Consider the following 461,373-nt stretch of genomic DNA (forward strand, 5'->3'; position numbering starts at 1 on the left):
CGTCAGCGAAGCGCAGCGCTCCGGCGCGGAAGATATTCAGGGCGGTTTGGGCGGGTTTGCCGGCGGCTGCCAGGCGGGCGTTTTAGAATGGATTTCGCCGAGCCCGTCGGAGGTCGTCAGCGGCCTCTACACGCTGAAAGCGACGGTTAACGTTCCGGAGATGGGTTTTTTCCGCTATGATTACGCGCCGATTAATGATCCGTCGCGCTGGAACGCGATTTCGGCGGGGAACCTCCCCGTGATCGAAGGGACGCTGGGACCGCTGGCGACGACCGAGATCGAAAACGGCGATTATATCCTGCGGCTCGAAGTCCTGAGCAAGACGAATGAAGCGTGGGCGCCCTGCGACGTGTCGATTCGGATCATGAATGAAACGGAGGAATAGCCGTCCTCGATCGGAACGCGGTTGGGACTCTGCCGGAGATGGCGGCGATGCGTATGGAAAGTGAAACTGTAGTCGTTCGTCCGGCGGCAATGGCCGACGGGATCATTTTAGCTCGGGTCGTTTTAGACTTCGAAAGCGAGTTCGTTTTCAAGGCGCGGATCGAGGAGGGATTGGAAGAAATCATTGCGGAGTTTCAGAAGGTCAGGCTGCCGAGGCGGGACCGGATCGCGTTTCAGTCTGTTGCGCCCGAAGTCCTTGAAGCCTATGTCCGCCGGAACGACGTTCTGGTCGCAACGATCGACAATCGGATTGTCGGGTATCTTTGCCTGGACGCCGACGCTGGATTGAGCTGCCTGCGGCTTTGTCAGGGCGGGGTCCAGCCGGACCAGCGGCGAAAAGGCGTCGGAAGCGCGTTGGCCGCGTCGGCGGAGATGATCGCGAAGAAGCGAGGACTTCGGCGGATAACCGTCGCGATCCAGGCGAAAAACGAACCCGCGATCGCGTTTATCCGGAAACAGGGGTACGTTCCCGGCGGATACGAGGAGTTTTATTTTCCGAACCTTGAAATCGCGCTTTTTTATTCGAAGATGATTCGGTGAGGGGCGGATTCGGGTGAATTATGGAAAATTATTCGGTCTGGTTGGTTCCGGTCCTGCGGACGATCAGCGAGGCGCTGATCGCCGGCGTGGCGATTTCCTGTTTTTCCGTCTTTTTATTCCTTCTTGGATATTTAAGGAAGGAGGTTTTAGCCCGCGTTTTTACGGTCATTTTAGCGCTGCTGGCGGGGATTTTTACCGCGGATGCGTTTAGTCTGACGACGGATTCGATCGCGTTTTTTTCCGTCATGCAGCTGGCGCAATGGAGCGGTTTCTTCCTTGTATACGCTGGTTTTTTTCATTTTTCGCTGACAATTTTAGCGATGACCGGGGCGAAGCTGCGCCGCGCCCGGAGGCTCGCGACGATCGGCGCGTACTTATCGGCGGCTTTTCTGGTTTATTTGCTGCTGGACGGGCGAATTTTTGTCAATCCGAAGCTTTTCGCTTCGGGAGGTACGATTACCGGTTTTGCCGATTTTCAGCCGTGGATCTGGGTTTGGACCGGGCTGATCCTGATCGGCTGTATAACGATCCTGATTCTCGCGATCAGCCGGACAAAAACGAAGACGAGCCGGCGCCGGATGCGGTACCTGCTGATCAGTTCGATTATCGTTCAGCTCAGTACGACGCTTTCCGTTTTTGCCGGTTTCCGTTTTAAGATTTCGGCGCTCTGGTGGTATTGGCCGCTCAGCGTTTTCGCGTATCTCGGGCTGCTGTCGATGATCTTCCTGCTGGCGTATGCGGTGGTGACGTTCTGCGTAACCTGGTCGCACCGCGTCGTCCGGCTCCGCCTGATTGAATGGGTCCTGCGCGGCCCGGTGACGGCGAGCGTGACGCTGATCCTGGTGACGTTGGTCCGGCGGACGGCGAAGGTCCTGGCGATTAATTCGGAGGGCTGGACGTCGCTCCTGACGGTCCTTTCGATTTTACTGCTGCAATACCTGATTACGGTCCTGACGCCGCTGATGCGCCGGAATAATTATTCCGGCTATGGGCGCGAGGATTATGAAATGCTGTCCGAGCTGGAAAACATGATGATTTTCCGCGCTGAAATGGAAACGTATCTCGAATCGCTGTGCTCTGTGATCTGCGACAAGCTTCAGGTATCGGGAGCGTTCGTCGTCGCCGGCGGCGTCTCCGGCCAGCCGGAATCGATTATCACGGCGGGCCTGATTTCCAATGAGCAGCGGAAAGCGATTCACGCGTACGCGTCCGAGCGGATGGCGGTGTCGTCGGAACTCGAATCGGATACCGTTTCGTACGCGAACGGATTCGCTTACCTCCCGATCGAATATCCGATCGCTGGAAACGACGATCCGTATTTCCTGGCGCTGATCGGGGCCGCGGTTTCGAATGGGTCGCATGATCCGTCGATTCAGGAGGTTTTGCTGTCGGCGGCGGTCGACTGCGCTCAGGTTCTTTGGCAGCGGCGTTATTACGCGCGGACGGTTCGGACGCTCGAAGGAATTTCGGAAAACGAACTGAACCAGCGCTACCGAACGGTCAGCCTGCTGAATCCGGAGGCAGGATTCGGACGGGGGGACCCGCCGCTTCCGTCGGACGTGTCGCTATGGGTCCGCGACGCGCTGACGCACTATTGGGGCGGACCGCGGCTTTCCGAAAGTCCGCTCTTAAGTTGGCGAATCGTCGAGAGCGAGACCGGCGAATCGGACGGGAATCGAATTAACGCGCTGCGAAAGGTGCTTCGGGACGCGATCGAGAAGACACGTCCGGACGGCGAGCCGAGTATTTCGCTGGAATGGACGCTGTATAATATTCTGGTATTGAAGTTTATCGAAGGCCGGAAGGTCAAGGAAATCGTTCGCAGGCTGGCGATGTCTGAGGCGGATTTTTACCGGAAACAGAAGGTCGCGATCGAAGAGGTTGCGAAGCTTCTCAGCGCCGCGGAAAACGAAGCGCGCGATTCGGCGGTTCAGGGCGCGGCTGAGACGGATGAAAGTTCGGACGGCTGACGACGGGCCGCCGGAGCGGTCGAGCAGCCGTCCGCTGATCCTGACGATTTCTCTGGCGTTCCTGACGATTTTCAGCGCAGTCGCTTTTTCCGGCGCGGCAGGCGGGACGATTCTCCTTCCGATTCAGCGATTTTTCCTGAACTGGCTGGGGGCGGGACGTTACGTGTTTACGCTGCTGCTGCTGGGAATGACGCTGAGTTCCTTCTGGACGGTGCTGCGAAAGCCGCCGCTGACCGTCACCGCGTGGCAGTGCGTCGGTTTCCTTCTGTTCTTTTTCGCGCTGCTGACGTTCCTGGCGGCGGAAAAAGGCGAGCCGGGTGGTCGGCTGGGCTGTTTATTGCACGAGGTGCTTCGTCGGCGTCTCGGAGAGGCCGGCGAAATGGTAGGATTAATAGTTGGGGCGCTGGCTGCCGCGGCGCTGATCGGGAAGCTGAGCGCGCGTCCTTTTTTTGCGCGGGCGATCGCGGCGGCGCGGAAAAAGGCCATGCGGCGTTCCGTCGTTCCGGAAGCGATCTGCGAACCCGAACCGTGGGAGACGACGGCGGAAGAGAGCGTCGGACGATCGGCGCAGGAGCTTCCCACGCCGGTTCGCGAAACGGATAAGGAGTCGGAAGAAGATTTGGAAGCGAAGAGATATCGGAATAAATATCCGCCGATGAACCTGCTCGAACCGGAAATGGGGTTTATTAACCGGGAGATCGACGTTACCGACACGGTTCAGGCGATTATGACGGCGATGGAGGAATTGGAAACGCCGGTGGAAATCGTGTCGCACTGCGTCGGCCCGGCGATTATTCAATATCAGGTGCGCCCCAGTTCCAGGCGCGGCCCAGGCCCGGAAAGCGCTTCGAGGCGGATTAAGGTTGGGGACGTTGCGAAGGTCGAGCGCGATCTGGCGGTCCAGCTTGGCGTCACGAATTTGGCGATTCAGGCGCCGGTTCCTGGAAAATCGTATATCGGGATCGATTTGCCGAATCCGGCGGCGCTGACGGTTCGGCTGCGTCCGCTGATGGAAAGCCGAACGTTCCGGGAAATGAAGTCGAAGCTGAGGATCGCGCTCGGGCGCGATATTACGGGAAAGCCGGTCGTTGTCGACCTGGAGCAGATGCCGCACCTGCTGATTGCGGGAACGACGAACTCAGGTAAATCGATCTGCATGCGTTCGATCGCGCTTTGTCTGCTGATGAATAATTCGCCGGAGGACCTGCGCGTGATCATGATCGATCCGAAGCGGGTCGAGCTTTTCCGATTTAACGGCGTTCCGCACTTGTACGGCAACGTTGAGACAGAGTTCGAACGGTCGCTCGCGGTTTTGAACTGGGCGGTTTTCGAAATGAACGAGCGATACAAGCTTTTCGAGAACGAGGGAAACGGCGTCAACAAGATTGAAGCGCATAATCAGTTAGCGCTGTCGCGCGGCGAAAAGCCGATGGCCCGGATCGTTATTTTTATCGATGAGGTCGCGGAAATTATGAACGGGCCGGATAAATCGGGCGTGGAGGCGATCGATAAGCTGGCGTCGCTTTCCCGCGCGACCGGGATCCACCTGATCCTCGCGACGCAGCGCCCGGATACGTCGGTGATTACCGGGGTTATCAAGAATAATATTCCGGCGCGGATTGCGTTGAACGTTGCGTCCGGGATCGATTCGCGCGTGATCATGGGGAAACAGGGCGCGGAGAAGCTGTTGGGGCGCGGGGATATGTACCTGGTTCAGCCCAGCCAGCATACGCCGCTGCGGATCCAGGGGCCGATGCTGATGGACAGCGAGATCGACGCGGTCGTTAATTTCTGGCGCAGGCTTGCGCCTCCGCCGGAGAACGCAGACGAAATGGGCGCGCCCTGGGAGACGATCATCGCGCAGCAGGAGGACGAGGAGCTTCATGATAAGGTTTTCCGCGACGCGGTTAAAGCCGTCTGTACGACGGGGCGGGCGACGACGAATTTTTTGCAGACGAAGTTCAGGATCAGCTTCCCGCGCGCGAAACGGATTTTATCGCGGATGGAAGATTTAGGGATTGTCGGCCCGTCGCAGGCGGGCGGTAAACCGCGCGAGGTCCTTTGGTCGCCGGACGAAGCGGATCGTTTAGAGGAGAAAATTGGCGTAACGGAGGAATAAAAACGAATGAACGAGACGTATACGACTTTTACGGATAAAATGCGCAAGGCGTTCCGGGCGTTTGGCGAAACCTGTTCGAGGTATCTGCTGGGAATTGGGTTGACGGCGAACGCTGTGACGCTGATCGGCTGCCTGGGGCACGTTTTAGCGGCGGTCGCGATCGCCGGGGGCCATTTTACGTTGGCGGGGCTGCTTCTGATTTTCTTCGCCGTGACCGATTTCTTCGATGGGACGATGTCGCGGATGCAAACCGGCGGGAAGGGGACGGCGTTCGGCGCGGTCCTGGATTCGACGACCGACCGATACGCCGAGTTTATCGTCTTCGCCGGATTTATTTATTATTACGCTGTACGAAACGAATTCTTTACGATGACGGTCGCGTACCTGGCGATTATGGGATCGATCCTTGTATCTTACACGCGCGCAAAGGGCGAGATCGCGGGGTTGAACATGAAGCTGGGGCTGATGTCGCGGTTGGAGCGGTATTTGTTCCTGGTTCCGTGTCTCCTGATTGGGATTCCCGTGATCGCGGTCTGGGCGATCGCGATCGGGTCGCAGTTTACCGCGATTCAGCGGCTCCTGTACATGCGGCGGCAGCTTCAGCCGGACGTTCGTCCGGCTGAACGGGCGGCGGAGCCTGAGGCGGACAGGCCGGATCCGGACGATTCGAACGATTCGGATCAGGGCGGCGGGACGGAAGCGGCATGACAGTCACTTCGCAGGCAATTCAGGTCGGATCGCTCGTTATCCGGTTTTACAGTTTGACGATGATTGCCGGGATCCTGCTGGGGACGCAGCTGTTTTCGCGATTCGGGCGGGAAAAAGGGATCGCGCCGGAAACGGCCTGGGACAGCCTGATCTGGTTTTTTATTGGCGGAATGATCGGGGCCCGACTGTGGCATGTCGTTTTTCCGTCGGCGTCGTCCGGCTTGTCGTTCGGGTATTACCTGCGCCAACCGTGGCTGATCCTGGCGGTTTGGAACGGCGGGCTGGGAATTCCGGGTACGATTATCGGCGGGGCGATGGCGATGGCGCTGTTCTGCCGCCGGTACGGGTTCCGGGCCGCGGCCTTTTTTGACGCGGCGGCGCCGGGACTGGCGCTGGGTCAGGCGGTTGGACGGTTGGGGAATTATTTCAATCAGGAATTATACGGCGCGCCTTCGGATTTGCCCTGGGCGATAACGATCGATCCGCCGTTCCGGCTCGCCCGATACGCCGGCGTTTCACGATACCATCCGCTTTTTGCGTATGAAATGATCCTGAGCCTGATCAACGTTGTCGTTCTGATCTGGGCGGATCGGAAATTCCGGAACCGCCTCAATCCGGGGGATACGTTTGCGCTTTACCTGATTTTGTATCCGGTTGAGCGCTTCGTGCTCGAATTCCTTCGGCTTGATTTCGTGTCGCTCGGCGGTTTGAACTGGAACCAGACGGTTATGGGCGTAACGGCGCTGGCGGCCGCCGGGTACCTGATCGTGACGCATTTCATTCTCCGCAGCGAAGGGCTTTCCGCGGCGCGATAAGCAGGGACTTCGCGTAGAGATACGCAGCTGTCTGTATTCCTACGTCCTGCCTTCGGACCGGGCGGCTTTATTTGATACGCTCCGGTTCGAGCTCTTTCAGCGCGTTCGCGAGCTCGTCCGGAAGCGGCGCTTCGAAGGTTGAGGCCTGCGCCTGTCCCGGGAGCGTGATCCTGACTTTGTACGCGTGAAGGAAATGGCGTCCGAGCGGGATCGATTGTTTCCGATAGCCGTAGAGGTTGTCGGCGACAATCGGACATTTCAGAAAGGCGAAATGGACGCGGAGCTGGTGCGTCCGGCCGGTCAGCAGCCTGGCTTCCAGGAGCGTATGACGCCTGTATTCGGTTTTCGTAAAATATTCGGTTACGGCGGCGCGGCCCTGATCGGCGGGCAGGATCGCCATCATCTGGCGGCGTTTCGGGTCGCGGCCGATTGGGGCTTCGATCCGTCCGTCAGGGGTCGGCGGCCTGCCGTCGACGAGCGCCAGGTAGCGTTTATCGATTTCGCGCGATTTGAATTGCGACTGGAGAAAAATCAGCGATTTTTCGTTCTTGGCCAGGATCAGGATCCCGGAGGTGTCGCGGTCGAGCCGGTGCACGACGCCGGGACGGATCTCTCCGCCGAAGCTTTGTAAATCCTTGCAGTGCGCAAGGACAGCATGTACGATCGTCCCGCTTTCATGGCCGAAGGAAGGATGAACGACGACGCCGGCGGGTTTATTCAGGATAATCGTGTTCTCGTCTTCGTAGAGGATATCGAGCTCGCGCTCTTCCGGAATCAGCGCGGACGGCCGCTCTTCGGGAAGCGTCAGCTCGACGCTGTCGTTCGAGCCGAGCCAGAGGCCGCCTTTGACGGCGGGGCTGCCGTTGACCGAGACGCGGCCTTCTTTAATATATTGAAGGATCCGCGAGCGCGACGCGTCGCTGAATTCGGCGGATAAAAACCGGTCCAATCGGATCGGATCGGTCCCATCATACGTGATCTGGAACGGTTTATTCATGGGTTTTGTCTGCCGCTGACGCAGCGTTAAAGTTTTTATTGAATGCGTCGCCGGACTCAGATGGCTGAGCCTTTTTCACGGCGGCCAGATCGCTTTTCCAGAGCGTTATCAACAGGATCCCAGCGCCAATGACAACCGCGCAGTCGGCCAGATTGAAAACCGGGTATTTCCAGATCCAGATAAAATCGACGACATATCCGATTTCAGGGTTCAGCCGATCTATCAGGTTCCCGATCGCTCCGCCGAGCTGAAGCCCGATCGCGATTGCGAAGGAAAAAGATCCGTTCAGGATCGGTTTATAGAAAAGGACGATCAGCGCGAGAAAGACTAACCCGGCGAAGGGCATTATCCAGCCAACGCCGGGGAACAGCCCGAAGGCAACGCCGGTATTTTTCCAATGGACGATCTGGAAATAATCGCCGAGGGCTTCGATCGGGGTCCAGGTCTCGCGAATCGCGAGCGCGTTCCGGACCGTGAATTTAGAGGCCTGGTCGATGACGATGACGATAGCGGCGATGGCGCCGATTCCCAGCAGGCGTTTCAGCGGTAATTTCAAGTGTGACTCCCTGTCATTCGAATTCATAGCTATTATAGCTGAAAAGAATACTCTGAATCCGCGCGTTCCCGGCATTGGTGAAACCGGTGCAAATCCCGGGCGGCTGCGTACGATATAATGATATCAGCGTTACTGCGGGCGGCGGCGATTCTGCTTCTTCGGAGGAGCCCGGGCTCGACGACGGACGTAAGGACAGGAGGCTGTGCATGTATAGGAAAATTCTACCGATTCTTTTGATTCTATGGATATTCGCGATAGGCGTCGGCGCGGGGGCGCTGGCCCGGGAAAATTCTTCGACGGTCCCCTCGAGGTCCTCGGTTCAGCCGGTCGGGACCGCTCAGCGCGATGATCCGGAAGATCCCGATGCCGATCCGGAGGACTTAACGGAGCTGGTTCAGGATTTGATCCATGCCGAAGGCGAATATCAGAACGAATATGGAGATATTTTCCCGTACGGTTATCGCGTTCCGGAGCTGAAAATCGATTCGCCTGCGGCGCGGAGTATCAACGTTGAAATCGACGAAACGATCGGAACGCTGGCGCGGGATCAGCTCCAGCTTATTCACGACGGAGGCGACGAGGACCCCATGACGTATCTGATTGACTGGAATGCGTCGTTGACGGATGGAATCCTTTCGTTAATCGTGGAATATCGGGATATCTGGTGGAAACCGAAATATTTCGTTTATGTCTACGATATAAATCGTGATCTTCGGCTTGACAATTTCGATTTGATCGAGCTTTTCGGTTATTCAGAAGACGATTTTTTAGCGTCCGTTCGCGATGCCGCGGGGTGGGAATATATTTTGGCGAACGAGGGCGTTCCGGCGGAATACCGCGGCGAAATGTATGACGACCGATATGCGTTTACGATTTCAGACGAAAATATTTCGTTTGAAAACCTGATGATTTATCTGGAATCGGACGGTCGGGTCGCCGTTCTCGCCCGGATCGGCTCGATGGCGGGGGCGGGTTGGTATTATCATGTCGTATATCCGTTCGAGGCGGTCGGGTGAGGATCGGACGGAGAAGACGAAAAGCCCCGGGCGCAATCACGGCCCGGGGCTGTAAAACGAACTTTAGGTTATTGATTTTCTTTCCGCTGGATAAATTTTACGATTTCGACGACCGGTATCGTCAGCAGCGCCAGCCCGATCGCGGCCGCGAACTCGGTCAGGCTGACCATTTCAAATTCGAACATGTTCGCGAGAACCGGAGTATACAGGACGCCGGCCGTCAGGACAATTGCGATCCCTGCCGCGCCGATCAGGCCCCAATTAACGGTCCTGATTGTGAAGATTGAATTTTTCCGCGAGCGCATGTTAAATGAATGGACGATTTCCGCCAGCGACAGCGTCGTAAACGCCATCGTCATTCCGTCTGGGCTTTGAGCGATTTCCCAGACGCCCGCTTCCATATAATGCCCTATGATATATGAAACCAGGGTCAGGATCGAGATGGCGACGCCCTGGTATAGAATGTCGATACCCATGCGGTTGCCGAGGACATGCGTTTTCGGGTCGCGCGGTTTCCGCTTCATCAGGTCGCCTTCGGGATCTTCGACGCCGAGCGCCAGCGCTGGGATCGAATCGGTAATCAGGTTGATCCAAAGCAGGTGAACCGGCTTGAGGATCGTGAACCCGAACAGCGTGGCGACGAAAATCGCGATGACTTCAGCGAGGTTCGCGGAAAGGAGGAATTGGATGACTTTTTGAATGTTATCGAAGATGCGCCGTCCTTCTTCGACGGCTGCGACGATGGTTGCGAAGTTGTCGTCCGCGAGGACCATGTCGGCGACGTTTTTTGTAACGTCCGTCCCGGTCAATCCCATTCCGACGCCGATATCGGCATGTTTAATCGCGGGCGCGTCGTTGACGCCGTCGCCGGTCATCGCCGTGACCCGTCCGAGCTTCCGCCAGGTTTTAACGATCCGGACTTTATGTTCCGGTTGAACGCGGGCGTAAACGCCGATCCTTTCGATTTCCTTTTCGAATTCTTCGTCCGATAGCTCGCTTAGTTCCGCGCCGGTTATCGCTGTTTTTCCGGCTTTGAGGATTCCTAACTGCCTGGCGATCGCGACGGCGGTTTCTTTATGATCGCCGGTGATCATGACCGGAGTAATTCCCGACTCGTAGCATTCAGTAACCGCGGGGCCGACCTCTGGCCGAACCGGATCGATCATCCCCGTCAGTCCGACGAAAATCAGGTCGTTTTCCAGCTCGGCGGCTTCGAACGAGGCCGGGAGCGCGTCATATTCGCGTATTGCGCCGGCTAAAACGCGGAGCGCCTCGCCCGCCATTTCGTTATTGGCGGCGAGAATCGAATCGCGGATTTCGTCGCCGAGTTCGACGATTTCGCCGTTATGAAGAACGCGGCGGCATTTTTTCAGAATTTCATCCGGCGCGCCTTTTGTAAATTGGACGATTTTTCCGTCGAATTCATAAATGGTCGACATCATTTTTCGCATAGAGTCAAACGGAGCTTCGCCTGAACGTGGGTGAAGCGCGGTGGTTTCGTTTTTATTCATTCCCTTTCTGAACGCGTAAGCGACGAGAGCGGCTTCGGTCGGTTCGCCGATCGTCGCCGGGTTTTCCGGCGTCGCGCCGGGAGCGAGCTCTGCGTCGGAACAGAGCGCCATGACCCGGGCGAGGAGGTTTTCGTCGGAAGTAAACGTCCGGACGACGGTCATTTTATTCTGCGTCAGCGTTCCGGTCTTATCTGAGCAGATAACCTGCGCCGAGCCGAGCGTTTCGACGGCGGTCAGCTTTCGGATAATCGCGTTCCGGCGGGACATATTCGTGACCCCGATCGAGAGGACGATCGTCACGACCGCGACCAGCCCTTCCGGAATTACGGCGACGGCGAGCGAAATCGCGATCATGAACGTATCGAGGATCGCGTCTCCGGTAAACGCCCCGTTCCGGATGATCGCGAACGCGAAAATAAAGACGCTGATGCCGATGACGAGCCGGGTCATGACGGTGCTCAATTCGTTCATGCTGCGCTGGAGCGGCGTCATTTCTTCTTCCGCGGCGGTGATGGACGCCGCGATTTTTCCCATCTCCGTCTGCATTCCTGTAGCGGTGACGATCGCGGCGCCATGTCCATAAACGACGGTTGAACCCATGTAGCACATGTTTTTTCGATCGCCGAGTGGAACGGCGTCGTTCCTGCCGCGGAGCTGGATAAGGTCGATAAATTTCGAGACCGGTTCCGATTCTCCGGTCAGCGAAGCCTCTTCGATTTTCATTGACGCAGACGCGACCACACGTGCGTCGGCGGGAACCGCGTCTCCGGTTTCGAGGAGGATTAAATCGCCGCTGACGAGTTCAGCGCTGGGAATGGACGTTTTCCGCCCGTTGCGGACGACTTTTGACCGTGCGGCGGTCATCTTCTGAAGCGCTTCGATCGCTTCTTCCGCTTTGCTCTCCTGATATACGCCTAAAATCGAGTTCAGGACGACGACGAACAGGATGATAAAGACGTCGGCGAACGATTCATTTTCGATCACGGCGGTAATTCCGGAAATCGCGGCGGCGACGAGCAGGATCAGGATCATCGGATCGGCGAGCTCTTTCAGGAATCGTTGGAGGCGCGTCGGTTTCGTCGGTTGGATGAGCTCGTTTGGACCGTTCCGCGCTAAGCGGGCGGCGGCTTCCTGCTGCGTTAACCCGTCCGAAGTCGTTTTCAGGTCTTCAATAACTTCGTCAATTTCGTTCGTATAATAAAGCATAAAACTCCCTCTCAAATCCTTAAAACGAACTGAATGTCCGGTTGTCTCGGGATTTTCTGGCTGATGAGATGGTCGGAACGGTTTGGGGCGATAGGTCGTTTCGATTCCGTCAATCCCGATTCCAATGAAAAAAATAGTGAAGCTGCCGGTAGGAAGGTTTGCCGCCGGCTTCCTGCTTCACGGCGGAGATCCTTCCTTGATCTGTAAAAAAGTATACCCTGAAATGATCAGAGAATTTGACGGTCTCCTGATCGCGCGGCCCGAACGTTCCGTCGGCCGACCGGAATGAGAGGTTTCCCCGCGCCGCATGGGTTAAATTGGCGCGCGGGTCGATTGCCGCCGTTTTCGGCGGTATACTTAAATCGGAGAACATTGATTTTAGATGAAGCATTGCTTGAACTGTTACCGGAAAATCCCGAACGACGCTGCCGTTTGTCATTATTGTGGCGCTCCCCAGGTGGAGAAAGGGGCGGTCCCGGTTTCTGGCGTTGCCCGTTGTCCGAATTGTTTATCTTACTTGTATTCTGAGACGTCGGGATGCCAGAAATGCGGTTACGTTCCGACGGCGAAAAAAAGAAGCGTTCGCGGCTTCGTTTTGGGAGTCGCGGGGGCGCTCCTTTTTTCGATTTTCGCGTTGTGGCAATTGGGCGTGTTGACGTTTTTACCGTCGCCGGGAAAGCTGGCGGAATCGATCCAGGCGACCGGCGAGTCCATTACGCCCTTGGATTTCGGACTTTCCGCGTGGGAAGAAGACCGGGACGCGGTTCCGTCACCGACGGTCTACGGCGATTTTGACGGAGTTGTCGTTATTTTTGAGGAGGCTATGGAGGAGGCGACCGCGCTTCCGGAGGTCGCGGCGGCCGCGCTGGCGGCGGATGAAAGCTTTGCGGAGCCGACGCCTGAAGCCGATCCGGCGACGACGGTCCCGGACGCGCTGGGCATGATGGCTATCATGGCGACCGGGACGCAGCCTGAGCTGGGGGCGGAGGCGGTTGAAAATCCGCCGACGATGACGCCGACGGCCGATACGGCGTTCCGCTGCGGGGACATGCGTCATCAGTTCGAAGCGGGCGCGTCCGGGACGTCAAGCGGTTCGTCGATCAAAGTGCGATCCGAGCCGGGGACGAACGGGGAGCAGCTGACTATCCTGCGCGCCGGGATGACGTTTCAGGCGCTGGACGCTGAACCGGTCTGCGACGGGAAGTATATGTGGATTAAAATTCATGTCGCGGGCGAAAACGTGACCGGGTGGACGGTTGAGGCGGACGACCGCTATTATTGGGTCGTCCCGGCGAAGTAAAATAACGTTATCAATTCAACTCAGATAACCATGATCAGCGTTCCCGCGGCGATCAGCAGGCATCCGATCAGCGATTTCGCCGTGAATTCTTCGCGCAGGAAGACGAACGCCAGCGCCAGCGTTATAACGACGCTTAGTTTATCGATTGGGACGACTTTTGAGGCGTCTCCAAGCTGGAGCGCGCGGTAGTAGCAGAGCCATGACGCGCCCGTCGCGAGGCCGGAGAGCGTCAGGAAGATCCAGCTTTTCCGGCTGATCCCGGCGATGCCGCTTTGCGATTGCGTCATGAAAACCATGCCCCAGGCCATCACGACGACGACGATCGTTCGGATCGCGGTTGCGAGATGAGAATTCACGCCTTCGATCCCGACTTTCGCGAGGATGGAAGTCAGCGCCGCGAAGAGCGCGGATAACAGAGCGAAAAGCAGCCACATAATGACGATCCCCCGATCTTTTTCTGTCGATTCTTTTTGTATTCCTGATTTTACTCCGCTTCGCGGTTTGCGGCGGAAATTGTATTCTGGCAAGTCCGTTTTCGTGATTTATAACTTCTTTTCAGCGTGCGTTCCGCCGTCGCTGAAAGAATTCATGTATAATTTCATCGAGCGATTCATTCTTTTAAAATGGTTCGAACTGTCGTTTGAAGCGCTTCGGTATCTGACTGAATCCTCGGAAATTATTTTTTGCGGATGGAGAGAACATGTCGCCTGTCGATCCTCATAAATTTTTTTTAGGTCGTCTGGTCGGCGCGGATGGGAAAGAGACGGGGGAAAGTCTTCTTTACAAACCGGAAGACCTGAATACGCATTGCGTGATTACGGGAATGACCGGTTCAGGGAAGACGGGCCTTGGGATCGTCTTACTCGAGGAATTCGCGCTGAAGAATATTCCGGCGGTGATTATCGATCCCAAAGGCGACCTGGTTAACCTCTGTCTGCATTTTCCCGAGCTGCGCGGCGAGGATTTCGAGCCTTGGATCGATCCGGAGGCGCCGGCGCGTTTAAACAAGGGGCTTTCGGTCCTGGCGGACGAGACGGCGGAAAAATGGCGGGAGGGTTTGGAACGATGGGGGTACGCGGGGCCGGACCTCGACGCGCTGAATCGGGTCGACTATACGGTATTTACGCCGGGGTCGACGATCGCGAATCCGATTAATATTTTATCAACCTACGACCCGCCGCAGGGGAACTGGGCTGAAGGCGACGAAAATATTCGCGAGCTGATTTCAACGTCGGTAACGGCGCTGCTGGACCTGGTCGGGTATTCGAATATCGATCCGATTCAAAGCCGGGAACATATCCTGTTAGCGAATATCATCGAGCATTACTGGAACCAGAATAAATCGATCCAGATCGAGGACATGATCAACGCGATCGATCAGCCGCCGTTCGAAAAGCTGGGCGCGCTGCCGATCGATCGGATGTACCCTCCGAAAGATCGTTTCCGGCTGGCGATGGCGCTGAATAATTTTCTGGCGTCGCCGTCGTTTCAGAACTGGAAGAAGGGACCGGCGTTGGACATTGGCTCGATGCTGTATACGGAGGACGGCCGCGCGCGGTTCAATATTTTTTACATTCAGCACCTGAGCGATCATGAGCGCATGTTCTTTGTGACGATGCTGTATTCTCAGGTTGAAGCATGGATGCGGACGCAGCCCGGGACGGGTAACTTGCGGCTGGGCGTTTATTTTGACGAGATCAGCGGCTATCTTCCCGCGACCGGACGTCCGGCGTCCCATGGCGTGATTCTGCGGCTGCTGAAGCAGGCGCGCGCGTTCGGCGTCAGCCTGATCCTCTCGTCGCAGAACCCGATCGATTTCGATTACAAAGCGCTTTCGAACGCGGGAACGTGGTTCGTTGGTCATTTGCAGACTGAGCAGGACAAGAACCGGCTGATCGACGGGCTGACGACGACAGAGGGTCAGATCGACCGGACGCAGGCGAACCGACTGATTTCTTCGTTGGGGAAGCGGGAGTTCCTGTACATGAACGTACATGAACCGGGGTTAAAGGTATTTACGACGCGGTGGGCGTTGAATTATCTGGCGGGGCCGGTAACGAGGAACCGCCTGCCGATGTTGGTTGAATTTGGATTAAGTCGCGAGGCCGGCGAAGTCGGCAGGCCCCGGCGCCAGGATGATAACGAAGAGGAAACAGAAGAGATGGCAAACGAGACGAAGAATGACGGAACGAAGCCGGAAATCGCGGCGACGATCGGCGAGTATTACCTGCGAACGGCGAAATCGCCGAAGGAGCTGGATTCGGACGGCGCGCTGATTACCTACGTGCCGGCCTGGTTCGCGCAGGCGGAATACCGGATCACGCAGCGAAAATACAATTTGGATCTGACGGATTATAAGGCCGCGCTGATTGAGGACGAAGATATTCGCGGGACGACGATCCGCTGGTCGGATTATATGACCGACCCGATCGAAGACGATCGGCTCTCGAAGCGGCCGGAAAGCGACGCGGTTTATTATGCGCCGGTCCCGGGCTGGATGCTGAACGCGAGTTCGATCCGCAGCCGCGAATCGGATTTTATCGATTCGATTTACCGCGATGGACGGACGGTCGTCTACAGCAACGAGGAGCTGGGCGTGTACGGGGATTCGAAGTTATCCGAGAAGGAGTTTATTGAACTCTGCAAGGCGAAGGTTGACGAGGCGTCCAAGGCGGAGAAGGATAAGCTGACCAAGGCGTATCAGACGACGGTCGATCGGCTCGAAACGAAGATCCGCAAGGCGGCCGCCGACGTCAGCGACAAGGAAGACAAGGTCAAGTCGAAGAATATCGAGAAAATCGGCGCGGTCGGCGAATTTGCGCTGAGCCTCCTGCAGGGGCGGCGCCGGTCGGTTTCGTCGTCGATTAACAAGTTCGGTCAGTCAACGAACGCCGGCAACGCGCTCGAAAAGGCGACGATCGTTTTGGAAGAGCTTACCGAAAGTCTCGAACGCGAGACTGAATCGTATAAAGACGCGATTGCGGCGGTCGAGGCGAAATGGAGCGCGCTGGCGGAAAAGTATTCGACGGTCAGTTTATCGCCGATGAAGAAGGATATTTTCGTCGATTATTTTGGGATCCTCTGGCTCCCGTATTACACGGATTCCGCGGGGAAACTGGTCCGCGCGTATCAGGCAGCCGGAATTTAAAAAACCGGGCGTTCCCCAAAAAAACGGGAACGCTTTTTTTTATTTTCGCGCCGCGGGGTGTTCGCTTCTCTCGATGATCCAATCGGTAACCCTGCGGATAACGTCTTCTTTAAGAAACGGTTCGTTATGCAGCTCGTGATAGCCGTTGGGATAAACGACGAATTCGACTTTTTCGTTTCCCTTCTTTTTCGCGAACCGCGCGGTCATTTCCGGATCGACGCACCGGTCGGCATCGCCCTGCAGCAGGAGCAGAGGGACCGGGAACGGATCGTCGCGTTCGACCATGTCGCGGCCGAGGGTGATCAGGTCATGCGCCAGAGAGAGCGACAGGACGCCATGGACCAGCGGGTCATTCGTATAGATTTTATCTTCACCCGCGCCATGATAGAGATTCCCCGGCGGCAGGAAATTCGGCGTTGTCAGCTTCGGGAACGTCCGCCCGAGGGAACCGACGACCGCGGTCAACCAGTTTGGGTATGGCGGAACGGTTCCCAGTCCGGGCGAGCTGGCGACGACGCCGCGAATGTCTGCGGGGAACCGCTGCGCGTAGGTTAAGACCAGCGCGCCGCCCAGCGAATGCCCATAGAGGAAGAACGGCAGGCTGGGCTCGGACATGAGGAGCTTCCCCTGGAAGTGGCGGATGAGCTGCCAGGCGGTCGCGTAGCGGTAGACGCCGCGCTTTCCGCTCGTTCGGCCGTGGCCGATATGGTCGAAGGCGGTGACGGCGATTCCGGAGTCCGTCATGGCCCGGATGACGTGATCGTACCGGCGGCAGTATTCCCCCAGTCCATGGACGAGCAGGAGGCTGGCTTTGATTTCGGCGTCTGCGTCAGGTTTGGCTGTGAACGTGTAAACGGTTTCGCCCATCAGGTTCTGTCGTTCTTCGAGTGTTTTCATGCGGGTTCCCCTTGCGGATCGTCAGCGGCGTTTTCTCTCGTCCGGAGGACGCCGTTTCTTTAAAGTATAACTCGATTTAACGATGGGAATTCCGAGTTGGAAAATTGGCGGAAAGAACGCTTTTGAGGAACAGGACGAATGTCATTGCGAAAGGCGGAAAAGGTAACGAGCCTTGCGTTTTGGCGGGCAATGAAACGCCGCGGCGGATTGAAAATGGTAAAATGTATTGACACTTTTTTTATAACGTAAAGGAGATTCAGGCGCATGTTAAAGTTACTTAGAAGTAAGGGTTTTCTGCTGGTTGCGGTTTTAGCGGCTGTTCTGGTCTTGTCATCGGCGGTTTTCGCGATCGATACGACGAAGGCGATTTTCCTGATCAACGGATCGCTCGGTGATAACTCGTTTTACGATTCGGGCGAAGCCGGGATGAAGGCGTTGGCGGAGGAATTCGGTCTGGATTACCGAACGATCGAATGCGGCTTTGATTCGGCGCAGTATGAACCGGGGCTTAACGCGGCGGTCCAATTCGCGGATATTATATTTGTTATTTCCTACGGATACGAAGATATCCTGACGCAGTATGCGGACGATTTCCCGGATAAGATCTTCGTGAATTTAGATACGACGGTTCAGAATCCCGGCGGAACGATTACGTCGGTCGATTACGTCGAGGAAGAGAGCGCGTATCTGGCCGGCGTGGTCGCCGCGTTGGTGACGTCGTCGGACATGCCGAAGGCTAACGCGGAGAAAATTATCGGCGTCGTCGGCGGGGATACCGATCCGACGGTCCAGTCGTTCATCTTTGCCTACAAAAATGGCGCGGAATATATTGATCCGGACGTCAGGACGGAAGTCAAATTCTTAGGCGACTGGGAAAATTCTTCCAAGGGGAAACAGGCCGCGCTTCAGCTTTACGATCAGGGCGCGGATATCGTCTTTCAGGTCGCGGCGGCCGCTGGGATGGGCGTGCTTCAGGCTTCAGGCGAGCGCGATCTGTATTCGATCGGCGTCGACTCGAACCAGAACGCGATCGTCCCGGGTCATGTCGTCGCGTCGGATATCAAAGACGTTGGGCTGTCGATTCAGAACGTCTACCGGACGATCGTCGACGGGACGTACAAGCCCGGCGAGGTTTTGGATTACGGGTTGGCGTCCGGAACGGTTGACGTCGTTTTTGAGGATAACGGCGGCATCCTCCCGCAGGAAATTATTGACAAGGTCGCTGAAGTACGCGATATGATCATGAACGGGGAACTCGCCGTCGAGCGGTATTCGGTCGAATAGGGCGGCGGGAGCGTATGCGTCTGAGGGTAAGGCGGTTTGTCTCGTTTACCCTCAGGCGCCGTGCCGACGGCGGCGCTTTTCGAAGGATCAGTTTAAAGTTGAAGACGGATGGGGAACGACGGCGTTTCCCGTTTTCTATGCCCGTTTTCTATACGCCGGATTCGCGGTGAATCTGATCATGACGCAATGAATCCGAGGTGAAACGCGATCGAGACGCGATAAAAGACGGCTCGGAGATTCAGCGCCGGGGAGGATTATGAATTCTTTGATTGAGATAGACCGTCTGGTCAAGATTTTTCCGCCGAACGTGACGGCGCTTGACGACGTCAGCGTTGATTTCCGCGAGGGCGAGATTCACGCGCTTGTGGGCGAGAACGGCGCGGGAAAATCGACTTTGATGAAAATTCTGTACGGAATGTACAGCGCCGATGGAGGCGCTGTTCGGTATCGGGGAGAGCCGGTTCGATTCGCCGAGCCGGGCGACGCGATCCGCGCGGGAATCGGCATGGTCCATCAGGAGATCCTGCTGGTCAACGAGTATACGGTCTGGGAAAACGTCGTATTGGGGCAGGAGCCGACAGGGCTTTTCGGGCGGATCGACCGGAAGCGGGCGCGCGAAATCGTCCGGGCGAAAATCCATGAGTTCGGATTTAACCTGGACGCGGATACGCGCGTATCCGAGCTGTCGGTCGCCGCGCGTCAGAAGGTTGAAATCCTGAAGCTGTTGTATCGCGACGTTTCGTTCCTGATTTTAGACGAGCCGACCGCGGTCCTGACGCCGCAGGAAATTCCGCAGCTTTTCGACGAGCTTCGCCGGCTCCGGGGCAACGGGCATACGATTGCGTTCATTTCGCATCACCTTGACGAAGTTCTGGCGCTGAGCGATCGGATTACCGTCCTCCGAAAGGGAAAGAAGATCGCGACGATCGCGACGGAGGAGACGAACGAGTCGCGGTTGGCGGAGATGATGGTCGGGAGGGAGGTTTTATTCAAGCCGATCAAGGACGACATCCCGGCGGGCGAGGTCGTTTTTGAATTGTCCGGCGTCGATTTAAAAGCTGAGAACGGGAAAGAAGTCCTCTCCGATCTTTCGATTCAGGTTCGCGCGAGCGAAGTCGTCGGGATCGCCGGCGTCGAAGGCAACGGGCAGCTCGAATTGGTTCAGGTTCTGATGGGACTGCGCAAGCCGGAACGGGGATCGCTCCGGATCGAAGGGCGCGAGCTTCTGGACGCCGCGATTCTGGACCGTCGGCGGTACATGTCGTTCGTTTCGCAGGACCGTTCGCGCATGGGCGGATGCTTACCGGCGTCGATCGAGGAGAATATGCTGATGACGCATCACAGGCTCAGCGGCGCGTTCACGAGCGCGGGCGGGTTCCTGATCGACGGTCGGCGCGCCGCGGTGTTTACGGAGACTGTCTGCGCTCGGTTCGATGTCGCCTACGCCTCGATCCAGTCGCCGTTCCGTTCGCTCTCGGGCGGCAATCAGCAGAAGGTCATTTTGGGGCGGGAGCTGTCGTTGGATACGCCGTTCGTATTACTGGACCAGCCGACGCGCGGACTGGACGTCGGTTCGATCGAATACGTGCATCATCAGATTCTGGAGCTGAGCCATGCGAATCGGGCGATCCTGATCCTGTCGGCGGATTTAGAGGAGTTATTCCGGATTACCGATCGGATCCTCGTTCTTCATCGCGGTCGTATCGTCGCTGATCTGGAGACGGAGCGGACGGATATCGTGGAGGTCGGCGCATGGATGCTGGAAGGGGCGGGGCTGGATGCGTAGGAGTTTATTCGTTAATTTTATCGGAATTGCGTTCGCGTTCCTGATCTGCGGCGTGGTCATGCAGGTCCAGGGGTATCCCGCGATCGAAAGCTACGCGGCTCTTTTCAACCAGTCGGTCGGGAGTTCGTTCGCTTTTTTGACGGTCCTGAAAAACTCGATCCCGCTGGTTCTGACCGGGTTGTCGGCGTCGGTTGCTTTTTCGTCTGGTCCGGTCAACCTCGGTCAGCCGGGACAGTTTCTGATTGGCGCGTTGTTCGCGACGGTCGGCGGCCTGTACGTTGAGCTTCCAGCGTTTTTGATGCTCCCGTTTCTTCTGGCGTTGGCGATGCTCGGCGGAGCGGTCTGGTCGTTCGTTGCCGCGCTGATGAAGCAGCTGTTTGAGATGGACGAGTATATTACGACGCTGATGTTGAACATGATCGCCGATTTTTTTACTTACTGGGCGATTTCAGGTCCGTTCTTTGAAACGGGCGCGAACTTTCCTCAGACGCCGCGGATTGCCGGAAGCGGCTGGATGCCGACCGTGGGAAAGTTCAGCACCGGCGTGATCGTCATGCTGCTGGCGTTTATGGTCGTCTGGTTCCTGTATTATCGGACGACGGCGGGGTATGAATGGCGGATGACGGGGCAGAATCCAACTTTCGCGCGGCTGGGCGGGGTCCCGACGAAGAAAAATTACCTGACGGTCATGCTCCTGACTGGCGCGTTGGCGGGGCTGGCCGGCGGTCTGGTCGTCATGACCGGTCCGCATCGTTTTATCAAGGGTCTGGGCGCGAATTACGCCTGGGACGGGATTATGGTATCGATGGTCGCGAATAATCATCTTGTCGCGACGTTGGCATACGGCCTGTTTTTCTCGATTCTGGAAACCGGCTCGCTGGGGATGGAGCTGTTCACGAAGGTCCCGAACGAAATGACGACCGTTCTTCAGGCGATCATCGTACTCGTCGTCATGGCAGGGCGCGGTTCGATCGAGGTCTTTATCCGGAAAGGGATGACGCGGAGAAAATTGAAAGCGAGGGCGGAAGGATGACGGTTCTGGTCGGGTTATTGAATGGGATGATTTCCGCCGCGACGCCGCTGCTGCTTTCGTCGCTGGGAGGGGCGCTGACGTATTATGCTGGAATTTTTAATATCGCGATGGAAGGGATGATGCTGAGCGGGGCTTTTTTCGCGGTCCTCGGCTCGTATACTTTCGGCTCCTGGGGAGCCGGGTTGATTTGCGGGGTTGCAGGCGCGATGGTGATCGCGTTAATCTTTATCCTGTTCTCGATCGTGTTGAAGGTCGACGAATTTGTGACCGGCGTCGGATTGAATATGTTCTCGCTGGGGGTGACGACATACTTGCTCAGGCAGATTTTCAAGGTTAAGGGCGCGTTTACCGATCCCGGGATTATCTCGGTCCCGAACGTGCGGATTCCGCTCGTCGAGGGGATCCCGTTCGTGGGGCGGATTGTCAGCGGTCAGAACCTGATCGTCTGGCTGGCGATCGCCGCAACGCTGGTCTGCCAATATGCCGTTTTTCGGACGCGATTCGGGCTGCGGCTGCGCGCGGCGGGGTACAATCGAGACTGCCTGGATACGAGCGGCGTTTCGGCGAATCGGATTCGCGTTGCGTCGCTGATCTGGTGCGCTGTGCTTTGCGGACTGGCGGGGGCGTACCTGTCGTTGGGGTATGTGACGCTGTTCAGTGAAAATATGTCCGCGGGACGCGGATGGATTTCGTTAGCGGCGGTCATCCTCGTATCGGGGAACCCGCTTGGAATCGCGCTGGTCTCGCTGCTGTTTGGGTTGGCGGACGGGCTGGGTCTCTTTTTACAGCGATCGATCCCGTCGCAGTTTACGTCGATGCTTCCATATATTGCGACGTTGGTCGCGCTATTCGTGTATTCGACGCGGAGAAGGAAGGAGGTTCGGAATTGATGAAGCAGGCATGGCAATTAGAGCGGGAGCTTCGCGACGCCGCGATTCCCGTCGACCGGCGCAAGCAGGCGTCGGACTGGTATACGTCGGAGACAGTGTTCCCGCATGGCGACGAGCTGATCCGGAAGTTCTGGTCATCGCAGGTTCCCGGCTCGTTCGCGCCGGAAATCCCGTATCTGGAAATGGTCCAGGCATGGAGTAATCAGGGCTACGACGTCAGCGCGGCGGAGGAGCTCCTTCCGCATGGTATCGAACTCAGCCGGGCGATCGGCAAGCCGGAGGATATGGACCGGCTGCGCGTCCTGACGGCGGAGCTGCTGCGGCGGTTGAATAACGCGCCGCTGATTGGGACGCACCCGTACTATTCATATACGCATCCGATGACCTGGGACGAGGTTCGGGCGGCGATGCCGATTGCTGAAAAAGGATGCGATTCGGTTCACGAGCCGAACGCGCAGGGCGACAGCGAACGGATTTATCAGGGCTGGCTCGGGCAGCTCAGCGGCGGGGCGTTCGGGACGGCGATCGAGGGGTATACCGGGACGCGGATCGCCGAGGTTTACGGCGAGATTACCGACTATGTCGCGGAGCCGGAAACGGTGAACGACGACGTTGTTTATGAATTGGTCCTGCTCGACGCGGTAGAGAAGTTTGGGCGCGCCGTCACGGCGGGCCAGATCGCGGCGGAATGGATCCGGTCGCTCCGGTTCGGCTGGTCGGCGGAAGGGATCGCGATCCGCAATTTGAACATGGGAATTTATCCGCCTGAATCCGGAAAGTTTTTCAACTATTATTCAGATTGGATCGGCGTGCAGATGAGGGCGATGGTTTGCGGAATGCTGGCTCCGGGTCAGCCGATCGAGGCGGCGCGGCTGGCTTTTACCGACGGTATCGTTTCGCATTCGAATAACGGCGTTTACGGCGGGATCGCGGCGGCGGTCATGACGTCGCTGGCGTTTGAACTGGACGATCCGCGCGCGGTTCTGACCGAGACGCTGAATTATCTTCCGGCGCAGAGCGAATACGCGGCGAAGTACCGCCGTGTCCTGACCGTTCTCGCGAAGCATCCGGAAAGCGAGGCGCTGAAGCTGATCGCGAGTTATTTCGAGCGATATAACTGGATCCACGCGTACCCGAATATGGCGGCGGATTTATTCGCGCTCTGGTACGGGGAAGGCGATTTCACCCGTTCGATGTCGCTGCTGGCGAAGGCTGGGAATGACGTTGACTGCAACGCCGGGCTGGTCGGGAACGTTTTGGGCGTGATGAATGGTGTCCCGGAAAAATGGGCGGCGCCGATCGGCGATATTCTGGAAACGTATCTTCCGGGACGTGAAAGGAATTCGATCCGCGAATTGGCGCTGCGGACGGCGCGGCTGAGCGGGATTTTATGACGCCGCGGGCGGCGTGTCCCGTTCTACGGATCAGAGCGGCCCGATCGCAGGGCGGCGATCGCGGCGTAAGTCGGAATGGAAGCAGGCGTAACATGAACCGAACCAAAGAAAGGGCAGGATTTTGACGTGATAAAAAGGAAGCGGTATTTCTGGCTGATGGCGGTGTGGCTGTGTTTATTCTGTTTTTCCAGCTATGGCGCGGCGGGACAGGCGTGGGACGACGTGGACGTTTCGGAAACACCCGCGCCGTATCGCGAGATCATTCAAAGGGCGAATTCCATGATTCTGAACGGCGTAGACGACGGGGGGAGCGTGGAGGACGGGTATTACGCGCTTTCAGAGCTGGGTTTTTATCTGAATCAGGCGGAGCTCCTGGATCAGGTCGGATACGCCGTTCAGGATCTCAGCGGCGACGGCGTCCCGGAGCTGATCATCGGCGAAATCACCCGTCCGGATATGCCGGACTCGGATTCCAATCTGATCTACGCGCTGTACACGCTCGACGCGGATGATCAGGCGCGGCTCGTTTTCGAAGGCTGGTACCGGAACGCCTACCGCTATGCTGGTGATGGCCGGTTCATGTATCTGGGCGCAGGCGGGGCCGCCAGTTCGATGTTCGGGATGTGCGGGCTGTCGCGGGATGGAAAAGACCTGATCTGGAGCGATTATTATTTTACGATTCCGCGTGAAGGAAATTATGAAATCATAGACTACTACTATAATACGTCCGGAAAATCGGAGACGCAGGGATCGCAGCGTCTCGATATTTCGGAAGACGCCTTCTGGCAGATTTCAGATCGCCTTCAGGATGAAGCGATTCTGATCGAGCTGGCGCCGTTCAGGGCGCTCAATGAAGACTCCGTCGTTGGCGACGCGTCTGGTGAACCGCTGCGGGCGGAAATTTTCGCGAATACGGAAATGCGAGCGCCGGAATCTTATGATCATGCGATTATCGACCAGACAGGCTTTGAGGGACAGATCCTGTTTACGGCTGAACGCCCGATTTACGATTTCCAGATCCTGAGCCTGGAGCTCCTGGACGTTACGCAGGCGGGTGAATTAGTCTTTGACAGCGTCGCAGTGTACGAGAAGGACGCGATTCAGCCGGAGCGCCCGCTGCTTGTCAGCCTGACTTTCTTCGGCGATTTACCGTCCTACGGTTTTTCGTATACCGACGAATCTGGCGATTATCATCGTTCTTATTTGGGTGTCAGCGGAAGGGACGGATCGCTGGTCGTCAGGGCGTTCTGAGGTCCCGATCGGAGAAGGACGCAGCCGTATAAAAAAGGCGCTTGCGTCCTTTACCAATCTCTCATCAGCGCGGCGAGTCTCCTGTCGATATCGAGCCTGGTTTCTTTGCATTCCCGCGGGTGTTCTTTTCCCGCTTTAAACATCAGGCCGACTAACAGCCCCGAACCAATGGGGAGCATCAGCTTCAGCATGGATTCCGGAAAGATAAAGTGTGTGCCATGTTCATAGATCCAGGCTTCAAAATCGCAGTCATGCGGCAGAGTTTCCAGCCGTTGACGCATTCTGCGTATGTATTTGCAGGTGTCCCATAGAGCGTCGTCCTCAGCGCCGATACAGATAACTTTCCCACGAATGCGCTCCACCTTGATTTTTTCTTCTTCATTCAGGAGATGGCGGCGCTCTGATTCATCAAACATTTCCCGCGCGGCTATCAGGTTGCCGCTGGCTTTGGATTCTTCCTGCATTTTTTGCCAATATTCCGGATGGCGATAGGCATATGGCAGATAGGGCAGCGGAATGCCCTGCCACGATACGGCGGATTCATGGTCTCCCGGCCGCTCACGGACGCCGTCTTTCCCGTCCCGATAGAATCCTTCCATGATAAAGTCCGGGGGCGTGAGGGCGATGGTAAGCCGGATGTCTGGGTAACAGGAAGCGGCGGCAAGCGCCACCGTGCCGGTCGCCGACGCCCCAAAAATCCCGATTTTATCACAGCCCTGCGTGCGTAGAAACTCGATCGCTTTTCCGATCCGCTCCAACGGAAAGTTATGCCAGCCGCGGTCCTTTTTGCAGGGGGAAATCGCCAGCGCGTGAATATTCTGCCGGTGCAGCCATTTCGCTCCGGAAACGATCATGCGGTTATCCGAAGAACCGTCCAACGTGATGATCATGGCACGGGAAGTTTTTACCCTGGGATTCGGGTACCAGGCTCCATAAAATCCGTCATTTTCCACCGAAAACATTTTTCTTTGCATTTTTCTTCTCTTCAGTTGATCCCCCGTTCTCGGGAGTATAGATCGCTCGATAAACCTGCTCCTCAAATTATATACCGGTTAATTTCTTCTAAACTTACCGTGTAAATGAATCGTATCCTGAGTTTACAGGACGTACGTCACTTTCCGAACGGGATCTCGGCGTAAACGACTTCCTCCCGCTGACGGTAGATCAGCCGGACCGATTCCGTTTCTTCGGACACGGCGATCGTTTGAACGTCGTAGCGATCGTCATCCGGAAATGGCTGGCGCAACCGTTCAGCGCCGGTCCCGGCGTCGTAGACGCGGACGACGATCGCCGAAGCGAGATCGTTCAGGTTTTCCCGGACGGCCGTTGCGAGGTATTTCCCGTTCGCGGACAGCGCCATGTTCCGGTCCTCCATGAACTCCCGCAGCGGGATTTTCGAGACCGCGTCCGTTTCGGCGTTCCAGACGTATAACATTTTCGCGGGGAGACTTTGAAGATCGTCCGGGTCGTCCGGGATCGGCTCCGGCGGCGAAATCAGCGCGGCGGGGGACGTGACCGGCGTGTGGTCGCGGTACGGCTGGACGGCCGAAGCGTTTTCGTCGATCTCCGCGAATTCTTCCGTGTCCCGTATCGTTATCTCCTCTCCGTCCGCGCTCATCATCCCGTAAATGGCGTGCGTCGTATGGTCGGCGTCCTCCGGGACGTACTGGCTTCCTGTGAAGAAGATTGTTTCTCCGTTCCGGATCAGGTTGAAGCTGTTGATCGAGAAGGTCCCGGGCGTCAGGTCGCGCGTCATTTCGAAGATCATCGTTTCGTCCCCTGTATCTAAATTTCTTCGATAAAGGTTCCATGAGTCCGATTTATAAAAGAGATCGGCGCCGTTTCGCGCCAGTCCGAACAGGATCGTTGTCGGAATGTCGCAGATTTCGTTCAGGTCGACGTCCCGGATCAGCTTCAGATTATCGTCATATTCGTAGAGCGCGATTCTGGTCTCGATGAAGCTTTCCCGGACTTTTTCGACGAACCAGCCGAACCCCGTTTCAAGCTCCTGAACGCGGTCCGATCGGAGGACCATCTCCGGATCGTTCAGCGATTCCGGAAACGGCGCTTCGCCGATTAGTTCCAGCGGGTCGAGCCCGAGCAGCGTCAGCCGGTCGCTCAGGATCAGCAGCCGGTCGCCCGACAAGAAGCTGAAGCTGGCGCGAGTCGCGGGCGACGCTTCTTCAGGGACGAATTCGTTCAGGGACTGCACGCGGATCGCCGGAGCGCTTTCGGCGGCGGAGGCGGGGCATGGCGGGATGACGCCCGCCGCGAGGACGAGCGTCATCATCATTCTTATCAGCGTTTTAAATTTTTTCATGGCTGCCTGATTGGGTTATTCGATCGGGATCTCGACATAGGAATAAGCCAGCTTATCCAGGAGTACCGCGCGGATCAGCTTATCCGACTCGGAGACGCTGATCTCGGGTACAAAGCCTGCCGTAAGGCCCGAATAGTTTTTCTCCATGAGGAGTTCGCCGTTCGACGTGTCGTAGAGCCGGACGGTTAAGGATGTGACCTCGGTCATCGGATCGTCGGCCGCTGCCGTAGCCAGGTATTTCCCGTTTTCTGAGAGCGCGGCCTTATGGTCTTCCATGCTGATCCGCAGCGGGATTTCGGTAATATCGCCCGTTTCGACGTTCCAGGCGTAAAAGCTCTTCACCGGCGGGGGCGTAAAGACGTAGTTTTCCGGATCGTCGAACCAGGTCGGTTTCGGATCGTTCGGGGTCAGCAGCATGATCGGCGACGACTGCGGGACGTTCTGCTCTCCGACGCCTACCTGATAAAATTCGTACGGGTCCTGAAGCGTCGTTGGATCCAGAATTGTCAGGTCGCTTCCGTCCGTGGACATCGATCCGTAAGCGCAAATCGTATCTCCGACCTCGCCGGTTATATCTAACTTTCCTCCGACGAAATAAAGTCTTTTCCCGCCGCGCAGCAGCCGCAGATCGGAGATGACATGGAATTCCGAGTCCGGCGATCGATCTGTCTGATAGATCAGGCGGTCCGAATCCGGATCGAGCGGAATCTTCCCCGCCAGAAGTTTTTCACCTTTGTCTTCCGGCGAATAAGCTACGTAATACACCTTTGACCCGTCGGGATCCGGCGCGATATTTCCGAGTCCAAAGCCAAAGGCGGACGGAAGCGCTTCGCTCAGGTTCGCTTCCTGAACGAGATTCAGATCGTTATCATATTGAAAGTAGAAAGATACCGGGCGCGTTTCGCCGCCTGCTCGCGGCGTCATATCCACCAGCCAGGCAAACCCGCTGTTGAGCGGCTGAACGCGGGCGAACAGCGCGTATTCGTCGGAAAGCTTTTCGGATATCGATTCCGGCATTTCGGCTTCCGCGGCCGCTTTCATCGTTTTCAGGTCGACGATCGTCAGCTGGTCATGGATCACCAGCAGCCGGCCTCCGGACAGGAACGTGAACGAGAGTGGATTTCCTTCAGGAGAAATCGTCTCAGGCGTAAATTCGGCTAAGCTCCGGGTCAGGGCCTCGTCCGGATCGGCTTGGCTTTGAATCGGGAGCACGGTCAGGCCGCAAATCAGTGCAAGCAGTCCCGCGAATCCGAATACGATCCGTCCGAACCAGAGTGCATGTTTTTTCATTTTGTCGTTCCTTTTCTGATGATCTTATTTTTCGATCGGGATCCGGACGAGGCGGACGGCCTGGCCGTCCTGATACAGGACGGAGATCAGCCCGTCTTCTTCGCTGATGCCGATGGCAGCGTTCGTGCATTCGCTCAGCGCCGGGAATTCGTAGGTCGCGAGGAGCGAGCCTTTCGCGGCGCCGTAAAGCCGGGGCACGAGCGCGAAGGTCCCGTCGTCGCGGCTTTCGCAGACGGCCGTCGCGAGGTACTTCCCGTTTTCGGACAGCTTCGCCCGTTCTTCTTCCGTCGGGGCCTGAAGCGGGATTTCGACGACGTGCTTCGCCGCGACGTCCAGCGCATAAACGGTTTTGATCATTTTTGTCTCGCTGTCATATTCTCCTGTAAAATATGGAACGATGAGCGCGATGGGGGACGTCTGCGGCGTATGAAGATGGAGCGGGCTGTACGCGTCTGTTATGATCTCCACATTGAAGTCCGGCGCGTCGGTCAGAACGCGGTTTTCCCCGTCTGGGGACATGGAACCGTATACGCGGACGGTATTGATATGGCTTCCGCCTTCTTCAACCGATAAGAATTTATCCCCGGAAAACAGTACGGTTTTACCATTATCGATCAGGCGGAGCGATCCTATTGAATTGAGATCCATATCGAAGCCCATCTTTGTTTCGAGCAGGATTTTTTCATCGCTGCTGTCCAGATTTATTCGGCGCATCAATGAATGTTCAACTGTGTAGATTTCGGAGCCATCTCGTGAAATATCCAGATAAACCATGTCTGGAGACGGCATATAATCGTTCAGATTGACTTCCCGAATGACGTTCAATTGGTTGTCAAACTGGTAATAGGTTCCTTTCAAATGCGGTTCGGCCGGGGTCGCTATGGAAACGATCCAGGCGAAACCGTTTTCGAGCGCTTCAACCCGATCGAATCGGATGAGTTTTTCGCTGTCGAGCGACGGTGCGGAGTCCGGCAGGGGCGCTTCGGCGATCCGCTTCATCGCGTTCAGGTCGATCAGGTTCAGCCGGTCGGTGACCGCGAAGAGGCGGTTCCCGGGAAGGAATTCGTAGACGAGCGGATCCTGAACGTCACGCGCCGGGAGGATTTCGGACAGGTCCTCAATCGGGATCTCGTCGACCCGGTAGAGCTGGTTGGGCTCCTGCGCGTGAGCGCCAACGGCGCTCGCGCAGATCAGCGCGAGCATGAGGATAAAAAGCTTGAGTTTCTTAGATCGGTTCATTTTGGCCTCCTTTTTTTCTAACCGATTCTTATTCGCGCGATATTCATCGCTATCTATATAATAGAAAACGATTCTTAAGCGAAAAAAGTTCCCGATATTTTTCAGGAACTTTTCAGAGCTTCGTATCCGTTTGGCTCAGACGAAAATCTGGTTAATATCGCCGATCGCGTAGGACGGCGGCGTCCCGACCAGCCCGACGAGCATGTTCCGGCCGGTCATTTCGTCGACGAGGATTTCCGGATGGAGGCGGAAATTGACGATTTCGCCGGTCGTGCGGACGTGCATGCGCGGTCCGGTGCAGTAGTGGCGTTGGTCTCCGATCAGGATATGCGTCCGGTCGAGATAGGAGATCGGGATGTCCTTTTTGATCATCTCGTTGACCTGATGTTCCAGATCGAGGATATTGATCGCGCGTTTGTCCATGTAGCTGAGGATAAAGCCGTGACGGACGTCGGAATGCTCGAACGACCCGATCCCGTAACCGAGGAGGCAGAATTCGCAAAGGTCTTCGGCGGTATGGGCCATGCGCCGGTAGATGACCGACTTGGAGACGATTTTCTGGAGGTCGCGCGGGTCCGGCCCGAACATGGTCGGGCGCGTGATAATAATTTCTTCGCCGACGCCGACGAGAAGATGCGCGTTGCGCTTGATTGCCGGGTAAAGAAGGTCGAAATGCTCAACGATGACCCGTTTCCCCATCGCGGTCGCGTCGTTGATCGCCTGCACGATATCGGTCATTTGGGTAAACGCCGATTCGAAGCGGATATCGATATGATAGGTATGCGCGGAGAAAAAGCTCTGATCGTGGAGCTGAAGCAGGGGCAGGGGGCGGACGTTTACGCCTTCGTCGTCGTTCGTCATCTCCAATCCAGGGAACATCCCGCGGATCAGGACGCTTTTCCCGGATCCGGATTCGCCGACGAACCCGATCAGCGAGTCGAACGGGCTCATGTACAGCTGGGCGATCTGGTTGCCGACGTCGGCCATGCGCGGGTTCCCGCGCGGCGCGAGGTAAACGCTGAACAGGTGATTTTTCTGCATTCGAGCTGAATAGCTCATCTTGACCGTCTCCTTCGTTGGCTCAGGCGGGCTGCGGCGAATCAGTATCGAGTTCGATACTGAGGAGCGGGGCGTGCTGCTGAGCCCCGTAGACGTCGGTTTCGCCTGTATCCCCGGAACAGGTCGGCCGCTGGATCGTGACCTTTATCGCTTTCGCCGGCGGGAATTCGACGATCCCGATTATTTTTTCCGGCGCGATTTTATACAGTTCGCAGATTTTTTCCGGCGAGAGGAGGCGATACTTCCGCGCCGTTTCGAAATCGTCCGCAGTTTTGAAAAGGACGTCGAGCGTCAGCTCGTATGGACCGGAGTTTTTCGAGCGGATAACGTCCGCCATTTCGGTAAGTTTTCGTTTCATTCGGTTTTCCTTTCGCCGCGTTATAGTTCGTAGACGTCGATCCGGAACGGCGCGGCCGGGTCTTCGACTTCCAGCAGGTGATACACGCTGAATTCATAGACCTTTCCCGCGTGAAAATCGCTCGGCGAGAACGGGAACGCGAGATTCCCGGCGGTCGCGATCCGTCCCGGGTAGCCGTAATGGAGCATGGTTGATCGCGCGGTCGCGCAGACGGCGTCGGCGCGTTCCTGCGATTCGGCGACGGCTTCAATAATGATCCCCAGTTCATGCGCCGATTCGGTTCCGGGGGTGGGTTCGAGCGGCCCCATGACGCCGTCTTTTCCGTAAACGGTAAAATTCAGCCGATAGTCCCAGGGCTGATCTTTATAGATATCGGCGACGTTGGCGCGGACGGCGGCGATCGTCCGGTCGATTTCGCGGATCATGATCGGGTCGCGCGTCCCGGCGATCGAGACGGTTCGGAAGCCGACGGACTGCGCGCCTTCGAGCTTGATCGTGTAGGGCTTGTCAGCGATGAACTTCGATCCGGAGACGCGGATTCTTCCGCTGCCCTGATCGGTGAAGGAACAGTCTCGTAAGTCAAGATGACCGCCGGGCCCGGGGAGAATATACGGGTTGGTTTTTTCGTAGAGCGTATGCGCCGCGACGGATACCGTCGTGCATTTCCGGACCGGGTTCAGCGCTTCGAGCTCGAACCAATCGTTCGTCAGCTTCCCGAACATGCAGTCCGACCCGCTTCCCGGCGAGGCGCAGATCGCGGCGCACTCAAGGATTTTCCCCAGATGCAGCGCGAGGGCGCGGTCGAAGCCGTCGCGGATCGGCAGCGCGGCGAAGACGCTCGGATCGTAGGAACGGCCGGCGAGGACAACGTCCGGAATCTCTTCAAAGGCGCGGATATACGGCTCGACGCCCATCTGGCCGACGATATGTTCCGAGTTGAGGACGCGTTCTTCGGTCAGCTCCGGCGCGCGGTCAAGCGGCCGGATTTTTCCTTTTTTGAGCGCGTCGGCGACAAAGCTTTTTTCAAATTCAGCGTGGATAACCGCGATTCTGAAATTCAGCGCTTCTTCGCGCGCGATTTCGCGGATAATCTCGAAACACCATGCCAGATGCGGCTCTGCGCCGCTTCCGCCGGCGGTTCCGACGACGACCGGGATTTTCCGTTCGACGCCGGCTTTGATCATGATTCTTAAGTCGCGTTTGACCGCCTGGCGGTCTGTAAACGAGATTCCGGACCCGAGATAGTACGGCCCCGGGTCGGTCGAACCGGCGTCCGCCGCGATCAGGTCGGGTCCTTTCGCGATCCCGGCTTCGAAGGAGGCGATCGGAAAGCCGTAACCGAGAATCGCGGTCGCGGACAGGATTTTAAATTCGGGTTTCATTGTAAATCCTTCTTCCCTTCTATTTCCGGGCGGCGCGGTAAGCGAGGATCCGCTGCATTTCGTTATAAACGATCATGAAGCCTTCGTCAAATCCCATCCCCGGTTTGGCGAGCATCTGCGCCGGGGAGGTCGCCATGGCGACGTGGGCCGTAATCTGAGCGGAACGATCGGTCTCGTTGCAGCTTCCTCCCAGATACGCGCCGACGCCTTTTTCGCGGCAGTACAGGACGGCCTCGGCGGAATTATGCATGGAACCGAGATCGGGGGTCTTAATCTGGATCATGTGGCCGGCTTTGGCGTCGGCGAATTCGCGGACGTCTTCCAGCGTGTTGCACCATTCGTCGGCGACGAGTTCGACCGGGATACCGCGTTCGTCGAGCGCTGCGGTGAGCGCGGTCAGCGCGTCGCGCTGGGCGTCATGCGCGCCGTAATCGACCGGTCCTTCGATCCGGAGCCTGAACGGAGCGGCGAGTTCCGCGAGGGAGGCGAGGTAGCCGCTGATCGCCGCCCAGTCGTTTTTCGGGAAGATTTCGCCGATCGTCCCGTAAACGTCGATATGAAGGACAGGGTTATAGGACGGCGAGACGCGGAGCTCACGGATCCGGTTCGAGAGCCGCCGGACGTAGGCGGCGAGAATTTCGCCTTTTTCGCCCAGTTTTTCTTTAACGTTGTTGATCAGCGCATGCGGCAGGACGTCCGCCGACTTCAGGATCATTTTGTCTGCGTTGAGGTCGCGTTCGTCGCCGGACTGCGCGAAGATGGGGATCGGCCTGTCGGAGACGGTCGTCCCGTATTCCCGCGCTAACGTTTCGCACATCAGCTCATGGTTGGATTTCGCGATCGCGTCGAGGACCGCCTGGCTCAGGCCGTAACGGATCGCGGTATGGAGCGGCTTCCCGTCAACGCGGATTGCTTCTATTTCGCGCATCGCGGCGTCGAACGAGGTCCAGTCGCGCCCTTCGATTCTGGGCAGGACTTCGCGTTCGATGAGCGGGAGGAACGTTCTGGCGAGGAAAACCGGGTCGCGCCCTCCTGCGCCGGAGTATTGAACCGCGGCGCAGTCGCCATATGCGATTTGTCCGTCGGCGAGGAGGAATTGGACGCTGATCGCTTCGCCGGGGATGCGGATGCGTTCGAATCCGGGCGTGACCGGCGCGCCGGCGTAGCTCATTCCGTCATGCGCCGCGCCTTGTTTGATCGCTTTCTGGTCGTCGAAGTAGAATCCGGTCCGTCCCGGCGATAAAAAAGTACGTTGAATTTTCATGGGATTTCTGGCTCCTTGTTGGGATGGGTCAGCGCGGACGACCGACGAGGCGGCCCTTGCTGATCGCGTAGACGTCGTCAATGACCATCTGGAATGACGCCTGACGTTTTTCATAGGCCGCGCGTTCGTTGATTTTCTGTTTATGGAAATCGAGAAGTGCGGGCGTCAGCGGGAGCGCGCCGGGATGGAAGATCCGGACCGCGCCGCGGTTATCGCGCGCGGGAAGAAGCTTCCCGGCGTTATACTTGCTGGGTGCGAACGGGATATCGAGGAATCCGGCCTGGAACGCGCGGACGACGCCGGCGGCGATGCTGCCTTCTCCGATCTCGATGACTTTATCGACGATGCAGCGGGTTTCTTCCTCGATCAGCGCCTGCTCCTCGCTGAGCGACGCCCTGTCGGGCATCTGGTCGCGCAGCATGGTGATCATCTGTTTAGTAGCGCGCAGGCCGGCGGCGTTGGCTTCCATCGTGGGAACGCCGATCGCTTCCTGCGGCGTTTTGACGATGACCTTGGTTGCTTTCGAGAGGGCGGCGACGGCTGACCCCCAGCAGATAACGGCGTAAGCTTTGGCTTCGTCCTGCGGGAAGCCGCCCATCCATTGATGCAGCACGGTGGTAATTTCCGCGTCGGCGTAGCCGAATTTTTCCATGTACTCTTTCGTCAGTTCGCGAAGCACGATCATCGCCGCGACATCCTGAACCAGGTTCCCGCATTGCCCATAGCCGACGGTCAGATTCCGGACGCCCTGTTCGGCGGCGAGGAGCGATTCGAGGATCGCGACGGAATGCGAGATGCAGGGGGGAACGAGCGTTCCGGTCAGCGGTCCGTAGGGCTCGCGATTGATCTTGATGCCCGCTTCCTGATACAGCCCGGTGAGACGATCGACGTACTGCCAGTCGCGGATCGTTTTTTCGAGAGATACGCTTTTCGCGTAGGGGATATTATAGGAAATTCCGCCGCCTTCGAAAGACGTGAACCCGGAGGCGTAGCAGATTTCCGCCAGCAGCCGTGCGTCGGGGGTCCCGTGACGGATCTGGACCGGGATATCGAGGAGCTCGACGATTTGGCGGTTGGTTTCGACGCCGTGATTGACGGCGGGATATCCGTTCAGCATTGCGCGCCCGGAGCTCAGCGATTCCTGGATCCCGTTTTCCGCTTCGCGGTAGCGGTTTTGGCGGGTGTAGCTGTCGATCGTCGTCGGAAGCAGGTCGGCTTCGCCTTCGTTCTGCAAATAGGTCAGAAGCTTGATATGTTCGGCGATGAGTGGGACGCCGGCGCGCGGCTGGATTAAGGTGATATGCTGATCGTCGGCGAGTTTCAGCTTTTCCGGAAATTTTTTCGATTCAGGAAGCTGCTGATGATATTCGAAGGCGTCGTCGAGATCGACGTCGGCGCCGGTTTTCCAGCCGCTCAGGACTTCGCGCCGTTCGACCATGAACGGATCTAATGGCAGCCGGTTATCCGACAGCTGATGAGAAGGGGTTGTCTCAGGCATGGATGATTTCCTTTTTCATGATGGAGAGCGCTGATTCGGGATTGATTTCGGATAGGACGCCCATCGCGGAGAGAATATATTTTTTATCCAACAGGACGTCGACCCGGTTCGGCCGGAGCGAGCTGGGGAATTCCTTCGAATAGGAAGCGAAGGCGGCGATTTCCCGCGGCGCGGCGGCATGGATCAGCGCGCCGCCGATCAGGACGACGGTTTCGATTGAGCGAAGGTCTTTTCCTTCCTGAATAAAGATTTGTCCTGCCGGCGTGTACGATTCTTCGATCGTTCCTGCGTGGCGGATCGTCGCCGCCTGAACCGCCGCGCAGGCGAACGCGTGATCCAGGCGGGCTTCCCGTTCGTTCCGTGGGAGGAGTCCGTGATTGGCCTGAACCTTGTCCGCCCAGGCGTTGACTTCGTCGACGCTGGTATCCGCGATCCGCGCGATCCGCTCCGCGCCGGCGGCTTCGAGGATGCCATGGATACTGATCCTCATGCCGATATCGCCTTCGACAGATCGCTTTTCATATGGATCGATCAGGCCCTTCAGGTATGTATTCGAGTTCTCGGGAGCGCCGTCCGCGATCGAGTAAACGTCGGTCGTCGCTCCGCCCAGATCGACCGCCATGAGCGGGCCGAGGCCGGGGTTTTGATTGACGCCCTTTGACAGGAGCGTCAGCGCTTTCAGGACGGATACCGGCGTCGGCATGGTAATTTCTCCCATGATGGTTTCCATTCGGCTCAGCCCTTTGGCGTGAATAATTTGCGAGAGGAAGGTTTTCCGGATCTGATCCTGAACCGGCCGGATATTCAGCTGGTCGAGCCTGGGGAGGACGTTCGGCGTTATCATCGCCGGTTTCCCGGCCGCGCTCAGGATTTTACAGCATTCGTCCGCCGCGTTCCGGTTCCCGGCGATCAGGATCGGACAGTCGATCCCGGATCGTGCCAGACGTTCAGCGTTGGTCAGAATGCATTTTTCATCGCCCCCGTCGGTCCCGCCTGTCAGCAGGAACAGGTCCGGGCGTGAGTTGAGGATAAAATCGATATCGCTGCCGGTTAATTTTCCGGCGAAGACCTTCAGGATTTTTCCGCCGCCGCCCAACGCGGCTAAGCGCGCCGCTTTCGCGGTCAGCTCGAGAACGAGCCCTGAGACGATAATCCGAAGCCCGCCCGCTGCGCTCGAACAGGCGCGGATTGTCGGAAAGGCGAGCGGGCCGGCCGTCCGTTCAAGGAGGGCGCGCGCGCTGCGGAGCCCTTCGCTGATATCGGTTTCGACGGTCGTCGGACTTTGCGCCGTGCCCAGGATTTCTTCCGCGGCTTCGTCGACCGCGACAAGCTTTGTATAGGTGCTCCCAAAGTCAATTAACAGCGTCGCGTCTCTCATTCGCAGCTCCTCAGAACCCGTCCGGCGTCAGGCGCTTTCCTCGGCGACCTCGACGCCGAGGTCCTGTTTCAGGAGGCGAACGCCGTCTTCCGGATCGGTCCCGGGCGGAAAGACGCGGTTGAACCCCATGTCAAGGAAGCGTTTTTCGACGTCTTCGAACTTCTGTTTCCCAACGACGATATTTCCGCCGATATAGAGGAGGATATCGCCGATTCCCGCTTCGATGCATTTATCGCGCATTCCGCGGCAGTCCAATTCGCCATGGCCGTAGAGCGAGGAGACGATAATCGCGTCGGCGTTGGTTTCGATCGCCGCGTTAATGAATTCATCCTGACTGACCATGACGCCTAAGTTGATGACTTCGAATCCGGCCTGCGTAAAAGCGAAATCGAGGATCCGAATCCCGACGGCATGAACATCCGCGCCAATGACGCCTATGACGAGTTTTTTCTTACGTTCCAAGGGAGACTTCCTTTCTTCCTTTCAGCCGACAGCGGCTTTTTGTAACTGGATTTCGGTTGATTCGATCAGATTTTTCGCGAACAGCATTGAACCGTGGTCCATCTGATATTCGAAGCGGATGACTTTTCCTCCGGCTTGTTCGAATTCCCTGATTTTCTCCTTTTCAGCTTTGGAGCTGAAGCGTTCGTAGTTGCTTGGGACGATAATTGCGTCGTAGGTTTCGGAACCGGAAATTGGTAAATTGGTTTCGGCGCTGAGATGAATAACGTCCGGCTTGGACTGGATATCGCTGTATTTGTGCATGGCCTTGAGCATGATCCCGATGAATTCATGGCTCAGTGCGACGAGAGCGATTTTATCGGTCGGGTTGAGCTTTGCGATCGCTGAAATCGTTTCGGCGGTCGGCGAAAGCGCGAGCGCGTAAACTTTGACGCGGCCTTCGATGGCCTCGTTGATCGACGATTCATGCGTCGTCGTTGTGAAAACGAGATTGAGATCGTCCGGAAGGCGGTCGGGGAAGCTCAGGATCGTTTCGAGGCCATATTCAAAAATATCGGATTCGTTGAATTCGGCGATCTGATCAGCGATCATGTGCCGGGCCTCGGGGTTGCAGTCGATAATCCCAATCGTCAGGCTGGCGGTTTCATGCGCCAGCTTCCGGTATTTCAGGTCCAGCAGGATCCGGATATCGGAGAACGAAAAGCCCATCCGGCCGAGATCCTGAAAAAGGCGGTCGATCGCTTTTTCGGCACGCGCCTGATTGCTGGTGACGAGGGTCCCCGAAGGTTCGCGTTGCTGGGCGGCGCGCTTCGTATCTAAGACGATCGTTCCCCGCCCCTGGATCATCGTGACATAGCCTTCTTCGGTCAGGACCTTGTATGCCTGCTTGATCGTTCCCGGGCTGAGCGCTGCCTCCTCGGCCGCGTTCAGGATCGACGGTAACCGGTCGCCAGGTTTTATTTCTCCGCGCTCGATTTTTTCGCGAATCGAGGCGGCGTATTGCGCGTAGAGACTGATTTTGCTGTGGGTTTCAATCATGTTTGCAGATTCCTTATGCTGTTATTTTTCTCCAGGCCTTAGGGCCGGTTTCGTATAGGTAATTGCCTGAAAAATCGGTAATCACGGTCGCCGGAAAATCGCTGAAGATCAGTTTCTGAACGGCTTCGGTCCCAAGCTCCGGAAACGCGATGACTTCCGCGGCGAGGATCCTTTTTGAGAGGAGGATGCCGGCTCCGCCGGTCGCCGCGAAATAGACAGCCCGGTTCTCGGTCAGGCTTTTTCGGACAGCTTCGCTGCGGTAGCCTTTGCCGATCACGCCTTTAACGCCCAAACTGAGGAGCTTCGGCGTATACGCGTCCATTCGCGAAGCGGTTGTCGGCCCTGCGGAGCCGATAACGAGTCCGGGCGGCGCCGGGGTCGGCCCAACGTAATAGATTACGGCGCCGGCGGGATCAAAAGGAAGCGTTCCCCCGCCGTCGAGGAGCTCGATCATCTTTTTATGCGCGGCGTCTCGGGCCGTGAAAACCGTTCCGCTGATCAGGACGCGGTCGCCCGCGTTCAGGCGCGTCAGTTCCGATAGCGTATCGGCGTCGGTAAAAGGGGCGGTAAGTCGTATGGGATTCATTGTTACAGAGTCCTTGATTCGTGTCGCGCGGCGTGGCAGTTGATATTGACCGCGACGGGCAGCGCGGCAATATGGGTCGGGAGGGTTTCAATGAAGATCGCTAAAACGGTCGTGCGTCCGCCGAATCCCTGCGGCCCGATTCCGCTTCGATTAGCGGCGTCTTCCAGGTCTTTTTCCATTTGCGCGATTTTGGGGTCCGGATGGCGCGAGCCGATCGTCCGGAGGAGCGCGCGTTTCGCAGATTCGGCGACTTTATCGAACGAGCCGCCGATCCCGACGCCGACGACCATCGGCGGACAGGCGTTCGGTCCGGCGCTGAGAATCGTGTCGAGGATAAAATTCCGGACAGCGTTTTCTCCTTCCGCGGGTTTCAGCATCGCCAGTCGGCTCATATTCTCGCAGCCGAAACCTTTGGGCGCGACGGTAATTTTCAGTCGGTCGCCGGGAACGATTCGGAGCGTGATCATAGCGGGGGTGTTGTCGCCGGTATTGATGCGATCGAGCGGATCGCTGACGATCGATTTTCGGAGGTAGCCATCCTGATATCCGCTGCGGACGCCGGCCTGGATCGCTTCGGTGAGATCGCCGTCGACGTGAACCTCCTGTCCGATGTCGACGAAAACGACCGCCATCCCGGTATCCTGACAGGAAGGAAGGTTCTCAGCCGCGGCCAGACGGTCGTTTTCCAGGATGTCTTCGAGGATCCCGCGCGCAACGTCGCCGGTTTCAAGTTCCTTCGCCGCGGTGAGCGCGTTGATGACGTCCGTTGGAATATGCGTATTGGCGTGGATACAAAGGTCGTGGATTGTATTTTCTATTTCTTTTGCAGGAATGATTCGCATGAATGCTCCTAAAGAGATAGTTCTTTTCGAATAGAGGCAGTTTATTGTTTCTGTATTATAGCTCACTATGACTGATTGGTTGTCAAGATCGGCGCAGGATGAATGGCACTTTTTGTTCAGGATAAATGTCATGTGCGGTCAGGATAATGAGTTTCAGGAGGCGGGGTTGCGTTCTGTGGAAAGGTGGTATAATTTTGGCTCGGTAAGACAGGCCTATTAGCTCAATTGGCAGAGCAGCTGACTCTTAATCAGCGTGTTCTGGGTTCGAGTCCCAGATAGGTCACAATATTTGGCCTGATAAATATTGATCGGGCAGTGTTATGTGTGCTTTCGCAGAGGCTCTGCCCGATCTGACCGGTAGCATATCTTCGGAAACCGAAAGCCCTGAATTTTCAACCTGAGATTTTCTTTACGGAAATATCGATCGCGTCCATCCAACGCCCAGGGACAGCGCGGGCAGAAATCCTCTGATCTTCGTCTAACTGATCTCTAATACGCCGTTAACAGCGACCGCCTACACTATACTTAGCTGACAGATCATAAGAATCGTACAGCGCGGCGACTCGCCGCGCTTTGAAGGAGGTCCATCCATGAACTTTGAACAATACACTCAGAAAGCAATCGAAGCCGTCAACCAATCGCAGCAAATCGCGCTCGAATTCTCACATCAGGCGGTCGAACCGGGTCACTTGCTCCTCGCGCTCCTTCGCCAGAGCGATGGGCTCGTTCCGGCGATCCTGACGCGCGTCGCTGGATCAGACGCCGGGCTGACCGCCGACGTCGAAAAATCGCTTCAGGCGCAGCCGAAAGTCTATGGCGGAAACGCCAGCCTGTCCGCGACCCAGTCCACGGCGCGCGTTTTCACTGACGCCGAATCGATTGCGAAAAATATGCGGGATGAATACGTCTCCACGGAACATCTCCTGTTAGCGCTCTGCGACAGCGTCGAAGGCCAACGGCTCAGCCGGTTCGGAATCGATAAACCCGCGATCCTGAAAGCGCTGAAATCGATCCGCGGGTCGCAGCGCGTCACCGGCCGAAATCCGGAAGACACCTATCAGACGCTCGAAAAATATGGACGCGACCTGACCGCCGCCGCCCGTCAGGGGAAACTCGATCCGGTTATCGGGCGAGACGACGAAATTCGTCGAACGATCCAGATCCTTTCCCGCCGGACGAAGAATAATCCGGCGCTGATCGGGGAACCGGGCGTCGGGAAAACCGCCGTCGTCGAAGGCTTAGCGCAGCGGATCGTCAAAGGCGACGTTCCGGAAGGACTGAAACAGAAGCGGCTCGTCGTTCTCGACATGAGCGCGCTCGTCGCCGGCGCGAAATACCGCGGCGAATTTGAAGAACGATTAAAAGCGGTCCTGAAAGAAGTCGCGGAAGCGGAAGGCGAAATTATCCTCTTCGTCGACGAAATGCATACGATTGTCGGCGCGGGCGGCGGAGACGGATCGATGGACGCGGGGAACATGATCAAACCCATGCTCGCTCGCGGCGAGCTGCACCTGATCGGGGCGACGACGCTTGATGAATATCGAAAGTATATCGAAAAAGACCCGGCGCTTGAACGCCGATTCCAGACCGTTTTCGTCGACGAACCGTCGGTCGAAGACACGATCAGTATCCTGCGCGGGTTGAAAGAACGCTACGAGATTCATCACGGCGTTCGAATTACCGACAACGCGGTTATTTCCGCCGCCGTTCTGTCGAACCGTTATATTACCGATCGGCAGCTTCCGGACAAGGCTATCGACCTGATCGACGAGGCGGCGGCGCGCCTTCGGACTGAAATCGACTCGAAGCCGTCCGTTCTGGACGATCTTGACCGCGATATCATGCAGCTCGAAATCGAGAGGCAGGCGCTTCAGAAGGAAGACGACGACGCGTCGAAAGAGCGCCTGACGAAAATTGAAGCGTCGCTGAGCAACCTGAACGAAGAATCAAAACGATTAACGCTGCGCTGGAAAAGCGAAAAGGACGCAATCGAGGAATTGAAATCGATTAAAGAAAGCCTCGACGCAACGCGCACTCGGATCGAGCAGGCGGAACGCGACAACAACTTAGAAAACGCCGCCCGTCTTCGCTACGGCGAACTTCCGGAGCTGGAAAAGAGACGCGCCGCGGCAGAGGAAAAACTGAAAGACATTCAAAAAGACGGCGCGCTTCTCCGCGAAGAAGTTAACGCGGAAGAGATCGCCGAAGTCGTCGGGAAATGGACCGGGATCCCGGTTTCGCGGCTGATCGAAAGCGAAATGCAGAAGCTGGTCCAGATGGAAAACCGGCTCCACGAACGCGTCATTGGCCAGGATCAGGCGGTCATCGCCGTCAGCAACGCCGTTCGCCGCTCCCGCGCCGGACTTCAGGACCAGAACCGTCCGATCGGATCGTTTATCTTTCTCGGTCCAACCGGCGTCGGAAAAACCGAACTGGCGCGCTCGCTGGCAGAGTTTCTCTTCGACGACGACCGCGCGATGGTCCGGATCGACATGAGCGAATATCAGGAGAAGCATACTGTTTCCCGGCTGATCGGCGCGCCTCCGGGATACGTCGGATATGAGGAAGGCGGTCAGCTGACCGAGGCGGTTCGCCGCCGACCGTATAGTATCGTTCTTTTCGACGAAATCGAAAAAGCGCATGCCGAAGTTTTCAACGTTCTCCTCCAGCTATTGGACGACGGGCGGCTGACCGATGGGCAGGGACGAACGGTCGACTTCCGCAACACAGTTGTCATTATGACTTCGAACGCCGGGTCGGAACTCTGGGCAAATAATCCGGAAGTCAAAATCGGACGAGATTTGCTCAATCAGGTGCTGCAGAAGACGTTCAAGCCGGAATTCCTGAACCGGATTGACGAAATTATCGTCTTTAACGCGCTGAACGTCGACGACCTGAAGAAAATACTGGCGATCCAGCTTCGCAGCCTTAAAAAACACCTGGCCGAACGGAAGATCGAACTGATATTGACGCCGGAAGCCGAAGCGTTCCTCGTCAGGGCCGGGACCAATATTGAATTCGGCGCGCGCCCGATCAAGCGCGCAATCCAGCGCGAGCTTCAGGATCCGCTGGCGATCCGGCTCCTGAGCGGTGAGTTCAAGGACGGCGATACGATCCTTGCCGATTATGACGAGAACGCCGGCGATGATACGGCGGGGATTACCTTCCGAAAAACTGCGTCGCCCGCCGGATAAAAACGTTCGGACTTTCCGGGAAGAAAACGGACGGGTAGCAGGGATAATTTGTAAAAAGATATCAGGGGAGATCAGCGCAAGATCTCCCCTGAGCCTGTTTATCCCAATTCCCTGTCAGCCGCCGCGTCCTCAACGTTGCGGTTCAAAAAGCCCTCGATCAAAGCATCCCCAAATTAAAGTCGGCCATATCGCTCACGATATGCTGAGGGAGAAAAACCGGTATATTTTTTAAAAATTTGGCTGAAATACTTCGGATTATTCTCAAACCCAACGCGTGCCGCAACGTCAGCGATTCGATCGGCTTCAATCTCCAACAAAAGAGTCTTGGCTTTGGTTATTCGCATTTCGGTCAAAAAATCTGAAAATTTTGAGCCCGATTCTTTAATAAATCGTCTGCTTATGTAGTCTTCATTCATATACAACACATTATCCGCAATCCATTTCAGAGACAGGCGGGAATCGGCAAGATGATTCATTACATAAGCCCTGATCTTATAGCTTATCGCTTTATTTCGTTGTGAGCTTGCTCTCTGCCTTCCAAGGCTCTTAAATACCATTTCTAATACCATCAAAATCTCATCAACCGAAGACGCATGATTAACGAATTCAATCCATTCAGTTGCCGCTATGATTGAAATAACGTCAATTCTTGAGAAAGCTGAAATAATCAAAGAAATTGTAAAATGCTTCGCAGACAACAAATCATTAATTCCTGCCAAGCTATTGCGTATACTATCTGGTTGCAAGCTCGCAATTCCCACATGATCATCAAAAAGAATGGCCATTTCCTTTTGAATACCACTATGCAAATTTTCATCTTTATCAATCGGGAATATCACGTCTGCGCTATAGTACACAATTCGGCTGGCTTCCCGGATCTCAGCCACAAAAGCGTTCATTAATTCAGACAGATTTTGAAATTTTGCAGTACACACTTCACAAAAACAGTCACAGATCCTTATTGATTCAGCCAGACTGGAATAGATTTTCTCTATATCCCCTGACCTTACAAGAAAATAGATATTCTGATCAGCATATACAACGGTTAATTCATTGCCTTCTCCGTAGAAACCCATCGCAAGATTGAATATATTACGAGAATCTGTTTCCTTAATACCCTTGACAAAAATCAATTCGCATGGATATCGATATAAATCAAGCAAATGCTCATAACGAGCAAGAATCCGCATCAAACGATTTCCTTTACAGTCGCCTAACAAACAATCTCGCAGCATGTTTAAAAAAGTATGATGATATATTATTCTTTCAATCTTACGCCTCTTGCCGCCAAAATCGTGCAATCGCGCCCTTTCAAAATCTGCAACGACTGCCTGCATGGCGTCAATAATCTGCTGTTCGCTGCATGGTTTCAGCAGATAATGCCTGACGCCAAATCGCATCGCAGCTTTCGCGAATTCAAATTCCCCATATCCAGACAAAATAACAAATTGAGTCAGCGTATTTATTTTACGGATTTTTTCTATCAGCTCTATACCCGTGAAGCCAGGCATTTTTATATCCGTCAAAACGATATCAGGGCATTCATCGATAATCATGTTATAGGCATCAGAGCCATCTTTCGCCAACCCGATCAGCTCTATTCCGAGGGACTTCCAATCGATCAGAGTAGATATCGATTCGCGTATAACGCGTTCATCATCCGCTATCAACAATTTATACATACTTCAGATTCTCATCCTGGAATCCGGATTCGCGCTACGGCGTGTTCAGCGTCGCTATTGAACAACGTCAGTCCGTATTCGCCGCCATAAATCAGGCGCAATCGGTGTTGAATATTTAGCAAGCCGATACCAAACCCATGCGGAACGATTTTTCCCTCTTCCAGTCTTATCAGGATATCGGCTGGAAATTGCGACCCATCATTAATCACCTCAACAATAATATCCTTCCCATCTCGATAACCGCAAACTTCAACAGTACATGAATCTATCATATGTTCCATCGCATACGTAATCGCGTTTTCTAATAACGGCTGAATCGTCAGTTTTGGAAAAGATACCCTGAAAAGATCAGGCTCGACAGAAAATCGATAAATCAGGCGATCTTCAAATCTGAGCTTCTGTATCGTCATATAATGATTCACGATTTCGAGTTCATCTTTCAGCTGAAAATTCGCTTCCGAAGATTGAAGTGTAATTCGCAACAACGCGCCTAACGATTCAGCCATTCTTGAAATTTCTATCGCGTTTATTACTTTGGCGCGCCAATTAACCGATTCAAGCGTATTATATAGAAAATGAGGATTAATCTGGTTCTCCAAAGCTTTCAGCTTCGCGTCTTTATTCAGGATTTCTTTTAAATAGTTTTCCCGGATCAGCTGCTGTATCTGACCCGCCATAATTTCGAAATGATGCTGCAACTTATCAATTTCATCCATGCTGGAATTTATTTCCGATTCCGGTTTTGACAGGTAAGTCAAAGTATTCCGCTCAAATAATATCATTTTCTTAACAAGAAGGTCGAATTGTTTGGCAAGCGACTTGCTGAGGAAGACTGAAAAAAGAATTGCGATGACAATCGCCAGGCACACAACAATTATATAAATTTTTGTCATATATCTAATCGCCGTCGCGATCGATCGGTAAGGAATCAGACATTTATATTCCCATGGGATCATTTCAAATATACCGTTCACATAAAAATAATGATTTCCAGAACTGCCTGTAAGACCATACGTCGAAACGGTAAAAGCCTTTGAATCCAGGAGAATATTTTCGGGAAGTCCGTCAGAATGAAAAAAGACGTTGTTTTCATGGCTGACGATAAATTTCGGGTCTTCAGGGAATAAAAACAACTGTGCCGAAGAACTGATCAGCTTTCTGAAATCCATTTGGATAATCAGGGTTCCAATATTTTCATAATTGTGATTGTTTACTCGCCTGTTATCCCTTGCGATAAAAAGTCCGAATTCATTGCAATAATCCGTTATCCAAACAGGATACCCATCGCCAGACGCAGCCGCTCGCAACACTTCATGATAAACGGGCATCGGGATCCGCTCCTCGCGGCCTGGATAACTTGATATGATATTCTTTTCATCTATAAAGTAAGATACGTTGACGACATGGCTATTCCGCAGGTTATGATGATAATCTGTTATCAGATACGATATCATGTTCCTTGCATTTTTCAGCTTGACGTCATTTTTCTCATCCGAGAGGACAATTAAATTCTTCTTTATCTCCTTATCGAATTTATCGCACCTGACATCGATTCAACCGCGGAAAGCTTTTCTGCGACAAAATGAGCCTCATAACGTAAGGAACCCGCAATAGACTGATACAAGAGTTTATTATAAGATTGAGAGATGATACGATATCCCACGAAATAGCTCATTGCAAATAACGCGCTGATGATCATAGTCAATATGATTATTTTAATGCATATTGATTTATTTTTGTATATAGCGAACAGGTTTTTAATTTTTTCATATGCATTTATCATACTTAAATTCACCTCAGTACGCTGTAAAATCGCGCCTGACTTATTTTATTCGAGATCAGATATTCGTTTGCGGGCGAACAACGGCAGGAGAACGGTTTTTTATACCCCAAAGTCGGGAAAATATATTGAACACTTCGACGCTGATTCATAAAATAAAGTCATAAGCAATTTCATACCCTAAAGGAGAAGAAGATGAAAAAATTTTATATCGCATTGATCCTCATTGTCGTTGCCTGTTTTCAAGTCGCAGTCGGCACCGCGCCGGTTTTGGCCAATGCGTCAGAACAACAGCAAATCGCGCCCGGCGATTTCAAGATCGTCATGATCGTGAAACAAAGCGATTCGTGGTTCGACGATATGGCCACGGGAATTGAGCAGCTGAAAAAAGATACAGGCCTGAACGTATCGGTACAGGTCCCCGAAACAGGTGATGCCGCGAGCCAGATCGCAATCATGGAAAACCTGATCGCGCAAGGTGTCGATGCGATCTGTATCGTTCCAAATGATCCGGAAGCGCTCCTTCCGACGATTCAAAAAGCGAGAGATGCTGGAATTGTCGTTGTAACGCATGAAGCTCCAGGCATCGCCGACAGCGTCGACCTTGACATTGAAGCGTTCGTCAATGAAGATTTTGGTGAATTGTTTGGTGAAAACCTTGCCGCAGCAATGGGCGGAAAAGGCGCGTACGTTGGTTTCGTCGGCGGACTTACGATGGAAACCCATATGGCGTGGTATAACGCCGCCGTTAACTATATTGCCGGGAAATATCCGGAAATGAAAAATCTCGCCGACGAACCCTTTGAAGATAAGAACAGTGTTGAAGGCGCGTATAACAAAACGCTCGAAATCCTGAAAGCTTACCCGGAAATCAATGGATTCTTTGATTGCTCCGCTCATGGCGGCGGAATCAGTCAGGCGCTATCGGAAAAAGGGAAAGCCAATGATATTAAAGTCGTTTCGCTTGCGCTGCCGTCCATGTCCGCGACCTATCTGAAAGATGGTTCCATGCAGCATGGCCAGGCTTGGCGCCCAGCCGATGCGGGTTACGCAACCTGCTACGCGGCATATTTAATCGCGTCAGGCCAAGGCGTTGAAACCGGCTCAGATCTTAAAGCCACAGGATACGATAATATCAACGTGGTTGACAATATTGCCTATGGATTCGCGCCGCTTGAATTTACGGCAGACAATATAGACGATTATAATTTCTAAGAATTGACCTTATAAAAGATCTGCCCGGCTTATCATAGCGGGCAGGTCTTTTAAATACGTTTCATCCAACACGGAGAATAAATGGAACCAATCCTGATTGCGGAAAAAATTACGAAGACCTTTGCCGGCGTCCAGGCATTGAAAAATATCGATCTGAAAGTCAATCGAGGAGAAATCCACTGTTTAGTTGGAGAAAATGGGTGTGGAAAATCGACGCTGATAAAATGTATTTCAGGCGTATATACGCAAGATTCAGGGTATATCATCCTGAATAACAATCGTTACCAAAAGCTAACAACAGGGCAGGCAATTCGAGAAGGCGTGCAGGTAATTTATCAAGATCTTTCACTCTTTCTTCAAATGAGCGTAGCTGAAAATATCGCGATTGAAAGATTACGCGCGGAAAACAGAAAAATTGTTAATTGGAACGAAGTCTATCGGATCGCAACCGAACAACTGCAAAAAATCGGCGTTGAGCTCGATTTAGACAAAAAGATCAGCGAGTCCTCAATGGCCACACGGCAACTGACCGCAATCTGCAGAGCGTTAGCGCATGACGCAAAAATCCTGATTATGGATGAGCCTACGACTACTTTGACGAAAAAGGAAGTAACCCTTCTTCTCAAAATCGTTCGCAACCTGCAATCAAACGGGATATCGATTATTTTCGTGAGTCACAAGTTAAACGAGGTATTCTCTATTGCCGACGTTATCACGGTTCTTCGAAATGGCGAAAAAATCGGCGACTTTGATCGAAACGAGCTTGATGAAAAATCCTTATCTAAACATATAACAGGAAGAGAAATTGACTACCCAAGATACAAAAGAACAATCAAAAACGATACGCCAATCCTTGAAGTCAACCAATTATCAAGAAATAATCAATTTACAAACATATCTTTCGACCTTCGAAAAGGAGATATTCTCGGATTAATTGGATTGCTTGGTTCCGGGCGCACCGAAATCGCGCTATCGCTTTTCGGACTGAATCCAACAAATTCTGGAACGATCAGGGTTGAAGGAAAAAATCTGAAAATTACATCCCCGCAAGCAGCGAAGGCAAACAAGATAGCGCTCCTGCCTGAAGATCGTTTTTCACAAGGTCTCTTTATGGGGCGAAAAATAACCGAAAACGTATCCGCGACAATTTTAGACCGCATTTCAAAAAGATATATCATAGATAAAAAGGAAGAGGATGAAATTGCAGAGGACTGTATCGCAACTCTGAAAATTCGCACGCCATCAAAAGAAACGATTATCAACACGCTCTCCGGCGGGAATCAACAAAAAACAGTCATTGGAAAATGGATGGAAACAAAACCCTCAATTTTTATCATGGATAGCCCTACGGTAGGAATTGATATCGGATCGAAAGCTGAGATATACCAACAAATTCACAGCCTTGCTACGGACGGAATGGCATTCATACTTATATCCGATGAAGCGGAAGAAATCCTCGCAAACTGTAACAAGGTGCTGATTTTACAGGATGGTTCGATAAAGACGGTTTTAGACGAGGAGGATTTGGAAAAGCCAGACGCAAGAGAAACAATTTTAGATATTGTAGGCAGCAAAGAGGAAAAAAACATCGAACGGGTATAAAACATGAAACGAAAATCAGACCAGTACCAAAAAGTTTTGATAGCCATCATCGCGCTCTACTGCGTTTTCGTAGGCGCTGTTAATCCTGCTTTTTTACAGGTTACCACCATTTTCGATATCGTTCGAACCGCTTCGACTTCGGTAATTCTTGCAATTGGATTGTTAGTCGTGATGATTTCCGGCGGGATTGACGTTTCCTTCATGGCGATCGCGCTTTTCGGAAGCTATACCACGATAAATATCATGATTTCGTCAGGCATTAATAATTTTCTCTTCGCCGCAATCTGCTCAATGGCTTTCGGAATTGTATTAGGGGCAATTAATGCCGCCCTGATTAATTGGTTAAAACTCCCGCCGTTCATTATTACGCTGGGAACGCAGAACCTCTTCCACGGGATCATGACAACATTCATCAGCGATAAATCTTTTGGGGCTGGGGTTTTACCAACGGGACTTCACAAATTTGGAAGCGGAACGCTCTTCAAAATTCAAACTGAGGATGGGATTGTCGGCTTGACGCTGTCAATCGTTCCCGTTATTCTGGCAATGTCTATAACCTGGTTTTTTCTCAATAGAACAATGATAGGAAGAGGGGTTATCGCCGTAGGAAACGACGAAGAATCGGCACGCCGCATTGGTTTCGATCCAAATAAAATTCGATTCTTTGTGTATATCTGGTCTGGCATTTTAGCCGGGTTAGCCGGAATTATATACGTCGCGCAAATCAATGCTCTATACCCCAATAAAATGATAGGAGGCGAGTTGCCCATCGTTGCGGCAGTCGTCATCGGCGGCACAAAAATTACGGGCGGGGAAGGCAATATCTTCGGAGCAATATTGGGGATTCTCATCATCTATATCCTGAACTCGACGTTGATCCTGATCGGGCTGTCCTCATCATGGAACGACCTTTTCACCGGTTCAATCTTAGTTGTCGCCATCGCGATCAGTTCTTATCAAGAGCGGCTTCGGAATCAAAACAACCTTATATTTACGAATTAGAGAGCGACATGAAATCATTCAGAGAAAAGCTATTTGAAGATATAAATTTTTCAATCTTGCTTGGGTTGGTAATAACTGTCTGCGTTTTATCCGCAATCCTTTTCCCGAATCTGATGTTTTCCGAAGCAAATATCAAATCGATGGCATTTCAGATTCCTGAATTCGGATTCCTCGCGTTGGCCATGATGCTATCGAATCTCAGCGGTGGAATCGATTTATCCATCATCAATATTGCGAATACGGTTTCAATTTTTTCAGCCTTCACGCTCAATGGAACCTGGCTGCCCTTGCTTCCCGAATCATTCAGAATTCCTGCGGCCCTTCTTATCGCAATTCTGTCAAGCGTTCTCTTCGGAATATTTAATGGGATCCTGATTTCAAAGACTTCCGCCCCTTCATTAATTTCGACGTTAGGAACGATGATCTTGTTCCAGGGGATCGGGATGGCGCTAACGAGCGGCGTAAGCGTCGGCAATATCGTTTTCTCTTTTACAGAATTCGGGAAAGCCGAGTTTTACGGCGTGCCGGTTATTTTTATCGTTTTTGCGGTGGTTTCAATTTTATTAACGATATTCCTGGAAAAGACTAAATTTGGCCGCGAGATTTATTTATATGGAGAGAATAAAGTGGCCGCGAGATTCAGCGGTATCAATACCGGGAAAGTTTGTGCATGGACATTTATTCTCTCCGCAATATTGTCCGGAATATCAGGATTGATCATCCTCAGCAGAGTTAATTCGGCGAAAGTCGGCTATGGATCGTCTTATCTACTCCAAACGATGATCGTCTGTGTCGTCGGGGGTATTAATCCGAATGGAGGAAGCGGACGAGTACGAGGGGTCTTTTTAGCTATTATCCTCATGCAGATCATGTCCAGCGCGTTCACAATGCTCTCCCTTTCTCCATATACAAAGAAATTAATCTGGGGTTCCGTATTAATCTTAGTATTGGGATTAAATCATCTGATCGGAAATATAAACGCAAAAACTGAAAGGAAATAACTATAAATGGATATAAATACGTTTAAAGACGACTATATAAAATTGTACGAGACCGTTTTGGCCGAGCACGAACAAGTTTTTCAAAATCAGAACTTAGACGAGCTCCGGGAAACGATCGAAGAAATCATCAAAGCTGATCGAGTTTTCATCATGGGTGTTGGACGTGAAGGAATCGCGGCGAGGGGTTTCGCAATGCGTCTGATGCATTTAGGAAAGGAAACACACTGGATCTGGGATGATACGACCCCAGGTATGGGGGAGAACGATTTATTTATTGCGGTAAACGGTTCTGGAAAAATAGGCCATATTCATTATGTGGTGGAGCAGGCAAAAAACACAGGAGCCAGAATCCTCGTCGTTACAGGGAACCCAAATGAAAAAACGCCATTGCTTGCTGATAAAACGCTATTCGTCCCCGCTGCCGTATTCAATGGAACAGACACGCGGTGTATCGAATCAATTCAACCCATGGGAAATTTATTTGAGCAGCATCTCTTTTTACTATTTGATATGATCATCATGCTGTCAGAAAAGGATTTGAACCTTTCCCACGAATTAATGGAAAAACGCCACAGGAATATAGAATAACCAAGGCCAGCGTCCTTACCGTTTCCTCGTTCTTCGCATAACTTTTTTCAGGCGTATCTGAAAAATACGCCTGAAAAAAATCTCGTCGAATATCCAACTCCCGTTCCACGAATGCCTACGCCTGCTCCCCGTCAGCCGCCGCGTCCTGCCTGAACAGGAAGACGCAAACGCACGCCAGCGCAAAGCAGATCGGCGCATAAACGAACAGCGTCGCATACGTTCCGCTCGAATCGCGCAGTACGCCGAACAGGATCGGGCTGAAAATCGCGGCCGCGAACGAGAAGAAATAGTAATACCCGGTGAACGTCCCCAGCTCAGCCTCGTCCGCAAAATTCAGCACCATCGGCAGCGAATTAATGTTGACGCAGGCCCAGCCGAGCCCCGCCAACAGCAGCAGCACGCGGACAACCGTCAGATTCGTAATAAAATTCATCGGCAAAAATACAGCGATCATTCCAATCAGTCCCAGCAGGATCGTCTGACGCCGGCCAATCCTCGCGCCGATAAACCCTGCCGGAATCGCGAACGCAACGAACGAGACCGAGAAGAACGCCAGCGTCATCGCCGCCTGCCCATCGGTCAGGCCAAACGTCGTCGTCGCGTACAGCGTAAAGAACGTCTCAACCGCGTTAAAAGCGCAGAACCAGAAGAAAATTGCGAACAGAATCAACCCCAACCCGCGCCGACGTGTTCGGTCCAGCCGTCGAAACGCGCCGAAGCCCCCGCTCCGAAGCGAATCCAGCTCCGATCCGCCCGCGCCCGAAACCGCCGAATCAGGAGATTTCTTTTCTTTGACAAAGACGAAAAGAAGAATGACCGCGACCAGCAGCGTTCCGGAAGCCATCTGGAACGTTGCGGCACGTCCATACGCGTCGGCTAATTTTCCGCCGACCAGGAACGCCAGAATCGCCGCCAATCCCCCCATCAGGTTGATAATCCCATTGGCCTGCGACCGCTGTTTTTCCGGCGTCAGATCCGGCATCAGCGCGATCATCGGCGAACGCCAGATCGACATGACAAAATTAAACAAGATAACGATCGCCATCAGCGCGAACAGCGAGCGCATCTGCGGAATCAGTGCGAATAAAATTCCGCAAACCGGCGCGCCAATTATAATGTAAGGCATGCGTTTTCCGATTGGCGTTCGCGTCCGGTCGCTCAACATCCCGAACAATGGCTGGAAAATCACGCCGAATATATTATCGATCGTCATGATCGACCCAATCAGCGTCGTTGACGATATAAACCCGCGCAAAATCAGCGGAACGAAACTGTTATACACGGACCAAAGCAGCGAAGACGAAAAGAACCCTAACCCAATCAGAAACGTCTTCCGCATATCCAAACGATTTCCGGACTTATCTGCGCTCATGTATCGACCTCTTTTCTTTATCATCAAGAATAAATCGTTCAACGGGTTTTCACCGGAAGGAACCCCTTAATTCTACCCGGCGCTGGCCTGTTTACCCTTCCATAAAGCGGTTCCGTCAGAGAACGCTCGAACCGCCGCCGCGGGATCATTCGTAATCACGGCGTCCGCTCCCGCCCTGCGGCAGGCTTCAAAACCGGAGACAGAATTAACCGTCCATCCGTGAACCGCGATCCCACGCCGGTGCGCCATGCCGACGAACGGGCCGAACCGCGCCAGGCGCCAATGCGGATGCAGCGCGGCCGCGCCAATTTCCGCCGCGCGGCGGAAAACACCCCAACTGAAAAACTGAAAGAGTAGTCCAACCTTCGCGCGTGGGTCGAGCCGTTTCATTTTCGCCATCGAATCATGATTAAAAGACGAATAGAGAACCCGTTCCGAAAAGCTCCGCTCGTCGACCAGCGCCAGAATTTTCTCCTCCATCCCCGGGTATGCCTCGATCGAATTCTTCAATTCAATATTAATCGTCAGTCGTGACGGCGCGATCAGTTCAAAAACCTCGTCCAACGTCGGAGCCGTTTCAAACGGCGCATCCGGGCGAAAGGCCGCGAAATTCAGCGCGCGAAGCTCCGCCAGCGTCATCGCCGCGATCCGGCCATGCTTTCCCGTAACCCGAACCGTATCTTCGTCATGCGTCACGACCAGGCGTCCGTCCGAACTGAGATGTACATCCAACTCGACGCCATCCGCCCCCGCGTCGATTGCGCCCTGAAACGCGGAGAGCGTATTCTCCGGAAACGACACCGACGCGCCGCGATGCGCCCAGACTCGCGGCTTGGGCACGCTTCGCGGAATATTCGAAAAACCTGAATCATTCATGGGTCAAACCGCAGCCTCCTGCAATTTCAAGCTATCCAAATTATACCGACTTAAATTTAACGCGATATAATAAGAAAAATTCATCAAAGACGAGTCTGTCTGCTGGAAGGATCTTTCATGTCAAAACTCACCATCAGCAATCATCCGCTCATTCAGCATAAGCTGTCCATCCTTCGATCCGTCGACACCAACCCGACCATTTTCCGCCAGGTCGTCAATGAGCTTGGCATGCTGCTCTGTTACGAATCAACGTTCGATCTGCCGATTCGCCCGATCGACGTTGAAACCCCGCTGATGAAAACCAGCGGGCAGGTCATGCGCGAGCATATCGCGCTGATCCCGATTCTCCGCGCCGGATTAGGAATGGTCGAAGGAATTTGGACGCTGATCCCCAACGCCCATGTTTTTCATATCGGTTTCTACCGAAACGAAGAAACGCTTCAGCCGGTCGAATACTATAATAAACTGCCAAAAGATCATCCGTTCAACTTAGCGTTCATTTTGGATCCGATGCTTGCGACCGGCGGTTCCGCGATCGCTGCTATCCATATTGTAAAAAAATGGGGCGCCTGCCGGATTAAATTCATCGGGCTGATCGGCGCGCCGGAAGGCATCGACGCCCTGACCCGGGCTCATCCCGACGTCGATATTCATCTGGCCGCCGTGGACGAGCGCCTGAACGAACGAGGGTATATCCTTCCCGGCCTCGGCGACGCTGGCGACCGCCAGTTCGGGACCGTATTCTAAGCGTATTTGCGAGGCATGTAAAAAGCAGCCGATTTTCAACGTGGAATCGCCTTTCAACTGCGCATTGCCACGCTATCTCAGGGAAGCGGAACAATGCGTAGGGTTTTCACCGAGGTAAGGGCTGAAAAGAATAGCTGGTAAAATATACGCATGCGCTTGACAGCGGTCGTGCGCAAGGAGGCAGGGAAAGATGAAAGAGGACGGAACGAATCAATTCGAAGGCGAACGCAGCGATGCGGACGAGGTGATCCCACTGGGTCCGGACGCAGCCGAGCCGGAGCCAATCCTGACGTTTCCATGCGAAATGCCGATGAGGATTATTGGCGAAAACGATCCGGAGATGATCGCGGATGTCTTGAAAGCGTTCGCCGCTAACGGCGTCGAGGTCAATGAAGCCGACCTCAAAACGGTTCCCAGCCGAGAGAAAAAATATATTTCAGTGAACTATACGTTTACCGCGCAGTCGCGCGAGCAAGTCGACGCGATTTATATCGCACTGACGAAGAATCCACGGATCAGGTGGGTTATCTGATCGGCGCTTGCAGATTGAAAAATGAAGAATCGGTTCGATGCATCGCGACGACAATTCCTGAAGACCGGTATCGCCGCCGTCGGGGCGGGCGTGTTTTTATCGACGGTTAATTTGAATCCCGCGTTCGCGGACGCGTCGCCGATCGGTACGGCCGGAAAGCAGGCTCGCGTAGCAATCCCCAGCCTCAGCGTCTATTCCCAGCCATGGGACGAGGCGCGGATCATTTATCAGGCGTTCCGGGACGACCTGATGAACGTTTACTATGAGGTCGAATCGGATCATGGGCCCGGCTATAATCCGTACTGGTATCGGGTCTGGGGCGGATATATTCATTCAGGTCACGTTCAGCTCGTCGATACGCGGCTGAATCAGGTCGATTACTCGGTGAACAGCGCGCCGGCGCCGGGCGTCCTCGGCGAAGTCACCGTCCCATTTACGCAGGCGAAGCTCCATAACCGGGACGGAAGCTGGCGAAACGTTTATCGCTTATATTATGAATCGGTCCATTGGGTCGTCGGCGTCGAAACCGGACCGGACGGTCGAGCCTGGTACCGGCTGAAAGACGAATTCTTTGACGTGGACTCGCTTGATTATTTCATAGCGGCCGATCACATGCGGATTATCCCGACTTCCGAACTGACGCCGGTATCGGTCGACGTTCCCTGGACCCAGAAGCGGATCGAAATCAAGATCGGGCTTCAGCAGCTTACCGCGTTCGAATACGATCGGGAAATCTTCCGGACGACGGTTTCGACCGGAATTATCAAGGACGTTCCGGACGGGCAGATTCCGACGGCGACGCCGACAGGAACGTTTAATATTCAAAATAAAATGCCGTCGAAGCATATGGGCGACGGGAACCTGACCGATGATCCCGACGCGTACGAGCTTCCCGGCGTTCCATGGGTCTCGTTTTTTGAGCCTGTGACCGGCGTCGCGCTCCATGGAACCTACTGGCATCGGAATTGGGGACTGACGATGAGCCGCGGCTGTGTGAATATGCGGAACGAAGAAGCGAAATGGCTATACCGCTGGTGCACTCCGCGGACGCCGACGCTGGCAATCGACACGATCGGACTTGGCACGCAGGTTATCGTTTCATGATAAATTCTCAGATCAGGTCAACGAAAATCTGATTGCTGACGAACGCGCAACGCGGATTCAGCCGCGCTCTTCCATCCGCGACGATGATCCGATTCGCGGCGGCATGTTCCCTGATAAAATCGGCGAAGACTGCTTCGGCGCGTACGCCAAAACGATCAGCAAAGCGGTTCAGATCTACCCCTTCGCGGAGCAGGCGCAGCCCGAAAATCATCGTGTCGCGCATCTCGTCCTCCTGCGACTGCCGCTGGATCTCAGCGGCGGCGGGAAACGCTGAGCGGGATTGGCCAGCGCGGTTGATCCTGCGGAGATATGCGGCCGTGTTCAGTACGTTTCGCGTTCGGGTATGAGCGATAAAGCCATGAGCTGCGGCGCCAAAGCCCAGATACGGATCGAGTTTCCAGTACTGCTTATTATGCCGGCTTTCAAATTCCGGATCCTGGCTCCAGTTCGAAATTTCGTAGCGGTTCCAGCCGCGCCGTTCGAGGAAATCGACGGCGAAATCGTATCGGTCGGCGAGGAGATCGTCACTCAGTTCGGCGAGCTTGCCGCTTCGGATCGTCCTGGCCAACGGCGTTCTGGATTCGATCGACATCGCATAAAGGGATAAATGATCCGGGCGAAGCGCGCAAGCGAGTTCAAGCGACTCGCACCACGCGGCGGCGCTTTGATTCGGATATCCGAAAATCAGGTCCAAACTCAGATTCTCAAAGCCGGCGTCGCGCGCGGTTTTGACGGCGCAGACCGTATCAGCGAGGGTATGTCTGCGCCCCATCAGCCGAAGCTCGTCATCATGGCCGGACTGCATCCCGATACTGAGCCGGTTCACGCCCATCTCCCGCAGCACGGCCGCCCGTTCCGCGGTCAGATCGCCCGGATTCGTTTCAAGCGTAATTTCTGCGTCGTCGGTGAGCTCAAACGCCGAACGGATCGTGGCTAAAATTTTTGCCGCCTGCGCTGCCGGCAGAAGCGACGGCGTCCCGCCGCCGAAGTAAACCGAATGCACCGGCTCCCGAACAATGAGCCGGTCAGCCGTGATCGTTATCTCGGCGCAGAGCGCGTCGATGTACGGCGCGATCAGGTCGCCATGTTTCGAAGAAGTCACGAAATCGCAGTAATTGCACCGGGTCCGGCAGAATGGGACATGCAGATACAGCGACCATCGTTCCTTCATGCGCCAATCATAACATGATATAATCGTAAAATTGACAGTTGGAAAGAAAGAAACAGCCCGATTCAGGCGTAAAAAAGCCAGAAAAGGGCTGTTTTTCTAATCGCAAGGCGGTAGTAATATTCCCAGCGGAATCCCTCTTTGTCTTCGTGCAGATCGATTTCATCTGCGCCGTGGGAACAATCTGGCGGTCAGTTCGGACCCCAAAGGCGTCATGCAGCGCATTCGTCAAATCCGTCCGCGTGTATAGCGGGACAAATCCCTGCCCGGGCACAATTTTCATATTCATATCTCGAAGCGTGGCGATGATTTCTTCAGAAATAAACCGATGATTCAGCTTCTGCTGAAGGATCTTAAACACAATCAACGCAAGGAAGCAGGTTTGAAAATGGGCCATGATGCGATCCTTATAAAAGGCCGTATCTTTGAAGATTTCCTCGTCAATTTCATCCAGATGATAAGTCTTATCGCATCCAACTAACTGCCAGCCGTCTCTCCCCAAGGCAAATTCTTTCAGGAATTCCTTCAGTTTTTTCAGCGATTGTGTTGTGATAAATTTTTGTCCAAATCGATCGTTGAAACTCCTATTTCCCGGCGACCCCAGCCTGCCGTCTGTACAGACGGCGAATTCGTCCAATCCATATTCAAATATGATTTTCCGTTCCAGCGGCTTCAGCGACTGCTGTTCATTTTCATCCCGTTGAAGATGGAAAAGGACAACGGTATCTCATCCGCGTCCATAAACAGGCCCATTTGCACGATTGGATTCGGTCGATGCTCTTTGGATATCCCATATTTGCGGAAGCGTTGATCATCAGATATAATTTAGAATTAGTATGCGCTAACTTGCGCGACTGTGCTTTTTGCGATTTGGGTCGAGAAAGCGCGGAAGCATGAGGCAAGCAGATAAAGGACGATTTGTAATGAACCCGGATTATAAGAATTGGGTCCCGAAGGGGATGATGATTGGGCTGGTCGCTGGCGCGGCCGCGTTATTGGTTTTGTTGATTCTGTTTGGCGGAATGGGGCTCGGCGTTCAGGGCCTGACGCGGACGATCCTGACGATCATCCTTGGAGTCGCGTTTCTGGCGATTGCCGCGGCCGCGGTCTGGTCCGTCGCGGCGTACCGGGCGTTTTTATTCAGAGATGAGGACAGCCTGGCGCGAAAAATTATCAGCGGCGTTGCGAGCTGCGTGAAGCTGCCTGACGGCGGAAAAGGATTGGACGTGGGTTGTGGAAGCGGCGCGCTGACGATCGCCTGCGCTAAGGCGAATCCGGGGGCGGAAATGTTGGGGATCGATCGCTGGGAAGCGGAATATGTTTCGTATAGCTATGATCTTTGTTATCGAAATTCAGCGGCGGAGGGCGTCAAAAATGCGCGTTTTGCCAAGGGAGACGCGATAAAGCTTGATTTCCCGGATGAGACGTTTGACGCGGTGACGAGCAATTACGTGTATCATAATATTGGCCTCGTCGATAAGCAGCAGCTGCTGCGCGAGACGCTGCGCGTCCTGAAAAAGGGTGGAACCTTCGCGATTCATGATCTGATGTCGCCGGTTCGATACGGCGATATGCAAAAGTTTGTGGATTCTTTGAAGGCGCAGGGGTACGAAAAAGTCGAGTTGATCGATACGACGAGGGGAATGTTCATGTCCCGAAGCCAGGCGCAATGGCTGCTGCTGGGCGGGTCGACGCTGTTGATTGGGACGAAATAGCGGAAGGCAATGATTCGTAAGCTGATCTTCTTTGTATTTCTGGCGCTTTTTGCGGGGCGTCCGTTTGTCGGGCGCGTTGAAGCCGCGGCGGACTACGGCGTTTTTATCGGCGTTGAGGAAGCGGAAATTCTGGACGTTTCGGCTGGGTACCGGACGATCGTTGTCGACGGGCTAAGCTTTTCGGCGGAGACGATCCGGGCGCTGAAAGCCCGGGGGCAGTTTGTTTATTCGTATATCAGCGTCGGCGCTTTAGAAACCTACCGCGATTATTTCGCGCGGTTTGAGGTGTTGAAGCTGGCGCGATATGAGAACTGGCCCAATGAATACTGGGTGGACGTCTCGGATCCAGGCTGGGGCGTGTTCGTTGTAGACGAGCTCGCGAAAAGTCTGGCTGAAAAGGGCGTCGACGGCTTTTTCCTGGACAATTTCGACGTTTACGCGCTGTATCCGGGCGAAAGAACAGCTCAGGGGCTGACGCGGATCCTGACCGGGCTGAAAGCGTACGACCTCCCGATCCTGATTAACGGTGGGGATGATTTTGTTGAATGGCTGATCGACGAAGGCCAGGGAGGCCTGATTTCCGGCGTGAACCAGGAGGGCGTTTTTTCGCGGATTGAAGATTACGAACGCGATCTTTTTGAGGCGCAGCCGCTCGCGGACCGTGCCTATTTTACCGATTATCTCGAAAGGGTCCGACGCGCGGGGCTGGTCGTTTACCTGTTGGAGTATACGACGGATCCGGCGCTGATCCGCGAGATTCAACGGTACTGCCGCGACAATGGGTTCGGCGTCTATATTTCGTCGTCGGTTGCGCTTGACGGGCGGGAAGCCCGGTGATTCGCGGGAGGCTGTCGACGAACGCGCGATTAAAAACTGGCGTCTGACGTAAAACGGCCTTTTTGCTTCTTTTCTTTTTGTTGCCCCCTGGGGAATTGCTGTAAAATAGAGGTGTTAAAAAATTGGGAAGGAGCGATCGAGAAGAGCGGATGAGCGACGAGATTCGGGGGTTAGACGAGTATCAGGCGCGATGTATCTGGACCGCGAAGGATCAGATGAGTCAGCGCGATACGCATATGAGCTGGTCGTTGGCGATCGCGGGCGAGGCCGGAGAGCTGGCGAATCTGACGAAGAAGGTCTTTGTCCATGGACACGCCTATGATCAGGATCGCGTCGTCGATGAGCTGGGCGATATTCTCTGGTATATCGCCGTTTATGCCGACGCGCTTGGGGTTCCTCTTTCCGAGGTCGCCGAACGGAATCTTGCGAAGGTTGCGCGCCGTTATCCGAACGGTTTCTCGACCGAAGCCAGCGTCCATCGGAAGGAATCGTGAAATTGCGGATGAGTTGTTTGAAACGCGCGCTGTATTGGATAAAACTGAAATTGAGCTTATCGACGCCGGACTTGTCGCTGCTGAAACAGCGGGGATTACGGTTGGGGAAGGACGTGACGATCATGCCGGGAGCCGTGATCGATCCGTCGCATTGCTGGCTGATCGAGATTGGCGACCGTTCCAGAATTGCGGAAGGCGCGATTCTGTTGGCGCATGACGCGTCGACGCAGCGTGCGTTGGGTTACGTGAAGGTCGGACAGATTCGGATTGGATCGGACGTGTTTATCGGTATTCGATCGATCCTGCTTCCCGGATCGTCGGTCGGCGATGGGTCGATTATCGGCGCGGGTTCGGTTGTGACCGGTTCGATTCCGCCGGGCGTTGTTGCGGCTGGCGTTCCCGCGCGCGTAATCATGACGCGGGAAGAATATTTCGCGAAGGAAGCGGCGCGGCTTGCGGATGGGCCGAGATTCGAGGTCGAGTATACGATTCGCGGCGGAATTACTGACGCGATGAGGAAAGAGATGGCTGAGCGGATTGGCGACGGAATCGGCTACGTTCGCTGAATCGTTGATTTCATGATATACTTTGATGGTTCGGGCGGGTAGCTCAGTTGGTCAGAGCACATCCCTTACAAGGATGGGGTCGCAGGTTCGAGCCCTGTCTCGCCTACTGGAAAATTGAGTGGTTTTACTTTTGATCTTTTTGTGTTTGGAATCGACACTGCCCCGCTTTAGTCCCAGAACCTTACCACGCCGCAGCCCCAGAAAGGATGCCGGTGAAATTTCTGTGTAGATTGGCGAACCTTTTGAAATGGGCTGCATTGAAGCAAATGTCGGTAAACTGATTGCCCTGCGTATGCAATCCCGAGGCTGCTGCTGGTCGGGAACCGGCGCTCAGGCTATTTTTTCACCCGCTTGCGCCTGAAGCTTCTGGCGTGAACTACCAAAGACGGGTATAATATTGAGCATATGAAATATATTTCTGAGTCTGCCCATTTTATGGATTTTCCGATCGGAAATGGAAATCCGCGCAACAGCGAAGGATCTTTTCTGTCTGTGGATGGAAAGGATGAGATCCTGTTTGCTTATACATCTTTTGTCGGAGAAAAGGCACGTGACTTTACCAAAGCAGATATAAAAATCACTCGCTCACACGATGGTGGGCGTACATGGGATACTCCTGTGACTGTGATCCATGCTAATGATTACGACGCAATGAACGTAATGAGCGTCTCACTCCTGCGCATGCAGAACGGTGATATCGGGATGATCTATCTGATCCGCATGAACTGGCTGGACATGCGGATCGTTATGCGCTACTCTGCTGATAGTGGTCGGACTTGGGGAGAAACCATTCGCTGTTCAGTGAGAGACGGATATTTTGTCATCAACAATGACCGGGCAATTCGTCTTTCATCGGGCAGGATCATTATTCCTTCCGCAGAACATCGGAATCAAATCAATACGGATGGTAAAGTGATTTTTGCCCCGGCAGTGACGACCTTCTTTTATTCAGATGACGATGGAAAAACCTGGAATGAATCGCAAACGGAACTGTCTTTCGAGAATATTCCTGTTTGTCGATCAGGTCTGCAAGAGCCCGGTGTTATAGAATTAAAGCCTGGATATCTTTATGGCTGGGCCCGGACAGATCTCGGGCGTCAATATGAATTTATTTCGGAAGATAACGGTGTTACATGGTCAGAAGCTATACCGTCACGATTCACATCCCCATTATCCCCGATGTCAATGAAACGTCTTCAGGGCGGGGAGATCATGGCGATATGGAACCCGATCCCGCTGAACAATATCATGAAAGAAAACAAGGCGACCGGCGGACGCACACCGCTCGTTTATTCTCTCAGCAAAGATAACGGAATAACCTGGAGCGATCCGATGCCAATTGAGGATGATCCGGATGCAGGATATTGTTATACAGCGATCCTGCCGATGGATAACGCCGTCCTTCTTGCTTACTGTGCCGGAACGGAAGCGGATCTGGGCAGCTGTCTGAACCGTCTCCGCATCCGTCGTCTACAACTTTCCTCCGGAACCGGATCATCTGCTGACACGCCGCATTGCATGGGAATCGGTTTTTGACTGTTTGTTACAGCGGATAATTCTCTGTCATGGAAAATCACAGCTTCATCATCTCTGGTGTGCTGAATATCAATCTTGATATATTCGATACCTGAATTCAGCAGTCCAGTAAAATTCGGAATTGTATTTTCACGCGTTTCAGACAAATGTCCGCGGTGTCCGCCGACCAAAATATGTTTTTTATGAAAATTTCCGATTAAATCAATAAACCGCGTTTTTCCCCTGATAAATAGAATAGAGTATCTGCGGTAAACCGCGAATACTCCATTCAAAAACCCATGATAAAAGGCATGCGCACTTTGTTTATAAACTTAATAAAGATGAAAAGTGATGTAACAACTTTACTCTTCACCTGCCCTGCTATTTATAAAGATGGCAGGCACACAGATGCTCCGGATCAATCTTGTCCGGCGAAAGCTGCGGTTCTTCCTGTTTGCAGATGTCCATGCAGTGCAGGCAGCGTGTGTGGAAGGCGCAGCCAGGCGGTTTGTTGATCGGACTTGGCACTTCACCTTGCAGCACCTGACGCTTCTTTTCCTGATGGATCACCGGTACCGGGATCGCGGAGAGCAGCGCCTGGGTGTACGGATGCATCGGCTTGTCATATAACGAGCGCTTCCCGGCGATCTCGACAATCTTTCCCAGGTACATGACCACGATACGGTCACTCATATACTGCACGACGGAAAGGTCATGTGCGATGAACAAATAGGTCAGGTTCAGTTCCTTCTGGATCTCCTTCATCAGGTTCAGCACCTGGGCCTGAATGGAAACATCCAGCGCACTCACCGGCTCATCGCAGATGAGGACTCTCGGGTTTACTTCCAACGCTCGGGCAATGCAGAGACGCTGACGCTGACCGCCGGAAAATTCATGCGGGAAGCGAAGCAGGTAATCCGGCTGGATGTTGACCATCTTCAGCACGGAATCCATCATTTTCTCCCGTTCGGCTTTGGAATGAATCCCATGCACCTTCAGCGGTTCTTCGAAGGAGGTATAGATCTTCTTCAGCGGATTTAGTGCGGAGTAGGGATCCTGGAAGACCATTTGCACCTGTTTGCGGAAGTCCAGCATTTCCTTCCCATTGAATTTTGTGATATCCCTGAAGTTTCCGTTTCCGTAGTTGTATTCAACTGAACCGCCGGTAGGCTTCTGGAGCATCATCATCGTCTTTCCCAGCGTGGACTTGCCGCACCCGGATTCTCCCACGATACCAAGCGTCTCGCCTTTGTAAACGTCCAGACTTACGTTATCGACCGCTTTCACATGTCCGACCGTACGTTTGAACATGCCCTTTTTGATCGGGAACCACTGCTGGAGTCCCCGGACTTTAAAGATCAATTCTTTTTCGTTTGGCATGGTTAGTTAGCCTCCTTGTACTGGCTGAACTTTGTACAGCGAACTCGATGCCCAGGTTCGACTTCGTAGGCAGGAACATCCTTTGTGCGGCAGTATTCCTTGCACTCTGGGCAGCGATCGGCAAATTCACAGCCAATCTTCAGCGATGCCGGACTCGGCGTTGCGCCGGGGATCGTTTCCAGTTTCTGGTCATCCGCAAGCCCAAGCACCGGCACGCTGCGCAGCAGCGCTTTGGTGTAAGGATGGGAGGGGTTTTCAAAGACCTGATCCAGAGAGCCGAATTCAACGATGCGCCCCATATACATCACACAGACGTCATCCGCCTGCTCGGCGACCAGACCCATGTTATGGGTGATCAGGATGATGGACTTGCCCATGTTCAGCTGCAGGTCTTTCATCAGTTCCATAATCTGCGCCTGGATCGTCACATCCAGCGCGGTCGTCGGTTCGTCGGCAATGATGATTTCCGGATTGTTAATCATGGCGATAGCAATCACCACGCGCTGTTTCATGCCGCCGGAAAACTGATGCGGATAGTCATTCAGACGTCCTTCCGGATCGGGGATACCCAGCTTTTTGAACATTTCCAGGACTTTCGCCATGGCTTCGGACTTTTTCATGCCCTTGTTATGTTCCTGCAAAGCTTCAGCAACCTGATCGCCGACTTTATAGACAGGATTCAGGGATGACATTGGATCCTGGAAGACCATGCCCAGATCCGCGCCACGGAGAGAACGCATTTCCCTGCTCTTCGGATCGATCTTGGAGAGATCAAATTCCGTGATCTTTCCGGCCTTTTCATCCAGACGCCGGTAAACGACCGCGTCCGCATTGAAGCGGGCATTTTGCGGAAGGAGCTTCACAATCGAATGTACGGTCACCGATTTACCGCAGCCGGATTCACCGACGATCGCCAGCGTTTTCCCTCGTTTCAGTTGGAAAGAGACATCTTTGACGATGCGGATGGTCTGACCGTCAGAAACAAAGGAGGTGTTCAGTTTCCGGACATCTAATACGATATCTTTCTGTTCCATTTTCTGCCTCCTTATTGCTGTTTCGGGTCAAGAACATCGCGCAGCCCGTCGCCGAAGAAGTTGACGGCCAGCACGAAGATCGTGATGGTTACGCCTGGGACGACCCATAGCCACCAGTAGTTGGAGATCACGTCCAGCGACTTTGCCGCGTTCAGGATATTGCCCCAGGTTGGTGTCGCGGAAGGAACGCCGACGCCGATAAAGCTCAGTCCGGCTTCGGACAGGATGAAATGCGCCACATTGACTGTCGTCGCAACGATCACCGGCGACATGACGTTCGGCAGGATTTGCTTGAACATGATGTCCGATTTGGACATACCGAAAGCTTCGCAGACCTGGACATAGGTCTCACCCTTCAGCGCGATGAATTCGTTTCGTACCATACGGAAGGTCGTCATCCAGCCGGTGACAGCAAATATGAACAACAGGTTGCCGATGCTTCGCCCGAATACCGCCCCGAGGATCAGGATCAGGATCATGTTCGGGACCGTCTGGAAGATCTCAGACGTGCGGACGATCAGGGTGTCGATCCACCTGCCAAAATACCCGGCAATAGCGCCTAAGACAACCCCGATCAGAGAACCGAAGAAAGCGCCGGTTACACCGATGAGGATCGAATAACGTCCGCCATACAAGATCCGGGAAAACACGTCTCGCCCCAGTTTATCCGTGCCGAAAATATGACCTGCGCTCGGCGGTATGGTTCTCGCGGAGAAGTCCGGTTGATCCGGACGATAGGACGTAAAGATCGGAGCGAATACACACATCAGCAAAATGACAAGCATGACGATCATGCCAATCATTGCGAGTTTATTCCGTAAAAACTTTCTTACATTTTTCTTGAACATGCTGGAGGCATGCGATTTATCGAGTTTCATCTTTCTGCCCCCTTTCTTATCCGCTGCCCAGCCGTACGCGCGGATCGAGCAGCGCCGTCAGTACGTCAACGAGGAAGCTTGCGGTCAGGATCGCGGCAGCGACCATCAGCGTCGTCACCATAACGACCGGATAGTCTCCGGCAATGACGGCGTCGGTGATTACGGAACCGATGCCGGGCCAGTTATAAACCGATTCGATTACCACGGAACCGCTGATCAGCATCGGCAGACGGAAGCACAGGATCACCAGTACAGGACGCAAAGCGTTGCGGAAAGCGTGCTTCACGTAAACCTTGGTTTCGGAGATCCCCTTCATACGCGCTGTCTTGATGTAATCGCTGTTCAGCACGCCCAACATATTATTCCGGGAGTAACGCATTAAGACGGAGGTCAGGGACAGCGTCAGCGTCAGGCAAGGCAAAATAAAATGCTGAAGCGGTGTTGCGTAAGTCGAATAGCGTCCCGAGGACGGGAGCCAGCCCATTTTGATGGAAAAGAGCTGAATCAAACAGATTCCGAAGAAGAATTGCGGGATTGCCTGCCCGAGCACGGCGAAAAAGCGCCCGAGGTAGTCAATAATACTGTTTTGATAGATTGCGGATATGATCCCGATCGTTACTCCGAGGAAAGCGGATACCACCATGGAAACAAGCGCTAACTGAATGGTTGCAGGGAGACGCTGTTCCAGTATGGAGCCAATGGAGTTGCCGTTGGTAATACTGTAACCGAAGTTCCCGCGTAAAATATCTTCCGTCCAATTGACATACCGTATCAGGAAAGGTTTATTCAAACCATACCGTTCACGGAGAAGGTCCAGATTTTCCTGATTGCCTGCCATGTCCGGGGTCACACTATAACTCACAGGGTCGATACCGGTCAGCTGCAGCGCGCCATATACCAAAAAGCTGATAAACAGCAACATCGGGATCATCTGAAGGATTTTTTTGAGAATAAATTTAAGCAAGGGGTGCCCCCTTTCCTTTTTCTAAAAAGAACGGGGATGCGCGACACACCCCCGTTTAGATCAGATAAGCTTTACTTTATTTCAATTCCCAGTCCTCAAAGTGGACATTGGTCTTGTACCACGGATTCCCAAAGACAATGCCTTCCGGCAGCTTGACGGCATCTGTGTTGATGAAGACGTTGTTGCCGATGGTATAAAGCGGAAGTTTGTAGAGCTTTTCTTCTTCCACTTTCTGGAGTTCAACAAGAGCGGCATCCTTTTCTTCCTGAGTGGTCGCTGCGGCATAGGCGTCGATGTACTCATCGAATGCGGTATCGCCGCCGAAGACCATGCGGAAGTTTGCATTCGCGGAGTTGTATTCGCCGTACCATTCGCTGATATCGAAGGCGGACAGGCCTTTATAGCCGATATCGTGGTTGCGGGTCTGAAACAGGTCCTGCGTACCGTTGGAAGTGACGGTGTATTCAGCCTTCATGCCGACCTCGCCAAGGTAATAGACGATGGCATCCATGAAGTCCAGAGAAGTCTGGTCGCTGTAATACAGCAGGATGCGAAGGGTGTAGTCGAAGTCCCAGCCGGCATCGACCAACAGCTGATGCGCCAGATCCGGATCATAGGCATATTCAGTGCCAATGGAAGCCGGATTCTCAGCAGCCACACCGCTGTTGGAAACATGGGCAAGGCCCGGGAAGAGGGATTCGGCAAGGGTTTCGCGATCGATTGCGTGCATGATTGCCTGACGGACGCGGATGTCAGACATCACCGGGTTAGTGTTGCCGTCAACGCCTTCAATGTTGGCGAGGAAGTAGCGGTAGAACAGGATGTCAACCGGGAACATGGTCATGCCGGGGAGTTTGTTCAGCTCGGCGATGACTGCATTATTATTGGTGTTGGTCATGTCGACCAAACCTGCCTGTGCAGCCGTGACCGGATCGGCGACGAAGTTGATAACGATCTTTTCGATCTTCGGCTTCGGCCCATCCCAATATTCGTTCGGAACCAAGGTGTAGTAGGAGCCGGCAACGAATTCATCCATTCTGTACATACCGCTCATGACCGGGTGGCTCCAGAATTCATTATTGGCGATTTCAAGCAAATCCGCATCTTTCAGAATATGTTCCGGCAGGATAGTGAACTGACAGAAGACATTCGGCAGCGTGTTATGCGGGCTGGTCAGCTTGATGGTCAGCTTGTTTCCGTCAACGCTCAGGCCGGCAAGATCATCAGCGGCGCCTTCACGCCATGCATCCGCGCCTTCGATCTTTGTGAACGTGCTGGTATAGATACCATTGGAGGCAGCTGCTTTCAGGTTTGCTTTGATCGAAAAGACTACATCGTCGAGTGTGATCTCTTCACCATCGGACCATTTGGCGCCGCCGATGAAATCGATGGTATAGGTCAGGCCATCATCGGAGACTTCATAACCGCTGGCAAGATCCGGACCGATCGTGGCCATGTCCGGTTCAACGAAGAACAGCGTCCGCCACGTCAGGCCGCCCAGCATTTGCATGTTCATCCAGGGATAATCGATCTTGTCGCCAAGACCATCGTTTGCGGTGCTGATTAAATGGAAAGCTTTTTCATCCTCAGCAAAGGATGGTAAGACGCTGACCATCGCAATTGTGAGAACAACAAATAAAACGATAAGTTTCTTCATACAGTTTCCTCCATTATTGGGTTATAAAGAAAAAAATACGGTTGACCGAGTCCACCCGAATTGGGCTATATAAAGGATTATATCAAGGTCTTTTGTGGGTGTCAATATAATATATTTTGTTACATTTGGAGTCAAAGAGACCTGTTTTGCCTGACATAATTCCGAGTCAGCAGAACAGGTCTCTTTGACTCATTTCCCGTTGGGTCAGGCGAATTTGCGGATCGTTTTCGCAATACCATCCTCGTATCCGGGTTCGCAGACGTAATCGGCGACGGCTTTCAGCACGTCCCTGCCGTTACCCATGGCAACACCAAATCCAGCCCATTTCGTCATGACGATATCATTGGCGCTGTCCCCGAAGGTCATCACTTCTTCAGCTTTGATCCCGAGACGGATGCAGAGGTTCTGCAGCGCGGAGAGTTTGCTTACATTCGGAAGAAAAATGTCGGCGGTCACGCCGTTGTCATAAGGTTCCACGCGGTAATCCGTGGGCCAGACGGACAATTCTTTGATCATTTTTTCCCGCACATTGTGATCTGCCTGGAAGGTAAAGCCGATCGGCATTTTCTTCAGGTGGTAATCCATCATCTCACATTCAACTGTCGGGCAGGCACTGATGCCGATGTTGCTGAAAACCCCCCGCATTGTCTCCATACGCCGGTAAATACACTTTACATTGTTGAATTTCAGGATCAACCCGGCATCATATTTTACGCAAAGATCCAGAACGCGCTGTGTCTGCTCAAAGGTGAAGCGTTCCGTATAGATCGAACGGGTCTCGGAATCGAGAATGCTCTGTCCGCTGGCGGTGATAAAATAATCCGCCTGCACTTCCTTCTGGCAGGGAGTATTCAGTTCTGCATAGGTCCGCGCGGTCGCAAGAGCGATATACATGCCTTTTTCTTTCATTTCATGGATCGCCCCCAGGGAGGAAGGCTGAATGCAATTATCATGATAATCCCAAAGCGTACCGTCGACGTCAAAAGCGATCAGTTTGTATTTCATTAGTTTTCTGTTCCTTTCAACTGTTTTGTTCAGAAAAGGACGATGATTTTAGCATGAAAAATGGCCGCTTAAGGGAAAATGTGACAATTATGCGTTCATAATTCCACAGGGACGACATTGACATAAATTGCTCGTTCCATTACAATACGGATGAATCGGGAAAAACAGAATACTAAAGGAGTGTCCTTTATGAAAGACCTTACAAAATATCAGGGAATTTTTCCTGCATTCTATGCCTGTTATGACGAGCAGGGTAATATTTCTCCCGAACGAGTGCGAGCTCTTACCGAATATTTTGTAAACAAAGGCGTTACCGGGCTTTATGTCGGCGGATCTTCCGGTGAATGTATTTACCATTCCGTAGCGGAACGTAAACTGGTCCTGGAAAATGTAGCGTCTCAGGCAGCCGGACGGATCGTGATCATTGCCCATGTTGCATGCAACAACACCGCGGATTCCATGGAACTGGCCGCTCACGCGGAAAGTCTCGATGTAGATGCGATTGCGGCGATCCCGCCGATCTACTTTAAACTGCCCGACCGTGCCATCGCTAAATACTGGAATGACATTTCCTCTGCAGCTCCGCATACGGATTTCATTATCTATAACATTCCCCAGCTTGCCGGTGTGTCACTGAATAAAGCCCTGCTGCGGACAATGCTGCAGAATCCCAACGTGATCGGCGTCAAGAATTCCTCCATGCCGGTTCAGGATATCGAAGACTGGCGGGATGAAGGAGTAATCGTCTTCAACGGTCCGGATGAACAGCTGCTGCCCGGTCTGACTGCGGGCGCCGTCGGCGGAATCGGCGGCACTTATGGTTCAATGCCCTGCCTGTATCTGAAGATCTTCAATCTGGTGAAGGAAGGCAAGGCGGTTGAGGCTCTGCCAATCATGGATGGCTGCAGAAGCGTTATTAATTTGATGTGTTCGGCAAGGGGGAATCTCTATGCCGTACTGAAGGCTGTAATTCGCATCAATGAAGGGATCGATGCTGGAAGCGTTCGTCCGCCGTTGATGGCTCTTGTGCCTGAAGATATGGCGATCGTGGAAGAAGCTGCAAGGCGCATTAAGGAACTGGAAGCTAAGTTTTTGTAGACAGAGACCGGCTGCAGGCAGTCGGAAAGGGGAAAGTTTGGATAAATATTTGATGCTCAATCGCAGCTATTTTCAGCCGCAGGGAATGGATAACGTGCGTCTGGTTTTAACGCAGGCCGAAAAGGACACGCAAAACAACCCGTTGTTTCATGAAGATTTCTTCTCCGATCCGCCGCGCGGATGGGAAGCTCGATATGATAATTCCTATCCGAATGTGATCTACGACTCGAAATACGGAAAATACCGCTGTTATTACACGCTGTGTTCAAAGGATAACGATTCAGCAGGGGCTGACAAGGAAGAACGGGCCCGGCGGGATTACTGCCCCTCGCCGACCCGCATCGCATCACTGGCTTACGCGGAGAGCGATGACGGTATCAATTGGGTAAAGCCAAACCTCGGATTCGTGGAATTTGAGGGCAGCCGGGATAATAATATGCTTTTCCGTTTTGCTCACGGGACTGGCGTATTTTTGGATGAAGATGAGACCGATCCGCGGAAACGTTATAAGATGGTGACCAAAGTCGAATACCCGGGAAAGAAGAATTACATGGCAGTCAACTTCTCGGAAGACGGTGTCCATTGGGGTGAGATGATCAAATGGCCGCGATGGAATCCTCCGGCGGATTCACACAACTTACCCTTCCGGGATAAGCAGGATGGCCTGTTTAAAGTCGTTACCCGAATCTGGAAAGACGGAGTGCGCATTGAGGCGATCTGCTCCAGTCCGGATTTCATCAATTGGAGCGCACCGCATGAGATCATCCGCGGCAGTGGTTTTGAGAGTCAGGTTTATTCCATGCCGGTCTTCTGGTATGACGGTATTTATCTTGGTCTTGCATCCATGTTCCATGAAGGCGACCGCTCCGCAGCGAACTTCGACACCGTGGATCTGGAGCTGACGCTGGGGACAACGGCTGAACGATTTGACCGCATTGCAACGGATCAGTACCTGATTCCGCGCGGGGATGGACATTATCCGAACGGAGATTTCGACTGCGGCTGCATATTCGCCGCACCGCCGCTTGAAATGGATAACCGGCTGGTGTTTTATTACATGGGCGGCAACGGTCAGCATACTAATTTCCGGGAGACTTCCTTTGCCCGTGCATTTCTGCCAAAAGACCGATTTGCCTGCTATGAACCGCGGGATTCCAGACGGGAAGCGACTCTCCCGACACAAACCTTCTACGCTTACGGTGATGATCTGGCGATTCTTGCGGATGTCGCCGAGGGCGGGAAAATATCCGCCGCGCTCTGCACAAACTGGCGGTCGGAACCTTTTGAAGGCTATGGCTTTGCGGACTGTGTGTTGACCCCACGGGATGATGGATATCTGACCCTTCGCTGGAAAAAACCGCTGACCGCTCTTGAAAACACCGGTTTTTCAATTGTTTTTCACTTCTCCGGCACGAAGCTTTTTGCGATGAAAGGTGAAATTACGCCGCAGACCTCGCGTTATTATGAAGGCGCTCCGATACTCTGATCAGAAAGAGGATTTATGATTTTTTGTAAACTTAAGGCCCTGGATCGTTATCAGGGCCTTTCACACAATCTTGATACCGCTCTTCATTTCCTGATGGAGGCAGATCTTAACATGCTCGCAATGGGCAGAAATGTTATCGATGGCGATGCGGTCTATGTAAACCGTTTTGATTATGACACGGTTGCTGTGCCGATCACTGAAGGACATCTACGCTATATCGATATCCATGTTGTTTTAGATGGCGAGGAAGTGGTGGCGGTCTCGGATACAACCATGTTGACTGAGATCGAGAGGAAAGAAGATGAGGATTACATCGGTTTTCAGGGAGAACTTCAGAGCCTGAACATACTCCGGCCGGGAGATGTGCTGATCTGTTTTCCGGAGGATGCTCACAGTCCAAAACGTATTTGCGGATCCGAGTCCTGTCATGTAAAAAAAGCTGTAGTCAAGGTATTGGCTGATTGATGAAATCCATATGTATAATATTAATGTTTATAATAAAATTATGCAGAAGCTGGCGGGCGGGATCATCGTCTCCTGCCAATCCAAAGAGGGGGACCCGACCCATTGCCCGGAATTCATGGCAGCCTTTGCCAAATCCGCTGAGATTGGCGGAGCTGCCGGGATCCGCGCGAACTCCGTGGTTGATATCGAAGCGATCAAGAAGATTACGGATCTGCCGGTAATTGGCATCTGGAAGCGCCATTGGGAAGATGACTGGTGGAACATTATGATCACCCCGACATTTGCCGACTGCCGCGAACTCGAGGATGCCGGCGCGGATATCATCGCTATTGAAACCACCGGACGCAAACGCCCGAATAATGAGGATGTAAAAGAGCTTGTCGACCGTGTTCGCAATGAATTGAACGTTCCGGTTATGGCGGACTGTCATGACATGGAGGATGCCTTGCGGACTAATGCCGATATCATTGCCCCGACCCTTTCCTGTGTTGGTGGTGAAGAAGATTATATGCCCCCGTGGGCGCTCTTGGAACGGATGGTGAAGGAACAGTCCCGTCCGGTTATTGCGGAAGGTCATTTCTGGGAGCCGGCCTGCGTTACACGCGGGTTTGAGATCGGTGTTCACGCCATTGTCATTGGTTCTGCCATTACCCGCCCATGGATGATCACCGAACGCTTTGTCCAGTTCAGCCCGCAGGGAAAGGCTAAGAAATCATGACCCTCTATGCGTCAGGCGTTAACGCGGCGGCGACCAATCTCCGCTGTGCTCTGGTCAATGAGGGAGGTGAGATTCTCAAAGAAATACGGGAACGAGCTAAAGGTATCTCTGGGGCGGTCCAGCTTAAATTGTATGGCTCAGGCTCAGCGATTTGTCTGTCTCGTCGCTTTCGCTTCGGAACGATACTGGCGAGGGGAGACGCCATGCCGCTTCCGGAACATCTTGGAAAAGGCCAGCGCGTCGGTATAACCGATCATATTGGCGATCTCTGTTATCGAAAATTCAGTCTCACGCAGGAGCGATTCCGCTTTATCCATTCGCAGCTGCATCAGGAATTCCGCCGGCGGCATGTTCGCTTCCTTGCGGAATCGAGTCGTCAGATGGGAGCGGTTGATCCCGATCAGGTCTGCGAGCTCGCCGATTCGAAACGGCTGGTTGTAATTCGCGACCATGTATTCAACCGCCTGCTGGACGTAGGATGCCCCGTTTTTAGCGATCGGCCTGATCGTGGACGGGCCCCAATCCTGATCTGTGGGCCGGTTTGGCTCGGGCTGCTGATCCCCGATGATAATCGCGAAAAAACGGAGAAGCTCGGCCGTCCTGAGGAGCTCGTTTGTAAGCGTCTGGCGGCGGGTGTTAAGAATTTTCGTGACGCAGTCTGACAACTCATGCGTTCGCTTCACGGTTATAACGTATCGTTTCTCGTTGAAGCCCATCTGCGTCACGCATTCTTCGATCCCATTTCCGCTGAAGGCGATCCAGTCGTAGTGCCATGGGTCGTCCCAGTCGGCCTCATAGTAAACCCGGTCGCCGGGGTAGATCAGGAACGCCTGATCCTTGTGGACGGGATAGGTTGCTCCTTTGACCGTGTAGAGACCCTTGCCATTTCTGATGAGATGCAGCAGGTAAGCGGAACGAACGGCAGGTCCGTACGCGTGTCCCGAACGGCAGTCTTCCCGTCCGCAGTAATTGACATGATATTTATCAATCCCGACGTATCCGGTATCGCTGTCCGCTGTTTCGGGTATCTTCTTCCGAACTGACCCGGACGATTTTACCTGATTCCCGGTAAACCGGACCTCTTGCCCGTCCATTCTCGTTCATCCATTGCAGCCAGGCTCAGAGTTTCCCGCCGGTGGTGGCGATACCTTCGATGAATTGCTTCTGGAAGAGCAGGTACAAAACGATCATCGGCAGGCAGGCAAGCAGCGACGCAGCCATCAGCTGCGGAAAGTTGGCGCCGTATTGTCCCTGCATTTTCGCCAGAGCGGCGGCGAGCGTCGTCGACGCGTTCCGCGGCGCGGCGATCATCGGCCAGAGCAGGTCTTTATACGCGAAAACGGAAGTGAAGATTCCTAACGCGACCATGTTCGACCGGACCAGCGGGAGCATGATATACAGGAAGGTCTGTCCAATGTTGCAGCCGTCCAGTTTCGCCGCCTCTTCAAGATCGCGCGGCAGTCCCATGAAAGCCTGACGCAGCAGGAAGGTTCCGAACGCTGTGACCAGGCCGGGGAAGACCAGCCCGAACATCGAGTTCAGCGCGTTCAGCTTGCTGATCATGATGTACTGCGGAATGACAAAGATTTGCGATGGGACCATCATCTGCAGCAGGACGAGCGAGAAAGCAAAATCCCGGCCTCGGAAGCGCAGCCGCCCGAACGCATATCCCGCCATCGTCGCGGTCGCAACAGCGGCGGCGACGCGCCAGAAAATCAGCAGGATCGTATTCTTATATAGAAGCAGGAAGTTCATATTCTCGATAACGGCTTTAAAAGCATCGAGGCGCCAGACCGTCGGGAAGATCACGAACGGGTCGACGCTTGTCGATTCGGAGACGGTTTTAAACGACGTCAGGATCATCCAGAGAAATGGAACGAGCATGACGATCGAGAAGACAATCAGGATGACATGAATCCCGACGGACTGACGGACGTGTTTCTTGACCATAGCTGGCGAACTCCTTTCTTTTTATAACGGAAATCAGTTATAGAATACCCATTTTTTCTGCCCGATCATTTGGAAAACCGTGACGACCATGATCACGAGCAGCAATAAAACGACGATTGTCGAGCCATACCCGCGATTCGCCTGCGTAAAGGAATAACGGTAAAAAAGATACACGAGCGACTGCGTTTTTGTCAGTGCGGGATTGGTGATATCGATGACCATGAAGATCAGGTCGAAAACCTGGAGCGCGCCGATGACGCGCGTGATAACGACGAAGAAGATCGTCGGCGAGAGAAGCGGGAGCGTGATATGGAAGAACTGACTGATCCCGGTTGCGCCGTCGATCGATGAGGCTTCGTAGAAATCTTTGGGGATTTCCTGAAGCCCGGCGAGGAAAAGGACAATATTATATCCAAGAATTGACCAGATCCCGATTACGGCGATGAAGAAGATTGCGTAGCCTGGGTTCGAAATCCAGTTGATATGCGTTCTGAACAGGTTGTTCAGCAGTCCGAAATCTGAATTATACAGCCAGCGCCAGACCATCGCGACAGCGGCCGGTGCGGCGATCATCGGAAGGAAGAAGATCGTCCGGTATCCGGCGCGGAATCGGATTTTTTTATTCAGGAAGACCGCGAGAACGAGCGAGAGCGAAACCGAAAAAACGACTTCGACAACCGCGTATTTGAGCGTATTGATGAGCGCCTGCCAAACGTCCGCGTCGGCTAAAAGCCGTTGATAGTTCGATAATCCGACGAATATATTTCCGCGTCCGAAATCGCCGGTTTTGAAGAAGCTCTGATAAATTGTTTGAAAAATCGGAATAATATTGAGGACGGTAAGCCCGACCATTGTCGGCAGGATAAACAGCCATCCCCAGAAAAATTCTTCCCGCTGCTGACGGGTCGCTTTACGGATCGCCGCCATAGATTCCTCCTTTTTGATCTGGATAAAAAGGCTCCCGCTCGCAGGCTTCCGCCTGCGAGCGGGAGCCTGCGGGGATATGATGGTCGTTCCGGCCGAAGTCGAATCTCGAATCGACGGAGCCGGGTGCGCTTATTCTTCGGCCAGAATCGCGTTCATTTTTGCAGCGATATCTTTCAATGCGTCGGCCATCGTTTTATTTCCGGTCCAGACTGGGCCAAGGTCCTGCTGGATCATGGTTTCCCAGACGGTCGTGTTTCGCGAGTAGGGACGGATGACGAGCTTCGCGTCCAGCATGTCTAAATAGGCATGCAGGTCGAAACCCGGAACGCTGTTTTTCCATGCGTCGGAGGTCCCTTTATACGCTGACATCGTTACGCCAAGCTCCGCCTGGCGCAGCTGCGCCTCTTTTGATCCGAGATATTCAATCAGACTCCAGGCCGCGTCGGGGTTTTTTCCGTTCGCGTCAGCCGCCCACCCGAGCCCGTTATAAATCGAAACGCGGGATTCGGGACCGCTCGGCAAAACCGCGACATCGCAGTTTGCGGCGGTATATTCGTTGTCGCGGAACGCCGGAACCATCCAGGAGCCTTGGGTCACCATTGCGGCTTTTCCCGATTCGAAGAGAACCTGCGTCCCGTTTTCGGAAAGTGTCTGAAGATCCGGGACGGAACCGTCCTGAATCATGCCCTCGACAACTTCCATGGCTTCGATTGTCTTCGGATCGTCCATTTTCGACGTTTTCTTGTCGTCGCTGATGACCGACCCGCCGTAGCTGTAGATGAGATTGTAGTAGCTGTCCTGATTATTGGACGTGTTGATGGCGTAGCCGTATACGCTCCCGTCTTCTCGCGTCAGCTTTTTCGCAGCTTCACGCAGCGTTTCCCAGGTCCAGCTTTCATCGGGGTAGTCAAGGCCGGCTTCGTCGAAATACGTCTTGTTGTACCAGAGACCGATCGTATCGATATCCTTCGGAATTGCGTAGTGCTTCCCGTCATAGCTATAAAGGTTGACGATATCGGCGTAATAATTTTCCAGCTTGATGACTTCGCTTTTCGCGATCTGGTCGGTCAGGTCGAGAAGGATCCCGTTTTCCATGTATTTCTGGGATACGTTTGAATGCATCCAGAAAACATCCGGCAGCGTTCCGCCGGAAGCTCCGGCTTCGAGAACGGTCCAGTACTCGTTCCAGGTCGTTACCTGGGTCTCGGCTTCAATCCCGCTGACAGCGGTCCATTCGTCGAGAATCTTCTGTATTCCGGACTGCTGATTCGAGTCCCAGATTCCGACGATCAGTTTCTCCGCGGCGATGGCGGATGAGAAGCTGGCACTGATAAAAAGGATGAGCGCGATGGAAACAAACAACCATGTTTTTCTAAGCATATCTATCTCCTTGTCGTCGAAAATGTATTTATGATTAGGTATGATAGCATAGCCCCGGAGAATTCTATGGTCAGATTTAAGTTAAATATGGAATAATGTTGTCTGTTTCCCGCGGCGCAGGGATGGGCGCGGATCTCTGATGAATTTTTAAAGCGCGGTCCCTTTTTTCGACATGAAGAATTTCCGCGTGTCCGCGTTTTCCAACGCAAGGAGTTTCGCTTTCCGGTCGACCCCGCCCGCATATCCGGTCAGGCTTCCGCTCGCCCCGACGACGCGGTGGCAGGGGACGATCAGCGAGATAGGGTTGTGCCCGACGGCGCCGCCGACCGCCTGCGCCGACATACTGGGAAGCCCTTTTTGCGCGGCGAGCTGAGCCGCGATATCGCCGTAGGTTCTCGTCCGTCCGAACGGAATCGTCATCAGGATTCCCCAGATGTCTTTCCGGAATTCAGTCGCCGTCAGGACGAGCGCTGGCGTAAAATCCGGGGCGCGGCCGCTGAAATAAAGATCGAGCCACCGATCCGCCTGATCGAAGATCGGGAGGCTTTTTTCTTCATGGGTTTTCGCGAGTCCAGCGCCGAAATATTTCTGACCGTCGAACCATAGCCCGGTCAGCGCTGAACCGTCGCTGGCGATCGTTATTCCGCCAAGCGGCGATAAATAATGATGCGTGTAGCGCATGACGAACCTCTTCAGGACCTTTCATATTTTTATCAGCTGCCCCGAATATCAGCAGTTCCACCGGTATTTTATCATGTCCACGCAGCCGTTATCCTTAAATCCGACGCCCTCTTCAAGTAGGCGTGTCCTTTGTTCCGGGAAGCCCGGGGCCAATCTTCCGGCATGGTTCACGACGCGATGGCAGGGGTAGTCGCCGTAATATCCCGCCAGTTTCAGAACGTTTCCGACAAGGCGCGAATTTTTCGCGCGTCCGATCAGTTTCGCGATCTGGCCATAGGAGGCGACGGAACCAGCCGGAATTTCTTCAACGACTGCAAGGATTTCGTAGATCAGCGTTTCATCCAGTCCTTCCCGCATGGCGACATCTCCGTATTTATCGGGGACGGGTACTGTTCCGGACGATCAGCGTTCCGCCGTGGAGATAATGGCAGGCGGGTTTGGTCGGGTTTTTAATCCGGCGCGTCAGGATGTCGACCGTCAGATGACCCAGCTGCGACCTGGACACGCGCATCGTCGTCAGCGGGGGGGTGTTGATCGCGCTGAACGGGATATCGTCGACGCCGATAACCGAAACGTCATCAGGAACATGGAACCCATGCTCCTGAAGCGCGCGGATTGCGCCGATCGCAATCGCATCGTTGTCAGCGAAAAACGCGGTCGCGCGGACGGAATCGGCGCGACCGTTGAGGTACTCGCGCATGTCGCTGTAAGCTCCTTCGAGTGTCGGCGTCAGCGCGATCGTGCGCGTCTCCTTGAGCTGCAGCGCGCTCATGGCCTCTTCGAAGCCCGCTCGCCGTTCGTTGAAGTTCGAGATCGCGACCGCTGAACGGAGGTGCCCAATTTCCCGGTGCCCGATGCTGAAGAGGTAGCGGACAGCGTTGAACGCGATCGCTTCGTTCGCCATGACGACGCTGTCGATATCGCGAAAGCGCATGGAATGATCGACGACCGCGAGAGGTCCTTTAATCGTTTCGAGAGCATCGAGGAACGAATCGTCGAGTTCCGAGGCGATCAGGATCATCCCGATCGGTTTCTGACTGGAGACACGGTCGAGTTCAGTTCTGATCGTCCCGCGGTTGCAGTTGACAATCGTCAGATTGGTACGCTGCATAAGGAAATCCTTTTGGATCTGATCAATGATTGCGGCGATGAACCCCTGGTTTTCTTCGACGATCATGCCATGTTCAGCGTACTTCAGAAGAAAGACATTCCCGAAAGGCTTCATTTTCCGCTCTGTCCGAATCGGGTAATTCGCTTCGATCAGGTATTCCTTGACGCGTTTTCGCGTCTCGGCGCTGACACCGTCTTTATCGTTGAGGACGATTGAAACGGTAGCGGCGGACACGCCTAAATGCTCTGCGATTTCTCTGAGCGTTATGCTTTTCAATGATCGGTCTCTTTCATGTCGATAAAAGCTTTGAATCCCTGAAGAAGGAGATCGGCGACGGCGGCGCCGGGGTCTAAAATATCGCGGGACTGTTCGCCGCGTCCGCCTGCGCGCCCATGTTTCGCGAGCATGCCCTGGGTCGACAGGAAGCCTTCGTGGGCAGCGCTTGCCGCGTTGGCCGCGCTGATCCGCGGCGGTTTCCCTTCGGAAACGGAAGCGCGGAGGGCCGCGATCGCCGGAGCCAGCCCGTCGAGGAAGGTTTTATCGCCGACTTCGGCTTTTCCGCGCGTGCGGACGCCGTCGAAGTAGGCCTGAAAGAAATCGGGAAAGTTCGTGTCGTCGATCGATTCGGCGCCTTTAAACGCCTTCCCGATCGCCATCAGCCCGGACGCCATCAGCGTCCCCATTGTCGACGGCACAGCGTTCGACATCGCTTTTCCGGCAGTATAGGCGGTTTTCCCGAGATCGGTTTCCTCGGAAGTCTGGACCGCTGCCGCGGCGGCCTTGAACCCGTCCGACATTGTCAAGCCTAAATCGCTGTCGCCGACGACGCCGTCCAGCTTGATCAGGTAATCGGAATTCGCGCTCATCGTATCCGCCCAGATTTGCAGCAGTTTTTTCAGATCAGAAGTCGTAAACATGGCTCTTCTCGCCGTCTCAGAACTGATTCTGTTTGAAGAACGGGGTGTCGGCCGGAGCGGAAAGCAGCTCTTTCAGCTCGGCGTCGACTTTCAGCAGCGAAATCGAGAACCCGGCCATTTCCATCGACGTCGCGTATTCGCCGATATACGAGTGGAAGACTTTGATCCCTTTTTCCTTGAGGATTTTATCGATCTGGCGGTATACGACGTACTGCTCTTCGAGCGGCGTCCCGCCGAGGCCGTTGACGAGGACGGCGACTTCGTCGCCCTGCGCGTACGGAAGGTCGGGAAGAATCTTACTCATCATTTCGGCGGCGATTTCGTCCGCGGCGATCATCTTCCCCCGACGCGTTCCGGGTTCGCCATGGATCCCCATTCCGATTTCAAGTTCGTCTTCGGCTAATTCGAACGATGGATGACCGACGCGCGGAACGATACAGGGCGAGAGCGCGACGCCCATCGTTCGGACGTTTGCGCAGACTTTTTCGGCGACCGCTTTAACCTCGTCGAGCGATTTCAGCTTTGCCGCCGCTGCTCCGGCGCATTTATAGACGAAAAAGATCCCGGCGACGCCGCGGCGCGTATTCTTTTTGCCTTCCGCGAGCCGTTCGCCCGAAGCGACGTCGTCGCCGGCGACGACGGATTCGACGCGGATATCCGCTTCGAAATCGGCCATCTCAGCCGCCATATCGAAGTTCAGGATATCGCCGCCGTAATTCCCATAGATATAGAGAACGCCCGCGCCCTGATCGATCTCTTTCGTTACAGCGAACATCTGCTCCGCGCTGGGCGACTGGAAGACGTCGCCAATCGAGCATCCGTCGAGCATTCCGTCGCCGACAAACCCTAAGAAAAGCGGAAGATGCCCCGAGCCGCCGCCGGTCGCGATTCCGACCTTGCCCGCGTGTTTCCGAGCGTTGACGAGACAATGCAGGTCGCCGTTGACGTACGTGACTTCGTTCGGGTGAGCTGCGTAAATTCCTTCGAGCATTTCAGGAACAAAATTTTTCGGATCGTTAATAATCTTTTTCATGGCGGGATACTCCTTATAACTGTTAGTTTCGTTTGATTTCGATTTGTTCGGACTCGTCGTAGTGAACGACAACGACGTCCGTCATGTACGTTCGGACCGGCAGCCCGATCAGGCAGTGCACAATCGGGCGTTCGATCGAGAACGGGCAATAGTGCCAAACGCCGGGAAGAAGATGCACAACGGTTCCCATCGGGACGATATACGCTTCGGTCCGTTCCGGAACCTTTTCGTTCGAGGCGGGCGCGACATGGATTATGATATCGCCGTCGATCGGGACGAGGATCTCTCCGCTGAAATTATGATATTCCGCGGTGTCGACGAGATATTTTTCCGGCTTTCGGACGACGAGCGGCGAAAACCCGAACGGGACGCCGCGCGCGACCGGAATTTGCAGCCTGTCCGGATAAAAATCGCCCAGTCCTGATCCGCTCGGCTCGAAAAAGTCTGAATAGGTACCGAACGGTTCGAACGCTTCTTTCGACAGCGGTTTCGCGAGGATGGTTTTCATGAAGTTATCCTTTCTTTTGTTCACGGATGATTTTCGGGATGTTCAAAACGGCGAGGACGAAGATCAGGATCAATCCCCATGCGAACGTTTTGATAAAGGCGTTGATTCGCAGAATGTTAAAAGCGGAAGATACAAGCTGCAGCAGGATGATCGAAAAGACGACGCCCTGCGTTTTCCCGTCGCCGCCGTTCGGATCGATCCCGCCCAGAACGACGATCAGCAGCGTCAGCAGCGTATAAGAGGAGCCGTAATCGGATTTCGCCGAATTATAATGCGAAGCCATCAGGATTCCGGCAATGGCCCCGAGGATCCCGGAGAGGACGTAGGCGCGGACTGTCGTCCGCAGGATATTGATTCCGGTAAACGACGCGGCGACGGTATTCGTCCCCATCAGGTACAGCTGCCTTCCGAAAACCGTCTGGTTCATTAAGTAGCTCAGCGCGGCGACGATCAGGATAAAAACGAGCGCCGAATACGGAATAACGCCGAAAAAGGTCGCGTTCGCGATTTTCGCAAAGGATTCGGGAAGTCCGGTGATCGCCGGCCCTTTGGTAATAATCAGGCAGAGCCCGGAGAAAACCTGAAGCCCGCTCAGCGTTACCAGCATGGCCGGAATTTTCAAATAACCGATCAGGAAACCGTTGAACATGCCGCAGAGGACGCCGACCGCCAGCGCGCAGCAGATCCCGGCGGTAATCGCGGCAGGCGTCCCGCCGAACCTGAGCATGACGACGGCGGCGACGATCCCGGAAAGATTCGCGATTCCGACGAGCGACAGGTCGATTCCGCCGGAAACCATCGCGATCATCATGCCGAACGCCAGGATCCCGTATTCGGGAAGCTGGACGAGCATGCTTTGAAGGTTGGCGTTTCCTAAAAATTTCGGTTTATAAAACCCCATGAACGCGATAATCAGAACGGACAGCAGGAACAGGAGCAGCGTATGCTGATCGAATGATTTTGTCCAGGATTTCTTTTGTTGCATAGGTCCTCCTGTTCGATTAAATTTTAGCCCGTTCCGCGATCCGTTTGGCGCGAATCGAGGTAATCGACGTACCGAAAACGATAATCATGCCGACGACGAAGGTTTGAAAGTGAGTCGGGACGCCGAGGATAATCAGGTTGTTCTTAACCAGCGAAAGCAGCGCGACGCCGAGAATCGTTCCGGCGACGGTTCCATGTCCGCCGGTAATCCGGGTCCCCCCGATAACGACAGCGGCGATGACCATCATTTCCTCGCCCATCAGGACTTTCGGATCGGCGACGCGCATGAGGATCATGTACGTAATCGCGCCGATCCCGGCGATCGCGCCGGAGAGAATATAGACGAAGAAGCGCGTCTTCGTAACGTTGAAGCCGACGATATGGGCGGCCTGAACGTCTCCGCCGATCGCGTACATGCCGCGCCCGAGCATCGTATGCCGCAACAGGAAGTAAATCAGGGCGCAGAGGAACACAGGAACGAGGATCAGCGCGGTCATCGCGTATTCGTTCCCCGCTTCGTTCGTATAGGTGAAAAGCGAGATCTTATGCATCGTGTCGATTTTTTCAGGGAGATCGGTATAAATTTTCGTTCCGAGAAACGCGAGCGTCGCGCCGCTGGTAATCGAGCTGACCGCGAGCGTCGCGATCAGCGGCGGGATTCGAAGAATCGTAATCAGGAACGCGTTCAACGCGCCGAATCCGGCCCCGATCAGGATTCCGAGCGCGTACGTCAGCGGAATCGAATCGATCCCGGTTTCGAGAAGGAAGCGGATCGTCGCGATCATCGTCAGACAGGAGACGGCGGGAAACGAGACGTCGATTCCGCCCGAAACGATGACGATCATTTCGCATAGCGCAAAGATCAGCGTAACCAGCATTGTGCGCAGCAGGTTGATTCCGGTCGCGGGCGAAAGGAACGTCGGGTTCGCGAATCCGATGACGGCGGAGAGCAGGACGATCAGGTAGACGACGATCGCTTCGTTGCTGAAAAATTTTTGTTTCAGTTTTTCGTTCATCGGCGGATCCTTTTCCTAATCGCTCAGCGTCCGGGACAACGCTGTTTCGTCGACGTCTTTCGCGCAGACCGTCGAAACAGCTTTCCCGTCTTTCATGACGATAATCCGGTTGCAGTTCTGAATCAGTTCGGCTAAATCGTCGGAGATAACGATCACGCCGACGCCGTCCGCGGCTAACGTATGAAGATAATGATGAATATCCGCTTTCGCGCCGATATCGACGCCGACCGTCGGCCCGTTCAGGATCAGCAGGCGTGGTTGGGTATTCAGCCATTTGGCGATGACCATCTTCTGCGCGTTGCCGCCGGAAAGGGTACGGATCGGCGGTTCGGCGCTTTTCGCGTTGCAGCCGATTTTCCGGATCCAGTCGATCGTATCGTTCAGCATCATTTTCTGGTCGACTCTTCCGTTGACGAAGTATTTCCGGATCGAGGCCGCGGTCGTATTCTCCTGGATCGAGCGGTTCAGGAAAAGTCCCTGCGTCAGGCGGTCTTCGGGAACGTAGCCGATCCGGTATTGGATCGCGTCGTCGATCGAGCGGATTTTAATTTCTTCCCCGTTCAGGAAGATTTTCCCGCTGGTCGTGGGCGCTACGCCGAAAAGCGCGTCGCCGATCTGGCCCCGACCTGAACCGAGAAGTCCGGTTATTCCTAAAACGTCGCCCTTTCGGAGTTCGAAAGAAACGTCGGCGAATTCGCCGGTCCGCGAGAGGTTTTCTACGCGGAAGATTTCTTCCTCGGAAGGCGCGGGCGCGTAGGTCGACTCGCTGATATCCCGGCCGGTCAGGTCGTGGATGAAGCTTTGGCGCGTGTAATTTTCCGCTGGACCGCTGGAAATTTTTTCGCCGTTCCGGAGGACGGTAATTCTTTCGGCGATATTGAAGATTTCGTCGATTTTATGATTGACGATCATGATCGCCATATCCTTATCGCGCAGGTTTCGGATAATTTCGTTCAGCGCGTCGACTTCTTTCGCGGTCAGCGACGCGGTCGGCTCGTCCAGGATCAGCAGCTTTGCGTCGTTGATAATCGCGCGGCAGATCGCGACCATCTGCTTATTGGCGACCGAGAGGCTTTCGACGAGAACCTCCGGGTCGAGCTTCGCGCCGATTCTGTTCATCGCTTCGATCGCTAACGCGCGCGCTTCTCTCCAATTCATCCGCCTGGCCGCGGTCATGACGGAATGGTTGATCGAGATATTTTCGGCGACGGAGAGATTCGGGAAGATCGCGAAATCCTGATAGATAACCTGGATCCCAGCGTTAATCGAATCGCGCGGCGTCAGCTTCTGAACCTCGCTGCCTTCGATCCGGATTTGGCCTTTGTCGGGCTGATAAATCCCTGAAATAATTTTGATCAGCGTCGATTTCCCAGAGCCGTTCTCGCCCGCCAGGCAGTGGATCTCGCCGCTGCGAATTTCTAAATCAACGCCGTTCAGCGCGTGTACGCCGCCGAACGTTTTATAGACGTCTTTGATCGTCAGGAAAACATGGGACACCGGGGACGCTCCTCTTCAATTCGTTGAATTTCGGATAAAGGGTGAAACCGACCGGATAAGTCGGTTCCACCAGCATATAACCATCAACTTGTCTGGGAGAAAAACTCCGCGGCTTAGAAGTCGTACGCCGGATCGTCGACGTTGTCCTTGTTGACGTCGATCCAAGCCTGCCCGTAGAGGACTTTCCCGTCCAGCGCGAGATTATCGTAGCCTTCGATTCCGAGGTCTAAGCCGTCGGTGACGTCCTTCCCGTCAAGGATATTGACGGCGAGCTGAACCATGGCTTTCCCCGCGAGGGCGGGATCCCAGAAACCGATCGTATCGATCGTTCCCTCTCTGATGTACTTGCCGGAGACGGAGACGAGCGAGGTCCCGACGATCTGGACTTTTCCGGAAAGGCCTAATTCCTGGACGGCGAGCGCTGCGCCGGCGATGTCCGGCATCGCGGATCCCTGGACCCCCATGATATTCGGATTGGCGGTCAAAGCTTCTTTGACTTTTTCGTAAGAGATCGTCTGGTCGTCCTTGGTTTCAATCCGATCGGCCGCGAGTTTCATTTCCGGGAAGTTGGCTTTCTGGTACTGGATCGCCGCCTCGGTCCACTGCATATGCGATTCGGAGGTGAGCCCGCCGACTTCGAGGAGATATTCGCCTTTGCCGTCCATGAGTTCGCCCAGTCGCGCCATGAAATGTTCCCCGTAGGCTTCGTTATCGAAAGCTTCGATATCATAATCAATATTTTCCATCCCGGAAGCTTCGTGCGAAATGACGAGAATTCCCGCTTCGCGGGCCTTTTTCAGGACCGGCTCGAGCGCTTCGGTCGAGAACGGAACGACGCAGATCGCGTCGACACCCTGAGCAATCAGGTCTTCAATGAACTGCGCCTGAAGCGCGCCGTCGCCTTCAGACGGGCCGGTATAGAAAGCGTCGACGCCGGTTTCCTCGGCGTATTCTTTAACGCCGACTTCCATCCGCTGGAACCATGCGATACTGGTAAGCTTCGGGACGACCGCGATTGTGTAATCGCCGTCAGCGAAGACGGGAACGATCGCGAAGACGGTCAAAACGAGCGCCAGTAAAACTATAACAAAACCCTTTTTCATCTTTATTGCCTTTCTGTTTTTTATAACTTCCGACTAAACAAACGGCTTTTGTTTACTAAATCATCCGCTGCGTTAGTCAGTCCGTTTAGTATACCATTGGCGTTTTGTCTCAGAATCCGGGTTTTCACGAAAGAAAAAAAGTAAGGAATAAAGTCACATGACCGTCATGAGGATTGTCTTAGTCCCGAACGGGATCCCCAATTAAAAAAGAGGCGGCAACGGCTTCGGAGCTTCCGCGCCGCGCGAGCTTCATCTTCCCGTTCCGCCGGCCGGGTTTCGTATCAGGAAGCGCCCTGCTTCCGGGCCGCTGTCTGGCGCGCGAGCTTCCTGCGGACCGCTTTTTCCAGCTGGATCAGGCGCGGACGGTTGTATCGCTGGACCCAGATAAACGGCAGCTGGCAGCAGGCGTAAATCGTCGACAGGATCAGGAAGAGCCTGACCCCCTGCGTCCGGTCGGGCGCGAGGAAGCCGTAGAGAACGAAGACGAAACTGATTGCGCCGAGGAGGAAATGAACCGTTTCGCCGCGGCAGGTATGCAAAACGAAGCGATGGATATAGTCGGGGTCTTCGAAGCTGCTGATTTTTCCTTTATTGAATCCGCGGTTATTCTGCGGAAGGTAATCTTTCCATCGATGGATTCGAATGGACCTGAAGAATCTGGCTTCAAAATCGCCGCCGCGGAAAGGGAACTCTTCCGGGTGATAAACGCGGAGCGGAAGAAGGGCGTTGATAACGCGCGCGCCGTTCAGGCTGAGAACGAGGATAGAGATGAGGTAGAAAAAAAGCGGTTTGATCACGTTTCCCCATATTCTTCCTTTGAAAAAGCATGGTCAAAGAAAGCGTGTTTCGTTGAATTTTTTTTATCTCGAAAAAAATTATAACGGCAGATTGGCGGAATTAGTATCAACGAACGCGTTTTTCGCGAAAAAAAGGATGACGAAGGGGGAACGCCGCGGTTTCCCGGGCTCAGGATCGATTCTAAAAAGGGGAGCCCCCAGAGTGATCCTGAGGACTCCCGTTGCAAGGAGGAGGAAATTATCGATTTTCAGCGAGGGGTTCTTTCGTTTCCGGGTCGGCGCCGATCATGATCTTTAAGATCTCTTTATCGGTTTCCCTCATGCCGTCGCGCCCAAGCTTCGAGACGCTCGAAATCGTATTTTCAATTCCATCTTTGACGATTCCGTCGCCGCCGGCGAACCGCTGACGGTTGCGGGTCATGTCAATCGCGAGGTAGGCGCCGTCAATCGAGATCGCGATCTTCGCGGCGCAGGAGGGCTTTGCCCCATCGCAGACGATTCCCGACGTAATCGCCAGACAGTTGATGACTTCGTTCTTGATAAACTCGTCGCTCTCGCCCATCAGGTACGCGATCCCTGCGCCGGAGGCGCAGGCGGCGGATACCGCGCCACAGTAGGCGGATAAACGCCCGAGCCCGGCTTTTTGATGCAGCCCCAGAAGGTTCGCCAGAATCAGGGCGCGGTACAGTTCTTCTTCGGAACTGTTGAGCGTTTTCGCGTGCTCGATAATCGGAACGGAAATCGTGATGCCCTGGTTCCCGCTTCCGGAGTTGATAACGACCGGCAGCTCGCAGCCGCTCATCCTTGCGTCAGAGCCGGCGGCGGCTTTCGCTTTCGCGCGGACGCGGACGTCGTTTTCATTTTCGCGCAGGAGGACTTTCCCGATATTCGCGCCCCATTCGCCTTTCAGCCCTTCTTCGGCGATTGCCGTGTTATATTCGATCTGGCGGGCGATTACGTCGCGGACATCGCCGATTTCGCAGCTTCGCGCGAAGTCGAGGATTTCGTCGACGCACATTTTCCCTGCGTCCTGCGATTCGGTGTAGCCGCAGGCGATCGGTTTTTCCATCAGGATTTCGCCGTTTTTCTCGATCAGGACGATATTCGTATGTTCGTTGACGATCCGGACGCGAACCGAATCGTCTCCGGCGGTTTCGGTGACGATGAGATCGAAGACGATCCCACTGTCGAGAAATTCGGTCGTGATCACCTTCCGCGCGAGATATTCCGCGATTTCGCGTTTTTCTTCGGGAGTGACGTCGCTGATGACTTCGAGACGCTTCGCGGAATCGCCGGCGATAATTCCGGCCGCGGCGGCGGCTTCGAGGCCTTTGAGCTCGTCGGTATTCGGGACGACGACGGACTTGACGTTCTTAATGATATTGCCGCTGGCCTGAAGGAGGACTTTTTCCGGGATTTTCCCAAGGAGTTCGCGCGCTTTCGCGGCGACGTAAGCGACGGCGATCGGCTCCGTACAGCCCATCGCCGGTAGAAGTTCTTCTTTTAAGACGCTGACGTATTTCTGGTAACAGTCTGAATTTCGGTCCATGTCGGTTCTATAATATTCTCTTCCTGGCTGTGTACGGCCCGATCGAGGCATGACGTTTTCGGCGTTTACGAAGAAAAGCCGTTCGTTTCGAATCAAACGCATTTTCGAATTCCTGAGCCGCGCCCCGGTTGCCTGCCGCCTGCTGTTATTATATTGAATCGTCCTGATTCTTGCAATCCGGAAAACAGCTCGATTGAAAAAAATCGGCTCAGAACTGAAAAAATGTCGCGGAACGTGACGATCGGCGTGAAAAAATATGACGAATGTCCTGACGTTCGCGCGCCTGGAAATAAGATGATCATGTCTCAAAACCGGATTCTATGATAAAAATTTATCTATTTCTATGCCGTGAGCAAGGGCGCGGCCTGACTTCAATCGAAAAATATGCTTTGACAGGATTTTCGGAAAAATTTCGGAATTCCGGCTTTGAGGACAGCTTCAGGAACGGATTTTTGAATTTTAAGGATTGAGCCGAAAGGAGAATGGCGACGGGCCGGTTACGGAAAGCTCGGCGCGGAAGATCGCGCCTGCTTCGTTTTCCGCTTCGCCCGTCGTGATCATCATCAGATCCCGTGTCCCGCCGCCGAACGAGGGACAGCTGACATGCAGGCCGGCGACTTCGATTTCAGCCAGTCGTTCGCCGCTTTTCGGATTGAAGCAGGCGACCTTCTTCCCGCCCCAGAGCGCGATCCAAAGGTTCCCGGCGTCGTCGGCGCAGAGGCCGTCCGGAGCGCCGTCAGCTTCCGGGATCCGGATCATGGCGGTCCCTTCTCCGAGCGTTCCGTCCGGACGGATCGGATAGGCGGAGACCGTTTGTGTTGGCGTGTCGGCATGATACAGGGTCCCGCGGTCGGGGTTCCACGCCATCCCGTTCGGAATCGTCATTCCGGGCAGGATCTGGAGGATCGTATGGTCGCGGAGGACGTACAGCGCGCCCATTCCCCGTGCGTTGGGGTCGCTTTGATCGATCGCCATGACGCCGGCGTAAAGCGTTCCGTCCGGCCCGGCTTTCCCATCGTTGAAACGCAGCCGCGGGTCGAGGCGCAGCGAAAAATACGGCGCGCAGTCGCCGGAATCCAGGTCGACGATTGTCAGCGTATCGCGGACGCCGGCGAGGACGCAGTAACCGTCGATCGGGACGATAAAGCCGACGCGGTCGGGCATCGGGATCCGGCGGACGCCGTTTCCATCGTCCGTCCCGTCGGGGCGCCATTCGCAGACGGCTTTTCCTTCGATATCGACGAAAACGAACGAATCCCGCGCGGCGATCCAAACCGGACCCTCGGCGAGCCGGAATTTCTCGTTCCCGATTCGCTTGGATGAATAAACGTGCCCGGGCATGCGTTCAGTCGACGAAATCGTTTTCGGCGACGACGGGGAGCGTCGCCGCTCCATCGATCCGCAGGATATTTCCGGTCATGTAGGCGGCGTTATCGGAAACGACGTACAGGACGGCATGCGCGATTTCTTTCGCGTCCGCGAACCGGCGCAGCGGCAGCTTCGCTTTCGCGTCGGCGAATTCATCGGTCGAGAGGCGCTCGACCGCCGTATAGCCGGGTTCGATCGCGACGACGCGGATTCCTTTCCGCGCTAACTCCATCGCGGCGTTTTTCGTGAATTTCGAGACGGCGGATTTCGCGCCGGCGTAAACGGTCGAATTCGGCCAGCAGCCTTCGACATGGTTTGAGGAAATATTGACGATAACGCCCTTTTTCCCGGCCGCGATCATGCGCCGTGCCGCCAGCTGGGCGCAGAAGAAAACGCCGCGCCAGTCGACCGCTGTGATCCGGTCGAAATGTTCCTCCGTGACTTCCAGGAACGGCATGGATTCGCTGACGCCGGCGTTATTGACTAAAACGTCGAGCGTCAGCCCGAGCGCGTCGATCCGATCGAACATGGCGCGCAGCTGGCTCATGTTCGACAGGTCCGCATGGATCGTGGTCGCTTCGCCGCCGCCCCTGACGATCTCCGCGCAGAGGTCCTCCGCTTCTTTTTTATGGGTATTGTAGTTAATAATGACCCGGCAGCCGGATTTCGCCATCTCGAAAGCGACCGCCCGGCCAATTCCGATCGCGGCTCCGGTAACCAGGACGACTTTTTTCGCCATTGTTTTCTCCGTAATCTCTATAATCCGTTTTTTCGTTTCAGGCGGAATCCGCCGAGGTTTTCAATTATACGGTAGCGGAGTAGATATTGGGCGGGGTAAAGCGAAAAATGGTGCTGTCTTTCGAGATTCCGCAGATTGATTCGATCGGAAAAAGGATCGTCGTTTCGTCTTTGGAACGCGGGCGTCGTCGTCAGCTTTTATTTCCGTTTTTCAGTTTCGCCGCCGCCTGCTTTTATAATAGATACGCTTTTCGCTTTATTGGACGGAGGCGACTTTCAGCTTAAATTTTAAGGAGCCGGAAATTTCATGGCGACCGCATTTCTCAGTCTGATTTATCTGCTGTTTATCAGTTTAGGTCTGCCGGATTCGCTGCTTGGGGCGGCCTGGCCGGTCATGCATCTCGAAATCGGCGCGGCGGAGGATTTCGCTGGTCTGATTTTCATGTGTATTCAGGCCGGAACGATTACGTCCGCGATTTTTGCCAGCCACCTGATCAGGCGGCTGGGGACGGAAAGGGTAACGCTGATCAGCGTCGGACTGACCGCTGTCTGCATGATGGGGTTCGGGCTGGCGAAGACGCCCTGGATGCTGATCCTGATTGCGTTTCCTTATGGTCTCGGCGCGGGGGCGATCGATTCCGGATTGAACGAGTACGTCGCGGAACATTACGAATCGCGCCATATGTCCTGGCTGCATAGTTTCTGGGGCCTGGGCGCGATGACCGGACCGATCCTGCTGTCGATCCTGCTGACGATAGGGTCGAATTGGCGGAGGGCGTACCTGATGATTTCCGGGATCCAGTTTGTCCTGACAGCGATCGTTTTCCTGAGCCTGCCGCTTTGGGGAAGGATGGCGGAGCGCGTTCCGAACGAACCCGGGAGCGAAGCGAACGGCGGCGCGAACGGAAGCCCGATTGGTTCGGACGGAAGGCCGGTTTATCGGCGGAAAGGCTTCTTCGGCGCGTTGTTTTCGATGTTCCTGTATTGCTCTGTGGAACAGAGTTACATGCTCTGGGGCGCGACGTACCTGATCGCTGCGTTTCGTTTTACGCCGGCGGAAGCGGCTGGATGGATTTCGTTTTTCGTGACCGGGATTACGATTGGCCGGGCGCTGTCGGGTTTTCTGTCGATGCGCTTCACGAACGGTCAGCTGATCCGCTACGGATCGCTGACGGTTCTCGCCGGGACAATTTGCGTTATTTTGCCGCTGCCGGCGATGGTGCGCGTAGCCGGTATTCTGGTTGCCGGTTTGGGATGCGCGCCGATCTTCCCGTGCATTATTCATGATACGCCGGTCCGTTTCGGGAAACATGACGCGCAGGAGGTCATGGGGTACCAGATGGCGGCCGCTTACGTGGGGTCGCTGACGGTTCCGGCGTTGATCGGCGTGATTGCGACGCGTTTGAACGAGCTCCTGATTCCCTGGCTGATCCTGATGATTGCGGCTGGACTTTTTATCGCGACGGAGCGGATCGCGATCCGGAAAGCGACGAACGGTTCGCCGGCGCTTCGGTCTTAAAAGAAAGATTGTATTCAAAAAATGGCTGCGGGCGGCCGTTTTTTGAATACAATAAACGTATGAAAAAAGTTTATCGGATCTTTTTCGGCGGCTGGTTCCCGCTGACGCTGCTGGCGATTTTTACGCTGACCTGGGTTTATCAGGTCCGGTCGGTCGGGTTTTATCTGGACGACTGGCTTTATCTCTCAGCCTATCATCAGGGCGGGTTCCCGGCGCTTCAGGCGTACGCTTTCGATGACAGCCGGCCTGGGCTGCTTCCGTACGTGATCGGATTGGGATTTAAGCTTATCGGGTACAACCGGTTGGGGTGGCAGCTCTGGTCGTTATTCTGGCGTTACCTGGGCGGGGTCGGGTTGTGGCTGCTGGTTCGAACGGTCTGGCCGAAGCGCGGCGCGGTGGCGGCGTTTTCGGCGATCCTCTTCGCGATTTTTCCGTTTTTTAAGCATCAGGCGTTCGCGATTGCCTATAACCAGATTTGGATCCAGGGCGCGCTGGTTTCGTTTTCGTTCTGGCTGACCGTTCGCGCGCTGCGTTCGGAACGGAGCGGCGATCGGTGTCTCCTGACGGCGGCCGCGATGCTCCTGAGCGCGGCTCAGCTGCTGATGACGGAGTATTACCTGCCGGTCGAGGCGGCGCGGCTGTTCCTGATTCACTTCGTTTCGGCGGGCGAAAACGGACGCGCGAAAGCCGTTTTGGCGCTTCAGCGGTACGTCCCTTACGGGCTGCTGCTGGCGGCGTATGGGGTCGCGCGGTTCGCCGTGATGCCGCGCTGGGTCGCGGATCGGAATTCGCTGAGCTGGATCAGGGAGTTTTCGGGCCCGCTCGACCTGTCGCTCCACATGCTGCAAATGGGGCTGCAGTATCTGACGGAGTCGGTTTGGGGCGTCTGGTACCGGAGTATCCGTCCGGATCGGATGAACCTGTTGATCCCGTCGCAGCGGATCGCGCTGATTTTCGCGGCGGCGGTTTTCGTTTTCCTGACGGTTTCCTTTACTTGTGGAACGAAGGACGATCCGGAGGACGCGGAGAGCGATTCCGACGCAGGGGCGATCGTCCGCTTCGGCGCGGCGCTGACGCTGCTGGGGTTCCTTCCCGGGATGGCGATCGATAAGAACCCGTCGACGACGTTTATTTATCATGATCGGTTCATGATTCCGGCTTTTCTGGGCTTGTCGCTGCTGATCCCGGCGGCTTTCGCGAAATTCGTGAATAAACGATGGCTGCGGATCATGGCGCTGGCGGGGTTTTGCGCGGTCGCGGTTAATTTTCAAATTGTCAATTCGTTTGATTATCGGACCGCATGGAAGAATCAGCAGGATTTCCAGTGGCAGCTGTACTGGCGGGTTCCCGACGCGAAGCCGGGTACGGCGTTTCTCGGCGACGGGATTATCGCTTCGTTTCTCGGCGGTTGGGCGGACGGAGCGATGGTTTTGGAGATGTACGGGAAGGGGACGGGGCTGGATCCGACGCCGTACTGGTATTTGGTGGTTGGCGAGGGCGACTTTGAGCATGAGTTTCAGAACCAGCTTCCGTTAACAAACAAGGTAAAAATTTATAATTTCAGATCTGAGTTCCGAAATAATATCGTGTTGACCAAGAACGAATGGGACCGCTGTCTCTGGGTCCTGGAGGATTTGGATCGGTTGAATCCGTATATTAGCCCGACTACGAAAAAGCTGATCAATTATCAGAATCCCGACCGGATTATCTATGATTCCGGGCGGCGGCTGACGCCGGCGATTTTCGGCGCGGCCCGCCCGCGGAATTGGTGCTACGCGTATGCGAACGCGGCGCGGGCGGTCGCGGTCGGCGACGACGCAGAGGCGCTGCGCTTATATGACGAAGCGGTCGTGGCGCGCTGGGACCCGTTGAAGCCGGTCGAGTTTACGCCGTTTATCCGCGCGGCGGCGCGAACGGGCGACTGGTCGCTGGCGGCGGAGCTGACCGAGCGGGCCGGCTGGGAGGCGCATATTACGCATGAATATTTTCAGGCGCTATGGGAGGAGCTGACGGCGGCTGGGGAAGCGTCGCCGGAACGGACGGCGGCGTTCGAACGCGTTCGGCCGCTGATCACGGCGCCGGATGGGAACTGACATATCAGTCCTGCCATAGAAAATATTCCATCCGGCTAAAACGAAGGATACGACGGCTTTTGAAATTTATGACGACGGTTTCCCGAAGCGGACTTTCCATTCATACAGCAGGTTGATCGCTTCGATCGGCGAGAGGACGTTGATATCGACGCTGTCGAGCGCGTCGACGATCGGGTTCGTCTCCGGAAACAGCGCCATCTGAACTTCCGGTTCTTCCCGGGCCGTTTTCGGCGCGGACCCTTCGGCTTCGAGCCGGTTCAGGATTTCGTTCGCGCGATTAATGACCGGTTTCGGGAGCCCGGCGATCCGTCCGACATGGATCCCATACGAACGATCCGCCGCGCCGGGGATGATTTTATGCAGGAAGACGACGTCGCCGTTATGCTCGCTGACCGCGACGTTGTAATTTTTCAGGTTGGGGAGCGTCTCGGCGAGCCGGGTCAGCTCGTGATAATGGGTCGCGAAGAGAGTCCGGGAGCGAAGCTGCGGCGCGTTATGAATATACTCGACGACCGCCCAGGCAATCGACAGCCCGTCGTACGTGCTCGTTCCGCGGCCGATTTCGTCTAAGATCAGGAAGCTGCGCGGGGTGGCGTTGTTGAGAATATTGGCGGTCTCGACCATCTCGACCATGAACGTTGAGAGGCCGGCGTGAATTTCGTCCTGCGCGCCGATCCGCGTGAAAATCCGGTCGACGACGCCGATGACGGCGCTGTCGGCGGGGACGAACGAGCCCATTTGCGCCATGAGCAGGATAATCGCGGTCTGGCGCAGATAGGTCGATTTTCCGGACATGTTCGGGCCGGTTACGACGTGAATCTGTTCAGATTCTTTAAAGCAGATATCGTTCGGAATAAAGCGTTCCCCGTTTTTCATCGTCAGCTCGACGACGGGATGCCGGCCGCCCTTGATTTCGATTTCGTGTGAATCGTTAATTTCCGGCTTGACGTAATGATTCAGCGCGGCGGATTCGGCGAGCGAGGTCAGGACGTCCAGCGTCGCCAGCGCCCGGGCGGTTTCGAGGATCGCCATGGATTCCCGCCCGACCTCGGCGCAGAGCTCGGCGAAGAGGCGGCCCTCGATCGCGCGGATCGTTTCCTCGGCGTTCAGGACGAGCGCTTCATATTCTTTCATTTCGGGCGTGATAAACCGTTCGGCGTTGACGAGGGTTTGTTTGCGAATGTATTCCGACGGGGCGTTCCCGGCGAGCGATTTCGAGATTTCGATATAGTAGCCGAAAACTTTGTTGTACCCGACTTTCAGCGTCCGCAGGCCGGTTCGCTCCCGCTCGACCCCTTCCAAATTTGCCATCCAGTCGCGCGCGCCGGTCGATTTCGCGTAAACTTCGTCGAGTTCTTCGGAATAGCCCCGGCGAATTACCCCGCTCGTCATCAGCGTCGCGGGCGAATCCGGCGAGATCGCCCGCTGAAGAAGACCGCGAATTTCGGCGCATTCGTGCAGGCGGCCTAAGATCGGTAAGTCGCCCGGAAGCAGGCTGAAAATCGTCGGAAGCGCTTCGAGCGACGATTGCAGCGCGATCAGGTCGCGCGGGATCGCGACGCCGCCGGTGATGCGGTTGATGAGCCGTTCCATGTCGTTCAGCGGTTTCATCGCCGCGCGCAGCTCGGCCCGGCGCATCCCGTCGGCGACGAAAATTTCAACGGCGTCGAGCCGCTGGCGGATCCGATCGATGTCTGTGAGCGGCTTGCTGACCCATTGTCGGATCGCGCGTTTCCCCATCGGCGTGACCGTGTTATCGAGAACGCCTAAAAGCGACCCTTTCGCGTTATTCGAACGCAGCGTCTCGGTCAGTTCAAGGTTGCGGCGGGTCGAAACGTCGAGCGCCATGAATTCGTCGAGCGAATACGGCGTCAGCTTCGATAAGATTTTGAGCGTGGCCGGTTGGTTCGCGTCCAGGTAGCGGACGAGCGCGCCGGCCGCCTGAACCGCCGGACTGCCGGCGCTGAACCCGAAGCCGTCGAGCGTCGGGACGCAGAGGATTTCGCAGAGAATACTGAAACAGCGCGCCGGGTCGAAAATCGCGTTTGGAACGGGAGTGACGCTGAAAGACGACGGGATCGCGAGCGGGTTTTTCTCCGAATTCAGGATTTCGGCCGGGCGGAGCCTGGATAATTCGGCGGCGAAGACGCCGCGCTGATTTTCGCCGCGGATGACCGACGCGAAGAATTCGCCGGTCGTAATATCGGCGCAGGCGATCCCGATCCCTTTCGCCGTTTCGATTGCGGCGAGCAGGTAGTTATTGGCGTCAGACTTGAGGAGCCCGGGCTCGATCACGGTCCCGGGCGTGACGACGCGGACGACTTCGCGTTCGAAAAGCCCTTTATCCGGCTGTTCGCCGACCTGCTCGACGATCGCGACGTGAAATCCCTTATCGATCAGCCGCGCAAGGTAATTTTCGACGGCATGATACGGGATCCCGGCCATCGGGACCTTCACGGTTCTGGAAACCTTTCGCGCCGTCAGGACGAGATCGAGCTCGCGCGACGTGGTTTCGGCGTCCTGATCGAAGGTTTCGTAAAAGTCGCCGAGCCGGAAGAAAACGATTGTATCAGGGTAGTTCTTTTTAATATCGAGATATTGTTTTCGAATCGGAGTTACATCATCATCCATGCGTTATCTTTCCAAATCGTATCAGGTAAGCGGCGGCGGCGAAGGCGGCCGCGACGTTCAGCGATTCCTTTTCCCCTATCATCGGCAGGTAGAAAATCCGATTGCAGCTGTCGAGGATCGTCGGGTCGACGCCGCTGACTTCGCCGCCGAGAACGAGAGCGATTTTATTTCCCGCTTCCAGCGCGCTGAGTCCGGGAAACGCGGCGAACAGGTTTTCAGCGGCCTCGCCGCCTTCCAGCGCCCAGATTTCGCAGCCTTCCGATTTCAGCCGCGCGATCGCGTCCGCGCTGTCCCAGTCATGCCGCCAGGGGACCGTTTTTTCCGCGCCGAGGGCGGTTTTCGCGATTTTCGGATGCAGCGGCGTCGGGGTCGTCCCGAGGAGAACGAGTTTCTCCGCGCCAACAGCGTCGGCGGTCCGGAAGATCGAGCCGACGTTTAAAGCGCTGCGAAGGTTGTCGAGGACGACGGTCAGCGCCGGGGAGCCGCGGTACGGCGCACGCTCTGGAACCCGAAGATCAGGAACGGCGCCGTCCGGTTCGGTATCAGAGCCGCATCTCGGACAGCGTACCCGTTCCGGTCGCTCCGGACCTGCTTTCAGGCTGAATCGAAAACGGCAGTCAGGTTGGATACAGACGTAGGTTTCGATGGGCATCATGCGTTCGCAGCTCCGTTTCTGCCTAATTATAAAGGGTAACGATTGGAGTTAGCGTTAGTTAACCGGAAATTGTCTGACTTGAACGGACATGGCGCGATGATTCAGTCGGCCAATCCACAAATTCGGACTCATGATGGAAGTATATAATCTATTATATTTACACAAGTGCAATGATGAGAGAAAATATAGCAATAATCAAGACACATTACATCTGTAATGTTTTTTTTTGAAGAATGCTATGCTTTTTACAATTTTGCCTGAAATCTTTGTATACTGATTTTAAGCAGCAGGAGGAATTAACGAACGTGTCTTAGTTTTGAAGAAGAAAAGATTTAACGGGTTTTATCTTGCGAGGAGGTTTAATTTGAAAAATAAAAAATTTCTGGCGCTGAGCATGATTGCGCTTATCTTTGTTTTCAGTTGGTCTGTCGACGTGCTTGCGCAGGAGGATTCAGTAATTCCGGTGCAAATTGAAACCGGTTCATTTTTGACGCTGCGGATTGACAATCAGCTGAAAGCCCGGGAGATTTTTCCTCTCGATTTGGAGGAGCTGGAGCCTCTGAAATACGGCTTCCACATCGGGATGTATGATCAATGCGAATCGGATGTGGATAATTTGCGTCCTGAAGCCCGGGAACTCGGAACGGTCGTTCATTCGAACGAAATTCATTATGATTTGCGTTTTGCGATTGAAAACGCGCGAGCGGAAAAACTGCGATTGGCCGCTGATCATGTTAAAGTTCAACTGGCTTACACGGAGCCGGATGGAACAGATGGCCTCTGGGAAAAAGAACTCCCGTTTCCTGCGATTGATTTCTATTTACGTGGGAGCGGTGTAGAAATTCCTTCTTATTCCGGCGAAAGCTTCGTGACGCGGGATTCGTTGGAAGTCGTTTCCTACGGATTTTATCCGGTGGATGACGAGCGTATGCAGCTGCGTTTCTATTTCTTGGGTGATAAGACGGTTCCCGGAGGCTGTTACGTCAAAGGCGAGATAGCTGAGGAAAAGGAAATTCATTACAGTTTTACCTGCGAAGATCATATTATTGGGCAAGGAGCGCTTCGGTCTAATAATTATCTGGAGATCAATTTCGATCCCGGTGAGTTTCCTGTAGAGGCGCGGATGAAGGAGGTGAAATTTCTGATGGTGGATCCGACGATATCTGGAGAGTTCAGGAAAGCGGATGGTGATTCGGTTGAGCGAATCGTCCGATTCGGGAACGATATTCTGGTAACGTTCTACGCGGAATTCGGCTCCTCAGGTTCGAATCGGTGTCTGAATTATGTGATTGAATGAGGAGGGAGGTCATAAAAAACATTATTATCTGTAATCGTTATATTATTGTGCGGAGGTTTTATCATCTTTGATGATTTGATCGATTTCAGCCCTCCTGACAGAGCGTGGAATTGTTCATACTCTCGTGGGGTTCGATTCTGCGAAGGAAGGATCGGCGGCAGCCAAACGACTTATACGGTAACGTTGGACGTCCCGGCTGGAAACGGATACAAGGCGATCGCGAATATCTATATTGACGGTCAGGTTTCGCTGTCAACCGGCTGGCTATCTGCGGGCCAAAGCAAACAACTTGATCAGGCGATCACGTATGGCCAGCATAATTGGAGCGGCGGCTGGGACGTTCAGCCTGACGCTAAATAGTAAATTGTAACTTTTGCTGCTGAAGCGCCCCAGACTTTTGGCTTATATGTCTGGGGCGTTCTCATGATTCAAATCCGATCACCGATGGGCGTTAGCCCCTGTCCTGACGCTTTATTTTTTACAGGATGGTCAGCGGCGCTTTCCCAAGGTTCAACCGGATCGCCCGCCGGTCCATCGCCAAAAGCGCTTCGAAATCGCCGAGCGCCTGGGCCCGTTCGAACGTCGCGAACGACATTCCTTCGCCGGGGATTTCGGCGTCGCGCGGCGCGTCGGCGACGAGCTGGAGGAAGACGCCGTTATTCGCGCCGCCTTTATGGAGCTGGCCGGTTGAATGCTGGAAGCGGGGGCCGAAGCCGAGCGTCGTCGCGCAGTTCGTCGTTTTCAGGATTTTCTCCCGGAAGGCCTGAAGCTGGGCGAGCGTTTCGTCGCTGCGCGGGATATAGGCGTTAATCGCGACGTAATCTTCTCCGGCTTTCGCGAGCTTCAGCGCTGCGGCGACGAACTCACGGACCGTTTTTGCGGCCTGCATCTCCGGATTCTCGAAATTGAAATAAGCTTCGACGCCTTCCCCGCGCCAGACGGCGCTGAGCTCGTCTAATTTCCCGTTCTTCTTGAAATCGTTGACCTTCGCGACCGTTCGCGTTTTGGAGTCCTGAACGTTCGGCTGGTCGAAGGCGTTAACGCCGAGTATCGCGCAGGCCACGGATACGGCTAATTCCCAACGGTAGAATTCGCGGAAGATATCGTATGGATCGTTCAGCCGGATCGTCAGGACCGGCTGGCCCGCCGCGATCAGCGCCTCGACGAAGCGAGTCTTTTCGCCGGCGAAATCGACGTAGACGAAAGCGCGGTCTTTTCCGTACTTTTCCGCGGGGAGCTCGGGTTCAATATCGATCGGGACGATCCCGCGCCCGTTTTTTCCGGAGGATTCGGCGATCAGCTGTTCCAGCCAGGAGCCGAACGAGGCGAGCGCGCGGTCGGTCAGGATCGTAATTTTATCGCGGCCGGACTGCGCCGCGGTTCCGAGAAAGACGCCGAGCGCGGCGCTCTCGTTCGCGCCGAGCGGCGCGGATGGGGCGCTGATTTTCGCGATCTCGCTGACCTTCCGTTCGATTTCAGCAGGGTCCAGCCCGATCAGCACGGCGGGAAGGATCCCAAACGGCGAAAGAACCGAGAAGCGTCCCCCGATCGACGGATCGGAGATGACGATATTGCGGAACCTGAGCTCGGCCGCAGTGCGTTCAAGGAGCGTTCCGGGGTCGGTGATGGCGATGAAATGCTTTCCCGCGTCGTCGCCGAGTTCGGCTTTGGCTTTCGCGTAGAAATAGTCCATGAGTGCGCGGATTTCAGCGGTGCCGCCGGATTTCGACGAAACGATATAGACGGTTTCGGAGAGCGGATGCGCCTGGTCGGCGTCCAGGACCTGGCCCGGGTCGGTTGAATCGATGATCGTTAATCTGAGCCCGTCCGCGCCGGCGAAGGTCAGCGCTAAAACTTCGGGCGCGAGCGAGGAACCGCCCATGCCGATCAGGAGCGCTTTCGTGATCCCGTCTTTCCGGAGACTTTCGAGAATCTCCCTGTATTCCGGACCGTTTTTTTCGATCGTTTTATGAACGTCGAGCCAACCGAGGCGATTCCGGATTTCAGGGTATGCCTGCGTATCGAAGGTCCAGACGGTCGGATCCTTCGCGAAGATTCGCGTGATGACCGAGTCTTCTTCGATTTTTTTGAAATTCGCTGAAATCGGTTCAGCAAGAACGCCGAGCGCCTTTTCAACGGCGTCGCCGGCTTTTTGAATGTCGTTTTGCATGGCCAAATATGCTTGAATCATGTCATTTCCTTTCGTTTCTTTTAATTTTCGGCTGATTGCCGCAATCAGGCTGGCTTCTTCCTCCAGCGATTTTCCCGGGAAGATTTTCGCGTCTGCGTCCGGAGTCAGCGTATTGAATCGTCCGTTTTCCCGATACGCGGCGATCTGGGCGCTCGTCATGGCGGCGACGCTGTTTTTTACGACGAGCGAATTCTGGTAGCGGATCCCGGTCGATGCGGCCGCGCTCCAGACAATCCGGAACGGCCTGGCGCCATGTTCGCGAAGGTCCGACCAGCGTTCGGACTGCGCGAATTTTTCCGCCGCGGCGGCGAGCCGGCGCGCGAGCGGGAGCGCTGCGCCAGCCGCCGATCCATTCGAAATTTCTCCGTCGATCCGGTCCGCTTCGAAGATGACGCCGCTGATCAGCGTGTCGATCGCTTTCCCTCCGGCGAAGCGATCTTCGAGCGCTTCGAGGACGGTTTGTGCGGCGCTGATGAAGCCGGGTTCGGCGGCAACGGCGGTGAAAGCGACGTTGACCCCTTCATGGAGAAGCTCTTCGGCGATCTTCAGGCCCGATCCGGAAGCCGGAATCGCGATGACCAGGTTTGGACGGTTGGCCGCTTTCCAGAACTGGCGAATGTCTTCGGCGGCCTGAGCTGGCTGATCGAAGCTTTCGACCGCGTATTCGACGAGAACGAGACCGTCCTGTCCGCCGCTTTCGTTGAAGACCGGCTGGAGGAGCGCGGCGGCTTTCCGGACGGCCGCGGCGGCAGTTTCAGCGAAAAGCTGTGCCGGGGTCCGCCTGTGCATTCTCATGGGGAACGCCCGGTTCATCAGCGCTGTCCGGGCGCAGGCGCAGTCGCATACGGCGGAAAGAGTCATGAGGACGCCGCGGACGCGGTTGTCCGCGATCTGGCCGCTGAGCGCGGCGATGTCGTCCTGCCTGTCGCAGCGCAGGTAAAGCGATTGCCCTGCGGATTCGAGATTGATCAGTCGGTCGGCAAGGTACATGTCGCCGGCTTCAATGCGCCTGATTTTATTGAAGCGGCGGATCTGATTAGGCTGGTTATTAAACTCTGCGCCAAGGAAGGCTTTGACGAGTTCCTTGCAGAGTTCGCTTCCGATAATCCGGGCGCCCAGGCAAAGGACGTTCATCCCGTCATGTTCTACGCCCTGATGCGCCGAGTAGGTATCATGGCAGACGCAGGCGTAAATTCCGGGAATTTTCGAGGCGGCGAGCGAAACGCCGACGCCCGACCCACACATGAAAATTCCTGCGTCGGCGTCTCCCCGCAGGATCGTTTCCGCGCCCAGCTGAGCGAAGTCAGGAAAATCGGCGCTGGCCGCCGACCAGGTTCCTACGTCGACGACGTTCCATCCGAGGCTCTCCGCGGTTGTTCTGACCGTGTCTTTCAGTTCGAATCCGGCATGATCACAGGCGATAACGACAGTTTTCTTCATGCAATTCTCCGTTCCGGTCGGAGGCTGATCCGACGGGTTGTCTTTTGATACTGTTAGGTTCATTATACCGGAAGCGGCCGCGTTTGGCGGGGAAGCGCGGCTCGCGATTGAGCTATAATCTGAAAGCGAGAAAGGAGCAGGCATGAAGAGTTATCGAAAGGTATTAAAGTTCTTTTTTCCGACGCGCCGCGGATTAGAAAATATTACCGGGAAGGTTCAGCAGGCGATCGATGAAAGCGGCGTTCGCGAAGGACTGGTCCTGGTTAACGCGATGAATATTACCGCGTCGGTTTTTATCAACGACGACGAATCCGGACTGCATCATGATTATGAGACGTGGCTGGAGAGGCTGGCGCCGGAGAAGCCGTATGATCAGTATCGCCATAACGGGTATGAGGATAACGCAGACGCGCATCTGAAACGGACGGTTATGGGACGCGAGGTTGTTTGCGCGATTACGGAGGGGAAGCTGGATTTCGGGACCTGGGAACAGATTTTTTATTTCGAGTTTGACGGGAAACGGGAAAAACGCGTGCTGATCAAGATTATCGGCGCGTAGTCCAGTGCGCAGGGGATGACTGGATCATCAGCGAGGTCTCTTTTCAGATCTCGCTGATGATTCGGGTTCTGATTTCATGATAAAAAAGGCCATGGGCGTTCAGATTTCTGGTTTTTACCTGAGCGGCATGGCTTGGAGGAATCCTGCTTTATTGTTGGACTCAGCGAGATTGTGTATTGTTCTTAGCCTTTCCCATGGAGCGTCCGGCTTTTTCGGACCATATCGATATAGACTGCGAAAAGAATGATCAGTCCTTTTGCAACGTATTGCCAATACGAATTTACGTGCAGCAGGTTAAGACCGTTAGAAATAATACCGATGATCAATACGCCGATTACCATGCCGCCGACGCTTCCGACGCCTCCGTACATGCTCGTTCCTCCGACGACTGCCGCGGCAATAGCGTCTGTTTCATAGCCCAGCCCGACGGCAGGCTGACCAGAGGTCATCCGGGTCGCTAAGATAATGCCAGCGATTGCTGAGAGCGTTCCACTAATTGTCCAGACAATAATTTTTGTTTTATAGATATTGATTCCACTATAACGCGCGGCGGTTTCGTTCCCTCCAACCGCATAGATATGTCGTCCGGATTTCGTTCTGTTAAGAAGAAATGAAAGGAGCAGTAAAGCGAAGACCATATAGATCACCGGAAAAGGTATACCAAAAAGCGTTCCATTCCCGATCAGCGAAAAATCATCTCTCCCATAAATCGTAACGGGTTGACCGCCTGCGATCAGATAGGCTATTCCTCGGCAGATGCTTTGGGTTGCGAGCGTAACAATGAATGGGTGAATTCCTGAGAACGCGATAATCCAGCCGTTCAAAACCCCTATTGCTACGCCGCTTAGAACGCCGAGGCTGATTGCGAGGGGAATTGATAAACCGTGTCGGGTCATGCCGACAACGCAGATACAACCGGACATCGCTATCATAGCCCCGCCAACTAAATCAATTCCTCCTAACATCAAGCAGAGCATTACGCCCATGGCTAAGAAAGCGTTAGTGGACACATTCCGCATGACATTTAGGAAATTTGCTTTGCTGAAAAAATTTTCAGCGGTTAAGCTCATGAAAATAAAGAGCAGAAGAAAGGCAATCAGGATTCCCAGATTCAATCTTGCAAATGATGCGATGCTGCCTAATCCAGGAACATGCTCCAATGTTTCAAAGAAACTTGATTTTTTCGTTGTTGTTTCTTTCATTTATATGCCTCCTAAGGCGTAGCGTAAAATAACATCTTGATCGAACTGTTCCGAAGAAAGCTCCGCGACAATCGTTCCGTCACGCATGATGAAAAGTCGGTCGCACATATTAATGATTTCATTAAGTTCTGAAGAAACCATAATAATTGCGTTTCCATCGGCGACCAATTTATTCATGATCGCGTATATTTCGGCTTTCGCGCCTACGTCGATTCCGCGGGTCGGTTCGTCCATGATCAGGATTCCTGGATTGGTCAATAACCATTTTGCCAAAACGACTTTTTGCTGGTTTCCCCCGGAGAGATTGATGCATTTCTGCAAAGAAGATGAACATCGAATTGAGAACTTCTCGATCGCTTCTTTCGATAGTTCTTTTTCTTTTTTCAAGTTAACTCGAAGCTTATTGATAAACTTATCGAGAATTGCGATCGTTGTGTTGAATCGGATGCTGTTTTCGAGAATAAGCCCCTGAGTTTTTCGACTTTCGGGAACTAGGGCTAATCGGTTTTTTAACATATTTCCTGGATTGATCTTTTTGACTTCTTTTCCAAAGACAGAAATATTTCCTCGAGTAATCGAATCAAGTCCCATAACAGCATTCATTAATTCAGATCGTCCCGCGCCTACTAAACCATAGAATCCCAATATTTCGCGTTGGTGAAGCTGAAAGGAACAATCATGTACGCCGGAGTCAGTATGGATATTTTGAACGTCCAGGATAACGTCTCCTGGCGTGTTGAACGTTCGAATATAATATTTTTCTAATTCACGCCCAACCATCAATTCTACTAATTCGTCAGGGTTTGTTTCATTTGTTATTCTCGTCCCTATATACGAACCGTCGCGCATGACAGTAACTCGATCAGTCAAATCGAAAATCTCCTGCATTTTATGAGAAATATAAATAATTCCAATTTCTTTTTCTTTCAACTGACGAATGGTTTTGAAGAGGATTTCGACTTCCTTTTCAGATAGGGATGAGGTTGGTTCGTCCATGACGATGATCCGCGCGTTCAGAGAAAAAGCTTTTGCGATTTCGAGAAGCTGTTGCTGCCCCGTGCTGAGGCGCGATACTTTTTCTTTCGGATCGATTTCTAATCCGACGGTTTCAAGAATCGGCTTCGCTTGCTTATTCATTTCGTTTTGGCTGACCATATGGAAGCTGTCTAGCTTCTCCCGCCCTAAAAAGATATTTTCAGCGACGGTTAAATGCTGGACCATTGCTAATTCTTGATGGATAAACGCGATTCCCAGGTTTTGTGCATCTAAGACGGAGTGGACTGCTACTTCGTTCCCGTCAATCTGAATCTTACCCTCGTCGGGATGATAAACGCCACCGAGGATATTCATCAGCGTTGATTTTCCAGCGCCGTTTTCGCCCATTAAGCCGAGAATTTCCCCAGCAAATAATTCTAAAGAAGCGTTCGATAACGCCTGTACGCCTGGAAATTTCTTTTTGATATCAGTCATACGCAATAATGGCTCAGGCATTCTTATAACCTCCGGATAAAGATCGTCGCTGTGAATATAATCACTTGCGATTTTAGATTTGAGAACGGCGGATGATTGTGTCATGATTCATTCCGCCGTTCCCAGCATCAATTATTTAGTTGTAGCTATATGGCAAAAGATTGGGGTTCCAGTGTCTTATTGCCAACCGTCGGTTCCATATTCTTCTACATTCTTCTTTGTGATGAGGAACGTATCGACTACGATATTTTTTTCGACTTCCTTCCCGGAGAGTAATTCATATGTAGCTTTGATCGTTTCTTTTCCGATCGTTTCAGGTGATTGGGCCGCGGTTCCGGTCATTTTTTCATCCAGAATAAGTTTTTTCGCGTCCGGATTGCCGTCGACGCCGTAAATCAGGACGTCTTTCATTTCCGGATGGGCCGCGAGTGCGTTAACAGCTCCCATCGCCGAGGGGTCGTTGACACAGAAGAAAGCCTTGAGATCAGGCGTACTTTGGAGCACATCTTCGGCCAAAGGAAGCGTCACGCCGGTATCGCCTTTACCGTCTAATTCGATTACGACTTCAAAGTAATCTTTGATCGTATCGTAAAAGCCGTTGGCGCGATCGATACATGCGCCTCCCGCGGGTGAATGCATGACTGCGATTTTTGATCCCTCTTCGAGCTTTTTCATCATGTCTTTTGCAACGACGACGCCGGCGTTATAATTGTCCGAAGCGATGATCGTCTCGACTAAATCGGTATTTGCGACCGGCGTGTCAAAGTTGACGACCTTTATTCCGGCGTCTTTGCAAGCGACTAATGCGCTTTCAATTCCGGCTGAGTCTTGTGGCGCGACTAACAGGATGTCGATTTTCTGCGCAATCAGATCGCCGATCATGTCGTTCATGCGGGCTTGATCGTTTTGAGCGTCTACAGAGATATATTCATCGCCTCTTTTTTCGACTTCCTCCTTGATCGGACCTTCCAGTGCGAGCCAGAACGCGTTATTCATTGTCGTTGGCACGTACGCGATTTTGTAATGCTTCTCTTGCGCAGAGGCAATCCCACTTAAAGCTGAAAGAAGCATTACGATGACTAAAATTAACGCTAAAGATTTTTTCATTTTCTAATTCTCCTTGTTTTCAAAAACGTTATTTCTGTGTAGTAAACCTCTCGGAAAACTTTTTTACCTCCTTTCTATAGTATGTTCCGAGGGGCTAATACATTGAAATCCATTTGACGGAACCGAAAGCTTAAAGTAGATATGCGGCCGATTCCGGTTCAGGGATCGATTTCTGGTGTAATGCGAGTATGTGGATTCGGGCAGGATAATATATCGCTATTTCGTGCAGTGGTGATGACCTCGCTGGCGCACACAAGGTTCCAAAATCTGGATCGATTACAAAACGTTGGTTTTCGGGTGCTGAAGAATTGTTCATAAGATTTCTGACCTGCCTCATTTAATTGAAAATCTGTAGACAACAAATTAATAAAAAATTTCGAATAAAAAATGATTGGCGCGTATCAGCGATAAGTCAACTTATCAGGAAAAGATCCTACAGCAGGAGCTTTTATCACTTATGATTTAGCATTTATCTTATATGATGATTCTATCAGGCCAAATTCCTTTTGTCAATACTGAATCTCAGATTAAAAAAGGTCTTTTGGACTGTTCTGATTTTTTTGCCTGTGGAAAATCGCAGTTATTCAAGATGACGCCGGATTTTCCACGATTTCCATGAATTGGATTAAGATTTATAGGGGCATTTTTAACGGAAACTGTATAATTTCCTGTAGTCTCGTTTTTAAGGCAGCGGCGGAAGCCGGGGCGCGAAGAGAGAGAAGAGGGAGCGGGGAAAGGCTTATGCAGGGACGCTATGACGTGGTGATCATCGGCGCGGGGATCGTCGGATGCATGACGGCGCGTCGGCTGGCGAGATTCGATCTGGACGTTTTAGTTCTCGAAAGGAACAGCGACGTCGGCGCGGAAACGTCGGCGGCGAATTCCGCGCTGATTCACGCCGGATACGACCCGGTTCCGGGAACGCTGAAGGCGGAGCTCAACGTTCGCGGCAACGCGATGTGGGAGGGGCTGGCGCGGGAGCTTGATTTCGAGTTCCGGCGGACCGGCGATTATGTCGTGGCGGTCGGGCCTGACGAGGTCGAAGCGCTTCGCGCGCTTTATCGGCAGGGGATCGCGAACGGCGTCCCCGGTCTTGCGCTCCTTGACGGCGAAGCGGTCAAAGCGCGCGTTCCGCTCCTGAATCCGGAGGTCAGCGGCGCGCTTTACGCGCCGACCGCCGGCGTCGTCGACGCCTTCGGCGCGACGGTAGCCGCCGCGGAAAATGCGGTCCGGAACGGAACCGAGTTTGCGCTTGAAACGGAATTTGAAGATTTTATTTTTGACGGGCGCCGGATTATCGGCGTACGGACCTCGAAAGGCGAGGCGCGCTGCGACTGGGTGATCAACTGCGCCGGGCTGCAGTCGGATATCGTGATGCATCGGGCGGGCTGCCGGCCCGAGTTTTCGATCCGCGCGCGTCGTGGGGAATACTGCGTTCTCGATCCGGACGCGTTTGCCCTGGACGAGGTCCTTTTCCCGGTCCCGAGTCTTAAAGGAAAAGGCGTATTAGTGTTTACGACGACGCATGGAAATACGATCGTCGGCCCCACGTCGGAATGGATCGACGATCGAACGGACGCTTCGATTTCGAAGACAGGTCAGGCGTATCTGGAAGCGAATATGAAAAAGCTGGTTCCCTCGATCGACCTGAGACGGACGATCGCCGTGTTCGCCGGGCTGCGCGCCGCTGGAAACGCGCGCTGCCTGAACCCGGACGTCGATTACGTCGGCGATTTTATCGTCGAACGCGCGGCGGAAGCGGCCGGGCTGATCAACTGCGGCGGGATCGAGTCCCCAGGGTTGACGTCGGCGCCCGCGATCGCTGAACGGATCGAAACGCTGATCCGGGAAACCGGATATGAATTGATCGAAAAGGCGGATTGGGACCCGATCCGGAAGCGTCCGCCGGTGATGCGCATGCTGAGCGATGACGGGAAACAGCGCGTCATCGAGGCTGACCCGCGCTATGGGCGAATCGTCTGCCGCTGCGAGATGGTCACGGAGGGCGAGATCGTCGCCGCGATCCATTCGCCGATCCCGGCGCGGACGTATGACGCGATTAAGCGGCGGACGTGGCTGGGGACGGGCCGCTGCCAGGGGGGATTCGACCTGACCCGCGTCGTCGGGATCCTCTCTCGGGAGCTCGGGATTCCCGTCGAGTGGGTTCGAAAGAACAACGCCGGTTCGGAGTTCGTCTTCGGAGAGACGAAGGACGGAGGGAGCGATGAATCAGGGGCGGCTTGATACGGAGTTCGACGTCATCGTGATCGGGGCGGGACCGGCCGGACTGGCGGCGGCGATCGCGGCGAAAACGCAGGGCGCGGACGGCGTCCTGGTCATCGATCGTGAAATCGAGGCCGGCGGTATTCTTCAGCAGTGCGTCCATAACGGCTTTGGGCTGGAAACGTTTAATGAGGATTTACCGGGCCCGGCGTACGCGCAGCGGTTTATCGATCGCGCGGCCGACGCCGGCGTGTCGTTTTTATTCGACACGATGGTCAGCGACGTCGATCCGGATTTCCGCGTCATGACGACGAACGATCGCGACGGGATCCGCGCTTATCGGGGAAAAGCCGTCGTCTTTGCGATGGGCTGCCGCGAGCGGAGCCGGGCTCAGCTTCGGATCCCCGGGTCGCGGCCCGCGGGCGTGATGACCGCTGGGACCGCGCAGCGCTGGGTCAATATCGACGGGAAGCTTCCGGGCAGGCGCTTCGTTATTTTAGGTTCAGGCGATATCGGGATGATCATGGCGCGCCGTCTGACGCTCGAAGGGGCGAAGGTTGAATACGTCGTGGAGATCAATTCATACCTGTCGGGGCTGTCGAGAAATCTGGTCCAGTGTCTTCAGGATTACGGGATCCCGCTCCTCCTCCGTCATACGGTTACGAATATTTTCGGGAAACGGCGTGTCGAAGGCGTCGAAATCAGCGCGGTTGACGAAAAATGGCGCCCGGTTCCGGGAAGCGAACGGATCGTCGAATGCGATGCGCTGCTGCTGTCGGTCGGGCTGACGCCGGAAAACGAATTAAGCCGCCGTGCCGGGATCGAGCTCGATCCGCTTATCGGCGGGCCGGTCGTCGACGACGCGTACGCGGCGAACGTTCCCGGTTTTTTCGGCGCCGGGAACGTCGTTCAGGTGTACGACCTTGTCGATTCCGTTTCGGCGGCGGCGGCGATCGCCGGGCGGTCAGCCGCTCTCTACGCGGCGGGGCAAAGCGTCGCGGGTCGGAAGGTGATCCCAGTTGGCGCAGGGCGAAACGTCCGTTCCGTCGTTCCGCAGCGGATCCATCCGGAGACGCTCGACGAACGCGCGATCCCGCTTCAGCTTCGCGTTTCGGCGCCGATCGAGCGGGCGGTCGAGCTTCAGCTTTGCGCCGGCGCGAACGTATTGGCGCGGAAGCGCTTCCCATACGCGCGTCCCGGTGAGATGATAACCGTTCCGATCGCGCGGTCGCTCCGGAACGCGGTTGAGGAGGCGGACGCGCTGCGGATCGACGCGGTCCCGCTGGATGAACTTACGGCGTAAAGGCGAAGGAGGGAACGGGTGGAAACTGGGAACCCATGTCAGGATCTGATTTGTATTACCTGTCCGCGCGGTTGCCGGCTGCGCGTGGAGCGGGAGATGAGCGGCGAGCTCCGCGTCAGCGGGAACGCCTGCAGGCGCGGGATAGCCTATGCCAATGCTGAGCTGAACGACCCGCGGCGCATGATCGCGTCGACGGTACGGGCGATCCATGGGGTTCATCCGGTCGTTCCGGTCGCGACCGAACGTCCGATCCCGAAAGCGAAGATCCGCGACGTCATGACGCAGCTCCGCTCGGTCGCCGTTACCGCGCCGGTTCGGATCGGCGACGTGATCCTGAAAGACGCGGCGGGAACCGGGGTCGACGTCCTGGCAAGCCGCGATTTAGCCGCCGATTGAAAATCAGGTCAGGCAAATTGGTCGATTATTGCCTTATACTTGTGAAGTAAGGCGGTGCGAAAACGGCGTTGCGCTGCGCGTTGAGAGGATTTGAGAAAATGAGCGAGAAACCGAACTATCAGAAGCTTTATGCGGCCGGCTGTTCCGGGAAGATTCGCGGCTCCGGAAGAGACGTTAATCAGGACGTCGCGGTCTTCTTTGAAAAGGAGCCGGAGGGGAACGTTGGCTCCGGGAATTTATACGTCATGGCGGACGGGGTCAGCGGGACGAACCGGCCGGAAGTCTCCGCTGCTTTCGTTGCGAAAAAGGTTCTTTACGATTATTTCCGTTCGCGCGAATACGCCGAGGCGAATAAAATCGCCGTAGCGATTCGAAACGCGAATCATGAATTGTATTATTACGCTCAGGCGGAGCGTCAGGACCTCCAGGCAGCGGTAACGGCGGTGTCGGTCGTCGACGGGCATGCGGTGATCGGGACGATCGGCGACTGCTCGGTTTTCATCCTGCGCGGCGGCGTCGCGTATAAGATGACCGAGGAGGCCGGCGCGCAGGACGGAGAAGGCGCGATTCAGGAAAACGCGATCGGCGCGACCGACGAAATTATCGTTGATATTCTGGACGCAATCGAGCTGAAGGCCGACGATCTGATCATTATCTGCAGCGAAGGGCTGACGAATTTCGCCGGGAAGAAAGAGTTTCTCGAAGCGTCGTTAGCTGAAACGCCAAAGGAAATCTGCCGCCGCCTGCTGGACGATATTGAGCGGCGGCATCCGACGATCGATATTTCCGCGATCGTCGTTAAAATTTATGACGAAAATACGATTCATTCAGTTGTCCGCCAGCCGGGAACCGCACCGGAACGGATCGAAGTCGCGCAGGCGGCTCAGGATCTCAGGCTTTTCCAAGCGACGCACGCGCAGTCGCCCGCTTCCACAGAAGCTCAGCCGGCGGCGCGTCCGAACCGTTTCCTTTTCCGGCTCCTTGCCGTGCTGATTGCGGGCTGCATCGTCGCGGGGCTGATCTGGGCCGTCGGGAATTCGAAAATGGGGAAGACGATCTTCGGGCCGCGGGAAACGCCGACGCCGACGATCGACGCAGTTCAGGCGACCTTAGCCTCGATCAACGCGACCAAAGATTATGAACTGATTTTGCAGCTGTCGTTTACGCCGACACAGACCGCGACCGCGACTGAAACGATGACGCCGACGCCGGTCCCGCCGACGGAGACGCCGCTTCCTCCGACCGACACGCCGCAGGCAACGCCGGATACCGCCGGATCGATCCCTGAAACGCCGAGGCTTATCACCAGCGATCGCGATGACGCGGAGATGGTCTTTGTTCCGGAGGGCGTTTTCCTGATGGGCGCGGGGACGAACGACGCTTCCGCTTTTGGCGACGAACGCCCGCAGCTCAGCGTCTTCCTGAACAGCTTCTGGATCGATCAGCATGAAGTTACTAACGGTCAGTACCTGAAATGCGTCAATGAGGGCGGCTGCCAGCAGAACGGAACGCTGATCTTATCGAACGCGTATTACAAGGACCATCCGGTCATGTCGGTTACGTTTGAACAGGCGCGGCAGTATTGCGCCTGGGCGGGGAAACGGCTGCCGACGGAGTTTGAATGGGAAAAGGCTGCGCGCGGGACCGACGGGCGGATTTACCCATGGGGCGACGACGCGCCGACGGGCGAAAACGCTACCGCGAATACGCCGATATTTGAACGGCTGGAAGGGATCACGCCGGACGATTACGGTTTGCTCCCTGTCGGGACGTTCCCGAAAGGAGCGAGCCCATATGGGGCGCTCGACATGGCTGGGAACGTTTGGGAATGGACGTCGTCAACGTATCAGTCCGATACGTACGCGCGTCTTTCGGAGCTCGCCGATGGCGACGGGATTGTGGTTGACCCTGAAGATCTGGCCGAGGGAACCGGGTACGTCAGGCGCGGCGGCTCGGCTTCAATGGGCGAAGCGGCGAACTATACGATTTTCATGCGCACGACGCACCGCTGGGGCGATGAGATCCTGGAAAGTGAATATTTAGGCTTCCGCTGCGCGAAGTCGGTGGAGTAAAAACAGGCCTGAATTGAAGAGAGGCGCCGTATGGTGGGAACGGCAGGCAGCTTTTTCTTAGTAAAGGGGCCTTCTGAGGCGCGGCGGTTCAGCGTTTATTTTATGAGAAAGGCAGGGGCATGGAGCAGCCGAGAATCGTTTTCATGGGATCGCCGGAGATCGCGGCGCCGCTTTTTCGAGCGTTAGCGGAGCGATATCCGATCGTCGGCGTCGTCACGCAGCCAGACCGCCCGGCGGGACGCGGAAAGAAAGCAGCTTCGCCCGCGGTAAAGCTTGCGGCGGAAGCGGCGGGGATCCCGGTTTTTCAGCCGGAGCGGCTTCGGCGTCCGGAGGCTTTTGAAGTTGTCGCCGGCTGGGAGCCGGACCTGATCGTCGTCATGGCCTACGGCCAGATCCTGCGTCAGCCCGTTCTGGACCTGCCGCGATACGGCTGTATCAACGTGCATGCGTCGATTTTACCGCGTTGGCGCGGAGCGTCCCCGATCCAGGCCGCGATCGCGGCCGGAGACGGGAGAACCGGCGTTTCGATTATGCGGATGGACGCCGGAATGGATACCGGGGCGGTTTACTCGGTTCATGAAACGGCGATCGCGCCGGACGACACGGCGGGATCGTTATCCGCTAAAATCGCCGGGCTTGCCGCTGAGGCGTTGATTTCCGACTTGCCGCGGATTTTATCCGGCGAGCTGCGTCCGACTGCGCAGCCTGAAACGGGCGTGACGCTGACCGGCCTGATCAAAAAAGAGGATGGTCGGCTCGATTTTACGAGGGAAGCGGTTGTTTTAGAGCGGCTCGTCCGCGCGTATGATCCCTGGCCTTCCGCGTTCCTGGAGCTGGACGGGGCGACGCTGAAAATTTTGCGCGCGCGGATCGGTCCCGAGGATTCCGGGTCCCGTCCTGGCGCGCGGGTCCGGATCGGGAAAGAGCCGGCGGTCAAGGCGGCGGATCGGTTCCTGATTTTAGACGAGGTTCAGCCGGCTGGAAAGAAGCCGATGAGCGGGAGGGCGTTTCTGGGCGGTTATCGGAATTGGTCTCCGGATGGACTGGAGGGACCATGAGATTTCTTTGTATCGGAGCGGGAGCGATCGGGACGTACGTCGGCGGAAGCCTTCTGGCGGCCGGCGAGACGGTAACGTTCGTCGAACGCGCGGACGCGGTCGATCGGATCCGCGCGCAAGGCATGAGCATTACCCAGGCGGATGGGACCGAGCTTCGCCTGGAAACGGTAACGATCGTCGCGACGGTCGAAGAAGCGCTTCGTCTCGGCGATTATGACGCGGCGATTTTTGCCGTGAAATCGTTTCATACGGACGCGGTCCTGAGCGGATTGAAGCCCGTTCTCGATCGGCTCCCGCCCTTCTTATCGCTGCAGAACGGCGTTGAGAACGAAGGCAGGCTCGAAGCGGTTTTAGGCAGCGCGCGCGTTGTCCCGGTTTCGGTTTGCACGGCGATTGCGCGGCGGGAGCGCGGCGCGATTCAGGTTTCGAAGCTGCGCGGGATCGGTATTGCCGCGGCGCATCCATTGTCCCATGATCTTTACGCCGCTTTTGCGAAGGCGGGGCTCAAGCCGGGATTGGTCGCCGACGGGACGGGGATGAAGTGGTCCAAGATGATTTCAAACCTGCTTTCGAACGCGGCTTCGGCGATTCTGAACATGACGCCGGCGGAGGTTTACGCCGATCCGGATAGTTATGACCTCGAGAGGAAGCAGCTTCTGGAAACACTGGCGGTCATGAAAGCGTACGGTATCCCGGTTGTCGATATTCCCGGCGTACCGGTGCGGCTGCTGTGTTTTGCGATCCGGACGCTTCCGCCGAGATGGGGACGGAAAGTGCTGTCGGCGACGATCGGCGGCGGGCGCGGATCGAAGATGCCGTCGTTTTATATCGACCTGCATTCGGGAAGCAGGGAAAATGAAGTAGAGTTCCTGAACGGGGCGGTCGTTCGCTTCGGCGAGCGGCGCGGCGTCCCGACGCCGATCAATCGGCTTTATTATCGGACGCTGACTGCGATGACGGAAGGCAGGATTGCGATCGACGCGTTTGATCATGCGCCGGTCAGGCTTTTCGAACAGCTGGCGGATCCGGAGAATCTTCGATAAAAATCAGCTGCGTTATGGGACGATAACCGGAGCGTCGTCGTACGCGTATCGTCCCGCTTCGTCGATCGCGGCGACGCGGATGACGTAAATTCCCGGCGGAAGCGACGCGTAGTCGAATGAAGCGGCGCTGTAACGCCCGGTCCTGACGTCGGAGATTTCGTTGAGCAGGTACCATTGCGTTGGATCGAGCCCGATTCCGTATTGGACCCGGAGCGTCTGAGCCGGGGGATCGGCGTTGAGCTCCACCGTTATTTCGAGACTTTGCCCTGTCGCGCCGGGGTTCAGCCTGACGTCGGTAAACGGAACCGGCGCGACGATTTCGACGGTATCGGCGGTTTCGTTCGCATCAAGCCGGACGGTATCGTAGGTATTCGGGACAGTTTCGATCTGTTCGCGTTCCGCCCAACGTTTCGCAAAGTCGGGAAGGTTCAGGTAGGTTTTCCGGAACCGCTGATGGAGCGGGGTCAGCGCGGTCGATCGCGACTGGTTTTCCTCGTTGATCCAGACGCTTTGGTATAAATTGTCGGCCTCCGTCGGTTCCGATCCGCTCAGGAACGTTTCAGTGACCAAGTTGGGGCAGGCCTCGGTCGGGAGCTTCCCGGACTCGGCGCAGACCAGCCGCGTCCGGACGTTCTCCGGTCGGACCCAGTCGCCGGGCGGAACGCCGCGCAGCGTCCGTTCGGCCAAGGCGCGGAAAAGCGCGATCGCCGCCGCTTCGATTTTTGCCGCCGGGAAGCTTCTTCCCCCGATTCGCAGCGCGATAACGCGGTCGGGCGTGTAGCCGACGAGCCAGCGCGCGTTTCCCTCGATCGTTTTTCCGAGCTTGACCGCCGCCGGACGGTCGATATAGCGATAGGTCTGATTTTCCGCGCTGAGCGTATGATTGATCAGGTAGGCCAGCGACTCGTCGACGAGCCGGAGCGATTCGCGCGGCTGAAGGACGATCGCGTCGGGATCGTCGCGGGTAAAGGCGTGAAGGATGGTTCTTGGGCGGAGGAAATCGCCCCTGCCGCCGGAGACCGTCCCACTCAGCTGTCCACCGCCGGCGAACGCGCTGTAGGCGAAGGCCAATCCTTCGACGCTGACATAGCCGCCGTTAAAATAAAGGCGTTCCGCGTTCAGTCCGCTCCAATTCGACAGCCCGAATTCGCTTAACGTTTTCAGGACTTTATCCGAACCGATTTCCCGCGTCAGCTCGACAATCGGAGCCAGGCGATCTTCTGTGATCGCGCTGCGAAGGCGGATCGGTCCTGATTCGGTCTGGCCTGATTGAAGATAAGCGACAGGAACGAGCTCGGGTTTCGCCGACGGGATGTCCCAGACGCCGTCAGCGGGCGAAAAGCCGTTTTTATACGCGGTCAGCGCCGCGAACGGCGTCAGCACGCTTCCAGGGCTGTAAGTCCTGAAGGCTTTCTCGCTGATCCGCGATCCGTCGGGCGTGGAGGCCGCCTGGATCCCGGCGAGGGCGTTTCCCGTCTTTACGTCGAGGACGTACGCGCTGACTTCGGCGCTGCGCAGGATTTCCCGGTATTCCGCTTCCCGCCCGGCGCGCGTCGGATCATCATCGCTTTCGCCGAAAATCGGGCAACGGGTTACCGGAGCGCTTTCGTCGGGCTCCTGATCCTCCTCAGCGCTGGTTCCGTCCGGTTGGTCCGTTTCGTCCGCTCCGGTTTCAGGCGCTTCCGTTTCCCCCCGTCGCGCCGGTTCGTCGGGAACAACCCCGGTCAGGCAGTTTAAATACGCCTGCAGCTCGGCGTCGATCGTCGTTTGGATCGCGAGGTCGCCGCGTTCGACCGTTTCAACGCCGAATTCGTCCATCGCGCTTTGAATCGCTTTTTGCAGGATCGGGTTCGGTGGGATGGATCGTTCCGGTTCCGGAGGTTCGAATATCAGGAAGCTATGCGCGCGGAGCGATTCGGCTTCCTGTGCTGTGATCCGTTCGTCTGAGAGAAGGCTGTCGATTTTCGCTAAGTACACGGTCCGCATCGCGCCCTGCGAATCGATCGGGTTCAGCGCCGGTTTATCGAGGATGGCGCTGAGAAGGACGCCGTCGGCGAACGTCGCTTCGTCGATTCCTTTATCCAGATAGGTACGGAGCGCGGCGCGGACGCCGATGGAGAACTGCGCGAACCAGGCGTTTTCGATATACGCGATCAGGAGCTTTTCGCGCGGGTAGAGCTTCTGGATTTGCGAACCGACGATCCGCAGCCGGATCGTCCGTCCCAGACCCGTCCCCAGGCGCTCTTTGAAAACGATCAGCGCTAATTTCTCGCTGATCCGCTGCGGCTCCGGGTCGAAAAAATTCCGCAAGGCGAACAGCCCGCCGCCATCCTGCATGAAGTCGGGCTGTTCCGCGGCGACGATCGCGCGCAGCAGCTCTTTCGAATAGGATTCGAACGCCGGATAGCGCGGCGCGGACGCCGCTTCGAAGGCTGGGTAGCGGAGCGTGAAAACGCGTTCCCGCCCGCTTCGATCGGTAAAAAAGGTGGGTTCCGGACGGGCGTTAATCCGCGATTCAAATTCGGTCAGAGATGGAAGACGCTGCGTCAGGCGCACATACGCGAAAAGAAGTGCGGCGAAAACGGCGAGCGCGCTGAATCCGAAAACGATCAGGACGTTTTTCAGGATCGAGCCGTGCGGCCTTCCGGACGCCGGGAGGCGACGGCGGAGACGCTGATGAACGATTTGACGCAGGCGGCGCATGCGGACGACCCGATCAGCGGACCAGCGTCAGAATCAGCGTTCCGGTTGCGACGACAGCGCAGTAGACCGCGAAGACCGTCAACGTTTTTTTTGCAAGATAACCGAGGAACCAGCGAATCGCGAAGAAGCCGGTCCCTGCCGCTGTCAGCGCGGCCAGGATAAGTTTCGGCGCGGATTCGGTCAGGAGCGCGGCGTTGCCGAGGTCGAGGACGGATAGGACTCCAGCGGCGATCATAATCGGGACAGACAGCAGAAACGAAAAGCGTCCGGCCTCGGCGCGTTGGAAACCGCGTCCCAGTCCGACAGCGATCGTCGCGCCGGAGCGGGAAACGCCGGGAAAAATCGCCAGCGCCTGCCCCAGGCCGATCAGGAGCGCGTCAACAGCGGTCAGATCTGAAAGCTGGCGCGTTTTTTTCGCGGCGCGATCGCTCCAATACAAAAAAATCGCGGTCAGGTAAAGGAAAGCCGCTATGATCCGCGGTTCGGAAAACGCGGATTCGACGGCTGGTTTCAGGATCAGTCCGATCAGTCCCGCCGGGACCGTTCCAAGGAGAATGAACCAGCCGAGCCGCGCGTCGGGATCGGCGAATGGCTGACCGCGGCGCAGAGCGCGAAACGCCGCGCGCAGGATTTCCCGGAGATCGGAGAAAAAACAGGCGATCACCGCGATCAGCGTCCCCATCTGAACCAGGACGCCGAAAAGAAAGACGGTTTTTTCGTCGAGCCGCCAACCGAACCAGTAAGGGACGAGGGCGAGATGCGCTGAACTGGAAATCGGGAGAAATTCGGCGAGGCCCTGGACGACGCCGAGAAGAAGCGCTTGAAGGTAGGTCATAGGCACTATTATAAATCAGGCCGTCATCCCCGCAGCGGAAATCTTCCCGGATCTACCCGCGGACGAGCGTCCGATTGTACAGGATGACCGCGGCAGCAAAGAGGAGGAAAACGGCGGCGAACGTTATTCGGCGGCGCGTTTTCGGGACGCTGTCCCTGAAAACCGTCCTGTCGCTCGCGGCGTCGTAAAACGGCGCGAACTTCGGCGCGGCCAGCGCGCAGATCAGCGTTCCGCCGACGAAGCCGCCGAGATGACCCCAGTTATCGATTCCGGCGCGGAGACCGTAAAGGAAATTCAGCGCGATGACCGTACCGATTCGCCCCAGCGCTGATTGCGGGCTGCGCAGGTAATCGCGGTTCCTGAGGATCAGGAACGCTGAAGCGACGAGAGTCCCGAAGATAGCGGTTGACGCGCCGGCGGAGATTGTCCGGAAATTGAAAATATACGAGAAAACGTTGCCTGTAAACCCGGTCATCAGGTAAAAGATCAGGAAATCGCTCTTCCCCCAGGCGGGTTCGATATTCGATCCGATTACGTAGAGCGAGTACATATTCGATAGAAAATGTCCCCAGCCGAGATGCAGAAAGACAGGGGTGATCAGCCGCCAGGCTTCGCCGTAGAAAATCAGCGGGCCGTACTTCGCGCCGAATTCGAGAACGGGGTCATACCCGTACCAGGCCTGGGTAATCTGCTGCGCGAGGAAGACGATCGCCGTGAAAGCGGCTAACGCGATCGTCATAACCGGCAGCCCGGCAGTCTTTCTTTTTATGGGGCGGGCGATCGGCGCAGGGGAGGTTTCGGGAGCGGCGGGAGCGTTCATGCGGTTTCGCGATCGATCGGCGTGCGGCGGATATGGTTTCGGATCGTCCGGCAGCGTTCCGCCTCGATAATCGTCAGAATTGACTTTTTCGTCTGTTCCAGCGAATCGTTGATAACGAGGTAGTCGAAGTCGGAAATATGATCGAGTTCCTGATTCGCTGTGGATAACCGCGTCTGCAGGTCGGAGGCGCTGTCGGTTCCGCGTCCGATCAGGCGGCGGCTCCAGGTTTCCGAGTCGGGCGGGATGATGAAAATCGAGATGGCCTGCGGATATTGTTCCTTGACTTTTCGCGCGCCCTGATGATCGATCCTGAGGAGCAGGTCGTGTCCGGTCGAGAAGGCCTGGTCGATTTCAGCGCGGGAGATTCCTTTATAGTCGTCGTAGACTTTCGCGTATTCGACGAGCTCGTCCCGCTCGATCATCGCGGCGAAATGTTCGCGGGTGATAAAGTGATAATCGACGCCGTCGACTTCATGTTCCCGCGGGGCGCGGGTATTCATCGTTACAACGAAATGAAACCTGAATCCGGGATCACGCTTCAGGGTTTCGATTACGGTGTCTTTCCCGGCGCCGGAGAGCCCGGAAAGGATCAGGATCAGCGGGTCGGGAGGGATTACTTTAAAATAAGGAATTCTTTCTGTCATGCTGTTCTGTTGAAACGGGATCGGTCGCCGACCGTTCCGCGTCGTTTCTGTGATTATAATGGAATCAGGTACCAGGTCCGCTTCCGATGAAATGGACTGATGACGGAGGATGCATGCCGATTTACCGATTCCGCTGCCGCGACTGCGAAGAGCGATTTGAAACGCGGCTGTCTTACGACGAATTCGACGCTGCGCGCGTGTCTTGTCCGTGCTGCCGGTCCGAACGGGTTGAAAGGCAGCTGAACCGCGTACAGACGATCCGGAACGACCGGTTCAGCGTTTTCCGCGAAGCCGACGAACGGGTCCGTTCGCCGGGAACGGACGAGCGCGCGCTGGGAAAGATGATGCGCGAGATGAAGACGGAGAGCGGGGCGAGCGTCGGGCCTGAATATGACGAGGTCGCGGAGCGCCTCGAAAGCGGCGAGCCGATGGCCTCAATTGACGCGTCGTTTTCGGACGAATAATGGGGATCGGCTCGCCGGAGGTCTTTTACGCGCCGCCGGCTCCGTAGAACGACGGATCGGTCGGGGTCTTTCCTGTCCGGTCGTGGACCCAGACCGGATCGCCTTCGTTCGCCCAGTTATAAAGCCAGTGCGCGTCGCCGATCGTCATGTTGATACATCCGTGACTCTGCTCGATTCCGAACCACGCGCGCCAGTAAGCGCCGTGAAACGCGCGCGCCTGATCGTAGTACATGACGAACGGGACGTCGTCGAGCGAATAGTAGTCCGATCGATCGGCTTCGAACGACCCGGTCATCGTTTCAGCCTCTTTTTTTGTTTCAATTTTGAAGACGCCCGGCTGGGAGAAAAACGGTTCCATGCCGGTCGCGACCATGACCGCGTAAATCAGGCGCCGGTTCTCGTAAACCAGGACGACCTGCTCGGCGAGGTCGACTTCGATCCAGCGGTCGGCGGTGATTTCCGCGGGCGGCTGACTGTTGATGATCGCGGCGCGGAAATGAATCCGATCGAGCCATTTATTCTCGCCGACACGGAACCAGGTCGAGGCTTCGTTCTCAACGATTTCATAGACCTGGAGGACCTCTTCGCGGTTGTAAAAGACGTTCGGGTCCATTCCGCTGTTATAGTTGGGCGCGAGGTACGGGTAGGTTGGTTCGAAGACCCAGCCGAAGTTGGTCGTCGGCGGAGTCGCGAAGGTCCGCCCGAGGGTCACGGATGAGACGGCGGCGGGACTGGCGCGAAGCCAGCCGCCGTTTTTCGCGAGGACGTATTTTCTTCCGTCAATATCGGCTCGGTTGATATAGGATACGTAGCGAATTCCGCCGGGAGGAATGGTTTTGATCGGGTTCGCGCCGGCGGCCGCGTCGGCCGCGGAATTATAAATATTCGCCGATTCCCAGTTTTCAATATTCAGCTTCGCGTAGGTGTACGATACCTGCGACAGGGCCGGATCCAGCGTCTCAGGCGCGAACGAATCGGCTTCTTCGGCTCCGCTCGCCTTTTCGGGGCCCGGCTCCGTCGGCGGGACCGCCGCGGTCGGAGCGTCTTCGACCGGAACGTAGAGGCATTGCCCATTCGCGTCTTCCCCGTTGATGCAGGGCGAACCGTTTTCGGCTGCCGGCGCTGTGGGGGCAGGCTCTGACTCGATCGGACCGGGCTGGAGCGTAATGAGCTGGAGGCCCTGCGCCGCGGTCGGGCGCGCGTAAAGCGCGCAGCAGGTTCCGACGAGAAGGAGAAGCGTCTTTTGGAGAAATTTCATATTGTTGGTTCCCTTTCGGTTTCCGGCGGGCGAATCCACGCCGTTTAAATCTTTTTCGCGATATAATTCAGTCATATTTTTGCGCCGGATCCCTCCGGCGCAAAAATAAGCGAACGACGTCTATATTATAATCCGTCGGTCGGAGCGCGTTTCCCCGATTGGCGCGAAAAATACCTTAAAAATAAGAAAGCGGAATGACTCATGAAAACGACTATCGTAATTCCAACCTACAACGAGAAGGAAAATCTGCCGCTGTTGATGGAAAAGCTGTTCGGGTTGGGGATGGATGGGTTGAACGTCCTGATCGTTGACGATAACAGTCCCGACGGGACCGGCGATCTGGCGGAGGAGCTTCGCGGCGTATACGCGGAGCGGATCAGCGTTCTGCATCGCGCCGGTAAGCTCGGACTGGGAACCGCCTATATTCAGGGATTTCAGCGCGCGATCGCGGACGGCGCGGATTTCATCGGGCAGATGGACGCCGACTTTTCGCATCCGATCGAGAAGCTCCCGCTCCTGGCGGAGGAGCTTAAAGCTTACGACGTAGCGATCGGCTCGCGGTACGTAAAGGGCGGGAAGCTTGACGAGGACTGGCCGCTTTTCCGGAAGCTCCTTTCCGGATTTGGAAATCTTTACGCGCGCGCGATTTTAGGGCTGTCGATCCGGGACGCGACTGGCGGGTATAAACTTTGGCGAAAGACGACGCTGACGGCGATGCCGCTGGACCGGATCAAATCGAACGGGTACATGTTCCAGGTGGAAATGAACTTCGTCGCGACCCGGCTCGGGTTCAGGTTCAGCGAAATTCCGATTTATTTCCGCGAACGGATCGCCGGCGCGTCGAAAATGAATTTCGCGATTCAGCGCGAGGCGGCGATCCGCTGCTGGAAGCTGCGTTCCGAGTATCGCGACCTGAAGCCGGTAAAATAGACGGTATCCCGCGTCAATCGCCCTGCGCGACGAAAGCGGCGAAGTCTTCCTCCTGAATCGTCGGGAACCAGGCTTTCCAGTCGATCGACCGCAGCGCGGCGGTCAGCGCGCCGGTTTCGAGTTCGGAGCCGCGGAGGGCGTCGACGATCGGGTCGATTTCCTGCGACGTGAAGAAATCGCCGAAGAAAACGACGTCGCGGATGATGTTATCCCTGACCTCGATCCGCAGCTCGATTTCACCGATCGGGAAGCGGCGCGTCCGTTTCAGCGTATATTTCGGCGAGGTCCCGAATGTCCAGAGCGGATTCCGATAGCGTTCGTCGGCGATTCCCTCGGCGTTCGCGAGGTCGGCGTCGCTCAGCTCGATCGTTTTCGCGTCGCGCGCAATTTCGGAAAGGAGCCGTTCGCGGAATTCGACGGTCGTTTTAATCCCGGGAAGATAACCGTTCAGGTTGGTCACGCGGCTTCGGACCGACTGGACCCCTTTCGCGCTGAGTTTTTCCGGCTTTGGGTTGAGAGCGCGCGCCAGAACGGTCAGATCCGTGTTGAAGAGCAGCGTCCCATGACAGACGGTTCCGAATTTATTATGGTAATACGCGTTTCCGGAAATTTTCGCGCCTTCGACGAGGATGTCGTTGCGTCCGCTTTTTTCCGCCGGGACGCCCATTGTCCGCAGCGCGCGGATGACCGGCTCCGTGAACGACGAAAAATCGGGGACTGGCTGGTTCGGGAAGGGGAGGATGAACGAGAAACAGAGGTTGCCGAGGTCATGATAAACGGAACCGCCGCCTGAGAGCCGGCGGACGACCTGAATATCCTGCGCTTTGACGTAGTCGAGGTTGATTTCGTCGATCGTGTTCTGGTGCCGTCCGACGATAATCGACGGGCGGTCGATGAAGAAAAAGAGGATTTCTTCGTCGAGGTTCAATCCGCTGAGGATATATTGTTCCATAGCGAGGTTGAGGGTTGGGTCCAGATTTTCGTTGGGAATAAAGTACATGGGCTTTCGGTCTCCTGATTTGGGTTTTTACGCTATACGCCCGGCGGAACGGAACAGTATTCCGGAAAGACGGCCCCGTTCCGCCCGCCGCAGGACGCGCCGTAGCCGGTCCGTCCGCCGTCGGTAATCGACGAAAACTGGTCCCCGTCCGTGAGAACGCGCCATTGAACGTTGATAAATTTACGTTCCCAGGGGTAGCCGACGCGACCGGTAAACAAGAGCGAATCGTCGGAAAGCGTTCCTTCGACGAGGGCGGGTTCGCCGTTCCGGTCGTAGAAATATCCGCTTAGCTGATGGTCCTGCTGGCCGAATTCGGCTTCGACGGGAATCGTATTTTCTTCGCTGAACGGATCGCGGATCAGCCATTTCCCGCTCCAGTCGATTGTTTTGACGGTCGTCGGCATGACCGTTCCGGTTTCAGGGCGTTCGGCTTCGGCGAGCGGATCGGGCGTCGCCGAAAGCCGGACCGCTTCTTCGGCCGTCGCGGTCAGCTCGCCCGCTTCAAACGGAATTTCGAAACTCATCCACAGCTTCGTCCCCACGATTTCGCCGCGATCGTTTATGAGGTAATACTCGATCTGATAGCTTCCGGGCCGGGTTGGGACGCGGAATGGGACGACGAGGTCGACGGTCGTTCCGGGCGCGACGGTGAATTGCCGTGCGTTCCAGGTCGCCAGCTTCAGCTCGATCAGCTCGGTCGGCTGAAGGAAAACAGCGCGCTGCCGCTGCGGCGCGTCGAACGGGAAAGAATCGACGCGGACGAGACTGAATTTCTCGTTCCAGACGGACGATCCGGTATTTTTGATCCGCCAGCTCTTGAGGAGGACCGCGCCGCGTTCGAGCGTTTCTCCGTCCGGGATCGTCACGTCGGACTGAAGCGAAAAATTGTCGCCGAGCGCCGTTGGAAAGCTCCAGACGTTGACGGGTTCGTAGGTCGGGGTCACGATCGGGACGGGGGTCTGCGTCGGCGTTGCGGTCATCGTTGGTGAAGCGGTATAGATCGGGGTTGCGGTGATTGTCGGCGTTCGCGTTGGGCGCGCCGACGCGATAATCGGGAGGGTAGCGGTTTCGCGGTAGAAAAGGTCCGCCGGGTCGAACGCGACGTTCCCTCCCGCGGCGCAGCCGGCAGCCAGGATGACGCAGGCGCAGCCGAGAACGAAGAACCAGGAGCGGGCGAAAAAGCGGGGAAATTGGCTGCGCATGAGGTTTCAGCGTGGTTCTTCCGGCGAAAGGCCGAGCGCGGCGGCGGAAATCGCGCCTTCACGGAGGATCCGGAGCGGTTCGCCGCTGCAATCGACGACAGTTGACGCCTGGCCGCCGAGTACCCTGCCGCCGTCAAGGACAAGGTCGAGCTGATCGAACCAGTCTCCCGGTATTTCTGAAACCGCATTTGCCGGCGGGGTCCCGGAGAGGTTCGCTGAAGTCGTCGCTAACGGGCCGCTTCTGCGAATGAGTTCCCGGGTCAGTTCGTGGTCCGGGAGTCGCAGTCCGACGGTCGGAGCCAAGGATAAGTTTTCAGGCAGCCCGGCTTTCTTGGGGACGACGAGCGTCAGCGCTCCCGGCCAGAATTTCTCCGCCAGCGCCAGCGCGGACGGCGGGAAAAAATCGGTCAGCTGCGAAATCTGGTCCAGTTCGGCGATCAGGACGGCGATCGATTTATTCGGATCGCGGCGCTTAATCGAAAAAATCCGATCGATCGCGTCGCCGCGTGAAAAAGCACAGCCGATTCCATAAACAGTATCGGTCGGAAGGACGATAACGCCGCCGTTCGCGATTTTCCGCGCGGCTTCGTCTAAGATGGCTTCGTTAAAGCGGATTACGTTCGTCATTCGGCTCATCCTTCGATTCGTAAGTAACGGGTTTTCCCGGCGTAATCGGTTTCGATCGCGATTCGTGCGGAGGGGAAAAGCGGCCGACTGAAATCGCAGGCAATTTCGGCGTGCGTATCGTCAATTTCGCATAGAATTAAAAAAGGGTTGGCAACCTTTCCGCGAATTCCGACCAGCAGCTTCCGGATCAGTTCAAAACCGTCGGGTCCTCCGTCCAACGCAAATCTCGGCTCTGCCGCCGCGATCGCGAGCGTCGCGATCCGCGCGGACGGGATATAGGGAAGATTCGCGAGGATCAGCCGCTGTCCCGGCGGAAGCGGATCGCCGAGGTTTCCCTGAACGAGGGCGGCGCGCGATTCGAGCTGGTAACGGTTCAGGTTCGCCCTGGCGACAGAGAGGGCTCCCGCGGACGCGTCGACAAGGACGGCGCGCAGCGATGGGTTCGCCGCGTTGGCGAGAACGGCGTAGCCGATACATCCGGATCCGGTTCCAACGTCGACGAATTCCCCGACGTCAGGATGCGCTTTGAGCCATTGGAGCGCGCCGTCGACGAGCCGTTCGGTTTCTTCCCGTGGGATCAGGACGTCCGGCGTTACGGCGAACGTCATTCCGTAAAATCCCCATTCGCCGAACAGGTACGGGAGCGGCGTTCCTCCGAGATAAGCATCGAGGAGGTTTTCAACGCGCCCGACGTCGTCGGCGGAAACCGGCGTTTCCGGATGAGCGAAGAGCAGGGGTGTGTGGATCCCGAGAACATGCTCGATGATCATGCGGGTTTCTTCGACCGGAAAATTATCGAGCGGACTTTCGCTGAGCGTATTTTTTATCAGGCGGTACAGTTCGCCGACGGTCCGCGCCTGAAACAAGTTGGTCGTCATCGTCCGCTCAGGCTTCGTCGTCTCCGGAAACGGATAAACGTTCGGATTCGGAACGCAGGATCAGTTCGTCGATGAACATATCGAGGTCCCCGTTCATGACGCCGGCGAGGTTGTATGACGAGAGGTTGATTCGATGGTCGGTGACGCGCGATTGCGGATAGTTATAGGTTCGGATCTTCTCAGAGCGGTCGCCGCTTCCGATCATGGAACGGCGTTCGGCGTCGAGCTCGTCCTGCTGGCGCTGCTGTTCCATGTCGTACAGGCGGGCTTTCAGGATCGACATCGCGCGGGTCTTATTCTGTAGCTGCGACCGTTCGTCCTGGCAGGTAATGACCATTCCGGTTGGCAGGTGGATCAGGCGGACGGCGGTTGAGTTTTTCTGGACGTTCTGACCGCCGGCTCCGGCCGACCGGAAAACTTCGATCCGGACGTCGGACTCAGGGACCTGAACGTCGACGTCTTCGACTTCGGCGAGGACCGCGACCGTCACCGCGGACGTATGGATCCGGCCCTGCGATTCGGTCGCGGGGACGCGTTGAACGCGGTGCGTCCCCGATTCGAATTTCATTCGGGAAAACGCGCCTTTACCTTTGACCATGAAGCTGATTTCTTTATAACCGCCAACGCCGATTTCATTTGCGGAAAGGATTTCGATCGTCCAGCGGCGGTTTTCGGCGTAATGCGCGTACATCCTGAACAGGTCGGCGGCGAAAAGCGCGGCTTCGTCTCCGCCGGTTCCGGCGCGAATTTCGACGATGACGTTGCGGCTGTCGCGCGGGTCCTTCGGGAGAAGGAGCGAACGGATTTCGGCTTCGAGCGGTCCGACCGCGGGCTCTAATTCCGACAGTTCGATTTCGGCTAACCCTGCCATCTCCGGATCATGCTGAAGCTCGCGGGCCTCGGCGATCCGGCGAAGAATCTCTTTATATTGACGGCCCTTTTCGACGACGTCCTCGATCTCGGCCCGTTCTTTCATCAGCTCAACGGTGACTTGATAATCGTCGACGTTTTCGGCGATCTGGCGGTTGATTTCCTCGTAACGTTCTTCGATCGAATTAATTTTATCTAACATGTTCCCTCAGGCTGCGATTTTCCCCGTTGAACAGTGCGGTCGAACGCCGGGGTCAGTTCATAAGATCACGCCAGAATATTTTAGCATACTTCCGTCCGCTTTTTTCGCAGGCGAAGGGATATCTGCCTTCCCCTGTTGATTAAAAATGGTAAAATTGTTTCAGGCTGGCAGCTAATCAGGTTTACTTCATACCATCATTTATCAGGTGGTTGCGGGTTCGAATCCTGCCGGAGGCGATCCGCCTTCGTAGCTCAAGGGAAGAGCGCCTGAAATAATCTGATGATTTCGCCGGCCTTTTGTATTTGGCTTTAGAAAAGGGAGCTGCGGATGAAGTGGATTTTCTTGAATTATCTTTTTGATCGGGGTTATTTTGTTAATTCCAGCGGAAAAGTCTGCGAGCATGTTCCTGAGACGGTTTCCTCGTTGGGAAGGCTCTTCGGTATCCGGATCGTCAGCGGCGCGGAATATCTGACGATGGAAATGATCCATACGGCGTCCGCCCGCATGGGCGTTAACGTTCCGCTCCCGTTTTATCGCGGCTTCCCGGATACCGTCCGTTCGCTCTTCCCTGAAGAACGGCTCTTTGACCAGCTGGTTCATTATATGCAGACGTATGATTTCGGCCTTTTTGACGAGCCGGGGCGTTCGATCCTGGAACCGGAGTTCGAGCGGCTGGCGTTCGCCGAAAAGACCGAAATCCGCGATTTTTCCGTCCTGACTGAAGCTGAAGCGGTTCGAGAGCTCGAAGAATTGGTTCGTGCCCTGCTGGCCGGAACGCGTCCGCTCAGCACGGAACAATTCGGGCTGGTTCGTGAATTCATTCAGACGTACGGCTGGTTCCCGGAGACCTGCGCATCGAGAAATACCGCGCTGCGGTTATCTGCTGAGCTCCGGGATTTTCGGTTCGCGAAGTTTCTGGCGCTCTCCGATGTGATCAAGCTGGTTGAGGAGATTCAGTACCGCGTCTATAAAAAAGAAAACATCCGAAAGCTGAACCTCCGGAACCAGGACCGTAAGTTTATTGCCAGGATGATCGATTTCCTGTTCGAAGCGGACCGCTGCGATTTGCGTCAGTGCTGCGAGCGAAAGGCGCTCTGGTCCGGCCTGCTTCATCATCTTCATTATCGGCCGGGTTCCGCGAAGGCGGTTGAATTCGTTAACACGATCCGCGGAAAGAGAAACGGCTCGGTCAGCTCGGAATTTGAGGCGGCGATGCGGGCTGGGAAGGTCAACGACGCGGTTTCGATTCTGCTCGATCGGAAAGGCGTCGCCGCGGTTCTCCGCAGCCTGGACTATATCCTGAGCCGCTGCGGTTCGGATCGGGAAGTTCGGTCGGTACTGGATCGGATCGACGGCGAAAATCTGATCATCATGATTCAGCTGATTTTTCGGTATTCGCGCCGGGAAAACGCGTTTCGCGTTTTCAGGTTTACGCGGTTTGAGAAGCTCCGAATCCATGAGGAAACCGAATCGGAGATGCGCCGACGAAAAAGCGGTCTTCCCGTGGAGACGAGGACGTTGGTTTTGGGCGCGCTGCGCGCGAAGCTGGAACAGAAGCTGAAAGGGCGGTCAGGAAAAGTCTACCTCGATCCGAAGATGCGGGGGATCGCGCTCCCGCTCCAGGAAACGGTCGCACAGGGCGGATTTGGGACGCTTCCGCGAGGTTCGCGGCTTCCGTTCCCTCCTGGAAAAAAGATTCGTGCGTTTACGTATTGGGAAAAAGTGGACGATATCGATCTGTCGGCGATCGGACTTCGGGAAGACGGTTCATATCAGGAATTCTCCTGGCGAACGATGTCCGATAGAACGGGGGATGGTATCGTTTATTCCGGCGATCAGACTTCCGGATATGACGGCGGGTCGGAATATTTTGATGTCGATCCGGTTTTATTCAGGAAAAGATACCCGTCCGTTCGTTATCTGGTTTTTTGTGATAACGTGTTCAGCGGCGTTCCGTTCAGCAGCTGTATCTGTCGCGCTGGCTACATGATACGCGACCGGATCGATTCGGGCGAGGTTTTTGAGCCGAAAACGGTTCAATCGTCTTTTGCGGCGAACGGTCAGAGTACGTTTTGTTATTTATTTGCGCTCGATCTGGACGCAAACGATTTTATCTGGCTGAATATTTCCCGTAAGAGTCAGGCCCGGATCGCGGGTACGACCGATTTCGCGTTTTTGTTGGATGATTTCCGGACAACCGACGTGATGAATGTTTATGAGTTCTTTAAGCTGATGGCGACGGAGCTGGTTGACGATCCGATCGATGCCGACGTCGTCGTTACCGACGGGGCAGCTGCGCTGAAGGAGGGTGCAGAATTGATTCGGAGCTGGGATACGGAACGCATGATCGCGCTGCTGAATTTACCCCGTGCGTAAAGGAGAGCGAGCGGGTCGCGCTCGGAGGACGGACGGAAAGCGCGGTTTCTGTTGGAACGAATTTGGAACGGCGAACGTATTAAGGGTGTAAGTAAAAAAAATAACAGGAGAGTTGAAAGATGAGTACGAAGAAAGTAATGGCAGTCATGTTTGCAGTCGTCGCGGTAATGTTCTTAGCGGTTGGGGCCGCGTTCGCGCAGGAGAATACGATTACGGTCGAAGGGACCGGAATCGTCAATATGGATCCGGACCTGGTTAAAATCAACGTCGCTATTAATAACGAAAGCCGTTCGATTCAGGACGCCGTGAACAATAATACGGAGATGGTTAAGAAAGTTCGCGAAGCGCTGATCGAGATCGGCCTGAGCGAAAGCGACCTGATCACGACGAATTTCTCCTTATGGTCCGGTTATTTGTATTATATGGACGAGAACGCGGATCCTGAAGCGAAGAAATATACGGTGAATTACTCGATGCAGATTGTGCTGCGCGATGCGTCGCGGTTAAACGAGGTTTTAGATACGGCGGTCAATTCGGGAATTACGAGTATTGACACAGTATCGCATGAATATTCGGATCGCCTCGCGATGTACGAAGAGGCGCGGAAGCTGGCGCTCGCCGACGCGAGGGCGAAAGCGGACACGATCGCGGATGAGCTGGGGAAGAAGATCGTCGATGTCGTGACGGTGGAGATGCCAGATTATTCCGAAGCCAGCGACATGCGCTATAACATGGCAGCGCGCGAGGGTATGGGCGGCATGGGCGGAGGAGCGTCGACGCCCGAGATTACTTCCGGTGCGTATCAGGCGTCCGCCAGGCTGCGCGTTACGTATTTATTCGAATAATAAGCGGATCCATAACAAAAGAGACGCTATAAAAAATAGAAGAGCCGTCCCCAATCATCGGGACGGCTCTTCTGTACGTCTATTCTAGTTAACCGATGAGTTTTTCGACCAGCTTGCGGACGTCTTTCATGTCGGCGGTGGGTTCGAAGCGAGCGGCGACGTTCCCCGCCCGATCGACGACGAATTTCGTGAAGTTCCATTTTATATCTGGTGTCGACTTGTAATCCGGACGCGAAACTGCGAGCATTCCCTTCATCATCAGCGCGGCGGGGGAGGAGCCGAAGCCTTCGAAGCCTTTCTGCGCTTTCAGCCAGGTAAAGAGCGGGAGTTCGTTTGCGCCGTTGACGTCCGATTTTTTCATCTGCGGAAATTGCGTGTTGTATTTCAGCGTGCAAAATTCCTGAATTTCGGCGTCAGAGCCGGGCGCCTGTCCGCCGAACTGGTTGCAGGGGACGTCGATGATTTCGAGCCCCTTTTCATGTAGCGCCTCGTACATTTCTTCCAGCGGCTGATAATGCGGCGTGAATCCGCAGCCGGTCGCCGTGTTGACGACGAGGATGACTTTCCCTTTATACGCGCTGAGCGGGACGTCTTCTCCGGCGGCGTTCGGGACGGTAAAGTCATAGATGTTCATGCACTGGTCTCCTGTTGAATCGAAGCGTTCTGTTTGAATTTTGATCCGGCTAACGGGCGGACGATTTCGCAGCTTCGCGGAGCGACCGGACCGCGCGGCCGTAACCGACGGGGTTACGGAAAATCGAGGTCCCGGCGACGAATACGTTCGCGCCAGCCTCGGAGCAGAGCCGAATCGATTCTTCGTTAATTCCGCCGTCGACTTCGATATCGACGTCCAGCCGCGCCTCGTCGATCCAGTTCCGGATTACGCGGATTTTTTTCAGCGTCTGTGGGATGAACTTCTGGCCGCCGAAGCCGGGGTTGACCGTCATGACGAGAACCATATCGACGAAAGGCAGCAGCGGTTCGATCATCCCGGCAGGGGTTCCCGGGTTGAGGACGATCGAAGGCTTTGCGCCGAGACGGCGTATTTCGGTCAGGGTTGAATGAATATTCTGGTTGTTTTCGACGTGAACCGATACGATATCCGCGCCGGCTTCGATAAACGAGTGGATATGCCTTTCCGGCTGAATGATCATCAGGTGCACGTCCAGCGGCGCGGCGCTGATTTTTTTTAACCCTTCTACGACTGGAACGCCGATCGTAATATTCGGAACGAATGAACCGTCCATGACGTCGACATGGACCCAGTCGGCGCCGCCGTTGACAACCGCGTCGACCTCGTTCCCCAATTGCATGAAATTCGACGCTAAAATCGAAGCTGAAAGTTTAACCGGTTTCATTCCTGTTCCTCATTTCCTGCCCTTTATTGTACCCTCTTGCCGAACGGCGGCGCGGAATTTTTTTGGATTGCGTGCTTCCCGGTGGATTTATCCGGCGAGTATCCTGTCGAGCCGTTCGGCGGCTTTCAGTCTTGGCGCAGGGTCTTTCGAAAGGAGAATCAGGATCGATTCAGCGAGTTGGCCCGGGAGGTCGGGACGGAATCGGATCGGATCGGGCGGCGTCTCGTTGACCTGCGCGCGCATGACGGTTTCCGCGTCCTGCCCTTCGAAGACTGTCCGCCCGCAGATCGTCCGGTAGAGGATCGCGCCGACGCTGTACCAGTCGGAAGCGGGAACCGGAGGATATCCGCGCGCGCATTCCGGCGCCATGTAATACGGCGAGCCGTTGACGATTGAGGATGGGGCGGCGGGGCGCGGGTCGTCGATTTGGCGGGCTTCTCCGAAGTCGCTGATTCTCAGGCGGTTTTCGGCGTCGATCAGGAGGTTCAGCGGCTTCAGGTCGCCATGCACGATTCCGCACGCATGAATCGCACGGACTCCCGCGCAGAGATCTCGCCCGTATGCCGCCGCAAGCGGAAAAGCCAGCCCGGTCCCGACGGGAAGCGCGTCCTGAAGCGTGCCGCCCGGGACGAACGGCAGGACGATCGCCGCGGTATCCGCTTCGGTCAGGAGGTCTGAAACCGGAAGGACGTTCGGATGGCGAACGCGGGACTGGAGCTCCGCGCCGCGGAAGAAACGTGCGCGCTCGGCCGGGTCCGCGGCTCCGCTCTTCAGGACTTTCAGGAAGACGGCCCGTCCGGTCAGGCGGTCAACAGCGCGGAAAAGTTCGACGATCCGCCCGGCCCCGATCGGCTGGATATGTGTAAAGCTGCGAAATAGCGCCTCGTAACTCATCTTGATTTATAATATTAGCATGGTTCTTCTGCCGATTGGAAAAAGGTTCTTATCTTATAAAATCGAAGGCTGTTTATGAGATCCCGTTCGGAGCGATCCTCCTCTTCGTTAATTCCGTTCTGGGCGGTTGTTGCGGCGATCCTGTTCGGCGCGGGCCTGTTTGTCGCGCTGATGGTCGCGATTACGCGGAGCGCGCTTGAAAACGATCCGCCGCTTCGGTCGGCGCTGGCTCAGGTGACGATTATTCCGGCGCCGACGGTTACGCCGACTGCCCCGGTTTCGTCCGAGCCGAAGGAGCTTTCGGTTCGATACGTTTCGCCGGAAGGCTTCTCGATCGGCGCTTTCGTAAAGATCGCGAATACGCAGGGCGCGGGGCTGAAAATCCGTCCGGAGCCCGGGACCGGGAGCCAGACGTCGTTTATCGCCAGCGAGGGCGAACTTTTCGTGATTACCGACGGGCCGGACGAACGGAACGGTTATACCTGGTGGAAATTGGCGGGATTTGAAGATTCTGAGCGGACGGGATGGGGAGCGTCGGCGTTTTTCGCGCTGGTCGCCCCGCCGTCGGACGGAGCGGCTGAGTAAATGAGTTCGAATCAGGCAGAACGGTTTGATTATTGTATGGGGCATGATATCGGCAGGGTCCGGCCCGTAAACGAGGACGCGATTTTCGCGTTCTCGGCGCAGGTTATGCGGATGGATACGCTGACGCCGATTGGCCTGTTTATTATTGCCGACGGAATGGGGGGGCATTCCAGCGGCGAAAGAGCGTCCGCAAAGGCGATTTCCGAGTTTACCGGCGATTTCTTTCGAACGGTTTATCTGAAAGCGATCGACGCGCGAGGCGATTCCGCCGATCTTGGCGGCGAGATGGCGCGCTGTCTTGAGCGGACGAACGCGACGATTTATTCGGATATTCCGAATAGCGGGACGACGTTTTCGGCGCTGCTGCTGGTTGGGAATTCGTATTGGATTGTTCATGTCGGCGATTCGCGGATTTACTATTTTTCGGGGAATCAGGACGAAGCGCTGCTGACGAAGGATCATTCGCTCGTGCAGATGATGATCGATCTTGGGGAAATCACGGAGGAGGAAGGGAAGACGCATATTCGACGGAACGTGATCCTGCGGTCGGTTGGTTTCGAATCGTCGGTCCAGCCGGATATCTATCAGGGAACGTTCGAGGCGGGCGATCGCTTTCTGCTCTGCTGCGACGGGGTTTGGTCGGTCGTGGGAACGGAGGCGTGGGAGGAGATTCTTCGCTCGCCGGAACCGATTCAGGATCAGGCTCGGCGCCTGGTTGAAGCCGCGAACGAGGCGGGCGGGACGGATAATATCAGCTGTATCCTCGTTCAGTGCGGGTAATCGGGCGGATTATGAGGGAAAAGGACAGGCGTTATGAATACAAAACAGCGAATATTGGTTGTGGACGACGAAGAGCGGATCGTGCGCATGATCCGGCTCAACCTGGAGCATGACGGCTTCACCGTAATCGAGGCGAATAACGGGATGCAGGCGATCAATCAAATTCGGGAGAAGCTTCCGAATCTGGTCATTCTCGATGTGATGATGCCGGGGATCGACGGGTATGAGACGCTGTCGCTGATTCGCGAGACGAGTCAGGTCCCGGTGATCATGCTGACGGCAAAGAGCGAGGAAGAGGACCGGATTTATGGGCTCGAACTGGGCGCGGACGATTATATTACGAAGCCGTTCAGTCCACGCGAGCTGGTCAGCCGGATTAAAGCGGTGCTGCGGCGGACGGAAAATCGGAGTCCGGACGAAGAGGACGTTATCCGCGTCGACGACCGGCTGACGCTGGACTTCGGGAAACGCGAAATCTGGCTGGACGGCGAGCTGGTAAAGCTGCGACCGACGGAGTATCGCCTGCTGTATCATCTGGTTAAAAACGCCGGGTGGGTGATGACGTATGATCAGATTCTGGCGAAGGTCTGGGGGTATGAGTACCGGGATGAGACGCATTACGTCCGGCTATATGTCAACTATCTGCGGCAGAAGCTGGAAAAGGATCCCGCGAACCCAAAGTATATCCTGACGGAACGCGGGGTCGGGTACCGCTTCGTCGATTATAAGAATTCAGCGAAAACGGAACCGCCGTCGGCTTAGCGAACGGGAGGACGGTCTTCCCCGCGGCGCGCGTTTTTTGCGGAACGGGGAGCCCGCGAGGGGATGTTTTTTGAGGCTCCCTTTTTCCGGACAGCGGGCGGTGATGTTAACAAATTGCTGACGGATTGTTTAGGCGGATCTGATCTTTCGTTTCTATTTTTCTAACGAACCTTTCCTATACTGAGGACAAATCAGGAAACAAGCTGGGCGATGAAAAAAAAGCCCAACGGAAAAGGAAAGGAAAAATACCATGTATTACAGAATCAATCATTACCCCGTTCGTGAACTCGTCTCGATGCAGGATTCGATGAACCGGTTATTTTCGAACATGTTTGCGCCGTCGGCGGAGGATGGAACGCTGGTCGCCTCACCCGCGATTGACATGAAAGAAAGCGAAAACGAGCTGTCGGTCCGGGTAACGCTTCCGGGCGTGGATCCGAAAAACGTTGAATTATCGGTCAACGAGAACGTTTTATCGGTGCGTGCGTCGATTGAGGAAGAGGTTGAAAAAGGCGAAACGAAGAGCGTTTTCCACCTGCGCGAGAATACGTTTACGTCTTACTATCGCGAAATCCGGCTGCCGTTCGAGGTAGACGCGGATAAAGCCGAGGCCGATTATAAGAATGGGATCCTGACGATTACGCTTCCGAAGGCTGAAATCGTGAAGCCGAAATCGATTCAGATCCGCACGAAATAACGCCGCTTTTCAAGGGACTTCCTTTTTTTCAGGAGAGCCTCCCCAACAGGGGGGGCTCTCGGTTTTAAGCGGACGGGAGGACGAGGGCGTCAGAACGTGACGCCGCCTTCCAGAAGGATATTGCAATAGGGGGTGCATTCTCCGGTTCGGATCTGCGCCTTGCAGGATTTCGACAGCGCTTTCAGCTCCTCATGGGGAACGGCGTCGAGCGGAAACTGGTCGTCGATCAGGTCCTGGAGACGGATAAACGCATTCGGCGAGGCGTCTTTCATTTCAGAGCTGATCACACCGCGCTGAACCTCCAGCTCGTCCAGAACCGCGTCCAGGACGTCGAAGAAGGAGGGGACCCCTTCGCAGACGGCTAAATCGATCCATTTTACGCCGGACGGGCAGGGCATCCCGGCGTCTCCGATCAGGATCGTATCAAAATGTTCTAATTCTGCGATAATTTTAGACAGGTCGCCATGAAAGATTCCGCTTTTTTTCATCTTTGCCTCCTGATTTTCGCTGGCGCGGGGCCGGTTCAGTCCGTCTCGTGCAGGTAGGTTTCCCAGCCGAGATAACCCTCGAATGCTTCGACGAGGATTTCCGCCAGGTTATTTTTAGCGATGGCTACGTGATGCTCAAAGCCATTGGCGCAGATGAAGCGCATCAGCTGCTGAAGGCGCGGAATTTCGACGACGCCGCGTCCGCCGAATGTCCTGAGCTCGTCGTCGACGAATTTCCCTTCTCCCGCGTAGGCCCGGATACAGCCGTTGACATCGTCCGTCGACACGCGCGCATACGTCAGATTCCCGGCGGGGATCCTTCCGTCGACGCTTCCCATCGTGTTTTCGGTCCCCATGGTTGTGGCTAAGATTTTCGCGTTATTCATGCAGGCGTCCGGCACGTAGCATTTGGCAAAATTGCCGCAGTGGAAAACGACGCATTTATTTTTCTCTTGCGCGTAGTTATTGTTCCAGTCGACGATAATCGCCGGTTCCGTTCCTGCCAGCTGAAGCGCGTACATCGAAAGAACGCCGGTAATATCGGTTTCGCAGGCGGAAGGGACGAGCTCTTCGCTCATCATGCTCATCAGCGTACAAACGTTGATCCCGAAGTTTTCCTGGAGCGAATTCCAGCATTGAATCGCGGTTGCGTCGACCGCGTTGTCGCTGATCCAGCGGTCAAGAACGGTCTTGAATTTAGCCATGCGCATCAGCGAAGCGTCCGGAACGCCTGGATGAGGAATGTAGCTGCTGATTTTTTCGAGCGCGGCGCGAACGGCTTTATCGTCGTCGCTGAGACGGGAGGATGGGCCGATTATTTCGGAAAGATCGGCGGTGCAGACCGAAATTCCGGCGCTTTCCAGGAGCTTTTCGCTGTAGCGGACGGTGTTAAAGGCGTTGGGCCGCGCGCCGATTGCGCCGAAACGCGCGCTGCGAAGCTTATTGACGACACGGCAGACGCCGCAGAATTTTTTCAGGTCTTCCTTGAAGCTAACTTCGTATGGATAAACGCAATGATCCTGCGTCAGCGTAAAGTCGAAGTTTCGCTGGCGTAAATTCGCACAGACGGAAATCTTTCCGCAAAACGAATCCCGGCGATTGGCGACGTCGAATTTATCCAGGTCGTCAGGAAACGCCTGAACGAGGATCGGTACCCGGAGACCGGATAAGCGCAGCGTATCGGCGATTCCTTTTTCGTCGCCGAAATTCGGCAGGCTGATCAGGATGCCGTCGATCTCGTCGGCGTGTTTTTTGAACAGATCGGCGCAAAGCCTGGCATGGTCGTAGGTGGTGACGGCGCCATGGATACCGGCGTTCCCGTCCAGCGCGACGTACCCGACGCCGAGCTCGTCAAGCGCGGCGAACATCTGCGTCCGCGCGGCGGAGACAAGCGACGCGGGAAAAAATTCGCGGGACCCGAACAATACGCCTAAGGTTATCTTTTTTTTCATCATTTGCTTCTCCTCTTTTCTCTAAATAGGGCTTCGCTTCTATCTTTTCGGCTCGTCTTTCGGCCGGAACCTGATTTTCCCGAATCGGGCTCCGGTTGAAAGACGACGGGGGAGCCCATCCTGATTAAGGCTCCCCCGTCCGTTTCCGTGTTACTTCTTTTCGCAGCTGGTTACGCCTTCAATTGGCGCAAAGACCTCGTACATGCATGCGTTTTCCTGATTGACCAGAACGCAGTCGATCGATTGTTTTTCTTCTTTTTCGAATTTTCCATTCGTCAGGTAATAATCAGCCTGTTCGACCGCGGTAATCGAAATTGCGGCGACCGGCTGGAGCCCGGTGGCTTTAATTCCCCCGTCGCGGATCGATTGAATAACGTCGTCGGAGCCGTCGAAGCCCATGACGATCACGTCCGGTTTCCCGGCGGCTGCGAGCGCCGCGTACGCGCCCATCGCCATCGTATCGTTGCCGCAGATGACGCCCTTGACGTCCGGATTTGCCTGAAGCAGCGTTTCCATCTTCGCGAAGGCTTCGGTCTGGTCCCAATTGGCGGTGTCCTGCGCGATCATTTCCAGCCCTTCATATTCGTCGATAACGTCATGAAAGCCCTGCGAACGAACGTGCGCGTTTGTATCGGTATCGCGTCCGGTCAGCTCGATGTACGTTCCTTCTTCTTCCATCAGCTCAACGAAGTATTCGGCGACGATCGAAGCGCCCTGATAGTTGTTGGAAACGATCTGCGCCGCGGCGATGCCGTCTTCGCTGATTTCGCGATCGATCAGGAAGGTCGGAATCCCGGCGTCTCTGGCTTTTTTGATGGAGGCGACGGTCGCGTCGGATCCGGCGTTGTCGAGAATAATCGCTTTCGCGCCTTCGGCGATCGCGGTCTCGAACAGTTCCATCTGCTTGTTGGCGTCGTCGTCATGGGATACGGATTTGGCGGTGTAGCCGAGTTTTTCAGCCGTATCAACGGCGATTTTGGCTTCCGCGCCAAAAAACGGGTTGGCATGGGACGGGGTGATGACGTAGATCAGGCCTTTGCTCTCCTGCGGGAGGGGAGCGGCGGAAACCGACAGTACGGTCCCGAGGACCAGGACGGCAACGAATAAAAACATCAAACTTTTTTTCATTTCAGAACTCCTTTTTTTGATTTCCGGACGGAACGGTCCGGTATGACCGCAGGTTAATACGTTGGTTTCTTTCCTTATTCTTTTTCTTCGCGCTGCTGTGCAAGGGCGACATGTTCTTCGAGGCGGCGCTGGACCTGGTCGATGATCACGGCTAAGACGATGACGACCCCTTTCGCGACCTGCTGCCAGAAGGAAGAGACGCCCGCCATGACTAAGCCGTCGGAGAGGATACCGATAACGAACGCGCCGATAATCGTTCCGCCGATGCTGCCGATCCCACCGGCGAGCGAAGCTCCGCCGAGAACGACCGCCGCGATCGCGGTCATTTCGTAGGATTCGCCGGTCATGGGATGCGCCGCTACCAGCTGCGAGGCGATAATCAGCCCGACGATCGCGGAACAGAAGCCTGAAATCGCGTAGACGCCGATTTTCGTTTTATCAATCGAAACGCCGGACATTTTCGCAGCCCGTTCATTCCCGCCGATCGCGTAAACATGGCGTCCGAACGGGAGCTTCCGGGTGGCGAAGATCGCGACGGCGGAGAGAACGATCAGGATCCAGATACTGTAGCTGATCCCCAGGAAGCTGCCCGCGCCGAGGAGCGGAAAGCCGGTGTTGCCTAACTCTTCGCGTCCGACGAGATTCGGGAAGGTCAGCCCGTTGGAACGGATTTGCGCGAAGCCGCGGGCAATATACCACATGCCGAGCGTGGCGATGAAGGCGGCGACGTTGAATTTCGCGATGATAATTCCGTTCAGCGTTCCGCATAGCGTCCCGATGATCAACGTCAGAATGATGACCATTGGTATTGACGGATAGAGCGTATTCGATCCGATCGCGATTCCATAGTTGATAAACCCTCCGGCCATCATCGCGCAAAGTCCGGCGACCGAACCGACCGAAAGATCGATCCCGCCGGTCAGGATTACGAACGTCATTCCGATCGCCAGAATCCCATAAATCGCGACATGCTTCGTCATGACGACGAGATTCGTTTTATTCAGGAAGTTCGGAACGATCAGGACGAAGATAATCGTCACAATGATCAACGCGATAAAGGCGCGCCCTTTCATCAGGATCGACTGGATTTTGAGCTCGGTATTCTTACTGGTTTTGGATTTTTGAGCGTTAAGCATGTTTACCCTCGCTGTTTGGATGTATGGCCGACGGCCGAGGCGGCGACTAACGCTTCCTCAGTCGCTTCTTCTTTCGTGAATTCGCCGGTGATCTTCCCTTTGGACATGACGAGAATGCGATCGGATACGGCGATGACCTCTTTCAACTCCGTCGAAACGAAGATGATTCCATAGCCTTGTCTGGCTAAATTATTGACGATTTGGAATATCTCGGCTTTAGCGCCGACGTCGATTCCTCGGGTGGGCTCGTCGAGAAGCAGGATTTGCGGGCGCGTCAGGAGGGTCCGGGAGATGACGACCTTTTGCTGGTTCCCGCCGCTCAGCGAAGAAATCAGGTTTTTCGGATTGGAAACCTTGATCCGGATATCGCTGATCTGATCGGCGATCGCTTTGCGTTCTTTTCGCTCTGAGAGGAAGAAACCGGACAGGTAGTTTTTAAGACTGGAAAGAACGATGTTCCCGGCGACGGACATCGTCTGAACCAGGCCTTCTCCCTGGCGGTCTTCCGGGACGAGGATTATTCCGTCGGCGATCCGGTCTTCGATCGAACGGCTCGACAGTTTCCGCTCCTGCAGATAGATTTCGCCGGTCGCTTCCTTCGCGCAGCCGGACAGGCATTCGAATAGCTCGGTGCGTCCGGCTCCAACGAGCCCGTACAGTCCGAGGATTTCGCCCTTTCGCAGGGTGAAACTGACATGGTCCACCGCGAAGCCGCCGCCGATCCGCGGCAGGGTCATCTCTTCAACGCGCATGAGTTCGCCGCCGATTTCGGCTTTTTCGCGGTTGGGGTACTGGTTCTTTTCGCTCCCGACCATCTGACGGATAATCCAGGGCAGGTCGATATCCGATATTTTCGCCTCCGCGATTTTATTCCCATCGCGCAGTACGGTAATATAGTCCCCAATCTGCATCAGCTCTTCCAGCTTATGGGAGATGTAAATAATGGTGACGCCCTCGGCGAGCAGTTCCCGGATCAGCTTGAAGAGGACCTGAACCTCGTCGTTGGATAACGCTGACGTCGGTTCGTCCATGATCAGGATCCGCTTATTTTCTGAAATTGCCCGCGCGATCTCGATAATTTGCTGCTGCCCGACGCGGAGCTCGCCGACGAGCCGGTCGGGATTGATTTTCTGCTCCATGTGGTTCAGGATGCGGACGGTCTCTTTCCGCTGGTCGGCGGCGGACACGATCCCGGCGGTTCGTTTCTCGCGCCCGATAAAGAGGTTTTCGGTCACGCTCAGGTTTGGAAAGATCATCATTTCCTGGAAAATAATCCCGATTCCGTTTTTCCCGGCTGTTCGAACGGACGTGTTGAAGATTTCCGTTCCTTCGAGATAAATATTTCCCGTGGTGGGCTGTTCAACGCCGGCGAGTATTTTCATCAGCGTCGATTTTCCCGCTCCGTTTTCGCCGACGAGGACGTTGACCTTTCCGCGATAGACGTTAAAGTCGACTTCCTTGAGCGCCATCGTTCCGGGATAGGCTTTCGTGATCTTTTCCGTGCGCAGGATGACGTCGGGACTGGTCATCGGCGGAGCGGCTTCCGGCGGGACAGTGGAAGTAAGTTCGGTTGCCATGGCTCTACTCCGCGGCTTCCGCGTACACGGTCGAAATCAGGATCGTGTCCAGATTGATCCTGGTTTGATTCGTCGTCAGGATCGTGAACATCCCTCCGAAGGAGACTTTCTTCCCGACCATGTTTTCCCAATCGAGCGCTTCGAAAACGGATTTCCCGGATCGTTTATTCAATTCGCGCGAAACCTGTCCATATTCGGTCTGGTCCTTGAAATCGCCGAAGCTGATAAATCCGGCGCCGTCGCGAATCGCTTCTCCGGAGACGTTCGGCCCGACCGCGAGCGTGACGACGATCTTTCCGTCGTATCCGACAGGGCGGATAACCGCTTTCCCGGATTTCGACGACAGGTCGACCGATTCCACGATACCAACGCCATGGACGCGGAAGTTATAGGCCCCGCTGATGGAGATGTTCGCGAATTCCTGAGATTTTTCTAAGCCCTGATCGATCGCGGTCAGAACGGTCGCCAGTTCAGCTGAGTCGTCTTTGACGGCTGGGATCAGCCGCGATTCCCAGATTCCGTCGACGAACGCAACTCGATCGAATTTTTCCGATTCAAGAACTGCCGCCTGGCGCTCGGTGTTCACGACGACGAACTGGGTGGATCCCCAGATCAGGAATGCGGCGATTAGAATGACCCAAATTGCCCATTTTATTTTCCTGTTCATATACACTTCCTTTCAATGATATAAGTAGCGGAATACTTAGTTACCGCTTTTGTAGGCTCTCACCCGATCGATTGTGACAGCAATAAGGACGACTGCCCCGACAATTATCTTTTCCCAGTATGCGGATATTTCGAGTAAAACGATCGCATTTGAAATCACACCCATCAGCGCGGCGCCTATGATTGTGCCTCCAATCCCGCCTTTGCCTCCGGTCAAAGATGTCCCGCCGATAATGGCAGCTGTTACGGACGGCATGACCCAGGTGGAACCGACGCTGGGTTGTGCGGCGCCTAATCTTGCGGTAATTAATATCCCGGAAAGACCCGCCATCAAACCTGAAAGCCCGTAAACAATCGTCGTTATTTTTCCGGTTTTGATGCCGGTTATCCTTGCCGCCCGTTCATTTCCGCCAATCGCAAAGATATATCTTCCGAATGGAAAGAACTTCAGCATGATCATCAAAATTAAACCGATCAGAAGCATGATGATTGCGGGAAATGGAACAGGGCCAACCATTCCCCTTCCGAGCGGGATAACTTCATTTGGAATATTTTGAATTGGCCATCCTTGTGTTATTACATAAATCAGTCCCCCAAAGATTTCTCCCGTAGCTAAAGTCGCGATAAACGGGACTAATTTTACGCTGGTAATCAAAATCCCATTGATGAGCCCGGCTACGAAGGCGCCGGCAGCCGTCATTAGAATACATAGGTAAGGATGGATTGATGTATTTACCATCAACCAAGCGCTGATAATTGCCGACGCTCCCGCAAGCCCGGCCACAGACAGGTCAATTCCCCCTGTGAGCAAAACCAGAGTTTGCCCGAACGCAACGATTGTTGTAAATGAGATTGTCCTGATGAGGGTTGAGACGTTATATCGGGAAAGGAAGGCCGGATTAACTAAGTTAAGCAAGAAGCAGCTAACGACTAAAACAATTCCAATCATGAACGCGGTCGAGGAGCTCCTGCTCTTAAGCGATCCGATGAGATTACCTTTATTCTCTATTTCCATAATTATCCCTCGTTTTTTAATGCGGTCATCAGGATATCTTCCTGCTTAGTTTCCGAAGTGATGAGGATACCTTTATTTCGTCCTTCGTGCATAACCATGATCCTATCTGTCAATGCCAATAATTCTTCATGTTCAGAAGAAACGATTAACACTGTAAGGCCGTTGTCCGACAGATCCCTGATCAGTTCATATATCTCATATTTCGCATTGACGTCAATCCCGCGCGTCGGTTCGTCTAATATTAATAAATCAACATTGCGGGCCAGCCAGCGGGAGAGGATGACTTTTTGTTGATTTCCTCCGCTGAGATTTTTTATTTCAACCTCGCCTGACGGCGTCTTTATTCTTAATTTCTCTATGTAATTTTTCGTTATGTTTTCAGCTTTTTTGAAATTTATTCCGAGAAAACCGCAAATCCGGGCGTAAAGAGTTATCATAAGATTCTCTTTAACTGAAAGAATAGGAAAAATTCCGTCCCTTCGTCGTTCTTCCGGCAAGTACCCGATCCCGAATGTGATTGCCTGATCTGGGGATATTATATTTATTTCTTTGCCTTGAAAGAAAGTTCGCCCGGAAGTTTTTTTCGTCAATCCGAATATTGAATTAATTAGTTCCGTTCGTTTTGATCCTACTAATCCGCCGATCCCAAATATTTCACCTTTATAAACATCAAAATTAATATCATGGAATTCGCCAGTTTTGGAAAAATCCCGAATCGATAGGATCGTTTTTTTCTCGACAGATCGATTCCGAGATTTGCCTCTTTGGACATCTTTGCGGCCTGCCATGAAAGCGATAATTTCATCAATCGTAATATCCTTTGTATCGCCTTGATGAACAACAGCTCCGTCACGCATAATTGTGACCCTGTCAGTTATTTGTATAATTTCCTCAAGGTGATGAGAAATAAAGACAATTGATTTGTTATTTCTTCGGATTTTTCTGAAAATCGAAAATAATGTCTCGACCTCATTTGCTGTTAACGATGCTGTTGGTTCGTCGAATATCAAGACATTTGCTCCCGTCGCCAGTGAACGGGCTATTTGAACTAACTGTTGATATGCGACGCTTAGATTTTCAACAAGCGCGTCGACGCTGATCGAAACTCCTAAATCGTCAAGCAGTAATTTAGCTTGTTTTTTTGTTTCCGGCCAATTGATTAATCCGCCCTGAAATCGGATTTCATTTCCAAGAAAAAGGTTTTCAGCCACTGTTGCATTCGGAACCAGACTCAATTCCTGCGGTACCATGCTGATCCCAAGTGTGATTGCTTCTACGGGTGAATGAATTTCATGTTTGTTCCCCTGAACCAGGATTTCTCCGCTGTCTGGATGATAAATCCCCATGAGGACATTCATTAATGTGCTTTTTCCGGCTCCATTTTCACCAATCAACGCATGGATTTCCCCGGGACGTAAATCAAATGATACGCTTTTTAAAGCCTTTACACCGGGGAACGTTTTTACTATATTGGTCATTTTAACAATGTGAGTGTCCATTGTGCCCTGCCATTGCGCTGAGTAAAACTGATAATTGACGAACTGTTATTTATCTCTATCGGATGCGGGGATTGCATCCGATAGAGATAAGAATTGGTTTTTTATTTCCCGGTGACCGTATGATAATTTTCCAGGGAGTCTTTCATTACCAGAAATGCGCCTACCTCATCCTCTTTTAATTCAGGGAGAACGCCGTCGGCGATTTGAATCATCGTGAAAATGCTTCTGTATCCGATTTCTTTAACATTTTGAACCATTGTGGCGTAGATAGAGCCATCTTCAATGCCTGAAATTGTTTCCGGCTCATCATCCATTCCGACGATTATGATTTGATCTTTTAATCCGGCGTCAACTACTGCTCTGGCTGCGCCGTAAACGTTCGTAGCGTTGCATCCAAAAATGCCAGATAAATTCGGGTTCCCCTGCAGGATACTTTCCGTAAGAGAAATGGCTTTCTCTAAGGAATCTTCATCCGGGTATTCCGCAACGATTTTAATATTGGGGTAATTCGCTATTTCTTCCTTGAACCCTTCGACTCGTTCTTTATGGTTCGGGGCGCTTAATGTTCCGGAAAGGATTGCAATTTCACCTTCTTCGCCGATTTTTGCCGCTAAGATTTTGGCTAATGCCGCTCCGTCGCCTTTGTTGTCAGCGTGTCCGCAATATGATAATCGATCGCTTTCCGGCGCGTCAGTATCAAAAGTGCTGACATTGATGCCGTTTGCAACCAAGTCATCAATAATCGCCGTTGTAACGGATGCGTCAATTATGGCGATGGATATTCCGTCGGGATTTTTTGCAGCTGCGGATTCAAGTTTTTGCGTTTGCGCCAATACATCGGCTGTTGAAGTAGCGTCCCAGGAATAATTGATCGTGATGCCTCTCTCGGCGAATTCTTCGATAGCTTTTTCTATCCCCACTTTTACGGTTTCATACCAAGGATGGACCAGTTTCGGAATGAATACGAAATTGTACTCATTCTTTTCAGGTTTATACGCTTCAGATTGTGCTACCCCGATGATCTGGATAGGCGTTAAAATTATAACAAATGCAGTGAACAATAGTGCGGCCAATAATTTTTTAGACATCTTTTTCTCCTGATTTTTTGTTTTTATTTTAAGTATTATGTAATTAGCCTTGAGCAATTTAATGCCTAAGCTAAAACTTTTCGAATCGCCGCGTTCCATTCGGCGAACAATTCTTCGACTTTTTCAGAATCTGACTCTGGCTCATAGACGGTTATACCGGTATTGATGGTTCGAATCGCGTCTAAATCGGCATAGATCCCGATCGCCAGTCCACCGGAAAAGGCCGCCCCCAGCGCGGAAAGCTCCGGCAGGGAAGACGCGTGCAGCTCGCGGCGATTGATATCCGCGACAAATTGCATTAAGAAGCTGTTCCGAACGGGACCGCCGTCGGCGAAAAGGCACTTAAGCGGAACGCCGGCGTCTTTTTCCATGATCCGGATCACGTCGGTGACCGTAAACGCGATCCCCTCGAGTCCGGCCCGAACCACGTGCGCGCGCGTTACGCCCGGCGTCAGTCCGAAAATTGCGCCTTTAACGTCTGCGCGCCAGTACGGAGCGCCCAGCCCGACGAAAGCGGGAACAAGGTACACGCCGCCATTATCCGGGACCGACCGCGCTAACGTTTCGGATTCCTCCGGCTTCTCGATCAGGTTCATCCGGTTTTGCATCCAGGAGATCGTCGCGCCGGTGAAATTCGTGATGCCTTCGAATGCGTACGTCGGTTTCCCGTCAAGGACCCAGGCTAAAGCGTTGACGATTCCGTTTCCCGACCGAATTCTTTTATCCCCGATATTCATTAAGACCGAGGAGCCGGTTCCAAAGGTAATTTTCGCCATTCCCGGCTCGTAACAGCGTTCGGCGAACAGCGCCGCCTGCGAATCGCCCATGACGCCGGCGATCGGTATCGGCTTCGAAAGGAGTCCGTTCAGGTCGGTTTCGCCGAATACAGACGCACTTTCACGGATTTCCGGAAGTTCGGCGATTTCCAGACCGAAAATTCGAATCAGTTCTTCGTCCCAGTTCAACCGATCTATATGATAAAAAAGCGTTCGACTGGCGTTGGTCGGATCGGTCGCGTAGACTTTCCCTCCTGTCAGGCGGTAGATCAGGTAGGTATCGATGGTTCCGATCAGCGCGCTTCCGGATTTCAGCTCCGCGGCGACGGCGGGATTGTTCCGGGTCAGCCAGGTCAGCTTGCTCGCCGGAAAATAGGTATCGACGCGCAGCCCGGTTTTTTTCTCGACGGTCCTTTCGTCTGCTCCGCCGCGCAGCTCGGCGCAGAAGGGTTCTCCGCGGCGATCCAGCCAGACGATCGCGTTCGAGAGCGGTTTCCCGCTTCCTTTTTCGAAAACGACGATCGTTTCACGCTGGTTGGTAACGCTCAGGCAGGCGGCCTGAGCGAACGCGGCGGGATTCCTGGCTTTCAGCTCGCTCATTGCCGTTAACAGGTTCGCGTAAATCTGCTCTGCGTCATGTTCAACCCAGCCCGGGCTGGGAAATATCTGCTCATGCGCTTTGCTCGCCGAATCGATCAGCTCGGCGCTGTGGTTGAAGATCATGACCTTTGTCGATTGCGTGCTTTGGTCGATGGCAAGAATGTATGTCACGAGATCCTCCGCTGTTTCAGCAGCTCCAGAGCCGCGCATTGAATACCGCTGGCGCTGATGCCGTAATGATTGAATAATTCCGTCTGGCTGCCGGTTACGAGCTCTTCATGCGGAAAGGCGATGATCTTCATCGGTTTGAAGATACGGTTCTGCATGAGCAGAGCGGCGGTAAAAGCGCCTAAGCCGCCGTTGACGGAATGTTCTTCGACGGTGACGATCGCTTTCGCGGCGGCCGCCATTTCGAGAATGGTCTGGGTATCGAACGGATTCAGCGTGTGCATGCTGATCAGGCCGCAGCGGATCCCCTGATCCCGAAGCTCGATCGCGGCTTCGTACGCCGGCCAGAGCGGTTCGCCGGTCGCGACGATCAGCAGGTCGTTCCCCTCGGAAAGGACGGAGGCTTTCCCGATCTGGATTTCGGCGGCGGAAGAATGTATCTTCGGCATGACTTTTTTCCCGAAGCGGATATAAACGGGGCGGGGGTTCTCGGCGTAGGATCGGATCGCGGCTTCGGTTTCGGCGTTATCCGCCGGAACGATCAGATCGATACCTGGAATTGCCATGAGAACAGCCAGGTCGTGGAGCGAATGATGGGTTGCGCCTAAGCCGCCGTAGCTGGCGCCGGAGCTGATCCCGATCAGTGCGACAGGGTTTTTTGAATACGCGACGTCATTTTTTACTTGTTCGAGGGCGCGCGCGGATAAGAAGCTTCCGGGTGAGATGGTGAAAACCTTCTTGCCGCAGGAAGCCAGCCCGGCCGAAATCCCGACGGAATCCTGTTCCGCGATCCCGACTTCGACGACCTGATCCTTGAATTTCTGAGCGAAGCCGGTGACTTTCCCCGATCCACGCGAGTCGCTCGTCACGAGCAATAAATCCGGATCCGTTTCCGCCAGGGCGGATAGTACGGACGCCATGCAGTCTAAATTGGTCATTCCGAGTTCTAAGGAGCGGTTCATGCGTATGATTTCCTTTCTGAATCCAATTCGCGCAGCGCTTCGGACATCTGGTCCGGGGAAGGGACGCCATGGTGCCATTTGGCCTGATTTTCCATGAAGCTGACGCCTTTTCCTTTAATCGTATGCGCGATGATCAGGCTTGGCTTTCCTTTTTCGAACGGGACGGCGCGGAAGGCCCTGATCAGCTCGGTGAGATCATGGCCGTCGACTTCACGGATCGAATATCCGAACGATTTAAATTTATCGCTGAGCGGTTCCAGCGCCATGACGTTTTCGGTCGGCCCGGATATCTGAAGCCCGTTGCGATCAACGATGACGACCAGGTTGTCCAGCTTGTAATTTGCTGCCGCCATGGAGGCTTCCCAGTTTGAGCCTTCGGCTAATTCGCCGTCGCCCAAGAGGACGAAAACCCGATAGGGACGCCGGTCGATTTTCCCTGCGATCGCTATCCCGACGCCGATCGGGAGTCCATGCCCAAGCGCGCCGGTGTTCTGCTCAACGCCGGGAATTTCCCGGGTCGGATGACCTGTCGCGGGTGACAGGTATGCGCAGACTTTCGACGTCCATTCGCGCGGCATGAATCCTTTTTCCGCTAATACGGCGTAGAGCGCTTCCGCGGAATGGCCTTTCGATTGGATATATCGATCGCGATCCGGATTGTCGGTGTCTCCGGGCGTGATATTGAGGATTTCGTTGTAAAGAACGTTCAAAATATCGATACAGGAAAGATCCCCGCCCGTGTGCCCGGCCTTGGCTTCTGTTATGATTCTCAGCGTATCTTCGCGATAGAAGATTGATTTTTCTTTTAGTTTGGCGGTATCCATGTTTCTTAAATCCTATCTGTGTTACAATCATCCACGAATAAAAATTCAAGGTTGCTCGGTTATTCTATGCAGTTTATGATAACGGCGTCTCCTTGAATAATATGGCGTAAATGAATATTTATTCAAATCTTACAGGCTTCGTTACATCCGTCATGGAACGGCTATGACAATTTCATGAGCCGACGGCGGCTGAAGCGCTGAAAAAAAGGATACGCGATGGGGAATCGGGAAGATCCAAGGCTGATTGCGCGGGTTGCGCGTTTATATTATGAAAAGAAAATTCGGCAGAGCGAAATCGCGGAGCAGCTGGGCCTGTCGCAGGCGGCTGTTTCGCGATTGCTTTCGTTGGGCGAAAAAGAGGGGATTATTAAGGTTGTCGTTCAGATTCCTCGCGGCGTGTATACCGACATGGAAGAGCATCTGGCGGCAAAATATCATTTAAAGGACGTTGTTATAGCCGATTGCTCCGTGGACCGGGAGAGTCCGGCGATGATCCGCGAAATCGGGACCTGCGCGGCGTCGTATGTTGAAAATATCCTGCGGCCAAACGACGTGATCGGGCTGTCCTCATGGAGTACGGCTCTGCTGGCGATGGTTGACGCGATGGCGCCGGTTCATCGGAAGCCGGGGATTCAGGTTGTTCAGATTCTCGGCGGATTGGGGACGGCGAGCGCACAGAATCAATCTACTTATTTAGCGAATCGTCTTTCGAATCTTGTGAATGGTCCGGCGTATTTCCTGCCGCTTCCGGCGGTGGTATTGTCCCGGGAGGCGTATCAGGCGCTGATTACGGATAAATCGGTCTGCAACGTTTTGGATAAGTTTTCGTCGGTGAATACGGCGCTGGTGGGGATCGGGGATATGAATCCGTCGAGTTTATTGTCCGCGAGCGGGAACGTGCTGTCGGAAAAGGATTTGAAGCTGCTATCCAGGAATGGGGCGGTTGGGGATATTTTGCTGCGGTTTTTTGATCGATACGGGACTGAGCTCGATGAAAACCTGCTGACGAACCATGTGATCTCGATGAGTTTGTCGCAGCTGCGGAACGTTGAGCGCGCGATTGGAATTGCCGGAGGGCTGCGGAAGTTTGAAGCGATTCGCGGAGCGCTGCGCGGACGGTTGATTAATATCCTGGTCACCGACCAGTTTACTGCGGAACGATTGCTGAATGATTAAGGGAAAGATCTGAGGGGCCAAGTCTCTTCCATATATCTAATTATAGGCTTATTTTCATGCCTTCCCCGGCGCATTCGCGGCGCTGAGGCGAAAGCTTGGTAAAATTATCGCGGCATCGGCGCCTTTCGCGCCGATTATACATGGCGGAGGTCAGGGTTCGGATCCGGTCGGGTTCGTGGAAGCAGGAAAAATGAAGAGACCAGTTGTCGCCCTTGTGGGGCGGCCAAACGTTGGGAAAAGTACGATTTTCAACCGATTAACCGGAACGCGCGATGCGATTATTGACGACGTTCCCGGAACGACGCGGGATCGGCTTTTCGGCGTTGGCGAATGGGTTGGGGTCGAATTTGACCTGATCGACACCGGTGGGATCGATCCGGAGCCAGGCGGCCAGAAAAAGCCGCTTTCGATTGGGTCCGCCGATTTTGTCGCTGAAATAAAACAGCAGGCGCTCTTAGCCGTCGAAGAAGCCGACGTCGTTTTATTCGTCGTCGACGCGATTTCCGGCGTTACGCCGTCCGATCGGGAAATCGCCGGGATTCTGCGAAAGGCGCAAAAAACCGTCGGCGGAATCGTTCGTCCGCCTGTCCTGCTGGTCGTGAATAAGGTGGATTCTGCGAATATTCGTGAAAATGTGCATGATTTTTACGAACTGGGCATGGGCGATCCGTATCCGATTTCCGCGATTCACGGAACGGAGACGGGCGACCTGCTGGATGCGATGATAGAGTTATTTCCGGACCAGGTCCCGGAGGACGATGACGATTCCGTCAAGATCGCGATTGTCGGCAAGCCGAACGTCGGTAAATCAAGCCTGCTGAACCGGTTGGTCGGCGAAGATCGCGTGATCGTCAGCAGCATCGCCGGAACGACGCGCGATGCGATCGATACCAGGATCGAATTTAACGGCGTCCCGATTACGCTGATCGACACTGCCGGAATCCGGCGGCGCGGAAAAATCGAACGCGGCGTTGAAAAATACGCGGTCTTACGATCGATGCGCTCGATCGAGAAGGCTGACGTTGCGCTGTTGGTGATCGACGCGATCGAAGGCATCTCGGTTCAGGACGCGCATATCGCGGGATATATTCTCGAAGAATGGAAAAGCGTCGTCGTCGTCGTCAATAAATGGGACGCGATCGAAAAAGACACGTATACCATGCAGAAGATGACCGAAAGGATCCGCCGCGAATTGAATTTCATGGATTACGTGCCGATCCTGTTTATCTCGGCGAAAACGAATCAGCGCGTTAATCAGGTCCTCCCTACTGCGCTTCAGGTTCAGGAAGAACGCGTCGCGCGGATCCCGACTTCCGCGTTGAACGAAATTATTCATCAGGCGCAGGACGAACATCACGCGACTTCGAAAACCGGGCGCTCGCTTTCGATTTATTACGCGACGCAGGTGCGTTCGGATCCGCCGACGTTCATGCTGTACTGCAACGATCCAAAGCTGGCGCATTTTACTTATACACGCTACCTGATGAATCGGATCCGCGCTCGTTTCGGGTTCGTCGGAACGCCGATCCGGATCGTCTATAAAGCGCGGCGATAAATTAAAAAGCTGAATCATTTAATCCTGTTGGATAGCTTTTACGCGAAACCGGATTAGAATTTAAACGATGAGAAGAATTGAGAAGCGATAACATGAGCAAACGTAAGAAAACCGAAACGAAGAAAAAAACTACTATGGAGAACGTTATCGATTGGGTCGTGACGATCGTTATGGGCCTTGCGCTGTACTTTGCGATTGATTTCTGTATTGGTCGGGTACGTGTTGAGGGAATCAGCATGGATACGACGTTTTTGGAAGGGCAGCTCCTGATGGTCAATAAGCTGAATTATCGTTTCAACGAGCCGACGCGCGGCGATGTCGTCGTTTTTAAATCGCCGGTTGAACCGGAAAAGGAATATATTAAACGGCTGATCGGGCTGCCCGGCGATACGATCGCGATTCATGAAAATCAGCTGTATATCAACGGCGGCGCCGTCGACGAACCGTATCTGCATGAAGCGATGACGTATGATTTTGAGGAATGGGTCGTTCCCGAGGGCATGTATTTCGCGCTTGGGGATAATCGGAACCATTCATTCGATTCGCATAGCTGGGGCGGCGTTCCGCGCGCGAACCTGGTTGGGAACGCGTTTTTCCGCTATTGGCCGTTGAACCGAATCGGGACGATCGGGTATGAGATCGCGGTATCGCCTTCGGAGTAAGGCGGGGCAGGAGGTATAACGGAAATGGAAAGCGAATCTTTGGATTCACGGGTTGAATTCTGTTCGGAATGCCAGGTGGGGATTCCGCGGTATCGGGCGGCGACGTATTATATGTGGATTGGCGATGAAGTGGTCATGGTCCCGAATTTTCCATGTTGGGTTTGCGACGTTTGCGGAAGGCGGGAATGGGACGCGGCCGCGCAGCGCAGCCTGCGCGCTATTTTACGTCTGGACGCAGAAAATATCATGAACGCAAAAAACCGCTTCAATACGGCGAAGGAGGCAAAGGCGCGTCCAGAAAAGAAACGCGCCCGGCGCGTCGCCCGCTCGTAGTTTCGGGAATAAAAAATCCGCTAACCGCCGCTCGTTTCCGCCGCCGCGTCGCTCTCGGCGGTTTCGTTTTCATACTCGTTCGCGTCTTCCGATTCGCTTCCGGTCCCCTCGCCGTCGGTCATCGGCAGCGCGATAACGCTTTCGTCGTCGACCGGCGAAGCGAGCGCGATATCGAAATCGTTCGATTTGCAGCGGTCCGTCATCGTGTTCGCGTTCGCCATGGCGATCGCGTCGTCCGGGATATTCTGAGTGATCCTTCTGACAATTTCCGTCGCTTCGGTGCAGTTCCCGCTGCGCGCCATGACCAGCCCATACATCGAATATAGTTCGGGAATCCGATTATTATAGGAAATCGGGATCCCTTCGATCATGGCGCCGGAAGGCGTCATGCCGCCGTAGATCGCGAGGCGGAAATTCTTAACCGCGTCGTTGTATTTTCCGGACATGTAATATTGAATTCCCAGGTTCCAGTAAAACATCGTCTCTTCCGGATCAAGGTCGATCGCGTCTTCGGCTTGCTGGATCGCTTTCGCGTATTCGCCATTTCCGCTATAGGTTCGGGAAATATAGTAAGGCGCCCAGGGGTCGTACGGGTTCAGCGATCGGGCGCGCTCGAACGCGGTAATCGCTTCGGTCGTCTGGTCCGCCGCGCGGAGGTTTCGTCCCAGCGCCAGGTACAGATCCGCGATATTCGGGTTGATTGAAATCGCGATCTGAAATTCGTTAATCGCTTCTTCATAGTTCCCGGTAATTTCGAGGAGCAGCCCGCGGGCGCGGTGCGCTTCCATCGTATCGCTTCCGTATTCAATCGCTTTTCGGGACGCGTCGGTCGCTTTTTCGAGCGTCGCCAGCGATTCTTTTTCGTTGAATTCGTTGACGTAAGCTTCGGTCATGTAGGCATACAGAAGCGGATTTGTCGGGTCGATCTCCGAGGCGCGCTGGAACGCGGCTTCGGCGTCCAGATAATTCCCGAGCTCGCCCAGCGCCCAGCCGCGGATCGCGTGCGCGACGGGGTTATTCCCGTTCAGGAGAATCGCGTTTTCGGCGTTCAGGAGCGCGTCTTCGGTATGCCCTTCGTACATTTCGATTTTCGCGAGATTTACGTAGACGGAAATATCCTTCGGATTGGAATCGATCGCTTTATAATACGACTCGATCGCGCGAGCCATCTTTCCGTCACTCGCGAATTGTTCCGCTTCAAAGACAAACGCTTCGGGCGGCGTTGTCGGCGTGGCGGTCGGGATGAAAAGCGGCTGCGTTTCGGGAACGACGGTAACGCTGAAGTAAATACCGAACGCGGCGACGACCGCGAGAAACGCCAGCCGGAGTGGGTTCGATCTTTTTCTGCGGTTGTTATAGCTGTAACGCGAGCCTCTTAAGTACACGGGCGGTTTCCTCCTGTCGACTGCGAAACTGCGCATAGGCGCTGCGCAATATTGGAACGCAGTTCGGACTTTGATTATACCGTCAGCCCCGTTGTTTTTTCCTTTAAAAAATATTTTGTTTCATCGACGAGAAAAGATTATCAGGATTTGAGTTCCGTTTTCAGACAAAAACGTGTATAATTTAAGCAGGAAACGGAATGATCCGTTGTCGAATTCAAATAGAAGGAGTTGGATATATGAAAAAAATGCTCATTGGCGTATTGGTTGCAGTGTTGGTTCTCGGCGTTGCGGTTTTTTCGGTTGCGGCCCAGGACCAGATCAAAATTTGCCAGGTGACCGACCTGGGCGGCGTCGACGATAAGTCGTTTAACGAGACGGCGTGGAACGGGATTAAGATGGCCGAGTCGGAATTGGGGATCAAGGGGATTGTCCTCGAATCGAAAACCGACGCGGATTACATGGTCAACATCGATCAGTTAGTCGACGACGGCTGCGATCTGATCGTTACGGTCGGTTTCATGCTTCAGGAAGCGACGGCGACCGCCGCGACCGATAACCCGGACGTAAAATTCTCGATTATTGACTCTGCCGTTGGAATGGACAACGTTGTCGATCAGGTTTTCCAGACGGACGAAGCCGCGTTTCTGGCCGGGTACGTCGCCGCGGCGATGTCGAAGACGGGAACCGTCGGGACCTACGGCGGTATGTGCATCCCGACCGTTACGATTTTCATGGACGGGTTCGCCCGCGGCGTCGCCTACTATAACGAAGCTAAGGGAACGGACGTTAAGGTTCTCGGATGGGACCTGGAAAAACAGGATGGAACCTGCGTCGATTCGTTTGACGACCTCGACAAGGGTAAACAGACGACAATCGCGATGATGGACCAGGGCGCGGATATTATCATGCCGGTTGCCGGTCCGGTTGGCGGCGGTACGATCGCGGCGATTGAAGATCGCGGGACCGGTATGGTTATCGGCGTCGATTCTGACTGGGCGCTGACCTATCCTGACAGCGCGAAGATCATCCTGACGTCGGTTGTTAAGAAAATGGACGCGACGACGTTCGACGTTGTCAAGTCGATTGTCGACGGTAAGTTCGCCGGCGGTAAACTCGTCGGTACGCTCGAAAATCAGGGTGTTGGAATCGCCCCGTTCCATGAATTTGACGCGGAAATCTCCGACGAGCTCAAGGCCGAACTCGCCGATATTGAAGCGAAAATTATTTCCGGCGATATTGCGCTGAACGAAGCGTTCGTTCAATAAATCGAAATTCCGGGAGCGTTTTGAATTGGGCGGGGCGTACGTTCCCGCCCTTTTTCAATCGGCCATATGGACGGATCTTGAGAGTTGGGTCGAAAAACATCGACATTTTCGAAAAATCAAACTATAATTATTGAATGGAAATATAAGGGCTTCCAGTCGGTAAAATATTACGGATGAGGAGTAGAAAAATGCCTCCGGTATTGGAATTAAAAGGGATTACCAAGCGGTTTCCCGGCGTCCTGGCCAACGATCATATCGATCTGCGCCTGGAAAAAGGAGAAATTCTGGCGCTTCTGGGCGAGAACGGCGCTGGAAAATCGACGTTGATGAATATTCTGTATGGGCTGTATCAGCCGGACGAAGGCGGTTTCAAGATCAATGGCCAATCGATCCAGATTCACGGGTCGATGGACGCGATTCGCGCTGGAATCGGCATGGTTCATCAGCATTTCATGTTGATTCCCGTGTTCACAGTGACGGAGAACGTCATGCTGGGCGAGGAATCGGTTCGCATGGCGGGAGTTCTCGACCGTCAGTCCGCTGCCAAACGGATTACCGAAATCGCGGATACGTATGGGCTGAGCCTGGATCCGAACGCGTTCGTCAAAGACCTCCCGGTCGGAATCCAGCAGCGCGTCGAAATCGTCAAGCTTCTTTATCGCAACGCGAATATCCTGATTTTCGACGAGCCGACCGCGGTTCTCACGCCGCAGGAGGCTGACGACCTGTTCCGCGTCATGAAGTCGCTGACCGATCAGGGTAAATCGATTATTTTTATTACGCATAAGCTTCGGGAAGTTCTCGAATACTCTGACAGGATTATGGTCATCCGGCGCGGTAAAGTCGTCGGCGAGGCGCTCCCGAAGGAATCGGATCAGGCGTCCCTGGCGTCGATGATGGTCGGGCGATCGGTGAATATTGAAAGCGATAAAGCCCCCTGCAAGCCGGGCGAGCCGGTTCTTCGTGTCAACGATCTTTACGTCAGCGACAATACGCGGACGGTTACCGTTCATGGGATTTCGTTCGAAATTCGCGCCGGCGAGATTTTAGGCGTCGCCGGCGTTCAGGGCAACGGACAGACCGAGTTGGAGGAAGCGGTAACGGGAATGCGCGATCCCGACGCGGGGACGATCGAATTCCTGGGGCGTCCATACGCGAGGCTTCAGCCGCGGAAATTTGTCGAAATGGGCGGAGCGCATGTTCCAGAGGACCGACAGCGCGACGGCCTGATCCTGGGGTTCTCGGTTGAAGACAATCTGATGCTTTGTACGTATTATAGGCCGCCGTTCTCAGTTAACGGAATTTTCGATCGCGGGGAAATTTCCGAGAACGCGCTGGAGCTGATCGAGCGGTTCGACGTCCGCCCGCCGCATCCGCTTAACGCGGTCGGGAATCTTTCCGGCGGCAACCAGCAGAAGGTCATCGTCGCGCGCGAGTTATCGCGTGGAAATAAGCTGATCGTCGCGTCGCAGCCGACGCGCGGCCTCGACATCGGTTCGATTGAATATATTCATGCGCAGCTCGTCCGGCAGCGCGACGAGGGCTGCGCCGTGCTGCTGATTTCGTCCGAGCTGGACGAGATTATGTCGTTGGCGGACCGCGTTCTTGTCATGTACAAGGGGCAGGCGATGACGCTGGTAGATCGCGACAAGACGACGAAAGAGAAGATCGGGTTATACATGGCGGGCGTCATGGACCCGTCCGAGAAGGCAGATTCCCACGAGGTCGAATCATGAGCAATACATTTTCATCGAGCGAAAAAAAGTTAAGTACCGGCGGCGTCCGTCCGGAAAACGGTTTGAGGCCTGAAAAGAAAAGAGGCTGGCTCTATCGGTTCTGGCAGGCGATTCGGATTCCGTTCCTGGCAATTTTCAGCGGTCTTCTTCTGGGCGCGATTTTTATCGCCGTTACCTCGACGCCCGTTTACATGGCGTTCAGGAACGGTTTTGGTCCCGGGATGCGCGCTGTCTTCGCGACGATCGGCGACGCTTACAGCGCGTTATTCCAGGGCGCGTTCGGCGATCCGGGAAAGATTGTCGAGGCGATCCGGAACGGCGAGAAGGTCAGCCGCGCGTTTAAACCGATTTTTCAGAGTTTGGTCGAGACGACGCCGTACCTGTTTACCGGGCTGGCGTTAGCGCTGGGTTTTCGCGCCGGCGTTTTTAATATCGGCGGCGAGGGCCAGATTTATATCGGCGCGGTTCTGGCGACGCTCGTTGGGACGACCGATTTGGGGTTGCCCCCGGCGCTGCATATGACGGCCGCGATCCTGCTCGGCGTGATCGGCGGGGCGGTCTGGGGCTTCGTTCCCGGTTGGTTGAAAGCGAACGCCGGGTCGCATGAAGTAATCAATACGATTATGATGAATTATATTGCGCTTCGGTTGGTTGAATTTCTCCTGACCGGGCCGATGACAAAGACGGGCAGCGGCGGGATGCCTACGTCGAACGGGATCCTCGAATCGGCGCGGATCCCGCTCGTCTTCGCCCGTCCGTTGACGCTGCATTGGGGTTTTTTCCTTTCGATCGTGATCGCGATTCTGGCGTGGTTCCTGTTGTTCAAGACGAAATGGGGCTTCAACTTGCAGATCGCCGGCGCGAATAAGCACGCGGCAAAGTACGCCGGACTGAACGTCAAAGTGTGGATGGTGCTGGGTATGACGCTGTCCGGCGCGCTTGCCGGGCTCTGCGGCGCGGTTCAGGTCCTGGGTGTGACCTATTCGATGGGTCTGGGGGTTTCGGCCGGCTATGGATTTGACGCGATATCGCTGGCGCTGTTGGCGAATAACAATCCTCTGGCCTGCATCCCGGCGGCATTCCTGTTTGGGTTCATGAAAAACGGGTCGCGCGCGATGATGAGTCGGACGGGAATTCCGATCGATATCGTATCGATTATTCAGGCGTTTATTTTGGTCTTCATCGCCGCACCGGCGATTATTCGGACGATTTACCGGCTGCGTGGGGATTCGAAAACCGATTCGAAAGCGGTTAGCGTATCCGGATTTGGAGGTAACTGATGAGTCAGCGCGCTGCTTCTGTGGTTGAAAGTTCTATTCATGCGCATTCGCGGTCTGTCCGCGACCGGATTATCGGAGCGTTGCTTGTATTTTTCGCGGCGGTGATCTATTTTGCGTTTACAACGGCTTCGACCCCGTCGACAATCTCAACGTTTATCATGGCCCCTGGCGGGGCTACGCGTGGGGTCATGGATGATTTGGCGCTTCCTTCCCGCGCGATCCTGATCGGGATTACCGTCGTTTTGGCGCTTTTGGGTCTCTGGCTCCTGACGTTCGGGTCAAAAGGGCGATCGAACGCATTTCTCGTCGCTGGCGGCGTCGGGTTGATTCTGGCGTTTCTGGTTTACGTTTCGTTCGATAAGCGGCTGAATTTCGCGAGCCTGTTTAACTCAGCGTTGACGATGTCGGTTCCGATCGCGCTCGGCGCGCTCTCCGGGATCCTTTCGGAGCGCTCCGGGATCACGAATATCGCCGTCGAAGGGTACATGCTGATTTCGGCGATGGTTGGGTCGATCGTCGGGTCGGTAACGAAGAATATCTGGCTTGGCGTGCTGGCTGCGATGCTGTCGAGCGGGCTGCTCTCCGGCGTTCATGCCTGGTTATCGATTCACTACAAGGTCAACCAGGTCATCTCCGGTACCGTTATTAATATTTTTTCTCTGGGATTGACCTCGTATATCTCGTCCATGTACTTGCAGAATATTCAGGCGCTGAATAAAACGCCGCGCTTTCCGACCGTCTCGATCCCGCTCCTGGCCGATATTCCGTTTTTCGGCCCGGTTCTCTTCAGCAACAGCCTTCTCGTGTTTGGGATGCTCCTGCTGGTACTGGCGTTTAACTTCCTGCTGTTTAAGACGCGCTGGGGACTTCGCCTCCGCGCAGTGGGGGAACATCCGAAAGCCGCGGATACGCTCGGCGTCAACGTTTTCAAAACGCGTTACATGGCGGTTATTTTATCCGGTTTGATCGCGGGCATTGGCGGCGCTTACTTCTCGCTGGGTTCGGTCGGCCGCTTCGACGAAGGGATGACCGCTGGGAAAGGGTTTATTTCTCTGGCGGCGATGATTTTCGGCGGATGGAACCCGATTCCGTCGTTCCTCGCCGGCGTTCTTTTCGGGTTTGCTGACGCGCTGGCGTCGGCCGTCTCGATTCTTGGCTCGCCGATTCCAGGGCAGTTTATTAACATGCTGCCTTACGTGATTACGATGGTCGTTCTGGGCGGCGTCGTTGGGAAGGGCGCGACCGGGCCGGCGGCGGCGGGCGTCCCATACGAAAAAGAATAGCTTTTCCTTATTATTCTTTATAAAAGAAGACGGCGGGCATATTTCCAATCGCGCCCGCCGTCTTCTTTCAGTATTGCGCTGGGAAAAACTCAGGCTCGTCCGAAGTCGTCCTCAACCCGAACGATATCGTCCTCAGGGCAGATACCGAGCTGCGTTTCAATCAGGACGAGCGTTTCGGCGGTATTGTTTTCGATCCGGTGCCGCTGTTCCTTTTCGATCCGGACGACGTCGCCGGCGCTTACCTGGAAGCGTTTTTCGCCGAGCGTCATCAAGCCGGAGCCCTGAACGATGACCCAGACTTCGGCGCGCTGATGATGGTACTGGAGCGAAAGGCGCTTTCCGGGAAAAACGAAAATCCGCTTCACGCGGTACGACGGTTCAAACAGGTATTCTTCCCATCGGCCCCACGGGCGATTATCGAAATCGATCATGTCGTTTGGTCTCCTCTATTCGTTTTGGGGGTACTAACTCGAAATGGAATCGCGGAATATCGCGTTCACCGCGATCCGGTTGCAGAGGTCCGCATACGCGATTCCGGCCGTGGCGGCTTCTTTCGGGAGCAGGCTCCCGGGCGTCATTCCCGGCAGCGTATTCGCTTCAAGGCAATACGCCGTTCCGCCGTCGTCGACGCGAAAATCGATTCGGGAATAATACCCAAGCCGGAGTCCCTGATGGATCCTGAGCGCTTTGGATTGAAGGGCGGCGCTGAGCTCGTCGGGAATCTCCGCGGGGCAGATCTCGCGCGTCCGTTCGCTCTGATATTTCGATTCATAGTCGAACCAGCCGGATTGCGGGATGATCTCGATCGGGGGGAGCGGCTTTCCGTCTAAGATACCGACGCTGAATTCGCGTCCGGATATGAACCGTTCGATCAGGACGTCGCCGTCGCTCCCGGTTTTATCGGACGTCGTCGCGACGCGAATCGCCTCGGCGCATTCCGCTTCATTGTTCGGGATACTCACGCCGATACTCGATCCGCCGCGCGGCGGCTTTACGACGCAGGGGAAGCCGATTTTCTCGCGGACTCCGGCGAAGTCGATCTCCTCGATCGTTCTGTAATAGAGCCAGTCCGGCGTTTCACAGCCAAGCGAGCGGATCAGGTTTTTCGAAAGCTGCTTATCCATCGCGATCACGCAATCGGCAAAATCGGACCCGGTATACGGGATCCCGAGGAGGTCGAAGGCGGCCTGAAGCTGACCGTTCTCTCCGGCGGCGCCATGGAGCGCGATAAAGGCGACGTCCGCCGCCCGGCAGAGGTCTAAGACATGCACGCCGAAATAGCCGGATCCGTTCCGGATCCGGTTTTCGCGGAGTCTCGCCAGGTTCGGCGGCGTTCGCGGAACCTGATAAGCATAATCCTGATAATCTGGACGCGCCAGGAAAAGCGATTCGGGCTCCCGATCGAGCTCCGGAAGCCCGAGCCAGACGTCGACGAGCGCGACGGCGTGGCCGGCGTCGGCTAAGGCGTTACTGATTTTGCAGCCGGAAGCCCAGGAGACATCTCGTTCTCCGGAATTCCCTCCGGCCAGTACAGCGATTTTCATCAGCAAAAATTTCCTTTTTGATTTCTCAATTTCCCGCGGTTAAAGGTTTCTCAGCCGCAAAGTTATTGTATCACCCTGACGAAATGAGGCGGAGGCGGCGAATTCAAACGGTGACCCGGGGAGGCGCGCGGAAGAGGACGGGGAAAGCCGGACAGGTAAACGAAAGAGACCGCGTGGCGCGGCCCCTTTCATGATTTTCGTATAGATACGAACGAAGATTAATATTCGGGCATCTGCGGAGCGGCAGGTTTCGCCGGTTCCGGAATTTCGGTGACCAGAGCTTCGGTCGTCAGGATCATCGCGGCGATCGAGGCGGCGTTTTCGAGCGCGCCGCGCGTGACCTTCGCCGGGTCGATAATACCGCCGTCAACCATGTCGATATAGCTGTCTTTGAGGACGTCGTAGCCGATCTGCTTCGATTTCTTCGACTTCTGCTGCGCGCGGATGTTGCTGGCGATAACGGAGCCGTCGCGTCCGGCGTTCTCCGCGATTTTCTTCATCGGGCAATCCAGCGCTTTGCGGACGATATTGATCCCGGTCTGGATATCTTCGTTGCGGTCCTTGAGGTCGGCGATCTTGCTCATGGCGTTGACGAGCGCAACGCCGCCGCCCGGGACGATCCCTTCTTCAACCGCGGCGCGCGTCGCCGAGAGAGCGTCTTCGACGCGATGTTTCTTTTCTTTGAGCTCGACTTCCGTCGCCGCGCCGACGCGGATAATCGCGACGCCGCCGGAGAGTTTCGCTAAGCGTTCCTGAAGCTTTTCGCGATCGTAATCGCTCGTCGTCTTATCGATTTCGGCTCGGATCTGGTCGACGCGGGCCTTAATTTCGTTCGCGTCGCCGCGACCGCCGACGATCGTCGTATTTTCTTTATCGGAAATGACCTTTTCGCAGCGGCCAAGGTCGGAAATCTGGACGGAATCGAGCTTTCGCCCGGTTTCTTCGCTGATGACCTGAGCGGCGGTCAGGATCGCGATATCCTGGAGCATCGCCTTCCGCCGATCGCCGAAGCCCGGCGCCTTGATCGCGAGGACGTTGAGCATGCCGCGAAGTTTGTTGAGGACGAGGGTCGCGAGCGCTTCGCCGTCGATATCTTCGGCGATAATAACGACGTCGCGTTTCCCGGTCTGGACGAGCTTTTCGAGGATCGGGACGAGATCCTGCGCGGCCGAGATCTTCTTATCATGAATCAGGATATACGGATCGCTGATAACGGATTCCATCTTGTCGGTGTCGGTCATGAAATACGAGCTGATATACCCGCGATCGAATTTCATTCCTTCGACGTACTCGGTTTCGAATTCAAGCCCCTTGGATTCTTCGACGGTGATCACGCCGTCTTTCCCGACTTTGTCCATGACGTCGGCGATCAGGTTCCCGATATGTTCGTCCTGCGCCGAGATCGTGGCAACGTTGGCAATATCGGTCTTGGTCGTGACTTCGATCGCCTGATCGCGGATATCTTCGGCGACGATCTTCGCGGCGACTTCGATCCCGCGCTTGAGCATCATCGGATTCGCGCCGGCGGCTAAGGTTTTCAGCCCTTCTGTAACGATTGCGTGCGCCAGGACGGTCGAGGTCGTCGTTCCGTCGCCGGCGATGTCGTTCGTTTTCGCGGAAGCTTCTTTCAGCAGCTGAGCGCCCATATTTTCGAACGGATCGGGTAATTCAACTTCCTTCGCGACGGTCACGCCGTCGTGGGTAATCGTCGGAGAACCGAATTTCTGCTCGATCGCGACGTTCCGGCCTTTCGGACCCAGCGTCGTCGAAACCGCGTTCGCGACTGCGTCGATACCGATCTTAAGTTTATTTCGAGCGTCTTCACCGAATAATAATTTTTTTGCCATGATACTTTATGTCCCTTCGTTGTTTTTAGAAAAAAGAATTATTGAACGATCGCGAGAACGTCGGATTCGCGCAGGATAAGATATTTCTTTCCGTCCATCTTGATCTCGGTTCCGGAATATTTCGCGAAAAGAACGACGTCGTTGACATGAACGTCCGGAGTGACGCGTTCGCCTTTATCGTTGCGTTCGCCTTCGCCAACGGCGAGAACGGTCGCTTTCTGGGGCTTTTCTTTCGCGGTTTCCGGTAATACGATCCCCCCGGCGGTGATATCCTGTTCTTCGATCGGTTCAACAACCAAACGATTTCCCAACGGTTTTAAGTTCATTACAGTCCTCCATCCAATATTTTTGGCTTTTTCCCAGTTTTAGCACTTAAAAGCTTGAGTGCTAACGGTTGCTCCAATCATACAGGTTCTGAATTTGAATGTCAAGCGTGTTTAAGCGTTTCTAATAAAACTCTTACAAGCGTTTCACCGGTTTTTCCGCCTGGACGGGACCGCATGAGTTTTCCGGGAAACGCCGCGGCGGGCGGGAAACTAGTAGAATAGAAGGCATGAAGTTCGATATCTTTACGCTTATTCCGGAAGCTTTTCCGGCTTACCTTTCTTCGAGTATCCTGGCCAGGGCGATCGAGAATGGGATTATTTCCGTCGACGTTCATAATATCCGCGATTGGGCGACAGATAAGCATCATATTACGGACGAACCGCCGTACGGCGGCGGGGGCGGGATGGTCATGAAAGTCGAGCCGGTTTTCGACGCGGTCGAATCGGTTCTGGGGACGCCTCCCGATTGCCCGGTTGTCCTGCTGACGCCGCAGGGGCGCGTTTTCGATCAGCAGGCCGCGCGTCAGTTCGCGCGGCTACCGCGTCTGGCGATGATCTGCGGCCGATATGAGGGGTTCGACGAACGGATCCGGACGCACCTCGCGACGGACGAAATTTCGATCGGCGATTTTGTCCTGACCGGCGGCGAGCTTCCCGCGCTGGCGATTCTCGACGCGGTCAGCCGCAACCTTTCCGGCGTCTTAGGCGACCCGGACGGCGCGTTCGACGATTCGCATGCGCAGTTCCTTCTTGAATACCCTCACTATACCCGTCCGGCGGTTTACCGCGGATGGGAGGTCCCGGATGTGCTGCTGAGCGGGAACCATGCGAAAATCGCGGCGTGGCGTCGCGAGGAATCGCTCCGGCGGACGCGCGCGCGCCGTCCGGAGCTGCTGGAGCGAGCGGAGCTCAGCGAAGCGGACCGGAAGTTCCTCCGTGAATTAACCGACGACTGACGATTCTTACGGTACAAATCATATCAGAGGCTTTCATTGCCTGGCAATGCATTGCTTTTTTTCTGCGGTACGCGCTTTCGCTTCGTTCCAGCTATTCATTCCCGTTACGGTTTCAACGGGTAGTTCGCTAAAAACGCATCTGCGAATTGATCGTAGGTCCCGGCGAGGATCGCTTTTCGCGCGTCGCGAACGATCGTGATCAGCGTATGGATATTATGAATCGAGAGGAGCGTCCCCGACAGGTTTTCCCTGCAGCGGAACAGGTGATGAATATACGCGCGGCTATGGTTCCGGCAGGCGTAGCACTGGCAGCCTTCGACGAGCGGCCGCGGGTCGTCGCGGTACTGGCGATTGACGAGGTTCATCTGTCCCCGGCGGGTCATCGCCGCGCCATGGCGGGCGAGGCGCGTCGGCAGCACGCAGTCAAAGATATCGACGCCGCGGCGGATTCCCTGAACGAGGTCTTCCGGCGAACCGACGCCCATCAGGTAGCGCGGCCTGGCTTCGGGAAGGATCGGCGTCAGCGCGTCCAACGTCGCGATCATTTGCGCCTTGGTTTCGCCGACGGAAAGTCCGCCGATCGCGATCCCGGGCGTATTCATTTCAGAAACGAACGCCGCCGACCGTTCGCGCAGGTCTGCGAAAACGCCTCCCTGGATGATCCCGAAGAGCGCCTGATCCGGGCGTTTTTTCGCTTTCAGGCAGCGTTCCAGCCAGCGGTGCGTCCGGTTCATCGCGGCGACGTTATAGTCGTAGTCGAGCGGCGGGGCGCATTCGTCAAACGCCATGATAATATCCGAACCGAGATTCTCCTGGATCGCGATCGATTTTTCCGGGGTGAAGCGATGGGTCGAACCGTCGAGATGCGACCGGAAGGTGACCCCCTGTTCGTCGATTTTCCTCAGCTCGTTCAGCGAGAAGACCTGAAACCCGCCGGAGTCGGTCAGGATCGGCCCTTTCCAGTTCATGAAGCCATGGACGCCGCCGAGCGAAGCGATGAGTTCGTCGCCGGGGCGGAGATAGAGATGATACGTGTTGTTCAGGATGAATGAGATGTTTTCGGCTTCGAGCTGGCTGGCGGTCAGCGATTTTACCGTCGCCTGGGTTCCGACGGGCGCGAAGACCGGCGTCTCGATCGGTCCGTGCGGCGTGTAAAAGACGCCGGCGCGGGCGTTCCCATCCCGTCCGATCAGGTCGAATTCAAAATTTTTCTTCGTCATCGCTCAGCGTCCGATTCGAGGTCTGGCTTCGGCCTTCGCGAGAAATTCGTCGGACCTGACGATGAAACGTTCATGCGTCCCTTCGCCGATTTTTCCGGAATCGTCGAACGCTTCGACGCTGAACGAGATTTTTTTTCGATCGACGGCGGCGACAACGGCGACGGCGCGGATTTTCGCGCCGATCGGAGAGGCCGCTATATGGCGAACGTCGATCTCCGTTCCGACCGTCGTCGAGCCGGCTTCAAGACAGGGCTCGACGGCGCGCCACGCGGCTTTTTCCATCAGCGCGATCATCGCCGGGGTCGCGTAGACAGCTAAGCCGCCGGAGCCGACCGCAGCGGCGACGTTGGTTTCATTGACGGTTTCGATTTCCTCAAGGGTGCGTCCGATTTCGATCATAAGGATTTTCTCCGGATTCGAATTATATCGTATATTCGCCGTGGAAAAATCCGGGCCGCGAGGAATCACCGGATGCGCGTCCGCGGCGGCGAAGCCATGGGAGAATCGTTTATAATGGCTGAGTTAGAATAAGCTAACCATGGCGCAGAAGGAGATTGCTATGATTAAACTGCAAGGCTTGTCGGACGATGAGCTCGGATTGATTTCGCGTCAGATCGCGAATGTCTTTTATGATTATCCATATCCGGCGGAAAGCCGGGGCTTGTGCGCGTTCCTGCCAGAGTGGGACCGGATGCTGACGTATATTGACGGGATCGTCCGGGCGGGGTATCGCAGCGGGCTGTTGTATACGACGAGCGAGAAGCGGGAAGGATACCTGATGATGACCTGCTCGAAAGGCGATTCGGTCCGCTTTCTGGACGGGATCAGGATGATCCTGGCGATGAAGAAAGCATTGGGCGGGTGGAAGGAGCTGATCCGGTTTATCCGGGCTTTTTTAAGAAATGGAGGGACGTTTGAACTCCGGATGCGGAAGGCTAAACGTGATTTCATCAAGGTCGATTTACTGGCCGTTCGAGCTGAATACCAGAAGCAGGGTTTTATGAAGCGGATGCTGGAATTCGCTTTCGGACTGGCGGCGGAGCGGGGCGTTCCTGTCATTCTGGAGACCGACGATCGGGATAAATGCGAACGGTACATGCATTATGGGATGAAGGTCGATAGGAGCCGGGAAGTCGCCGCAGGTGTGCAGGTGTATGATCTGATCTGGGAGGGAAATCGTTAACCGTCCCGGGTCCGGTCGCTGCGCAGGAAATCGGCGGGGAGATCGCCGCGAACGTTTTCGGATATATTTTTCGCCGATTGGATTATGATTAACGCGGACCGTGGCCGGAGGCAGGCTTCGGAACGGGTCAGACCGCGCAGGATGCGGATCATTCAACAAGAGGCGAAGGGATCAGATGACAAAATTTATTTTTGTAACCGGCGGGGTCGTATCCGGACTCGGAAAAGGGATAACTGCCGCGTCGTTGGGGCGTTTATTGAAGGCTCGCGGGATAAAAGTCATGGCGCAAAAGTTAGACCCGTATATTAACGTCGATCCGGGAACGATCAGTCCGTTCCAGCATGGCGAGGTTTTCGTCACGGAGGACGGGGCGGAAACCGACCTGGACCTGGGTCATTACGAACGCTTTATTGACGAGAACCTGAATCATTTTTCAAATCTGACGACCGGGAAGGTCTACTGGAACGTTTTGAATAAAGAGCGGAGCGGCGAGTATCTCGGCCAGACGATTCAGGTCATTCCGCATATTACCGATGAAATCAAGAATTTCATTTATTCTGTCGGGAAGATGTCGGCGGCGGATATCGTTATTACCGAGATCGGCGGGACGGTCGGGGACATGGAAAGTCAGCCGTTTATCGAGGCGATCCGCCAGATCGGGCTCGAACTCGGCCCGGACAACGTTTTATGTATTCACGTGACGCTCGTTCCGTATCTTTCCGGATCCGGGGAGCAGAAATCAAAGCCGACGCAGCATTCCGTCAAAGAGCTTCAGAGTCTGGGGATCAATCCGCGGATCATTGTTTTACGCTGCGACCAGCCGATCGAATATGGCATTAAGCAGAAAATCTCAATGTTCTGCAATGTGAAGCCGGACTGCGTGATCGAGAACGATACGGTTTCGGTTCTGTACGAAGCGCCGATGATGCTGGAGAAGGCGCGGTTCTCTGAGATCGTCTGCCGCGAGCTGAAGATATCGCCGACGTTCAGCGACATGAGCGACTGGGAGCGCATGCTGGGGCGGATCGCCGCCTGCAGGCAGGAGGTCAAGATCGCGCTGGTCGGTAAGTATGTCAAGCTGCATGACGCGTACTTATCGGTCATGGAAGCGCTTCAGCATGGCGGTTACGAAAACGGGGCCAAGGTCAAAATTGAATGGGTCGACTCGGAAACGGTCACGCGCGAGACGGTCAAGGAGATTTTCACCGGCTGCGACGGGATGATCATTCCCGGCGGGTTCGGGAGCCGCGGGATTGAGGGCAAGATTATTTCCGCCCGTTACGCGCGGGAAAATAATCTTCCGTATCTGGGGATCTGCCTTGGGATGCAGATCGCCGTGATCGAGTACGCGCGGAATGTCGGCGGATTGGAGGGGGCGAACTCGACTGAGTTCACGGAGCGGACGGCGCATCCGGTGATCGATTTCATGCCGGACCAGACGTCGGAGACGGCGAAGGGCGGGACGATGCGGCTGGGGGCGTACCCCTGCTCCGTCCTGCCGGGGACAAAGATGTTTGAATGCTACGGGCGCGAAGAGATTTCCGAACGCCACCGTCACCGCTATGAATTCAACAACGCGTACCGCGAGCGGCTGACGAACGCCGGACTGCGAATCAGCGGGACCTCCCCCGACGGACGGATCGTTGAAACGATTGAGATACCGGAAAATGATTTCTTTGTCGGAGTGCAGTTTCATCCGGAATTCAAGAGCCGCCCGAACCGCGCGCATCCGCTTTTCCGCGGATTGATCGCCGCGGCGAAGAAAAAAGCGTATCAGTAGGATCGGCACGGGAAAATCGCTCCTCCTTTCCGCTCAGGATATTCAGCGACATATGTCATGGGTTTTATTATTAACATAACGATAGAACCTATGACAATTATGTGATATTCGTTTCGTTTTTTTTTGTATACTGAGTATTAAGAAACGCCTTTTTTTTGAGCAGAAAGGAAGTGTATGATGAAAAAGTTGCTGTTTCCTGTCGCCGTCTTTTCCTGCCTGATTTTTTTGCGGGCGGCGTTCGCGCAGGGACCGGACGAATCGGCTGAGCCGATGCGGATGACGGTTCCGTTTCGCGGCGATATCGTGATCGAGATGGAATCGCTCGAAAATACGGATGAAGCGCTGACGCTGACGCTGCTGTACGGCTCCGGCGATCCGGCGGAGGATCGGGTCTGCGAATTTGTTGACGGGGAGACGGAAGCGGGAGAAATCAACGTGTCGGATTGCGGCGCGGTCCGGATGATTTACCGGTATGCGCCGTCGCCGGTTCCGGCCGACAGCCCGATTTTATTTGCGCTGGTGAAGTTCTGGGACGTTCAGAAGCTTCGATTCGCGAGTTCGGACGCCTTTCCGGACGACGGAATCGTCAAGCGCGCGGATTCCGGATTTCGGGTTGCTTTCTTCGGCGACGACGGTCAGAAGCTGGCGGAAGCGCTGAAAGACGCGCCGTATTATATCAGCGAGGACTACGAACCGACTGTGAACCGGACGAAAATGGAGCTGCGGAAAAAGCCGTCGGATAACGGCCTGCTTTTTCAATATCAGATCCGCCGGATCAATGAATTCGTGTATCCGACGGCTTACGACGGACAGCTTTGCGCTTTCAGCGACGCCCCCACGGCGTTTCAGGGGAGCAACGTGGTTCTCGACGGAAGGGTCCAGCTCGCGAGCGGCGGCGGATGCGATGAAGAAGATTCGCTCTCGGCGAATCGATTTGACGGGCCGGATATCGGTTGGATCGAGGATTATATTTTCGCCGACCCGAAGCTTCGCCAATCGGACCAGATCATCTTCGAATATGTCAGGCCGGACCTGAAATTCGCGTATCTGAACCCTGAGAACCGGACGGTTCATCAGTGGGATACGGAGACGGAAACGATCCTGAGCTTTGCGGTTGCGTTGACGGAAGAGGCGTCCCCGATTCCATAATCGCCGCCGGAGTTTTTACCTGATCAACGCCTTCTCCTGACCGGGAAGGCGTTTTCAGTCTGACTTTGCCGTTTCCGGATTCGCTATTTGTCTATGTCTTATTACATTCGTCATGGATGATTGATATATGTCTTCCGGTTCACGAACTGAAAGATCCATGCTAAGATTAGTTGTCAAACAACTTGTTGATTGCGGAGTGGACTATGACAATCGCGCGTACAATCCTACGAATCGGCGTTTCCGTTTTCTCGATTCTGCTGGCGATGCTGACCGGGGCGATCCTGATTCTCCTGATCGGGAAAGACCCGATCCTTGCGTACGGGTTCCTTTTCCGCGGTGCGTTCGGAAGTCTTCCATCGATCGGCGAAACGATCGTGAAGGTTACGCCGCTGATTTTTACAGGTCTGGCGGCGGTTTTCTCGTATCAGTGCGGGATGCTGAATCTGGGGATCGAGGGGCAGTTTATCGCCGGCGCGATCGCGGCGAACTGGCTTTCGACGATCGTTCTTCCGTTTACCGGCGCGGCGAATATGATCCTGAGCCTGATTGGCGGGATGGCGGCCGGGGCGGTCTGGGGCGCGATTCCCGGACTGTTGAAAGCGTTCCGGAACCTGAACGAGATGATTATCGGGATTCTTCTGAACTATGTCGCGCTGCTGTTCATGGGTTATTTATATGCGGGCCCATTGATGGAAGCGAACATTCCGCAGACAGCGGCGATCGAGCCGGCGGACCGCCTTTCGCGGATCCTGCCGCCGACGCGGGTCCATGCCGGGATCCTGATCGCGCTGGCGGTACTGATCCTGATTTATTACTATTTATATAATACGGCGAGCGGCTTCCGTTTGCGCGTTGTCGGGAACAACCCGGTCGCGGCGCTGGTGAACGGGCTGCCGGTCAAGCGGATGACCGTAATTTCGTTCGTCGCGTCCGGCGCGATTTCGGGGCTTGGCGGCGCGGTCGAGGTTCTGGGCGTGTCTTACCGCCTGATGGGCGGGTTTGGCGCCGGGTTCGGGTTCGACGGCGTCGCGATCGCGCTCATCGGGCAGCTCAACCCGATCGGAACGGGATTTGTCGCCTATCTCTTCGCGGTGCTTCGCGTCGGCGCGAATACGATGCAGGTCGGGGCGGGGATTCCTTCCGCGATCGTCGACGTCGTTCAGGCGATTATTATTATCTTCGCGGTCGGCGCGGCGGCTTTCGTCAGCCTTCCCGAATTTCAGCAGCTGACCGCGCGAATTTTCAGGAAAAAACAGGGGGCGTAAGCGGATGGGAGCGATTTTCGATTTGGCGTTTTTAGAAAACCTGCTGGTTTCGATGATCCGGATGGCGACGCCGCTCCTTTTAGCGGGGTTGGGAGAGTTATATTCGGAAAAGGCGGGAATGGTCAATATCGGGCTCGACGGGCTCATGACGATTGGCGCGGGCGTCGGGTTTATCGTCGGCTACCTGACCGGGAGCCCGGTTTCAGGTCTGGCCGCGGGGGCGCTCGCCGGGATTTTACTGAACCTGATTTACGCGTTTTCGACGATTTCGCTCCGCTCTGGTCAGACGATCAACGGCATGGCGTTGAATATTTTAGCGCCGGCGCTGGCGACGTTTTTATCGCGGACGTTTTTCGGGGTTAAGACGACGTTGATGAAAGGGCCGACGATCGGAAATCTTTCGATTCCGGGGCTTTCGAAGCTCCCGTTTATCGGGTCGATCCTCTTCTCTGCGCATCCAATGACCTGGTTTGCGCTTCTCCTGACGATCCTGACGGCCTGGTTTTTCCGGCGGACGAAACCGGGGCTGAACTACCTGGCGGTCGGCGAGTATCCGCGCGCCGCGGAGTCGATGGGGATTAACGTCGCGGGGGTGAAGTATCTTTCCTGCGTGATTTGCGGATGTTTAGGCGGATTGGGCGGGGCATATCTGACGACCTGCTATATCGGGGCGTATTCGGAGGGCGTCGTCGCCGGCCGCGGCTTCATCGCGCTTTCGGCGGTTATTTTCGGGAATTGGAGCGCCGCCGGAGTTTTGCTCGCGACGCTCCTGTTCGGGCTTGCCGACGCGGTTCAGCTCCGCTTCCAGGTTCTTTTCCGTGACATCCCGTATCAGTTATTATCGATGCTGCCTTATCTGATGACGATTTTCGTACTGCTCCTTTCGAGCAAGCAATCGAACGAACCGAAGGCGAACGGGCAACCGTACGCTCGGGAAGGAAAGTGATTCAGCTTTCCACCATCAAAACAGGAGTTATGATGAAACGGTATTTATTCTTTTTAGTTGTTGTTTTGTCGGTTTTATCGTTGTTGGTTGGCTGCGCGCCGAAAGCGGAACCGACTCCGGAAGCCGCCGCTCCAGAGACGGACGCGAAAGCTCCAGCGGCGAGCGATAAGGTTTGGAAGGTGGCGATGATCGCGAATACGCCGATCGCCGACGGCGGCTGGAACAGCGCTTGTTACGCGGGGATGACCGGCGCGGCGGAAAACTTCGGATTCGAGACAGCTTATTCCGAAAACGTTGCTCAGACGGATTACGTTTCGATCCTGACCGAATATGGGAACATGGGGTTCGATCTCGTTTTCGCTCCGGGAAATGAATTTACCGACGCGGTTCTCGAAGTCGCGCCTGCGTTCCCGAAGACGAATTTCCTCGTCCTGAACGGCGATGTCAAGGCTGAAAACGTCATGTCAGTTAAGGCGGATAATACGCAGATGGGGTTCCTCGCCGGAGCGCTGGCCGGGCTGAAGACGCGGACGAAGAAAGTCGGGTTCGTCGGTGGAATGGAAATCACGACGGCGAAGCAGGCGATCAACGGTTATTATCAGGGCGTCGCTTATACGAACCCGGAGGCTGAGGTCTCGGTCAGCTGGGCGAACAGTTGGGACGATACCGCGAAAGGGAAAGAAATCGCGATGTCGATGATTTCCACGAATGATACGGACGTATTCTTCGGGACCGCCAGCGCGGTTGACGTCGGCGTTCGCGAAGGGCTCGTCGAGTTCGAGGACCGCTGGGGAATTGCGCAGCCGGGCGAATCACTGGACCAGAATCCGGAACGTATCCTGACGAGTATTATTACGGATAATGTCGCGCTCGTCGGGATCGGGCTGGAACGGACGCAGGCCGGGACGTTCGGCGGCGAAGTGATCGAGGCGGGGGTTAAAGAAGGCGTTTTATACGTTGGGAAGATCGGCGAGTCGATGAAGGACGTTGAAGAAGCGTTCATGAAAATTTTCGATGAGCTGAAGGCCGGATCGATTACGATCGATTACGAACTGAAATAACGCTGACGGACGAAGGCCGAGCGGAGGAGATTAACCATGAGCGAAGGACATACGCCGCCGCTGCTGGAGATGCAGCGGATTACGAAGCAGTTCGGCGCTTTTACCGCGATTCGGGATATTCATCTGACGCTGAACCGCGGCGAGACGCTGACGTTACTGGGCGAAAACGGCGCGGGAAAATCGACTTTGATGAACGTTCTCTGCGGGCTGTACCGGCCGACGTCCGGCGAAATCCGAATGAACGGTCGGCAGGTGAAATTAACTTCGCCTGCCGACGCGGTCAGATACGGGATCGGCATGGTCCATCAGCATTTCATGCTGGTTGAGGCGTTTTCGGTCTTCCAGAATATTATTTTGGGCGTGACCGACGATAAGGCCGTCGTTATTAACGAGGCGAAACTCCGAAGCGAAATTATGGCGCTGTCGGATCGGTACGGGCTGGATATCGAATTCGATAAGAAGATTAAAGAGATTTCCGTGGGGGCGCAGCAGCGCGTCGAAATTATCAAGACGCTTTGGCGCGGGAGCGAAATCCTGATTTTAGACGAGCCGACGGCGGTTCTGACTGATGAAGAAACGGTCGGGCTGTTCGGTATTATCCGCCGGCTGACCGCCGAAGGGAAGTCGGTGATCTTCATTTCGCACAAGATGCGCGAGGTCATGGAGATCAGCGACCGGATCATGGTCCTTCGCCATGGCGAGGTCGTCTCGACGGTTGGGCGCGGCGAGGCGGACGAAACCGAGCTTGCGGCGATGATGGTGGGGCATCGGCTGGTCGAGAAAAAGTACCCGAAGGTACAGTCCGTCGCGGACCTGCCGCCGGTGCTTTCGATTCAAAACGCGTCTTATCATGCGTTTTCGAAGCATAACGGGCTGCGCGGTCTTTCGCTGACGGTTGGACGCGGTGAAATCGTCGGTATCGCGGGCGTCGACGGAAACGGTCAGAGCGAATTGGCGCGGTTAGTTACCGGACTGATCGCGCCGGATTCAGGCGAGGTCGTTTTCCGGGGAAAAACGGTTGGTCTCTTCTCTCCCTGCGATTTTATCGCGCGGAATATTTCGCATGTTCCTGAGGATCGGAATAAGATGGGCCTGATCGGCGCGATGTCGATTCGAGAAAACCTGCTTCTGAAATCTGAATCGTCTCCTGAGTACGCGGGTCTCGGCGGTTTTTATCTCAGGAAGAAAGCGATATCGGCTCATGCGGATCAATTGCGCGAGAAATACGACGTTCGCTGCTTCTCGATCGATCAGCCGACCGGCCAGCTTTCTGGCGGCAATCAACAGAAGGTTATCCTTGCGCGCGAGCTGGAACGGAATCCTGATTTGCTGATCGCGGTTCATCCGATCCGTGGGCTGGATATCGGCGCGGCGCAGTTTATTCACGACTGCATTATCGCAGCGCGCGATCGTGGCTGCGGCGTGCTGCTGATATCGACGGACCTGAACGAGATTCTGGAGGTTTCGGATCGGATTGTCGTACTGTTTGAGGGCGAGGCGACCGGCGTTTTCAGCGGCGAGAATCCGCCGATCGAGGCGATCGCGGTCGCGATGAGCGGGAGAGAAAAGGAGATGGAAGGATGTTGATTCGGAAGACGATCGAATGGCAGGAAACGGAAACGAAGTTATCTGATTTGAAGGCGTTCGAGGTGAAGCTGCTGAAACGGGCGATCGAGATTGCGCGGGAAGCGAAGGAACGCGGAAATCACCCATTCGGATGTCTCCTGGCCGACGCGCAGGGGAATATCCTGATGGAACAGGGGAACGAAGAGGTTACCGGAGACGGGAACTGTACGGCGCACGCGGAAACGGAGCTGATGCGCCGCGCTTCGCAGCTCTACTCCAAAGACGAGATGGCGGAACTGACGATGTACAATGTCGCCGAGGCTTGCGCGATGTGTACCGGGGCGATGTACTGGGGAAATCTGGGACGGACGGTTTATATTTGCCGCGAATCGGAACTGAAACGGGTCACCGGCGACGATCCACGGAATCCGACGCTTGATCTGCCTTCGCGGGCGGTCATTGCCTGCGGTCAGAAACCGATGCGGATTGTCGGGCCGATTCTCGAGCTGGAACCCGATTTTTTAGCGTTGCACGAGGGGTACTGGACGCCGAGCGCGTAATTGCGCCTTGGATCAGGTTTGCGAACCGCCGCGCTGTGGGATCCAGCGCGGCGGTTTTCCGTCAGATTGCGCGCCCGCCGCGTCCGAACGTTGCGGCGCCGTCTTGAAGTCGGCTGCGACTGAGCGCATCATTCGCGGAAGGCGTAGCCGGCGGCGCGCAGCGCGCCGCAGATTTCAGCGAAGTGGTCATGGTTTCGGGTCTCGAGCGTCAGCCGCAGGTAACAGCCGTTGATATCGGTATGCTCGCCTCCATGCTCATGGTTGACTTTGGTGACGTTCGCTCCATGATTGGCGATAATTTCGGCGACTTCCTTGAGCTGGCCGGGCTTATCGATGAGTTCGAGGCAGAGGTCGGAAATCCGCCCTGTCGTCAGGAGCGCGCGCGTGATGACGCGCGAAAGGATGGTGACGTCGATATTTCCACCGGAGACGATCGGAACGATTTTCTTTCCTTTTTCGGGGATCTTATTGAAGAGGAGGGCGGCGACGCCGGTCGCGCCCGCGCCCTCGGCGACGACTTTCTCGTCTTCCATGAGTTTTAAAATCGCCGCGGCGATTTCGTCGTCGTTAACGGTGACGAGGTCGTCTAAAAACTGGCCGCAGATTTCATACGTCATTTCGCCGGGGCGTTTTACCGCGATCCCATCGGCGAAGGTTGTGACTTTGTCGGTCCGGGTCAGCGCGTGCTGATGGATCGAATCGAACATGGCGGAGGCGCCTTGCGCCTGAACGCCGTAGACGCGGACGTCCGGGTTCAGCTTCTTGATCGTGAAGGCGACGCCGGAGGCGAGCCCGCCCCCGCCGATCGGGACGATGACCGCGTCGACGTCATGCAGTTGGTCCAGGATTTCCAGCCCGATGGTGCCTTGTCCGGCGATGACGTCTTCGTCGTTAAACGGATGGATAAAAATCGCGCCGGTTTCTTCGACGGCCTGAATCGCGGCGCTGTAGGCGTCGTCGTAGACGCCGTCGACAAGGACGACTTCCGCTCCGTAGCGTTTCGTGGCTTCGATTTTGGAGAGCGGGGCAGTGCTGGGGACGAAGATGCGCGCCTTGACGCCGTTGCGCGCCGCTGCGAGCGCGACGCCTTGCGCATGGTTCCCCGCCGAGCTGGCGATAATTCCGCGGCTCTTTTCTTCGTCCGAAAGACAGGAAACTTTATAAAACGAGCCGCGAATTTTGAAGGAACCGGTCACCTGGAGGTTTTCCGGTTTGAGGTATACCTGATTTTCGCCGCTCAGCGAGCGCGCCTGGATCAGGTCGGTTCGGCGAATGATCTTTTTTAATCGGTGATTTGCTTTATATATGTTGTCTAATGTCAGCATGCTGCGCCTTTTTCCGCTTCCGCGCGGCGTTTTTCGCTTTGCGGATGAATTCCGGTATCGGGTCCGACGGACAGGGAAAGTATACCGAAGAAACGGATCGTTTCAGCGGATCAGGGCGAAAAGAAATACCCGCGAATCTGATCGCGGGTATCTTTCGGGTCGGTAAACCCGGCGTCAGGCGAAGTCGCCGTAGTACGCGCGGCGGTAAATATCTTCTAATTCGCTGATAAGCGGATAGCGCGGGTTCGCGCCGGTGCACTGGTCTTCGAAGGCGTTTTCCGACATTTTGCGGATAACCGCAAAGAATTCGGTTTCGTCGATTCCGGTGTCTTTCAGCGTTTCCGGGATTCCCAGTTTCCGGTTCATGTCGCGGATTTTCTCGATCAGCGCGGTGACAAGTTCTTCCGTAGTGTTCCCCTGAAGCCCGGAAACACGGGCAATTTCGGCGTAGCGCTGATCCGCGATGAATTCGCTGTATTTCGGGAAGATCGTGAATTTAGTCGGTTTGGTCGCGTTGTAACGGATGACATGCGGGAGCAGGATCGCGTTGGCGCGGCCGTGGGCGATATGGAACTCGCCGCCGAGTTTATGCGCGAGCGAATGGGAGATGCCTAAGAACGCGTTGGTGAACGCCAGCCCGGCGATACAGGAAGCGTTATGCATTTTTTCGCGGGCGACCATGTCGTTCGCGTTGGCGAAAGAACGTTCAAGGTATTGCATAACGAGCTGAATCGCTTTCATTGCCAGTCCGTCGGTGTAATCCGAAGCCAGGACCGAGACGTAGGCTTCGATCGCGTGCGTCAGGACGTCCATCCCGGTGTCGGCGGTGATGGATTTGGGCATGGTTTTGACGAATTGCGGGTCGATAATCGCAACGTCCGGCGTAAGTTCATAATCCGCAAGCGGGTACTTGATATTGCCGTTCTGCTTATCGGTAATGACCGAGAAGGAGGTTACTTCGGAGCCGGTTCCGCTTGTCGTCGGGACGGCGACGAGCTTCGCTTTCTTCCCCAGGTTCGGGAAATGGAACGCGCGCTTGCGAATATCCATGAATTTCAGCTTGAGCCCGTCGAAGCTGGTCCCCGGGTTTTCGTAGAAAAGCCACATCCCTTTGGCGGCGTCGATCGCTGAACCGCCGCCGATCGCAATGATGACGTCCGGTTGGAACCGGTTCATTGCCGCGACGCCGCGATTGATCGTCTCGACGGACGGATCGGGTTCGACTTCGTTGAAGATTTCGAGCGCGACGTGAACTTCGCGTTTTCGCAGGTAGTAGATCGCCTTATCGACGTAGCCTAATTTACTGATGACCGGATCGGTGACGATAAAGACGCGGTTAAGATTCGGCATCTTCTCAAGGTACTGGATCGCATTGTATTCGAAGTACAGCTTCGGCGGAATTTTGAACCATTGCATATTGACTCTCCTGTGTGCAATGCGCTTTTTATTGATGAGATTGACGGTTGAAACGTTGGCGGTAGTCGAATTATGGCCGAACGAGCCACAGCCCAACGTCAGCGACGGGGTGTTGGTGTTATAAATGTCGCCGATCGCGCCCTGGGACGAGGGAGAATTGACGATAATCCGTCCGACTTTCATCTGTTTCCCGTATTGGACCGCGATTTCTTCGTCGTCGGTATGGATGACGGCGGAATGGCCCAGACCGCCGAGCTCCAGCATGCGCTGCGCATAGGCGAATCCCTGTTCTGTGCTGTCGACGACGAAATAAGCGAGGACAGGGGACAGTTTTTCGAGGGAGAGCGGATATTCCAGGGATGGTTCCGGAAGCTTTGCCAGGAGGATTTTGGTGTTTTCTGGTACGGCGACGCCAGCGTCGCGAGCGATTACGTACGCGGGATGCCCCACGACGATCGGGTTGACCGCCATTTTGTCATAATTGATAACGTAGCGCGAAACCTTTTCGATTTCTTCGGCGTTCAGGAAGTAGCAGCTGTTCTCCGACATGAAGGTTTCGAATTCATCGGCGATTTCGTGGTCGACGATCACCGCCTGTTCCGAGGCGCAGATCATTCCGTTATCAAACGTCTTGGACATCATCAGGTCGGTACAGGCGCGGCGGACGTTGACGTTTTTATGGATATAGCAGGGAACGTTCCCCGGCCCGACGCCAAGCGCGGGTTTCCCGCAGGAGTACGCGGCGCGAACCATGCCTGCGCCGCCGGTCGCGAGGATCAGCGAGACGCCCGGATGATTCATCAGTGCGTTCGTCGCTTCGAGCGAGGGGATCTCGATCCATTGGATACAGTATTCGGACGCGCCATGTTTGACGGCGGCGTCGCGTAAGATCTTCGCGGCTTCCATCGAGCATTTCTGCGCGGAGGGATGGAAACCGAAGATAATCGGATTCCGCGACTTGGCGCAGATCAGGCTCTTGAACATGGTTGTCGAAGTGGGGTTGGTAACAGGGGTGACGCCGGCGACGATTCCGACCGGTTCGGCGACCTCAACGTAACCTTCGTTTTCGTTTTCGTCAACGACGCCGACGGTTTTCTGATATTTGATGCTGTGCCAGATGTATTCGGTCGCGAAGATATTCTTGATATCTTTGTCCTCGACGACGCCGCGGCCGGTTTCTTCGTAAGCCATCTTGGCGAGCGGGAAGTGCTGGTCAAGTCCGGCGAGGGTCATCGCGTGAACCATGGCGTCGATCTGTTCCTGTGTCATCGACATGTAGGTCTGGAGCGCGATTTCCGCGTTGGCGACGAGCCGATCGATCATCGCCCGGACGTCGACGGTTTCAGCTTCGGTTTCACTTTTTTTTGTTTTCGTTTCAGCCATTTTCTTTAGCCTCCTGTTTTGCAGAATAACTATACCACGTTATGTTCAAAGTTATGTTCAAAATTTCACAAAGTTACCCGATTCTGTTACGAGAATATGATTTCTATTGTCGGATCAGTGCCGTTTGTCATGAGGTGTAGACGGGATGTGGTGTGGTGTGCCCGGAAATTTCTCTGGCGTATATAAAAAATCATCAAGGCATAGAAGAATGCCTTGATGATCTGTACTGAAACTGCAAAATCGGGTAGGGTTACAGCTCAGGCGCTTTTCCCATCGAAGAATTCCTCCGCGTCCCGGCGGAATTTCACGAGCGACGGTCGATGAATATAGAGCATGTGCCCGGCTTCATAGTAGGTCATCGTCAGATTTTTCCGCAGCTCAGGCGTCAGGTTGAGATGATTGAAGACGAATTCAGCGGCGAAGAACGGAGTCGCCAGATCGTAATAACCGTTCAGGACCCACACGCGCATGAATTTATTCCGCACCATCGTATCATGCAGCATTTCTTCCAGCTGAACGTAGCGGTTCTGAAATTCCTTATAGTCCCAGATTCGCCAGAGCGCGTTGGAAATATTATATTCCCGATCGGTCTTGAAATTCAGCTCACGGTTCAGGTAATCGTTGAGCGCGCCGGCAAAGACGCCGCTGATCTCGCTGTCGGACGGATCGTAGCTGGGCGATTCGCCCGCGCCGTTCTTATCCGGCCCGATAAAACGGGCGTCGAAGCGTCCGATGACCTTTCCTTCGCCGCGGAGAAGCTCTTTCCCGAAATGGTCCATGCTGACGCGGAGGTTCGATTTCAGGATATAGTCGGCGGAAAGTCCGATCCATTCGGCTGTCTTTTCCGCGACGGCCCGTTTCTGTTCATCGCTGAGCCGGTCCCCGGCGAAAAGCGCGCTCATGTATTCGCTGGAGGCGAATTCGGAGGATCGCGCCGCGACTTCTTTAAGCGTCAGCGAGCGGTATTTCTCCGCGATTTTCCCATGTTTCCATGCCGCGGTCGCGTAAGTCGGGAGGAACGTCACGTACGGCAGGTCGTTTCCATCGTAGAAATCAAGCGTCATGAAGTCGAGCGCGGTCGAGATCAGGATAATTCCGTTCAGGTACAGGCCATGTTTATCGGAAAGGTAATCGGCGAGGCCGGTTGCGCGCGTCGTTCCGTAGGATTCGCCGGCGATATATTTTGGCGAGCCCCAACGGCCGTTTTCAGCGATAAACGAGCGGATAAATTCGCCGACGGATTCGATATCTTTTTTCCAGCCCCAAAAGTCCTTCGGCTTATCGCCGCTGACAGCGCGGGAGAAGCCGGTTCCGACGGGATCGATCATGACGAGATCGGTCCGGTCCAGGAGCGAGAATTCGTTGTCGACGAGCTTCGAGGGTGGAGGAAGCGGCGAACCGTCTTCGTTAAGCGCGACGCGCCGCGGTCCAAGGACGCCTAAATGGACCCATAGAGAAGGCGCGCCCGGGCCGCCGTTGAAGGCGAACGTAATCGGGCGCTCCCCGATATCTTTAACGTCTTTTTTTGTATAAGCCGTGTAGAAGATTTCGACGCGCGGTTTTTCGCCTTCATATACGTCTTTTTTATCGCCTTCGCCGAATTTTTCCTCGTTGAGAATATACGTTCCGGCTGTCGCGGTGTAAGCGATAGGTTTCCCTTGAATCGTGACGGTATGGTCAGTTTGAACGGTTTTGCTCTGCGGCGGGGTCGGAACCGGGGTCGCGTTCTCAGTGGTTTTGGTCTCTGTTGTCATTCGATAAAAATCCTCTCTTTTCGTTGGTAGAAAGCCGGAAGATGAATCGTTTCCGGCGCACATCCGATGATCGTTGATGATACCCCATTTCAGGTAAAATTGACAGGCGGTGATCGATGAGTCTTGGAATTGAGGGAGGTGCGAAGGTGGCGAATGGATGGGCCCGGGAAGTTATTGTCATGCCATACGATTCGGCCTGGGATCGGATGGCGGCGGCGGAAGCGGGCATGATCCGGAACGCGCTTGGCGAAGCGCTGCTTGATGTTAAGCATATCGGCAGCACGTCGGTTCCGGGTCTGAGCGCTAAGCCAATTTTAGATTTTCTCGGGATTGTTCGCGATCTTTCCGTTTTGGACGCGCGGGCGGAGGCTTTGGAGATGCTCGGCTATATGGCGATGGGGGAGAACGGGCTCCCGGGGCGGCGTTTCTTTAAAAAGGGCGAATCGCCGAGAACGCATCATCTTCATTTTTATCAGCGGGATAACGTTCGCGAGATTGAGCGTCATTTAGCGCTTCCGGCGTACCTGCGCGCGTATCAGGCTGAAGCGGAGGCGTACGGCGCGCTGAAGACGAAGCTGGCGGCGGCGTTTCCGCAGGATATTGAAGCGTATATGGCCGGGAAAAGCGCGTTTGTCAGGGAACTGGAGTCACGGGCGCTCCTCTGGCGGAAAGCCAACGGAACGGATTACCGGATTTAATCCGCATGTGCTCTTCTTTTCCGCTGATGTTCCCCCTTTTCTTGAGTCATTTTCCGTTGTTATTGACACGTTATTCGCTTTCCGTTAGTCTCTGAACCGATGAGATATAATCGGAAGGCGACATTCCTACCATCACATGGAATTGCTTTGAAAAATGATGTATAGAGCTGTAGCATAGGAGATCTGCAATTTCGGTAAAGGTCATATTTCGGCTTCGCATCAGGAACTTTGCTTCTTCAATACGTAGCTCTGTCAAATAGCGCATTACGCTTGTTCCCGTTTTCTGCCGAAACATTCGCTGCATTTGCGAGCTGCTGATGGCCGAATTGACACATATATCGTCCAAGGTGATTCTGTTTGTTAGGTTCTCTTTCATATACACAATAGCCCGCTGTACATAATCGTCAGCCAATTTCACCTGAGCATGCTCTGCCGCCTCTGCTTCACTGCGTACATCCTCATGCCTGTATAGCGAGATGAGCAACAGCTCCAGCGTATTCACCACAACCTGCTCCGCACCAAAAGGGGCGGAGCGGTCACGCTTAAGTTTGGGGACATTAGGATCGGCCAATGGCACTGAAAAGCATAATCGTGATTCTTCCAGCAGACGGCTGATCTTTGCGCGCATTGGAGAACGTGTGTGAAAAAACGGATGTTCCTGAAAATGCTCCATCGCGGGACTCCCGCTTGCAAACGACACAACAAAAAGATTATGAGGAACAATATTGTTGGCGTAAAATGAATGAAACTCATTTGGTCTGTGTAGAAGCAAATCTCCGCGTTCCATGCGAATAGGGCGTTCCAACCGATCCGTCTCGACAATAATTTCCCCTCTATCGACATACAAAATTTCCCAAAAATTATGTCGTTCTCCTGAAAAATAATAATTCTTAAAGTTTTCAAAATAATGTACTGTGTATAATTCCGTTACAACAATGGGTCGAATTGGTATAATACTAAAATACTTACGATGCACCAAAAAAGCTCCTCCCTTTTTCTTTTTATTATATAAAACTGTGTTAAATAGTGCAACCTATGCGCTTTTTATGCACCTAATTGAACACAATATACAAATACTTTCCCTCAATAAAGCCATATAATAGCATTCATAAACAAACAAGGAGGTGCTCTGAATGCGAGGGAATAAAGCAATGAGAAAGCCTATCCAACGAATGGCAGTCATTTTTCTTGCTCCTGCGCTGATATTCTATTTATGGATGTTTATCTACCCGTCACTCAAGGCCTTTTACATCAGCCTTTTTGACTGGAATGGGTTTACCAGTGGAATGAATTTTGTTGGCCTGAAAAATTTTAAGGAACTGATAGGGGATTCCTCTTTCTGGAACGTTGCAGTTAAAAACTCTCTTCTTATTACTTTTGCGGGCGGCGCGATTATTTTCAGTATTTCTTTTTTGTTGTCTGCGATTTTATCGGGGAAAATCCGTGGTAAAAAGTTTTTTCGCGCGCTCATCTTCTTTCCATCCGTTATCAATCCCATTGCGATCGCCATTTTGTGGACGTTTATCTACAACAATAAATGGGGCCTGCTGAACAATTTTCTCGCGCTCTTCGGAATTACCGGAAAAACATGGATGGATCCCTCCACGCTGTTCTGGGCCATTTTAGCTGCTATGGTATGGATGTATACCGGATTTTACTGTGTGATTCTCCTCGCGGCTCTGGATCGCGTACCGGAAAGCCATATCGAGGCGGCAACTTTGGAAGGCGCCAGTGAATTTACAATTTTCTTTAAAATCAAAATACCGATGATTTGGGATGTGTTGGTTACTGCGTTGACCTTATGGGGTATCAACTCCGTGAAGGAATTCGCTTTGCTTTACGCGTGGGGCGGCGGTGTCGACATCCCGCCGGATGGCGCCACGAATATCGCCGTGCGGATGTATATTACCGCATTTGGTAAGCGCGTTACCGTTTATCGCATGGGCTACAGCACTGCCATGGGTGTGCTTATGTTTCTCGCCGTAGCGATTATCGTTATGGTGATTAGCGTTGTGATGAAACGCGAAAAACTGGAATATTGAGGAGGCGATATGATGGACAGTAAAAAGAAAATAAATATTTTCACTGTCGGCGGAGGCTTGGCTCGCCTGTTCCTCTATATTTGGTGTGCGTTTTCAATATTTGCTTTTGGCTGGATTATTCTTTCCAGCTTCAAAACCAACAAAGAATTTTTCAAAAACGCCTGGGGATTGCCCGCGACGCCACAGTGGCTGAATTATGCAAAAGTTTTTACCGCCTATCATTTGGGAACAAATTTTTTAAACAGCGTCCTTATCGTTTCCGTTTCTGTTATTTTTATTATTGCCATTTCAGCCCCAGCGGCATATGTGTTGTCTCGCTGTAGCTTTTTCGGCAATGGATTTCTCAATAAATTTTTCACCTTTGGTATGGGCGTTCCATTCCAACTTCTTTTAGTTCCGTTGTTTTTTCAAATGTACTCTATCGGAATTGTTGGGACCAAACTCAGCTTGATCCTTATTTATATTGCCTTGTCCATTCCGTTTACGATTTTCCTTATCCAAGGCTTCTTTCGCAGTCTTCCCAGCGTATTGGAGGAAGCATCCTACATTGACGGCTGCGGGCCTATGCGTACTTTTTTCTCTATCATGTTGCCCCTCGGCAAGCCTGGCCTCATTGCCGCAGCTATTTTTAATTTCATCAGTCTGTGGAACGAGTTTCTTTTGGCGCTCACGTTTGTCAATGACAGTGCGGATTACCCGCTGTCCGTTGGTTTGTACGCTTTACAAGGCAGTCTCCAGTATACCGGGGACTGGGTTGCGCTTTTTGCAGCGCTAGTCGTTATTACATTGCCTACCTTGCTGATCTACGTATTTCTCTCACGCCAAATTATTGAAGGGCTTACGATGGGGGCAGTAAAGGGATAGCAGAGAGCAATATGATACAAATAATTATAATAAAATAGGAGGTATTCTGATGAAAAAGCGATTCAGAACAATAGTATTGGTTCTTTCTTTGGCACTCCTGACGGCAGTATTCGCTTCTTGCGGCGGTCCTGCGTCGCCTAGCGCGGCGCCGTCTTCTGGTGCTATCAGTATGGCCGTGGACAATTCAATGGATGCGGCAGAAAACAATTTCAAAGGTGTCACGATTCAATACGCGAGTTGCTTCAATGAAGCCGAACAGCAGGCGATTTGGCTCAAGGATATGGCTGAGCAATGGGCCAAAGAGACCGGTGGCTCCGTCAATTTCAATTTTGCCGGACGAGATGTGCTCACCTCTGTGAAATCTGATATTTTAATAGGAAATGCTCCAGACATTATTGATAATGACGCAAGTGAACTGATTGCCGCCCTTCTGACCGATCAAGAAGTGCTGCTCGATCCCTTGAACGATGTCTATGCCCGCAGCGCTTATGGAGAAGATACTCCTATCAAGGATAACATGAACGGTGCCTATACGCTTTATACCGAGGCTGGAAACGATTATGTAATGCCCTTTATCTACATTACCAGCGGCTTCTTCTATAACAAAACCATGTTTGCTGAACTGGGATTAAAAACTCCCACAACTTGGGATGAGTTCCTTGCAGTCAGCGACTCCATAGAGACCAGCGGTGTTCCCGCTCTCGCGGCAGACGGCAACATCAGTTTCTATAACTGCTATTACTTCCAAGCGCTTTGCCAGCGCATTCTCGGCAGCGGCAAATTCTTGGAAGCTGCGCTGGATAAGACAGGCGCCTCTTGGAATGATCCCGGTTTTCTGCAGGCAGCCCAAATGCTAAGCGAGATCAGCGCCGCCGGTAAAAACTATTTTCAGGACGGTTATGCTGGGTCCGCATATCCTGCCGCACAGTCTGATTGGGCGATGGGTGGTGCAGGTATGATATACTGCGGCACGTGGATTCCTCTTGAAACTGCTTCCCTGACTGAAGACGATTTTGAGTTTGGTTTTTTCCCGTTTCCAACTGTTGAGGGAGGTGCTGGTGAACTCAACGACATCGAAGCGCAGCTTATGAGCTTCTCTGTTCCCAGAGATGCAAAAAACAAGGATGCCGCCAAGGACTTCATTGCTTTCTGTTCTTCCAAAGCAGCGGCTGACCGCCTTGTGGAATTAAGCGACAATATGGCAGCCCGCACGGACGCGATTTATCCCGATGCTCTCATAGACGTGAAACCTACGGTTGATAATGCAACCGCATACCACAAAAACTTCGACGGAGCCATGAGCGCTGCTCCGGAATGGTGGGCGAACGTATTTTATCCCGCCGACGATGGCTTGTTCTTTGGCGAGCTCTCTCCGGAAGCCTTTATTGAGCAGATGAAAACTGAAACTGTTAAATTCTACGAAAATAAGCAATAAAATTGTCTTTTGCTGCCAAAGGAAGGCGGAGAATCATTCTCTGCCTTCCTTTGCTGAAAGGTTCGTGAGTTTATGGCTGTTGCGACAATCTGTTTCCAATCCCAGCTTCTTCATCGGCCGGTATCGCTTTATGCTCTGTTACCGGATGCATCTCCAATCAAGAGCGTGTTATACCTGCTGCATGGATACTCGGATGGGCATGCATCTTTTATCTACAATAGCGCATTGGTCCAATACTGTTCAGGAGCCCCTTTGGCGGTGATAATGCCTGAAGCGCAATGTAGTTTTTACATGGATACCTCCTATGGGCAGCCGTATTGGAAACATATTTCCGAAGAGGTTCCTCAGATATTACAGCAGTGGCTACAGTTGGATATTTCCCGCGCGCATAGTTTTGTTAGTGGAATTTCCATGGGAGGATATGGAGCAGCAAAGCTTGCCCTGCAAAAACCAAATCAATTTGCACAAGCATATCTGCTTTCTCCTGTTACTGATATCGTCGGAATCGCTCAACAGGGTTTTGTCCATGAAAGGAACGATGGCGCACCACAGCTGAATAAATTTCATTTTGACGCAATTTTAGGCGATCGGCATATACGCGACACCTCTGACGATCTGTTCTTCCTTCTCGAACACGGATGTGTCGCCGCATTTCCTAAATTCAAAATCTATACAGGAACAGAGGATTTTATGTACAACGATATTCTTCACTTCGCACATGCGCTGACCAAAAGAGGGGCAGATTGTTCTTTGCAGACTTCTCATGGCAAGCATGGCTGGAGGACATGGGAGCCTTTCCTTGCAGATATGGTGGCGCGCATTGTCGCGAGTGCCTAATGATCGCGGGACGAGCGGCGGGTGTGTATTGCTTTACGATAGACGATAACATCCGCTTTTTAGAGGAATGTACCAAAAGTAATTTGGGTAGTGTATTCGACCATCCTTATCCCGCTATGCTGCGAAGAATGTATTTTGCCTACGGGACAAAATTTCAGCTGAATATGTATTACTGCTACGCACTGAATGAATTTTCGTTAGCAGATGTGCCGGATATTTGGAGGAATGAATTAGAGCAGAATTCGGGTTGGTTGCGTTTTTCCTTTCATGCTTACGCGAACGATCCCCCTTTTCCTTATGATAACGCAGCGGCGGACAATGTCTTGGCTGATTACCGCGCGGTGATGGTGCAGATGCATCGCATTGCGGGGAAAGCGGCTACGGATGCTACTACAACGCTTCACTATGTGTGTGCTACAAAAGAGACTTGCACTGCACTTCGCAAAGAAGGAGTTCGCGGTCTTATCGGAATGTTTCTTCCTATAAACGATCGTAGGGCCTTGCGATATTACCTTACCTCCCAACAGGCTTCCATCCTTCAACAATATCGTTTATGGCATGATTCGGAAACGGATATCTCTTTTCTCTGTAACAACATAGTGCTCAATGCAGTTTCACTTGACGAAATTACGCCATTGCTGTCCCGTCAAATCTCAAATATCTACCACGTTATGATCCATGAGCAGTACTTCTATCCGGATTACATTGATTATCAACCCGATTTCGAAAAGAAAATAGACGCAGCTATATCTTTTTTTCAAACACTTGGCTTGAACTCTTGTTTTTTCGAAGAATTAGTTTGATCAATATTCTATATAGTTTGTATATGTTTTTAAATGGCGCGCGCCTCCTGCTATCGATGAGCATGAATATTTTAAATTATTACATATGATAAATTATGATTTTAGGTGATGGGTAATTAAATATATAGAGGGTAATCCAAAGCCGCAGTAGGGACAAGGTTGCGAATAATCCACAAGGACGCAGACCTATCGCAAGCGGAATTTGGGAAAGCTGGCGGGACGCAATCAACCGTTATGAAACAGACTGGGTTGCTGTGCCATTTTGTATTTTGGTAGGGTATGCGCAGTATTTTAATTTATATGTGGATTATATTTTTAAAACATTAAATTTAATATTACTACGCAGGACAACAAAAGAAAGGCTAAAGATGTTGCGGCTGTTCCCACGAGTTGGATCGTCATCTGAAGATCATGTTGCAGCGGCTCCCTTCCGCGTTCGTTTAGGACATAACAGCCCGGTTTCGTCAGCCGGACGCCGAGGGCCCCAGCTGCCGCGGCCATCGTCCACCCTGCGTTGGGACTTTCGGTTTTCCCATGGTCGGAGCGTAGCAGGGCCCATCCGTTCCTTGCGTCAGCTCCGCAGGCCGCCGCGCCGGCGCAGAGCGCCAATGCGCAGAGCCGCGCCGGAAGATAATTCAGCAGGTCGTCGAGCCGTGCGCCTGTCTTCCCGATCCAGTTCCATTTTTCGTTTCGGTACCCGATCATCGCGTCGGCCGTGTTAACGAAACGATAGCCCCAGGCGGCGGGGAGTCCTCCGACGGCGAAAAACAGGAGCGGGGCGAAAAAGCTGTCGGTCAGGTTTTCAGCGAGCGATTCGATCACGGCCGACGCGATTTCGCTTTCTGAAAGCCGCGACGTATCCCGACTGACCAGGTGCCATCCGGTCAATCGGCGGGCCTCGATCAGGTCGCCCTTTACGAGCGCGTCGCGGATTTCAGCCCCGGCGCGGAGAAGCCCGCGCAGCGTGAACATCGGCTTCAGCAGCAGCGCGTACAGGAGGATTTTCGCCGAATCAGGAAACGAGGCAGTCCGCCGCTCAACGAAAAACAGGAGCGCGGCGAAGAAGGCGGCGCCGGAAAGGATCGCCGCCGTTCCCGCGAGAAACCGCCCGAGCTTTTTTTCGGGCGCGATACGGAGCGCTCGGTTCGAAAAAAAGCCGATCCAGCTTCCCATCGCGCGGACCGGGTGCAGCGCGGTTGGCGGATCGCCGAGGAACCAATCCAGCGCGAACGCGAGAAGCATGGCGGTTCCAGCGATCATCCCGCTTCGCTTTCGTTCAGGATACGCTTGAGCTGGCTGATATTCAGGTTCTTTTCAAGATGATCCGCGAGCGCGTTGAACGCGTCCGAGATTTTCGCCGCGTCGTTTTCGGGATCGGGCGCGATCCCGAGCGACTTCAGCCAGCTTCGGCGAAACGAATCGTTGAAGAAAAGACCGTGAAGATAAGTTCCGAAGCTTTTTCCGTCGGGCGCGAGCGATCCATCCGTTTCCGAGGCGTCGTCGACCGCGGAAAAAAGCGGAGCGGTTGAAGCGGTTCGGCCATGATGAATTTCATAGCCGGAAACGATTTCGCCGTTCAGCGCTGCGAAAAGGCCGCGATCCGCGACGACGCGGCGCGTGACCTGGCAGGTCGTCTTTGTCTCGCTGAACTGGGTTTCGATTGGAAGGATGCTTAACCCACTCTCGCTTTCGGCCCCTTCGTTTATTCGGGTCCCCATAACCTGATACCCGCCGCAGATTCCGACGACGGGCGTCCCGTTTTCATAGCGCTTTCGGATTTCATCGAAAAGTCCGCTTTTTCGGAGCCAGCGCAGATCGCCGATCGTGTTTTTCGTACCGGGAAGAATAATCGCGCGCGACTGCGTCAGGTCGGCGGGCTTTTTCGCGTAGCGAAGATCGACAAACTTCTCATATTTCAGCGGGTCGAAATCGTCGAAATTGCTGATATGCGGGAGCTGGACCACGGCGATTTTCGCGGCGTTCGGATCGGGAGAGACGCCGTCCGAGAAGGCGGCCGCGTCTTCGTCCGGGATCCGATGACGCTTGAGCCAGGGGACGACACCGACGACTGGAGCGCCATGCGGCCGCGTTTCGAGGATCCGGACGCCGTCGGCGAAGAGCGCGCTGTCGCCGCGGAACTTATTAACGATGAAGCCGCGGATCCGTGCCTGATCGCCCGGATCGAGAAGCGAACGGCTCCCGAGAAGCTGCGCGAAGATTCCGCCTCGATCGATATCCCCGACAAGCAGGACCGGCGCGTTCGCATAGCGCGCAACGCGAAGATTGACGATATCGTTTCCCGCCAGGTTCAATTCGGCGATACTGCCCGCCCCTTCGATCAGGACCAGCTCATGCGCTTCGCGGAGACGGTCGAGGCTTTCGGTAACGTTTCCCCATAAGCTTTCGCGCATGCGGTAGTAGTCCCGTCCGCTGAACGTTCCGATCGGCGCGCCCTGGACGATGATCTGGCTTTTATAGTCCGCCTCGGGCTTCATTAAGATCGGGTTCATGTCGACCGTCGGCAGGATTCTGGCGGCCTGAGCCTGAATCGCCTGAGCGCGGCCAATCTCGCCGCCATCGGCGCAGACGGCCGCGTTGTTGCTCATGTTTTGCGCCTTAAACGGGGCGACGGATACGCCGTTCCGCGCGAACAGTCTGCAAAGCCCGGCGGTTATCAGGCTTTTTCCGACGGACGACATCGTTCCGGCAATCATCAGGGTCTTCGCGCTCATGATCGATTCTCTCTGGCCGCGATCGGGCCCGGAATAGCCGGCAGCTGATGATTTGTCGTGTAGTCGATCATGAGGCGGTTGTAGGCGCCGATATCGCGGACGTTCTCGTTTTCATGAATTTTGAGCCGCGCCCAAAGGCGCCAGCCGAGCGCGGTCAGCGTCGCATAGACAAAGATCAGGTGCGTTTCCGTTTCCGTCGGCGCCCGGTTCAGGTATGTTTTGAGGCAGAAGTCTGGCGAGATCGATTCGGGCGGCAGGTGGCAATACAGCGAGCCGAGATCTTCCAAAGGGTCGCCGAGCGCGGCGAATTCGAAATCGATCAGGATAGCTCTCCCGTCGGAAAAGATCAGGACGTTTTCCGGCAGCAGGTCGCCATGAACAGGGACGCGCGGGCGATCGTTCAGGAGTGGTTCCAATTTCCAAAGCTTCTCCAGTTGATCCTGGGTTTCGGCGTCGATTGCGATCTTTTTCGCGCTTACAATCCCGGCGAAACGGCGGGTCCGCTCGAAAAGCGTTTCTTTGCTCAACATTGGGACGGAAAGATGATGCAGTCTGCGCAGCGCCGTCAACGCGCGGGCGATTTCCTCGCCCGACAGCGGATTCATCGTCCGAACGTCCGTCTCGGCGAACGAAAGCTTGATTCCTGTATCCGGGTCGATTCGAACGACGCGGTTGGCGATCCCGGTTCCCCGGAGCGCGTTGCAGATCGCGATCTCATTCGCATAGGAGGAAAAGAGACGGCTTGCCGGCGTTGGAACGCGTAAAAAATATAGGACACCGTCGCTTTCAAAACGGTAGGTGCGATTATTTAAGCCGCCGGGATCGGGGCGGAAATTAACGATCCGTTCCGGAGCGACGGACAGGAAGGATGCCGCGGTTCGGATCAGCTCTTCGGTACTCATGATTCGATTTTACCCGAAAGCGGAGGATCGCCTGAGCCTTCCGGATGGATCGGGGCGAATCGCGAGCGAAGCGTGCGGCCGTGGTTCGGCGTCTTCATGACGGCGCGCCATCATGAAATCAGGATCGGTTTCCCAAGCCCTTCGGCGTAGGCGCAAATCTTCGCAGCGTCTTCAACGTATTCCGCGCGCAGGTAAGCTTGGTCGATCGTTTCTCCGATCGTCAGGACGCCATGATTCGCCATCAGGCAGCCGAAACGGTCGTTCCCAAGCGCCCGAACGACGCTTTTCCCTAATTCCAGCGTTCCCGGCGGAGCGTACTCGGCGAGCGGGACGTCTCCGCCTAAAAACGGGATCATCTCGATCAGGACCTGTGGGATACGGCGATGGACGACGGCGAAGGCGGTCGCGTAAGGGGAATGGGTATGGACGACGGCGTTAACCGTCTTCATCCGACGAAAGACTTCCAGGTGCATTTGCCATTCCGAGGAGGGTTTGTAGCGTCCTTCGACGATTTCCCCATCGAGGTCGATCAGGACGATATCTTCAGCGGTCATCGTTTCGTAACGGACGCTCGTCGGCGTGATCGCGACGAGATTCTCTTCCGGAATCCGGATCGATAAATTTCCGCTCGTCCCGGCGAAAAGCTTCGCGGTAAATGCATTTTTTGCGGCGGATATGACCGCGCTCCGCGCTTCATTCCGATTCATCAGTATTCTCCTTCTCCATTGGCTTTATCGTATTGCGCGAGGTTGAACGGCGAGAAAACGCCGAGATCCGTGACGACGCCGCTGACTAAACGCGGCGGGGTAATATCGAACGCCGGATAATATCCTTTCACCCCCGCCATCGCGGTTCGGACGCCCATTGCCTGAAGCGTGAATTCAGGATCGCGCATTTCGATTTGAACGGTATCGATCGTCGGATGCCCTTTGTCTGGCGCGCCGGTCGCGAAATATGGGATTCCCAGGTAATTCGCGACGATAGCGATTTGGAAGGTCCCGACTTTATTGACGATATGCCCATCGCCGCAGATCACGTCCGCCGCAGAGGTGAAAACGTCGATTTTTTCCTTCTGAATCGTAAAGGCGGGCATGTTGTCGGTGATGACGGTGGTATCGAAGCCCATGTCTTTCGCGACGGAAGCGGTCAGCCGCGCGCCCTGAAAGTAGGGCCGCGTCTCAGCGCAGAAAATTTTAAGCTCGTTTCCGCGTTCACGCGCGGCGCGGAGCGTCTGCCCAACGATCGTTTCCCCGAAACACTGAGTCAGGACTTTGGCGTTTTGAGGAAGCATGTCCAGCAGGTATTCCGCCATCTTCCCGATTTTCCTGTATCGGGCGTTGTTGGCGCGGATGGCATGGTCGACGAGGGATTGCGGAACGTTTTCGCCTTTTTCGCGCGCAGCGATCGCGGCGTCCAGGGATTTATTGACCAGAATCGTCATCCGGTCGACCGTTGTCGGTCGGGCGTGCGCGATCGTATGGGCCGCCTTCTTCATGAAATCGAGCCAGCCGTTCTCATCCTGATTCCGGGCCTGATACGCTGCCAACGCCATGCCCATCTGCGCCGCGGTATAGGGACCGGCGCTCTGCGTAACCATGTCGGTAATCGCTTTCGCGACTTCCTGAACCGTTTTACATTCGACAAATTCGACTTTCGTCGGATAGACCCGGCGATCTAAAATCCGGACGGTTCCGTTTTCGTACCACGCGATATTCTCATATTGGAGCATGAAGGCTAAGCCCCGATCCGCTCGTTCCATAAGCGTTCTCCGTTCTGTTCGTTTAATGAATCCTGGCGCAGCTTTGCCGATAGTCGGCTTTGGCCTTTTCGGCGTCGACCGTCAGGTATTTTCCATGATCATAAATCATTTTTCCATCAACAATTGTGCATACGACGTCGGACGCTTGCGCTGCGTAAACGATCAGCGCCGGGGCGTCGTGAACCGGCATGAGATGCGGCCTGTCAAGGTCGAAGATCGCCAGGTCCGCTTTATTTCCGACCTTGAGCCTTCCCGTATCGTTCCGCCCTTGCGCCGCCGCGCCGGCGGAAGTCGCCATCGTCAGGACTTCTTCCGCGCTGAGGATCGTCGGATCGTGCGCCGCTCCACAGTGAATCAGCGAAGCCAGATGTATTTCCTCCAGAAAATTCAGATTATTGTTGCTTGCGGTGGAGTCGGTTCCGAGGACGACGGGAATACCGGCGTCCATGAGCTTTCGAATCGGCATGAACCCGCTTCCGAGCTTCATGTTACTGGATGGGTTATGAATAGCCGCAACGCCTTTTTCTCTCAGAATTTCGATATCCGCGTCGCTGAGGACGACGCAGTGCGCGGCGTTGGTGGGGTTTTCGAACGTTCCGATCCCGGCGAAAAAAGCGGCCGGCGTGACGCCATGGCGTTCGATACACCCTTTGACGTCCGCTTCCGTTTCGGCGAGATGCAGGTGCATCCGTGCGCCGCAGCTCTGGCAGGCTTCCGAATAAGCTTGCGCCGAAGCCTTGAGCGACGTATATTCGGCGTGAATCGCGAAGTCGATCCGGATTCGCTCTTCGGCGCTCTGATGATACTCCTGAAAGACTTTGACGGCCGTATCGATCCGTTCCTGATCGATTTCGGGTCTGGAAAAATCTTTCGACGCGAAAGGAACGGAGAGATTGGCTTTCATTCCGCTGGTTTCGACGAGCGCCGCGGTCAGCCATGGCTGAATATACATGTCGCTGAACGAGACGATTCCGGACGCGATCATTTCCAGGATCGCGATTTGCGAGCTGCGCTGAATATCCGAGGGCGAAAATTTTGCTTCCCGGGGGAACATCGCCTCTTTCAGCCAACGATGCAGCGGCAGGCCGCTCCCGATCCCGCGCAGCGAAGTCATACCGGTATGCGCATGCAGGTTGAAAAAACCGGGCAGAATCAGATGATTTTCCAGATCGATTTCGTGGTCGTAGGATTGCGCCGGGGGAATGGCGTCGAGGTAATCGATTCGCTGATCGTTTATTCCGAGGAAACCGCGCGGAACCGTCTCCCAACGATCCTTTTCGACAAGCAGGATCGCGTTTTTTAACAAAGTTCGCATTGTGAGCGGTTCTCCGTTTACGGTAACGCGCGCAGCAGGACCCGGAACCAGGCGCGGAACCGCGTTTCCACCGCTTTCGCGGTACGGTCGACCATTGCGTGGGCCGATTCCTGGTCGATGACGCCCGTCGCCATGTTCGTAATCAGCGATACAGCCAGGACCGGCAAGCCGGCATGGCGCGCGGTCAGGACTTCGGGAACCGTCGACATTCCGACGGCGTCCGCGCCGAGGATCCGCGCCGCGCGAATTTCCGCGGCGGTCTCGAAATGCGGCCCGACGAAGTACATGTATACGCCTTCATGCAGCGTCAGATCGGTATGCGGCTGCGTTCCGATCGCGACGGCGCGCAGCTTCGCGGAATATAAATCGGTTACGTCGAAGAAACGGGGCCCATATTCAGGGAGGTTCTCCCCGCGCGTGGGACTGGCGCCGACGAGGTTCAGGTGATCCTTGAGGATCATGATATCGCCGGGACGATAATCCGGATTAACTCCGCCGGCGGCGTTGGTCAGGATCACACGGGAAACGCCTGAATCCCTGAAAAGGCGGACCGGCGCGGCTAATTGCTCGAAGGTATACCCTTCGTAGTAATGGAACCGTCCGGACATGCAGATGACTTTTTTCCCTTCAATCGTTCCAAGGATCAGCTTCCCGGCATGCCCGGGGGCGGTTGAAACGAGGAAATTCGGAATATCGGCGTATGGAATAACGATCGGATCTTCGATTTCATCGGCGATTCCACCTAACGCGGTCCCCAGGATGATTCCGAGGTCCGGCGTGAAATTAATTCTGGATCGGACATAATCCGCGGATTTTTTGTAAAACGCTGTCGTAAACATGTTTTTTACAGTACCTGCTCTTTACTTAGGTTCAGATTGACGCTGCGGGCTGCGCAGCCTGAACGAATTATAGGCCATCAACGCGAAAATGGTAGCCGCATAAGGGATAGCCATGGTTAATTCGGAACTGATCGACGAATTCTGAAGAAAATTCGCGAGCGATTGCGCCAGCCCGAAAAAAGCGCTGGAGACGATCGTCCCGATTGGGTGGGCTGCGCCGAGGGAAGCGGACGCCATGGCGATATAGCCGCGGCCGGCGGTGATATTCTGCGCGAAGAGGGTGACCCCGCCCATCGTCAGCAGTACGCCGCCCAGACCGGATAACGCCCCGGAGAAGATAATCGTCAGAATCTGGATTCGATCGCCGTTAATGCCGAGGCTGTTCGCCGCGTCTTTGTTGATTCCGACGGAGCGCATGTGGAAGCCGGCGACGGTTCGGAACAGGACGAAATTCAGGACGAACGCCAGAACAAATGCAAACAGGTCAAGCCAGGTCAGCGAATCAAAAAGCGTATACAGGAACGGCGAGCCCCGAAGGCAGCTCACGTCGATTTTAGGCAGGCTGACGAGGTCCGAGCTGACGAACGCGCCCTTTATACCGAAAATCAGCTGCATCAGGAATGTCGTCAATCCGCTCATCAGCGTATTAATCGAAACGCCGACGACTAACATCGCGCCGTTGAGTTTCACCATGAAAATACCGGCGAGCCAGGCTACCAGCATGGACGCGATCATAGCGGAGAAGATTGATAACGCTACGCTCTTCGTATAGAAATTAGCGACGATCGCTGAAAATGCGCCCGCCAGCATCATGCCTTCCAGCCCGATATTGAAAATAAAAACCCGGTTGCAAAACGCGGATCCAAGCGCAACGAATAGAATCGGCGTCGTCAGGCGGATTGTCGAGTTGAGGACGACGGCTAAGAAAACTGTGTCGAAATTCATGTGTTGGCTCCCTCTGGGTTTTTAAGCGTTTCCATGGCAGGGTTCGGGCGGCACCGGTGGCGGAAACGGCGGGGAACCCTGAATTTCAGCAGGAACCGGGCTGAAATAAACAGCGTGATACAGCCTTGGATGATCGCTGAGATTTCGATTGGAACGTTCGTTGAACGGGCGATTAAGGAGCCGCCGGTTTGGATTCCGGCGAGGATAATCGACGTGAATAAAATTCCGATTGGGTTATATCCGGAAATCAGCGCGGCGTTGAGTCCGACCCATGCGTAGCTGGCGGAAACGAAAATACCGTTGACATAACGATATTGGACGCCGAAGACCTCGATCATGCCGGCAAATCCGCAGATCATTCCGCTTAATAAAAGTGTCCGACACATGATTTTTTTGCTGTCGACGCCGCCGTATTCGCAGAAACGGATATTAAATCCGCTCATTCTTGATTCGAAACCGAACGTCGTCCGATACATCAGGAACCAGATCGCGAAAACGAGCAGGATTGCCAGGAAGAAACCGGCGTGCAGGTTGTAGTTTTTGATAATGATCGGCAAGCGCATTTCCAGCGGAAGCATTTCCGTTTGGACCATTTTCCCATCGGTCGACAAGTCAAGGAAATGATTTTGCGTATAGTGAAGCATGACATATTGCGCGATGTAATTCATCATCAGCGTTGAAATCGCCAGCGACATTTTAAACCGGTCCAGGAGCCAGGCAGACAGGGCGGAATAGACGCCTCCTGCGGCGATCGCGGCGGCGAAAGCCAGCGTCCATCGAACCCAGACGGGGCCCGGCGCGTACAGACCGACGATCGCGCTGACGAATCCCCCGAGGATCATCTGCCCTTCCCCGCCGATGCCCATGTAATTCGAAGCCCAGGCGATCGCGGCTCCCAGTCCGCAGATCAAGACCGGTGTCGCCCGCGCGAGCGTTGCAAACAGGTAGTACTGACCACCGAACGCGCCTTTCAGCATGGCCCGATAGATGGATATCGGCGAATTCCCGGTCAGAAGAATCGCAACAGCGCCGGCGGCGAGCGCAAAGAAAATGGCGATTGTTGGCTGCGCTATGGTTTTGGCAGCGCTGCGGAGTGTCCGTTGAAAATTCTTTTCCGAATTATTCATATTTCTTTTCTCCTCCAACCATCAGGTAGCCTAATTCTTCTTCTGTGACGTTGCCGTGTTGAAATTCGCCGTTTATTTTCCCCTCGAAGATCACGTAAATCCGATCCGAGAGCTTCATGATTTCCGAGAGTTCTGAAGATATTAATAGAATTGCGTCGCCATGGTTGCGTTTTTCGATCAATTTTTCGTGAATGAATTCCATCGCGCCGATATCGATCCCGCGTGTCGGTTCGGCTGCGATCAGGAGCGGCGTGTTCTGCGATATCTCGCGGGCGACGATAAGCTTCTGCGCGTTTCCTCCGGAAAGCGAACTGGTCCTGAGTGCGATATTGTCTGTTTTGACTTTATACTGCTGGACGATATTCAGCGCGAAATTCCGGATTGCGCGGATATTCAGGATTCCGCGCCTGGAAAAGTCGATTTTTTCCTGATGGCCCATGATGGCTGATTCGCTGATTTTAGCCTGTCTGGCGATTCCCCAGATATTCCGGTCTTCCGGGATCAGCGATACGCCGGCGTTGCGGATTGCCTTGACGTCGTGGTTGACGATGCTTTCCCCCTTGACGAGAATCTCGCCGCTGTCGATTTTTCTCAGGCCGAACAGGGCGGATATGAATTCGGACTGGCCGTTTCCGGATACGCCGGCGATTCCGACGATTTCTCCCCCGGCGACATGAAGCGAGATTCGATCCAGGATTGGTTTCACGCTTAGACCCTGAATCGATAGTTCGTTTACGACGAGGATATCCGCTTTGGGACGGGTATGCGCGATTGGGTTTTGGTTCAGCGTCCGTGCGACCATGAAATAGGAAAGTTCTTCGATCGACGTGTCGGCGACGCTGACGTTCGCGACTTCCTTTCCGGCGCGAAGGACAACGGCGCGATCGGCAATTTCCATGACCTCGTTGAGCTTATGCGTGATAATAATGATGCTTTTTCCGGAAGCGGCCAGTTTTTTGATTGTCTTCAAGAGCTCGCGCGTTTCCTGTGGCGTCAGGACGGCGGAAGGCTCGTCAAAGATAATAATTTTAGCGTTTTGATAGAGAACCTTGAAGATTTCAACGCGTTGTCGAAGGCCGACCGGCATTCCTTCGATTTTCGCGTTCGGATCGAGCGGAAGCTCGGTTTCCCGGGATAAATCTTTAACAACGCGGGCGGCGGATTCAAGGTCGAAAACCGGACCGCGCCGGGGCTCTCGGCTGTAAACGATATTTTCTGCAACGGTAAACGGATCGAAGAGCATAAAATGCTGCTGAACCATGCCGATTCCGAGCGCGATCGCGTCTGCGGCGTTCCGAATTGAGACTTCTTTTTCATTTATGTAAATTTTGCCTTCATTCGCCTGTTCCAAGCCGTAAAGGATTTTCATTAACGTCGTCTTTCCCGCGCCGTTTTCGCCGATAATCGCGAGAATTTCGTTTTTCTTGAGCGTCAGATGGATCGAATCGTTCGCAACGAGAGGTCCGAACGTTTTCGTAATATTTTCCATTCTCAGGACGGTTTGACGGTCGTTTCTATCCTGATGGGGGCCTGCCTGATTTTTCTCTTCTGCCATAAGATTCTCTTTAGAATGGTCAATCGCCGGCGAATCGCGATTTGTGCACGATCCGCTGAAGCAGGCAAATTGTCGCCGAAATAAGCGGCAATTTGCCTGACCTCTGATTTAAATATATCGGAGTAAAATGCGGTTACTTTTGTTTCATATAATCTTCCTGAAGTGGGACGTTGAGAACGATTTCGCCGTTCTTGATTTTTTCAGCCGCTTCGCGTGCCGTTTTGACGATTTCATCGGTCAGTATTTCGCTGTTGCGCGGATTGACGCCATCGTCGGTGATGTACGTCGCGCCGACGACGCCCTCTTTTAATCCGAGGCTGATAACGGTTTTGGGCAGCCCTTCGCCGAAGAAGTCTTTTAAGATCATTTCGGTGACGACGCCGGTATATTTAACCTGGGTCGTGATGATATATGGGTTGTCCGGCCTTGTCTGATCGGCGTCCTGCCCTGAGGTGTAGAATCCTTTTTCGAGCGCGGCTTCGAACGTTCCCTGATCGGCGACGGCTGAAGCCGCGTTGATAAAGACGCATCCCTGGGCGGCTTGCTGCAGCGCTAATTCTTTTGCCAATGGCGCGTCGGTATAGGATTTCGTATAATTGAAAATGAAATCGTCGTTTGTGACGTTCGGGTTGACCGATTTAATCCCCTCGATGTAGCCATACTGCCATTCAAATCCGCCCTGTCCCGGATTCGCGTGCACGCCGCAGAACGGGCCGTCCGGTTTCCCGAGATCGCGGCTGACCGATCCGGCGACAATCCCGATCAGGTAGGCGGCTTCTTGCGGTTTGAAAACGTAGGAGGTAACGTTTTCGTTGTTGGCGATCGTGTCAATAATCGCATAGTCCGCTTTATCAGGGAACATGGCGGCGACCTGACTGATCGGATCCGCCCCCTGCCAGCCGACGGCAAGGATCAGGTTGTAGCCTTCCTCGACGGACGCCCGGACGTTTTCGGCCCATGCTGCTGAGTCAGTGCATTCTACAATCGTGTATTCCATAGGGTAGGTCCCGGCTTCCCTGATCTCCGCGATTTTGTCGACAACCTGCGTCAGGAAGGGATTTACGCCGACAGGATCGAGAATAACGGCGATCCGTTTTACCGAACCGACATCGGCGGCCGCCTGCGAATTCCCGACAGCGGCTCCTGAAGTCGGTTCCGTTTCGGTTTCTTTCGAACAGGAGGTAACCGATATGGCAATCATAAGCAGTATGCTAATCAAAATATAAAACATATTTTTCTTCATTTTTTTCCTCTTTCCAGATTGTCGCGACGTTCAGGTTTGCTGTCGCAAATATTGGATTCATTATACGCTGATTGTCTGGCGCTCAAAGTAATTTTCAACTGTAAAAATCATGACGATCGTCATATCCGGTTCGCAAATTCCGTGGTGTTAAGAAAAGAAGGGCGTTCGGGACGCCCCTCTCAATCGTTTGCGCTTGACTAGAACGCGCCTTATTCGTAAACCAGCTCGGAAACCGCCGGATCGTCCAGGTTCCCAGCGTCGTACCATTTCGCGCCGGTGTCGACGATTTCGGATTCAGCGGCTTTCCCTTCGATCGCGCTTACCGCGAGTTCGACGGCCTTGAAGCCGATCTGATACGGGTCCTGGGTCACGGAACCAAGGAACCAGCCTTTTTCGACGGCGGTCCGCTGGGTTTTACCGGCGTCAAAACCGATCGCGATAATATCCTTGAATTTTCCTTTTTCCGAATCGAAATCCGAGCCGTCGTTCGACGCGGCGAGGACGCCGCCGGCGGCGTTCTCGTTCGAGGCGTAAATCGCGGCAGGTTCGAGCGAAAGGAGCGCTTCAGCGCCGGTCTTCTGGTCCGCGGCGGAGGTCGTCGCCGGAACGTTGACGACGATCTTCAGGACGGCGGCGTCGTTCGCACGCGCGTATTTATCGTGACCTTCAACGGAGGTCAGGTCTTCGCCGACGAGTTCGACGAGTTTATCGATAAAGCCGGTCGTTCGGGAGACGATCGATTCTGAAGTCGCGTCCTGAGAAATGACGGCGACGGTAATCGGAGCGTCGGCGGTCGCGGCGGCGACTTTGGCGGCGAAGCTTTCGTCCGCGAAAAGATGCTCAGCAGCAATTGCGGCGGCGGCTTTGTTATCGGTCGAAGCGGTCGCGTAGATCGAACCTTCGGGAGCGCCCGGAACGCCGGAGTCGAACCCGACAACCGGGATCCCAGCGTCTTTCAGGGTTGCGAGCTGTTCCTTGACGGATTCGGTATCCAGCGCAGCGAGCGCGATGGCGGCGGGTTTCTTATCGATCGCGGATTTCAGCATGTCGACCTGAATCGCGATATCGGACTCCGTCGGCGGTCCGTCGAACGTGATCTCGACGCCGTACTGTTCGGCGGCGGCCTGCGCGCCCTTGGCGACGACCTGCCAGAACTGATGCTGAAAACCTTTGGATACGATGGCGATGTAGGGTTTATCCTGCGCGACGGCGACCGAGGCGGCGAGGGGTAAAACCAACGCGACAATCAGTAATACGGCTAAAAGCTTTTTCATGAGGGTTCCTCCCAAAAATTTTTGATGCCGGCGGACGCGAAAAGTCCGCCGGGTTAACCACGGGTTCAATCTATCCTGACAGCGTTCGCTTTTTTATTCCGATAGATATCGAGAAGCACGGCGAGGATGACGACGAGACCGGTGAAGAAGGTCTGGAAATGTCCCTGCAGTCCCATCGACATCAGCCCGGTTTTCAGTACGGACATCAGGAACGCGCCGATCAGCGTTCCGGACATCGTCCCGACGCCGCCGGACATCGACGTTCCGCCGATAATAACCGCCGCAATCGCGTTCATTTCCAGCCCGTTCCCGGTTCCCGGGATGATCGTCGTATAGGTCGCGGCGTAGACGATCGCCGCAAGGCCGCAGAAGAAGCCGCAGACAATATAGACGGCGATTTTCCAAAACGGAACGTTGACGCCGGAGAGCCGGACGGATTCTTCGTTCGAGCCGATCGCGTAGGCGTAACGGCCGAAACGCGTTTTCGTCAGCAGGATCCAGGCGATAAGGAAAAAGAGAATCATGTAGATAATACCGCTGGGGAAGCCGCCGCCGGTTTTATAGAAGACCTGCTTATAGAGGCCGTCGACGTCGAACCCGGAGGGGAAGCGCTGCGTCTGGACCTTCGTGACAATCGCGCCGAACCCCTGCGTCATCATCATCGTCCCGAGCGTCGCGATAAACGGCGGGAGCTTGAGCTTCGCGACGAGGATCCCGTTGATCCAGCCGACGATCGTCGCGATCAGGACGACGATCCCCAGGACGATCCAGATATTCATGCCTTTCGTATAGAGGTAACCTCCGATCAGCGCGGACATCATCATATTCGTCCCGATCGAGAGATCGATTCCTCCAGTGATAATAATGAACGTGATCCCGAACGCCATCAGGCCGACGTAATACGTGCTGTCCAGAATGCTGACCAGCGTTCCGGTCGAGAAGAAATTCTTCCCGAATAAACAGAAGAAAATATACAGGATAACCAAAGCCGCCGGAGCGAGAATTTGCTGAAGGTCGAATTTACGTTTGAGATTTTCCATGAGTTTTCTAATCCTTTAATTTCGCCGGGTGGCGTATTTCATGATGGTTTCCTGCGACGCTTCCTCGATATTGAGGATTTTCGTGATCCGCCCTTCGCACATGCAGGCGACGCGGTCGCTCATGCGCAGGATTTCCTGTAATTCTGAACTGATCATGATGATGGACTTGCCTTCTTCCGCGAGCAGCGTCATCAGCTTATAGATTTCGTTTTTGGCGCCGACGTCGATCCCACGGGTCGGCTCGTCGAAGATCAGCACGTCGCAATTGCGTACGATCCATTTCGCGATAATGACTTTCTGCTGATTGCCGCCGGAGAGGTTGCGGATGAGCTGCGAGACGGTCGGAGTTTTGATATTGATTTTCTTAACGTACGTTTCGGTCGTGCCGCGGATTTTCCCGTCGTCGACGAAGCCGTTCCGCGTAAAGCTTTCGAGATCGGCGAGGACGGTATTATCGGAAACGGAGAGCCCGACCGCGAGTCCGTAACGCTTCCGGTCTTCGGAAAGATAGCCGATTCCGGCGCGGACGGCGTCGACCGGGGCTTTTATTTTCAGCTTGTTCCCGTTTTTATAGATATCGCCGCTCTCGATCGGATCGGCCCCGAAGATCAGCCGGGCGGTTTCGGTTCTCCCGGCGCCCATGAGGCCTGCGAATCCGAGGATTTCGCCTTTTCGGAGATCGAACGACACGTCATGCACGTCGCGGGAGGTCAGTCCGCGAACTTCGAGAACGACCGGGGCGGAATCGGGAATACTCGATCCGGTTTTCGGCTCGATATAAATGACCCGCCCGACCATGGCCTGGATAATTTCGTCGAGGTTCGTATCCTTCGTGACGAGAGTTTTGACGTATTCGCCGTCGCGCAGGATCGTAATCCGGTCGGTAATCGCCTGAATTTCGTCCATGCGGTGCGAGATGTAAATCATGGTGACGCCATGGGCTTTCAGGTCCTTCATGACGTTGAACAGCTCGACGACTTCGGTTTTCGTCAGCGCGGCGGTCGGTTCGTCGAGGATCAGGATCTTCGCGTTGAAGGAGATCGCTTTGACGATCTCGACCATCTGCTGTTTCCCCACGGTCAGGTTCCCGACTTTTTCGGTTGGGCTGATATCCATCCTGATCCGTTCGAAGAGCCGCCGCGTCTTCTGGTTGATCGTTTCGTCGTTGACGAAGAACGACGTCCCTTCGCGTCCGATAAAAATATTCTGCGCGGCGGTCAGGTGGTTCATCAGGTTCAGTTCCTGATGAACGATGGCGATCCCGGCGTCCTGCGCCTCTTTCGGGTTCCTGAACGAAACGCGTTCGCCGTTATAAAAAATTTCGCCTCTGTCCGCCTGATAAATTCCGGCCAGAACTTTCATCAGGGTCGATTTCCCCGCCCCGTTTTCTCCGACGAGCGCGTGAATTTCCCCTCTCCGAAGTTCGAAGCTGCATTGTTTCAAGGCGTGAACGCCCTGAAAACGCATGCCGACATCTTTCATTTCCAGGATGACCGGGTTTTCGTTTGTACCGTTGGCTGCGGATTTACCGGAATTCACTGAAGCACCTCACTTTTTTTGTTCTGCTATTGCTGGCGGAAATATCATGACTGTTATTGATATTCGAAGTTTAGCGCACAGGGTAGTCTCCTGCAATGACGAATGCGGTCTAAATTTGGATGATATTCACATTCGCAAGGAATTATGACTTTCATCATGATAAACTGACGAATGTCATAATTACGGAATGAAACTGGACGATTGCGTAAAAATATCGGCGGACGGCTCGTTCAGTTCGGATTGGACTCCGCCGGTTCGGCTTCGCTGCGCGCGATCCGATTATTACGAAAATCACGCGCGGACATTCCTTTATACTTTTTGAACGTTTTAGAGAAGTAGCTCAGGTCGTGAAAGCCGCAGGCGAGCGCGATTTCTGTGATATGCTCCGTTGTTACGATCATCTTTTCCGCGGCGCATTCGATTCGATAATAGTTAAGATATTCGATCGGTGTCCGTCCGGTCAGGTCCCGGAAAGCGCGGCAGAGGTATTTCGGGACCAGGTTGGCTTCGTCAGCCAGGTCCTGAAGCGTCAGGTCGGTCGCGTAGTCCTTTCGGATCCGTCTCAGGACTTTTTTCATCTGGTCGATCCGCCGCCAGTCTTTCGGATGCGGATCTGCGGCTGGATTCCGCGACGTTTCGTCGACGAGCGACCCCATGAGCTGCCAGATCAGGCCGTGAACCGTGAGTTCATAGCCGAATTTTTTATTCCGCAGCTCTACCATCAGCGCTTGGATTATGTCGGCGGGCTTGCTTCCGGCCGGGAAAACGTGATGACGCAGCGCGGTTTCGGTCAGGACCTTCAGGAGCGAACGCTTTCCGATCGTCGTTTCTTCGAGGAAACGGGCGAAGTCAAAAACGGCGCATTCATAGACACAGTCATGCGGCAGGCCGCCATGGATAAAGCCGTCGGGGATCAGGACTGCGTCGCCGGCGTTCATCTCGATCGTTTCGTCGTCGAGCCGGAGCGTGAAAGCGCCGCTGTCGATCAGGATCAGTTCATATTCGATATGCCAGTGAAAGGGCATCTGGTAGCGGGGATGGGTCCGGTCGACGAAGTAGTATTCGAGCGGGAAATCGAACGTGCCGCGCGTTTGGTTTTCCTGCGAAACCGTGCTTTTGATCATGCTGCGCTCCTGGCTTGTTCAGGCAATCCGGAAAGAGAGACGTCATCCTGAATGTGAATATTATAACAGTTTTGGTCGGTAAAAACCATGGGCTTCGACGATTTCTTTTTATAATTCAAGATATCGCAAGCGTAAATATTGCAACTGAATTTGGTTCAGACGATTCAGAAGGAGGCGAAAATGGATATTAACACCGTCAAAGAACAAATTTGCGATGTCTGTCATAAAATGTGGCAGCTGGGGTGGGTCGCGGCGAACGACGGAAACGTCAGCGCGAAATTAGAGGATGGGACGATCCTAGCGACGCCGACGGGGATCAGCAAGTCCTTCATCACGCCGGAGAAATTAATCCTGCTGAACGGGAAGGGCGAGGTCCTGGAGGCGGCGGAAGGCTACCGTCCGAGCAGCGAGCTGAAAATGCATTTGCGCTGCTACGATAGGCGCGACGACGTTTTTTCGGTTGTGCACGCGCATCCGCCGGGAGCGACCGGTTTCGCCGTGGCGCATCGTCCGATGGATATGTATAACATGATCGAGGACGTCGCCGTGATCGGCTCGGTCCCGCTGACGCCGTACGGGACGCCGTCGACGTCGGAGGTCCCGGACGCGATCGAGCCCTACCTGGAGGAGCATGACGTTATGCTGCTCACGAATCATGGGGCGCTCGCGGTCGGCGCGGACGTTTACACGGCGTTCTACCGCATGGAGTCGCTCGAACTCTGGGCAAAGATTACGATCAACGCCGAGATTTTAGGCGGGAGCAAGGATATCGATCGGGAGAATATTCAAAAGCTGATCGATCTGCGCTCGTTTTATAGAGTAACCGGACGCCATCCGGGCTATAAGAAATACAGCTGAGCTTCAGGCAGGTTTCGCGAAAGGAGACCCCGACATGCTGAAAAACATCCCTTCGATTCTTTCCCCGTCGCTGCTGATGACGCTGATGGAGATGGGCCATGGCGATGAAATCGTGATCGGAGATGGGAATTTCCCCGCGGAGAGCGTTGGGAGAGATTGTATCGCGGTGCATCGGGCGGATGGGCATGGCGTTCCAGAGCTGTTGGACGCTATTCTGACGTTGATGCCGTTGGATCAGTACGCGGCTCGACCGGTCGGGCTGATGGAAGTCGTTCCGGGTGATCCGGTCGTTCCGACAATCTGGGACGAGTATCGACGGATCCTGAAGGCGCATGATCCCGACCATTGTCAGATCGAGATGATCGAGCGATTCGCGTTTTACGAGCGGGCGAAAAAAGCGTACGCGATTGTCGCGTCCGGCGAAAAGGCGATTTACGCGAATATCATCTTAAAGAAGGGCGTCGTAAAATGAGCGGCGTCAGGAAGTTATTGGCGATCGATTTAGGCGCGTCGAGCGGGCGGGCGATCCTGGCGGCTTACGACGGCGCGGCGGGGACGCTTTCAACCGAGGAGGTGCATCGGTTCGAGAACGTCCCGGTTGAAAAGGACGGAACGCTGCGCTGGGATATCGACGCGCTGACGGCGAATATCCGCGAAGGCGCTGCCAAAGCCGGCGCGTTTGAGAGCGTTTCCGTCGATACCTGGGGCGTCGATTTCGCGCTTTCAGACGCGGAAGGCCGGCTCATCGAAGCGCCGGTTCATTACCGGGACCGGCGAACCGAAGGAGTCGCCGCGCAGGTGATCGAAAAAATCGGCGCGGAAACGCTTTACCGGCGAACCGGGAACCAGTTTTTAGACCTGAATACGCTTTTTCAGCTGGTCGCGCTGAAGCGGGACGCGCCCGAAGTATATGAAAAAACGGCGACGATTTTATTCATGCCGGATTTTTTTAATTATACGCTGGGCGGACGGCCCGTTTCCGAGCTGACGATTTCGTCCACGTCGCAGGCGTTAAATCCTCTGACGCGGCGCTGGGATACGGAGACGCTGAGCGCGTTGGGGCTGGACGTTGGAAAATTCGCGCCGCTCGTTCCTTCGGGCACGGTTATCGGCGAGCGAAACGGCGTCCGTGTCGTAGCCGCCGCCGGGCATGATACGCAGTGCGCCGTGGCGGCGATCCCGACGGATCGAACCGACGTGGCTTTTTTGTCCTGCGGGACGTGGAGCGTGTTGGGGACAGAGCTGGACGAGCCGATCCTGACCCGCGAGAGCCTTGATGCGTCGCTCTCGAACGAGATCGGCGCGAACGGAAAGATTAACTATCTCCAAAATATTATCGGACTTTGGCTGATTCAGGAGTCGCGGCGCGAATGGCGGCGGCGGGGGACGAATTATACGTATGGCGAGCTGGAAAAGCTGGCTGGCGAGGCGGCGCCGCTGCGCTCGTTTATCGATCCGGACGCGCCGGCGTTCAACGCGCCGGGTGACATGCCGGATCGGATCCGGGCGTACTGCCGGACGACGGGACAGCCGGTCCCGGAGACCGCCGGCGAAATAACGCGCTGTATTTACGAAAGCCTGGCGCTCCGCTACCGGCTGGGGTTAGAGCGGATGAGCGCTGCGACCGGAAAAACGTTCGCAGCGCTTCACCTGATCGGCGGCGGGGCGCAAAGCGCGACGCTCTGCCGCTTTACCGCGGATTGCTGCGAGCTGCCGGTTGTCGCCGGACCGGTCGAGGCGACCGCGCTCGGCAATATCGTTATTCAACTGACCGCGCTGGGCGCAGTCCCGAACTTGAACGCTGGACGTGCGCTGATCGGGAAAGCGGAAAAGATCGTTCGTTACGAAGGGCGGCCCTCCGAAGACTGGCGGGACGCGTATCGAAAATTTAAAAGGAGCTTGAAATGAACTATCCGAAAATAGGAATACGACCTGTTATTGATGGCCGCTGGGGCGGCGTTCGGGAATCGCTTGAAGCGAAAACGATGGGCATGGCGAAATCTGCCGCCGAGCTGATCAGCTCGACGCTGCGCTATCCTGACGGGAAGTCGGTTGAATGCGTGATTGCGAATTCGACGATCGGCGGCGGCGCTGAGGCTGCGCGCTGCGCCGAGCAGTTCAGCCGCGAAAACGTCGTCGCGACGTTATCGGTAACGCCATGCTGGTGCTACGGGTCGGAAACGTTCGATATGGACCCGAAAACGATCAAGGCGGTCTGGGGCTTCAACGGGACGGAACGGCCGGGCGCGGTTTATTTAGCGGCGGTCATGGCGGCGCATGCGCAGCGCGGCTTACCCGCGTTCGCGATTTATGGCCATGACGTCCAGGACGCGTCGGATTCGACGATCCCGGCGGACGTCTCGGAAAAAATCCTGCGTTTCGCGCGTGGGGCGGTCGTCGTCGGTTGGATCAGAAATAAAGCGTACGTCAATTTCGGCGCGGTTTCGATGGGGATTATGGGGTCGTACTGCGATATCTCCGTATTCCAGAAGACTTTCGGGATCCGCGCTGAGTTCGTCGACATGACGGAAATATTGCGTCGCGTTACGCTGGGGATTTACGATCCCGCGGAATACGAAAAGGCGCTGACGTGGATTAAAGCAAACTGCAAGGAGGGATACGACGTCAACGCCGGAAAGGACCTCCCGTTCGTCATTACGCATTCGAAGCACATTCCCGCCGATCAGGACTGGGAATTTATCGCGAAGATGACGCTGGTTATGCGCGATATCCTGTATGGAAATCCGAAGCTGGCTGAGTTGGGGTGGCACGAGGAATCGCTCGGCAAGAACGCGGTCGCCGGCGGCTTCCAGGGTCAGCGCAATTGGACGGACTGGCTTCCGAACGCCGACTTTACCGAAGCGATCCTGGCTTCCTCGTTCGACTGGAACGGGATTAAAGCGCCGACGCCGTTCGCGACCGAAAACGACACGCTGAACGGCGCTTCCATGATGCTGGGGACATTCCTGACCAACAGCGCGCCCTGCTTCCACGACGTCCGGACGTATTGGAGCCCTGAAGCGACGAAACGCGTTACCGGTTACATGCCGAGCGGCGTCGTTGAAAACGGGTTTATTCACCTGATCAACTCGGGAGCGACCGCGCTCGACGGAAGCGGCGTCGTAAAGGACGCCGACGGAAACGGCTGCATGAAGAAATGGTGGGACGTTACCGAGAAGGATATTCAGGCGATGCTGGCGGCGACGGACTGGTGCCGGGCGAATTACGAATATTTCCGCGGCGGCGGTTTTTCAAGCCATTTCCGCTGCGACGCTGAAATGCCGGTGACGCTGCTGCGGCTGAATATCGTGGAGGGCGTCGGATTGACGATGCAGCTGGCCGAGGGGTATACCGCTTCGCTTCCGGACGCGGCGCATACCGCGATCGATCACCGGACCGACCGCAGCTGGCCGACGACCTGGTTCGCGCCGCGGCTGACCGGAGCCGGCGCGTTTACGGACGTTTACTCGGTCATGGCGAACTGGGGCGCGAATCATGGCGTGACCGTTTACGGTCATATCGGCGCCGATCTGATCACGCTGGCTTCGATGCTGCGGATCCCGGTCACGATGCATAACGTTGAGGACGGGAAAATCTACCGGCCCCATGCCTGGGCGTCGTTCGGAACTGAGAATAAGGAATCGGCGGATTTTGCGGCCTGTAAGCATTATGGCCCGCTGTATCAATAAATAAATCAGGATCAAGGAGTGTGAAATGTCTCAGCGTATCGTATTAAACACGATTTCTTATCATGGAAAGGGCGCGATCAACGATATCGTCCCTGAATTAACCGGACGCGGGTTCAGGAAAGCTTTCGTTTGCTCCGATCCGGACCTGATCCAGTTTGGCGTTACGAAGAAGGTTACCGATCTTCTCGATCAGGCCGGCTTCAAATACGCGATTTTCTCCGATATTAAGCCGAATCCGTCGATCGAAAACGTTCAGGCCGGCGTGGCTGCGTTCCAGGCCAGCGGGGCCGACTGCATCGTTGCGATTGGCGGCGGATCCTCGATGGACACTGCGAAAGCGGTCGGAGTTATTGTCCGCAACCCGGAATTCGCGGACGTTCGCAGTCTCGAAGGGGTTGCGCCGACGAAGAATCACGCGGTCTTTACGATCGCGGTCCCGACGACCGCCGGAACCGCCGCGGAAGTCACGATCAACTACGTGATTACCGACGTCGAGAAAAAGCGAAAATTCGTCTGCGTCGACGTTCACGATATTCCGGAGGTCGCCGTTGTCGATCCGGATATGATGGCGTCGATGCCGAAGGGGCTGACCGCCGCGACGGGGATGGACGCGCTGACGCACGCGATCGAAGGATATATTACCAAAGCTGCCTGGACGATGACCGACATGTTCCATCTGGAATCGATTCGGCTGACGTCGAAATGGCTCCGCGCCGCGGTTGAAAATAAACCGGAAGGACGCGAGGGGATGGCGCTGTCGCAGTATATCGCGGGGCAGGGCTTCTCAAACGTCGGATTGGGCATCGTTCATTCGATGGCGCATGGGCTGGGCGCGCTGTACGATACGCCGCATGGCGTAGCCAACGCGATCCTGCTGCCGACGGTTATGGCGTACAACGCGCCGGCGACCGGCGATAAGTACCGCGCGATCGCGGAAGCGATGGGCGTTGAGGGGACCGGATCGATGACGATCGAAGAGGCGCGGAAGGCAGCGGTCGAAGCCGTTCGGAAGCTGGCTCAGGACGTCGGTATTCCCGCCGATCTCAAGGGAATCCTGAAGGAAGAGGACGTTCAGTTCCTTTCTGAAAGCGCATACGCGGACGCCTGCCGTCCCGGAAATCCGCGCGATACGTCGGTCGAGGAGATCGCCGCGTTGTTCCGAAGCTTACTGTAACGTCGATTTCTTCGGTTTTCTGGACGGGGCCGGGCTTTTTCGGTCCCGTCTTTTTTATAGACGTTTCCGCGGAGGACGTCGTGTAGGCCGCGCCTTAGAATAAAATAAGAATCGACGGAAACGAATTTTCGCGGGGGAAAGACTGGTAAAATTGGGCGTTGATGAAACGCTTAGGAACGATCGACGAGGCGCTGGACGCAATTTATTCGTTCGTGGATTACAGCATGACGCACGTTCAGACGACCGACGCGGCGGTTTTTTCTTTAGCGAAGATCCGGGAGTTAATGACGCGTCTGGGCAATCCGCAGGAGACGTTCCGTTCGATTCATGTCGCCGGGACGAAGGGGAAGGGCTCAGTCTGCGCGCTGATGAGTTCGGAGTTGTCGTCCTATGGCTATAAGGTCGGGTTTTATTCCAGTCCGCACCTGATCGATTTCAACGAGCGTTTTCAGATTAATGGGAAGATGATCGGGAACGGCAGGCTTCTCGAATTGATCAACCGGGTTTTGGCGGTGATCGACGATGGGTTTCGTCCTTCGACGTTCGACCTGATGACGGCGATTGCGTTCTGCTGGTTTGCCGAGGAGCGGGTCGATTTCGCCGTTGTCGAGACGGGATTGGGCGGGCGGTTGGATTCGACGAACGTCGTGAATCCGATTCTGACCGTGATCACGTCGATTTCAATGGATCACACGGCGTTTCTCGGCGATACGATTGAGGCAATCGCGGGCGAGAAGGCAGGAATCCTGAAAGCGGGGGTCCCCGCTGTGGTCGCCCCGGAGCATCCGGACGCCCTGAAAACGATCCTGACGCGGGCGAAGGCGATCGGCGCCCCTGTCGTCAATGTCCGGGAAACGTACGGCTTTCAGCGTGTCGCGGACGATGTTCATGGGCAGGACGTTCTTTTCTGGCGCCGCGTGGACCAGGCGGTTTTCAATCGATGGCTTGACAGCGCTGCGGATGAGTTTTCGCCCGCGCGTTTTCATTTGAATCTGGTCGGGCTGTATCAGGTCCTGAACGCGGCGACCGCCGCCGCGGGGCTGATCCGGTTGAAAGCTGACGGATATCTTCCTGACGCAGGGCTCAGTTTTAACGGTTTCGCGGGCGCCGAATGGCCCGGCCGGTTTGAAGTGATGCGGCTTGACGGGGAACGGACGGTCGTCCTCGACGGGGCGCATAATCCCGATTCGGCGGAAAAGCTGACCGTCGCCGTGAACCGTTATTTTGGCGTAAGGCGGATCGGCTTCGTCGTCGGGTTTTCAGAGGATAAGAACGCGGCGGCGATGATCGAGACGTTCGGAGCGGTCGGGGCGGTCTTTATTGCGACGCGCTCGACGCATCCGCGCGCGGCGGATCCGGCGGAAATCGCGGCGCAGGTTCGCGTCAACGGACGTCCGGTTTCCGTCTGCGAGACGTTGGAAGGCGCGCTGGCGGAAATGAGGCGGATGACGGACGTGGAGGTTTTTATCGTGACCGGGAGCTTATTCGTTGCCGGCGGGATGCGGTCTCTGCTGCTTGGACGGGAATTGTAAAAAACGCGGCTGGTTTTGTCCAGCGCCGCGGTTGGAGTAAGGAAGCTATGAACAGAAGTAAATGGTCAGATGACGAGGAAGCTTTCGAAGGATTGGCGTCGATGACGGATCGGGCGGAAGAGCTTTTCGGGATCCCGAATACGCCGATCGACGACGCTGGCGGTTTCGTCGCGCCGATTTTTCCGATGCGCGAGGTGGTTCTCTTTCCGCGGATGATTACGCCGGTTTTTTTTGCGGGCGACGCTGAGCTGCAGGTCGTTGAGGTCGCGCAGCAGATCAAGCAGACGATCATTGTGGCTTTTCCAAAGGATCCGAAGAAAAAGACGTATTCGAGGAAGACGGATTTCCTGCCGATATCGGTTGAAGCGGCTTCCGGATCGGTCGTTTCGCTTCCGGATGATCATTATTCTGTCCTGCTCCAGGGGCGGCGGCGGGTCAAAATCCTCGAAACGCGGAAGCAGGATGGGTTCCATCTGGCGTATTGCTGCCCGATCGACGACGAGGTCAAGCTGACGAACGCGATGAAAGGGCTGATCCGGTCGACGAAGAATTTATTCGAACGTGTCGTTTCGCTGGATCGGAAGCTCCCCGACGAATCTTATGGGCTGGCGTCGTCGATTGACGATCCGATCTGGCTGGCGGATATGATCATGACGACGGTGACGATCCCGCGTCAGGATCGGCTCGCGATTCTTCAGGAGGCCGATCCTGTGAAGCGGCTGAATCTGGTGAATCGGGCGTTGGCGGCGGAGCTCTCGATTCTGGAGGTTGAATCGGAAATCAGCGAGAAGGTTCAGGACGAGGTTGACAGAAGCCAGCGAGAGTTCTACCTGCGCGAACAGGTTAAAGCGATTCAAAAGGAGCTCAACGAAGAAGATATTTTCACGCGGGAAACCGAAGAGCTGCGCGCGAAAGTCGCGGAGAAGGGTTTCCCGGACGCGGTCCTGGCGGTTGCGGAGCGTGAAGTCGATCGGCTGGCGGCGCTGCCGCCGATGTCGCCCGAGATTACGGTCTCGCGGACGTATCTGGATTGGCTTCTGGACCTGCCCTGGACGGAGACGACGGAAGATAACCTGGACGTGCGCAACGCCGAACGCGTCCTGAACGAGAATCATTACGGCCTGAAGAAGGCGAAGGACCGGATCCTCGAATATATTGCGGTTCGCTCGCTGAAGCCGAAAAAAGAACGCCAGCCAATTCTCTGTTTCGTCGGGCCTCCCGGGACGGGAAAAACGTCGATCGGACGGTCGATCGCGGACGCGCTGGGGCGGGAGTTCGTCCGGATTTCGTTAGGCGGGGTCCGCGACGAGGCGGAAATCCGCGGCCACCGTAAAACCTACGTCGGCGCGCTCCCGGGGCGTATTCTTCAGACCATTAAACGCGCCGGAACGATTAATCCGCTTTTCATGCTCGACGAGATCGATAAGCTGGGGAACGATTACCGCGGAGATCCGGCGTCGGCGCTTCTCGAGGTATTGGACCCGGAACAGAATAACACCTTCGCGGATCATTATCTGGAAGTTGAATATGACCTGTCAAAGGTGATGTTCGTGACGACCGCGAATTCGCAGGACGCGATCCCAACGCCGCTGCTGGATCGGATGGAGGTAATCGAGTTTCCCGGATATACGCCGGAGGAGAAGCTGATCATTGCGAAGGATTACCTGATCGGGCGGCAGTTCGACGAAAACGGGATCGACGCGAATGAGCTGACGTTGTCCGACGGCGCGATCCGGAAGCTGATCCGGGAGTACACTTACGAAGCGGGGGTCCGGAACCTTGAACGTGAAATCGGTAAGATTTGCCGGAAGATCGCTCGGATGAAAGCGGAGAAGCGCGCGTTCCCGGAGGTGATCGACCCGGATCAGGTTGAGACGCTGATGGGTCCGCCGCAGTTTTTCGACAGTGAAAAAGAACGGCAGGATCAGGTTGGCGTGGCGACCGGGCTGGCCTGGACCGAGAACGGCGGCGACCTGACGACGATCGAAGCGCTCTGCTTCGAAGGCAAAGGCAATTTGCAGCTGACCGGACAGCTGGGAGAGGTCATGCAGGAGTCGGCACAGGCGGCGCTTTCCTATATCAAAGCGAATACGCAGCGATTCAATATTCCGATTTCCCGGTATGAAAAAATGGATCTTCATATCCATGTCCCAGAAGGCGCGGTCCCGAAAGATGGTCCGAGCGGCGGAATTACGTTGGCGACGGCGATGATTTCCGCGCTGACGAATACGCCGATCAGGCGGGACGTAGCGATGACCGGCGAGATTACGCTGCGCGGGCATGTTCTTCCGATCGGCGGGCTGAAAGAAAAGTCGCTGGCAGCGCTGCGCGCGGGAATAACGACGGTCCTGATCCCGGAAAAAAACCTGAAGGATTTGGTCGAGCTGTCGAAAGAGGCGCTGGAACGGCTGACGTTTATCGGCGTTTCGACGATGGATGAGGTGATCCCGATCGCGTTCGGCGGCGTAGAACCGCGCGCGGCGGATTGTCCGCCGGATGATGAGACGGAGGAAACGGACGATGAAACTGACTGACGCCTGTCTTCATTATTCAAGATCGTTATGAACAAATGAACTCAGTCGGACAGTCGGGTCCCGCGATTTTCCAGAGATACAGCGAAGCGACGGTTGCGACCGGAGAATAAAGCGCGGCGCGGTCTTCGAAGAAACTCCGGTCGATTTTCTCTTTCCCGTACAGGCGGGACAATCCACGGCGGATTCCGAGATCGCCGAAGCTGATCACGTTTGGCCGCTGGAGCGTGAAAATCAGGAGCATCTCCGCGGTCCAAAGGCCGATGCCTTTCAGCGCGGTCAGCCGGTCGATAATTTCCTGATCTGGGGTGGTTTCGAATTCGGCGAGGTTAAGCTTCCCGTTCTGAATTTCGCTGATAAACGTTCGGATGGTATTCGCTTTGCGTTCCGAGACGCCGGCGCCACGAAGGTCTTCAACGCTGGCGTCGCTTAGATTTTCGATTGCGATTTTCCCGAATTGCGCGCTGATCCGTGCCAGAATCCCGTCCTGCGCTTTCCCGGAAATCTGCTGTCCGACGATCGTTGAAACGACCGCGGCGAAGGGATCCGGTTCGATCGGGTTCCGAATCGGCGGGATGATCTCGATCGCTCTGCGCAGTCGCACACAACGTCCGCTCAGGTAAGCCAAAGCGTCGTCAGAGATTGGGAAATACGGGCGTTCATGATTCATGTTTTTTTTCGGTCAGCCCTGAACTCAGCGTATTGTTGAAATTATACCAACGCCTGTAACCCGAGGAAAGACAGAAAAAGCTACCGTCCGGTTTCATAAAAACGAAAGCCCCTGTCGACCGTGGGGTCCGGGGCTTCGTTTTTGATTCAAGGCGGTCCGTCTAAAGCGGCTCTCCGCTTGGTTCAGGCGATGAGAAATCTGGCTGGCGTCCGCTTAGAACTGAACCGTGTTATACGGAAGCGTCGGCTCGGTTGGGACGTAATTCTGCCAATCGTCGCTGCTCTTAACGTTCATTTCCGCTTTGTGGTCGTCAATCCATTTCGTATACGCGGCGTCAAGACGGCTCGAGTATTCGCTCGACGTGAGCGGATGGATTTCATGTCCGATGATCTGGATGATGTGATAGCCGAAATCGCTCTGAACCGGGGCATTGCTGATCGTGCCGACTTCCTGCGCGAACGCGGCTTCTTCGAATGGCGCGACCATCCGGCCTTTCCCGAACCAGCCGAGATCTCCGCCGTTCTGAGCGTTCGAGGTATCGGTCGAGACTTCGGCCGCGACGGCGTTCCAGTCTTCTCCGTTGTTAAGGCGTTCGAGGACAGCGTTGGCTTCCTCTTCTGTCGCGACTAAAATATGCCGCGCCCAGACCATTTCTTCCTCGCGAGCGACGGTCTTTTCGATATCGTCGCGCACCTTATTTCCGAGGAGTTCGTAGAAGACCAGCTTGCGCTGAAATTCGAGGTCGGCGTATTCGTTCGACGCGAAGTATTCGTCAGAATTCTTTTTGTACATTTCTTCCGTGTAAACGGTCGCGGTCGGTTCCGGCGTTGCGGTTTCAGCGGTCTCTTCCGGAGCTTCGGTTTCAGCTCCCGCTTCGAGGGCGTCGTTTTCCGCGGGCTCGTTCGCAGTCGCTTCCTCTTCGGAGGCGACTGGTTCTTCGACTGTCTCTTCGTTCGCGGCGTCGTCCGCAGTCGGTTCCGTCGTTTCCGTTTCGATCTTTCCGGACTCGGCGGTTTCATCGACCGGTTCAGCGCCTGTGTCTTCGGCTGTCTCTTCGCCCGTGCCTTCCGGTACCGCGGTCGCGGCGGTTTCGAGCGTCAGCTCTCCGTCGGCCGTCGGGCCTTCTTCGCCAAGGCTTTCAAGATCGTTTTCCGCGGGAATTTCCGTGGGCTCCGGCGTCGCGGTATAGTTCAGCAGCTTCAGCTGTTCTTCCGACGGGGTCGCGGTTTCAGCGAACGGCAGCTCGGTCGGTTCCGGAGTCGGGGTCCCGTTCGGGAAATAACCGAACAGCGATTCCATGCGCGCGTCGATCTCAGCATCGCTGACAGTAAAGCCGGCTTCTTTCGCCGCGTCTTCGAGAACGTACTGGTCGATGAGCGTGGTGTAGACCTGCGATCCGATCAGCGAGGCGTATTCCGGTTGGAGCTGGTTTTCATACTGGCTCCGCGTCGCTTCGTCCATTTCGATCCCGAACGACTGATAGAGCTGGCGCATGTATTCGTAATTGTCGATCAGTTGGCTCCGCCGGTAGCGGACGGTCTTTTCGAAATCGCTTACGGTGACTTTATGATCATTGACTTTGGCGAGGACTTTATTGGGGCGGATTACGGTAGCGAATAACACGCCGAAAATCAGGGTCAGCGCGATCAGTCCAATGACGGCGGCCCCGGCGATTTTCAGGATCCGAATCTGCTGGTTTTCTTTTTCGTGCCGCGCGCGGTTCGCTTTATTGTTCAGGCGCGGATGTTTCGGTTCTTTTTTCTCAGTTGGCATTTTTCAAGCTCCTTTAGAAAAAAAGGCACAGAAGTCTGACTCCCATGCCTGAAATGGATATGATCGAGGCTCGCTTAGCGAACGACTTCCTGATACGGTTCCGACGTATACGGAAGAAGCGCAATCTGGCGGGCGCGTTTGATGGCGGATGCGACGGCGCGCTGATGCTTTGCGCAGGTTCCCGTCTGGCGCCGGGGGCGAATCTTTCCTTCTTCGGTTACAAAGCGGCGGAGAAGATCCACGTTTTTATAATCAATTTCTGTCGTTTTGTCAGAGCAGAACTGGCATACCTTCAATCGGGGGACGAACCGGCGACTGTTTCCACCACGGTGTTCCTGCTCATTCACAATTTCATCACTCATTACAAAACTCCCAATTTAACTCGAATGAACTTATTTACTTTCAACCGCGGTAATCATGTAGCGGAAAATGTTCTCTACGAAACGCAGATCAGACGAGATCGGTTTAATCGCCGTGGGGTCTAATTTCGCGTTAATGAGAACGTAGTGACCATCGCGCTGTTTCTGGATTCGATAAGCGAGGCGTCGTTTTCCCCAGTCATCGATTTTCTCAACTTCACCACCGCTTTCGGTGATCCAGCCTGCGACTTTATTATTCAAATCGGTAATGGACTGGTCGTCAAGATCCGGATTGGCAATATAGATGATCTCATACTGTTTCATTGCTTCTTCCTCCTTTCCTCGGGATTACTCCTGACTCTTGACGCTGCGGCCGTTCAGGAGTGGAAAGATTTTGCCGTTGGCAAATCAAACGGGATCCAGTATATCATGAATCTGAGAGTTAAGGGAGAAAGTCAGGCGAAAGTGTCAGTTGGAATAGTAAATGAAACCTAACATTCCTTGTAACATACCTCTAAATATTCACAAGCTTATAATGAATATCTGTCAGGTCATTCCTAGTAACTTCTGCTGCTAATGAATGAACTTGCGTTTGAGATTAAAAAGATCTCCGTACGCCAGGTTTAACCCATCTCGATCACTCGGTTTTATTAGCTGGGTTAGCACACATGGATTTTTGAGAAGCTTAATTCTGGCTTAGATTCCACCTATTTCAGTTGGCGAAGATTATGATTTTGCTGAAGAGTATGAGCAAGCTCGCACAGAAAATTTGCCAAGTTATATAAAAAAGTGGCTTAGCTTAGAGATTAATGGTTCCGAGTAGCGGTTTTGTCATCGCAACATATCTATATAACCACGGTAATTTGTCCAATTGTTTCTGCCCCTAATCACTGTCTGTTCCTAACCTTGGTATGACCAAAACCAGCAGGAGTAGGTTTATACCGTTTGTCGGTCGGACTATATTTTCTTATCTGAAAATCTCTTAGATCACTGATTGGAAGATTAGCTTTTATGAGTACCGAGTTTTCTCCTCCTTTTATTCGTACAAAATTCATTTCCTCAGTTGACTTTGGTGCAATTAATCGAGAATCCCCATAGTCAGAAGTATTTGCTTGTACTGCAAAGCAATGTACATCTCTTGCCACAGCCTCTAGAATATTGGAATAGTAATTCACATCTTTGTTGTACTCTACTGCAGCTAACAAGTCGATATCTGATCGGAAAAGCCCACGATGTAAAATGTCTGTTAGTTCGAAGCAATTAAACACTGTGAACACAGTTCCATGCCAATGAAACTTCTCATAAAGGAACGGCAGATTTGGCCTTTCTAAGGAAAGACGGGAAAGCTCATATGCTTCCATTGGGGAGTAATGGTTCTTTAGCCTCAATGAGGCATACAATTTGGAAAAGCCCTTCTTGTCTTTGAACGGGAGGAGGGTGGCTACTAAATTAAGAGAGTGTTTTCCAATGTTGATATGTTCTAATCCAAAAATAAAACCTACTTGACGTTTTCGTGATTGTGCTGCCATGAAAGGCAGCCAACCCAAGGGTAAGTAAACTTCAGGGAAAACAACTAGATCACATTTAGGGTCTGATTCTGCCTCATTGATTAGGTCGAAGAGCTCTTTTTGTTTTTTAAAGTTATCCAGTAAAGGTGTGTTAGATTTCATACACTGTCTGACACGAAGAGCATTGATTTTTACGTTTGCAATTCCTATGCAAAGTTGATCCGGATCTTCGCAGGGGTCCTCGGTAAAAAGGAAATCCAAGGTGTAGACCGGAAATGAAGTTTTGTTCGCTTTCGGGTCTTCTAATTTCTGGGGTTTTGTAGTAATCCCCAACTCATCCAACACGCTATTAAAGCTATTTGAATTCTCATTTCCCCTTTTTTTTGCCTCACAGTTCCCAACCAAAAATGGTCTTTCCGATGAATAAAATGGGGTTTGATCTGTATGGCCACCTTTTTGTTGACCCAGCTTAAGAATATTTACAAACACCCACAACAAAATCTTTTCATCAGGATGAATATACCTAGTTGCATTTTGCACCTTGTTATTATCCAAACCTGTAAGTTTGCTGAGATCAGCAAAGTTTAAAATAGATAAAGAACCATCATAATCTGTATAATCCAATAAAGGCCAAAACATGTTTTGGTGCCTTAATAACAAGGTAGACCTGAACCAGTTTGAGAGCCTAATAAAGCTGTGCTCCGAGATATAGTTACTTCTATCTATTGGGCTTAAATAACCCATAGCCATCGCTATCGCGATTAACATATAATGTTTAGAATTTTCCCTCATTTTTTTAGAAATTTCGTCGCAGAAATCTTTATCATGAGGCGATTTTGTTTTGCTAGTTTGTTTATCATAGCAGGGATATTCTAACTTTTTAATTGTTTTGTCGATTGTTTCTTTATACCGGTGAAAATCACCTTTCTTTTTTGTGATTGCCAACAAAGTGAATATTTTTTCCCAACTACGCATATAGTTCAAAATGTTCGTTCCTCTGAAAAATAGGAATAGATCGCGAATTGTCTGAGACTGTAACTGCTTTGGACATAACCAAGCTTTTAGTTGTTGTTTATATATAAACTGATTTAGTTTATTCTGATTTTCAGTGATTCCAATTAGACTCCGAAACTTGTAAAGTGAACCGTTGTACTGTAAGTCATATGCCTCATCGGATAAATTTTTATACTCTTCCTCTGCTGGTAAAAACCGAAATTCACTTGATCTTTTTCTAATTTCTTCTTTAAATTCCTTCAGACCCGCCCAGCTGTGATCATGCTGATAATAGTGAACAATAGTTTTGCTCGATTGGACATGGAGGTATGAATAGTCTTTGACACGATATGTAACTTCTCTATCACAGACCTCCCGACTATTTTCTTTATCTAGATGTTCATCATCAATTTTATCCGTCACATTAGCTAAGATTTCTGTATTGACAAGGAACTCTTGGATGAGGTTAGATGTGGACTTGTTATGAATATTCAATTTTGGCACATTCAATACGATTAATAAATCATCCACATAACGACCATAATAAATCGGACGGAGCAGCTTCGTAATAGCATCATCAAGTTTTGTTAACTCCCAGTTCGCTATTATTCCTGAACTGTAAAGACCAACTGGAAGTCCAATTGGTAAATCATCCCCTTGTGATAGAGTTCCTTTTTCAAAATCATGTCGAAAAAGGGTGTTCTCTATGAAAGCTCTAATTTTATCGTGATATTTTTCGTGAATTTTTTTTAGTCCATTATTGAGATTCAGGAGAATGTGCTGTCTTTGACCTGAGGTTATTTTTACAATTTCTTCTTCAATTGAGTCCCAATTTGCTTCGAGCCGGTGATAGCACTGCTTCAAGTCAAGGGCGATGAGTAAAACATTCTGGTTTTGTTCAAGCTGGTGTAAGCCCTCTTCTACTGCTTTGTCTCTCCATATCCCATATTGTCTAAAATAGGTTTTGAAGAGATTAATCTGATTAGTGTTTTCGTCGCTTGCTTCATAAACAACGTTTATCCTATTACCATAGCAATCTGCTGTTAGCTTCTCATCCAATATCTTCCCCACCAATCGACACCAAAGAATGCTAAGAATATGGAGAGGTATGCTTCCAGAAAAGTAGAAGAAAATGTCTTCGACTTCGTATTTATCTTGTTCCCTAACATTACTGATTAGATTCTCAGATTTTTTACCATGATATTGGATTTTTTTTGGTAAGAGAAGGGTGTCAATTGTATCTATTTCCTTCAGAAACCAAGTCGATTCACTATCTGGGTCTCCCAGGTACGATTCTATTCTTTGAATAGACTCCGAAATCACATTATGAAAATTGTTTTTTTCGAATTCCGCTATAGATTCTCGTAGGAACAGGTTGCTGGTATCATAATAAACTTCACGTTTAAGTTGTAAGTATGCTAATCTGATTTCTTCTGATAATTTCATTGTTCTCCAGTAATAGTTGTAGTATAAATTTACTTGAGATGTCTTGTGCCCTAATTTTACTTGTAACGTGCTTTTAAAATGTGGCTGTGTTTACTGAATAGGTTGACCAAAGCAATTATGTGGCGTATGATTCAAAATATTAAACCGCAGTTCGTATTGACCGCTACTTAAAAAACTTCCGAGAGGGCGGAAGTTTTTTTATTCGCCGCAGTCGCGTTTATCGAGCGCGAAACCAGAAACGATTTGCTCATGTTTTTTTCTACCTGTTTCGAATTCGCGTATTATAATAGAAGCGGACGTTAAGGTCACGCAAGGGAAAAAAGTATTTCTTCATGAATTGGAGGATTTCGATATGAGCAGCGTGTTGTTTCCGTTCTGGGTATGGTTATTAATCGTTTTGATTATTATCCTGATTGTCTTATGGTTCCTTTTCCGCCCATCCGGCGAAACCGAATCAGCTGGTTCCGATTCTCATTCCGGTGGGGACGCTGTGCACGATGACGCTGAGGCAGCGTCCGTTTCCGACGCTGCGTTCGTCGATGAGGTCCCGGCTGAGATTGAAGAAGCGGTCGAGTCGGAGGAGGTCGGCGTGCTGCATGTGGTGGATGCCGGCGACGAAGAGGATACGGAGAGCGATCCTGACGAAGCGACGGAAGCGGTTGTCGCGGAAGCTGTAGCTGCTGAAGGGGACGCGGCGGAAACCCTCGACGAGGAGATTGAAGATGTCGTTGTTTTTGAAGGCGATCTGGACGGGAAATCTGCCGCGGTGGTCGAGGCTGAGCCGGTCGTGGAAGACGACTTGAAGATTATCGAAGGCATCGGCCCAAAGATCGAATCCATCCTGAAACAGGAAGGCGTCAAAACGCTGCGCCAGATTTCTGAGATGGGACCAGACGCGATTCAAACGATCCTGACGAAACATGCGCTGCGGTTGGCGAACCCCGCCTCCTGGCCGGAACAGGCTCGATTAGCGGTCGCGGGCGATCGGCAGGCGCTGGCGGAGCTTCAGGATAGGCTGAAGGGCGGGAGGATCGTTTCGTAGCTGATTTTCGGTCCTGATAAGAAATTAAATCGTTTTTCTGAAACCCCGAACCGGAGACGGATCCTGCCTCCGGTTTTTTAGCGTGCGGTTTCCTTTTCTGGATTTCCGGGATAAATCAAACGCGCGGCTTGCTTGCCGCGCGTTTGGTATTGTAACGAAGGTAAAAGCGGGCGCGTTATTTCAGGATGATCCGCGCGTCAACAACTTTCAAGCCCTTCCCGTCTTCGTAGACCATGACCGGATTGGCGTCTGATTCGGCGATCTCGTCTTTCAAATCAAGAATCATCTGCGAATAGCGGGAAATCGTCGTCGCCATGGCTTCGCGGTCCCGCGGCGCTTCTCCGCGCGCGCCGGCGAGAATCTTGGCGCCGCGAATCGCAGACTGCATTTTCAGCGCGTCGGAATGCGACACGGGGGAAACGGCAAATGTAACGTCTTTCAGAACCTCGACGAAGATCCCGCCCAACCCGAACATGACGGTCGGGCCGAACGCAGAATCGTTGACAGAGCCGAGGATGACTTCCGTTCCGAGGTTTTCCATCTTCTGGACGCAGACACCGAGGATTCGGGCGTCGGCCTTGTACGCTTTGGCATTAGCGAGGATCGTGCTGTATGCCTCGCGAACCATCGCGTCGTCTTTGATATTGACTTTGACGCCCTTGGCGTCGGATTTGTGGAGGATGTCGGGGGAGACGATCTTCATAACGACCGGATAACCGATTTCGTTCGCGAGCTTGACAGCTTCGTCTTCCGACGCCGCCAGTTCCGTTCGCGCAACCGGCATTCCGTATAACCCGAACAGCTTTTTGGCTTCGACTTCGGTCAGCGCATTACGGCCGTCTTTTCGGGCGGCAGCGATAATCGCGTCGACGGCGGCGCGATCGACCTGGATCGGCTGATCTTCGCTCTTGGTCGCTCTCTCTGCCATCATGCGTCCATATTTCCGCAGTCCGGCAATCGCCGCAATCGCGCGGTCCGGATCGTCATACGCCGGGATCCCTTTCTCCATCAGCCAACGCATCGCCTCGGCGCAGCGTTCGCCGCCAACGAAGGAAACGGTGATCGGTTTCGTCTTGATCGCGTCGCCGGCGCTTTGGCTCGCTTCATAGATACCCTGCGCGATCTCCATCGGGTTTGTCACCGCGGTTTCGCAGTAAAGAACGCTCAGACCATGAACCCAGTCCTGCGGCAGGCCGAACGCGATACATTTCTTATAGCCTTCCAGTCCCGCGCCGCCGGTAATATCAACCGGGTTCCTGGCGGATCCGAAATCGGGCATGTAGTCCTTGAAAGCGGCCTGGAGGTCGGGCGGCGTGAATTTCAGCGGGATGCCATGCCGTTCGGCGGAATCGGTTGCCAATACGCCAACGCCGCCGCCGTTCGTGATAATCAGGAGGTTATCCCCAAGCATCGGCGGCTGAAGCTCGAACGCCTGGGTCAGATCGAAGAGATTATTCAGGCTGGAGGCTTGGATAACGCCGGCCTGCTCGAACGCATTGCCGTAAACGGCGGCTGCGCCGGCGAGGGAACCGGTATGCGAAGCGGCCGCGGCTGCGCCATGCGCAGAAACGCCGGATTTCAGCGCGATGACCGGCTTCTTTGACCTGCGGCAGACTTCCATAAATCGCCGTCCGTCTTTGAGGCCTTCAATGTAGAGAGAAATGCAGTTGACCGCCGGATCGTCCTGGAGCCAGTCGATAATATCGGCGAAATCGACGTCCGCCATGTTCCCGAGCGAAATCAGCTTGTCAAAGCCGACGCCGCGCAGGTAGGTTCCCATGTCCAACGCGATCAGCAGCGCGCCGGACTGGCTGATCAGCGATCCGGATCCGTCGAGCGGAAGCATCGTTGCGAACGAAGCGTTGCATTTATCCGAGTTGGAGAGCGTCCCGATAATATTCGGGCCGAGCATGCGCATCCCGTATTTATGCGCGGTTTCAACGAGCTTTTTTTCAGTTTCATGGTCGCCGACTTCGCCGAATCCGGACGTGATGACGCTGACGCCTTTGACGCCGGCCTTTCCGCATTCCTCGACCGCTGCTGGGACCAGCTTGGCGGGGATCGTTACGACCGCCAGGTCGACCTTGTCTTTAAGATCCAGAATGGATTTGTACGCTTTTACGCCCTGTATCTCATCCAATTTTAAATTGATCGGGTAAATATCGCCTTCATATTTCCCGTTCAGCAAAGCCTGAACGACGGAATAGCCGATCTTCCCGGGGGTGGCGGACGCGCCGATGACAGCTACGCTTTCAGGTCGAAAAAGACCGTCCAAAACTACATTGTTCACTTTTTACCTCTCTTGAAATAGTTTTTTGTCGCTCGAGAACCCGCCGCCTTTTTACGATTCCGATCCAAAAAAGATCCGTAATTCAAGCCGGAACAGCTTTTGGCTTGACGACGCGATGAGATAGACGAGCTATCCAAAACGGATATGCGTCAGACAGGGGTAAGTATATCACAGGCAGCGTTTTTTTACTATAGATTTTAATTGTCAATATAAATTTCGATGATTGTATGCGCGCGCCTGGACCGGTCAACGGCGTATTCGGATCGAGCGTTTCAGCGTAAAAAAAGACGTTACACCATGAGCGCCGGGGTAACGTCTTTTGGCCTTTGAAAAGCGCCGCTTATTTCAGGAGCTTGATCAGGAGCGACTGGATTCGGCTGACCATTTCGGCCTGATCGAGCTCGTCGCCGTCCATGATCCGTGCGTTGTCGTAGATTTGCCGGATGATCTCCGCCGCGAGCGTTTCGTCCTCCAGCTTCATGACCTTCTGGATCAGCGCGTGGTTCGGATTGATCTCCAGGACTTTCTTCGTCTCGGGAATATCCTGACGCATTAAGTGATACATTTTTTGCATTTCAGGCGAAATCGCGCCGGCGGCGTTGACGAGGCGCGCCGGGGAGCTGACGAGACGGTTCGTTTCGCGGACCGATTCGACGGCGCCGCCAAGAACGGCGCTGAATTTTTCGGTCTGGGGCGTCGGCGTCTCGGCGGATTTTTTGTCTTCGTTTTCGTTCGCGTCCTTTTCGTTTTCCGCTTCCGTTTCCGCTTTTTCTTTTTCGTCCTCCCTGGCGACGGCGGCGTTAACGAACTGCTTTTCCTTGAATTCGCCTAACTGCGTGACGACGAAGGGATCGAACGGCTCGGGCATGAGCAGAACGTCGACGCCCTGTTCTTTCAGGAGCTCGAGATGCGGGCTCATGCGCAGCGTCTCGATATTTTCCCCGATCAGGTAGAAGATCTTTTTCTGGTCCTCTTTCATTTCGGACGCGTAGGTATCGAGGGAAACGTATTCGTCGCCATGATTCAGCGTCCGGTAACGGAGGAGCGGCACGAGCGCGTCTTTCGCGTCGGGTTCTGTGACGATTCCTTCGCAGATAAACGCGCTGAAATTCTTCCAGAACTTCGCATAGGTCTCGGGATCGTCGCTGCCCATTTTCTTGAGCATGTCCGTAACTTTTCCGGTCAGGATCTTTTTCAGCGTCAGGATCACGCGATTTGCCTGCATCGTCTCGCGGGTCACGTTCAGCGGGATATCCTCGGAATCGATGACGCCCTGAATAAAGCGGTAGTAGCGAGGGAGAAGATCGGTGCAGTAGTCCTGGATCAGGACCTTCCGGGCGTAAAGCTGGAGACCGTCCTCCTGACGCAGCGCGAACATCGTCCGTTCAGGCTTCGACGGAACGTAAAGGAGCGCGTACATCTGGAACGGGGCGTCGATGGAGAGATGCTGCTTCGCGAGCGGTTTCTCGAAATCCATCGTGAACGATTGATAAAATTTTTCGTAGTCTTCCTGCGTGACTTCGCTGGCCGGCTTTCGCCAGAGCGTTCCGTCGGCGTTCGCGCGCTCGCTTCCGTCGCCGATATAGATCGGATACGGGATGTAATTCGAGTGCTTGCGGACAATTTCGCGGAGCTTGAAATCGTCGGTATATTCGAGCGCGTCGTCTTTCAGGTGAATAATAATTTCAGTTCCGCGCGACGTTTTAACGCTAGACTCGATCGTGAAGACGCCGCTTCCCGTCGAGGACCATTTGACCGCCTCTTCGCCGGGACGGTATGACCTGGAAATGACGTCGATCGATTCGGCGACCATGAAGGCGGCGTAGAAGCCGACGCCGAACTGGCCGATGAGGTCGCTGACCGCGCCGGCGCCCTGATCCTTCGTCGCTTCGAGGAAGCTGCGCGCTCCGGACCTCGCGATCGTCCCCAGGTTCTCTTCGATTTCCTCCGCGTTCATTCCGATCCCGTTGTCGGTAATGATGAGCGTTTTGGCGTCCTTGCTGCCGCGGATCCGGATCGCCGGTTCCGCGTCCGCGTCGACGACGTCATGATTCGTCAGCATTTCGAAGTTTAGCCGGGTAATCGCGTCGGAAGCGTTGGAAATAATTTCGCGCAGGAATACGTCCCGGTCGGAATACAGCGAGTTGATCAGGATGTCCAGGAGTTGTTTGGTTTCGGCTTTGAAGGGTTTTTGATTGCTTGTCGTCATGTTGCTTGCCTCGTTTTCGTTTGATAACTATGGCTATTATACAGGCATGGGGTTGATATTTTATTAACATGGGCGGGTTCTTATAAAAGATTAATCATTCAGGCGCTGACTTAAGAAAGTCGCCAGTGAATGAGATTATGAGATGGGTTAAATTCGCATATCCTTTAAGAAGAGCGCTGCTTGCGGGCAGCAAGGCGCTTGGACGCCGGGCGATCAGAAAAAAACAACGGGGCCCATTCTTCATCGAGCGGGCCCCGCGTCATCATAAAAAATTCAGCTTCAGATCATGCCTCGATCCGCCATGAAACGGTCGAGGTCTTCTTTCGCCGCGGCGATCCTGAGTTCGGACGCGGCCTGCTCGCGCTGATACTGCGTCAGGTAGACGAGCAGCCCGCGCATGGCGGTCAGGCGGTTCCCGGCCTGAACCCAGCAAAGCGACGATTCGGAGTCGGCGACTTCGTCGGTGACGTCTTCGCCGCGCGTCGCCGGAAGGCAGTGCATGAATTTGCAGCCGATATTTCCGAGCTGCATCAGATCCCGGTTGACCTGATAATCCTTGAAAGTCCGGACGCGTTCTTCCTTCGGCGTTTCCGCTTCGTAAAGCCCGTACCAGACGTCGGTATAGATGAAATCCGCGCCTTTGACGCTGTCGCGCCGGTCGGTGACTTCCCAGCTTCCGCCTGAAGCTTTGCAGTTGGCTTCCATGATCGCTTTATGCTGTTCGAGAAGCTGGTTGGATTTCGGCCCATAATGAACGAACCGCATTCCGAGCTTGGTCGTGATAAAGCCTAACGACGCGCAGACCTGCGTTCCGTCGCCGACGAAAACGACCTTGACGTCTTCGAGCTTTTTCCCGCGCGGAAGATTCTCGACAATCGTACAAAGGTCGCCGATTTCCTGCGTCGGGTGGTTGTAATCCGACATGCCGTTCAGGACAGGGATCGTACAGGCTTCGGCGAGATCGACGACGGTCTGATGCGTAATAACGCGCGCCATGACGATATCGACGAGCTGCGAAAGGACGCGGCCGGTATCGCCGATCGTTTCATGGCCGCCGAGCTGGATCATGCCCGGACCGAGGTACTGCGCGTGGCCGCCCATCTGGCCCATCGCCGTCTGGAACGAGACGCGCGTCCGCGTCGACGACTGCTGGAAGATCATGCCCAGCGTTTTATCTTTCATCAGCGGCGGATAATAGCCGGCGCTGATGCATTTCTTGATGGTCAGCGACAGGTCGATGATGTCCAGCAGCTCCTGCTTGCTGAAATTGGCGGTGTCGATAAAATGACGAAGATGATATTGATTCATAGTTGGTTCTCCTGCGGTCCGGAGCTGCCGGGCGCGCGAAATTATTTCTTAACCGACGGCTGCTGCTGCGTGATGCAGTGGATATTTCCGCCGCCGAACGCGACTTCTTCGGTCCGGACCGGTTCGATAACGTAGCCGGGGAACATGGCCTGAACCTGCTCAACGGCGAGCGCGTCGTTCTCGTCGCCATACTGGGGCATGATGATCGCGTTGTTCGTGATCAGGAAGTTCATGTATGAAGCGATCGAGATTTCGCCTTCTTCGCGCGGAATCGCGCCGGTCGCCGTGTCGATCGTATCGGCGCCGATCAGGCGGCAGGGCTTCCGGGTCAGGCAGAGTTTATGGACCTTGAGCTTTCGTCCCTTGGCGTCCGTCGCTTCGCAGAGCGTCTTATAAGCGGCCTGTGCCTGCTCATAGAACGGATGGTCTTTGTCGTCGGTATAGATACAGGCGACTTCGCCGGGGCGGACGAAGCAGGCGACATCGTCGATATGTCCGTTGGTTTCGGCGGGGTCGATTCCGTCCTTGATCCAGATAATTTTGTCGAGGTTCAGGTATTCCACGAGCTTTTCTTCGATTTCCTCGCGGCTCATGTCCGGGAAGTTCCGGCCTGAATCCGGATTCAGCAGGCACATTTCCGTCGACAGGAGCGTTCCTTCGCCGTCGACATGGATCGAACCGCCTTCGAGGATGAAGCCGTCGGTCCGATAGGAATCGATTCCCTGCAGGTCGCAGATCTTCTGCGCCATGGCGTCGTCGTTCGCCCAGGGGAAGTACAGCCCGTCGACCAGTCCGCCCCATGCGTTGAATTCCCAATCGCAGCCGCGGATTTCGCCGGTTTTATCGTTGACGACGAACGTCGGACCGCAGTCGCGGACCCAGGAATCGTCGCTGGAACATTCGACAACGCGGATATCTTCGGGAAGACGCGCCCTTGCGTTGGCGTATTGGGCGTTGCTGACGAGCATCGTGACCGGCGTATGCTTCGCGATCGCTTTCGCAACTTCTGTGAACGCTTTCTGTGCCGGTTTCGCGCCGTTGCGCCAGTTGTCCGGCCGCTCCGGCCAGATCATGAAGACGTGGTCCTGCGGTTCGAACTCTCCGGGCATGCGGAAGCCGTCCTGTTTCGGTGTCGAGTCATAGATACGTTTTGCCATTTTGATATTCCTCCTGAAATTTATGGTTTTATAGTTTATTGTTGCTTGTTTTCAGCTCGCCAATCGATCGGAATCGGTCCGATTGACGTTGCTTTCTTTCCGTTCGCGAAGCCCGATCAGGACTTCGCCGAAGATGATACTGATAATCGCGCCGATCGTAATCGGAAGAACCGTCGCGAGCGTCGCCGAATCGAAGGACAGCGGGACCGCGGTAAAGAAGATCGAAATCGCGATCAGGACGATCGGAACGTACGCCATGAGCTTCAGCATAACCGGACCGCCGGGAACCTTAATCGGGCGTTCGGTATCGGGATCCGTTTCCCGGAGCTTCAGGAACGCCGGGAATACCGGAACGTAGCTTAGCAGCAGCAGGACAAGGTTGAGCGCGAAGAAGCTCCAGAAAAGCTGTGAATCCGGCGCGACGATATTAACGATGACGCCCAGGAGGATGACGCCGGAGGCGACGATCCCGTTCATGAGCGCCGAGCCAATCGGCATGTCATTCTTACTCCAGCGCCTGGTAAAGAATTTCGGCATGTCGCCGTTATCCGCGGCGTAGGCGGCGGTCGAGTTGACGCCCATCGACCAGGAAATCATGTTGCCGAAGAGAGTTACGAGGAAAAGCAGCGCGACTAAGCTGATAAAAATCCCGGTTTCAGTTCCGCTGATCAGCATGACGGCGTCAAGCAATCCGGAATCGACGCTGATTTCCGAAGTTGGGATCGCCGCGCCGATGCCTGATCCGCCGATGAGGTAGATCGCCGCGATGGCGAGCCCGCCGATGACGATCGCCTGAGGAATCTGCTTCTTCGGATTCTGCATGTCTTCGGAGAAGGTGCAGATGACTTCGAAGCCGAGCATGTTAAAGATAATGACGGAAATGTACGAAAGACTGTCGAGATTGAAGCTGGGGAGGAACGAACCGAGAGACATGTCGTTCGCGAATCCGTTTTTCAGTCCGAAGTAGAGACCCATTCCGCCGACCAGCAGCGCTAAGACGACCTTGATAACCGCGCTGACGTTCAGGATCACGATATTATCGCAGACAGGGTAAAAAGCGATCAACGTCACGATCCAGACGAAGGCTAACTGAATCAGGGCGCTCGGGATAATCCCGATTTCGATTCCGGTCGCGATCGTAATCAGCTCGGGGCACATCACCGCCAACGATGCCATCCATAGCGGGAAGTTCAGCCAGTACCACCAGGACGCGCGCGCTCCCCAGCGGGTCCCGGGGAAGGCTTGATGGATCCAGTCGTAGAGTCCGCCTTCGCCCTGATACGTCGTTCCTAACTCTGACGAAATTAAACCGTACGGTAAAAGGAAAGCGATAATCATGAAGAGCCACCAGAAAAACTGGCTGTTCCCGATCGCGGCGACGGGAGCCGCCGCTTCGGCAACGAAGACAACGCAAATCACGGAGAGAATGACGCTGCCCAAATTGAATTTTTTATTCATTGAAGAATTCCTTTCTGTTTTTTATTTTCCGCCTTGTCGAAAGGCGGTTCGCTGCTGAATTCTCGTTTCCTGCTGTTGTAAAAGTTCTGCTCGGGATAGCAATGCGTCTGGTCGTGAAAGACGTTGCTTTCACCTGACCGAGAGGATATCATTCTTCCAATCGGTTGGCAATTTCATCCGGCTAAACTTCCGGTAGATTTTTATTGGACCTTCGGGTTTATTTTTTCTGAAGCGACTAAACCTGATGAAGTCAGTTCAAAACGAGAATCAGTACAGACAGCAGCTTCGCTGGATTTTGTGTCAGATTGGCATAAATGCCTGAATTCTGGGCGGTTTGGGATGGAAATCTGATAGAATTCAAAAAAATGTCGGTTGGAAAGACGTGCCCCTTCCGGCGGGGAGAACATACGCGGATGATTGATCCGACGCTGTCTTTTGTTTATAACGTTATTCAGATTGTCGTTTACGCTTCGGTTATTTCGATCGGTATCAGCCTGAAAATCAGCAGGAATTCTAAAACGGCTGGTCCGATCGTCGGGTTGTTCCTTTTCATTCTGGCGGATTCCGTGGTTATTTTCATGACCGAATTTCTGCCGGATTTCATGCAGTGGTATGAGGTTAATTTTATCCGGACGCCTTCTCTGAAAATGCTGATCTTTTTAGGAACCGGGTTCTTTATGTTGCTCTGCTGGAGCTCGGCGACCGGGTCGGTTTTTACCGGCGGGCAGGGACTGCTGCTTTTTGGGTTCGGATTATGGCTGATTTTTGTTCCGTTGCTGCTGGACGGAGCGGTCGAATCGTTCCTTTTCTTTTCAGGCTATCAGGTTTTCTGTATCTGCGTATCGATTTACGCGCTCTGGAAAATCCGGAAGCTCGATCCTTCCCGGCTCCAGCTTCCCGCTCAATGGATCTGGACGTTCCTGATTGTCACGGTTGTTTTCTGCGTGCTGATTATGGCTGAGGATAATTGCGTTATATTTTATATAGATAATTATGACTTAATGAAAGGGGATCTGAATATCTATTATCGGAGCGTGAGCGAGGATTTGCTTCGGTTCGTTTACAGCGGGCTTATTCTTTCTTTATTTATTGACCAGCTCCGGCGCGGCGAAACGAAGCGTACGGTGGGAGCGGCTTCTTACGCGGGCGAAGCCGTCTGCCCGGCGGCTGCCTTGTCTACGTCGGAAGCGGATTCGGAAAGCGGACCGGTTCGGACGCCGGCAGAGTATAAACGCATGAAGTTCGCGCGGATACTGACGCTGACCGAACGGGAGGAAGAGGTTTTGACGCTGCTGATCGACGGGCGGAGTAATCAGGATATCAGCGGCGCGCTCCATATTTCGGTCGGAACCGTCAAGGCGCATGTCCATGGGATTTATCGGAAAGCGAAAATTACGCATCGTTACGAGCTGAGGACGTTATACGAAGCGTTCGATCCGGAGGAGTCGGACGAGCCGGGCTTATAATTTAATTTCGCGGTTCTGGCGCTTTAAATCGTTTCGGTTTTCAGGAGATCGTATTTCTCGACGCTCAGCCGCACGCTTGAATCACAATGAAACGAAATCCGATCCGCATCCTGCTCCGTGAACAGCGTCATGGACAGAACCTGTTCGCCGCCGTTGACGAAAATTTCCGCGCTGAAGCGGTCTAAGATAAGACGCAGCCTGATTTTTCCATGGTCATGGTTCACCCGTGCGGAACGCTGATGAACGAATCCCCGTCGCGAGCCGGAAAAGGTCCGATCGATCGTCAAGCGGGATTTTTCCGGATTGAACCGGACGAAAGAAAAGCGGGTCTCTTTTTCAGCGCTGTTCTGGGCAAAAAAGACGGTGAATTCTTCGAATAATTGATCCGGGGATTCCGGCTCGATTTCAAGATCGAGGTCGATCTGACGTCCGCGGACCCCTGGCAGCTCTATCGTGTTTTTGAAGAGAATATCTTTTTGGATAATTGGATTTCGGCGAAGGGACGTTATTTCGCGAACTGGCTTTTGAATCAGCTTCCCGTTTACGACGGATAGTTCACGCGGCAAACTTGTCTGGCCGAACCAGGGCAGGTCAGGCATTTGAACATGGATCGTGTCCCAGTTCTGCATCCATCCGATCATGATGCGCCGTCCGTCCGGCGAAAGAACGGTTTGCGGCGCGTAAAAATCGATTCCCTGGTCGACGGGTTGATGACTTTTTTCATCGAAGGATTGAGCTTCCGCGTCGTAATCGCCCAATAAACAGACTGTTCCATTACCGTTATAATAGACTTCTTCAAGTGGAATCATATCCTGAGGACTGATTAGAAGAACCTGCGTTCCGTCCAGCTCGAACAGGTCAGGACATTCCCACATTTTGCCGAATCTTCCGTTGTTGCGGACCAGCGTTTTCTCGAATTTCCATCTTATCCCGTCAGGGCTTGAAAAAAGCAGCAGGTGTCCGTCCTGTTCCGTTATCGTGCAGGCGGCGATAAGGCTGCGAAAGGATCCGTCTTCAGCCCGCCAGATTTTAGGATCGCGGAAATCGTACCGACTGTAGATAGCCGGAATGTTTTCGTGCGTAAGTACCGGATTGGCGGGATATTTTTTGTAGCTTTCTCCGTCCCCGAAGGCGATGCATTGCGATTGAACCTCCCGTTTTTTTCCAGAGGGAAGGAATTCATTCGCGACGCCGGTATACATGAGCATATGTCTCCCGTCGGGAAGACCAATCGCCGTGCCTGAAAAGCAGCCGTCGCGATCGGCGTTGCAGTCGGGCGCCAAGGCTACCGGCCGGTATTGCCAATGAAGAAGGTCGTCGGTGACCGCGTGTCCCCAGTACATAGGCCCCCACGTGCAGGAATAGGGATAGTACTGAAAGAATAGGTGAAATCGATCTTTATAGTAGGAAAAACCGTTCGGATCGTTCATCCAACCGATTCGCGCGGTCAGATGGAACCCCGGGCGTTTTTCTTCCGGAACCGTTGTTCCCATGATTTCTTCATATCTTTCTGCGTCTCTCAGGATCTTGCTCAAGTGGGGGCCCCTTTTCTTTGAATGTTTTTATTTATCTGTGTTCCGGAGCGAGACGAACTGGCTTTTTCAGCGCCGATTCCCATCCGGAAAATGGATGGGAATCGTAGAAAATGGAGCGGAATCTAATTCGCTTCTTTTTGGGATTGGACGCTGACATAACGATCGTACGCTGCCTGATACACCTCAGTCAGTTTTTCGATCCCGCAGCTTTCAACCAGAATATTTTTGTATGCGTTCCATTGCTCATCGGTCGGTCCGCCGTCGCGGAGCCAGAGCCCTTCGTTTTCAGCAACCGTATTTTCGAAGTCGGTCTTATACTGATCGATAATATCGAGCTCCTCTTCCGTGAAGACGGCGTCGATCGGGTAAGTAATCGGGTTGGATACGAATGGCATCCAGAAATTATAAAGGTCTTCCAGGCGTTCAACCGCGCGATCTTCCATTTTGAATGTCGTTTGGTAATAATCGCTCAGGATCAATTTCGGTCCGGAGACTTCGAGTTCATTTTTTAATTCTCCCGCGCTCTTTCCGTATTTTTTCCGGCTTTCTTCGTCTGTGATACTGAGCCATACGCCGTTTTCGTCTTTGCCGGTAAAGAACGTATCGATCGGACCGTATTGAAGCTGCATAACGATTTCCGGCTCGTACCAGCGATCATAGAATTTCAGGAGGTTAGCCGGGCTTTTCGCCGCGCTCGTGATGCTCAAGCTGCCGCTGGATGTCCCGCCGCCAGTTCGGACCGTGACGTTATGCGTACCGCTGGGTCCGTCCAGAACCGGAAGGAAAACGTAGTCTTTCGAATATTCGCCCATTAATTCTTCAATATACCACCAGGTTGAAACTCCGACGTAACCCTGTGACGTTTTCGCCATGAGTTGGGTATGATCCTGACTGAACATTTCGGGGTCGATCAGACTCTCAGCGAACCACTCATGAAAGTAAGTCAGCGCGGCGCGATAATTATCCGAAACGCTGACGAATTCAACTTTTCCGTCGGGATTCAGAATGAGATCATTTATGACGTCGTTTGGCCAGTTCGTGAAGCCGAAACCGGCGTAGAAAATATTTTGTCCCCAGCACCATTCGTCAAAACCAACGCTCAGCGGGATCGTCGTTCCGGCTTCATGCCCATAATACTTCGCGCTCATGTCGTTTTCTTTAAAGGCGACGAGAACGTCATGAAGTTCGTCAAGGGTCGTCGGGATATCCAATCCAAGATCATCCAGCCAGGCTTTATTGATCATGCTGAATTGCGGAATTGTGAAGATACTGTAGTCCTCGTCTTTTCCGATGCCTTTTGTTCCCATCCGTTCAGCGGACGGCAGCCCGTATATATTCCCGTCATTCATGGTTATGGCAGCGTGAATATCCGGGTTTTCAGCAAGGATTCGCGTTAAATTTGGCATGATTTCCGCCGTCATGTACGGCGTCAGGTCGATAAACGTTCCGTCCCTTCCATAACGGGCAAGGTCGTAATTACTAAATCCGACGCCCATGAACGCGTCGGGAAGCTCTCCGCCGGCGATACGGATGTTGACTTGTTCGCCTACTGAATCGCTTATCGTATTCCATGTTATTTTGACGCCGGTTTCTTCCATTAATTGATTCAGGACGACGTTATCGGTGTATCCGTGGCTGAGGGCGCTCATGCCGCCCATGATCTCGAACTCGGTTTGGCTATTGTCTGTATTTAACGCTTCCGGATTATCGGCGTCTTCCTTCGTCCCGCCGCAAGCGGTCATGAACAGCGCGGATAAAGCGAACAGGACGACGGTGTATAGAAATCTTTTTATATTTAACGGTTTCATATGGTTCTTCCTTTCATCAAGAATCCTGTTGAATAACGTTTTTGGCTTGGCGGCGATTAACCTTTAATCGCGCCTGCCATAAATCCTCTTTCAAAATATTTCTGTACAAAAGGATAAAAAATCAGCATCGGAGCGGCCGCGACGATGATCGACGCAAACTTGATCAGTTCTGTGATTTTGTTCAGCTCTGCGAATCCGCCGGAAATCGTACTTGCCTGCGACGCGGTCGCGGAACTTCGGATCAGGATCCCGCGCAGCACCAGCGGAAGCGGAGCTTTTTCAACGCCGGGAAGATAGATCATCGCCGTAAACCAATCGTTCCAATACGCAACCATGGAGAAAACGACCATAACCGCCATAATCGGGCGGCTCAGGGGCAAGACGATATTTGTGAACGTTATCCATTTCGAAGCGCCGTCAATTTCGGCGGCTTCGACGATTTCGCGCGGAATGCTGTTATCAAAGAAGTTCCGGACGATGATCATGTTCCCGACCGCTACGCCGCCGGGAATAAACAGCGCCCACATATTATTCATCAGCCCGGTTTGGCGGACGACTAAATATGTGGGGATCAGTCCGCCGCCGAAATACATTGTGATGATGAAAAAAATATTAAAGAATTTTCTTCCCGGCAGGTCTTTCGAGGCTGTCTGGCTCAGCGGATAGGCGGTCAGAAAGAGAATCGTAACGGAGAAAAAGGTCCCGATAATCGTATACTTGATGCTATTAAGATAGCCGGTAACGATGCTGTTTTCGGCGAAAACTGCCTGATATCCGGTCCAGGTGAGTTCGCTTGGAATGAGAAAGGTTTTCCCGGCGTAAACGTCGTAAGGGTTGGAAACGGACGCTATCAGGACATAGTAGAGAGGATACGCAACCAGCAGTACAATAATTGTACAGATTACGATCAGGATAATATCGCTGGCCCGATCCGATAACCCGGACGGTACGCGTGAGGACGAGCTTGAAGCGGCTTGGTTCATTTCGGGCTCCTTTATACGAATCTAACGTTGTCGGACATTCTGGACGCAACCCGATTGACGACGATCAGTAGGATGATATTCGCAACCGTATTGAAAAGGCCGACTGCTGTCGAGTAGCTGTATTTTGCGTTTTCGATCCCTTGCTGATAAACGTAGACTGAAATAACGTCGCTGGTCGCTTTATTCAGGTTTGTCTGGAGTAGCCAGACTTTTTCAAATCCGACGTTCATTAAGCTTCCTGCGCTCATGATCAGCATGAGCATAATCGTTGGCATCAACTCCGGAATATCGATATGTCTGATCCGCTGAAGGAGCGAAGCTCCGTCGATTTTGGCGGCTTCATATTGAGACACGTCGATGTTGGCCAATGTCGCCATGTAGACGATGATGCCCCAGCCGGCGTCCTGCCAGATTCCGGATGCGATATAGATTGTTCGGAATGCGGATGCGTGCGAGAGGTAATCGGTGTTTGATTGGGTGATAAGGTTGATCAGGCCTCCTGATGGGCTTAGAAAAATCCTGATCATACCGCAGATAACCATAATAGAAATGAAATGCGGCGCGTAAAGAATTGTCTGGATAATGCGCTGGAACCGCTTGAAGCGCAGCTGATTGATCATCAAAGCCAGAATAATTGGCACTGGAAATCCCCAGAGAAGACTGAAAAAGCTGAGGAGTACCGTATTCTTAAGCATTCGCCAGAAGTTCGGAGCTGTAAAAAAGCGCTCGAACCATTGAAGCCCGACCCACTTGCTGCCGAACATGCCGCGGCTCGCTGTATAGTCGCGAAACGCGATCTGGATCCCATACATGGGAATGTACTTATAGATAATTGTTATGGCGACCGGAATAATCAGCATCAGATACAGCTGCCAGTTGTCTAAGATTCGATAGAGAAGGACGCTGTTTTTCAGTTTGCCTTTTTTCCGATTTGCGATTGCGCCTGTCGGCTCCATGACCGCTCCTTTCGTCTGTTTGACTAAAAAATATTGATTGACGCGAGTTTTCACCGATTCCGTGAAACGTTACACTGTGTTGATTCAATCTTATCATATCCTGACCAGCCGTCAATTGATCTGAATCCCCGGGAGAGCAGGCTTGTGAATAGAAAATAAAGAAGCGGATATATGTCATTTATTTATATTACATTCATCCTGTCAGGATGCGTAGTTTAGCGGATGTCGTGAATCGTTTCATTTTATTTTGCGAGAGATCGTGAGTATAATTGAAGACAGGGCAGGCGGTTGTGGATCAGAAGGAGTGACGGGTATCTATGCTGTACGGGGCCAGGGAATGAAGCATTCGCAAAAAGCGCCGACGATGAAGGACGTGTCGATTGCGGCGCAGGTCTCTTTAGGGACGGTTTCAAAGGTTATTAACGGTATTCCAGTCGGCGAAGCCTATCGGAGAAAGGTGGTGGAGGCGATCGACAGGTTAGGCTACCAGGTTAATAACTATGCGCGTGGGATGCGGACGAATCGGACGTATTCCGTCGCGTTTCTGGTTCCAAATATCGTTTCTCCGTTTTTCGCTGCGCTGGCGAATCAGCTGAACCGCGTCCTGTTGAAACGGAACTACCGGATGCTGCTCTGCTGTACAGATTACAATGGCGCGTCAGAACAGGGATACATTCGAATGGCTCAGCAGCACAAAGTCGATGGAATTATCGGGCTGACGTATAACCCGGATCTGGTGATTGACGGGCAAACGCCTTTTGTATCCATCGACCGCATGATTCATCCGGGGATTTCTGTCGTCGCCAGCGATAATTTCGCCGGAGGCGAGCTGGCGGCCCGGAAGCTGTCTGAGCTGGGGTGTAAACGGGTTGCTTTTCTTCGGGTTGGTTCCAGCCTGCGAAATGAACCGAATAAACGGAAAGCTGGGTTCGAAAATGAGTGCAGAGAAATCGGGTTGCCTTTTGAAATGAAGATATTGACCGACGGCGAATCCTATGAAGCGTTCCGCGCTTTTCTGGCGGAACGGATCGCAGGCGGAAAGCTGGGGATTGACGGGATTTTTTGTGTAACCGATCGTTTAGCTTATATAATTATCGGAATGCTGAGAGAAATGGGGCTGCGGGTTCCCGAAGACGTTCAGGTCATCGGGTATGATGGCGCAAGGCGATTCGGTAATCTGGCGTATGAATGTTCGACGATCGTTCAGCCCGTCAATGAGATGGCGGAGATGTGCGTGGATTTGCTTCTGGATCGGCGGCACACTGAACGTCCTTCCTTAGTCTGTCTTCCTGTGACGTACGCTTATGGCGGGACGACGCGGGAAAAAATCGGTGAAGATCATGGAGAGATTGGAAAATTGGTGGACGTATCATAAGGGCTACGTTATCGTCGGAATGATCCTGCTCTGGATTCTGGCCGATTTGCTGCGGTCGGGCTGGAATGCGCGGATGGATGCGCCGGATTTTCAGGTCGCTTATGTTGGCGGGGCGCCGTTAGGGGACGATTTGATCAGGATGCTGGAGATGGCATTCGAGACGATCGCGCCGGATCGGAACGGCGACGGGAAGACGATTGTACGGATTCAATCGTATCTGTTGGAGACTCCGCGGGATCTCCCTGACGCAGCGTTGGCGCAACTGGCTGCGGATATTCGTTTGACAGCTGACATTGAATCGCAGGAAAGCGTGTTTTTTATGAGCGAGGATCTTGAGCGATTGCAGGCGAGTTACGGAATTCTGGAGACTGCGGATGGAACTTGCCCGGGCGCGAATGGAACGGCGGGTGCGGATCAGGTCCGTAGATTGTCAGTATTTTCGATATTGGAGCGGATCGCATTGATGGAAGAGGCGGGTTTCGCTGTACGGGACGTCCTGGAACCGTCCGCTCCGGAATTGTTCTATTCGTTGTCGATCGGGCGGCGCTGTTTTCATGGCATGGTTCCGGATGAAGATCTTGCCGCCGCGGATGAATTTTGGGATAACTTGACGGGAGCGTAAAGAACGATGGGCTGGTTTGATCGATTCGCGGTTCAAACGTCGTATCAGGCAGGTCGCCGTTTAACGGGAATTCTTCGTTATCGGGAGCTGACCGATCGGTATTTCGGCGCTTTTTTCAAGGCGAACCTGCTGACGATTTTCGGTTTTCTTCCGATGGGGATCGGGTTTCTGTTTGTTTCCGGGACTGGAAACCCGGCGTTGGTCCTGGCGGTTTTTATCGTCGGCGGCGGGATCGCGGCGCCGTTTTTAGCGGGCCTGTACGACGCGGTTTACCGTGCGCTGCGCGATGCGCCCGGGAGCTGGTTCGAGAATTATCGGAAGGCCTGGCGTCAGAACTGGCGTTCCTCGATCGTTCCCGGGATGGTATTCGGATTGCTGCTAGGTTCGTATAGCTTATCTGGAATGACGCTTCTCATGAGCCGGCAGAGTCTCTGGACGGTCGCCGTTATCTTTTTTTCGCTGATTTTATTCACGATGTTCTTCTCCGTATACTGGCCCCTGCTGGCGCTCATGGATCAGACGGTTTCGGTCGGGATTCAGAACTGCCTGATGTTCCTTTTGAAAGAGTTCTGGAAGGTTTTGGGAATTGCGCTTCTTCAAGCGGCGTACTGGATCGCAATCGTTCTTTTCTTTCCGCTGTCGCTGCTGACGCTTCCGATCCTGGGCTTCTGGTTCATCCTGTTTACCGCGAATTTCCTGATTTACGGAGCGATGAACGCTGTTTTTCGAATCGAAGAGCAGATCGCCGCGGTTTATCCTGAGCAGGCCGCCGATTATCGGCTGGATGGTCCGTTGCCATAAGATAAGGCGTAAAAGGGCAGGCCGAAATCCGTTTTTTTATGCTCCCAACGTCCGGACGTTCAGGGATATCGCCCATTTCTTTTCTTTGCGGACTTCCTGATTTCCTCATGATAGAAGAAGTTGACAAGGGTCGGCGGCGCGTCAAAGGATTTCTGCATGGAATCGTCATTCCGAACATATTCCAGACGGTTCTTTTTTGCGTATTCGCGGAGTGCGGCGTTGAGCGTTTCCCAATACAGACGACTTCCATGATTGTAGATTTCTTCATATAGAGGACTCAGTTCTGAATGACGCTTCCGGATATAGTCCAAAATTACGGGCTTGTAGCTTCCGCGCAGGTTCAGGTTTTCCAGCCAAACCAGGTTGCACTGGTCTTTGACGCGGTCGATAATCGCCTCGCAGTCGGTGATCCCCGGGAAAATTGGCGAAATGAAGCAGGTGGCGCGGATCCCCGCGTCGTGAAGTTTTTTCATCGCCGCGATTCTCCGCTTGATACTGACTCCCTGCTCCATATCGTCCTTAAAGTTCTCATCCAGCGTGTTAATGGAAAAGCCCACCCGTGCGTTCGGAAACGTCCTGATCAGGTCCATATCGCGCAGCACCAGGTCGGACTTGGTCTGGATACTCAGCTTTATGTCGACGCCCTGCAGCTGTTCCAGCAGGGACCGAGTGCGCCGGTACGTCTCCTCCTGCGGCAGGTATGGATCGGTGACGGAGCCGAAGAATAGTTCTTTGCCTGCGTACTTTTCCGGTTTGCTGATCTCTGGCCAGAACTTCACGTCCAGAAATTCGCCCCACGGTTCCGCATGACCGGTAAACCGCTTCATGAAACAGGCATAGCAATACTTACAGGCGTGGGTACAGCCTGTATAAGGGTTGACAGAATAATCGCTGACCGGAAGATTTGATTTTGTGACGACGCTTTTTACCTGGATTTCCCGGATGATCACTCCCGCCATCTTGTCCCCTTCCCGTCTACAGCTGGCTTCAATCGTTACCGGAGCCTGGTCCGGCGGGTCCCGTCTTCCTTATTAAAAATCGTCGAGCTTGTCGTAGTTATCTATGTATTCGAAATCGGCGTCATCGTCATAACCCCCTCCGTCCGATTGGTACTGCGTTTCTTCGGAAGAGAAGAAGTCTCCGAAATCGTCGTCATCTTCGTCGTTGTTGATCAGGTCTTCATCCGCAGGACGTCCGAGTTCAGCCAACGAATGTTTGTAAATCGCGATCAGGTTGGCGGTGTGAATCGAAGTCGCCAGTCCGCTGATCAGGACACGTGACTTTCCGCAGGATTCAATGCTGAACTGATTCAGGTAAATCGCGGGGTTCCGGTACCTGAGCGCGTCTTCTCCGATCTGTTTTAACTTCGTCAGGTACGCTAAATTTTCTTCAACGGCCGAGTCGATTTCGCCGCGCAGCACGATATCGCCATGGCCCTGAATAATATTTTCGAGCCCCATTGCCGCGACTTTGTGGATGGTGGCGATGCTGTCTTCGTACGAGCCGCCGGAAAACTGGGGAATGCCTAAAAAGCTGTCGCCGGCGAAGAGGATCCGGTCTTCCTCGACGAAAACGCCGATCCCGTCGTCGCTATGCCCCGGGGTCAGGACGACAGTAATATTTTTCTTCCCGACTTTCAGGGTTAATTCGCCGATATCGAAAGTCAGATGTGGAATGACGATATGAGACTCCGCGAATTCCGGATTTTTCGCTTTCGTTTCTTCGAGCGCAGGAATTCCAATGGTTCGGAGATACTCGGCGCATTTGGTATGCGCGATGATCGTTGCGCCGGGGAAGAAACAATTCCCCCACGCGTGGTCAGAATGGGAATGCGTGTTAATTAAATAACGAACCGGAAGGCCTAATTCTTCCACGACGAATTTACGGATTGCTTTCGCTTCGAAGGGAAAAGCGAGCGTATCGACCACGATCGCCCATTGCGGGCCTGTGATGACCCCCGCCGTAACCTGCGCGTACTCTTCGCTCTGAAACCAGTAAACGTTATCGGATATCCGTTCTCGACGCATTTGTTATGAGGTGACCCCCAATTCTTCCTTATAAATCTCTCGGCGACGAGGCGATGCTGACTCCTACCGATTGTAATTAGAGTTTACCAGTTTATGCGTTTTATTTTAAGATTTGCGCGCGATTGGTTATTTGGCATGGCGGTTCGCGCTGGTTATTTTTCTTCCGTGATCCGGTCGATTCCGCCCATCCATGGCTTCAGAGCCGCGGGAACGACGACGGTTCCGTCAGGCTGCTGATACGTTTCGAGAACGGCGATCAATGTCCGCGGCAGTCCCAGTCCCGATCCGTTGAGCGTATGCAGAAAGCGGGGCTTCCCGGAAGCGGAATCGCGGAAGCGGATTCCGGCGCGTCGTGCCTGAAAATCGCCGTCGTTTGAAACGGACGATACCTCGAGCCATTCCTTAACGCCGGGCGCCCAGACCTCGATATCATAGCAGATTTCTGCGTTGAAACCTAAATCTCCGGTGCATTGCGCGACGATCCGATACGGAAGTTCGAGCCGTTTCAGAGTCTCTTCCGCCGCGGCGAGCATCCGGTCGAGTTCTTCCGCGGATTTATCCGGATGCGAATAGCAGTACATTTCGACCTTATCGAACTGATGGCCTCGTTTGATCCCGCGGACGTCGCGTCCCGCGCTCATCTTCTCGCGCCGAAAACAGGGCGTGTACGCGGTAAAACGCATCGGCAGTTTCTCTTCGCTAATGATTTCGTTCATGTACAGTCCGGTCAGCGGGACTTCGGCGGTCGGGACCATCCAGTAATCTTCCTCGATATCCCGATAGAGGTTCTCTTTGAATTTCGGAAGCTGACCGGCCGCGTAAAGAACTTCCTCTTTGACCATGAACGGGGTATAGCGTTCGGCGTATCCCTGGCTCGCGTGCAGATTGAGCATGAACGCAATCAGGGCGCGCTGGAGACGGGCGGCAGCCCCGTTGAGGACGTAGAAACGACTTCCGGTCAGTTTAACGCCGCGCTCGAAGTCGATGATATTTAATCTTTCGGCTAATTCCCAGTGCGGCAGGAGATCGTAAACCGGTGCCGGAATCGTGCCTTCGGTCCGGAGAACCGGATTATCGGTGTCGCCGACGCCGATCGGTACGTTGGCGTTCGGAATATTCGGGATCATCGCCATGATTCCGGTGAGCTCGGCTTCTACGGCTTTAACCTTCGCGTCGAGGTCGGCGATTCGGTCGGATACGCTTTTCATTGCCGAAATTCTGGCTTCGCGTTCTTTCGGATCCTTGAGCTTTCCGATCTCTTTGGAAGCGGCGTTGCGTTCGGCTTTCAGCGCTTCGACCTCGCTCAGGACTGTCCGCCGTTCGACGTCGAGAGCGACCGCGCGATCGACCGGTTCGCTGTCCATTTGTCGGTGTTTCATCGCGGTCCTGACGAGTTCAGGATTCTCACGGATCAGATTCATATCCAACATTGCGCGTCTCCTCCCGGAATATTCCGGATCTTCTTGAAATAGTGCCGTCTCGAAAGAGCCCGGTTCGAAATTTCGATTAATTTTACAGTATTTCTTTCGGACAATGGGCGTGGATAATGAAACCCATGCGCGAGGAACGCAGGCAACGTGAATTGAAAAGGTAAAATAATTAATTGCCGAAGTAAATCCACGGTTAGTGAGTCTACGATCGCATTGACCCAGGTAAATCTGAGATCACCTGTTTAATGGTGATCTTGTCTGGTATACTCCCGAATTTGACAGTTGGGGAGAAAGAAACAGCAGTTGGCTGGCGCGAATGAGATAATCGAATCTTTCAAGGCGCATATTCGGGCGGGGGTAGACGATCAGCGGAAGCGGACGTTCCCGATATAATTCTTTCAGCGCGTTGGCTTATAGCGTTGCACTGTGGAATGCAATGGTATCCAGTCAATTTAGATGAAGAAGGAGTGCATGCGAATCATGATCATAGATGAAATCGAAGCCGAACTTTTTAAAATGCAGGATAAAAAGTACCGGGATTTTCAGTCCAAACTGATCCCGACTTTGGATCCGGACAGGATCATTGGCGTAAGAACGCCGGAATTGCGGAAGTATGCGAAGCAGCTGATCAGGCGGGAAGATATTCCGGAATTCCTGCGCGCCCTCCCGCATCCGTATTTTGATGAAAACCAGCTTCACGCGTTCATTATTTCTGAGATGAATGATTTTGATCGGTGCATAAATGAGGTGTGTCTGTTCCTGCCCTTTGTTGATAACTGGGCTACCTGCGACCAGCTGTCGCCGAAGGTCTTCAAACGCCATCGCACGGAGCTGCTCGAATCTGTCGGGAAATGGCTTTCTTCGACCCAGACGTATTCCGTGAGATTCGCAATTGGAATGCTGATGGAACATTTTTTGAATGAGGGTGTTGATATTGCATATATGGAGATGGTCGCGGGTATAAGATCGGAAGAATATTACATTAATATGATGATCGCCTGGTACTTCGCCACAGCGCTCGCAAAGCAGTATGATATGGCGCTTCCTTACATAGAGAATCAGCGGTTGGATATCTGGACGCACAACAAGGCGATCCAGAAGGCGGTCGAAAGCTACCGGATGACGGATGAACAAAAGGCATACCTTAAGAGCTTGAAAATCATTCGCCAGAAGAGGAGATCATAGGGTGAGCATATGATTGAATATAAGGAGTTCCGATCGGAATTAATAAATGAAGTGTACAGTATCTACGAGGAAAATCAGTGGAAGAGCTATTTGGGGGATAAAGAAAAACTCTCCAGAGCCTTCGAGCAGTCGCTTTATCTTCTCGGCGCTTTTGAAGAGGGTAATTTAGTTGGGTTTGTGAGGTGCATCGGGGACAGCGAGTATATTCTGTACGTTCAAGACCTGATCGTGAAACCATCGTATTATCGTCAGGGGATCGGGAAAGCATTGATGGCGCGGGTTGCAGAAAAGTATTCCTCCGTTCGGCAGTTCGTCCTGATCACGGACGAAGACGACGAAGCGTCTAACGCTTTCTATCGGGCCATTGGATTGGTAAAGAGCGGCAGCCGATTTCCGGTTAATCTTTATTTCAGGGAGCGGCGGGCAGATTAAAAAATCCGGTTTCGTGAGGCGAAGGCGATACTTGCGCAGGCCTGGAAAAGAAGCGGCGCGAAGCTTGTTTTGAACCGCAGCCGTCAGGGAGCGCAAGCGGGCAAATGCGGTAAAATAGCTTTATAACATTTTCGCGTTCAGGATGGGGTTTGTCGATTATCATAATTCGGCCTGTCCGGTTGAAAAAACGGCGAAGAGCGACCGGATTTTCGTGAGCGGGAAGGACATGAACGGAGACGCCTGGGATGAACGAATGGAACGAATATGCGGTCGACAGTATTCATGTTAGCTTAACTACGCAGCAGCGTATGCTGATTCTAAAGGACGTTCGCGACGAAATCTATCTTCCGATCTGGGTAGGTTCGTTTGAGGTCGACACGATCGTTATCGGGCTTCAGGAAATCGAGGTCAGCCGTCCGCAGACGACCGACTTGCTGAAAGAGGTTATCGAAAGCCTGAACGGCAAGGTGCAGCGGGTCGAAATCACAAAGATTCAGGACGAAACGTATTATGCGAATATTGTCATTCAAAGCGGCGATCGGACGCTGCGCCTGGACGCGCGTCCCTCCGACGCAATCGCGCTGGCGGTTCGATCGCACGTTTCGATTTTCGTTTCCGCTGCGATCGTTGAGAGCGCGTCGATTCGCCCGGAAGCGGATATCCGAACGGCGTCGATCGATCGCGGGGAACCGGCGGCGCCGATCGATCTTGCCGGGCTCAGCGTTTTCGACGATTTTCTTAAGACGTTAGGCGTCGATGGGGATAGCGAAGGTTTAACGGACGGGGCCGGCGATTCAGGCCCGGACGCGTCGATTTGATTAAGATGATGGAAGATCGTCCGTTCCAAACGGTTCTGCAGGAGGAAGCGGCGGGACTGCCTGATGACGGTCCGGCGCTGCTCTTGGTCAATCGCGACGCTGAGGTCAACGTTTTAGGGTCGCTGCTGATCGATCCTGAAAAGTTCTATGACGTCAGCCGTCGGGTCAGGAGCGAGGATTTCTATTTCCGGAAACATCAGTGGATTTTTCAGGCGATCCATGACCTGATCAACGACGGGATGGCGGTCGATCCGACAACCGTCGCCGGGCGGCTGAGCGATGTCGGCCGGTTGGCGGAGATTGGCGGTCAGAATTATTTATTGTCGCTGACGATCGAGACTGCGTCTTCGTTAGGCGCGGAATCCTACGCGCGGATCGTCCAGGAAAAAAGCGCGCGGCGGCAGCTCGTCGCGCGTTCCGCGGAAATTGCCGCGCTCGCGAAGGACGAATCGACCGAACTCGATACGGTTTTTCAATCGGCGGAACAGAAGCTTTACGAAATCCACGAGAATCAGGCGAATAAGGGTTTCGAAACGGCGCAGGACGTCATTCAGCAGGTTTTCAGCAAGCTGCATGAAAAGGCGCAGTCGAAAGAGGAATTTCATGGCCTCCCGACCGGGTTCACGGATTTGGATAAGCTCCTTGGCGGGATGCATCCCTCCGACCTGATGATCGTTGCTGCCCGTCCGGGGATGGGGAAGACGAGTTTCCTGATGTCCGTCCTGCGTCACGCTGCGCTGAACGTTAAAAAGAACGTCGTTTTCTTTTCGCTGGAAATGAGCAATGATCAGATCATGCAGCGGCTCCTTTCACAGGAGTCGGGGATCGACAGCCGGAAAATCCGCGACGGTCGGCTGGCGTCCGACGAGCTTCAGAGTCTCCTGATATCGATGGACGTGATCGGCGATTCACAGATTTTTCTGGACGATACGCCGGGGATCACCCCGATGGCGCTGCGTTCGAAGCTGCAGCGGCTTAAGCGGGAAGCCGATATCGACCTGATAATTATCGATTATCTGCAGTTGATGTCCGGGGATCTGTTTAAAGACAATCGCGTTCAGGAGGTATCGTATATCTCTCGGAATCTTAAAATTCTTGCGAAGGAGTTCAGCGTTCCGGTGCTGACCGCCGCGCAGATGTCCCGCTCGGTTGAGCAGCGCGCGGATAAGTTGCCGATGCTGTCCGACCTGCGCGAATCGGGGTCGCTGGAGCAGGACGCGGATATCGTCATGTTCCTGCACCAGCCGGACAGCGAAGCCGGGGAGGGGCTGGAGGGGTTGGTGAAGCTCATCGTTGCGAAGCATCGGAATGGCCCGATCGGCGATATCGACCTCGTGTACCGGAAAAATTTAGCGCGTTTCGACAACGCGGCCAGAATGAACGATTATGGCGGATAAGCTTACGCGTCCTTTCCAGAGCTTCAAGAGCGGCGTCACGGCGATTCCGACGCAGTTTTTTTCGGACGTTCTCCCCTGGATCGACGACATGGACGAATTAAAGGTTACGCTCTTCGGGTTTTACCTGCTGAATCAGTTCGTGGGCGATATGCGCTATATTATTATCGACGACTTCCTGGAGCTGTCCGGCGTGATCGAAGCGTTCGGCGCGGAAAACGCCAGGGCCCGCGTTCGAGCTGGGCTCGAAAAAGCGGCGGAGCGCAGGACATTTCTGACCGTCGACTACGGCGGGCGGACGCTTTATTTCCTGAACAGTCCGAAGGGCCGTGCCGCCGTTCGCAGACTGACGTCGGGCGAATGGACCCCCGACGCATTTTTGCACCTGTCGAGGACGGTCGATCTGGATCGTCCAAATATCTATACGTTATACGAGGAAAATATCGGTCCATTGACGCCGCTGATCGCGGATCGGCTTCGGGCCGCGGAAGAAAAGTATAAACCGAATTGGATCGCCGACGCGATTGAAAAAGCGGTCGTCAGCAACGTCCGCAGCTGGCGGTACGTTGAAGCGATTTTGATGAGCTGGAAGGAGAACGGGCGAGATGGGACCGAAAGAGACGATCGTTGAGCGGCTGCGACGAATTTACGGCGATATCGAGCCGATGCTGCCGGCGGCGGATTCGTCTCCGGCCGGCTCATATGGCGCTCTCGGCGATGTAGATTGTCCGATTTGTCATGGGATCGGTTTTGTATCGTACGACCGGCCGGTCGGCGATCCGGATTTCGGACGGATCGTTCCCTGCGGCTGCCGCAGGCGGCTAACCGAAGGCGAGCGGCGTTCCGCGCTTCTTTCCCGGAGTAATTTACGCGGCTACGAGGAGATGACGTTTGAGCGGTTCAATCCAGACGGCAGGGGGCAGCTCTCGCCCGAGGAGCGGCAAACGCTGACGCTGGCGAAAAACGCGGCGATGAATTTCGCTTCGCGGCGGGAAGGCTGGCTCCTTTTCAGCGGCGCGTACGGGACGGGAAAAACGCATTTAGCCGCCGCGATCGCGAATCAGGTCGCGGCGGACGGGATCGACGTCGTATTCCAGCCGGTTCCGGACTTGCTGGACTGGCTCCGCGCTTCCTATTCCGCGTATAGCGACTCATATCAGGAACGCTTCGATCGGATCCGGATGGTTCCGGTCCTGATCCTTGACGATCTGGGCGCGGAGAGCGGGACCGAGTGGGCGGGCGAAAAAATCTTTCAAATCTTAAATTACCGGACGGTCAACCAGCTGGCGACCGTGATCACGACGAACGCGGGCCTATCCGAGCTTGACGGCCGAATCGCTTCGCGGCTCTCCGATCCGGCGCTGGTCACCCAGATTCGGATTACCGTCCCGGATTACCGGAAGCCGTATTCCAACGGCGGGGCGTTCGATTCAATTTCAACGCTTCATCAGCTTTCAGACCGGTTGTTTTCGAACTTTGACGGTCGCGAGGCTGAGAACCTGGGCCCCGACGCCCGAGCGGAGCTGGATCAGGCGCTTCGGAAGGCGCGGGCGTTCGCCGCTTCGCCGCAGGGCTGGCTTATTTTTTCGGGCGCGCATGGCGCCGGCAAGACGCATTTGGCCGCCGCGATCGGGAACGAGGCGGTGGGGACGAATCCAGGCCGCGTTCTTTTCGTCAGCGTCCCGGAGCTGCTGGATCACCTGCGCGCGACGTTCAGCCCGACGTCGTCGGTCTCGTTCGATCGGTTATTCGAATCGGTTAAGAACGCGCCGATCTTAATTCTGGATCATTTAAATACAGCGAACGCGACGCCCTGGACGAAGGAAAAACTCTTCCAGATCGTGAATTACCGCTCGCTGATGCACCTGCCGACGGTCGTGACGACGATCCTGCCGCTTCAGGATCTCGATCCCGGGATACAAAGCCGCTTCCTGGACCCGAAACGTTCCGTTATCGTCTCGATGTTCCGGATACCCATGTACGGCCGCAGCGTGGAAAGCGGCCCGCTTCCGCCGCGGGCCGAGAAAAAGAAGCGTTTCTGACCGCGCAAAGCGTCTCGGCGGATATGACCGGTCCCGTGTGAAAGCTTTGGAAAGACGCGTGTAACCTTATTTTAGGAAAATTGCACGGATAAGAACATGGCGCTTTGCGAATCGTTACTCTGAAAGGCTGGTATCATTGGGCTGAAAGACCCTTTTCAAGGAAGGAGAGAAAACAGCGTTATGTCAAAGAAAGCGTCGAATTTTCAGAAAAAGGTAATGAGCCTCGGCTATCGCGGAAAAGAGATTTTTAAGCCAATCAATACCGGCCGAATCGATGAACATGTCGCCTGTATTCGAGAGTGGGTCGCAAACATATTCTTTTATACGAAGAACGGCGTGACGATCATGATCGACGCCGGATATAACTATGACCGGCTGAGGGAGAAAATGGGGTGGCTGGATATTGATCCGGCGGAAATTCAGCACATTCTGATCACGCATCAGGACACGGACCACGTCGGCGCGGTGGAAACGGACAGCGATCTGATGTTTAAGGATGCGACGCTTTATGTCGGGGAGGTCGAAAACCGGTACCTCACGGGAGAGGTGCGTCGAAAGGTACTCTTTGGTTGGTACCGGCTGCCGCTTGTTAAGATCGATAATCGAAAAATCCTGCTGAAAGACGGCGATATTTTCAATATCGGAGATATCCGGATTGAGGCGTTCCTGGTTCCGGGTCATACCTGGGGACATATGGTCTATCTGATCGATGACGCCTACCTGTTTACCGGCGATACGATCTGGTTCGGCGTGGATGGAGGCTATAGCTTTCTTAACGGCCTGGCCGAGGACAATCAGCTTGCGCTCCGTTCATTGGCGACGCTGGAACAAAAACTGAGAGCCAGAAAAAGGAGCCCGATCATTATCACGGGACATACGGGTTGGACGGACAGTCTGGATTTTGCATTTGCGCACCGGGATCAGATCTGCAACAGTTTTAGAAAGCAGGAGCCGCACGATCCGGACGCCCCGTATGATGCATATGATGACTCGGACGATACGGAAGAGAAAGCGCGGAATGTCAGCTTGCCGAAAGCAAACAAGGGAACGCGCGCGCATCCGACGGCGACGGGATAAAAGACGCGGTATTCTTTGATATTTCAGGATACAATAGTGGGACGGCTGCGCCCTGTTTTTATGGAAAGAATGGCTTTTTAATGTTGGATTGATTTTCGGTTTTTTATTTCGTTCTGCTGTTCGTGAAAGGAGTTCTGATGCGTACGCGAAGTTGGTTGTCGGTTCTATTGGCAGCTTTGTTTCTATTTTTCTGCTGTTCCGGCCCCTGCCTGGCGAGGCAGGCTGCGTCCGAAGCGTTGACTTCCGAAGAGGTGATGATCCTGCTGAACCTGCTGATCGAGAAGGCTGAGAGCGCGGTTTCCGCCGATGGGGAGATTGAGAACGCTGCGCTGATCGAAAAGCTGATGAAAATAGCGGAGGGGCAGGAAGGACCGGCCGGCAGTCCCAGTGCGGATTATCCTGCGGCTGAGCCGGAAACAGCAGCGCCGGAGCCTCAGCCCGAAGACGAAGCGATCGACTGCGTCATGGGGCCGATTGCGTTGAATCAGGTTTATTCCTGCACGGCGGGTGGGCATGACGCTGAATTCGCGATCAACCTCGTCTGGCAGCCGCGAATGTATACTCATATCGCTGAATACGCTGCGGTCGGGTATTTTGTCGAAATGCGGATTGAAATCACGAACCTGACCGATAAAACCTGGGATGGCCTGAAAGCGTCGTCTTTTTCGCTGATTGCGAATCTTAACGGCGTTGAGTCGGATATCATCGTTCCGCTCAACGAGCAGGTTTCCATCCGGAAATCGACCTCTTATGAGCAGAACCAAATCCGCGATCCCTTCTTCCCGGGCCAGAAGCTGTCTACGTTCCTTATTTTCGACGTCGCGAAAGAAACGAACGGTGGAACGCTCATATTTCGGGCTGAGGATAAAGCGGGCCAGCAGTCGGTGCTGCGTATCAGGATCCCGCTTCCGAAATTTATTCGTCCGGAATTCCAGTAGACTGGGAGGATTCGCGAACCGTTCGGTTCAGGTTCATCGCGCGATTGATTCGCAGGGATGCTTTTTTGACGGAAAGGAGAGGATTGAGGTGCCGGGTTCTATATCTGTTTCAACGATTTTATTCAGCTTGATTTCGGTGTTTCTGACGGTTCCGAGCTTCCATGTCGCTGAGCCGGCGCCCGTTGCGACGGTTTCGACGGGAGCGAGCGGAATGATTTTGGTCGGGGAGATAACCCTGACGGTTCCGCCCGAAGAAGGCAGAATCATTTTTGTTGAAGACCCCGTACTGGCGATGAGCGCGACAGAGGCTCCTGAAATCGCTCCGACGGAGACGCCGGAGCTGACGGATCAGGGGATTCAGGCGGTCACCGCGACCGGGGAAGCTTCCGCGACGCCGACGGAGGGCATGTCGCTGGCGGAAATGAAAACCTGGCTGGCGGAGCGTCAGCGAACTCAAACCGTTGCCGCAGCGGTCAATGCACCGGAGCCGACGCTTACTTCTGAACCTGAGCCGTATACCTGCCTGCTGCCGAAGGCGCGGATGGGTTTTGAGAATACCTGCCTGACCTCGCCGCAGACGCCAGAGTTTTCAATCAATATCGACTGGCAGCCGAGGTTCGAGACGCATATTGCCGGCATCGCCGCCGCGGGTGTATTCGCGGAGATCCGGGTTAAAATAACCAATCTGTCGGAAAGAACATGGCATGGTCTGGACGCGGGATCTTTTTTCCTGGCGGAAGATCTCCCGGACTCGGACGTGGCGATCGAGTATCGGATTGATGAGGCAATGACTGTCCGGAAGTCGAACTCCTTTCAGATTAATCAGCTTGAAGAAGATTTCCATCCCGGTCAGGCGAAATCTTATTACCTGATTTTCGATATTCCAAAGAATTCCCGGGCGCAGACGCTGATATTTCGTGCCGAAGAGATCAACGGCGGAAAAGCCGCGGTCCGATATAAATTTCAGCTTCCGGATTACGTTCCGTTGGAGGATCGTCAGTAATTCGCCCGATCGCGCGGACTGCAAGCGAATCGGATATGATACAATCCGGGAAGAAGAATCGTCGGATGAAATCGGTGTGAATCCGATACTGACCCGCAGCCGTGAAAGCGAGCCCGCTTAAGACGGACCATCGACGAGGATGACAGAAGAGAAAGACGCCTCGGGGAATGGGTGAAAACGAATGATCAGAAGAGCCTCGAGCAGGCTCTTTTCGGTTCTCGGGCACGGCGCGGTCGAAGTTTCCTGGCGATTTAGATGAAAGAAGGTTGATCATGAGAAAATGGTTTGTCCCGCTGAGTCTGATGTTTTTGTTGGCTGTCCTGATTTCGGTTCCGTTTTCGGTCCAGGCTCAGGCGCCCGCGCCGGCAGCTGTCGACGAGCCCGTCATTGAAACGAAAGTTTTCGAGGATGGATTTGGCCGCAGGGTTGAAATTTCGTATCCGCTGACGTCGATCGTTTCGTTAGCGCCGTCGGTTTCGGAAATGGTCTGTGCCGCTGGAGTTTGCGACAAGCTGGTTGCGGTCGACGCTTATTCGAATTATCCGGAATCGTTGAATGAACTGGAGAAAATCGGCGGAATGAGCAGTGGGCTCGATATCGAAACGATCGTTTCTCTTGAACCGGATCTCGTTCTTGCGGCCGAAATTAACGCGCCGGAGGAAATCAAGAATCTTGAGGATTTAGGTATTCCGGTTTATCAGTTCGCGAACCCGACCGATCTGGACAGTATCCCCGCGTATTTCCTTGAGTTTGGCGAGGTTTTAGACGAGGTTGAGACGATGGAAGCGGCGGCGGAAGATTTCCTGGCCCGCCTGGACGCGGTCAAAGAAGCGCTGGAGGGGGTTGATCCGATTACGGTATTCTACGAAATCGACGCGAGCGATCCCGCGAGCCCATGGACGACGGGCGGCGGAACGTTTATCGACAGCCTGATTACGCTTGCCGGCGGAACGAATATTGCTGCGGAGCTGGAGGGCGACTGGCTTCAGATCAGTATCGAAAAAATCCTGGAGAGCGATCCCGACGCGATCGTTCTGAGCGACGCGAATTACGGCGTCACGATCGAAAGCGTTGCTGATCGGGAAGGCTGGGACGATCTTAGCGCGGTTCAGCGCGGCGCGGTTTATCCGATCGATTCGGATATCGCTTCGCGGCCGGGGCCGAGAATGGCCGACGCGGCGGAGATTCTTGCGGAATTTTTTCATCCGGAAATTTTCGGAACGAAATAGCCCCGCCTGCCGTTTGGAATCATTTCTCTAGAATGGCGAAGCGTGTCTGAAAATATGAAGCTGCGAACCGGGCCGATCGCGATTTTCCTCAGCGCCGCGATCATCCTGTCGCTGGCGCTGAGCATCCTGATCGGACCGGTCCCGCTTTCTTTTCAGTCGCTCTTCTCTCTCTTCTGCGCTAAAATTTCCGGTACGCCGGTTCCTGCGGTGCTGTCGAAGGTCGACACGATCGTCTTTTCGCTTCGGCTTCCGCGGGCGGTCCTGCTGCTGCTGACCGGCGCGGCGTTGGGCTGCAGCGGGGCATCGTATCAGGGCCTTTTCCGGAATCCGCTGGCGGATCCGTTCCTGATCGGCGTTTCGTCCGGGGCGGGATTAGGCGCGGTCGTCGCGCAGTCGTTCGTCGCACGGCAGGGTTTGTTTGCGCCGTTCCTGCGGCCGGCGTTCGCGCTCCTGGGCGGAATTCTGGTCGTGACGGCGGTATTTTTTCTTGGCCGCGACTCGGCGGGCGGGGCGTACCGGACGAACCGGCTGATTTTAGCCGGAGCTGCGATGAATTCGTTCTGTTCCGCGATGATCAGTTTTGTGCTGCTGTATTTCCAGAATAACCTGCGGACGTCGATGGCCTGGATGATGGGAGGAATTACGCTTTCGGGCTGGGACCCGGTCTGCGTTCTGGTTCCGTTCGTCTCGATCGGGCTGATCGGCCAGCTCGTTTCGGCATATTCATTGAACGTTCTTCAGTTTGGCGACGATCAGGCGTCATCGCTGGGGCTGGATGCCGGCAGCGTCCAGCTGCGGACGATTTTTTTTGCGACGCTGACGACGGCTTCGGCGATTTCCTTCGCCGGGGTTATCGGCTTTGTTGGGCTGATCGTTCCGCATGTGGTTCGCCTGCTCATCGGCGCGGATTACCGAAGGATCCTGCCGCTGTCGATTCTGGGAGGAGGGTTGTTCCTGCTGATCGCGGATTTAATCGCGCGCCGGGCGTTTGCGCCGCAGGAATTTCCGGTTGGCCTGATTACGGCGCTGACTGGCGCGCCGTTTTTCTTCTGGCTTCTGTCAGCGCGGAAGGCGGATGGATCATGAGCCGCGGGGCGCTGCGGATCGAGCGGTTTTCGGCAGGTTACGCTTCGGAAACCCGGGCGACGGTTTCAGGCGTGAGCCTCGAAATCCGTCCTGGGGAAATTTACGGTCTGATTGGCCCGAACGGGTCTGGGAAAACGACGCTTGTCCGCGGCGTCGCCGGCAGGGCGAAAATTTTTTCCGGGTCGGTGGCGTTCGACGGACAAAACCTCGCGCAGCTTCGGGCGAGGGAAAGGGCTAAAGTCATTTCGATCGTTCCGCAGGCTTCGGGGCTTCCAGAGGGATATACGGTGTCGGAGGTCGTCGCTATGGGGCGGACCGCGTATCATAACGCGTTCGGCTGGCTCAGCCCGGAGGATCGGGAAAAAATCGAAGCGGCGTTGGAAATGACGGGACTGAACGGGCTTCGGGACCAGCCATCGCATCGGCTTTCCGGCGGGGAACAGCAGCGCGTCCTCTTAGCGCGCGCTTTTGCGCAGGATACGCCGGTTATGATCCTGGACGAGCCGACTGCGTTCCTGGACCTGTATTATCAGGTCCGCCTGCTGGATCTTGTCCGCGCTTACAGCATGACGAAGCGGAAAGCGGTCCTGCTGATCCTGCATGACCTGAACCTGGCGGCGCGGTACACGGATCAGATCATGATCCTTTCGCAGGGCAGGCCGGCGGCTTCGGGCGAGACGCAGCGGGTCCTTGACGCGGATCAGCTCAGCGCGATTTACCGGCTTCCGATTGAACGGATCGAGCGTGGAGACGGTTCGCCGCCGGTCCTGATCCCGAAGTAGCGTGGGCCGGCCTGGGAGATCTGGAGCGGCTTTTCAGGCGGATCTTTCCTGAAAACTCCATAAAAAATGATTAAATCGAGGCTCCCGCCTCGCTGCTGCGTTATACTGGTTTCATGCAATTTAAAACGATTTTTTTTGATATTGACGAAACGTTGTACCCGGTCGGCTCCGAATTTGTTAACGTTTTTTCGAAACGCATGGATCAGTTTATCGACGAACGTTTCGCGGCCGGCGAGCTGGGAACGGCAAAGCCGGATCGGAACCAGCTTTTTAAAAAGCACGGCGCGACCGCGAAGGGCTTAGCGCTCGAATACGGGATTGATACGTTTGATTTTATGCACTATGTCAACGATTTTCCGATCAACGAATATTTATACCCTGATCCGACGGTTCGGGAGATGATTTTACGGATCCCGATGAATCGGTATCTGTTGACGAATGCCGATCGGTTTCATGCCAACCGTGTTCTCCGCGCGCTGAACCTGTCCGACTGCTTCGACGGTATGATCGATTCGATCGACCTGTTCCCGGAAATTAAGCCCTCGCCGTTTGCTTTTGAATTCGCGCTTCGGATTACGAAACAGGCGGATCCGAAAGAATGTATTTTTGTTGATGATAAGGATTATAATATTTCGGCTGCGCATGAGATCGGTTTTTTTGCGGTTCAGGTCGGGCCGAAGCGGCTTTCGGAAAAAGCGGACGCACAGATCGGTCGGCTGATCGATCTGCCGAAGCTGGGACTGTATCAGGAGCGGGAGACGGCGAATCGTGATTAGCCTGATTCGTTACGCAATCAGAAGGTTTGGAGAAACAATGAAAGATAAATCGATAAAAATAGTTGCAATAGTAGTTATTACGGTCAGTTTTTTGGCCATCGGGTTCAGTTCCGGCGTAATTATCGGTTCGTTAGTTGGGCGCGCGCCGGTGGAGGTTTCGGCGGCGGGAAGCGGCGTTCTGTCGCAGATCGATTTCAGCGAACTGAGCAATATCGGAAATGCGGACGCCGAGGCGGATGCGGAGACGACTGAGCCCGAAGAAATGGACATGGGGCCGTTTTGGGAAGCGTACGAAATCCTGAAGGAATTCTACGTGGACCAGCCGCTCGATAACGACGCGCTCGTCGAGGGGGCGATCGAGGGCATGGTTAAATCGTTAGGCGATCCGCATACGCGTTATTCCGACGCCGAAAGTTATCAGGCAGAACTTGCCTACATGGAAGGCGAAGAATATGAAGGAATTGGCGCGTGGGTCGACTTATCCGGCGATTATGTGCGCGTGACGTCGCCGATGCACGGGAGTCCGGCCGAGGCGGCTGGACTACGTCCGCGCGATCTCGTTATCGCGATCGACGGCGAGGATCAGACTGGCGAAGATCTGAATCTTTCGCTATCGAAGATTAAGGGCCCGGAAGGAACGAAGGTTGTTCTGACAATCAAGCGCGGCGAGGAAGAACCGTTTGACGTCGAGATTATTCGCGCGCGGATGACGACGCCCATGGTGATTTGGGAGATGCGGGACGGTGATATCGCGTATATCGAACTGACGCAGTTCGGCGAATCGACCGTCGAAGAGCTGGAAAAAGCGATCGACGAGCTCCTTCCGCAGGAGCCGAAGGGGATCGTTCTCGACTTGCGGAACAACGGCGGAGGCTATGTCGATGCCTGCGTTTCGGTCGCGGAGGAGTTTCTCCCGAAGGGGTCGCTCGTATTAATCGAGAAAAACGGCGATGGAACGCTGGTCGATTATAAAACGCGCTTTACTGGGCAGGCGCAGGATATCCCGATGGTCGTCCTGGGAAACGATGGAACGGCTTCTGCTTCAGAAATCCTGATCGGCGCGCTGCAGTATTATCATCGCGCGATTTTCGTCGGAACGCAGACGTACGGGAAGGGCACGATGCAGATTCAACCGGAGCTTTCGAACGGCGGGGCTGTGTCGGTGACGATTGCGCGCTGGCTGACGTCGGGCGGCGATTCGATCCATGACGCGGGGATTACGCCCGATATCGTCGTCGAGCGGACGGAAGAGGATTATAAGAATGAGATCGACGCTCAATATAATAAAGCGGTTGAGCTGTTGCGGCAGGGGGTAAAGCCAGAGGATCTCGAGCCGATTCCGGCGCCTGCCGGAGGCGAAACGGACGGGCTCCCAGACGAAGGAAGCGAGCTGTAGCGTCTGTTGAGACTGGGCAGTGAGACCGGGCAGTGTAAATGCGGCCGGAGAAGCTGGCAACGACCGCATTTACCTTTTCGGTTTACATTTCATGTTGAGGCACGATTTTGTCGAAATCAGTCTTTACACTCACGATATTCTTTAGTAGAATAAAAGTGTTAAGTGCAGCGATCAAAAATGCCTGAGACCGGATATGTTTGAAAATTTAACCGAACGACTGAATACGATTTTTGCGGGACTGACGCGGCGCGGAAAGTTATCCGAGGAGGATGTTAACGCCGCAATGCGCGAGGTGCGTCTGGCTTTATTAGAAGCGGACGTGCATTATTCGGTCGTCAAAACTTTCGTGGCGTCGGTCAGGGAACGGGCGGTTGGCGTCGAGGTTTCAGCTGCGCTGAACCCGGGCCAGATGGTTATCAAGATCGTCAATGAGGAGCTGGTTAAAACGCTCGGCCCGGCGGAAAGGCTCAACCTGACGGGCGAGAAGCCGCGCGTGGTGATGTTCGTGGGGCTTCAGGGCTCCGGAAAGACGACGCATACCGCTAAGGTCGCGAAAAAACTCCGTTCGCTGGGCGAACGCGTCCTTATGGTCGCGGCCGATCCGTACCGCCCGGCGGCGGTTAAACAGCTTCAAACGTTAGGCGAGCGGATCGGCGTTGAAGTCTTCTATCAGGAGGGCGTCAAACCGCCGGAGCTTTCCAAACGCGCGATTGAATACGGCCTCAAAGGGGGCTTTTCGGTTATCCTGATCGATACGGCGGGGCGTTCGCAGCTGGACCAGCAGCTGATGGACGAGCTGCGCGCGATTCAGAAAGCCACGAATCCGAAAGACGTTCTCCTCGTCGTGGATTCCATGATCGGGCAGGAGGCGCTTCATGTCGCCGAAGGATTCCGCGATACAGTCTCGATTACCGGCTTGATCCTGACGAAGATGGACGGCGATTCGCGCGGCGGGGCTGCGATCTCGATTCGCTCGGTAACCGGCGTTCCGATTAAGTTTCTGGGGACCGGCGAAGGCGTCGACGCGCTCGAGGTATATGATCCCGGACGATTATCTTCCCGAATCCTGGGAATGGGTGATATTATTGGATTAATTGAGAAGGCGGAATCCGCTTATTCGGAAAAATCCATGGAACAGGCCGGACGAATGATGTCCGGGCGGTTCACGCTCGAGGATTTCGCTGACCAGCTGCGCCAGGTTAAGAAGATGGGCCCGATTCAGCAGATTTTAGGCATGCTCCCCGGACAGTTGGGCCAGGCGGCGAAACAGATCGACCCGAAAGCCGCCGATAAGAGCCTGAAGATGACCGAGGCGATTCTCTCTTCGATGACGAAAAAAGAACGGCTCAACCCGGATATCCTGAACGCCGGGCGGAAACGACGGATCGCGGCGGGTTCGGGAACGGAGGTTCAGGACGTCAATCGACTGCTCAAGCAGTTTCGCGAGTCGCAGAAGATGATGAAAACGTTACAAAAAACAGGTGGAAAGGGTCTTTCCAATCTGTTTCGCTGATATGTACAGCTCAGAGGCTCAGACCCTGCGTAATTCCTTCAGCGCAACCCTCGTGCTCGGGCTACAAACAGCGAATTTAGAAAGCAATAGAATAAGTTAGAAGGAAATGGAGAATTAACTCAATTATGGTTCGTATTCGTTTGCGCCGCAACGGCTTAAAAGGTCAGGCTTCTTATCGGATTATTGCGGCGGATAAGGAAAGCCCGCGCGACGGTCGTTTTCTCGAGATTCTGGGCAGCTACAACCCGCGTACGGAACCGTTCGATTTCAAAGTCAAAGAAGAACGGGTTTATCATTGGATGAAAAACGGGGCGCAGCCGAGCGAGTCCGTCGCGAAATTATTCAAGAGCGTCGGCTTGGACGAACGCTTCGCGCGGTATAAGGCCGGAGAAGCTTTGGAAACCGTTCTCGCGGAAGCGGCGGAGTATTACGCCAACCGGACGGTCAATCCGAAGACTCGCCAGATCAAGACCGCTTAAGTTAACAATGGTATCTGAAAAGGGGGGGACATTGCAGCGAAACACATCCGGCAAAACCGATCCGACGAAATCGTTAGTTGAATATATTGCCCTTTCGCTTGTTGATGACCCGAGCAGCGTAAAAGTTACGCAGCAGCGCAGCGGGAACCGGATCCGTTTGGAGCTTCAGGTCGCGAAAGAAGATATGGGGCGGATTATTGGAAAGTCCGGCAAGGTTGCAAACTCGATTCGGGTTTTGCTGCGGGTTGCTTCGAACCGGAGCGATCGGAACGTCACGCTCGACGTTTTGGAGCCGAATCACTGAGTTTCCTGAACCGGAACATGGCAGATTCACGAAACGGAACATTTGACAGGGAATCAGGCTCATCGATCAACGGTGAGCCTGAGTTTGTTTGCGTTGGGAAGATTCATCGCGCGCATGGAATTGAGGGCGAGGTCGTTTTAAACCCGATGACCGATTTCCCGGAGAGGATTCGCCGTGGAAAAATTCTTTTCGCCGGAGAGCTGAAGCGGCCGCTGACCGTTCGGACAGTCCGGCAAAAGCCACCGTACCTGCTCGTTCGATTCAACGAACTCACGAGCTCGGAGGAAGCGAACGAATTCCGGAACCAGTTCGTCTTTGTTCCTGTCGCCGGGCTTCCGCCGCTCCCCGACGGCGAATACTATTTTCATCAGCTGATCGGGTTGGACGCTGTAGACGAGCGGGGCGAACCGGTCGGCGTTCTCAGCGAAATTCTTGAAACCGGGGCGAACGACGTTTACGTTCTGCGTGCCGGCGATGGAAGCGAAAAGCTGATTGCCGCGATTCCGGAAAACGTACTGCGGGTCGATCTCAGCGCCCGGACGATTTGGGTCCGCGTTCCGGAAGCATATTCCGCGGAGTAAAAAACGGGCGTGTTTCCTGATTTGAAATATCGGATCGCGTTTTCCCATATTCGTGGGATCGGCGCGGTTCGATTTAAGCTTTTAGCCGAACGGTTCGGTTCCTACGAGGAGGCCTGGCGAGCCGATCTTCGGGCGCTGAAAGAAGCGGGTCTTCCCGATTCGCTGGTTCAGGCCGTGCTGACGGAGCGGAAAAAGACCGATCCCGACGCGTTAGTCGCCGCGATCGAACGTAAAGGAATCAATGTTATCTGCATCGACGATCCGATGTATCCCGCGCTCTTGAAAGAGATCGCCGCCCCGCCTCCGATCTTATACGTCCGGGGCATGCGCGAGGTTTTCGCTCGGAAGGCGGTCGCGATCGTCGGTACGCGGATGATGACCAGTTATGGGAAGGCGGTTGCGTCGGAAACTGCGAAGGCGATGGCTGAGAGCGGGGTCGTCGTCGTTTCCGGTCTGGCGCGCGGCGTCGACGGTGCGGCGCATGCGTCGGCGCTCGCTTCGAGCGGCGATACGATCGCCGTTTTAGGGTCTGGCGTCGACGTTATATATCCCGCGGATCATTCTCATTTGGCGGCCCAGATCGTTCGTCATGGCGCGCTCGTCAGCGATTACCCGCCGGGAACGCAGCCCGAACGTCAGAATTTTCCCCCACGCAATCGGATCATCTCCGGTTTGTCTGTCTGCACGATCGTTATTGAAGCCGGTGAAAAATCAGGGTCGCTGATTACCGCGCGCTTCGCCGCCGAGCAGGGACGGGAAGTTTTCGTCGTTCCTGGAAACCTGCGTGCGCCGCAGTCGGTCGGGACCAACCGGCTGATTCGCGATGGCGCGAGATCGATGCTGTCGATTGAGGACGTCCTGAGTTACCTGGAGACGGCGTCGCCATCGGGCACGGACAGGCCGTTTTTACCCAGGCAGCAGCAGATCGCGTTTGAAGAGCCGATGGAACGGGAGATTATTGAATTAATTCAGAACGAACCGCTGCATGTCGACGAGATCGCGCGTATTTTGAAAATTCCCAGCGGCGTTTTGGGCGCGAAAATGACGCTCCTGGAGCTTAAGGGCTTCATCGATCAGGTTGCTCCAAACGTATATCAGAAGAACTTATCGCTTTTTTGAGCTGCAAGGGCCGCGCGTTCGTCCGAATTTTTATCAATTGCCTTGATTAATTTTGCGGCTCATGGCAGGATTGATCAATGTGGCTCAGATTCTGCAAGGATAGTTCAGGGACAAGGGCGAGGAGGAAGCATGAATGAACATTATTATGCGATGATTTTAGCGGGCGGCGGGGGTTCGCGCTTATGGCCGTTATCACGCGGATCGAAACCGAAACAGATGCAAAAAATTGGCGGCGAGCGGAGCATGTTCCAACTGACGGTAGACCGTTTGACCGAGTCGCTTCCGATCGAGAACGTGTACGTCCTGACGACGGCGGCTCAAAGCGTCGAGCTGTCCGCGCAGGTTCCGGAAATCCCTGAAGAGAATTTTATTCTGGAATCAAAGCCGAAGGGAACGGCGAGCGTCATTGGTTTAGGCGCGGTTCATCTTATCCGCCGCGATCCTGACGCGGTTCTGGCGGTCCTGCCCTCGGATCATTTTATTAAGAACGGCAGGCTGTTTACCGAGCTGCTGGATCAGGCGTACGTCGCGGCGAAAGACCGGCATATTGTCACGATCGGGATTGAGCCGACGTTTCCCTCGACCGGGTATGGCTATATTGAAGAGGGTGATCGGCTCGATTATGACTTCCCGATTCATTCGGTCCGGCGCTTCCGCGAAAAGCCGGACGCGGCGACGGCCAGGGCTTTTTTCGACAGCGGAAAATTCTGGTGGAACGGCGGGATGTTTATCTGGACTGCGCGGCGAATCCTGGACGAAATCGGGCTCCATTTACCCGACCTGTCGGCGAAGCTGACCGCGATCGCGGAAGCGATTGGCAGTGATGGATATGAACGATGTTTCCAGGAGAACTGGGACGCGATTACGCCGATGACAATCGATTACGGGGTTCTTGAAAAGGCCCGGGATATTGTCTTTCTTCCGGCCCGGGGATTAGGCTGGAACGATATTGGCTCCTGGGATTCGCTTTTTGACGTTTTGGACGCGGACGCGGACGGGAATATCCAGCTCGGCGGCGAGCGGCTGTCGATCGATTCGTCCGGAACGCTGACCGGGACGGACGATCCGGGAAAAATGATTGTGACGATCGGGGTAAAAGACATGATCGTATATGAAAGCGGGAACGCGATTTTAGTCTGTTCACGTGCGGAGGCACAGCGGGTTCGGCAGGCTGTCGATCAATTAAAGGCCGCAGGTAAAGCCGAGCGCCTTTAGGCGCGCAGTGCCTTTGGTACAAAGACGAAGAAAAACCGAGGGGTAGAGTTGGAAGCTTATTGTCTGAAATGTAAACAAAAGCGAGAAATGAACGATCCGGTCGCCGGATTCATGAAAAACGGAGCGCCGGTAACGAAAGGTACATGTTCGGTCTGCGGCTCCAGAATGAACCTGGTGGGGCTGACTGACGCACATGCGGGGCTGGAGCGTCCGATCGTTGCGCCGAAGGAATCGAAGCCGGCGGCTAAAGCGAAGACGGGCATGAAACCCGGCTCGAAAAAAAATGTGAAAGCGAAAGCGGGAACGAAGGGATCCGCTTCCACTGCCGGAAAACGCTCTGCGTCGGCGAAGGGAAAAAAGCTCGTTATTGTTGAATCGCCGGCGAAAGCGAAAACCGTCGGTAATTTTTTAGGGAAGGAGTACGTTGTCAAGGCGTCGATCGGGCATGTTCGCGACCTGCTCCGGTCGACGCTATCGGTCGATGTCGACCATGATTTCGAGCCGACGTACCGTGTCCCGAACGAAAAACGGGCGCTGGTTAAGGAGCTTAAATCGTTAGCCGCGAGCGCGGATAAAATTTTTCTGGCGACCGATCCGGATCGCGAGGGTGAAGCAATCGCGTGGCACCTGAAAGAGTCGACGGAAATGGACCCGGGCGCGATCGAGCGGGTCGTTTTCCACGAGATTACGAAGCCTGCGATTGCGGACGCGTTCGCGAACCCACGGGAAATTGATATGAATCTTGTCGACGCGCAGCAGGCGCGCCGGATCCTTGATCGGCTCGTTGGTTATAAGCTGAGCCCGCTGCTTTGGAGCAAGGTCCAGCGAAAGCTCTCAGCCGGGCGGGTTCAATCGGTCGCGGTTCGGCTTGTCGTCGACCGGGAGCGTGAAATTGAAGGATTCGTTCCGGTTGAATACTGGTCGATTACGGCGGAGCTTTGCCCCGAAGGCTCGGAAAAGAAGACCTTTTTCTCCCGCCTGGTTAAGATCGACGGTGCGGACCCGGTTTTATCGACCGAGGCCGACGTCGAGGAGCATCTTTCAAAGCTCCGATCGGCGGCGTTTACGGTCGATTCGGTTAAGCGCGGCGTTCGCCGGCGCAGGCCGTCCCCCCCGTTCACGACGTCAACGCTTCAGCAGGAAGCCTCCAGGAAGCTGGGCTTTACCGCGAAGAAAACGATGGCCGTTGCACAGCAGCTCTACGAGGGAGTAGATATTCCCGGGGAAGGTTCGGTCGGTCTGATTACGTACATGCGTACCGATTCGACGAATGTTTCAACGGAGGCGCAGCGCGAAGCGCGGACGCTGATCGAGTCTCGTTTCGGGTCCGCTTATTTACCGGCGAAATCGCCGGAGTACAGGACCCGGTCGCAGCGGGCGCAGGAGGCGCATGAAGCGATTCGTCCGACGAGCTGCCTCCGGCATCCGGACGAGATCAAGGATAGCCTGCAGCGCGATCAGCACCGCCTGTACCAGCTCGTCTGGCAGCGGTTCGTCTCGTCGCAGATGGAAGACGCCGTTTACGACACTGTGACTGTCGACGTGCTTGGGAAAAGCGAGGCGCGCGCGTATTTATTTCGCTCGTCCGGTTCCAGACTGAAGTTCCAGGGATTTTTAGCGGTTTACGAGGAGAGTCTCGACGAAGACGCGAAAAAAGAGGATATCGACGCGAAACAGTTTATTGAGGGCCTTGACGTTGGGACCGCGCTTAAGCTGATCCGGCTTCTCCCTGAACAGCATTTCACACAGCCGCCGGCGCGGTACACGGAAGCGACGCTCGTTAAAGCGCTCGAAGAAAACGGGATCGGCCGTCCTTCAACCTATGCGTCGATATTAACGACGATTCAGGCGCGCGGATACGTCGTTCGCGAGGCGAAGCGGCTTTATCCGACCGAAACCGGTACGCTCGTTACGGATTTACTCGTCGGAGCGTTTCCGGACGTTATGAACGTTGGGTTCACGTCGGAGATGGAAGACGAATTGGATTCGATCGCCGGAGGAGAGGAGCAATGGCAAAAGGTCGTCGCGGAATTTTACCGTGAATTTGAGCCTGCGCTGACCGCTGCGCTGAATAATTTACCGAAGACGAAGATCGAACCGGAGAAGATCGGGCGCGCCTGTCCTGAATGCGGAAAGGATCTGGTGATCCGAAACGGACGATTCGGAAAGTTCATTTCGTGCAGCGGGTTCCCCGGCTGCCGGTACACGGAACAGATCCTGGAGAAGATCGACGTCGCCTGCCCGAAATGCGGTAAGGATTTAATCGTTCGCCGTTCTCGAAACGGGCGGACGTTTTACGGCTGTTCCGGATATCCGGACTGCGACTTTACGACCTGGAAACGCCCGGTTCAGCTGAAATGCCCGAATTGCGGCGGGCTGTTGGTCGACCAGTCCCAGTCGAAGCTGAAATGCCTGGATTGCGGAAGCGATTTTGATAAGGAAATCCTTGAAAAAGGGTAACGGGCTTAGCCGAGCTGATTGGAGGGATGCATGATCGAATCATTCAAATCTTTCGCACGTAAATCGCCGTTAATCGCCGGAGCCCTGATCGGGGCGGTCGCCGTCGGGATCCTGTTCCTGATCGGATCGCTCCTGACCGGCCCGAGGACTGAATTTGGGAGCGCGGCAACGATTCTTAAGGAGGACTACCTGCGGCTGGCGATCGACGAATTCGCACAGAGCGGCGATGGTGCGCGTGCCCGCTGGCGCTACGAACGACTTGGGAGCGAAGGGCCGGGCCTGCTGACGCTTTTGAAAAATGATCTGCTGACCGATCCTGCGACACTTTTGAATTTTGCGCGCGCGGTGGGAGACGACGTCCTGATTGCTGCGGAACCGGCGGCAGCGCCGCGTCCGGCGAACGGCGGATTCTCGGTTATCGGTTGGATCCTGACGCTGCTCGTGCTGATCCTGGCCGCGGGGTTCGTTTACCTGTTCCTGACCGATCCGAAACGGAAGGCATCGGCGGACGCGCTGCGAGCGAAGCTGGAAAAAGTCTTTTCCCGGTTTTATCGGAAGTCCGCGCCGCGCGGCGACCGGCGGCCTGATCCTGAGGCGCCGTCGATTAATTACCGGGAGAACCCGTTTAAACTTCAGGATTATCCGCCGACGCCATCCACGGCAGCGCAGGGCATTCCGCCCGTGAAGAACGCGGCTTCCGTCGTCGCCGAGGAGCCATCACCGCGAGGCGGCTCACGGTCTGCTGCGGCGTCGCTGCCGGAGGACGCAATGCCGGAACTGACGGATGTAACGGATACTTTGGCGTCCCAGACGGCTGAGACGGCTGTGAGGTCCACCGCTGGCGCGTCGGCAGCTTTTTTTCAGGATGTTCGCGAGGAACGGCGTGCGGCGCGCCGGACAGACAATGGATCGGTGACCTCCGTGGGGTCTTCGTCCGCTTCCCCGGATATCCCCGAGTTCCTGAAGGGCGAAGAAGCGGCGCTCTCCGAACCGGAGACTGCTGCGGCCGACGATCCCGATTTTTACGCGGAGGACCGGCTTCCAGCGGATCAGCTCCATTCGAAGCCGGACCACGAGTCATTCGCGTTTTATGAGCCGCCGCGTCCGGTTTTGGCGGGCGTGCCGGAGCCTGAGCCGGAATCGGGCGACGAAGCGGACGCCGGGTTCAGCCCTGCCTGTAACGATGCTATGATCGATGATCAGATAGCCGACGATGACAACCAGGACAGCGATGTTCCGAACGACGATTTCCTGGAAGACGCAGGCAGCGGCGATGAAGCTGAACCGTTCGCAGCGGATATGCAGCGCGAGGTTGGGAGGGGCGAGGAGCTCCCGCCCTGGGAAGATTCGCCGGCTGCCGGAGCGCAGGCGATCGACGCGATTGAATTTAAGCTTGAAAATCGTGAGAGCGGAGCTGCGGATGGGCGCGAACCAGCGCTGGAAGCGAAGTCTGATCCGGTGGAGCCGGCGCCGTCGGTCGGTTCGGAGGACGATTCGCTTCAGCATGACGGCGGCGAAAGCCTCCCAGAGTCCGTTCCGGAGCCGATCCATGTTGTGCGCTCGGATAACCTGAATCTTCCGCTGGTGCACTATAAAGCGGTCTATCGGTTGGGCGACGATTTGTTTGATGAGACGTTTTCGATTGATGAAATGGACGATGAGTTTATCGGCGAATGCGGGATTGGAATCGCGGAGACGATAAACTCGACCGAACCCAAGGCGGTTACTGCGTTCGAGGCGTGGCTTTTTGATCGTCAGGATACGATGACGCCGACGTTTTTCATGTTGAGCGAATACGCCTATCAGCAGCCGGAGATGTTAGAGCGGCTGAAAAACAAGGGGCAGTACGGCTTGATGGAGGTTGGACAGTCGTACGTGATCGAAACGTTTGCATTGAAAATGACGCTGACGATTCTGGAAATTGTTTATGGAACCGAATCGTCCGATCCGAAAAGTTATTTTGACCGCGTCGTGTTCGACGTGGAGGTCGTCCGTCGGTAGGAAACAGCCTTGAAATCATAGTGACGCGGGGAAACGATGCGCCCTCCGATTGTCAGGCTTTACGTCCGGCGTCGGAGGGCGATTTTATTTTTTTAATCTTGAAAAGAAGTGGTTTAGCTTTCGCGGATTTCAAGAATCTTGAATTTGATTTCTCCGTTTGGCGCCTGAGCAGTGACAACGTCCCCGACTTTCTTTCCGAAGAGCGCGGCGCCGATCGGCGAACGGAAAGAGATCTTCCCCTGAGCAGGGTCGGATTCCTGTGAGCCGACAATCCGGTATTCCTCCGGGTCTTCCCCGTCCTCGGCGATCAGGACGGTCGAGCCGATATTGACCGCGCCTTTTTCGCGCTGAACGTCGTCGATCAAAACGACGTTCCCGAGAAGCGTTTCGAGTTCACGGATCCGCCCTTCGGTGAAGGCTTGTTCTTCTTTGGCTGCGGTGTAATCCGCGTTTTCTGAAAGGTCGCCCTGTTCGATCGCGAAACGCAGCCGCTTCGCGATCGCGGGACGACGATTATTCGTTAAATCGTCTAATTCCGCCTGCAGATCCTGCTGACCTTGATAAGTTAAATAAGTTGGCTCCTGCGTCATGATACGTCTCTCCTCTTGCTTGCGTTATGGAATAAACGAAGGATCGAACAGTTTTCGAACCTGACTTAAGGCGTAGCGATCGGTCATTCCGGCGATATAGTCGCAAATCGTTCGTTCAAGTCCTCTTTCTTCGATATTCTTCTGGATATGCGTCGGCAGCAGGCGCGGTTCTTTTTGAAACGTCTGGAAAAGCCGGGTGATCATCTGTTCCGCCTTATGTGACATGCGCATGACCCGGTAATGACGGTAAAAATTTGCGAACAGGAAGTCCTTCAGTTCCCGGTTCTGAAGCCGCTGCGTTTCGCTGTTACAGATTACATTATAAGGCAGTCTCTGTAACTCGTCTACTGATTGGATATGGGCTTCTTTAATTCTCGATTCGGTCGAGTAAAAAACGTCAGAAACGATATTATTCGTCAGTGCGTTGATGAGGCGATGCCGGTCGAGATCGGTAAACTCCGGACCGACCCAGCCGACCTGGTTGACCAGCTCCCGCCAGATCAGCAGATCGCGGCACTGATCCGGCGACAGAATACCGGATCGGAGCCCGTCGTCGAGGTCGTGCGCTGAGTAGGCGATTTCGTCCGCGGCGTTTGCGATCTGCGCTTCGAGTCCGCCGCGCAGGTCGGGCGAGTATTCAGCGATTGCGGCTTTATCGTACTCGGTCTCATGCTTCGCGATTCCTTCGAGCGTCTCGTAGCAGAGATTCAGGCCCGGGAATGCCTCATATCGGCGTTCGAGGAAGGTAACGATCCGGAGCGTCTGTTCGTTATGATCGAATGAGCCGAAATCGATCATGAGGTTCGCCAGCGTAGCTTCGCCCGCGTGGCCGAACGGCGGATGACCGAGATCATGCGCCAGACAGATCGATTCGACCAGGTCCTCGTTTGCGCCGAGGGCGCGCGCGAGCGTCCGGCCGATCTGCGCGACTTCGAGCGTATGCGTCAGGCGCGTCCGGTAATAATCGCCCTCGTCGTTGACGAAAACCTGCGTTTTATATTCAAGCCTTCGGAACGATGTGGTGTGGATGATGCGGTCTTTATCGCGTTGGAACGGGCTGCGAAACTCATGCTCATTTTCAAAATGCTTCCGACCTTTTGTGTCTTTTGATCGGAAGCCGTATGGCGCGACTGTGATTTCTTCGCGGCGGCGAAATGCGAGTGCGGATGCGTAGTTCATCTTAATTCCTCCTTATTCATGCTGGTTCCGGCGTTCGTCAATCTCAGGCAGCGGTTATGATCGTTCCGGCCCGCTCACCCGACAGGGCCCGTTCGATTGCCCCCGGCTTGTCCCCGGAAAAAATCAGGGCTTCTTTCACGGTTCCGCTGCGGAGAAAACCGGCGACAGCGTCGATTTTTGACTTCATGCCTCCGGTTACGTCGGGATAAATCGATTCTTTTACATATTGTAATTCGTAATCCTGATTAAGCGGAAGGGAAATTTCGCGGATCGGTTTTTCCCGGATTGGAAAGTCCGAATATATTCCATCTTCGATTCCGGCCAGAAGGACGCGCGACGGTTCCTGGAGTCGTTCGAGTATCGCGCCGAAAAGGTCTTCTGTCGAAACGATCGTTCCGCCGCGGACAGAATCGAAAGCTGTATCGCCGAAGACGAGCGGGATCAGCCCGTTGTCGAACGCGCGAATTAATGGCCCCAGATCCCATTCGACGATTCTCCCGTCGGTGCAGCGGATCCCGTCCATTGCGGTAAACGAGAGAACCGGGAGCCCAACCTCGCGCAGCGCGTCCAGGACGAGGCGGTTCAGCGCCGTCGCGTCTGAATGCACCTCGGCGAAGCCGCGCCATTCTTCGACGCTGTGAACGCCGGACCGGGTCTGGTATTTTTTGGCTGGAATATGACCGAACGATCCGGAGCCATGACCGAGGATCAGCCGGCAGTCCGTTCCGGCGTTCCGGCGGCAGGCGGCGATTTCAAGCGCAATCCGGCTGAGCGTTTCACGGCGCAGCGTTTTCGCTTTCGCTTTCTCGGTAATCAGGGAGCCCCCCAGTTTCAGCAGCTGGATCATAGGCGGATGATGGCCCCTGCGCGCGTGAGCTCTTCGGCAATCGTTTTCTTTTCGGTGTCGTTACGCGCTAATACGACGAAATTGCCCCCGCGCCCCGCGCCGGTCAGTTTTGCGCCAATTGCTCCGGCGCCGCGCGCGATCGCGAGGAACCGGTCAAGTTCGGCGCAGGATACGTTCAGCTCCTGCAGGAGCCGCTGATTCTCGTTCATCAACGCTCCGATTTCGTCGATCCGATTCTTGTGGAGGGCGGCTGCGGCGCGTTTGGAGATTGATCCGATTGCGTCGATGATCGGTTTATTCCGCGGATAGTCCCGGCGAACGCCTGTAACGATGTCGATCGTACTGGCCTTAATCCCGGTATCCGCGATCAGGATCGGCAGCTGTCCGTTCGAGCGGATCGGGCGGACGGGCTGGCCGCGGGTAAAGAAAATCGACTGCTCATAGGCGATCACCGTATTGTCGATCCCGGAGGGTGCGCCATGATAGATCTTTTCAATTTCGAACGCGATCGCCGATACCTCCGCCTCGTCCGGCGACAGTCCGAATCTCCGCGCAAAGGCGCGGATGATCGCGACGGAAACCGCCGCGCCGGAGCCTAATCCGGCCGCGACCGGAATTGAAGACTCGATTTCAAGCCGGCCGTTCCGTGGGAGGCTTTTCCCGAACCGCAGGCAGAGCAGTTCTAAAAGCTTTCGCTGCGGATGCGTTTCCGGGAGCGCGTCCGGCGGCGAGTCCAAGCCGATCGATCTGGAAACGATCCGGAACCCGGGGTTTTCAGGACCGTCGATCAGCGCGGCGAACGCGCGCAGCGCGGGAAGCGGGATCGCGATTCCAGGCTGCCCATAGACGACGGCATGTTCCCCGAAGAGAATCGTTTTCGCCGGCGCGGAGGCGAATTGGGTAAGGCGGTTTTTATCCATGAAAATACAGCGCGTAAACAACGATTGCGGCGTAGATCAGGAGCGTCGCCTGAAACGGACGGTCGGAAAGCAGGATTTCTTCCGGAGCGTCGCCTTCGTTCTCCTGATAGATCAGGTACTGATAGCGGAAGATCCCGTAGACGACGACTGGAATCGTCAGCATCATCAGGTTGTTCCCGGGGAGCGTCGGGCCTGAGAACGTGTACAGCGAATAGGACAGGATCGTAATCGACGAAACGATCGTGATCAGCTGATCCAGCAGGGTAACGCTGTACCGCGAGAGCGCAGGACGGACGACGTCCTTCTCGATATCCGTCCGGATCATCTCGCTCCGGCGTTTCCCGAACCCCAGGAAAAGAGCGATCATGAACGTCATCAGGTAAAGCCAGGGCGAGAAAACCTTAACGCTGATCAGCGATAATCCGGCGATGACGCGCAGGATAAATAAACAGCCGATCAGGATGACATCGACGATGACCTCATTCTTGAGAAATTTCGTGTAGATGATGTTGATCGTGATAATTGCCAGTTCGGCTTGGAAAAAGCCGAGCGAGAGCTGGAATCCGAGGCAGAGCGAGACTGCCGTCAGCGCGAGGGCAAGGATAATGGCGTTGACGGGCGGAACCTCGCCGTTAGCGAGCGGCCGGTTTTTCTTTTTCGGGTGCGCCCGGTCGGCTTCAAGATCGTTCAGGTCGTTGAAGATGTACGTTGCTGCGTACAGCGCGCAGAGCAAGGCGAAGCCGGCGAGCGTTTTCAGGAAAGAACTCTTCAGGCGAAGTTGTCCGTCGAAGACGAGGGGAATGAAGATGAAAACGTTCTTTGCCCATTGTTTCGGACGAATCAATTTCAGATATGGTTTAATAACCGTCATATCCAGATTATAATCGTTTGAGCCGATGCGGCTTGAAATCGGCCGAAATAAGACTTATCAGGACTGGACACGATATGGAAAAGAAGCGCCTGGATTTAATTCTGGTTGAACGCGGGTTGGCGGAGAGCCGTACCGCCGCGCAGAAGATTATCATGGCCGGGGAAGTCCGCGTCAATGGGAACATGATCATTAAGCCGTCGGTTCCGGTAACCGAAACCGATGAAGTCACGGTCGACCGCGGGCCGCGGTTCGTATCGCGCGGCGGAGAAAAAATGGCGGGGGCGTTGGAAGCGTTCCAGCTGGACGATTTAAGCGGGCTGACCTGCGTCGACGTCGGTTCGTCTACCGGCGGGTTTACCGACTGCCTGCTGCAGCATGGCGCGGCGAAGGTTTACGCGATTGACGTTGGTTATGGACTGCTGCATTGGAAGCTTCGGCAGGACGATCGGGTCGTCGTGATGGAGAAGACGAACGCGCGCGAGGTTAAGGGGTTTCCGGAGCCGGTCCAGCTGGCGGTTGTCGACGCGTCGTTTATTTCTTTGAAGATCATGCTGCCCGTGATTCGGGAGTGGTTCGGGGATGGAGACGGAATGGTTTTAGCGCTGATCAAGCCGCAGTTCGAAGCCGGACGGGAAGAGGCGGCGCGTGGGGCGGGGGTTATTCGCGATCCGGCGATTCATCGGCGCGTTCTCGACGAGATTCTGGCGTTCGCGACGGAGAGCGGCTGGGGCGTAGGCGGATTGGTCCGTTCGCCGCTGAAGGGACCGAAGGGAAATACGGAATTTTTCATGCGGCTGACGACGAAAGCGCGGACGGTTGACAGGGGGAGGCTGATTCGCGAGGCGATGCGCAGGTGCTGGGAGGCGGATTCAGGATTCTGACGCTTCGGCTCGGTCGAAAACGACCTGATACCCTTTCGCGCCATACATGAGCGAACGGTTCACGCGGGCGATCGTCGCGGTCGACGCGCCGGTCTGCTGAACGATTTCGTTAAATTTTTTGCCTTCCGCGAGCAGCTTCGCGACTTCGAACCGCTGCGCAATGGATTGCAGCTCTTTACGCGTACAGAGATCATCAAAAAAGCGTAAACATTCCTCCCGGTCTTTCAGCGACAGAATTGCGTCGCAAAGATTGTTGATCGCATCAGATTGATCATGCATAGGCTTGTTCATTGTTCCTTCGCCTGAATCTCTCAGCGCTGCAATTTCTGCAGGAACGCTTTGGTTCGTTCGTTATTCGGGTTGGCGATCAGGTCCGCCATTCCCTCTTCAATTATAACGCCTCCATCCATGAAAACGACGCGGTCGGAAACGACCTTCGCGAATTCGATTTCATGCGTCACGATCACCATCGTCATTTTTTCATCGGCAAGCGATCGAATGACTTTCAGGATTTCACCGGTCAGTTCAGGGTCCAGAGCGGAGGTGGGTTCGTCGAAAAAGAGGATCTCAGGATTCATTGCCAACGCCCGCGCGATTGAGACGCGCTGCTGCTGGCCGCCGGAGAGCTGGTAGGGGAACGCGTCTTTCTTATCGCTGAGCCCCATCTTGTTCAGCAGCGCCATGGCTTCGGCTTCGGCGTCTTTTTTCGTCCGTCCCCCGACGCAGATCGGCGCGTCTGTGATATTGCGCAGAACGGTAAAATGCGGAAAGAGGTTGAAATTCTGGAAGACGAGGCCGAATTTCCGGCGGCAGCTCCGCAGCGTGTCCTCGCTTTCGTAAACCGTCTTTCCAGAGACGTCGTTTTTCGCGATCACGCGCGAATCGTACGCGATTTCGCCCGCGTTCAGCCGCTCCAGCAGCGTCGCGCAGCGCAGCAGCGTCGATTTTCCCGATCCCGAAGGGCCGATAATCGAAACGACTTCGCCGCTTTCGACGGACAGGCTGATCCCGCGCAGCACGTCGGCGCAGGTATCAAAGGTTTTCCATGCGTTGGTGATTTGAAAGATGGGCATGCGTCGGTCTTTCCAATTTTTCTCAGGGCTTATCGGATAAAATTCAGCTTCTTTTCAAGCCGTTCCATAACGGCCGCTACAATAAAATTGAAAACGTAGTAGAAAAGTCCGGCGATCGCGTAGGACAACATTGTCTTTTCAGACGACGCGATTGCCTTCGCAACGGTGAACATTTCGCTGACCGCGATCGCAAACGCGATCGATGTATCTTTAATCAACGTGATAATTTCGTTGGTAACGGAGGGCAGGATCGTTTTCACGACTTGCGGCAGGATGATCCGCAGGAACGCCTGCGACTTTGTATAGCCAAGAATTTCCGCCGCTTCGCGCTGGCCCCGCGGGACCGACTCGATTCCGCCGCGATAGATTTCGGCGAAGTAGGCGGCGTAATTCAGGACGAACGCGATAATCACCGCCCAGAAGCGGTAATCCGGAGAAAGCCTGATCCGGAGGAGATAGTAAGGGCTGAAATATACGACGAGCAGCTGGAGCATCAGGGGCGTTCCGCGCATGACCGAGATATAGCCGCGCGTCAGCGATCTCAGGACGTGATTCGGGCTCATCCGGATCAGCGCGACGCCCAGCCCCAACGGGAGGGAGAAGACCAGCGTCAGCGAAAAAATGAAGAACGACGTCGTCATTCCTTCGCTCAGTTTCAGGATCATCAGTCCAGGGGTCATTCGTTTGCTCCGCCTTGTTTGTTCGCTTCGTCCGTTTTAGAACGGCGGGACCGGGTCTTTCCCCGGCTCCGGTCCCAGCCGCCCATATTATATAACCGAACGGATCCGTGAATGTTTACTCAGCGCTCTTTTCACAGGCCGCCAGGGCGCAGGAATCGTAGCTGAAATATTTATCCGACAGCTCGGAAATAAAGCCCTCCTTCGCCATCTCGTTTAACGCTTCCTGGACCTTGTCGCGGAGTTCCTCGTTCCCGAGCTTGAAACCGACGGCGTAGTCTTCTTTTTGAATGTATTCATCGAGGATCCGATAGTCGTCGTCTTTCCCTTTGATCTGGAAGAGGGCGACGTCGACGTCCATGACGATCGCGTCGACCGCGCCGGCCTCAAGATCCATGAACGCCTGATTGTAATCCGGGACGATTGTGAGCTCCTTGAACGAAGCGGTCAGCTCGGCGTTGGCTTCGTCCTCGAGCGCGGCCAGACCGGCGGAGTCTGTCTGAACCGAGACGACTTTCCCGCTTAAATCTTTCAGGTCGACGATTCCGGATTTGGCGGCGACTAAGACGATCTGGCCGGCTTCCTTATACGGCTCGGTCCAGGTATAGTCGTCTTCACGGCCCTGAATCGTGAACCCGTTCCAGATCAGGTCGATCGTTCCGGAATCGAGCTCCATGTCCTTCGCGTCCCAGTCGATTGGCTGATAAACGATTTCGAGATCGAGCCGTTTCGCGACTTCGGCGGCGAGATCGAGGTCATACCCGGTGAACTCGCCGTCCTTCCCGACGTAGCCGTAGGGGGGGAAGTTCTGGTCAAAGCCGACGACGAGCGTTTTTTCTCCATCGGCGAAAACCGCTGAAAATGAAACGATAGCCGCTAAGAGGGCGACGACGAAAATAAAATAGGACTTTTTCATGGCACTTTCTCCTTCTGGTTCTGTTTGATGAGGTTATTTTAGCGCTTTACCATGGTAAATCCAAGAAGCGCCGGAAAACTTATGACATTTTCGAAAATTGACCGCGTCATGAAAAGGTTCGGGCATAGCAGTGCGGGGCGCTGATCTTTCCAATCGCCTGATCTTGAAATGACGGTTTTCGTTTTGTATTTCGGAATAAAAAGGCTGATCATCGTGTAATGTGTTGATTGCTTCGTGCAAATGAAGTGCAATGAAGTTGGCAGTGAGAAAGGTTCTTCCGAAGCGTTGCAAGGATCATGATTTGATGGGCAATTGGAAAGGATATTGCGAGTGTCATGTTTCTTCTGATTGGCTTCTGATTTATCGTATCGAAGCGGAGGTTCTGGTTCTGACTTTATTTCATACGGGAACACTACAGCGACTTATTTGAAAAATAAGAACCTGATCAGATGGTAAGCCTTTCAGCTGTGAAATTGAGAGCTCCCGCAGGCGGGTCATGGGTTCCCGATTTTACGGCTGCCAACGCGTTCAATGATATACTTTTATGTTGCGATGAAAGATTTAATTCGGAATTTTTGTATTATTGCGCATGTCGACCATGGCAAATCGACGCTGGCCGATCGCCTTCTCCAGCAGACGGGTACGATCTCCGAGCGGGAGATGATGGCGCAGGTTTTGGACTCGATGGACCTCGAACGCGAAAAAGGGGTCACGATCAAGGCTTCCGCCGTCCGGATGAACTATACCGCGTTGGACGGGAAAACGTATGAGCTGAACCTGATCGATACTCCGGGGCATGTCGACTTTAATTATGAAGTCAGCCGGGCGTTGGCCGCCTGCGAAGGGGCGCTGCTCGTTGTCGACGCGACGCAGGGGATCGAAGCGCAGACGCTCGCGAATTTATATCTGGCGCTGGAATCGGACTTGGTTATTATTCCGGTGATCAATAAAATCGATCTCCCTTCGGCGGATCCGGATCAGGTCGCGAAGGACGTTTCCGAGCTGACCGGGATCGCCCCGGGGAACATCCCGCGGATTTCGGCGAAGGAAGGGTTGAATATCGGCTTTGTCCTGGAACAGGTCGTCAAGCTCATCCCGCCGCCGGCCGGTTCGGACGAGCGGCCGCTTCGGGCGCTGATTTTCGATTCGGAGTATGATTCTTTTAAAGGCGTCGTCGCATACGTCCGCGTCCGCGAGGGGCGGATCGACCGGGATAAGGCGCTACGGCTGATGGCGACCGGGGTGGATTTGAAACCGGTTGAAATCGGTATATTTTCGCCGGCGATGAAGCCGGTCGACTCGCTCGGGGCTGGCGAAGTCGGTTATATCGCGACAGGGCTGAAAACGGTTCGTGAGTGCCGCGTTGGGGATACGGTGACTTCCGCGCTGAGCCCGGCGTCGGAGATGCTCCCCGGGTACCAGAAGGCGAAATCGATGGTCTTTGCGGGGATTTATCCCGTCGACGGCGAAGATTACGACGATTTGCGCGAATCGCTGGAAAAGCTTCAGCTGAACGATGCGTCGCTCGATTATCAGCCGGAAACGTCGCAGGCGCTGAATTTCGGGTTCCGCTGCGGTTTTTTAGGCCTGTTCCATATGGAGATTATTCAGGAACGGCTTGAGCGGGAATATGATCTGGATATTGTCGTGACCGCTCCGTCGGTTGAATACGAGGTCATCCTGAACGACGGGACAAAGATCGAAGTCGATTCGCCGGTTAAACTGCCTGACGAGCAGTATATTTCTGAGATTCTTGAACCGTGGATGAAGCTTCAGGTATTTTCGCCGACCGAGTTCTATGGGACGATTATGGATCTCGTCCGGCGGCGGCGCGGGATTTATATTGACGAAGCGTATCCGGCGGGCGATCGCGTCGTTCTGGAGTATGAGATTCCGTTGGCGGAGCTGATCGTCGACTTTTTCGACGAGCTCAAATCGCGGACGCGCGGCTACGCCTCGATGGATTATCATGTCGCCGATTATCGCGCCGGGAACCTTGTCAAGGTTGAAGTTCTCGTCGGCGGGGAGCCGGTCGACGCGCTGGCGACGATCGTCCATAAGGATGACGCGTATCATAAGGGCCAACGGCTGGTCACGAAGCTGAAAGAGCTGATTCCGCGTCAGATGTATGACGTCGCGATCCAGGCGAGTTCGTCAGGACGAATCATTTCGCGCGCGAACGTCAAGGCGCTGCGGAAAGACGTATTGGCGAAATGTTACGGCGGGGATATTACACGGAAGAAAAAGCTCCTCGATAAGCAGAAGCGCGGGAAACGGCGGATGAAGATGGTCGGGTCGGTCGAAATTCCGCAGGAGGCGTTTATGGCCGTGCTGCGCCTGGGCGAAGATTAGCTGGTGAATTGGATATGAACCTGAACGAACCGAAAAAAGAACGGTCGGTTTTATGGGAGACGGCGCCCGGAATCGTTATCAGCGTCGTTCTCGTCGTCTTTCTGGTCTGGATCGTGGACTGGGAGAGCCTGGTCCGCGCGTTCGCGGCGGTTCCGCCGTCGTTGGCCGCGGCGTTATTCGCGCTGCAGACTATTGCGTTCATGCTTCGGGCCGCGGCCTGGCGGATTGCGTTGGACATGCGTCCGAGCTGGGCGCAGTGTTTCTGGACGATTTCGGAAGGGTACCTGCTGAACCTGATGCCGCTACGGCTGGGCGAGGTCGGGCGCGCCGTGATCATGGGCGGGCTGATCGGTCGGAATCCGGTTTCGGTCTTTTCGACGATCGTTCTGGAACGGCTTTTTGACTTGCTGGTGACCGCGGTTTTCCTGATCGTCAGCGTTCCGCTGGTCAGCGGTGCGGCGATTTCGCCGGTTTTTTATCTCGTCCTGGTCGGGTTGATCGCGGGCGGTCTGGTCCTGCTTTTCGCGCTGCTCAGGAACCAGGCGCGTTTCTTTGCGTGGCTCGGGCGGTTCCTGAAGCCCGAGTCTAAAGTCGGCCGCGCGCTGACGGGTATCCTGCGTTCGGTCTTCCGCGGGTTGGAAGTTCTGGCGGAGCCGCGGAAGTTTTTCGCATGGCTGTTTTGGATCCTGGCTACCTGGGTATTCTGGTTTGGGTCGATGTATGCGGCGCTGATGGGGTTCTTCCCTGAACTGCCCGTCTGGTCGACGTTCTTTATTCAGGGGTTTTCCGCGTTCGGCGGGGCGATTCCGTCCGCGCCGGCGGGAATCGGGGTCATCGAAGGCGCGACGGTTTTCGCGCTGGGGCTTTTCGATATTGAAACGTCGCCGGCGCTGGCTTTTGCGTTGTTTAATCATTCGATCGCGATCCTGACGCCGATCGTTCTCGGACTGATCGGGTTTATCGTTCAGGGTCAGCGGTTCTCGTTAATTTTCAGGCGTTTACGCGAAACTCGCTTATCCGGCGAGGAGGAGGACAGCGGTGAGCAGTAAAAAGGTATTTGTAACCGGCGGGGCCGGATTTATCGGGTCGAATTATGTCGCCGACCTGATCCGCAGGGGCGACGAGGTCACGATCTACGATAATTTATCGCGGCCGGGCGTTTCGTATAATATTGACTGGCTGAATCGCGAATTCGGAGCGGACGCGTTCCGGCTCATCGTCGGCGACGTACGCGACGCGGATAAACTCGAAAAAGAAATCGGGAAGCCGGACGTTGTCGCGCATTTCGCGGCGCAGGTCGCGGTTACGACGTCGGTCGTCAATCCGCGCGAGGATTTCGAAATCAACGCGCTTGGGACGTTCAACGTTCTCGAAGCGGTCCGAAAATCCGGAACGCAGCCGACCGTCCTTTACACGTCGACGAATAAAGTTTACGGCGGAATGGAAGACGTTCGCGTCTCGGTCGGGAAGACCCGCTACCGGTATCTGGATTATCCGGAGGGAATTACAGAGGCCCAGCCGCTCGATTTTCATTCGCCTTATGGATGCTCCAAGGGGGCGGGGGATCAGTACATGCGCGATTACGCACGGATTTACGGAATTCCGACCGTCGTATTCCGGCAGAGCGCGATCTACGGAACTCGCCAGTTCGGGATCGAGGATCAGGGCTGGGTTTCCTGGTTCATTATCGCCGTGCTGACGAATAAGCCGCTGACGATTTACGGCGACGGGAAGCAGGTCCGGGACCTGCTGTATATCGACGACCTGATCCGCGTTTACCATGCGGCCGTCGAGCAGCCGGAGAAATCCGCCGGGCAGATTTTCAATATTGGCGGGGGCTCTAAACGCGTTATTTCGGTTTGGAAGGAGTTTGGTCCGCTGCTGGAGGAATTAGCTGGAAAGCCGGTCGACGTCCGCTACAGCGACTGGCGTCCGGGCGATCAGGTCATCTACGTTTCCGATATCCATAAGGCAAAGGACGTTCTCGGCTGGGCGCCGGAAATCAGCGTGCGCGACGGGATTGAAATGGTCTGGCGCTGGGCTTCGGAGAATAAGGGCTTATTTTCGTGAAGATTCTTGTAGCGGTAACTTATTTCAGCCCGTACGTCAGCGGGCTGACGATATACGCCGAGCGGATCGCCAAGGCGTGGGCACGGCGGGGACATGAGGTAACTGTCCTTACCTCGCGTCATGATCCTTCGCTTCCGCGTGAAGAATTCGTCGACGGGGTTAAAATTGTCCGCTGCCCGATCTGGCTGAGGATCAGTAAGGGCGCGGTTATGCCGGCGTTTTGGGCTTATGCGCTGAAGCATATGGGCGAGTTCGACGTCGTCAATATCCACCTGCCGCAGTTCGACGCGGCCTGGGTCGCGTTCGCCGCCAGGCTGAAAAAGACGTTTTCGGTCCTGACGTATCATTGCGACCTGGTGATGCCGTCCGGATGGGTAAACGGGTTGGCGAACCGCGCGGTATTATGGATGAACCGGATGGCGGGGCGGTTCGCGGATAAAGTCGTCGCTTATACCGAGGATTACGCCGCCTATTCGTTCTTCCTTCCTGAATTCAAGCCGAAGCAGGCGATTATTCAGCCGCCGGTCGAGCTTCCCGCCGTGAGCGACGAGGGCGTTGACCGTTTTATCGCGGCGGTTAATCCGGACGGGTTCCGGCCGGTGATCGGAATGGCCTGCCGGTTGGCGGAGGATAAAGGCGCGGAAATTCTGCTGGACGCGCTTCCGGCGATCCTTGAAAAATATCCGAACGCCTGCGTTTACTTCGCTGGTCCGTACGATAACGTTTTAGGCGAACGTCCGTATTACCTGCGGCTGAAGGCGCGGTTCGACGCGATGATCCGCGCGGATCATTGGCGCTTTCTGGGGTCGCTTTCGCCGGACGGAATGGCGAAGTTCTACCGCATGATCGATTTACTGACGATGCCGTCGTTGAACCGGACGGACTCGTTCGGCCTGGTGCAGATTGAGGCGATGATGAACGGGAAGCCGGTGGTGGCTTCGAATTTACCCGGAATTCGCGTTCCGGTAACGCGGCATGGCATGGGCAGAATCTGCGAAATCGGGAGCGGCGAAGATTTGGCGGCGAAGATCCTCGACGTCCTGGGCGAAAAGAGAGATTATCGCGATAAAACCGCTGAAATCCGGGATTTTTACCGGCCGGAGGCTGTCGCGGCGAAGTATGAGGAAATGCTGAAGGAAAATGGAATCGAATAGTACAAACGTAACGACGATAAAAGACAGCGATTTTCTGTGGACACAGATCAGCGAGCTGCCCTATTTTCGCGGGCTGCTGCGCGCGGTTGAGTCGAAGTTTTATCAGGATTTAACGCTGAAACGGCCTGTGCTGGACGTCGGCTGCGGCGACGGTCATTTCGCGGCGCGGACGTTCGCGCAGAAAATCGACGTGGGGATCGACCCCTGGAAAGGTCCGTTAGCCGAGGCGACGGCGCGCGGCGTTTATGATCAGACGCTCGAATCCGCGGGCGCGGAGATCCCGTTCCCGGACGAAACGTTCGAAACGGTTATCAGTAACTCCGTTCTGGAGCATATTCCGGATCTCGATCCGGTTATTACCGAGATATCGCGCGTGATTAAACCGGGCGGGCTGTTTGTTTTCTGCGTCCCGAATCATCAGTTTCTGGGGAACTTGTCCGTCTCGAATTTTCTGGATCGGATTTACCTGAAGCCGTTGGGGAATCTGTACCGCGCTTTTTTCAACCGGATTTCGCGTCATTATCACTGCGATGCGCCGGACGTCTGGAAAAAGCGGCTGACGGATAACGGGTTTGAACTTGTCAGGCACTGGCATTATTTTTCTCCGAAGGCGTTCCATGTCCTCGAATGGGGGCATTATTTCGGGTTGCCGTCGCTGATTACGCGGAAGCTGTTCGGGAAATGGATCCTGTTCCCGAATCGAACGGCGCTGGCTCCGATCGAAAAGCTTTGCCGGAAGTACTATGAAGAACCGTGGGAACAGGAAGCCGGTTCTTACACGTTTTATATCGCGCGGAAGAAAGCGTAATTGCGTATAGGCGAAGGGGAATTTTTGGAAGAACTCAGCGTACTCGATTATCTTCGGCTTAAGCTGAAACGTGAAAACTGGGGGAAGGAGATTCTCCCGACGGGGGAGATCGTTCCCCACGATCCCGCGGCGACGGACGACAGCGCCGGAGAGACGGTCCCGCCGTTGGCAAGGTTCGGCGCATGGGTCGACCGCAACTTCGATTGGCGTCCTGAGACGGCGTATCCGCTCGAACGGTGGTCTTTCTTCCTCGCGGTTGCGCTCGCTTTCATGGCGCAGCTCCTGTTGGAACCCGAAATAACGGGGCCGTTCCGGAATGGCGCGCTGGCGGCGATCCTTTACGGCTTAGCCTCGATAAGCCTGATCCTGGGGGCGTTCCTGCTTGCGCTGCATGAGCGATCGCTTCGCTCATTTCGTTCGCTTCGCTCGCTTGTCGCGGAAGAGGCTGACATGTTGGACGAAACGAGCGCAGGAATCGTGAGTTCCGACGATCCGGAAGTCCCGTCTGCGTCCGAAGGCGCCGCCGCCCGCGATGATGATCCAGACCGTGAGCTGTGCGGTTCGGTTCCCTGGCTGCGTTCCGCTTTGGCGTTCGCGGTTACTGCTCTGGCGTTCGTTCTTTTTGGATCGAATCGGTTTAATTTCCTGAACGTCTCTGTATGGATTGGCGCAGTGCTCGTTTCGCTCGCCGCGTTTTTTGGAGCGCCGGACTGGAAGCGGTTCGCGGCCGGCGCCAGGTCCTTCCTCGGGAGGCTGAATCCGTTGCGGCTGACGATTGAGCCGTGGACGATCGCCTGTCTTTTCGTATTTGCGGTCTCGGGCTGGTTCCGGTTTTATCAGCTTTCGACCGTGCCGACGGACATGTTCAGCGATCACGCAGAGAAGCTGTATGACGTGATGGACGTTCTCAATGGACAGAACGCGATTTTCTTTATCCGCAATACCGGGCGGGAAGCTTTCCAATTCTATTGGACGGCGCTGATGATCCGGCTTTTCGGAACCGGCGTCAGCTTCCTGAGCCTGAAAATTGGAACGGCGATCGCGGGCATGACGGTGCTGCCGTTTGTGTACCTGCTTGGGAAACGTCTGAGCGGCCGTTGGGTCGGCCTGATCGCGATGCTGATCTGCGGCGTTGGGTATTGGCCGAACGTTCTGTCTCGCGTCGCGCTGCGATTTGCGTTTTATCCGATGTTCGCGGCGCCGGTGATCTATTTTCTGTTCGATGGGCTTGAATCGCGGAGGAAATGGCCGTTCGCGCTTGGCGGGCTGCTGATGGGCGTCGGTCTTCAGGGTTACAGCGCGTACCGGATCGTCCCGTTTCTGGTGCTGGTCCTGTTCGCGATCGCGCTGATCCGGGATCGGGCCGGAGCGCGGGTGGAGACGCTGCGGCGGATAGGGCTATTTTTCTGGTTCGCGCTGCTGGGCGCTCTGCCGTTGGCGAATATCGCGATGACGTCGCCGGAGCTGGTCTGGTACCGGGCTTTTTCGCGGTTGGATCCGACGTTTTCTCCAGAGTCCGCCTCCGCGGCGCTGGTTTTCACTTCGAATTTGTGGAAAGCGGCGATTATGCCGTTTTGGAGCAACGGGCGAATCTGGGTCCATTCGATCCCGTATCGCCCGGCGTTTGACCTGATCACGGCTGCTTTTTACTTTATTGGTTTGGGAGCGTTGACGATTCGCGCGGTTCGGAAACGCGAGTTTGAAGTGATTGCGCTGCTGATTTCGATTCCGATTTTACTGCTGCCGTCGGCATTGTCGATTGCGTTTCCTGATGAAAACCCGTCGCTGAACCGGACCGGAGCGGCGGTGATCCCCATGACGATTGCCGCCGCCGTCGGGCTATTCGAGTTTGGGTTGAGGTTGATCCGTGCGACGCGATCGCGGCCCGTGCGGATGGCGGCGGCGCTGGCGGTTTGCTTTTTACTGCTGGTTGGGATCGCGAACGCGAATAGGGCGTTGGTATTTACGAGTTGGCAGCGGATTTATACGAACAACGCCTGGAACACGAAGCAGATCGGCGCGGCGCTTCGCGGCTTTGACGGATCGATCGGCGATCAGGCGAACGCGTTCGTTATCCCCTATCCGCATTGGGTCGATACGCGGCTGGTCGGGATTACCGGCGGTTTTCCGGAGCGCGATTTCGCGTTGCCGCGGGAACGGATCGGGACCGTTGGCGGAGGCGACCGTCCGCTGTTATTCGTGATTAAGGATGACGACACGGAAAGCGAGGCGCTGATCCGGACGCAGTATCCCGAGGTCACGACGCGGCGGATTCCGGGGACCGCGCCGGGAAAAGATTTTAAACTGATGCTGGTTCCTTGAAGACCGCTTTGGGAAGCGTTATATAATTCAGGATGAATGGAGGCCCCGGCGGCGTGAAACGGCTGCGCGCGGGCTGGAGGAAAGATGATACCCATGATGACTGGTTTTGAGGCCGGGGTCCAATCCGCCGGAGGAACCTGGAGCGAACTGTTTTCCCGCGGCGCGGCGGTGAACGCCGTTCCGCTGTTGACGGTTTTGGCGTGGTATCTGACGGTTTTGGCGATTGGGACCGTTTTCTATCCGCTGACACGATTGGTTTTCGGCGGCGACAGTGTTCGCGGTTGGGGCGTTTCGCGGTTCTTTGGCCTGCTTGTTTGGGGCGTGACGGTCTGGCTCGCGAGCCAGTTCGGCGCGACGTTTCTTCCCATTACGATGACGGCCTGTTTTTGCGCGTGGGCGCTGGTGAACCTGATCCTTTTCTTCGGATTCTGGAAAGTGATCTGCGGCGAGCTGCGTTCGAATCGGAAGCGGATTCTGACGATCGAAGCGGTTTTCCTGGGCCTGTTCGTGTTTTTTCTGTTGATCCGTCTGGGGAATCCTGACCTCTGGCACCCGTATAAAGGCGGAGAAAAGCCAATGGATTTCTCGTATTTCAACGCTGTTCTCAAGAGTACGATTCTTCCGCCTTACGATCCATGGTTCAGCGGCGGGCGGCTTAATTATTATTATTATGGATTTTTCCTGTCCGGGCTGCTGACGAAGTGGTTGGGGATCGTTCCGTCGGTCGCGTATAACCTGATCCTGCCTACCTGGTTCGCATATTTGGGCGTTGGCGCTTTTTCGATTGGCGCGACGATTTTTCGCGGCCTGTATCCGGACGGGTCAGAGTCGGCGGCGACAGGAACAGGCCTGCTTTCGGTAACTTTTTTACAGCTGATCGGCAATCTGGGTACGCTTGGAATTATCGGATCGCAGCTCGTCCAGTTGGGACGGCAGGCGCTTCCGATGGTTGAGGGTCAGGCGAACGGATTCATAGCTTTTTTTGTCGGAATCCGCCAGCTCTTCGCCGGGCATCGATTTCAGCTTTACCCGGGCGATTGGTATTGGATTCCGAGCCGGGCGATTCCCGGTGAGCCGATTACCGAATTCCCGTATTTTACGTTTCTTTACGGCGATCCTCATGCGCACCTGTTCGCGCTGCCGATAACGGTTCTCGTTCTGGTCTGGATCGTTTCGCTGGCCTTCCGGGTTGATCGGTGCGCGCTCCCGAAATGGGGCGAGTGGGTGATCGCGCTGATCGGCGGAGGGTTGACGATCGGGTCGCTGATCCCGACGAATACTTGGGATTTCCCAACGTTTTTGCTGCTGGCGATTGGGGCGATCGGGTTGATCGTCGGACGTTTCCGCTTGAGCGGTCCGGACGCGGCGGCGCGGAAAGCGTGGATTATCGCCGCGTCCGTCGTCCTGGTAGCTGTCGTTTCGGCTGGACTTTTCCTGCCGTACCTGCTGACGAATTGGCGCGATTCGGGCATGATGTTCTGGGAGGGGGACCGAACGCCGCAGTGGGCGTATCTTCTGCACTGGGGGATATTCCTGTTCGCGGTTGCCGGTTGGTTGATCTATGAGACGATGGACTGGCTGAAGGTGGTTAAGATTTCCGCGGTTCGAAAGTTTTACGCGAGGGTTCAGGCCGGCTTTTTTATTTTCGCCGTGTTCCTGGTTATTGTCTTCGGTTTTTTCGCTGCGACGAAGGCGCCGGTCGGTTTGATCGCGTTCCCGTTGATGCTGTGGGCGTTGGTTCTCCTTCTCCGTCCGGGTCAGCCGCTCCTGAAGCGCATTATTTTCTTCTGTCTGGGGACCGCGTTTTTTATCACGTTATTCGTTGAATTTACCGCGCTGCGCGGCGACGTCGGCCGAATGAATATGGTTTTTAAGCTGTACAATCAGGCCTGGACGCTGATGGCGCTGGGGGCCGCGATCGGGACCGCTGTGGTGATAGCCGGCTGGGCTGGGAATGAATCGGGTTCCCGGAGTCGTTTTTCGGAAATGACGGCGACGGCATGGAAGGTCCTTTTTTCCTGCCTGCTTTTCAGCGGGGCGCTGTTTACGCTGACCGCCAGTATGGATAAGATTCGCGACCGCATGGTTAAAACCGCGCCGCACTCACTCGATGGAATGGCGTACATGGACAGCGCGTTTTATTCTCAGGACGGTTTCACGATGGACCTGTCTCAGGATGCCAACGCGATCCGCTGGCTCCAGGAGAACGTCTCCGGTTCGCCGACGATCGTTGAGGGTCATGCGACGGAATATAAATGGGGAAACCGGATGACGGTGTATACCGGGCTGCCCTCGGTCATTGGTTGGAATTATCATCAGCGCCAGCAGCGGACGATGATGACTGAGGCGGTTTGGAAGCGGGTTGAGGACGTCAACGATTTTTATACAACGGCGTCGGTTGAGGCGGCGCGTGCGTTTCTCGATACGTATGGCGTTCGTTATGTGATCGTCGGTCAGCTTGAACGGGGATTGTACGACCCGACGGGGATCGCGAAATTCGACGCTGCGGACGGCGATGCCTGGAAAACGGTTTTCCGTGACCGGGATACGGTGATATATGAGGTGAAGAAATGATTGCGGTCGGTACCTGGTTGGCCGCTGGCGCTGCGATGAGCCTGCTGGCCGCGCCGGTCGGTTTTCGCTATTTTTCGGCATGGCGCAGCCGCGGCGTCGGATTTTACAGGCCGCTGAGCCTGATCCTGATTGGATTCCTTTTCTGGCTTTTCGGCGTATTGGGTTTGGCCCAAAATTCATTGGGCGGTCTGGCGGCAGCGCTGGCGCCGGTCGCCGCATGGTCCGTGCGGACGCTCTGGCTGGATCGTGAAGGGGAGTTTTTTCATTGGGTCCGGCGGAATTGGAAAACGATTGTGATTTCCGAGGCGGTCTTTCTCTGCGGTTTTGCGCTGGTGCTCCTGTTCCGCGGGACGGGTCCCGACATATCCGGAACCGAAAAGCCGATGGAGATGATGTTCATCAATGGGATCCTGCGGTCGGAGACGCTCCCGCCCGCCGATGGTTGGCTTAGCGGGTATTCAATTTCTTACTACTACTTTGGTTATCTGATGACGGCGATTCTGATCCGGTTTTCAGGCGTTCCGTCGGAAATTGGCTTTAACCTGATGCTGGCGACGGTTTTCGGCATGGCGGCGGCCGGGTCGTTCGAGCTCATCGGGGAGCTGCTGCGTCATGGCGGCGATCGCGAAAAGGATTGCGCGCCTTTCAAACCGGGCGCGCTTCTGGCGCCGGTTTTTCTTTTGCTGCTGGGAAACGCTGAAGGGCTGTTTGAAAGTCTGCATTCGCTGCGGCTGTTTTGGAACGCGGACGGAACTTCTGCGTTTTGGAAATGGGTCGGGTTGAAGGAATTGACCGACGCGCCGATCGCGTCCGCGACGGTCGATCCAACCGGCCGGGGCGGGATCTGGTGGTGGCGCGCGTCGCGGGTCCTTCAGGATATCGGGCTGGACGGGTCGACGCGCGAGGTGATCGACGAGTTCCCGTTTTTCTCGTTTTATCTGGGCGATCTGCATCCGCATGTCATCGCGATTCCATTCGTGCTGCTGGCGATTGCGGTCGCCTGGACGGGCTGCCGCTGGGCGGAGAAATCGGGCTTCGAATTCAGCGTGAAGGAGGGGATCGCGGGCGCGGTTTCGGATTGGCGATGGTTCGTCTTTCGGGAGGAATTCTGGCTTTCCGCGCTGATCGTCGGGGCCGCGATTTTTATTAACACGTGGGATTTCCCGTTCCTGTTCCTGTTGACGGTCGCAGGGTTCGCGTTCGGGCTGCGAAAAAATTTATTCCCTTTTTCGGCGTTTCTTAAAACGGCGGTTTGGGCGGCGATCCCGTTCGGAGCCGCCTGTATCGGGTTTTATGGATTATTCATGGAGGGCCTCGCGTCCCAGGCCGGCGGAATTCTCCCCAGCGGCGTGTATACGACGCGCTGGCTTCACCTGTCGATCATGTTTGGGGCGTTCCTTCTCCCGATCCTGATCTGGCTCGCCGCTCGCGTTCGGGATTCGATTCCGCGGAGCGCGAAGCGGACGATTTTCGGCTGGACCGGGTTGATTCTGGCGTTTCTCCTGGCGGTAACGACTGTACTGTTCTGGGCTATGACGCGGCTTTCGGCGTCCGCGGGGTCGTTCAGGACGATCGCGAAGCTTTTCCTCGATGGGCAGGGCGCGACGGAAAGCGTGAATCCGTTCGTCGGGTTCCTGATTCGGCGCGGGGAGACGCTCGCGACGACGCTGATTCTGGCGGGGATGATCGCTGCGGCGTTATGCCTGTTGACGCGGGGGCGGACTTTATCCGGGCCTGTCGATGTTGAATTGAACGGGGCGGATCGATTTATCGCGATGCTGTGCGCGCTGGCTGGGGCGCTGATCCTGTTCCCGGAATTCTTCTATTTGCGCGATTTTTTCGGAACGCGAATGAATACAATTTTCAAGTTTTATTACCTCGCGTGGATTTTACTGAGTCTCAGCGCTGCTTACGCGGTGAACCGGCTATGGCGCGGGATTCGAGGAAGGGCCGGCTGCGTTGCGGTTCGTATGGCTCTGGCGCTGTTTCTCCTCAGCGCGGCGGTATATCCGTTCTGGGGAATAACGTCGAAGGTCGGGGCGCTTGGACGCCGCGGGCTTTCGTTGGACGGCGCAGCGTTTGTTCGCGCGGGCCGTGAGAATGATTGGGCGACGGTCGAGTGGCTCCGAACGGCCCCGTATGGTCAGATTGTTGAAAAGGTTGGCGGATCTTACTCTGCGGATAACGTTTTCAGTATTTTCAGCGGGCTCCCGACGGTTCTCGGGCCGATGAATCATGAATCGCAGTGGCGCGGCGGATACGCGGAGATTGGCTCGCGCAACGACGACGTGCGCCAGATTTACGAATCGAAGGACTGGCGGCTCGTGTCGGAACTGCTCGATCGGTACGGAGTTCGCTACGTCGTTATCGGATCGGCAGAGCGCGCCGCGTATAAGGTCGCGGAGCGGAAATTCGAGCTGAACCTGACGAAGGTTTTCGAAAGCAGGACGAATCGGATCTATTTCGTTGAATGACGAAATGTGGCCTGAATCCGCGCTTGATTTCTTTCCGCAGCGAACAGAATTCCGAAGCCTTTGAGACTAAGCGAGGAACATCGCGCCGATAACGGCGCCGGCGAGCGTCAGCCAGATCGGATTGACTTTGAATTTTATGGCGGCGATCAGCGCCGCAGCGAATAACGCGGTCATTCCGATCGTTGTCGGCGTCATTGGGATGGATAAAATTTCGTGGAAGGTCTCAGCGTTAAAAAAGATCGACCTCGACAGTTTCAACGCCGTGAAGATCATCAATCCTCCTGTCGCTGGAACAATCCCGACGAAAAGGCCTTTGACGATTTTGCTGTCGTGAAAACGGTCGAGAAAGAGAAGGACAACTGTGCAGACCATCAGCGAGGGAAGAACCGCGCCGATCGTTGCCAGAAGCGCTCCGAGCCATCCGCCTTTGATGTATCCGATATAAGTCGCTGCGTTGACGGCGACCGGTCCGGAACAGAGCAGATCCAGCGCGGCCATATCAGCGAATTCAGCGGTCGTCAGTCCGACGCGGGCGATCCCCTCGTCGAGGATCATCGACATCATCCCATACCCGCCGCCGAAAGACGTGAATCCAATTTTCAGGAACATCAGGAATAGCGTAATCGCAATCGGCATCGTTTATGCCTCCTCTTTTCGCTGTGAACCGGCGGAGCGGTCCGCGAAGCGCAGGTAAAGAATTCCACAAGCGCCGCAGAAAAGGATCGTGTAAAACGCGCCGATCGGTGTCAAGAGGGGAATCAGCAGCGCGGCGACGATCATCACACGGGAAAAACGGGCGGACTTATTCTTGAGGATGATGTTAACGCCGGTCTGCGCCAGGACGGCGATCGATACGGCGCGGATCCCGTTGATCGCGCCGCGCATGATTCGCGATTCGGGAAGCTGCCGGAAGAGGATCGCGACGATGATCATGCTGAGAAACGCCGGAAGAACCGTCCCGGCGATTGCCATAGCGGCGCCGAAATTCCCGGCGATGCGTTTTCCCGTGAAGTAGCCGTTGTTGACGCCGATAATCCCGGGGAGCGAATTGCTGAGCGCGATAATTTCGGTATACTCGTCTTCGGTCAGGAGTTTATGCTTCTGCGTAATATCGTACATCAGTTGGGGCGTTGCCGCCATGCCGCCGGTGAAAGCGAAAGCCATGGCTTTCAGGTAGATCCTCAGGATGAGGAAGCCTTTCTGATAATCTGAGACGCTGACGCGCGGTTCCGGGACGGACGTTGTCGCCATAAAACGAATCCTTTCAGAGGGGATTTTTCAATGCGTTTTTTATTTAAGGATCTGACTAAAATCCGTTGAGTCCTTTAACGTCGGTCAGGATGTCGCGGATATGACGGTCGTTGAGAAGCGGGTTAATATTCGTTTCTCCGTAAACCCGTCCGACGGCACGAAGGTCAACGAATAGTCGTTCGATTTTTTTGTAATTGGCTCCGTGCTGCGCAATTGTGTAATAAAAGTCACAATTATCATAAAACGCGTTTTCTCCGGGATCGAGCTCCGGTTTATCCGGTTTTTTTGCGTTCCCGTCCGCGTCGCGAATGACGAGTTCGGAACCGTCGGAGAGGACGAAACCGGTTTGCAGCACGGTGATCGGCGTGCCGCCGCTGTTCGAAATGTACAGGTCGAACGTCGCATAGCCTTTTTTCTTGAACAGGACATGGTTGACATCGTCAATTTTGAATTGAACCGACGCTTTCGGCCTGGCTTTCGAGATCTGAACGAGCCATGCGAAGAGCCGGATGACGAGATAGAGGATGATCAGGAAAAAAGCGAGGAACCCGAAGATTCCCGCCCAGCGTGGATCGAAAATCGAGAAGAACCAATCCGGAAAGTTTTCAAGGGTGATACCGTTCATAGCACCTCGTTTACAGCCGTGTTACATTTTTTTTAATTGTAACGGATTTTCCGTCTTTTCCTCGGCGAACCTGCCATATCAGAAATCTTCCCGGACTAAATTGCAGTCCTGCCCTTCAAATCCACAATTCTGGAACGGATCGCATGAAATCGGCAGCACCGTTCCGTCAGGCAGGATGAAATTGACCTGAACGAGGAGCGCGTAGGCTTTTATGCCGATGACGCCCGTATCTGAAAAGCCGCTGAGGCCGGTGTTCTCTAAGCGGAATTTGCCGTGTTTCGTCCTTGCTTGTCAGCGTGTACGTCAAAACGTCGTTTTAATGTGTTCCGTGTTATTTCTTAGGGGGTTAAATGCAGCGCGGATTTACTACCCTCTGATTGCGTGCGACATCGAGCACAAACTTATTCGCCCTGATACCCCTTTCAAACCTGTAACGCACTACTCACTTATCAGATTCCTCAAAAAACTGGGGTTGACAGCAAAGTTAGCATATGCTAATATAGTCCCAGCGCGGTACAACGCAGCTAATTTTTATCGCCGCGGGTTAGAACTCTCTAACCACAGGAGGCCAGCATAACCGAAGAGATTCTTATTCATCATTGTGCGCCGACGCTCGCGGGAATAAAAGTCGGCGCGTTAGTCACGACGGAGATCGACGGTCTCGAATCGCTGGTTGGTTGGATCGACAGGGTTAATCAGGAGCTCGTGAGTAAGGGCGTCAATGTTCAGGCGCTCCGAGTCCGGAAGAATCGGGCGTTGCTCTACGTGTACCGGCCGAAGCAGCTGCGCGTAATTTTAGAAGATCTGCAGGCGCGCGACATGTTGGATCGGTTCGGTTATCGCGGGGCTGCCAGCGTGGCGGACATGGTAAATCGATTGGCGGAGAACGTTCGGGATCGTGAAACGTTTCCGCATGAAATTGGACTTTTTCTGGGCTATCCGGTCGAGGACGTTCGTGGTTTTATCGAGAACAAGGGGCTTGGCGCGAAAATGACCGGCGTCTGGAAGGTTTATGCTGACGTGGAATCGGCGGTGCGTTGTTTCCGTCGGTTTCGTAAATGCAGTCAGGTCTACGCGACGAAGTTTCGCGAGGGTTATTCGCTTTCGCGGCTGACGATCGCGATATAAAAATCAAGGAAGGTTATCATGAAGAAAGTTGCAGTTGTGTTTTGGAGCGGTACCGGTAACACGGAGCAGATGGCGAACGTTTTAGCGGACGCTATTGTCGAAGCTGGCGCGGAAGTCAAGGTTTTCACGGCGAGTGAATTCAGCGCAGCCGAAGTCGCGAATTACGACGCGATCGCGTTTGGCTGCCCCGCGATGGGGAATGAAGAACTTGAGGACAGCGAGTTCCAGCCGATGTTCGACGGTTGCAAGCCGGAGCTCAAGGGAAAGCCGATCGCGCTCTTTGGTTCGTATAGCTGGGCGGAAGGCGAGTGGATGCGAACATGGGAAGCGGACTGCGTCGCGGATGGCCTGACGTTGGTCGGTTCGCCGGTGATTTGCTTTGAAGCGCCGGACGACGAGGGCGTTGAAAACCTGAAAAAACTGGCTGCGGAGCTCGTGAAATAAGAATAATTCTTCTCTGAATCTTTCGTGTAGACGCCGGCCTCCCTTTTGTTTCATTCTCCAAGCTTTATTCGGCGTGGACACGGAATGGATTCGGCAACTATTTCTCCCTTCTTACAGAACTGCCAGGCGAACAGCCTGGCAGTTTCCCGTTTCGGCGCCGATTGGTCTCTGTCGAAAACGATGATGGGCTTTGTCCTGAACGGGCGTCCTGAACGGCCTGGTAATGATTCTGGCGGTATCGGACGCTTGCGGGTTGAAATCTCCGTGAAATACGTTAAAATAGTTTGGCATAACTGCACATCGGTATCGACGGGAACTTCGAACTACGGAGTTCCCGGAAACGAGGGATGATTCTTTTCAAGGCTGAAAATCTCCCTCCGGCGGAGAAATTGCCGCGATGCGGGAAAGGTTCGGATTGGCCGATGTTACTGGATGATTTAATCAAGTGCTTACCAGAATTTTATACGCAGGTCGATATTGATCTGGTTCGACGAGCTTATGCGTTTGCGGAACGGGCGCATGCGGATCAGATTCGAGATTCAGGCGAGCCCTATATTACGCATTGCGTCGCGGTTGCGATGATTTTGGCGGAGATGAAGTTGTCAGTGACGATTATCGCTGCCGCGCTGCTGCATGATACGATTGAAGACAACGAAGCGGTTACCGACGAGGTCCTGACAGAGGAGTTTGGGGAAGAGATTCACTTGCTGGTTTCGGGCGTGACGAAGCTTCGGCAGATTAAGCGGATGGAACATGACCGTTCGACGTTCGGACCGATCGATCGGGATCGGATTCCGGCCGAAGCGGAAAGCGCGCCGGAGATTCAGGAGCCCGAGGCGAAGGAGCGGGCGCGGAAAAAGGTGCTCAAGACGGAGAATACGCGGAAAACGATTCTGGCCATGGCCGACGATCATCGCGTTATTTTTATCAAGCTGGCCGACCGGCTGCATAACATGCGGACGCTCGGATATACGACTCCGGAGAAGCAGAAACGCATCGCGCAGGAGACGCTCGATATTTACGCGGCGCTGGCGAACCGGCTCGGTATTTATCGATTTAAGTGGGAGCTCGAGGATTTATCGTTCCGTTATCTCTATCCGGAACAGTACGCCATGATCACCGAATCGATCGCCGCGACGCAGTCTGCCCGCGAACGGGAGATTCAGAAAATTCAGGCGAATATTACTGAGGTCATGGCGCAGGCGGGGATTAAATGCACCATCAGCGGGCGTTCAAAGCATATTTATTCGATTTATCAGAAGATGATGGATCGGGGGAAGCCGTTGGAGGAGCTTCGGGATTTGCGCGGACTGCGGCTGATCGTTGACGATATCCCGAGCTGTTACGCGGCGCTGGGTCAGATTCATACGCATTGGCGCCCGATTCCGAATGAATTTGACGATTATATCGCTTCGCCGAAGGAAAATTCCTATCAGTCGCTCCATACCGCGGTCGTTTATTCCGATGGAAAACCGCTTGAGGTCCAGATCCGTACCGTCGAGATGCATAAATTGGCGGAATACGGCGTCGCCCGGCACTGGAGGTATAAAGAGCGCGGAAAAATTGACGAGATGACGCTGAAGAAGGTCGAATTTCTCCGACGTGCGAAAGACCTGGAGAAGGACGGGAAATCGGCGGATGAGTTCATGGAGCATATCCGCGAGGAATTGAAGGATCGCGTCGAGGTTTTCACCCCGAATCAGGACCTGATTAATCTGCCGATCGGTTCAACGCCGATCGATTTCGCGTATACGATTCATACGGAAGTCGGGAACCGCTGCCGCGGGGCGAAGGTTAATGGAAAAATGGTCCCGCTGAGCTATAAGCTTAAGAACGGGGACGTCGTATCGATTACGACGACGAAATCGGGCGGCCCGAGCCGGGACTGGCTGAATCAGAATTTAGGGCTGGTCAATACGCAGCGGGCCCGTTCCAAGATCAATAGCTGGTTCAAAAAGCAAGACCGGGAACAGAATTTAGTTCAGGGTCGAGACATGGTTCAGAAGGAGCTGAAGCGGTTGGGGTTGGCCGAGCCGGATTTCAACGAGCTGGCTAAATCCTTCGAATATAAGAACGCCGATGATATGTTTGTCGGCGTTGGCTGCGGCGATTTATCGATTTTCCGAATTATTACCCGCCTTTCCGAGGCGCAGAAGCCCTCTGATCTTCCGTTCTCGAAGGGTCAGACGGGCGCGTCAAGCGGTATCGCGATTGAAGGGCTCGGGAAGGGAATCTATACGACGCTGGGAAAATGCTGCAGCCCTGCGCCCGGAGACCCGATTGTCGGGTATATTACGAAAGGACGAGGCGCGACGATTCATAAAATTGACTGCCCGAATTTAGCGCGCGTTCAGAACCCGGAACGGATCTTACCCGTATCCTGGGGATCGGGAACCGTCCGCTATCCGGTCTCGATTACGATTCAGGCGTATGACCGGAAGGGCCTGGTCAACGAGATTACCAATCTGCTGGTCAAGGAGAATATCAATCTGATCAACTTCAATGTCATGGTGACGCATAATTACGTGACGATTAAGTCCGTTATCGAGGTTATCGATATCTCGGAGCTGATGCGGATTTTGACGAAAATTCATGGACTGCCGAACGTTGTCGACGCGTATCGGGATCGTCCGGGGTGACAAAATACGCGGATCTTCTTTACAGGTTATCCGCTATCGGTTAGAATAGCGGCACAATCGAGGGAACAGAAGCCCGGAAGTCAGGTTTTACGAAACAGGAGAGGGAAAATGGCGAGAATTCGATGTAAATATTTGGAATGTGAATTCTTGGACGATAACTATTGCAGCGCGGCTTTGGTTGAATTGGATTCGAATCGCGGCTGTCTGACGTTTACTCCATCGTCGAAGAAGCCGGTCGAGGATATGATCGACACGGTTGACGATATGGACGACTGGTACAAGAACGACAATGACGAGGAGGATCTCGACGTCGAGGATTGGATTGAAGATGAGCCGGAGGAGGAAGACGAGGAAGGCTATTAACTCCGTTTCCGTCGTGCGAATCGATAACGGTGGGAAATGTTTTTTCTTTTTTTGATGATGAAATCAAAAACCGACGTATGCGTCGGTTTTATTTTAGCTGGGGACAAAGGATTCGAACCTCTACATACAGATTCAGAGTCTGCTGTCCTGCCATTAGACGAGTCCCCAATCACTAACGAATTTATTTTAACACGGTTTTGAGAAATGTAAAGAAAATCGCTGAAATAACGTGCGGCGGGAAAAACCGACTTAGAATGAAAGTGAATCGCCGCGTGGATTTGGATTGGGCGGTTCAGGAGGGAAAATGTGTGCTGTTAAAAGGATTTCCTTAAAGGATCGGCTGTTGCCGGATTATACGTCCGGGGAGGAGCTGTTCCATATGATTTCGCATATTGTCGGCGTCCTTTTCGGGATTACCGCTTTCTTTATTCTGACCTGGCGTGCCATGTGGAGGCATGATTTATGGGCGTTTGGCACGGGGCTGGTCTACGGGATTATGATGACGCTGTTGTATACGATGTCCAGCGTTTATCATGGGCTGAGGCCGGGGATGGCGAAGAAAGTTTTTCAGGTCCTGGATCATTGTTCAGTTTTCCTGCTGATTGCGGGGACGTATACGCCGCTGCTGCTGAACGGGCTGCGCGCTGGGCGCCCGGGGTTGGCATGGTCGACGTTTGGCGCGATCTGGGGCGTGGCGTTGATCGGGATTACGTTGACTGCGATTGACCTGAAAGCCTTCCGTATTTTTTCGATGGTTTGCTATCTGGGATTGGGCTGGGCCGCGGTTTTCGTCTGGGGCCCGATGGCGAAGGCATACGCGGCGGTCGTGATGCGGCTACTGTTAGCGGGCGGCGTCGCTTATACGGTCGGTGCGGTTTGCTATATTATCGGGAAACGCAAGTCCGTGCGATACGTGCACGGAGTTTTCCATATCTTCTGCCTGATCGGGAGCGTCCTTCATTTTATTTCGATCCTTAGCCTGGGGTAGGCGGCGCTGATATCAAGAGAGTGATTCAAGCCGAATTTATCGTGTCTTTATACATCAGCGCATCGATGACATTTTTTGCCGTTGGTCTCTCGCTGCGTTCTCCGCGCTGGGACAAGGAGCTGATTTTCAGTAGGGTTATGCGGAAGCCGAGGTTTCCCCGGCTTCCGCGTTTGTGCGCCTGGTTTGTGTGATACGCAAGGGCGTGGCTATCCGCCAATCAGAAAAAATTTTTTTGGCAATGATCCCAGGAAAATCCAGGAATTCTGACTTTGGGCAGCCTCATCTTTAAATAATCCCTAATTCCTTTTTTACATAAAATCTTTCATGCTCTCGTCAGGAGCGAATTTAAGACCCTTCATACCTGAATTCCGGGTGATTGATTCGATATTTTTCGCCAAGCGATATTGCGATGAAACCGATGATGCAAGCGCCTATATAAAGACCGATTGCCATTATAAACGCACCGCTATAAGAGCCAAGTCTATCGTAGAATAATCCAATTGATGAGTAAAGTCCTCCGCCGATCAGGCTGTTCGCTACCATTAAAATAGACCAGATATCCGAATAATGCCTGCTCCCTACAATGCTGCGTGTCATAAGAGGGCATTGTACCGTATACATGCTCATACCTAAACCGACTACAAACGAAGCGATATAAGCAACATTGGGCGTTTTATAACTGATAAACATCAGCAAATACCCTGTTGTTGTCGTTATTGCCCCCCATAATAATCCTGCTTTTACCCCGAATTTATCGTTGATCCATCCGAGAATCAGGCTGCAAAGGATTCCTCCAAGCCCTAAACACATTCCTGCCTGCGCGCCGAAGTTAATACTTTGATCAAGTTCCATGGTAGCGAACGGGGTTATATACCCTGAAACTCCGCTTCCATAACTATACATAAGACAGGCAATCCAGGAAATATAAAGAAGCGGAAGCATGAAAGCTTGTTTCTTGTTCAAGCTCCAGTCGCTGTCATTTCCTTTGACTGCTGCGTCCTGGCGCAATTCCTCTTCCATTCCATAAGGCTTGCATCCTGCTTCTTCCGGACTTTTGAGCAATACGAACGCCGCGGGTACGGTGATGACAAATCCCATCGCAGCTAAAAGGAAATAAGCTATTCGCCAACCAAAAACAGTAATGAATTGTGCAGCTAACAAACCATAGCCGATCGTTGCAGCGCTGCCTACAGCTATAATAATACCTAAGACGGTACCGGTTTTTTTCTTAAACCACATATTAACGACAATCGGGACTGCGACAAAACCGGTAAAAGCTTGAGACGCGCCGATTAATCCGCCAGAAAAATAGAACATAGGCACGGAATGATAGGTCCCCATCAGCGCTAATCCAATTACATCGATCAGGGAGGCAATGCCAAAAACAAGTCCAAGCCGTTTGGTTATCAATATTTTTGCGGAAGTCGTATACAATAGAGCCATAGCGATAGCGTTAATGCTGATCGTCATTGTAAACTCACTGACATCACAGCCCAACTCTTTAACAATAGGTTCAACGAAGTTCGCTGTCATTGCCGAAACGGCTCCTGCCGTTCCTAATTTGACGAGAACCAGCGCGACTAAGATCTTAATTGAATAATGTGATTTTAAATCATTTACTCTTATCATTTAGTTAGCCTTGTTTATTCTATTGGATCAATCTGGATAAAGTCATTTGTTCCCGCTTCAACAAAGCTGTCATAAGATGCGGAAATAAATGCGTTGAACTGTGTCTTATATTCCGGAGAATGAAGCGATTCGGAGCAAAGAAAAAAATACATTAGAAAAGCCCAAACGATTAAAAGCCCTGTTAAGGAGCTTAGAAAACTTTTAACCTTGAAAAACGGCAAGGTGTTTCGTAAAAAAGTATCCGAAAGGAAAAGAGCGGGGCTGAGAAGCATCAATGTCAATATGAATGACGAAATCTTCGTGATAACTGTATCCGCGGACGACGCGGGGATCAAGGGCGGCGTAATCATGGCAATCATAAAAAAAACGAAACAGGAGCCGTAGTAAATAAGCGCGATTCCTTTCTTCCATGGCGTATCGCTTCGAAATCCCAGCAATTTTCCAGCTTCCTTTTTCACAGCGTCTTTTCCTTGTTTAATGAACTTCGTTTCCCTGCAACTTACTCATTTTCTAATTCTCGAACTTTTTTTACATATTCCGCGACGATTTTTCCGATAACCGGGCCTCCCCAATGACCTCCTTCAAATGCGGAGCCTACTAAAGCTCCGTCTGCAAAGCGCAGTCGTTCTTTACAATTGGAGACATCCGTTCCGCCGCCCAGGATCACCGGTATATTGCCTGCTGATTTTACGTCTAAGACCAGACGTTCGTTCTGATCAAGGTTCTGATCGTATACTTCGATCGCATTGGCGCCGAGACGCATAGATGTCGCCGCCATATTCTTTATATTTTCAGAATCGTATTTTCCTTTGTGATGGTACCCGGAAATTTCAGCTAACAAGCCAATTTCGTTTGCCTCAATTTTCCGACGATATTCGGCTACTTTCAATGGCTGCGCCACAATTTTTCCATACATCGAGTCTGTATCACCCGCTAAAGCCGTACAGCGCGTAAAGTCCGCTCCTGCGGCTTTACAAACAGCCAGGGAGGGGGTGATGCAATTCCACATAATTTGAGCTCCAAGGAGAAAACTTGCGCCGACCGCGTCACGGCAGCGAGCGACGATCGCGGCGAGTCCGGCTACGCGAGCGTAATCTGTATCGTCGGTCGAGGGGTAATATACGTCGACAGTTTGAATTAAACCGCCGTCAGCGCCGTTCTTTTTAAGCGTCAGGCAGTCTTCAATCGCTTTTGTTGTCATTTTTTCAAGGTTGCCATTCTCATATAACGGCGTCCCTAACATGGGCAGCAGATGAACTAATCCGATGATCAATTTCTTGTTGTTGAGATTATCGAAACATGTCGACATTTCTTATTCCTTTCCGATTGCATTTGTTTCCTGATATTTACGTAAGCAGGTGTTGACCATAGCTTCAGCTTCCGTTCGGACTTCAGCAAAATCAGGAATAATTCCGTATTGCCGAATATTCATGCTGGAAGCCACATTCGCTAAAATCCCTACCATCAAGGGCGACATTCCTTCTGCGTATGCGTACAACGCTGCGCCTGTTGATGTATTGCCGCATCCTGTCGGGTCCACAACGGGCCCGGGCGCAGGCGGGAGGTAAATCACGTCGGTTGGCGTCACGACATAAGCGCCGCGCTCGCCAACCCGGAACAACGTTAAATCTACGTCAAGATATTGCAGCGCAGTAATGCAGGCTTGATCGCCGACACAGCCGAACAGATTCTGCGCTTCCCCTATGTTTATACTGAAGGCATCGACATTTTCGGCACAGATGGTTTTGATATCTTGTAAATAATGTTTAAACGCCCATGGATTTTCAATTTCCCACATTAGTTTAAATCCGTCCCGTCTCTTGATTTCCCCCAATTTTTCCCAGACTGTCCGGTCTGCGTTTTGCGCAAGATATACCCCTTTCACGCAGGCGTTTTGCGTTAGACAGCCGATTTCTTCGGGTTTGGTTTTCAGATATCCGAAATCCTGCCAGGCGTCGTTCTTCAGCCAATATTCTTCATCCGATAGGCTTTCTTCCCCTTTTTCTTCATAATAAGCGCCGCTCCGATCTTTAAATCGCATGATGGAATGGTTGCTGCGGTCGCAGATTACCTTGAATCCGCGCGTATCGACTTTATTTGCTTGCAGCCAAGGATGAAAAATTGGTTCATAATCTGCGCCGACGTTGCTGCATTGAATCACGTTATCCGTAAATAGACGTATTCCGCTATATGCAAAGGTGGCAGGTCCTCCGATATGTTCTTTACCGGATTGGGTTCCATCTGAAAATATTACTTTGTCAAGCATTACATTTCCTGCTGCGATGAATTCGTATGTCATGCGGAATTTCCCCCTTCTCGTGGTTGTTTGTTGCTGTCGATAAGATTATAAAATACGATAAAATTTAAATTCATGACACTAAAATTAAATAAAAATAAGAGGCGATCGCATTTCGAAATAAGTCATACGATTCTGATTGGGTTTGTTCCCAGCGTCATTTTCTCAAAGAAAGAACCTCCTCTGAAAAATGGCTCGTTCAGTTCTTTGGCGCGGTAACCGGCAAAAAGTCCGCCGGGGACATAGCTAAGCAGCGGCGCCAGGAAGCTCCAATTCTGTTCAGGCATCGGGAGCGGACAATAACGAACCGTTTCCGTGATCCCGATTTTATCAGGCTCGCGGTCACAGAAGACGAGGACGTCGCGTCCGCCGGTTTTCACCTGGATATTGACTGTATCGGCGATATGATCCAGGTTTTTCGCCCCGCTATCTATCAAGACCATTTCTCCAATATCTTTGCCGGGATACATTAAACCGTTAACATGGCAATAATTTTCACTGTCGATTACGGAACAGGCATCGCCTGAAAGCTCTGCCATTTTTGCTGCGATAAATTTACCGCAGCTGAACAATGGTCCGTCCGCAGTGACCTCGAAGACTTTTTTATCCTTCCAGGCCAAAGCTGTTTCAAACGCCGCGTCGTCAATTTCCTGAATCCTGGAATAGAATGTTTCGAAATAAACCGCTATATGGGCTCGCATTTCTTCCAAACAAGGTTTACTCAGGCGCTTTTCCGCCAGAGCGGCAGCGAGCACATACATGGAAATCATGGACGCGTAGTACGTGCGCAATCCGGAAACGTTGTCCCCCGCAGGCGTGTTGGTATGGTAAGTGAATTGAGCTGTTTTAGCGGCTCTCGATTCCGGATGATCCGTTAGCGCGACAGAAATGCAGCCATAGCGATTCGCCCTCGCCAAAATTTCCGCGATACGAGCAGGTCCGCCGGAATTGCTGATCGCGATGACTAATGTTCTGTCTTCGTTATCAGAATAGTTCGTGTATCGGCCGGCTTCAATTCCAGGGTAAGCTTCGTATCGAACCTCGGGCAGGTAACGCGCGAAACAGTCTTTCGCTTCGGCAGCTGCTAAAAAGGAATCCCCACAGCCGCTGGCGACGATTCGATTTATCTTGAGCGGATCTGTTTTTTTCAGCAGCTGCGCCACAGATTGTACGGATCGATCAAACTGGATGATGCTGAGTGTTTTCAAATCCATGCATTGCAGTCGAAATGTATTATCTAAGTCGCTTTTCTTCATCTGTTCAGCCTTTGTCAAAGTATCCATTGCTGGCTCCTGTAATCATAGCGCCCTCGGAAAAAGAGTTTGTCGTTTATCGCGGCAAGATACGCCCCTAATAAGGACCCGGGAATGAAATCCATCAGCGGCATTAGCCAAGGTTCCGCAGGCGTGATTCGGCAAATAGACGTTTCTTCAGGAATCGAATCATCCGCCGACGCATCTGTGACGACTAAAACAGGACGGCCGATATCGACAGCTGATTGCAGCGTGTATTGCATCCGATCGAAGTCAGGGGCCTGAGAATTCATCAGCGCGATTGTGCCGATCGTGTCGGGCTCACGCAGAAAGTAATTAATGTGACACCAGTCTTCGGAATCAGCATGGGTGCAGTGGACGCCCGCGCATTCGATCATTTTTTCCTCGACAAACTGCGCAGAAAATCCTTCATTTTCATCCCCGATGATCTCGAATTTCGAAAAGTCCTTCCAGTCCGAAGCGATTGAGAACATCTGGCTGTCAATACGTTCTAAATCTTCTAAAAAAGTTTTAGTGTATTGAACGATCTGTTGTTGAATTTCATCAAACCGCGCCTGTGTGATATGCCCCTGGATCAGGCCGACATATGCGCTAAACGCATTCAGCGCTATCATGCTGGCAAAATATGAACGCAGTCCGGGCGAATTACAGCCATCCGGCGTTTCGACATGAAAAACTCTGTCAGCAGCCAACGCGCCTTGGGATTCAGGGTTGTTGGTTATCAGCATGGTTTGCACGCCGTGTTTTTGCCCTTTGCGCATCATTTCAACAATCCGCTCAGAACCTCCGCTGGCACTGATAGCGATGACTAAAACTTCGTTTTTCAGGCAGCCTTTGAGTAATTCTTCTTCGGTGTAAAAACGACAAAATTCCATCGGGTCCGGTACAACCGTGTCATAAACGTTACTGTGAAGTCGAAACGCATGAAGCATTGAACCCGCCGCGGAGTAAGAATCGCCACAACCGGTGATGACCACTCGCTTCAGGTTTTTGAATTGTTTTTCGCTCATCAAGCTGGAGAGCTTTGACAGGTTAAAACAACGCTCCACCTGAAGTTCCACCAGATCCCTTAAATTCTCAATTTGAAGGTTGATGGTGTTGTAGTAGTTTTTCTTATTCAGTAAATTCAAGGGATTTCTCCTCTCTTTATCCATGTCCTGGGATTTATTTTGTGATGTTTGGATCCATTTGTTCCAGCTGCTTTACTTTTTTCTTCAACATCCTTTCTTCCGCGCCGGATCGCCATGCTGAAATGACAATATAAATCAACGTAGAAAGGATAAACGGAAGCGCCATCAGCAGATAAGCATCATTGATGACGGGCTGCAAATAGTTCGAGCCTGCATATGCGAGCCCGAAGACAAAGCTCATGATCAGCGCGCCGAAAGGTTCGTTATTGCCGATTGTTGCCGCAGCCATGCCGATAAAACCCCTGCTTCCTGTCAACCCTTTCGAAAAGAAGCTCTGATATCCCATTGATAAATACATACCGCCGAAGGCTCCGATAGCGGCGGCGATCAGGAACGCGATCGTATAAACTTTTTTCGTGTTGATGCCGACCGATTCCGCCGCTTTAGGATTTTGCCCAATGGCTCGCATTCGAAGACCGAGCTTGGTTCGGAATAAAAGAAACCATACGGCTAAAGTCATAACAAGCGCGATGTAAGTGAAAACATTATGCCCGGAGATGATAGCGCCGAGAAACGGAATTTCTTTTATAAATGGGATATCGATATTCCCCAACGCTAAGCTGGATATCGTGCCGGCGGTATTCGCTTTGGTCCCGGTGATAATCCACATGACGAAAATTACCGCACCTCCGATAGCCATATTCATGGAAATTGACATCAGATAAATATCCACCTTCATCACAAAGGCCGCGAAGCAGATAATCAGCGTTATGATCATTGAGACGATAACGCCAGCTAAAATTCCGAGCCAAACGTTTTGAAACAGAGCGCTGAAGATGACGCCTGATAAAGAAGCTGCAAGCATCATGCTTTCGCCTGCCATGTTCATGAGTCCGGCCTGAGCGGAAAGCGTAGAACAAATCGCTACATAAATGATAGGCGTTGAAATCCGAATAACCGAATAAATGAAATTTGAAATGAAGTCTAACAAAGCTTATCTCCTTATATTCCCATCTCACGAGATGCTTTGATAATCGCTTTCTGGCGGCTCTTTCCAAGAAATTCTTCAGCTGCCACAAAGAAGATGATGACCGCCTGAAGCATCGTTACTAATTCAATGGGGATGTTCGTGTTCGTGTTCAGAACGGCGGCGGCTGTACGAATGTACGCTAAAACAAACGCGGTAATCGGAACGAAGATCGGATTCTTTCGCGCCATTACCGCAATTATCAGTCCATCCATTCCGATGTTGGTTAAAGTAGCTACCTGATAGCAGTTGTACGCGCCAAAGTTTTCTACGGCCCCCGCAACACCAGCGAAGATCCCGCCGATAATTTGCCCCAGAAAAGAGTTTATCTGGGTGTTGATTCCAGAGTATTTTGCGAAAGTCGCGTTCGCGCCGGTAATACGGATCTCGACGCCAATTCGCGTTCGGTAGAATAGAACGCAGGCAATTATTACGCCGATAATTGAAAACCAGATCCCTTCATTCAAATTCGTATTATTCCAATAGCGAGTGAAACGCATATTATCAGGATATAAAGGTGTGGAAATGAAGGAGGATGTACGATCGGCGATCGTCGCACGGATTACCGCCAGCGTTACATATAGACAGACCGTGTTGAGAATAATGGATGTAACGGTTTCGCTTGCCCCTAATTTTTCTCTTCCGTAAGCCGGAATTAAAGAGACTAAACCTCCCGTAACGGCGCAGATAACGACAATAATCAGTTGGTTGATAATCTTGGGCAGCCCGGGCATAATAGTTTGACCGAAGCTGCTCCCAAACATCAGCATCAGAACCGGCAGCGGAGCGATATTAATAATACCTTCCCCGATCATGCTGAAACGACCGCTGGCGTAAACGAAGCACATACCGCAACCTGTAATCATGTACGGCGCCATACGTGACAGGACTTGAGCGAACCTGCGCCGGCTGGTGAATGGGCCGATAGCAAAATTATAGAGCGCGGTTCTCCATGCTTCCGATCCGGAGATGAGTACAATAATTACCAGGCAGATCGAATAGGCAATTACAATACCCAGGAAAACTCGAAGGACCTCGTAAAGACGGTCAATTCTTTGTACTTTCTTCATTTACAGGCCTCCCATTTCTTCCACGGCCATTCTGCGGACGCCGAGCATATATTCGCCCAAAGTATCATCAGATACATTCTTTGCATCCTTGAATTGCGCAACAATTTTCCCGCTCTTCATGACCAGTATGCGGTCAGAAACTTCTGTGAGCTCTGTCAGATCGGAAGATATCAGGAGAATCGCGCAATTTTTTTCTCGGGACGCTCTTACCAGCAATCGCCTGATCAGATCGGCAGTTCCGATATCAATACCCCGCGTAGGCTGATTTGCAATAATGAAGTTCGCGTCTCCTGAGAATTCGCGAGCGACAATCACCTTCTGAATATTTCCTCCGGAAAGAAATTTGATATTTTCGTTTCCATCTATGCATGCGACTTCAAATTTGTTAATGCACTCATCAACAAACTTATTAAGTTCTTTCATTTTCAGAAAAGGGCCGGTTCGGAATCTGTTGCCGGCGAGATAGATTGCCGCAATATTATCCTGTATAGATAGATTGTTCGCTATCCCGAATTTCATGCGGTCTTCGGATATATGCGCCATTCCCATTTGCCGAATCTGCATGATCGTTTTGCCGGCGGTTTCCTGATTGTTGAGTATGATTTTCCCAGAAGTCCTCTGGAGCAGTCCGGCGATAATCTCGGAAAGCTCTGTCTGTCCGTTGCCTTCCACGCCTGCAATGCCGACAACTTCTCCTGCTCGGACGGTGAAGCTAAGCTCATCTATTGTGCGCTTTCCGAAATCGTCTATATAATTGAGTTTTTCAATTTTAAGAATGCATTCCTTGGGCTGAGCTTTTTCTTTTTCAATCTTCAGAGAGACTTCTCTCTCGACCATCATTTTTGATAATTTGATAGTATCTAAATCTGCGATATTCCCATTTCCGGTAACTTTGCCATGCCGCAGGACGGTCACACGATCGCAAAGTTCCATGACTTCGTCAAGCTTATGAGAAATGAAGATGATGCCGTATCCCTGATCACGCAATCTTTTTAGTTGGACAAAAAGCTCTCGAGTTTCCTGCGGCGTAAGAACGGCAGTGGGTTCATCCAGAATAAGCACTTTGCAGCCGCGGGACAACGCCTTAAGCAATTCAACTTTTTGCTTCTGCCCAACGGTCAGGTCGCGGATCATGTGATTACAATCGACGCCGAGATTGTATTTGTTGCTGATCCCTTGAGTCATTACGAGCGCTTGTTTCCTGTCGAAAACGGGCCCTCGCCCCGGTTCCATTCCCAATACCACATTTTCGGCGACGGTCAGGTTTGGCACTTGCATAAAATGCTGATGGACCATTCCTATTCCCTTGGCAATTGCATCCAAGGGCGAGGTAATATGAACCTCTTCTCCGCTGATATAAATTTTGCCTGTCTGGCAATTTTCCATGCCAAACAGAATCTTCATCAACGTAGTCTTGCCCGCGCCGTTTTCACCGACTAAAGCATGGATTTCATTTTCATTTACACTAAAGGTTACATTGCGATTGGCGATGAATCCATTGGGGTATATTTTTGTAATTTCTTCCATTCGAAGAAGCTCTTTTGTCATTTTTGCATCCCCAAACAGTCGTTTTCATGACTTTTCAAATAACGAGTCTTCAACTCAGCGCTAAACCGATATTCATCCGATAATTCCCGATCTGAGAATTATCGGATCTCCATGGGGTTGAAAGCAGGTTTTTTCAACCCCATGTGAACTGTTTACATGATTGCTGCAAAAAGCACTTATTTTACGAATTCCGCATTCGGGTCGTCACGGTATGTAGCGAAAGCTTCATAACTATCGAAGTCATAATAAGACGGAACCACGATTTCCCCAGAGCCGATCTTTCCGATAATCTCCTTAAGCTTCGCTTGAATATCTTCGGGGACATATGCTAAGAAGTTTTCATTTTCCAGGTAGCCGACGCCGTCTTCAAAGATTCCCCATACCTGATTCCCGGCAGGAATCTTATGCTCGCCGTTGACATCATCAATGATCTTCTTCGCAATCGGAGCGATATTCTTTGTTATGGATGTGAGGATGTTCTGATATCCTAATGCGGCGGATTCGTCCTTTGCTGCAATATCTTTCAGGTAAGAGTATTGATCATAGTCGCAGCCCAAAACAAAAAATCCTTTTTCAATGCCGCCATGCTCCTGAGCGGCCTGACAACCGGCTAACATCATCTGTGCGGTAATCGGCCATACGGCATCGCAGCCATTATCATACATCACGTTCATCGCTTCGTATACAGCAGACATGGACGTTTCGACCATATAAGAATGAAGCCAGGCAATATCCAAGCCGAGCTCTTTTTTCGCATATTTCGCGCCAGCCAACCAGCCTGTGCTGAAGTCGTTAAGGATCGGGCTGTCGGAAGAGATGCAGCCGATTTTGCCCGTCTTCGTCATCAAAGCTTGAAGAATTGCCGCTATAAAGGAAGATTCGTTTTGTGCGAACGTAATTCCGTATACGTTTGGAGATTTAAACTCAACGCCTTTTCCTACATCGTAATAGATGAAAGTCGTATTGGGAAATTCCGCCGCTGCGTCGTCTACGATATCCTGGATATACCAGGCTGGGCCGAGAAAGTAATCATATTTACTGGTTTCCAGCGCATCCCAGTAAGAGTTAATGGCTAACGCCGGATCGTAGGCTCCATATTCTACCAACGTCCATTCCAGATTGTATTGCTCAGCGATTTCCTGTACGGCGCGATAACCCATATCGGACAAACCGAAGTCCCCAATAAACGCTGTGAAAAAAAGGATTTTTCCTTTTTCTTCTGCAGCCGCTTTATTAATATTGACAAATCCAAATATCACGGTCAGTGATAAAACCAACGCAATCAGACGTTTCATCGTTTTGTTCCTTTGCTCTTTCTTTTGTGTTTGAATAAAAAATATGTTCTTAGAACGAATAAAAATGTTTAATCAGCTGTCGCTTTAAAGGTAATATGTCTATAAGCTGTATTGTGAACCGTTCCCTCCTTTTTCTGATCATTCCTTTTTATGCGAATTCGCTTTGTTTTAATGACTAATCAAATTGTATCTATTGTAAACCCCGTGTTTTTGGAAGTCAATCAGTTTTTTATAAGGAATAGGATGTAAAAGAAAATGTTCGAAAAACTTTTTCTTTAGGAAAAACATGACGCTAATGTTGTTTGAAATGTGTGTTTCTTACGATCTTTGCGTCCTTATTTTGTTCTTAACTCGGATCATATATTTGTTGACGCAAAGTTATGTGAAATTCGCTCTGTCAGTATGGGAAGCTTCATAACAAAGTGAATCAGGGCTATTTTTAATGTTTTCATCGATGCAAAAGCTCAGGCTTTTGTTCCCAACGAATCTGGTATGCCAGGATCTTAGCAACTTAATTGGACGGCCTGTCATATTTTACAGAAAAAATCGTACGTGATCCATTACAATTTTATTGTTATATCTTCAAAGAAGTTTTACGTAAATGGGGAAATACGTTCGTGTCCAATTCATTAAGGTTAGACCAGATTTATTCATTGCTCTTAAAAAAAGGAAGTGTAACTGTAGAGGAGCTATCTGATTCCTTTCATGTTACGCCTACGACGATCCGACGCGATTTATTGGTTTTGGAGGAACGAAAGCTGATATATCGTTCGCGTGGCAGCGCCAGTCTCCGTGACGCTGCGGATACGTCCAAGGATATTTTGCGAGCTGAAAAAATCCGTATTGCAAAAAAAGCGGCGCAATTCGTCGAACCTGATATGGCCCTGAGTCTGGACAGCGGTTCTACCAACCGGTTTCTGGCGGAAGAACTACTTTGCGATGAAAGATTCCGGTATGAAGAGTTGAATATCGTAACCTATTCGCTTCGGACAGCACTGACAACGTCTCAAAAGTTTAATGTGTCTATTCCCGGGGGCGCGGTTTTTACTGCGCAGGACGCGATGTTGGGTCTTGAAGTTGAAAACTTTTACAAAAAGATCAATGTCGACGTAGCGTTCGTAGGCAGCACCGGGGTCCGGGACTGTTCCGGGCCTACCGTATCCTATCCTGTTCAACTCCCTGTCAAGCAAGCGGCGGCTAGCTGCGGAGCTCGGAGAATCGTTCTTCTGGATTCGCAGAAATTTATCCGACGCGGTGTCTATGTGATTTGTGAGTGGCAGAATATTGATACGCTGGTCACGATACAAACTCCGGAAAACGAAGAACAGCTTGAAAAAATCGCTAAATGCGGCACCAACATTGTATTAGCGTAAATGCGTTATTGCTCGGTTGAAAAGCGATAATATATTATTTATTTTTTTGACAGTCTGATTTTTCCGGAAGAATTTTACGGCGATCTGTGGAAGCTGGCATGATTACGCGAGATGAAGGGAATTGGAAATGAAATAAAAAATGGAACCCACGGCTGAAAACCGAAGCGTTCCATTTATCTCCAGACCCGTCTGCGTTTTACGGGTTCAGCACGACCTTGACATAATCCCCGTCGCCGGCGTACAGCCGCTGAAACCATGCGTCGCCGTCTTTCAGCGGAGCGGTCGCGCTGATAATCTTATCCAGTCGGATCGTTCCGCGCGCGATCATGTCCAGGCAGGCGGGATACTCGCCGGCGGACGCGCAGGAGCCGCGCAGCGTCAGTTGGCGGGTAACGACCCATTGCATGGGGAAGTTTACGATCGGCGTAATATTTCCGACGAGGACGATTGTCCCGCCTTTCCGCGCTGACTTGAGCGCCAGGTCAAAGGCTTCGTCGACGCCGACGACTTCGAGAACGATATCCGTCCCTTCGCCGTTCGTTTCTGATCGGATCGCCTGGATCGCGTCCGGCTCGAAATCGAACGCCTGGTCCGCGCCCATCTGCAGCGCGAGTTCCCGATGAAACGCGTTGCGGTCGACGACGAGGATCTTCCCGTATCCCGCGGCGCGGAGCGTCTGGATGATTAGAAGCCCGATTTTTCCCGCGCCGATAACCGTTGCCGACGCGTTCAGCTCGCGCGGACAGAGGTTGACCGCATGCAGCGCGACCGAAAGCGGTTCAACCAACGACGCCTGGGCAAAGGTGACGTTGTCGGGAAGTTTATAGAGAATATGCGCCGGGACCGCGATATATTCGGCGAACGCGCCATCCTGCCGATAGTCGTCGCAGGAAACGCCAAGGACGCGGCGGCTGCCGCAGAGATTAACGGCCCCGTGCATGCAGTAGCTGCAGCGATTGCAGTAGATCGTCGAATCGAAGGTGACGCGGTCGCCGACCGCCCAGCCTTCAACGCTCGCGCCGATGGCTTCAATGACGCCGGAAGCCTCGTGTCCCATGATCACGGGCGGCTGACGCCGGCCGGTTGAGCCGTCGTAACCATGAATGTCGGAACCGCAGATTCCGCAGGCTTTCACGCGGATCAGGACTTCGTTTGCCTGAATCGCTGGTTTGGGGACCTGCCGATAGACGAGTTTTTTGTACTCGGTCAGAACTAAAGCGTTCATCATTTCACTCATGCTTCTCTCCTCAGGAATTCGCGCCGATCGTGCGCGAGTATAGCGGATGGCTCGTCCGTCCGTCGAAATCAGGTCCGCTTTCGGGCGCGAGCGGGAACCGGATGGCCTGATGGTCGCGCTGCGAGCGGTAGATCGCGGTGATCAGTTCGACAGTTTTTCGTCCGGCGATTCCGTTAACAAGCGGTTCGCGGCCGTTCGCGATCGCATCCAGGAAGTCGCGCAGCTGCAGTTCATGATAGTAGCTCATCGGATCGTGCGTTTCGGTAAAAGCGGCGTCTTCGGCTTTCCAGTCCGGCAGGCGGTTTTCTTCGCCGGGAATCGTCCAGATATCGTTGAACGGCGGCTCGACTTTAGCGGTGACTCCTGAAATGAACGAAGAGCCGCCTTCGATCTGCGCGCCGATCGACGCTCCGTTGCTGCCGTGAACGTGGAGCTTCCCCCACAACCCGGGTTTCTGCGAATTGGAGACGTAAAGCTGCCCGATCGCGCCGGACTTGAAACGGATAAGCGCCATGGCGCTGTCTTCGATTTCGACGGTCGGATGATTAAAGTTATCCCAGAGCCCGAATAATTCGTCGACGTCTCCCATAACCGACAGGAGCAGGTCGATTTGGTGTGGCGTCTGATTGATCATGACGCCGCCTCCTTCCTCGATCCATTTCCCGCGCCATGAGTCCATCTCATAGTATTCCGGGCTGCGCCAACCCATGACTTCCAGCGTCGCGGAGGTCGGACGCCCGATTTTTCCGGCGCGGATCGCTTCGACCATGCGCAGGAAAGGCGGATAGTAGCGGCGCTGGCTGATAACGCCTAATTTTACGCCGGCCTTTTCGCAGGCGGCGATCGCCAGATCGCAGTCCTGCAAAGAGGCGGCCAACGGCTTCTCGCTGATAACGTGCGCGCCGTTTTTGGCGGCGTTGACGATATGGACGGCGTGGAGCGGATGCGGCGTGCAGACCGCGACGGCGTCGATTCCGTTTTCACGGATCATCGCTGTCGCGTCGGTATACGCAGGAACGCCGAATTTCTTGCCGAACGCTTCCGCGCGCGCGCGGTCAACGTCGCAGACGGCGCTCAGGCGGCTCGATTCGAGCTTCCCGAAACATTGCGCATGCGTCATTCCAACTTTTCCGCAGCCGATGACGGCGGTTTTGAATTCCTTCATGAATTTTCTCCTTATCATCCTCTGGGATCGACGGTTTTACTGAATTTTCTGGACGCGCGAGCGAATTTCGTTCAGCATGCCGGTTTTCAAATCCCAAAGACGTTGGGACAGGTCGACATAATAAACATGCGGATTTTCCAGACGTTTAACCTCGTCCCAGAGTTCGGCGATTTTCTGCGCCGATTCGGCGCGAATCGTTTCCAGGTCGGGGAGCTGATAAACGAGTTCGCCTTTTTCGAAGATCGGGGCAAGAAGTTTTTTCGCGTAGAAGTCGGAGACGGTTTTCCGCTTCGACGGTTCGATCGGATCGAAAATTTCGTAGGGAACGTTATCTTCGATTATTTCGTCGGTCAGCGTTAATACGTCGGCGACCGGATGATGGTCCCCGCTTTCGTATAGCCGCCAAACATCTTTGAATCCGGGCGTGGTAGCTTTTTCGAAGGTATCGGAGAGCTTGATTTTCGGCGTGATCGTCCCGTCTTTCTCGATCATCGCGACGAGTTTGTAAACGCCGCCGAAGACTGGCGAACTCGCCGCGGTAATCAGCTTCTCGCCGACGCCGAAAACGTCGATTTTTGCGTCCTGGATCAGGAGCGATCGAATGATCCGTTCGTCGAGCGAGTTGGAAGCGAAAATTCTGCAATCCTGTAAGCCGGCTTCGTCGAGCATTCTCCGCGCTTTTTTTGAGAGGTAAGCGATGTCGCCGCTGTCAAGGCGGATCCCGACCAATCTTTTTCCCATCGGTTCGAGAATTTCTTTCGCGACTTTAATCGCGTTCGGAATGCCGGATTTCAGTGTGCTGAACGTGTCGACGAGCAGGTTGCAATGATCCGGGTAGGTTTTCGCGTAGGCGACGAAAGCTTCAAATTCGCTGTCGAAGGATTGGACCCAGGCATGCGCCATCGTTCCGTTCGCCGGGACGCCGAAGCGGGAATCGGCCCAGGTATTCGCGGTCGCGCTCGCGCCGCCTATGTACGCAGCTCGCGCGCCGTAATTCGCCGCGTCGAAGCCTTGCGCCCGGCGGGTTCCGAATTCGAGGATCGCTCTCCCCTGAGCCGCACGGCAGATTCGGTTCGTTTTTGTCGCGATCAGGGATTGATGGTTGATTGTCAGAAGGACCATCGTCTCAATCAGCTGCGCCTGAATAATCGGGCCGCGGACGCGAACGATCGGTTCGCCGGGAAAAATCGGCGTGCCTTCCGGAATCGCCCATACGTCGCACTCAAACTTGAAATTCCGCAGGTAGTCGATAAATTCCGGCGAGAAGAGTCCCCGCCCGTTCAGATATGTCAGGTCGGCCTCAGTAAAATGCAGATTCGCGAGGTATTCGACGACCTGTTCGAGACCCGCCAGGATTGCGAAACCGCCGTCGTCGGGAACATTCCGGAAGAACATGTCGTAGACGGCGATCTGATCGCGCATCCCTTGCTCAAAATAAGCGTTTCCCATCGTCAATTCGTAAAAATCGACGAGCAGCGTCAAGTTGCGGTTATCGTAAGTTTGTTTATGCGTGTTCATCATTGGTTGTTTTGAATCCATTCAGGAGATATTGGGTCTGGTAGAACTGATTGATTTCGTCTGCGTCATGCCCGATCGCGTCGTACGTTTCGATCAGGCGGAGCGGAAGGATGAGATGCGGAACGCGGCGGATCCGGTTGAAATGATATTCCGATTCGAGGAATTTCTGCGTGATAATCGCGAAATTATTGACGCAGAGATCCGTGCAGCAGCCGACAATATAGATTTCTTCGAAGTCATCCCAGTTAAATATCGGGTTTGTCCGTTGATACTCGGCGAGCTCGAAGAAACCGCCGGTTGTGTATTTCGGGACGACCCAATCGCAGAGCGGGGCTAATTCGGGGACGATTTCCGATTCGCCGCTGGTGGAAAGACAATGCGGCGGGAAGACGGTGAATTCATGATCCGAAGGCGCGTGAGTATCGGTCAGCGCGAGAATTTTCGCGCCTGTTCGCTTCATTTTTTCGCAGAAATGAGCGATTGGTTGGATAAGGGCTTCCGTTCGCGGGCTGTAAAGCGCGCCGGCTTTCGCGAAACCGATATTCATGTCCATGATCACGATCAGTCGATTCATTTTCTGTTCCTTTCACGTACGTTCATCGCCGGTCTGAATTCGAACGGCGCGGCGGTTGTGCGATCAATGTAAATTATAATGGGATTATCATCGAAAAAAAAGGATGAGAACGTCTATGCTTCAGGATATCCGCGTTCGCCAACGCGATCTGTTATTGCAGCTGATCCGGCTGATGACCCGCGAGCTCGATTTAGATACGCTGTTGGGACAGATTTTAAAGATATCGATCGAGATTTTATCCGGGACGTCCGGGTTTATTGCGCTGAATAACCCGACGACGGGCTGGGTCGTCAAGGCCGCGTCCGGTATGACCGGAGGAATGGTCAAATATATTGAAACGTACCTGGAATATTTCCCGACCGGCGATCTCGCTGGATCGGACAGCCCGATTGAGATTGACTTGCTGATCGACCGGGTTCGGAATAACCCCGATTTTAATGGGGCGGAGGGGCTTGGGCTGCCGCTGATGTATTCCGGAGTGTGGCTGGGAATGATCGTTATTTTCCGGACGTTTTCCTCGGATTTCTCGACGAACGACCTGCTGTTGCTGCGCGATTTCGCGGGCCAGGCGTCGGTAGCGGTCCGGAACGCGGCGCTGTATACCGACCGGCTGCGCGCAAAGGTGCAGACGGACGCGATTCTGAATGCGCTGACCGACGGGATTATCGTGACGGATTCGCGGGGCGTTGTTACGCGCGTCAATCCTGGACTTGAGCGTATTTTTGAGATGCCCGGGGAACGGATTATCGGAAAGACGCATGACGAGCTGATCCGGCTGACGGGGACGGTCAGCGGAATGACGCTCGCGGAAGGAATCGCGGGAGGCTGGCCTTTTACCGGCAGGTCGCAGCTTTCCGTTGAAGGCGATCTGATTATTGCGGACGAACCGCTGCGAACGGTTCCGGTTTCGATTAAATATGTTCCTATCTTAAACAACACGAATCATCTTGTCAGCATGATCGCGTCGGTTCAGGATATTTCGAAATTCCGCGCTGCCGACGCGCTGAAGAATACGTTTATTTCAACGGTCAGTCATGAGCTGAAGACGCCGGTGGCGCTGATTAAGGGGTATGCGTCGACGATGCTGATCGAGGACGGAGAATGGGATCAGGAGGTGCTGCGTGAGTCGCTGCGCGTGATTGAAGAGGAAGCCGATCGCTTGGCGGAGCTGATTAATGACCTGCTGGACGCGTCGCGGATGATGTCTGGAATGCTGAAATTAAACCGTGTTGAATTCAATCTGCGCGATCTCTGCGTTCGGGTTGCGGGGCGGATGCAGTCGCAGACGAATCGTCATCAGCTTACGACGAGCTTCCCCGACCGGTTCCCCAGCGTTTACGCCGATCCGGACCGGATCCAGCAGGTTTTAACGAACCTGCTGACGAACGCATTGAAGTATACGGAGGAAGGGACGGTCGAAGTCCGCGGAGCGGTCGACGGCCGGTTCGTTCGGATTTCCGTCTCTGACGAAGGGGAGGGGCTTCAGTCTCGCGACATTCCGCACCTGTTCGACAAGTTTTATCGAACGGAAGAGACCGCGCGGCTGGCGAAGGGCGTAGGGCTGGGATTGTATATCTGCAACGCGATTATTACCGGGCATGGCGGAAAAATGACGGCCGCGAATCGAACCGATGGGAAAGGAGCGCTGTTTTCGTTTACGCTTCCGCTGGACGCCGCCGCCGGCTCGGATCATTTTTCGCTTCCGGCCGGCGACGCGGCTTCGTCCGAGTTTAGCGGCGTGTAGACGCAGCGGAAGCCGCGGTTAAAGCCGGCGGATGCGCCGCTGTGAACCTGCCGGGCGCTGATTTCGAGCTGATTCGGGAAATCGCTCGATCCGCCGCCTTTCAGGAGGTTCTCGTCTCCCCATTCGGGATTTTCGTTAGGAACGGTATCGCTGACCCATTCGCGGATATTTCCGGCCATGTCGAGAACGCCGAATGGGCTCGCTCCGGCAGGGAGCCATCCGGACGGAATCAGGCCCTGATAAAGTCCGTCGAAGTTCGCGCGCTGGATCGTCGGCGGATCCGCTCCCCAGGGGTAGCGGCTGTTGTCCAGCTGCGCTCCGGCCGCGTCCTCCCATTGCGCCGCGGTGGGAATCGTTCCGCCCTGCGCTGCGCAGTATGTCTGCGCCTGAGAAACGGAAACGTAGGTCACGGGGAAGGCACGGTAGAATGGATTGTGAATGTATTTTTGGAAGTAGCCGGGATAGTGCGGCGGGCTGCATTTTCCTGCGCGGACACAATCGAGGTATGCTCGAATCGTGACCGGGCGCTGATCCATTTCGAAAGCGATCCTGTCTCTCGTCTTTTCTCCGGGGATCAGGAGAAGCCTGGCACCCGCGATCGTTCTTGGACTGATCCCGATTCGCGCTCCGAAAAATTCGTAGGGCCGAAGGAGACGGTACGGTGAGGTTTTCAGCAGGACGACGAAAAAGACAATGAAAGCGGCTGTCAGGGAAATCTGAGACCCGGCTGATATCAGGCGGCGCCCGCTGCGGTCCAATTTTTTTATCCAGAGCATATTTATTGAAACTGAACCGTCAGCGCGCTGAACTTTTCAAGGATCGGACCGATCGTTTCCGCTTCCATCTCGATCAGGAAGTTCCCGACACGGAAAAGCGAGCCGTTCGGCTGAACCGGAGATTTTCCCAGCAGTTCGTAGGCGGTCAGCAGGCTTTCTTCGTCGTTGAATTTAAAGATAATTCCTTCGTAAGGGATGCCGTTGTCTTCGACGATGAAGTTTGTCGCAGCGAAGACGAATCTTCCTGCGGTCCCAAGACTGTCTTTCGGCAGATCGAAGAAGAATTGCCTGACCTGATAACCGCTGAGCTCGATCTGTGCGAAGATGTCCTCAGGTTTGTAGCGATTGAAGCCGATCGGGGTTATCGTTGAATAGGGAAGCGGCTGCGGAACGGTCGGCGCGAGCGTAGGGGTGACGACGATATATTCTTTAAGAATGACGGTTTCCACGGTGACGTTGATTTTTTGATAGGCCGCGACTTCTTTAATCTTTGCGGATACGGTTGCGTTGACCTGATCGGTTGTGTAAAGCGGGGCGCAGCCTGCGCCCAAGGCGAGGAGCAGGAGGAAAATTAGCGGGAGATATTTGCGTTGCATGGCGTCGATCCTTTCAGATAGTCCGGGTTCATTATCTCATATTTTTTTGCGTTGACAGGAGTTTCTTGCGGGATCCGCGGGGTGTGGTATAATTTTCGCCGTTGTACGGAGGCTGTAGCTCAATGGCGGAGCGCCTGACTGTGGATCAGGAGGTCGTGGGTTCGACCCCCATCAGCCTCCCAGTTTTTGTATCCGTGTTTTTATCGTTCAGTTTTAAAAAGACGGTTTTGTTGGTTGATTCAGTTATTGTTCTGATGAGCTGATTTAAACGGAATTCCAGCGATTGGATCTCCGGGTTTTTTTAAACATGGATGGCATCCAGATATGCCACTGCGTATATTTCTTCCAACAGCCGCGATTGCCACTCACGCACTACCGGCATGATTTTATCTGTGGTCCGGCTGATCATACTGCCTGACACATCTACACCCCATATGTCGCTGAGATGTCTTGATATACTCTCGGCTGTTTTCCCCCTGTTATTCACTTTTCAAGTGAATAACCTATGGCAGGGAACTTCTTTAGGAAATTTGAAACAGACGCCCTTCTTTTTCGCTCATGATTGTTTTTCAGGTTTTTCTTTCTCCGTTTTCTGTATCCATTTCGAGTCCCTGAAACGAGCTTCTCGAAAGGTTCAATATATGGCCGAATCTTGACATGACCATTATAGAGAAGTACCCGTTCATTATAAAATCCACATCATCTCCAGTGTTAAGCTCTGCCGTAAGCTCGATTCCTTTCGGCGGCGCGAACATATTTCCGTCTGCTCCGGGCTTGGTCACATTGAGCCGCACAAGGTACTTAAGCCTCAGTGGATATCCAGAGAATGCTGAAAAATCGTGCGCAATCTTCATCCCTAGGGGCGAGCCGCTCTTTATGCTGATAAAGCAGACCGGGGATCTGAAATATCCCTCTTTAGCATAAACTGTACAGAATTTGACCGGAAATTCCGGGGTATTTCCTCTGTCAAATGTGACGCTCCTGATACTGTCTGCGTCGATCTTGGACGGTTCATATTGGCTTTCCGCTGAGATAAACCAGAACTGCGTTTCAACTGGCAGTGTGAACCATCTTATCTCTCCGCCGCAGTCCGTAACCTTAAATTTTCCCTTGCTGTATTCTATTTTTTTCATTTCGAGGAACTGCATCATATTGGTGAGTTTATAATCATTATTAATATCCGGCGTGTCGAGACCTGTGTAAAGGCACTCGTTTCCCATAGTGCGCTTTTCCATTCTTGTTGCTTTAAGCACAAACGAATTGGCGATACCAGTCATAACTGTTCCATCCTTAAGTTCAATGACCGCCGTGCCTTTCGGCTCGAAATCGCCTGCAGGATGTTTATCTTTCAAATTTTTTGGCACTCTCTTTGTTTCGGGTTCTGCAGGCTGTGAATTTGGCGGAGCGTCTGGCACATAGACTTCCTCGGCTATATCAGAAACAAAATCGATATGCGCAATCTGTTCGGGCTTCAGTTCGATAACGCCAAATTCGTCCTGCCCAAGCACCAGCAACCAATCAACGAGCGCAAATGTACCAAGCTGTCTTCCGTCTCTGAATGAAAGACCTACCGGCAGCTCGCTGATCCATTCATCCGACCAGCTGTCTTTTTTTCTTATCGTATTTCCAAAAGAAATCGAGTTCAGTTCGCTTAATCGGATTTCGTATCCCCGCTCGGTTTTTATTCCCTCTGGCCATTGGTAATTTTGATTCCAACTCATTGAGTTTGCTGACGGCTGTTTTCTCGTCGCAAATATCAACGTGAAATCCGGCATCATTACCACATCGCCATTTTTCAGATGGACTCTTGCAAATCCTGGCCACCGATCCATACATTCTTTTTTCCAGTTGATCGTCATTTCAGCAACGTCGCACCAGTTTATGGTAGTAACTTCATTTTCATTCAGGAAAGACAATCTGGAAGACGCCGTCTGAATATCTACATCATAAGTATTGCCGTCCAGATACGTTATATGAAATATCTTGTGATAATTATTGTTGTCATCCGGATGTTTTTCGGCGATCAATTTTTTGATCTGAGTGAACATCGAGCGCTCAATATGCGAGTCTATTTGGGTCTTCAAGCCCTGCGCAATGCCCATGCCTGCTTTTGTGAACATGCTGTTCGCAGGAACCGTGTATGTTCGGCCGTTAACATCTGTGATGAACGCTGTTCCCTTCGGCTTTAACGACTTGTATTTATTTGACTGAATCGTCACCGGCGCTACCTTGCCTGCAGGCGCCTTTGCCGCCGCAGCCGCGACGGCAGCTCCCGTTACGGTGGAATACCGCTCTTTATATGCCTTGATCGCATCAGGCACGGGAAGTCCGAGATGCTCAAACGCAAATGTGTATTTATAAAGGAATTCCTCTTCTGACATGTTGTACTTGAGAATCGCCTGCTTTGTCCCGACGCGCAGTTTCAGCCCGCCCGTAAGATCCGTTTCTTTAAGATGAATTCCCAGGAATGGTTTGTTGTCGTTGATAGCGAAGTTTATTTCATCCCGCACGTTTATTGATTTTTCGGAATCGGGAGTCAGGAACACCAGGAAAACTGCGGCTCCTTCAAGCGCATCCGCGATCTCGTTCGTCCATTCGTTCCCCGGCGCGATTCCCTCATCGTACCAGATGTGGTAACCCTGATCGTAAAACTGTTTGATTATGGGAAAGACTGTGTCGGCGTCTGCGTGCGCATAGCTTATGAAAATATACGGCTCGTTTCCCCTGTACGCAGGAAACGGTATCCTGCCGACCAAAGGCACAAGGCTTGAATCTGCCCCCTGCGTATTCAGAACCCCAGTCAAATTTTTTCGAGGCTGTGCAGGTGCCTGATCTATCATAGTTTCCTGCAGATGTACGGGAGATTCCTCCGCCTGCGGCACAATGTTTATATCAGTTTTTGAATTTGTTTTATTCTGTCTCTTGAATCTGTCAAAAAATGCCATATCGATTCTCCTTTTTCCTGCGTCACAGGTGTTTAATCCAGCCTGTAAATTCGAAGCCCATCGAACTTTTTTATCAATTTTAGCATGCTGTTGAACGGCTCAAAGTCTTTCTTTTTTTCCTCTTCCGGAAGCGCCTCGTAGTGAGCGAATATTTCCCATCTTTTCGGCTTGCCGTCCATCGCCAATTTGTGCATTCGCAGTTGTTCGCGGAGGGCTTTCCTTGCGGTTATCTCATCGCCATGTCGTTTCAGAAATTCAGCCGGAAGCATTGCCGTCTCATACAGATTTCCGCTGATCCATCCCATAGAGATATGCTCCCTGATCCAGCGCTCATGCTCCATCGGAGCAAAAACCTTCATCTGTTTTTCCGTAAAAGAGGTAATCATCTCATAATCCACTGGCCTATCCGTATAGAAGCAGCCCAGCTCATCAAGATATCGTGCAAAACTTTTCGCCTGATTGATATTGGAAATCTGGTATTCGAGCGACAGTGCCTCAAATTCCTTTTCCAGAGCCGAAGTTGCTACATTCTTCTCGCTTCCTTGATAAGAATACCGTGCATTGAGGGCAACGGCGAAATCATACAAGTGCAGGAAGTTGCTGCGGGAAAGATAGGTGTGCTTGTTTTTTCTGTCCGCTTCTTTTGTGCTCGGAATGACGGTCAGCGAAATGTTCGATGTATCCACAATCTTTTCGATGTCAGCAGCAAAGCGCTGCTCTTTCTCCGCCATGTCGCTGTATGCTTTTAATCGGGGAGCTTTTCCCTCTTCGCCGTCATCCTCCCATCTGCGGTATTCCGTCTTGAAGGTATCGATTTTTTCCTGCTCTTCTTTATCATAGTAGTAAATGGCATGGATCGCGTTATTCTTGAAATCGAAATTCGTTGCCATCGGGTGAAGTTCCGTCCGTGAATTTCGCCCATATGCCGTGCGGTCCCAGCATTGCAGCTCATCGCAAAGCATCAACAAATATGCCAGTGGATGTGATTCCATACGCAGCGGTTCTTTATGATTCCTCTCACTCTTATAAAAAGAAATAGCAAACTTAAATAGACTGTTATGCATTAGGATTGCAGTCAGAGCATCCACATGTTTTTCATTAATCTTGTTTATTCCAATGGAAGTCTCGATCTCGCGGTAGAGTCTTGTGGCACTGAAATAGGCATGATCCATGAAGTAACCGAATGAGTTCGGCGCAATGGGTTTATCATGGATCTTTTTGTATATGTATTCTTCTGTAAAATCATAAGCTGCACCAAGTTTTTTGAAGATATCATAGGCAAAAAGATCTTCCACGGTATCAAAGACAAGACCATAGATCTTTTTGAAATGATCGCTTGCTTCTGTGCTTAATTGTGTAAGTGCGTCCAAATCGTGGTAGGCAATATAAAGGCTGCCTTTCCCGCGATTTGTCCCGCCAACTTCAAAGTATGACAACACTTGCTCAAAAGGGAGCTCAAAGGGATAGCCGATGTCATGAAAGAGGGAAGCCAGGCCCCAACATTCAAGGAAGCAACAAGCAGCCCTACGATCTTCATCCTTATTAGCGGTATCTGTATCAAAGCCATAGAAGCTTTTGAATTTTGAACGATACGTGGCATTGGACTCGTATATCGCGAGCCCCAGTGCAAACACATAAACGGAATGAGAGTAATGATCTCGGTGTTTCATGAGAAGAGAGCTTCCATTGGCTTCAAATTCTGAAAGCAGCTCCACCATTTTTTTGGATTTACCATAATGCCCAAAGAATATTTCCAGGTAACAATAATAGATGGTGTAGGCGTCTTCAGCTACGCCGGAATCGATAAATTTCTCCAACTCACGTTCCAGGCACAATCGATTAATATCCATCTGCATATTGTATGGGATCTGATTATGTAAAAAACTTGTTCCGTAGAACTTGCCCTCTATTGTTTCCAGTGCGTCTATCTCCGTATTAAAGCCAAGGCCTTCACATCTTGTATGTAAGAATCTTAAAGCCGTTGCTTTTAACCCAGGATCGATTGTGTCGTAGTGCCTATCGGGATGCAACGGTCCGACACCTTTCCCAAAAAGTTCTTCATTTTTATTTTGCATTTGTTTCAAAGCCGTGTATGCCATGGTATTCTCACTCCTGTAAAAAATATAGTTGAAACGTCGAAATGCCAAGAAACGTGTTCCTAAGAGTCTGTTTCAAATTTCCATGGAATTAAAGAAGTTCGCTGTCATGGATTATACTCTTGAAAAGTGAATAATAGGGGGAAGACATTTTTCCGCTCTTACGAATCGGGAAAGAAGCTGCAGGATCTCATCCTCCTGGCGCTTGAGATCATCAGTTTTCTGTTTCCGGACAGCCATTTCTACCGGGGCAGGCGATAGCGGCTCGAATCTCCACGGATTTCTTTCCACGCGGGTCTCTCTGAAGTCTGACGTGAATCCCATCCGATTCGCCGTATAAGATTTCGATTTCGATCTTTCCTTTTTCTTCTGGAAAGGAAAGCCGATCCGATTCCGCGATCCGACCGCTGACACGATGAACATCCCGCCCGAGGGTGGCTGGACTGACTTTAGCGCCGGTTATTTGTGTGCAGATCATGGCCGCGTTCCGGAAATTTGACTGCGCGGCGAGGATATTTTCGATTTCCTGCACGCGTTGGTCCCGTCGAATGTACGGTTCTAAGCTCCTACTGGTTGGTCCAAAACTTATTACAGGAACTTCCTATTATTTTATCAAATAATTAGAGCTGGCTTTGTATTGTTAACTGGTTCTTATCTTGACTGCGGAAATTTGAAACGCAGACACCAAGGGCGGCAAAAAGGCCGGCGCCCAGCGAAGAGAGTATAATAACAGGAAACAATAAGGATCGAGGGACCATGCCGCGAAGGCCGGAGCCGTACACAAGCGAATATTTCTTATTGGGGCTGATCCAGGCGCAGCCGATTTATCCGTACGACCTGCATAAACGCTTGAGCGAGGACGAGGAGCTGCGGCTGATTTGGCGGTTTAATCAGAGCCAATTATACGCGACGCTGGAGAAGCTCGAAAAGGCGGGGCTGATCTGGGCCGCGGACTCCGATTATCTGACGTTCCCCGCGCGAAAGGTATACTCGATTACGGGCGCGGGGGCCGACCGATTTGAAGAATGGCTCGCAACTCCGGTCGCGGAACAGCGGAACCTGCGTCGCGATTTCCTGATGAAGCTGTTTTTTTTGATGAAAGCGCCGCTGGCTGAGTATCGCGATGGGATCGCGCTTCAGATCGATTGCTGTCGGAGTTGGCTCGCGCAGCAGGAGCTCTATTTAGCGGAGCTCCCTGATGACGCCGCTTTTCAGCGCGCGGTTCTCCAGTTCCGGGCCCGGACGACCCGGGCGCATATCGATTGGCTGTGCGATTGTTTAAAGCTGCGCGCGGATGAAAACGAGGGCGGTTGATTCAGGAGATTGAAATTCATGTATAACTTTTATCAAACGGTTTCGGACCGCTTATCCCGCGGCGAGATGGTCGCGTTCGCGACGATTTTTGAAAACGTTGGATCGAGCCCGAGGCATGCCGGGGCGAAAATGGCGGTTTATCGCGACGGAACGATCCTCGGGACGATCGGCGGAGGGAAGCTGGAGGCGATGGCGATCGAGGCGGCGAAAGAAGCGCTCGCTTCCGGGTTTGGGACCCGGCAGCATTTTGACCTGACTAACGAGGATGCGGCGAATTCCGATATGATCTGCGGCGGATATGGCGATATCCTGATCAGTGTTCTTGACGGAAGCGTTCCTTCGGTTCGCGACGTTTTCGTGGCGGCGGCACGATCCGAGATCGAGAATGAACCTGGCTGGCTGGTGACACGATGCGCCGGCGACGGGCGCGCCGACCAGTTCTGTTTCATTGACGCGGAAGGGACGAAAACCGCGCCGTTCTCCGGAGCCGATTTTGATCTGGCTTCGCTTCGCGGAACGCCCGGCCGGATTAGCGTCCATTCGAGCGTTCTCGAACGGGACGATATTTTTCTTGAAGCGATTTCGCCGGCGATCCGCGTTTTTGTTTTCGGCGGGGGGCATGTTGCGAAGGAGACGGTTCTCCTGCTGAATTTAGCGTCGTTCCGGACGATCGTTATCGACGACCGGGCTGAATTTGTGAGTTCCGAGCGATTCCCCAATTCGGAACGTCATCTTGTCGAGACGTACACGGATTTATCGCGGTTTCGCGTCGTTGCGCGCGATTGTATCGTAATCCTGACGCGGGGTCATTTGGGCGACTATGACGTGCTGAAATGGGCGTTGACGACGGACGCGCCGTATATTGGCATGATCGGGAGCACTTCGAAACGTGAACGAATTTACCAGCGGCTGCGCGGCGAGGGCGTCAGCGATGCGCAGCTGCGGCGGGTCACTTCGCCGATCGGGATTCCGATCGCGGGAGAAACGCCGTTCGAAATCGCGGTCAGTATCGCCGCGCAGCTGATCGATTTTCGCGGGACGAACCTTTAGTCGCGTAAAACGTCAGGATCGCTTCCAATACGCCGCCGGCGATGCTGAGCGCTTTGTCGGAGACGCTGAAGCAATGCGCCGGGTCCCCGCGGGGATCAATATCCATTACTTTAAGACCGGATTTAACCGTTAATCCCGGGTACAGGACGCCGCGAACGATCCCGTCGAGCGAGGCGCAGATCGTTCCGACGACCGCTCCGCCGTTCGCTTCATGGATTTCGGCGATCGGTTGATCCCTGACGACGGCGGTTCCGATATCGACGAGCGGTTGGAAGACGCCCGCGCAGGGCGCTTTCAGGACGCGCGCCGCGCCTTCGCCGCGGATCAGGCCGGGGACGCCGGTATCCGGTTCCGCCTCGCCTTCCCAGAAAACCCTGCCTGAATGATGGCCCCGGTTGGTTTCGACGACGGCATGGACGTTTTCTCCAGCCCGGAAACCCGGCCCCAGCCCGATTACCAGCTCGGCGTCGTTCAGCGACGTATCGTTGCGCCAGGTTTTCATGATCCGGGCGTCGATCAGGACGTCGGGCCTGAGCCGCCGTATTTCGTTCAGCTCCGGATCGATCAGGAGCGGAACGATTTCATTTTCCCATAGCTGCGGAACCGCTTCCGCGTTCGCCGCCACGCGGCAGCTCCAGTCTTCGACTCGCGTTTCACCGCTGAATGCGGCGTTAGCGAACGCAACTGTCCGCCGGATACAGAGCGGCGCCGGCAGTTCGCTCAGCACGACCCGGAAGCCGGAACGGACGAGCCGGATCGCGACGCCGGTCGCCAGGTCCCCCGCGCCGCGGAGCGCGATCGTTTTTGAGATCAATCGATTGGTCATCGTACCTCCTTATTTTACAGAACGCGTCATTTCGCAGAGCCATTCCCCGCGGTTCAAACGCGTTATCCAGACCCGATCGGCGCTGGCAGCCGACAGCGCGCGGTCCGCGATTTTCAGCGCGCGACCGAGAAGATCCTCGTTATCGGCCTGATTCAGGAGGAGTATTCGTTCGGCGGAGCCTGGGGTCGATTTAAAACTGCCTTCCGGATGCGCAATGAGTCGGAGGATCGATTCTTCGTTGATGATTTCCCCCGGCTGTCCTCCGACGCAGTCGAGATAGCGTGCTAACCGGTGCACCGATTCGTCGGTCGCCGGCCGGTCGAGAACGCTCAGTCCGATACAGGCGGCGACGGCCGTCGTTTCCGGCGGAATGACCGGTTCGTGCTTCTCGGGCGCTTTGATGGAACGTCTATGCGCCCCGTCGGCCTCGATCAGGATCGAATAGCCGAATTTGGCCGCGCGCCGCGCCAGTTCCGCGAAATCGGCGTCGGAGATTCCGGAAATTTTCCCCGTTCCGCCGTTCCCATGGAGTTCGGAAACCCAGATAACGCGCTCCGCGCCAACGATTTCCGGTTCCGCTGAAAAATCGCGGGGCGTCAGGATTCGATCGGCGGCTTGGATCTGATTGAATCCGACTTTTGTCGTCGTGGTCAGCAGGACCGGGCGCCGCTGGCGTCGGGCTAACGAAAAAAGCGCGCTCGTTTTTCCGCCGCCGCCGACGAAGCTGACGATCGATCCGGGCCGGAGGATCGCGATCCCGGCGGAGCTGGAAAGATCAGGGCGCGTTTTTCTCAGGATATTTTCCATGGGATTTGATCCGCTGCGGCGCGGTTGCCGCGCTGCGCTTTCATAATTATAATTGAAGCGCCGTTTATTTTGTTAATATTTATTTTCCTGGCGGCTTTGACCGCCGCAGGAGTCGATCAGGGAGGAACGATGAGCGAGAAGATACGATTGACGGAATTAGCGTTTTGCGCAGGGTGCGCGGCGAAGCTGCGCGCGGAGGTCCTGACCGACGTGATCAACCCATTTGGGAATTTATTTTCGGCGGAAAAATTCCCTGATTTATTAATCGGACTGGAAAGGGCGGACGACGCCGCGGTTTATAAGATATCCGACGAATTAGCGCTCGTTTTTACGACCGATTTTTTTCCGCCGATTGTCGACGATCCATACGATTATGGTGCGATCGCCGCGGCGAACAGTCTGTCCGACGTTTTCGCTATGGGTGGGAAACCGTTGATGGCGCTGAATATTACCGCCATGCCGACGGATTTACCGCCGGAAACGATCGCCGAGATTTTCCGCGGCGGCGCTGAGAAAGCGCTTGAAGCCGGATGCCCGATTGTCGGAGGACATACGGTCCGCGATCGGGAGCCGAAATACGGTCTCGCGGTTGTTGGCACGGTTCATCCGGAGCGCATCCTGTATAAAGGGAAGCTGCGTCCCGGCGACCGAATGGTCCTGACCAAGCCGTTGGGATTTGGCTTGATGTCGACCGCAAATAAGGCCGGAAAGGCCGACCCGGCAGATTTCGCACGGGTGACGGGCTGGATGAAAACGCTGAACCGGACGGCGGCGGAGCTGGCGGTTTCGGCCGGCGCGAAATCGGGAACGGACGTGACCGGCTTCAGTCTTCTGGGCCATAGCTGGGAGATGATCCGCGACGGGAGCGTCGGGCTGCGGTACGGTTGGGACCAGATTCCGTTCGTCGAGAATTACGAACCGTACATGGCGCAGGGGCTTTTTCCGGGCGGCGCGTATGAAAACGAGAAGTATTATCGACCCAACGTCCGTTTCAGCGATCGGATTTCAGCGCAGGAACGGATGATGCTCTTCGATCCGCAGACGAGCGGCGGGTTGCTGCTGGGGATTCCGGAAGCGAAGCTGGACGCGTTCCTGGCCGCCGCGGCCGAAAAGGGTCAGTTTGCGCGCGTTATCGGCGAGGCTGTCGCCGGACGCGGAATCGAAGTCGTATAGCTTTATTCTTTATCAGTCGAATCATGATAGCGGTGCAAGCGCGGACCCAGTTTCTCCCGCTTGCGCCGCTTCAGTTTTCAGGCGGTTCAATCAACCCAGGATTAGAGAGCGGGAAAAAAAGCGCGGCGATTTTGAAACCGATTTGAATCGGCTTCGTATGTTAAGGTATACGAGAAAGGAAACGATGCGCCAGGAATTCCCACTTGAAATTATCAATCGTGTAAAAAACGGCGATACCGCCGCGTTTTCCGTCATGGTTGATCGGTTTCAGACGAGCGTCTATAACCTTTGTTATCGGATGCTGAGTTATAACGTTCGGGACGCGGAGGACGCGGCACAGGAGGTATTCGTCAAGATCTGGACAAACATCGGGCGGTTCGACGCCCAGCGGACATTTTCGACCTGGGTCTTAGCGATCGCGACGAATCATTGTATCGACATGATTCGCAAGAAGCGGGTCGCGACAGTCGAGATCGACGAGACGATGGAAGAGGTTATTCCGGATCGGGTCGCGACGCCGAAAGAGGCGCTGCGCGATCGGGAGCGGGCGGACGAGGTCCGTTCGCTCCTGGACGGGCTGACGGAGGTCGATCGTGCGATTATCGTCCTCCGATACTGGGACGATTTATCGGATCGGGAAATCGGCGCGGCGGTCGGGCTGAGCGAGTCCGCGGTCAAGAGCCGCCTTTTTCGCGCACGGAAACAGTTGGTCGGATTGTACCGTCAGGTTCGGGAACCGGCGGTACCGGAGGTTGCAGGATGAAAGAGCATGATTATTACGAAGGACTGATCTTTTGCGATGAGCCGTTGAGCGAGACGGAGCGGGAGGAGCTCGAAGCGCATGCCGCGGCCTGCGAATCGTGCCGGCTGGCGATTGAAGACTGGAAAGCGGTCAGCGAGCTTCTCTTTCGCGAAGAAGCGATTGCGCCAGCGCCGGGATTCGCGGCACGCACTGAGAACGCCGTTGCGAACGCGGCGCTGCGTTCGAAGGTCGGCGCCCGAAGGTGGCTGCTGACTGTTGTTCTGATTGGCGTCCTTCTTTCCTGCCTGTCGGTACAGCTGACGATGATGGGGAATCATTTCCTGATGTCGGCGATCCTGAAGGCTGTGGATTTTATCGAAAAGGCGCGCGTCGTTACCGAAGGGATCGCTTATCTGTTGGGCAGGGTTCGCACCCCGCTGCTGATTTTCGGCTGCGCGATGATTTCGGCGGCGTTCCTGATCGGGTTCGGCGTCCTTCTGAGTATCAGGAAAAATCAGGTTCAAACTGAAAGAGAGGTTTCATATGAACAAAAATAAATGGCGGTTATCTGGCATGTCAATTGCGGTTCTGGCCGCGGTCCTTTTATGGGCCGTCGCCTTCGGAGCGACGCGCGCGGAAGCGGCCGTGGGCGATCTCCGGATCCTCGGCGGCGAGCGGACGATTCGCGAAGGCGAAACGGTCAAACGGAATATTTCGGTCATGGGCGGCGAGCTTGAAGTCCGGAAAGACGCGAAAATATACGGCGATATCACGATTTTCGGCGGGGAGGCTGAGTTTGATCAGGGGACGGAAATTTTCGGAACGATCCGCGTTTATGGCGGCGAGATTACCGTTGAGGGAACGGTTTCAGAAGATATCGTCGTCCTTGGCGGCGAGGTTCACCTGAAAGAAGACGCTATCGTCGAAGGAAACGTCAAGACGGTCGGCGGAAAGCTCAATCGTTCAAGAGGCTCGATTATCCGCGGCGAAGTTATCGGGGGGATCGTCGATGATTTTGAAGTGGAATTTGATCCGGAGGAGATCGTCGCGGAGCGCAGAGCTCATTTCTTCCCGTTCGGCGGATTCCGGACCGTCCGCAGCGCCTTTACGTCGGCGTTCTCGTTCCTGACGAACTTCCTGCTGATCGCCGCCGCCGCGCTGCTGCTGGCGATTTTTGCCCCGAAGCATGTCGCGGCCGCGGAAACGTACCTGAATAAAAATCGCGGACTGACTTGGTTTATCGGCGCGGCGGTCTTGTTTCTGGTTCCTGTTGCGGCGCTCTTTTTATCGATTACGCTGATCCTGATTCCGGTTGCGCTGATCCTGATCCTGGTTTACATTATCGCGATCTTCTGCGGGTTTGTCGTCGTCGCTTCACTGATCGGGAAAGAGCTGAAGCGGCGAATTCAGCTGACGATGCGTCCGGAATGGCTGACGTTCGTCGGCGCGGTCGCCCTGATCGTCGTCTTCGCGGTCTTTGACGCGCTGCCCTGGTGGATCAGCTGGACGCCGAAATTCTTCGCGGCGACGTTCGGCTTAGGCGCGGTTTCGCAGTACCTCTATGAACAATATGCTCAGCGCGGCGGACGCAGCGGAACGGCGCTTCGTGGGGATATCCCCGCAAGCGGGACGGTTCCCGACGAAGGTTCAATCGTGCAGCCGTCCGCGTTTACTCCGGCCGGCGCGCCGGAGACGACGGATCCGGAAGTGGGCAGCGCCGGTATAAAGCCGGAGCGGCGTTCCGGGCCGGACGCTTCGGAGGATAACGGCGCGGATTCGTAACGCGGAGCGTATCGATTTCCCGAGCATAAGTAAGGGCGTTTCCGGGTTTCTCGGGCGCCCTTTTTTTTATCGAGCGCCCGGATCGGAAATTTATGTATTCAGCCGTTCAATGTTTTATAAAATAAAAAAATAAAAACATATAAATTTGACCTTCCGAATTGTTGTAATTGTCAGCGTTTTATTAACAGTGTATTCAAATCGCTTTTGCCGTTGCGACGGACGGATTGCGTCTGGTATAATATTCGCGCGTTATAATCGGCGCTCCAGCGTCTGTCGATTTTTATGAAATGGCTTTAAAAAGCGCCGGACCGAACGTCAGATTTAGTTCGTTCATGAAACGGCGCGCCGGATCATGAGATATTTTCAGGAGAATTTATGACCATGCAAGGGTTGCAAATCAAACATGTATCGGTTCAAATCGAAGATAAACTGATTTTCAGCGATTTGAACTTAACCGTTCGTCCCGGTGAAATTCATGCGATCATGGGCCCGAACGGGGCCGGAAAATCGACGTTATCCAACGCGATTATGGGCCATCCGAGTTATGAGATTACCGAAGGCGATATCGTTTTAAACGGGGAATCGATTCTCGACTGGAGCGTCGACGAACGGGCGAACGCCGGGTTGTTCCTGGCGTTTCAGAGCCCGATCGCGGTTCCGGGCGTAACTGTTGCGAATTTTTTGCGAACGGCGCTGAACGCCAAGGCGAAGAAGAAAGATCCGGAAGCGAAGCCGGTTTCGATCGCCGCTTTTCGGAAAATGCTGAAAGAGAAAATGGCGCTGCTGAAAATCGACAATGTATTCGCGGGACGTTACCTGAACGACGGATTTTCCGGCGGTGAGAAGAAGCGATTGGAGGTTCTGCAAATGTCTGTCCTGCAACCGGAAATCGCGATTCTGGACGAGATCGATTCCGGACTCGATATCGACGCGATGCGGATTGTCGCCGAAGGGGTCAACCGACTGGTTCGGGAAACCGGGATGGGCGTTCTCATGATTACGCATTATCAACGTCTCCTGAACGAGATTCATCCGGACTACGTTCATATCATGATGGACGGCGGGATGATCCGGTCGGGCGACGCGAAGCTGGCGCTGGAAATTGAGGAACGCGGGTACGACTGGGTCCGCGAGTAGACCGCGCGAAAGGCGAACGCATGGAACAGAATCAACTCATAGAACAGCCGATCGGCGAATTTGCGGAGCTGTATAATTTCCGCGATCCGGATACGGCGATATTTAAGACGGACGTCGGACTGACCGAGGACGTCGTCCGGAAGATTTCCGAGCTGAAAGGCGAGCCGGAATGGATGCTCGAGTTTCGGCTGAAAGCTTTAGCGCATTTCTTCGAAAAACCGATGCCCGGTTGGGGGCCCGATTTGTTCGGACTGGATTTATCCAACCTGGTTTATTACGTCCGGCCGTCCGAGCGTTCCGAGCGTTCCTGGGACGACGTTCCGGACACGATTAAGAATACGTTCGACCGGCTCGGGATCCCCGAAGCGGAGCAGAAATTCCTCGCCGGCGTCGGGGCGCAGTATGAATCCGAGATGGTCTATCATAGTATTCTGGCCTTTCTCGAAGAGCAGGGCGTTATCTTCCTCAGTATCGAAGACGGCCTTCGACAGCACCCCGATCTTTTCCGGAAGTTTTTCGGGACGATCGTCCCGTATCGTGATAATAAATTCGCAGCGCTGAACAGCGCCGTCTGGTCGGGCGGTTCGTTCGTTTACGTCCCCAAGGGCGTCAAGGTCGATCTCCCGCTTCAGGCGTATTTCCGGCTGAATTCGCCGAATATCGGCCAGTTCGAGCGGACGTTGATTATCGCGGACGAAGGCGCTCAGGTTCACTACGTTGAGGGCTGTACCGCGCCTCAGTATTCCGAGAGCTCGTTCCATAGCGGCGTTATCGAAATTTACGTTGCGCCGAACGCGCGGGTCCGTTATTCGACGATCCAGAATTGGTCGACGAACGTGTATAACCTGGTTACGCAGCGCGCGAAGGTCATGGCGCATGGGACAATGGAATGGGTCGACGCGAATATGGGAGGGAAGGTGACGATGAAATATCCGTCCTGTTATTTAATGGGGGACGGAGCGCATGGCGAGATGCTGTCGATGGCCTTCGCGGGCAGGGATCAGATCCAGGATGCCGGGACGAAAATGATGCATTTCGCGCCAAACACGACGAGTAACGTCGTTTCCAAGTCGATCAGCAAGGACGGCGGCCGGTCGTCGTACCGCGGAGTCCTGAAGGTCACGAAGAAGGCGGAAAACGCGAAAGCGAACGTCGTCTGCGATGCGCTGATCCTCGACGATCATTCCGAATCGGATACGTATCCGACGATGGACATCGAGCAGCAGAAGGTCTCGATCGGGCATGAAGCTTCGGTATCGAAAGTTGGCGAGGAGCAGCTGTTTTACCTGATGAGCCGCGGGATTTCGGAAGCGGACGCGACGACGATGATCGTTTCCGGGTTTATTGAACCGTTGGTTAAGGAGCTGCCGATGGAGTACGCGGTCGAGATGAATCGCCTGATCCAGCTACAGATGTCCGGGTCGGTCGGGTAGGAGGGACGATGGAAAAAATAATCGAAGCTGCGTCGGATCTCCGCGGTCTTTTCGATGCAATGAATGGTATGACGGCGCTCGGCGAAGCTGAGCGGGAACGGCTTCTTGAAACGGTCGCGGATCGGGCTTACCCGCCGCGGCGCGCCGAGCGTGTGGCGCGGAGCGATGACGCGGCGGGAACTGGCGGATGGTACCGATGGGAAAACGGATCGGGCCGGCGTTGGATCGCTCCCGCGGCCGCGGAACGGGGCGTCCGTTTTGAATCGCTCGAAGAGCTTACGGCGTCGGAGCCCGAGCTGGCGGCGCGGATTATCGAACGGGTCAGAGCGGCGCGGAAAATCGCGCTGGCGGCGGCGCTGGACGGAATCGCGCGGGAGACGGTTGTCCTCTATGTTCCCCGCGGCGTTCGGGCCAGAGGGGACTTCCTGCTGGACGCATCTCTGAGCGAGGCGGGCCGGTTGGGCGCGATGCGCGTTTGGGCGCTTCTCGAAGACGATTCCGAAGCGACGTTTACGCTGAACCTGCGTTCCGGTTCGGGGTCGGACGAAATCCTCTTCCTGAGTCCGGTTACGCTCGTCGTCGGAGAAAACGCCTCGCTGAAGGCGCATGAAATTCAGGATTTCCACGCGAACGCTTTCTGTATTCGCGATACGACGATGGCGATCGGCGCGGGCGGGGCGGCCGACTGGATTACCGCCGAGGTTGGGTCGGCGCGCTCGATGGCGGAGCTGACGGTCAATCTGGTCGGCGACGGCGCGCAGGCCAGGATCAACGGCGTCTTTTTCGGGAATCTGGATCAGCGGATCACGATGAACACGAGGCAGAACCACTACGGGCGGAACTCATATAGTTCGCTTCTTTATAAAGGCGCGGTCAGGGACCGGGCGCATGCGACCTGGACCGGGATGATTTACGTGGACCCAAAGGCGACCGGAACGGACGGGTATCAGAAAAACGACAATCTTGTCCTGGATCCTGAAGCGCGCGTTTTCGCCCGTCCGGGGCTGGAAATTGTTACGAATGATGTGAAATGTTCCCATGGAACGACGATGACCGAGATCGATCGGAATCAGGTTTTTTACCTGGCGTCCCGCGGGATTCCGGAAGAAGAAGCGCGGGCGCTGATTATCGACGGATTTTTCGGGTCGATCCTGGATTCGATCTCGTCCGATCTGATTCGGGACCGTATCCAGTCGCATATCCATGCAAAATTGAACCGCTGTGAAAGGATGGTAGAATCAAGATGAGTAATCCTCCTGCGATGCGCGATCCTGAGCCGGACGCCGGATATCAGGTTGGAGATATTGTTGAAGTTTTCTGCGACCACGAACGGCGCGGAGCGCGGACGACCGGCTGGCTGCGTGGAATTATCGTACATATCAATCCGGAATCGAAAATGATTTCCGTTCAGTTCCGTACGAACGTTTTCCTGACGGAGGGGTGGATGGTTCCCGATCGGCTGCTGAGCTTTCCGTTTTCTTCGCCCGACGTACGCCCATGCAGACGGGCGATGTAAGCGGCGGACGTTCCGGAACGATGAGCGGCGTGGAGAAGCGAATGATCGACGTGAAGCGTGTTTTGGAGGATTTTCCGATCCTGACGGCGACGGATGGGAGCGGGCGGACGCTCTGTTATCTGGATTCCGGCGCAACGTCGCAGCGTCCGAATCAGGTTTTAGCGGCGATGGATCGGTATTATACGGAGATGAACGCGAATATTCATCGCGGCGTCTACCGGATTTCGGAAGAGGCGACCGCCGCTTACGAAGCGGCGCGGGAAAAGATCCGCGCGTTCCTGAACGCGAAATCGACGCGCGAAATTATCTATACGAGTGGGACGACCGAGTCGATTAATTTGGTCGCGAAATGCTGGGGGCGGTCGCTTTCTGCCGGCGATCGCGTCGTCGTCACGGAATATGAACATCATTCGAACCTGGTCCCCTGGCAGATGCTGTCTGCGGAGCGGGGAATTCAGATTGAGGTGATCCCGGTTTTGGACGATGGGACGCTCGATCAGGGCGTTTACCGTGATATCCTGACCCGGGAACCGAAGCTGGTCGCGATCGGCGGGATGTCGAACGTATTGGGGACGGTTCCTCCGGTCGCGGAGATGATTCGCGCGGCGCACGACGCCGGGGCGCTCGTTCTCGTCGACGGCGCACAAACGGTTCCGCACCAGCCGGTCGACGTTCGGGCGCTGGACGCGGACTTCCTGGCGTTCTCGGCGCATAAGATGCTGGGTCCGACGGGGATCGGCATCCTGTACGGGAAGGAAGCTCTGCTGCGGGCGATGCCGCCGTTCCTGGGCGGCGGGGACATGATTCGGAAGGTTGGTCTCCGTTCGTTCACGGCCGCCGATTTACCGTACAAATTTGAAGCCGGCACGAAGCAGATCGCCGAAGCGATTGGATTCGGCGCGGCGGTCGATTACCTGAGCGCGCTGGGGATGGAGAACGTCGCGGCACATGAGCAGATGTTGACGGAGCGCGCGATCACGGTGCTCCGGACTGTTCCGGGGCTGACGATTTACGGTCCGCAGCGTGAACGCGGCGGCCTGGTCAGCTTCACGATCGACGGCGTCCATCCGCACGACGTGGCTTCGCTCCTGGACGAGGCTCGGATCTGCGTCCGCGCGGGGCATCATTGCGCGATGCCGATTCATGACCGGTTCAGGATTCCGGCGACGACGCGCGCGTCGTTCTACCTTTATAATACCGAAGCGGACGTCGAGCGTCTCGCAGCGGGATTAAAGCGCGTGATTCAAATTTTTGCGTAAGGCGGTGGCCGTTGGACGATTTATATCGTGAAGTTATCCTGGATCATTATAAGAACCCTCAGTATCGCGGGGAGCTCGATCCACATGACCTGAGCTTCGAGGACGAGAACCCGCTCTGCGGGGATCACCTGCGGATCGACCTGCGGGTAGACGACGCGGGCGTCGTAACCGACGCGCGTTTTTCGGGTCATGGCTGCGCCATATCGCAGGCGTCCGCCGATTTACTGGTCGAATCGATTATCGGAAAGAAGATCGACGATCTGAAGGACCTGTCGAAAGACGACGTTTTGGAGCTTCTTGGGTTTGACGAGCTGGGACCGGTCCGGCTGAAATGCGCGCTGCTGTCGCTGAAGGTCCTGAAAGGCGGACTTTGGGGAATCGGGGAAGAGGAATAGCCCCTGATTCTGATCATTTCGCCTCGGCTTGAGAAAAAACCGTTAATTCGCGAAGTTCGCTGATGAATCTTCTTCGGATATCGGACGGGAACGGCGGCGATCGCCTGGGCGCTTATGCGGTATCGGGCGGGGGATGACCAATTCAGATGCCTGTTCTGGACATGAAATAAAACGAGGACCGACACGGCGGACTCTCCTGTTCTCAGCGATGATAAGAGGGAGAAGTCCGTTGCGTCGGTCCTGCTGAGGCTGGTTTGACGACGGTTTTTCTTTTCCGGAATCTTTTTTATTCAATATCGTCGAGCGGGAGCTTGTCCGTGACTTCGTCGATAAATTCCGGCGAAAAACGGTTCTCTTTCGCGTACTTTCGGATCAGGTCCTTGATCTTATCCAGCGGAATCGTATCGTATCTGAACCTCGCTTCCGGGTCGATTTCTGATTTCGGGTTGATAAAAACGAGGACAGGGTGAATCGCGTCGGCGGGAAAATCGATCTCCTTTTCCGCAAAATATTTTTTAACTGCTTCGATGGCGGCGTCCGCTTCGAGATCCGGACGTCCGATGCCCTCCTGGCCAAAGATTTTCATGAAGAACGAGGCCTTTTTCTGGGTCCAGCGCCCCTTCTTTTCGTCATAGCCGATCGTCCCGCCTTGGAAACAGGGGAGGAGGATAAACGCGCCGGCGGTCCCGACGAGAAGATGGTTCACGGGTTCCATGTAGTGATAAATCGAGAAATTATCGCTGAGGCCCTTGAGCTTGACGTTAAAAATGAAGTCGTTCGAGGGCTCCCGTCCCCAGTTCGTCGTCAGCGTGATTGAAAGCTGCGAAATAATGACGCCGGTCAGGAGCGCGATAAACGAGTACATAAAATACTGTTCGGAGAACGCCAGGACCGCGCCAATGATCAGGACGCCGAAGCTGACGCCGGTCAGGACCTGCGACATGAGTTTATTTTTCTTGAATTTCTTTTCGTTCTTATAGATATACATGTGTGATTTACTCTCCTGATTCCCTGGATAGTTCGAGCGGGATCCGGCGGCGGATCTCGTCGATCAGCTTCCCGTCGGCCGCTTCTTTAACACGGCGGAGACCGCCGATCGTTGCGTTCGTATTTGAACGGCCGTGCCCGACGTAAGCGAGCCCGTCGACGCCGAGGAGCGGAGCCGCGCCGATCCGTTCCGGATCGACTTTCTTTTTCAGCGTCCGGAGCGTCGATTTATTCAGCAGCGCGCCCAGCTTTGTCAGCGGGTTGGAAAGGAATCCTGCCTTCAGGATTTCCGTGACCATTCTCGCCGTGCTCTCGGTCGTTTTCATGAAGATATTTCCCGAAAAGCCATCGGTAACGACGACGTCGACTTTATGCGTAAAGACTTCTTTCGGCTCGATATTCCCGTAGAAATTGAGATGCGCCGAGGCGGCGAGCAGTTTAAACGTTTCGCGCGCTAATTCGTTTCCCTTGGATTCTTCCTCGCCGTTGCTGAGGAGGCCGATCCTGGGGTTGCTGACCCCCAGCATCTTCTCAGCGTAAACCGCGCCCATGACCGCGAACTGATGCAAGAATTCGGGACGGCAGTCGGAATTCGCGCCGATATCGAGCAGGATACAATCGTCGCTTTCCGTCGGGAAATATGTCGCGAGGCAAGGGCGGGAAACGTTTTTAATCCGGCCCAGGATTCGGAGCGAGGCGAAAAGCGCCGCGCCGGTCGAGCCGTTGGTTAAAAATCCGGAAGCTTTCCCTTCGCGGACAAGACGAAGCCCGACCGCCATGGAGTTGTTCGGTTTTTCTTTGAAGCTGGTTACCGCTTTCGCGTCGCTTTCTAAAACGTCGTCGGCATGCACAAATTCGATCGGTAATCCGGCGAAATCGGATTCTTTCGCGACGGAAAAAATGATGTCGCGATGCCCTGTCAGGTAAATTTTTTCTGAGGTTTCTCGTGAAAACCGGATCGCGGCTTCGATCTCCGGGACCGGATGTCGATCGCTTCCCATTGCGTCTAACACCAATGCCATAAGGACTCCTGTTGATATAATCTGACCGGGATATTATATCGTATTTTACGGCGATGCCGCGGGTTCTCCGTGCGGCTGGTGGGATGGGCGTGCGATAGGGGCGAGAGGAGTAAAAAAACTGCCGGATCTGGCAGTTTTTTATGATAATTAAGGTGGACCTAGTGAGATTCGAACTCACGACCTTCTCAATGCCATTGAGACGCGCTCCCAACTGCGCTATAGGCCCGGGGATTGACTCAGGAGAATAATTGTGGACCTGGTGAGATTCGAACTCACGGCCTCTTCAGTGCGATTGAAGCGCGCTCCCAACTGCGCTACAGGCCCGTACTCAATCCCTTAAGCTTCAATATTTTACATCACATCGCGAAAATCTGTCAAGGCGTCTTTCAAATTCGGTACAATTCAGCCAGTCGTTTTACCGTTCCCGGATTAATTACATCATGTTAAAATAAGGGCGGAAGATTATAAGGGAGCGGAGGCCTGGCGATTTTATTTATGGAAAACAACCGGCAGCAAAAAATGGATAAGGACGGGATGAAAGCGTATAACACGCGTCTCATCCTCAGCAATATTATTCGCGGTCAATCCATATCAAAAGGAGAATTGGCGCGGATCACGAAGCTCAGTGTAGTATCGGTTTCGCGGATTACCGACGATTTTATTCAGCGCGGCCTGATCGAACTCGTCGACTCGGAACAGCAAGGCACTCTGGGGCGGCCTTCGAAGGATCTCCGCCTCAACGATCAGGCGCTGCGGGCGTTCGTGATTTACGTTGAGCGCGATGAGACGTATCTTGGGGTTGTCGATTCGACGGGGAGGATTCTGGATTGTCGGACGCTGACGGTGCATGTATCGGATTTCGGCGTTGATGATTTCCTGCTCTTTCTCCGCGACGAAGCCAACCGATATTTTATGGAACGCCCCGATCTTCAGGTCATTCCGATTATCTCAGTGATCGTGCCGGGGATCGTTGATAACGCGGGCGGCTTCGTTCGCTTTTCCTCTATGCTCCGCTGGCAGGAGGTCCCGCTTGCGAGTAAAATGGAAAAACTGATGCCTGAGTTTCGCTTCCTGGTCGAGAATGATATTAAAGCGGTGGCGGTAGCGGAAATGTATTTTGGCGATTCACGTGCGTTTTCGGATTTGGTCGTATTGAACGTTGGCGACGGGATCGGCGCGGCGGTTATTATCAATAACGAAATTTATCGGGGGCAGAATAATATTGCGGGCGAAATCGGGCATATCGTAATGAATCAGGTCGGACGTTTGTGCGAATGCGGTCAGATCGGCTGCCTTCAGACGGATATCGCCGAATGGGCTATTCTTCAGGAGGCGACCGGGATTCGCAGCGATTTTACGATCGAAGAAGTTTTCTCGTCGTATATCGATCGGGAGGAATGGGCTTTGAAGCTGGTTACGAAGGTCGTGACCGGGATATCTCTGGCGATTAATTTGGTCGCGATGGCTTATTCGCCCGAGGTGATTATCCTTTATGGGAGTCTCGTTTATAAGTTCCCGATTCTCAGGAAGCTCATCAAGGATCATTATCGTTCCTATATTAACGAATACGCCAAGGAAAATTTTTCGCTGCGGTTTTCGCGCTATGATCATCTCGGGCATCTCGTCGGCGGGGCGATTCAGGCGATTATCGAAAATTTTTGATGAGTTACGGAGGAGAAGGCGCATGGAATCCATCTTTACCCCGGAGACAGAGCGGCGGATCGAGGCCGATTACCGGGCGGCGGAGGCGCGGCTCGCCTCGTTTCACGGTAAAATTGGCGCGGTGTTGGGCGGGTTGGATCGAACGGAAACGTTCTGCCTGAAGTTCTGTCTGGCGTTCATGCCGATTCAGGACCTGATCGGCGTTTCGTTTTCGATCGTCGTCCGCGTCATCCGGCATACGCTCCGGCTCGCGGAAAGGGACCCCGAAGTTCGTTCGCTTCCGCCCGATATCTTCTTGAATTTTTTGCTTTTTTATCGCGTTAATAATGAAAAAATCGAATTCAACCGCGATTTTTTCTATGACGCGCTTCGGGAACGGATCGAAGGAAGACCGAAACGCGAAGCGATTTTAGCGGTTAATGATTGGTGCGGAGAGCGGGTCACGTACCGGGCGACCGACGAACGCACGGCGTCGCCGCTGACGACGCTCCGGCGCGGGTTTGGCCGCTGCGGTGAGGAGAGCACGTTTCTGGTCAGCGCGCTGCGCAGCGTCGGGATCCCCGCCCGTCAGATTTATACGCCGCGGTGGGCGCACTGCGATGATAATCATGCCTGGGTCGAGGCGTACGCTGACGGCGAATGGTTTTACATGGGCGCCTGCGAACCGGAACCGCGGCTGGATAAGGGCTGGTTTACGGCGTCGGCGTCGAAGGCGATCCTGATCCAGGCGCAGTCGTTCGGAACACGGTTCGAAAACGAGATCGTTTCGTCCTCGACCGATATTACCTCGCTCCTCAACCGCACGGCGAAATACGGCGCGACGCGGCGGCTGACGGTTCGCGTTTCCCGGGACGGAAAGGCGGCTGTGGGAACGGCGGTCCGCTTTGAAATCGTCAATTATGGCGAGCTTTATCCGGTCCTGACGGCGAAAACGGATGCCAACGGGATCGTCTCGGCCGAATTTGGCCGCGGCACGGTTCATCTTTCGGCTGCTGAAGCGGATCGGGCGGCGTTCGGATTTACGACGCTGACGGAGGATCGGGAAGTGTCGCTGACGCTTCGTCCCTGGTCGGAGCTGACCGGCTATGATTTCGTTCAGCGACCCCCGTCTGAATCGTTCAGGGCGGCGTCTGAGACGGACGTCCTGACCCCGGATCACGCAGCCCGGATCAGGCGCTGCGCCGCGTCGATTGAGGCATTTGAAACGGCTCTGGCGGAGAATCCGCGGCTGGCGGCGTTCCGGGCGTCCTCGTCGTATCAGGCGCGCTTCGAGCCTTTCCTGTTGGGCGCGCGTGGGAATCTTGACGAGGTGATCGATTTTCTCGCGGACGCGGGGTTTTCGGCGGATGAAAAGTTTGAGCTGTTAGGCCTGCTTCGCGAAAAGGATCTGGTCGATATAACCGCCGCGGCGCTTCGGGACGGGCTCCGCGCGAGCCGTCCGGTCAGGGCGCTTTATCCGGAGGACGTTTACCGGCGGGGTGTGCTGTCGCTTCGGGTCGCGAACGAGACGCTCGTTCCGGAACGCGCCGAAATTCAGGCGCTGTACCGGGGATGGGGGCTGAATTTTTCCTCGGGCGCGGAACTTTACGCGGATTGGCGCGAGCGGATTCGAATTGAACAGCGGGCGTCGTATTCCGATTTATCGGCGGGCGCGGCCGACGTATTACGCAATGGGATCGCGGATCCGAATTCGGCCCGGATCGCGTTCGTGAAGGCGGCGCGTTCGCTCGGGTTCGCCGCGGATCTCGATCCGGTTACCGGCGTTCCGCGGATCTGGGCCGACGGCGCGTTTCGTCCGCTGGTTTCGGATGCGGATGAAGTGGCTGCGCCGGAAGCTCGGTGGGTCTGGTTCGAAAGCGCCGATGGCTCGCCGATGAGCTATTGGCGGAACCTGACGATTCAGCGATTCGAAGAAAACGGGTTCCAGACGCTGAACTATACGGAGCCCGAAGCGGCGGCGACGGCGCGGTTAACGGTTCCGGACGGGTTTTACCGGATCGTGACCGGAACGCGGCAGCTCGACGGCAGCGTTAAGACGTCGGTGCGGTTTGTTGCGATTTCAGCCGCGGGTCCGGAGCGGATTCCGGTTACGGTCCCGACTGCGGATCCGCTGACGACGTTTTTCCGGTACGTTCCGATCGGAGAAACTGTGCTGCGGATGGTTTCGGGAGGTCCGGCGATCGTTCCGGTGCGATCGGACAGCGGCGAGGTTCTCGCCTTCGTCGACGTTGGTTCCGAACCCACCGAGCATTTTTTCAACGAGCTTCTTGAAGCGGAGGACGAGATTCGACGGCGCACCGTTCCGATAACGCTGGTTCTGCGTCCGGAGGATGATTTGAATCAGCGGACGTTCCGACGCGTTTCAGAAACGTTCCCCAGCGTTCGCGCCTGTTGGGCGGCGGACGCTGCCGCCGAATCACGGCTGCATCAGCTCATGAACGCGGGGGACGAGCGGCGCCCGTTTATCCTGGCGATCGATTCGGAGGGACGGGGTCTTTATTCGTTCAGTAACTATAACGTTGGAACGGTCCGGCTGGTTTCAGAGATATTAGCCGTCGGCGCGAAGGATGGCGGTGGGATGAAGGAAGGTCAATCGTGATGAAAAAGGAAGCTTCGGGCGTGGAGCGGGCGGCGCTCCCGCGATGGTTCACGGATGGGAAATATGGACTGTTTATTCATTTTGGGCTGTATTCGATCCTGGGGGGCGAGTATCGCGGAAAAGTCGTCCCGGGGTTGGCGGAATGGATCTTGAACCGGGCCGGGATTCCGCTTGAAGAATATCGGGCGTTAGCCGACCGCTTCGATCCGATCCATTTTTCGGCGGACGAAATCGTTCGTGACGCGATCCGTTGGGGAATGAAATATGTCTGCCTCACGGCGAAGCACCACGACGGGTTCGCGCTGTTTGATTCGCGGTGCAGCGATTATAACAGCGTGAAGCGATCGCCCTGCCGGCGGGATTTCGTCGGCGAGCTGGCGGACGTCTGCCGTCGGCAGGGGTTGGTTTTCTGCGTCTATTATTCTCAGGCGCAGGACTGGGACGATCCGGACGGCTACGTCGCGTACCGGGATAATTCCGGGAAGAATTTCGAACGCTATTTCCATGAAAAATGTATTCCGCAGGTTAAAGAGCTGCTGACGCAGTATGGCCCGGTCGGGATGATCTGGTTTGATACGCCGATGGAGATGACAGCGGATCAGGCGATGACGCTGCGCGCCGTCGTCAAGGAGCTTCAGCCCGATTGTATTATCAGCGGGCGGATTGGGCATGGCGCGAGCGATTATTTATCGACGCAGGATAACCGTCTACCGGCGTTCCCGATCTACCGGCATTGGGAGGTCCCGGCGACGACGAACGAATCGTTTGGGTATAAAGCTTCCGATCAGCGTTGGCGTCAGGTCCCGGAGGTTCTTGAAAAGATGATGAAGATTATCAGCCGCGGGGGAAATTACCTGCTGAACGTCGGCCCGGACGGAACCGGGAAGATTCCGGACGCGTCGAAAGCGATTCTCGATCAGGTCGGCGTTTTTTTACGGGAGAACGGAAGCGCGCTGTATGGGTCGGTCCCGACGCCGCCGTATATCTACGAGTTGGATCGGATTTTTATCACCGGGAAGCCGAACCGGGTTTACCTGACGATTCTCGATCCGGGACGGTATGCCGGCGAGGAGCTGCCGTTCCCGAACGTTCCGCATGAGCCGATCGCCGCGCGTGTCGTCGGGAGCGGCGAACCGGCGTCCGTCCGGTGGGGACGGACGCTGGAAGGCGATTCGTATTGGGGCGTCAGAATTCCGGAAACTGTCGGCGGCCGTCTGGCGATGGCGATCGAGGTTGAGATCGAGGCGGAACGCGTGACGTTTTCGCCGATTGACGAATAAGATCAGGAATCCGCGGACGGACGCCTGCGGATCGTTCTTAAAAAAGTGGGCCGCCAGATTTCCAGCGGCCCACTTTTACCGGGTTGTTTTTTATCCTTTAACCGAACCGACCATGATTCCCTTGACGAAGTATTTCTGAACAAACGGATAGATCAGCATCAACGGCAGCGACGACACGACAATGACGGCATACTTGAGCAGGTCGGTCAATCCCTGCATATCGGCGAGCGCCTTGGCGTTGACGACGAGCGTCGGGTCGACTTTGTTGATCACGAGGATTTCCCGGAGCGCGATCTGGAGCGGCTGAAGATTCGGGTCTTTCAGGTAGATCAGCGCGCTGAAATACGTGTTCCAGTGGCCGATTCCGTAGTACAGCGCCAGAACGGCAAGGATCGGCTTGCTGAGCGGGATGACGATCGTGGTAAAGAACCGGAACGGGGTACAGCCCTCCAGGACGCCGGCTTCGTACAGCTCGTTCGGGATGTTGTTCATAATATAGTTCCGGCAGAGCATCAGATTCCAGATCGACAGCGCGTTCGGAATCAGCATGGCCCAGACCGTGTTAATCAGGCCGAGCTTTTCGACGACCATGAACGTCGGGACGAGCCCGCCGCTGAAGATCATCGCGAACATGAAGAAAAACGAAAGGACCCTCCTCGCTTTGAATTCCGGTCGGGATAAGGGATACGCCGCCAGCATGGTCATGACCAGATTGATCAGCGTTCCGGCGACCATGTAAAAGAACGAGTTCCGGAAGCCAAGGATAATTTTATGGTACCTGAAGACGGCTTCGTAGCCGCGAAGCGTCGGCCGGACGGGAAGGAGCTTCATCTCTCCGGATATGACCGCCTGCGGATCGGAGAAGGAGGCGCTGACGACGTACAAGAGCGGCACCAGGATGATCAGCAGGATGAGGATCATCAGCAGATAGATAAAAAACAGGAAGACTTTATCCGGCGCGCTTTCCTGCATCGTTTTCTTTCGGGCAGTAAACATCGTTTTTCCTCCTACCAGACGCTCGTTTCGGTCAGCCGTTTCGAAATTTCGTTGACGAAAACGAAAAGCAGCAGGCTGATTACCGAGTTAAACAGCCCGACGGCGGTTGAAAAGCTGAAATCGCCGTTTTTAAGCCCGATTTCGTAGACGAACGTTGAAATAATTTCCGCGTTCGCCTGATTCACTGAGTTTTTCATCAGGTAAGCCTTTTCGAACCCGATATTCATGATCTGGCCGACGTTGAAAATCAGCATCATGACGATTGTGGGGCGGATCGCGGGCAGGTCCACGTTCCAGATCCGCTGAACCCGGGATGCGCCGTCGATAATCGCCGCTTCCTGTAATTCAGGATTGACGCCCGAGAGCGCGGCGATATAGATAATTGACGCATATCCGGATATCTGCCAGACGCCGCTCCAGACGTAAAGATGCGGAAAGATATCTTTTGATCCGAAGAAGTTGACCGGTTTTCCGCCGAGCGCAACGATCAGGTGGTTCAGGATACCGGTCCTGAGGTCCATGATTCGCATCATGATTCCGACGAGGACGACGAGCGAAATAAAATAAGGCGCGTAGGTAACGATCTGGACGAATTTTTTGAGCCTTTGGTGCTTGACTTCGTTGATCGCCAGCGCGAGGAGGATCGGGATCGGGAACCCGACGAGAAGGGAATAAACCCCCAGTCGGAGCGTGTTCCTGATAATCCGGAGGCTGGACGGGGCGCCGAGGAACTGCCGGAAGTACATCAATCCGACAAAATCCGAACCGAAGATTCCTTTTCGGGGGCTGAATCGCTTGAACGCTAAGATAATCCCGCCCATCGGGATGTAATTGAAAATAATCAGGTAAATAACCGGCAGCGCAATCAATGCCCAGAATTGCCAGTTTTTATACAGGTAAATTTTGATTGCGTCTGTTCGCGATTTCTTTTTTCCTGTCGCTGTGATCATGATTCTTTTGCTCCGAAAATTTCGAACGGGACAAAGGATCCCATTGCCCCGTTCGGTTGCTGTTATTGGATTGTCGGACGAAACGAAACCTTATTTACAATCGTTCAGGCTTTCATTCCGCGGACTGCCGGTCGAAAGCGGCCTGATAGACTTCGAGGAATCGTGGGAGCTGGACCGCTTCGAAACCTTCGACGTAAGCGTTCCAGGCGTCGTCGTCGTTGATATCCTGGTCGCCGCGGATGAATGCGGTGCTGTTGGTCTGGACGTAGTCGGCGACTTCCTTCGAAATGACCTGGAGTTCGGTCGCTTCGTCGGCGGTCAGCTTCAGCGGCGGGGTAACGCTGTATGGGGCGTCATCGCCCTGACCATAGGGTTCCATCTTATCGCGGGTTTCGATGAAGAGGAGTTTTTCGAGGCCTTCGGCGGAAGCGATATCGATATCCTGCGCCGTGACTTCGCCCATTCGGATTTTCGCCGTCGCGTAGTTCAGCCCGACGTCCTGCCAGTCGTGGTTCTGCGGTTCGGAGGAATAAGGATTCAAAACCTTGAACAGCGCGGGATCGCCGCCGAGGCCCATTTCGCCTTCTTTGGCTAATTCCCAGTCTTTCCCTTCTTCCGCGCCGTACTGCATGGACAAGTAGCCTTCCATCGTGTAGAAGAAGTCGGCCCAGCGTAAAATCGCTTCGGGATTCTCGGCGTCAGCCGTGATCACGAGGCGGCCCTGGCCGATTCCGTCATGTTTGAAGTAGGTCGCGTTCTGGACGCCTTCGGGGCCGACGAGCGGCGCGATAACACGATATTTCGCGTAGGATTCTGGTTTGCTGGAAACGTCATAGCCGTCGGAAATCGTTCCGTAGGGCGCGAATAAGACCGGATCGCCGTCCTGATTCATGAGCGTGCGATATTGTTCGTGGTTCTGCGTGAAGGAGCCGTCGTAGATCGCGCCCAGATCGAATAACTCGCGCATGTATTTCAGCGCTTCGCGATATTCGTCTTTCGTCGCGATCGTTTCGATTTTCTGCGTTTCGTTATTGACGACGAGTTTTGCGTCGGACCGCGTTGAGCCGGAGCCCGGGTCTAAAATGAACGGGTTGATAAGCCAGTCTGCGAACTGCTGACCCCAGCCGTCGGTCGAGCCGGTAATCGCGACGCCGGTCGGGTTCTTCTCGACGTACGCCTTGACGACTTCCTTGAATTCCTCGGTCGTGGTCGGAACTTCCATGCCTAACTCTTCGAGCGCCGCGGTATTGACCCACATCTTGTTGCGGTACTGGCAGTGGTAGCACTGGTTGATCGCCGGAAGACCGTAGATATGCCCGTCGGTTTCGGTAATCTGGCCGCGGAGCTCGGGCATTTCTTCAAGAACCTTCGAGAAGTTCGGCATGTTTTCTTCGATCAGGTCTTCGATCGGCAGCAGCATGCCTTCGGCGACGCCGTATTTCGCGATCCCGGGCGTCGCGAAGAGGAAGACGTCCGGGAGCTGATTCGAGAGCATTGTCAGATTTACGGCTTCTTCCGCGGAATCGTTATTGGTGACCTCGAATTTCCAGCTGATCCCGGTCAGATCTTCCATGTATTTCGTGAAATCATTAGTCGCGAAGTCGATCACGTTCGGCATCGACAACCGGAACATGGACATTTCGATCGGTTCTTTAACGATCGGGTACGTCCCGACTTCGTTCAATTCCGCTTTTTCAGCGAAAACCGCGCTTGCCGCTACGAGGAGGACAAGACTAAACAGGACAAACACAGACAGGCTTTTCTTCATTTGACTCTCCTTAAAGATACTCATTCTTTATTACTTTCTCGCGACCGCGGCCGCGATATTCTGAACGGTTGCCGCGTCGATCAGCTGGACCCGGTCTTCGGCCGGATAAAGCGCGCCGCCGTAAAAAATCTGACGGTTGTTCCGGACGGAAGGTTCGCTGATCTCCTTGTGGCAGGCTAAATGGATCTGGGTCGCGCCGGTTTCGGCGACGATCCGCGCCGCGTTTTTCAGCGTGATCCCCGCGCCGGGGAGGATTTCGATCCGCCCGTCCGCATATTCGATCATCTCGCGGATCGTATCGGTCGCGAAGAAAACGTTCGGCTCCTGGCCGCTGGTCAGGATACGGGTCACGCCGAGATCGACGAGCTGGTCCAGGCTTTTTCGCCAGTCGGGGACGACGTCGAAGGCGCGATGAAATACCGCCGGACGGCGGCCGGCCAGCTCGACGAATTCTTTCGTCCGGACTGGATCGACTTCCCCGTCGGGGGTCAGAAAACCGAAAACGAGACCGTCCGCGCCGGCGTCGAGAAGCCGTTCCGCGTCGATCCGCATTGTTTCATATTCGATTCCCGAGTAATAGAACCCGGCTTCGCGCGGCCGGATCATTGTCATAATCGGCAGGCTGGTTTTCGCTTTCGCGACGGCGAGTTCGCCGATCGTCGGGGTTAACCCGCCCTGGAACAGGTTGCTGTTCAGTTCGACGCGATCGGCGCCGCCTTTCTCGGCCTCGATGACGTCCCCGGCGCTTCCACAACAGATTTCGATTTGTATCGTGTCCATTAATAACCTCAGATAAATAATAACATGAAGGCTGACGATGAATGTCACCTTGTTATTGTGACATCTGTCCGGGCATTCTGGGTAAGTTCCGGGCTGGGGCTTGAGGGATTGGGAGGCAATCCGTTGAGTTATTAAACTAAGTGAAGTAAATGCCGTGTCGGGCGGGCGGGTCCTCCGCCGTGGGCGCGCCCGGGAGAGGTATCGCCATCCGATACTCTCCGATATTATCTGGGCGCATATCATTTTGTTTAATGTTAAGGCGAAATATTCAATATGATTATCCTGCGTTGGCTTTATTTCCTGAATATTTGGCGAAAAGGAAGAGAATGGGTGCAATTAAGAATATGGGGATCGTGCTTCCGATATAGATTCCGATAAAACTTTTTTGTTGAATGAGCCATCCACAAAGCAGTATTCCTGCGGTTTCAGAGAAGTTTGAGACGAGATTTATCAATCCGGCGTATTTTCCATGATCTTTGCTTTTGGTTGCTGAGAAGATGAAATCGTTCAGCAGCGAGAATAGTACGTCAAATATCCAGATGAGTCCGGTCAGGCAGCTGACGAGTAATATAAACGAATCGGACAGGTATATTAACGTAAAAAGCAGAAAACTTAATCCGCTGAAAATCAGAAGGTTCTTCAGCAGATCGGAATTTTTAATTTTATATTTTGAAAACAGCAATATGAGGCTTCCTGAAATAAGGTGAATTCCGGCTTGCCCAAAAGCAATCTGGTCAATATCAAAATTTGTTTTCAGTTGTAAGTATACGTTGCTGTAATTTATTATCATTGGCGAGAAACCGACTACCGAAAGGATGAATAAAATCAGGATCAGCGTTCTGGGATTTTCTGATGTCAAAGCGTCACTCTTTTGCGTTTTGACAGGTTCGTGCGGTAAAGGGCCCGAATGATCAGGATCACTTTTTATTTCTGTCAGGAAAAATTGGGGGATCATGGAAATGAATCCAAAAAATGCGGATAGATAGAGGATTTTTTTTACAGGGATATCCCAATTGTGGCAGAAGCCTGCAAGCGCTGCGCCAATTGTTATTGATATGATATTCGTGAATCTGAAAATTGAAAATAAATTGAATCTTGACTGAATCGTTTTGAATGAATACAAGGTTGGGCCGGTCAGATTATTCAGTCCAATAAAAGCGATTCCGAAAAAAAAGGAGATCAGCAGCAACACAGGGCGAAACGTTATTATAGTTTGAAAATAATAGCAGAGGCAAAGTATCGCCGTGAATAAAAGCATCAGCGTTTTTTTAGAAAATCTGTCAATCAGGATTCCTGACGGATAACTTGCAATTGCCATCGCTATATTTCCGGTCGCAAGGAAGAGCCCAAGAAAAGATTCGGTAAAGCCCGATTCCAGGAAATAAATATTAAACAGGGTGTTAAATATGCCTGTACCAATTAATCGGATTGAAGACGAAATGAAGAATAAATGAAGCGATCGCCGTTCTGATGTCATCATTTTTCGCTCCTTCTTTTGGGCGGAGGTTGTGTGTACTTATCATACTTCATTCATGGATCGTGGAGAATGGTTTCCAGCGGATTTCAGGTTTTCTCAAATACCAGAACGATTCGATGCCGGATGTAATGAAATCGGCGGCAGCTTCGCGGAAAGCGGGGCGACTGGTTAAAATAGTCTACATGAACCGTTTAATCGACGTTAACCTCTTCTTCGGTTTGTTGCTTAGCCGCCTGTATACGGACGTATAGGGCAGGTTTCGCGCCGAAACGACAGCAGGAAGTTTTCAGGAAGAAAAAGGACCGCCCGGGAGGCGGTTTTTTCTTTATGCCGGAGCCGTTCGCGGTTTACCAAATCAAATCAGGACAGGAGTTTGACCTATGTCGGAAAAGATTATCATATTTGATACGACGTTACGTGACGGAGAGCAGTGCCCCGGGGCGTCGATGACGTCCGAAGAGAAAATGGAGATCGCGCACGCGCTCGCGCGGCTCAGGGTCGACGTGATCGAGGCTGGGTTCCCGATCGCGTCCCCCGACGATTTAGCGGCGGTCCGGCGGATCGCGAACGAGGTCGGGGTCTCTCGAAACGGTTCGTACGCGCCGGCGATCTGCGGCCTGGCGCGCTGCGCGAGGAAGGATATCGACGCGGCCTGGGAAGCGGTTCGCGGGGCTGACCGTCCGCGAATCCACGTTTTTATCGCTTCGTCCCCGATTCATATGAAATATAAGCTGCGGATGGAGCCGGCCGAGGTCATTTCCCGGGCCCGGGAGATGGTCGCATATGCGCATAGCTTGTGCTCCGATATCGAGTTTTCGCCCGAGGACGCGAGCCGTTCCGAGCCGGAATTCTTATATGAGCTGTTGGGGGCGGCGATCGAGGCCGGCGCGACGACGCTGAATATCCCGGACACGGTCGGATACGCGACGCCGCACGAATACGGCGAGCTTATCCGCAAGATCCGCGAGCATACGAAGGGGATCGAGAAGTGTATCCTGTCGACCCATTGTCACGACGATCTGGGCCTGGCTGTGGCGACGACGCTGGCCGGCTGTGAAAACGGGGCGCGGCAGATCGAGGTCACGATCAACGGGATCGGCGAGCGGGCGGGGAACGCTTCGCTGGAAGAGGTCGTCATGGCGATTCGGACGCGCGAGTCGTATTATGGGCTGCGGACCGATATCGACACGCGGCATCTGGCGCGCGTTTCGCAGATGGTTTCGAATTTTACCGGCTTCCCGATCGCGCCGAATAAAGCGATTGTCGGGCGGAACGCCTTTGCGCATGAATCCGGGATTCATCAGGACGGCATGCTCAAAAACGCGCTGACGTACGAGATCATGAAGCCGGAAGACGTCGGCGTCCGCCAGACGAACCTCGTTCTGGGAAAGCATTCGGGCCGGCACGCGTTGGCGAACCGAATGGCGGAGATTGGGTACAACCTGACCGAAGCAGAGCTCGACGTCCTCTTCGTGAAATTTAAGGATTTAGCGGATAAGAAGAAGCATATATCCGACTGGGACCTCGAAGCGCTCGTCTCGTCGGATATCCGACAGCTGAATCCCTATTATCAGTTGGACGGGCTGCAGATTTCCTGCGGAACGATCGGGATGCCGACCGCGTCGGTTCGCCTGATTTGTCCGGATGGGGAGACGCGGACGGTCGCCGAAATTGGAACGGGTCCAATTGATGCCGCGTATAAGGCGATCGACGCGATCGTTCAGGTCGAAAACACGCTGAAGGAGTTCATGATTCACGCGGTTACGGAAGGAATTGACGCGGTCGGAGAGGTGACCGTTCGGATCGAGAACGCCGTCCCCTCCGCCGAGGTGCATCCGCAGAGCGACGGGGCGAAGACGCTCCTGATCAGCGGGTATGGAGCGAATAACGATATTGTCGTGGCCGCGGTCAAAGCGTATTTATCAGCGCTGAATAAGCTTATCGAGATGACGGCGAAGAAGGACAAGGGGTAAAGACGATGGGTGGGGCAACGTTATTTGATAAGATCTGGAACGCGCATGTCGTTTTGCAGGAGACGGGCGCGCCGCCGGTCCTGTATATCGATCTGCACCTGACGCACGAGGTCACGTCGCCGCAGGCGTTTCAGGAGCTGCGCTGGCGCGGGCTGAAAATCTGGAACCCCGATCGAAATAAAGCGACGACGGATCACTGCAACCCGACGCGGCTTGGTCCCGACGGCAGCGAGCATGGCGCGCTGATCTACGCCGACGAGCAGGCGAAATCTCAGATCCTTCAGCAGGAGGCGAATTGCGCCGAGTTCGGGATCGACCTCTGCGGACTGGATCATCCATCCCGCGGCGTGATCCATGTTTTCGGACCGGATTTGGGGTTGACGCAGCCGGGAATGACGATCGTCTGCGGCGATTCGCATACGGCGACGCACGGCGCGTTCGGCGCGGTCGCGTTTGGGATCGGAACGAGCGAAGTCGGGCACGTGATGGCGACGCAATGCCTGTTGCAGCGGAAGCCGAAAACGATGAAGATCGCGTATCAGGGAACGCTTCCGGAAGGCGTCAGCGCGAAGGATTTGGCGCTGTTTACGATTGCGGCGATCGGGGTTAACGGCGGAACGGGGTACGCGATCGAGTTCTGCGGCGAAGCGGTCCGGACACTGTCGATGGAAGGGCGGATGACGCTCTGCAACATGGCGATCGAAGCGGGCGCGCGGACCGGGATGGTCTCGCCCGACGAAACGACGTTCGCGTACCTGAAGGGCCGGCTGTATGCGCCGGCGGGAGAAGCCTGGGAACGGGCGGTCGCCGAATGGCGGAAGCTTCCGAGCGATCCAGACGCGGAATATGACCGTGTTGTTGAGATTTCGTTGGCGGAGATCGCCCCGATGGTTACGTATGGGATCAATCCGGCGATGGCGATTCGAGTCGACGGGAAGATCCCGGATTCGGCCGCGGCGGCCGCGCCGGGAGCGAAGGACGAAGCCGCGTTCCGGAAAGCGCTGACGTATATGGGGGTTGAAGCCGGCCGGGGGCTTGGCGATTATCCGGTTGATTCCGTTTTTATCGGCTCGTGTACGAACGGGCGGCTGGAGGATTTGCGCGCCGCGGCGGAAATCCTGCGAGGGAGGAAGGTCGCGGCCGGAGTCGATACGATCGTTGTCCCGGGATCGGGCGCGGTCAAGCGCGCGGCCGAGGCGTTGGGGCTGGATCGGATTTTTACGGACGCCGGCGCGGAATGGCGCGAACCGGGATGCAGCTTGTGCCTGGCGATGAACGGGGATTTCGTCGCGAGCGGAAAGCGTTGCGTCAGTACGAGTAACCGCAATTTTGAAGGGCGTCAGGGACCGGGGGCACGGACGATTTTAGCCTCGCCGGCGACCGCCGCGGCTTCGGCGGTTTGCGGGCATGTCGCCGACCCGCGCGCGTTGATGGGAGGGAAATCATGAAGGCGTTTACGACGTTGACTTCGACGGTTCTGAACCTGCCGGTGGATCATATCGACACGGATCAGATCATCCCGGCGCGTTTCCTGAAGACGACGGAGAAGACCGGATTCGGCGAAAACGCGTTTCATGATTGGCGCTATCGCCCCGACGGAACGGAGAACCCGGATTTCGCGATGAATCGCGAGCCGGGACGATCGGCGAAAATTCTTTTTACCGGCGATAATTTCGGCTGCGGAAGCTCGCGGGAACATGCTCCCTGGGCGATTCTTCAGGCTGGCTTCGACGTCGTTATCGCGCGCGGATTCGCCGATATTTTCAGCAACAACAGTCGTAAAAACGGATTATTGCTGATAACGCTGCCAGAGAATTCGTATCATGAGCTGAAATTGGCGCTGGCGGAAGACGGCGGGAAACGGATGACGGTGGATCTCCCGGCGCAGGCGATCGCCTATGGCTCGCTTCGGCTGTCGTTCAAAATCGATTCGTTTTATAAAATGTGCCTGCTCCAGGGGCTGGACGATTTCGGGTACATCCTGAAAAACGCGGACGCGATCCGCGCGTTTGAGTTGAAAAATGGAAAACGATAGGATAGATTTGATATGGAAATGAAGATTGCGCTTTTCCCGGGAGATGGGATCGGTCCGGAGGTTATCGAGGCGGCGAAACGGGTCCTTGACGCCGTTGCCGTGAAACGGGGCCATTCGATTATCTATGAGCGGTTCCTGATCGGCGGCGCGTCGATCGACCGAACCGGATCGGCGCTGACGGACGAGACGATCGACGCGGCGAAAAAATGCGATTCGATCCTTTTAGGCGCGGTCGGCGGTCCGAAATGGGATTGTCCGGACGCGGCCGTCCGCCCGGAACAGGGGCTGCTGCGGCTGCGGAAGGAGACCGGCGCGTTCGCGAATTTACGCCCGGTGAAGACGTACGAACGGCTGTATGCGATGAGCCCGATTAAGAATGAAGTCCTGCGTGACGCGGATATTCTGGTGATCCGCGAGCTGACCGGCGGGATCTACTTCGGGCGGAAGGAGCGCGGCGTCGATTCTTCCGGGGTCGCCTGGGCTGTGGACGAGCTGCGGTATTCGGCGGCGGAGATCGAGCGCGTTTTGGAACTGGCGTTCCGGATGGCGCGCGGACGGCGGCGGCGGGTCATGTCGGTCGATAAGGCCAACGTTTTGGATTCGTCCCGTCTCTGGCGGAAGACGGCGAACGCGGTTCACGAGCGTTATCCGGATGTCCGGCTGGACCATGTTCTGGTGGATACGGCGTCGATGAGGCTGGTTTCGAATCCGCGCGAAATCGACGTGATGGTAACGGAGAACATGTTCGGGGATATCCTGACCGACGAAGCGTCCGTCCTGGCCGGGTCGATGGGGATGCTCCCGTCGGCTTCGATCGGCGATGAGTCTCCTGGTATATACGAACCGATTCATGGCTCCGCGCCGGATATCGCAGGGAGAGGAATTGCGAATCCGCTCGGCACGATCCTGAGCGCAGCGCTGATGCTGCGGTATGCGTTCGGACTGAACGACGAGGCGGCGGCGATCGAGACCGCCGTCGAGCGTACGGTTGGGAATGGCGAACTCCCGGCGGACCTGGGCGGCAAGGCCGGGACGCAGGCGACAACGGATCAGGTCTTAGCACAGCTTGCCGCGCTGTAAACAGCACGCCGCGGATCAAAAAAAGCATAAAAAAAGCGATGGGGCAACTGCCATCGCTTTTTGCTTGGATTCCTTCGAACGCTTCGAGGTTACGGCTTTTTCGTCGGTTCCGCCGTTGCTTCCGAAGCTGCCGCGCCGTCGGCGGGTTTTTCGGTCATTGCGCCGGTCTCATCACCACTCGTTTCCATCGCTGCGTCTTCGGCGCTGTTATCTTCGACCGGAATTTCGGTCGGGGTCGGCTCAACCGGTTCAAAGACTGGCTCGGTGACGACGACCTTGTCCGCCGCGCCGGTCTTCACGATTTCATATCCAGCCGAAATATCTTCGAACCAGGCTTCGTAAACAGCGGTCTGCGCTTCTTCGAGCGCGCTTCCTTCCATGGGGCGGAGCTCTTTCCCGTCTAAAGCGATAATATGGTAACCGAAATCGGTCTTGACCGGATCGCTGATTTCGCCCGGATCGAGCGCAAACGCGGCTTCTTCAAACGGCAGAACCATCATGCCTTTGCTGAACCAGCCAAGATCGCCGGAATTGTCTTTATTTCCCGTGTCCAGCGAGTTTTCGGCGGCCAGCGTTTCCCAGCTTTCGCCCGCGGCGAGTTTTTCGAGGATTGCCGAGGCTTCTTCTTTTGTTTTCACGAGAATATGGCGCGCTTTGACTTCTTCCTGCTCATAGACTTCGTCGGATTGGTTCAAGACGTATTCGCGCAGCTTCTCTTCGAGGATCAGGGAGCGAAGATCTCCCTTGAAGAAATCGACCGTGAACGCGTCTTTGACGAAGGCGCTGAAGTATTCGTCAACTTTGTTGCGGAATTCGAGCTCCTTGTTGATCTCCGGCTCCGTGCTGATCCCTTCGCCGCCGAGCGAATCGAGCGTATCGGACGAGGCTTCGCCTCCTTCCGGGCTGGCCGCGGTTTCAAGCTCGACTTCGGCGTCGGCTCCGTAGCCAAAGATATCTTTCAGGCGCGTTTCGACCTCTTCGTCGCTGACGCTGAGCCCGGCTTTCTCGGCTTCGGCGGCGACGATGACCTGATGCGCGGCGTTGGCCAGGACGATCTCCCTGATTTTTTCGGCGCCGTTTTCGCCGAGGATGTCGACGAACTGCTGGTTGAATTCGTCGTCAATCGCCATCCCGTACATCCGGTAAATCGTGACGTAATAGTTGTATTGCTGGATGAGGTTGAAGCGATAGAATTTCGCGCTTTCGACGTACTGATCGACGGTAAACGGGATGTCGTTGACCGTTTGGACAACGTCGGACTGCGCGAATGCGGTCCGAACAGGGGCGATGAATCCGAGGATCAGGATCATCGCTAAGATAATTTGAAGTGCTTTATTTAATTTCATTTTCTTACAGTTCCATTCTCTGATCGTTAGTTTGCGAAGCAATTGTAAAACGAAAATGACGGATTTCCGGATTTTCAGAAGTTAATAGTTCATTAAATACATGTATAGAAAACTTCAGACGAAGCTCAGGGCGTCGAGCCCGCGCTTGAAAATAACCCGGAGGCAGCCGCCGTACGGCGCCGCCTCCGGGGTCAACGCAGACGCCCGCGAGATCTATGAACCGGTCGTCAGGATTTCGTCGGCCGCTTCCGCCGATGCGGAGCCGGCGGACTGGATTTTCCGCTGCGTTCGGGAGAGGAAATCCTTGCCGCGCTCGGCCAGCGTGTCCGACTGTTCTCTCGCGATCTCGGCGAATTCGTTGATTTTGCCAACGGCGCTGTTGGTTGCGACTTCCGCCTGCTTATAAACGTTGTCGATCGAACGGTTGGCGCTGTTGATCCATTCTTCCGATTTCCCGCGGATCAGCGACCGGGTTTCTTCGCCGCTTTTCGGCGCGTAGAGGATCGACACGACCGCGCTCGCGACGCAGCCCGCGATAAACCCGACGACAAAATATTCAAACCCGTTATCTTTTTCTGACATTTATTTCTCCTTATTTCCTGTGGAACAATAATGAACCGATTTTCCTGATCCCCGCGACTTTGGAGCCGACGGAAATTGCTGGCGAAACGAACTTATCGTTCATGAAGGCGACTGTGCCTTTGACGTTTTGAACCGTTTCCTTCGTCGTATTCAGGATCGGCCTGATCTCGGTACGGAGGAGACCGGTTAACGCGGAAAGCTGATAGATCAGGACGAAAATCGATCCGATCAGGATCAAGGCGGACGTCGCGCTGACGACGATCGCGATATTTTTAGCTTTTTCAACGGTTTCGCTGTTTGCGAAGATCATGATGGTAATCAGCGCCGTGATCAGGATCACGATCACAATCGCCGCGATGAGCCAGCGCCGTCCGCCGGAGGAGCCAGCGCCGTCCTTCTCCGGCGGCTGCTGGATGTATTCGTAATTGGTTTTGTCCGCTGTCTCTTGTTCCGTCATGAACGCTGCCTCGGGTCTTTCAGGGATTCGCAATTTCGCTTCGGTCTTTTCACTTAGTGATTATACATGAAAAGTTTGAAAAGTTTTATTTGAAATTCGTCTGAGCGCAGGAGACGGCTGCGCTTTGCTATGAAAAATGCGGATGGCCGAGCTTTGCCTCATGCGAATTTTCGGGTTTCGGCGATATTCCTATTATAATTACAAGAAGGAAGGAATTCGTTCCGACAAGGTTCCAGGGAGAGGAAGAGAAAAATGGGGCTGTGCGTTGGCATGTTGACGAGCGGCGGCGATTGCCAGGGGCTGAATTCGGCGATGCGTGGCGTCGCGAAACGACTTTATGAGGCGGATCGGGATACGCGGGTTATCGGGTTTACCGACGGATACGCAGGACTGATGAATCGGAATTATCGGGAGATGGCTTATTCCGATTTTTCGGGAATCCTGACGTTAGGCGGAACGATTCTCGGAACCTCGCGGCAGCCGTTCAAAACGGTGAATAATCCGCTCGATCCGGAGAAGAAGGACGGTCCGACGCGGGCGGAGGCGATGATCCGGACGTATAAGGAGCTTAAGCTGGACGCGCTCGTTATCTTAGGCGGAAACGGGTCGCATAAAACCGCGCACATGCTTTCGGAGCGGGGCCTCAATATTATTACGATTCCCAAGACGATCGATAACGATCTGGCCGAAACGGACATGACGTTCGGGTTCCAGAGCGCGGTCAATATCGCGACCGAAGTCATTGACGGGATCCATACGACGGCGACGTCGCACGGCCGCGTTTTCATCATTGAAATCATGGGACATAAAGTCGGCTGGCTGACGCTTTACGCCGGGATCGCCGGCGGGGCCGACGTGATCCTGATCCCGGAGATTCCCTACGATCCGATGGCGATTGTTAAGGCAATTAAGAAGCGCGAAGCGGACAGGAAGCGATTTTCGATTATTGCGATTGCCGAAGGGGCGAAATCCAAAGAAGAGGCTGCGCTGTCGAAAGCGGACTATATCGCTCGGATCACGAAGTCCGCGAATTTATCGGTCGCGTACCGCTTGGCGGCGTTGCTGGAAAAGATGATGGTGCGCGAGATCCGCTGCGTCGTCCCGGGTCATTTCCAGCGCGGCGGGACGCCTTCGGCTTACGATCGCGTGCTGACGACGGCGCTGGGGGTGAAAGCCGGGGATTGTATTCTGTCGAAGAAGTTTGGCCTGATGATGGCCGTGCGGAACAACGCGATCGTCACTGTCCCGCTCAGCGAAGTCGCGAATAAGCTGAAAGCGATTCCCGCGGATCATTACCTGATCGAGACGGCGCGGAAGACCGGTATTTATTTTGGCGATGAGAAAACGATATAAATGAACGCGAAGAAAAATATAGCAGCCGTGATCGACGTCGGGTCACATGAGACCTCGCTGCGGATTGCGCGTCTGGTCCGCGGAAGTGCGCCTGTTTTGATCGATGAAGTCTCCCGGACGATTCCTGTCGGCGTCGATACGTTTACAACCGGGAAGATCAGTCAGGTTAACCTGACGCAGATTGTCGACGTGCTGAACGATTTTAAGGATAAGCTGAAGGAGTATCGCGTGACGACGTTCCGCGCTTTTGCTTCGAGCGCGTTTCGCGAGGCGACGAACGGGAGCTACGCTATTGAACAGATTTTTATCCGGACCGGAATCCGGGTCGAAATTCTTTCGAACAGCATGGATAATAAATATATTCAGATCGCGGTTTCGGAAGGACTGCCAGGGTTCGCCGCGCTGGCGGATCAGGGCTGCGTTATCCTGGTGATTGGATCGGGTTCGATTCAGCTGACGCTGTATCATGGCGGACAATATATTAACTCGCAGCATTTCCGCCTCGGCGTGCTGCGTGTCCGCGAGCTGTTAGGGAGTCTCGAACGCGTTTCACCCGATTTTAACGCGCTCCTGGCGGAGTATATTTCCGGTGCGCTGAACTACTATCGCGCGATCAACTCGCGGCAGTCCGATTTTCAGAACCTGATCGTGATCGGCGGATCGCTGCGCTATATGAAGTATGTCGCGAAGTGGGATCTGGCGGACGGCGAGACGATTTCGACCGGAGATTTCCTGGCGCTGCTCGAACGGCTGAAGACGCGGGAACGGAGGATTTTAGCCCGCGTCGCGCAGATCCCGACGGAGCATGAATCTCTCCTGATCCCCGGCGGGGTGGTCATGGAAGAGGTCCTGGCGTTTACCGGCGTTGAGAAATTTTACATGCCGAATCTGGATTTAATCGACGGCGTTTTATTTGAAATGAGCCATGAGTATTACCGGACGAAGTTTATCCGTGATCCGTACAAGAATATGGAAGAGGCGGCGCATCATCTCGCTCGTCGGTACCGGACGGATAAATTTCATGTTCGCCATGTTCAGAAATTAGCGGAGCGCCTGTTTGATCTGACCGAGAAGTTTCATAATCTTGGCGTAACCGAACGGCGTTACCTGTCGCTCGCGGCAATTTTGCACAATATCGGCAAATACGTCAGCATGTACGACGACGGGATCCGCGCGTTTAATATTATCAATTCAGCCGAGCTGATCGGGTTGGACGACGCTGAAAAAGAAATGGTGGCGCTGATCGCCTGTTTTCATAACGGGCATGTTAATTATGATGAGCCGATGTTAAGCAGATTTACCGAGGCGGAGCGGATCGTGATCCTGAAGCTGACCGCGATCCTTGCCGTCGCGAATTCGCTTGACGCGGGCCATAAACAGAAGCTGGAAATCCTTTCCGCCAAGACGGCGAACGACAAGTTCCTGCTGACCGTCAGCGCGAACCGGGACGCGACGATTGAAAATTGGAACTTTAGTCATCATACGGCGCTGTTCGCCGATTTATTCGGGTATAAACCGGTCCTGCGCGTCAGGCGAACGCTTTAGACCGCGGTTGGGCCTGAGAAGATGGAGGAAAAATTGGAACCGAATGCTGAAAATCTCGATCGCGCTTTTCTTTTATCTTTGGATGAGAATAAGGACCTGCTGGGGAAGGCGGCGTTTGAGCGGAGCGCGTTTTCTTCTAAATTTATCAATCGCGAACTTAGCTGGCTGGAGTTTAATGACCGCTGCCTGGAGGAGGCGCGCGATATTGAAAATCCGTTATTTGAGCGCTTGAATTTTATCTCGATTACCGGGTCGAACCTGGACGAATTCTTCATGGTCCGCGTCGCCTCGATTCATGACCTCGTCAAGGCGGATTACACGGTGGCCGATCCGTCCGGCCTGAAGCCGCAGGAGCAGCTGGAGCGGATATCGGAGCGGGTCCATGAGATGGTCCGGCGGCAGTATTCGACCGTGAACCGGTCGCTTTTCCCCGCGCTCGAAAAGGAAGGATTTTTTATTAAAACCCCGGATCAGCTGACCGAGGATCAGCTGAAATTTGCGCAGCGATATTACGAATCGACGGTTTTCCCTGTCCTGACGCCGTTAGCGGTCGACGCCGGTTCGCCGTTCCCGCTGATCGCGAATAAGTCGCTGAATCTTTTCGTCATGGTCGAGCAGCCGGATCGGAAGCTGAAGACCGAAGGTGGAAAATCGTTCGCGATTATCCAGATCCCGGTCGTCCTTCCGCGCATCGTTCAGCTTCCGGATCCAACCGGAAAGAGTTTTATTCTTCTCGAGGATTTGGTGATCCTGTTTATCAACCGCTTATTCAGCGGCGTCAAGGTCGGCGATATCGCGCGTTTTCGGATTACCCGGAACGCCGATCTGGAAATCGACGACGAAGACGCGGCCGATTTGCTGGTAGAAATTGAATACCAGCTGCATAAACGCCAGTGGGGCGAGGTCATCCGGCTCGAAATCGATCGGGACGCGGCGCCCGCGATCGTTCAGGAGCTTTATGAAAATCTGAAAATTTCGGATATCAACGTCTACCGGGTCCCCGGCCCGCTCGATCTGACTTTCTTTTCGAAGCTTCCGAAGCTTATCGGCGACCGGCCCGACCTGAAATATCCCAGTTTCGTTCCGCAGCCGTCCCCGGCGTTCCTTCGCCAAAGCGATATTTTTTCCGTTCTCCGCGACCGGGACGTCATCCTGAATCATCCGTTCGAGAGTTTCAGCCCGGTTATCGAGCTTATTCAGCAGGCGTCGCGCGATCCGAACGTTCTGGCGATTAAGCAGACGCTCTACCGCGTCAGCGGGCAGTCGCCGATTATTACCGCGCTGGCGGCGGCGGCGGAGGCCGGGAAACAGGTCCTGGTCCTCGTTGAGCTGAAAGCGCGTTTTGACGAGGAAAATAATATCCAGTGGGCGAAGAAGCTGGAAAAAGCCGGCTGCCATGTGATTTATGGGCTGGTCGGGCTGAAGACGCATAGCAAGATCACGCTCATCGTTCGTGAAGAAGAGGACGAAATCCGCCGCTATGTTCATTTAGGAACGGGAAATTATAACGATATTACTGCCGGTATTTATACTGATTTAGGCTTGATGACCTCTTCCGAGACGCTCGGTCGGGACGCGACGGATTTCTTTAACATGATCACCGGGTATTCGATCCCGCTTGGATTGCGGAAGCTGATCGCCGCGCCGCGTTGGCTCCGGGAAGATACGATTTTCCGAATTAAGCAGGAAGCCAGAAACGCGAAGGAAGGGAAGAAAGCGATTCTCGTCGCGAAGATCAATTCGCTCCTGGATCCGGAAATTGTTGAAACGCTGTACGCCGCGTCGCAGGCGGGCGTGAAAATCTTCCTGATCGTACGGGGAATTTGCGTGCTGCGCCCCGGAATTCGCGGGCTCTCGGAAAATATCCATGTCCGAAGTCTCGTTGGCCGCTACCTTGAACATTCGCGTATCTTTTATTATTACAACGATGGGAGCGAGGACCTGTTCCTCGGGTCGGCGGACTGGATGCAGCGGAATATGGACCGGCGGATCGAGGTTCAGTTCCCGATCGAGGATCGGGACGTCCGCAACCGGATTTTCCGGATTCTCCGGCTTCAGCTCTGCGATACGGATCGGGCGCGGATTATGGCGGCGGACGGAACGTACCGGCGCGTCGACCGGCGGAAGAGCGACCCGCTCGACAGCCAGACGCAGCTGGCGATTGACGCGCTGGAGGCGGCGGCGAGGCTTACGCCTGCGCCGAAGGACCTGGATCGGTTTATTCCACGGGACTCGGACTCGCTTTTGGATCCTGAAGACGCCCTTTAAAATTCGCGTAGCCTTAAAATGTCTTTGCTGAACTGTGGACAGGCTCTAAGGATTGTAACGATTCCTTTCTCCGATTCGCAGTATACTTAACCGTCAGGGTTATTCAATAAAAAAAGAAAAAAGCGAGGATATAAGAGGATGACTTTCAGTAAGGTTGTTGTTATTGGCGGCGGCGTTCTTGGGGCGCAGATTGCGTTAATGTCCGCGTATACGGGGCATGATACGACGTTGTGGCTGCGAAGCGAGGGGTCGATCGGTCGTACCCAACCGAAAATCGAGCGTTATTCAAGCCTGATGATCGAGGATCTGGAGAAGGCGAAGGCTCTTCTTGGGAATCCGATGGGCGCTTTTTTGTATCCGCGCGGGCTGATTAAAAGCTGGGCTCAGGCGACCGCGGAAGAAATCGACGGGCTCATCGCGCAGGCGAAGGATCGGTTCGCGAGCCTGATTCACCTTGAACTCGATATGGCGAAGGCGGTTGCCGGCGCCGACGTTGTGATTGAAACGATGTCGGAGGATCCGAAGGCCAAGATCGGCGTTTACACGGCGCTGAAGGACCTGCTTCCGGAGAAGACGATTCTCTGCACGAATTCTTCGACGATGCTTCCCAGTTCGTTCGCCGCGTATACGGGACGTCCGGAAAAATACTGCGCGCTGCATTTCGCGAATACGATCTGGAAAAATAACACGGCTGAAATCATGGGTCATGCGGGAACGGACGAGGCTGTATTCAGGCAGGTCGTCGCTTTCGCGGCGGAAATCAATATGGTTCCGCTGGAGCTCCATAAGGAACAGCCCGGCTATATCCTGAACTCGATGCTGGTGCCGTTCCTGAACGCGGCGGAGGCGCTTTGGGCGAACGAAGTCGCCGATCCGGAAACGATCGACCTCACCTGGCAGCTGGCTACCAGCGCGCCCGCCGGTCCGTTTAAGATTCTCGACATTGTAGGTCTTGAAACTGCGTATAACATTAATCGTATGCGCCCGGACGTGAATACGGAGGGAACGGTCAGCTATAAGATCGATCACCTTCTGAAAGCGAAAATAGATCGGGGCGAGACCGGGGTCAACGCCGGGAAAGGTTTCTACGATTACCGGAAGCAGGGGTAGGGTTTCGGAAAAATCAGCCGCTTAAATGTTGGTTTGTCAATGATGCGTTACAAGTTTGAAAGATGAATCTTAAGGAACTGAGAAGGGGAAAGCCAGGCGAGAGGACGCATCGGGAAATTGTTGTACCAATGGTTATGAACCTTCAGTTGTTTCTTAAAATCGTTTAGCGAATAGAAGCGATGAGTTGCGTAAAAGTACTCATTATCTTTACGGTGTGAACGTTCGACCTTACCGTTATGACGAGGGGTATAGGGACGAATGAGTTTGTGGACGATGCCACGCTGTTTGAGCAGCTGCTCAAACAGCGTGGGGCGATCGCGATTCGAGGTAAATCGGTTTGTGAATTCGGTACCGTTATCTGTTTGAACGCATTCAACCTTGAATTTGAAGGCTTTAAGCATATTCTCCAGGAAGACAGCAGAGGAAAAGGTACTCAGCTCATCGAAGCCTTCAACGTAACGAAAGCGAGAATATTCATCGATAGCAGTATATTGGTAGTATTTCTTACTTCCGAATGAATCAGAAGCAATACAAGCGGCAGGAACGTGCTTGACATCAATTTGAACGCGTTGTCCCGGATATTGCATCGCTTCGTATGTCTTAGGAATATATTTTGGATTTTTGACCTTGATCGCCATTTTTCCACTTTTACAGAGGATGCGGTACAAACCTGTAATGGTGCGGGTATACCCTCGCTGGCGCAGTTTTACCCAGAATACGACTAATCCGGCATGAGGATTCCGTTTTCGCATGTTATGAATCAGCTTGAGCTCTTCTTCTGTATGCTGATTCGGATGACTTTTAGGTTTATGAGAGAAATCCCGCAAAGAATCTTGTGTCCCGTCATACCGTTTCATCCATCTGTATACAGTTGGGCGGCTGACCTTGTATTTTCTTGCTGTTTCACTAACTCCATGCTTTTCACAATACTTTACCATGGACTCCCTGAATCTAAGAATTTGTGTTATCGTTTTCATAGCGAATGGGTATCTCCTTTTCTTTGGTTTTCGCAGACTCAACTATAAACGAGATTTCTTCATTCGCTTTTCTTTTTCTCTAATTTGTAACGCATCTATGGTAATCCTACATTTCGGAAAAATCAGCCGCTTAAATCGCTTTGACAGTTTGCTGAATTGATGTATAATAAGACGGTTCGCCGAGACGTTCCGGCGGATCAGAGCCAACTTCCCCGGTCCGCGGCGGCTGCGCGGCGGAGGACGGCGAAGTGAAGATTGGAGAAAGAATTATGAAGTATGCTATCGTAGAGTCGGGCGGCAAACAGTATAAAGCTGTTGAAGGTCAATCGATCGTCGTCGATCGGTTGGAAGCCGAAGCCGGCGAAGAGATCGTCCTGAACGACGTCTTACTGCTTGTCAGCGACGGCGCGGTTAAAGTCGGTCAGCCGACTGTCAAGGCTGCGAAGGTCACCGGGAAAATCGTCGGCGAGGAAAAGGGGCCGAAGATTATCGTTTTCAAATATCGTCCGAAGAAACATTATCGCGTCAAGACTGGTCACCGCCAGATTTATACGCGTATTCAGATCGAATCAATAGAGGGGTAAGACATCATGGCACATAAAAAAGGCGGCGGTTCCAGCCGCAACGGTCGCGACAGTAATTCTCAGCGCTTAGGTGTTAAGCGCTTCGGCGGCGAGTTGGTCCTCCCCGGCAGTATCCTGGTTCGTCAGCATGGGACGAAAGTTCATGCCGGTGAGAACGTCGGCTGTGGGCGTGATTATACGCTGTACGCGAAAGAGCTTGGTTTTGTCGTTTATGAAACGATGCCGGGCGGACGGAAGCGAGTCAATATCGATCCGGTTGAATTCGTCGATTATGACGAAGAAGAAGTTACCGAAGAAGCTGAATAACGGTTTTCACCGGACCGTTTTCGAAGGTCAGTAGAAAACGAAGCGTGAAAGAAAGAAGGAAATCATGAAAAAAGGAATTCATCCGGATTATTTCCCTGAAGCGACGGTAACCTGCGCCTGTGGAAATACATGGAAAACCGGTTCGACTCGTAAAGAAATCCGAACTGAAGTCTGCAATGCCTGCCATCCGTTTTACACCGGACAGCAGCAGCGTATGCTCGACATGGAAGGGCAGGTTGACCGCTTCTATCGCCGATTGCAGGCGCGGCAGGAGTTTATCGCCGAAAAGCAGTCCCGCGAAACGTCGAAGACGTCTCCGGAACGGACTATCGAATCGCTGGAGCTGTCAAAGCGCCAGACGGAAGCCCTGCTGGGAGCCGGTTATAAAACGGTTGCCGATATTTTAGCCGATTTCAACGCCGGCGGCGATGAAAAGATCCTGACTGTCGACGATTTTGGTCAAAAATCGCTGATCGACCTGAAGAAGAAGCTTCGCTCGCTCGGGTATGAAGTTCCGGCGACGCAGGGCTGAAACGCAGGATAACAGCTTTGGTAAAGCTCGTCCGAAAAGGGACGAGCTTTTTTTATCAGGCGATCATTGCTGGAACGCGGGAAGAAGCCTTCCCTCCGTTCAGCTTTTACGAACGAGCAGGGTAAAATCGTAAATTTCGTAATCATGCAGCAGCGCGACGTTGCGCGAGAAGCTGCGCTTGCAGTAATCGAACAGCGCGCAGGGATCGGCGTAATAAAGATCCGGACGGAGCGCCATCCGTTCAGGGTCGGAATATTTCGTCAGGAAATTAACGGCGAACCCTTTTTTCGTCCATGCGTCGAATTTTTTTAAGTTCTCCAGGACGTATTCGGTCCAGTCCGCGTTGGACGCGTCGAGTTTGATATTAAAGACCCCGGATGCGACGAGGTAGTCCGCACCTGCAATTTCGGAGGGGTCGAGATGAAACGTACAGCTCTGACGGCCTGCGAAGCGGGTTTTCGCCGCTTCGACCGATTCAGGGACGATATCGAGGCCGTAGTAACGGTCCGGTTTGCAGCCGTTTTGGTCCATGTAGTCAATTAAATACCCATAACCGCAGCCGAACTCGATCATCGTGAAGGGCTGCGCGCGGTCGACAACTTTGAGGAGCTGCTCGAAGCGGACATCCTGCGCATAGGTGGAGTTCCAGCCGACGCCCTCCGCCGATTCGCCGTGGCTGGCGAATTGATCCTGGAAGAAGCGCCGGATTCCCGGGATGTCGGCCGTCATTCGCCCTGTCCCTTCGTCTCGGCGGCGGCGCTCTGTTCGGCGACGAGATAAACCGGCCGGTCCATCGTCCGCACGTACATCCGAGCCAGATATTCGCCGATCAGGCCCAGCGAAAAGAGCTCCGCCCCCGAGAAGAGCGAGACGAGGGAGGCTAAGAACGGCCAGCCGGGGATCGAGCCGACGACGATCGCGATATACAGAACGTAGATCAGGACGATCACGCCGAAGATCAGGAAGAAAAACCCGAGCATGGAAGCTAAGCGCAGCGGGATCGTGCTGTATCCGGTCATGATCGAGAGCGTTGCTCTAATCAGGCTTTTCATCGTGTAATTCGATTCGCCGACGGTCCGCGGTTTTTCTTCGACGGCGATATGGCTGAACGATGTCGTCCCCCAGCTCAGGAGCGGATCGATGTATACGTCAGGACTATGATAATCGGCGAAGGCGTCGCGGAGCTCGGTCCTGAATATCCGGAAGGCGCCGATGTCCTGAATCGGGATGTTCATGATCTTACTGAGGATCAGCTTGATCATTCTGGAACCGAGGTTTCGCCACCAGGCATGCGGCAATTTTTTCGGAACGGCGTAGACGACGTCGTAGCCTTTCCGGAACTCGTCAAGGAGCGCGGGCAGCTGTTCCGGAGGATGCTGCAGGTCGTCGTCCATCGTGATCGTGATTGGGAAACGCGCCGCGCGTATTCCGCAGAGGGTCGCGTTATGCTGACCAAAGTTCCGGCGCAGCCGGACGCCGACGACGTTGGGAACCGTCGCGGCTAAGCGCTGAATCGTCGCCCAGCTCGGGTCCGGCGATCCGTCGTCGATGAAAATTATCTCATAGTTGGAAAACAGCGTCGGGCAGACGCGGCTGAGCCGGTCGGCCAGTTCAGGAATCGTATCCGCGCCGTTGTAAACGGGGATTACGATCGACGCTTCGAAATCGGGAGACGGGTCGTTATTTATCATTTTCACTCGCATATAAGCTGCAGCCGACGTCATAGAACGCGGCCTGAACTTCATTGAAGGTTTCAATCTTGTCGATTGGGAACTCGCTCAGGAGACGCTGGATCCGGGTACAGAGCGGCCGATCCAGATCCGGGTTCATGCGATGTGTTTCGCGGATCAGCGGGATGTTCTTTTGCCATTGCGCTGTATGCGCATAGGCTTCGATGAATGGGATCAGCTCCGAGGCTTCCGCCGGTGAGAGATCCTTCGCGCCGAGGCGGATCGATTCGTCGCCGATTTTCGCGATCTCTTCCCAGTCTTCAAATTGGCGGGCGAGATCGGCTTTCTGAAACGCGGCGCACCAGGTTTCGCCGCCGCTGTCCCTGAAGACCCGTTCTCGCAGGAACGGAGTCCGCGCCTGATCCGAGCGGCGGATCCGATCGAGGTTCGATAGCGGGATCAGGTCATAGAACGAGGACGGGAAAATCGGGAGATCGGCATGCTGAGCTGGGTCCAGAACGCGCAGGCATCCGGGCGGCGCGTAAAAATAGACGATGAGGTCGGAGGCGCGGCCGCTGAAAAGGGCGGAACGGAAGCCATGATAAATCGGTGCGCCGGATTCGAGCTGGGTCAGGTCGCGATCAAAGCGGACGTCGAAGAATCCGACCGCGGTCGGAAGGTCGAGCGTTTGATGATCCGGGAAAAGCGCTAAATTAATCATCCCGGTCAGCGAATTGTCGGTTTCATAGCTGAGCGGGTTGAAATCGGTGAAGAAGTAGGTCCGCTCTTCGAGCCTGGGGATCCGGGCTTGCAGCTGCTCGACGAGACTCTTTTGCAGCTGCCAATCGCGGGCATAGCTGTTGGTGTTAAGGACGTTGCCGCCGGTCATGAACGCAGCCGTCAGCGCGACGAGCAGGATTTTCTGAACCTTGGTCCGCAGCGCCCAATCGATCAGCGCGACCAGCAGGATCGCTGACCCGAACATGTACGCGGTCAGCCAGCGGTCGCGCGGGAACGTCAGCGCAGGCGACAGGTCGGTGACGACGTAGGGAAGCCCTGGGAGGACGATGGCGCTGAGGCCGATGATGACCGCGCCGCCGGTCCAGCCGCGATCCGACGCTCCGTTATTCTTCGGCGCCGCGTTTTTCCTGAGGATCAGCGCGGCGGTCAGGAAGGTAAACGACAGGAGGACGACGATCCAGAAAACGCGGTCGGAGAACGCGGCGGTGGATTCGCTGAATGGGAAGCGGAAAAACTCGAACCAGGCCGACCAGGTCGCGGTCAACGCGTCCTGAAGAACCGTTCGGAGAAGTCCGAGTCCGGTTCGCAGCGGGTCCGCGGTCAGACGATCGAGCAGGACCGGCCGGTACGACGGAAAGCGGAAAACGAAAACGCGCCATACCATGAAGCCGATAAACGCGGTCAGGTAAGGGACCCAGCTCAGGACGGAATCGCGGATCAGGCGCAGTCCGGACGTCGGTTCCGTCCGTTCCCGGCGCAGGTAAACCCAGATCATGACAACGCGCGCCAGATCCAGCCCGGTGTAATATTCTGTACAGAGCGTGCAGAGCAGGTAGCAGACGACGCCCAGAACGGTATGCGCTATCGCGATAGCGGTCCGTTTCGCCTGGAACGCGTCGATCGCCAGGAACATGAAGACATAGGAGAGCAGGTAGAAGAACAGGAGGATGAACGCGTTTCCCCAGACGTAAGCGATCGGCGTCTGTTTGAAGCCCGAGTACACGGCGCAGATCGCCGCGATCCAAAGCGTTTCATCGGGCCGGTCTTTCCAGAGGAGGCGCAGCGTTTTAAAGAAAGCGCAGCCGGCGAGCCAGCGGAAGACGACGGTGAGCAGCTGCCAGCTCAGCGGATTGACGGAAAAGATTTCGCCGGTCCAACGGTAAAGGATCCCGAGAAACGGGCGATCGCTGGTAAACGCGTCGGCGAAGCCCTGCGGCCCCTGGGTAACCTCGAACCAGAGCATCGGCCAATCGTCCCAGTAAAAACCGATCCGGGTAATCAGCGGGAGGAACGCCGCGGCGCTGAGAAGAAAGAGCAGCACGTAGCCGAAACGATCGGATCGAAAAAAATTCCTGTTGCTGAAAAATAAACCTTGCGGTTCGGATTTCACGAAAGCGTAAGCTCCTTATTTCATAGAATCATCGATTCAATTTTACCAAATGGCGGAAAAATCGGCGCTGCAAAACGCAACTGAGTGTGAAATTTGTTCAACTTGACAGAATCTGAGAAGGACGGTATTATATATAGTGTTGATGCGGGGTAGAGCAGAGGCAGCTCGTCGGGCTCATAACCCGGAGGTCGTACGTTCGAATCGTGCCCCCGCTACTAAACGAGAACCGGAGTACTCTAAGCTCTGGTTTTTTCATATCCCAAAGTAATTCGTCTGAGGCAAACCAAATATTGCGGATAAATGCTCAATAAGGTCCGTATCGGTTGCCAGGCGCAGATACTTGCGATCGACCTTGGCCACCCGGAATTTACGAAAGAATTCGAAGATCTCGCTGGCTGAGAACCAATTCTTCAGAATTTTCGTTTGGAAGAATCTCTCCAGCAAAACGGTCAGATAGCAGATCAGAAAATGATCCTGGATCGTTTCCTTTTTTCTCAGAAAAACTGGACGCGCATCCAGATCGGATTTCATGATTCGAAAGGCTTCTTCAATGCGCCAAAGATTATGGCAGGTGTCGTAAATCTGCTGATTCGGCATGCCGATCTCAGAAGTTACCAGCAGGTTATATCCTGTTTAACTTTGAATATGGGTTTCTACCGAACCTAAGAATTGATAACAGAAATGCGCGGTGCCTTTTTTCTCCGGGGAATAAAAGCTTTTGTCGATCGAGAGATAGGTTCGATTTTTCTGCTTCGTTTTCTTGAGATAATAAAGCATAATTTCCCAGAAATAATGCCGCTAACGCCATTATTACAGCATGAAAAACCGGGCCTTGTCAAGTTATTATTTTATAAGCAGGGCTGTCAATTACGAAGAAATCCTTATATTTTTCCACCCGCTTTCTAAAGTTTCTGGCATGAACTACCAAAGACGAGGACGCAAGATGGGAAAAACAATATGTCGCTTATCCAGCAAAATAAGTGACAAAAATCATCTTGCTTTTCTCATGACCGCATCTAAAATATAAGATATATTATATGGCCAAATTTATTTTACACTCAGAGGTGATCCTATGCATGGACAGAAGGCAGTCTGTCTGGTTTTAATCATCACAGCGTTCCTTCTCGTCCCGATCCCATCCCAAGTCTTCGCAACCTCCGAATTCAACTGGGAGCTTCGCGCTTATCGGGACTTTTCCGTCGCCTGCGCCTTTTCTACAAGCGACGCGAATCCGCCCGGGAACGATGTCCTTCGTATCCACTGCGGCGATCGGATCGCGTCCGAATTCGCGCTGACGCCGCAATGCGACGATCCGACGTTCCTGGCCTGCGACGGCTATTTTCTTCGTGGCTTTTCGCTCCAGTCTGATCCGCACGAAGACATTTGGATCGACAGCAGCTCAGTCATGGGGCTGCGCGAAATTGAAATCCGTCCGTTGAACTGCGAACCCAACGCCATCTGCGATCAGATTCCGATTATCGAATTCTCCGTACGGTCCCAGTCAGACGCGCAGTCTGTTTTCCAAATCACGATCGATAACGAAGATTTCACATGCGCAGCGCCAGTCTGCCAGATTGCTTTAGCGCCGCCTTCCTCTAAAAAGAATTCATGGATCACCGCAAGCCTGATCGATCCGGAGGGAACCAGTGGAAAGCTGCACCATATTTTTTTTCGATTTAAACGGCTCATGCGCTCCCCGGATCTTTTTTTTCTGGAATGGCTCTGGTGCGATCGGTTCGGGGACTCGCTATACGGGGCGGAAAACTGGTACGTCGTCCCGTCGCCCTTAGAGCTGGGCAGACTGGACGGAACCGTATTAGCGCCCAGTCAGACGGAAGACGATATCTATACGGAATATCAGCTCTACGGCCTCTGCGCAGAGTTCATCAGAAACGGCACGGTTCGCGCTCGCGACTGTCCAGGATTCGGGCTTTTAGACGGGAAAACTCCCAACGGATGCGGAATCGACGCATGCCGTGAGCAGGTTATCCTGCGCCAGAACGACGCGAACCAGCAGATTACGCGCGCCGGAACCGCGTTTCGAATTCCGCCGGGACTCCTGAAAAACGTCCTGCTGGGCGAATCTCAATTCACGAAATTTTCCGGACAACCCGGAGAAATCGGAGCGGGTCATCTGACTCAGCTTGGCGTGGATACGTTGCTGCGATGGTCGCCTTCGACGTTCGCGTCCGCGTGCGCGGAAGTTTACCCGCTTCTGCCGGAGCTCTGCGCCGCGGGATATGAGGCCATGGACGAGCCGCATCGCCGCCTCCTTCGCGGCGTTATCGTCCGGGAAGCGCGCGCGGACGAAGGTATTATGCTGACTGCCAGAATTCTTTTCGCCTGCGAAAGACAGGTTGGCTGGATCATTATTGATCTGCGGAATCGGCCGCTGCAGCATATTACGGATTATCAGACGTTGTGGAAGCTGTCGGTCGCGACCTATCATGCCGGCGCCGAATGTACGAGGCAGGCGATTACGCGAACGGTGAAACAGCAATATGCGATCCAGTGGACGAATATCAGAAGGAACTATGTCGGGAAATGCCGCTCAGCTCCGGCTTACGTGGATATCGTATTCAGTCCCGACTATCCCAGGTATCCGCCGCTTATGTCCAGCGCGGATCACTGAACTTCCGCTCGCCTTGCGCAATTCTACAGCTTACTGGATTCGCTGCGTCCGGCATCTTCGCGAATGAATTTTCCTCCTGTCCCGAATCGCAAGTCCTGGTTAACCAGATTTAGCTTCTGCGATGCTGCTCCTGTCGACTTCGGAATTTCTTTCATCGTGCGATCGACCGACGACGTCTTCGCGCCGATCGCGGCAAAATTCCTTTAATTGCGCCCATAACCTGCGTCCGTCTCCAAATCAAAGATAAATCCTATCATCGGTTTTTTATTCCGTCCAGATCATTTTTCGTTCCAGGGTCTGTCTGTCGATTTTGAAGATCCTGTCAACGGTCAGGCCGGATAAGGTCAGAACGTAAACCTGCTTGCAGGCAATGTAAAAATCCAGTATGTTCCCATCCAGAATCAGTTCATCCCGCTGCGTCGAGAGCCGGGAATTCCGGGCGGAAACGGCCGGATTTTCATGGTTTAGGATAGAATAAACGAAACGTCATCGATAAAGGAGAATTTAAATGGACTGTCAAAAACCTGTCGTCCTGCCCCCCGAAATCCTGCTTCCGAACGCTTCGGTCGATCTGGAGAAGTGGGCTGTGATCGCCTGCGATCAGTATACGTCGAACGAGGCGTATTGGAAGCGCGTTGAAGCGTTCGTCGGCGATTCGCCGTCGACGCTGAACCTGATTTTCCCGGAATATTATTTAGGGAAGGTCGACGAAGCGAAAAAAATTCAGCAAATCCGGTCCGCCATGCGCGCGTACGACGAAGAGAACGTTTTCACGACGCATCGCGGCATGATCTTAGTCGAGCGTCAGATCGGCCACGCGACGCGGTATGGGCTGATGGCTGCGATCGATCTGGAGGCGTACGATTACACGCGCGCTTCGACGAGCTGGATCCGCGCGACGGAGGGGACGGTCGCCGAACGGATCCCGCCGCGAATGAAGATCCGCGAAGGCGCGCCGCTCGAACTTCCGCATATTCTGGTCCTCGTCGACGATACGGAAAAGCTGCTGATCGAGCCGCTGGTCGCAATCAGGGATACGCTTCCGGTCGCGTATGACTTCGACCTGATGATGGGGAGTGGGCATATCCGCGGTTATTCGCTCGCCGACGGGGAAATCGAACGGCGTGTCCTGGCGGCGGTCGATCGGCTCCGTTCCGACGAGACGCTGACGAAGAAGTATGGTCCGCTGAATGAGCGAAATCGGATTCTTTTCGCAATCGGCGACGGGAATCATTCGTTAGCGACGGCGAAGGAAATCTGGGAAAAGAATAAGAAGGCCTGGGGCCCGGATCACCCGGCCCGATACGCAATGGTTGAGCTGGAAAATCTTCATGCCGCGGCGCAGGAATTTGAGCCGATTCATCGGATCGTTTCAGGCCTGAGCGGTTCGCTGAAGAATGCGCTGACCGGCGAATTCGGCGGGACGGTTACGTTCGAGCCGTTCGCGAATCGGGAAACGCTTTTCGCCGCGGTCGACGCGACGAAGGACGGCGTCCAGTCGTTCGGACTGATCGAAGACGGCGAGTTCGTCAAGGTTACGTTCGCGGAGCCGCGGTCTGCGCTCTGCGTCGGGTCGGTTCAGCAGTTCCTTGACCAGCTCAGGAAGGCCGGGTTCTTTAAAGAAGTCGACTACCTGCATGGTACGGAAGAGTTGAGCGCGCTGTCCGACGTGAAAGGGAACGCGGGGATTTATCTCCCGCCGGTTCAGAAAAACGGCTTCTTCGAAGGGATTATCAAAGACGGCGCGCTCCCGCGCAAGACGTTTTCGATGGGCGAGGCGCAGGAAAAGCGCTTTTATATTGAAGCGCGTCGGATTTTGTAGCGAAGCGAAGGATGCGGTCTGTCCGGACCGGGGCTGCCGGTTTTTCCGCCGCGAACTCAGCCGGCCGGTTTTTTTGGTAGAATATTAAACGGATCAGTTGAAAATTGAAGGAGTTCATGAAAATGCGAAAAGTTTCTTATCTTATCTTGATGGGCATCGCGGTTTTTGTGCTGAGCGCATGTGGTCCGGCGGAAACCCCGGTCCCGACGGTCGATTTGAATCTTCTGGCGACGGACGCCGCTGCGACGATCGCCGCGCAATATACCCAGACGGCCTGGGCGATGCCGACGGAGACGCCGGAGCCGACGTACACGCCGATCATCCCGACGGAGATCCCAACGATGATGGCGATTCCGACGATCGCGACCGGCGGTGACGCCGCGCCTGGCGCGATCCCGGCGGTGGGAGAAGCGATCCCGACGATTCCCGCCGCGCTCCCGACCGCGACGCTGGGAAAGACGGGGAATCAGTGCGTCTACTCGGACCAGAATATCAAGGACGGGACGGTCTTCAAGGCCGGCCAGACCGCCGATCTGACCTGGTACGTGACGAATACGGGAACGACGACCTGGACGACGGATTACTCGATCCGGTTCTATTCCGGGACGAACTTCGCGAAAGCCGGGAATACCCGCTATAAGCTCCCGGTTGCCGCGGCTCCGCAGGCTACCGCTCAGTTCACGATCGATATCGTCGCGCCGTCGACAGCGGGTGAGTATAAGATGGCCTGGGTCATTTCCGACGAAGGCGATAATAATTTCTGCATGGTCGACGTGACGATTAAGGTTGAGTAAGCGAAGCGGCGTATGAATAAAAAGTTTCTTTTAATTATAATTACTGTGTTGGCGCTGACGCTGATCGGGTTTACTCATTTCAGCGCGCAGCTCGCTCCGGCGGAGTTCGACGCGCTCCGGACGGAGGTCGCCGCGACCGTCTACGGCGAAATCTATTCAACCGTCTATTGGCAGTTCTCCGCGCAGTCGACGCAGGCGGCGCTGGCTCCGGCTTCCCCGGGCGTTACGGGGCTTGGGCCGGGCGTCTGGAAGCCGACGCCGACCGTCTATTCGTATATGGCGAAAATGACGGGACAGGGGAAGAACTACATGCAGATCAAGATGTACGAAGATTGGAAGATGAGCTGGACGTTTAAAAACGTCGGGCCGCTCGATTGGACGGATGAATTTTATCTTCGCTACTATAAGGGCGTCGTCCCGATCGAAGGAAAAGTTATCATGCTCCCTGCGGTTCCGAAGGGTGAGAGCGTTACGGTCGAAGTCACGTTCGACGGACGCGATTCGCCGGGAATTTATAACGCCTATTTCGAGCTGATCGACAACGACGGGGCGGTTATTTTAGATAATATTTTCTCAGCGGTCCTGGTAAAATAACCGCGGGTGAAGTCCTTCATGACTTCAAGCGATCGGAAAAACTGGATCAGAGCCGAGGCGAACCGTCTCGGCTTTAGCTTTACCGGGTTCACGACGGCCGATCCGCTCGAAGCCGAAACGCTGCGTTATCTGGATTGGCTTCGGCGCGGCTGTCATGGCGAAATGGTTTATCTCGAACGGGCGGATACGATCGCGAAACGTGCGGATCCGCGCGCGCTTTTCCCCGACGGGCGGAGCGCAATCGTTTTCGGCGTCCGGATCGGCGTCTGGCCGCGACCCGACCGTGGGTATCAGGTCGCGGATTTCGCCCGTTATTACGATTATCACGATACGATTCCTGTCCGGCTGAACGAGCTTTTCGAACGTTATAACCGCGTTTTCGCTTCGGAACTGCGATGGAAAATCTGCGCCGATTCTTCGCCGGTCTTTGAGCGCGCGCTGGCGGTCCGCGCCGGGTTGGGCTGGATCGGACGCAGCTCGATGCTGATTCATCCGCGGTTCGGTTCGAAAACGCTGTTGGCGGTCGCGTTTACGGACGCGGCTTTCGAGGCAGACGCGCCGTTTATCGGGGAATGGTGCGGAAGCTGCCGCCGCTGCGTTGAGGCTTGCCCGATGGGCTGTATCGACGGAGAGATGCGCGAAATTGACGCGCGCCGCTGTATCTCTTACCTGACGATCGAACGGAAATCGTCTCTGGAGGCGGAACTTTGGGAACGGATCGGAACCCGGGTTTTCGGCTGTGACGTGTGCACGGATGTCTGCCCTTGGAATCGATCGGCGATGCGTCTCGAAATAACCCCGGCGAAAACGTCCTCTGGGATCCTGATCCCCAATGGGGCCGCGTTTCCGGACGAGCGCGATTTTGAGCTGACGCAGGCGACGTTTAAGGAAAAGTATTGCGGTTCGCCGATCCTGCGGCGGAAGCTGCCGCGCTGGCTGGCGAATCTGGAGAACGCGGGCCGGAATTGGCGCTGATCCAGGGTCTTTTCTCTCGTTATTCCGGTTCTCCGGGCGATTCAAGAAACTGCGTATAGGTATTCAGAAATTCGTCTTCCGCGTGGACGGGGACGCCAAGTTTTCGCGCTTTTTCGAGTTTTGAGCCGGCTTTCTCGCCATAAATAACGAATGAGGTTTTCCGGCTGACCGAGTCGCCAGCTTTCCCGCCCAGGCGAACGATCTGTTCATGGATCGATTCGCGGGTAAAGCGTTTGAGCGTCCCGGTGACGACGACGGTTTGCCCGGCGAGCGGCAGGTTTTCCGGCGCGTTTTTATCAGCGCCTTCAGCGTCGCGCCTTTCGACGGTCGGATCGATTCCGGCCTGGCGGAGTTTCCCGACGATTTCCAGGTTGCGAGGGGAACGGAACCATTCGATAATTGATTCAGCGAGCGTTTCGCCGACGCCGTCGATCGCGGTGAGTTCCGAGTCCGCCGCTTCGCGAAGCGCGGCGATCGATCCGAAGCGGTTGGCTAACGACGCGGCGATGACTTCGCCGACGTTACGGATCCCGAGCGCGTTGATCACGCGGGCGAGCGGACGGGATTTCGAGGCCTCGATCGCGGCGATCAGGTTGTCGGCTTTCTTTTCTCCGAAGCCCGGGAGGGTCAGGAGCTGGTCCCGGGTCAGGGCGTACAGGTCGGCGTAATCCGCGACCATTCCGCTTTCGCAGATTTGTTCAACGATCCGGATCCCCAGCCCTTCGATATCCATCGCGGTCCTGGACGCGAAGTATTCGACGACGCGAATAAGCTGCGCCGGGCAGCGGCTGTTGATACAGAAAAGGCCGATTTCGCCGGGGAAGCTTTCGACCGGCTCGCCGCAGGAAGGACATTTCGCCGGCGGAACGTAGGGAAGCTGGCTCCCATCGCGGCGTTCAGGGATCGACGCGACGACATACGGGATCACGTCGCCGGCGCGCTTGATCAGGAGCTGGTCCCCGATTCGAATATCGCGGTCGCGAATGAAATCGAAGTTATGGAGCGAGGCCTGACGAATCGTGGCACCGCCGATTTCCGCAGGCTCCATCATGGCCGTTGGGGTCAGGATCCCGGTTCTCCCGACGGCGACGCTGATATAGAGGAGTCTTGTCATGGCTTCGCGCGCGGGGAATTTCAGCGCGATCGCACCGCGCGGATCTTTTCCGGCGAATCCGAGCGCGTCCGCGGTGACCAGGTCGTTGACCTTGATCACAATGCCATCGATTTCGTAGCGGATCGTTTCGCGAATCTGCGTCCAGTTCGGAATATCGTTGAGAACGCCGTCAAGCGTCGGAAAGTATCTGGCTTCGTCGAATGTCGGAAAGCCAAGCTTTCGCAGGTAGTCGGTCCGTTCGGTTTGCTGCATGGGTATGGGAACGTCGTGCGAATCGTCCAGGACCTGGTAAATCAGGATTTTCAACGGACGAGCGGCGGTCACCGCGGGGTTCAGCTGCCTGAGCGAGCCGGAAGCGGTATTCCGCGGGTTCAGGTACGGTTTTTCGCCGTTCCGGACGATTTCGTCGTTCAGCCGCTCGAAATCCTGATTTTCAATGTAGACTTCGCCGCGGACGACGATCGTTTCAGGGACGGGGACGGATTCGTTCGAAAGCGGGATCCGGAGGGGAACGGAGCGGATCGCGCGGATATTCGCCGTGATATCTTCGCCGACAAGCCCGTCCCCGCGCGTCGTCCCGCCCGTCAAGGCGCCGCTCCGATATGTCAGAACGACGGTCAGTCCGTCAATTTTGGGCTCCATGACGTAGCCAGCGCTGTCCGCGTCCGGGTCGATTTTTCGGATGCGCTCGGCCCAGGCGGCGACGTCCTGCGCCGAGAAGGCGTTGGCTAAGCTGAGGACGGGCTTCGGATGCGCGACCGCAGGGAACCGCCCGGAGGCGGGCGCGCCGACGCGCTGGGTCGGCGAATCGGCCCGGATCCAGTCCGGATGCGCTGCTTCGATCTGCCGCAGTTCATTCAGAAGGCGGTCGAATTCGGCGTCGGTGATGATCGGCTGTTCAAGTACGTGGTAGCGATAGTTATGCTGATTCAGCGTCTGAATCCGTTGGATATAATCCAGTATGGAGAGCATTCCAATTTCTCCCTCTCGCTTTTTATAAGGTATTATATAATGGATCGGTTGATTCAACCGACTTGATCATGGGGTTTAAGGAGGATTTCAGCAATGGCTCAGAAGAGCTTAGGATACGTAGAAATGGTATGGACTTGCCCGAATTGTCAGGCGAAGAATCGCGGGTCTGTACGCTATTGTTCGAGCTGCGGCGCGGCGCAGCCGAAAGACGTTCAATTCGAACGGCCTCTTTCGAGCGAACTTGTCGCCGATCCGGAAAAAATTTCGGAAGCTGCCTCCGGGCCGGATATTTACTGCGCCTATTGCGGAAATCGAAATCCATCGACCGCGAAGAGCTGTCAGAACTGCGGAGCGGATTTAGGGGAGGGCGAAGCTCGGGAATCGGGCGCCGTTTACGCCGGGCCGACGGGGCCGGTTGAAAAAGCGGTGACTTGCGGTGTTTGCGGAACGGAGAACCCGGTCAGCGCGCTCAAGTGCGCCGGCTGCGGATCGCCGTTGGATACAACCGTGAAAGCGGAGCCCGCGGCGCCGGCTCCGAAGCCGAAGAGAAAATCGACCGGTTGTATTATTGCGGCGGTTATCCTCGCGGCGCTGATCGGCGTGATCCTGTTCCTGTTTTTGAAAACGAATTCGTTGACGGCCCGAGTTACGGAAAAGAACTGGGAGACGTCGGTAAATATTCTGGAGCTTATCCAGAAGACCGGGACGGCTTGGTGCGACGAGGTTCCTTCCGACGGAAAAATCACGAACCGGTATCGAAGTCCTCGAGAAACGAGCAGCAGTTATATCGCCGGCGCGGAAGAAGAATGCGGCGAGCCGTATTTCGTCGATCAAGGAAACGGTTATTCGAAAGAGGTTCAGGACTGTACTTATACAGTTTATGATGATGAATGCGAATACACGTATAAGGCGTGGGACATCGTCGATACCCGAACCGCGTCGGGATCGGATAACCGTCCGTATTTCCCGGAGCTGAACCTGATCCCCGGACAGCGGGAAGGCGAGAATACAACGAGTTATCGGGTCGAATTTGCCGACGACGGAGGGAAGGAATACCTGTATTCGCCGGGGACGCTCGAAGAATATACAGCTTTTGAGCTGGACCAGCGGTACGCGCTGGAGGTTAACCTGGTCGGCGGCGTCGTCAAGTACGAGCTTCAATAACATTTTTTCAGGGGAACGGGCCTTTCGGGGCCGATCCCCCTGTTTTTTAACTGAATTCAGCGCGGTAACGTTCCTGATAACCCGCTTCGTTCGGTTCCACGATCCGTTCGACGTCCTCCGAAATGAATTCGTTCGGAATCGGTTCGTCCGTCTCGAACCTGACGCAGATTCCGCAGCTGCTGCTCAGCGATCGCGGCACGGGCATCAGCCGGGCGGGAAACGCGCACGCGTCGCAGCGCTTCTTGAACCGGATTGCGCCAAAATGCGAATAGAACGTCGCGAGATAGACGGTCAAGCGGTTCTCGCTTATTTCCTGAGCGTAATCGTAAACGTTCCGTTTTCTTCTTCAACGGCGGACCGGAAGCCCTGCCCTTCGGCGAAGCGGACGACGTTTTCCCGCGCTGTCGGGCTGTCGACGAGGATCTGGATCGCGCTTTCACCGCTCTGGATCGCTTCGCGCGTCTGAATGACCGGTTCGGGGCAGGACAGCCCTCTGACGTCAATCGTTTTCATTTCTGGTTTCCTCCCTTGGGATTTCAGTTAGTTTTTCGCTTTGCGGAACGTATTCAGCGACGCGATCAGCACGCAGACGGCAATTCCGATGACGACGGCGATTTTTCCGTTCGCGGTCGGGCCTTCTCCGCTCGAAGCCAGCCCGAAATTATGCGCAAACGCCGCGCCGGCAGTAAGGCCGAGAATCGTAATTGCGCTGTCAATATTGCCTTCGCCCGCGAGGACAAGCTGCCGCAGCGGGCAGCCGCCCAGCAGGACCGACGCGAACCCGACGAGGAACATGCCTGCCGCGTTCCAAAGGCCGTCTGTATGCGCGATCGGCTGACCGGCGAAAGCGAATGAAAAATAGGCCTCTCCGGTCAGCGCGGTCAGCGCAAGGTTGACGATCAGCGCGCTGCAGAGGATCGCGATAAAACCGGCGATGAGCCTGGTTTCGCGGAAGAGGATCAGGTCGCGGAACCCGCCGATCATGCACAGGCGCGACCGCTGCGCCAGGCTCCCGACGATCAACCCGGCCGCAAGGCTGACGGCGATAGCGGCATGCTTCGCCCCGGGGCCCCCGCCGGCTTCCGTGAAGAAAATAAACGCGGGCGCGGCGACGAGGAGCAAGAGAAGGACGGCTTGCAGGAATGGGAATACGGCGCCTTCGGGCGGCCGCTGTTTATACGTTCGTCCCAGCGTATAGCCTTTATTCAGGAAGAAGATCCCAACGGCAATCCCGCAGACAAACCCGATCAGGCCGACGATCGCGTTCAGATCCCCGCCCGCCAGTCGGACGATCATGCGGAACGGGCAGCCGAGGAACATCAGCCCGCCGATCATGACGAAGGCGCCAAGAACGAATCGGGTTACCGGCGAGCTCCCGCCGCGCGGCGCGAATTCTTTCCGGACGACCGAAAGGATCAGCGCGCTCAGGACGATTCCGATAATTTCTGGGCGGATATACTGAACTGGGGCGGCGCGGTGAAGCCCCAGTCCGCCGGCGATATCGCGAATGAAACAGGCGATACAGAAACCCATATTTTTGGGGTTCCCGAAATATACAAGCAAGGACGCGACGATGCCGATGATGATTCCGGCGAGGATAATAAACCGATTCTCTTTTTTCCTGATCATATCGATTTGACTCCGTTCATAAAATGAATCATTGCAGACTTTATCCTACCATTCCGATTTGAAAACTTCAAATAGGATTTATCGGCTGACAGCGTGGATTTATTTGCGCCTATTATAAGCAGCGACTATAATCAGGAATCATGCGTCGATAAGGGATCAATATGGGCAGAATTTACTTCGACAACGCGGCGACGAGTTTTCCGAAACCGGAGGCGGTCGCCGACGCGGTTTACCGCTATATTTCCGAACAGGGCTGCAATATTAATCGCGGCGGTTACCCGGGGGCGTACGACGTGGAGGAGACGGTTTACGAAACGCGGGAGTGGCTTTGCGATCTGTTCCATGGGGAGGACGCGCGCTCTGTCGTCTTTACCCGGAGCGTGACCGAGAGTCTCAACGTTCTCCTGAAGGGTTTTCTCCGCCCAGGGGATCACGTTCTGGTTTCCTCCATGGAACATAACGCCGTTATGCGCCCGCTGACGCAGCTGCGCCGAGAGAGCGTCGCCTTTTCGCGAGTACCGGCGAATCCGGACGGATCGCTCAATCTGGATGAGATGGCGGCGCTCCTGACTGAGCGGACGAGGGCGGTGGTGATGACGCATGCGAGCAACGTTTGCGGAACGGTACTGCCGGTTGCGCGGGTTGGGGCCTTCTGCGCCGATCATGGGCTGACGTTTATCGTCGATTCAGCGCAGAGCGCCGGCGTTCTTCCGATCGACATGCGGGAAATGCGAATCGATGCGCTGGCGTTTACCGGGCATAAAGGATTGCTCGGTCCGCAGGGCGTCGGCGGTTTCCTGCTGCGTTCCGGGCTGGAGACGGCGATTGAGCCGCTGATCTCCGGCGGAACCGGAAGCGTCAGTTATTCCGAAAGCGTTCCGGAGTTCATGCCGGATCGGTTCGAGGCGGGAACGCTGAACCTGCCCGGCATTATGGGGCTTCACGCTGCGCTTGGTTGGATTCGCGAACGCGGAATCGACGCGATTTATGCGCATGAAATGGCGCTGACCGAGGCTTTTCTGGCTGGGCTGCGGCCGCTCGCCGACGACGGAAGGCTCCGGGTCGTTGGGCGGCCCGACCTTTCCGGGAGGACGGGCGTCGTCTCGGTTCAGCTTCTCCATACGGATCAGGCGGAAGCCGCCGATCGTCTGGCGGAGGCGTACGGCGTTATGACGCGCGTGGGGCTGCACTGTGCGCCCGGCGCGCACAAGGCGTTGGGGACGTTTCCAGACGGAACGATCCGCTTCTCGTTTGGCTGGCGGAATACGCTCGACGAGGTGCGTTTCGCCGTCAAGGCGCTGGAAGAACTCAGCCATGGAGTTTAAGCATTTAGCCGCGTTCACTGCGGTCGTTCGCTATCAGAGCTTTACCAAGGCCGCCAGAGCGTTATTCCTGACGCAGCCGAGCGTCAGCGCGCAGGTCAGCCAGCTCGAAGAGGAGCTGCAGACGAAGCTCCTGGAACGGACGACAAAATCGATTCGGCTGACCGCCGCGGGTGAAGAGCTGTTCGAATATGCTTCCGGAATTTTAGCGGTTCGAGAAAAAATTTACCGGCGTTGTTCGAGCGGCCGTCGCGTGCCGGTCTGTATCGGCGCTTCGACGATTCCGTCGGCTTACCTGCTTCCCGATCTTCTGACGGCGTATCGCCGGCGGGTACCGGATTTCAGCTTCGAGCTGCATCAATCCGGAAGCCAGAAGGTTATCGACGGTGTTATCGAAAGCCGGTATGATGTCGGGTTTGTCAGTCTGGCTTATCAGGATAGCGCCTTCGCCTGCGTCAGGCTCTGGTCCGATCGGCTCGTTTTTATTACGCCGCCGGTTGAAAAGTATCAGGAGCTTCTGCTGAGCCGGTTGGATCCAGTTTTGGAGCTGCTTCGCGAACCGCTTATTTTCCGGGAACAGGGGAGCGGCAGTCTTCAGAGCGCCGAGCGTTTCCTGGCGCAGGCCGGCTTGACGGAAAACGAGCTGAATATCGTTGCGCGCGTCGATGATACCGAAGCGATTAAGCGCATGGTTGCCTGCGGTCTGGGAATCGCGATGATTTCGGATCTGGCGGTTCGGAAGGAGATCGAGGAAGGCCGGCTTCTCGCGTTTGGCGGGGACGATCCGACGGTTCAGCGCGATATTTTCATGATCCACCGGCGGGATTATGGGCTGAGGGCGGGGCTGCGTGCGTTTTTGGAATATCTGGAGGCGAAAGCCTGCGAGCAGGGTAGTTGATGAATTTCTTGCGGGGGCTGTATGACTGACTGGGTTCGGAAGTTGAAATTGTTGAAGGATCGGAAACGGATCGCCGCTTTAGGCCTCTGGGGACTCGTCGTAGTTTATCTTTTCGCTTTCTTTCCAACGACGGCTTTTTTTGAGCTGAGTCCCGGACCTGATCTGACCGAGCTGCTTCCGCTGGAGAGCGGAAGCGTCTATGAACAGCAGCTGGCGCTGACCGGAGAAGCATGGCTCAGGAGGATCGAAATCCGTTTTGGCGCGATAGCCCCTGACGCTTCTGGAATGGTTGACGTTGCGTTTTACGCGAACGGGACGAAGCTTCAGGACTGGTCGGTACCGGTTTCGAAGATCAGCGATTCGGGATATACGTCATTCTCGTTCGGGCGAACCGTTCCGATTCGACCAGAGGACGCCCCCGGTTTTACGATTCAGCCGCGGTTCGATCGGGAGTCCAGCGCGGCGCTTTGGACGTCGGGCGGCGGCGACCGTTTTTTTTCCAATGGAAATCGGATCGCGGGAAAAACGGCCGCCTATCGGCTTGGAGGTTTGGACGCGGCGAATCGGAAGAAGACGCTGCCCCTGTTCGCGGTTCCGTTCTTAATCCTATTGGGAGTTGCCGTGCTGACCTTTGATCCGACCCGGGTAAAGGGGTATCAGCTGATTCTGGTATTTGTCGTTCTGATAACCGCGCTGCGGCTTATTTCGACCGAGGTTTTTCAGAAGATCGATTCGGCGCCGACGATGAATTGGGACGCGCTGCGTGAGCGGGGCGCGGCGCGCGTCATGGAAACGATCGATCCGATTACGATCTGGGAGGGCCATGTCGACGCTAACAAGATGGGGTTTACGTCGCTTGAGTTCTTTATCACGAGCGGGCAGTCCGAACTGCTTGAGGTTCAATTGATCGGGGAAAAGGATCATGCCGTTTATTACGATCAGGTCATTACCGGCGAAGACTTTTTCGAAACTCCATATCCGGGGAGGGCGAGCGTTTCGCTGAACGCCGCGGACGCGATTGGATTGGAAGGCGGTTATTTCCCGGATATTCAGTACATTCTTTATATTACGAACGCGGATACGGAAAGACCGTTGGAAATCGAGGTCCTTCAGGATGGGAACGGAACTCGCACGCCGCATATCTTTCTTCATCGGGATTCCTACAATGGGTATCGCTTTGCCGTCGCCGTGATTCTCTTCGTTTTTGGGGCGTTTGCCGCCGCCGTCTTTTTTAACCGGGGCGCGGCGTTTACCCCGGAACGGTTCTTCCTGTTTGCGGCGGTCCCGCTGGTCTTTTCGTATTTTCTGATCCTGCCGACGTTCTGCGTTGACGACGCCTATTTTCATTATTCATCGGGGTATCATTGGGCGAACCTGTTAATTGGCGATGGGGATCATGCGTGGCTCGTGCGCGATACCGACGCGCATTATTATGGCAACAACGCGGAGGGCCTGCTGCTTTATCCGTCAGGACAGATCTACATGATAGAAATTAAGAACGCGGCGAAATTCGGTTTTGGCGGTGAAATGAGAAATTATCGCTATGTGACCGATAGCCTTTCGAGTTATTCCCCGCTCAGCTATTTCCCGCAGGTCCCTGGATATGCGCTGGGACGGCTCCTGAACCTGAACGGATTTTTTACGGCGCGCATGGCGAGGCTGATGATGATTCTGACGTATCTGTTTGCGTGCTATCATGCGATCCGGATCGTGCCGATCGGAAAGAGCGTATTCGCGTTGACGGCGCTGCTTCCGCGCGCGTTATACGCATGCAGCTCGATTTCGTACGATGGCGTCGTTCTGGTTGTCGGGTTCTGCTGGGTTGCGAACGTCCTGCGGCTGGCTTACGATAGCGGTTCAAAAAAGGCGTGGGCTGAGACGATCGTCTGGACGGCGTTGGCTGGCGCGGTTAAAGGCGGAAGCGCGCTGCTCCTGCTGCCGATCGTTTTGGCGATTCCAAATCGGAAAGCGAAGCGAACGCTTTGGATCATGGCGTCGATCGTCGCGGTCGGCCTTTTATCCTTCTTTGTTTTCAATCCGGCGATCCTGAGCGGGAGCCATTTTCAGTTAGGAATGGGCGATGACGGGAAGCTGACGGCTTCTTTCGCGTTTACCGATCCGATCCGCTTCCTGAACATGGCCTGGAATACGTATCGCGCGACCGGGATCCTGAGTTTTATCGAGGCGGCCGGATCGAAGCTCTGCTGGACGGAGAAAACGATTCCGGATCTTATGATCCTGGCGCTTTTCCTGATCATTGGGACGCAGTCTTTATTGGAGCGCGACGCGGTTCGGATACGCTGGATCCTTCGAGCTGCGTCCGGGGCTGTCGTCGGTTTATCACTGATATTGACGCCGATTATGGTTCTGAAAGAAACGCCGGTTGGGGCTCCGGTGATCCGCGGACTGCTGGGACGGTATTACTTTACGCTGCTGCCGCTGATTTTTGTCCTGTTCAAGCGCAGATCGAATGATCTGGATGTCGCGTCGATCGATTTGGGACGCGTCCGTGCGATCCGGCAGCTCTGTTATCGGAGCTTCCTGATCGTATCGATCGCGTGTTTTTTCGTGATGTTCCGGCTGTATATAACCCGGTGAAATGTCCGGGAAAAAGGTGATTTTTGACGGATTGCCGTGTCGGACAAGTATAGTAAAATCAGGATGGGAAACGCTCTATATCTGAAAAGGAGCAGAAAATGGCAACGCTACTCGTAAAAAATATTGACACTTTGTACACAAACGACACCGATTTGGGCGATATGAAGGGCGGCGCGATTTTCGTCCGCGATAACGTCATCGAACAAATCGGGCTAACGTCTGAGCTGCCAGCGACCGCGGACCGCGTTATCGACGCGCGGGGAAAATTTATTTTACCGGGGTTCGTTAATACCCATCATCACTTTTTCCAGACGCTGACGCGGGCGGTCCCGGGCGCGCAGGACGAAGAGCTTTTCGATTGGCTGGTTCGGCTTTACCCGATTTTCAGCGAACTCGATTCGGAAGCGACCTACGTTTCGTCGACGATCGCGATGGCGGAGCTGATTCTTTCCGGCTGTACGACGTCCAGCGATCATCAGTATCTTTGGCCCGGCGATTCAAAACTCGACGACCAGATTCGCGCTGCGTCCGAAATTGGGATGCGGTTCCATGCCGTTCGCGGGTCGATGACGCTGGGGCGAAGCCAGGGGGGCTTACCGCCGGATCACGTGATCCAGAGCGAAGATGAAATTCTGGCCGACAGTCAGCGGCTGATCGAAACGTATCATGATCCGTCGCGCTACTCGATGTGCCGGCTGGTTCTCGCTCCATGCGCGCCGTTCAACGTCACGGAGCGGATCCTCGTCGAATCGGCGCGGATGGCGCGGTCGTATGACGGCGTCCGGCTGCATTCGCACGTCGCGGAAACGAAAGACGAGGAAACGTGGTGCGCCCGAACGCATCATATGCGCCCGGCGCGCTATATGGAGAAACTGGGCTGGGTTGGTGAAGACGTCTGGTGGGCGCATTGTATCTTCCTCCAGCCAGACGAGATCCAGCTGATGGCGGATACCGGTACCGGCGTGGCGCATTGTCCGTCGTCAAACATGCGCTTAGGCTCGGGCGTCGCGCCGATTCGCGAGATGCTGGACGCGGGCGTGCGCGTGTCGCTGGCGGTCGACGGTTCGGCTTCGAACGATTGCAGTCACATGATCAACGAAGGGCGGCAGGCGCTTCTTCTACAGCGGGTTGCGAAAGGGGCGAACGCGCTCAAGATTCGCGAGGTTTTCAGGATGGAGACGACGGGCGGAGCTTCGGTCCTGGGCCGCGACGATATCGGCGTGCTGCGTCCCGGGATGGCGGCGGACTTTATCGGCGTGCCGCTGAATACGATCGGCCTGGCCGGCGGCGCTGTGCATGACCCATTGGCGTCGCTGTTCCTTTGTTCCGTTCCAAAGGTCGATCTGTCGGTCATCAATGGGAAGATCGTTGTCGAGGGCGGAGAGCTGCGGACGATCGATCTGGAACGCTTTATCGCGCGGCATAACGAAATCGCGCGCCGTAATGTCTCAAAGTACCCTGTTCCGGAGCGGTTCAAGCTGGTGTAAGCAGATGAATCCAGGAGACGGCGTCACGATGGGGCGCCGTCTTTTTTCATGGTTTTCCGTTGATTCGATCGCGTCCATGCGCGAGAAGCTTCCATCTCTGAAGAAAAGGAAATGCTGGTGATCATATTATGATAAATGCAGTTTTATATATCCACGGGAAAGATGGGAATGCAGCGGAAGCGGATCATTATAAAGAATTGTTTCCATTCTGTGATGTATTTGGACTGGACTATAAAAACGATACCCCATGGGCGGCGGGAGATGAAATAAGGGAAGCGGCCAGGTCGTTGAGCGTCAAATATGAAAATGTGATTTTGGTTGCAAACAGTATCGGCGCATTCCTCTCGATGCATGCAGATATCGAGAAAGAGATAGCGCACGCTTATTTTATTTCTCCGATCGTTGATATGGAGAGCCTGATCATAGATATGATGCGCCGGGTGAAGGTTACTGAGTCGGAATTAAGGGAAAAGGGCGTCATAAAAAATGACTTTGGTGAAGAACTGTCATGGGAATATCTTTGCTATATTCGGAATAATCCGATCCTTTGGAATGTTCCGACCGATATTCTGTATGGCAGCGAGGATGTTATGACATCTATTGATATCGTAACGACTTTTGCAGAAAAACATAACGGAAGGCTCACTGTTATGGATGGCGGCGGGCATTGGTTTCATACAGAGGCGCAAATGCGGTTTCTGGACGCCTGGATCAGAAAAACAATCGGATGTCGCGAGGATTACCGCTAAGTTAAGTGAAATACGGCGTCCCGCTGGTTTCGCCCTGGAACCGTCGGCCGTTTCAGGGCGAAACCAGCGGGACGCCGAAAATCTATCGCGCAGCGATCGCCTGATTGACGACCTCGTTGTGGGTGGATGAGTGATCTGGAAAGCTTCATCGCGCGCCGGAATGTCCAAAGTACCCTGTTCCAGAGCGGTTCAAGCTGGTGTAAGCGGATGAATCCAGGAGATGGCGTCACGATGAGGCGCCGTCTTTTTCATGGGATTCCGTTGCTTCGATCGCGTCGTCATATTTTTTCAGGAAATCAGCCGCGTATTCGCGGTTCAGGATATCGTGGATTTTCTGATTGTAATAGTTGCGCAGGCAGTTATAACAGGACGGCGAGCAGGTGCATTCCGTCGTGATTTTTATCGCCTTTTTGATGACCCGGCGGAAGACCGCGCCGTCACTCGTCGCGATCCTTCGGACGTGCCCGGCGCCGCCCGCTACGGCGTCGTACAATACAATCGCGTAGATCAGATTTTTCCCTGAGTGGATTTTTTGCAGGCACGCTTTAATATCGTTCCGCTCGATATCCAGGGTTGCCGATAACGCCTCAAGCAGCGCGTACATCGCAGATACCATGACGCTATAGTCTCCCGCTTGCGGATGGTCGAAGATTATTCGAACGACGTCTGTCCTGAATACATGGATGAGCTTATTTTTAAAGAGTTTATTCTCACATTTTGTGTCCCAGGGCGTTGAATGTTTTTTCTCAAGCGTTTTCTTGTGCGAATTTGAATTTTCCTTCTTTTTCTGTTCGCTCAGACTTTCCGCGTAGCCGCAATGCGAACAGACATAAAAATCATCCGTGCAGACAACCATCAAAGAATCATTGACGGAGGTTTCCAGCTGAACCTGATTCCCATTTTTCAAAATAAATTTGAATTGTTCAATAACCTGGCGCTGCGTGTCGCCAATGTAGCAGTCTTCGCTGCGATAGGCTTTTTCCGGTTTACGCATCGGGACGTCGGTTGGATTTGCGCTGGCGATGAAGCCCTTCCGCGGCTCAATCGCCTGCTGCCACTGCCCGCGGCTGATCGGTTCATGACATGCGATGCAGAAGAGTTCTTCGTTCTCATTCGGTTGAATCGTTCGATAGTTCCAAGTCATACAGGCTGAATTTTTGCATTGCGCGATATAGGCGATTTCCCAATCCTGCCCCGTTTTCAGCGGCAATTTCCGGATGTATCGGCTCGTATACAGCTTCCCGTCGGCGACAACCTGCGAATCCGGCGCGTATTCCGAAACTGCCAGCTGCAAATCGCGAACCATCTGCAGCTTTTTATCAGACTGGGCGTTGGCGTTTTGGTGAAGTTCAACCGTATCGACCGGGAACCCATATTTGGGAAGGACGTTATTCCGGACTAAGAATTCAATCAGTTCATTCCTGCCCCGTTGATCTTCTTTTCCCCGGCGGAACGATTTCAGTTTGTTTTCAATCGCCGCGGCTTTTTGGACGTTTCCTTCTCTGAAAAAGCGGTCAACCTCCGCTTCGTAAAACTCGATCGTTTTTCGATAATCCTCAACCGCGATTTTCAGTACGCCGTCCGCGCCGATCAGTCTCTCCGTCCAGGCGTAATCCGCGAGGCCCATTGGAGCGTGCATGTTCTCTGGTATGGACCGCAGTAAAACGCGCTTTAAATCTGCCGGCTTTCCCGCGAGATATTCGCGGAACTTTTCCCAGCCGTCGCCGTTGAGAAATACGTCTGCGTCATTCAGGTTATATACGTCCGGGTTCTTCGCGAAAAAGGCGCTGAGTGCGACCGCGAAGATATGGCGCAGGATAATTTTTTCGTTCCGGACGGCGAAAAGTGGGACGCCGATTTTCCCTGTGATCATGTTCGTCGGCTGGCTATAAAACGTGTAATCATGCGAGCTAAGTTTCGCGTAGGTTAGCGAGAATGACGCCGTGTTGAGCCCCCGACCGGCGCGGCCGGCGCGCTGAACGTAATTCGCCGGGGACGGCGGCATATTCCGCAGGAAGACCGTTTCCAGATCGCCGACGTCGACGCCCATTTCGAACGTCGTCGAACAGCTCAGCGCGTTGATCTTTTTATTGATGAACATCTCCTGATACTTTTGCTGCTGTTCGCGGCCCAGCTGCGCCGTATGCTCCTTGATATGCAGCGGCTTCATTTCTTCCGACTGATAGAGTTTTGCATAGTGATCTTCTGCGAGAATCGCTTCGCGTGAAATCGGCTGCAGCCGCCCGCCGCAGCGTACGTTCTGACAAAAGTTTTTGCAATTATGCATGGTAACTTTTCCGCATGTGTCGCAGCGGAAGAGCGGGGTCGCTTCGGTTCCGGCCTGAATCGTGAATCGATTGGTATGGATATAAAATTCCTGATTATCCGCCGAGGACAGTCCCTCCGTGCCGCAGAGTACCCCATTCCAATAATCCTTTAAAAGCTCGTTCGCAGCGGCTTCATTCTTGTCAAGCGCTTTCATGACCCGCTTCAGCCGGCTGTTGGAAATGAGCGAGCCGTTGTCTCGAATCGCGCAGGCCCATCCGCGCAGGTGCGTTTTCTTTGTATCCTGATCGCGGTCTTTCAATATTTTGAAGCGTTTCGGGCGCGTCGAGTAAAAAATATAATCGCGATCGGAATCTGTCAATTCGCAGTCTCCTTCCAGCGCGCCATGATAAACGATATCCATGACGAGAAGGTCGAATAACGCCTGCGTATCTTCAGCTTTTTGGCCAAGCTCCCTCGCAGCGTTTTGGATCATATCCTGACTGTTGCCTTTGTAATTGAACTTTATGAGTCCCAGGCTGACGAGACTGGTCGACCGGCGGGCGTTGACCATCTCGTTCAATACCGCGATCCAGGCGTGTTTCCGACTGATTGCAGTGAGGTTGCTCGAACCGTCGTCTCCGGGATCCGCGAACGTCCGGCATGAATCAAAATATGCAGTCAATTCTTCTACGAAGGCTTGAATTTCCCAGGGATGATTCGCCATGTTCCGGCGATTTTTCTCGACGACATGCCAGATTCCTCGGCGACGCAGGAATTCTCCGTAGGACGCCTGCATGTAGGAAGCGAAAAAAGCAGCTTCTCCGCGGCTGTCTGAAAAGGTCAGGAATTGTTTTGCACGCTGAATTCTTTCGACCGGCTGGGTTCGGTTGGCGGCTCCGAATAAGCCGCTCTTCGCGGGGCGGGCTTCGTCGATTTCGCTTTTCAGCCTTTTTTCGCTTTCAGGAAGCTCTTCGAAAAGCGACGTTCCCAGGACAGACGTCGCCGCCTCCTGCCCCAGGTAGAACAATTTGAGGGAGCCCTGCTTACAGACTGGGCATTTGGGGGAATGATTCGTTCCGGACGAAGGCTTCGCTTTTCGGACCTGAATATATTGATTCTTTCCGCAGTCGCACGGTTTTCTCCCGCGCAGGCTTTCATCGCAGATCGATCCGCAGGCCGCGCAGATCAGATAATCTTCTATTTCGATACTGTCGCTTTGAGATTTGCCGTCGGCTTCGTCTTCTTCGTCGTACTCGTCCAGGTCCGAATCTTTCGGATCGCGAATGAGATAAAAGCTGATATCCTGATCAAACATGCCTGACCCAAATTCAATCTTATCCTGGAAACTTTTCCCGACGATCGCGACGCGTCCGCAATCATCGCAAACCGCACATTCGAAAACTTTCCTGTCTTCTCCTTGCAGCTTGATCGTACTTTTCCGCGTCAACATCAGCTTTTTTGATGAATCCAAGGTAATGTACATGCCTTCCGGCGCTTTGGCGAACAGATGATACCTGGCTTTGATCAGAGGCGTCATGTTTTTGACAGCCTGCGCTGCGATATGGATAATATGAATAACGTCTTGATCGGTTATTTCGTGATCTTTTTGAAGCGCCTTCGTGATCTCCGGAATCGTCATCGGCTCCGTCAGGATTTTTCGCAACTCCCGATAAAGCGTCGCCCGCGTGCAGAGATCATACAAATATTCTGCGTCCGCCTGCCCTTCCGGAATCGCTAACCCGTAATCTGCGACAATGTTGTTCAGCGGCTTATTCGGATCGGACAGATCCGCGAAAAGCTTCGCCGGGATATCGAGCGGAGCGTCGGAGAAATCCGGCGGAATTCGTTCGGAGCGAATAATATCGGAGGACCGAAACTTTGCGCCGCAAAGCGTTTCTGCAAACTTGACGATCTCCGGGTTTACGTCTTTCTTTCCGAGGGTCGCGCTCGTCAGGATATGCAAAACGTTGTCCGGATCGCTGATCCGGGCCTTGAGACGTTTCAGGAGCATCGCAGTTTCCATTCCGGTTGCGCCGCGGTAGATATGCGCCTCGTCCAGAACGAGGAATCGCAGCTTTGCGCCAGAAAAGACCAGATCGTCTTTTGGCCGCAGCATCATATATTCAAGCATTGCGTAATTCGTGATCAGGATATGCGGCGGGGTCGCGCGCATCTGATCGCGCGAGATGACTTCGTTTTTCAACGGCGTCATCGGCTTTCCAGTTGCGTCTTTAAATATTTTTCCGTACCCGATTCGCCCTTGCTCTTCTTTTTCTTTCGTGCTGCTGTTGTAGACGCCGAACGTAATTTTCGGATAGTATCTGAATAGTTTGCGAAGCCTTTTCATCTGATCATTCGCCAGCGCGTTCATCGGATAGATCAGGATCGCGCGGACGCCCGAATCAAGTTCCCCATCTTCGATCTCATGCAGCAGGTGATGGATAATCGGAATCAGGAAGCACTCCGTTTTCCCGGAGCCGGTCCCGGTCGTGACGATCAGGTTCTTTCCTTGATTGGCTTTTCGAATCGCCTGCTCCTGGTGCAGATATAAGCCGCGGTTAAGCTGGATTTCCTTTTCGCCGTCCGGAAGATCGCCTTCTAATTCGTTGAATAAATCGGATATGACGCCTTCTTTGATCAGCGCGGCGAGGCTGGCGCCCTTTTTAAAGGAATCGCTGATCTCCAGGAAAGGACCTTTTGTGACTGCGCCTTCTTTCTGGAGTGCCTTTCGGAATTGTTCCGAATAATCCGGGTCGGCGATATTAAAGGATGTCGTAATATAACTGATAAATTCGTCTTTAATATTTTGTGAGGCTTGGATCGGGTCAAACATCAGCTATGGCCTTTCAGTCGTGTAAAAAAATAAATCAACAGAATCGTAGCGATTTTTATTTTTTTGATTTGGCTCTCGATCTGTCAGACTATACTCGGTTTTCGTCATCTCATCAAATATTTTCCGATAGTAAAAGCCGTCTCCATGCGAATTGGTAATACTCATCGTCCTTTCCCCGATATAGATCACAAGGACCGGGTTAACCTGATAGCGCGTAATCCCGCGTTCATCGGTAAACGCTTCGGATGAGAAATTCTTCCGATTATTTCCATCTTTATAGCGAAAGAGGATTCCGCTGTATACAGGGCAGTTGCCTTCGGACGTGGGCTGAATTCCCTCGAATTTAATCTGATCGATATAACATGGATGGACCTCGATCGTTTTTTCACCGTTGGTAATGGACGGAATCCGGATCCGGCGGTTCTGGAAACGCAGCAGATTCTTATCGCCAATAATGCATTCGCCCTGCGCGAGTTCAATTTCGGTTTGACTGAAAAGGCTCTTCGATCGGATCGCGATTTTATACTGATATTCGCCTCCCGGTACGTTCTCCGGAAGCAGGAGGCTGTCCGTGGATTCGTCTAAATCGAACGTCATTGGCGCGTTCGATCCGAGTTTCAGTGTCAATATAAACTTTTGATTCGGACTTCCGATAAAAGCGCCGCCCAGATCCCAGAATAAGACCCCGTTCTCTTCCCAAAGCTTCGGCCTGCGAAGGAACCCTTCTTTGAAGAAGACGGAGCCAAGCGGGTATGTCGCTGCAGTTTGATTTCTTTCGATCTTTAAATCGAGATGGACCCTGGCGTTCGGCAGTGTTATCGAATGGAGCTTGTTCCCGATCAGCATCGAGCCATTTTTATCAAACTGGGTTGGCTCTCCGTCAATCAGCAATGACGCTGAAGCGCCCTTTGGAGCCGTAATCTGTAATCGACTGTCCTGCGCAATATCCCGATAATACCAGGCGGAAGCCGGCGGGTTCAGCCATTTACCGGTGGACTCGGAAAGCGTGATTTTGGGAATCGCGATCTGAACGTCGCCGTTCCGATATGGGAACGATATGAATTCGTCACCCGCGGAAAAATCGATCGATTCCGACAGCTCATCCAACTGAATTTCCACTTTCGCGTCTCGATAATCTTCGCTGGAATAGTAAAACTCGCGCGAAAATTTGCAGCTTGCCTGGTCGATCAGGAGATAATCCCGCTTGAAAAGGAGCTTTTCTTCGCCGAGGTCCAGGATGCGAATTCTGCAGACGTCTTTTCCGTTATCCAGCGGCAAGGCGTAGAGCGTTTTTTCCTCGTTGCAGTCCAACGCTGATAAATCGATTCGTTCCTCATCTTTCCGGATAACGTATCGGGTTGAAACCTCGGGCCGGCTTAGAACAAGATGGCAGGCGCTTTTTCGATCCGCGAATTCGAATTCTTCCTCGTCCTCGATATAAGTCGGAAGCGATTCCGATTCTTGAGGCGAAAGAATCCGGAACTCAGTTTCGGTTTCGCCGCGGTCGTAATAAGCGATTTTTGAATCGATCCTGACGATAAATCCGGGCTCTAACTCAACGAAATACCCGTTCGCCGCTGGGACTTTCAGCGGCTGGATCGGCGATTGCTCTCCGCGTTCGACCTGAACCCGTTTGTCAGACGGGAGGATCAGCGTGTAATCTCCCGGCGGAAGGATCGAACCGGTCAGTTCGTTTTTCCCGGAAAACAGGAACCGGGTCCGATAGAGTCTTTCCTCAGAATCGTAAATCGCTTCCTCCTCGCTGGCCAGCCGCAGGCGAAGCTGACCTGGAAATTCATTCTTTATCAGCGAATGAAGATCGATCGTTTTACTTTTCAGCGTCTTGCCCAGTTCGTTCCCGTACCATGCCATTGAGCAAGTTGAAATAAGCCTGTCCGCGCTGTAAACTTCGAGCGTCAGGTTTGGCTCGATCGTTCGCTGAAGACGGATTTCAGGCAATCCAATTTGAAGTTCGTCTTCATTTTTCAAATAAAATCTGGCTCGGATTTTTGAATAGTCCCAGACGATTTCCCGCCGCTCGCTCGCTCGATCTTTTTCGGATTTTCTTGAATCGGATATTTCCGTGAGTTTTCTCTCGAACCAATCTTCGCAGAGCTTTTCCTCATAATGTTTTATTTCTTCAATGTTATTGTTGATGAGCGAGTCGATTTTCTGGAGCATTCGCACAACGAGGCTGCGGGTAAATTTCGGCCGAAGTAAAATCAGTTTCCGGATCCCTTCTCGGAACGAATAACTTCGGGAACTGATCGAGATGTTGAGATTTTCCGATTGAACGCCCTGTTCGTCGCTGAATCGCTGGCTCAGAACCTGGAGCATGTCCCCGATCAGCGGTTCGTCCGGATCGATCGTCCACCCCAGGTTTTCTTTATAGAAGTCAAAAAGAAAATCAAAAAAGGCCATCCAGGATTCACGGGGCGAGAAAGCGTGCATCGTAACGGTACTGCGGAAGGACCGTTTTCTTTCGTTTTCGATAAAAAACCTGTGATTTCGATCGAGCGTGCCTTCCAAGGCGCCTTTCAGGATTTCTTCAACAATTTTATCTTTATCAAGGTACCCGAATTGCTTAGCCGCATATTCCCAGAATTTTGGCTGGACATCCGGATCCCAGTTTTTTGTGTAGTGAGTTAAGGCGAGCGTAAGAATTGCCTGATCCCTGCGTAAGAGCCGTTTGATTGAACCCGATAATCTTTTCTTGAGAATCTTTTCGGCTTCCTGAAGGATGGTTTGGGTTTCTTCTTCTGTCAGGATCGCGCTTCCGATCAGAGGATTTTCCGCGAACGCGCGGGCGATAAAATCTCCCTCGCTCGTCCGAATTTCCATATCCGATTCCATTCCATCGTCCTGGGGGACAGGCCGCTGCTGCGTCCGTACAAAGCCTAATTTTTCAATATATTTTTCTAAGCTGATCCCTTTTCCGTATACAAAAGAATTCAGATTTCGATAAGTGGAAGAATCCGCCGGGAGATAAACGACGTTATCCTGAACGATATATTTTTGCAGCTCCGCGATATGTTGTGCTGTTGTTTCCTGCGATAGATTGAATAGAGAGTGCGTTCGATACGTTTTCCCGCCGGGATAGAGCGCTATTCTATCTGCTTCCGGATTGATCGTCCGGATATATTCGCGATACTTCGAAATCGCATGTGTGACTTTCCCTTTTAATCTATTGTCGTGTGCGTTGAAATGATCTGACTGTTTGTACGCGTCGATGATCTGATCCAGTTCAGCAATGGATTCGCATTGGTAGAAATCGTAAGTCGGGACAGGAAAACTAAATTCCGCGGGTAAATTTCTTAGAATCGTCGCGGTCCATCTTGCGCTAACCTCGGAACAGTTCTGTTGCTCATGGAGCCAGGCAGTAAAGCGTTCTTTAAGGTCTGTCGAGGCGGCTGGTTCATAGTGAGGAGCCTGTTGAGTGAATGAGGCAGCTGGATGATTCGTTTCAGTTGTCTTCGCGATCGGATTTTCTTCTTCTCCATCATTTCTGGCTTTGATTTCTGCTGGGGTTGAAGCGAGTTTGCTGACGGAGGGTAGCGCGTCTTTCAGCGGGTTCATGGCATTGGGACCAGGCGGAGGCAGCTCCTGCGCGGAAGCTTCGGGCTCGATCGCCGGAACGGTCGGAGTTATTTCTTTCGCAGGAGGGATTTCTACGGGTTGAGAGACGGGGTCTGACGCCTCGATCGGTTCCGCTGGTTGGATCGATTCGCCCGGCTGCAACGTGACTGGCTCTGGCTCGTTTGCGGATGAGGCTTTGGTCGGTTGATTTTCTATGTCTGACCCTGTTTCATTTGAGCATTGAATATACTTCAATTCAGATTGTGATTCAATTTGTACGCCGGAAACCCTCGGCAGGCTGCTCTTTTTTTTACGGCGGGGCTTCGTTTTAGCGCGATTTGCGCCAGAAAGCGTCTTCCAAAGGTTTCTCAGGCGATGAAGAAGATTCCCGGAATTCTTGCTTTTTGTGGATTTATTTTTTTGCTTTAACTTGCGAAATAGCAACTTGAAAAATCTCATCTATGATCCGTTCCTTTGATCAGAGGTTTTTTTATGGTGAGAAGTGATACGCTTATTATTATATAATGTATTTAGAACCTTTTGCAAGTTTCTTTCTTTCAGTCCACAAAGCCAACGCGGATCGGGTCGCCTGCGATTTAATAAATCGCCCTGAAACGGCAGACCGTTCCAGGGCGAAACCAGCGGGAGGCCGAAAATCTATCGCGCAGCGATCGCCTGATCGACGACCTCGTTCATATAATCCCAGTTCGCGTCCATGTCGCGCACATATTGGAACTGCGTTCGGCAGCGGTCCAGATTCTGGTCCGGGTACTGAATATGAAAATACTTGTCGCCGACGAGATAATCCGCCAGGAACCGCACGCCGCATTCCAGCGTCATCATCTTCGCCCCGATCGGGAGCAGCCGCAGCTCAGTTTCGGTCAATTTCTCGCGCGTCTCGGAGATGAACGCTTTCGTATAGGCTTCGTAGTAGTCGCGATGAAGATAGATTTTCGATAAATTCTTTTCGTTTTCCGCCGCGCGGACCGCGCCGAAACGGATCGAATCGCCGAAGTCGTTCGCCGACAGGCCCGGCATGACGGTATCCAAATCGATAACGCAGACACCGCGTTTCGTCGTCTTATCGAATAATACGTTATTCAGCTTCGTATCGTTATGCGTCACGCGCAGCGGAATTTTCCCCTCGTCGAGTAAGTCTAAGAGCGTCGACGCGAACGGCCGGACCGACATGGCATATTCGATTTCCGGGCGGACGGATTCCAGCCGTCCCTGATAATTCGTTTCGATCGCGCGGTCGAGCGCTTCATAACGTTTGACCGTATGATGAAACCCCGGGATCGTCTCGGTCAGTTCCGCGGCGGGAAAATCGGACAGCAGGTTCTGAAACTGCCCGAAGGCAACGGCGGATTCAGCGAAATGAGCCGGGTTGTCTGGCTGATTAAAGCAGATACTGTCCTTGACGAAGACATATAGGCGCCAGACCTCTTCGTCTTCCGTCACGAGATAATCGCGTCCGGCCTTCGTCCCGATCAGCGTCAAAACCTCGCGCGGATCCTTCGCCTTCTTTGCCAGATGCCGCGTGACGCTGATAATATTCTGCATCAGGCTTTTATAGTCGCGAAAGGCGAACGTATTAATTTTTTGCAGGATGTACCAGGCGCCATCGTCGGTAACGACTTTATACGTCGTGTTAATATGCCCGTTCCCGTACCTCTCGCAGCTGACGACCTTCCCCGTCAGTTCAAACAGCTCAGCGGCCCGGATCGTTTCCATACTCAACCCCATAAAGCTTCGGGATATATTCCGCTCCGGCGCATCTCTTTCAGCGCCGCCATGACCGCGGGTTTGTCTTCTTTATACGTAACCCCGTACCATTTTTCCTGCGTTGGGAGAACCCTGAACGTCGCCCGGCCTTCCTGGATCAGCTTGTTCGGAATAATTGGCAAAAAGTATTCGCATTTAAGCGGGTTGCCCGGCAGGTTCGCGCGCAGGAATTCCGCAAACGTATCGTTAATTTCTTTCATCATCGAACGCTGAAAACCCCAGAGGTTCATCGAAACGTACGTTCCGTTCGGGACGAAAAGATCGGCGCCGTCTTCCTGGATTGCCGCGCCGCCGTCGGCTTTGATGATTTTGACCCGTTCGACGATCCCGGCTAAATTTCCGTTTGCGTCAAGCTCGCAGACGCCTCTGGAGACGCTCCCATTTTCGGTCAGCGTATTCTCGATTCGGTACCCGACCATCGCGTGCCGCGTCGGGCCGGTTTCGGACGAAAGGAAATCATAGACGGAGCGAAACGCTGTCCGCCCGTAATAGTCGTCAGCGTTGATGACAACGAACGGTCCATGAACCAGCTCCTTCGCGCTCAGCGTCGCGTGCGCCGTGCCCCAGGGCTTTGTCCTGCCTTCCGGGATGGAGAATCCGGCGGGAAGGTTTTCAAGAAGCTGAAACGCATAGTCGACCTGGTAATGGCCGCGAATCCGCGATCCGATCCGGGCCTCGAAATCGGTTTCCATTTCGGGCTTGATCACGAAAATAACGCGGCGGAACCCTGCCGCGTGCGCGTCGTACAGCGCGTAATCCATCATCACGTTTCCATGTTCGTCAAGCTGGTCGAGCTGTTTGAGACTGCCGTAGCGGCTGCCCATGCCTGCCGCCATGATAATCAGTACCGGTTTTTCGTTCATGTTCTAATCGATTTTCCTATTCATGAATCAGTTTTGTTTCGCGTCCGGGAGCCGGCGTGACTGCGTTATCCTTTGACGCCGCCGGCGGTAATCCCGGCGATAATTTTTTCCGACAGGAAGAGGTACAGGACGAACGTCGGCAGGAAAACGATAATGACCGCCGCGAACATTCCCGCCCAGTCGCCCGTGTACTTCATCGCATCGATCATCGAGTATAATCCGACTGCGACCGGTTTGACCCGGTCGTTATTCGCGAAAATCAGCGACATAAAGTATTCGTTCCATATATTGATGAAATTAAAGATACTGACGGTGATGATCCCCGGCTGCGCCAGGGGGAGCATAATTTTCCAGAAGATCGATATCTGAGAACATCCGTCGATCGCGGCCGCTTCTTCATAGCTCGCGGACAGGTTCGAAAAAAACGTCAACAGGAAAATCGTCGTATATGGGATATTGATCCCGACGTACAGGAAGATCATCAAAATCCGGACCGTCCAATCCTGTTTGAGCAGCTGCATCTGGGAGACGACGCCGAAGAGCGGCAGGATGATCATGACCATCGGGACGCCCATCGCGGCGACGAAACTTGATTGAATCGGCTTATTCAGGAAGAATTTGAAACGCGAAAGCGCGTACGCCGCCGGCGCGCTGACGAGGATCAGGAGCGTCGCCGATATGACCGAGTAAAAGAGCGAGTTGGTAAAAAAGACGGAAACGTTCTGCGAATTCCAGGCTTTTACGTAGTTTTCAAAATGCAGCCCCGACGGGAACTGCAGCGAGGTTCCTTTGAAGATCTCTTTCGTCGTCGCGAACGACGCGGCCAGGATCCAGCCGATCAGGACGAAGGTAAAGACGACCCAGATCGTCAGGATCAGGTAGCCCGGGAGGAGCGAAGCCTCTTTACGCCAATTGATATTCAGGAAAGATTTTCGGGTCATCGTTCAGCCTCTCAGAATTCGATTTCTTCTTCACGGACGATCGCCGTCGTCAGGATAAACACGGCGACAACGATCAGGCTCAGGACGACGCCGACCGCCGCGCCCAGCCCGGCGTTGCGCTCGGTTACAACGTTCCCGGCGCCGAAAACCTGAAGATACATGTAGACCATCGGCGTGATCGTCTGCGTGTCGGCGGTGACCATCGCGAACAGCTGCGACCAGACGAAGAATCCGACCGACGTAATCGACCACATCGTGATATTCGTTCGGATGACGCCTTTTAAAAGCGGGTACGTGACCTTGAAGAATTGCTGCGGCCTGGAAGCGCCGTCGATCGTTGCGGCCTCGTAAAGCTCGACCGGGATTTTTTCGATCCCGCCGGAGAAGATCAGCATATGGTATCCGACCATGCCAAAGCAGTAAGCGATCAGCAGCGACCAGAATTTATGATCCGAGTCGGTCCAGTTAATTTTCCCAAATGGCCCAAGGCCAATCGATTCGAGAAAATTCGCGACGCCGAGCCAGGCTTTCGTCGCCAGTCCGAACTTCGGATTGTACACGTACTGGATCCACATCGTCGCCAGCGCGACGGCCGAAATAACGTTGGGCATGTAAATCGCGGCGCGGAAAAATTTCCTGAAGCGAATGCCGCTGTTGAGGATAATCGCGAAGAGGAGCCCCAGCGTCAGGACGCCGGCGCCACCGATCGCCCAGATCCGGAACAGGTTCCAAAGCGAAATTTTGAACAGCTCGATCCGGGCCAGGTCGGTAAAGTTCTTCGTCCCGACGAAAACCCATTGGCTGATCGAGGATGTGGCGTTTTCGACCTGAAAGAAACTCATGTAGACCGTTCTCAGGATCGGATAGACAAAAACGACGCAAAAAATTAAAACCGCTGGCGCGATAAAGGCTGCGATAACCGCTTTATTTCGTCTCACGTCGATTCCTTTCTTTGATACTGGCATTGATTGGTATTGACGGACCGCGGCTGCGAACGGCAATCGAAACTGAGCGAATGCTCGGGGCTTGCTTCGGACTGCGTCAATCGTTTATATTCGGGTTTCGCTCGAGTCGTTTCCAGCGTGGTCGGAGAAAAATCGAATGGAAACGCTTCAACCGAATCCCGTTATTTTTTTGGCGGATCCTTTATTTGTTCGAATCGGCCGGAAGAATGAAGAACTGTCTGTAATTCTGCTTTCGCTCTTCGGGTACTGAATTGTTCTGTTTGACCCTGGGGAAGAATTCTTCCCCAGGGCTTTTTTCTTTTTTAACGTATTGTTGAAAAGCTTTTGCCTATTTGCCCGAGGCGGCCTCGAGGTTGTCAACGAACGTCTGAGCGTCGATTGCGCCGGTGCAAAGCTTTTGGAAGTTTTCCTTGATCAGCGGCGTCATATCCGGATTATTCTCGATACCGGCTGACCAGGGGAAGCGGACCATCAGGCTTTCCATGACCGGGCGGACGGCGGTCAGTTTTTCCGGCCATTCGGTATTCGTCGTGTCGGCCGGTATCCCGACGGATTCGGTCGAAAGCTTCAGGTCGTATTCGCCCTTGGTAATTTTCTCGATAATCGCGAAGGCTTCCGGCGCGACTTCGGATTTTGCGTTGATCGCGAAAACCTGAGCGCCGAAGTTCGCGGCATCCAGGCCGGTTTTGCCGTTCGGGACGGCGGGATACGCGAAGCAGCCCCAACTGAAATCGTCGCCAGTCAGATCTTTGACTTCGTTCGGGAGCCAGGACCCGTTCAGGTACATCGCGGCTTCGCCGAGCGCGAATTCGCCGTTCTGGTTGGTCGGCCAGGCCGCCGTACCGAACGTTTCCGAGAGGAGGCCTTTTTCGGCCATCATGGCGTAGTCCTGCGCGGCGAGGAGGGCTTCCGGCGTCTCCGCCCATAGTCCTTCGTCGACGACTTTCTTGACGCCGTCGACGCCGATGTAACGGGCTAACTGGTACCCGTAATTGCCGATAATGTAGGCGTCGTCGCTCGTGAACGGAACGTAGCCGGCGTCCTTAATCTTTTCAGCGGCGGCGACGAATTCTTCCCAGGTCGTCGGGACGGTTTCAACGCCGGCTTCGGCGAAAATTTCGGCGTTGTAGAAAACTTCGAAGAGGTTCGGCTGATAAGGGATCGATTTCAGCGTTCCGCCGGCGACTTCGCGCGCGGCGGCCATCAGGCCCGCGATTGCGGTTTCTTCATAGTTGCTGCTCTTGACGAGTTCTTCGAGATCCATCGTATAAGCGCCCCATTGGACGTTGACGCGGTCAATATCTTCGTCGAACAAGTCGATAACCGTACCGGCGTCCAGCGCTGCCTGAAGCCCTTCGCGGATCCCGGTCCGTCCTTTGAACTGGATGTCGACCGTGTTCCCGGATTCGGCTTCGTAAGCTTCGATTGCTTCTTTGATAACGATTGCCTGCGGCTCCGCGTCGGACCACATCGACCAGTAGACGATCGTTTTACCTTCGCCGAACGCGGCGGAGGCGGCGGAAAGAACGACAATAAGCGTAAGCGCTAAGACAAGAAACTTCTTTTTCATCATGATGACTCCTGTTGGATGACTCTCAAATTCCTTTGAGTTGGCCTGTTAATTCCAATTATATTGAAAACGAACCGGTTTACAATAGCAAAAAAATCATGAGAAATAGTAAAATTGTTGTTGTACAGCGTTCGTTTTGAAGATAGAGGATTATTTGGGAAAAGTGTAAAATGAGAGGAACTGATGAAATCCGTTTAGATATTAATCGTATTCGCGAGATGCTGACAAATCTACAGGAACTGACGAATTTACGTTTCTCGCTGCATACGACCGGCGCGCAGGAGATTATCACGGTCAACCGGCGGTCGGATTTTTGTAATTTGATTTGCGAAACACAGTACGGGTACCAGAAGTGTTTCAATTCGGACCTGAAAGGAATCGAAATGGCGAAGCTCCTCGAAAAACCGTATCAGTACCGCTGCCACGCCGGGTTGATCGATACGACGATCCCGATTTATAACCGTGGCGAGCTCGCCGCGATTATCCTCTTCGGTCAGATTCTTGACGATTCGCCGATCGAGGATCAGTGGCGGCGTTCGGCGCAGAGCTGCGAATGGCATACTGAAATGTACAGTTTGAAAAAAGCGTTTTACGAATTGCCGCGGCTGTCGAGCCGGGCGATTCGCGCGGCTTACGAAATTATCAATACCTGCGTCAGCGAAGTTCGTTTATCGCAGCTGCTATCGATCGAGCAGATGAGCGATTATGAGCGGCTGACGCTTTACCTGAAATCGAATTACGCAAAGGCGCTGAATGCGGAGACGATCGCCGGCGAGTTGTCGATGTCGAAGAGCCGGCTGTACCGCGTCGTACAGGAAGCCGGCGGTGGGAAATCGCTGAATACATTAATTACGGAAGAGCGCGTTTATGCGGCGAAGCGGCTCCTGAAAACCTCGTCCGCTCCGGTCCGGGAAATCGGCGCGCAGGTCGGTATTTTGGATTACAACTATTTTACGAAGCTGTTCCGGAGGTATACCGGCCGGACGCCACGGGATTATCGAGCGGAAAAAGTCCGCGTTTCCGCCGCGATCGGGCCGCTCGCGTCCGCGCGGCCTCTCGAAGAATCTGGAAGCAATTCCGGCTGAATGCGTTGAAAAAAGGCGGATTTGCGGTATGATTGTGAAAAGAAGGTACAAGGGATTGTGCAGTTGTTTTTGACTGCCTGAAAAAGAACGTCAGGGAAAAATTGGGGAAACGGGCGAAAGCCTCGAAAAACGAAAGGGATTGCGCATGTATAAAATTTTACGAAAGAAATCATTGAACCCGACTGTCACGCTGATGGAAGTGGAGGCGCCGTTTGTCGCTCGAAAGGCGAAAGCCGGCCAGTTTATTATTTTTCGGGTCGACGCGTTCGGCGAACGCGTGCCATTGACGATCGCCGACGCTAATCCGGAAACGGGAAGCGTCACGATTATTTTCCAAATCGTCGGGGCGGCGACGCAGAAGCTGAACATGCTGAACGAGGGCGAGTTTATTCAGGATTTCGTCGGTCCGTTGGGCACGCCTTCGAAGGTTGAAGGTTTCAAGAAGGTTGCGGTCGTCGGCGGAGGCGTCGGCTCCGCGATCGCTTATCCGGTCGCGAAAGCGTTTCATAATGCCGGCGCAATCGTGCATACGATCGCGGGTTTTCGGAGTCAGGACCTGGTTATCTTAGAGGACGAATTCCGCGCGGTCAGCGAAAAAATGGTCCTGATGACCGATGATGGAAGTTACGGCGAGAAAGGGCTGGTGACCGACGCGCTGCGTTCGCTGATCGACGGCGGGGAAAATTACGAAGAGGTTGTCGCGATCGGACCGTTGATCATGATGAAATTTGTTGCGAAGCTCACGAAAGAATACGGTATCCATACGGTCGTATCGATGAACCCGATTATGGTCGACGGAACCGGGATGTGCGGATGCTGCCGGCTGACGGTTGGCGGGAAGACGCTGTTTGCCTGCGTCGACGGTCCTGAATTCGACGCGCATCAGGTCGATTTCGACGAAGCGATTTCGCGCTCCGGGATTTATAAAGGTTTTGAACGTCACGCGTACGAAGAATCCTGCAATCTCTTCAAACAGGAGGTTAAATAATCATGGCTAACATGCGACCAACCAAGAATGAAATGCCGGAGCAGCCGGCTCTCGTCCGCAACCATAATTTTAAAGAAGTGACGCTCGGTTATACGCCGGAGCTGGCGATCGACGAAGCGAAGCGCTGCCTGCAATGTAAACATCGTCCCTGCGTCGCCGGATGCCCCGTGAATATTAAGATCCCTGATTTTCTCAAGCTGATTACAGAAGGCGATTTCGAGGCCGCCTATCAGAAAATTTACGAGACGAACGGCCTGCCGGCGATTTCGGGGCGCGTCTGTCCGCAGGAATCGCAGTGCGAACAGCGCTGCGTCCGCGGGATCCGCGGCGAGCCGGTCGCGATCGGCCGGCTTGAACGGTTTGTCGCCGATTATCATAATAGCCTCCCGGAAGCGCCGGCGGAAAAACCGGTCCCGAATGGGCATAAGGTCGCGATCGTCGGTTCCGGCCCTGCCGGTCTGACCTGCGCGAGCGATCTGGCGAAAATGGGGTACGAGGTTACGATCTTTGAAGCGCTGCATTTAGCCGGCGGCGTTCTCGTTTACGGTATTCCTGAATTCCGTCTTCCGAAATCGATCGTTCAGCGCGAAATCGACCGGCTCGAAGCGATTGGCGTCAAGATCCATGTCAACGTTGTCGTCGGACGTTCGGTTTCGATCGACGACCTGATTTCCGACGGATACGAAGCCGTTTTCGTCGGCTCCGGCGCCGGGCTCCCGAAATTTATGAATATTCCGGGCGAGAACCTGAACGGGGTCTTCTCGGCGAACGAGTTCCTGACCCGCGTGAACCTGATGAAATCCTATCAGAACGATTCGGCGACCCCGATTGTGCATTCTAAGCGTGTCGCCGTCGTCGGCGGCGGGAACGTCGCGATGGACGCGGCGCGCTGCGCGAAGCGATTGGGCGCGGAGGAAGTGTATATCGTGTACCGCCGTTCGGAAGAGGAGCTTCCGGCGCGGATCGAAGAAGTTCATCACGCGAAAGAAGAGGAAATTATCTTCCGGACGCTCGTCAACCCGGTCGAGATTTTAGCCGATGAAAAACGGTTCGTCGCCGGGATGAAGGTTCAGCGGATGGCGTTGGGAGAGCCCGACGCGTCGGGACGCCGCCGTCCGGAGCCGATCCCGGGGTCTGAATATTTCCTGCCGGTCGATACGGTGATCATGTCGATCGGGACGACGCCGAACCCGTTGATCAAGATGACGACCGACGGGCTCGATACGCAGAAATGGGGCGGGATCATTATTAACGAAGAAAACGGTCAGACGTCCCGCCAGGAGGTTTTCGCCGGCGGCGACGCGGTTACCGGCGCGGCGACGGTCATTCTGGCGATGGGCGCGGGAAAGACAGCCGCCGAAGGAATCCATAAATTCATTACCGAAAAAGCGGCGAAAGCGTAATTTGGTTCAACTCGGAGGCATCATTCGAAAATGGAGAGAGGCTGACGACCTGTCAGTCTCTTTTCTATCCGCGGCTGCGCCAGGCGGGCGTTGACCGGAGGTCGGTTCATGGGGATATCTGTTCCTGGCCATCCTTCCCTTCATCTCCGCGCGGAACGAAGCGGATTTTCTGAAGGAATGCTATGATATAATTCTACGGAAATGTACATGGATACGTTTCAGGCGTTTGGATTGGAGTAGAAAATAATGAATAATCAGTTTCAAATCAGAGTTCATTCAGGCGGTTTGCGCGGGCAGGCGTTCGTCGTCGACAAACCGGAATTCAAGATTGGGCGCGATCCGTCCTGTGATATTGCGCTGACCGAAACCGCGGTTTCCCGCGTTCACGCGATTATCTTTAATCAGGGCGTCAACACGCTCGTTCTGGCAGATAATAATTCGACGAACGGAACGACGATTAATAATTTGCAGGTGACGTCTCCGGTTCAAATATCCGAAAACGACGTCATTATGCTGGGCGGAGAAGTCGCGCTGGCGGTCGAGCGGGTTCCCGCTGGTGTTAACGCCGGCGTCGACGGGGGGCAGCAGGCTCAGCCGCAGCCGATGAACGATAACGCCGGCGCTGCGCCGGTTCCGCCGTTCGCCGCGCCGTACGACCCGAACCAGCCGCAGCACGGCCAGCCGGCGCCCGATCCTCTCGCGGCGCAGGGCGCAAATTATCCTTTCGTACAACCTCCGCTGGGCGCGTATCCGAATCCTTCGGCCCCAAATTATCATCCGGGGATGAATCCCGCGAATCCTTACGGGCAGGCCCCATACGGTCAGCCGCCCGCATCCGCTTATCCATATGCGCAGCCGGCCGCGAATCCATATGGGCCCCCCTCGGCGCCCGCCGGTTATCCGCAGCCGCAGCCTGAACCGGCGCCGCAGGGCATGAATCCGGACACGGTTCAGCCGAGTCTTCAGGAGCCGCAGGGCATGCCTGGGATGAGCGCGTTTCCAGCTCAGGAAGCTTTCACGAGCGGGACCAGCGCGCCGAACGGGGGAGCTGACCCGATGAATCCGATGGGCGCTCCTGCAATGGCCCCGTTCAGTCAGAGCGCCTATCCGCAGCCTCAGCCGGTTTCACAATACAGCGGTTATCAAGCCAACCCGTCGCAAAGCCTGGATCCAATGAACCCCTATGGACAGCCACAGCAGCCTGGACTTGATCCGAATAACCCGTATGGACAGCCACAGCAGAACCCCTACGCACAGGCGCAGCCGGGAATAGCGAACCCATACGCACAGGCGCAGCCGGGAATAGCGAACCCATACGCACAGCCGCAGGCTCCGCAGGGTTTTGATCCGAATAACCCATATTCGCAGCAGAACCCCTACGCACAGGCGCAGCCGGGAATAGCGAACCCATACGCGCAGCCGCAGGCTCCGCAGGGTTTTGATCCGAATAACCCATATTCGCAGCAGAACCCCTACGCACAGGCGCAGCCGGGAATGGCGAATCCATACGCGCAGCCGCAGGCTCCGCAGGGTTTTGACCCGAATAATCCGTATGCTCAGCCGCAGGCGGCTTACGGATATGGGCAGCAGCCCAATCCCTATGGCCAGAATCCATACGGTCAGCAGCCGGGTTATGGTTACGCCGACCCGAATTACAATCCCGTCGATGACGAACAGGGCGCGGACGGGTTGAAGTCGAAAAAGACGCTGTTTATTATTTTGGGGATCGTGTTAGCGGTGATCCTGATTATCGTTGCATTGATCGTTTATGTCGATGCGAATTATCTGTGGTGCGACTGGTTCTCGTTCCTGTGGAGCGCGGAGGCCTGCCAGAATTATCCGCCGGCCGTTCATTAGGAGAAAATGAAAATGATGATGCCCTCGAATTCAGAGCCGGAAGCAATCGCTCAGACTGAGAACTTTGTGATCTGGATGGTTCAGGACGCTGACGGCGAACCGCTTTATCACCTGGATATTAACAATCTCGTCGTCCGGTTCTTTACGGAAGAATGGGACGAGTTTAAGACGTTCGCCGCGAAGTTCGCGAAAAATCCGAAGGCGGACGCCGATGGCGTTATTGCCGAGACGGAGGTTTACTACGCCGGTGTGGAAACGTCCGAGGACGGCGATACGCTGTACACGATCGACGTGACCGGCGCGACGATTTATCTTTATGAAGAGGACTTCAGGGAGCTTTGCGAGCTGCTTCGCGAGCTGTAAGTCTGAGTGATCCTTGGAAAAGGATTCGGGTTCGCCGATCGGGCGGGAGGCCGGATCCTTCTTTTATTTCAGCCGGAGAGGGAACAGGAAGCGCGCCCGATCGATCAAAAAAGAATTTTCGCCAGTTCCGCCCGGTAGGTTTCGCGGGTCGGATTGTCCGGCGGGAGCGTTTCCAGCAGCGCGACGACGAGCTTACGGGCCGCTCCGTTTCCGTACGCGCGATCCATTTTTAACAGTTCGAAGAGCGATTCGATTGCCAGCTCTTTTTTGCCCTGCGACAGGAAGCGGATCGAGGAGCAGAACTGCAGCCCTGCTTCGGTTCCTTCGTCGAACGTCAGCCGCCCTTCGTCAAACGCGGACATGATTTCCGCGAGCGGGAGAAGCCGTTCCGCCGCGGCGTAAAACGGGCTTGGCGGAAAGTCGTTTAGGAGACTGGCGGCGTTTCCCCAGCGGCGATCGTTCAGGTAGGCGACCGCCAGTCCGAATAAAGCGCGCGGATTTTCCGGGCGCTCGTCCAGGAATTCTTCATAAAGATTTTTGGCTTCAACGATGTCGCCGGAATTCAGGCTCGCTTCAGCTTTTTCGAGCGTCAGCGTCATCGGGTCGATCGCGTTGATCTGTTTCAGGGCGGTCAGGTAGACTGCGGTCGAATGCAGCCCGAGAATCTGGTTTTCGATTTGGCCCTGAAAAACGAACTTGACGCAGGGAACGCTGAACACGGCGAACTGCGACGTGACGACCGGGCTGGTTTCGATATTGACGAGCGCGAGTCGGACCGAACCGGCGATCCGATCCATCAGGTCTTCGAGCGTCTTCTTTACTTTCAAGCTCTCTTTCGACCATGGAGCCCAGAACGCCATCATGACGATCGAGGAAACGGAAAAGTCGATGACCTCCTCCTGTAAATTGAATTCGTCGATTTCGATAATATCGGGGCGCGCGGTCATTCGTCCTCGCAGCTTTCCGATGGCGTATTGATATGGATGAGCTCGCCGTGTACGTTGACCACGAATTTATATCCCAGCATGCCGAACATTTTTAACGCGTCTTTGGGAATCCCGACGCGCATCAGTTCGTCAAGCTGGTTTCCGAAATCTTTCATCGCTGACTTGATCATCGCGACCGTCAGCAGGTCGTCCTTCCCGATCATCTCGGCGGTCTTTGTCGACAGCAGGTCTTCATTTCCCTCGACGCCTTTCGTAAAGATTTCCCATATCTGACGATCAACGTCAGCCGAGGGTACGTAACGCCGGAAACCGTTATCGTCGACGATATAGAAGGATTCCTGTCCGACGGTTTCGGTTTCGAGCGGCTGGTCGTTTTCGTCAAAAATCAAGCCCGGAAAAAGAGGATGCTGCGCCATGATTTTCCTTTCATTTATGGCGTAATTCCGGAAATGCCCGGAAGAACGTAGCGGACGGCCGCCGGCGATTCGAAAAAATGCGTCGACAGCTCGTTTTGAATATAAACCTGTCCGGCTTGCGGCCGGGTCGATTCGTTTCGCACGTAGCAGATCAGGCCGTCGGCAAGCCCGCGCGCGATCAGTTCGGTTTTCTCGGTCAGGAAGCGATAGTCGAGGTTCATGTAGCCGGTCTCGATCATCGCCGCCGTCGTGTAATCGTTAACCATGCTGTAGTCGTAGAAAATATCCGGATCGGAAATGATGATATTTCCTGCCGACGGTTGAGACGTGATATGCGAAAAGCGGTCGTCGAGGCAGCTGAGGAGCTTTTGCGCTTCCGCCGGGTAAGCGACGGTTCCGATCGATGCGATTTTGTAGCCTGACGCGTTCCCGTTGATATATTCGCAGCCGTCGTTATGAACCGCGATCAGCGCGATCCCGACGTAATCGTTCAGCGCCGGATCGAACTCGCGGAGCAGGTCGGCCTGATAACCGCGTTCGGTCAGGATATCGCGGAGGTATGTCGCGATGCGAAGATTGACGTCGACTTCCCGGAGGGAATTCAGTTCCGGCCCGCAAACATGCCCGGAATCGAAACCCCAGTGGCCCGCAACGATCCCGATCCGGTTCCGTTCGTTGGGGAGCAGGGTCGGATGTACCGGCTGCGCGCCGGACGGTTCCCAGAGGAAAATGAAATTCTGATTCCGGTCGGCGGAGAAAAACAGCAGGAACAGCGCGGCGAAAGCTGCCGTGCTGAGGATCATGAATATCGCCCTGAAAACCGAAATCCTTTTCATAGTCTCTTCCGCTTAAAGTATAAGCGATCTGTATCAGAAAATAATAAGTATTTTGCCTGGCTTCCTGCCGGGCCGCGTTTACCGTCATTCCGAATTGGTTTTCGCTGAAACGGGTCCGCCCGCGCAGACGGATCGGCGCCGGGCTCTCCGTTTCGGAGGATTCCTCGACGCCGATCTGGTTCCCTGCAGGCAGGCGCAGGATTTAATTGATGAAGCGGTCTTTCCGGCGGAAACGGTTCAATCAGAGCTGGTCATGGCTCGGATACGGTAATCAGGCTAAGGTCGCCGAGCGCGTTCCCGTAGAACGCCGCCGCGAACGGAACCGTGAAAATAAACCCGATCATCAGGAACGATCCGCCCAGCGAGGCTATAAAGATCGCGAGAACCGATAAAACGAAAAACGTCGCCAGCGTTTGCAGGTTCTGCGCAATCGACTTCAGGATATGGTTGACGCGGAAGAAGTCGGCGATCGTTTTTCGCTGATCATACGTGATAATCAATATTGGGAGAATCAACAGCACGGCGAGAATGCCGACGGCGAATGAAATGTTCCGGATAAACGCGAGCAGGTTGAAAATCAGGGTCGCGAACCAGCCGATCTTCGTCCAATAGAAAAAGTTCGCTAAAAGGCCGATTGCTCCGGAGAGAATCAGGAACGGAATAAAATAAACCAGAACGCCGATCGCGAGCTTCAAGCCGTTAAGGAGGATTTTGGCCGTCGGGGTAAAAGGGAGCATGGCGCGTTTCGGCGTGTGGTTCAAGCTGTAAATCTCAAACAGCCAGCCGAGGAGGTAAATTTGCCCAAGGATCGGGATCAGCGTAATTAACCCGGTCAGAAGGATCGATTTCCACCAGCCTTTTTCCTGCCAGATCTCAGTGAAATATGATTTGATATTCATGAATTTTTCCTTTCCGAACGCAGTGAGTTGAAAAACAGGCGAACGATGAACGAATTAATTATAATAGAAACGGCATGAAAAAAAAGAGACTGACGACCGCTGAATCGGGCTTAAATAAAGGTTTTTATCTGACTGTCGTTTGCTGCGCGCTGATGGGTGCGGCGCTGTTTTTTCTTCTTTTTGGCGGCGGGGTGCTGAATCCGACCGAGACGCGCTGGGTCCGTTTCGGCGGCGGCGATAACTTTCAGCATTATATCGGCTGGCGGTTTTATCGGAACGCGCCCTGGATTCGCTACCTGACGTTTTATCGAAATTTAAATTATCCGATCGGGTCGACGACGGTTGCGACGGATTCGAATCCGTTGGCGGCGATGATCTTCAAGGTTTTCCGCTGGGCGCTTCCGAAGACATTTCAATATAACGGGATCTGGCTGCTGCTGTCGTTCGCGCTTTCGGGGTTTTTCGCGGGCTGTATCGGATATCGGCTGACGGGGCGAAGCTGGGGCGCGTTCCTGTTTACCGGATTTGCGCTTTCGAATCCGGTCCCGATCCAGCGGGCTCTGATCCATGATTCTCTGGCGGGGCACTGGCTGATTTTGGCGGCGATCTGGCTGGCGCTGAACCGGCGGGACCGGCGGACGATTTACGCCTGGTTCGGGCTGATTTTCGCCGCTCTGGGGATCCATGTCTATTTTCTGCCGATGCTGCTGTTTATCCTGACGTTGGAGCTGATCGTCCTGATCGGCGAAAGGGCTTCATGGCGGTACGTTTGCGGTCTGGCGATCGGCTGCGCCGGGGCGGTGGGGCTTGGGTATGTTTTTTTTGGTTATGACTTGATCGACGCGGGAACGGCGAGTTTCGGCGAGTTGTCGCTGAACCTGAACGCGTTCTTTAATCCGGACGGCGCGTCCCGAATCCTGCCGGCCCGGCCGACGTTTCCGCTCCAGTATGAAGGGTTCAATTACTGGGGCCTGGGCGTTTTGCTGCTGGCGGTTCTCTCGCTGGCGTTCACGGAGTTCAGCGCGTTCCGGCGTTGGGTCCCGCTGCTGGTTCCGACGTTGGGGCTGATTTTATTCGCGGCTTCGAATCGGATCGCGTTCGATCGGACTGTTCTCGTCGATATCCGGCTTCCGGCGCGGCTTGAGTCGGTTTTTTCGATTTTCCGTTCGTCTGGGCGGCTGGTCTGGCCGCTGTTTTATCTTTGCCTGATCTGGGTTTTCCGCGCATTAGCAGGAAGAGAGGACGGCGCGTCCGCCGGAAGAAGGCGGGCCATGGCGGGCTGGATTCTCCTGACCGCCGCGTTCGCGCTGCAGCTGTATGACCTGAGCGGGTTTTACCGCTCGGTATCCGACCGGGTTTGTCAGGTCATGACGAGCGAAGCGCCCGAGCGGATTGACGCGGCGGCCTGGACAGAGGTTCTCGCGGCGGCGGATTCTTTGGAGCTGACGGACGGCCCGGCCGAGCTTAAAGATGCGTTCGCAATGTTGGCGGCCGATTTGGGGCTGACGATTAACAAGGGCTCAGCCGCGCGCGGGGTGCGTCCGGTAGCAGGCGGCGACCTGGTTCCGGTCGAAACGCGGCTCGAAAGTGGCGAATTTGAGGAGGGCGCAGTATATGTCCTGCTGAACGAGGCGGCGCGCGAATTGGCGCTGCAGCGTTATCCGGAAGCGTATCGCGCGATTGGGGAGATCGGATACCTGGATATTAACGAGTAGTTATTCTGAATTGCGCGTAGTTGTTGCGGCGATATGAGTTTTATTACGGGCGGCGCTGAAAGCGAAAGGAGCGCTCTTGAATAAAGAAGAGCGCTCCTTTCAGCGGATCGTTTTTTCCTGCGTTTCGCAGCGAATCTCGATTTAAAAACGTGCGATTCTTATTCCTGTGGTTTTTCTTCCGAGCCGTCGGAATCAGCCTTCGGAGTGGCCGTGTCGACGATCTCGCTGGCCGCGGCGTCTTTGCCCTCGGAAATCGCTTCTCCGGCTTTTTCGACGATGTCGCCGGTCGTCCCGCGCATCGGCTCATGGTCAATTTCGACCGGGATCGTTACCGGCGTTGGCGGGACGACTGTGTCGGGCTTCGCGGACTGAGCCGGGCGGTTGAAGAACGATCCGGCGCTGGTTCCGGACGCGGGTCTGTTCTTGACTGTCAGGGACAGCTGCCCGAGCAGGGTTGCTAATCCTGCGGACGCGAGCGGCATCGTGAAGAGAATTCCGACGCAGCAGACGATGAGTCCCAGGCACGCCAGCATGCTGTAAACGATCGACATGCCGATAACGATCAGGAATTCGCGCGGATTGTTCCGAACCATGTTGAGGATCAGGTCAAAATCGAGACCGGCCGAGATCGTCCCGGTATCCATGATCCGAAGATATCCGGCGAACGACAGCGCGTAAAGCGCGACGATGACGACGATCATGATGATAAACAGGACGAGCATGAAAATCGAGCCGATGAAGTTCAGGAATCCGTTGTCGACGCCGAGAAGGACCGATCCGATAAACATCATCGCAAATAAAACGATCGAGGGCAGGATCGAATAAATAATTTCCAAAACGGTATACCTGAACCCGTATTTCAGGAAGGTCCCGAAATCGACGTCCGGAAGCGTTCCGCCTTTTCCGAGCTCCGTCCGCTTCGAAATTTCCATCATCCAGCCCCAGGCGTAAAGCTGACCGACGACCGGGATCAGGGAGATCAACCCGACGATAAGCAGCTTGACGACCCAATCCTTATCTTCTTTTATAAAATCAAACGTTTTTGCGATGTCCATTTTTCCTCCATGTATGTTTTTGTATTCGATACGGCGTTTTGTTCCGTTATCTATCATGTACGGTTCTTTTTCAGTTTCGGTTCAAACCGACGTTTTTTGCGGATTGGCGCCGATTAAAAATGCAAAAATTTCGCGACGTTCAGGACGAATAAAACGCCTTTGGAATTTGAATCGCTGGCGTTGACGAGCGTCTTAAGCGTCTCGACCGCGTTATCGACCTGATCGTCTTCAACTCCGATCAGGAGCGTCGAATTTCCCCGGCGAAGAAAGCCGCCGGTGGACGCGATTCGCGTAACCCGGTAGCCCTGACCGGTCAACGCCAGCGACGAATCGTCGGTAACGGTATCGGGAATAATAGCAATGATCAGTTTCATGATTACAGCTCCTCATAGCGGTCTATATCCAATTCGAAAACGGTTGCGCCTCCGACCGTTACCGGGGTCGGGGTTGCCAGTGGGATTGAAGCGGTTTCTAACGGTACGACGATATACTCGATGCGCTCTTTGCAGGTATTTTGCAGAATTCGTGTCGCCAGCTCGACTTTTTCTTCGTCGACGCGGATCAGGACGGTCGCGTTGCGTTTCCCAAGGAATCCGCCGATACTCGGAAGACGGTTGACTTCGAGATTCGCTTCGGTCAGCGCGTCCGCGCAGCAATCCAGATCCTGGCTTTGAATAATTGCGAAAAGAATTTTCTGTTCGGGTGTGGCGTTCATCTTTTTTTCTCCCGAGAATGCGTCTTGTTGTCAAGATTTTCTTTAATTCATTATACTTGATTTGACGGCTATCAGGCTGCGTTCGGAGACGCGGGCGTCAGCTTTTATGAATTGTAATAGATTATAAAGGAAACTTGGAAAAATTTATGGATCCTTCGAACGATTATCCCTCCTATTCAGCGGCTCCGCATCCCGCGGGAATCGCGCCGCAATCCGCTCCATCCGGCGCGCCCGTCGGTCAAAACGCGCAGGGCCGTCCCGGAAAACCGCGAAAAGCTGGCTGGCGGCGGGTCCTCCGTGGTTTCTTTTTCGTTCTATTATTCTTTTTCCTGTCTGGGGCCGGCGTCGGATTTTTTTATTACCTGCGGATTACCGCGTCGCTGCCCGGCGTTGACGACCTGCAGTCGTACGCGTCGCAATTCGAAACGACACGGATTCTCGATCGCGACGGGAATTTGCTTTATGAGATTATTGATCCAAACGCGGGGCGGCGCGAATATATCAGGATCGACGATATCTCGCCGTTCATGATCGCCGCGATTATCGCGACGGAGGACAAGGATTTTTATTCGCATCCGGGTTTTGATCTCGTTGCGATCGTCCGCGCCGCGATTCAGAACCTGAGCGCTGGGGAAACAGTATCCGGCGCGTCGACAATTACGCAGCAGTTAGCGCGGAACCTCCTTCTTGACGTGGGCGAACGGAATCAGCGGACGATCGAACGTAAGGTTAAGGAGATTATCCTTTCGGCGGAGATTACCCGCCGCTACAGTAAGGATCAAATTCTCGAACTCTACCTTAACGAGAGTTATTTTGGGAATTTCGCATACGGGATCGAGGCGGCGTCGCAGACGTACTTCGGCGTTCCGGCGAAGTTCATGAATCTGGCTCAGGCGTCTTTCCTCGCCGGCCTTCCGCAGGCGCCGTCGATTTACGACGTGCATAACAATTATGAAGCGACGATGGCGCGGCAGAAAACGGTTATAACGCTGATGTATCTGGTCAGCCGTGAAAAGAACTGTATTGCGGTGGGGAACTCGAGTTCGCGTGTCTGCGTCCGGGAAACGGACGTTTCGGACGCGATCCGGGAGATTGAATCGACGAATTTTCGGGAAGCGACTTTCTCGATTACATATCCGCATTGGGTGACGCTGGTTCGCAGCCAGCTCGAAGAGACGTACGGGGCGCAGGCGTTATACCGCATGGGATTAACGGTCTATACGACGATCGATCCGGAGCTTCAGGAGTCGGCGCAGGAGATCGTTACGCGGCAGGTCGCGGGACTGGCGGCGAATAACGCGCATGGCGGCGCGCTGGTCGCGATAGAGGTTGAGACGGGCCAGATTGTGGCGATGGTTGGTTCGCCGGACTTTCACAGCGAAGAGAACAGCGGTCAGGTTAATATGGCGACGGCGCCGCGTCAGCCCGGCAGTACGCTTAAACCGCTGATTTACGCGGCGGCTTTTGAAAAGGGCTGGACGCCGGCGACGCAGCTTTGGGACGTTCCGACCGATTTTTCGCCGACGGGAAAGGCGGAGGACCTTCTCTATTCCGCTCCGTACTCGCCGGTCAATTATGACGGAAATTTTCATGGTCTGGTCCTGGTCCGCGATGCGCTCGCGAATTCGTATAATATCCCCGCGGTCAAGGCGCTCGAACGGGTCGGGATTTACGAGGACCCGGAGGATCCGAACCGGGAGGGGTTCGTCTCCTTTGCGCAGCGGTTCGGGCTGACCTCTCTCGATCGTCCGGGTTTCGGATTGTCGATTGCGCTGGGCGGCGCTGAGACGTCGCTGGTCGATATGACGGCGGCGTATAACGTTTTAGCGAATCAGGGCGTATACGTCAAGCCGCAGACGATCCTGCGGATCATCGATCAGAATGGCGTGACGGTTTTTGAAGCGGACCAGCCGGAACGTTTCTCGGTTCTGGCGGAGGAATACGCTTATCAGCTGACCTCGATCTTATCCGATCGGACGGCGCGCGCGCCGATGTTCGGGGCGTCGTCCATGTTGGATTTGCCGTTCGAGGCGGCCGTGAAGACTGGAACGACGAACGATTTCCGGGATAACCTGACGCTCGGGTACACGCCGAAAATGACGGTTGGCGTCTGGGTTGGGAATCCGGATTATACGCCGATGATTTCAACGACCGGGGTCAGCGGCGCTGCGCCGATCTGGCATGAGTTCATGATTGGCGCGGAGGCGGCCTGGCCCGGCGGAATTTCAGGCGTTTTTCGCCGTCCGGCTGGGGTTGTCGATTATCAGGTCTGCGCGTTGTCGGGGACAGTTCCGTCGGAAAGCTGCGGCGCGCGGAAGCTGGAGCTTTTCGCCGTGTATCAGGCGCCGCTTCCGGCGTCAGAGGATCTGCTTCAGAAAACGTGGATCAATTCCTGGAATGGGCTGCGGGCGAACGAGTATTGCCCGGAGAATGCGAAGGAGGTCGAGACGCTGAACGTTCGCGACGAGGCGGCGCGGCGATGGATCCTGACGTCGGCGGCGGGGAACGCATGGGCGAAACGGTACGGCCTGATCCGCGACGGTGAGCCGGTTTATTTTACTCCGACGGAGAGCTGCGCCCCGGGTCAGGGCGGGGCGTCTTTGGCGCTGACGAATCTGAACGACGGAATGATTCTCAGCCAGGATTCCGTCGAAATTCAGGGCGTCTTTTCCGCGCCGGACGGTATCCGTATGGCTTCGATCGAGTTCGGACGCGGCGTGGATCCGGGCGAATGGTACGTGGTTCAAAGCTGGAACGACCTGATGATCCAGTCGGTTCAGCCGTTAGCAACCTGGCATATTGCAGGGTTGGAAAATGGGGAATATACGGTGCGGTTGCTGGCGATGAATTCGAACGGGGGAACGGCGGAGACGCGGGCGCGCGTTCGAATCGATCGACCGCCGGCCGAGGTTATGGAAGAAATTCGTTTCTTTGAAACGCCGATTACGGTTTATCCAGCGGAGACGCCGTATCCGGATCCTTACGCGATCCCGACGCGCGATCCGAATCTGTATGATTCCCTGCCGACGGAGGACCCGGGCCTGATGCCTCCGTAGTCGGGGGTGGGTTGAAGAAGCGGTGTGCGTAAAAAAAGGGCGGGCCGTTAATCTGAGTCCGCCCTTTGATTGTTGCGGCTGCTATAAATTGGCGAAGAAATCCGCAACCGCGCTGGCGACCATATTTAAGATTTCGGTTTTATCGCTGTAGAATCCGTAGCTATGACCGTCCTCCGGGATAACAACTCTCTGTGCGCCGAATTTTTCGGCAACAGTCTGACTGACGCTCGGGCTGACGGCTTCGTCGTCAACCGCGTAAACGACGAGCGACGGTCCGGCGTACTGATTCGCGGCCGCGTCGATCAGCGTATTTCCGGGATATTTCTCCAGATCCGCGAACCATTCTTTCGATAATTGCTGTTCCTGCCCGTAGATTGTCGTGAAAGGCGCGTAACCTTCCGGCGAAGTGTTTGCGGTTTCTTTCAGGTCCTCCCATCCGTCTTCCCCACCGAATAAATTTTTCAGGTCGTCTGTGTCCGCCGCGGGCGCGAGGAGCGCGGCGCCCAGAAAAATGTACGCTCTGTCGGCGATCAGCTCCAAAGCGATCCGGCCGCCCATGGAGTAGCCAAAAATTCCGATCGCATCGGGATTCGGGCTGTATGAATCCGTAACGAAATCCACCGCTGCGAGGACGTCCGCTTTCATATTCGACTGCGTATTCATCGCGAATTCTTCTTCTGATTCGCCGCAGCCGGGAAAGTCCATTCGGATCGAACCGATTCCACGCTCAGCCAGTTCCCGGGCGATAGCTGGGAATCCGATATTTTCGTCTTTATTTCCGCCGTGCCCATGCACGAGGACAACGAACTGCGACGCTTCACTTGTTGTTGGGAGCGTAACGACCGCTGGGACTGTGACGCCTCTTGACGGAAACGAAACGGCGGTTTCTTCATACGCGTTATCCTGCGGTGCGGGCGCGAATCCGCAGAAAACGGCGATCAGAACGAGAACGATTAACGGAATAAGGGTTCTATTTTTCATACAGAATATCCTTTCAAGAAATTCGCCTGCCCGGTTTCGGGGGCGAAAAGAGTTTTCGGCGGCACGATGAAGATCAAAGTTGTGCTCTGAATTTCAGAGGCTGTTACTCGCCGACATACTGCGCTGTGCCGCAGTTGCGGATCTCGAGCTGCAAGATCGAATCGTCCAGCGTGAACGCGCCGCCGGAAGGGCCGATATAATTATTGAGGATCTGGTTATTATGATCGGTTAATTTCCAGTAGCATTTCTGATAAGCGTCGTCCTGTACGATCTGCCAGGTTCCGACGGCGATATCTTTCCCGACGAGATAGAATCCGTCTTTCTTATCCGCTTTCAGCTGGTCGGGATCCTTCGTCGCCGTGACGATTTGAAAAACCGTCTGCGGCTCCTGCGTCGGAGCGGGCGTATAGGTCGGGAGGGCTGTGTAGGTCGGATACGCGGTCTGCGTTGGCGGGGGCGTAGCTTTTTTTGTCGGCTGAACAGGCTTCACCGGCGTTTTCGTGGCCGTCGGAGCGAGGGTATAGGTTGGGTAAGCCGTATTTGTAGGAACGGATGTGTAGGTCGGATATGGCGTGTTCGTCGGATAAGCGGTTTGCGTGACGGGATGGGTGTAGGTCGGCTGCGGCGTGTACGTGTTTGCCGGCTGATTCGTGGGCGCCAACGTGTACGTCGGATATGCGGTCTGCGTCGGGATTTTCTCGACGGTGGATCGGACCGATGTCTCGACGATTTGAAGGGTCAGTTTTTCATCCGGCGCGCATCCGGAGGTCAGCGCCCCGGCGAGGATCACGATCGTCAGGACCAGGACGGCGAAAGGTTTTTTTTGCAGAAGATGGCTGTAGTCGTACGTCATGAATCAACTCCTAATTAAGATGCACTGTAAAACATGGCTCGGTATGTCAGAGGTTTTTTTTATTATACCTTTTTTATGGGGGCTGACGTTTCGTCTCCGGGAAAAATTTTTAAAACGGCGGGGAATTTTGCAAAAATATCGGGATATGGTAGAATCAGGAGCGTCGTTGAGAAACTGTTTTGGGTCTTGATGCGGGAGTAGCCAAGTGGTAAGGCATTAGCTTCCCAAGCTAACATTCGCGAGTTCGAGTCTCGTCTCCCGCTCTTTTTTATTTAAATTACGGCTGTTTCAGGGCAAAAGAAAGAAAGTGTAAATGTCCTATGGAACAGAAAAATGCCCAAAAACATATTAGCCTGACCGTATTATTGCTTATCTATCATTCGTGGATCGTATGGATTGTAACGGTGTCTCCACAATTGGAAAAAAATCGGACGCTCCCAGGGTTACCGCTAAAACATGGATTTGTATCGTTATCGCTTTGATCTATTTAATATCGCCGATAGACCTTATTCCCGGTTCTCTTCTTGATGACGGAATCGTGGCGATCGTGCTTTCTGTGATTGGAGGCCTGCCTCAAATTTGGGCCTATGAAATTCGGGAACGGTTAAAACAGTAATCATTAGTTGATAGCAGAATTAATACTTTTGAATATGATTGTAGCCCGCTGATTTTATTCTTGCAAAATACTTATACGCCATTGGTGAAAAAACTGATATACTATTGTTTATGTCCACCTACGTATAGGGAGTTGATGTATGAGTGAAAGTGAAATTATAAATATCAGCGGTAACGAATATCTGCAAATATTGGAGGCCAACGGTGATCTTTCAATAACGCCGCTGGACCCGAATGTAAACCTATCTGGCAATAACTTTACCAAGCTGTCATTATCCCCTGAAGAAAAAGGGCGACTTAACGCGCTGGCGGGCGAACTTCCTTCTATTGGGACCGCTTTAGCCAGTGCGCATGCCTGTGTTCTGACTTTTCCAAAAGGAATCGAAGGGATGTTGACGAAGCTTCGTCAAGGCGGCTATAGTACCATGATGAAGGCTGCTGACGGGCGGTTCACAAAAAGCGCTTCGATTCATCCGCTCGGGTCCTCGGTGATGGTTCCGTTGCTTGCGTTTGAGGCAATGGCGATTGCCTCCGGTCAATACTTTATGACCGAGATAAACCGTGATTTAAAGTTGATAAATTTGAAAATAGACAAGATTCTCGATTTCCTGTATGGAGATAAAAAATCGGAATTACTTGCTGAAATATCCTTCGTTCAGAGCGTCCATAGGAACTTTCGCTCAATCATGGCTCATGAAGAACAGCGTTTGGCAGCGATCACAAATTTACAGGCCGCACGTAAAATTGCGATGAAGGACATCGAGTTTTATCTTTCCGACCTTGACGGAAAAACAGGTACAAACGCAAAAGACGTCGCCGAGTTCAAAAGTATTTCCGACGATGTTTTAAAAATTAAAGAAAGTCTTGAACTATCGATCCAACTCTATATTGCGGCTAACCTTGTCGAAATTCACGTCGCGCAAAACTATGACGAATCCTACCTGACAAACGTTAAAAATGAGACAGAATATTATTTGAATAAATGCAACGGCAGGATACTAAGCGATATCAGTCGGATGCTCGGGTTACTTCGTGTCTTTGAGCAAAAGCCCGGACTGTTCAATCCTGTTGCAAAAGCTTTCTCAACAGAAAAACCAAACCTTCTTCCGTTGAACGAAAAATTCGAATCGATCGCCGCGACCCTGAGCAGCGGCGAAGAATCTGAAATGGCTAAAATATTGCGGTCATCGTTTAAGGTAATGACAAATAATAAACAATATTGCATGACAGGCGATGGGGACGTTTATTTAAAATTCTGCGATTGAGTTTTTGCCTATCACTGGATTGAATTTTAATCTGTTGAATTTATAGTTATGCTTGCTTTGTGATAAAGCGAGATGAAAGTTTTCAAAACGGTGGACGCAAAGCCCACCGTTTTGAAAATATTTTCAGTCAATTGCCGGCCTCGACTTTTGCTATCAGGACTTTCGGTTTTTTTAATACTGGCGCTCAAGGTCTAACCTATTTAACCATCTCTATATATCCAACTCTATTCTATGGTTAGTTGTAGCATCCATCAGTCCGGGTAAGTCCATTGCAGGCGAAAATCCTGAAATCTTGCCGCTCGATTTTTCTATAAAATATAAACACCTGAAATATTTTTTTCTTATCAGAAGGTACATTTTTCAAGGTGCTTCCCATAACCTGAAATGTATTGCAAAAGTCCGGATTATTAACAATATGCAAAAACTCATCAGCATTTTTGAAAATATAATCTCGGATTTTCTGTGTTGCATCTTTGAACATATCAGTAAATAATCCACCACCTAAAAACGACCGACTCCACGGTTGAATAGAAAGAAAATATCCTGTAGGAACAGGAAGTTTTCCTGCCGATGATATATGACATCTAAAAGTCGGGTTATATGGCGACTTGTCATGACTAAAACGCGTATCGCGCGTTAATTTGAATGTAAGGTCTTTTGGATTGTTATGAAGTATGCTGTTATCAAATTTTCCGATTTCAAAAATGAGCATTTGTATAATTTCTTCAAACTCAATTTGTGCTGCCTTATTTTCTGCTTTATGTTTGTGATACCAGTCGCGATTATTGTTTTCCTCTAAATTTGATAAATATGAAAGTATTATGTCGTTCATGATTCCTCTTAAAAATTCTGTGCCTTGTGAATGGTTTTGACTGTAAAATTGTTTGAATAATGGAATGGGCTGATACGGGAGGTTTGTGTTTGGGAAGTTGTTCAAATGTATCAGACAGCGCTTCTATCTTCTCCATTTCCTCTGTATATGTATCTAATGTTTTCTTATCAAGTGTTTCTAATTGCAAATATTTCAGTTTCTTGGGGGTTAATCTGTTTTGCGATTTCCTCAGTCAAATCACCGATTCTCCCAGCTTCAGTTACCGCATGAGCGCCAGGTCCGACTTCAGGAAATCGGATATGATCCGGACCTGCGCCAACGTTCCGGACGGCAGCGCGTCTTCAATGATATCGAATTTGGGATGGTGATTCGCGTAGACAGGACCCTCGACTGGCAGTCCGCCGCTCAGGAACAGGAAGCAGCATGGAAATTCGCGGCAGTAGAAGGCGAAATCTTCGCTTCCAAGCATGGGCTTCGCGTCGACGACATGATCCTCCCCCAACGCGTCGATACAGACTTTTTTCGCAAAAGCCGACAGCGCGGGATCGTTGATCATCATGTCGACGCTATATTCATAGTTCATTTCGAACGACGCGCCATTCGCGTCACAGATCGATTTCACAATCGTTTCAACGCGTTTCCGGATTAACGCGCGCGTATCGGGATGAATCGTGCGAACGTTTCCACGGATTTCGGCGGTGTCCGGAATGATATTATTCGCGTTTCCAGCGTGGATCGCGCCGACGGAGACGACGGCGGTCTCGTCCGGGGAGACGTTTCTCGAAACGATCGTATTCAGCGCCAAAACGATTTCAGCGCCGACGAGAATTGGATCGACGCCGACGTGCGGCGTTGAGCTATGCGCGCCATGCCCAAAGATTTTTAAATCGAACTTATCCGAATTCGACGAAGCGTGTCCGCCCGGGACGATTCCGATCCCGCCGGGAACTTGATTGGGGAAAATATGCATTCCGAATCCAGCGTCGATGCCTTTCAGCGCGCCGGATGCGACGATCTCTTCCGCGCCGGAAGGCGTGACCTCTTCGGCATGCTGGAAGAGGAGCTTGACCGTTCCGTCGAATTCGCCGCGGAGCTGCGTCAGGACTTCCGCCGTACCTAGCAGCATTGCCGCATGGGTATCATGGCCGCAGGCGTGCATGACGCCGGGGTTGACTGAGCGAAACGGTAATCCGGTTTCTTCTTCGATTGGGAGCGCATCGATATCGGCGCGGAAGAGGACCGTCTTTCCGGGGCTGGCTCCGTTAATCGTAGCGATCAGGCTCGTCGGCGTGGGGCTCACGATCTCGTCGACGCCGATTTTTTCGAGTTGAGCGCGGATATAGGCCGCCGTTTCTTTTTCCTGATGCGAAAGTTCAGGGTGTTGATGAATATGCCGCCGCCATTCAAGAATATGGCTGGTCGGGATGATAGTTTGAAGATTCATGAAGTTCTCCTTCGTTCTGCCATAATGTGGAGTAAATAGTACTCGTGTTTTCGAAAAAAAGCTACGGTTTCGTTATGTGGTCGCCTGTTTTGCTGTGATGGAATACAGGTTTAAAGAATTGATTTTTTAACGGTTGCCGCTAAAATTGTAGTATGAGAAAAATACGATGGCAGCTGGTAATTATCTTTTTGACCGGATTGGTGGTCGGGATTTTATTGTTAAGCGATTCGAATACCGTGCCGGTGAATACGTTTGAGTCTGAACCGACGATCGGCGGAATCTACACGGAAGGGCTCGTCGGCAGCGTTCAGCGAATCAATCCGCTGCTTTCCTTTTATAACGAGGCCGATCTCGACCTGACCCGCCTGATTTACAGCGGGTTAATCAAATTCGACAGGCAGGGGCTTCCGGTCGGCGACCTGGCGAGCAACTGGGCGATCTCGTACGACGGGACGCTCTATAATTTCGCGATCGACAAGGACGCCAGATGGCAGGATGGGCAGCCGGTGATTGCGGACGACGTCGTATTTACGTTTGAGATGCTGAAACAGGGGGTTGGGTACGTCCCGGACGACCTGATCGAATTCTGGAACAGTATTCAGGTTCGTACGATCGACGATAAAACGGTGCAATTCGAATTGACCGCAGCCTTCGCCCCGTTTCTGGATTACCTGTCGATCGGGATCCTGCCCCGGCATATCTGGAATAACCTGACGTTTGCCCAGATGGTCGATTCGAAGATGAATATTCAGCCGTTGGGCTCCGGTCCGTTTCGGTTGGATAAGCTCGTATTGGATGGCGGTCATATTACCGGCGTCAATCTCGTTTCAAATCCGCTTTATTACGGCGAGCGGCCGTATCTGGAAGCGATTCATTTCGTTTTTTATGACGATTCGATCCTGGCGTTCCAGGCGTATCAGATGGGGCTTGTCGACGGCGTCAGCCTGATTTCCGGCGAAACGCTCCAGCCGGCGCTGACCGAGGCGAATCTGAACCTGTATACCGCGCGGCTGCCGATTTTATCGATGGTCTTCTTTAATCTGGATAATAACGACGTCCCATTCTTTCAGGACCAGAAAGTTCGGCGCGGGCTTTTCGCTGGGTTGAATCGGGAGCGGATTATCGCTGATCTATTACAAGGTCAGGCGATTCAGGCGCATGGGCCAATCCTGGCGGGGAACTGGGCGTATTACGCCGATCTCCCCAAAACGGAATTCGATCAGTATAAAGCGGTCGAAACCTTAAAAGAAGCCGGATACGTTATTGCCAATGAACAGGATTTAGTCCGGTCGAAAGAAGGGCGAACGCTGAATTTTACAATGCTCTACCCTGACGACGATCAGCATCGTCAGATCGCTGAAGCGATTCAACGGAACTGGGCGGAGATTAACGTTCTGGTCAACCTGGAGGCCGTCCCTTATGATGAACTCGTTAACGTTCGTCTTCAGGATCGGCGCTATGAGGCGGCGTTCGTCGAATTGAATTTATCCGATCTTCCCGATCCCGATCCCTACCCGTTCTGGGACCAGACGCAAATTTCAAGCGGTCAGAATTATACGCAGTGGAACAACAAGGTTATCAGCCGGTACCTGGAATCCGCGCGCGTTGAAACGGATTTAGAGGAACGGAAGCGGCTCTATCGGAATTTTCAGGTCCTTTTTGCGGAAGAGCTGCCGGCGCTGCCGCTGTATAATCCGGTTTATAATTTCGCCGTCAGTTCCAACGTTCAAGGCGTTTCGGTTGGCCCCATGTATCAGACGGCGGATCGGTTCTCTGGGATCCGAAGCTGGTTCATGGTTTTGAAAACAAAAGTGAACGATTAGGTTTTCCGATACGACGTTCGTGGAGACGCGATGTTGGGGACGGTTCTGAATAGTATTTCGATTATCCTCGGATCTTTCATCGGCGTCTTTTTCGGATCGAAGTTTTCCGGTTCCCTCCGCGATACCTTTTACGCGATTTTAGGGACGTTCGCGATCTTCATGGGAATCGGGATGTTCCTTGAATCGGAGAATGCGATTGTATGCCTAACGAGCCTCGTTCTTGGTACGTTTATCGGAGAAGTCACGCGTCTTGAGGAGAAGGTCGAATCGGCCGGCGCGCGCGTTATCGCGTTTTCGGCGCGCTTTTATGGCGTGACGCGTCAGGAGGAATCGGATCGGCAGCGCATGATTAAGGGGTTTGTAACGGCTTCTCTCTTCTTCGTGACCGGACCGATCGGAATTCTCGGCGCGTTTCAAAGCGGGTTGAGCGGCGATCTCGATTTGCTGATGATGAAGTCGCTGCTGGATGGAATAACGGCGATTGTCTTTGCATCGGTCATGGGAATCGGCGTCGCTTTTTCGGCGCTCGCCGTATTGGTCTATCAGGGTTTCCTGACGCTTTTTTCGCGTCCGTTTCATGCGTTTCTGTCCGACGCGATGATTTCAGAGATGACCGGGACCGGCGGGATACTCTTAGGCATGATCGGGATTTCTTCGCTGTTGGGGCTAAAAAAGATTCGCGCGTCCTCCGCGATTCCGGCGATTTTCCTGGCTCCGCTGATGATGTGGTTCGTTGAAAGATTCGCGTAGCCTTTTTTTTGCCTGTCAGGCCGGTTGTCCGGTTTGCCTGCTGTTTTCCGGTTGTCCTGTTCTTGGACCGGTCCCGTTGGGCCGACTTTTTGATGATCCTGATCGGTTACCGGGCGACGCGGAAGGAGACGTTCGGCCAAGGCGTGAAGATTGACGAATCTTTCCCGGATTTGATTTCAGACATGCGCTGCGTATAGCCGCCACGATTCGGATTCTTCGATAAATCCGAGTTTTTTGTACATTCGCACGGCTGCGGTATTTTTTTCGTAGGTGTTCACGGTGAAAATATCGATTTCATGAGAAAACTCATCGACAAATCGGCGGATCATCTTCGTTCCGAGCCCCATCCCGCGCATTTCGGGGATCAGCGCGACGCGGTCGATATGCATCGAAAATTCATCGCGCGTCGCGAGCAGGTAAGCCGCGGCTTCTCCTGAGTCTCGGGCAGCGAGGATTCGAACGATGGACGCGGCGTTCAACGCCAGGTCAAATTCGAACGGCGTCAGGCGCCAGATCGGCGGAAATGACCTGTCGATCGCGTGAAGACGACGCGATTCGGTTCGGCGATCCGGAGCGCAGGGACGGTATTCGAGCGGGCCGAAGTCCGTTCCCGACCGATCTTCCGGTTGGGCCTGACTCCTGTAAAGCGTGATCAGGCGGTCGATCGGGCGGAACGGAAGCGTTCGCAGCAGTATGTCAATTAGAAAGTTCTGTCGGCGTGGAAGGATCAGGCATTCCCGGATTCCAAGCGCGCGGCAGGCGTCGCGGATCGTCAGGACTTCCGCGGCGGTCACGAGGCCAGGCCCGGGCGCGGCCGCGAATTCGATCCAGGCGGCGGTTTCTGTAACCTGCTTCAATCCGAAGGTGAAAGGGACGGTTCGGTTCCGCTCGGATTCGGGCGCTTCCGCCTGGTAGCAGCGGCATTCAAAGATATAGTCGTTGGCCCGGTGCCAACCCGGATGAAAGTAGGCTTCGTCAGGATCGTTAAAAAGACCCGCCGGATCAAAATTTTCCGGCGAGCAGCTTCTGAGCATTGGATGGATAAAAGGAAAATCGCGCCGCCGATCTCAGCGGAACGTCGAAAACCGTTCGATCAGGTCATTCAATTCATCGTTGGAATAATAATGAATATGGATCGTCCCGCCATTTTTCCCGGGGTGCAGCGTGACGCGCGTACCGACGGAATGCATCAGCGCTTCTTCGATCGATCTGATTTCCGGCGAAACCTGATTCGATTTTTTTGCGGCCGGGGATTCTTCGGATTGGCCGGAAAGCTTGCGAACGAACGCTTCGGTCTGCCGGACGTTCAGGCCCTGCGTCAGGATCGCCTGCAATGTGGTGACTTGCGCCTGTTCGGTTCCACAGCCCAGCAATGCGCGCGCGTGGCCTTCGCTGATCGCGCCGGAGCGGAGCGCGCGCAATACAATTTCCGGAAGCTTCAGGAGCCGGAGCGTGTTCGTGACCGACGAGCGGTTTTTCCCGACGCGTTTAGCGATTTCCTCATGCGTCAGGCCGAAATTTTCTTCAAGGCTCCGATAGGCCTCGGCGGTCTCGATCGGCGACAGGTCAGCGCGCTGAACATTTTCGATCAGCGCGAGTTCAAGGCGTTCCTGATCCGAAGCCGTTCGAACGATCGCGGGGACCATCTGCAGCCCGGCGAGTTCGGCGGCGCGCAGGCGGCGTTCGCCGGCGATCAGGAAGTACTTTTTCGTTTCGTTGTCAATCGTCAGGATCAGCGGCTGGATGATACCATGCGCAAGGATCGATTCGCTCAGGTCTTTCAGCTCTTCCTCGTTGAATGCGGTCCGCGGCTGACGGGGGTTGGGCTGAATATCGGAAATCGCGACGGAAAGGACTACTTCGTCCGACGCTGGCCGTGTTTCGTTCTCGATCGTCGGAATTAACGCGCCTAAACCGCGTCCTAACCCTACTCTTTTTTGTGCGCTCATGTTTAATGACCCCCCTCCCTGTTTGAAATGAATATCATTGATACCATTTAGTTTTTCTGATCCTGCCCGATAATTTCTTTAGCTAAGCTTTCGTACGCTTTGCTGGCGTTGCTGTCTTTGGAATAGTAGTTAATCGGCTGACCGAACGAAGGCGCTTCCGCCAGTCGGATAGATCGCGGGATAATCGAGTTGAAGACTTTATCCGGGTAGAACTGCCGAACTTCGTTGACGACGTCGATCGCCAGCCGTGTCCGCCCGTCGAACATGGTCAATACGACGCCGCGAACGCGGACGTACGGGAAGGATCGCTGGACTTTAAGGATGGTCGAGTATAGCTGCGAAAGGCCTTCGAGCGCAAGATATTCGCATTGCACCGGGATAATAACGCCGTCTTTAGAGGCGACGAGCGCGTTGATCGTCAGCAGGCTCAGCGAAGGCGGGCAGTCGATCAGGATATAGTCGTAATTCTCCTGGACGGCGGTCAGCGCGTTTTTCAAGATCGATTCGCGGTTATCGAAATCGCTCAGCTCGATCTCAGCGCCGGAAAGGTCCGGCGACGCCGGTAAAATCGAAAGCTTGAATTCATCGTTGTAAACGATATTCGGCGCGATCGTCGTCGCTCCGATCAGGACCTGGTATGAACCGTTTTTGATCGTACTTTTATCGATTCCGATCGAAGCGGTCGCGTTCGCCTGCGGATCCATGTCGACGACCAGAACGCGCATACCCTGTTCGGATAAAGCGGAACCTAAACTGACCGCTGTCGTCGTTTTCCCAACGCCGCCTTTTTGATTAATCAGAGCGTAGATTTTCATAAAAAAAATTCCCTTCGGTAAAGACCTTTTTCTTCTCTAAGAACGACCGGTATCGGCTTGCGGTTTATGCTGAGGCGCGCCGCAGTATGGGCAAAGCGTCCAAGGTAATTCTAAAACCTCTTCGCATTTTACGCATTTCTTCATTAACTTCGTGTGGCAGGCCGGGCAAAGAATCCATTTTGATTGGATCTCCCGCCCGCAGCCGGGGCATTTCGGGCGCCGTTCGATTTCCTGGATCAGCGTTTCTTCTTCAAGCGCGCTGAGATATTTTTCCTCGATCGTCTGAGCTGGGCGAAGGAGGAGGTAAAGGATAACGCCGAAGAACGGAAGCGCGAGAGCGATCAGGCCCGCTAAAATAACGATCAGCGGGTCTCTCGAACGCGAACGGATGTCCCGTAAAACCCAAAACGTTATCCCGAGCCAGAGCGCCGCTGAAAACGCGCTGAGAACCGCGATCGCAATGACGGAAAGGTTTGATAAAAGGTTTGCGTCCAACTCGTCCTTTCAGCTCCACGTTTAACGTGTGAATTATAGCATGGATTTTATCATGCGGTTCGGTCGTGATTATTGATGAAAAACTAAGAATAATGCCCAAAATTCCGCTATAATTAGAAAACGATTTTGAGGTGCGCAGGATGGGCGAAGGACCATGGCTTTTGATTCGGATGATTGCGAAAAGATAACGACGGCGTTTCGTATTAAGGAGATGCCGCGGACGGACCGTCCTCGGGAGCGAATTATCCTGGCGGGGGCTGGATCGCTGACGAATTATGAACTGCTGGCAGTGTTGCTGAAAACGGGGACGTCCGGTATGGGTGTTCTTGAATTTGCGGAGATGATCCTGAGGCGGTTCGGCGGATTAAGTGGGCTGGATCGCGTCACGTTTGATCAGCTTCGGCAGGTCAAGGGGATTGGCGAGGCGAAGGCCGCGGAGCTGATCGCGGCGATTGAATTTGGGAAACGGATTCATGAAGCGACAGCGAACCGTGAATCGCGGCAGATTCGCTCTGCGGAGGATGTTTATGAGCTGGTTTGCGCGAAAATGCGGTCGCTGGATCATGAAGAGCTTTGGGTTATCAATGTAGATTCGAAAAATCGGGTTCTTGCGATCGATCAGTTGTATAAAGGATCGGTCAACGCTTCGACGATTCGGATCGCCGAGGTTTTTCAGGGCGCGGTCAGCCGGAAGGCGATGGGGATTATCCTGGTTCATAATCATCCCAGCGGCGATCCGACGCCGAGCGATCTCGATTTTGTCGTCACGCGCAATGTTAAAGAAGCAGGCCGGATTCTCGAAATTGCGCTGTTGGATCATGTCGTAATCGGGGCGGGCGATTATCGGTCGATTTTTGACCTGACGGCGGATTGATAAGTTTCGGCTGCCCTGCTGCGCATAGCCGTTTGGGAAAATGCGCTGCTGGAAAGGCTATTTGACAAATGGATTGGGCTATAGTATGATATTGCAGTTCATGGCGAGGTAGCTCAGTGGCAGAGCAGGGGACTCATAAGCCCTTTGTCGTGGGTTCGACTCCCACCCTCGCCACAAATGATATAGAAAAAATCCGGATTAAATCCGGTTTTTTTCTATGGACTGCATGCGCGATGATGCGCAGGTATTTCAGTTTTACGTTGGCGATCAGGGTGCGTATTTAACATGCGAATCGAAGAATTGGATCGTCCGGCGCATGGCGACAGCGAAATTGTTACTGATATTATGGTCGTCATTTTCATAAATATAGAATTCATAAGGAATTCTCATCTCCTTGAATTCGCCGGCTAAGATCTCGGACCAGGCGAGCGGGACGACGGGATCCCCTCGCGCGTGGTGCAGCTGGACCTGTCCTGAAATTTCCGAGAGATAGGCGTTCGGCGAGACCGAGGCCCAGAATGCCGGGTTTTCCTCAATCGTCCCGTAACGCTGCGACGCTGCTTCGTACCACGAGTTGAAGCTGTTAGCCCAGGATTGGCCTTCGCGAGAGAGTTGAACCCTGCTGTGAATCCGGTGCCACCTGGCGATGATATCCGGATAGGGGGAGACGACTCCCGCCCAGATGACGCCGGCCCTGATGTCCTTGCTGACGGTCATGGCGCGGAGCGTGATCTGTCCGCCCATCGAATGACCCCACATGCCGATTCGATTCGGGTCCGCGTCTGGATAAGCTTTAAGCGCGGCGACAGCGTTCAGTGTGTCGATTGTGTAGCCGGGATCGCCGTAGCCGCCGCCGGAAGCAGGCTCGCCTTCGGAGCTGCCGTGGCCGCGATAGTCCGGTTTAAAAACGATGTAGCCGGCGAGCGTGAGCGACTCGACATATCGGACGTAGCGTTCAGTCGTCCGATATTCGCTTGGGGCAATATATCCATGATTAAATACGATAATGGGCCAGCCGTGCGCTGGTTTTTCGCCGACCGGTACGGACATGAGCGCGTCAATCTTATTTCCATCCGATTGATAAGAAGCGACGTATTGATTGTAGTAAAGACCAGCAACAACGGTGGATTCGATCGTGATACCGCTCCCTGGATATACGGCGCGGCGCATTTCGCTGATCTGGAGCGGGTTTGGCTCGGTTGAGAAGGTTTGCGTAGACTGCGAATAGAGCGGAGTGCCGCTGACGAAAAGGGCAAGAAGCAGAACGCAGAAATAAATCAGGCTGCTGCGCTTTAATGGCATAGAGGCTCCTTAAAGATGAAGAAATCCAGGATCCCGCCGACGATCGGGATCTGTGATCCGAAGGATTCGGCATGTGTATACCGGCGCCTATTATTATACTCGTGTTTGTTCAGCTAACTTGATTTGGATCTGTGGCTTGACTGACGATGAAAGGTTTTTCTCGATTTTGGCGGGGCGCGCCGGATTCTGAAGATAGGCCTTTATTGTGTGTGAAGCGGGGTTGACGCTGTAATTTCTATCTTCGCGTCCTGCGATGGGGCGGCCGTTGGAGAAGGACATCTGTTTCTTTCTTTATCAGGAAAGTAAAGATGAAATGAAAGGCGGGTTCGAAAAAAGTGCATTATACTCTGTAGTCTAAGCTTTTTAAGCGGAGCTGTATTCTAAATAATGTAAGTATGAATGACGCATGGCATTAGCTGCATGAGAGTTATAGGATCATATTTTGTCTCTTTTTTTTTGAGGGGGGAGTTAATCGTATGATGAAAAATAAATTTGACAATAATCTTATTTCAAAAATGAATCGAAGGCTTATCCTGGATTTGATTCGACGGAATGGACCGATAAATCGGGCGGAGGTAGCGCATGTTACCGGATTAAGCATCCCTACTGTGATGAAGATTACTGACGAATTGAGCAGAATAAATTTAATTCGTGTGATTGGAAAACGTAAATCGATTGGGGGCAAGCGGCCGGAGCTCTATGAGTTTATACCTAATTCATTCTGCACGATTGGGTTAGATATAGGGCGAAATAAGATCCGCGCTCTTGTGATGGATATGTCTGCAAAAATTATTGCGAAGAAAGAAATCAGAACAGAAGAAACACATCCTGAGAGTGAACTTATTGAACGATTAATTGTCTTAGTAAAGGAGTTAATTGCCGAGAGCAGTTTGAATGAGAACGAAATCCTGGGATTGGGAATCGGCATGCCCGGGCTGTTGGATACGGAAGCTGGCGTCGTTTTATTTTCTCCTGACTTTAATTGGGAGCATATCCCGCTGATTGAAAAATTTGAGGAGGAGTTTTCGTTCAGAACGGTTCTTGAGAATTCCAATCGAACGTTGGCGTTAGGCGAGCATTGGTTTGGCGCGGGGACTGACTCTAACGATCTGATCTGTGTGAATTTAGGATATGGAATCGGTGCGGGAATTATTGAGAACGGCGAAATCATTCAAGGCTCCAGCGGCAGTAATGGTGAATTTGGACATATCATTTTGGATAAAAATGGTCCGATCTGTAGCTGTGGAAACCGCGGCTGTTTGGAAGCTATCTCTTCCGGATATGCAATCGCGAATCAAATCAAGTATATGGTGGAACAGGGAACCAGTTCCATTGTGACAGAAATGTGCTGTGGTGACTTATCGAGGATTGACGCTAAACTGGTTTTTAAGGCAGCTTTTTTGGATGATGAACTTTGCAAAAAGGTAATTAATAATGCTGTTGAATATATTGGGATCGGAATTGCAGCATTAATCAACTTATTTGATCCTGAACAGATTATCCTCTCGGGAGGAATAACAAAATCCAGCGAAACGTTTAAAGAGAATCTCGAAATTATTATTCAGAATAATCAAATGCGATTTGCAGGGAGAAAAGTACAGATTAAATATGGCAAGCTGGGAGATAACGCGTCAGCTATCGGTGCGGCGACGCTCCTTATTAAACAGTTGATTGATAATGGTGGATTTATTGATTCCCTTGATATACCATTGTAAATGGTACTTTTATCATAGGATCTAAATGACAAATGCCTGTTTTCTCTTTTCCCCTTTCCCATTATACTTAGTTTACTTAACTAAGTTCAACTGATGCGGCTCAAACTACCAAAGGCGGATATTATGAGTCAAAGTATATTAATAGAGGTTGACAATATTACAAAATGTTTCCCTGGAACAATTGCGTTGGATCATGTTCATTTCAAAGTGAGGAAGGGATCTGTCCATGCAATATGCGGCGAAAATGGGGCTGGAAAATCAACGCTGATGAATATCATTGGCGGTGTATTTCTGCCGACGGAAGGAACCATTTTTTTTGAGGGAAATCAGGTAAGTATTCGACGTCCAAAAGACGCGCAGGATCTGGGAATCAGCTTTGTTCATCAGGAACTGATTTTATGTGAGGAGCTCACCATTGCGGAAAATATCTTTATCGGCCGACTTCCTAAAAGGTATTTAGCTGTCGATTATGTGAAGTTATTTGATCAGGCAAATCGTGTATTGGAACGATTCTCGGTTCCATTTACATCTGAAAGAATCGTTTCTTCGTTAAACGTTTCAGAAAAACAGATTGTTGAGATAGCCAAAGCTATATCGCTTAAATCTAAGTTGTTGATTCTGGATGAACCGACTTCTTCTTTGTCTGAGAAAGAAACTAAAAAGTTATTTGATATTATTCGGAGTCTTAAGGAGGAAGGACTCAGTATTTTATATATTAGCCACAGAATGGCTGAAATTTTCGAAATATGCGATCGTGTAACGATTTTACGGGATGGGAAGATTGTGAAGGAGAAGAATATCTCTGATACATGTCCTGATGAGGTTATTCAATGCATGGTCGGGCGGGCTCTGACAGATATGTATCCCGAAAAGAATATCAACAGTGGAGAAGAGCTCTTACGGGTTGAGAATCTTTCTAACGACGGCTTTTTTTCTAATATAAGCTTTCGGCTATTCAAGGGCGAGATTTTGGGCTTTGCGGGGTTAGTCGGCGCAGGGCGGAGTGAGATTATGCGCTCGCTTTGCAGTATCGACAGCAAAACCTCGGGATCCGTTTTTTTAAATCAAGAGAGTATTTCCTTTGAAAGGTATTGTGATTGTATTAGAAATGGAATTGTTTATTTGACCGAGGACCGGAAATCAGAGGGGCTTTTTCTTGAAATGAGCGTTAAGAATAATATTAGCGTTGTCGATCTTAAAAATATTTCTGACGACTTGATTATTCGTAAACGAAAAGAGGATTTATTAACCGCTGCGTATTGCTCAAAATTGGGAATTAAGACAGCTTCTATTGACTCGAAAGCCTCAAGTTTAAGCGGCGGTAATCAGCAAAAAGTGGTGATTTCCAAATGGTTAGCAGTAAATCCAAAAATTATTATTTTAGATGAACCAACTCGTGGGATCGATGTGGGCGCTAAATCAGAGATTCATAAACTCCTTAGAGAGTTGGCTTCGGCCGGTATTGGAATCATCATTATTTCATCCGAACTGCCTGAGGTGATTGGCCTGTGTGATCGAGTTATTGTCATTCATGAAGGAAGGATTTCAGGTCAACTTTTATCCAACCAGTTTTCTGAGGAGTCTATATTGCGATTAGCATCTGGAGAGATCTCAATTAAATAAGGAGCGGGTATTCCATGAAATCTATGATAAAGAAGTTGACAGCTAAGCGTGAGGCAAGTGTTGCTTTAATTACGGTTTTGGCTGCGTTGATCACCGGTTTATTCCAACCCAAATTTTTTAGTATCAGCAATCTACGGTCGCTTGCGATAGGGCTCTCGACGGATGGAATCCTTGCAATCGCGCTGACGATTGTTCTTGTCCTCGGCGGTATTGAGCTTTCGGTGGGGTCTGTTATGGCTCTTTCTTGCGTGTTGGTCGGTTGGACGTTCTTAATAACGGATAATATTCTTTTTGGAATAATTGCTTCTCTTACCGTCGGAATTGGAATCGGTTTGTTTAATGGTTTGATGATCAGTAAATTAGATTTGCCTCCTTTTATTGTGACGCTTGGGATGCAGAGCCTAGCAAAAGGAGCGGCTTATATTTTTACGGAAGGTTCCCCTCTAAGTATGGGCGGTCTTCCTCAGTGGTTCAGGACGCTTGGGCGAGGATCTGTATTTAATATTCCGATTATTTTTATTATCTTTATGGTTCTGGCTGTGATTTTTGATCTTTTAATGAAAAATATCACTACATTCCGAATGATTTTTTATGTTGGAAGCAATGAAAACGCGGCAAAGCTTTCCGGTATTAACGTTTCTGAAGTGAAGGTTGGTGTGTACATGCTTTCCGCTTTACTCGCAACGCTCACAGGAATTCTAAGCTTGTCCCGATTTAATGTCGCGACGCCGACGCTTGGCACGATGGCTGAAACGCGTGCTATTTCTGCTGCAGTTATTGGCGGAACGAGTATGGCTGGTGGGGTTGGAACTGTTGTGGGTACTGTTCTCGGTGTCGTTTTATTAAACATAATTAATAATGCACTTGTAATGCTGAACGTATCGGTTTATTGGCAGGATTTCGTGACTGGCGCAATTCTTATCCTTGCGGTAACGCTCGATTATGTCTCTCATAGAAAAAAATAGTTTATTCGTGGAATAATGCCGAAATTCTTCGGCAGGTAAATAAAATAAGGAGTTGTGATGAAAAGAAATGTATATTTGTCGGTTGTTATCTTAGCTACAATGTTGCTTGTCATGATTGCGCCGGTTTTAGCTCAAGAGAGCGTTCTTACCGGGGCTCCGGATGAGGAATACTACATGATTTCATTTTTGTCCGGAATCGATTATTGGAAGACCTGCTTTCAGGGTTTCGAAGATTCCGCCAGGAATCACGGTGTGAAGGTTTTTTATACGGGCGATGCCAGCGCTGACGTTGCTAAGCAGGTCTCAGTCTTTGAACAAGTAGTCGCGAAGAACCCGAAGGGGATTGCCGTTACCTGCGTTAATGCTGATGCGCTGGTTGATCCGATTAATGATGCAATTTCAAAGGGGATTCAAGTTGTTACCTTTGATTCAGATTCCCCGAACAGTCAACGCGCTTCGTATCTTTCGACAGGGAACGAAGCCGTTGGCGCTCGGGCAGCTCATTATTTCGCCGATATAGTTCCTGATGGGAAAATCGCGCTGCTCTATACAGTTGGTGCTGAAAATTCGGAAGCAAGGGTTGACGGGTTTGAGAATGAAATTGTGGCCGCAGGATTGAATATAGAGGTCGCAGCAAAAGTTAATGATAAGGGGGATCAGATCGAAGCTACGAAAAATATGGCCGCTGCTCTGCAGGCGGACCCGTCGATTAACGCCGTTTTCTGTATGGATGGGGTCGCCGGTGTGGCTGGCCCTACGGCTGTCATGGAGGCTGGTCGGGACGATATAAAGGTTGTTGCTTTCGATACGGATTCTGCAGTGCTGGATATGGTAAAAAATGGCGAGATTATGGCTACGGTTGCGCAAGGTACATATTCTATGGGGTATTGGTCTATGGAGTTCTTGTTTAGTTTAGCGCATGACTTGTCAAAATCGGCGCTGCCAACTTTCGTTGATACCGGCGTCACTTTTGTCGAATCCGACACGGTCGATCGTTACTATGTAAGATAATAAAATCTGAACGAGGATGCCCTGTCGCAGGCGACGAAAGGGGCATCCTCGAATGAATTTTTCGGAGATGCTAAATTTATAAGAATGATGATTGGATTACGGGATAAGTTATGATTAATAATTTTTTGTATGAGCAGACGACTAAAATTCTTTTTGGCGTTGGAACCTTCAATCGCATTGGAATCGAAACGGCGAAATTTGGCAGGCGCGTTTTGCTGGTTACTGAATCGGATAAGCCGCCTCTCGCGGTCGTTTATGATAAAGCTGAAGCACTATTGAAAAAAGAAAACTTGGAAGTTTTTCGATTTACAGGCGTGATCCCGAACCCAACAACTGAAAGTATTAACCTGGGGACAGAAATCGCGCGAAAACAGAAAATTGACGTCGTCGTAGGAATTGGCGGCGGCTCTGCATTGGATACGGCCAAAGCGATAGCTGTGTCCGCAGTAAATGAGGGGCAAGCATGGGATTTTCTTTTTTATAAGAAACCTCAGCCGCAGCGGACATTGCCGACAATTGCCGTCACGACGACTTCTGGTACGGGTTCGCAAGTAACTCAGGTTGCAGTGATGACCGAAACCGTGACAAGGACAAAAAGCGCAATCTACAATAATCTTATTTTTCCCAAAGCTGCTGTGATCGATCCAGAACTAATGGCGACAATTCCCGCGCATATTACTGCGTCTACCGGTTTTGACGCTTTCGCTCATTCTTTTGAGAGTTATTTAAATATAAATAGTTCCGTTTACACAGATATGGTTGCGTTAGAAGGCATCAAAAACTGTGTAAAGTTTTTAGAGCGTGCTGTTAACCATGGGGACGATCTCGACGCTCGAACAGGCATGGCTTGGGCCGATCTTTGCGGCGGACTTGCTATTGCGAACGCAGGCGTTACATTGCCGCATGGTATTGGTATGACGATAAGCGGATACTGCCCGCATATTATGCATGGCGAAAGTCTTGCGTTAACCTACCCGTCTTTTACCCGGTTTACGTTTCCTTACGCGGTTCAAAAATTTGCACAGGTCGCAAGGTTATTTAATCCGGGTTATTCGTCTGAAACGGATTTGAAAGCTGCAGAACTGTGCTGTGAGGAAATTGATATTTTTCTGAAAAAAATTGGCATGTGGCTGGGATTCAAAGAATTTGGTGTTGATCGACATACGCTTCGGGAGATCGCAAACCGGAGTCACGATTTACCGGATTATAAAGCAAATCCGGTGATCGCTGACATCGACGAAATCTATCGTCAGCTTCAAGTGGGCCTCGATCGTACGTAAAAAATGCGCATCCGTCTTGGCGGATGCACAACAACAGGTTGCGGACACTGGTCGTTTTCCGCAGACGGCTCAGGCGTGGCGAAGCCTGGCAATAAACGAACCGCGGACATCCGTCCGCGGTTCGCATTCGGCTCAAAAAACAGGATTGAACTTAGGTTTATTTCAGGTACTGATCGACGTTATCCTTTGTGACCAGGACGAACGGGATCACCGGCGCTTTATCGAATTCGCGCCCTTCAATCGCCGCTTTAATAACGTCGATCCCGGCGGCGAGCTGTCCCACGCCGTCCTGAAGGACGGTCGCGCCTAATTCGCCGTTCTTGACCATCTGAAGCGGGTTCTGGTTGCCGTCGACGCCGACGCAGACGATATCGCTGCGCCCGGCATCGTTCGCGGCACGCTGCGCAGCGGAGGACATATCATCGTTATCCGCGATAACGGCGACGAGCTCTTCGCCATACTGGGCGATCGCGTCGGTCGTCGCGTTGGCGGCCTTATCGCCGGACCACTGCGTATCGGGTTCGCCGACCATCTCGAATTCCGGATGCTTCTCCATGACTTCCATGATCCCCTGTCCGCGTTCGATCTGCGCAGAGTTGCCGAGAATACCGGTGCAGTGAATATATTTTCCGCCGTTCGGGACGTTCTTGATGACCCAGTCCGCCAGCATGCGGCCGGCCTCAACGTCGTTCGAACCGCAATAAGCGATCGCTTTTTCGTCGGTGCTGACGGTTTTGGAATTGACGACGATAACCTTGACGCCCTGATCGACGAGCTTCGTGACCGCCGGGTCGGAAGCTTCGGATTCGGCCGGGAGGATGATCACGTAATCGGCGCCCTTGGTGATGCATTCGTCCGCGCGGTCGATCTGCTTATTCGGGTCGGTTTCGCCGTCTAAAACGCCGGTCCAGTCGTCAATCACGCCGTCTTTTTTCATCTGCTCGATCGTCGTTTCAGCGTAAGCGTTGATCGGCGCATGGAACGGGTCGGTCAGGTTCTTCGAAATATAGCCGACGACAATCTTGCCGTCGCCGTTGACGTCGCCCGGCTTGGCCGCGGGGCCGGCGTCAGAGCTCGCCGGGGCCGAATCCCCGGCGGGTTTTTCGCCCTTCCCGCCGCAGGCGGCCAGGCTGAGCGCCAGAACTAATACGAGTAAAATACCGATGAACTTCTTGAACATATGATTTGTACCTTTCTGGTTTATTGATTCTTTTTATTCATCAGCATGTCTAACAGCACGGCTCCGACGATGACGCTGCCTTTGACGATCGACTGATAGTAGGACGAAACGCCGATCAGGTTCATGCCGTTATAGATAAAGCCGATGATAAAAATTCCCATTAAGACGCCGGGAATCGTCGCGATCCCGCCGGCGAAGGATGTCCCGCCGAGAACGCAGGCAGCAACAGCGTCAGTTTCGTAGCCAATTCCAATATTGGACTGGGCGGATCCGGTTTTCGCCGTAAAGATAATCGCCGCGATCCCGGCGAGAAGTCCGCTGACCGTGTACACGCCGACTTTTGTCTTGAATTCGCTGACGCCGGAAGCGATCGCCGCGTTGACGTTCCCGCCGACGGCGAAAATATAACGCCCGAAAACGGTCCAATGCATCAGCAGGTAGACGATGATTGTAACAACGAAAAGCATGACAATCGGGACCGGGATACCGAAGAGTTTATTCGAATAGATTCCCTTAAAAGCGTCGCTGGTTAATGAAATGGCTTTCCCGGAGCTGATAACCTGCGACAGTCCGCGAATGATCAACTGTGTTGACAGGGTGACGACGAACGGGAACATGTTGAACTTCGCGATCAGGATCCCGTTCAGGCAGCCGAACGCGGTAGAGACCAGCAGCGCGATAAAACATGCCAGCCAGATATTCATGTTCATGTTTGTGATCGTCTGTCCCAGGACGCAGCTCGTCAGCGCCAGCTGCGCGCCGACCGATAAATCGATCCCGCCGGTTGTAATCGCCAGGCACATACCGTAGGCGATCATGCCGTTAATCGAAACCTGCGCTGCGACGTTGATGAAATTGACTTTCGTCGCGAACCTTGGCTCCATGATCCCGATTCCGATCATCATAATCAGCAGGACGGCGCCGATCCCGTAATTCCCCATGAAACGCCGAAACGCATCGTTATTCTTTTTTACCAATGTGTTTTTTTCTGTCATTTGCTTTACCCCGCAACGTCTCCAAAAGCCTTCGCTAAAATATCTTTTTCTGTAACTGATTCGGAAAGAATATCCGATCGGGAAACTTCGCCGCTGATCCGACCCTCGTGATAGACGAGAACGCGGTCGCTCATGCTCATGACCTCCGGGAGCTCCGATGAGATCATGATAACCGCCATCCCTTTCGCCGCAAACTGGCACATCAGCGCATGGATTTCGGCCTTCGCCCCGACGTCGACGCCGCGGGTCGGCTCGTCCAGGATTAGCAGCTTCGGATTCGCCATGATCCATTTCGAGATTACGACTTTCTGCTGGTTCCCGCCGCTGAGCGAATAGGCGGTGTGCTCGATACTGGCTGCCTTAACCGTCAGCCGCTTCGCGACGTCTTCGCATTCGCGTTTTTCGCGTACCTGGTCGATGAGCAGGCCGCGCTGATGTTTCGGGAGGTTTGGAAGCGAAATATTTTCGCGCAGCGATCGGAGAAGGCAGAGCCCGTAGTTCTTGCGGTCCTCGTTGACCATGCAGATTCCTTTCGCGATCGCGTCGGAAGGCGATTTAATCCGGATTTCCTTCCCGTCCAGATACATCTTCCCGGATTCCAGCGGATCGAGCCCAAAAATAGCCCGCATCGTTTCGCTTCGTCCCGACCCAACCAGTCCGGCGATGCCTAAAATCTCGCCGGCATGAACTTTAAAGTTGACGTCTGAGAAGCCTTTGCCGCTGAGATCCTTCGCTTCAAAAACGACATTCCCGATTTCACAGTCGGCCTTTGGAAAAATGTTTTCTACTTTTCGCCCGACCATCATCGCGATCAGGTCATGCTTCGTAACTTCGGCGAGTGGACGCGAATCGATAAACATACCGTCGCGGAAAACGGATACCTGATCGCAGATATCAAAAATCTCATTCATCCGGTGCGAAATGTAGATGATTGCGACGCCTTTGGCCCGGAGGTTTTTGATGACGCGGAAAAGATGGTCGGTTTCTTCGCTGTCCAGCGAGGATGTCGGCTCGTCCATGATAATCAGGCGCGCGTCGGAGGAAACGGCTTTGATAATCTCGATCATCTGGACCTGAGCCAGCGTCAATTCCTTAATCAGCGTCGTAGCTTGATAGGGAAAATCAAATTGCCGAAGGATTTCGTTTGCCCGATCGTTCTGTTTCCGTTTGTTCAGGAAAATTCCGCCAACCGTGTCTTCGCGCTTCAGGAAGATATTTTCCGCGATGGAAAGATGCGGTTCGGGGTTGAGCTCCTGATGAATCATGGCGATTCCCGCTTTAATCGCGTCGACCGGGCCCTTCGCCTGATAAGGTTTTCCCTCGAAGAACATCTCGCCCTTATCCTGCTTGTACAGTCCGATCACGATTTTCATCAGCGTCGATTTACCCGCTCCGTTCTCGCCCATTAACGCATGAACCTCGCCGGGGCGGACTTGCAGCTGTACGTCTTTAAGCGCCTGCGTTCCGCCGAACGCTTTGCTGATGCCTTTGCAGTTGAGAATGAATTCCTGTTCGTTTACCGCCAACTTGCGCCCTCCTTCATGTTTGAACGTCTAAAATCGCTGGCGCGCAGGTATATTTTCTTTGAATCTGAACGCCTCTGCGCGCCGAATAGGTTTGAGAAAACGTTTCCTTAGTTTTCGCGAACGCTTTTCTGATCGTGTTTTCTTTCGCTCCTGTCCTTTCGGCTATGGTATTCTTTTCCTGTACGCAAAAATCTAACACTTGCACGGGGTGCTTATTTCGCTGCGTTCAACTTACGTATATTCTTTTTGAAAACTCTAAGCTTAAGTTTAGGGCCTAACTGCAGGTTTGTCAAGGTTGAATTTATCTTCAATTTGAATATTTTTATAAGATGTAAAATGGTAAAATATATCTTTTTGTATGTTTCGCTGGCGGGTGGTGAACTCCGTCTCTTTGCATTTCCGGCGGCGATGGGTATACTAAGCGTATCAACGCTGGGAATGACGATCCCGCGACCAGAAAGGAATTGCCCATGCGAAGCTCTGAATTTCCTGAAACGTCTCTGGCGGAGCCGTCTGGCGATGTGGAAAACCCGACGGGAGCGATCGACGCCGTCGTTGCCGGATTGATCTGCCTGGACTTCACCCCGGTCTTCGATCATCCGCCGATCAGCCGGATGTCAGAGATTTTTCGCCCCGCCAGTACGGTAATCGTCAGGCAGGCGGTTATGAATCCAGGCGGCTGCGTTTCGAATACAGGGCTGGCCATGTCCCATTTCGGCGCGAAAACCGCGCTGGTCGCGAAGATCGGGAAAGACGCGTTCGGCGATCGGATTTTCAACCATATCGCGCGGTACACATCGACGGACTATTTGCTGTATTCGGAAGAGGGCACGGCGTATTCGGTCGTTCTCGCGCCGCCTGGGATCGACCGCATGTTTCTGCACTGCCCCGCGGGGAACGATACTTTTTCCGCGGACGATATTGATTACAGTCTGGTATCCCGGGCCAGGCTTTTTCATTTCGGTTATCCGACGATTATGAAACGGATGTATGAGCAGGGCGGCGAAGAATTGACGCGCATGTACGCTCGGGTGAAAGCGCTTGGCGTTACGACGTCGCTTGACAGCTGTGGAATTGATCCGCTGTCGCCGGTTGGGCGGATTAACTGGGAATTGATCTTAGAGCGAACGATCCCGTTCGTTGATATTTTCATGCCGAGCGCGGAAGAGCTCTGTTACATGCTTGACCGGGAGCGCCTGAGGGACTGGAAAGAGCGCGCCGGAGGCGGGGACGTCTGTACGATCCTTGAAGAAGGCGACGTCCGGACGCTGGCGGCGCGGCTGCTTGCGTTGGGCGCCGGGGTTGTTTGCGTGAAATGCGGCGCGTGCGGATATTACGTCGCGGCCGGGACGGAAGAGCGGCTGGCGTCGGTTGGAAAAGAGCTCGCCGCGACGCTGCGGCCTTGGAATGGCCTGCGGCATTTTGAAGCCAGCTACAAGCCGGATCGCGTGCTGTCTTCGCTGGGCGCGGGAGATGTCAGCATTGCAGCGTTCCTGACGTCTCTGCTTGACGGATGCGATTGGCGGACTTGCGTTCGCCGCGCGGTAGCGGCCGGAGCTGCCTGCGTCGAGTCATACTCGGTATTGGACGGGCTCCCGACGCTGGCGGCGTTGGAAGACCGAATCGCGGCGGGTTGGGAAAAGAACGACGTCTGAATAAATCCGCGATTCGGTCGGAACCTTGAAAATCGTCAGACGCAGGTGTAGCAGCCGTCGACGATAACGTCGCTTCCGCTCGTATATCCCGAAGCCGGACTCGCCAGGTACAGGACCGGCGGAATGAGTTCTTCCGGATTTCCCATTCGGTGCATCGGGATCAGCGGCATCCAGGCGTCTTTGAGCTCCTGCGGCGTATCGACGGACATCGGCGTCGCGATATAGCCGGGGCTGAGGCTGTTGACGCGGACGCCGCTTTCCGCCCATTCGGCCGCCAGCGAGCGCGTCATGTGGATCACGGCGGCTTTGGAAGCATTATAGGAGCACTGCCATTGCGGCACGTTGCAGATTGACCCGGACATCGACGCCATATTGATGATACTGCCTTTAATGCCGTTGTCGATCATGATTTTTCCCGCCGCGCGGCACATGATAAATTCGCCGGTCAGGTTGCAGTCGACTACCTGACGGAATTCTTCGATCGTCGCTTCGAACGTTCCCTGATGCATGCAGATCCCTGCGTTGTTGAATACGACGTCGATCGATCCCGATCGTTTCATGATCTCGGCGAGCGCCTTATCGACGTCCGATTCGACCGTCACGTCGCAACGAAGATCGTAGGCTTTCCCGCCGATCTCTTCGATCTTTTTGACCGTTTCGCCGGCGCCGCTTCGGCTTAGAATAACGATTTCAGCGCCGGCCCTGGCCAGGCCGATTGCGACGATTTGCCCGATTCCTCGTCCGCCGCCGGTAACGACGGCGACTTTCCCGGCTAATCCGAATAACTCATCTAAATAGGACATTCATGAACCTTTCTGTTTTCCGGAATCCGTCCGAGGTTATTCCTGAACGTTGATAATAACTTTCAGGGTTGAATCCCGGTTCTCATCGATAAATTGATACGCGTCCGCGAATCGCTGGAACGGGTAAGTCTTCGATACCAGCGGCATCAGGCTGACTTTTTTCGCTTCGACAAGCTCGATCGCGGTAAGGTAATCCTCGCGCCGATACATCATGCTGGAATTGATATCCAGCTCATGATCATTGGCGACCGCCAGATCGACCGTCGCCATCGAGGCGAAAACGGCGACCAGAATAATGACGCTGCCTTTTCGGGCGTAGCGGATCGCCTGACCCATCGTTTCGTTGTTCCCGGCGCAGTCGTAAATCACGTCGGCTTTATCCGGCCCATAGGCTTTCGCGATCGCGTCGCCGAGGTTCTCGACGCCGGTATTGACGCAGTGATCCACGCCGCATTCGGCGGCTTTCCGCAGCCGGAAAGTGCTGATATCGGTGATCATGACCTCCGCCGCGCCCAGTCCTTTGGCCGTCTGGGCGACGAGATTCCCGATCGGACCCGCGCCTAAAACGACGATCTTCTTCCCGGTCACGTCGCCCGCCTGCCGGATTGCATGGACGGCGACCGCCAACGGCTCAATCATCGCCCCTTCAACCAGGCTCACGCCGTCGGGAAGCGCGACAGCTTTTTCGGCTTCCGTTGCGAAGAATTGCGACGCCATGCCGGTCGTCTGGAATCCCATGACTTTAAGCTCTTCGCATAGGTTATATTTCCCGTTGCGGCAGGGGTAACATTTTCCGCAGACGACCTGCGGTTGGACGGTTACTTTCTGGCCGGGCTTGAAATCCGCGACGTCAGCGCCGACCGCGACGATTTCGCCCGAGACTTCGTGCCCCTGCGTAACCGGGTAAGAGGTGAACGGGTGCTTTCCGTGGTTGACGTGGATATCCGAACCGCAGATTCCAATATGCATCATTTTAATCAAGACCTGATTTGCGTTGATCTCAGGAACCGGGATTTCGCGGAACTCGATTTTTCCCGGAGCCGTCATAACTTGCTGAAGCATGTGATTTCCTTCCTTTCTTAATCTGTATAGAGTATTAAATGAATTCGGAGCGCGGTCAGGCTGAGCCGCGAAACGGTTTGACCCGACGGAACCGGCGCTTTTCGTTTTGGGGAACGTCGAACAAGTTCATTATATTTAGGTTCCGACGGCGTGTCAATCCGCGCGCGGGCGACGGCCGGACGGACGCTCGGGTTCCGTTTTTACAGGAGCCGCACGCAAAAATCAATAAAAACGTGATAAAAATCACGGAATTCTTTATAATTCCGTGACAGGAGAGAGTTATGGAGCGATCGATTTTAAGGGATTTAAAAAACTGGAAGACTTCGCCATATCGGAAGCCGCTGCTTCTGACCGGGATCCGTCAGGTTGGGAAGACCTGGCTGCTTAAAGAGTTTGGCCGACGTTCGTATGAAAACGTTGCGTATTTTAACTTTGATGAGCACGAGGAATATCAGCAGTTCTTTGAAACGACGAAAGATGCGGACCGAATTCTGCAGAACCTGCGGATGATCAGCGGGCAGGAAATCGTTCCTGAAAGGACGCTCGTTGTTTTTGATGAAATTCAGGAATGTTCGAATGCGATTAATGCGTTAAAGTATTTTTGCGAAAACGCTCCGACGGTTCATGTCGCCTGCGCAGGTTCGCTTTCAGGCGTCGCTTTAGCGAGACCGTCTTCGTTTCCGGTCGGGAAGGTTTCCTTCCTGCATGTTCCGCCGATGACATTTTCGGAGTTTTTACTGGCGAATCAGGACCTGTCGCTTGCGGCGTATGTGGACATGGTTGAAGAGCTTGAGCCGATTCCGGACGCATTTTATAATCCGTTGGTCGAGAAATTGAAAATGTACTACGTTACCGGCGGAATGCCTGAGCCGGTACTGATGTGGACCCGGGAGAAATCGGTGGGCGCGATGCAGGCTGCGTTATCCGGAATTCTCAGCGCTTATGAACGCGATTTCGCGAAATATCCTGAGGTTAAGGAGTATCCGAAGATTTCGCTCGTTTGGAAATCGATCCCATCACAATTAGCGCGGGAGAACAGGAAATTCTTATATCAGGTCGTTAAGGATGGCGCGCGTGCCAGAGAATACGAGAGCGCGATTCAGTGGCTGACGGACGCGGGTCTGGCGATTAAAATATTCCGCAGCGCTGCGCCTGGGCTGCCGATTTCTGCGTATGACGATCTTTCTTCCTTCAAGATATACTTACCGGACGTCGGGCTCCTTCGGCGTATGGCTCATCTCGCGCCGTCCGCGTTCGGAGAAGGGAACCGGCTTTTTACCGAATTTAAAGGCGCGCTGACGGAAAATTACGTGCTTCAGTCGCTGATGAATCAGTTTGAAGTCGTGCCGCGTTACTGGTCGCAGGCGAATCCGCCATATGAGGTTGATTTTCTGATTCAGCGTGAGAACGATGTTATTCCGGTGGAGGTTAAAGCTGAAAGGAACCTGCGGAGTCGAAGCCTGAAAAAATATAAGGAGCTGTTCGGAGATCAGGTCAGGCTTCGCGTTCGTTTTTCGTTGGAGAATCTAAAACTTGATGACGATTTGCTGAATATCCCGTTGTTCATGGCGGATCAGGCGGATCGGTTGATCGGGTTGGCGCTGCAAGTGGCCCCGAAGCGATAAAAAAAACGCTCAAAAATGAGCGATTCTGATGCACCTCCAGGGAGATTCGAACTCCCGTTTTAACCTTGAAAGGGTTGCGTCCTGGTCCCCTAGACGATGGAGGCGTATGGTGCGGCGGGCTTTTTTCGTGCCTTACGCTGAATAACGGACTGTATTTTAGCAGTGCTTCCGAGCGCTGTCAAGCGATCGCTGAAATCTTATGATTCTCGCGTTCGTTGTATCAGTTGAAATGTCAGTTGTCAAAGTAAATGCACCCTGGTCAGCCATGCAGGATCAGGATGAATTCGGCTTTACGGTTCTGAACTTTGGCATGGATCGAAGCGACGGTCCCGGTCAGGATTGTTTCATCCGGCTGCGTCAGGTTCATTGCCAGCGTCGCCAGACGGTTCTTTCCGAACGTCGCGCCGACGGCTTTCAGGATCGCGGCCATCCGGTACGGCGTATCCATCAGGATAACCGGAACCCGGAGAAGGTTCAGCCGTTTTAACTCGGCGTTTCGTTCCCGATCGGCGCGCGGGAGGAATCCGGCGAAGTAGAATTTCTTCAGCTGCGCCGGGGTAACCGAGAGCGCCGCCATGAGCGACGAAACGCCCGGGACCGGGACGACGCGGAAGCCGGCGTCGCTGATGACTTTAACGAGCTGGGCGCCCGGGTCGGAGAAAAGCGGCGTCCCGCAGTCGGAAACGAGCGCGAGACTGGCGCCGTTCGCGATTTTCAGCAGGCATTGATCGAGCTGCTCGCTTTCGTTATGCTCGTTGAGCGTCAGGATTTCTTTCGGCTCGATTCCCAGCTTTTTTAACAGCCGCATCCCATTGCGGAATTCTTCGCAGACGAGAACGTCGGCGTCGCGGATGACGTTTATCGCGCGCAGCGTAAAATCGTCGGGGTTCCCGATCGGGGTCGATACGACGTACAGCGCGGACGGGAGCCGGCGCGGGGCGGACGTTTTATCCGGTTCGAGCGGAGAAAGGCCAGAAAGTGTGTGATGAACCATGCGGCTATTTTATCATTTTTATTGCCCGTTTCGAATTTCCCGCGTTGAGTTCGGATAAAATTTGTGCATGAAGCTTTCATCCCTCTCGAAAACGTCCCTGCTGCTGGTGGTCTGCTTTGCGGCGGATAAGGTGCTGGCGATCCTGCGGCAGCTGATCATCGCGCGGCAGTTTGGCCTGTCGGACGAGCTTGACATCTTCAATATCGCGAATAACCTGCCGGATATGCTGTTTATATTGATCAGTGGCGGAGCGATGGCGATGGTCGTGATTCCCGTTCTGACTGACGTGATTGAAAAGAAGACGATCGCGGACAGCTGGCGCGTTTTTTCGACGATTCTGAACCTGACGTTCGCCGTGTCGTTCGTCCTGGCGGCGCTGATTTGGATTTTCGCCGAACCGATCGTGACTTCGGAATTCGGGATCGCGCCCGGGTTTGGGCCAGAGTCGCGAACGAGCGTCATCCGCTTGATGCGGCTGAACCTGATTTCGACGCTGATTTTTTCGGTGAGCGGGCTGTTCATGGGCGCGCTTCAGGCGAACCGCCGCTTTCTTCTTCCGGCGATCGCGCCGCTTTTCTATAACATCGGTCAGATTTTCGGTGCGGTTGTCCTCGCCCCTGAAACCGGGCTTTCGATGGGGAGCGTCTCGCTTCCGGCGCTCGGGCTGGGGATCGTCGGGCTGGCTTACGGGGTGATTATCGGCGCTGCGATGTATTTTCTGATCCAGCTGCCGGGGCTGCTGCGCCTGGGGTTCCGCTGGTCGCCGCGTTTCGAGCTGAGCGATGAAAACGTCCGGCGCATGCTCCGGATTCTCGTTCCGCGCGTCCTGACGGTTTTCTTCGTTCAGCTGATCTTCATCTTTCGCGATAACTTCGCTTCCCGGCTCCAACCGGGCGCGGTCTCGGCGCTTTCGTATAGTTACATGTTCCAGCAGCTGCCGGAGACGCTGGTCGGGACGGCTTTGGGAACCGCGCTGCTCCCGTCGCTGTCCTTATTTATCACGGAACGGGACGCTGAGCGATTCGCGGCTGCGTTTTCGAAGACGGTCCGGCTCATTATTGCGCTGACGTTCGGGATCGCCGTGATCATGAGCGTCGGGCTGGCTCCGATCGTCGCGTTCGCGCTGAAATCAGACGGGGAGACGACCGGGATGTTCATGCGGACGCTGGCGGGCTTTCTGGCTGGACTGACGGGGCACTGCCTTCTTGAGGTCGCGAACCGTTCGTTCTACGCGCAGCAGGACGCGGCGTCGCCGTTTTTCGCGACCGTCCTGAATTTCGGACTGTTTATCGGCTTTGGCTGTCTTCTTTCGCGGACGATCGGCGTCGCGGGGATCAGTTTTTCCGATTCACTGTCGTTTACGGTTCAGGCGCTTGTCCTGATTATCTGGCTCCGTGTCGATCCGTCCGAGCGGAGCCGCCGTCTTGCGCGGCTGAATCCATTCCGGTTCCTGAATCGCGGCGCCGACGGCCCCGGATCGGTTTCGGTTCGCGTTGAACGGTCGGGAGAGACGATCCTCCGTTCGGGGCTGGGAGCGCTCTTCGCCGGGGCGCTTCTCTGGGTTTTTCTCGCGCATGGCGGGATGGTTCTTTCAAGTCTGAATTTGGGCGGCGACATGCTAAATCTGGTAAAATCGGTTTTGGGAATGACGGGCGCGCTCGTCGTTTATGCGCTCTTTATCCTTCCCGAATTGAGATTTTTGAAGACACTGTAATGAATTTCGAGGCGCGATCCTTGAAAAACGGATAGAAAGACAGGACGAAAACGATGAATGAAAATCAATCGAATCAGCTTCCAAACGCAGGGATGACGCCGAATCCGGGCCAACCCTATCCTCAGGGAACGAATCCCGGACAGGGATATTATCCAGGCGCGCAGCCGCCCTATCCGCAGCCGCAAGGCGGCGCCGTCCGCCCAGGCTATCCTCCTCAGGGCGCCCCCAATTATCGGGCTCCGCAAAGCGGGCAGAATCCGCCTTCTCCCCGACCGCAGCCGGGCGCGGTTCCGCCGCAGCCTCATCCGGGCGTTAAGGCGCCGGGCGCGCGGCAGCAGAAAGCGCCGAAACCGAAGAAGCCGCGCGGCGACGCGTTTGGACGATGGGTCTTGTTGGGTATTTTAATTTTCCTGCTCCTGATCTCCGGCGGAGCGGTTCTCGGCTATAACACGGCGATCAGCGCGCGTCAGGCGGAGGAAAACAGGCAGAAAATTCAAGCTGCGTCGCAGCAGTATCAATTAGCGCTTCAGGATATTGCGAACGAGAAGTACGAAAACGCCAGCAAGCGTCTGGAATGGGTCATCGGCGTCGATCCGAATTACCCCGGAGCGAGCGAGAAATTCATGGAGGTGCAGGTCGCGCTCTTCCCGAAGGCGACGCCTACGCCGATGATGACGTTTACGCCTGAGCCGACGGCGACGCCGGATCTCCGCGGCGAAGCCGACATGCTCAATTCGGCCCGTTCGCTGATGGCCGCGAAGGACTGGAAGGGGGCGATCGATTCGCTGAACGCGCTTCGCGATAAGAATCTGGAATTCGAATCGCTGACGGTCGACGGAATGTATTATATTTCGTTGCGCTACCTCGGGATCCAGGAGATCGGCGACGGGTACCTCGAACCGGGGATTTATAAGATTACGCTGGCGGAGGCGTTTGGTCCGATCGATTTCGAGGCGAATAATTCGCGGCTGGCGGCGCGGAGCTATCTTGCCGGCGCGGGCTTCTGGGAAATCAACTGGGAAAAGGCGCTGAATTATTACTCAAACGCGTATCAGTCGAACCCTTACATGTACGATCGGAGTTCGGGAAAAACGGCGCAGCAGCGCTACGTCGAAGCGTCCTATCGCTACGCGGACCAGATTATTGAGACGAACGAGAGCGGTTCGGACGCGTACTGCTCGGCGCGGGACTATTACGTTCAGAGCCTTTCTATTTCGCTGGATGACGCGGTCGCGGCGACGGCTACCGCGGTTCAGCTGGCCTGCGAACCGCCGACGGCGATTCCGGACGTTCCGTCCGCTCCTCCGGAAATGATCGAGACGCCGACGCTTCTCGGAGAAGCTCCGGCCGAAGTTCCGACGGAAGAACCGATCATTCCGCCTGCGCCGGAGGTTCCGACGGCTGAAGCCGCGCCGATCGCGCCGTAAACGGAAGGTGGCGGGGGGTAAGCCAATCCGGGTTATTCTTTCTTTGGAGTGGTGAACCCAGCGTTAATATTTTGCGCATGAAAATCGGCGCGGAAGCGCTTGCGGCCTGGATTGGCCAACGGCTTCCGCGCTGTTTTTGCGTATATGCTGCGAAGGCGGGCCCGACTGCGCCACGATTTATATCGGGATCGGGCCCGGAAGGCCGTCGCGGGTCAGGCGATTTTTCCGCTCAGGTCGTAATCCAGCGCGCTGTGGACCCTGACCGGGACGATATCCCCGATTTCGGCGACGCCTTCGGCGAAGACGAAGCCGTCGATCTCCGGCGCGTCGCGATATGAACGCCCCACGTACATGCCGCGCTCCTTCCCCTCGATCAGGGCGTCGATCGTCTTTCCGACGAACGCACGGTTGATCTTGCGGCTGATTTTCTGCTGAACGGACATGAGCTGATCCGCGCGCGCCTGTTTGACGTCCGCAGGGACATCGTCGGGAAGCGCGGCGCTCGGCGTTCCCGCTTCCTGATAATACGGGAAAACGCCGACGCGGTCGAATTGCATTTCTTCGATAAAATCGAGAAGCGTTTTGAACGAGGCGTCGGTCTCGCCCGGGAAGCCGGTAATAAACGTTGAGCGGATCGCGATCCCCGGGACGCGCGTCCGCAGCTTTTCAACCGTCCGCCGGACCCACTCGACGTCGTCGGGCCGGTTCATCGCTTTCAGTATTCTGGGGTCGGCATGCTGGAGCGGGATATCCAGGTATGGGAGCAGGCGTTCGTTTTCCGCCATTAAATCGATCAGGCGGTCGGACACGATCCCCGGAAAGGCGTAAAGAATTCGGATCCAGGAAACGGCGGGCGCGGCGGCGCTGATTCTTTCGATCAGGCCCGGAAGCGCGTCGCTTTCGCCGCGGTCGCGTCCGTACGCGGTCGAATCCTGCGCGATGAGGATGATTTCACGGGTCCCGGCTTTTTCGAGTTCCCGCGCGTCGCGGCAGATTTCAGCGACGGACCGGCTCTGCCATTTTCCTTTGATTAATGGAATCGCGCAGAACGCGCAGTTCCGCGAACAGCCGTCGGCAATTTTCAGGTAAGCGGAGGGACCCTGCGGCGCGACGGCGGCTTCCGGGATATCCCCCGGCGTTTTTTTCAGCGTCAGGCTCCGATCGAGCGATCCGACCAGCGTCAGGATATTCCGGAGCGAACGCGTCCCGAGGATCCCGTCGACGCCGGGGCAGCGTACCCGGATTTCGTCGCTGAATTTCTCCGCCATGCAGCCGACCGCGAGGAGGAACTGGCCCCGTTTCCGGATCCCGTCGAGCTCGTTCAGCGATTTGACCGCCTCGTCGCGCGCGGGCTTAATAAAGCCACAGGTGTTGACGATCAGGAACTGCGCTTTTTGGGGGTTGACTTCGAATTGAAAGCCTGCCCGGATCAGGATTTGGGCCATGACGTTCGAGTCGACGGTATTTTTTGCGCAGCCTAAAGAGTAGAGATAGAAGGTTTTCTTTTGCATAGTCTCCGGAATTTCCTGTGGTTAAGAGGAGCTAAGGTATATACGGCGTAATCGTCGCGGTGGGCGTCGAGGCGTTGGACGGGGCAGTGGCCGTCGGTTCGATCGTCGCGGTCGGCGTCGGCGAAAGCGCGGGCGTCGACGTTTGGATATAGCCTTCGGAAAAAGCGATCTTCTTGACTTCGGCGTATCCGCCGAGCGAGCCTAAATTCCGATTGTTATACTGGATCCGGAGCGCGGAAGCGTTTCCGGTTTCGACTTCGACGACCTGGTTCCCACTGAACGAGTAGGTCATGGCCGGTTCAGTCCGTCCGACGAAGACGACGGTTCCGTCGGACGTTACTTTCAGGAACGCGCGCTGGTTGCTCTCGATCAGGATTTGGATCGCGCCGTCAAGCGGGGCGAGCGTCGGCGTATCCGTAAGAAGCGGCTCGACGTCTTCGGCTCCGTCCAGATCGCTGACGCCGACGAACGATTCCGGTTCGGGCAGGTTCTCGTCGATCAGCGCGCCCGAATTCAACGCTTCAGCAGTCGGGATCGCGGTCGGAGGAGGCGGCGTCGCGGTCGCGGCGACGATCCCGGTCTGCGCCAGCTGAACGTACGCCTGGACCTCGGTCTCTTTCAGCGCTTCTTTCTCGCGGTAAGCCGGGATCGTGATCAGGCTGTAAATCGCGAGGAAAAAGACGGCGAGGATAACGGTCGCCCCGATAAAGAGGTCCGGGGTAAAAAAGCGCGAGAGTCTCCCGGCTTTCCGGACCTGAGGCGTTTTTTTGACGTTCTTTGTGGGAAAAATCCGGGCGGCGGACTGGAGCTGGAGCGCGTTAGCGAACTGGATCATGACGGCTTCGGTATCCAGGTTCAGGAAATTCGCGTAGCTATTCAAGATGCCGCGCGCCTGAACCGAAGATTCAAGTTCGCTGAATTTCCCCTCTTCGAGACGTTCGAGGTAATCGGCGCGAACGTTGGTATAGGCTTCGGCGTCTTCCCGCGTCAGCCCGAGCAGCTCACGCCGTTCCCGCAGCTGTTCGCCGATCTGATCGTAGATCGATTGCGCGGGCGAGACCGGCTCGGCGGACGGAACGGGACGCTGACTTTCGTCTGGTTTTTTCCTGAGCTTCTTCCAGATCGCGCCGGGCCGCTTTGGTGCGTTTGGGGAGGAGCCCGGCGCGTCTTCGCTTCCCGTGGACGGCGTTTCGTTCGGAAGCGGCGAATCCCAGATCGCGAGGACGCTTTCCGGATCGAGTTTCAGGTAATGCGCGAACATGCGGACGAATCCCCGCCCCTGAACCGGAGAGGGCAGGATTTCCGATCGCCCGTTTTCGATCGCCTGAAGGTAGGTGACGCGGATATGCAGGTCGCTTGAAACCTTTTCCAAACGGATTCCCTGCCGTTCGCGCGCGTCACGGATCATTTTCCCCGCGTCTTTAAACATATACAAAATTATAAAAGGTCAGCGCGAAAAAAGGCGGCTGCGGCTCGCGATTCAGGGACGGCGCTTAAAAACGACGAGCGCCGTTACGACGCCCGCGTTTGCCTGTAAATTGGATTTGATTCCGGAGGGGTTCGGTTCGTTATTCGGCGTTTCCGGCGGCTTCGGATTCGATTTCCGTTTCCGCTTCGGCTTCCGGCGTTTCCTCTTCGAGCTCCTGGAAAACGACTTTTTCGCCTTCGCGATGGATCAGGACGCGAACGGTCGGCGTGATATCCGCGGTCAGCCGGACGACGACCGTATGCTCTCCGAGCGTTCGGATCGGGGCGACTTCGAGGCTATGGCGATTGATATCGCAGGAAGCGAGGCGGTTGATTTCGTCGACGATCATTTGCGACGTGATCGAGCCGTAAAGCTTCCCGGTCTCACCGGCTTTCATCGGGAACGCGATCCGCAGGCCCTGGATCCGGTCGGACAGCGTCTGCATTTCGCCTTTGAGCTGTTCCCGGAGGACGTTCGCGTTCGCGCGGATCGTTTCCGCCTGATTGACGGCGGACGGCGTAGCGAGCGTTGCGTAGCCTTGCGGGATAAGGAAGTTGCGCGCGTATCCGTCGGCAACTTTTTTGATGTCGCCGGCATGACCCAGCTTATAGACATCTTTCAACAATAAAATTTTCATACGTTCAAGCCCTTTCGGTTAAATAAATCAATACTGGCGAAGGGTACAACGCCAATATATAATTCTATCAAAAATTCGATTCTCAGGGCGATTTCCGGGTTCAGTCCGTTATTCGGGCTGGGCTTCGGATCGGTGGACATAATTATAATTTATATTGGTTTGGCAGAAGGGATCCGGTGATTCTTAGATAAGTTTATGATAGCTGTTCGAAAGATCGGACGGGATCTGATATAAAAAGCGCATAGGCATGCGAAGGAGCGGAAAGATGAGAGAAGATCAAGCGAACGGACGCAGGGGGATGGAGATGGAGGTAAAAAAGCTATTGCAGGCTGCACGGCAGCAAACGACAGGGCTGAAACGAAAGAAGGTGTGGCTGTTTGGCGCGCTTGCGGCGATCGTGAGAATCACGGCGGCGGGGATGGCGCAGGCCGAAATCCGGGATTCTTACGTGGACGTACAGGTGGGGGACATTATTGAGTTCGGGTCGTACGAGCAGGACAACGATTCTTCGAATGGATCCGAACCGATTAAGTGGCGGGTACTGGAGGTGAGCGACGGGAGCGCGCTGGTGGTCAGCGAGTATGCGCTGGACGTGAAGGTTTATAATGAGGCATATGAATCGGTAACGTGGGAAACGTGTAAGCTGCGGGCGTGGCTGAACGAAGAATTTTACGATACGGCGTTTGGGATGGAGGAAAAGGCGCTGATCGCGATGACAAAGGTTGGGAACGAGGATCATCCGATGTATGGGACGAACGGTGGGAAAGATACGGAGGATTGGGTTTTCCTGCTGAGTATCGGGGAGGCGGAGAGGTATTTTGAAGACGACGAGGATCGGAGGACTTTTCCGACGGAGTATGCGATTGCGCGGGATGCGTATGTGTATAGCGACTTGGGAACCGTGTGGTGGTGGCTTCGTTCGCCGGGTTATCATGGCAGGAGCGCTGCGGAAGTTAGCTCGTTCGGCGCGCTCATCTATAATGGCGCCAGTGTCTATAACTATAAGGACGGCGTCCGTCCCGCTTTAAGAATCGAAATCGTGCCTTAGCCGATCTGCACCGTGGAAGGACGAATGGTTTGCAGATAAAAAAATAAATCTAATTGCTTTGCGCGGGCATCTGCCCTCCGGCCTCTTCACATCCGGAACGGGCCCTCCCCGCCCGCCTCATCACCGTTTTTGGCTCGCCTATGGAAAAAAACGTCGGATAATCCTATAATAATGAGGAAATTGCGCTTGCGCTGATAGGATGGATGCGAGGAATGGCAACTGTTGATTTCCAGAATATAACGAACGAAATCTTTCAAAAGGTTCAATCGTTCGAACCCAGCTATGAGATCGCCGATATCGGGATCGTCAGCGAAGTCGGCGAAGGGATCGCGCGCGTTCGCGGCTTAGATAACGTCGGGAGCCAGGAGCTCGTCGAGTTTGAAACCGGAGCGGTCGGGATCGCGTTTACGCTGGAGCAGGGGCACGTCGGCGTCATTATTTTGGGGAACTATTTGTCAATTAAGCCCGGGATGGTCGTCAAGCAGCTGAACCGGATCGCGTCGGTTCCGGTCGGCGTGCGCTTCCTCGGTCGGGTTATTAATCCGCTTGGCGAGCCGATCGACGGGAAAGGCTCGATTCAGTCGGAAGCGTTTTATCCGATCGAGCGTCCCGCCCCCGAAATTAATCAGCGGGCGAACGTCGATACCCCGCTTCAGACTGGAATTAAAGCGATCGACGCGATGATCCCGATTGGCCGGGGCCAGCGCGAGCTGATTATCGGCGATCGCCAGACGGGAAAGACGGCGATCGCGATCGATACGATCCTGAATCAACGTGATTCCGGCGTGAAATGCATTTACGTTGCTATCGGACAGAAGAAGTCTTCGATCGCGCAGATTATCGCCAGGCTGACCGAGCATAACGCGCTGGCGCATACGATTATTATCGTCGCCGGCGCGGACGACAACGCCGCGATGCAGTATATTGCGCCGTACGCGGGCTGCGCGATGAGCGAATATTTCATGGATCAGGGCGAGGACGTTCTGGTGATCTATGACGATCTGACGAAGCATGCCTGGGCGTACCGTCAGCTGTCGCTCCTTCTCCGCCGTCCGCCCGGGCGCGAGGCTTATCCGGGCGATCTCTTCTATCTTCATTCCCGCCTGCTCGAACGGTCGGCGAGAATGGCGAAGGAGTACGTTTTCGTCCCGGCTTCGTTCGCAGAAAAAACGGCGGAACGGAGCGACGCGGTCGACGGCGCCGTCTATCGCGGACCAATGGCTCGGAAGGAGATCGAGGCGGCGTACGAAGCCATGACGGATCGGGAGGCGCTGAAAATCGCGCCGGTCAGCCGGACCGGCGGAAGCTCGACCGCGTTCCCGATTATTGAAACGCAGCTCGGCGACGTCTCGGCGTTCGTTCCAACGAACGTTATTTCGATTACCGACGGGCAGATTTATCTCGAAGCGGGGCTTTTCAACGCCGGGATCCGGCCGGCGATTAACGTTGGGATTTCGGTTTCCCGGGTCGGCGGCTCGGCCCAGAGTCCGGCGATCCGCAGCGTTGCCGGAAGCTTGAGGCTGGACATGGCGGCTTATCATGAAATTTCGTCGTTTTCGCAGTACGGCTCGGATATTGATCCGCTGACGAAGAAGCAGCTGGATCGCGGCGAACGGCTCCAGGAGCTCCTGAAGCAGCCGCAGTATGCGCCGTATTCGCTGGGCGACGAGTATATGGTTCTGTTCGCCGGGCTGAACGGATATCTGGCGAACGTTCCGGTCCGGCGGGTTCTGGACTGGTCGCGGCAGTTCCTTACCTTCATGCATACGTCGTATTCCTCGATCGGGTACCGGATTTCCGCGACCGGAAAGGTGGACGACGTTTTGAAGAACCGGCTGGTAACCGCGTTGTCGCAGTTCGAAATGATCTACAAATAGGGCGGCAGACGCATGTCATCGTTAGCGGCGATTAAGGAACGGATTCAATCGGTTGAAGGCATCGGGCAGCTGACCCGGGCGCTTCAGGCGGTTTCTTCCAGTCAGGTCCGCCAGTTCCGCCTTTTAGCCGAGGAAACGAATCCTTATATTGGGATGATCCGCGAGGTCATCGGCGACGTCTATAACGAACGCGAGTTTTACGATGAATTTCCGGCGTTGAGCGATCCGGACGATTCGCTTCCGGTATTGATCATTTTCGTCAGCGCGGATCGCGGTTTAGCCGGAGGATATCCGGCGAACGTTTTCCAGGCGTTGACGCAGCTCGAACGGCAGATCCCGAAGCCGAAAAAGTATGTTTCGGTCGGGAAACGGGGACGGGAGATGCTGCTTCGGCGGAAGCGCGACCTGGTCGCTGACTTCAGCCAGCTTTCCAGCGCGCATAGCTTCTACGATGTATCGACGCTGGCGGAGATGGTCTCCCGCGCGTTTCAGGCGCGCGAATACGGTGAAGTCTACCTAGTATATACCGAGTATGTGTCGATGGGGAAGCTGACCCCGCGCTCGAAACGGCTGCTGCCGCTGATGGACCTGTTGAAAGAGGGCGGCGAGGCGGGAGCGGAGAAAGCGAAGGAGGCGCGCGGCGGATGTATTTTTGACGGCGATCCGCAGGAATTCGTTTTTTCGATGATGCGCCGCTGTATCCGGATGACGCTGTTCAACGCGTTTGTTTCGGCGAAAGCCTGCGAGCATACGGCGCGCATGCTGGCGATGAACCAGGCGACGGAAAATACGAAGAAGCTATTGGGCGATCTGACGTTGGAGTTTAATAACGTGCGTCAGCAATCCATCACGAACAGTATTTTAGATATCGTGACCGGGTCGAGCGCGATGATGAAGGACTGACGAAGCGAGGACGAGAGGGTTTTTATGAAAAAAGCGACGGGAGAAATCGTTCAGGTCAACGGGAGCGTGATCGACGTCCGATTTCCACAGGAAGACTTGCCGGCGATTTACGAGGCATTGGAGATTCTTCGCCCGGATCAGGATTTCCTGACGATCGAAGTTGAAATCCTGCTGGATCATTCGGTTGCCCGCTGTATTGCGATGGGCGTAACGGACGGATTGAGGCGCGGGATGGCGGTTCGCCGGACCGGTTACCCAATTATGGTTCCGGTTGGGAACGATTCGCTGGGGCGGATCATGAACGTTTTAGGGCGGCCTGTCGACGGAAAGGGCAGCATCCGTTCGGAAATGTACTACCCGCTGCATCACATGGGGCCGGATTTCAGCCACCAGTCGACGCGAGTCGAGGTTCTCGAAACCGGGATCAAGGCGATCGACCTGGTCGCGCCGTTTACCAAGGGCGGGAAAACGGGAATTTTCGGCGGAGCGGGCGTCGGGAAGACGGTGATTATCATGGAGCTGATCCGGAATATCGCGCAGGTTCATCACGGCCTGTCGGTTTTCGCCGGCGTCGGCGAGCGGACGCGCGAAGGAACGGAGCTGTATCAGGAGATGACCGAGTCGGGCGTGCTGAAGGATACGGTCATGGTTTTTGGTCAGATGAACGAGCCGCCGGGCGTGCGGCTGCGCGTCGCGCTGACGGCGCTCGCGAACGCGGAGTTCTTCCGGAATCAGGGGCTGGATATCCTCCTTTTCATCGATAATATTTTTCGTTTCTCGCTCGCCGGGGCGGAGGTTTCTGCGCTGTTGGGGAACCTTCCGTCGGCAGTCGGGTATCAGCCGACGCTGGCGAATGAAATGGGCGAGCTTCAGGAGCGGATTACGTCGACGACGCTGGGCTCGATTACGTCGATGCAGGCCGTGTACGTTCCGGCGGACGATTATTCCGATCCGGCGCCGGTCACAACATTTACACATCTGGACGCGACGATCGCGCTCGAGCGTTCGATCGCGCAGAAAGGTATTTATCCGGCGGTCGACCCGCTGGCCTCGACGTCGCGGATTCTCGATCCGAATATCGTCGGCGAGAAACATTATCGCGTCGCGCGCGAGGTTCAGCGCGTTCTCCAGCATTATCGCGATCTTCAGGATATTATCGCGATTTTGGGGATCGACGAAATTTCCGAGGCGGACCGGCTGACGGTCAACCGCGCCCGCAAGATCGAGCATTTCTTTTCCCAGCCGATGTTCGTTGCGGAACGATATACCGGGTTTTCCGGACGCTATATCAAGCTTGAGGATACGATCGAAGGCTTCCGGGCGATTCTGGACGGCGAAGCCGACGACCTTCCGGAGCAGGCGTTTCATATGGTCGGGACAGTTGCGGAAGCGCGTGAGAAGGCTGCTAAGATGAAAATGGAAGCTGCGGGATGAGCCTGTTCGTTCGGATTTATTCGCGTTACCATGTCGTTTTCGAAGGGGAAGCGGATTTCGCTTCGATTCCGACGCGCATGGGCGAAGTTGGGATCCTCGAAAATCATATTCGGATGTATTCGAAATTGGAGAATGGAATTATCCGGCTTCGGAACGGCTCCAACGAACAGGAGTTCACCTGTACCGGCGGGATCATGGAGGTCCTTCCGAAGGAGATTCGAATTCTGGTCGACTCGGCTGAGAATGTCGAGATGATCGACGAAGCGCGCGCGGCGGAAGCGGTTCGCCGCGCGGAAACGGCGATGAAAGAAGCGCGGGAACAGAAGGACGACTCTGAATTTGCCCGTGCGTATCTCTTACTTAAGAAATCGCGGCTCCGCGTCAGCGCGGCGAAACGGCGATCGGCGCTCCGATCCGGATTTTCAGGCGATCATACCGGAAAGTAAACTTTTCGTTTATCATTAGATCAATCAAATCCGCGGCGAAACGAGGCAACCTACGGACGATGGCATTTCTATCACGTGAATTAGGGATCGATTTAGGAACGATGAACCTTGTTATCATCGAAGGGCGTCAGCTGTTGCTGCAGGAGCCGACAATCGCGGCGATTATTATTGAAGAATTGAAAATGGTCGAATGGGGCCAGGCGGCG

Annotated in this window: 402 protein-coding genes, 10 tRNA genes, 1 pseudogene and 1 other annotated feature (2 of these 414 running past the window's edge); of the genes and pseudogenes, 200 read left to right on the top strand and 213 right to left on the bottom strand. The window is 54.1% G+C overall.

Annotation, left to right across the window (positions count from 1 at the left end; all coding sequences use genetic code 11):
- The 6 genes in view from BEQ56_05450 to BEQ56_05475 are tightly spaced (at most 38 nt apart) and all read left to right on the top strand, a layout consistent with a single transcriptional unit that may run on beyond the window.
- Positions 1 to 385 carry the 3' portion of a hypothetical protein gene (locus BEQ56_05450; protein AOH42967.1) on the top strand. It extends 302 nt beyond the left edge of the window, so 385 of the gene's 687 nt are visible here — the last part of the coding sequence; its start codon lies beyond the left edge, outside the window; the stop codon is at positions 383 to 385.
- A gap of 38 nt (positions 386 to 423) precedes the next feature.
- The gene (locus BEQ56_05455; protein ID AOH42968.1) at positions 424 to 984 is read left to right on the top strand and encodes a hypothetical protein; all 561 of its coding nucleotides are present in this window, start codon (positions 424 to 426) and stop codon (positions 982 to 984) included.
- A gap of 20 nt (positions 985 to 1,004) precedes the next feature.
- Complete coding sequence (locus BEQ56_05460; protein AOH42969.1) at positions 1,005 to 2,954, top strand: hypothetical protein; 1,950 nt, start codon at positions 1,005 to 1,007, stop codon at positions 2,952 to 2,954.
- Complete coding sequence (locus BEQ56_05465) at positions 2,866 to 5,073, top strand: hypothetical protein (protein AOH42970.1); 2,208 nt, start codon at positions 2,866 to 2,868, stop codon at positions 5,071 to 5,073. Before BEQ56_05460 ends, BEQ56_05465 begins: the two co-directional genes overlap by 89 nt.
- A gap of 6 nt (positions 5,074 to 5,079) precedes the next feature.
- Positions 5,080 to 5,781 (top strand): hypothetical protein, encoded by a 702-nt coding sequence (locus BEQ56_05470; protein AOH42971.1) that lies wholly within the window; start codon positions 5,080 to 5,082, stop codon positions 5,779 to 5,781.
- On the top strand, positions 5,778 to 6,596 hold the full coding sequence (locus tag BEQ56_05475; protein AOH42972.1) for a prolipoprotein diacylglyceryl transferase: 819 nt from the start codon (positions 5,778 to 5,780) through the stop codon (positions 6,594 to 6,596). The genes BEQ56_05470 and BEQ56_05475 overlap by 4 nt, the downstream gene beginning before the upstream one ends.
- A 67-nt stretch (positions 6,597 to 6,663) precedes the next feature.
- On the opposite strand, the gene BEQ56_05480 is transcribed toward BEQ56_05475, so the two are convergent.
- The 3 genes from BEQ56_05480 to BEQ56_05490 are packed head-to-tail and all read right to left on the bottom strand — an operon-like array spanning position 6,664 to position 8,357.
- A complete protein-coding gene (locus BEQ56_05480) occupies positions 6,664 to 7,593 on the bottom strand; it encodes a hypothetical protein (protein ID AOH42973.1) in 930 nt (309 codons plus the stop codon).
- Positions 7,586 to 8,149: a signal peptidase II gene (locus BEQ56_05485; protein ID AOH42974.1), complete on the bottom strand. Its 564-nt coding sequence runs from the start codon at positions 8,147 to 8,149 to the stop codon at positions 7,586 to 7,588. Before BEQ56_05485 ends, BEQ56_05480 begins: the two co-directional genes overlap by 8 nt.
- 13 nt (positions 8,150 to 8,162) lie before the next feature.
- Complete coding sequence (locus BEQ56_05490) at positions 8,163 to 8,357, bottom strand: hypothetical protein (protein AOH42975.1); 195 nt, start codon at positions 8,355 to 8,357, stop codon at positions 8,163 to 8,165.
- Here BEQ56_05490 and BEQ56_05495 point away from each other — a divergent pair.
- Positions 8,356 to 9,165 carry a hypothetical protein gene (locus BEQ56_05495; protein ID AOH42976.1) on the top strand — a complete coding sequence of 270 codons (810 nt, stop codon included), beginning with the start codon at positions 8,356 to 8,358 and terminating at the stop codon, positions 9,163 to 9,165. The genes BEQ56_05490 and BEQ56_05495 overlap by 2 nt on opposite strands.
- Before the next feature lie 68 nt (positions 9,166 to 9,233).
- On the opposite strand, the gene BEQ56_05500 is transcribed toward BEQ56_05495, so the two are convergent.
- The gene (locus tag BEQ56_05500) at positions 9,234 to 11,882 is read right to left on the bottom strand and encodes an ATPase (protein ID AOH42977.1); all 2,649 of its coding nucleotides are present in this window, start codon (positions 11,880 to 11,882) and stop codon (positions 9,234 to 9,236) included.
- A gap of 109 nt (positions 11,883 to 11,991) precedes the next feature.
- Positions 11,992 to 12,321, bottom strand: a complete 330-nt coding sequence (locus BEQ56_05505; GenBank protein AOH42978.1) for a hypothetical protein — start codon at positions 12,319 to 12,321, stop codon at positions 11,992 to 11,994.
- Positions 12,322 to 12,399: 78 nt separating this feature from the next.
- Here BEQ56_05505 and BEQ56_05510 point away from each other — a divergent pair, with 78 nt between their 5' ends.
- On the top strand, positions 12,400 to 13,182 hold the full coding sequence (locus BEQ56_05510; protein ID AOH42979.1) for a hypothetical protein: 783 nt from the start codon (positions 12,400 to 12,402) through the stop codon (positions 13,180 to 13,182).
- A 20-nt stretch (positions 13,183 to 13,202) separates the two neighbouring features.
- Here BEQ56_05510 and BEQ56_05515 read toward each other — a convergent pair whose 3' ends face one another.
- Positions 13,203 to 13,616, bottom strand: a complete 414-nt coding sequence (locus BEQ56_05515) for a hypothetical protein (protein ID AOH42980.1) — start codon at positions 13,614 to 13,616, stop codon at positions 13,203 to 13,205.
- Between the two features lies 1 nt (position 13,617).
- Between BEQ56_05515 and BEQ56_05520 the strand changes: the two genes are divergently transcribed.
- Both BEQ56_05520 and BEQ56_05525 read left to right on the top strand, forming a co-directional pair.
- A complete protein-coding gene (locus BEQ56_05520) occupies positions 13,618 to 13,905 on the top strand; it encodes a hypothetical protein (GenBank protein ID AOH42981.1) in 288 nt (95 codons plus the stop codon).
- Positions 13,883 to 16,330 carry a hypothetical protein gene (locus tag BEQ56_05525; GenBank protein ID AOH42982.1) on the top strand — a complete coding sequence of 816 codons (2,448 nt, stop codon included), beginning with the start codon at positions 13,883 to 13,885 and terminating at the stop codon, positions 16,328 to 16,330. Before BEQ56_05520 ends, BEQ56_05525 begins: the two co-directional genes overlap by 23 nt.
- A gap of 39 nt (positions 16,331 to 16,369) precedes the next feature.
- Here BEQ56_05525 and BEQ56_05530 read toward each other — a convergent pair whose 3' ends face one another.
- Positions 16,370 to 17,227, bottom strand: coding sequence for a hypothetical protein (locus BEQ56_05530; protein AOH42983.1), 858 nt, complete (start codon positions 17,225 to 17,227; stop codon positions 16,370 to 16,372).
- 264 nt (positions 17,228 to 17,491) lie between these two features.
- Between BEQ56_05530 and BEQ56_05535 the strand changes: the two genes are divergently transcribed.
- The 6 genes from BEQ56_05535 (at position 17,492) to BEQ56_05560 (ending at position 24,865) form a co-directional block, all read left to right on the top strand.
- The gene (locus BEQ56_05535) at positions 17,492 to 18,511 is read left to right on the top strand and encodes a BMP family ABC transporter substrate-binding protein (GenBank protein ID AOH42984.1); all 1,020 of its coding nucleotides are present in this window, start codon (positions 17,492 to 17,494) and stop codon (positions 18,509 to 18,511) included.
- Positions 18,512 to 18,767: 256 nt separating this feature from the next.
- A complete protein-coding gene (locus BEQ56_05540; GenBank protein ID AOH42985.1) occupies positions 18,768 to 20,297 on the top strand; it encodes an ABC transporter ATP-binding protein in 1,530 nt (509 codons plus the stop codon).
- Positions 20,290 to 21,330, top strand: a complete 1,041-nt coding sequence (locus BEQ56_05545) for an ABC transporter permease (GenBank protein ID AOH42986.1) — start codon at positions 20,290 to 20,292, stop codon at positions 21,328 to 21,330. The genes BEQ56_05540 and BEQ56_05545 overlap by 8 nt, the downstream gene beginning before the upstream one ends.
- A complete protein-coding gene (locus BEQ56_05550; GenBank protein AOH42987.1) occupies positions 21,327 to 22,220 on the top strand; it encodes an ABC transporter permease in 894 nt (297 codons plus the stop codon). Before BEQ56_05545 ends, BEQ56_05550 begins: the two co-directional genes overlap by 4 nt.
- The gene (locus tag BEQ56_05555) at positions 22,220 to 23,614 is read left to right on the top strand and encodes a hypothetical protein (GenBank protein ID AOH42988.1); all 1,395 of its coding nucleotides are present in this window, start codon (positions 22,220 to 22,222) and stop codon (positions 23,612 to 23,614) included. The genes BEQ56_05550 and BEQ56_05555 overlap by 1 nt, the downstream gene beginning before the upstream one ends.
- 156 nt (positions 23,615 to 23,770) lie before the next feature.
- Complete coding sequence (locus tag BEQ56_05560) at positions 23,771 to 24,865, top strand: hypothetical protein (GenBank protein AOH42989.1); 1,095 nt, start codon at positions 23,771 to 23,773, stop codon at positions 24,863 to 24,865.
- 50 nt (positions 24,866 to 24,915) lie between these two features.
- Here BEQ56_05560 and BEQ56_05565 read toward each other — a convergent pair whose 3' ends face one another.
- From BEQ56_05565 to BEQ56_05630, 14 genes are all read right to left on the bottom strand, one after another.
- The gene (locus BEQ56_05565) at positions 24,916 to 25,839 is read right to left on the bottom strand and encodes an acyl-CoA thioester hydrolase (protein ID AOH42990.1); all 924 of its coding nucleotides are present in this window, start codon (positions 25,837 to 25,839) and stop codon (positions 24,916 to 24,918) included.
- A gap of 137 nt (positions 25,840 to 25,976) precedes the next feature.
- Entirely contained in the window at positions 25,977 to 27,185 is a 1,209-nt protein-coding gene (locus BEQ56_05570; protein ID AOH42991.1) for a hypothetical protein, read from the bottom strand.
- Positions 27,186 to 27,200: 15 nt separating this feature from the next.
- On the bottom strand, positions 27,201 to 28,475 hold the full coding sequence (locus tag BEQ56_05575) for a hypothetical protein (protein ID AOH42992.1): 1,275 nt from the start codon (positions 28,473 to 28,475) through the stop codon (positions 27,201 to 27,203).
- Between the two features lie 24 nt (positions 28,476 to 28,499).
- Positions 28,500 to 29,714 carry a hypothetical protein gene (locus BEQ56_05580; GenBank protein AOH42993.1) on the bottom strand — a complete coding sequence of 405 codons (1,215 nt, stop codon included), beginning with the start codon at positions 29,712 to 29,714 and terminating at the stop codon, positions 28,500 to 28,502.
- Between the two features lie 135 nt (positions 29,715 to 29,849).
- A complete protein-coding gene (locus tag BEQ56_05585) occupies positions 29,850 to 30,773 on the bottom strand; it encodes a lantibiotic ABC transporter (GenBank protein AOH42994.1) in 924 nt (307 codons plus the stop codon).
- 22 nt (positions 30,774 to 30,795) lie between these two features.
- Positions 30,796 to 31,131, bottom strand: a complete 336-nt coding sequence (locus BEQ56_05590; GenBank protein AOH42995.1) for an acyl-CoA synthetase — start codon at positions 31,129 to 31,131, stop codon at positions 30,796 to 30,798.
- 20 nt (positions 31,132 to 31,151) lie between these two features.
- Positions 31,152 to 32,513 carry a 3-methylaspartate ammonia-lyase gene (locus BEQ56_05595; protein AOH42996.1) on the bottom strand — a complete coding sequence of 454 codons (1,362 nt, stop codon included), beginning with the start codon at positions 32,511 to 32,513 and terminating at the stop codon, positions 31,152 to 31,154.
- Between the two features lie 19 nt (positions 32,514 to 32,532).
- On the bottom strand, positions 32,533 to 33,777 hold the full coding sequence (locus tag BEQ56_05600) for a methylaspartate ammonia-lyase (protein ID AOH42997.1): 1,245 nt from the start codon (positions 33,775 to 33,777) through the stop codon (positions 32,533 to 32,535).
- 28 nt (positions 33,778 to 33,805) lie between these two features.
- Positions 33,806 to 35,275: a methylaspartate mutase subunit E gene (locus tag BEQ56_05605; GenBank protein AOH42998.1), complete on the bottom strand. Its 1,470-nt coding sequence runs from the start codon at positions 35,273 to 35,275 to the stop codon at positions 33,806 to 33,808.
- The gene (locus tag BEQ56_05610; protein AOH42999.1) at positions 35,268 to 36,653 is read right to left on the bottom strand and encodes a MutL protein; all 1,386 of its coding nucleotides are present in this window, start codon (positions 36,651 to 36,653) and stop codon (positions 35,268 to 35,270) included. The genes BEQ56_05605 and BEQ56_05610 overlap by 8 nt, the downstream gene beginning before the upstream one ends.
- 27 nt (positions 36,654 to 36,680) lie before the next feature.
- Positions 36,681 to 37,115: a methylaspartate mutase subunit S gene (locus BEQ56_05615; protein AOH43000.1), complete on the bottom strand. Its 435-nt coding sequence runs from the start codon at positions 37,113 to 37,115 to the stop codon at positions 36,681 to 36,683.
- Positions 37,116 to 37,136: 21 nt separating this feature from the next.
- Positions 37,137 to 38,153 (bottom strand): hypothetical protein, encoded by a 1,017-nt coding sequence (locus BEQ56_05620; GenBank protein ID AOH43001.1) that lies wholly within the window; start codon positions 38,151 to 38,153, stop codon positions 37,137 to 37,139.
- Positions 38,154 to 38,166: 13 nt separating this feature from the next.
- Positions 38,167 to 38,757 (bottom strand): fumarate hydratase, encoded by a 591-nt coding sequence (locus BEQ56_05625; protein AOH43002.1) that lies wholly within the window; start codon positions 38,755 to 38,757, stop codon positions 38,167 to 38,169.
- Entirely contained in the window at positions 38,742 to 39,581 is an 840-nt protein-coding gene (locus BEQ56_05630) for a fumarate hydratase (GenBank protein ID AOH43003.1), read from the bottom strand. The genes BEQ56_05625 and BEQ56_05630 overlap by 16 nt, the downstream gene beginning before the upstream one ends.
- A 210-nt stretch (positions 39,582 to 39,791) precedes the next feature.
- Between BEQ56_05630 and BEQ56_05635 the strand changes: the two genes are divergently transcribed.
- Positions 39,792 to 39,867: transfer RNA gene (locus BEQ56_05635), tRNA-Lys, on the top strand.
- Positions 39,868 to 40,171: 304 nt separating this feature from the next.
- The gene (locus BEQ56_05640) at positions 40,172 to 42,775 is read left to right on the top strand and encodes an ATP-dependent chaperone ClpB (GenBank protein ID AOH43004.1); all 2,604 of its coding nucleotides are present in this window, start codon (positions 40,172 to 40,174) and stop codon (positions 42,773 to 42,775) included.
- 173 nt (positions 42,776 to 42,948) lie between these two features.
- On the opposite strand, the gene BEQ56_05645 is transcribed toward BEQ56_05640, so the two are convergent.
- Together BEQ56_05645 and BEQ56_05650 are read right to left on the bottom strand one after the other, a co-directional pair.
- Positions 42,949 to 44,457 carry a hypothetical protein gene (locus BEQ56_05645; GenBank protein AOH43005.1) on the bottom strand — a complete coding sequence of 503 codons (1,509 nt, stop codon included), beginning with the start codon at positions 44,455 to 44,457 and terminating at the stop codon, positions 42,949 to 42,951.
- 11 nt (positions 44,458 to 44,468) lie between these two features.
- Positions 44,469 to 46,219: pseudogene (locus BEQ56_05650) on the bottom strand (hypothetical protein).
- A gap of 213 nt (positions 46,220 to 46,432) precedes the next feature.
- On the opposite strand from BEQ56_05650, the gene BEQ56_05655 reads away from it, so the two are divergent.
- The 5 genes from BEQ56_05655 to BEQ56_05675 all read left to right on the top strand — a co-directional run bounded on the left by BEQ56_05655 (position 46,433) and on the right by BEQ56_05675 (position 51,645).
- Positions 46,433 to 47,452 carry a sugar ABC transporter substrate-binding protein gene (locus BEQ56_05655; protein ID AOH43006.1) on the top strand — a complete coding sequence of 340 codons (1,020 nt, stop codon included), beginning with the start codon at positions 46,433 to 46,435 and terminating at the stop codon, positions 47,450 to 47,452.
- Between the two features lie 81 nt (positions 47,453 to 47,533).
- Positions 47,534 to 49,054, top strand: a complete 1,521-nt coding sequence (locus BEQ56_05660; protein ID AOH43007.1) for a lipase — start codon at positions 47,534 to 47,536, stop codon at positions 49,052 to 49,054.
- Between the two features lie 3 nt (positions 49,055 to 49,057).
- Positions 49,058 to 50,056 (top strand): inner-membrane translocator, encoded by a 999-nt coding sequence (locus BEQ56_05665; protein ID AOH43008.1) that lies wholly within the window; start codon positions 49,058 to 49,060, stop codon positions 50,054 to 50,056.
- An 8-nt stretch (positions 50,057 to 50,064) separates the two neighbouring features.
- Complete coding sequence (locus tag BEQ56_05670; GenBank protein ID AOH43009.1) at positions 50,065 to 51,057, top strand: inner-membrane translocator; 993 nt, start codon at positions 50,065 to 50,067, stop codon at positions 51,055 to 51,057.
- Between the two features lie 6 nt (positions 51,058 to 51,063).
- A complete protein-coding gene (locus tag BEQ56_05675; protein AOH43010.1) occupies positions 51,064 to 51,645 on the top strand; it encodes a 6-phospho-3-hexuloisomerase in 582 nt (193 codons plus the stop codon).
- A gap of 115 nt (positions 51,646 to 51,760) precedes the next feature.
- Here BEQ56_05675 and BEQ56_05680 read toward each other — a convergent pair whose 3' ends face one another.
- Both BEQ56_05680 and BEQ56_05685 read right to left on the bottom strand, forming a co-directional pair.
- The gene (locus BEQ56_05680; protein AOH44422.1) at positions 51,761 to 52,984 is read right to left on the bottom strand and encodes a hypothetical protein; all 1,224 of its coding nucleotides are present in this window, start codon (positions 52,982 to 52,984) and stop codon (positions 51,761 to 51,763) included.
- 105 nt (positions 52,985 to 53,089) lie between these two features.
- The gene (locus BEQ56_05685; GenBank protein AOH43011.1) at positions 53,090 to 53,893 is read right to left on the bottom strand and encodes a hypothetical protein; all 804 of its coding nucleotides are present in this window, start codon (positions 53,891 to 53,893) and stop codon (positions 53,090 to 53,092) included.
- A 117-nt stretch (positions 53,894 to 54,010) separates the two neighbouring features.
- Here BEQ56_05685 and BEQ56_05690 point away from each other — a divergent pair, with 117 nt between their 5' ends.
- From BEQ56_05690 to BEQ56_05700, 3 genes are all read left to right on the top strand, one after another.
- Positions 54,011 to 54,640 carry a uracil phosphoribosyltransferase gene (locus BEQ56_05690; protein AOH43012.1) on the top strand — a complete coding sequence of 210 codons (630 nt, stop codon included), beginning with the start codon at positions 54,011 to 54,013 and terminating at the stop codon, positions 54,638 to 54,640.
- A gap of 190 nt (positions 54,641 to 54,830) precedes the next feature.
- Positions 54,831 to 55,172, top strand: a complete 342-nt coding sequence (locus BEQ56_05695) for a hypothetical protein (GenBank protein ID AOH43013.1) — start codon at positions 54,831 to 54,833, stop codon at positions 55,170 to 55,172.
- A gap of 21 nt (positions 55,173 to 55,193) precedes the next feature.
- The gene (locus BEQ56_05700; protein AOH43014.1) at positions 55,194 to 56,276 is read left to right on the top strand and encodes a hypothetical protein; all 1,083 of its coding nucleotides are present in this window, start codon (positions 55,194 to 55,196) and stop codon (positions 56,274 to 56,276) included.
- Between the two features lie 7 nt (positions 56,277 to 56,283).
- On the opposite strand, the gene BEQ56_05705 is transcribed toward BEQ56_05700, so the two are convergent.
- Together BEQ56_05705 and BEQ56_05710 are read right to left on the bottom strand one after the other, a co-directional pair.
- Complete coding sequence (locus tag BEQ56_05705) at positions 56,284 to 57,447, bottom strand: hypothetical protein (GenBank protein ID AOH43015.1); 1,164 nt, start codon at positions 57,445 to 57,447, stop codon at positions 56,284 to 56,286.
- 7 nt (positions 57,448 to 57,454) lie between these two features.
- Entirely contained in the window at positions 57,455 to 58,081 is a 627-nt protein-coding gene (locus BEQ56_05710) for a hypothetical protein (protein ID AOH43016.1), read from the bottom strand.
- A 286-nt stretch (positions 58,082 to 58,367) separates the two neighbouring features.
- Between BEQ56_05710 and BEQ56_05715 the strand changes: the two genes are divergently transcribed.
- The 6 genes from BEQ56_05715 (at position 58,368) to BEQ56_05740 (ending at position 62,592) form a co-directional block, all read left to right on the top strand.
- Positions 58,368 to 59,159 carry a methyltransferase type 11 gene (locus BEQ56_05715; GenBank protein AOH43017.1) on the top strand — a complete coding sequence of 264 codons (792 nt, stop codon included), beginning with the start codon at positions 58,368 to 58,370 and terminating at the stop codon, positions 59,157 to 59,159.
- Positions 59,160 to 59,168: 9 nt separating this feature from the next.
- Positions 59,169 to 59,996 (top strand): hypothetical protein, encoded by an 828-nt coding sequence (locus BEQ56_05720; protein AOH43018.1) that lies wholly within the window; start codon positions 59,169 to 59,171, stop codon positions 59,994 to 59,996.
- Between the two features lie 215 nt (positions 59,997 to 60,211).
- The gene (locus BEQ56_05725) at positions 60,212 to 60,490 is read left to right on the top strand and encodes a hypothetical protein (GenBank protein AOH44423.1); all 279 of its coding nucleotides are present in this window, start codon (positions 60,212 to 60,214) and stop codon (positions 60,488 to 60,490) included.
- 8 nt (positions 60,491 to 60,498) lie between these two features.
- Positions 60,499 to 61,056: a hypothetical protein gene (locus BEQ56_05730; GenBank protein ID AOH44424.1), complete on the top strand. Its 558-nt coding sequence runs from the start codon at positions 60,499 to 60,501 to the stop codon at positions 61,054 to 61,056.
- A gap of 32 nt (positions 61,057 to 61,088) precedes the next feature.
- Positions 61,089 to 61,162: transfer RNA gene (locus BEQ56_05735), tRNA-Val, on the top strand.
- Between the two features lie 299 nt (positions 61,163 to 61,461).
- Entirely contained in the window at positions 61,462 to 62,592 is a 1,131-nt protein-coding gene (locus tag BEQ56_05740; GenBank protein ID AOH43019.1) for a hypothetical protein, read from the top strand.
- Between the two features lie 360 nt (positions 62,593 to 62,952).
- Here the strand turns inward: BEQ56_05740 and BEQ56_05745 are convergent, their stop codons facing one another.
- The 6 genes from BEQ56_05745 to BEQ56_05770 form a co-directional block, all read right to left on the bottom strand.
- Positions 62,953 to 63,951 carry a peptide ABC transporter ATP-binding protein gene (locus tag BEQ56_05745; GenBank protein AOH43020.1) on the bottom strand — a complete coding sequence of 333 codons (999 nt, stop codon included), beginning with the start codon at positions 63,949 to 63,951 and terminating at the stop codon, positions 62,953 to 62,955.
- A 2-nt stretch (positions 63,952 to 63,953) separates the two neighbouring features.
- The gene (locus tag BEQ56_05750) at positions 63,954 to 64,985 is read right to left on the bottom strand and encodes a peptide ABC transporter ATP-binding protein (protein ID AOH43021.1); all 1,032 of its coding nucleotides are present in this window, start codon (positions 64,983 to 64,985) and stop codon (positions 63,954 to 63,956) included.
- Positions 64,986 to 64,996: 11 nt separating this feature from the next.
- Positions 64,997 to 65,863, bottom strand: a complete 867-nt coding sequence (locus BEQ56_05755) for a peptide ABC transporter permease (protein ID AOH43022.1) — start codon at positions 65,861 to 65,863, stop codon at positions 64,997 to 64,999.
- A 16-nt stretch (positions 65,864 to 65,879) separates the two neighbouring features.
- The gene (locus BEQ56_05760) at positions 65,880 to 66,827 is read right to left on the bottom strand and encodes a peptide ABC transporter permease (protein AOH43023.1); all 948 of its coding nucleotides are present in this window, start codon (positions 66,825 to 66,827) and stop codon (positions 65,880 to 65,882) included.
- A 76-nt stretch (positions 66,828 to 66,903) separates the two neighbouring features.
- Positions 66,904 to 68,484: a hypothetical protein gene (locus BEQ56_05765; protein AOH43024.1), complete on the bottom strand. Its 1,581-nt coding sequence runs from the start codon at positions 68,482 to 68,484 to the stop codon at positions 66,904 to 66,906.
- A 204-nt stretch (positions 68,485 to 68,688) separates the two neighbouring features.
- On the bottom strand, positions 68,689 to 69,489 hold the full coding sequence (locus BEQ56_05770) for a hypothetical protein (protein AOH43025.1): 801 nt from the start codon (positions 69,487 to 69,489) through the stop codon (positions 68,689 to 68,691).
- A gap of 189 nt (positions 69,490 to 69,678) precedes the next feature.
- Here BEQ56_05770 and BEQ56_05775 point away from each other — a divergent pair, with 189 nt between their 5' ends.
- From BEQ56_05775 to BEQ56_05790, 4 genes are read left to right on the top strand one after another with little or no spacing between them, the layout of a single operon-like run.
- The gene (locus BEQ56_05775) at positions 69,679 to 70,587 is read left to right on the top strand and encodes an N-acetylneuraminate lyase (protein AOH43026.1); all 909 of its coding nucleotides are present in this window, start codon (positions 69,679 to 69,681) and stop codon (positions 70,585 to 70,587) included.
- A gap of 52 nt (positions 70,588 to 70,639) precedes the next feature.
- Positions 70,640 to 72,073, top strand: a complete 1,434-nt coding sequence (locus tag BEQ56_05780) for a hypothetical protein (GenBank protein AOH44425.1) — start codon at positions 70,640 to 70,642, stop codon at positions 72,071 to 72,073.
- A 15-nt stretch (positions 72,074 to 72,088) separates the two neighbouring features.
- Complete coding sequence (locus BEQ56_05785; protein ID AOH43027.1) at positions 72,089 to 72,538, top strand: hypothetical protein; 450 nt, start codon at positions 72,089 to 72,091, stop codon at positions 72,536 to 72,538.
- Positions 72,539 to 72,548: 10 nt separating this feature from the next.
- Positions 72,549 to 73,256 carry a hypothetical protein gene (locus BEQ56_05790; GenBank protein ID AOH43028.1) on the top strand — a complete coding sequence of 236 codons (708 nt, stop codon included), beginning with the start codon at positions 72,549 to 72,551 and terminating at the stop codon, positions 73,254 to 73,256.
- 143 nt (positions 73,257 to 73,399) lie between these two features.
- Here the strand turns inward: BEQ56_05790 and BEQ56_05795 are convergent, their stop codons facing one another.
- From BEQ56_05795 to BEQ56_05880, 18 genes are all read right to left on the bottom strand, one after another.
- Positions 73,400 to 74,350 (bottom strand): hypothetical protein, encoded by a 951-nt coding sequence (locus BEQ56_05795; GenBank protein AOH43029.1) that lies wholly within the window; start codon positions 74,348 to 74,350, stop codon positions 73,400 to 73,402.
- A gap of 25 nt (positions 74,351 to 74,375) precedes the next feature.
- A complete protein-coding gene (locus BEQ56_05800; GenBank protein AOH43030.1) occupies positions 74,376 to 75,206 on the bottom strand; it encodes a sugar ABC transporter permease in 831 nt (276 codons plus the stop codon).
- 33 nt (positions 75,207 to 75,239) lie between these two features.
- Entirely contained in the window at positions 75,240 to 76,151 is a 912-nt protein-coding gene (locus BEQ56_05805; GenBank protein ID AOH43031.1) for a sugar ABC transporter permease, read from the bottom strand.
- Between the two features lie 111 nt (positions 76,152 to 76,262).
- Positions 76,263 to 77,513 (bottom strand): sugar ABC transporter substrate-binding protein, encoded by a 1,251-nt coding sequence (locus BEQ56_05810; GenBank protein AOH43032.1) that lies wholly within the window; start codon positions 77,511 to 77,513, stop codon positions 76,263 to 76,265.
- Positions 77,514 to 77,660: 147 nt separating this feature from the next.
- Entirely contained in the window at positions 77,661 to 78,194 is a 534-nt protein-coding gene (locus BEQ56_05815) for a 6-O-methylguanine DNA methyltransferase (GenBank protein ID AOH43033.1), read from the bottom strand.
- A 48-nt stretch (positions 78,195 to 78,242) separates the two neighbouring features.
- Complete coding sequence (locus tag BEQ56_05820; GenBank protein AOH43034.1) at positions 78,243 to 78,551, bottom strand: DNA methyltransferase; 309 nt, start codon at positions 78,549 to 78,551, stop codon at positions 78,243 to 78,245.
- A 16-nt stretch (positions 78,552 to 78,567) separates the two neighbouring features.
- Positions 78,568 to 79,581: a hypothetical protein gene (locus BEQ56_05825; protein AOH43035.1), complete on the bottom strand. Its 1,014-nt coding sequence runs from the start codon at positions 79,579 to 79,581 to the stop codon at positions 78,568 to 78,570.
- Complete coding sequence (locus tag BEQ56_05830; GenBank protein AOH43036.1) at positions 79,578 to 80,222, bottom strand: hypothetical protein; 645 nt, start codon at positions 80,220 to 80,222, stop codon at positions 79,578 to 79,580. The genes BEQ56_05825 and BEQ56_05830 overlap by 4 nt, the downstream gene beginning before the upstream one ends.
- 16 nt (positions 80,223 to 80,238) lie before the next feature.
- Entirely contained in the window at positions 80,239 to 81,255 is a 1,017-nt protein-coding gene (locus BEQ56_05835; GenBank protein ID AOH43037.1) for a dihydroxyacetone kinase subunit DhaK, read from the bottom strand.
- Between the two features lie 22 nt (positions 81,256 to 81,277).
- The gene (locus BEQ56_05840; protein AOH43038.1) at positions 81,278 to 81,763 is read right to left on the bottom strand and encodes an ureidoglycolate hydrolase; all 486 of its coding nucleotides are present in this window, start codon (positions 81,761 to 81,763) and stop codon (positions 81,278 to 81,280) included.
- Between the two features lie 4 nt (positions 81,764 to 81,767).
- Positions 81,768 to 82,748, bottom strand: coding sequence for an ABC transporter permease (locus tag BEQ56_05845; GenBank protein AOH43039.1), 981 nt, complete (start codon positions 82,746 to 82,748; stop codon positions 81,768 to 81,770).
- 16 nt (positions 82,749 to 82,764) lie between these two features.
- The gene (locus BEQ56_05850; protein AOH43040.1) at positions 82,765 to 83,763 is read right to left on the bottom strand and encodes an ABC transporter permease; all 999 of its coding nucleotides are present in this window, start codon (positions 83,761 to 83,763) and stop codon (positions 82,765 to 82,767) included.
- A gap of 15 nt (positions 83,764 to 83,778) precedes the next feature.
- Positions 83,779 to 85,260, bottom strand: a complete 1,482-nt coding sequence (locus BEQ56_05855; protein AOH43041.1) for a lipase — start codon at positions 85,258 to 85,260, stop codon at positions 83,779 to 83,781.
- A gap of 113 nt (positions 85,261 to 85,373) precedes the next feature.
- A complete protein-coding gene (locus BEQ56_05860; protein ID AOH43042.1) occupies positions 85,374 to 86,363 on the bottom strand; it encodes a LacI family transcriptional regulator in 990 nt (329 codons plus the stop codon).
- Positions 86,364 to 86,644: 281 nt separating this feature from the next.
- Positions 86,645 to 87,160 (bottom strand): hypothetical protein, encoded by a 516-nt coding sequence (locus BEQ56_05865; GenBank protein AOH43043.1) that lies wholly within the window; start codon positions 87,158 to 87,160, stop codon positions 86,645 to 86,647.
- A 238-nt stretch (positions 87,161 to 87,398) separates the two neighbouring features.
- Positions 87,399 to 88,709, bottom strand: coding sequence for a hypothetical protein (locus BEQ56_05870; protein ID AOH43044.1), 1,311 nt, complete (start codon positions 88,707 to 88,709; stop codon positions 87,399 to 87,401).
- 459 nt (positions 88,710 to 89,168) lie between these two features.
- Positions 89,169 to 90,104: a hypothetical protein gene (locus BEQ56_05875; protein AOH43045.1), complete on the bottom strand. Its 936-nt coding sequence runs from the start codon at positions 90,102 to 90,104 to the stop codon at positions 89,169 to 89,171.
- On the bottom strand, positions 90,055 to 90,816 hold the full coding sequence (locus tag BEQ56_05880; GenBank protein ID AOH43046.1) for a 3-oxoacyl-ACP reductase: 762 nt from the start codon (positions 90,814 to 90,816) through the stop codon (positions 90,055 to 90,057). Before BEQ56_05880 ends, BEQ56_05875 begins: the two co-directional genes overlap by 50 nt.
- An 86-nt stretch (positions 90,817 to 90,902) precedes the next feature.
- On the opposite strand from BEQ56_05880, the gene BEQ56_05885 reads away from it, so the two are divergent.
- From BEQ56_05885 to BEQ56_05895, 3 genes are read left to right on the top strand one after another with little or no spacing between them, the layout of a single operon-like run.
- Positions 90,903 to 91,100, top strand: a complete 198-nt coding sequence (locus tag BEQ56_05885) for a hypothetical protein (protein ID AOH43047.1) — start codon at positions 90,903 to 90,905, stop codon at positions 91,098 to 91,100.
- Positions 91,101 to 91,122: 22 nt separating this feature from the next.
- Positions 91,123 to 92,334 (top strand): hypothetical protein, encoded by a 1,212-nt coding sequence (locus tag BEQ56_05890; protein ID AOH43048.1) that lies wholly within the window; start codon positions 91,123 to 91,125, stop codon positions 92,332 to 92,334.
- Between the two features lie 8 nt (positions 92,335 to 92,342).
- Positions 92,343 to 94,427, top strand: coding sequence for a hypothetical protein (locus BEQ56_05895; GenBank protein ID AOH43049.1), 2,085 nt, complete (start codon positions 92,343 to 92,345; stop codon positions 94,425 to 94,427).
- Between the two features lie 66 nt (positions 94,428 to 94,493).
- Here the strand turns inward: BEQ56_05895 and BEQ56_05900 are convergent, their stop codons facing one another.
- Both BEQ56_05900 and BEQ56_05905 read right to left on the bottom strand, forming a co-directional pair.
- Positions 94,494 to 97,058, bottom strand: a complete 2,565-nt coding sequence (locus tag BEQ56_05900; protein ID AOH43050.1) for a DNA mismatch repair protein MutS — start codon at positions 97,056 to 97,058, stop codon at positions 94,494 to 94,496.
- Positions 97,051 to 97,530 carry a hypothetical protein gene (locus BEQ56_05905; GenBank protein AOH44426.1) on the bottom strand — a complete coding sequence of 160 codons (480 nt, stop codon included), beginning with the start codon at positions 97,528 to 97,530 and terminating at the stop codon, positions 97,051 to 97,053. Before BEQ56_05905 ends, BEQ56_05900 begins: the two co-directional genes overlap by 8 nt.
- 547 nt (positions 97,531 to 98,077) lie before the next feature.
- Here BEQ56_05905 and BEQ56_05910 point away from each other — a divergent pair.
- The gene (locus tag BEQ56_05910; protein ID AOH43051.1) at positions 98,078 to 99,010 is read left to right on the top strand and encodes a hypothetical protein; all 933 of its coding nucleotides are present in this window, start codon (positions 98,078 to 98,080) and stop codon (positions 99,008 to 99,010) included.
- Between the two features lie 478 nt (positions 99,011 to 99,488).
- Here BEQ56_05910 and BEQ56_05915 read toward each other — a convergent pair whose 3' ends face one another.
- The gene (locus BEQ56_05915; GenBank protein ID AOH43052.1) at positions 99,489 to 102,641 is read right to left on the bottom strand and encodes a hypothetical protein; all 3,153 of its coding nucleotides are present in this window, start codon (positions 102,639 to 102,641) and stop codon (positions 99,489 to 99,491) included.
- A 142-nt stretch (positions 102,642 to 102,783) separates the two neighbouring features.
- Here BEQ56_05915 and BEQ56_05920 point away from each other — a divergent pair, with 142 nt between their 5' ends.
- A complete protein-coding gene (locus BEQ56_05920; protein AOH43053.1) occupies positions 102,784 to 103,200 on the top strand; it encodes a secondary thiamine-phosphate synthase enzyme in 417 nt (138 codons plus the stop codon).
- Positions 103,201 to 103,382: 182 nt separating this feature from the next.
- Here BEQ56_05920 and rbsC read toward each other — a convergent pair whose 3' ends face one another.
- The 3 genes from rbsC to BEQ56_05935 form a co-directional block, all read right to left on the bottom strand.
- Positions 103,383 to 104,360 (bottom strand): ribose ABC transporter permease, encoded by a 978-nt coding sequence (rbsC, locus tag BEQ56_05925; protein ID AOH44427.1) that lies wholly within the window; start codon positions 104,358 to 104,360, stop codon positions 103,383 to 103,385.
- 42 nt (positions 104,361 to 104,402) lie between these two features.
- Positions 104,403 to 105,893: a D-xylose ABC transporter ATP-binding protein gene (locus tag BEQ56_05930; GenBank protein AOH43054.1), complete on the bottom strand. Its 1,491-nt coding sequence runs from the start codon at positions 105,891 to 105,893 to the stop codon at positions 104,403 to 104,405.
- 156 nt (positions 105,894 to 106,049) lie between these two features.
- Positions 106,050 to 106,979 carry a hypothetical protein gene (locus tag BEQ56_05935; protein ID AOH43055.1) on the bottom strand — a complete coding sequence of 310 codons (930 nt, stop codon included), beginning with the start codon at positions 106,977 to 106,979 and terminating at the stop codon, positions 106,050 to 106,052.
- A 741-nt stretch (positions 106,980 to 107,720) separates the two neighbouring features.
- Between BEQ56_05935 and BEQ56_05940 the strand changes: the two genes are divergently transcribed.
- The 6 genes from BEQ56_05940 to BEQ56_05965 all read left to right on the top strand — a co-directional run bounded on the left by BEQ56_05940 (position 107,721) and on the right by BEQ56_05965 (position 115,074).
- Positions 107,721 to 109,223, top strand: a complete 1,503-nt coding sequence (locus BEQ56_05940; GenBank protein AOH43056.1) for an FAD/NAD(P)-binding oxidoreductase — start codon at positions 107,721 to 107,723, stop codon at positions 109,221 to 109,223.
- Complete coding sequence (locus BEQ56_05945) at positions 109,204 to 110,505, top strand: pyridine nucleotide-disulfide oxidoreductase (GenBank protein ID AOH43057.1); 1,302 nt, start codon at positions 109,204 to 109,206, stop codon at positions 110,503 to 110,505. The genes BEQ56_05940 and BEQ56_05945 overlap by 20 nt, the downstream gene beginning before the upstream one ends.
- An 18-nt stretch (positions 110,506 to 110,523) precedes the next feature.
- Complete coding sequence (locus BEQ56_05950) at positions 110,524 to 110,901, top strand: hypothetical protein (protein ID AOH43058.1); 378 nt, start codon at positions 110,524 to 110,526, stop codon at positions 110,899 to 110,901.
- Between the two features lie 98 nt (positions 110,902 to 110,999).
- Positions 111,000 to 112,973: a hypothetical protein gene (locus BEQ56_05955; protein AOH43059.1), complete on the top strand. Its 1,974-nt coding sequence runs from the start codon at positions 111,000 to 111,002 to the stop codon at positions 112,971 to 112,973.
- Positions 112,974 to 113,092: 119 nt separating this feature from the next.
- Positions 113,093 to 114,031, top strand: coding sequence for a methionyl-tRNA formyltransferase (locus BEQ56_05960; protein AOH43060.1), 939 nt, complete (start codon positions 113,093 to 113,095; stop codon positions 114,029 to 114,031).
- Positions 114,028 to 115,074, top strand: coding sequence for a hypothetical protein (locus BEQ56_05965; GenBank protein AOH43061.1), 1,047 nt, complete (start codon positions 114,028 to 114,030; stop codon positions 115,072 to 115,074). The genes BEQ56_05960 and BEQ56_05965 overlap by 4 nt, the downstream gene beginning before the upstream one ends.
- A 12-nt stretch (positions 115,075 to 115,086) precedes the next feature.
- Here BEQ56_05965 and BEQ56_05970 read toward each other — a convergent pair whose 3' ends face one another.
- From BEQ56_05970 to BEQ56_05985, 4 genes are all read right to left on the bottom strand, one after another.
- Entirely contained in the window at positions 115,087 to 117,777 is a 2,691-nt protein-coding gene (locus BEQ56_05970) for a hypothetical protein (protein ID AOH43062.1), read from the bottom strand.
- A 13-nt stretch (positions 117,778 to 117,790) separates the two neighbouring features.
- Positions 117,791 to 118,612 (bottom strand): hypothetical protein, encoded by an 822-nt coding sequence (locus BEQ56_05975; protein ID AOH43063.1) that lies wholly within the window; start codon positions 118,610 to 118,612, stop codon positions 117,791 to 117,793.
- Between the two features lie 52 nt (positions 118,613 to 118,664).
- A complete protein-coding gene (locus tag BEQ56_05980) occupies positions 118,665 to 119,351 on the bottom strand; it encodes a hypothetical protein (protein AOH43064.1) in 687 nt (228 codons plus the stop codon).
- 77 nt (positions 119,352 to 119,428) lie between these two features.
- On the bottom strand, positions 119,429 to 120,076 hold the full coding sequence (locus BEQ56_05985; protein ID AOH43065.1) for a guanylate kinase: 648 nt from the start codon (positions 120,074 to 120,076) through the stop codon (positions 119,429 to 119,431).
- Between the two features lie 113 nt (positions 120,077 to 120,189).
- On the opposite strand from BEQ56_05985, the gene BEQ56_05990 reads away from it, so the two are divergent.
- Positions 120,190 to 120,540 carry a hypothetical protein gene (locus BEQ56_05990; GenBank protein ID AOH43066.1) on the top strand — a complete coding sequence of 117 codons (351 nt, stop codon included), beginning with the start codon at positions 120,190 to 120,192 and terminating at the stop codon, positions 120,538 to 120,540.
- A gap of 25 nt (positions 120,541 to 120,565) precedes the next feature.
- Here the strand turns inward: BEQ56_05990 and BEQ56_05995 are convergent, their stop codons facing one another.
- Positions 120,566 to 121,873 carry a hypothetical protein gene (locus BEQ56_05995; protein ID AOH43067.1) on the bottom strand — a complete coding sequence of 436 codons (1,308 nt, stop codon included), beginning with the start codon at positions 121,871 to 121,873 and terminating at the stop codon, positions 120,566 to 120,568.
- A 126-nt stretch (positions 121,874 to 121,999) separates the two neighbouring features.
- Here BEQ56_05995 and BEQ56_06000 point away from each other — a divergent pair, with 126 nt between their 5' ends.
- Positions 122,000 to 122,728, top strand: a complete 729-nt coding sequence (locus BEQ56_06000) for a glycosyl transferase (protein AOH43068.1) — start codon at positions 122,000 to 122,002, stop codon at positions 122,726 to 122,728.
- Between the two features lie 13 nt (positions 122,729 to 122,741).
- On the opposite strand, the gene BEQ56_06005 is transcribed toward BEQ56_06000, so the two are convergent.
- The 5 genes from BEQ56_06005 to BEQ56_06025 are packed head-to-tail and all read right to left on the bottom strand — an operon-like array spanning position 122,742 to position 127,507.
- On the bottom strand, positions 122,742 to 123,728 hold the full coding sequence (locus tag BEQ56_06005; GenBank protein AOH43069.1) for a hypothetical protein: 987 nt from the start codon (positions 123,726 to 123,728) through the stop codon (positions 122,742 to 122,744).
- A gap of 32 nt (positions 123,729 to 123,760) precedes the next feature.
- Positions 123,761 to 124,930 carry a hypothetical protein gene (locus BEQ56_06010; GenBank protein AOH43070.1) on the bottom strand — a complete coding sequence of 390 codons (1,170 nt, stop codon included), beginning with the start codon at positions 124,928 to 124,930 and terminating at the stop codon, positions 123,761 to 123,763.
- Between the two features lie 6 nt (positions 124,931 to 124,936).
- On the bottom strand, positions 124,937 to 125,566 hold the full coding sequence (locus BEQ56_06015; GenBank protein ID AOH43071.1) for a threonylcarbamoyl-AMP synthase: 630 nt from the start codon (positions 125,564 to 125,566) through the stop codon (positions 124,937 to 124,939).
- Positions 125,563 to 126,435: a hypothetical protein gene (locus BEQ56_06020; protein ID AOH43072.1), complete on the bottom strand. Its 873-nt coding sequence runs from the start codon at positions 126,433 to 126,435 to the stop codon at positions 125,563 to 125,565. The genes BEQ56_06015 and BEQ56_06020 overlap by 4 nt, the downstream gene beginning before the upstream one ends.
- Before the next feature lie 7 nt (positions 126,436 to 126,442).
- On the bottom strand, positions 126,443 to 127,507 hold the full coding sequence (locus BEQ56_06025; protein ID AOH43073.1) for a peptide chain release factor 1: 1,065 nt from the start codon (positions 127,505 to 127,507) through the stop codon (positions 126,443 to 126,445).
- 327 nt (positions 127,508 to 127,834) lie between these two features.
- Between BEQ56_06025 and BEQ56_06030 the strand changes: the two genes are divergently transcribed.
- Both BEQ56_06030 and BEQ56_06035 read left to right on the top strand, forming a co-directional pair.
- On the top strand, positions 127,835 to 129,883 hold the full coding sequence (locus BEQ56_06030) for a hypothetical protein (GenBank protein ID AOH43074.1): 2,049 nt from the start codon (positions 127,835 to 127,837) through the stop codon (positions 129,881 to 129,883).
- A 146-nt stretch (positions 129,884 to 130,029) separates the two neighbouring features.
- Complete coding sequence (locus BEQ56_06035; GenBank protein AOH43075.1) at positions 130,030 to 130,728, top strand: hypothetical protein; 699 nt, start codon at positions 130,030 to 130,032, stop codon at positions 130,726 to 130,728.
- Positions 130,729 to 130,816: 88 nt separating this feature from the next.
- Here the strand turns inward: BEQ56_06035 and BEQ56_06040 are convergent, their stop codons facing one another.
- The 3 genes from BEQ56_06040 to BEQ56_06050 all read right to left on the bottom strand — a co-directional run bounded on the left by BEQ56_06040 (position 130,817) and on the right by BEQ56_06050 (position 132,980).
- On the bottom strand, positions 130,817 to 131,362 hold the full coding sequence (locus BEQ56_06040) for a glutathione peroxidase (GenBank protein ID AOH43076.1): 546 nt from the start codon (positions 131,360 to 131,362) through the stop codon (positions 130,817 to 130,819).
- Positions 131,363 to 131,411: 49 nt separating this feature from the next.
- Entirely contained in the window at positions 131,412 to 132,086 is a 675-nt protein-coding gene (locus BEQ56_06045; GenBank protein AOH43077.1) for a ribulose-phosphate 3-epimerase, read from the bottom strand.
- An 87-nt stretch (positions 132,087 to 132,173) separates the two neighbouring features.
- Complete coding sequence (locus tag BEQ56_06050; protein AOH43078.1) at positions 132,174 to 132,980, bottom strand: hypothetical protein; 807 nt, start codon at positions 132,978 to 132,980, stop codon at positions 132,174 to 132,176.
- Between the two features lie 75 nt (positions 132,981 to 133,055).
- Here BEQ56_06050 and BEQ56_06055 point away from each other — a divergent pair, with 75 nt between their 5' ends.
- The 4 genes from BEQ56_06055 to BEQ56_06070 all read left to right on the top strand — a co-directional run bounded on the left by BEQ56_06055 (position 133,056) and on the right by BEQ56_06070 (position 135,804).
- Positions 133,056 to 133,565, top strand: coding sequence for a hypothetical protein (locus BEQ56_06055; GenBank protein AOH43079.1), 510 nt, complete (start codon positions 133,056 to 133,058; stop codon positions 133,563 to 133,565).
- The gene (locus tag BEQ56_06060; GenBank protein ID AOH43080.1) at positions 133,566 to 134,345 is read left to right on the top strand and encodes a hypothetical protein; all 780 of its coding nucleotides are present in this window, start codon (positions 133,566 to 133,568) and stop codon (positions 134,343 to 134,345) included. It abuts the gene before it with no gap.
- 33 nt (positions 134,346 to 134,378) lie between these two features.
- Complete coding sequence (locus BEQ56_06065) at positions 134,379 to 135,107, top strand: DNA-binding response regulator (GenBank protein ID AOH43081.1); 729 nt, start codon at positions 134,379 to 134,381, stop codon at positions 135,105 to 135,107.
- Positions 135,108 to 135,357: 250 nt separating this feature from the next.
- Positions 135,358 to 135,804, top strand: a complete 447-nt coding sequence (locus BEQ56_06070) for a hypothetical protein (GenBank protein AOH43082.1) — start codon at positions 135,358 to 135,360, stop codon at positions 135,802 to 135,804.
- A gap of 89 nt (positions 135,805 to 135,893) precedes the next feature.
- Here the strand turns inward: BEQ56_06070 and BEQ56_06075 are convergent, their stop codons facing one another.
- The 12 genes from BEQ56_06075 to BEQ56_06130 form a co-directional block, all read right to left on the bottom strand.
- Positions 135,894 to 136,292 (bottom strand): D-ribose pyranase, encoded by a 399-nt coding sequence (locus BEQ56_06075; GenBank protein ID AOH43083.1) that lies wholly within the window; start codon positions 136,290 to 136,292, stop codon positions 135,894 to 135,896.
- A gap of 35 nt (positions 136,293 to 136,327) precedes the next feature.
- Complete coding sequence (locus BEQ56_06080) at positions 136,328 to 137,746, bottom strand: fucose isomerase (GenBank protein AOH43084.1); 1,419 nt, start codon at positions 137,744 to 137,746, stop codon at positions 136,328 to 136,330.
- Between the two features lie 147 nt (positions 137,747 to 137,893).
- Positions 137,894 to 138,856 carry a D-ribose ABC transporter substrate-binding protein gene (locus tag BEQ56_06085; protein ID AOH44428.1) on the bottom strand — a complete coding sequence of 321 codons (963 nt, stop codon included), beginning with the start codon at positions 138,854 to 138,856 and terminating at the stop codon, positions 137,894 to 137,896.
- An 89-nt stretch (positions 138,857 to 138,945) separates the two neighbouring features.
- Complete coding sequence (locus BEQ56_06090; GenBank protein AOH43085.1) at positions 138,946 to 140,007, bottom strand: sugar ABC transporter permease; 1,062 nt, start codon at positions 140,005 to 140,007, stop codon at positions 138,946 to 138,948.
- A 2-nt stretch (positions 140,008 to 140,009) separates the two neighbouring features.
- Positions 140,010 to 141,536, bottom strand: coding sequence for a sugar ABC transporter ATP-binding protein (locus tag BEQ56_06095; protein ID AOH44429.1), 1,527 nt, complete (start codon positions 141,534 to 141,536; stop codon positions 140,010 to 140,012).
- 52 nt (positions 141,537 to 141,588) lie between these two features.
- Positions 141,589 to 142,251 (bottom strand): hypothetical protein, encoded by a 663-nt coding sequence (locus BEQ56_06100; protein AOH43086.1) that lies wholly within the window; start codon positions 142,249 to 142,251, stop codon positions 141,589 to 141,591.
- Between the two features lie 36 nt (positions 142,252 to 142,287).
- Complete coding sequence (locus BEQ56_06105) at positions 142,288 to 143,199, bottom strand: hypothetical protein (GenBank protein ID AOH44430.1); 912 nt, start codon at positions 143,197 to 143,199, stop codon at positions 142,288 to 142,290.
- 68 nt (positions 143,200 to 143,267) lie between these two features.
- Entirely contained in the window at positions 143,268 to 144,764 is a 1,497-nt protein-coding gene (locus tag BEQ56_06110) for an ABC transporter (protein AOH43087.1), read from the bottom strand.
- A 101-nt stretch (positions 144,765 to 144,865) separates the two neighbouring features.
- The gene (locus BEQ56_06115; protein AOH43088.1) at positions 144,866 to 145,951 is read right to left on the bottom strand and encodes a hypothetical protein; all 1,086 of its coding nucleotides are present in this window, start codon (positions 145,949 to 145,951) and stop codon (positions 144,866 to 144,868) included.
- Positions 145,918 to 147,399 (bottom strand): hypothetical protein, encoded by a 1,482-nt coding sequence (locus tag BEQ56_06120; GenBank protein AOH43089.1) that lies wholly within the window; start codon positions 147,397 to 147,399, stop codon positions 145,918 to 145,920. Before BEQ56_06120 ends, BEQ56_06115 begins: the two co-directional genes overlap by 34 nt.
- Positions 147,396 to 148,358 (bottom strand): transketolase, encoded by a 963-nt coding sequence (locus BEQ56_06125; GenBank protein AOH43090.1) that lies wholly within the window; start codon positions 148,356 to 148,358, stop codon positions 147,396 to 147,398. The genes BEQ56_06120 and BEQ56_06125 overlap by 4 nt, the downstream gene beginning before the upstream one ends.
- Positions 148,355 to 149,182, bottom strand: a complete 828-nt coding sequence (locus BEQ56_06130; GenBank protein AOH43091.1) for a transketolase — start codon at positions 149,180 to 149,182, stop codon at positions 148,355 to 148,357. Before BEQ56_06130 ends, BEQ56_06125 begins: the two co-directional genes overlap by 4 nt.
- Positions 149,183 to 149,398: 216 nt before the next feature.
- On the opposite strand from BEQ56_06130, the gene BEQ56_06135 reads away from it, so the two are divergent.
- From BEQ56_06135 to BEQ56_06150, 4 genes are all read left to right on the top strand, one after another.
- Positions 149,399 to 150,358, top strand: coding sequence for a hypothetical protein (locus BEQ56_06135; GenBank protein ID AOH43092.1), 960 nt, complete (start codon positions 149,399 to 149,401; stop codon positions 150,356 to 150,358).
- 190 nt (positions 150,359 to 150,548) lie between these two features.
- On the top strand, positions 150,549 to 151,913 hold the full coding sequence (locus BEQ56_06140) for a ribosome biogenesis GTPase Der (protein ID AOH43093.1): 1,365 nt from the start codon (positions 150,549 to 150,551) through the stop codon (positions 151,911 to 151,913).
- 92 nt (positions 151,914 to 152,005) lie between these two features.
- Positions 152,006 to 152,575, top strand: coding sequence for a signal peptidase I (locus tag BEQ56_06145; protein ID AOH43094.1), 570 nt, complete (start codon positions 152,006 to 152,008; stop codon positions 152,573 to 152,575).
- Positions 152,576 to 152,599: 24 nt separating this feature from the next.
- Positions 152,600 to 152,908, top strand: a complete 309-nt coding sequence (locus BEQ56_06150; GenBank protein ID AOH43095.1) for a hypothetical protein — start codon at positions 152,600 to 152,602, stop codon at positions 152,906 to 152,908.
- A 20-nt stretch (positions 152,909 to 152,928) separates the two neighbouring features.
- Here the strand turns inward: BEQ56_06150 and BEQ56_06155 are convergent, their stop codons facing one another.
- Positions 152,929 to 154,293, bottom strand: coding sequence for a hypothetical protein (locus BEQ56_06155; protein ID AOH43096.1), 1,365 nt, complete (start codon positions 154,291 to 154,293; stop codon positions 152,929 to 152,931).
- Between the two features lie 236 nt (positions 154,294 to 154,529).
- Between BEQ56_06155 and BEQ56_06160 the strand changes: the two genes are divergently transcribed.
- From BEQ56_06160 to BEQ56_06175, 4 genes are all read left to right on the top strand, one after another.
- Positions 154,530 to 155,558, top strand: coding sequence for a BMP family ABC transporter substrate-binding protein (locus tag BEQ56_06160; GenBank protein ID AOH43097.1), 1,029 nt, complete (start codon positions 154,530 to 154,532; stop codon positions 155,556 to 155,558).
- Between the two features lie 173 nt (positions 155,559 to 155,731).
- A complete protein-coding gene (locus BEQ56_06165) occupies positions 155,732 to 157,294 on the top strand; it encodes a heme ABC transporter ATP-binding protein (GenBank protein ID AOH43098.1) in 1,563 nt (520 codons plus the stop codon).
- Positions 157,291 to 158,574 carry a hypothetical protein gene (locus BEQ56_06170; protein AOH43099.1) on the top strand — a complete coding sequence of 428 codons (1,284 nt, stop codon included), beginning with the start codon at positions 157,291 to 157,293 and terminating at the stop codon, positions 158,572 to 158,574. Before BEQ56_06165 ends, BEQ56_06170 begins: the two co-directional genes overlap by 4 nt.
- Positions 158,574 to 159,857, top strand: coding sequence for an ABC transporter permease (locus BEQ56_06175; protein ID AOH43100.1), 1,284 nt, complete (start codon positions 158,574 to 158,576; stop codon positions 159,855 to 159,857). Before BEQ56_06170 ends, BEQ56_06175 begins: the two co-directional genes overlap by 1 nt.
- Positions 159,858 to 159,946: 89 nt before the next feature.
- Here the strand turns inward: BEQ56_06175 and BEQ56_06180 are convergent, their stop codons facing one another.
- From BEQ56_06180 to BEQ56_06195, 4 genes are all read right to left on the bottom strand, one after another.
- Positions 159,947 to 160,288 (bottom strand): hypothetical protein, encoded by a 342-nt coding sequence (locus BEQ56_06180; GenBank protein ID AOH43101.1) that lies wholly within the window; start codon positions 160,286 to 160,288, stop codon positions 159,947 to 159,949.
- Positions 160,289 to 160,321: 33 nt separating this feature from the next.
- Entirely contained in the window at positions 160,322 to 161,401 is a 1,080-nt protein-coding gene (locus BEQ56_06185; protein ID AOH43102.1) for a hypothetical protein, read from the bottom strand.
- Positions 161,402 to 161,619: 218 nt separating this feature from the next.
- Positions 161,620 to 163,248, bottom strand: a complete 1,629-nt coding sequence (locus BEQ56_06190; GenBank protein AOH43103.1) for a chaperonin GroL — start codon at positions 163,246 to 163,248, stop codon at positions 161,620 to 161,622.
- A 38-nt stretch (positions 163,249 to 163,286) separates the two neighbouring features.
- Entirely contained in the window at positions 163,287 to 163,574 is a 288-nt protein-coding gene (locus tag BEQ56_06195) for a co-chaperone GroES (GenBank protein AOH43104.1), read from the bottom strand.
- A 227-nt stretch (positions 163,575 to 163,801) separates the two neighbouring features.
- Between BEQ56_06195 and BEQ56_06200 the strand changes: the two genes are divergently transcribed.
- On the top strand, positions 163,802 to 164,530 hold the full coding sequence (locus tag BEQ56_06200) for a tRNA (guanosine(37)-N1)-methyltransferase TrmD (protein ID AOH43105.1): 729 nt from the start codon (positions 163,802 to 163,804) through the stop codon (positions 164,528 to 164,530).
- A 104-nt stretch (positions 164,531 to 164,634) separates the two neighbouring features.
- On the opposite strand, the gene BEQ56_06205 is transcribed toward BEQ56_06200, so the two are convergent.
- Together BEQ56_06205 and BEQ56_06210 are read right to left on the bottom strand one after the other, a co-directional pair.
- Positions 164,635 to 165,750 (bottom strand): tRNA guanosine(34) transglycosylase Tgt, encoded by a 1,116-nt coding sequence (locus tag BEQ56_06205; protein AOH43106.1) that lies wholly within the window; start codon positions 165,748 to 165,750, stop codon positions 164,635 to 164,637.
- A gap of 3 nt (positions 165,751 to 165,753) precedes the next feature.
- Positions 165,754 to 166,149, bottom strand: a complete 396-nt coding sequence (locus BEQ56_06210) for a hypothetical protein (protein ID AOH44431.1) — start codon at positions 166,147 to 166,149, stop codon at positions 165,754 to 165,756.
- Between the two features lie 160 nt (positions 166,150 to 166,309).
- Between BEQ56_06210 and BEQ56_06215 the strand changes: the two genes are divergently transcribed.
- The 8 genes from BEQ56_06215 to BEQ56_06250 all read left to right on the top strand — a co-directional run bounded on the left by BEQ56_06215 (position 166,310) and on the right by BEQ56_06250 (position 175,260).
- Positions 166,310 to 166,933 carry a GNAT family N-acetyltransferase gene (locus BEQ56_06215; GenBank protein AOH43107.1) on the top strand — a complete coding sequence of 208 codons (624 nt, stop codon included), beginning with the start codon at positions 166,310 to 166,312 and terminating at the stop codon, positions 166,931 to 166,933.
- Positions 166,934 to 167,108: 175 nt separating this feature from the next.
- Entirely contained in the window at positions 167,109 to 168,713 is a 1,605-nt protein-coding gene (locus BEQ56_06220) for a CTP synthase (GenBank protein ID AOH43108.1), read from the top strand.
- A 174-nt stretch (positions 168,714 to 168,887) separates the two neighbouring features.
- Positions 168,888 to 169,862 carry a hypothetical protein gene (locus BEQ56_06225; GenBank protein AOH43109.1) on the top strand — a complete coding sequence of 325 codons (975 nt, stop codon included), beginning with the start codon at positions 168,888 to 168,890 and terminating at the stop codon, positions 169,860 to 169,862.
- 203 nt (positions 169,863 to 170,065) lie between these two features.
- Positions 170,066 to 171,127 (top strand): ABC transporter permease, encoded by a 1,062-nt coding sequence (locus tag BEQ56_06230; GenBank protein AOH43110.1) that lies wholly within the window; start codon positions 170,066 to 170,068, stop codon positions 171,125 to 171,127.
- A 4-nt stretch (positions 171,128 to 171,131) separates the two neighbouring features.
- Positions 171,132 to 172,073, top strand: a complete 942-nt coding sequence (locus BEQ56_06235; GenBank protein AOH43111.1) for an ABC transporter permease — start codon at positions 171,132 to 171,134, stop codon at positions 172,071 to 172,073.
- 29 nt (positions 172,074 to 172,102) lie between these two features.
- Positions 172,103 to 173,134, top strand: a complete 1,032-nt coding sequence (locus BEQ56_06240) for a hypothetical protein (protein ID AOH43112.1) — start codon at positions 172,103 to 172,105, stop codon at positions 173,132 to 173,134.
- Positions 173,135 to 173,170: 36 nt separating this feature from the next.
- Positions 173,171 to 174,721 (top strand): heme ABC transporter ATP-binding protein, encoded by a 1,551-nt coding sequence (locus BEQ56_06245; protein ID AOH43113.1) that lies wholly within the window; start codon positions 173,171 to 173,173, stop codon positions 174,719 to 174,721.
- A 47-nt stretch (positions 174,722 to 174,768) separates the two neighbouring features.
- The gene (locus BEQ56_06250; protein AOH44432.1) at positions 174,769 to 175,260 is read left to right on the top strand and encodes a tRNA-specific adenosine deaminase; all 492 of its coding nucleotides are present in this window, start codon (positions 174,769 to 174,771) and stop codon (positions 175,258 to 175,260) included.
- 128 nt (positions 175,261 to 175,388) lie between these two features.
- On the opposite strand, the gene BEQ56_06255 is transcribed toward BEQ56_06250, so the two are convergent.
- The 3 genes from BEQ56_06255 to BEQ56_06265 all read right to left on the bottom strand — a co-directional run bounded on the left by BEQ56_06255 (position 175,389) and on the right by BEQ56_06265 (position 181,138).
- Positions 175,389 to 176,585, bottom strand: a complete 1,197-nt coding sequence (locus BEQ56_06255; GenBank protein ID AOH43114.1) for a threonine ammonia-lyase — start codon at positions 176,583 to 176,585, stop codon at positions 175,389 to 175,391.
- A gap of 174 nt (positions 176,586 to 176,759) precedes the next feature.
- Positions 176,760 to 179,384 carry a bifunctional acetaldehyde-CoA/alcohol dehydrogenase gene (locus BEQ56_06260; protein AOH43115.1) on the bottom strand — a complete coding sequence of 875 codons (2,625 nt, stop codon included), beginning with the start codon at positions 179,382 to 179,384 and terminating at the stop codon, positions 176,760 to 176,762.
- A gap of 257 nt (positions 179,385 to 179,641) precedes the next feature.
- Complete coding sequence (locus tag BEQ56_06265; GenBank protein AOH43116.1) at positions 179,642 to 181,138, bottom strand: hypothetical protein; 1,497 nt, start codon at positions 181,136 to 181,138, stop codon at positions 179,642 to 179,644.
- A gap of 116 nt (positions 181,139 to 181,254) precedes the next feature.
- Between BEQ56_06265 and BEQ56_06270 the strand changes: the two genes are divergently transcribed.
- Positions 181,255 to 181,836 (top strand): hypothetical protein, encoded by a 582-nt coding sequence (locus BEQ56_06270; protein ID AOH43117.1) that lies wholly within the window; start codon positions 181,255 to 181,257, stop codon positions 181,834 to 181,836.
- A 70-nt stretch (positions 181,837 to 181,906) separates the two neighbouring features.
- On the opposite strand, the gene BEQ56_06275 is transcribed toward BEQ56_06270, so the two are convergent.
- Positions 181,907 to 182,791, bottom strand: coding sequence for a hypothetical protein (locus BEQ56_06275; GenBank protein AOH44433.1), 885 nt, complete (start codon positions 182,789 to 182,791; stop codon positions 181,907 to 181,909).
- Positions 182,792 to 182,987: 196 nt separating this feature from the next.
- On the opposite strand from BEQ56_06275, the gene BEQ56_06280 reads away from it, so the two are divergent.
- The 5 genes from BEQ56_06280 to BEQ56_06300 all read left to right on the top strand — a co-directional run bounded on the left by BEQ56_06280 (position 182,988) and on the right by BEQ56_06300 (position 187,817).
- Entirely contained in the window at positions 182,988 to 183,878 is an 891-nt protein-coding gene (locus BEQ56_06280; protein AOH44434.1) for an ABC transporter permease, read from the top strand.
- Between the two features lie 9 nt (positions 183,879 to 183,887).
- Positions 183,888 to 184,742 (top strand): ABC transporter permease, encoded by an 855-nt coding sequence (locus BEQ56_06285; protein AOH43118.1) that lies wholly within the window; start codon positions 183,888 to 183,890, stop codon positions 184,740 to 184,742.
- 49 nt (positions 184,743 to 184,791) lie between these two features.
- A complete protein-coding gene (locus BEQ56_06290) occupies positions 184,792 to 186,177 on the top strand; it encodes a hypothetical protein (protein AOH43119.1) in 1,386 nt (461 codons plus the stop codon).
- 252 nt (positions 186,178 to 186,429) lie between these two features.
- The gene (locus BEQ56_06295; GenBank protein ID AOH43120.1) at positions 186,430 to 187,014 is read left to right on the top strand and encodes a hypothetical protein; all 585 of its coding nucleotides are present in this window, start codon (positions 186,430 to 186,432) and stop codon (positions 187,012 to 187,014) included.
- Positions 187,014 to 187,817 carry a hypothetical protein gene (locus tag BEQ56_06300; protein ID AOH43121.1) on the top strand — a complete coding sequence of 268 codons (804 nt, stop codon included), beginning with the start codon at positions 187,014 to 187,016 and terminating at the stop codon, positions 187,815 to 187,817. The genes BEQ56_06295 and BEQ56_06300 overlap by 1 nt, the downstream gene beginning before the upstream one ends.
- A gap of 315 nt (positions 187,818 to 188,132) precedes the next feature.
- Here the strand turns inward: BEQ56_06300 and BEQ56_06305 are convergent, their stop codons facing one another.
- From BEQ56_06305 to BEQ56_06375, 15 genes are all read right to left on the bottom strand, one after another.
- Positions 188,133 to 189,077 carry a cobalamin biosynthesis protein CobD gene (locus tag BEQ56_06305; GenBank protein AOH43122.1) on the bottom strand — a complete coding sequence of 315 codons (945 nt, stop codon included), beginning with the start codon at positions 189,075 to 189,077 and terminating at the stop codon, positions 188,133 to 188,135.
- On the bottom strand, positions 189,074 to 190,549 hold the full coding sequence (locus tag BEQ56_06310) for a cobyric acid synthase CobQ (GenBank protein AOH43123.1): 1,476 nt from the start codon (positions 190,547 to 190,549) through the stop codon (positions 189,074 to 189,076). Before BEQ56_06310 ends, BEQ56_06305 begins: the two co-directional genes overlap by 4 nt.
- Positions 190,546 to 191,451 (bottom strand): hypothetical protein, encoded by a 906-nt coding sequence (locus BEQ56_06315; GenBank protein AOH43124.1) that lies wholly within the window; start codon positions 191,449 to 191,451, stop codon positions 190,546 to 190,548. The genes BEQ56_06310 and BEQ56_06315 overlap by 4 nt, the downstream gene beginning before the upstream one ends.
- A 110-nt stretch (positions 191,452 to 191,561) precedes the next feature.
- Positions 191,562 to 192,158: a hypothetical protein gene (locus BEQ56_06320; protein AOH43125.1), complete on the bottom strand. Its 597-nt coding sequence runs from the start codon at positions 192,156 to 192,158 to the stop codon at positions 191,562 to 191,564.
- Positions 192,158 to 193,210 (bottom strand): S-methyl-5-thioribose-1-phosphate isomerase, encoded by a 1,053-nt coding sequence (locus BEQ56_06325; GenBank protein AOH43126.1) that lies wholly within the window; start codon positions 193,208 to 193,210, stop codon positions 192,158 to 192,160. The genes BEQ56_06320 and BEQ56_06325 overlap by 1 nt, the downstream gene beginning before the upstream one ends.
- 22 nt (positions 193,211 to 193,232) lie before the next feature.
- The gene (locus tag BEQ56_06330) at positions 193,233 to 194,525 is read right to left on the bottom strand and encodes a hypothetical protein (GenBank protein AOH43127.1); all 1,293 of its coding nucleotides are present in this window, start codon (positions 194,523 to 194,525) and stop codon (positions 193,233 to 193,235) included.
- A gap of 17 nt (positions 194,526 to 194,542) precedes the next feature.
- Entirely contained in the window at positions 194,543 to 195,364 is an 822-nt protein-coding gene (locus BEQ56_06335) for a purine-nucleoside phosphorylase (protein ID AOH43128.1), read from the bottom strand.
- Positions 195,365 to 195,385: 21 nt separating this feature from the next.
- Positions 195,386 to 196,309: a hypothetical protein gene (locus BEQ56_06340; GenBank protein ID AOH43129.1), complete on the bottom strand. Its 924-nt coding sequence runs from the start codon at positions 196,307 to 196,309 to the stop codon at positions 195,386 to 195,388.
- Positions 196,306 to 197,436, bottom strand: coding sequence for a hypothetical protein (locus BEQ56_06345; GenBank protein AOH43130.1), 1,131 nt, complete (start codon positions 197,434 to 197,436; stop codon positions 196,306 to 196,308). The genes BEQ56_06340 and BEQ56_06345 overlap by 4 nt, the downstream gene beginning before the upstream one ends.
- Positions 197,429 to 198,991, bottom strand: coding sequence for an ABC transporter ATP-binding protein (locus BEQ56_06350; GenBank protein AOH43131.1), 1,563 nt, complete (start codon positions 198,989 to 198,991; stop codon positions 197,429 to 197,431). The genes BEQ56_06345 and BEQ56_06350 overlap by 8 nt, the downstream gene beginning before the upstream one ends.
- A gap of 133 nt (positions 198,992 to 199,124) precedes the next feature.
- Positions 199,125 to 200,234, bottom strand: coding sequence for a hypothetical protein (locus BEQ56_06355; GenBank protein AOH43132.1), 1,110 nt, complete (start codon positions 200,232 to 200,234; stop codon positions 199,125 to 199,127).
- Positions 200,235 to 200,443: 209 nt separating this feature from the next.
- Positions 200,444 to 201,508, bottom strand: coding sequence for a hypothetical protein (locus BEQ56_06360; GenBank protein ID AOH43133.1), 1,065 nt, complete (start codon positions 201,506 to 201,508; stop codon positions 200,444 to 200,446).
- A gap of 65 nt (positions 201,509 to 201,573) precedes the next feature.
- Entirely contained in the window at positions 201,574 to 202,548 is a 975-nt protein-coding gene (locus BEQ56_06365) for a ribose ABC transporter permease (GenBank protein AOH43134.1), read from the bottom strand.
- Positions 202,549 to 202,563: 15 nt separating this feature from the next.
- A complete protein-coding gene (locus tag BEQ56_06370) occupies positions 202,564 to 204,030 on the bottom strand; it encodes a D-xylose ABC transporter ATP-binding protein (protein AOH44435.1) in 1,467 nt (488 codons plus the stop codon).
- 287 nt (positions 204,031 to 204,317) lie between these two features.
- Positions 204,318 to 205,211, bottom strand: coding sequence for a hypothetical protein (locus tag BEQ56_06375; GenBank protein ID AOH43135.1), 894 nt, complete (start codon positions 205,209 to 205,211; stop codon positions 204,318 to 204,320).
- 180 nt (positions 205,212 to 205,391) lie between these two features.
- On the opposite strand from BEQ56_06375, the gene BEQ56_06380 reads away from it, so the two are divergent.
- The 7 genes from BEQ56_06380 (at position 205,392) to BEQ56_06410 (ending at position 214,998) form a co-directional block, all read left to right on the top strand.
- Positions 205,392 to 206,069, top strand: a complete 678-nt coding sequence (locus BEQ56_06380) for a fuculose phosphate aldolase (protein ID AOH43136.1) — start codon at positions 205,392 to 205,394, stop codon at positions 206,067 to 206,069.
- A 34-nt stretch (positions 206,070 to 206,103) separates the two neighbouring features.
- Positions 206,104 to 206,541, top strand: a complete 438-nt coding sequence (locus tag BEQ56_06385; protein ID AOH43137.1) for a fucose isomerase — start codon at positions 206,104 to 206,106, stop codon at positions 206,539 to 206,541.
- Complete coding sequence (locus BEQ56_06390; protein ID AOH43138.1) at positions 206,538 to 207,977, top strand: carbohydrate kinase; 1,440 nt, start codon at positions 206,538 to 206,540, stop codon at positions 207,975 to 207,977. Before BEQ56_06385 ends, BEQ56_06390 begins: the two co-directional genes overlap by 4 nt.
- Positions 207,974 to 209,758 carry an L-fucose isomerase gene (locus tag BEQ56_06395; GenBank protein ID AOH43139.1) on the top strand — a complete coding sequence of 595 codons (1,785 nt, stop codon included), beginning with the start codon at positions 207,974 to 207,976 and terminating at the stop codon, positions 209,756 to 209,758. The genes BEQ56_06390 and BEQ56_06395 overlap by 4 nt, the downstream gene beginning before the upstream one ends.
- 25 nt (positions 209,759 to 209,783) lie before the next feature.
- The gene (locus BEQ56_06400; protein ID AOH43140.1) at positions 209,784 to 210,932 is read left to right on the top strand and encodes a lactaldehyde reductase; all 1,149 of its coding nucleotides are present in this window, start codon (positions 209,784 to 209,786) and stop codon (positions 210,930 to 210,932) included.
- Between the two features lie 161 nt (positions 210,933 to 211,093).
- Positions 211,094 to 212,464 carry a hypothetical protein gene (locus BEQ56_06405; protein AOH43141.1) on the top strand — a complete coding sequence of 457 codons (1,371 nt, stop codon included), beginning with the start codon at positions 211,094 to 211,096 and terminating at the stop codon, positions 212,462 to 212,464.
- Positions 212,465 to 212,511: 47 nt separating this feature from the next.
- Positions 212,512 to 214,998 (top strand): endopeptidase La, encoded by a 2,487-nt coding sequence (locus BEQ56_06410; protein AOH43142.1) that lies wholly within the window; start codon positions 212,512 to 212,514, stop codon positions 214,996 to 214,998.
- Positions 214,999 to 215,023: 25 nt separating this feature from the next.
- On the opposite strand, the gene BEQ56_06415 is transcribed toward BEQ56_06410, so the two are convergent.
- From BEQ56_06415 to BEQ56_06435, 5 genes are all read right to left on the bottom strand, one after another.
- Positions 215,024 to 215,665, bottom strand: coding sequence for a hypothetical protein (locus tag BEQ56_06415; protein AOH43143.1), 642 nt, complete (start codon positions 215,663 to 215,665; stop codon positions 215,024 to 215,026).
- Positions 215,666 to 215,878: 213 nt separating this feature from the next.
- The gene (locus tag BEQ56_06420; protein AOH43144.1) at positions 215,879 to 217,438 is read right to left on the bottom strand and encodes a hypothetical protein; all 1,560 of its coding nucleotides are present in this window, start codon (positions 217,436 to 217,438) and stop codon (positions 215,879 to 215,881) included.
- 74 nt (positions 217,439 to 217,512) lie between these two features.
- On the bottom strand, positions 217,513 to 217,788 hold the full coding sequence (locus BEQ56_06425) for a 30S ribosomal protein S18 (protein AOH44436.1): 276 nt from the start codon (positions 217,786 to 217,788) through the stop codon (positions 217,513 to 217,515).
- Between the two features lie 42 nt (positions 217,789 to 217,830).
- On the bottom strand, positions 217,831 to 218,121 hold the full coding sequence (locus BEQ56_06430) for a 30S ribosomal protein S6 (protein AOH43145.1): 291 nt from the start codon (positions 218,119 to 218,121) through the stop codon (positions 217,831 to 217,833).
- A 563-nt stretch (positions 218,122 to 218,684) separates the two neighbouring features.
- A complete protein-coding gene (locus BEQ56_06435) occupies positions 218,685 to 221,744 on the bottom strand; it encodes a hypothetical protein (GenBank protein AOH43146.1) in 3,060 nt (1,019 codons plus the stop codon).
- A gap of 337 nt (positions 221,745 to 222,081) precedes the next feature.
- Here BEQ56_06435 and BEQ56_06440 point away from each other — a divergent pair, with 337 nt between their 5' ends.
- Positions 222,082 to 222,786 (top strand): hypothetical protein, encoded by a 705-nt coding sequence (locus BEQ56_06440; GenBank protein AOH43147.1) that lies wholly within the window; start codon positions 222,082 to 222,084, stop codon positions 222,784 to 222,786.
- 175 nt (positions 222,787 to 222,961) lie between these two features.
- Here the strand turns inward: BEQ56_06440 and BEQ56_06445 are convergent, their stop codons facing one another.
- The 5 genes from BEQ56_06445 to BEQ56_06465 all read right to left on the bottom strand — a co-directional run bounded on the left by BEQ56_06445 (position 222,962) and on the right by BEQ56_06465 (position 231,208).
- Entirely contained in the window at positions 222,962 to 225,076 is a 2,115-nt protein-coding gene (locus BEQ56_06445; protein ID AOH43148.1) for an acetyl-CoA synthetase, read from the bottom strand.
- A gap of 340 nt (positions 225,077 to 225,416) precedes the next feature.
- Positions 225,417 to 227,285, bottom strand: coding sequence for a molecular chaperone HtpG (locus tag BEQ56_06450; GenBank protein ID AOH43149.1), 1,869 nt, complete (start codon positions 227,283 to 227,285; stop codon positions 225,417 to 225,419).
- Positions 227,286 to 227,564: 279 nt separating this feature from the next.
- On the bottom strand, positions 227,565 to 228,593 hold the full coding sequence (locus BEQ56_06455) for a putrescine carbamoyltransferase (protein ID AOH43150.1): 1,029 nt from the start codon (positions 228,591 to 228,593) through the stop codon (positions 227,565 to 227,567).
- A gap of 41 nt (positions 228,594 to 228,634) precedes the next feature.
- A complete protein-coding gene (locus tag BEQ56_06460) occupies positions 228,635 to 229,750 on the bottom strand; it encodes an agmatine deiminase (protein AOH43151.1) in 1,116 nt (371 codons plus the stop codon).
- Between the two features lie 51 nt (positions 229,751 to 229,801).
- Positions 229,802 to 231,208 (bottom strand): amino acid:proton antiporter, encoded by a 1,407-nt coding sequence (locus BEQ56_06465; protein AOH43152.1) that lies wholly within the window; start codon positions 231,206 to 231,208, stop codon positions 229,802 to 229,804.
- Positions 231,209 to 231,522: 314 nt separating this feature from the next.
- Between BEQ56_06465 and BEQ56_06470 the strand changes: the two genes are divergently transcribed.
- Complete coding sequence (locus BEQ56_06470) at positions 231,523 to 232,674, top strand: hypothetical protein (GenBank protein AOH43153.1); 1,152 nt, start codon at positions 231,523 to 231,525, stop codon at positions 232,672 to 232,674.
- Positions 232,675 to 232,697: 23 nt separating this feature from the next.
- On the opposite strand, the gene BEQ56_06475 is transcribed toward BEQ56_06470, so the two are convergent.
- From BEQ56_06475 to BEQ56_06490, 4 genes are all read right to left on the bottom strand, one after another.
- On the bottom strand, positions 232,698 to 234,209 hold the full coding sequence (locus BEQ56_06475) for a sucrose-6-phosphate hydrolase (protein ID AOH43154.1): 1,512 nt from the start codon (positions 234,207 to 234,209) through the stop codon (positions 232,698 to 232,700).
- A 122-nt stretch (positions 234,210 to 234,331) separates the two neighbouring features.
- Entirely contained in the window at positions 234,332 to 236,002 is a 1,671-nt protein-coding gene (locus tag BEQ56_06480; GenBank protein AOH44437.1) for a sugar ABC transporter substrate-binding protein, read from the bottom strand.
- A gap of 71 nt (positions 236,003 to 236,073) precedes the next feature.
- Positions 236,074 to 237,000 (bottom strand): sugar ABC transporter permease, encoded by a 927-nt coding sequence (locus BEQ56_06485; protein ID AOH43155.1) that lies wholly within the window; start codon positions 236,998 to 237,000, stop codon positions 236,074 to 236,076.
- An 11-nt stretch (positions 237,001 to 237,011) separates the two neighbouring features.
- Entirely contained in the window at positions 237,012 to 237,956 is a 945-nt protein-coding gene (locus BEQ56_06490) for a sugar ABC transporter permease (GenBank protein AOH43156.1), read from the bottom strand.
- Positions 237,957 to 238,293: 337 nt separating this feature from the next.
- Between BEQ56_06490 and BEQ56_06495 the strand changes: the two genes are divergently transcribed.
- From BEQ56_06495 to BEQ56_06505, 3 genes are read left to right on the top strand one after another with little or no spacing between them, the layout of a single operon-like run.
- A complete protein-coding gene (locus tag BEQ56_06495) occupies positions 238,294 to 239,331 on the top strand; it encodes a transcriptional regulator (GenBank protein AOH43157.1) in 1,038 nt (345 codons plus the stop codon).
- Positions 239,306 to 239,953, top strand: coding sequence for a hypothetical protein (locus BEQ56_06500; protein ID AOH43158.1), 648 nt, complete (start codon positions 239,306 to 239,308; stop codon positions 239,951 to 239,953). The genes BEQ56_06495 and BEQ56_06500 overlap by 26 nt, the downstream gene beginning before the upstream one ends.
- A gap of 6 nt (positions 239,954 to 239,959) precedes the next feature.
- Positions 239,960 to 240,754 (top strand): hypothetical protein, encoded by a 795-nt coding sequence (locus BEQ56_06505; protein ID AOH43159.1) that lies wholly within the window; start codon positions 239,960 to 239,962, stop codon positions 240,752 to 240,754.
- Positions 240,755 to 240,813: 59 nt separating this feature from the next.
- Here BEQ56_06505 and BEQ56_06510 read toward each other — a convergent pair whose 3' ends face one another.
- From BEQ56_06510 to BEQ56_06520, 3 genes are all read right to left on the bottom strand, one after another.
- Complete coding sequence (locus BEQ56_06510; protein ID AOH43160.1) at positions 240,814 to 241,713, bottom strand: radical SAM mobile pair protein B; 900 nt, start codon at positions 241,711 to 241,713, stop codon at positions 240,814 to 240,816.
- 72 nt (positions 241,714 to 241,785) lie between these two features.
- Positions 241,786 to 242,781, bottom strand: a complete 996-nt coding sequence (locus BEQ56_06515) for a hypothetical protein (protein AOH43161.1) — start codon at positions 242,779 to 242,781, stop codon at positions 241,786 to 241,788.
- 152 nt (positions 242,782 to 242,933) lie between these two features.
- Complete coding sequence (locus BEQ56_06520; GenBank protein AOH43162.1) at positions 242,934 to 244,211, bottom strand: serine--tRNA ligase; 1,278 nt, start codon at positions 244,209 to 244,211, stop codon at positions 242,934 to 242,936.
- A 480-nt stretch (positions 244,212 to 244,691) separates the two neighbouring features.
- Between BEQ56_06520 and BEQ56_06525 the strand changes: the two genes are divergently transcribed.
- From BEQ56_06525 to BEQ56_06630, 22 genes are all read left to right on the top strand, one after another.
- Positions 244,692 to 245,396 carry a DNA alkylation repair protein gene (locus BEQ56_06525; GenBank protein AOH44438.1) on the top strand — a complete coding sequence of 235 codons (705 nt, stop codon included), beginning with the start codon at positions 244,692 to 244,694 and terminating at the stop codon, positions 245,394 to 245,396.
- A 9-nt stretch (positions 245,397 to 245,405) separates the two neighbouring features.
- Entirely contained in the window at positions 245,406 to 245,828 is a 423-nt protein-coding gene (locus BEQ56_06530; protein ID AOH43163.1) for a hypothetical protein, read from the top strand.
- A 245-nt stretch (positions 245,829 to 246,073) separates the two neighbouring features.
- Positions 246,074 to 246,646, top strand: coding sequence for a hypothetical protein (locus tag BEQ56_06535; protein ID AOH43164.1), 573 nt, complete (start codon positions 246,074 to 246,076; stop codon positions 246,644 to 246,646).
- A gap of 77 nt (positions 246,647 to 246,723) precedes the next feature.
- Complete coding sequence (locus tag BEQ56_06540; GenBank protein AOH44439.1) at positions 246,724 to 248,043, top strand: replicative DNA helicase; 1,320 nt, start codon at positions 246,724 to 246,726, stop codon at positions 248,041 to 248,043.
- Complete coding sequence (locus tag BEQ56_06545; protein AOH43165.1) at positions 248,033 to 248,671, top strand: hypothetical protein; 639 nt, start codon at positions 248,033 to 248,035, stop codon at positions 248,669 to 248,671. Before BEQ56_06540 ends, BEQ56_06545 begins: the two co-directional genes overlap by 11 nt.
- Before the next feature lie 253 nt (positions 248,672 to 248,924).
- Positions 248,925 to 250,082 carry a hypothetical protein gene (locus BEQ56_06550; GenBank protein AOH44440.1) on the top strand — a complete coding sequence of 386 codons (1,158 nt, stop codon included), beginning with the start codon at positions 248,925 to 248,927 and terminating at the stop codon, positions 250,080 to 250,082.
- 180 nt (positions 250,083 to 250,262) lie between these two features.
- Positions 250,263 to 251,159, top strand: a complete 897-nt coding sequence (locus BEQ56_06555) for an MBL fold metallo-hydrolase (GenBank protein ID AOH43166.1) — start codon at positions 250,263 to 250,265, stop codon at positions 251,157 to 251,159.
- A 254-nt stretch (positions 251,160 to 251,413) separates the two neighbouring features.
- Positions 251,414 to 252,097, top strand: coding sequence for a hypothetical protein (locus BEQ56_06560; protein ID AOH43167.1), 684 nt, complete (start codon positions 251,414 to 251,416; stop codon positions 252,095 to 252,097).
- An 88-nt stretch (positions 252,098 to 252,185) separates the two neighbouring features.
- Positions 252,186 to 253,100, top strand: a complete 915-nt coding sequence (locus BEQ56_06565; protein AOH43168.1) for a hypothetical protein — start codon at positions 252,186 to 252,188, stop codon at positions 253,098 to 253,100.
- 67 nt (positions 253,101 to 253,167) lie between these two features.
- Positions 253,168 to 253,230: a binding site (cobalamin riboswitch), on the top strand.
- 142 nt (positions 253,231 to 253,372) lie between these two features.
- Complete coding sequence (locus BEQ56_06570; GenBank protein ID AOH43169.1) at positions 253,373 to 254,329, top strand: hypothetical protein; 957 nt, start codon at positions 253,373 to 253,375, stop codon at positions 254,327 to 254,329.
- Positions 254,330 to 254,383: 54 nt separating this feature from the next.
- A complete protein-coding gene (locus BEQ56_06575; GenBank protein AOH43170.1) occupies positions 254,384 to 255,415 on the top strand; it encodes a hypothetical protein in 1,032 nt (343 codons plus the stop codon).
- Positions 255,412 to 256,197: a hypothetical protein gene (locus BEQ56_06580; protein ID AOH43171.1), complete on the top strand. Its 786-nt coding sequence runs from the start codon at positions 255,412 to 255,414 to the stop codon at positions 256,195 to 256,197. The genes BEQ56_06575 and BEQ56_06580 overlap by 4 nt, the downstream gene beginning before the upstream one ends.
- A 113-nt stretch (positions 256,198 to 256,310) precedes the next feature.
- A complete protein-coding gene (locus BEQ56_06585; GenBank protein AOH43172.1) occupies positions 256,311 to 256,973 on the top strand; it encodes a pyrimidine 5'-nucleotidase in 663 nt (220 codons plus the stop codon).
- Positions 256,974 to 257,010: 37 nt separating this feature from the next.
- Entirely contained in the window at positions 257,011 to 258,369 is a 1,359-nt protein-coding gene (locus tag BEQ56_06590) for a hypothetical protein (GenBank protein AOH43173.1), read from the top strand.
- Between the two features lie 193 nt (positions 258,370 to 258,562).
- A complete protein-coding gene (locus BEQ56_06595; protein ID AOH43174.1) occupies positions 258,563 to 259,882 on the top strand; it encodes a signal recognition particle protein in 1,320 nt (439 codons plus the stop codon).
- A gap of 125 nt (positions 259,883 to 260,007) precedes the next feature.
- Positions 260,008 to 260,361: a 30S ribosomal protein S16 gene (locus BEQ56_06600; protein AOH43175.1), complete on the top strand. Its 354-nt coding sequence runs from the start codon at positions 260,008 to 260,010 to the stop codon at positions 260,359 to 260,361.
- 7 nt (positions 260,362 to 260,368) lie between these two features.
- Entirely contained in the window at positions 260,369 to 260,665 is a 297-nt protein-coding gene (locus tag BEQ56_06605; protein AOH43176.1) for a hypothetical protein, read from the top strand.
- Positions 260,666 to 260,730: 65 nt separating this feature from the next.
- Positions 260,731 to 261,246: a 16S rRNA processing protein RimM gene (locus tag BEQ56_06610; protein ID AOH44441.1), complete on the top strand. Its 516-nt coding sequence runs from the start codon at positions 260,731 to 260,733 to the stop codon at positions 261,244 to 261,246.
- A gap of 9 nt (positions 261,247 to 261,255) precedes the next feature.
- On the top strand, positions 261,256 to 262,365 hold the full coding sequence (locus BEQ56_06615) for a DNA protecting protein DprA (protein ID AOH43177.1): 1,110 nt from the start codon (positions 261,256 to 261,258) through the stop codon (positions 262,363 to 262,365).
- A 129-nt stretch (positions 262,366 to 262,494) separates the two neighbouring features.
- Positions 262,495 to 263,580 (top strand): hypothetical protein, encoded by a 1,086-nt coding sequence (locus BEQ56_06620; protein ID AOH43178.1) that lies wholly within the window; start codon positions 262,495 to 262,497, stop codon positions 263,578 to 263,580.
- Between the two features lie 366 nt (positions 263,581 to 263,946).
- Positions 263,947 to 266,040 carry a DNA topoisomerase I gene (locus tag BEQ56_06625; protein ID AOH44442.1) on the top strand — a complete coding sequence of 698 codons (2,094 nt, stop codon included), beginning with the start codon at positions 263,947 to 263,949 and terminating at the stop codon, positions 266,038 to 266,040.
- A gap of 30 nt (positions 266,041 to 266,070) precedes the next feature.
- Positions 266,071 to 268,041 (top strand): hypothetical protein, encoded by a 1,971-nt coding sequence (locus BEQ56_06630; GenBank protein ID AOH43179.1) that lies wholly within the window; start codon positions 266,071 to 266,073, stop codon positions 268,039 to 268,041.
- A gap of 113 nt (positions 268,042 to 268,154) precedes the next feature.
- Here BEQ56_06630 and BEQ56_06635 read toward each other — a convergent pair whose 3' ends face one another.
- From BEQ56_06635 to BEQ56_06655, 5 genes are read right to left on the bottom strand one after another with little or no spacing between them, the layout of a single operon-like run.
- Positions 268,155 to 268,631 carry a transcription elongation factor GreA gene (locus tag BEQ56_06635; protein AOH43180.1) on the bottom strand — a complete coding sequence of 159 codons (477 nt, stop codon included), beginning with the start codon at positions 268,629 to 268,631 and terminating at the stop codon, positions 268,155 to 268,157.
- Between the two features lie 24 nt (positions 268,632 to 268,655).
- Positions 268,656 to 269,810 (bottom strand): deoxyguanosinetriphosphate triphosphohydrolase, encoded by a 1,155-nt coding sequence (locus BEQ56_06640; GenBank protein ID AOH43181.1) that lies wholly within the window; start codon positions 269,808 to 269,810, stop codon positions 268,656 to 268,658.
- Between the two features lie 43 nt (positions 269,811 to 269,853).
- Entirely contained in the window at positions 269,854 to 270,657 is an 804-nt protein-coding gene (locus BEQ56_06645) for a hypothetical protein (protein AOH43182.1), read from the bottom strand.
- On the bottom strand, positions 270,654 to 271,577 hold the full coding sequence (locus tag BEQ56_06650; protein AOH44443.1) for a mevalonate kinase: 924 nt from the start codon (positions 271,575 to 271,577) through the stop codon (positions 270,654 to 270,656). The genes BEQ56_06645 and BEQ56_06650 overlap by 4 nt, the downstream gene beginning before the upstream one ends.
- On the bottom strand, positions 271,570 to 272,448 hold the full coding sequence (locus BEQ56_06655; GenBank protein ID AOH43183.1) for a hypothetical protein: 879 nt from the start codon (positions 272,446 to 272,448) through the stop codon (positions 271,570 to 271,572). Before BEQ56_06655 ends, BEQ56_06650 begins: the two co-directional genes overlap by 8 nt.
- A 74-nt stretch (positions 272,449 to 272,522) precedes the next feature.
- On the opposite strand from BEQ56_06655, the gene BEQ56_06660 reads away from it, so the two are divergent.
- A complete protein-coding gene (locus BEQ56_06660; protein ID AOH43184.1) occupies positions 272,523 to 273,329 on the top strand; it encodes a hemolysin in 807 nt (268 codons plus the stop codon).
- On the opposite strand, the gene BEQ56_06665 is transcribed toward BEQ56_06660, so the two are convergent.
- From BEQ56_06665 to BEQ56_06680, 4 genes are all read right to left on the bottom strand, one after another.
- A complete protein-coding gene (locus tag BEQ56_06665) occupies positions 273,318 to 273,620 on the bottom strand; it encodes a TrpR YerC/YecD (GenBank protein AOH43185.1) in 303 nt (100 codons plus the stop codon). The genes BEQ56_06660 and BEQ56_06665 overlap by 12 nt on opposite strands.
- Before the next feature lie 20 nt (positions 273,621 to 273,640).
- On the bottom strand, positions 273,641 to 274,402 hold the full coding sequence (gene glnQ, locus BEQ56_06670; GenBank protein AOH43186.1) for a glutamine ABC transporter ATP-binding protein: 762 nt from the start codon (positions 274,400 to 274,402) through the stop codon (positions 273,641 to 273,643).
- A gap of 29 nt (positions 274,403 to 274,431) precedes the next feature.
- Positions 274,432 to 275,082 carry a polar amino acid ABC transporter permease gene (locus BEQ56_06675; protein ID AOH43187.1) on the bottom strand — a complete coding sequence of 217 codons (651 nt, stop codon included), beginning with the start codon at positions 275,080 to 275,082 and terminating at the stop codon, positions 274,432 to 274,434.
- A 115-nt stretch (positions 275,083 to 275,197) separates the two neighbouring features.
- Entirely contained in the window at positions 275,198 to 275,995 is a 798-nt protein-coding gene (locus BEQ56_06680) for an ABC transporter substrate-binding protein (GenBank protein AOH43188.1), read from the bottom strand.
- A gap of 552 nt (positions 275,996 to 276,547) precedes the next feature.
- Between BEQ56_06680 and BEQ56_06685 the strand changes: the two genes are divergently transcribed.
- The 8 genes from BEQ56_06685 to BEQ56_06720 all read left to right on the top strand — a co-directional run bounded on the left by BEQ56_06685 (position 276,548) and on the right by BEQ56_06720 (position 289,749).
- On the top strand, positions 276,548 to 278,347 hold the full coding sequence (locus BEQ56_06685; GenBank protein AOH44444.1) for an elongation factor 4: 1,800 nt from the start codon (positions 276,548 to 276,550) through the stop codon (positions 278,345 to 278,347).
- Between the two features lie 14 nt (positions 278,348 to 278,361).
- Positions 278,362 to 279,396, top strand: a complete 1,035-nt coding sequence (locus BEQ56_06690; GenBank protein AOH43189.1) for a hypothetical protein — start codon at positions 278,362 to 278,364, stop codon at positions 279,394 to 279,396.
- The gene (locus tag BEQ56_06695; GenBank protein ID AOH43190.1) at positions 279,386 to 280,417 is read left to right on the top strand and encodes a CDP-paratose 2-epimerase; all 1,032 of its coding nucleotides are present in this window, start codon (positions 279,386 to 279,388) and stop codon (positions 280,415 to 280,417) included. The genes BEQ56_06690 and BEQ56_06695 overlap by 11 nt, the downstream gene beginning before the upstream one ends.
- Complete coding sequence (locus BEQ56_06700; GenBank protein AOH43191.1) at positions 280,414 to 281,571, top strand: hypothetical protein; 1,158 nt, start codon at positions 280,414 to 280,416, stop codon at positions 281,569 to 281,571. Before BEQ56_06695 ends, BEQ56_06700 begins: the two co-directional genes overlap by 4 nt.
- Positions 281,558 to 282,379, top strand: coding sequence for a hypothetical protein (locus tag BEQ56_06705; GenBank protein AOH43192.1), 822 nt, complete (start codon positions 281,558 to 281,560; stop codon positions 282,377 to 282,379). The genes BEQ56_06700 and BEQ56_06705 overlap by 14 nt, the downstream gene beginning before the upstream one ends.
- A complete protein-coding gene (locus BEQ56_06710; protein AOH43193.1) occupies positions 282,380 to 284,701 on the top strand; it encodes a hypothetical protein in 2,322 nt (773 codons plus the stop codon). It abuts the gene before it with no gap.
- A gap of 93 nt (positions 284,702 to 284,794) precedes the next feature.
- Positions 284,795 to 287,275 carry a hypothetical protein gene (locus tag BEQ56_06715; protein ID AOH43194.1) on the top strand — a complete coding sequence of 827 codons (2,481 nt, stop codon included), beginning with the start codon at positions 284,795 to 284,797 and terminating at the stop codon, positions 287,273 to 287,275.
- On the top strand, positions 287,272 to 289,749 hold the full coding sequence (locus BEQ56_06720; protein ID AOH43195.1) for a hypothetical protein: 2,478 nt from the start codon (positions 287,272 to 287,274) through the stop codon (positions 289,747 to 289,749). Before BEQ56_06715 ends, BEQ56_06720 begins: the two co-directional genes overlap by 4 nt.
- A 66-nt stretch (positions 289,750 to 289,815) precedes the next feature.
- On the opposite strand, the gene BEQ56_06725 is transcribed toward BEQ56_06720, so the two are convergent.
- Genes BEQ56_06725 through BEQ56_06735 form a run of 3 tightly spaced genes read right to left on the bottom strand, consistent with a single transcriptional unit; the run spans position 289,816 to position 291,625 of the window.
- Positions 289,816 to 290,385, bottom strand: a complete 570-nt coding sequence (locus BEQ56_06725; GenBank protein ID AOH43196.1) for a hypothetical protein — start codon at positions 290,383 to 290,385, stop codon at positions 289,816 to 289,818.
- Positions 290,386 to 290,388: 3 nt separating this feature from the next.
- The gene (locus tag BEQ56_06730; protein ID AOH43197.1) at positions 290,389 to 291,000 is read right to left on the bottom strand and encodes a hypothetical protein; all 612 of its coding nucleotides are present in this window, start codon (positions 290,998 to 291,000) and stop codon (positions 290,389 to 290,391) included.
- 55 nt (positions 291,001 to 291,055) lie between these two features.
- Entirely contained in the window at positions 291,056 to 291,625 is a 570-nt protein-coding gene (locus tag BEQ56_06735; protein ID AOH43198.1) for a hypothetical protein, read from the bottom strand.
- A gap of 573 nt (positions 291,626 to 292,198) precedes the next feature.
- Here BEQ56_06735 and BEQ56_06740 point away from each other — a divergent pair.
- The 4 genes from BEQ56_06740 to BEQ56_06755 all read left to right on the top strand — a co-directional run bounded on the left by BEQ56_06740 (position 292,199) and on the right by BEQ56_06755 (position 296,199).
- A complete protein-coding gene (locus tag BEQ56_06740) occupies positions 292,199 to 292,753 on the top strand; it encodes a hypothetical protein (GenBank protein AOH43199.1) in 555 nt (184 codons plus the stop codon).
- An 18-nt stretch (positions 292,754 to 292,771) separates the two neighbouring features.
- The gene (locus BEQ56_06745; protein AOH43200.1) at positions 292,772 to 293,197 is read left to right on the top strand and encodes a flavodoxin; all 426 of its coding nucleotides are present in this window, start codon (positions 292,772 to 292,774) and stop codon (positions 293,195 to 293,197) included.
- 422 nt (positions 293,198 to 293,619) lie between these two features.
- A complete protein-coding gene (locus BEQ56_06750; GenBank protein ID AOH44445.1) occupies positions 293,620 to 295,836 on the top strand; it encodes a (p)ppGpp synthetase in 2,217 nt (738 codons plus the stop codon).
- A 108-nt stretch (positions 295,837 to 295,944) separates the two neighbouring features.
- Positions 295,945 to 296,199 carry a hypothetical protein gene (locus BEQ56_06755; protein AOH43201.1) on the top strand — a complete coding sequence of 85 codons (255 nt, stop codon included), beginning with the start codon at positions 295,945 to 295,947 and terminating at the stop codon, positions 296,197 to 296,199.
- 94 nt (positions 296,200 to 296,293) lie between these two features.
- On the opposite strand, the gene BEQ56_06760 is transcribed toward BEQ56_06755, so the two are convergent.
- Positions 296,294 to 296,367 (bottom strand) — tRNA-Gln (locus BEQ56_06760).
- A gap of 136 nt (positions 296,368 to 296,503) precedes the next feature.
- Here BEQ56_06760 and BEQ56_06765 point away from each other — a divergent pair.
- A complete protein-coding gene (locus BEQ56_06765) occupies positions 296,504 to 297,187 on the top strand; it encodes a hemolysin III family channel protein (protein AOH43202.1) in 684 nt (227 codons plus the stop codon).
- Positions 297,188 to 297,532: 345 nt separating this feature from the next.
- Here BEQ56_06765 and BEQ56_06770 read toward each other — a convergent pair whose 3' ends face one another.
- The 10 genes from BEQ56_06770 to BEQ56_06815 form a co-directional block, all read right to left on the bottom strand.
- Complete coding sequence (locus tag BEQ56_06770; GenBank protein ID AOH43203.1) at positions 297,533 to 298,816, bottom strand: hypothetical protein; 1,284 nt, start codon at positions 298,814 to 298,816, stop codon at positions 297,533 to 297,535.
- Positions 298,817 to 298,830: 14 nt separating this feature from the next.
- Complete coding sequence (locus BEQ56_06775) at positions 298,831 to 299,274, bottom strand: hypothetical protein (protein ID AOH43204.1); 444 nt, start codon at positions 299,272 to 299,274, stop codon at positions 298,831 to 298,833.
- A gap of 41 nt (positions 299,275 to 299,315) precedes the next feature.
- Complete coding sequence (locus BEQ56_06780) at positions 299,316 to 300,125, bottom strand: hypothetical protein (GenBank protein ID AOH43205.1); 810 nt, start codon at positions 300,123 to 300,125, stop codon at positions 299,316 to 299,318.
- Between the two features lie 3 nt (positions 300,126 to 300,128).
- Positions 300,129 to 301,115 (bottom strand): hypothetical protein, encoded by a 987-nt coding sequence (locus BEQ56_06785; GenBank protein ID AOH43206.1) that lies wholly within the window; start codon positions 301,113 to 301,115, stop codon positions 300,129 to 300,131.
- Positions 301,116 to 301,237: 122 nt separating this feature from the next.
- A complete protein-coding gene (locus tag BEQ56_06790; protein ID AOH43207.1) occupies positions 301,238 to 302,395 on the bottom strand; it encodes a hypothetical protein in 1,158 nt (385 codons plus the stop codon).
- Positions 302,383 to 303,516, bottom strand: coding sequence for a hypothetical protein (locus BEQ56_06795; GenBank protein ID AOH43208.1), 1,134 nt, complete (start codon positions 303,514 to 303,516; stop codon positions 302,383 to 302,385). Before BEQ56_06795 ends, BEQ56_06790 begins: the two co-directional genes overlap by 13 nt.
- 34 nt (positions 303,517 to 303,550) lie before the next feature.
- Positions 303,551 to 304,507, bottom strand: a complete 957-nt coding sequence (locus tag BEQ56_06800) for a hypothetical protein (protein ID AOH43209.1) — start codon at positions 304,505 to 304,507, stop codon at positions 303,551 to 303,553.
- An 11-nt stretch (positions 304,508 to 304,518) separates the two neighbouring features.
- Positions 304,519 to 305,613 (bottom strand): amino acid ABC transporter substrate-binding protein, encoded by a 1,095-nt coding sequence (locus BEQ56_06805; GenBank protein AOH43210.1) that lies wholly within the window; start codon positions 305,611 to 305,613, stop codon positions 304,519 to 304,521.
- The gene (locus tag BEQ56_06810) at positions 305,614 to 307,161 is read right to left on the bottom strand and encodes an ABC transporter ATP-binding protein (GenBank protein AOH43211.1); all 1,548 of its coding nucleotides are present in this window, start codon (positions 307,159 to 307,161) and stop codon (positions 305,614 to 305,616) included.
- Between the two features lie 176 nt (positions 307,162 to 307,337).
- A complete protein-coding gene (locus BEQ56_06815) occupies positions 307,338 to 308,456 on the bottom strand; it encodes a hypothetical protein (protein AOH43212.1) in 1,119 nt (372 codons plus the stop codon).
- A gap of 515 nt (positions 308,457 to 308,971) precedes the next feature.
- Between BEQ56_06815 and BEQ56_06820 the strand changes: the two genes are divergently transcribed.
- Entirely contained in the window at positions 308,972 to 309,829 is an 858-nt protein-coding gene (locus BEQ56_06820; protein ID AOH43213.1) for a hypothetical protein, read from the top strand.
- A 196-nt stretch (positions 309,830 to 310,025) separates the two neighbouring features.
- On the opposite strand, the gene BEQ56_06825 is transcribed toward BEQ56_06820, so the two are convergent.
- The 4 genes from BEQ56_06825 to BEQ56_06840 are packed head-to-tail and all read right to left on the bottom strand — an operon-like array spanning position 310,026 to position 314,323.
- The gene (locus tag BEQ56_06825) at positions 310,026 to 311,054 is read right to left on the bottom strand and encodes a galactitol-1-phosphate 5-dehydrogenase (GenBank protein ID AOH44446.1); all 1,029 of its coding nucleotides are present in this window, start codon (positions 311,052 to 311,054) and stop codon (positions 310,026 to 310,028) included.
- Between the two features lie 22 nt (positions 311,055 to 311,076).
- Positions 311,077 to 312,231, bottom strand: a complete 1,155-nt coding sequence (locus tag BEQ56_06830) for an oxidoreductase (protein ID AOH43214.1) — start codon at positions 312,229 to 312,231, stop codon at positions 311,077 to 311,079.
- Between the two features lie 36 nt (positions 312,232 to 312,267).
- On the bottom strand, positions 312,268 to 313,749 hold the full coding sequence (locus BEQ56_06835) for a nicotinate phosphoribosyltransferase (protein AOH44447.1): 1,482 nt from the start codon (positions 313,747 to 313,749) through the stop codon (positions 312,268 to 312,270).
- Positions 313,736 to 314,323 (bottom strand): hypothetical protein, encoded by a 588-nt coding sequence (locus BEQ56_06840; protein ID AOH43215.1) that lies wholly within the window; start codon positions 314,321 to 314,323, stop codon positions 313,736 to 313,738. The genes BEQ56_06835 and BEQ56_06840 overlap by 14 nt, the downstream gene beginning before the upstream one ends.
- Before the next feature lie 115 nt (positions 314,324 to 314,438).
- Between BEQ56_06840 and BEQ56_06845 the strand changes: the two genes are divergently transcribed.
- The gene (locus tag BEQ56_06845; protein AOH43216.1) at positions 314,439 to 316,067 is read left to right on the top strand and encodes a hypothetical protein; all 1,629 of its coding nucleotides are present in this window, start codon (positions 314,439 to 314,441) and stop codon (positions 316,065 to 316,067) included.
- On the opposite strand, the gene BEQ56_06850 is transcribed toward BEQ56_06845, so the two are convergent.
- A complete protein-coding gene (locus BEQ56_06850; protein ID AOH43217.1) occupies positions 316,013 to 316,843 on the bottom strand; it encodes a hypothetical protein in 831 nt (276 codons plus the stop codon). The genes BEQ56_06845 and BEQ56_06850 overlap by 55 nt on opposite strands.
- Before the next feature lie 2 nt (positions 316,844 to 316,845).
- Positions 316,846 to 317,439 carry a hypothetical protein gene (locus tag BEQ56_06855; GenBank protein AOH43218.1) on the bottom strand — a complete coding sequence of 198 codons (594 nt, stop codon included), beginning with the start codon at positions 317,437 to 317,439 and terminating at the stop codon, positions 316,846 to 316,848.
- 108 nt (positions 317,440 to 317,547) lie between these two features.
- On the opposite strand from BEQ56_06855, the gene BEQ56_06860 reads away from it, so the two are divergent.
- Positions 317,548 to 317,621 (top strand) — tRNA-His (locus BEQ56_06860).
- Positions 317,622 to 318,008: 387 nt separating this feature from the next.
- On the opposite strand, the gene BEQ56_06865 is transcribed toward BEQ56_06860, so the two are convergent.
- The 3 genes from BEQ56_06865 to BEQ56_06875 all read right to left on the bottom strand — a co-directional run bounded on the left by BEQ56_06865 (position 318,009) and on the right by BEQ56_06875 (position 323,012).
- A complete protein-coding gene (locus BEQ56_06865; protein AOH43219.1) occupies positions 318,009 to 320,384 on the bottom strand; it encodes a hypothetical protein in 2,376 nt (791 codons plus the stop codon).
- 32 nt (positions 320,385 to 320,416) lie between these two features.
- Positions 320,417 to 322,483 (bottom strand): hypothetical protein, encoded by a 2,067-nt coding sequence (locus tag BEQ56_06870; protein ID AOH43220.1) that lies wholly within the window; start codon positions 322,481 to 322,483, stop codon positions 320,417 to 320,419.
- Between the two features lie 211 nt (positions 322,484 to 322,694).
- On the bottom strand, positions 322,695 to 323,012 hold the full coding sequence (locus BEQ56_06875) for a hypothetical protein (protein AOH43221.1): 318 nt from the start codon (positions 323,010 to 323,012) through the stop codon (positions 322,695 to 322,697).
- Positions 323,013 to 323,236: 224 nt separating this feature from the next.
- Between BEQ56_06875 and BEQ56_06880 the strand changes: the two genes are divergently transcribed.
- Both BEQ56_06880 and BEQ56_06885 read left to right on the top strand, forming a co-directional pair.
- A complete protein-coding gene (locus BEQ56_06880) occupies positions 323,237 to 323,794 on the top strand; it encodes a hypothetical protein (GenBank protein ID AOH43222.1) in 558 nt (185 codons plus the stop codon).
- Between the two features lie 18 nt (positions 323,795 to 323,812).
- The gene (locus BEQ56_06885) at positions 323,813 to 324,844 is read left to right on the top strand and encodes a hypothetical protein (protein AOH43223.1); all 1,032 of its coding nucleotides are present in this window, start codon (positions 323,813 to 323,815) and stop codon (positions 324,842 to 324,844) included.
- Here the strand turns inward: BEQ56_06885 and BEQ56_06890 are convergent.
- Positions 324,798 to 325,670 carry a hypothetical protein gene (locus BEQ56_06890; GenBank protein AOH43224.1) on the bottom strand — a complete coding sequence of 291 codons (873 nt, stop codon included), beginning with the start codon at positions 325,668 to 325,670 and terminating at the stop codon, positions 324,798 to 324,800. The genes BEQ56_06885 and BEQ56_06890 overlap by 47 nt on opposite strands.
- Positions 325,671 to 325,679: 9 nt before the next feature.
- Entirely contained in the window at positions 325,680 to 326,477 is a 798-nt protein-coding gene (locus BEQ56_06895; protein ID AOH43225.1) for a hypothetical protein, read from the bottom strand.
- A gap of 201 nt (positions 326,478 to 326,678) precedes the next feature.
- Between BEQ56_06895 and BEQ56_06900 the strand changes: the two genes are divergently transcribed.
- From BEQ56_06900 to BEQ56_06945, 10 genes are all read left to right on the top strand, one after another.
- Positions 326,679 to 327,650 carry a selenide, water dikinase SelD gene (locus tag BEQ56_06900; GenBank protein AOH44448.1) on the top strand — a complete coding sequence of 324 codons (972 nt, stop codon included), beginning with the start codon at positions 326,679 to 326,681 and terminating at the stop codon, positions 327,648 to 327,650.
- A gap of 184 nt (positions 327,651 to 327,834) precedes the next feature.
- On the top strand, positions 327,835 to 328,413 hold the full coding sequence (locus BEQ56_06905) for a hypothetical protein (GenBank protein ID AOH43226.1): 579 nt from the start codon (positions 327,835 to 327,837) through the stop codon (positions 328,411 to 328,413).
- Entirely contained in the window at positions 328,410 to 328,949 is a 540-nt protein-coding gene (locus BEQ56_06910; GenBank protein AOH43227.1) for a hypothetical protein, read from the top strand. Before BEQ56_06905 ends, BEQ56_06910 begins: the two co-directional genes overlap by 4 nt.
- Positions 328,936 to 330,174, top strand: a complete 1,239-nt coding sequence (locus BEQ56_06915; GenBank protein AOH43228.1) for a hypothetical protein — start codon at positions 328,936 to 328,938, stop codon at positions 330,172 to 330,174. The genes BEQ56_06910 and BEQ56_06915 overlap by 14 nt, the downstream gene beginning before the upstream one ends.
- A 375-nt stretch (positions 330,175 to 330,549) precedes the next feature.
- A complete protein-coding gene (locus BEQ56_06920; protein AOH43229.1) occupies positions 330,550 to 331,311 on the top strand; it encodes a Fe-S cluster assembly ATPase SufC in 762 nt (253 codons plus the stop codon).
- Between the two features lie 20 nt (positions 331,312 to 331,331).
- Positions 331,332 to 332,744, top strand: a complete 1,413-nt coding sequence (locus BEQ56_06925; protein AOH43230.1) for a Fe-S cluster assembly protein SufB — start codon at positions 331,332 to 331,334, stop codon at positions 332,742 to 332,744.
- 8 nt (positions 332,745 to 332,752) lie between these two features.
- Positions 332,753 to 333,991 carry a Fe-S cluster assembly protein SufD gene (locus BEQ56_06930; GenBank protein ID AOH43231.1) on the top strand — a complete coding sequence of 413 codons (1,239 nt, stop codon included), beginning with the start codon at positions 332,753 to 332,755 and terminating at the stop codon, positions 333,989 to 333,991.
- Positions 333,992 to 334,005: 14 nt separating this feature from the next.
- Positions 334,006 to 334,260, top strand: coding sequence for a hypothetical protein (locus BEQ56_06935; protein AOH43232.1), 255 nt, complete (start codon positions 334,006 to 334,008; stop codon positions 334,258 to 334,260).
- Between the two features lie 20 nt (positions 334,261 to 334,280).
- On the top strand, positions 334,281 to 335,519 hold the full coding sequence (locus tag BEQ56_06940) for a cysteine desulfurase (protein AOH44449.1): 1,239 nt from the start codon (positions 334,281 to 334,283) through the stop codon (positions 335,517 to 335,519).
- Between the two features lie 11 nt (positions 335,520 to 335,530).
- A complete protein-coding gene (locus BEQ56_06945; protein AOH43233.1) occupies positions 335,531 to 335,914 on the top strand; it encodes an SUF system NifU family Fe-S cluster assembly protein in 384 nt (127 codons plus the stop codon).
- Positions 335,915 to 336,200: 286 nt separating this feature from the next.
- Here BEQ56_06945 and BEQ56_06950 read toward each other — a convergent pair whose 3' ends face one another.
- From BEQ56_06950 to BEQ56_06965, 4 genes are all read right to left on the bottom strand, one after another.
- The gene (locus BEQ56_06950; GenBank protein AOH43234.1) at positions 336,201 to 336,902 is read right to left on the bottom strand and encodes a hypothetical protein; all 702 of its coding nucleotides are present in this window, start codon (positions 336,900 to 336,902) and stop codon (positions 336,201 to 336,203) included.
- Between the two features lie 7 nt (positions 336,903 to 336,909).
- Positions 336,910 to 337,923, bottom strand: coding sequence for a phosphate acyltransferase PlsX (locus BEQ56_06955; protein AOH43235.1), 1,014 nt, complete (start codon positions 337,921 to 337,923; stop codon positions 336,910 to 336,912).
- Positions 337,924 to 338,073: 150 nt separating this feature from the next.
- Positions 338,074 to 338,149, bottom strand: a tRNA-Ala gene (locus BEQ56_06960).
- Positions 338,150 to 338,171: 22 nt separating this feature from the next.
- Positions 338,172 to 338,247, bottom strand: a tRNA-Ala gene (locus tag BEQ56_06965).
- 171 nt (positions 338,248 to 338,418) lie between these two features.
- Between BEQ56_06965 and BEQ56_06970 the strand changes: the two genes are divergently transcribed.
- Genes BEQ56_06970 through BEQ56_06980 form a run of 3 tightly spaced genes read left to right on the top strand, consistent with a single transcriptional unit; the run spans position 338,419 to position 343,464 of the window.
- Positions 338,419 to 339,585, top strand: a complete 1,167-nt coding sequence (locus BEQ56_06970) for a hypothetical protein (GenBank protein AOH43236.1) — start codon at positions 338,419 to 338,421, stop codon at positions 339,583 to 339,585.
- A gap of 22 nt (positions 339,586 to 339,607) precedes the next feature.
- The gene (locus tag BEQ56_06975) at positions 339,608 to 342,184 is read left to right on the top strand and encodes a hypothetical protein (GenBank protein ID AOH43237.1); all 2,577 of its coding nucleotides are present in this window, start codon (positions 339,608 to 339,610) and stop codon (positions 342,182 to 342,184) included.
- Positions 342,184 to 343,464, top strand: coding sequence for a hypothetical protein (locus tag BEQ56_06980; GenBank protein AOH43238.1), 1,281 nt, complete (start codon positions 342,184 to 342,186; stop codon positions 343,462 to 343,464). The genes BEQ56_06975 and BEQ56_06980 overlap by 1 nt, the downstream gene beginning before the upstream one ends.
- Positions 343,465 to 343,554: 90 nt before the next feature.
- Here BEQ56_06980 and BEQ56_06985 read toward each other — a convergent pair whose 3' ends face one another.
- From BEQ56_06985 to BEQ56_07005, 5 genes are all read right to left on the bottom strand, one after another.
- Entirely contained in the window at positions 343,555 to 344,460 is a 906-nt protein-coding gene (locus BEQ56_06985) for a sugar ABC transporter permease (GenBank protein ID AOH43239.1), read from the bottom strand.
- 11 nt (positions 344,461 to 344,471) lie between these two features.
- The gene (locus tag BEQ56_06990; protein ID AOH43240.1) at positions 344,472 to 345,410 is read right to left on the bottom strand and encodes a sugar ABC transporter permease; all 939 of its coding nucleotides are present in this window, start codon (positions 345,408 to 345,410) and stop codon (positions 344,472 to 344,474) included.
- Between the two features lie 112 nt (positions 345,411 to 345,522).
- The gene (locus tag BEQ56_06995) at positions 345,523 to 347,178 is read right to left on the bottom strand and encodes a hypothetical protein (protein AOH43241.1); all 1,656 of its coding nucleotides are present in this window, start codon (positions 347,176 to 347,178) and stop codon (positions 345,523 to 345,525) included.
- Between the two features lie 30 nt (positions 347,179 to 347,208).
- The gene (locus tag BEQ56_07000; protein AOH44450.1) at positions 347,209 to 347,958 is read right to left on the bottom strand and encodes a copper homeostasis protein CutC; all 750 of its coding nucleotides are present in this window, start codon (positions 347,956 to 347,958) and stop codon (positions 347,209 to 347,211) included.
- Positions 347,959 to 348,235: 277 nt separating this feature from the next.
- Positions 348,236 to 349,438: a hypothetical protein gene (locus BEQ56_07005; protein ID AOH43242.1), complete on the bottom strand. Its 1,203-nt coding sequence runs from the start codon at positions 349,436 to 349,438 to the stop codon at positions 348,236 to 348,238.
- Positions 349,439 to 349,497: 59 nt separating this feature from the next.
- Between BEQ56_07005 and BEQ56_07010 the strand changes: the two genes are divergently transcribed.
- The 5 genes from BEQ56_07010 to BEQ56_07030 all read left to right on the top strand — a co-directional run bounded on the left by BEQ56_07010 (position 349,498) and on the right by BEQ56_07030 (position 354,523).
- Complete coding sequence (locus tag BEQ56_07010) at positions 349,498 to 349,686, top strand: hypothetical protein (GenBank protein ID AOH43243.1); 189 nt, start codon at positions 349,498 to 349,500, stop codon at positions 349,684 to 349,686.
- 129 nt (positions 349,687 to 349,815) lie between these two features.
- A complete protein-coding gene (locus BEQ56_07015) occupies positions 349,816 to 351,408 on the top strand; it encodes a 2-isopropylmalate synthase (GenBank protein AOH43244.1) in 1,593 nt (530 codons plus the stop codon).
- A gap of 5 nt (positions 351,409 to 351,413) precedes the next feature.
- The gene (locus tag BEQ56_07020; protein ID AOH43245.1) at positions 351,414 to 352,856 is read left to right on the top strand and encodes a 3-isopropylmalate dehydratase large subunit; all 1,443 of its coding nucleotides are present in this window, start codon (positions 351,414 to 351,416) and stop codon (positions 352,854 to 352,856) included.
- Positions 352,853 to 353,443: a 3-isopropylmalate dehydratase small subunit gene (locus BEQ56_07025; protein ID AOH43246.1), complete on the top strand. Its 591-nt coding sequence runs from the start codon at positions 352,853 to 352,855 to the stop codon at positions 353,441 to 353,443. The genes BEQ56_07020 and BEQ56_07025 overlap by 4 nt, the downstream gene beginning before the upstream one ends.
- A gap of 12 nt (positions 353,444 to 353,455) precedes the next feature.
- Entirely contained in the window at positions 353,456 to 354,523 is a 1,068-nt protein-coding gene (locus BEQ56_07030; protein AOH43247.1) for a 3-isopropylmalate dehydrogenase, read from the top strand.
- A gap of 89 nt (positions 354,524 to 354,612) precedes the next feature.
- Here BEQ56_07030 and BEQ56_07035 read toward each other — a convergent pair whose 3' ends face one another.
- The 3 genes from BEQ56_07035 to BEQ56_07045 form a co-directional block, all read right to left on the bottom strand.
- On the bottom strand, positions 354,613 to 355,869 hold the full coding sequence (locus BEQ56_07035) for a hypothetical protein (protein ID AOH43248.1): 1,257 nt from the start codon (positions 355,867 to 355,869) through the stop codon (positions 354,613 to 354,615).
- Positions 355,870 to 356,082: 213 nt separating this feature from the next.
- Entirely contained in the window at positions 356,083 to 356,451 is a 369-nt protein-coding gene (locus tag BEQ56_07040) for a hypothetical protein (GenBank protein AOH43249.1), read from the bottom strand.
- Between the two features lie 10 nt (positions 356,452 to 356,461).
- Positions 356,462 to 356,908: a hypothetical protein gene (locus BEQ56_07045; protein AOH43250.1), complete on the bottom strand. Its 447-nt coding sequence runs from the start codon at positions 356,906 to 356,908 to the stop codon at positions 356,462 to 356,464.
- Positions 356,909 to 357,160: 252 nt separating this feature from the next.
- On the opposite strand from BEQ56_07045, the gene BEQ56_07050 reads away from it, so the two are divergent.
- The 4 genes from BEQ56_07050 to BEQ56_07065 all read left to right on the top strand — a co-directional run bounded on the left by BEQ56_07050 (position 357,161) and on the right by BEQ56_07065 (position 363,184).
- A complete protein-coding gene (locus BEQ56_07050) occupies positions 357,161 to 358,261 on the top strand; it encodes a 6-phosphofructokinase (GenBank protein ID AOH43251.1) in 1,101 nt (366 codons plus the stop codon).
- The gene (locus BEQ56_07055) at positions 358,262 to 359,806 is read left to right on the top strand and encodes a hypothetical protein (GenBank protein AOH43252.1); all 1,545 of its coding nucleotides are present in this window, start codon (positions 358,262 to 358,264) and stop codon (positions 359,804 to 359,806) included.
- A 99-nt stretch (positions 359,807 to 359,905) separates the two neighbouring features.
- A complete protein-coding gene (locus tag BEQ56_07060; GenBank protein AOH44451.1) occupies positions 359,906 to 362,074 on the top strand; it encodes an RNA degradosome polyphosphate kinase in 2,169 nt (722 codons plus the stop codon).
- Between the two features lie 138 nt (positions 362,075 to 362,212).
- Positions 362,213 to 363,184: a 3-hydroxybutyryl-CoA dehydrogenase gene (locus BEQ56_07065; GenBank protein AOH43253.1), complete on the top strand. Its 972-nt coding sequence runs from the start codon at positions 362,213 to 362,215 to the stop codon at positions 363,182 to 363,184.
- Positions 363,185 to 363,231: 47 nt separating this feature from the next.
- Here the strand turns inward: BEQ56_07065 and BEQ56_07070 are convergent, their stop codons facing one another.
- Complete coding sequence (locus BEQ56_07070) at positions 363,232 to 364,161, bottom strand: integrase (GenBank protein AOH43254.1); 930 nt, start codon at positions 364,159 to 364,161, stop codon at positions 363,232 to 363,234.
- A gap of 269 nt (positions 364,162 to 364,430) precedes the next feature.
- On the opposite strand from BEQ56_07070, the gene BEQ56_07075 reads away from it, so the two are divergent.
- From BEQ56_07075 to BEQ56_07085, 3 genes are all read left to right on the top strand, one after another.
- Positions 364,431 to 364,745, top strand: coding sequence for a 50S ribosomal protein L21 (locus BEQ56_07075; protein ID AOH43255.1), 315 nt, complete (start codon positions 364,431 to 364,433; stop codon positions 364,743 to 364,745).
- Between the two features lie 6 nt (positions 364,746 to 364,751).
- On the top strand, positions 364,752 to 365,051 hold the full coding sequence (locus BEQ56_07080) for a 50S ribosomal protein L27 (protein ID AOH43256.1): 300 nt from the start codon (positions 364,752 to 364,754) through the stop codon (positions 365,049 to 365,051).
- Between the two features lie 64 nt (positions 365,052 to 365,115).
- A complete protein-coding gene (locus BEQ56_07085) occupies positions 365,116 to 365,583 on the top strand; it encodes a 50S ribosomal protein L31 (GenBank protein ID AOH43257.1) in 468 nt (155 codons plus the stop codon).
- Between the two features lie 99 nt (positions 365,584 to 365,682).
- Here the strand turns inward: BEQ56_07085 and BEQ56_07090 are convergent, their stop codons facing one another.
- The 3 genes from BEQ56_07090 to BEQ56_07100 are packed head-to-tail and all read right to left on the bottom strand — an operon-like array spanning position 365,683 to position 369,384.
- Positions 365,683 to 366,312, bottom strand: a complete 630-nt coding sequence (locus BEQ56_07090) for a hypothetical protein (GenBank protein ID AOH43258.1) — start codon at positions 366,310 to 366,312, stop codon at positions 365,683 to 365,685.
- Complete coding sequence (locus BEQ56_07095; GenBank protein ID AOH43259.1) at positions 366,309 to 367,274, bottom strand: hypothetical protein; 966 nt, start codon at positions 367,272 to 367,274, stop codon at positions 366,309 to 366,311. The genes BEQ56_07090 and BEQ56_07095 overlap by 4 nt, the downstream gene beginning before the upstream one ends.
- A complete protein-coding gene (locus BEQ56_07100; GenBank protein AOH43260.1) occupies positions 367,264 to 369,384 on the bottom strand; it encodes a hypothetical protein in 2,121 nt (706 codons plus the stop codon). Before BEQ56_07100 ends, BEQ56_07095 begins: the two co-directional genes overlap by 11 nt.
- 143 nt (positions 369,385 to 369,527) lie before the next feature.
- Between BEQ56_07100 and BEQ56_07105 the strand changes: the two genes are divergently transcribed.
- Positions 369,528 to 369,602 (top strand) — tRNA-Met (locus tag BEQ56_07105).
- A gap of 34 nt (positions 369,603 to 369,636) precedes the next feature.
- Here the strand turns inward: BEQ56_07105 and BEQ56_07110 are convergent.
- Entirely contained in the window at positions 369,637 to 369,981 is a 345-nt protein-coding gene (locus BEQ56_07110; protein ID AOH43261.1) for a hypothetical protein, read from the bottom strand.
- Between the two features lie 475 nt (positions 369,982 to 370,456).
- Between BEQ56_07110 and BEQ56_07115 the strand changes: the two genes are divergently transcribed.
- The 5 genes from BEQ56_07115 to BEQ56_07135 all read left to right on the top strand — a co-directional run bounded on the left by BEQ56_07115 (position 370,457) and on the right by BEQ56_07135 (position 376,201).
- Complete coding sequence (locus BEQ56_07115) at positions 370,457 to 372,016, top strand: hypothetical protein (protein ID AOH43262.1); 1,560 nt, start codon at positions 370,457 to 370,459, stop codon at positions 372,014 to 372,016.
- Between the two features lie 508 nt (positions 372,017 to 372,524).
- Positions 372,525 to 373,838, top strand: coding sequence for a hypothetical protein (locus BEQ56_07120; GenBank protein ID AOH43263.1), 1,314 nt, complete (start codon positions 372,525 to 372,527; stop codon positions 373,836 to 373,838).
- 116 nt (positions 373,839 to 373,954) lie between these two features.
- Positions 373,955 to 374,632 carry a hypothetical protein gene (locus tag BEQ56_07125; protein AOH43264.1) on the top strand — a complete coding sequence of 226 codons (678 nt, stop codon included), beginning with the start codon at positions 373,955 to 373,957 and terminating at the stop codon, positions 374,630 to 374,632.
- Between the two features lie 12 nt (positions 374,633 to 374,644).
- Positions 374,645 to 375,226, top strand: a complete 582-nt coding sequence (locus BEQ56_07130) for a hypothetical protein (GenBank protein ID AOH43265.1) — start codon at positions 374,645 to 374,647, stop codon at positions 375,224 to 375,226.
- A gap of 18 nt (positions 375,227 to 375,244) precedes the next feature.
- Positions 375,245 to 376,201, top strand: a complete 957-nt coding sequence (locus tag BEQ56_07135; protein AOH43266.1) for a tRNA epoxyqueuosine(34) reductase QueG — start codon at positions 375,245 to 375,247, stop codon at positions 376,199 to 376,201.
- Between the two features lie 19 nt (positions 376,202 to 376,220).
- Here the strand turns inward: BEQ56_07135 and BEQ56_07140 are convergent, their stop codons facing one another.
- On the bottom strand, positions 376,221 to 378,344 hold the full coding sequence (locus BEQ56_07140) for a DNA ligase (NAD(+)) LigA (GenBank protein ID AOH43267.1): 2,124 nt from the start codon (positions 378,342 to 378,344) through the stop codon (positions 376,221 to 376,223).
- Positions 378,345 to 378,380: 36 nt separating this feature from the next.
- Here BEQ56_07140 and BEQ56_07145 point away from each other — a divergent pair, with 36 nt between their 5' ends.
- Complete coding sequence (locus BEQ56_07145; GenBank protein ID AOH43268.1) at positions 378,381 to 379,451, top strand: hypothetical protein; 1,071 nt, start codon at positions 378,381 to 378,383, stop codon at positions 379,449 to 379,451.
- A gap of 46 nt (positions 379,452 to 379,497) precedes the next feature.
- On the opposite strand, the gene BEQ56_07150 is transcribed toward BEQ56_07145, so the two are convergent.
- From BEQ56_07150 to BEQ56_07160, 3 genes are read right to left on the bottom strand one after another with little or no spacing between them, the layout of a single operon-like run.
- Complete coding sequence (locus BEQ56_07150) at positions 379,498 to 379,746, bottom strand: hypothetical protein (protein ID AOH43269.1); 249 nt, start codon at positions 379,744 to 379,746, stop codon at positions 379,498 to 379,500.
- Between the two features lie 11 nt (positions 379,747 to 379,757).
- Positions 379,758 to 379,964 (bottom strand): preprotein translocase subunit TatB, encoded by a 207-nt coding sequence (locus tag BEQ56_07155; GenBank protein ID AOH43270.1) that lies wholly within the window; start codon positions 379,962 to 379,964, stop codon positions 379,758 to 379,760.
- A gap of 27 nt (positions 379,965 to 379,991) precedes the next feature.
- Positions 379,992 to 381,080, bottom strand: a complete 1,089-nt coding sequence (locus tag BEQ56_07160) for a hypothetical protein (protein AOH43271.1) — start codon at positions 381,078 to 381,080, stop codon at positions 379,992 to 379,994.
- Positions 381,081 to 381,241: 161 nt separating this feature from the next.
- Between BEQ56_07160 and BEQ56_07165 the strand changes: the two genes are divergently transcribed.
- The 5 genes from BEQ56_07165 (at position 381,242) to BEQ56_07185 (ending at position 388,134) form a co-directional block, all read left to right on the top strand.
- Positions 381,242 to 382,405 carry a cysteine desulfurase gene (locus BEQ56_07165; GenBank protein ID AOH43272.1) on the top strand — a complete coding sequence of 388 codons (1,164 nt, stop codon included), beginning with the start codon at positions 381,242 to 381,244 and terminating at the stop codon, positions 382,403 to 382,405.
- Positions 382,395 to 383,300, top strand: coding sequence for a hypothetical protein (locus BEQ56_07170; protein AOH43273.1), 906 nt, complete (start codon positions 382,395 to 382,397; stop codon positions 383,298 to 383,300). The genes BEQ56_07165 and BEQ56_07170 overlap by 11 nt, the downstream gene beginning before the upstream one ends.
- 21 nt (positions 383,301 to 383,321) lie before the next feature.
- Positions 383,322 to 385,898 carry a hypothetical protein gene (locus BEQ56_07175; protein AOH43274.1) on the top strand — a complete coding sequence of 859 codons (2,577 nt, stop codon included), beginning with the start codon at positions 383,322 to 383,324 and terminating at the stop codon, positions 385,896 to 385,898.
- 98 nt (positions 385,899 to 385,996) lie between these two features.
- Positions 385,997 to 387,385, top strand: coding sequence for an 8-oxoguanine deaminase (locus tag BEQ56_07180; GenBank protein ID AOH43275.1), 1,389 nt, complete (start codon positions 385,997 to 385,999; stop codon positions 387,383 to 387,385).
- A 128-nt stretch (positions 387,386 to 387,513) separates the two neighbouring features.
- The gene (locus BEQ56_07185; GenBank protein AOH43276.1) at positions 387,514 to 388,134 is read left to right on the top strand and encodes a hydrolase; all 621 of its coding nucleotides are present in this window, start codon (positions 387,514 to 387,516) and stop codon (positions 388,132 to 388,134) included.
- Between the two features lie 226 nt (positions 388,135 to 388,360).
- Here the strand turns inward: BEQ56_07185 and BEQ56_07190 are convergent, their stop codons facing one another.
- The 6 genes from BEQ56_07190 to BEQ56_07215 all read right to left on the bottom strand — a co-directional run bounded on the left by BEQ56_07190 (position 388,361) and on the right by BEQ56_07215 (position 401,338).
- Positions 388,361 to 393,235 carry a hypothetical protein gene (locus BEQ56_07190; protein ID AOH43277.1) on the bottom strand — a complete coding sequence of 1,625 codons (4,875 nt, stop codon included), beginning with the start codon at positions 393,233 to 393,235 and terminating at the stop codon, positions 388,361 to 388,363.
- A 3-nt stretch (positions 393,236 to 393,238) separates the two neighbouring features.
- Positions 393,239 to 396,811 carry a hypothetical protein gene (locus BEQ56_07195; GenBank protein AOH43278.1) on the bottom strand — a complete coding sequence of 1,191 codons (3,573 nt, stop codon included), beginning with the start codon at positions 396,809 to 396,811 and terminating at the stop codon, positions 393,239 to 393,241.
- Positions 396,812 to 397,468: 657 nt separating this feature from the next.
- The gene (locus BEQ56_07200; GenBank protein AOH43279.1) at positions 397,469 to 398,545 is read right to left on the bottom strand and encodes a hypothetical protein; all 1,077 of its coding nucleotides are present in this window, start codon (positions 398,543 to 398,545) and stop codon (positions 397,469 to 397,471) included.
- A 2-nt stretch (positions 398,546 to 398,547) separates the two neighbouring features.
- A complete protein-coding gene (locus BEQ56_07205; protein ID AOH43280.1) occupies positions 398,548 to 399,459 on the bottom strand; it encodes a nucleotidyltransferase in 912 nt (303 codons plus the stop codon).
- Positions 399,460 to 399,524: 65 nt separating this feature from the next.
- The gene (locus BEQ56_07210; protein AOH43281.1) at positions 399,525 to 400,400 is read right to left on the bottom strand and encodes a sugar ABC transporter permease; all 876 of its coding nucleotides are present in this window, start codon (positions 400,398 to 400,400) and stop codon (positions 399,525 to 399,527) included.
- Between the two features lie 11 nt (positions 400,401 to 400,411).
- Positions 400,412 to 401,338 carry a sugar ABC transporter permease gene (locus tag BEQ56_07215; protein ID AOH43282.1) on the bottom strand — a complete coding sequence of 309 codons (927 nt, stop codon included), beginning with the start codon at positions 401,336 to 401,338 and terminating at the stop codon, positions 400,412 to 400,414.
- Between the two features lie 88 nt (positions 401,339 to 401,426).
- Here BEQ56_07215 and BEQ56_07220 point away from each other — a divergent pair, with 88 nt between their 5' ends.
- Positions 401,427 to 401,615, top strand: a complete 189-nt coding sequence (locus BEQ56_07220; protein ID AOH43283.1) for a hypothetical protein — start codon at positions 401,427 to 401,429, stop codon at positions 401,613 to 401,615.
- Positions 401,616 to 401,693: 78 nt separating this feature from the next.
- On the opposite strand, the gene BEQ56_07225 is transcribed toward BEQ56_07220, so the two are convergent.
- Positions 401,694 to 402,935, bottom strand: a complete 1,242-nt coding sequence (locus BEQ56_07225; GenBank protein AOH44452.1) for an ABC transporter substrate-binding protein — start codon at positions 402,933 to 402,935, stop codon at positions 401,694 to 401,696.
- Between the two features lie 170 nt (positions 402,936 to 403,105).
- Here BEQ56_07225 and BEQ56_07230 point away from each other — a divergent pair, with 170 nt between their 5' ends.
- The 5 genes from BEQ56_07230 (at position 403,106) to BEQ56_07250 (ending at position 408,631) form a co-directional block, all read left to right on the top strand.
- A complete protein-coding gene (locus BEQ56_07230; GenBank protein AOH43284.1) occupies positions 403,106 to 404,020 on the top strand; it encodes a hypothetical protein in 915 nt (304 codons plus the stop codon).
- A 145-nt stretch (positions 404,021 to 404,165) separates the two neighbouring features.
- Positions 404,166 to 405,008 carry a ferredoxin-NADP reductase gene (locus BEQ56_07235; GenBank protein ID AOH43285.1) on the top strand — a complete coding sequence of 281 codons (843 nt, stop codon included), beginning with the start codon at positions 404,166 to 404,168 and terminating at the stop codon, positions 405,006 to 405,008.
- A 2-nt stretch (positions 405,009 to 405,010) separates the two neighbouring features.
- A complete protein-coding gene (locus BEQ56_07240; GenBank protein AOH43286.1) occupies positions 405,011 to 406,411 on the top strand; it encodes a glutamate synthase (NADPH), homotetrameric in 1,401 nt (466 codons plus the stop codon).
- A gap of 246 nt (positions 406,412 to 406,657) precedes the next feature.
- On the top strand, positions 406,658 to 408,268 hold the full coding sequence (locus BEQ56_07245; GenBank protein ID AOH43287.1) for a hypothetical protein: 1,611 nt from the start codon (positions 406,658 to 406,660) through the stop codon (positions 408,266 to 408,268).
- A 6-nt stretch (positions 408,269 to 408,274) separates the two neighbouring features.
- On the top strand, positions 408,275 to 408,631 hold the full coding sequence (locus BEQ56_07250) for a hypothetical protein (protein ID AOH43288.1): 357 nt from the start codon (positions 408,275 to 408,277) through the stop codon (positions 408,629 to 408,631).
- 104 nt (positions 408,632 to 408,735) lie between these two features.
- On the opposite strand, the gene BEQ56_07255 is transcribed toward BEQ56_07250, so the two are convergent.
- From BEQ56_07255 to BEQ56_07265, 3 genes are read right to left on the bottom strand one after another with little or no spacing between them, the layout of a single operon-like run.
- The gene (locus BEQ56_07255) at positions 408,736 to 409,578 is read right to left on the bottom strand and encodes a hypothetical protein (GenBank protein AOH43289.1); all 843 of its coding nucleotides are present in this window, start codon (positions 409,576 to 409,578) and stop codon (positions 408,736 to 408,738) included.
- On the bottom strand, positions 409,575 to 409,994 hold the full coding sequence (locus BEQ56_07260) for a hypothetical protein (GenBank protein AOH43290.1): 420 nt from the start codon (positions 409,992 to 409,994) through the stop codon (positions 409,575 to 409,577). The genes BEQ56_07255 and BEQ56_07260 overlap by 4 nt, the downstream gene beginning before the upstream one ends.
- A 14-nt stretch (positions 409,995 to 410,008) precedes the next feature.
- Positions 410,009 to 410,830 carry a hypothetical protein gene (locus tag BEQ56_07265; GenBank protein AOH43291.1) on the bottom strand — a complete coding sequence of 274 codons (822 nt, stop codon included), beginning with the start codon at positions 410,828 to 410,830 and terminating at the stop codon, positions 410,009 to 410,011.
- A 52-nt stretch (positions 410,831 to 410,882) separates the two neighbouring features.
- On the opposite strand from BEQ56_07265, the gene BEQ56_07270 reads away from it, so the two are divergent.
- Positions 410,883 to 411,101, top strand: a complete 219-nt coding sequence (locus tag BEQ56_07270; GenBank protein ID AOH43292.1) for a hypothetical protein — start codon at positions 410,883 to 410,885, stop codon at positions 411,099 to 411,101.
- On the opposite strand, the gene BEQ56_07275 is transcribed toward BEQ56_07270, so the two are convergent.
- Positions 411,082 to 411,729, bottom strand: coding sequence for a hypothetical protein (locus BEQ56_07275; protein ID AOH43293.1), 648 nt, complete (start codon positions 411,727 to 411,729; stop codon positions 411,082 to 411,084). The two genes, BEQ56_07270 and BEQ56_07275, sit on opposite strands and share 20 nt — an antisense overlap.
- Positions 411,730 to 411,803: 74 nt before the next feature.
- On the opposite strand from BEQ56_07275, the gene BEQ56_07280 reads away from it, so the two are divergent.
- Complete coding sequence (locus tag BEQ56_07280) at positions 411,804 to 413,444, top strand: hypothetical protein (GenBank protein ID AOH43294.1); 1,641 nt, start codon at positions 411,804 to 411,806, stop codon at positions 413,442 to 413,444.
- A gap of 158 nt (positions 413,445 to 413,602) precedes the next feature.
- On the opposite strand, the gene BEQ56_07285 is transcribed toward BEQ56_07280, so the two are convergent.
- The 3 genes from BEQ56_07285 to BEQ56_07295 form a co-directional block, all read right to left on the bottom strand.
- Positions 413,603 to 414,499 (bottom strand): hypothetical protein, encoded by an 897-nt coding sequence (locus tag BEQ56_07285; protein AOH43295.1) that lies wholly within the window; start codon positions 414,497 to 414,499, stop codon positions 413,603 to 413,605.
- 113 nt (positions 414,500 to 414,612) lie between these two features.
- Positions 414,613 to 414,873, bottom strand: a complete 261-nt coding sequence (locus tag BEQ56_07290) for a hypothetical protein (GenBank protein AOH43296.1) — start codon at positions 414,871 to 414,873, stop codon at positions 414,613 to 414,615.
- 2 nt (positions 414,874 to 414,875) lie between these two features.
- Positions 414,876 to 415,214: a hypothetical protein gene (locus BEQ56_07295; GenBank protein AOH43297.1), complete on the bottom strand. Its 339-nt coding sequence runs from the start codon at positions 415,212 to 415,214 to the stop codon at positions 414,876 to 414,878.
- A 134-nt stretch (positions 415,215 to 415,348) separates the two neighbouring features.
- On the opposite strand from BEQ56_07295, the gene BEQ56_07300 reads away from it, so the two are divergent.
- The gene (locus tag BEQ56_07300) at positions 415,349 to 418,270 is read left to right on the top strand and encodes a hypothetical protein (GenBank protein ID AOH43298.1); all 2,922 of its coding nucleotides are present in this window, start codon (positions 415,349 to 415,351) and stop codon (positions 418,268 to 418,270) included.
- A gap of 81 nt (positions 418,271 to 418,351) precedes the next feature.
- On the opposite strand, the gene BEQ56_07305 is transcribed toward BEQ56_07300, so the two are convergent.
- Positions 418,352 to 419,251 (bottom strand): hypothetical protein, encoded by a 900-nt coding sequence (locus BEQ56_07305; protein ID AOH43299.1) that lies wholly within the window; start codon positions 419,249 to 419,251, stop codon positions 418,352 to 418,354.
- 103 nt (positions 419,252 to 419,354) lie between these two features.
- Positions 419,355 to 420,104 carry a hypothetical protein gene (locus tag BEQ56_07310; GenBank protein ID AOH43300.1) on the bottom strand — a complete coding sequence of 250 codons (750 nt, stop codon included), beginning with the start codon at positions 420,102 to 420,104 and terminating at the stop codon, positions 419,355 to 419,357.
- 191 nt (positions 420,105 to 420,295) lie between these two features.
- Here BEQ56_07310 and BEQ56_07315 point away from each other — a divergent pair.
- A tRNA-Gly gene (locus BEQ56_07315) sits at positions 420,296 to 420,367 on the top strand.
- A gap of 492 nt (positions 420,368 to 420,859) precedes the next feature.
- Positions 420,860 to 421,984: a hypothetical protein gene (locus tag BEQ56_07320; GenBank protein ID AOH43301.1), complete on the top strand. Its 1,125-nt coding sequence runs from the start codon at positions 420,860 to 420,862 to the stop codon at positions 421,982 to 421,984.
- A gap of 235 nt (positions 421,985 to 422,219) precedes the next feature.
- Here BEQ56_07320 and BEQ56_07325 read toward each other — a convergent pair whose 3' ends face one another.
- Both BEQ56_07325 and BEQ56_07330 read right to left on the bottom strand, forming a co-directional pair.
- The gene (locus BEQ56_07325) at positions 422,220 to 422,816 is read right to left on the bottom strand and encodes a hypothetical protein (GenBank protein AOH43302.1); all 597 of its coding nucleotides are present in this window, start codon (positions 422,814 to 422,816) and stop codon (positions 422,220 to 422,222) included.
- A 259-nt stretch (positions 422,817 to 423,075) separates the two neighbouring features.
- On the bottom strand, positions 423,076 to 424,260 hold the full coding sequence (locus BEQ56_07330) for a hypothetical protein (GenBank protein AOH43303.1): 1,185 nt from the start codon (positions 424,258 to 424,260) through the stop codon (positions 423,076 to 423,078).
- Positions 424,261 to 424,412: 152 nt separating this feature from the next.
- Here BEQ56_07330 and BEQ56_07335 point away from each other — a divergent pair, with 152 nt between their 5' ends.
- The 3 genes from BEQ56_07335 to BEQ56_07345 are packed head-to-tail and all read left to right on the top strand — an operon-like array spanning position 424,413 to position 427,030.
- Complete coding sequence (locus tag BEQ56_07335; protein ID AOH43304.1) at positions 424,413 to 426,083, top strand: hypothetical protein; 1,671 nt, start codon at positions 424,413 to 424,415, stop codon at positions 426,081 to 426,083.
- Positions 426,084 to 426,113: 30 nt separating this feature from the next.
- Positions 426,114 to 426,833, top strand: coding sequence for a hypothetical protein (locus tag BEQ56_07340; protein ID AOH43305.1), 720 nt, complete (start codon positions 426,114 to 426,116; stop codon positions 426,831 to 426,833).
- 8 nt (positions 426,834 to 426,841) lie between these two features.
- The gene (locus BEQ56_07345; GenBank protein AOH43306.1) at positions 426,842 to 427,030 is read left to right on the top strand and encodes a hypothetical protein; all 189 of its coding nucleotides are present in this window, start codon (positions 426,842 to 426,844) and stop codon (positions 427,028 to 427,030) included.
- Here BEQ56_07345 and BEQ56_07350 read toward each other — a convergent pair.
- From BEQ56_07350 to BEQ56_07365, 4 genes are read right to left on the bottom strand one after another with little or no spacing between them, the layout of a single operon-like run.
- On the bottom strand, positions 427,010 to 427,867 hold the full coding sequence (locus BEQ56_07350) for a hypothetical protein (protein AOH43307.1): 858 nt from the start codon (positions 427,865 to 427,867) through the stop codon (positions 427,010 to 427,012). The two genes, BEQ56_07345 and BEQ56_07350, sit on opposite strands and share 21 nt — an antisense overlap.
- Positions 427,868 to 427,900: 33 nt before the next feature.
- Positions 427,901 to 428,782 (bottom strand): stage 0 sporulation protein J, encoded by an 882-nt coding sequence (locus BEQ56_07355; protein AOH43308.1) that lies wholly within the window; start codon positions 428,780 to 428,782, stop codon positions 427,901 to 427,903.
- A gap of 47 nt (positions 428,783 to 428,829) precedes the next feature.
- Entirely contained in the window at positions 428,830 to 429,597 is a 768-nt protein-coding gene (locus BEQ56_07360; GenBank protein ID AOH43309.1) for a sporulation initiation inhibitor Soj, read from the bottom strand.
- 36 nt (positions 429,598 to 429,633) lie between these two features.
- Positions 429,634 to 430,092 carry a hypothetical protein gene (locus tag BEQ56_07365; GenBank protein ID AOH43310.1) on the bottom strand — a complete coding sequence of 153 codons (459 nt, stop codon included), beginning with the start codon at positions 430,090 to 430,092 and terminating at the stop codon, positions 429,634 to 429,636.
- A gap of 154 nt (positions 430,093 to 430,246) precedes the next feature.
- On the opposite strand from BEQ56_07365, the gene BEQ56_07370 reads away from it, so the two are divergent.
- Both BEQ56_07370 and BEQ56_07375 read left to right on the top strand, forming a co-directional pair.
- Positions 430,247 to 430,966 (top strand): hypothetical protein, encoded by a 720-nt coding sequence (locus tag BEQ56_07370; protein ID AOH43311.1) that lies wholly within the window; start codon positions 430,247 to 430,249, stop codon positions 430,964 to 430,966.
- A 102-nt stretch (positions 430,967 to 431,068) separates the two neighbouring features.
- A tRNA-Met gene (locus BEQ56_07375) sits at positions 431,069 to 431,143 on the top strand.
- Between the two features lie 90 nt (positions 431,144 to 431,233).
- Here BEQ56_07375 and BEQ56_07380 read toward each other — a convergent pair.
- On the bottom strand, positions 431,234 to 432,268 hold the full coding sequence (locus BEQ56_07380; protein AOH43312.1) for a hypothetical protein: 1,035 nt from the start codon (positions 432,266 to 432,268) through the stop codon (positions 431,234 to 431,236).
- Between the two features lie 476 nt (positions 432,269 to 432,744).
- Here BEQ56_07380 and BEQ56_07385 point away from each other — a divergent pair, with 476 nt between their 5' ends.
- The 5 genes from BEQ56_07385 to BEQ56_07405 all read left to right on the top strand — a co-directional run bounded on the left by BEQ56_07385 (position 432,745) and on the right by BEQ56_07405 (position 438,862).
- Positions 432,745 to 433,983 (top strand): sugar kinase, encoded by a 1,239-nt coding sequence (locus BEQ56_07385; protein ID AOH43313.1) that lies wholly within the window; start codon positions 432,745 to 432,747, stop codon positions 433,981 to 433,983.
- A 123-nt stretch (positions 433,984 to 434,106) separates the two neighbouring features.
- On the top strand, positions 434,107 to 435,606 hold the full coding sequence (locus BEQ56_07390; GenBank protein ID AOH43314.1) for a D-xylose ABC transporter ATP-binding protein: 1,500 nt from the start codon (positions 434,107 to 434,109) through the stop codon (positions 435,604 to 435,606).
- 14 nt (positions 435,607 to 435,620) lie between these two features.
- Positions 435,621 to 436,571 carry an ABC transporter permease gene (locus BEQ56_07395; GenBank protein AOH43315.1) on the top strand — a complete coding sequence of 317 codons (951 nt, stop codon included), beginning with the start codon at positions 435,621 to 435,623 and terminating at the stop codon, positions 436,569 to 436,571.
- Positions 436,572 to 436,628: 57 nt separating this feature from the next.
- Positions 436,629 to 437,582: a hypothetical protein gene (locus BEQ56_07400; GenBank protein AOH43316.1), complete on the top strand. Its 954-nt coding sequence runs from the start codon at positions 436,629 to 436,631 to the stop codon at positions 437,580 to 437,582.
- Between the two features lie 110 nt (positions 437,583 to 437,692).
- Positions 437,693 to 438,862: an alcohol dehydrogenase gene (locus BEQ56_07405; protein ID AOH43317.1), complete on the top strand. Its 1,170-nt coding sequence runs from the start codon at positions 437,693 to 437,695 to the stop codon at positions 438,860 to 438,862.
- Positions 438,863 to 439,019: 157 nt separating this feature from the next.
- On the opposite strand, the gene BEQ56_07410 is transcribed toward BEQ56_07405, so the two are convergent.
- From BEQ56_07410 to BEQ56_07420, 3 genes are read right to left on the bottom strand one after another with little or no spacing between them, the layout of a single operon-like run.
- A complete protein-coding gene (locus BEQ56_07410; GenBank protein AOH43318.1) occupies positions 439,020 to 440,042 on the bottom strand; it encodes a hypothetical protein in 1,023 nt (340 codons plus the stop codon).
- A 20-nt stretch (positions 440,043 to 440,062) separates the two neighbouring features.
- Positions 440,063 to 441,037: a hypothetical protein gene (locus BEQ56_07415; GenBank protein ID AOH43319.1), complete on the bottom strand. Its 975-nt coding sequence runs from the start codon at positions 441,035 to 441,037 to the stop codon at positions 440,063 to 440,065.
- A gap of 5 nt (positions 441,038 to 441,042) precedes the next feature.
- A complete protein-coding gene (locus tag BEQ56_07420; GenBank protein ID AOH43320.1) occupies positions 441,043 to 442,563 on the bottom strand; it encodes a D-xylose ABC transporter ATP-binding protein in 1,521 nt (506 codons plus the stop codon).
- A gap of 542 nt (positions 442,564 to 443,105) precedes the next feature.
- Between BEQ56_07420 and BEQ56_07425 the strand changes: the two genes are divergently transcribed.
- Complete coding sequence (locus tag BEQ56_07425; protein ID AOH44453.1) at positions 443,106 to 444,218, top strand: hypothetical protein; 1,113 nt, start codon at positions 443,106 to 443,108, stop codon at positions 444,216 to 444,218.
- 35 nt (positions 444,219 to 444,253) lie between these two features.
- Here the strand turns inward: BEQ56_07425 and BEQ56_07430 are convergent, their stop codons facing one another.
- Positions 444,254 to 445,021 carry a short-chain dehydrogenase gene (locus tag BEQ56_07430; protein AOH43321.1) on the bottom strand — a complete coding sequence of 256 codons (768 nt, stop codon included), beginning with the start codon at positions 445,019 to 445,021 and terminating at the stop codon, positions 444,254 to 444,256.
- 36 nt (positions 445,022 to 445,057) lie between these two features.
- Positions 445,058 to 446,083 carry an alcohol dehydrogenase gene (locus BEQ56_07435; protein ID AOH43322.1) on the bottom strand — a complete coding sequence of 342 codons (1,026 nt, stop codon included), beginning with the start codon at positions 446,081 to 446,083 and terminating at the stop codon, positions 445,058 to 445,060.
- 38 nt (positions 446,084 to 446,121) lie between these two features.
- Here BEQ56_07435 and BEQ56_07440 point away from each other — a divergent pair, with 38 nt between their 5' ends.
- Positions 446,122 to 446,352 (top strand): hypothetical protein, encoded by a 231-nt coding sequence (locus BEQ56_07440; protein AOH43323.1) that lies wholly within the window; start codon positions 446,122 to 446,124, stop codon positions 446,350 to 446,352.
- 12 nt (positions 446,353 to 446,364) lie between these two features.
- Positions 446,365 to 447,708, top strand: a complete 1,344-nt coding sequence (locus tag BEQ56_07445) for an ATPase (GenBank protein AOH43324.1) — start codon at positions 446,365 to 446,367, stop codon at positions 447,706 to 447,708.
- Between the two features lie 31 nt (positions 447,709 to 447,739).
- Here BEQ56_07445 and BEQ56_07450 read toward each other — a convergent pair.
- A tRNA-Glu gene (locus tag BEQ56_07450) sits at positions 447,740 to 447,812 on the bottom strand.
- Between the two features lie 155 nt (positions 447,813 to 447,967).
- A complete protein-coding gene (locus tag BEQ56_07455; GenBank protein AOH44454.1) occupies positions 447,968 to 448,624 on the bottom strand; it encodes a hypothetical protein in 657 nt (218 codons plus the stop codon).
- A gap of 145 nt (positions 448,625 to 448,769) precedes the next feature.
- On the opposite strand from BEQ56_07455, the gene BEQ56_07460 reads away from it, so the two are divergent.
- Positions 448,770 to 450,416: a murein biosynthesis integral membrane protein MurJ gene (locus BEQ56_07460; protein ID AOH43325.1), complete on the top strand. Its 1,647-nt coding sequence runs from the start codon at positions 448,770 to 448,772 to the stop codon at positions 450,414 to 450,416.
- A gap of 53 nt (positions 450,417 to 450,469) precedes the next feature.
- Complete coding sequence (locus BEQ56_07465; protein AOH43326.1) at positions 450,470 to 451,843, top strand: hypothetical protein; 1,374 nt, start codon at positions 450,470 to 450,472, stop codon at positions 451,841 to 451,843.
- Positions 451,844 to 452,055: 212 nt separating this feature from the next.
- On the opposite strand, the gene BEQ56_07470 is transcribed toward BEQ56_07465, so the two are convergent.
- The 3 genes from BEQ56_07470 to BEQ56_07480 form a co-directional block, all read right to left on the bottom strand.
- Positions 452,056 to 453,354 carry a ribosomal protein S12 methylthiotransferase RimO gene (locus BEQ56_07470; protein ID AOH43327.1) on the bottom strand — a complete coding sequence of 433 codons (1,299 nt, stop codon included), beginning with the start codon at positions 453,352 to 453,354 and terminating at the stop codon, positions 452,056 to 452,058.
- A 31-nt stretch (positions 453,355 to 453,385) separates the two neighbouring features.
- Positions 453,386 to 454,762, bottom strand: coding sequence for a hypothetical protein (locus tag BEQ56_07475; GenBank protein AOH43328.1), 1,377 nt, complete (start codon positions 454,760 to 454,762; stop codon positions 453,386 to 453,388).
- 160 nt (positions 454,763 to 454,922) lie between these two features.
- On the bottom strand, positions 454,923 to 455,459 hold the full coding sequence (locus BEQ56_07480; protein AOH43329.1) for a 50S ribosomal protein L9: 537 nt from the start codon (positions 455,457 to 455,459) through the stop codon (positions 454,923 to 454,925).
- A 265-nt stretch (positions 455,460 to 455,724) separates the two neighbouring features.
- On the opposite strand from BEQ56_07480, the gene BEQ56_07485 reads away from it, so the two are divergent.
- From BEQ56_07485 to BEQ56_07510, 6 genes are all read left to right on the top strand, one after another.
- Positions 455,725 to 456,507, top strand: coding sequence for a hypothetical protein (locus tag BEQ56_07485; GenBank protein ID AOH43330.1), 783 nt, complete (start codon positions 455,725 to 455,727; stop codon positions 456,505 to 456,507).
- Positions 456,508 to 456,719: 212 nt separating this feature from the next.
- A complete protein-coding gene (locus BEQ56_07490) occupies positions 456,720 to 458,384 on the top strand; it encodes a F0F1 ATP synthase subunit alpha (GenBank protein ID AOH43331.1) in 1,665 nt (554 codons plus the stop codon).
- A gap of 12 nt (positions 458,385 to 458,396) precedes the next feature.
- Positions 458,397 to 459,287 (top strand): ATP synthase F1 subunit gamma, encoded by an 891-nt coding sequence (locus BEQ56_07495; protein ID AOH43332.1) that lies wholly within the window; start codon positions 458,397 to 458,399, stop codon positions 459,285 to 459,287.
- 24 nt (positions 459,288 to 459,311) lie between these two features.
- Positions 459,312 to 460,721 carry a F0F1 ATP synthase subunit beta gene (locus BEQ56_07500; GenBank protein ID AOH43333.1) on the top strand — a complete coding sequence of 470 codons (1,410 nt, stop codon included), beginning with the start codon at positions 459,312 to 459,314 and terminating at the stop codon, positions 460,719 to 460,721.
- On the top strand, positions 460,718 to 461,167 hold the full coding sequence (locus BEQ56_07505) for an ATP synthase F1 subunit epsilon (protein ID AOH43334.1): 450 nt from the start codon (positions 460,718 to 460,720) through the stop codon (positions 461,165 to 461,167). The genes BEQ56_07500 and BEQ56_07505 overlap by 4 nt, the downstream gene beginning before the upstream one ends.
- Before the next feature lie 59 nt (positions 461,168 to 461,226).
- Positions 461,227 to 461,373: the 5' end (the start) of a rod shape-determining protein gene (locus BEQ56_07510; protein ID AOH43335.1), read on the top strand. The gene runs 861 nt beyond the window's last position; only the first 147 of its 1,008 coding nucleotides appear in the window; it begins with the start codon at positions 461,227 to 461,229; the stop codon falls past the right edge of the window.

The sequence above is a fragment of the Anaerolineaceae bacterium oral taxon 439 genome (genome assembly GCA_001717545.1).
Lineage (GTDB): Bacteria > Chloroflexota > Anaerolineae > Anaerolineales > Anaerolineaceae > Flexilinea.

Coding starts and splice junctions, on each gene's coding strand:
- BEQ56_06400 (AOH43140.1), top strand. CDS start 209,784: ATGTCTCAGCGTATCGTATTAAACACGATTTCTTATCATGGAAAGGGC.
- BEQ56_07415 (AOH43319.1), bottom strand. CDS start 441,037: ATGACAGAAAAAAACACATTGGTAAAAAAGAATAACGATGCGTTTCGG.
- BEQ56_06375 (AOH43135.1), bottom strand. CDS start 205,211: ATGATCAAAAGCACGGTTTCGCAGGAAAACCAAACGCGCGGCACGTTC.
- BEQ56_06325 (AOH43126.1), bottom strand. CDS start 193,210: ATGGAACGAGCGGATCGGGGCTTAGCCTTCATGCTCCAATATGAGAAT.
- BEQ56_06230 (AOH43110.1), top strand. CDS start 170,066: ATGACAATCGCGCGTACAATCCTACGAATCGGCGTTTCCGTTTTCTCG.
- BEQ56_05525 (AOH42982.1), top strand. CDS start 13,883: ATGTCGCCTGTCGATCCTCATAAATTTTTTTTAGGTCGTCTGGTCGGC.
- BEQ56_05775 (AOH43026.1), top strand. CDS start 69,679: ATGAAAGACCTTACAAAATATCAGGGAATTTTTCCTGCATTCTATGCC.
- BEQ56_06130 (AOH43091.1), bottom strand. CDS start 149,182: ATGGATACCGCCAAACTAAAAGAAAAATCAATCTTCTATCGCGAAGAT.
- BEQ56_06190 (AOH43103.1), bottom strand. CDS start 163,248: ATGGCAAAAAAATTATTATTCGGTGAAGACGCTCGAAATAAACTTAAG.
- BEQ56_07285 (AOH43295.1), bottom strand. CDS start 414,499: ATGGACATCGCAAAAACGTTTGATTTTATAAAAGAAGATAAGGATTGG.
- BEQ56_07265 (AOH43291.1), bottom strand. CDS start 410,830: ATGAAAAGGATTTCGGTTTTCAGGGCGATATTCATGATCCTCAGCACG.
- BEQ56_07035 (AOH43248.1), bottom strand. CDS start 355,869: ATGAAATTAAATAAAGCACTTCAAATTATCTTAGCGATGATCCTGATC.
- BEQ56_06410 (AOH43142.1), top strand. CDS start 212,512: ATGAACAGAAGTAAATGGTCAGATGACGAGGAAGCTTTCGAAGGATTG.
- BEQ56_07250 (AOH43288.1), top strand. CDS start 408,275: ATGAAAATGATGATGCCCTCGAATTCAGAGCCGGAAGCAATCGCTCAG.
- BEQ56_06560 (AOH43167.1), top strand. CDS start 251,414: ATGATCCTGCTGAACCTGCTGATCGAGAAGGCTGAGAGCGCGGTTTCC.
- BEQ56_05610 (AOH42999.1), bottom strand. CDS start 36,653: ATGAGAGACGCGACGCTGTTAATTGACTTTGGGAGCACCTATACAAAG.
- BEQ56_05790 (AOH43028.1), top strand. CDS start 72,549: ATGTATAATATTAATGTTTATAATAAAATTATGCAGAAGCTGGCGGGC.
- BEQ56_07435 (AOH43322.1), bottom strand. CDS start 446,083: ATGCTTCAGCAAGTTATGACGGCTCCGGGAAAAATCGAGTTCCGCGAA.
- BEQ56_07495 (AOH43332.1), top strand. CDS start 458,397: ATGTCATCGTTAGCGGCGATTAAGGAACGGATTCAATCGGTTGAAGGC.
- BEQ56_06570 (AOH43169.1), top strand. CDS start 253,373: ATGAGAAAATGGTTTGTCCCGCTGAGTCTGATGTTTTTGTTGGCTGTC.
- BEQ56_05575 (AOH42992.1), bottom strand. CDS start 28,475: ATGAAAAAACATGCACTCTGGTTCGGACGGATCGTATTCGGATTCGCG.
- BEQ56_06915 (AOH43228.1), top strand. CDS start 328,936: ATGAACAAAAATAAATGGCGGTTATCTGGCATGTCAATTGCGGTTCTG.
- BEQ56_06210 (AOH44431.1), bottom strand. CDS start 166,149: ATGATCGAAATCGGACGCACCCTTGAGGAAATCGAAACCGTCAATGAA.
- BEQ56_05780 (AOH44425.1), top strand. CDS start 70,640: ATGCTCAATCGCAGCTATTTTCAGCCGCAGGGAATGGATAACGTGCGT.
- BEQ56_05455 (AOH42968.1), top strand. CDS start 424: ATGGCGGCGATGCGTATGGAAAGTGAAACTGTAGTCGTTCGTCCGGCG.
- BEQ56_07020 (AOH43245.1), top strand. CDS start 351,414: ATGGGTGGGGCAACGTTATTTGATAAGATCTGGAACGCGCATGTCGTT.
- BEQ56_06925 (AOH43230.1), top strand. CDS start 331,332: ATGGAACAGAATCAACTCATAGAACAGCCGATCGGCGAATTTGCGGAG.
- BEQ56_07385 (AOH43313.1), top strand. CDS start 432,745: ATGATGAAAAATAAATTTGACAATAATCTTATTTCAAAAATGAATCGA.
- BEQ56_06485 (AOH43155.1), bottom strand. CDS start 237,000: ATGAACCAAGCCGCTTCAAGCTCGTCCTCACGCGTACCGTCCGGGTTA.
- BEQ56_06415 (AOH43143.1), bottom strand. CDS start 215,665: ATGAATCATGAACGCCCGTATTTCCCAATCTCTGACGACGCTTTGGCT.
- BEQ56_06950 (AOH43234.1), bottom strand. CDS start 336,902: ATGTATATCTATAAGAACGAAAAGAAATTCAAGAAAAATAAACTCATG.
- BEQ56_07320 (AOH43301.1), top strand. CDS start 420,860: ATGAGTGAAAGTGAAATTATAAATATCAGCGGTAACGAATATCTGCAA.
- BEQ56_06045 (AOH43077.1), bottom strand. CDS start 132,086: ATGAAACCGGTTAAACTTTCAGCTTCGATTTTAGCGTCGAATTTCATG.
- BEQ56_07085 (AOH43257.1), top strand. CDS start 365,116: ATGAAAAAAGGAATTCATCCGGATTATTTCCCTGAAGCGACGGTAACC.
- BEQ56_06145 (AOH43094.1), top strand. CDS start 152,006: ATGAGCAAACGTAAGAAAACCGAAACGAAGAAAAAAACTACTATGGAG.
- BEQ56_06920 (AOH43229.1), top strand. CDS start 330,550: ATGACCATGCAAGGGTTGCAAATCAAACATGTATCGGTTCAAATCGAA.
- BEQ56_05600 (AOH42997.1), bottom strand. CDS start 33,777: ATGAAAATTCAACGTACTTTTTTATCGCCGGGACGGACCGGATTCTAC.
- BEQ56_06340 (AOH43129.1), bottom strand. CDS start 196,309: ATGAATTTCGACACAGTTTTCTTAGCCGTCGTCCTCAACTCGACAATC.
- BEQ56_06185 (AOH43102.1), bottom strand. CDS start 161,401: ATGAAAATCGCTGTACTGGCCGGAGGGAATTCCGGAGAACGAGATGTC.
- BEQ56_05630 (AOH43003.1), bottom strand. CDS start 39,581: ATGCGAATCATTCCTGCAAAAGAAATAGAAAATACAATCCACGACCTT.
- BEQ56_05530 (AOH42983.1), bottom strand. CDS start 17,227: ATGAAAACACTCGAAGAACGACAGAACCTGATGGGCGAAACCGTTTAC.
- BEQ56_06460 (AOH43151.1), bottom strand. CDS start 229,750: ATGGCAAAACGTATCTATGACTCGACACCGAAACAGGACGGCTTCCGC.
- BEQ56_06220 (AOH43108.1), top strand. CDS start 167,109: ATGACAAAATTTATTTTTGTAACCGGCGGGGTCGTATCCGGACTCGGA.
- BEQ56_06385 (AOH43137.1), top strand. CDS start 206,104: ATGCTGAAAAACATCCCTTCGATTCTTTCCCCGTCGCTGCTGATGACG.
- BEQ56_06645 (AOH43182.1), bottom strand. CDS start 270,657: ATGATCCAGCTGCTGAAACTGGGGGGCTCCCTGATTACCGAGAAAGCG.
- BEQ56_05800 (AOH43030.1), bottom strand. CDS start 75,206: ATGGTCAAGAAACACGTCCGTCAGTCCGTCGGGATTCATGTCATCCTG.
- BEQ56_05990 (AOH43066.1), top strand. CDS start 120,190: ATGCCGATTTACCGATTCCGCTGCCGCGACTGCGAAGAGCGATTTGAA.
- BEQ56_07200 (AOH43279.1), bottom strand. CDS start 398,545: ATGGAAACGATCCGGGCCGCTGAGCTGTTTGAACTGACGGGGAAGGTC.
- BEQ56_06605 (AOH43176.1), top strand. CDS start 260,369: ATGGTATCTGAAAAGGGGGGGACATTGCAGCGAAACACATCCGGCAAA.
- BEQ56_06105 (AOH44430.1), bottom strand. CDS start 143,199: ATGATTGGAATTGTTTTAGTCGTTAGCTGCTTCTTGCTTAACTTAGTT.
- BEQ56_06985 (AOH43239.1), bottom strand. CDS start 344,460: ATGTTTACTGCCCGAAAGAAAACGATGCAGGAAAGCGCGCCGGATAAA.
- BEQ56_06735 (AOH43198.1), bottom strand. CDS start 291,625: ATGAACGGTATCACCCTTGAAAACTTTCCGGATTGGTTCTTCTCGATT.
- BEQ56_05960 (AOH43060.1), top strand. CDS start 113,093: ATGGAGCAGCCGAGAATCGTTTTCATGGGATCGCCGGAGATCGCGGCG.
- BEQ56_06525 (AOH44438.1), top strand. CDS start 244,692: ATGATCATAGATGAAATCGAAGCCGAACTTTTTAAAATGCAGGATAAA.
- BEQ56_05740 (AOH43019.1), top strand. CDS start 61,462: ATGAAATATATTTCTGAGTCTGCCCATTTTATGGATTTTCCGATCGGA.
- BEQ56_07470 (AOH43327.1), bottom strand. CDS start 453,354: ATGCAAAAGAAAACCTTCTATCTCTACTCTTTAGGCTGCGCAAAAAAT.
- BEQ56_07305 (AOH43299.1), bottom strand. CDS start 419,251: ATGAAAAATAGAACCCTTATTCCGTTAATCGTTCTCGTTCTGATCGCC.
- BEQ56_06470 (AOH43153.1), top strand. CDS start 231,523: ATGCCTGAATTCTGGGCGGTTTGGGATGGAAATCTGATAGAATTCAAA.
- BEQ56_07090 (AOH43258.1), bottom strand. CDS start 366,312: ATGACGGCCGACATCCCGGGAATCCGGCGCTTCTTCCAGGATCAATTC.
- BEQ56_05670 (AOH43009.1), top strand. CDS start 50,065: ATGAAATCATTCAGAGAAAAGCTATTTGAAGATATAAATTTTTCAATC.
- BEQ56_05675 (AOH43010.1), top strand. CDS start 51,064: ATGGATATAAATACGTTTAAAGACGACTATATAAAATTGTACGAGACC.
- BEQ56_05940 (AOH43056.1), top strand. CDS start 107,721: ATGCAGGGACGCTATGACGTGGTGATCATCGGCGCGGGGATCGTCGGA.
- BEQ56_06225 (AOH43109.1), top strand. CDS start 168,888: ATGATGAAAAAGTTGCTGTTTCCTGTCGCCGTCTTTTCCTGCCTGATT.
- BEQ56_06010 (AOH43070.1), bottom strand. CDS start 124,930: ATGCGCAGCCAATTTCCCCGCTTTTTCGCCCGCTCCTGGTTCTTCGTT.
- BEQ56_07025 (AOH43246.1), top strand. CDS start 352,853: ATGAAGGCGTTTACGACGTTGACTTCGACGGTTCTGAACCTGCCGGTG.
- BEQ56_05685 (AOH43011.1), bottom strand. CDS start 53,893: ATGAATGATTCAGGTTTTTCGAATATTCCGCGAAGCGTGCCCAAGCCG.
- BEQ56_06025 (AOH43073.1), bottom strand. CDS start 127,507: ATGTTAGATAAAATTAATTCGATCGAAGAACGTTACGAGGAAATCAAC.
- BEQ56_07440 (AOH43323.1), top strand. CDS start 446,122: ATGAATTCGGAGCGCGGTCAGGCTGAGCCGCGAAACGGTTTGACCCGA.
- BEQ56_06655 (AOH43183.1), bottom strand. CDS start 272,448: ATGACGGTTATTAAACCATATCTGAAATTGATTCGTCCGAAACAATGG.
- BEQ56_07430 (AOH43321.1), bottom strand. CDS start 445,021: ATGTCCTATTTAGATGAGTTATTCGGATTAGCCGGGAAAGTCGCCGTC.
- BEQ56_07185 (AOH43276.1), top strand. CDS start 387,514: ATGATAAATGCAGTTTTATATATCCACGGGAAAGATGGGAATGCAGCG.
- BEQ56_06850 (AOH43217.1), bottom strand. CDS start 316,843: ATGCTCTGGATAAAAAAATTGGACCGCAGCGGGCGCCGCCTGATATCA.
- BEQ56_06825 (AOH44446.1), bottom strand. CDS start 311,054: ATGAACGCTTTAGTTCTGACCGAGTACAAAAAACTCGTCTATCGGCAG.
- BEQ56_06115 (AOH43088.1), bottom strand. CDS start 145,951: ATGGAACGCGGCGATTCGAAAAGTTTTAGCTTAGGCATTAAATTGCTC.
- BEQ56_06520 (AOH43162.1), bottom strand. CDS start 244,211: ATGTTGGATATGAATCTGATCCGTGAGAATCCTGAACTCGTCAGGACC.
- BEQ56_05850 (AOH43040.1), bottom strand. CDS start 83,763: ATGAACGAAAAACTGAAACAAAAATTTTTCAGCAACGAAGCGATCGTC.
- BEQ56_07240 (AOH43286.1), top strand. CDS start 405,011: ATGGCTAACATGCGACCAACCAAGAATGAAATGCCGGAGCAGCCGGCT.
- BEQ56_06290 (AOH43119.1), top strand. CDS start 184,792: ATGAAAAAGCGATTCAGAACAATAGTATTGGTTCTTTCTTTGGCACTC.
- BEQ56_05730 (AOH44424.1), top strand. CDS start 60,499: ATGAGTTGTTTGAAACGCGCGCTGTATTGGATAAAACTGAAATTGAGC.
- BEQ56_06890 (AOH43224.1), bottom strand. CDS start 325,670: ATGACCAATCGATTGATCTCAAAAACGATCGCGCTCCGCGGCGCGGGG.
- BEQ56_07480 (AOH43329.1), bottom strand. CDS start 455,459: ATGAAAATTTTATTGTTGAAAGATGTCTATAAGCTGGGTCATGCCGGC.
- BEQ56_06100 (AOH43086.1), bottom strand. CDS start 142,251: ATGAACAGGAAAATAAAATGGGCAATTTGGGTCATTCTAATCGCCGCA.
- BEQ56_06365 (AOH43134.1), bottom strand. CDS start 202,548: ATGGAAAATCTCAAACGTAAATTCGACCTTCAGCAAATTCTCGCTCCG.
- BEQ56_05870 (AOH43044.1), bottom strand. CDS start 88,709: ATGGACCGAAATTCAGACTGTTACCAGAAATACGTCAGCGTCTTAAAA.
- BEQ56_07360 (AOH43309.1), bottom strand. CDS start 429,597: ATGAAAATCTACGCTCTGATTAATCAAAAAGGCGGCGTTGGGAAAACG.
- BEQ56_05500 (AOH42977.1), bottom strand. CDS start 11,882: ATGCTTTATTATACGAACGAAATTGACGAAGTTATTGAAGACCTGAAA.
- BEQ56_06885 (AOH43223.1), top strand. CDS start 323,813: ATGTATAACTTTTATCAAACGGTTTCGGACCGCTTATCCCGCGGCGAG.
- BEQ56_07145 (AOH43268.1), top strand. CDS start 378,381: ATGGCTCAGAAGAGCTTAGGATACGTAGAAATGGTATGGACTTGCCCG.
- BEQ56_07160 (AOH43271.1), bottom strand. CDS start 381,080: ATGATCAGGAAAAAAGAGAATCGGTTTATTATCCTCGCCGGAATCATC.
- BEQ56_06895 (AOH43225.1), bottom strand. CDS start 326,477: ATGGAAAATATCCTGAGAAAAACGCGCCCTGATCTTTCCAGCTCCGCC.
- BEQ56_07000 (AOH44450.1), bottom strand. CDS start 347,958: ATGGACACGATACAAATCGAAATCTGTTGTGGAAGCGCCGGGGACGTC.
- BEQ56_06545 (AOH43165.1), top strand. CDS start 248,033: ATGGCGGATAAGCTTACGCGTCCTTTCCAGAGCTTCAAGAGCGGCGTC.
- BEQ56_06515 (AOH43161.1), bottom strand. CDS start 242,781: ATGCGTCGAGAACGGATATCCGATAACGTTTACTGGTTTCAGAGCGAA.
- BEQ56_05900 (AOH43050.1), bottom strand. CDS start 97,058: ATGGATGATGATGTAACTCCGATTCGAAAACAATATCTCGATATTAAA.
- BEQ56_06840 (AOH43215.1), bottom strand. CDS start 314,323: ATGAATCGACTGATCGTGATCATGGACATGAATATCGGTTTCGCGAAA.
- BEQ56_06350 (AOH43131.1), bottom strand. CDS start 198,991: ATGGCAGAAGAGAAAAATCAGGCAGGCCCCCATCAGGATAGAAACGAC.
- BEQ56_05690 (AOH43012.1), top strand. CDS start 54,011: ATGTCAAAACTCACCATCAGCAATCATCCGCTCATTCAGCATAAGCTG.
- BEQ56_06160 (AOH43097.1), top strand. CDS start 154,530: ATGAAAAAAATGCTCATTGGCGTATTGGTTGCAGTGTTGGTTCTCGGC.
- BEQ56_05745 (AOH43020.1), bottom strand. CDS start 63,951: ATGCCAAACGAAAAAGAATTGATCTTTAAAGTCCGGGGACTCCAGCAG.
- BEQ56_05475 (AOH42972.1), top strand. CDS start 5,778: ATGACAGTCACTTCGCAGGCAATTCAGGTCGGATCGCTCGTTATCCGG.
- BEQ56_06075 (AOH43083.1), bottom strand. CDS start 136,292: ATGAAAAAAAGCGGAATCTTTCATGGCGACCTGTCTAAAATTATCGCA.
- BEQ56_06575 (AOH43170.1), top strand. CDS start 254,384: ATGAAGCTGCGAACCGGGCCGATCGCGATTTTCCTCAGCGCCGCGATC.
- BEQ56_07280 (AOH43294.1), top strand. CDS start 411,804: ATGAAAAAAAAGAGACTGACGACCGCTGAATCGGGCTTAAATAAAGGT.
- BEQ56_05820 (AOH43034.1), bottom strand. CDS start 78,551: ATGCGGGAAGGACTGGATGAAACGCTGATCTACGAAATCCTTGCAGTC.
- BEQ56_06990 (AOH43240.1), bottom strand. CDS start 345,410: ATGATCACAGCGACAGGAAAAAAGAAATCGCGAACAGACGCAATCAAA.
- BEQ56_06175 (AOH43100.1), top strand. CDS start 158,574: ATGAGTCAGCGCGCTGCTTCTGTGGTTGAAAGTTCTATTCATGCGCAT.
- BEQ56_05570 (AOH42991.1), bottom strand. CDS start 27,185: ATGAAAAAATTTAAAACGCTGATAAGAATGATGATGACGCTCGTCCTC.
- BEQ56_05490 (AOH42975.1), bottom strand. CDS start 8,357: ATGCACAGCCTCCTGTCCTTACGTCCGTCGTCGAGCCCGGGCTCCTCC.
- BEQ56_07165 (AOH43272.1), top strand. CDS start 381,242: ATGGGCAGAATTTACTTCGACAACGCGGCGACGAGTTTTCCGAAACCG.
- BEQ56_05660 (AOH43007.1), top strand. CDS start 47,534: ATGGAACCAATCCTGATTGCGGAAAAAATTACGAAGACCTTTGCCGGC.
- BEQ56_06785 (AOH43206.1), bottom strand. CDS start 301,115: ATGACATACGAATTCATCGCAGCAGGAAATGTAATGCTTGACAAAGTA.
- BEQ56_05505 (AOH42978.1), bottom strand. CDS start 12,321: ATGACAAACGGCAGCGTCGTTCGGGATTTTCCGGTAACAGTTCAAGCA.
- BEQ56_05995 (AOH43067.1), bottom strand. CDS start 121,873: ATGACTGAATTATATCGCGAAAAAGATTTAAACGGCGTGGATTCGCCC.
- BEQ56_07070 (AOH43254.1), bottom strand. CDS start 364,161: ATGAAAACGATAACACAAATTCTTAGATTCAGGGAGTCCATGGTAAAG.
- BEQ56_06345 (AOH43130.1), bottom strand. CDS start 197,436: ATGAATAATTCGGAAAAGAATTTTCAACGGACACTCCGCAGCGCTGCC.
- BEQ56_07445 (AOH43324.1), top strand. CDS start 446,365: ATGGAGCGATCGATTTTAAGGGATTTAAAAAACTGGAAGACTTCGCCA.
- BEQ56_07310 (AOH43300.1), bottom strand. CDS start 420,104: ATGACGTACGACTACAGCCATCTTCTGCAAAAAAAACCTTTCGCCGTC.
- BEQ56_07465 (AOH43326.1), top strand. CDS start 450,470: ATGAATGAAAATCAATCGAATCAGCTTCCAAACGCAGGGATGACGCCG.
- BEQ56_07225 (AOH44452.1), bottom strand. CDS start 402,935: ATGAAAAAGAAGTTTCTTGTCTTAGCGCTTACGCTTATTGTCGTTCTT.
- BEQ56_06620 (AOH43178.1), top strand. CDS start 262,495: ATGAATGAACATTATTATGCGATGATTTTAGCGGGCGGCGGGGGTTCG.
- BEQ56_06755 (AOH43201.1), top strand. CDS start 295,945: ATGGCGAGAATTCGATGTAAATATTTGGAATGTGAATTCTTGGACGAT.
- BEQ56_06315 (AOH43124.1), bottom strand. CDS start 191,451: ATGAGTACCGAAGAGCTGATCCGAACCGCGGCATCCTTCCTGTCCGTC.
- BEQ56_06705 (AOH43192.1), top strand. CDS start 281,558: ATGGAATCGAATAGTACAAACGTAACGACGATAAAAGACAGCGATTTT.
- BEQ56_06090 (AOH43085.1), bottom strand. CDS start 140,007: ATGCTTAACGCTCAAAAATCCAAAACCAGTAAGAATACCGAGCTCAAA.
- BEQ56_06585 (AOH43172.1), top strand. CDS start 256,311: ATGCAATTTAAAACGATTTTTTTTGATATTGACGAAACGTTGTACCCG.
- BEQ56_07390 (AOH43314.1), top strand. CDS start 434,107: ATGAGTCAAAGTATATTAATAGAGGTTGACAATATTACAAAATGTTTC.
- BEQ56_06935 (AOH43232.1), top strand. CDS start 334,006: ATGCGCGATCCTGAGCCGGACGCCGGATATCAGGTTGGAGATATTGTT.
- BEQ56_07175 (AOH43274.1), top strand. CDS start 383,322: ATGACTGACTGGGTTCGGAAGTTGAAATTGTTGAAGGATCGGAAACGG.
- BEQ56_05970 (AOH43062.1), bottom strand. CDS start 117,777: ATGCGCCGCCTGCGTCAAATCGTTCATCAGCGTCTCCGCCGTCGCCTC.
- BEQ56_06835 (AOH44447.1), bottom strand. CDS start 313,749: ATGAACACGCATAAACAAACTTACGATAACCGCAACTTGACGCTGCTC.
- BEQ56_05665 (AOH43008.1), top strand. CDS start 49,058: ATGAAACGAAAATCAGACCAGTACCAAAAAGTTTTGATAGCCATCATC.
- BEQ56_06665 (AOH43185.1), bottom strand. CDS start 273,620: ATGAACAAGCCTATGCATGATCAATCTGATGCGATCAACAATCTTTGC.
- BEQ56_07500 (AOH43333.1), top strand. CDS start 459,312: ATGAAAAAAGCGACGGGAGAAATCGTTCAGGTCAACGGGAGCGTGATC.
- BEQ56_05945 (AOH43057.1), top strand. CDS start 109,204: ATGAATCAGGGGCGGCTTGATACGGAGTTCGACGTCATCGTGATCGGG.
- BEQ56_05980 (AOH43064.1), bottom strand. CDS start 119,351: ATGACGATCGCGTTAGCCGCTTTCACGGCGATCGTCTTCCTCGCGCAG.
- BEQ56_07005 (AOH43242.1), bottom strand. CDS start 349,438: ATGATGACATCAGAACGGCGATCGCTTCATTTATTCTTCATTTCGTCT.
- BEQ56_05515 (AOH42980.1), bottom strand. CDS start 13,616: ATGTGGCTGCTTTTCGCTCTGTTATCCGCGCTCTTCGCGGCGCTGACT.
- BEQ56_06495 (AOH43157.1), top strand. CDS start 238,294: ATGAAGCATTCGCAAAAAGCGCCGACGATGAAGGACGTGTCGATTGCG.
- BEQ56_06725 (AOH43196.1), bottom strand. CDS start 290,385: ATGCCGATTGCGATTACGCTATTCCTGATGTTCCTGAAAATTGGATTC.
- BEQ56_05845 (AOH43039.1), bottom strand. CDS start 82,748: ATGCAACAAAAGAAATCCTGGACAAAATCATTCGATCAGCATACGCTG.
- BEQ56_05965 (AOH43061.1), top strand. CDS start 114,028: ATGAGATTTCTTTGTATCGGAGCGGGAGCGATCGGGACGTACGTCGGC.
- BEQ56_06215 (AOH43107.1), top strand. CDS start 166,310: ATGATTAAACTGCAAGGCTTGTCGGACGATGAGCTCGGATTGATTTCG.
- BEQ56_06085 (AOH44428.1), bottom strand. CDS start 138,856: ATGTTTTTATTCGTTGCCGTCCTGGTCCTCGGGACCGTACTGTCGGTT.
- BEQ56_06535 (AOH43164.1), top strand. CDS start 246,074: ATGAACGAATGGAACGAATATGCGGTCGACAGTATTCATGTTAGCTTA.
- BEQ56_05815 (AOH43033.1), bottom strand. CDS start 78,194: ATGCGCTACACGCATCATTATTTATCGCCGCTTGGCGGAATAACGATC.
- BEQ56_07340 (AOH43305.1), top strand. CDS start 426,114: ATGTTGGGGACGGTTCTGAATAGTATTTCGATTATCCTCGGATCTTTC.
- BEQ56_06580 (AOH43171.1), top strand. CDS start 255,412: ATGAGCCGCGGGGCGCTGCGGATCGAGCGGTTTTCGGCAGGTTACGCT.
- glnQ (AOH43186.1), bottom strand. CDS start 274,402: ATGCCCATCTTTCAAATCACCAACGCATGGAAAACCTTTGATACCTGC.
- BEQ56_06015 (AOH43071.1), bottom strand. CDS start 125,566: ATGAGCCGAATGACGAACGTAATCCGCTTTAACGAAGCCATCTTAGAC.
- BEQ56_05605 (AOH42998.1), bottom strand. CDS start 35,275: ATGCCTGAGACAACCCCTTCTCATCAGCTGTCGGATAACCGGCTGCCA.
- BEQ56_06690 (AOH43189.1), top strand. CDS start 278,362: ATGAACCTGAACGAACCGAAAAAAGAACGGTCGGTTTTATGGGAGACG.
- BEQ56_06450 (AOH43149.1), bottom strand. CDS start 227,285: ATGACGACAAGCAATCAAAAACCCTTCAAAGCCGAAACCAAACAACTC.
- BEQ56_07065 (AOH43253.1), top strand. CDS start 362,213: ATGACTTTCAGTAAGGTTGTTGTTATTGGCGGCGGCGTTCTTGGGGCG.
- BEQ56_06685 (AOH44444.1), top strand. CDS start 276,548: ATGAAAGATTTAATTCGGAATTTTTGTATTATTGCGCATGTCGACCAT.
- BEQ56_07040 (AOH43249.1), bottom strand. CDS start 356,451: ATGTCAGAAAAAGATAACGGGTTTGAATATTTTGTCGTCGGGTTTATC.
- BEQ56_06265 (AOH43116.1), bottom strand. CDS start 181,138: ATGACAACAGAGACCAAAACCACTGAGAACGCGACCCCGGTTCCGACC.
- BEQ56_07330 (AOH43303.1), bottom strand. CDS start 424,260: ATGAATCTTCAAACTATCATCCCGACCAGCCATATTCTTGAATGGCGG.
- BEQ56_06060 (AOH43080.1), top strand. CDS start 133,566: ATGAGTTCGAATCAGGCAGAACGGTTTGATTATTGTATGGGGCATGAT.
- BEQ56_05920 (AOH43053.1), top strand. CDS start 102,784: ATGAAGAGTTATCGAAAGGTATTAAAGTTCTTTTTTCCGACGCGCCGC.
- BEQ56_07460 (AOH43325.1), top strand. CDS start 448,770: ATGAAGCTTTCATCCCTCTCGAAAACGTCCCTGCTGCTGGTGGTCTGC.
- BEQ56_07395 (AOH43315.1), top strand. CDS start 435,621: ATGAAATCTATGATAAAGAAGTTGACAGCTAAGCGTGAGGCAAGTGTT.
- BEQ56_07110 (AOH43261.1), bottom strand. CDS start 369,981: ATGCCGAATCAGCAGATTTACGACACCTGCCATAATCTTTGGCGCATT.
- BEQ56_05955 (AOH43059.1), top strand. CDS start 111,000: ATGAGCGAGAAACCGAACTATCAGAAGCTTTATGCGGCCGGCTGTTCC.
- BEQ56_05545 (AOH42986.1), top strand. CDS start 20,290: ATGCGTAGGAGTTTATTCGTTAATTTTATCGGAATTGCGTTCGCGTTC.
- BEQ56_06970 (AOH43236.1), top strand. CDS start 338,419: ATGGAAAACAACCGGCAGCAAAAAATGGATAAGGACGGGATGAAAGCG.
- BEQ56_06170 (AOH43099.1), top strand. CDS start 157,291: ATGAGCAATACATTTTCATCGAGCGAAAAAAAGTTAAGTACCGGCGGC.
- BEQ56_06855 (AOH43218.1), bottom strand. CDS start 317,439: ATGCAACGCAAATATCTCCCGCTAATTTTCCTCCTGCTCCTCGCCTTG.
- BEQ56_07505 (AOH43334.1), top strand. CDS start 460,718: ATGAGCCTGTTCGTTCGGATTTATTCGCGTTACCATGTCGTTTTCGAA.
- BEQ56_07170 (AOH43273.1), top strand. CDS start 382,395: ATGGAGTTTAAGCATTTAGCCGCGTTCACTGCGGTCGTTCGCTATCAG.
- BEQ56_07245 (AOH43287.1), top strand. CDS start 406,658: ATGAATAATCAGTTTCAAATCAGAGTTCATTCAGGCGGTTTGCGCGGG.
- BEQ56_06020 (AOH43072.1), bottom strand. CDS start 126,435: ATGACGACCAACTTGTTTCAGGCGCGGACCGTCGGCGAACTGTACCGC.
- BEQ56_06660 (AOH43184.1), top strand. CDS start 272,523: ATGGAAAAGAAGCGCCTGGATTTAATTCTGGTTGAACGCGGGTTGGCG.
- BEQ56_06050 (AOH43078.1), bottom strand. CDS start 132,980: ATGAGTTACGAGGCGCTATTTCGCAGCTTTACACATATCCAGCCGATC.
- BEQ56_06750 (AOH44445.1), top strand. CDS start 293,620: ATGTTACTGGATGATTTAATCAAGTGCTTACCAGAATTTTATACGCAG.
- BEQ56_05560 (AOH42989.1), top strand. CDS start 23,771: ATGGCGGTGTGGCTGTGTTTATTCTGTTTTTCCAGCTATGGCGCGGCG.
- BEQ56_06715 (AOH43194.1), top strand. CDS start 284,795: ATGATGACTGGTTTTGAGGCCGGGGTCCAATCCGCCGGAGGAACCTGG.
- BEQ56_05880 (AOH43046.1), bottom strand. CDS start 90,816: ATGGCGAAAAAAGTCGTCCTGGTTACCGGAGCCGCGATCGGAATTGGC.
- BEQ56_05595 (AOH42996.1), bottom strand. CDS start 32,513: ATGAAACCCGAATTTAAAATCCTGTCCGCGACCGCGATTCTCGGTTAC.
- BEQ56_06240 (AOH43112.1), top strand. CDS start 172,103: ATGATGAAACGGTATTTATTCTTTTTAGTTGTTGTTTTGTCGGTTTTA.
- BEQ56_06380 (AOH43136.1), top strand. CDS start 205,392: ATGGATATTAACACCGTCAAAGAACAAATTTGCGATGTCTGTCATAAA.
- BEQ56_07490 (AOH43331.1), top strand. CDS start 456,720: ATGGCAACTGTTGATTTCCAGAATATAACGAACGAAATCTTTCAAAAG.
- BEQ56_06335 (AOH43128.1), bottom strand. CDS start 195,364: ATGTTTACGACAGCGTTTTACAAAAAATCCGCGGATTATGTCCGATCC.
- BEQ56_05520 (AOH42981.1), top strand. CDS start 13,618: ATGACGATCCCCCGATCTTTTTCTGTCGATTCTTTTTGTATTCCTGAT.
- BEQ56_06720 (AOH43195.1), top strand. CDS start 287,272: ATGATTGCGGTCGGTACCTGGTTGGCCGCTGGCGCTGCGATGAGCCTG.
- BEQ56_05985 (AOH43065.1), bottom strand. CDS start 120,076: ATGACAGAAAGAATTCCTTATTTTAAAGTAATCCCTCCCGACCCGCTG.
- BEQ56_06305 (AOH43122.1), bottom strand. CDS start 189,077: ATGATCGCTGGAACCGCCATGCTTCTCGCGTTCGCGCTGGATTGGTTC.
- BEQ56_06865 (AOH43219.1), bottom strand. CDS start 320,384: ATGGCATTTTTTGACAGATTCAAGAGACAGAATAAAACAAATTCAAAA.
- BEQ56_07255 (AOH43289.1), bottom strand. CDS start 409,578: ATGACCGCGCGCCCCGATATTATCGAAATCGACGAATTCAATTTACAG.
- BEQ56_06930 (AOH43231.1), top strand. CDS start 332,753: ATGGAAAAAATAATCGAAGCTGCGTCGGATCTCCGCGGTCTTTTCGAT.
- BEQ56_06000 (AOH43068.1), top strand. CDS start 122,000: ATGAAAACGACTATCGTAATTCCAACCTACAACGAGAAGGAAAATCTG.
- BEQ56_05930 (AOH43054.1), bottom strand. CDS start 105,893: ATGCCTGAGCCATTATTGCGTATGACTGATATCAAAAAGAAATTTCCA.
- BEQ56_06505 (AOH43159.1), top strand. CDS start 239,960: ATGGGCTGGTTTGATCGATTCGCGGTTCAAACGTCGTATCAGGCAGGT.
- BEQ56_05770 (AOH43025.1), bottom strand. CDS start 69,489: ATGAAATACAAACTGATCGCTTTTGACGTCGACGGTACGCTTTGGGAT.
- BEQ56_05725 (AOH44423.1), top strand. CDS start 60,212: ATGAGTCAGCGCGATACGCATATGAGCTGGTCGTTGGCGATCGCGGGC.
- BEQ56_06035 (AOH43075.1), top strand. CDS start 130,030: ATGTTTGCAGTCGTCGCGGTAATGTTCTTAGCGGTTGGGGCCGCGTTC.
- BEQ56_05565 (AOH42990.1), bottom strand. CDS start 25,839: ATGCAAAGAAAAATGTTTTCGGTGGAAAATGACGGATTTTATGGAGCC.
- BEQ56_06600 (AOH43175.1), top strand. CDS start 260,008: ATGGTTCGTATTCGTTTGCGCCGCAACGGCTTAAAAGGTCAGGCTTCT.
- BEQ56_06270 (AOH43117.1), top strand. CDS start 181,255: ATGAGTCTTGGAATTGAGGGAGGTGCGAAGGTGGCGAATGGATGGGCC.
- BEQ56_06235 (AOH43111.1), top strand. CDS start 171,132: ATGGGAGCGATTTTCGATTTGGCGTTTTTAGAAAACCTGCTGGTTTCG.
- BEQ56_05695 (AOH43013.1), top strand. CDS start 54,831: ATGAAAGAGGACGGAACGAATCAATTCGAAGGCGAACGCAGCGATGCG.
- BEQ56_06405 (AOH43141.1), top strand. CDS start 211,094: ATGAAACGCTTAGGAACGATCGACGAGGCGCTGGACGCAATTTATTCG.
- BEQ56_06330 (AOH43127.1), bottom strand. CDS start 194,525: ATGCGAACTTTGTTAAAAAACGCGATCCTGCTTGTCGAAAAGGATCGT.
- BEQ56_07155 (AOH43270.1), bottom strand. CDS start 379,964: ATGAAAACGATTGACGTCAGAGGGCTGTCCTGCCCCGAACCGGTCATT.
- BEQ56_06635 (AOH43180.1), bottom strand. CDS start 268,631: ATGACGCAGGAGCCAACTTATTTAACTTATCAAGGTCAGCAGGATCTG.
- BEQ56_07015 (AOH43244.1), top strand. CDS start 349,816: ATGTCGGAAAAGATTATCATATTTGATACGACGTTACGTGACGGAGAG.
- BEQ56_05795 (AOH43029.1), bottom strand. CDS start 74,350: ATGGACGGGCAAGAGGTCCGGTTTACCGGGAATCAGGTAAAATCGTCC.
- BEQ56_07355 (AOH43308.1), bottom strand. CDS start 428,782: ATGAGCGCACAAAAAAGAGTAGGGTTAGGACGCGGTTTAGGCGCGTTA.
- BEQ56_06125 (AOH43090.1), bottom strand. CDS start 148,358: ATGAACCGCTCCTTAGAACTCGGAATGACCAATTTAGACTGCATGGCG.
- BEQ56_05915 (AOH43052.1), bottom strand. CDS start 102,641: ATGAAGAAAACTGTCGTTATCGCCTGTGATCATGCCGGATTCGAACTG.
- BEQ56_05655 (AOH43006.1), top strand. CDS start 46,433: ATGAAAAAATTTTATATCGCATTGATCCTCATTGTCGTTGCCTGTTTT.
- BEQ56_07080 (AOH43256.1), top strand. CDS start 364,752: ATGGCACATAAAAAAGGCGGCGGTTCCAGCCGCAACGGTCGCGACAGT.
- BEQ56_06370 (AOH44435.1), bottom strand. CDS start 204,030: ATGAAAGATGTCGGCATGCGTTTTCAGGGCGTTCACGCCTTGAAACAA.
- BEQ56_07195 (AOH43278.1), bottom strand. CDS start 396,811: ATGAACCCGCTGAAAGACGCGCTACCCTCCGTCAGCAAACTCGCTTCA.
- BEQ56_06745 (AOH43200.1), top strand. CDS start 292,772: ATGAAGAAAGTTGCAGTTGTGTTTTGGAGCGGTACCGGTAACACGGAG.
- BEQ56_06080 (AOH43084.1), bottom strand. CDS start 137,746: ATGATGAAAAAAAAGATAACCTTAGGCGTATTGTTCGGGTCCCGCGAA.
- BEQ56_06260 (AOH43115.1), bottom strand. CDS start 179,384: ATGGCTGAAACGAAAACAAAAAAAAGTGAAACCGAAGCTGAAACCGTC.
- BEQ56_06280 (AOH44434.1), top strand. CDS start 182,988: ATGAGAAAGCCTATCCAACGAATGGCAGTCATTTTTCTTGCTCCTGCG.
- BEQ56_06070 (AOH43082.1), top strand. CDS start 135,358: ATGTATTACAGAATCAATCATTACCCCGTTCGTGAACTCGTCTCGATG.
- BEQ56_06995 (AOH43241.1), bottom strand. CDS start 347,178: ATGAAGAAAAGCCTGTCTGTGTTTGTCCTGTTTAGTCTTGTCCTCCTC.
- BEQ56_07295 (AOH43297.1), bottom strand. CDS start 415,214: ATGAACGCCACACCCGAACAGAAAATTCTTTTCGCAATTATTCAAAGC.
- BEQ56_05810 (AOH43032.1), bottom strand. CDS start 77,513: ATGCTTAGAAAAACATGGTTGTTTGTTTCCATCGCGCTCATCCTTTTT.
- BEQ56_06675 (AOH43187.1), bottom strand. CDS start 275,082: ATGACCCCTGGACTGATGATCCTGAAACTGAGCGAAGGAATGACGACG.
- BEQ56_06790 (AOH43207.1), bottom strand. CDS start 302,395: ATGGATACTTTGACAAAGGCTGAACAGATGAAGAAAAGCGACTTAGAT.
- BEQ56_07095 (AOH43259.1), bottom strand. CDS start 367,274: ATGATAAATAACGACCCGTCTCCCGATTTCGAAGCGTCGATCGTAATC.
- BEQ56_07230 (AOH43284.1), top strand. CDS start 403,106: ATGAGAGGAACTGATGAAATCCGTTTAGATATTAATCGTATTCGCGAG.
- BEQ56_06910 (AOH43227.1), top strand. CDS start 328,410: ATGAAAGAGCATGATTATTACGAAGGACTGATCTTTTGCGATGAGCCG.
- BEQ56_06730 (AOH43197.1), bottom strand. CDS start 291,000: ATGGCGACAACGTCCGTCCCGGAACCGCGCGTCAGCGTCTCAGATTAT.
- BEQ56_05555 (AOH42988.1), top strand. CDS start 22,220: ATGAAGCAGGCATGGCAATTAGAGCGGGAGCTTCGCGACGCCGCGATT.
- BEQ56_06205 (AOH43106.1), bottom strand. CDS start 165,750: ATGACGAAGAAAAATTTTGAATTCGACCTGATCGGACGGGATGGGAAC.
- BEQ56_05860 (AOH43042.1), bottom strand. CDS start 86,363: ATGAAAAAGGGTTTTGTTATAGTTTTACTGGCGCTCGTTTTGACCGTC.
- BEQ56_07485 (AOH43330.1), top strand. CDS start 455,725: ATGAGAGAAGATCAAGCGAACGGACGCAGGGGGATGGAGATGGAGGTA.
- BEQ56_07370 (AOH43311.1), top strand. CDS start 430,247: ATGGCTTTTGATTCGGATGATTGCGAAAAGATAACGACGGCGTTTCGT.
- BEQ56_06435 (AOH43146.1), bottom strand. CDS start 221,744: ATGAAATTATCAGAAGAAATCAGATTAGCATACTTACAACTTAAACGT.
- BEQ56_06770 (AOH43203.1), bottom strand. CDS start 298,816: ATGATAAGAGTAAATGATTTAAAATCACATTATTCAATTAAGATCTTA.
- BEQ56_06165 (AOH43098.1), top strand. CDS start 155,732: ATGAGGAGTAGAAAAATGCCTCCGGTATTGGAATTAAAAGGGATTACC.
- BEQ56_05470 (AOH42971.1), top strand. CDS start 5,080: ATGAACGAGACGTATACGACTTTTACGGATAAAATGCGCAAGGCGTTC.
- BEQ56_06845 (AOH43216.1), top strand. CDS start 314,439: ATGCTTCAGGATATCCGCGTTCGCCAACGCGATCTGTTATTGCAGCTG.
- BEQ56_07410 (AOH43318.1), bottom strand. CDS start 440,042: ATGTTCAAGAAGTTCATCGGTATTTTACTCGTATTAGTTCTGGCGCTC.
- BEQ56_05640 (AOH43004.1), top strand. CDS start 40,172: ATGAACTTTGAACAATACACTCAGAAAGCAATCGAAGCCGTCAACCAA.
- BEQ56_06815 (AOH43212.1), bottom strand. CDS start 308,456: ATGAAACGTCTGATTGCGTTGGTTTTATCACTGACCGTGATATTTGGA.
- BEQ56_06110 (AOH43087.1), bottom strand. CDS start 144,764: ATGGACACTCACATTGTTAAAATGACCAATATAGTAAAAACGTTCCCC.
- BEQ56_07400 (AOH43316.1), top strand. CDS start 436,629: ATGAAAAGAAATGTATATTTGTCGGTTGTTATCTTAGCTACAATGTTG.
- BEQ56_05480 (AOH42973.1), bottom strand. CDS start 7,593: ATGAATAAACCGTTCCAGATCACGTATGATGGGACCGATCCGATCCGA.
- BEQ56_05585 (AOH42994.1), bottom strand. CDS start 30,773: ATGAGCTATTCAGCTCGAATGCAGAAAAATCACCTGTTCAGCGTTTAC.
- BEQ56_06550 (AOH44440.1), top strand. CDS start 248,925: ATGACGTTTGAGCGGTTCAATCCAGACGGCAGGGGGCAGCTCTCGCCC.
- BEQ56_06650 (AOH44443.1), bottom strand. CDS start 271,577: ATGGATAAAAACCGCCTTACCCAATTCGCCTCCGCGCCGGCGAAAACG.
- BEQ56_06200 (AOH43105.1), top strand. CDS start 163,802: ATGAAGTTCGATATCTTTACGCTTATTCCGGAAGCTTTTCCGGCTTAC.
- BEQ56_06140 (AOH43093.1), top strand. CDS start 150,549: ATGAAGAGACCAGTTGTCGCCCTTGTGGGGCGGCCAAACGTTGGGAAA.
- BEQ56_05645 (AOH43005.1), bottom strand. CDS start 44,457: ATGTATAAATTGTTGATAGCGGATGATGAACGCGTTATACGCGAATCG.
- BEQ56_06355 (AOH43132.1), bottom strand. CDS start 200,234: ATGAAGAAAAATATGTTTTATATTTTGATTAGCATACTGCTTATGATT.
- BEQ56_06360 (AOH43133.1), bottom strand. CDS start 201,508: ATGAAAAAGCTTTTAGCCGTATTACTGATTGTCGCGTTGGTTTTACCC.
- BEQ56_05875 (AOH43045.1), bottom strand. CDS start 90,104: ATGGAGCGGCGACGCTCCCCGTCGTCGCCGAAAACGATTTCGTCGACT.
- BEQ56_07045 (AOH43250.1), bottom strand. CDS start 356,908: ATGACGGAACAAGAGACAGCGGACAAAACCAATTACGAATACATCCAG.
- BEQ56_06880 (AOH43222.1), top strand. CDS start 323,237: ATGCCGCGAAGGCCGGAGCCGTACACAAGCGAATATTTCTTATTGGGG.
- BEQ56_07125 (AOH43264.1), top strand. CDS start 373,955: ATGAAAATGCGAAAAGTTTCTTATCTTATCTTGATGGGCATCGCGGTT.
- BEQ56_05785 (AOH43027.1), top strand. CDS start 72,089: ATGATTTTTTGTAAACTTAAGGCCCTGGATCGTTATCAGGGCCTTTCA.
- BEQ56_05840 (AOH43038.1), bottom strand. CDS start 81,763: ATGAAAACCATCCTCGCGAAACCGCTGTCGAAAGAAGCGTTCGAACCG.
- BEQ56_05535 (AOH42984.1), top strand. CDS start 17,492: ATGTTAAAGTTACTTAGAAGTAAGGGTTTTCTGCTGGTTGCGGTTTTA.
- BEQ56_07180 (AOH43275.1), top strand. CDS start 385,997: ATGGCAACGCTACTCGTAAAAAATATTGACACTTTGTACACAAACGAC.
- BEQ56_06490 (AOH43156.1), bottom strand. CDS start 237,956: ATGGAGCCGACAGGCGCAATCGCAAATCGGAAAAAAGGCAAACTGAAA.
- BEQ56_05755 (AOH43022.1), bottom strand. CDS start 65,863: ATGAAACTCGATAAATCGCATGCCTCCAGCATGTTCAAGAAAAATGTA.
- BEQ56_06180 (AOH43101.1), bottom strand. CDS start 160,288: ATGATCGATTTCGATAATCGCCCGTGGGGCCGATGGGAAGAATACCTG.
- BEQ56_06005 (AOH43069.1), bottom strand. CDS start 123,728: ATGTACTTTATTCCCAACGAAAATCTGGACCCAACCCTCAACCTCGCT.
- BEQ56_06595 (AOH43174.1), top strand. CDS start 258,563: ATGTTTGAAAATTTAACCGAACGACTGAATACGATTTTTGCGGGACTG.
- BEQ56_07260 (AOH43290.1), bottom strand. CDS start 409,994: ATGGCGCAGCATCCTCTTTTTCCGGGCTTGATTTTTGACGAAAACGAC.
- BEQ56_06095 (AOH44429.1), bottom strand. CDS start 141,536: ATGACCAGTCCCGACGTCATCCTGCGCACGGAAAAGATCACGAAAGCC.
- BEQ56_05550 (AOH42987.1), top strand. CDS start 21,327: ATGACGGTTCTGGTCGGGTTATTGAATGGGATGATTTCCGCCGCGACG.
- BEQ56_06300 (AOH43121.1), top strand. CDS start 187,014: ATGATCGCGGGACGAGCGGCGGGTGTGTATTGCTTTACGATAGACGAT.
- BEQ56_05705 (AOH43015.1), bottom strand. CDS start 57,447: ATGAAGGAACGATGGTCGCTGTATCTGCATGTCCCATTCTGCCGGACC.
- BEQ56_05720 (AOH43018.1), top strand. CDS start 59,169: ATGATTCGTAAGCTGATCTTCTTTGTATTTCTGGCGCTTTTTGCGGGG.
- BEQ56_06530 (AOH43163.1), top strand. CDS start 245,406: ATGATTGAATATAAGGAGTTCCGATCGGAATTAATAAATGAAGTGTAC.
- BEQ56_05750 (AOH43021.1), bottom strand. CDS start 64,985: ATGGAACAGAAAGATATCGTATTAGATGTCCGGAAACTGAACACCTCC.
- BEQ56_07405 (AOH43317.1), top strand. CDS start 437,693: ATGATTAATAATTTTTTGTATGAGCAGACGACTAAAATTCTTTTTGGC.
- BEQ56_06955 (AOH43235.1), bottom strand. CDS start 337,923: ATGGCATTGGTGTTAGACGCAATGGGAAGCGATCGACATCCGGTCCCG.
- BEQ56_05540 (AOH42985.1), top strand. CDS start 18,768: ATGAATTCTTTGATTGAGATAGACCGTCTGGTCAAGATTTTTCCGCCG.
- BEQ56_06870 (AOH43220.1), bottom strand. CDS start 322,483: ATGGCATACACGGCTTTGAAACAAATGCAAAATAAAAATGAAGAACTT.
- BEQ56_06680 (AOH43188.1), bottom strand. CDS start 275,995: ATGAAAAAGTCCTATTTTATTTTCGTCGTCGCCCTCTTAGCGGCTATC.
- BEQ56_06975 (AOH43237.1), top strand. CDS start 339,608: ATGGAATCCATCTTTACCCCGGAGACAGAGCGGCGGATCGAGGCCGAT.
- BEQ56_05680 (AOH44422.1), bottom strand. CDS start 52,984: ATGCGGAAGACGTTTCTGATTGGGTTAGGGTTCTTTTCGTCTTCGCTG.
- BEQ56_05830 (AOH43036.1), bottom strand. CDS start 80,222: ATGTTTACGACTTCTGATCTGAAAAAACTGCTGCAAATCTGGGCGGAT.
- BEQ56_06465 (AOH43152.1), bottom strand. CDS start 231,208: ATGAATAAAAAATTCAATTTGGGCAGCGTCATTCTCTCCGTGATTTGC.
- BEQ56_07190 (AOH43277.1), bottom strand. CDS start 393,235: ATGTTTGACCCGATCCAAGCCTCACAAAATATTAAAGACGAATTTATC.
- BEQ56_06805 (AOH43210.1), bottom strand. CDS start 305,613: ATGAAGAAAGTACAAAGAATTGACCGTCTTTACGAGGTCCTTCGAGTT.
- BEQ56_06135 (AOH43092.1), top strand. CDS start 149,399: ATGGGGAATCGGGAAGATCCAAGGCTGATTGCGCGGGTTGCGCGTTTA.
- BEQ56_05765 (AOH43024.1), bottom strand. CDS start 68,484: ATGAAGAAACTTATCGTTTTATTTGTTGTTCTCACAATTGCGATGGTC.
- BEQ56_06980 (AOH43238.1), top strand. CDS start 342,184: ATGAAAAAGGAAGCTTCGGGCGTGGAGCGGGCGGCGCTCCCGCGATGG.
- BEQ56_05620 (AOH43001.1), bottom strand. CDS start 38,153: ATGATTGAAACCCACAGCAAAATCAGTCTCTACGCGCAATACGCCGCC.
- BEQ56_07325 (AOH43302.1), bottom strand. CDS start 422,816: ATGAACGACATAATACTTTCATATTTATCAAATTTAGAGGAAAACAAT.
- BEQ56_06830 (AOH43214.1), bottom strand. CDS start 312,231: ATGAAGGAATTCAAAACCGCCGTCATCGGCTGCGGAAAAGTTGGAATG.
- BEQ56_07380 (AOH43312.1), bottom strand. CDS start 432,268: ATGCCATTAAAGCGCAGCAGCCTGATTTATTTCTGCGTTCTGCTTCTT.
- BEQ56_06040 (AOH43076.1), bottom strand. CDS start 131,362: ATGAACATCTATGACTTTACCGTCCCGAACGCCGCCGGAGAAGACGTC.
- BEQ56_06810 (AOH43211.1), bottom strand. CDS start 307,161: ATGACAAAAGAGCTTCTTCGAATGGAAGAAATTACAAAAATATACCCC.
- BEQ56_05835 (AOH43037.1), bottom strand. CDS start 81,255: ATGAAAAAGATTATTAACGATCCGAAAAATTTTGTTCCTGAAATGCTC.
- BEQ56_07475 (AOH43328.1), bottom strand. CDS start 454,762: ATGATCCGTGACGCGCGCGAACGGCAGGGAATCCGTTTGGAAAAGGTT.
- BEQ56_07275 (AOH43293.1), bottom strand. CDS start 411,729: ATGAATATCAAATCATATTTCACTGAGATCTGGCAGGAAAAAGGCTGG.
- BEQ56_07030 (AOH43247.1), top strand. CDS start 353,456: ATGGAAATGAAGATTGCGCTTTTCCCGGGAGATGGGATCGGTCCGGAG.
- BEQ56_06765 (AOH43202.1), top strand. CDS start 296,504: ATGTGTGCTGTTAAAAGGATTTCCTTAAAGGATCGGCTGTTGCCGGAT.
- BEQ56_07135 (AOH43266.1), top strand. CDS start 375,245: ATGACTTCAAGCGATCGGAAAAACTGGATCAGAGCCGAGGCGAACCGT.
- BEQ56_06285 (AOH43118.1), top strand. CDS start 183,888: ATGATGGACAGTAAAAAGAAAATAAATATTTTCACTGTCGGCGGAGGC.
- BEQ56_06245 (AOH43113.1), top strand. CDS start 173,171: ATGAGCGAAGGACATACGCCGCCGCTGCTGGAGATGCAGCGGATTACG.
- BEQ56_06630 (AOH43179.1), top strand. CDS start 266,071: ATGATCGAATCATTCAAATCTTTCGCACGTAAATCGCCGTTAATCGCC.
- BEQ56_07235 (AOH43285.1), top strand. CDS start 404,166: ATGTATAAAATTTTACGAAAGAAATCATTGAACCCGACTGTCACGCTG.
- BEQ56_06640 (AOH43181.1), bottom strand. CDS start 269,810: ATGAACTACGCATCCGCACTCGCATTTCGCCGCCGCGAAGAAATCACA.
- BEQ56_07075 (AOH43255.1), top strand. CDS start 364,431: ATGAAGTATGCTATCGTAGAGTCGGGCGGCAAACAGTATAAAGCTGTT.
- BEQ56_07130 (AOH43265.1), top strand. CDS start 374,645: ATGAATAAAAAGTTTCTTTTAATTATAATTACTGTGTTGGCGCTGACG.
- BEQ56_07335 (AOH43304.1), top strand. CDS start 424,413: ATGAGAAAAATACGATGGCAGCTGGTAATTATCTTTTTGACCGGATTG.
- BEQ56_05935 (AOH43055.1), bottom strand. CDS start 106,979: ATGAAAAAATCTTTAGCGTTAATTTTAGTCATCGTAATGCTTCTTTCA.
- BEQ56_07055 (AOH43252.1), top strand. CDS start 358,262: ATGAACGCGAAGAAAAATATAGCAGCCGTGATCGACGTCGGGTCACAT.
- BEQ56_06320 (AOH43125.1), bottom strand. CDS start 192,158: ATGAATCGGAATGAAGCGCGGAGCGCGGTCATATCCGCCGCAAAAAAT.
- BEQ56_07350 (AOH43307.1), bottom strand. CDS start 427,867: ATGCTCAGAAGCTGCTCGCCGGAAAATTTTGATCCGGCGGGTCTTTTT.
- BEQ56_06555 (AOH43166.1), top strand. CDS start 250,263: ATGTCAAAGAAAGCGTCGAATTTTCAGAAAAAGGTAATGAGCCTCGGC.
- BEQ56_06510 (AOH43160.1), bottom strand. CDS start 241,713: ATGGCGGGAGTGATCATCCGGGAAATCCAGGTAAAAAGCGTCGTCACA.
- BEQ56_06150 (AOH43095.1), top strand. CDS start 152,600: ATGGAAAGCGAATCTTTGGATTCACGGGTTGAATTCTGTTCGGAATGC.
- BEQ56_07290 (AOH43296.1), bottom strand. CDS start 414,873: ATGAAACTGATCATTGCTATTATTCCCGATACCGTTACCGACGATTCG.
- BEQ56_07210 (AOH43281.1), bottom strand. CDS start 400,400: ATGACCCGAAAATCTTTCCTGAATATCAATTGGCGTAAAGAGGCTTCG.
- BEQ56_05590 (AOH42995.1), bottom strand. CDS start 31,131: ATGAAACGAAAACTTACCGAAATGGCGGACGTTATCCGCTCGAAAAAC.
- BEQ56_05700 (AOH43014.1), top strand. CDS start 55,194: ATGAAGAATCGGTTCGATGCATCGCGACGACAATTCCTGAAGACCGGT.
- BEQ56_07205 (AOH43280.1), bottom strand. CDS start 399,459: ATGAACGAAAAACCGGTACTGATTATCATGGCGGCAGGCATGGGCAGC.
- BEQ56_07115 (AOH43262.1), top strand. CDS start 370,457: ATGCATGGACAGAAGGCAGTCTGTCTGGTTTTAATCATCACAGCGTTC.
- BEQ56_06310 (AOH43123.1), bottom strand. CDS start 190,549: ATGAGCGCGAAGACCCTGATGATTGCCGGAACGATGTCGTCCGTCGGA.
- BEQ56_06390 (AOH43138.1), top strand. CDS start 206,538: ATGAGCGGCGTCAGGAAGTTATTGGCGATCGATTTAGGCGCGTCGAGC.
- BEQ56_05975 (AOH43063.1), bottom strand. CDS start 118,612: ATGACCTACCTTCAAGCGCTTCTTCTCGGCGTCGTCCAGGGCCTCGCC.
- BEQ56_05715 (AOH43017.1), top strand. CDS start 58,368: ATGAACCCGGATTATAAGAATTGGGTCCCGAAGGGGATGATGATTGGG.
- BEQ56_06430 (AOH43145.1), bottom strand. CDS start 218,121: ATGAAACAGTATGAGATCATCTATATTGCCAATCCGGATCTTGACGAC.
- BEQ56_06395 (AOH43139.1), top strand. CDS start 207,974: ATGAACTATCCGAAAATAGGAATACGACCTGTTATTGATGGCCGCTGG.
- BEQ56_06420 (AOH43144.1), bottom strand. CDS start 217,438: ATGCCAACTGAGAAAAAAGAACCGAAACATCCGCGCCTGAACAATAAA.
- BEQ56_06455 (AOH43150.1), bottom strand. CDS start 228,593: ATGAATCAATATCATCTTCGTCATTTTATCGACACCGCCAATTTCAGC.
- BEQ56_06780 (AOH43205.1), bottom strand. CDS start 300,125: ATGTCGACATGTTTCGATAATCTCAACAACAAGAAATTGATCATCGGA.
- BEQ56_05580 (AOH42993.1), bottom strand. CDS start 29,714: ATGAACCGATCTAAGAAACTCAAGCTTTTTATCCTCATGCTCGCGCTG.
- BEQ56_06590 (AOH43173.1), top strand. CDS start 257,011: ATGAAAGATAAATCGATAAAAATAGTTGCAATAGTAGTTATTACGGTC.
- BEQ56_06195 (AOH43104.1), bottom strand. CDS start 163,574: ATGAACTTAAAACCGTTGGGAAATCGTTTGGTTGTTGAACCGATCGAA.
- BEQ56_07120 (AOH43263.1), top strand. CDS start 372,525: ATGGACTGTCAAAAACCTGTCGTCCTGCCCCCCGAAATCCTGCTTCCG.
- BEQ56_07050 (AOH43251.1), top strand. CDS start 357,161: ATGGGGCTGTGCGTTGGCATGTTGACGAGCGGCGGCGATTGCCAGGGG.
- BEQ56_05460 (AOH42969.1), top strand. CDS start 1,005: ATGGAAAATTATTCGGTCTGGTTGGTTCCGGTCCTGCGGACGATCAGC.
- BEQ56_06905 (AOH43226.1), top strand. CDS start 327,835: ATGCGCCAGGAATTCCCACTTGAAATTATCAATCGTGTAAAAAACGGC.
- BEQ56_06055 (AOH43079.1), top strand. CDS start 133,056: ATGAGATCCCGTTCGGAGCGATCCTCCTCTTCGTTAATTCCGTTCTGG.
- BEQ56_06940 (AOH44449.1), top strand. CDS start 334,281: ATGAGCGGCGTGGAGAAGCGAATGATCGACGTGAAGCGTGTTTTGGAG.
- BEQ56_05890 (AOH43048.1), top strand. CDS start 91,123: ATGGCGACCGCATTTCTCAGTCTGATTTATCTGCTGTTTATCAGTTTA.
- BEQ56_06030 (AOH43074.1), top strand. CDS start 127,835: ATGAAGTGGATTTTCTTGAATTATCTTTTTGATCGGGGTTATTTTGTT.
- BEQ56_06065 (AOH43081.1), top strand. CDS start 134,379: ATGAATACAAAACAGCGAATATTGGTTGTGGACGACGAAGAGCGGATC.
- BEQ56_05495 (AOH42976.1), top strand. CDS start 8,356: ATGTATAGGAAAATTCTACCGATTCTTTTGATTCTATGGATATTCGCG.
- BEQ56_06255 (AOH43114.1), bottom strand. CDS start 176,585: ATGCTGACATTAGACAACATATATAAAGCAAATCACCGATTAAAAAAG.